The sequence below is a fragment of the Xanthomonas sp. NCPPB 3569 genome, from assembly GCF_041475645.2.
Taxonomy (GTDB): Bacteria; Pseudomonadota; Gammaproteobacteria; order Xanthomonadales; family Xanthomonadaceae; genus Xanthomonas; species Xanthomonas phaseoli.
The window spans coordinates 1,254,324-1,715,696 of the sequence record NZ_CM192969.1; the positions used below are offsets into that span (position 1 = coordinate 1,254,324).

At 64.7% G+C, this 461,373-nt stretch carries 354 protein-coding genes, 10 tRNA genes, 3 other RNA genes, 18 pseudogenes and 1 riboswitch (1 of these 386 cut by a window edge); of the genes and pseudogenes, 183 read left to right on the top strand and 202 right to left on the bottom strand.

The features are described 5' to 3' along the window. Nucleotides 1-354: 354 nt before the first annotated feature. Nucleotides 355-816 (bottom strand): cell wall hydrolase, encoded by a 462-nt coding sequence (locus ACCQ03_RS05400; protein WP_005915848.1) that lies wholly within the window; start codon nucleotides 814-816, stop codon nucleotides 355-357. A gap of 484 nt (nucleotides 817-1,300) precedes the next feature. Here ACCQ03_RS05400 and ACCQ03_RS05405 point away from each other — a divergent pair, with 484 nt between their 5' ends. Next, the gene (locus tag ACCQ03_RS05405) at nucleotides 1,301-1,885 is read left to right on the top strand and encodes a hypothetical protein (protein ID WP_209226039.1); all 585 of its coding nucleotides are present in this window, start codon (nucleotides 1,301-1,303) and stop codon (nucleotides 1,883-1,885) included. Between the two features lie 319 nt (nucleotides 1,886-2,204). Here ACCQ03_RS05405 and ACCQ03_RS05410 read toward each other — a convergent pair whose 3' ends face one another. Continuing rightward, entirely contained in the window at nucleotides 2,205-4,244 is a 2,040-nt protein-coding gene (locus ACCQ03_RS05410; RefSeq protein ID WP_057679596.1) for an NADPH-dependent 2,4-dienoyl-CoA reductase, read from the bottom strand. A gap of 199 nt (nucleotides 4,245-4,443) precedes the next feature. Beyond that, complete coding sequence (locus tag ACCQ03_RS05415; RefSeq protein ID WP_057679597.1) at nucleotides 4,444-5,466, bottom strand: zinc-binding alcohol dehydrogenase family protein; 1,023 nt, start codon at nucleotides 5,464-5,466, stop codon at nucleotides 4,444-4,446. A gap of 415 nt (nucleotides 5,467-5,881) precedes the next feature. Here ACCQ03_RS05415 and ACCQ03_RS05420 point away from each other — a divergent pair, with 415 nt between their 5' ends. The 3 genes from ACCQ03_RS05420 to ACCQ03_RS05430 all read left to right on the top strand — a co-directional run bounded on the left by ACCQ03_RS05420 (nucleotide 5,882) and on the right by ACCQ03_RS05430 (nucleotide 8,565). Then, on the top strand, nucleotides 5,882-6,979 hold the full coding sequence (locus tag ACCQ03_RS05420) for an OmpA family protein (RefSeq protein WP_008571649.1): 1,098 nt from the start codon (nucleotides 5,882-5,884) through the stop codon (nucleotides 6,977-6,979). A 191-nt stretch (nucleotides 6,980-7,170) separates the two neighbouring features. Beyond that, the gene (locus tag ACCQ03_RS05425; protein WP_007968908.1) at nucleotides 7,171-7,686 is read left to right on the top strand and encodes a hypothetical protein; all 516 of its coding nucleotides are present in this window, start codon (nucleotides 7,171-7,173) and stop codon (nucleotides 7,684-7,686) included. A gap of 18 nt (nucleotides 7,687-7,704) precedes the next feature. Beyond that, entirely contained in the window at nucleotides 7,705-8,565 is an 861-nt protein-coding gene (locus ACCQ03_RS05430) for a pseudouridine synthase (protein ID WP_057679598.1), read from the top strand. On the opposite strand, the gene ACCQ03_RS05435 is transcribed toward ACCQ03_RS05430, so the two are convergent. Together ACCQ03_RS05435 and kbl are read right to left on the bottom strand one after the other, a co-directional pair. After that, nucleotides 8,516-8,908, bottom strand: a complete 393-nt coding sequence (locus tag ACCQ03_RS05435) for an HNH endonuclease (RefSeq protein ID WP_057679599.1) — start codon at nucleotides 8,906-8,908, stop codon at nucleotides 8,516-8,518. The two genes, ACCQ03_RS05430 and ACCQ03_RS05435, sit on opposite strands and share 50 nt — an antisense overlap. Nucleotides 8,909-8,910: 2 nt before the next feature. Beyond that, nucleotides 8,911-10,119, bottom strand: coding sequence for a glycine C-acetyltransferase (kbl, locus tag ACCQ03_RS05440; RefSeq protein ID WP_057679600.1), 1,209 nt, complete (start codon nucleotides 10,117-10,119; stop codon nucleotides 8,911-8,913). 90 nt (nucleotides 10,120-10,209) lie between these two features. Here kbl and ACCQ03_RS05445 point away from each other — a divergent pair, with 90 nt between their 5' ends. From ACCQ03_RS05445 to ACCQ03_RS05470, 6 genes and pseudogenes are all read left to right on the top strand, one after another. Further along, nucleotides 10,210-11,307 (top strand): sulfate ABC transporter substrate-binding protein, encoded by a 1,098-nt coding sequence (locus tag ACCQ03_RS05445; RefSeq protein WP_057679601.1) that lies wholly within the window; start codon nucleotides 10,210-10,212, stop codon nucleotides 11,305-11,307. A gap of 3 nt (nucleotides 11,308-11,310) precedes the next feature. Then, the gene (cysT, locus tag ACCQ03_RS05450) at nucleotides 11,311-12,171 is read left to right on the top strand and encodes a sulfate ABC transporter permease subunit CysT (RefSeq protein ID WP_017156236.1); all 861 of its coding nucleotides are present in this window, start codon (nucleotides 11,311-11,313) and stop codon (nucleotides 12,169-12,171) included. Further along, nucleotides 12,168-13,121, top strand: coding sequence for a sulfate ABC transporter permease subunit CysW (gene cysW / locus ACCQ03_RS05455; RefSeq protein WP_150145600.1), 954 nt, complete (start codon nucleotides 12,168-12,170; stop codon nucleotides 13,119-13,121). The genes cysT and cysW overlap by 4 nt, the downstream gene beginning before the upstream one ends. 7 nt (nucleotides 13,122-13,128) lie before the next feature. Beyond that, nucleotides 13,129-14,175 carry a sulfate/molybdate ABC transporter ATP-binding protein gene (locus tag ACCQ03_RS05460; RefSeq protein WP_057679604.1) on the top strand — a complete coding sequence of 349 codons (1,047 nt, stop codon included), beginning with the start codon at nucleotides 13,129-13,131 and terminating at the stop codon, nucleotides 14,173-14,175. A gap of 266 nt (nucleotides 14,176-14,441) precedes the next feature. Then, nucleotides 14,442-15,158: a TorF family putative porin gene (locus ACCQ03_RS05465; RefSeq protein ID WP_057679603.1), complete on the top strand. Its 717-nt coding sequence runs from the start codon at nucleotides 14,442-14,444 to the stop codon at nucleotides 15,156-15,158. A gap of 423 nt (nucleotides 15,159-15,581) precedes the next feature. After that, nucleotides 15,582-15,765, top strand: a pseudogene (locus ACCQ03_RS05470) (hypothetical protein); the annotation flags it as partial. 99 nt (nucleotides 15,766-15,864) lie between these two features. Here the strand turns inward: ACCQ03_RS05470 and tdh are convergent. Both tdh and ACCQ03_RS05480 read right to left on the bottom strand, forming a co-directional pair. Further along, nucleotides 15,865-16,899, bottom strand: coding sequence for an L-threonine 3-dehydrogenase (tdh, locus tag ACCQ03_RS05475; protein ID WP_209226041.1), 1,035 nt, complete (start codon nucleotides 16,897-16,899; stop codon nucleotides 15,865-15,867). Nucleotides 16,900-17,452: 553 nt separating this feature from the next. Next, complete coding sequence (locus tag ACCQ03_RS05480) at nucleotides 17,453-19,876, bottom strand: TonB-dependent receptor (protein ID WP_081022916.1); 2,424 nt, start codon at nucleotides 19,874-19,876, stop codon at nucleotides 17,453-17,455. 107 nt (nucleotides 19,877-19,983) lie between these two features. Between ACCQ03_RS05480 and ACCQ03_RS05485 the strand changes: the two genes are divergently transcribed. The 12 genes and pseudogenes from ACCQ03_RS05485 to ACCQ03_RS05540 all read left to right on the top strand — a co-directional run bounded on the left by ACCQ03_RS05485 (nucleotide 19,984) and on the right by ACCQ03_RS05540 (nucleotide 34,582). Further along, entirely contained in the window at nucleotides 19,984-22,065 is a 2,082-nt protein-coding gene (locus ACCQ03_RS05485) for a phosphocholine-specific phospholipase C (protein WP_057678502.1), read from the top strand. Between the two features lie 235 nt (nucleotides 22,066-22,300). After that, nucleotides 22,301-24,385 (top strand): S46 family peptidase, encoded by a 2,085-nt coding sequence (locus ACCQ03_RS05490; RefSeq protein ID WP_209226068.1) that lies wholly within the window; start codon nucleotides 22,301-22,303, stop codon nucleotides 24,383-24,385. 91 nt (nucleotides 24,386-24,476) lie between these two features. Next, complete coding sequence (locus ACCQ03_RS05495; RefSeq protein ID WP_057678504.1) at nucleotides 24,477-25,121, top strand: histidine phosphatase family protein; 645 nt, start codon at nucleotides 24,477-24,479, stop codon at nucleotides 25,119-25,121. Nucleotides 25,122-25,277: 156 nt separating this feature from the next. Next, complete coding sequence (locus ACCQ03_RS05500; RefSeq protein ID WP_150117245.1) at nucleotides 25,278-25,724, top strand: hypothetical protein; 447 nt, start codon at nucleotides 25,278-25,280, stop codon at nucleotides 25,722-25,724. A gap of 36 nt (nucleotides 25,725-25,760) precedes the next feature. Further along, nucleotides 25,761-26,219, top strand: a complete 459-nt coding sequence (locus ACCQ03_RS05505; RefSeq protein ID WP_139791021.1) for a hypothetical protein — start codon at nucleotides 25,761-25,763, stop codon at nucleotides 26,217-26,219. A 41-nt stretch (nucleotides 26,220-26,260) separates the two neighbouring features. After that, a complete protein-coding gene (gene folC, locus ACCQ03_RS05510; protein ID WP_372359843.1) occupies nucleotides 26,261-27,577 on the top strand; it encodes a bifunctional tetrahydrofolate synthase/dihydrofolate synthase in 1,317 nt (438 codons plus the stop codon). A gap of 67 nt (nucleotides 27,578-27,644) precedes the next feature. Continuing rightward, the gene (locus ACCQ03_RS05515; protein ID WP_057678506.1) at nucleotides 27,645-28,727 is read left to right on the top strand and encodes an SPOR domain-containing protein; all 1,083 of its coding nucleotides are present in this window, start codon (nucleotides 27,645-27,647) and stop codon (nucleotides 28,725-28,727) included. 213 nt (nucleotides 28,728-28,940) lie between these two features. Beyond that, nucleotides 28,941-29,687 carry a CvpA family protein gene (locus ACCQ03_RS05520; RefSeq protein WP_057678507.1) on the top strand — a complete coding sequence of 249 codons (747 nt, stop codon included), beginning with the start codon at nucleotides 28,941-28,943 and terminating at the stop codon, nucleotides 29,685-29,687. A 30-nt stretch (nucleotides 29,688-29,717) separates the two neighbouring features. Continuing rightward, nucleotides 29,718-31,184, top strand: a complete 1,467-nt coding sequence (gene purF / locus ACCQ03_RS05525; protein WP_003483730.1) for an amidophosphoribosyltransferase — start codon at nucleotides 29,718-29,720, stop codon at nucleotides 31,182-31,184. A gap of 174 nt (nucleotides 31,185-31,358) precedes the next feature. Beyond that, nucleotides 31,359-32,204 carry a ferritin-like domain-containing protein gene (locus tag ACCQ03_RS05530; RefSeq protein WP_017156249.1) on the top strand — a complete coding sequence of 282 codons (846 nt, stop codon included), beginning with the start codon at nucleotides 31,359-31,361 and terminating at the stop codon, nucleotides 32,202-32,204. Between the two features lie 571 nt (nucleotides 32,205-32,775). Beyond that, a pseudogene (locus ACCQ03_RS05535) lies at nucleotides 32,776-34,028 on the top strand (zinc-dependent metalloprotease). A 134-nt stretch (nucleotides 34,029-34,162) separates the two neighbouring features. Then, nucleotides 34,163-34,582 (top strand): hypothetical protein, encoded by a 420-nt coding sequence (locus ACCQ03_RS05540; protein WP_017156253.1) that lies wholly within the window; start codon nucleotides 34,163-34,165, stop codon nucleotides 34,580-34,582. A 184-nt stretch (nucleotides 34,583-34,766) separates the two neighbouring features. Here the strand turns inward: ACCQ03_RS05540 and lpxH are convergent, their stop codons facing one another. From lpxH to ACCQ03_RS05580, 8 genes are all read right to left on the bottom strand, one after another. Then, nucleotides 34,767-35,510 (bottom strand): UDP-2,3-diacylglucosamine diphosphatase, encoded by a 744-nt coding sequence (gene lpxH / locus ACCQ03_RS05545; RefSeq protein WP_057661881.1) that lies wholly within the window; start codon nucleotides 35,508-35,510, stop codon nucleotides 34,767-34,769. Between the two features lie 562 nt (nucleotides 35,511-36,072). Further along, nucleotides 36,073-36,615, bottom strand: a complete 543-nt coding sequence (locus tag ACCQ03_RS05550) for a phosphatase PAP2 family protein (protein ID WP_011050667.1) — start codon at nucleotides 36,613-36,615, stop codon at nucleotides 36,073-36,075. Further along, nucleotides 36,596-37,732 carry a glycosyltransferase family 4 protein gene (locus tag ACCQ03_RS05555; RefSeq protein WP_057678601.1) on the bottom strand — a complete coding sequence of 379 codons (1,137 nt, stop codon included), beginning with the start codon at nucleotides 37,730-37,732 and terminating at the stop codon, nucleotides 36,596-36,598. Before ACCQ03_RS05555 ends, ACCQ03_RS05550 begins: the two co-directional genes overlap by 20 nt. 223 nt (nucleotides 37,733-37,955) lie before the next feature. Beyond that, nucleotides 37,956-39,476: an exopolyphosphatase gene (gene ppx / locus ACCQ03_RS05560; RefSeq protein ID WP_180301572.1), complete on the bottom strand. Its 1,521-nt coding sequence runs from the start codon at nucleotides 39,474-39,476 to the stop codon at nucleotides 37,956-37,958. Nucleotides 39,477-39,654: 178 nt separating this feature from the next. Beyond that, entirely contained in the window at nucleotides 39,655-41,757 is a 2,103-nt protein-coding gene (gene ppk1 / locus ACCQ03_RS05565) for a polyphosphate kinase 1 (protein ID WP_209226073.1), read from the bottom strand. 112 nt (nucleotides 41,758-41,869) lie between these two features. Further along, nucleotides 41,870-43,198 carry a phosphate regulon sensor histidine kinase PhoR gene (gene phoR / locus ACCQ03_RS05570; RefSeq protein ID WP_057678603.1) on the bottom strand — a complete coding sequence of 443 codons (1,329 nt, stop codon included), beginning with the start codon at nucleotides 43,196-43,198 and terminating at the stop codon, nucleotides 41,870-41,872. A 72-nt stretch (nucleotides 43,199-43,270) separates the two neighbouring features. Further along, complete coding sequence (gene phoB, locus ACCQ03_RS05575) at nucleotides 43,271-43,960, bottom strand: phosphate regulon transcriptional regulator PhoB (RefSeq protein WP_003483753.1); 690 nt, start codon at nucleotides 43,958-43,960, stop codon at nucleotides 43,271-43,273. A gap of 182 nt (nucleotides 43,961-44,142) precedes the next feature. After that, nucleotides 44,143-45,789, bottom strand: coding sequence for a M48 family metalloprotease (locus ACCQ03_RS05580; RefSeq protein WP_150147557.1), 1,647 nt, complete (start codon nucleotides 45,787-45,789; stop codon nucleotides 44,143-44,145). A gap of 149 nt (nucleotides 45,790-45,938) precedes the next feature. Between ACCQ03_RS05580 and grxC the strand changes: the two genes are divergently transcribed. The 3 genes from grxC to ACCQ03_RS05595 all read left to right on the top strand — a co-directional run bounded on the left by grxC (nucleotide 45,939) and on the right by ACCQ03_RS05595 (nucleotide 48,009). Then, nucleotides 45,939-46,247, top strand: a complete 309-nt coding sequence (gene grxC / locus ACCQ03_RS05585) for a glutaredoxin 3 (protein ID WP_017158114.1) — start codon at nucleotides 45,939-45,941, stop codon at nucleotides 46,245-46,247. Further along, entirely contained in the window at nucleotides 46,244-46,639 is a 396-nt protein-coding gene (locus ACCQ03_RS05590; protein ID WP_057678605.1) for a carboxymuconolactone decarboxylase family protein, read from the top strand. Before grxC ends, ACCQ03_RS05590 begins: the two co-directional genes overlap by 4 nt. A 362-nt stretch (nucleotides 46,640-47,001) precedes the next feature. Beyond that, nucleotides 47,002-48,009 (top strand): isocitrate dehydrogenase, encoded by a 1,008-nt coding sequence (locus ACCQ03_RS05595; RefSeq protein WP_003483762.1) that lies wholly within the window; start codon nucleotides 47,002-47,004, stop codon nucleotides 48,007-48,009. 137 nt (nucleotides 48,010-48,146) lie between these two features. Here ACCQ03_RS05595 and ACCQ03_RS05600 read toward each other — a convergent pair whose 3' ends face one another. Further along, on the bottom strand, nucleotides 48,147-48,908 hold the full coding sequence (locus ACCQ03_RS05600; protein WP_209226045.1) for a Bax inhibitor-1/YccA family protein: 762 nt from the start codon (nucleotides 48,906-48,908) through the stop codon (nucleotides 48,147-48,149). A 150-nt stretch (nucleotides 48,909-49,058) separates the two neighbouring features. On the opposite strand from ACCQ03_RS05600, the gene ACCQ03_RS05605 reads away from it, so the two are divergent. The 4 genes from ACCQ03_RS05605 to ACCQ03_RS05620 all read left to right on the top strand — a co-directional run bounded on the left by ACCQ03_RS05605 (nucleotide 49,059) and on the right by ACCQ03_RS05620 (nucleotide 49,532). After that, nucleotides 49,059-49,135 (top strand) — tRNA-Pro (locus tag ACCQ03_RS05605). 42 nt (nucleotides 49,136-49,177) lie between these two features. Further along, nucleotides 49,178-49,254 (top strand) — tRNA-Arg (locus ACCQ03_RS05610). Between the two features lie 32 nt (nucleotides 49,255-49,286). Next, nucleotides 49,287-49,363 (top strand) — tRNA-His (locus tag ACCQ03_RS05615). 93 nt (nucleotides 49,364-49,456) lie between these two features. Then, nucleotides 49,457-49,532: transfer RNA gene (locus ACCQ03_RS05620), tRNA-Lys, on the top strand. Between the two features lie 424 nt (nucleotides 49,533-49,956). Here the strand turns inward: ACCQ03_RS05620 and ACCQ03_RS05625 are convergent. Then, nucleotides 49,957-50,100: pseudogene (locus ACCQ03_RS05625) on the bottom strand (PAS domain-containing sensor histidine kinase); the annotation flags it as partial. 249 nt (nucleotides 50,101-50,349) lie between these two features. Here ACCQ03_RS05625 and ACCQ03_RS05630 point away from each other — a divergent pair. From ACCQ03_RS05630 to ACCQ03_RS05675, 10 genes are all read left to right on the top strand, one after another. After that, nucleotides 50,350-50,434 (top strand) — tRNA-Leu (locus tag ACCQ03_RS05630). 201 nt (nucleotides 50,435-50,635) lie between these two features. Next, nucleotides 50,636-51,928: a trigger factor gene (gene tig / locus ACCQ03_RS05635; RefSeq protein ID WP_209226049.1), complete on the top strand. Its 1,293-nt coding sequence runs from the start codon at nucleotides 50,636-50,638 to the stop codon at nucleotides 51,926-51,928. Nucleotides 51,929-52,021: 93 nt separating this feature from the next. Further along, entirely contained in the window at nucleotides 52,022-52,648 is a 627-nt protein-coding gene (gene clpP / locus ACCQ03_RS05640; RefSeq protein ID WP_002806026.1) for an ATP-dependent Clp endopeptidase proteolytic subunit ClpP, read from the top strand. A gap of 125 nt (nucleotides 52,649-52,773) precedes the next feature. Beyond that, complete coding sequence (clpX, locus tag ACCQ03_RS05645) at nucleotides 52,774-54,060, top strand: ATP-dependent Clp protease ATP-binding subunit ClpX (RefSeq protein ID WP_003483788.1); 1,287 nt, start codon at nucleotides 52,774-52,776, stop codon at nucleotides 54,058-54,060. Nucleotides 54,061-54,204: 144 nt separating this feature from the next. Then, entirely contained in the window at nucleotides 54,205-56,676 is a 2,472-nt protein-coding gene (lon, locus tag ACCQ03_RS05650; protein ID WP_017158121.1) for an endopeptidase La, read from the top strand. 214 nt (nucleotides 56,677-56,890) lie between these two features. Continuing rightward, complete coding sequence (hbs, locus tag ACCQ03_RS05655) at nucleotides 56,891-57,163, top strand: non-specific DNA-binding protein Hbs (RefSeq protein ID WP_002806049.1); 273 nt, start codon at nucleotides 56,891-56,893, stop codon at nucleotides 57,161-57,163. Nucleotides 57,164-57,174: 11 nt separating this feature from the next. Further along, nucleotides 57,175-57,249 (top strand) — tRNA-Val (locus ACCQ03_RS05660). A 28-nt stretch (nucleotides 57,250-57,277) separates the two neighbouring features. Continuing rightward, a tRNA-Asp gene (locus tag ACCQ03_RS05665) sits at nucleotides 57,278-57,354 on the top strand. 94 nt (nucleotides 57,355-57,448) lie between these two features. Next, nucleotides 57,449-57,525 (top strand) — tRNA-Asp (locus tag ACCQ03_RS05670). A gap of 271 nt (nucleotides 57,526-57,796) precedes the next feature. Beyond that, nucleotides 57,797-59,767, top strand: coding sequence for a peptidyl-prolyl cis-trans isomerase (locus tag ACCQ03_RS05675; RefSeq protein WP_209226053.1), 1,971 nt, complete (start codon nucleotides 57,797-57,799; stop codon nucleotides 59,765-59,767). A gap of 639 nt (nucleotides 59,768-60,406) precedes the next feature. Here ACCQ03_RS05675 and ACCQ03_RS05680 read toward each other — a convergent pair. Both ACCQ03_RS05680 and gloB read right to left on the bottom strand, forming a co-directional pair. Next, on the bottom strand, nucleotides 60,407-61,582 hold the full coding sequence (locus ACCQ03_RS05680; RefSeq protein ID WP_150145606.1) for a lytic transglycosylase domain-containing protein: 1,176 nt from the start codon (nucleotides 61,580-61,582) through the stop codon (nucleotides 60,407-60,409). Further along, nucleotides 61,579-62,346 carry a hydroxyacylglutathione hydrolase gene (gloB, locus tag ACCQ03_RS05685; protein ID WP_057679775.1) on the bottom strand — a complete coding sequence of 256 codons (768 nt, stop codon included), beginning with the start codon at nucleotides 62,344-62,346 and terminating at the stop codon, nucleotides 61,579-61,581. The genes ACCQ03_RS05680 and gloB overlap by 4 nt, the downstream gene beginning before the upstream one ends. Nucleotides 62,347-62,358: 12 nt before the next feature. Between gloB and ACCQ03_RS05690 the strand changes: the two genes are divergently transcribed. From ACCQ03_RS05690 to dnaQ, 3 genes are read left to right on the top strand one after another with little or no spacing between them, the layout of a single operon-like run. Then, nucleotides 62,359-63,015 carry a class I SAM-dependent methyltransferase gene (locus ACCQ03_RS05690; protein WP_003483816.1) on the top strand — a complete coding sequence of 219 codons (657 nt, stop codon included), beginning with the start codon at nucleotides 62,359-62,361 and terminating at the stop codon, nucleotides 63,013-63,015. Between the two features lie 27 nt (nucleotides 63,016-63,042). After that, nucleotides 63,043-63,495 (top strand): ribonuclease HI, encoded by a 453-nt coding sequence (gene rnhA / locus ACCQ03_RS05695; RefSeq protein WP_017158126.1) that lies wholly within the window; start codon nucleotides 63,043-63,045, stop codon nucleotides 63,493-63,495. Nucleotides 63,496-63,503: 8 nt separating this feature from the next. Beyond that, nucleotides 63,504-64,238, top strand: coding sequence for a DNA polymerase III subunit epsilon (gene dnaQ / locus ACCQ03_RS05700; protein WP_039574183.1), 735 nt, complete (start codon nucleotides 63,504-63,506; stop codon nucleotides 64,236-64,238). A 130-nt stretch (nucleotides 64,239-64,368) separates the two neighbouring features. Here dnaQ and ACCQ03_RS05705 read toward each other — a convergent pair whose 3' ends face one another. Continuing rightward, entirely contained in the window at nucleotides 64,369-65,073 is a 705-nt protein-coding gene (locus ACCQ03_RS05705) for a PP2C family protein-serine/threonine phosphatase (RefSeq protein ID WP_003483822.1), read from the bottom strand. A 196-nt stretch (nucleotides 65,074-65,269) separates the two neighbouring features. Between ACCQ03_RS05705 and ACCQ03_RS05710 the strand changes: the two genes are divergently transcribed. Continuing rightward, nucleotides 65,270-65,360: transfer RNA gene (locus ACCQ03_RS05710), tRNA-Ser, on the top strand. A 418-nt stretch (nucleotides 65,361-65,778) separates the two neighbouring features. Further along, on the top strand, nucleotides 65,779-66,183 hold the full coding sequence (locus tag ACCQ03_RS05715; RefSeq protein ID WP_017158129.1) for a DUF6165 family protein: 405 nt from the start codon (nucleotides 65,779-65,781) through the stop codon (nucleotides 66,181-66,183). Nucleotides 66,184-66,393: 210 nt separating this feature from the next. Here the strand turns inward: ACCQ03_RS05715 and ACCQ03_RS05720 are convergent, their stop codons facing one another. After that, nucleotides 66,394-67,443 (bottom strand): glycosyltransferase family 9 protein, encoded by a 1,050-nt coding sequence (locus tag ACCQ03_RS05720; RefSeq protein WP_209226058.1) that lies wholly within the window; start codon nucleotides 67,441-67,443, stop codon nucleotides 66,394-66,396. A 20-nt stretch (nucleotides 67,444-67,463) separates the two neighbouring features. On the opposite strand from ACCQ03_RS05720, the gene ACCQ03_RS05725 reads away from it, so the two are divergent. The 13 genes from ACCQ03_RS05725 (at nucleotide 67,464) to ACCQ03_RS05785 (ending at nucleotide 79,308) form a co-directional block, all read left to right on the top strand. Then, on the top strand, nucleotides 67,464-68,213 hold the full coding sequence (locus ACCQ03_RS05725) for a 3-deoxy-D-manno-octulosonic acid kinase (protein WP_057678963.1): 750 nt from the start codon (nucleotides 67,464-67,466) through the stop codon (nucleotides 68,211-68,213). Then, nucleotides 68,213-68,962 (top strand): MBL fold metallo-hydrolase, encoded by a 750-nt coding sequence (locus tag ACCQ03_RS05730; RefSeq protein ID WP_057678962.1) that lies wholly within the window; start codon nucleotides 68,213-68,215, stop codon nucleotides 68,960-68,962. The genes ACCQ03_RS05725 and ACCQ03_RS05730 overlap by 1 nt, the downstream gene beginning before the upstream one ends. Next, nucleotides 68,962-69,993, top strand: coding sequence for a GTP 3',8-cyclase MoaA (moaA, locus tag ACCQ03_RS05735; protein ID WP_057678961.1), 1,032 nt, complete (start codon nucleotides 68,962-68,964; stop codon nucleotides 69,991-69,993). Before ACCQ03_RS05730 ends, moaA begins: the two co-directional genes overlap by 1 nt. Then, the gene (locus ACCQ03_RS05740; protein WP_081022918.1) at nucleotides 69,990-70,370 is read left to right on the top strand and encodes a nuclear transport factor 2 family protein; all 381 of its coding nucleotides are present in this window, start codon (nucleotides 69,990-69,992) and stop codon (nucleotides 70,368-70,370) included. Before moaA ends, ACCQ03_RS05740 begins: the two co-directional genes overlap by 4 nt. Before the next feature lie 25 nt (nucleotides 70,371-70,395). After that, complete coding sequence (moaC, locus tag ACCQ03_RS05745; RefSeq protein ID WP_057678965.1) at nucleotides 70,396-70,893, top strand: cyclic pyranopterin monophosphate synthase MoaC; 498 nt, start codon at nucleotides 70,396-70,398, stop codon at nucleotides 70,891-70,893. After that, nucleotides 70,890-71,135, top strand: a complete 246-nt coding sequence (locus tag ACCQ03_RS05750) for a MoaD/ThiS family protein (protein WP_042676279.1) — start codon at nucleotides 70,890-70,892, stop codon at nucleotides 71,133-71,135. The genes moaC and ACCQ03_RS05750 overlap by 4 nt, the downstream gene beginning before the upstream one ends. Next, complete coding sequence (locus ACCQ03_RS05755; protein WP_042676280.1) at nucleotides 71,132-71,578, top strand: molybdenum cofactor biosynthesis protein MoaE; 447 nt, start codon at nucleotides 71,132-71,134, stop codon at nucleotides 71,576-71,578. The genes ACCQ03_RS05750 and ACCQ03_RS05755 overlap by 4 nt, the downstream gene beginning before the upstream one ends. Nucleotides 71,579-71,849: 271 nt before the next feature. Beyond that, on the top strand, nucleotides 71,850-72,821 hold the full coding sequence (locus ACCQ03_RS05760) for an IS5 family transposase (RefSeq protein ID WP_150147813.1): 972 nt from the start codon (nucleotides 71,850-71,852) through the stop codon (nucleotides 72,819-72,821). Between the two features lie 148 nt (nucleotides 72,822-72,969). Further along, nucleotides 72,970-73,206: a hypothetical protein gene (locus ACCQ03_RS05765; RefSeq protein ID WP_081023147.1), complete on the top strand. Its 237-nt coding sequence runs from the start codon at nucleotides 72,970-72,972 to the stop codon at nucleotides 73,204-73,206. A 195-nt stretch (nucleotides 73,207-73,401) separates the two neighbouring features. Beyond that, complete coding sequence (locus ACCQ03_RS05770; protein WP_370512601.1) at nucleotides 73,402-73,512, top strand: hypothetical protein; 111 nt, start codon at nucleotides 73,402-73,404, stop codon at nucleotides 73,510-73,512. A gap of 489 nt (nucleotides 73,513-74,001) precedes the next feature. After that, nucleotides 74,002-74,643, top strand: a complete 642-nt coding sequence (locus tag ACCQ03_RS05775) for a DUF1629 domain-containing protein (RefSeq protein ID WP_170922327.1) — start codon at nucleotides 74,002-74,004, stop codon at nucleotides 74,641-74,643. A gap of 33 nt (nucleotides 74,644-74,676) precedes the next feature. Beyond that, entirely contained in the window at nucleotides 74,677-78,618 is a 3,942-nt protein-coding gene (locus tag ACCQ03_RS05780; protein ID WP_209227681.1) for a hypothetical protein, read from the top strand. Between the two features lie 39 nt (nucleotides 78,619-78,657). After that, a complete protein-coding gene (locus ACCQ03_RS05785; RefSeq protein ID WP_057679783.1) occupies nucleotides 78,658-79,308 on the top strand; it encodes a hypothetical protein in 651 nt (216 codons plus the stop codon). 238 nt (nucleotides 79,309-79,546) lie between these two features. Here ACCQ03_RS05785 and ACCQ03_RS05790 read toward each other — a convergent pair whose 3' ends face one another. The 4 genes from ACCQ03_RS05790 to ptsP form a co-directional block, all read right to left on the bottom strand. Beyond that, nucleotides 79,547-80,824 (bottom strand): carbohydrate porin, encoded by a 1,278-nt coding sequence (locus ACCQ03_RS05790; protein WP_209227680.1) that lies wholly within the window; start codon nucleotides 80,822-80,824, stop codon nucleotides 79,547-79,549. Between the two features lie 169 nt (nucleotides 80,825-80,993). Next, nucleotides 80,994-82,739, bottom strand: coding sequence for a PTS fructose transporter subunit IIC (locus ACCQ03_RS05795; protein ID WP_057680124.1), 1,746 nt, complete (start codon nucleotides 82,737-82,739; stop codon nucleotides 80,994-80,996). Between the two features lie 153 nt (nucleotides 82,740-82,892). Further along, a complete protein-coding gene (gene pfkB / locus ACCQ03_RS05800) occupies nucleotides 82,893-83,849 on the bottom strand; it encodes a 1-phosphofructokinase (protein ID WP_209227679.1) in 957 nt (318 codons plus the stop codon). Then, the gene (gene ptsP / locus ACCQ03_RS05805; protein ID WP_209227678.1) at nucleotides 83,846-86,362 is read right to left on the bottom strand and encodes a phosphoenolpyruvate--protein phosphotransferase; all 2,517 of its coding nucleotides are present in this window, start codon (nucleotides 86,360-86,362) and stop codon (nucleotides 83,846-83,848) included. Before ptsP ends, pfkB begins: the two co-directional genes overlap by 4 nt. A gap of 161 nt (nucleotides 86,363-86,523) precedes the next feature. Here ptsP and ACCQ03_RS05810 point away from each other — a divergent pair, with 161 nt between their 5' ends. Next, nucleotides 86,524-87,519: a LacI family DNA-binding transcriptional regulator gene (locus tag ACCQ03_RS05810; RefSeq protein WP_057680127.1), complete on the top strand. Its 996-nt coding sequence runs from the start codon at nucleotides 86,524-86,526 to the stop codon at nucleotides 87,517-87,519. 727 nt (nucleotides 87,520-88,246) lie between these two features. Here ACCQ03_RS05810 and ACCQ03_RS05815 read toward each other — a convergent pair. The 3 genes and pseudogenes from ACCQ03_RS05815 to ACCQ03_RS05825 all read right to left on the bottom strand — a co-directional run bounded on the left by ACCQ03_RS05815 (nucleotide 88,247) and on the right by ACCQ03_RS05825 (nucleotide 93,407). Then, nucleotides 88,247-91,417 carry a multidrug efflux RND transporter permease subunit gene (locus tag ACCQ03_RS05815; RefSeq protein WP_209227676.1) on the bottom strand — a complete coding sequence of 1,057 codons (3,171 nt, stop codon included), beginning with the start codon at nucleotides 91,415-91,417 and terminating at the stop codon, nucleotides 88,247-88,249. Between the two features lie 12 nt (nucleotides 91,418-91,429). Beyond that, on the bottom strand, nucleotides 91,430-92,737 hold the full coding sequence (locus tag ACCQ03_RS05820) for an efflux RND transporter periplasmic adaptor subunit (RefSeq protein ID WP_057679481.1): 1,308 nt from the start codon (nucleotides 92,735-92,737) through the stop codon (nucleotides 91,430-91,432). Between the two features lie 14 nt (nucleotides 92,738-92,751). Beyond that, a pseudogene (locus ACCQ03_RS05825) lies at nucleotides 92,752-93,407 on the bottom strand (TetR/AcrR family transcriptional regulator). Between the two features lie 276 nt (nucleotides 93,408-93,683). Here ACCQ03_RS05825 and ACCQ03_RS05830 point away from each other — a divergent pair. Further along, nucleotides 93,684-98,693 carry an NAD-glutamate dehydrogenase gene (locus ACCQ03_RS05830; protein WP_209227674.1) on the top strand — a complete coding sequence of 1,670 codons (5,010 nt, stop codon included), beginning with the start codon at nucleotides 93,684-93,686 and terminating at the stop codon, nucleotides 98,691-98,693. Nucleotides 98,694-98,915: 222 nt separating this feature from the next. On the opposite strand, the gene ACCQ03_RS05835 is transcribed toward ACCQ03_RS05830, so the two are convergent. Beyond that, nucleotides 98,916-100,343 (bottom strand): DHA2 family efflux MFS transporter permease subunit, encoded by a 1,428-nt coding sequence (locus ACCQ03_RS05835; RefSeq protein WP_057679479.1) that lies wholly within the window; start codon nucleotides 100,341-100,343, stop codon nucleotides 98,916-98,918. Nucleotides 100,344-101,281: 938 nt separating this feature from the next. On the opposite strand from ACCQ03_RS05835, the gene ACCQ03_RS05840 reads away from it, so the two are divergent. Further along, complete coding sequence (locus ACCQ03_RS05840; protein WP_150147813.1) at nucleotides 101,282-102,253, top strand: IS5 family transposase; 972 nt, start codon at nucleotides 101,282-101,284, stop codon at nucleotides 102,251-102,253. 139 nt (nucleotides 102,254-102,392) lie between these two features. Here the strand turns inward: ACCQ03_RS05840 and ACCQ03_RS05845 are convergent, their stop codons facing one another. The 6 genes from ACCQ03_RS05845 to ACCQ03_RS05870 all read right to left on the bottom strand — a co-directional run bounded on the left by ACCQ03_RS05845 (nucleotide 102,393) and on the right by ACCQ03_RS05870 (nucleotide 111,941). Further along, nucleotides 102,393-103,385, bottom strand: coding sequence for an HD-GYP domain-containing protein (locus ACCQ03_RS05845; RefSeq protein WP_209227580.1), 993 nt, complete (start codon nucleotides 103,383-103,385; stop codon nucleotides 102,393-102,395). A gap of 33 nt (nucleotides 103,386-103,418) precedes the next feature. Further along, complete coding sequence (locus tag ACCQ03_RS05850) at nucleotides 103,419-107,513, bottom strand: CHASE domain-containing hybrid sensor histidine kinase/response regulator (protein WP_209227582.1); 4,095 nt, start codon at nucleotides 107,511-107,513, stop codon at nucleotides 103,419-103,421. Between the two features lie 142 nt (nucleotides 107,514-107,655). Beyond that, entirely contained in the window at nucleotides 107,656-108,960 is a 1,305-nt protein-coding gene (locus ACCQ03_RS05855) for a DUF445 domain-containing protein (protein ID WP_017156202.1), read from the bottom strand. Between the two features lie 233 nt (nucleotides 108,961-109,193). After that, a complete protein-coding gene (locus tag ACCQ03_RS05860; RefSeq protein WP_017156201.1) occupies nucleotides 109,194-110,048 on the bottom strand; it encodes a hypothetical protein in 855 nt (284 codons plus the stop codon). A gap of 138 nt (nucleotides 110,049-110,186) precedes the next feature. Beyond that, nucleotides 110,187-111,551 carry an omega-aminotransferase AptA gene (gene aptA / locus ACCQ03_RS05865; RefSeq protein WP_170922317.1) on the bottom strand — a complete coding sequence of 455 codons (1,365 nt, stop codon included), beginning with the start codon at nucleotides 111,549-111,551 and terminating at the stop codon, nucleotides 110,187-110,189. Nucleotides 111,552-111,758: 207 nt separating this feature from the next. Continuing rightward, complete coding sequence (locus ACCQ03_RS05870) at nucleotides 111,759-111,941, bottom strand: hypothetical protein (RefSeq protein WP_081023025.1); 183 nt, start codon at nucleotides 111,939-111,941, stop codon at nucleotides 111,759-111,761. A 126-nt stretch (nucleotides 111,942-112,067) separates the two neighbouring features. Here ACCQ03_RS05870 and ACCQ03_RS05875 point away from each other — a divergent pair, with 126 nt between their 5' ends. From ACCQ03_RS05875 to ACCQ03_RS05895, 5 genes are all read left to right on the top strand, one after another. Further along, entirely contained in the window at nucleotides 112,068-113,747 is a 1,680-nt protein-coding gene (locus ACCQ03_RS05875; RefSeq protein ID WP_057677886.1) for an OFA family MFS transporter, read from the top strand. A gap of 6 nt (nucleotides 113,748-113,753) precedes the next feature. Further along, nucleotides 113,754-114,599: a formate dehydrogenase accessory sulfurtransferase FdhD gene (gene fdhD, locus ACCQ03_RS05880; protein ID WP_057677887.1), complete on the top strand. Its 846-nt coding sequence runs from the start codon at nucleotides 113,754-113,756 to the stop codon at nucleotides 114,597-114,599. Next, nucleotides 114,596-116,944, top strand: a complete 2,349-nt coding sequence (locus ACCQ03_RS05885; protein WP_209227583.1) for an FdhF/YdeP family oxidoreductase — start codon at nucleotides 114,596-114,598, stop codon at nucleotides 116,942-116,944. Before fdhD ends, ACCQ03_RS05885 begins: the two co-directional genes overlap by 4 nt. Then, nucleotides 116,934-117,212: a hypothetical protein gene (locus ACCQ03_RS05890; RefSeq protein ID WP_057677889.1), complete on the top strand. Its 279-nt coding sequence runs from the start codon at nucleotides 116,934-116,936 to the stop codon at nucleotides 117,210-117,212. Before ACCQ03_RS05885 ends, ACCQ03_RS05890 begins: the two co-directional genes overlap by 11 nt. Before the next feature lie 505 nt (nucleotides 117,213-117,717). After that, entirely contained in the window at nucleotides 117,718-118,998 is a 1,281-nt protein-coding gene (locus ACCQ03_RS05895) for an MFS transporter (protein ID WP_209227585.1), read from the top strand. A 119-nt stretch (nucleotides 118,999-119,117) separates the two neighbouring features. Here ACCQ03_RS05895 and ACCQ03_RS05900 read toward each other — a convergent pair whose 3' ends face one another. The 4 genes from ACCQ03_RS05900 to ACCQ03_RS05915 form a co-directional block, all read right to left on the bottom strand. Further along, nucleotides 119,118-119,579, bottom strand: coding sequence for a bacteriohemerythrin (locus ACCQ03_RS05900; protein WP_057677890.1), 462 nt, complete (start codon nucleotides 119,577-119,579; stop codon nucleotides 119,118-119,120). A 129-nt stretch (nucleotides 119,580-119,708) separates the two neighbouring features. Then, entirely contained in the window at nucleotides 119,709-121,007 is a 1,299-nt protein-coding gene (locus ACCQ03_RS05905; RefSeq protein WP_011347797.1) for a diguanylate cyclase, read from the bottom strand. 84 nt (nucleotides 121,008-121,091) lie between these two features. Continuing rightward, the gene (locus ACCQ03_RS05910) at nucleotides 121,092-122,411 is read right to left on the bottom strand and encodes an NAD(P)/FAD-dependent oxidoreductase (protein WP_170922318.1); all 1,320 of its coding nucleotides are present in this window, start codon (nucleotides 122,409-122,411) and stop codon (nucleotides 121,092-121,094) included. Further along, nucleotides 122,408-123,787: a glutamine synthetase family protein gene (locus tag ACCQ03_RS05915; RefSeq protein WP_057687080.1), complete on the bottom strand. Its 1,380-nt coding sequence runs from the start codon at nucleotides 123,785-123,787 to the stop codon at nucleotides 122,408-122,410. The genes ACCQ03_RS05910 and ACCQ03_RS05915 overlap by 4 nt, the downstream gene beginning before the upstream one ends. 143 nt (nucleotides 123,788-123,930) lie before the next feature. Between ACCQ03_RS05915 and ACCQ03_RS05920 the strand changes: the two genes are divergently transcribed. Both ACCQ03_RS05920 and ACCQ03_RS05925 read left to right on the top strand, forming a co-directional pair. After that, nucleotides 123,931-124,686, top strand: a complete 756-nt coding sequence (locus tag ACCQ03_RS05920; protein ID WP_057680103.1) for a gamma-glutamyl-gamma-aminobutyrate hydrolase family protein — start codon at nucleotides 123,931-123,933, stop codon at nucleotides 124,684-124,686. Nucleotides 124,687-124,692: 6 nt separating this feature from the next. Next, the gene (locus ACCQ03_RS05925; RefSeq protein WP_017156188.1) at nucleotides 124,693-126,078 is read left to right on the top strand and encodes a glutamine synthetase family protein; all 1,386 of its coding nucleotides are present in this window, start codon (nucleotides 124,693-124,695) and stop codon (nucleotides 126,076-126,078) included. 271 nt (nucleotides 126,079-126,349) lie between these two features. Here the strand turns inward: ACCQ03_RS05925 and ACCQ03_RS05930 are convergent, their stop codons facing one another. Beyond that, entirely contained in the window at nucleotides 126,350-126,757 is a 408-nt protein-coding gene (locus tag ACCQ03_RS05930) for a hypothetical protein (protein WP_209227612.1), read from the bottom strand. 185 nt (nucleotides 126,758-126,942) lie between these two features. On the opposite strand from ACCQ03_RS05930, the gene ACCQ03_RS05935 reads away from it, so the two are divergent. The 9 genes from ACCQ03_RS05935 (at nucleotide 126,943) to ACCQ03_RS05975 (ending at nucleotide 138,755) form a co-directional block, all read left to right on the top strand. Next, nucleotides 126,943-128,310, top strand: coding sequence for an aspartate aminotransferase family protein (locus tag ACCQ03_RS05935; protein ID WP_150146450.1), 1,368 nt, complete (start codon nucleotides 126,943-126,945; stop codon nucleotides 128,308-128,310). 224 nt (nucleotides 128,311-128,534) lie between these two features. Then, a complete protein-coding gene (locus tag ACCQ03_RS05940) occupies nucleotides 128,535-129,650 on the top strand; it encodes a polyamine ABC transporter substrate-binding protein (protein WP_057677911.1) in 1,116 nt (371 codons plus the stop codon). Between the two features lie 249 nt (nucleotides 129,651-129,899). Continuing rightward, a complete protein-coding gene (locus tag ACCQ03_RS05945; RefSeq protein ID WP_057677910.1) occupies nucleotides 129,900-131,102 on the top strand; it encodes an HlyD family secretion protein in 1,203 nt (400 codons plus the stop codon). Beyond that, nucleotides 131,099-132,685 (top strand): MDR family MFS transporter, encoded by a 1,587-nt coding sequence (locus ACCQ03_RS05950; RefSeq protein WP_017156184.1) that lies wholly within the window; start codon nucleotides 131,099-131,101, stop codon nucleotides 132,683-132,685. The genes ACCQ03_RS05945 and ACCQ03_RS05950 overlap by 4 nt, the downstream gene beginning before the upstream one ends. Nucleotides 132,686-132,689: 4 nt before the next feature. After that, nucleotides 132,690-134,180 (top strand): efflux transporter outer membrane subunit, encoded by a 1,491-nt coding sequence (locus ACCQ03_RS05955; protein WP_209227587.1) that lies wholly within the window; start codon nucleotides 132,690-132,692, stop codon nucleotides 134,178-134,180. Nucleotides 134,181-134,294: 114 nt separating this feature from the next. After that, nucleotides 134,295-135,428 (top strand): ABC transporter ATP-binding protein, encoded by a 1,134-nt coding sequence (locus ACCQ03_RS05960; RefSeq protein ID WP_209227588.1) that lies wholly within the window; start codon nucleotides 134,295-134,297, stop codon nucleotides 135,426-135,428. Beyond that, the gene (locus ACCQ03_RS05965) at nucleotides 135,425-136,336 is read left to right on the top strand and encodes an ABC transporter permease subunit (RefSeq protein WP_150146444.1); all 912 of its coding nucleotides are present in this window, start codon (nucleotides 135,425-135,427) and stop codon (nucleotides 136,334-136,336) included. Before ACCQ03_RS05960 ends, ACCQ03_RS05965 begins: the two co-directional genes overlap by 4 nt. Beyond that, a complete protein-coding gene (locus tag ACCQ03_RS05970; protein WP_057677907.1) occupies nucleotides 136,333-137,181 on the top strand; it encodes an ABC transporter permease subunit in 849 nt (282 codons plus the stop codon). The genes ACCQ03_RS05965 and ACCQ03_RS05970 overlap by 4 nt, the downstream gene beginning before the upstream one ends. Nucleotides 137,182-137,363: 182 nt before the next feature. After that, nucleotides 137,364-138,755, top strand: coding sequence for an NAD-dependent succinate-semialdehyde dehydrogenase (locus tag ACCQ03_RS05975; RefSeq protein WP_170922344.1), 1,392 nt, complete (start codon nucleotides 137,364-137,366; stop codon nucleotides 138,753-138,755). Nucleotides 138,756-138,920: 165 nt separating this feature from the next. Here ACCQ03_RS05975 and ACCQ03_RS05980 read toward each other — a convergent pair whose 3' ends face one another. The 9 genes and pseudogenes from ACCQ03_RS05980 to ACCQ03_RS06020 form a co-directional block, all read right to left on the bottom strand. Next, the gene (locus ACCQ03_RS05980; RefSeq protein ID WP_057677906.1) at nucleotides 138,921-139,922 is read right to left on the bottom strand and encodes a magnesium and cobalt transport protein CorA; all 1,002 of its coding nucleotides are present in this window, start codon (nucleotides 139,920-139,922) and stop codon (nucleotides 138,921-138,923) included. A 15-nt stretch (nucleotides 139,923-139,937) separates the two neighbouring features. Next, entirely contained in the window at nucleotides 139,938-141,221 is a 1,284-nt protein-coding gene (locus tag ACCQ03_RS05985) for a lipoprotein N-acyltransferase Lnb domain-containing protein (RefSeq protein WP_057677905.1), read from the bottom strand. Next, nucleotides 141,218-142,096, bottom strand: a complete 879-nt coding sequence (locus ACCQ03_RS05990) for a CorC family transporter (protein ID WP_057677904.1) — start codon at nucleotides 142,094-142,096, stop codon at nucleotides 141,218-141,220. Before ACCQ03_RS05990 ends, ACCQ03_RS05985 begins: the two co-directional genes overlap by 4 nt. A 95-nt stretch (nucleotides 142,097-142,191) precedes the next feature. After that, nucleotides 142,192-142,710, bottom strand: coding sequence for a hypothetical protein (locus ACCQ03_RS05995; RefSeq protein WP_209227589.1), 519 nt, complete (start codon nucleotides 142,708-142,710; stop codon nucleotides 142,192-142,194). Next, nucleotides 142,710-143,195 (bottom strand): rRNA maturation RNase YbeY, encoded by a 486-nt coding sequence (gene ybeY, locus ACCQ03_RS06000; RefSeq protein ID WP_008571323.1) that lies wholly within the window; start codon nucleotides 143,193-143,195, stop codon nucleotides 142,710-142,712. Before ybeY ends, ACCQ03_RS05995 begins: the two co-directional genes overlap by 1 nt. Nucleotides 143,196-143,292: 97 nt before the next feature. Next, nucleotides 143,293-143,841 (bottom strand): hypothetical protein, encoded by a 549-nt coding sequence (locus tag ACCQ03_RS06005; RefSeq protein WP_057677902.1) that lies wholly within the window; start codon nucleotides 143,839-143,841, stop codon nucleotides 143,293-143,295. Nucleotide 143,842: 1 nt separating this feature from the next. After that, nucleotides 143,843-144,826 (bottom strand): PhoH family protein, encoded by a 984-nt coding sequence (locus tag ACCQ03_RS06010; RefSeq protein WP_057677901.1) that lies wholly within the window; start codon nucleotides 144,824-144,826, stop codon nucleotides 143,843-143,845. Between the two features lie 423 nt (nucleotides 144,827-145,249). Further along, on the bottom strand, nucleotides 145,250-146,704 hold the full coding sequence (miaB, locus tag ACCQ03_RS06015; RefSeq protein WP_209227590.1) for a tRNA (N6-isopentenyl adenosine(37)-C2)-methylthiotransferase MiaB: 1,455 nt from the start codon (nucleotides 146,702-146,704) through the stop codon (nucleotides 145,250-145,252). 39 nt (nucleotides 146,705-146,743) lie between these two features. Next, nucleotides 146,744-147,336: pseudogene (locus tag ACCQ03_RS06020) on the bottom strand (glutathione S-transferase family protein). Between the two features lie 165 nt (nucleotides 147,337-147,501). Here ACCQ03_RS06020 and ACCQ03_RS06025 point away from each other — a divergent pair. From ACCQ03_RS06025 to ACCQ03_RS06060, 8 genes are all read left to right on the top strand, one after another. Then, on the top strand, nucleotides 147,502-148,467 hold the full coding sequence (locus ACCQ03_RS06025; RefSeq protein WP_209227591.1) for a helix-turn-helix transcriptional regulator: 966 nt from the start codon (nucleotides 147,502-147,504) through the stop codon (nucleotides 148,465-148,467). A 192-nt stretch (nucleotides 148,468-148,659) separates the two neighbouring features. Further along, complete coding sequence (locus ACCQ03_RS06030) at nucleotides 148,660-149,643, top strand: lytic transglycosylase domain-containing protein (protein WP_057677898.1); 984 nt, start codon at nucleotides 148,660-148,662, stop codon at nucleotides 149,641-149,643. Between the two features lie 505 nt (nucleotides 149,644-150,148). Continuing rightward, entirely contained in the window at nucleotides 150,149-150,793 is a 645-nt protein-coding gene (gene petA / locus ACCQ03_RS06035; protein ID WP_209227592.1) for a ubiquinol-cytochrome c reductase iron-sulfur subunit, read from the top strand. After that, the gene (locus ACCQ03_RS06040; protein ID WP_017156168.1) at nucleotides 150,793-152,052 is read left to right on the top strand and encodes a cytochrome b; all 1,260 of its coding nucleotides are present in this window, start codon (nucleotides 150,793-150,795) and stop codon (nucleotides 152,050-152,052) included. The genes petA and ACCQ03_RS06040 overlap by 1 nt, the downstream gene beginning before the upstream one ends. Next, on the top strand, nucleotides 152,045-152,803 hold the full coding sequence (locus ACCQ03_RS06045) for a cytochrome c1 (protein ID WP_209227593.1): 759 nt from the start codon (nucleotides 152,045-152,047) through the stop codon (nucleotides 152,801-152,803). The genes ACCQ03_RS06040 and ACCQ03_RS06045 overlap by 8 nt, the downstream gene beginning before the upstream one ends. Before the next feature lie 405 nt (nucleotides 152,804-153,208). Beyond that, nucleotides 153,209-153,844 carry a glutathione S-transferase N-terminal domain-containing protein gene (locus ACCQ03_RS06050; RefSeq protein ID WP_209227594.1) on the top strand — a complete coding sequence of 212 codons (636 nt, stop codon included), beginning with the start codon at nucleotides 153,209-153,211 and terminating at the stop codon, nucleotides 153,842-153,844. A gap of 78 nt (nucleotides 153,845-153,922) precedes the next feature. Next, nucleotides 153,923-154,363, top strand: coding sequence for a ClpXP protease specificity-enhancing factor (locus ACCQ03_RS06055; RefSeq protein ID WP_057677896.1), 441 nt, complete (start codon nucleotides 153,923-153,925; stop codon nucleotides 154,361-154,363). A 189-nt stretch (nucleotides 154,364-154,552) separates the two neighbouring features. Continuing rightward, entirely contained in the window at nucleotides 154,553-154,888 is a 336-nt protein-coding gene (locus ACCQ03_RS06060; RefSeq protein WP_057677895.1) for a hypothetical protein, read from the top strand. Between the two features lie 191 nt (nucleotides 154,889-155,079). Here ACCQ03_RS06060 and ACCQ03_RS06065 read toward each other — a convergent pair whose 3' ends face one another. Then, the gene (locus tag ACCQ03_RS06065; RefSeq protein WP_057677894.1) at nucleotides 155,080-155,460 is read right to left on the bottom strand and encodes a DUF3301 domain-containing protein; all 381 of its coding nucleotides are present in this window, start codon (nucleotides 155,458-155,460) and stop codon (nucleotides 155,080-155,082) included. 76 nt (nucleotides 155,461-155,536) lie between these two features. Next, nucleotides 155,537-155,613: non-coding RNA, sX9 sRNA (locus ACCQ03_RS06070), on the bottom strand. A 190-nt stretch (nucleotides 155,614-155,803) separates the two neighbouring features. On the opposite strand from ACCQ03_RS06070, the pseudogene ACCQ03_RS06075 reads away from it, so the two are divergent. Then, nucleotides 155,804-160,198, top strand: a pseudogene (locus tag ACCQ03_RS06075) (DEAD/DEAH box helicase). Here the strand turns inward: ACCQ03_RS06075 and ACCQ03_RS06080 are convergent. Then, a complete protein-coding gene (locus ACCQ03_RS06080; RefSeq protein WP_170922345.1) occupies nucleotides 160,138-160,743 on the bottom strand; it encodes a DNA-3-methyladenine glycosylase in 606 nt (201 codons plus the stop codon). The pseudogene ACCQ03_RS06075 and the gene ACCQ03_RS06080 sit on opposite strands and share 61 nt — an antisense overlap. A 312-nt stretch (nucleotides 160,744-161,055) precedes the next feature. On the opposite strand from ACCQ03_RS06080, the gene ACCQ03_RS06085 reads away from it, so the two are divergent. Both ACCQ03_RS06085 and ACCQ03_RS06090 read left to right on the top strand, forming a co-directional pair. Next, nucleotides 161,056-162,714, top strand: coding sequence for a methyl-accepting chemotaxis protein (locus tag ACCQ03_RS06085; RefSeq protein WP_150146436.1), 1,659 nt, complete (start codon nucleotides 161,056-161,058; stop codon nucleotides 162,712-162,714). A gap of 11 nt (nucleotides 162,715-162,725) precedes the next feature. Next, the gene (locus ACCQ03_RS06090; RefSeq protein ID WP_017156159.1) at nucleotides 162,726-163,235 is read left to right on the top strand and encodes a chemotaxis protein CheW; all 510 of its coding nucleotides are present in this window, start codon (nucleotides 162,726-162,728) and stop codon (nucleotides 163,233-163,235) included. A 42-nt stretch (nucleotides 163,236-163,277) separates the two neighbouring features. On the opposite strand, the gene ACCQ03_RS06095 is transcribed toward ACCQ03_RS06090, so the two are convergent. The 5 genes from ACCQ03_RS06095 to ACCQ03_RS06115 all read right to left on the bottom strand — a co-directional run bounded on the left by ACCQ03_RS06095 (nucleotide 163,278) and on the right by ACCQ03_RS06115 (nucleotide 166,889). After that, nucleotides 163,278-164,384, bottom strand: a complete 1,107-nt coding sequence (locus ACCQ03_RS06095; RefSeq protein WP_209227595.1) for a sensor domain-containing diguanylate cyclase — start codon at nucleotides 164,382-164,384, stop codon at nucleotides 163,278-163,280. A 297-nt stretch (nucleotides 164,385-164,681) separates the two neighbouring features. Further along, on the bottom strand, nucleotides 164,682-164,858 hold the full coding sequence (locus tag ACCQ03_RS06100) for a hypothetical protein (RefSeq protein ID WP_057678701.1): 177 nt from the start codon (nucleotides 164,856-164,858) through the stop codon (nucleotides 164,682-164,684). Between the two features lie 256 nt (nucleotides 164,859-165,114). Beyond that, nucleotides 165,115-165,348 (bottom strand): helix-turn-helix transcriptional regulator, encoded by a 234-nt coding sequence (locus ACCQ03_RS06105; protein WP_244664086.1) that lies wholly within the window; start codon nucleotides 165,346-165,348, stop codon nucleotides 165,115-165,117. Between the two features lie 206 nt (nucleotides 165,349-165,554). Next, the gene (locus tag ACCQ03_RS06110; RefSeq protein ID WP_209227597.1) at nucleotides 165,555-166,466 is read right to left on the bottom strand and encodes a ParB N-terminal domain-containing protein; all 912 of its coding nucleotides are present in this window, start codon (nucleotides 166,464-166,466) and stop codon (nucleotides 165,555-165,557) included. 174 nt (nucleotides 166,467-166,640) lie between these two features. Then, on the bottom strand, nucleotides 166,641-166,889 hold the full coding sequence (locus ACCQ03_RS06115) for a helix-turn-helix domain-containing protein (RefSeq protein ID WP_309546623.1): 249 nt from the start codon (nucleotides 166,887-166,889) through the stop codon (nucleotides 166,641-166,643). 147 nt (nucleotides 166,890-167,036) lie between these two features. On the opposite strand from ACCQ03_RS06115, the gene yecR reads away from it, so the two are divergent. Then, entirely contained in the window at nucleotides 167,037-167,360 is a 324-nt protein-coding gene (yecR, locus tag ACCQ03_RS06120) for a YecR family lipoprotein (protein WP_065628148.1), read from the top strand. A gap of 286 nt (nucleotides 167,361-167,646) precedes the next feature. On the opposite strand, the gene ACCQ03_RS06125 is transcribed toward yecR, so the two are convergent. The 4 genes from ACCQ03_RS06125 to ACCQ03_RS06140 all read right to left on the bottom strand — a co-directional run bounded on the left by ACCQ03_RS06125 (nucleotide 167,647) and on the right by ACCQ03_RS06140 (nucleotide 170,588). After that, complete coding sequence (locus ACCQ03_RS06125; protein WP_158011217.1) at nucleotides 167,647-168,618, bottom strand: hypothetical protein; 972 nt, start codon at nucleotides 168,616-168,618, stop codon at nucleotides 167,647-167,649. 12 nt (nucleotides 168,619-168,630) lie between these two features. Then, nucleotides 168,631-169,845, bottom strand: a complete 1,215-nt coding sequence (locus ACCQ03_RS06130) for a tyrosine-type recombinase/integrase (RefSeq protein WP_057678703.1) — start codon at nucleotides 169,843-169,845, stop codon at nucleotides 168,631-168,633. Nucleotides 169,846-170,018: 173 nt separating this feature from the next. After that, nucleotides 170,019-170,094 (bottom strand) — tRNA-Ala (locus tag ACCQ03_RS06135). Between the two features lie 92 nt (nucleotides 170,095-170,186). After that, a complete protein-coding gene (locus tag ACCQ03_RS06140; protein WP_003485983.1) occupies nucleotides 170,187-170,588 on the bottom strand; it encodes an H-NS histone family protein in 402 nt (133 codons plus the stop codon). A gap of 218 nt (nucleotides 170,589-170,806) precedes the next feature. Between ACCQ03_RS06140 and ACCQ03_RS06145 the strand changes: the two genes are divergently transcribed. Together ACCQ03_RS06145 and ligD are read left to right on the top strand one after the other, a co-directional pair. Further along, nucleotides 170,807-170,983, top strand: coding sequence for a DUF3606 domain-containing protein (locus tag ACCQ03_RS06145; RefSeq protein WP_017156156.1), 177 nt, complete (start codon nucleotides 170,807-170,809; stop codon nucleotides 170,981-170,983). Between the two features lie 14 nt (nucleotides 170,984-170,997). Next, a complete protein-coding gene (ligD, locus tag ACCQ03_RS06150) occupies nucleotides 170,998-173,616 on the top strand; it encodes a DNA ligase D (RefSeq protein WP_209227599.1) in 2,619 nt (872 codons plus the stop codon). A 203-nt stretch (nucleotides 173,617-173,819) separates the two neighbouring features. Here ligD and rnd read toward each other — a convergent pair whose 3' ends face one another. Next, nucleotides 173,820-174,911 carry a ribonuclease D gene (gene rnd, locus ACCQ03_RS06155; protein ID WP_057678705.1) on the bottom strand — a complete coding sequence of 364 codons (1,092 nt, stop codon included), beginning with the start codon at nucleotides 174,909-174,911 and terminating at the stop codon, nucleotides 173,820-173,822. Nucleotides 174,912-175,125: 214 nt separating this feature from the next. Between rnd and ACCQ03_RS06160 the strand changes: the two genes are divergently transcribed. From ACCQ03_RS06160 to ACCQ03_RS06170, 3 genes are all read left to right on the top strand, one after another. Beyond that, a non-coding RNA gene (locus ACCQ03_RS06160) (sX9 sRNA) lies at nucleotides 175,126-175,194 on the top strand. After that, complete coding sequence (locus tag ACCQ03_RS06165; RefSeq protein ID WP_087944871.1) at nucleotides 175,186-177,015, top strand: formylglycine-generating enzyme family protein; 1,830 nt, start codon at nucleotides 175,186-175,188, stop codon at nucleotides 177,013-177,015. The genes ACCQ03_RS06160 and ACCQ03_RS06165 overlap by 9 nt, the downstream gene beginning before the upstream one ends. A gap of 513 nt (nucleotides 177,016-177,528) precedes the next feature. Further along, nucleotides 177,529-178,791 carry a virulence factor gene (locus ACCQ03_RS06170; RefSeq protein ID WP_057678707.1) on the top strand — a complete coding sequence of 421 codons (1,263 nt, stop codon included), beginning with the start codon at nucleotides 177,529-177,531 and terminating at the stop codon, nucleotides 178,789-178,791. Nucleotides 178,792-179,086: 295 nt separating this feature from the next. On the opposite strand, the gene xseA is transcribed toward ACCQ03_RS06170, so the two are convergent. Together xseA and queG are read right to left on the bottom strand one after the other, a co-directional pair. Further along, nucleotides 179,087-180,424, bottom strand: a complete 1,338-nt coding sequence (gene xseA / locus ACCQ03_RS06175; protein ID WP_057678708.1) for an exodeoxyribonuclease VII large subunit — start codon at nucleotides 180,422-180,424, stop codon at nucleotides 179,087-179,089. 144 nt (nucleotides 180,425-180,568) lie between these two features. Beyond that, on the bottom strand, nucleotides 180,569-181,636 hold the full coding sequence (gene queG / locus ACCQ03_RS06180) for a tRNA epoxyqueuosine(34) reductase QueG (protein WP_057678709.1): 1,068 nt from the start codon (nucleotides 181,634-181,636) through the stop codon (nucleotides 180,569-180,571). A 24-nt stretch (nucleotides 181,637-181,660) separates the two neighbouring features. Between queG and ACCQ03_RS06185 the strand changes: the two genes are divergently transcribed. From ACCQ03_RS06185 to ACCQ03_RS06210, 6 genes are all read left to right on the top strand, one after another. Next, nucleotides 181,661-183,148, top strand: a complete 1,488-nt coding sequence (locus tag ACCQ03_RS06185; protein ID WP_057678710.1) for a bifunctional ADP-dependent NAD(P)H-hydrate dehydratase/NAD(P)H-hydrate epimerase — start codon at nucleotides 181,661-181,663, stop codon at nucleotides 183,146-183,148. Further along, entirely contained in the window at nucleotides 183,145-183,645 is a 501-nt protein-coding gene (tsaE, locus tag ACCQ03_RS06190) for a tRNA (adenosine(37)-N6)-threonylcarbamoyltransferase complex ATPase subunit type 1 TsaE (protein WP_209227601.1), read from the top strand. The genes ACCQ03_RS06185 and tsaE overlap by 4 nt, the downstream gene beginning before the upstream one ends. 70 nt (nucleotides 183,646-183,715) lie before the next feature. Then, a complete protein-coding gene (locus ACCQ03_RS06195) occupies nucleotides 183,716-185,419 on the top strand; it encodes an N-acetylmuramoyl-L-alanine amidase (protein WP_209227603.1) in 1,704 nt (567 codons plus the stop codon). A 136-nt stretch (nucleotides 185,420-185,555) separates the two neighbouring features. Continuing rightward, entirely contained in the window at nucleotides 185,556-187,433 is a 1,878-nt protein-coding gene (gene mutL / locus ACCQ03_RS06200) for a DNA mismatch repair endonuclease MutL (RefSeq protein WP_209227605.1), read from the top strand. Continuing rightward, on the top strand, nucleotides 187,433-188,368 hold the full coding sequence (locus ACCQ03_RS06205) for a DUF1684 domain-containing protein (protein ID WP_057679764.1): 936 nt from the start codon (nucleotides 187,433-187,435) through the stop codon (nucleotides 188,366-188,368). Before mutL ends, ACCQ03_RS06205 begins: the two co-directional genes overlap by 1 nt. A 33-nt stretch (nucleotides 188,369-188,401) precedes the next feature. Continuing rightward, nucleotides 188,402-189,376, top strand: coding sequence for a TraB/GumN family protein (locus tag ACCQ03_RS06210; RefSeq protein ID WP_057679765.1), 975 nt, complete (start codon nucleotides 188,402-188,404; stop codon nucleotides 189,374-189,376). Between the two features lie 53 nt (nucleotides 189,377-189,429). On the opposite strand, the gene ACCQ03_RS06215 is transcribed toward ACCQ03_RS06210, so the two are convergent. From ACCQ03_RS06215 to gluQRS, 4 genes are all read right to left on the bottom strand, one after another. Then, a non-coding RNA gene (locus tag ACCQ03_RS06215) (sX9 sRNA) lies at nucleotides 189,430-189,504 on the bottom strand. A 60-nt stretch (nucleotides 189,505-189,564) separates the two neighbouring features. Then, a complete protein-coding gene (gene phaR / locus ACCQ03_RS06220; RefSeq protein ID WP_209227607.1) occupies nucleotides 189,565-190,140 on the bottom strand; it encodes a polyhydroxyalkanoate synthesis repressor PhaR in 576 nt (191 codons plus the stop codon). A 159-nt stretch (nucleotides 190,141-190,299) separates the two neighbouring features. After that, nucleotides 190,300-191,040, bottom strand: a complete 741-nt coding sequence (locus ACCQ03_RS06225) for a beta-ketoacyl-ACP reductase (protein WP_017159201.1) — start codon at nucleotides 191,038-191,040, stop codon at nucleotides 190,300-190,302. Nucleotides 191,041-191,124: 84 nt separating this feature from the next. After that, complete coding sequence (gluQRS, locus tag ACCQ03_RS06230) at nucleotides 191,125-192,024, bottom strand: tRNA glutamyl-Q(34) synthetase GluQRS (protein WP_057679766.1); 900 nt, start codon at nucleotides 192,022-192,024, stop codon at nucleotides 191,125-191,127. A gap of 96 nt (nucleotides 192,025-192,120) precedes the next feature. Between gluQRS and htpX the strand changes: the two genes are divergently transcribed. Continuing rightward, a complete protein-coding gene (gene htpX / locus ACCQ03_RS06235; RefSeq protein ID WP_209227609.1) occupies nucleotides 192,121-192,999 on the top strand; it encodes a protease HtpX in 879 nt (292 codons plus the stop codon). Between the two features lie 100 nt (nucleotides 193,000-193,099). Here the strand turns inward: htpX and ACCQ03_RS06240 are convergent, their stop codons facing one another. The 3 genes from ACCQ03_RS06240 to ACCQ03_RS06250 form a co-directional block, all read right to left on the bottom strand. Next, complete coding sequence (locus ACCQ03_RS06240) at nucleotides 193,100-195,169, bottom strand: GGDEF/EAL domain-containing response regulator (protein ID WP_209227611.1); 2,070 nt, start codon at nucleotides 195,167-195,169, stop codon at nucleotides 193,100-193,102. A gap of 221 nt (nucleotides 195,170-195,390) precedes the next feature. Continuing rightward, nucleotides 195,391-196,572 (bottom strand): BaiN/RdsA family NAD(P)/FAD-dependent oxidoreductase, encoded by a 1,182-nt coding sequence (locus tag ACCQ03_RS06245; protein WP_057679768.1) that lies wholly within the window; start codon nucleotides 196,570-196,572, stop codon nucleotides 195,391-195,393. Beyond that, entirely contained in the window at nucleotides 196,569-197,117 is a 549-nt protein-coding gene (locus ACCQ03_RS06250) for a YaeQ family protein (RefSeq protein WP_005923173.1), read from the bottom strand. Before ACCQ03_RS06250 ends, ACCQ03_RS06245 begins: the two co-directional genes overlap by 4 nt. A 553-nt stretch (nucleotides 197,118-197,670) precedes the next feature. Here ACCQ03_RS06250 and ACCQ03_RS06255 point away from each other — a divergent pair. After that, a complete protein-coding gene (locus ACCQ03_RS06255) occupies nucleotides 197,671-197,880 on the top strand; it encodes a cold-shock protein (protein WP_008576153.1) in 210 nt (69 codons plus the stop codon). 170 nt (nucleotides 197,881-198,050) lie between these two features. Next, nucleotides 198,051-198,749 carry a glutathione S-transferase gene (locus tag ACCQ03_RS06260; RefSeq protein ID WP_057679769.1) on the top strand — a complete coding sequence of 233 codons (699 nt, stop codon included), beginning with the start codon at nucleotides 198,051-198,053 and terminating at the stop codon, nucleotides 198,747-198,749. A 203-nt stretch (nucleotides 198,750-198,952) separates the two neighbouring features. On the opposite strand, the gene ACCQ03_RS06265 is transcribed toward ACCQ03_RS06260, so the two are convergent. Continuing rightward, complete coding sequence (locus ACCQ03_RS06265) at nucleotides 198,953-199,828, bottom strand: alpha/beta hydrolase (RefSeq protein WP_057684529.1); 876 nt, start codon at nucleotides 199,826-199,828, stop codon at nucleotides 198,953-198,955. Nucleotides 199,829-200,109: 281 nt separating this feature from the next. Between ACCQ03_RS06265 and ACCQ03_RS06270 the strand changes: the two are divergent. Then, nucleotides 200,110-200,502: pseudogene (locus ACCQ03_RS06270) on the top strand (protein adenylyltransferase SelO family protein); the annotation flags it as partial. Nucleotides 200,503-200,561: 59 nt separating this feature from the next. Here ACCQ03_RS06270 and ACCQ03_RS06275 read toward each other — a convergent pair. The 3 genes from ACCQ03_RS06275 to xopE all read right to left on the bottom strand — a co-directional run bounded on the left by ACCQ03_RS06275 (nucleotide 200,562) and on the right by xopE (nucleotide 205,615). After that, nucleotides 200,562-203,591, bottom strand: coding sequence for a Tn3 family transposase (locus tag ACCQ03_RS06275; RefSeq protein ID WP_209228031.1), 3,030 nt, complete (start codon nucleotides 203,589-203,591; stop codon nucleotides 200,562-200,564). Continuing rightward, a complete protein-coding gene (locus tag ACCQ03_RS06280; protein WP_150145896.1) occupies nucleotides 203,575-204,177 on the bottom strand; it encodes a recombinase family protein in 603 nt (200 codons plus the stop codon). Before ACCQ03_RS06280 ends, ACCQ03_RS06275 begins: the two co-directional genes overlap by 17 nt. A gap of 376 nt (nucleotides 204,178-204,553) precedes the next feature. After that, nucleotides 204,554-205,615 carry a XopE/AvrPphe family type III secretion system effector gene (gene xopE, locus ACCQ03_RS06285; protein ID WP_150145898.1) on the bottom strand — a complete coding sequence of 354 codons (1,062 nt, stop codon included), beginning with the start codon at nucleotides 205,613-205,615 and terminating at the stop codon, nucleotides 204,554-204,556. A 258-nt stretch (nucleotides 205,616-205,873) separates the two neighbouring features. On the opposite strand from xopE, the pseudogene ACCQ03_RS06290 reads away from it, so the two are divergent. Then, nucleotides 205,874-205,975 (top strand): annotated as a pseudogene (locus ACCQ03_RS06290) (plasmid pRiA4b ORF-3 family protein); the annotation flags it as partial. 32 nt (nucleotides 205,976-206,007) lie between these two features. Here the strand turns inward: ACCQ03_RS06290 and ACCQ03_RS06295 are convergent. Next, nucleotides 206,008-206,127 (bottom strand): annotated as a pseudogene (locus ACCQ03_RS06295) (IS3 family transposase); the annotation flags it as partial. 282 nt (nucleotides 206,128-206,409) lie between these two features. Here ACCQ03_RS06295 and ACCQ03_RS06300 point away from each other — a divergent pair. The 10 genes from ACCQ03_RS06300 to ACCQ03_RS06345 all read left to right on the top strand — a co-directional run bounded on the left by ACCQ03_RS06300 (nucleotide 206,410) and on the right by ACCQ03_RS06345 (nucleotide 215,629). Then, nucleotides 206,410-206,736, top strand: a complete 327-nt coding sequence (locus ACCQ03_RS06300) for a YerC/YecD family TrpR-related protein (RefSeq protein WP_017155319.1) — start codon at nucleotides 206,410-206,412, stop codon at nucleotides 206,734-206,736. 9 nt (nucleotides 206,737-206,745) lie between these two features. After that, complete coding sequence (hisG, locus tag ACCQ03_RS06305; RefSeq protein ID WP_017155318.1) at nucleotides 206,746-207,660, top strand: ATP phosphoribosyltransferase; 915 nt, start codon at nucleotides 206,746-206,748, stop codon at nucleotides 207,658-207,660. After that, entirely contained in the window at nucleotides 207,657-208,952 is a 1,296-nt protein-coding gene (gene hisD / locus ACCQ03_RS06310) for a histidinol dehydrogenase (RefSeq protein WP_057679695.1), read from the top strand. Before hisG ends, hisD begins: the two co-directional genes overlap by 4 nt. Next, entirely contained in the window at nucleotides 208,949-210,040 is a 1,092-nt protein-coding gene (gene hisC / locus ACCQ03_RS06315; protein WP_057679696.1) for a histidinol-phosphate transaminase, read from the top strand. Before hisD ends, hisC begins: the two co-directional genes overlap by 4 nt. Next, nucleotides 210,037-211,164 carry a bifunctional histidinol-phosphatase/imidazoleglycerol-phosphate dehydratase HisB gene (gene hisB, locus ACCQ03_RS06320; RefSeq protein WP_057679697.1) on the top strand — a complete coding sequence of 376 codons (1,128 nt, stop codon included), beginning with the start codon at nucleotides 210,037-210,039 and terminating at the stop codon, nucleotides 211,162-211,164. The genes hisC and hisB overlap by 4 nt, the downstream gene beginning before the upstream one ends. Next, complete coding sequence (gene hisH, locus ACCQ03_RS06325) at nucleotides 211,161-211,763, top strand: imidazole glycerol phosphate synthase subunit HisH (protein WP_017158501.1); 603 nt, start codon at nucleotides 211,161-211,163, stop codon at nucleotides 211,761-211,763. Before hisB ends, hisH begins: the two co-directional genes overlap by 4 nt. Further along, the gene (gene hisA / locus ACCQ03_RS06330; protein WP_017155313.1) at nucleotides 211,760-212,494 is read left to right on the top strand and encodes a 1-(5-phosphoribosyl)-5-[(5-phosphoribosylamino)methylideneamino]imidazole-4-carboxamide isomerase; all 735 of its coding nucleotides are present in this window, start codon (nucleotides 211,760-211,762) and stop codon (nucleotides 212,492-212,494) included. Before hisH ends, hisA begins: the two co-directional genes overlap by 4 nt. Next, entirely contained in the window at nucleotides 212,488-213,264 is a 777-nt protein-coding gene (gene hisF / locus ACCQ03_RS06335; RefSeq protein WP_017155312.1) for an imidazole glycerol phosphate synthase subunit HisF, read from the top strand. The genes hisA and hisF overlap by 7 nt, the downstream gene beginning before the upstream one ends. After that, the gene (gene hisIE / locus ACCQ03_RS06340; RefSeq protein ID WP_209227365.1) at nucleotides 213,254-213,874 is read left to right on the top strand and encodes a bifunctional phosphoribosyl-AMP cyclohydrolase/phosphoribosyl-ATP diphosphatase HisIE; all 621 of its coding nucleotides are present in this window, start codon (nucleotides 213,254-213,256) and stop codon (nucleotides 213,872-213,874) included. The genes hisF and hisIE overlap by 11 nt, the downstream gene beginning before the upstream one ends. Nucleotides 213,875-214,042: 168 nt before the next feature. Continuing rightward, entirely contained in the window at nucleotides 214,043-215,629 is a 1,587-nt protein-coding gene (locus tag ACCQ03_RS06345) for a calcineurin-like phosphoesterase C-terminal domain-containing protein (RefSeq protein ID WP_209227367.1), read from the top strand. Between the two features lie 446 nt (nucleotides 215,630-216,075). Here the strand turns inward: ACCQ03_RS06345 and ACCQ03_RS06350 are convergent, their stop codons facing one another. The 6 genes from ACCQ03_RS06350 to ACCQ03_RS06375 form a co-directional block, all read right to left on the bottom strand. Next, complete coding sequence (locus ACCQ03_RS06350; protein WP_057679699.1) at nucleotides 216,076-217,152, bottom strand: C13 family peptidase; 1,077 nt, start codon at nucleotides 217,150-217,152, stop codon at nucleotides 216,076-216,078. 183 nt (nucleotides 217,153-217,335) lie between these two features. Then, the gene (gene mtnC / locus ACCQ03_RS06355) at nucleotides 217,336-218,034 is read right to left on the bottom strand and encodes an acireductone synthase (RefSeq protein WP_057679700.1); all 699 of its coding nucleotides are present in this window, start codon (nucleotides 218,032-218,034) and stop codon (nucleotides 217,336-217,338) included. Nucleotides 218,035-218,036: 2 nt separating this feature from the next. Next, the gene (locus ACCQ03_RS06360; protein WP_017155308.1) at nucleotides 218,037-218,603 is read right to left on the bottom strand and encodes a 1,2-dihydroxy-3-keto-5-methylthiopentene dioxygenase; all 567 of its coding nucleotides are present in this window, start codon (nucleotides 218,601-218,603) and stop codon (nucleotides 218,037-218,039) included. Between the two features lie 34 nt (nucleotides 218,604-218,637). Beyond that, nucleotides 218,638-219,291, bottom strand: coding sequence for a methylthioribulose 1-phosphate dehydratase (locus ACCQ03_RS06365; protein ID WP_057679701.1), 654 nt, complete (start codon nucleotides 219,289-219,291; stop codon nucleotides 218,638-218,640). 89 nt (nucleotides 219,292-219,380) lie between these two features. Beyond that, nucleotides 219,381-220,811 carry an amino acid permease gene (locus ACCQ03_RS06370; protein ID WP_057679702.1) on the bottom strand — a complete coding sequence of 477 codons (1,431 nt, stop codon included), beginning with the start codon at nucleotides 220,809-220,811 and terminating at the stop codon, nucleotides 219,381-219,383. 76 nt (nucleotides 220,812-220,887) lie between these two features. Continuing rightward, a complete protein-coding gene (locus ACCQ03_RS06375) occupies nucleotides 220,888-222,360 on the bottom strand; it encodes an amino acid permease (protein WP_057679703.1) in 1,473 nt (490 codons plus the stop codon). A 140-nt stretch (nucleotides 222,361-222,500) separates the two neighbouring features. Between ACCQ03_RS06375 and ACCQ03_RS06380 the strand changes: the two genes are divergently transcribed. After that, entirely contained in the window at nucleotides 222,501-223,088 is a 588-nt protein-coding gene (locus ACCQ03_RS06380; protein WP_057679704.1) for an NUDIX hydrolase, read from the top strand. A gap of 233 nt (nucleotides 223,089-223,321) precedes the next feature. Here the strand turns inward: ACCQ03_RS06380 and serA are convergent, their stop codons facing one another. Beyond that, nucleotides 223,322-224,563 (bottom strand): phosphoglycerate dehydrogenase, encoded by a 1,242-nt coding sequence (gene serA / locus ACCQ03_RS06385; RefSeq protein ID WP_057677648.1) that lies wholly within the window; start codon nucleotides 224,561-224,563, stop codon nucleotides 223,322-223,324. Between the two features lie 209 nt (nucleotides 224,564-224,772). Between serA and ACCQ03_RS06390 the strand changes: the two genes are divergently transcribed. From ACCQ03_RS06390 to ACCQ03_RS06400, 3 genes are read left to right on the top strand one after another with little or no spacing between them, the layout of a single operon-like run. Next, nucleotides 224,773-226,191, top strand: a complete 1,419-nt coding sequence (locus ACCQ03_RS06390; RefSeq protein ID WP_209227369.1) for a D-2-hydroxyglutarate dehydrogenase — start codon at nucleotides 224,773-224,775, stop codon at nucleotides 226,189-226,191. A gap of 34 nt (nucleotides 226,192-226,225) precedes the next feature. Beyond that, nucleotides 226,226-226,525, top strand: coding sequence for a DUF2388 domain-containing protein (locus tag ACCQ03_RS06395; protein ID WP_005915396.1), 300 nt, complete (start codon nucleotides 226,226-226,228; stop codon nucleotides 226,523-226,525). Continuing rightward, entirely contained in the window at nucleotides 226,522-228,381 is a 1,860-nt protein-coding gene (locus tag ACCQ03_RS06400) for a DUF7844 domain-containing protein (protein ID WP_209227371.1), read from the top strand. The genes ACCQ03_RS06395 and ACCQ03_RS06400 overlap by 4 nt, the downstream gene beginning before the upstream one ends. A gap of 456 nt (nucleotides 228,382-228,837) precedes the next feature. Here the strand turns inward: ACCQ03_RS06400 and ACCQ03_RS06405 are convergent, their stop codons facing one another. The 6 genes from ACCQ03_RS06405 to ACCQ03_RS06430 form a co-directional block, all read right to left on the bottom strand. Next, nucleotides 228,838-229,224 (bottom strand): hypothetical protein, encoded by a 387-nt coding sequence (locus tag ACCQ03_RS06405; protein WP_057677650.1) that lies wholly within the window; start codon nucleotides 229,222-229,224, stop codon nucleotides 228,838-228,840. Then, on the bottom strand, nucleotides 229,224-229,790 hold the full coding sequence (gene yeiP, locus ACCQ03_RS06410) for an elongation factor P-like protein YeiP (RefSeq protein WP_008571463.1): 567 nt from the start codon (nucleotides 229,788-229,790) through the stop codon (nucleotides 229,224-229,226). The genes ACCQ03_RS06405 and yeiP overlap by 1 nt, the downstream gene beginning before the upstream one ends. 100 nt (nucleotides 229,791-229,890) lie before the next feature. Further along, nucleotides 229,891-230,661: an SDR family NAD(P)-dependent oxidoreductase gene (locus tag ACCQ03_RS06415; protein WP_039572476.1), complete on the bottom strand. Its 771-nt coding sequence runs from the start codon at nucleotides 230,659-230,661 to the stop codon at nucleotides 229,891-229,893. Nucleotides 230,662-230,797: 136 nt separating this feature from the next. Continuing rightward, entirely contained in the window at nucleotides 230,798-231,694 is an 897-nt protein-coding gene (locus tag ACCQ03_RS06420) for a hydroxymethylglutaryl-CoA lyase (protein WP_057677651.1), read from the bottom strand. Between the two features lie 106 nt (nucleotides 231,695-231,800). Continuing rightward, nucleotides 231,801-232,190, bottom strand: a complete 390-nt coding sequence (locus ACCQ03_RS06425) for a VOC family protein (RefSeq protein ID WP_057677652.1) — start codon at nucleotides 232,188-232,190, stop codon at nucleotides 231,801-231,803. Continuing rightward, nucleotides 232,187-232,984 (bottom strand): enoyl-CoA hydratase-related protein, encoded by a 798-nt coding sequence (locus ACCQ03_RS06430; RefSeq protein ID WP_057677653.1) that lies wholly within the window; start codon nucleotides 232,982-232,984, stop codon nucleotides 232,187-232,189. The genes ACCQ03_RS06425 and ACCQ03_RS06430 overlap by 4 nt, the downstream gene beginning before the upstream one ends. Before the next feature lie 114 nt (nucleotides 232,985-233,098). Between ACCQ03_RS06430 and ACCQ03_RS06435 the strand changes: the two genes are divergently transcribed. From ACCQ03_RS06435 to recJ, 14 genes and pseudogenes are all read left to right on the top strand, one after another. Beyond that, nucleotides 233,099-233,347, top strand: coding sequence for a FeoA family protein (locus ACCQ03_RS06435; RefSeq protein ID WP_003486267.1), 249 nt, complete (start codon nucleotides 233,099-233,101; stop codon nucleotides 233,345-233,347). Continuing rightward, a complete protein-coding gene (gene feoB / locus ACCQ03_RS06440) occupies nucleotides 233,344-235,203 on the top strand; it encodes a ferrous iron transporter B (RefSeq protein ID WP_209227373.1) in 1,860 nt (619 codons plus the stop codon). The genes ACCQ03_RS06435 and feoB overlap by 4 nt, the downstream gene beginning before the upstream one ends. 1 nt (nucleotide 235,204) lies before the next feature. Continuing rightward, nucleotides 235,205-235,459, top strand: coding sequence for a DUF6587 family protein (locus tag ACCQ03_RS06445; protein WP_022559069.1), 255 nt, complete (start codon nucleotides 235,205-235,207; stop codon nucleotides 235,457-235,459). A gap of 60 nt (nucleotides 235,460-235,519) precedes the next feature. Then, nucleotides 235,520-236,020, top strand: a pseudogene (locus ACCQ03_RS06450) (nuclear transport factor 2 family protein). A 227-nt stretch (nucleotides 236,021-236,247) separates the two neighbouring features. Next, nucleotides 236,248-237,450 (top strand): aminotransferase-like domain-containing protein, encoded by a 1,203-nt coding sequence (locus ACCQ03_RS06455; protein ID WP_057677654.1) that lies wholly within the window; start codon nucleotides 236,248-236,250, stop codon nucleotides 237,448-237,450. Then, nucleotides 237,447-238,166: an MOSC domain-containing protein gene (locus ACCQ03_RS06460; protein ID WP_057677655.1), complete on the top strand. Its 720-nt coding sequence runs from the start codon at nucleotides 237,447-237,449 to the stop codon at nucleotides 238,164-238,166. Before ACCQ03_RS06455 ends, ACCQ03_RS06460 begins: the two co-directional genes overlap by 4 nt. A 407-nt stretch (nucleotides 238,167-238,573) precedes the next feature. Then, entirely contained in the window at nucleotides 238,574-239,290 is a 717-nt protein-coding gene (gene dapB / locus ACCQ03_RS06465) for a 4-hydroxy-tetrahydrodipicolinate reductase (protein WP_017155291.1), read from the top strand. A 239-nt stretch (nucleotides 239,291-239,529) separates the two neighbouring features. Further along, nucleotides 239,530-240,708 (top strand): glutamine-hydrolyzing carbamoyl-phosphate synthase small subunit, encoded by a 1,179-nt coding sequence (gene carA, locus ACCQ03_RS06470; RefSeq protein WP_057677656.1) that lies wholly within the window; start codon nucleotides 239,530-239,532, stop codon nucleotides 240,706-240,708. 69 nt (nucleotides 240,709-240,777) lie between these two features. Beyond that, nucleotides 240,778-241,926, top strand: coding sequence for an AAA family ATPase (locus ACCQ03_RS06475; RefSeq protein ID WP_244664098.1), 1,149 nt, complete (start codon nucleotides 240,778-240,780; stop codon nucleotides 241,924-241,926). Beyond that, a complete protein-coding gene (locus tag ACCQ03_RS06480; RefSeq protein WP_209227375.1) occupies nucleotides 241,923-242,330 on the top strand; it encodes a PIN domain-containing protein in 408 nt (135 codons plus the stop codon). The genes ACCQ03_RS06475 and ACCQ03_RS06480 overlap by 4 nt, the downstream gene beginning before the upstream one ends. An 8-nt stretch (nucleotides 242,331-242,338) precedes the next feature. Continuing rightward, nucleotides 242,339-245,581, top strand: coding sequence for a carbamoyl-phosphate synthase large subunit (gene carB, locus ACCQ03_RS06485; protein ID WP_057677658.1), 3,243 nt, complete (start codon nucleotides 242,339-242,341; stop codon nucleotides 245,579-245,581). A gap of 8 nt (nucleotides 245,582-245,589) precedes the next feature. Further along, nucleotides 245,590-246,054, top strand: a complete 465-nt coding sequence (gene greA / locus ACCQ03_RS06490) for a transcription elongation factor GreA (protein WP_170922320.1) — start codon at nucleotides 245,590-245,592, stop codon at nucleotides 246,052-246,054. Between the two features lie 16 nt (nucleotides 246,055-246,070). Then, the gene (locus ACCQ03_RS06495; protein ID WP_209227377.1) at nucleotides 246,071-246,991 is read left to right on the top strand and encodes a phosphoglycerate mutase; all 921 of its coding nucleotides are present in this window, start codon (nucleotides 246,071-246,073) and stop codon (nucleotides 246,989-246,991) included. Then, on the top strand, nucleotides 246,988-248,727 hold the full coding sequence (recJ, locus tag ACCQ03_RS06500) for a single-stranded-DNA-specific exonuclease RecJ (protein ID WP_209227379.1): 1,740 nt from the start codon (nucleotides 246,988-246,990) through the stop codon (nucleotides 248,725-248,727). The genes ACCQ03_RS06495 and recJ overlap by 4 nt, the downstream gene beginning before the upstream one ends. Before the next feature lie 325 nt (nucleotides 248,728-249,052). Here recJ and ACCQ03_RS06505 read toward each other — a convergent pair whose 3' ends face one another. Continuing rightward, complete coding sequence (locus tag ACCQ03_RS06505) at nucleotides 249,053-250,267, bottom strand: acyltransferase family protein (protein ID WP_057677661.1); 1,215 nt, start codon at nucleotides 250,265-250,267, stop codon at nucleotides 249,053-249,055. 159 nt (nucleotides 250,268-250,426) lie between these two features. On the opposite strand from ACCQ03_RS06505, the gene ACCQ03_RS06510 reads away from it, so the two are divergent. The 6 genes and pseudogenes from ACCQ03_RS06510 (at nucleotide 250,427) to rpfC (ending at nucleotide 258,577) form a co-directional block, all read left to right on the top strand. Then, the gene (locus ACCQ03_RS06510; protein WP_057677662.1) at nucleotides 250,427-251,374 is read left to right on the top strand and encodes a LytTR family DNA-binding domain-containing protein; all 948 of its coding nucleotides are present in this window, start codon (nucleotides 250,427-250,429) and stop codon (nucleotides 251,372-251,374) included. 255 nt (nucleotides 251,375-251,629) lie between these two features. Beyond that, nucleotides 251,630-252,755 (top strand): peptide chain release factor 2 gene (gene prfB / locus ACCQ03_RS06515; RefSeq protein WP_099770689.1). Its coding sequence is split into 2 segments (ribosomal slippage): nucleotides 251,630-251,704 and nucleotides 251,706-252,755, totalling 1,125 coding nucleotides; the frame shifts between segments, so codons are not numbered across the junction. A gap of 206 nt (nucleotides 252,756-252,961) precedes the next feature. Next, entirely contained in the window at nucleotides 252,962-254,479 is a 1,518-nt protein-coding gene (gene lysS / locus ACCQ03_RS06520) for a lysine--tRNA ligase (RefSeq protein ID WP_057677663.1), read from the top strand. A gap of 142 nt (nucleotides 254,480-254,621) precedes the next feature. Next, nucleotides 254,622-255,758, top strand: a complete 1,137-nt coding sequence (gene rpfG, locus ACCQ03_RS06525; RefSeq protein WP_007963604.1) for a cyclic di-GMP phosphodiesterase response regulator RpfG — start codon at nucleotides 254,622-254,624, stop codon at nucleotides 255,756-255,758. A 10-nt stretch (nucleotides 255,759-255,768) separates the two neighbouring features. Continuing rightward, nucleotides 255,769-256,389, top strand: a pseudogene (locus ACCQ03_RS06530) (RpfH protein). 7 nt (nucleotides 256,390-256,396) lie between these two features. Continuing rightward, on the top strand, nucleotides 256,397-258,577 hold the full coding sequence (rpfC, locus tag ACCQ03_RS06535; RefSeq protein ID WP_209260560.1) for a sensor histidine kinase RpfC: 2,181 nt from the start codon (nucleotides 256,397-256,399) through the stop codon (nucleotides 258,575-258,577). A gap of 12 nt (nucleotides 258,578-258,589) precedes the next feature. Here rpfC and rpfF read toward each other — a convergent pair whose 3' ends face one another. Next, a complete protein-coding gene (rpfF, locus tag ACCQ03_RS06540) occupies nucleotides 258,590-259,459 on the bottom strand; it encodes a diffusible signal factor synthase RpfF (RefSeq protein ID WP_057677665.1) in 870 nt (289 codons plus the stop codon). A gap of 176 nt (nucleotides 259,460-259,635) precedes the next feature. Then, complete coding sequence (rpfB, locus tag ACCQ03_RS06545) at nucleotides 259,636-261,318, bottom strand: fatty acyl-CoA ligase RpfB (RefSeq protein WP_209227383.1); 1,683 nt, start codon at nucleotides 261,316-261,318, stop codon at nucleotides 259,636-259,638. Between the two features lie 97 nt (nucleotides 261,319-261,415). Between rpfB and ACCQ03_RS06550 the strand changes: the two genes are divergently transcribed. After that, entirely contained in the window at nucleotides 261,416-261,865 is a 450-nt protein-coding gene (locus tag ACCQ03_RS06550; protein ID WP_057677667.1) for a hypothetical protein, read from the top strand. A 38-nt stretch (nucleotides 261,866-261,903) separates the two neighbouring features. Here the strand turns inward: ACCQ03_RS06550 and ACCQ03_RS06555 are convergent. Together ACCQ03_RS06555 and acnA are read right to left on the bottom strand one after the other, a co-directional pair. Further along, nucleotides 261,904-262,097 (bottom strand): annotated as a pseudogene (locus ACCQ03_RS06555) (hypothetical protein); the annotation flags it as partial. Nucleotides 262,098-262,278: 181 nt separating this feature from the next. Beyond that, entirely contained in the window at nucleotides 262,279-265,047 is a 2,769-nt protein-coding gene (gene acnA, locus ACCQ03_RS06560) for an aconitate hydratase AcnA (RefSeq protein WP_057677668.1), read from the bottom strand. A gap of 147 nt (nucleotides 265,048-265,194) precedes the next feature. On the opposite strand from acnA, the gene ACCQ03_RS06565 reads away from it, so the two are divergent. From ACCQ03_RS06565 to ACCQ03_RS06580, 4 genes are all read left to right on the top strand, one after another. After that, complete coding sequence (locus ACCQ03_RS06565) at nucleotides 265,195-265,443, top strand: AbrB/MazE/SpoVT family DNA-binding domain-containing protein (RefSeq protein WP_016903180.1); 249 nt, start codon at nucleotides 265,195-265,197, stop codon at nucleotides 265,441-265,443. Continuing rightward, complete coding sequence (locus tag ACCQ03_RS06570; protein WP_017155271.1) at nucleotides 265,440-265,850, top strand: type II toxin-antitoxin system VapC family toxin; 411 nt, start codon at nucleotides 265,440-265,442, stop codon at nucleotides 265,848-265,850. Before ACCQ03_RS06565 ends, ACCQ03_RS06570 begins: the two co-directional genes overlap by 4 nt. 52 nt (nucleotides 265,851-265,902) lie before the next feature. Beyond that, nucleotides 265,903-268,494, top strand: coding sequence for a bifunctional aconitate hydratase 2/2-methylisocitrate dehydratase (gene acnB, locus ACCQ03_RS06575; protein ID WP_057677669.1), 2,592 nt, complete (start codon nucleotides 265,903-265,905; stop codon nucleotides 268,492-268,494). A gap of 195 nt (nucleotides 268,495-268,689) precedes the next feature. Continuing rightward, nucleotides 268,690-269,535 carry an alpha/beta fold hydrolase gene (locus tag ACCQ03_RS06580; RefSeq protein ID WP_057677670.1) on the top strand — a complete coding sequence of 282 codons (846 nt, stop codon included), beginning with the start codon at nucleotides 268,690-268,692 and terminating at the stop codon, nucleotides 269,533-269,535. Nucleotides 269,536-270,264: 729 nt separating this feature from the next. Here ACCQ03_RS06580 and ACCQ03_RS06585 read toward each other — a convergent pair. The 30 genes and pseudogenes from ACCQ03_RS06585 to ACCQ03_RS06730 form a co-directional block, all read right to left on the bottom strand. Further along, a complete protein-coding gene (locus tag ACCQ03_RS06585) occupies nucleotides 270,265-272,550 on the bottom strand; it encodes an EAL domain-containing protein (protein ID WP_057679013.1) in 2,286 nt (761 codons plus the stop codon). Between the two features lie 72 nt (nucleotides 272,551-272,622). Continuing rightward, complete coding sequence (locus ACCQ03_RS06590) at nucleotides 272,623-273,699, bottom strand: protein-glutamate methylesterase/protein-glutamine glutaminase (protein ID WP_003486327.1); 1,077 nt, start codon at nucleotides 273,697-273,699, stop codon at nucleotides 272,623-272,625. Continuing rightward, complete coding sequence (cheD, locus tag ACCQ03_RS06595; protein WP_003486330.1) at nucleotides 273,696-274,292, bottom strand: chemoreceptor glutamine deamidase CheD; 597 nt, start codon at nucleotides 274,290-274,292, stop codon at nucleotides 273,696-273,698. The genes ACCQ03_RS06590 and cheD overlap by 4 nt, the downstream gene beginning before the upstream one ends. Nucleotides 274,293-274,294: 2 nt before the next feature. Beyond that, a complete protein-coding gene (locus ACCQ03_RS06600) occupies nucleotides 274,295-275,155 on the bottom strand; it encodes a CheR family methyltransferase (protein ID WP_209227385.1) in 861 nt (286 codons plus the stop codon). Between the two features lie 242 nt (nucleotides 275,156-275,397). Next, nucleotides 275,398-277,779, bottom strand: coding sequence for a methyl-accepting chemotaxis protein (locus tag ACCQ03_RS06605; protein ID WP_209227387.1), 2,382 nt, complete (start codon nucleotides 277,777-277,779; stop codon nucleotides 275,398-275,400). A gap of 83 nt (nucleotides 277,780-277,862) precedes the next feature. Beyond that, nucleotides 277,863-278,246: a hypothetical protein gene (locus ACCQ03_RS06610; protein ID WP_003486337.1), complete on the bottom strand. Its 384-nt coding sequence runs from the start codon at nucleotides 278,244-278,246 to the stop codon at nucleotides 277,863-277,865. Between the two features lie 454 nt (nucleotides 278,247-278,700). Then, on the bottom strand, nucleotides 278,701-279,183 hold the full coding sequence (locus ACCQ03_RS06615; RefSeq protein WP_003486339.1) for a chemotaxis protein CheW: 483 nt from the start codon (nucleotides 279,181-279,183) through the stop codon (nucleotides 278,701-278,703). A gap of 134 nt (nucleotides 279,184-279,317) precedes the next feature. Further along, nucleotides 279,318-280,103: a flagellar brake protein gene (locus ACCQ03_RS06620; protein WP_007963584.1), complete on the bottom strand. Its 786-nt coding sequence runs from the start codon at nucleotides 280,101-280,103 to the stop codon at nucleotides 279,318-279,320. A gap of 675 nt (nucleotides 280,104-280,778) precedes the next feature. After that, entirely contained in the window at nucleotides 280,779-283,448 is a 2,670-nt protein-coding gene (locus ACCQ03_RS06625; protein ID WP_150145931.1) for a methyl-accepting chemotaxis protein, read from the bottom strand. Between the two features lie 648 nt (nucleotides 283,449-284,096). Continuing rightward, nucleotides 284,097-286,358 carry a methyl-accepting chemotaxis protein gene (locus ACCQ03_RS06630; RefSeq protein ID WP_209227389.1) on the bottom strand — a complete coding sequence of 754 codons (2,262 nt, stop codon included), beginning with the start codon at nucleotides 286,356-286,358 and terminating at the stop codon, nucleotides 284,097-284,099. A gap of 207 nt (nucleotides 286,359-286,565) precedes the next feature. Continuing rightward, nucleotides 286,566-288,827, bottom strand: a complete 2,262-nt coding sequence (locus ACCQ03_RS06635) for a methyl-accepting chemotaxis protein (protein WP_057660003.1) — start codon at nucleotides 288,825-288,827, stop codon at nucleotides 286,566-286,568. A 583-nt stretch (nucleotides 288,828-289,410) separates the two neighbouring features. Further along, on the bottom strand, nucleotides 289,411-291,885 hold the full coding sequence (locus tag ACCQ03_RS06640; protein ID WP_209227391.1) for a methyl-accepting chemotaxis protein: 2,475 nt from the start codon (nucleotides 291,883-291,885) through the stop codon (nucleotides 289,411-289,413). 107 nt (nucleotides 291,886-291,992) lie between these two features. Continuing rightward, nucleotides 291,993-294,234 (bottom strand): annotated as a pseudogene (locus ACCQ03_RS06645) (methyl-accepting chemotaxis protein). A gap of 193 nt (nucleotides 294,235-294,427) precedes the next feature. Further along, nucleotides 294,428-294,732, bottom strand: a pseudogene (locus ACCQ03_RS06650) (hypothetical protein). Between the two features lie 156 nt (nucleotides 294,733-294,888). Continuing rightward, nucleotides 294,889-297,000 (bottom strand): methyl-accepting chemotaxis protein, encoded by a 2,112-nt coding sequence (locus ACCQ03_RS06655; RefSeq protein ID WP_057687144.1) that lies wholly within the window; start codon nucleotides 296,998-297,000, stop codon nucleotides 294,889-294,891. A gap of 578 nt (nucleotides 297,001-297,578) precedes the next feature. Further along, nucleotides 297,579-299,837, bottom strand: a complete 2,259-nt coding sequence (locus tag ACCQ03_RS06660) for a methyl-accepting chemotaxis protein (RefSeq protein ID WP_209227392.1) — start codon at nucleotides 299,835-299,837, stop codon at nucleotides 297,579-297,581. Between the two features lie 502 nt (nucleotides 299,838-300,339). Continuing rightward, complete coding sequence (locus tag ACCQ03_RS06665) at nucleotides 300,340-302,598, bottom strand: methyl-accepting chemotaxis protein (protein ID WP_209227393.1); 2,259 nt, start codon at nucleotides 302,596-302,598, stop codon at nucleotides 300,340-300,342. Between the two features lie 220 nt (nucleotides 302,599-302,818). Further along, nucleotides 302,819-305,191, bottom strand: coding sequence for a methyl-accepting chemotaxis protein (locus ACCQ03_RS06670; protein WP_057687141.1), 2,373 nt, complete (start codon nucleotides 305,189-305,191; stop codon nucleotides 302,819-302,821). A 13-nt stretch (nucleotides 305,192-305,204) separates the two neighbouring features. Then, a complete protein-coding gene (locus ACCQ03_RS06675) occupies nucleotides 305,205-305,966 on the bottom strand; it encodes a transporter (protein ID WP_057677815.1) in 762 nt (253 codons plus the stop codon). A gap of 300 nt (nucleotides 305,967-306,266) precedes the next feature. Continuing rightward, entirely contained in the window at nucleotides 306,267-309,056 is a 2,790-nt protein-coding gene (locus tag ACCQ03_RS06680) for a methyl-accepting chemotaxis protein (RefSeq protein ID WP_209227394.1), read from the bottom strand. Nucleotides 309,057-309,128: 72 nt separating this feature from the next. Next, complete coding sequence (locus tag ACCQ03_RS06685) at nucleotides 309,129-311,306, bottom strand: methyl-accepting chemotaxis protein (RefSeq protein ID WP_209227395.1); 2,178 nt, start codon at nucleotides 311,304-311,306, stop codon at nucleotides 309,129-309,131. A gap of 540 nt (nucleotides 311,307-311,846) precedes the next feature. Further along, nucleotides 311,847-312,380: a hypothetical protein gene (locus tag ACCQ03_RS06690; protein WP_057677812.1), complete on the bottom strand. Its 534-nt coding sequence runs from the start codon at nucleotides 312,378-312,380 to the stop codon at nucleotides 311,847-311,849. A 316-nt stretch (nucleotides 312,381-312,696) separates the two neighbouring features. Then, nucleotides 312,697-314,988 carry a methyl-accepting chemotaxis protein gene (locus ACCQ03_RS06695; RefSeq protein ID WP_209227396.1) on the bottom strand — a complete coding sequence of 764 codons (2,292 nt, stop codon included), beginning with the start codon at nucleotides 314,986-314,988 and terminating at the stop codon, nucleotides 312,697-312,699. Between the two features lie 244 nt (nucleotides 314,989-315,232). Next, nucleotides 315,233-317,242: a chemotaxis protein CheA gene (locus tag ACCQ03_RS06700; protein ID WP_150145940.1), complete on the bottom strand. Its 2,010-nt coding sequence runs from the start codon at nucleotides 317,240-317,242 to the stop codon at nucleotides 315,233-315,235. A 33-nt stretch (nucleotides 317,243-317,275) separates the two neighbouring features. Next, nucleotides 317,276-317,641 (bottom strand): response regulator, encoded by a 366-nt coding sequence (locus tag ACCQ03_RS06705; RefSeq protein WP_002806565.1) that lies wholly within the window; start codon nucleotides 317,639-317,641, stop codon nucleotides 317,276-317,278. Next, the gene (locus tag ACCQ03_RS06710; protein ID WP_003489692.1) at nucleotides 317,638-317,946 is read right to left on the bottom strand and encodes an STAS domain-containing protein; all 309 of its coding nucleotides are present in this window, start codon (nucleotides 317,944-317,946) and stop codon (nucleotides 317,638-317,640) included. Before ACCQ03_RS06710 ends, ACCQ03_RS06705 begins: the two co-directional genes overlap by 4 nt. A gap of 102 nt (nucleotides 317,947-318,048) precedes the next feature. Then, nucleotides 318,049-319,323 (bottom strand): chemotaxis protein CheW, encoded by a 1,275-nt coding sequence (locus ACCQ03_RS06715; protein WP_209227984.1) that lies wholly within the window; start codon nucleotides 319,321-319,323, stop codon nucleotides 318,049-318,051. Continuing rightward, nucleotides 319,320-320,102, bottom strand: a complete 783-nt coding sequence (locus ACCQ03_RS06720) for a ParA family protein (RefSeq protein WP_017155249.1) — start codon at nucleotides 320,100-320,102, stop codon at nucleotides 319,320-319,322. Before ACCQ03_RS06720 ends, ACCQ03_RS06715 begins: the two co-directional genes overlap by 4 nt. Nucleotide 320,103: 1 nt before the next feature. Continuing rightward, nucleotides 320,104-321,078: a flagellar motor protein MotD gene (gene motD / locus ACCQ03_RS06725; RefSeq protein WP_209227400.1), complete on the bottom strand. Its 975-nt coding sequence runs from the start codon at nucleotides 321,076-321,078 to the stop codon at nucleotides 320,104-320,106. Between the two features lie 6 nt (nucleotides 321,079-321,084). Further along, nucleotides 321,085-321,825: a flagellar motor protein gene (locus ACCQ03_RS06730; protein ID WP_209227402.1), complete on the bottom strand. Its 741-nt coding sequence runs from the start codon at nucleotides 321,823-321,825 to the stop codon at nucleotides 321,085-321,087. Nucleotides 321,826-322,631: 806 nt separating this feature from the next. Here ACCQ03_RS06730 and ACCQ03_RS06735 point away from each other — a divergent pair. From ACCQ03_RS06735 to ACCQ03_RS06750, 4 genes and pseudogenes are all read left to right on the top strand, one after another. Then, nucleotides 322,632-325,787: a TonB-dependent receptor gene (locus tag ACCQ03_RS06735; RefSeq protein WP_209227404.1), complete on the top strand. Its 3,156-nt coding sequence runs from the start codon at nucleotides 322,632-322,634 to the stop codon at nucleotides 325,785-325,787. A gap of 281 nt (nucleotides 325,788-326,068) precedes the next feature. After that, nucleotides 326,069-326,257, top strand: a pseudogene (locus tag ACCQ03_RS06740) (integrase core domain-containing protein); the annotation flags it as partial. A 44-nt stretch (nucleotides 326,258-326,301) separates the two neighbouring features. Beyond that, nucleotides 326,302-326,718: a SymE family type I addiction module toxin gene (locus tag ACCQ03_RS06745; protein ID WP_209227406.1), complete on the top strand. Its 417-nt coding sequence runs from the start codon at nucleotides 326,302-326,304 to the stop codon at nucleotides 326,716-326,718. A gap of 86 nt (nucleotides 326,719-326,804) precedes the next feature. Further along, the gene (locus ACCQ03_RS06750) at nucleotides 326,805-327,434 is read left to right on the top strand and encodes a hypothetical protein (protein WP_150145947.1); all 630 of its coding nucleotides are present in this window, start codon (nucleotides 326,805-326,807) and stop codon (nucleotides 327,432-327,434) included. 257 nt (nucleotides 327,435-327,691) lie between these two features. Here ACCQ03_RS06750 and ACCQ03_RS06755 read toward each other — a convergent pair. Together ACCQ03_RS06755 and ACCQ03_RS06760 are read right to left on the bottom strand one after the other, a co-directional pair. Next, nucleotides 327,692-328,662, bottom strand: a protein-coding gene (locus ACCQ03_RS06755) for an IS5 family transposase (RefSeq protein WP_412566710.1) whose coding sequence is annotated in 2 segments (ribosomal slippage) — nucleotides 327,692-327,801 and nucleotides 327,801-328,662 — 972 coding nt in all. Because the reading frame shifts where the segments join, the coding sequence is not laid out codon by codon here. 344 nt (nucleotides 328,663-329,006) lie between these two features. Then, entirely contained in the window at nucleotides 329,007-329,978 is a 972-nt protein-coding gene (locus tag ACCQ03_RS06760; protein ID WP_372359820.1) for an IS5 family transposase, read from the bottom strand. A 295-nt stretch (nucleotides 329,979-330,273) separates the two neighbouring features. Here ACCQ03_RS06760 and ACCQ03_RS06765 point away from each other — a divergent pair, with 295 nt between their 5' ends. The 7 genes and pseudogenes from ACCQ03_RS06765 to ACCQ03_RS06795 all read left to right on the top strand — a co-directional run bounded on the left by ACCQ03_RS06765 (nucleotide 330,274) and on the right by ACCQ03_RS06795 (nucleotide 336,347). Further along, nucleotides 330,274-330,681: a hypothetical protein gene (locus tag ACCQ03_RS06765; protein ID WP_081023053.1), complete on the top strand. Its 408-nt coding sequence runs from the start codon at nucleotides 330,274-330,276 to the stop codon at nucleotides 330,679-330,681. Nucleotides 330,682-330,888: 207 nt separating this feature from the next. Further along, nucleotides 330,889-331,860 (top strand): IS5 family transposase, encoded by a 972-nt coding sequence (locus tag ACCQ03_RS06770; RefSeq protein ID WP_150147813.1) that lies wholly within the window; start codon nucleotides 330,889-330,891, stop codon nucleotides 331,858-331,860. Nucleotides 331,861-332,607: 747 nt separating this feature from the next. Next, nucleotides 332,608-333,036, top strand: a pseudogene (locus tag ACCQ03_RS06775) (XVIPCD domain-containing protein); the annotation flags it as partial. A 142-nt stretch (nucleotides 333,037-333,178) separates the two neighbouring features. Next, nucleotides 333,179-333,580, top strand: a complete 402-nt coding sequence (locus ACCQ03_RS06780) for a hypothetical protein (RefSeq protein WP_237377015.1) — start codon at nucleotides 333,179-333,181, stop codon at nucleotides 333,578-333,580. Between the two features lie 218 nt (nucleotides 333,581-333,798). Beyond that, nucleotides 333,799-334,137 carry a hypothetical protein gene (locus tag ACCQ03_RS06785; protein ID WP_080995422.1) on the top strand — a complete coding sequence of 113 codons (339 nt, stop codon included), beginning with the start codon at nucleotides 333,799-333,801 and terminating at the stop codon, nucleotides 334,135-334,137. Nucleotides 334,138-334,140: 3 nt separating this feature from the next. Continuing rightward, nucleotides 334,141-335,007, top strand: a complete 867-nt coding sequence (locus ACCQ03_RS06790) for a DUF6973 domain-containing protein (RefSeq protein WP_150145950.1) — start codon at nucleotides 334,141-334,143, stop codon at nucleotides 335,005-335,007. Between the two features lie 252 nt (nucleotides 335,008-335,259). Then, a protein-coding gene (locus tag ACCQ03_RS06795) for an IS3-like element ISXcd1 family transposase (protein ID WP_223842567.1) occupies nucleotides 335,260-336,347 on the top strand; the annotation gives its coding sequence in 2 pieces (ribosomal slippage) (nucleotides 335,260-335,512 and nucleotides 335,512-336,347; 1,089 coding nt in all). A gap of 415 nt (nucleotides 336,348-336,762) precedes the next feature. On the opposite strand, the gene ACCQ03_RS06800 is transcribed toward ACCQ03_RS06795, so the two are convergent. The 13 genes from ACCQ03_RS06800 to ACCQ03_RS06860 all read right to left on the bottom strand — a co-directional run bounded on the left by ACCQ03_RS06800 (nucleotide 336,763) and on the right by ACCQ03_RS06860 (nucleotide 357,261). Continuing rightward, on the bottom strand, nucleotides 336,763-338,421 hold the full coding sequence (locus tag ACCQ03_RS06800; RefSeq protein WP_209226997.1) for a chemotaxis protein CheA: 1,659 nt from the start codon (nucleotides 338,419-338,421) through the stop codon (nucleotides 336,763-336,765). A 2-nt stretch (nucleotides 338,422-338,423) separates the two neighbouring features. Continuing rightward, the gene (locus ACCQ03_RS06805) at nucleotides 338,424-339,050 is read right to left on the bottom strand and encodes a protein phosphatase CheZ (RefSeq protein ID WP_017154802.1); all 627 of its coding nucleotides are present in this window, start codon (nucleotides 339,048-339,050) and stop codon (nucleotides 338,424-338,426) included. Continuing rightward, nucleotides 339,050-339,442 carry a chemotaxis response regulator CheY gene (gene cheY / locus ACCQ03_RS06810; protein ID WP_002813536.1) on the bottom strand — a complete coding sequence of 131 codons (393 nt, stop codon included), beginning with the start codon at nucleotides 339,440-339,442 and terminating at the stop codon, nucleotides 339,050-339,052. The genes ACCQ03_RS06805 and cheY overlap by 1 nt, the downstream gene beginning before the upstream one ends. A 35-nt stretch (nucleotides 339,443-339,477) precedes the next feature. Next, nucleotides 339,478-340,245 (bottom strand): RNA polymerase sigma factor FliA, encoded by a 768-nt coding sequence (locus ACCQ03_RS06815; RefSeq protein ID WP_008576048.1) that lies wholly within the window; start codon nucleotides 340,243-340,245, stop codon nucleotides 339,478-339,480. After that, complete coding sequence (locus ACCQ03_RS06820; protein ID WP_005918202.1) at nucleotides 340,242-341,126, bottom strand: MinD/ParA family protein; 885 nt, start codon at nucleotides 341,124-341,126, stop codon at nucleotides 340,242-340,244. Before ACCQ03_RS06820 ends, ACCQ03_RS06815 begins: the two co-directional genes overlap by 4 nt. Further along, a complete protein-coding gene (flhF, locus tag ACCQ03_RS06825; RefSeq protein WP_209227002.1) occupies nucleotides 341,113-342,804 on the bottom strand; it encodes a flagellar biosynthesis GTPase FlhF in 1,692 nt (563 codons plus the stop codon). Before flhF ends, ACCQ03_RS06820 begins: the two co-directional genes overlap by 14 nt. 932 nt (nucleotides 342,805-343,736) lie before the next feature. Next, complete coding sequence (flhA, locus tag ACCQ03_RS06830; protein WP_017154938.1) at nucleotides 343,737-345,809, bottom strand: flagellar biosynthesis protein FlhA; 2,073 nt, start codon at nucleotides 345,807-345,809, stop codon at nucleotides 343,737-343,739. Between the two features lie 17 nt (nucleotides 345,810-345,826). Next, nucleotides 345,827-346,957, bottom strand: a complete 1,131-nt coding sequence (gene flhB / locus ACCQ03_RS06835; protein ID WP_057680079.1) for a flagellar biosynthesis protein FlhB — start codon at nucleotides 346,955-346,957, stop codon at nucleotides 345,827-345,829. A 417-nt stretch (nucleotides 346,958-347,374) separates the two neighbouring features. Then, nucleotides 347,375-349,462 carry a putative bifunctional diguanylate cyclase/phosphodiesterase gene (locus ACCQ03_RS06840; RefSeq protein WP_209227004.1) on the bottom strand — a complete coding sequence of 696 codons (2,088 nt, stop codon included), beginning with the start codon at nucleotides 349,460-349,462 and terminating at the stop codon, nucleotides 347,375-347,377. A gap of 270 nt (nucleotides 349,463-349,732) precedes the next feature. Then, nucleotides 349,733-352,654, bottom strand: a complete 2,922-nt coding sequence (locus tag ACCQ03_RS06845) for a ligand-binding sensor domain-containing diguanylate cyclase (protein WP_209227012.1) — start codon at nucleotides 352,652-352,654, stop codon at nucleotides 349,733-349,735. A gap of 378 nt (nucleotides 352,655-353,032) precedes the next feature. Further along, the gene (locus tag ACCQ03_RS06850) at nucleotides 353,033-355,984 is read right to left on the bottom strand and encodes a ligand-binding sensor domain-containing diguanylate cyclase (RefSeq protein WP_244664212.1); all 2,952 of its coding nucleotides are present in this window, start codon (nucleotides 355,982-355,984) and stop codon (nucleotides 353,033-353,035) included. Between the two features lie 202 nt (nucleotides 355,985-356,186). After that, the gene (fliR, locus tag ACCQ03_RS06855; RefSeq protein WP_008572484.1) at nucleotides 356,187-356,978 is read right to left on the bottom strand and encodes a flagellar biosynthetic protein FliR; all 792 of its coding nucleotides are present in this window, start codon (nucleotides 356,976-356,978) and stop codon (nucleotides 356,187-356,189) included. 13 nt (nucleotides 356,979-356,991) lie between these two features. Continuing rightward, nucleotides 356,992-357,261 (bottom strand): flagellar biosynthetic protein FliQ, encoded by a 270-nt coding sequence (locus ACCQ03_RS06860; RefSeq protein ID WP_005917968.1) that lies wholly within the window; start codon nucleotides 357,259-357,261, stop codon nucleotides 356,992-356,994. A gap of 151 nt (nucleotides 357,262-357,412) precedes the next feature. Between ACCQ03_RS06860 and ACCQ03_RS06865 the strand changes: the two genes are divergently transcribed. Next, the gene (locus ACCQ03_RS06865) at nucleotides 357,413-357,661 is read left to right on the top strand and encodes a hypothetical protein (RefSeq protein ID WP_372359852.1); all 249 of its coding nucleotides are present in this window, start codon (nucleotides 357,413-357,415) and stop codon (nucleotides 357,659-357,661) included. A 596-nt stretch (nucleotides 357,662-358,257) separates the two neighbouring features. Here the strand turns inward: ACCQ03_RS06865 and fliP are convergent. The 13 genes from fliP to ACCQ03_RS06930 all read right to left on the bottom strand — a co-directional run bounded on the left by fliP (nucleotide 358,258) and on the right by ACCQ03_RS06930 (nucleotide 372,604). Then, on the bottom strand, nucleotides 358,258-359,103 hold the full coding sequence (gene fliP, locus ACCQ03_RS06870) for a flagellar type III secretion system pore protein FliP (protein ID WP_057677817.1): 846 nt from the start codon (nucleotides 359,101-359,103) through the stop codon (nucleotides 358,258-358,260). 1 nt (nucleotide 359,104) lies between these two features. After that, a complete protein-coding gene (fliO, locus tag ACCQ03_RS06875; protein ID WP_039575627.1) occupies nucleotides 359,105-359,512 on the bottom strand; it encodes a flagellar biosynthetic protein FliO in 408 nt (135 codons plus the stop codon). Then, on the bottom strand, nucleotides 359,509-359,847 hold the full coding sequence (gene fliN, locus ACCQ03_RS06880) for a flagellar motor switch protein FliN (RefSeq protein ID WP_007969679.1): 339 nt from the start codon (nucleotides 359,845-359,847) through the stop codon (nucleotides 359,509-359,511). Before fliN ends, fliO begins: the two co-directional genes overlap by 4 nt. Next, the gene (gene fliM, locus ACCQ03_RS06885; protein ID WP_039575621.1) at nucleotides 359,844-360,857 is read right to left on the bottom strand and encodes a flagellar motor switch protein FliM; all 1,014 of its coding nucleotides are present in this window, start codon (nucleotides 360,855-360,857) and stop codon (nucleotides 359,844-359,846) included. Before fliM ends, fliN begins: the two co-directional genes overlap by 4 nt. 10 nt (nucleotides 360,858-360,867) lie before the next feature. After that, on the bottom strand, nucleotides 360,868-361,419 hold the full coding sequence (locus tag ACCQ03_RS06890) for a flagellar basal body-associated FliL family protein (protein WP_022559112.1): 552 nt from the start codon (nucleotides 361,417-361,419) through the stop codon (nucleotides 360,868-360,870). A gap of 165 nt (nucleotides 361,420-361,584) precedes the next feature. Further along, nucleotides 361,585-362,877 carry a flagellar hook-length control protein FliK gene (locus ACCQ03_RS06895; protein ID WP_209227024.1) on the bottom strand — a complete coding sequence of 431 codons (1,293 nt, stop codon included), beginning with the start codon at nucleotides 362,875-362,877 and terminating at the stop codon, nucleotides 361,585-361,587. Next, nucleotides 362,874-363,329 carry a flagellar export protein FliJ gene (gene fliJ / locus ACCQ03_RS06900; RefSeq protein ID WP_005918178.1) on the bottom strand — a complete coding sequence of 152 codons (456 nt, stop codon included), beginning with the start codon at nucleotides 363,327-363,329 and terminating at the stop codon, nucleotides 362,874-362,876. The genes ACCQ03_RS06895 and fliJ overlap by 4 nt, the downstream gene beginning before the upstream one ends. A 3-nt stretch (nucleotides 363,330-363,332) precedes the next feature. After that, the gene (locus tag ACCQ03_RS06905; protein ID WP_005918170.1) at nucleotides 363,333-364,709 is read right to left on the bottom strand and encodes a FliI/YscN family ATPase; all 1,377 of its coding nucleotides are present in this window, start codon (nucleotides 364,707-364,709) and stop codon (nucleotides 363,333-363,335) included. Beyond that, nucleotides 364,706-365,326: a FliH/SctL family protein gene (locus tag ACCQ03_RS06910; RefSeq protein WP_011347268.1), complete on the bottom strand. Its 621-nt coding sequence runs from the start codon at nucleotides 365,324-365,326 to the stop codon at nucleotides 364,706-364,708. Before ACCQ03_RS06910 ends, ACCQ03_RS06905 begins: the two co-directional genes overlap by 4 nt. After that, the gene (gene fliG / locus ACCQ03_RS06915) at nucleotides 365,323-366,312 is read right to left on the bottom strand and encodes a flagellar motor switch protein FliG (protein ID WP_017158030.1); all 990 of its coding nucleotides are present in this window, start codon (nucleotides 366,310-366,312) and stop codon (nucleotides 365,323-365,325) included. The genes ACCQ03_RS06910 and fliG overlap by 4 nt, the downstream gene beginning before the upstream one ends. Before the next feature lie 10 nt (nucleotides 366,313-366,322). Further along, complete coding sequence (gene fliF, locus ACCQ03_RS06920; protein ID WP_057677820.1) at nucleotides 366,323-368,047, bottom strand: flagellar basal-body MS-ring/collar protein FliF; 1,725 nt, start codon at nucleotides 368,045-368,047, stop codon at nucleotides 366,323-366,325. 13 nt (nucleotides 368,048-368,060) lie between these two features. After that, on the bottom strand, nucleotides 368,061-368,432 hold the full coding sequence (fliE, locus tag ACCQ03_RS06925) for a flagellar hook-basal body complex protein FliE (protein WP_209227025.1): 372 nt from the start codon (nucleotides 368,430-368,432) through the stop codon (nucleotides 368,061-368,063). Between the two features lie 635 nt (nucleotides 368,433-369,067). Further along, complete coding sequence (locus tag ACCQ03_RS06930) at nucleotides 369,068-372,604, bottom strand: glycosyltransferase (protein WP_209227038.1); 3,537 nt, start codon at nucleotides 372,602-372,604, stop codon at nucleotides 369,068-369,070. A gap of 446 nt (nucleotides 372,605-373,050) precedes the next feature. On the opposite strand from ACCQ03_RS06930, the gene ACCQ03_RS06935 reads away from it, so the two are divergent. Beyond that, the gene (locus ACCQ03_RS06935; RefSeq protein WP_209227028.1) at nucleotides 373,051-373,968 is read left to right on the top strand and encodes a hypothetical protein; all 918 of its coding nucleotides are present in this window, start codon (nucleotides 373,051-373,053) and stop codon (nucleotides 373,966-373,968) included. A gap of 547 nt (nucleotides 373,969-374,515) precedes the next feature. Here ACCQ03_RS06935 and ACCQ03_RS06940 read toward each other — a convergent pair. From ACCQ03_RS06940 to ACCQ03_RS06965, 6 genes are all read right to left on the bottom strand, one after another. Further along, entirely contained in the window at nucleotides 374,516-374,917 is a 402-nt protein-coding gene (locus ACCQ03_RS06940) for an FkbM family methyltransferase (RefSeq protein ID WP_342343747.1), read from the bottom strand. 54 nt (nucleotides 374,918-374,971) lie between these two features. Further along, nucleotides 374,972-376,059 (bottom strand): IS3-like element ISXcd1 family transposase gene (locus tag ACCQ03_RS06945; protein ID WP_223842567.1). Its coding sequence is split into 2 segments (ribosomal slippage): nucleotides 374,972-375,807 and nucleotides 375,807-376,059, totalling 1,089 coding nucleotides; the frame shifts between segments, so codons are not numbered across the junction. Nucleotides 376,060-376,284: 225 nt separating this feature from the next. Beyond that, nucleotides 376,285-377,256 (bottom strand): IS5 family transposase, encoded by a 972-nt coding sequence (locus tag ACCQ03_RS06950; RefSeq protein WP_150147813.1) that lies wholly within the window; start codon nucleotides 377,254-377,256, stop codon nucleotides 376,285-376,287. A gap of 53 nt (nucleotides 377,257-377,309) precedes the next feature. Beyond that, nucleotides 377,310-378,332: a WavE lipopolysaccharide synthesis family protein gene (locus tag ACCQ03_RS06955; RefSeq protein WP_244664240.1), complete on the bottom strand. Its 1,023-nt coding sequence runs from the start codon at nucleotides 378,330-378,332 to the stop codon at nucleotides 377,310-377,312. Between the two features lie 184 nt (nucleotides 378,333-378,516). Then, nucleotides 378,517-379,827, bottom strand: a complete 1,311-nt coding sequence (locus ACCQ03_RS06960) for an FkbM family methyltransferase (RefSeq protein ID WP_081023153.1) — start codon at nucleotides 379,825-379,827, stop codon at nucleotides 378,517-378,519. 101 nt (nucleotides 379,828-379,928) lie between these two features. After that, complete coding sequence (locus ACCQ03_RS06965; RefSeq protein WP_057679131.1) at nucleotides 379,929-380,546, bottom strand: LbetaH domain-containing protein; 618 nt, start codon at nucleotides 380,544-380,546, stop codon at nucleotides 379,929-379,931. Between the two features lie 172 nt (nucleotides 380,547-380,718). Between ACCQ03_RS06965 and ACCQ03_RS06970 the strand changes: the two genes are divergently transcribed. Then, nucleotides 380,719-381,690, top strand: a complete 972-nt coding sequence (locus tag ACCQ03_RS06970) for an IS5 family transposase (RefSeq protein WP_150147813.1) — start codon at nucleotides 380,719-380,721, stop codon at nucleotides 381,688-381,690. A 90-nt stretch (nucleotides 381,691-381,780) separates the two neighbouring features. Here the strand turns inward: ACCQ03_RS06970 and ACCQ03_RS06975 are convergent, their stop codons facing one another. From ACCQ03_RS06975 to ACCQ03_RS07105, 27 genes are all read right to left on the bottom strand, one after another. After that, the gene (locus ACCQ03_RS06975) at nucleotides 381,781-382,839 is read right to left on the bottom strand and encodes an aromatic ring-hydroxylating oxygenase subunit alpha (RefSeq protein WP_209228340.1); all 1,059 of its coding nucleotides are present in this window, start codon (nucleotides 382,837-382,839) and stop codon (nucleotides 381,781-381,783) included. Nucleotides 382,840-382,876: 37 nt separating this feature from the next. After that, a complete protein-coding gene (locus ACCQ03_RS06980; RefSeq protein WP_057679129.1) occupies nucleotides 382,877-383,524 on the bottom strand; it encodes an acetyltransferase in 648 nt (215 codons plus the stop codon). Between the two features lie 9 nt (nucleotides 383,525-383,533). Then, a complete protein-coding gene (locus ACCQ03_RS06985) occupies nucleotides 383,534-384,301 on the bottom strand; it encodes an SDR family NAD(P)-dependent oxidoreductase (protein WP_057679128.1) in 768 nt (255 codons plus the stop codon). A 34-nt stretch (nucleotides 384,302-384,335) separates the two neighbouring features. Next, nucleotides 384,336-385,376, bottom strand: coding sequence for a ketoacyl-ACP synthase III (locus ACCQ03_RS06990; RefSeq protein ID WP_057679127.1), 1,041 nt, complete (start codon nucleotides 385,374-385,376; stop codon nucleotides 384,336-384,338). A gap of 5 nt (nucleotides 385,377-385,381) precedes the next feature. Then, nucleotides 385,382-385,606: an acyl carrier protein gene (locus tag ACCQ03_RS06995; RefSeq protein WP_039575455.1), complete on the bottom strand. Its 225-nt coding sequence runs from the start codon at nucleotides 385,604-385,606 to the stop codon at nucleotides 385,382-385,384. Nucleotides 385,607-385,670: 64 nt separating this feature from the next. Beyond that, nucleotides 385,671-386,780 carry a DegT/DnrJ/EryC1/StrS family aminotransferase gene (locus ACCQ03_RS07000; protein WP_057679126.1) on the bottom strand — a complete coding sequence of 370 codons (1,110 nt, stop codon included), beginning with the start codon at nucleotides 386,778-386,780 and terminating at the stop codon, nucleotides 385,671-385,673. 117 nt (nucleotides 386,781-386,897) lie between these two features. Then, on the bottom strand, nucleotides 386,898-388,382 hold the full coding sequence (locus ACCQ03_RS07005) for a sigma-54 dependent transcriptional regulator (RefSeq protein WP_057679125.1): 1,485 nt from the start codon (nucleotides 388,380-388,382) through the stop codon (nucleotides 386,898-386,900). Beyond that, nucleotides 388,375-388,758, bottom strand: a complete 384-nt coding sequence (locus tag ACCQ03_RS07010; protein WP_016904817.1) for a response regulator — start codon at nucleotides 388,756-388,758, stop codon at nucleotides 388,375-388,377. The genes ACCQ03_RS07005 and ACCQ03_RS07010 overlap by 8 nt, the downstream gene beginning before the upstream one ends. 8 nt (nucleotides 388,759-388,766) lie before the next feature. Beyond that, entirely contained in the window at nucleotides 388,767-390,170 is a 1,404-nt protein-coding gene (gene rpoN / locus ACCQ03_RS07015; RefSeq protein WP_209226996.1) for an RNA polymerase factor sigma-54, read from the bottom strand. A 216-nt stretch (nucleotides 390,171-390,386) separates the two neighbouring features. Continuing rightward, nucleotides 390,387-391,019: a response regulator transcription factor gene (locus ACCQ03_RS07020; protein ID WP_003482986.1), complete on the bottom strand. Its 633-nt coding sequence runs from the start codon at nucleotides 391,017-391,019 to the stop codon at nucleotides 390,387-390,389. 68 nt (nucleotides 391,020-391,087) lie between these two features. Further along, nucleotides 391,088-391,654: a PilZ domain-containing protein gene (locus ACCQ03_RS07025; RefSeq protein ID WP_057679123.1), complete on the bottom strand. Its 567-nt coding sequence runs from the start codon at nucleotides 391,652-391,654 to the stop codon at nucleotides 391,088-391,090. After that, entirely contained in the window at nucleotides 391,654-391,947 is a 294-nt protein-coding gene (locus ACCQ03_RS07030; RefSeq protein WP_057679122.1) for a hypothetical protein, read from the bottom strand. The genes ACCQ03_RS07025 and ACCQ03_RS07030 overlap by 1 nt, the downstream gene beginning before the upstream one ends. 8 nt (nucleotides 391,948-391,955) lie before the next feature. Then, entirely contained in the window at nucleotides 391,956-392,369 is a 414-nt protein-coding gene (gene fliS, locus ACCQ03_RS07035; RefSeq protein WP_014090121.1) for a flagellar export chaperone FliS, read from the bottom strand. A gap of 150 nt (nucleotides 392,370-392,519) precedes the next feature. Next, a complete protein-coding gene (fliD, locus tag ACCQ03_RS07040) occupies nucleotides 392,520-393,845 on the bottom strand; it encodes a flagellar filament capping protein FliD (RefSeq protein WP_150145984.1) in 1,326 nt (441 codons plus the stop codon). A 272-nt stretch (nucleotides 393,846-394,117) separates the two neighbouring features. Further along, nucleotides 394,118-395,317 carry a flagellin gene (locus tag ACCQ03_RS07045; protein ID WP_007962409.1) on the bottom strand — a complete coding sequence of 400 codons (1,200 nt, stop codon included), beginning with the start codon at nucleotides 395,315-395,317 and terminating at the stop codon, nucleotides 394,118-394,120. A gap of 317 nt (nucleotides 395,318-395,634) precedes the next feature. Continuing rightward, entirely contained in the window at nucleotides 395,635-396,840 is a 1,206-nt protein-coding gene (gene flgL, locus ACCQ03_RS07050) for a flagellar hook-associated protein FlgL (protein WP_150145986.1), read from the bottom strand. After that, a complete protein-coding gene (gene flgK / locus ACCQ03_RS07055) occupies nucleotides 396,840-398,714 on the bottom strand; it encodes a flagellar hook-associated protein FlgK (RefSeq protein WP_057679119.1) in 1,875 nt (624 codons plus the stop codon). Before flgK ends, flgL begins: the two co-directional genes overlap by 1 nt. A gap of 11 nt (nucleotides 398,715-398,725) precedes the next feature. Continuing rightward, nucleotides 398,726-399,904 carry a flagellar assembly peptidoglycan hydrolase FlgJ gene (gene flgJ, locus ACCQ03_RS07060; RefSeq protein ID WP_039575587.1) on the bottom strand — a complete coding sequence of 393 codons (1,179 nt, stop codon included), beginning with the start codon at nucleotides 399,902-399,904 and terminating at the stop codon, nucleotides 398,726-398,728. 1 nt (nucleotide 399,905) lies between these two features. Beyond that, nucleotides 399,906-401,024, bottom strand: coding sequence for a flagellar basal body P-ring protein FlgI (locus ACCQ03_RS07065; protein WP_017154650.1), 1,119 nt, complete (start codon nucleotides 401,022-401,024; stop codon nucleotides 399,906-399,908). 10 nt (nucleotides 401,025-401,034) lie between these two features. Further along, nucleotides 401,035-401,727, bottom strand: a complete 693-nt coding sequence (flgH, locus tag ACCQ03_RS07070) for a flagellar basal body L-ring protein FlgH (protein ID WP_017154649.1) — start codon at nucleotides 401,725-401,727, stop codon at nucleotides 401,035-401,037. A 38-nt stretch (nucleotides 401,728-401,765) separates the two neighbouring features. Beyond that, a complete protein-coding gene (gene flgG / locus ACCQ03_RS07075) occupies nucleotides 401,766-402,551 on the bottom strand; it encodes a flagellar basal-body rod protein FlgG (RefSeq protein WP_003482961.1) in 786 nt (261 codons plus the stop codon). An 885-nt stretch (nucleotides 402,552-403,436) separates the two neighbouring features. Next, nucleotides 403,437-404,192: a flagellar basal-body rod protein FlgF gene (gene flgF, locus ACCQ03_RS07080; protein ID WP_019300290.1), complete on the bottom strand. Its 756-nt coding sequence runs from the start codon at nucleotides 404,190-404,192 to the stop codon at nucleotides 403,437-403,439. 158 nt (nucleotides 404,193-404,350) lie between these two features. Continuing rightward, a complete protein-coding gene (gene flgE, locus ACCQ03_RS07085) occupies nucleotides 404,351-405,574 on the bottom strand; it encodes a flagellar hook protein FlgE (protein ID WP_003482957.1) in 1,224 nt (407 codons plus the stop codon). Between the two features lie 31 nt (nucleotides 405,575-405,605). Further along, nucleotides 405,606-406,271, bottom strand: a complete 666-nt coding sequence (locus ACCQ03_RS07090; protein ID WP_057679117.1) for a flagellar hook assembly protein FlgD — start codon at nucleotides 406,269-406,271, stop codon at nucleotides 405,606-405,608. A gap of 65 nt (nucleotides 406,272-406,336) precedes the next feature. Further along, on the bottom strand, nucleotides 406,337-406,744 hold the full coding sequence (gene flgC, locus ACCQ03_RS07095; protein WP_005914451.1) for a flagellar basal body rod protein FlgC: 408 nt from the start codon (nucleotides 406,742-406,744) through the stop codon (nucleotides 406,337-406,339). 3 nt (nucleotides 406,745-406,747) lie between these two features. Then, on the bottom strand, nucleotides 406,748-407,149 hold the full coding sequence (gene flgB / locus ACCQ03_RS07100) for a flagellar basal body rod protein FlgB (protein ID WP_003482950.1): 402 nt from the start codon (nucleotides 407,147-407,149) through the stop codon (nucleotides 406,748-406,750). A gap of 315 nt (nucleotides 407,150-407,464) precedes the next feature. Continuing rightward, entirely contained in the window at nucleotides 407,465-408,409 is a 945-nt protein-coding gene (locus ACCQ03_RS07105) for a chemotaxis protein (RefSeq protein WP_017154647.1), read from the bottom strand. A gap of 301 nt (nucleotides 408,410-408,710) precedes the next feature. Here ACCQ03_RS07105 and flgA point away from each other — a divergent pair, with 301 nt between their 5' ends. The 4 genes from flgA to ACCQ03_RS07125 all read left to right on the top strand — a co-directional run bounded on the left by flgA (nucleotide 408,711) and on the right by ACCQ03_RS07125 (nucleotide 411,474). Then, entirely contained in the window at nucleotides 408,711-409,355 is a 645-nt protein-coding gene (flgA, locus tag ACCQ03_RS07110; RefSeq protein WP_008575794.1) for a flagellar basal body P-ring formation chaperone FlgA, read from the top strand. A gap of 66 nt (nucleotides 409,356-409,421) precedes the next feature. Continuing rightward, nucleotides 409,422-409,733, top strand: a complete 312-nt coding sequence (gene flgM / locus ACCQ03_RS07115) for a flagellar biosynthesis anti-sigma factor FlgM (RefSeq protein WP_209226994.1) — start codon at nucleotides 409,422-409,424, stop codon at nucleotides 409,731-409,733. 15 nt (nucleotides 409,734-409,748) lie between these two features. Then, nucleotides 409,749-410,081, top strand: a complete 333-nt coding sequence (locus ACCQ03_RS07120; RefSeq protein ID WP_003482942.1) for a flagella protein — start codon at nucleotides 409,749-409,751, stop codon at nucleotides 410,079-410,081. 166 nt (nucleotides 410,082-410,247) lie between these two features. Further along, nucleotides 410,248-411,474, top strand: a complete 1,227-nt coding sequence (locus ACCQ03_RS07125) for an ATP-binding protein (RefSeq protein WP_005914453.1) — start codon at nucleotides 410,248-410,250, stop codon at nucleotides 411,472-411,474. Nucleotides 411,475-411,607: 133 nt separating this feature from the next. Here ACCQ03_RS07125 and ACCQ03_RS07130 read toward each other — a convergent pair whose 3' ends face one another. Beyond that, the gene (locus tag ACCQ03_RS07130; RefSeq protein ID WP_057678141.1) at nucleotides 411,608-413,329 is read right to left on the bottom strand and encodes an EAL domain-containing protein; all 1,722 of its coding nucleotides are present in this window, start codon (nucleotides 413,327-413,329) and stop codon (nucleotides 411,608-411,610) included. Nucleotides 413,330-413,332: 3 nt separating this feature from the next. Beyond that, nucleotides 413,333-415,465, bottom strand: coding sequence for a sensor histidine kinase (locus ACCQ03_RS07135; protein ID WP_039569868.1), 2,133 nt, complete (start codon nucleotides 415,463-415,465; stop codon nucleotides 413,333-413,335). Between the two features lie 120 nt (nucleotides 415,466-415,585). Between ACCQ03_RS07135 and ACCQ03_RS07140 the strand changes: the two genes are divergently transcribed. Beyond that, nucleotides 415,586-418,372: a sensor domain-containing protein gene (locus tag ACCQ03_RS07140; RefSeq protein ID WP_209226986.1), complete on the top strand. Its 2,787-nt coding sequence runs from the start codon at nucleotides 415,586-415,588 to the stop codon at nucleotides 418,370-418,372. Between the two features lie 1,083 nt (nucleotides 418,373-419,455). Continuing rightward, a protein-coding gene (locus ACCQ03_RS07145; RefSeq protein ID WP_170922305.1) for an IS3 family transposase occupies nucleotides 419,456-420,570 on the top strand; the annotation gives its coding sequence in 2 pieces (ribosomal slippage) (nucleotides 419,456-419,708 and nucleotides 419,708-420,570; 1,116 coding nt in all). 14 nt (nucleotides 420,571-420,584) lie between these two features. Here ACCQ03_RS07145 and ACCQ03_RS07150 read toward each other — a convergent pair. The 6 genes and pseudogenes from ACCQ03_RS07150 to ACCQ03_RS07175 all read right to left on the bottom strand — a co-directional run. After that, nucleotides 420,585-420,824, bottom strand: a pseudogene (locus ACCQ03_RS07150) (hypothetical protein); the annotation flags it as partial. Nucleotides 420,825-420,910: 86 nt separating this feature from the next. Beyond that, the gene (locus tag ACCQ03_RS07155) at nucleotides 420,911-422,188 is read right to left on the bottom strand and encodes a methyl-accepting chemotaxis protein (RefSeq protein WP_209226949.1); all 1,278 of its coding nucleotides are present in this window, start codon (nucleotides 422,186-422,188) and stop codon (nucleotides 420,911-420,913) included. A 60-nt stretch (nucleotides 422,189-422,248) separates the two neighbouring features. After that, nucleotides 422,249-422,863: a high frequency lysogenization protein HflD gene (gene hflD, locus ACCQ03_RS07160; RefSeq protein WP_057678139.1), complete on the bottom strand. Its 615-nt coding sequence runs from the start codon at nucleotides 422,861-422,863 to the stop codon at nucleotides 422,249-422,251. Further along, nucleotides 422,863-423,999 (bottom strand): tRNA 2-thiouridine(34) synthase MnmA, encoded by a 1,137-nt coding sequence (gene mnmA, locus ACCQ03_RS07165; protein WP_150146003.1) that lies wholly within the window; start codon nucleotides 423,997-423,999, stop codon nucleotides 422,863-422,865. Before mnmA ends, hflD begins: the two co-directional genes overlap by 1 nt. Then, nucleotides 423,996-424,454 (bottom strand): NUDIX hydrolase, encoded by a 459-nt coding sequence (locus ACCQ03_RS07170; RefSeq protein WP_057678137.1) that lies wholly within the window; start codon nucleotides 424,452-424,454, stop codon nucleotides 423,996-423,998. The genes mnmA and ACCQ03_RS07170 overlap by 4 nt, the downstream gene beginning before the upstream one ends. Next, nucleotides 424,451-424,615: a hypothetical protein gene (locus ACCQ03_RS07175; RefSeq protein ID WP_209226946.1), complete on the bottom strand. Its 165-nt coding sequence runs from the start codon at nucleotides 424,613-424,615 to the stop codon at nucleotides 424,451-424,453. Before ACCQ03_RS07175 ends, ACCQ03_RS07170 begins: the two co-directional genes overlap by 4 nt. A gap of 89 nt (nucleotides 424,616-424,704) precedes the next feature. Between ACCQ03_RS07175 and clpS the strand changes: the two genes are divergently transcribed. Both clpS and clpA read left to right on the top strand, forming a co-directional pair. After that, nucleotides 424,705-425,025, top strand: coding sequence for an ATP-dependent Clp protease adapter ClpS (gene clpS / locus ACCQ03_RS07180; protein ID WP_057678136.1), 321 nt, complete (start codon nucleotides 424,705-424,707; stop codon nucleotides 425,023-425,025). Nucleotides 425,026-425,167: 142 nt separating this feature from the next. Next, a complete protein-coding gene (gene clpA, locus ACCQ03_RS07185; protein WP_039569859.1) occupies nucleotides 425,168-427,450 on the top strand; it encodes an ATP-dependent Clp protease ATP-binding subunit ClpA in 2,283 nt (760 codons plus the stop codon). A 284-nt stretch (nucleotides 427,451-427,734) separates the two neighbouring features. Here clpA and infA read toward each other — a convergent pair whose 3' ends face one another. The 4 genes from infA to trxB form a co-directional block, all read right to left on the bottom strand. Then, nucleotides 427,735-427,953, bottom strand: coding sequence for a translation initiation factor IF-1 (infA, locus tag ACCQ03_RS07190; RefSeq protein WP_002813418.1), 219 nt, complete (start codon nucleotides 427,951-427,953; stop codon nucleotides 427,735-427,737). 80 nt (nucleotides 427,954-428,033) lie between these two features. Then, a complete protein-coding gene (aat, locus tag ACCQ03_RS07195; protein WP_057678135.1) occupies nucleotides 428,034-428,783 on the bottom strand; it encodes a leucyl/phenylalanyl-tRNA--protein transferase in 750 nt (249 codons plus the stop codon). Nucleotides 428,784-429,048: 265 nt separating this feature from the next. Further along, nucleotides 429,049-430,167, bottom strand: coding sequence for a GNAT family N-acetyltransferase (locus ACCQ03_RS07200; RefSeq protein WP_209226945.1), 1,119 nt, complete (start codon nucleotides 430,165-430,167; stop codon nucleotides 429,049-429,051). A 57-nt stretch (nucleotides 430,168-430,224) separates the two neighbouring features. Further along, nucleotides 430,225-431,193 (bottom strand): thioredoxin-disulfide reductase, encoded by a 969-nt coding sequence (trxB, locus tag ACCQ03_RS07205; protein WP_209226941.1) that lies wholly within the window; start codon nucleotides 431,191-431,193, stop codon nucleotides 430,225-430,227. Between the two features lie 283 nt (nucleotides 431,194-431,476). Here trxB and ACCQ03_RS07210 point away from each other — a divergent pair, with 283 nt between their 5' ends. From ACCQ03_RS07210 to lolA, 3 genes are all read left to right on the top strand, one after another. Further along, nucleotides 431,477-433,834 (top strand): DNA translocase FtsK, encoded by a 2,358-nt coding sequence (locus ACCQ03_RS07210; protein WP_209226939.1) that lies wholly within the window; start codon nucleotides 431,477-431,479, stop codon nucleotides 433,832-433,834. Nucleotides 433,835-433,982: 148 nt separating this feature from the next. Then, complete coding sequence (locus tag ACCQ03_RS07215) at nucleotides 433,983-435,911, top strand: DUF3857 domain-containing transglutaminase family protein (protein WP_244664091.1); 1,929 nt, start codon at nucleotides 433,983-433,985, stop codon at nucleotides 435,909-435,911. Nucleotides 435,912-435,975: 64 nt separating this feature from the next. Beyond that, complete coding sequence (gene lolA, locus ACCQ03_RS07220) at nucleotides 435,976-436,647, top strand: outer membrane lipoprotein periplasmic chaperone LolA (RefSeq protein ID WP_057678133.1); 672 nt, start codon at nucleotides 435,976-435,978, stop codon at nucleotides 436,645-436,647. 125 nt (nucleotides 436,648-436,772) lie between these two features. On the opposite strand, the gene xopZ is transcribed toward lolA, so the two are convergent. Next, nucleotides 436,773-441,008 carry a XopZ family type III secretion system effector gene (gene xopZ / locus ACCQ03_RS07225; RefSeq protein WP_209226938.1) on the bottom strand — a complete coding sequence of 1,412 codons (4,236 nt, stop codon included), beginning with the start codon at nucleotides 441,006-441,008 and terminating at the stop codon, nucleotides 436,773-436,775. Between the two features lie 165 nt (nucleotides 441,009-441,173). On the opposite strand from xopZ, the gene ACCQ03_RS07230 reads away from it, so the two are divergent. Then, nucleotides 441,174-442,547, top strand: a complete 1,374-nt coding sequence (locus ACCQ03_RS07230; RefSeq protein ID WP_209226935.1) for a replication-associated recombination protein A — start codon at nucleotides 441,174-441,176, stop codon at nucleotides 442,545-442,547. A 2-nt stretch (nucleotides 442,548-442,549) separates the two neighbouring features. Further along, nucleotides 442,550-442,618: riboswitch (Fluoride riboswitch) on the top strand. A 108-nt stretch (nucleotides 442,619-442,726) separates the two neighbouring features. After that, nucleotides 442,727-443,128, top strand: a complete 402-nt coding sequence (gene crcB / locus ACCQ03_RS07235) for a fluoride efflux transporter CrcB (RefSeq protein ID WP_039569841.1) — start codon at nucleotides 442,727-442,729, stop codon at nucleotides 443,126-443,128. 359 nt (nucleotides 443,129-443,487) lie between these two features. Here the strand turns inward: crcB and ACCQ03_RS07240 are convergent, their stop codons facing one another. The 3 genes from ACCQ03_RS07240 to ACCQ03_RS07250 all read right to left on the bottom strand — a co-directional run bounded on the left by ACCQ03_RS07240 (nucleotide 443,488) and on the right by ACCQ03_RS07250 (nucleotide 447,879). Beyond that, on the bottom strand, nucleotides 443,488-444,693 hold the full coding sequence (locus ACCQ03_RS07240; protein ID WP_003482893.1) for an acetyl-CoA C-acyltransferase: 1,206 nt from the start codon (nucleotides 444,691-444,693) through the stop codon (nucleotides 443,488-443,490). Nucleotides 444,694-444,849: 156 nt separating this feature from the next. Beyond that, nucleotides 444,850-447,222 carry a 3-hydroxyacyl-CoA dehydrogenase/enoyl-CoA hydratase family protein gene (locus ACCQ03_RS07245; RefSeq protein ID WP_209226931.1) on the bottom strand — a complete coding sequence of 791 codons (2,373 nt, stop codon included), beginning with the start codon at nucleotides 447,220-447,222 and terminating at the stop codon, nucleotides 444,850-444,852. A gap of 24 nt (nucleotides 447,223-447,246) precedes the next feature. After that, nucleotides 447,247-447,879, bottom strand: coding sequence for a TetR/AcrR family transcriptional regulator (locus tag ACCQ03_RS07250; protein ID WP_209226929.1), 633 nt, complete (start codon nucleotides 447,877-447,879; stop codon nucleotides 447,247-447,249). Nucleotides 447,880-448,097: 218 nt separating this feature from the next. Here ACCQ03_RS07250 and ndk point away from each other — a divergent pair, with 218 nt between their 5' ends. The 8 genes from ndk (at nucleotide 448,098) to ACCQ03_RS07290 (ending at nucleotide 456,252) form a co-directional block, all read left to right on the top strand. Beyond that, nucleotides 448,098-448,523, top strand: coding sequence for a nucleoside-diphosphate kinase (gene ndk / locus ACCQ03_RS07255; protein WP_002812972.1), 426 nt, complete (start codon nucleotides 448,098-448,100; stop codon nucleotides 448,521-448,523). Nucleotides 448,524-448,541: 18 nt separating this feature from the next. After that, nucleotides 448,542-449,747, top strand: a complete 1,206-nt coding sequence (gene rlmN, locus ACCQ03_RS07260; protein ID WP_057678143.1) for a dual-specificity RNA methyltransferase RlmN — start codon at nucleotides 448,542-448,544, stop codon at nucleotides 449,745-449,747. A gap of 10 nt (nucleotides 449,748-449,757) precedes the next feature. After that, entirely contained in the window at nucleotides 449,758-450,546 is a 789-nt protein-coding gene (gene pilW / locus ACCQ03_RS07265; protein ID WP_057678129.1) for a type IV pilus biogenesis/stability protein PilW, read from the top strand. Then, entirely contained in the window at nucleotides 450,543-451,394 is an 852-nt protein-coding gene (locus ACCQ03_RS07270) for a helix-turn-helix domain-containing protein (RefSeq protein WP_057678128.1), read from the top strand. Before pilW ends, ACCQ03_RS07270 begins: the two co-directional genes overlap by 4 nt. Nucleotides 451,395-451,464: 70 nt before the next feature. Then, nucleotides 451,465-452,103 (top strand): YfgM family protein, encoded by a 639-nt coding sequence (locus tag ACCQ03_RS07275; protein ID WP_057678127.1) that lies wholly within the window; start codon nucleotides 451,465-451,467, stop codon nucleotides 452,101-452,103. After that, entirely contained in the window at nucleotides 452,103-453,320 is a 1,218-nt protein-coding gene (gene bamB, locus ACCQ03_RS07280; RefSeq protein WP_017158303.1) for an outer membrane protein assembly factor BamB, read from the top strand. Before ACCQ03_RS07275 ends, bamB begins: the two co-directional genes overlap by 1 nt. 10 nt (nucleotides 453,321-453,330) lie before the next feature. Continuing rightward, nucleotides 453,331-454,728, top strand: a complete 1,398-nt coding sequence (gene der, locus ACCQ03_RS07285) for a ribosome biogenesis GTPase Der (RefSeq protein ID WP_003482878.1) — start codon at nucleotides 453,331-453,333, stop codon at nucleotides 454,726-454,728. Nucleotides 454,729-455,031: 303 nt separating this feature from the next. Further along, nucleotides 455,032-456,252: a molybdopterin molybdotransferase MoeA gene (locus ACCQ03_RS07290; protein WP_057678126.1), complete on the top strand. Its 1,221-nt coding sequence runs from the start codon at nucleotides 455,032-455,034 to the stop codon at nucleotides 456,250-456,252. A gap of 364 nt (nucleotides 456,253-456,616) precedes the next feature. Here the strand turns inward: ACCQ03_RS07290 and moeB are convergent, their stop codons facing one another. Continuing rightward, complete coding sequence (gene moeB, locus ACCQ03_RS07295; RefSeq protein ID WP_209226928.1) at nucleotides 456,617-457,822, bottom strand: molybdopterin-synthase adenylyltransferase MoeB; 1,206 nt, start codon at nucleotides 457,820-457,822, stop codon at nucleotides 456,617-456,619. 187 nt (nucleotides 457,823-458,009) lie between these two features. Here moeB and ACCQ03_RS07300 point away from each other — a divergent pair. From ACCQ03_RS07300 to ACCQ03_RS07320, 5 genes and pseudogenes are all read left to right on the top strand, one after another. Then, nucleotides 458,010-458,389 (top strand): annotated as a pseudogene (locus tag ACCQ03_RS07300) (TonB-dependent receptor); the annotation flags it as partial. 212 nt (nucleotides 458,390-458,601) lie between these two features. Further along, a complete protein-coding gene (locus tag ACCQ03_RS07305; protein ID WP_057678142.1) occupies nucleotides 458,602-458,817 on the top strand; it encodes a hypothetical protein in 216 nt (71 codons plus the stop codon). A gap of 578 nt (nucleotides 458,818-459,395) precedes the next feature. Continuing rightward, nucleotides 459,396-459,974 carry a DUF4142 domain-containing protein gene (locus ACCQ03_RS07310; RefSeq protein ID WP_057678124.1) on the top strand — a complete coding sequence of 193 codons (579 nt, stop codon included), beginning with the start codon at nucleotides 459,396-459,398 and terminating at the stop codon, nucleotides 459,972-459,974. Between the two features lie 3 nt (nucleotides 459,975-459,977). Beyond that, a complete protein-coding gene (locus ACCQ03_RS07315) occupies nucleotides 459,978-460,508 on the top strand; it encodes an SRPBCC family protein (protein WP_209226924.1) in 531 nt (176 codons plus the stop codon). 12 nt (nucleotides 460,509-460,520) lie between these two features. Continuing rightward, on the top strand, nucleotides 460,521-461,373 hold the 5' portion of the coding sequence (locus ACCQ03_RS07320) for a zinc-dependent alcohol dehydrogenase (RefSeq protein WP_209226922.1). The gene runs 317 nt beyond the window's last position; only the first 853 of its 1,170 coding nucleotides appear in the window; it begins with the start codon at nucleotides 460,521-460,523; the stop codon falls past the right edge of the window.

Here is a 461,373-nt window from a genome sequence, read left to right on the forward strand (position 1 = left end):
GAGCGCGCAGCGGGTATTGCGGCTTCAATAGGGCGCCGCTGAGTTGCCTTGTGGTCGCTGGAGCCGGTGTCGTGCCGAGATGAATGGCATCACCGAGCTGGCCGCGCGCACGTGGCGGCTCCGGCTTGGTCAGGAGCTTGTTTGCAACCCACCGGCTGTGCGAGACGGGGCGGTGCCTGATACGGCGTGCGGCCGCACCGACTGATTGCCATGTGGGCGCCGTGTTCGTCGCGCTGCGACGCATGACTGTCTCGAGATGGGCGCTTGAAACGCATCAAACCCATCGACACTGCATCTTGATGATCGGCGAGCTAAGCAACCTATGACGCTCGCAGGCGCCGCAACGCTGCGCGCTCAGGACGCGTTGCGCGGGCGCAGCGATTGCACGCGATAGAACGTGTGGTCGCCGATGGTGGCCACCTGATAGGCATTGCGCCAGCTGGGGCTTGCGATTGCGCTTGCGGCAAAGTGGCTGGCGCCCGGCACGATCTCTTTGCGTTGGCCAACCGGCAATGCCCAGTTGCGCTGCGCCGCCAGTGCCACGCCCAATGCCTTGTTCCAGGCATCGTCGTTCTTCAACTGCGTGCCTGGCGCGACGATCGTCGGCGCGAACTGCTTGCGTGCAGTGACCACCTGGCACATCGAGTCGCCCCACAAACCGCTATCCAGGCGGCGCAATGCAACTTCTGCAACGGCCTGCTGGCCACGCAAGGTCTGGTCGCGCGCTTCCAGATAGACGGTCGTGCTCAAACACAGCGAATCTGCGGCTGGCTGCGGCAACACATGCGACAGCCAGAGTATCCAAACAAGTTTCATAGAACTCCTTGCTCCGTATGGGCCGGTCCGCAGAGCATCCAATGTGGATGCACCAGTGCAGAGGGCTTGGCGTCATGGGGAGGCGACCTGCCACCGGTCGCCAAATGCTTCGGCGAAAGACCATCTGCCGAAGGCGCCCACCAAATGCGGTGGGTCAAAAAGTTGGCGCAAGGTAGGCGTCGATCACACAATCGCGGCTGAATGAGAGGGGTTGACGATGACGATTGCCCGCAACGCATAGCGCTGCGCAGCAGCGTCGCGTGCATCGCAACATCGAATCTGCGTCGCATCATTGCAGCGACTGTTGTGCTGCGTAAGTTCCTTGCCGCATCGCGCGCGTTTGCGGCACTACGCGCCGGTTGGATGGTCGTACTGGTAGGCAACAGCGCCCGCTGCATAAGCACAACTTTCATGCACGCGCTCGTCACGCGTTGTCGTGCTGGCTGGTGGCGTTGAGTAATTGAGTTTCGTACATCGACCGCGGATGCGCGAGAAAGACAAGCGTTGCGCAGACGCCAGAGATGGCGGAAGTGCTGCGCGTCCGAGCTGCAGCGTCGTGCTGCTCGATGCTGATTTATGCATCATCTTTGATGCGTATAGATGCGCAGTTGACGCATCTGCTGGTAACGCCATCAGAAGCAGCGTAGACGCCAGCCATTGCAGCGAAAGCTATCTGCCATTACGTCGCGATTGCCGGTGTCGCATGATGTTCGGAAGATGCCTGGCGATGTTTCGAAAGCTCGTCGATCATTCGATGCATCAGTGGTGCGCGTTATTGCGTTGCGATTGCTTCCGGGCTCGCATGTTCAAGAGCACAAGAGCACAAGAGCACAAGAGCGCAAAAGAGCAAAAGAGCAAGAGCGCGGAGATGCTCAAGTGCAAAAAAGTGTCAGACACAAAATTTTTAAAGACGAATTGGCGCCAAAGCGAAGGTGGCGCTGATGCGCATAATGCTGCAGCCAGTGCAGCACGCACTGTCATCGACGCGCGCATGCACCTTGCGAAAATCTCTGTCGAAGCGATAAGGCATGTGGTGCGATCGCATCCCGTAAGCGCGCTGATGCTGTAGCGGAAACTGCAGATCGACAACGCAAGCAGCAAGCGCTGACCTGACCACGTTCTGGTTCCGAGAAGTGCCCGCCCATCTACCAGGCAGGCGCTTTTCGAAATACGCAGTCATGCAGGCACGCAAGATGGCAGGCGGTAGGGCGTGAGGCGACCATGCATCGGGCACGTATCGCCGAGCCGCGCGACAAGAAAAAGATGGGCGTTGCAGACCGCCACATCCGCGTGCACGTCGGCGTCGATAATGCCGCATGCACGTCAGCCGTGCAGCCGAGCCCTCAGCACGACGACGGCATCGTAGCGACGCCGTCGTCGAGAACTCTTTACAGGGTCGCGGCCAACCGACTTGCCTGGTTGATCGCACGCTTGGCATCCAGTTCGGCCGCCACGTCCGCGCCGCCGATCAGGTGCGGCTGCTGGCCATTGGCTTGTAGCGTGGCCAGCAGCTCGCGGCGCGGCTCCTGCCCGGCGCACACCACCACCGTGCCGACATCCAGCAGCTGTTCGCTGCCTTCCACGCGAATGCGCAGGCCGGCATCGTCCACGCCCAGATATTCCACGCCGCCTAGCATCTTGACGCCCTTGGCCTTGAGCGTCGCGCGGTGGATCCAGCCGGTGGTCTTGCCCAGGCGTCCACCGGGCTTGCCGGGGCTGCGCTGCAACAGCCAGACCTGGCGGGCGGCGCGCTCGGGTTGCGGTTTGGTCAACGCGCCGCGCGCTTCGAAGCTGGGATCTACGCCCCATTCGGCCATCCAGCGCTGCGGATCCAGCGCCGGCGATTGGCCGGTGTGCACCAGAAATTCGCCGACATCAAAGCCAATTCCGCCGGCACCGATGATCGCCACCTTGTCGGCGGCCACGTGCCGGCCCAGCACCACGTCGAGGTAGCTCACCACCATCGGATGATCGGCACCGGGAAAGTCCACCTTGCGCGGCTCGATGCCGGTTGCCAGCACGACTTCGTCGAAGTCTTTCAGATCGTCCGCCTGCACCAGGGTATTCAGACGCAGCTGCACGCCGGTCGCTTCGATGCGATGGCCGAAATAACGCAAGGTCTCGTTGAACTCCTCCTTGCCCGGAATGCGCCTGGCGACATTGAATTGCCCGCCGATCGCATCGCTTGCATCGAACAAGGTCACCCGGTGCCCGCGTTCGGCTGCCACTGTCGCGCAGGCCAGGCCGGCCGGGCCGGCACCGACCACGGCAATGCGCTTGGGCGTGGCAGTGGGGGTGTAGTTGAGTTCGGTCTCGTGTGCGGCGCGCGGGTTGACCAGGCAGCTGGCCAGCTTGTTGTCGAACACATGATCCAGGCAGGCCTGATTACAGGCGATGCACGTATTGATGGTGTGCGCCTGCCCGGCGCGCGCCTTGTTGGTCCACTGCGGGTCGGCCAGCAGCGGCCGCGCCAGCGACACCATGTCTGCTGCACCGTCGGCCAGGATGCGCTCGGCCACCTCCGGCATGTTGATGCGGTTGGTGGCCACCACCGGAATGCGCAGATGCGGCTTGAGTTTGGCGGTGACCCCGGCAAACGCGGCGCGCGGCACCGAGGTGGCGATGGTGGGAATGCGCGCTTCGTGCCAACCGATCCCGGAATTGATGATGGTCGCGCCGGCCGCTTCGATCGCCTGCGCCTGCGCCAGGATTTCCTGCCACTGGTTGCCGTCTTCGACCAGGTCCACCAGCGACAGCCGGTAGATGATGATGAAGTCCGGCCCGCAGGCCTCGCGGATGCGCCGCACGATCTCCACCGCAAAGCGCATGCGCTTGCTGGCATCGCCGCCCCAGGCGTCGCTGCGCCGATTGGTGCGCGCGGCGGTGAATTCGTTGATCAGATAGCCTTCCGAGCCCATGACCTCGACGCCGTCGTAGCCCGCCTCGCGCGCCAGCCGCGCGGCACGCGCATAGGCGGCGATCTGCCGGTCCACCGCGCCGGCCGACAACGCACGCGGAGTGAACGGGTTGATCGGTGCCTTCAGCCTGGATGGCGCAACCGAGAGCGGGTGGTACGCATAGCGCCCGGCGTGCAGCAGTTGCAGGCAGATCTTGGCGCCGTGCTCGTGGACTGCGCGGGTGACCTGGCGATGCGGGCGGACCTCCCACGGCCACGACAACTTGCCGCCGAACGGCTTGAGCCAGCCCACCACATTGGGCGAAAAGCCACCAGTCACGATCAGGCCCACGCCACCGGCGGCGCGCTCGGCAAAATACGCTGCCAACTTGGGGAAGTCGCGCGCACGGTCTTCCAGGCCCGTATGCATCGAGCCCATCAGGACGCGATTACGCAATTGCGTGAAGCCCAGATCGAGCGGGGTGAACAGGTGTGGGAAAGACAGGGCGGACGGGCCGGTGGCGGGCGACATGATGTGGATACGCTGGCGTACGGATTGCGCACGATGCCGGCAAAGCGGCGCGGCGGCAAGTCCTGGCGTATGCAGCCGCCACGCGGATGCTGGAAACGGCCGGTCGGCAACACACGCCTACGCGGCCGCCCGCACGGGCGCGCCCGGTTGCATAGGCGCAGCATCGATGCATCGCAGCGACCTTGGCCAGATGGCCGCCTTACCAGCCGGCCAGCACCAGCTTGCCGATCGTGCTGCCGCTTTCCAGCCGACGATGCGCCTCGCGCAGCTGCTGCGCATTGATCGGCGACAGCGTCTCGGTATGCGTGGTGCGCAGCTCGCCGGCATCGATCAGGCTGGCCGCCCGGTTGAGGATACGGTGCTGCTCGACCATGTCCTCGGTCGCGTAGCGCGCGCGCGTGAACATCAGCTCCCAATGAATGCCGATGCATTTGGATTTGTAGGGGTCGCCGATCGACAACGCCCCGCGCGGCTCCACGATCAGGCCCACGTGGCCCTGCGGTGCCAGCACTTCGCCCAGTGGCTGCCAGTAGCGGTCGGTATCGGCCAAGTTGAGCGCCGCATCCACCGTGTCCAGCCCCAGCGCCTGCAGTTGCGGCGGCAGCGGCTGGTGATGATCGATCACGTGATGCGCGCCCATCTGGCGAACCCACTCGATGCTCTCCGGGCGCGAGGCGGTGGCAATCACCGTGAATCCGGCATGCCGCGCCAGCTGGATCGCGATGGAGCCCACGCCACCAGCGCCGCCGATGATCAGCAGATGCCTGCCGCGATTGCGTGCACCGTCGAACGAAAAGGGCATGCGCTGGAACAGCAGCTCCCATGCCGTCAGGGTGGTCAGCGGCAGCGCAGCTGCCTGCGCGAAGCTGAGCGAGGTCGGTTTGCATCCGGCAATGCGGGCGTCCACCAGCTGGTACTGCGCATTGCTGCCCGGCCGCCCGATATCGCCAGCGTAGTAGACCTCGTCGCCGACCGCAAAGGCAGTAACCTCCGGGCCGACCGCCTCGATCACGCCGGCTGCGTCGTAACCCAGGATCTTCGGCGCCTGCAGCGGCTGCGGCTTGGGCGCGCGCACCTTCGTATCGACCGGGTTCACCGAGATCGCCTCCACCCGCACCAATAAGTCATACCCCGACGGCGCCGCAGGTGTCGGAAGTTCCATGTCAATCAGCGATTCGGGATCGTCGATCGGAAGATAGCGGGTGAGGGCGACAGCTTTCATTGGAGCGCTCCTGAGCGGGAGGTTCAGGGTGCGTTGTGGAGCAAGTCGCTCGCAACCACCAACCCCACAATTCAGCTCGGACGGGGCTTGGCGTTCACCAATGTAGTTTTCGGTGCGGTCTGGAACACTGAAAACCGGTCAGCCCGAAGGCGTATTCAAGTGACTTAATTGGGCTGCGGTTCATGCAGGTGCGATCCCCGAATTGGGCGCCCGGTCCTTTCCTTCATGAAGCTGTATACGTAGGATTGCTTGGCGTTGCGGGACCTGGTGATTGCTTTCACATGTTATATGACCGTTAACGCGATCTTCACCGAGGCCGGCTTAATCTTCGCCCCGATGGCTCTGGATGTGACGAGCATCTTTACCAAGCACAACGCCTCTATCGGTTTTATCTCCCAAAGAAGGAGCTGTATAAATGAACAAGAAAATTCTCACTGCCGCGTTGCTCGGCGGTCTGGCAGTTGCCCAGGCTGCTTCCGCGCAGGAGTTCGACGACCGTTGGTACCTGACCGGTAGCGCTGGCTTCAACTTCCAGGACAGCGATCGCCTGACCAATGATGCCCCGTTCGTCACCCTGGGTCTGGGCAAGTTCGTGAGCCCGAACTGGTCGATCGACGGTGAGCTGAACTATCAGAACCCGAACTTCGATGCCAACCAGGACCTGAACTGGAGCCAGTACGGCATCTCGTTCGACCTGCGTCGCCACTTCATCCAGGAAGGCCGCGGCTGGAACCCCTACCTGCTGTTCGGTCTGGGCTATCAGCGTTCGGAAGAAGAATTCGACGCGACCCCGAACCCGGTTTCGCCGGGCCAGCAGAAGGACGGCAACTTTGCCGCCAAGGCTGGTGTCGGTCTGCAGACCACCTTCGACAAGCGCGTCGCCGTGCGTGCCGAGTTGGCCTACCGCGCTGACTTCAACGACCAGAGCGTTGCCGCTCCGCGCGAAGACTGGTTCGGTGACGTACTGGCTTCGGTCGGCGTCGTGATCCCGCTGGGACCGGCTCCGTCGACCGCTCCGCCGCCGGCCCCGGCTCCGGTTGCTCCGAGCTGCGCCGATCTGGATGACGATGGTGACGGCGTCAACAACTGCGACGACAAGTGCCCGAACTCGCAGCCTGGCCAGACCATCGGTCCGGACGGTTGCCCGGTTCCTGTCTCGATCGATCTGAAGGGCGTGAACTTCGACTTCAACAAGTCGACCCTGCGTCCGGATGCCGTGTCGATCCTGAGCGAAGCGACCGAAATCCTGAAGCGCTACCCCGACCTGAAGGTCGAGGTTGCCGGTCACACCGACTCGAAGGGTACCGACGCGTACAACCAGAAGCTGTCCGAGCGTCGTGCGACCACCGTGTACGACTACCTGACCAAGAACGGCGTCGATGCGTCGCGTCTGGTCGGCCCGATCGGCTACGGCGAGAGCCGTCCGATTGCTCCGAACACCAACCCGGATGGTTCGGACAATCCGGAAGGTCGTGCGAAGAACCGTCGTACCGAGCTGAACGTCCAGAACTAATCGGACCGCTAGCTTGCTGCACACAAAACCCGGCCTTGCGCCGGGTTTTGTCTATGCAGGCCCCGGAAAAGCGCGCTCAAGCGCTGCCCATCCTGTCTGTGTTGCCATCCAGGCACGGTTCCTGTTGAAACAGCGTTCATCGCTGCCTACACTCGCCGCGTCAATACCACACTCATACCTGGAAGAACCCGATGCTGCGTACCGCTACGGCAGGACTGCTCTGTCTCGCTCTGATCCCCGCTGCCTACGCCGCTCCGAACTGCGCCGGCAGCATGGTGTCCCAGCCGCTGCCGTTGCCCGCCACCGTGGTTGCACCGGCGGCTGCCGAGTTCTACACCCGCAGCGTGCAGCTGGGCATGCCCACCGGCGTGCTGGCACAGCCCTATAGCAGCGACCAGTCGGTGGATCGTGTGCTGCTGCGCCTGCGCGTGGAAGGCTGCCAGGATCTGGCCAAGGTCATTCCGCCTGGCGGCACCGTCAACCCGAACGACCCGGCTGCCTACAAGGCCACCACCGCGTTCGACAACACCCCGTGGCGCTTCGACATGAGCCAGAACGGCAAGCGCATGACGGCAGAAGAATTCGATGCCTGGATGAAGGCCCGCGGTGTGCGCGTGGTCAAGGCTCGCCCGGCCGCTGGCGCGGCACCTGCAGCGGCAGCGCCCGCAGCACCTGCGGCCGACGCCAAGTCGGTCGAAAACAAGTAAGCCTGCGGTCGGGACGGCATGCCCCGGCGACCTGCGCCGGCACCGTCCCGGCAGCGTCAGCGTAGCCCGGGAGCGGCCGGTCCAGTGCGCACGTCCGCTGCCGCATCTGCCAATGCCGTGCCACGCCATGGGCTGGCGCGCGTGCTGTCCAAGCTCGGCGTGTGTTCGCGCACCGAGGCGGCGCGCTGGATCGCCGATGGCCGCGTCAGCGTGTCGGCGCGTGTGGTGCGCGACCCCGAATGCCCGATCCGCGGCGATCAGCAATCGTCCATCACTGTCGACGGGCAGCCGCTTGCGGGACCGGCGCGTTGCTATCTGATGCTCAACAAACCGCGCGGCATGGTCACCACCGTGCGCGACGAGCAGGGCAGGGACACGGTCTACCGTTGCTTTGATGGCGCGGGCTTGCCGTGGATCGCGCCGGTGGGGCGCCTGGACAAGGCCAGCGAGGGCCTGCTGCTTTTCAGCAACGACCCGCAATGGGCGGCGACAGTGACCGACCCGGCAACCGGGCCGGACAAGACGTATCACGTGCAGATCGATTGCCGCCCCAGTGCCGCGCAACTGGCGCAGCTGCAGGCCGGTGTGGTCGATCCGGACACTGAGGGCGGCGGCGTGCTGTTGCGCGCAAAGCAGGTCAGCGTGCTACGCGAAGGCGAGCGCAATGCCTGGCTGGAAATCGTGCTGGACGAAGGCCGTAACCGGCAGATCCGCCGGCTGTTAGCCGCAGTGGACATCGGCGTGCTGCGGCTGGTGCGCGTGGCGATCGGCGCGCTGGCGATGGGAGCGCTCGGCAAAGGCGCGTGGCGGATGCTGAGCGCCGAGGAAGTCAGGGCGTTGGTGCCGGCGGCGCACGCCAGCGTGCCAGACGCGCGCTGAGCAGGGCGCTCACCACCTCAACCGCACGCGTGTTGCCAGCGCCGTTGGCATCGTGGCGGCGCCCCTTGGCGTGATTGCAGCCAGCACAGGCCAGCGCCAGATTGCGCGCATCGTTGGCGTCCTCGCCCACCAGCGCGCACAGCGACGCGGCCGCGCGACGACCGAACCAGGCCTGCGGCACCACGTGTTCCAACGTGGTGTGGCCCAGCGGTTCGCCGTCGGCGCGCACCTGCAGATGCCGACGGCAGTGCAGGCAGCGTGTCTCCCAATGGCCGTCGCGCAGCTGCGCCTGCGCATCGGTCTGCGCCGCCAACAGCAGCCGTTGGCGCAGCACCGTGCGCATGCTCAGGCGTCGACGACCTTGAGTTCGCGCCCGATCTTGATGAACGCTTCGATCGCTTGATCCAGGTGCGCGCGTGTATGCGCTGCGCTGATCTGGGTGCGAATGCGTGCCTGGCCTTTCGGAACCACCGGGAAGAAAAAGCCGATGGCGTAGATGCCTTCTTCCAGCAAGCGCTCGGCGAACTTTTGCGCCAGCGGTGCGTCGTACAGCATCACCGGGCTGATCGGATGTACGCCCGGTTTGACATCGAAACCGGCGGCGGTCATCCGCTCACGGAAATACCGGGTGTTTTCGACCAGCTGGGTGCGCAGCTCGCCGGCGGCGTCCAGCATTTCGAAGGCTTTGATGCCGGCGGCCACCACGTGCGGCGGCAACGAGTTGGAGAACAAGTACGGGCGCGAACGTTGGCGCAGCAGTTCGATCACTTCACGCTTTGCGGTGGTGAAGCCGCCCAATGCGCCGCCCATGGCCTTGCCCAGCGTGCCGGTGAAGATGTCGATCTTGTCCATCACCCCCTTGACCTCGGCCGAGCCGCGACCGGTGGCGCCCAGGAAGCCGGTGGCATGGCATTCGTCGATATGCACCAGCGCGTTGTACTTGCGGGCCAGGGCCGTGATCTCGTCGAGCGGGGCGATGAAGCCGTCCATCGAGAACACGCCGTCGCTGGTGATCAGCTTGGTCTTGCAGCCGGCGGCGTCGGCGGCCTGCAGCTGCGCTTCCAGGTCGGCCATGTCGCAGTTGGCGTAGCGGAAGCGCTTGGCCTTGCACAGGCGCACGCCGTCGATGATGGAGGCATGGTTGAGCGCGTCGGAAATGATGGCGTCGTGCTCGCCGAGCAGCGGTTCGAACAAGCCGCCGTTGGCATCGAAGCACGCCGCGTAGAGGATGGTGTCCTCGGTGCCGAAGAACTCGGCGATGGTGCGCTCGAGCTGCTTGTGCAGGTCCTGGGTGCCGCAGATGAAGCGCACCGAGGCCATGCCGAAGCCGTGGCTGTCCAGCGCGTCCTTGGCAGCCTGGATGATGTCCGGGTGGTCGGCCAGGCCCAGATAGTTGTTGGCGCAGAAGTTCAGCACACCGCGGCCATCGGCCAGGGTGATCTCGGCCGACTGCGGACCGGTGATGATGCGCTCGGACTTGAACAGGCCTTGGGCCTGGATGGCCTCCAGTTCGGCGGCGTAATGGGCGGTCAGCGCGGCGGGAGCGGTGGTCATGGCGGTCGCAGTGGCAGAAAGAAGCGCAATTTTAACGATCACGGTGGCATACCACTACGTCATGCAATATCGGCATAAGCGGCGGCGCGGATGTCATTTCACCGCCTGCGTGCCGCTGCGCAGCATGGCATGCTTGCTGTTCAGCTGTGCTCAACCGGCCAGGAGATCGTCGTGACATACCCCCGTTTCCGTTTTGCCTCCCTTCTTTGCGCCTTGCTGGTCCTGGCCGGGCCGGCTGGTACACGCGAGATCGGGCTGCTCAACGTGAGCTACGACCCCACCCGCGAGTTCTACCGCGACTACAACGCCGCCTTCGCCGCGCAGTGGAAACAGCAGCACCCACAGGACACCGTCACCGTGGAAACCTCGCACGGCGGCTCTGGCAAGCAGGCGCGCGCGGTGATCGACGGCATCGAGGCCGACGTGGTGACCCTGGCGCTGGCCTACGACGTGGATGCCATCGCGCAGAAGGCCAAGCTGATCGATGCCGATTGGGAAAAGCGCCTGCCCGACAACAGTGCGCCGTACACCTCGACCATCGTATTCCTGGTGCGCAAGGGCAACCCGAAGAACATCCACGACTGGCCGGACTTGCTGCGCTCGGGCGTCGCGGTGGTGACGCCGAACCCGAAGACCTCCGGAGGCGCGCGCTGGAACTATCTGGCCGCCTGGGCGTATGCCGACCACATCTTCAAGGGCGACCGCGAGCGCATCCTGCGCTATATGCAGGCGTTGTTCCGCAACGTGCCGGTGCTGGATACCGGCGCGCGCGGTGCCACCACGACGTTCGTGCAGCGCGGCATCGGCGATGTGTTGCTGGCCTGGGAAAACGAAGCGTTGCTGGCGCGCGAGGAACTGGGCAAGGACAAGTTCGAGATCGTGGTGCCGAAGCTGTCGATCCTGGCCGAGCCGTCGGTGGCGCTGGTGGACAAGAACGTCGACAAGCATGGCACCCGCGAGGTGGCCGAAGCCTACCTGCGCGATCTGTATGCGCCCGAAGGGCAGAAGCTGGCAGCCAGGCATTTTTATCGCCCGCGGCATCCCGAATTTGCCGATGCGGCCGACATGGCGCGGTTTCCGGACATCAAGCTGGTGACCATCCAGCAGGCGTTCGGCTCGTGGGAGAAGGCGCAGCAGGAGCACTTCGCCGACGGTGGCGTGTTCGACCAGATCCAGGCCAACAAGTAGGCGATGTCGATGTCGGTTGCACCCCACCCAGCGCCGTCATCGCGCCGACGCGTGATGCCGGGGCTGGGCCTGAGTCTGGGAATCACCCTGACCTGGCTTGGCCTGATCGTGCTGATCCCGCTGCTGGGCATCTTCATCAAGACCAGCGGGTTGGGTTGGGAAGGCGTGTGGAAGGTCTGGAGCGAGCCGCGCGTGCTATCGGCGCTGCGGGTGAGCTTCGGCACCGCGTTTGCGGCCGGCGCCTTCAACGCAGTGATGGGGACCTGGGTGGCGTGGGTCTTCGTGCGCTACAGGTTCCCGGGCAAGCGTTTTTTCGATGCGGTGATCGATCTGCCGTTCGCGTTACCCACAGCGGTGGCCGGCATTGCGCTGACTGCACTGTATGGCGGCAACGGGTGGGTAGGGCGCTGGCTGGAGGCGATCGGGATCAAGGTGGCCTATACGCAGCTGGGTATCGTGCTGGCGTTGGTCTTCGTGGGCCTGCCTTTCGTGGTGCGGGTGGTGCAGCCAGTGCTGGCCGAGAGCGATCGTGAAATGGAGGCTGCCGCCGCCACGTTGGGTGCCTCGCGCTGGCAGACCGTATGGCGGGTGGTGCTGCCGGGGCTGTGGCCGGCAGTCCTGACCGGCTTTGCGCTGGCGTTTGCGCGCGGCGTGGGGGAGTACGGCTCGGTGATCTTCATTGCCGGCAACCTGCCCAATTCCACCGAGATCGCGCCGCTGCTGATCACCATCCGGCTGGAAGAATTCGACTACGCCGGCGCCACAGCCATTGCCGCGGCCATGTTGTTGCTGTCGTTCGTGATCTTGCTGGTAGTCAATACGCTGCAGGCACGGCTGCTGCGCTATCAACGGAGGCCCGTATGAACGATGCCGTTTCATCGCTGCCTTCCATGTTGCCGACCCATGCCATGACCCAGCAGGCGCGTCGCATCAGCGATTCGGCCACCAACGAGCCGCGTTGGGTGCAATGGCTGATGATCCTGGGGGCCGTGCTGTTTCTGCTGGCGTTCTTACTGCTGCCGCTGGTGCTGGTATTCGCCGAGGCATTGCGTGGCGGTTGGGAAACCTTCCTGCGCGCGGTGGTCGACCCTGACGCGTTGTCGGCGATCAAGCTGACCTTGCTGGTGACCGCAATCGTGCTGCCGTTGAATCTGGTATTCGGCGTGGCCGCTGCGTGGGCCATCAGCAAGCATCAGTTCTGGGGCAAACGTCTGCTGGTCAGCCTGATCGACCTGCCGTTTTCGGTGTCGCCGGTAGTGGCGGGCCTGATCTTCGTGCTGATCTTCGGCCGCAGCGGCTGGGCCTGGCCGTTGATCGACGAAGGCTGGCATGTGCAGCTGCCGGCGCTGGGCGATTTTGTAATCCAGCTGCCGCGGATCGTGTTCGCGTTGCCGGGCATCGTGCTGGCGACCACGTTCGTGACATTCCCCTTCATTGCGCGCGAATTGATGCCGCTGATGGAGCAGCAAGGCAGCGACGAGGAACTGGCGGCATTGAGCCTGGGCGCGAACGGCTGGCAGATGTTCTGGCGGGTGACGTTGCCCAATATCCGTTGGGGCCTGTTGTACGGCGTGCTGTTGTGCGCGGCGCGTGCGATGGGCGAGTTCGGTGCGGTGTCGGTGGTGTCCGGGCATATCCGTGGACGCACCAATACGCTGCCGCTGCATGTGGAAATTCTCTACAACGAATATGCCTACAGCGCTGCGTTTGCGTGCGCGTCGCTGCTGGCATTGACCGCGCTGCTGACCTTGGCGCTGAAGACGTATCTGGAATGGCGACACGGCGATTCGCTGGCCGCCAACCACCGCCACTGAGGTGACCATGGGCATCCGCATTCACCGCCTGCGCAAGCAGTTCGAGACCTTTACCGCGCTGGACGACATCAACCTGGAAGTGCGCCAGGGCGAGTTGCTGGCCTTGCTTGGGCCCTCCGGTTCGGGCAAGACCACGCTGCTGCGGATCATGGCCGGGCTGGAGCATGCCGATGGCGGCCAGGTGCTGTTCGGTGACGAAGATGCCACCCGCATGAGCGTGCAATCGCGCCGGGTCGGCTTCGTGTTCCAGCACTACGCACTGTTCAAGCACATGGACGTGTTCGAGAACATCGCATTCGGCTTGCGGGTGCGCCGCGGCAACGAACGTTGGGCCGAAGCGCGCATCCGTGCGCGCGTGGAAGAGCTGTTGGCGCTGGTGCAACTGCAGGGGCTGGAACAGCGGTATCCCACCCAACTCTCCGGCGGCCAGCGGCAGCGCGTGGCGCTGGCGCGCGCGCTGGCGATCGAACCGCGCGTGCTATTGCTGGACGAGCCATTCGGTGCGCTGGATGCGCAGGTGCGCCGCGACCTGCGCCGTTGGCTGCGCGAGTTGCACGAACGTACCGGCCTGACCACGGTCTTCGTCACCCATGACCAGGAAGAAGCACTGGAACTGGCCGACCGCGTGGCCATTCTCAACCGCGGGCGCATCGAGCAACTCGACACGCCGGCGATGATCTACGACAAGCCGGCCTCGCCCTTCGTGTATTCGTTCGTGGGCGCGGTGAACCGTATTCCCGGGGTGCTGGCGCAGGGGCAGATCCAGGTTGCTGGGCACGCACTGCCCCTGGCCAATGCCGCGCTGGCTGCAGGGCCGGTGGAGGTGTATGTGCGGCCGGAAGATCTGGTGCCCGACGAGGCAGGCTGGCCGGCGACGGTGGCGTGGTCGCAGCGCAGCGGCCCACGCCTGCGGCTGCGCGCAACGCTGGAACCGGCGGGCAACGAGGTGGAAGTGGAACTGCCGGCCTCGGCCGGCAGCTTTCAACCGGGGCAGCAAGTGCGCCTGGCAGCACGGCAGTACGGGATATTTCCTGCGAAAGCAGGCGCCGGCTGAGATCGGTGAGCATGTAAGGGGATGTGCGAGGCGCGTTTCGCCTTTGCTGTGACCAATCCCCCCAATGCCCGATTTCAACCCTGGACATCAAGAATCGGCGCACGCGGTCGATGACATCGACACCTGATTCGCGCATGGGCTCTTGAGTGTGTGCGCTGGATCAAGCGAACGCGACTTTCATGTTGCGCTGCAATGACAGTTGGACTAATAAGTCCTTGCAGCCTCGCTTCGCGCCATCCCACCGTTCATCGCTCCAGGAGATGCCCATGAAGTCGTCCCCGCTCGCTTGTTGTCTGTCGTTCCTGCTACTAGGCGTTGCACCGCTTGCGCAGGCGCAGGACGAAGATGCGTCCACATCGCCGTTCAGTGGCACCTTTGCGGTGACCAGCGATTACCTGTTCCGTGGTATTTCGCAGACAAACGAAGAGCCTGCGTTTCAGGCCGGTTTGACCTACAAGACGCCATTCGGGTTGTACCTGGGGACCTGGACATCCAACGTCGATTTCGGCGCTGGCGATCCGGATTGGGAAGTGGATGGTTTCGTCGGCTACAACACCGACCTGGGCACCCGCTGGAACTTCGACGTCATGATCAACCGCTATCAGTACCTGGGAGCGGGCGCATCCAACTATGCCGAGTTGATCACCAAGACCACATTCTTGAAGACCTATAGCGTGACGGTCGCCTACACCGACGATCTCTACGGCAGCAAGACCGATGGCTATTACTACGCCTTCGATGCCAATTGGACGTTGCCGTACGACTTTACGTTCGGCGCGCACGCAGGGCACAGCGTCTACACCTCGTCGCTGAGTCAGGTGGACCACGACTACAACGATTTCGGCGTCAACGTCGGCAAGACCTTCGGCCCGTTGGGTTTGAGCGTGGGGTATTACGACACCAGCAAAGCCGCCGAATTCGGCTTCGGGCGTCAGAATTCGCAGAACCATCTGGTGGCGACGGCGACCGTCACCTGGCCGTGATGGCGATGACTGAAGCAGCTCTGACAACGCGCAGGATCGTCGTCATGCGGGAAGCGTCGACACACTGAGTCTTTCGGCTCTGCATCCAGACTGGGTCAAGACTCGAGGCTTGGCTGGATTGTTTTTTTGAATGACTGCAGCCTGCGGATCGATCACGTGCGCAGCGGCCGATCTGCGGATCTTCGGCAGGGGGCTTGCCCCCTCACCATGGCGGGACACGCTGCAAATACATCCTTGTCAGCGCCTTGGCGGCATCCGTGCCGCCAAGGGTCCGGCGACGGTAGCGGGCAAGCACCAGTTGAGATGACCGGTGCGTAGAGTTCAAACGAAGCAGTCAGCAAATGATCTACTGCAGTGTGTTGCTCTTCGTGAAAGTGGCCAGTATTCGATCTGCCGCGGTGTGCTCGTCTTCGATGGATCCAACAGCAAATTATTTGGTGCGGTGTCCTTGTCGATTGCGGGACCGTTGGCGGCATGGATGCCGCCATCGAGCCCACATGGACGTGCTTGCGGCGTGTCCCGTGAGCGGCGAGGCGCCGCGCCCTCGACCCACGAGGCGTTTATCCAGCCCCTAGCCGACCCCGCGTCTGTTGAGATGCTTCGCTAGCTCCTGAAAAAATCGCTCGCCGCATTCGTCAGCATGTGTAGGTCAGAAAACGCGAAAGGCGCCTCGCGGCGCCTTTCGCATATCTGCAGTGTCAGTCGATCAATTCCAGCTCAGCACGACCTTGCCGGCCTTGCCTTCTTCCATCAGGTCGAAGCCCTTCTGGAAGTCGTCGATCGGCAGCTGATGGGTCAGCACCTTGTGCAGCGGAAAACCCGACAGCACCAGCTGCGTCATCTTGTACCAGGTCTCGTACATCTTGCGGCCGTAGATGCCTTGCACGGTGAGGCCCTTGAAGATGATCTTGTCCCAGTCGCAACCGGCCCCACGCGGCATGATGCCGAGCATGGCGATCTTGCCGCCGTGGTACATGCAGTCGAGCATGTCGTTGAACGCGCGCGGGTTGCCGCTCATTTCCAGGCCCACGTCGAAGCCTTCCATGTGCAGGTCCTTCATCACCTCTTTCAGCGAGGTGTTGGCGACGTTGACCACGCGCGTGGCACCCATGTCGGCCGCCAGCTTGAGGCGAAAATCGTTGACATCGGTGACCACCACATTGCGCGCACCGATGTGCTTGCAGATGCCGGCCGCAATGATGCCGATCGGGCCGGCGCCGGTGATCAGCACGTCCTCGCCGATGACGTCGAATTCAAGCGCGCAATGCGCAGCATTGCCGTAGGGGTCGAAGAACGCGGCAAGCTCGGACGGAATCTGGTCCGGGATCGGCCACAGGTTGCTGGCCGGCATCATCATGTATTCGGCGAAAGCGCCGTTGACGTTGACACCGATCCCGACCGTGTTGGGGCACAGGTGCGGACGGCCGCCACGGCAGTTGCGGCAATGGCCGCACACGATATGGCCTTCGGCCGACACGCGCTGGCCGACCTGATAACCGGTCACTGCCGAACCGAGCTCGGCCACCCGGCCGACGAATTCATGACCGATGGTCAGGCCCGGCTTGATGGTGCGTTGGCTCCACTCGTCCCACAGGTAGATGTGCAGGTCGGTGCCGCAAATGGCGGTCTTTTCCAGCTTGATCAATACCTCGTTGGGGCCGGGCGTCGGCACCGGCACCTGCTCCAGCCAGATGCCCTTGTTCGCTTCGCGCTTGACCAGCGCCTTCATCGTCTGCGCCATCTGGCGGAACCTGCTGAGTGAAAGTAAGTCGGCGATTATAGGCGGGGGCCAGGCGGATGCATGTGGCGGTGCACGAGCAATGGTCCCGGCGCAGTCTGGGCCGGGTGGTGGTGGTGATGGGGCGGTTGGCGGAGAGGATGCGTCTGTTGCCGGGCGTTGCCCCCATCCGCCCTTCGGGCACCTTCCCCCGCAGGCGGGGGAAGCGCAGGGAAGCCGAGCGACAGGGAAGTGGAGCTACAAGGAAGTCGGCAAGCAGGGAAGGTGAGAAGCAGGGACGTCGATAAGGAGGGAGGCCGCTGTGCAAGACCGGCCACCGCTTGGGGGAGGCAAAGGAAAAGCGGAGAAGGCAAAAAGTAGATGAGGCCGAGAACGGCAAGGAAGACAGAAAGCAGGTGAGGCGAGACACGATAAGCCGAGCAAGCGCGAAGCTATGTGAACGGGCGCCGCGGACCGGCTTGAGGCGTCAAGACGCCGCCGGCCTGCCTTCTCCCGCGCGCGGGAGAAGGTGGCGCGTAGCGCCGGATGAGGGCGCTTTCAGATGATGCAGCGCTACTTAGAACTTCACATCCAGGCTCATGAAGTACTGCCGCGGTGCGCCGACCACCATGGTCTGGTTGTAGCCATCCGGATCGGAGGCGACGTAGCCGTTGGTGCCGGTGCTGGCGAAGTAGCGCTTGTCGGTGAGATTGCTGATGTTGAGCGCCAGCGCCACATCCGCCACCCCGCCGACACGCCCGAAGTCGTACCGCGCCCCGGCATTGAACAGCCAGTAGGACGGCACCTGCGAATCGTTGAGGAAGGTGATGTAGCGCTTGTCCACGTACTTGCCGTCCAGATCCAGACGCAGGTTGCCGATCTGGTAGCTGGCGCTGGAAGAGAACATCAACGCCGGGATGCCCACCACGTCCTTGCCGGAGGTGGCGACCACGCCGTTGTTGAGGTAATCGTCCTGGTAACGCGAGCGATTCCACGACAACGAGTTCAACCAGCTCAGCCCTTCGGTCGGGCGCCACATCAGCGCCAGATCCGCACCGGCGCTGTGCACCGCGCCAACGTTGCTCAGGATCGCCGCGCAGGTCTGCACCGCGGTGCACGGCGAGGTGGTCAGCAGGCGGTTGGAGAACTTGGTGAAGTAGGCGTCGGCCGAGAGCTGGAACTGCTCGTCCTGCACGCGGTAGCCCACCTGCACGGTCTGCGATTGTTCCGGCTCCAGCGTGGAGCGGCTACGGTCGAAGGCGGCCTGCGAGGTGGCGAACGGGGTGAAGCCGAACGCCGCGATGTTCTTGCTGTAGGACGCGTACAGGTCCTGGCGTTCGTCGAGCTTGTAGTTGATACCCACCTGCGGCAGGAAATTGTCTTCGGCGCGAATGCGGCCCTGTGCCAGCGCGGTGGTCGGCACCAGCGATTGCGCGCGCGTCGTGGTGTTGAGCGCTTTTGCGCCGTAATTCAGGGTCAGGCGATCATCGAGCAGGCGCACGGTGTCCTGCAGATACAACATGCGGGTTTGCGTGGTGTAGCGCTGCAGGAAGTCGCGACGGAACGGGGTCTGTGCGTCGTACACGTTGTAGAGCGAGGTGTAACCTTCGTTGCCGAGCGCGAAGTAGTTGCGGCCCTGCGTGGTGCGCGCGTTTTCTGCCCATGCGCCCACCTCCAGATCATGATTGCCCCACGACCATTTCAATGCGGTGGTGCCGCCGAAGCGATCCAGGCCGTAGTCGGTGGTGCGCATCGACAACGGAACCTGTGCAGAGGTGGGCACATACGGTGTCACCCATTGGCCTTCGCCACGATTGCCGTGGTAATAGCCGCTGGCATCGAGTGTGGCGCCGCCGAAGACAAACGTGCCCGACAGGCCTGCCAGGTTGTCGCGACGCAGTCCGCCGCCGGCGTAATAACTGGCATCGAGCCAGCTGTAGTCGCTGGGCAGACCGGCCAGCGATTGCGGGTAGCCGTTGGCCACGCCGCTGATGGCGCCGGTGTTCTGGTAGGCGCGCGCCATCTGCACGGCGGTGGCCCAATCCGGTTGCAGGTAATCGTAGTCCCAGCCGAGCACGCGCTGGCTGGTCAACGACAGATCCATGTAGTCGTATTCCTTGCGCCGTGAGGTATCGACGAACAGGCTCAGGCGGTTGCCGTCGCCCCACTGGTACACCGTCTTGAGATTGGCCTGTTCGGATGTCTGATCACCATAGCCCTTCCACTTGTCGGTGCTGGCATTGGCGTACGACAGATACGCCGACAGCCCATCGCGATCGCCGGTGTCGGCGCGCACGAAGGTGCGGCGCGTCGCATCGCTACCCACCGTCTGCACCAATCGTGCGCCGGGTGTGGTCTGTGGGTCGGCCGAGTAGAACTGCATGGTGCCGCCGAGATTGGTGTTGGAGGCGGTGCCGAGCGCGCCTGCCCCTTGCGCAATCTCTACCGAACCGAGGTTTTCCGAAATGATGGCGCGCGTGATGTGCAGGCCATTGGTCACGCCATAGCTCATGTTGCCCAGTGGAATGCCATCGAGCGTGTAACCCAGGCGGCTTTGGTCGAAGCCATGCAGGGTCACCTGCGTGGACCATTCGTAGGTGCCGAATGGATCGGCGGACTGGAACTGCACCCCAGGCAGTTTTTCCACCGCCTTGAACGCGCTGCTACCGGGCGTCAGCTGCTCGATGTCCTGCTGGCTGATGCGTTGCACCTGGCGGGTGCTGCCTTGTGACACCACGTTGATTGCATCCAGTTGCGTTGCATTGGCGGCGTCGGCCACAGGGGTGGCTGCCTCCGCTGCCGGAGCAACGGCAACCGGGTCAGCCGGCGAGGCGGCCTGCGAAACGACGGGAAGCAGCGTTGCCAGGGCAAGCGCCAGCGGAGTGACATGAAAGCGACGAGCGGAAGTCATGGGGGAGTCCTGTTCGGCCACGGCTGAGGGCGGACGCACGGTGCAAAGCCGGCGTTTCGCGACGCAGGGTGTCAACGGCTCATGAAACATTGATGACGGTCGCTGTCGCAAAACTGTCGTGCTCGCCCGCTATACGTGTGGTGTCCAGCCGCGCTGCGCGGTGACAAAAGCACTACTTTTTTGCAGGTTCTGCCGCCATGACGTCTTCCTCTTCGCGTCGCGATTTCCTCAAGCGCGTCGCTGCGCTCACTGCTGCCGGCGCCTTGCCGTCTTCGATCGGCCGTGCGCTCGCTCTGCCGGCCAACGCGCGGACCGGCACGTTGCGCGATCTCGAACATGTGTTGATCCTGATGCAGGAAAACCGCTCGTTCGATCATTATTTCGGCGCGCTACGCGGCGTGCGTGGCTTTGGCGATCCGCGCGCGCTGCAACTGCGCGATGGCCATCCGGTATGGAGTCAACCCACGTCCGATGGACGACGCTTGCTGCCGTTCGCGTTCGATTCGCAACATACCTGCGCGCCGTTGATCAAGAGTCTGGATCATTCCTGGAAGGCCGGTCACGGGCAGGACCCGGCACGCTGGGCCGAATACGATGCATGGGTACCGTGCAAGGGCGAATTGACGATGGGGTACTTCCAGCGTCACGACATCCCGTACTACCACGCGCTTGCCGACGCGTTCACCATCTGCGATGGCTATTACTGCTCGCTGCACGGGCCGACCAACCCCAATCGCATGTATCTGTTCACCGGTACCAGCGGCCCGAGCGTGGGCAACGTCGGCGCGCAGGCGGTGACCAATGACGACGATGGCAACTGGACCGCCGACATGGCGCGCGACAAGCCCGGCTACGCAGCACTGCAATGGACCACGTACGCGCAGCGCTTGCAGGCTGCCGGCGTGGACTGGCGCGTGTATCAGGAATACGACAACTTCGGCTGCAACTCGCTGGCATATTTTTCGCACTATCGCGATCTGCGCACCGACGACGAACGGTACCGGCGTGCACGTGCGTGTGTGCCCGGTTCCACCGCGGCCAACGCCGCCACCACCCAGGCCGAGCATCTGGTTGCCGCGATCGCTGCCGATGTGCAGGCCAATCGCCTGCCGCAGGTGTCGTGGGTCATCCCGCCCACCGCGTATTGCGAACACCCCGAAGCGCCGCCTGCCTATGGCGAGTCGCTGGTGGCGCGTCTGATCGATGCGCTCACTGCCAATCCAGAGGTGTGGGCCAAGACGGCGCTGATCATCAATTACGACGAGAACGACGGCTTCTTCGATCACGTGCCCGCGCCGTTGCCGGCATTGGACGCACGCATGGGGCGCAGCAATGTCGACACGCGTGGCGAGGTCTACGATGGCGTGCCGATCGGCCTGGGCATTCGCGTGCCGATGCTGGTGATCTCGCCGTGGACGCGTGGTGGCTGGGTCAACTCGCAGGTGTTCGATCACACCTCGGTCCTGCGTCTGCTGGAACGCCGCTTCGGCGTGGCCGAACCGAACATCAGCCCGTGGCGGCGTGCGGTCAGCGGCGATCTCACCAGCGTGTTCGACTTCCGCAAGCCGGACGATTCGGCGTTGAGCGCGTTGCCGTCGGTCGACGACTATCGCGCACGTACCGCTGCCTTGCGCGACAAGCCGCTACCGTCTGCGCCTGCCGCCGCGACGATGCCGCGGCAGGAACCGGGGCAACGGCCGGCGCGCGCATTGCCGTATGCCTTGCAGGTGCATGCACGCGTACAAGAGGGCGCCGCCGTGCAGTTGCAGTTCGTCAACAGCGGCGCGGCAGCGGCGGCGTTCAATGTCTACAGCAGCGCGGCCAGTGGCGGCCCCTGGTATTACACCGTGCTGCCCGGCACGCAGTTGGACGATGCGCCGGTTGGGGCCACGCACAAGGGTGCGTACGCGTTGCGCGTGCACGGGCCCAATGGCTTCTTGCGCGAGTTCGCCGGGCAGGTGCCAAGTGCCTCTGCGCCCTCGGCAGCGCCATGGGTGGAGGCGCGACAGGAGGGCGACGCCTTGGTGCTGGAAATCGGCAATGCCGGGCAGCACGCCTGCACCGTGCAACTGCGTGCGCTGGACTATGCAGACCCAGGTACGCGTACCTTGCCGCTGGCTGCAGGCCAGCGCGAGACCATTCGCCTGGCGCTTGCCGCCAGCAATCACTGGTACGACCTGGTGGTGGAGCAACCGGGCAGCGCCTTCCGCCGCCGGCTGGCCGGGCATCTGGAAACCGGCAGACCCAGCCGCAGCGACCCCGCGTTCGGTCGCGTCTAGGCCGGCGCTCGGCCGCGGTACGCTGCAGGCGAATCCGCTGGCGCCTACTGCGCGGCAAACGGGCGCGCGCGGAGAGCACGCGCCGACCCTGCCATCGGTCATGGGTTTGCCAGCGAATGTTGGCGTTACACTGTAACGAAAATAACCCGTGGGGCTGTCGATGCGTCCAAACCTGTTCGCTGTTTCCGTGCTGGCCACGCTGGCTGTCGTTTCGTCTGCACAGGCGGGCGAGGGGATGTGGGTTCCACAACAACTGCCCGAGATCGCCGGGCCCCTCCAGCAAGCAGGCTTGCGGCTTTCGCCGCAGCAGCTGGCCGACCTGACTGGCGATCCGATGGGCGCGGTGGTCGCCCTGGGTGGTTGCACCGCCAGCTTCGTCTCGCCGCAGGGGCTGGTCGTCACCAACCACCACTGTGCCTATGGCGCGATCCAGCTCAACTCCACCGCGCAAAAGAACCTGATCAAGGACGGGTTCAACGCCGCACGCCCAGCCGACGAGCTCAGCGCCGGTCCCAGTGCGCGTATCTACGTGCTCGATGCCATTACCGACGTCACGGCACCGGCAAAGGCAGCGATGGCCACTGCAGGCGAGGACGCGCTCAAGCGCACGCTGGCCCTGGAGGATTTCAGCAAGCAGCAGATCGCCTCCTGCGAAGCGCAGCCGGGTTACCGCTGCCAGTTCTTCAGTTTTACCGGGGGCAACGCCTACCGGTTGTTCAAGAACCTGGAAATCAAGGATGTGCGCCTGGTCTACGCACCGCCCGGCAGCGTGGGCAAGTTCGGCGGCGACATCGACAACTGGATGTGGCCGCGCCATACCGGCGATTTCTCGTTCTATCGCGCCTATGTCGGCAAGGACGGCAAGCCTGCCGCCTACGCAAAGGACAATGTGCCCTACCAGCCCAAGCACTTCCTGAAATTCGCCGACCAGCCGCTGGGCGCCGGCGACTTCGTGATGGTGGCCGGCTATCCGGGCCGCACCAATCGCTACGCGCTGGCCGCCGAATTCGACAACACGGCCAATTGGACCTACCCGGTGGTCGGCCAGCAGTTGAAGGACGTGATCGGCCTGATCGAACAGGCAGGCAAGCACGATCCCGACATCCAGGTGAAATACGCCAGCACCGTCGCCAGCCTCAATAACTCCGCCAAGAACTTCGATGGGCAACTGGAAGGTTTCAAGCGCATCAATGCGCAGGCCACCAAGCAGGCCGACGAAGCGGCGGTGCTGGCCTGGCTCAAGGGGCAGGGTGCGGGCGGGCGCAACGCGCTTGCCGCGCACGACACCTTGGTCAAGCTGCTCAAGCAGACCCAGGCCACGCAACAGCGCGACTTCGTGCTGCGCCAGTTCGACTCCACCGGAACGGTGGGCGCCGCAGTAACGCTGTACCGGCTGGCGCTGGAGCGTGCCAAGCCCAATGCGCAACGCGAATCCGGGTACCAGGACCGCGACCTGCCGTCGATCGAAGCGACGATGAAGCAGATGGAGCGCCGTTACGTGCCGGCCATGGATCGTCAGCTGCAACAGTACTGGCTCAGCCAGTATCTGAAGCTGCCGGCCACCCAGCGCATCGCCGCGCTGGACCAGTGGTTGGGCGGTCGCGATGTGGCGGCCGTGCAGGCGGCCGTGGGCAAGCTCGATGGCACGGTGTTGGGAAGCACGCAAGCGCGGCTGACGTGGCTTGCCGCCGACCGGGCCGCCTTTGAAACCAGCACCGATCCGGCGATCCAGTACGCCGTGGCGGTAACCCCGGCCCTGTTGCAGATCGAGCGCGAAGACAAACTGCGTACCGGCGAGCAGCTCAAGGCGCGGCCGGTGTATCTGCAAGCCCTGGCCGACTACAAGAAGAGCCGGGGCGAGGCGGTCTACCCGGATGCCAACCTGTCGCTGCGCATCACCTTCGGCAACGTCAAGGGTTACGTCCCGAAAGACGGAGTGGCCTACACACCGTTCACCACCTTGGAAGGGGTGGCCGCCAAGGAGACCGGCGCCGATCCGTTCGATTCGCCCAAGGCCCTGCTGGATGCGGTCAAGGCCAGGCGCTACGCCGGGCTGGAGGACAAACGCCTGGGCTCGGTGCCAGTCAATTTCCTGTCGGACCTGGACATCACCGGCGGCAACTCCGGTTCGCCGGTGATGGACGCGCAGGGCAAGCTGGTCGGCCTGGCGTTCGACGGAAATTGGGAATCGGTGAGCAGCAACTGGATCTTCGACCCGGCCATGACCCGCATGATTGCCGTGGACAGCCGCTATCTGCGTTGGATCATGACCGAGGTCGCTCCGGCGCCACAGCTGTTGCAGGAGCTCGGCGTGCGCTGACGCGGGCGGCCGGCGCGGGGGCGGCAGGGGTTATCATGCGGTCCCGTTTCGCTGCGGCGAGCGGGCCCCTCCCCCAAGGAACTCCCAGCGCATGCGCATCCTGCTTGCTCGTCACGGCGAGACGCCGTGGAACGCCGAAGGCCGTTACCAGGGCCAGATCGATATTCCGCTTTCGCGAGTCGGCGAAGGCCAGGCGCGCGCATTGGGCGAACGGTTGCACACGCTGCAGATCGACCGCGCGGTGGCATCGCCGTTGTCGCGCGCGCAGGCCACTGCTAAGGCCGCATTGGGCGCTGCGCGCGCAGTGCTGCTGCAGACCGATGCCGACCTGCAGGAAATTGCACACGGCGAATGGGAAGGCCTGCTGGCCAGCGAGATCAACGACAAGGACCCGGCACGTCTGCGCGCCTGGCGCGAAGAGCCCGATACGGTGTTGATGCCGGGTGGCGAATCGCTGCGTCAGGTGCTCGATCGCAGCTGGCGCGGCCTGGTGCGCGCCGCCGATGGGCTGGGCGCGGACGGCACCTTGCTGGTGGTTGCGCACGATGCGGTCAATCGGGTGATCCTGTGCAAGATCCTGGGCCTGCCGTTGTCCAAGCTGTGGAGCTTCCGACAGGCCCCGACCACGCTGAACCTGCTCGAAGGCGATGACGTGGAGCATCTTGAAGTGGTACGCCTCAACGACTGTGCGCACCACACACCGTTCTTTGGTGAGGCAAAGCATCGGGCGTTATAGCGTCTGGCAACGTCAGCGCAGGTCTACCAGGACGGAGACGAGTCATCATGGACATGTCGCGGTTCAAAGAAAGATTGTGGCCGGTATGCCTCTTTCTGACATTCTTGTTTTTTTCTGCAGGTCCACTATTTCAGGTTTCTTCCGCCAACGAATGCATTGATCGATCTGACCTTTGTGGTCGCATGTGTTGCAGCTGCGATGTTTTTTTCCTTGTTGCTGTGGGCCAATGCAACTGGCCGGCTTCAACGTCAGATCGAAGCACATGGTGCCGGCAGCGTCATGTTCCGGTGGTCGTTGCTGGGCATCGTCATTGCGATGCTGGGATGGTCATTGATCCTCAGACTCGGTCCCTGGGTATGGACAGAAGTCTTTGGCGATGTGTACTCAGAAGATGTCTTGATCCGCTCGGCTTCTGGGAGTTTGCTCTGCCCGCATGCGGTAACGGTGGACCCCATGCCGCGTGGAGCCCCGCAACGGCTTTGTCTGCTGGCTGGTGAAGTTCCTGATTTGGGTGACGGATATGTACAGGCAGTGATCGAGGGGAAACGCTCAGCTGCTGGCTCTACAGTGCGCAATCTTCATCTCAATGCCACCCATCAGTGATTGGGTAGTGATGCGCGTCCTGACGGATGGCGTGATGTGGTTGCTCAAGTGATGGCGTGCGATCTAGTGACGGTATTCGCGATATACGGTGTACCGTTATTATTGGGCTTATTATGCTTGTTGCTGCTATGCAGGCTGCTGCCATGGCTGTTCACCGTGGTGGTGGGCGAGTCATACGAAACGACATACGTGATGCAGGCGCATCACCAATATGATCGCAAGCTTTGCGAATACCGATTAACTGGTGGGCCGATGGAAGGTGCCGTGCCAGGCTATCTCTGCATCAATGAGTCGTCTTATCGGCGCCATCTGGAGCAACCGGTGCAGGTGTTATTGACCGGCCAGCGGTCTGTGCTGGGCGTGCGGATTAAAGGGATTTACGAGAATGAACCACGCAACACCAGGGTTCGAACTCGGATAGCGCTTGGCGTGGTCGGCAGTCACGTGGAAGTGCATGCACGGTTTTTCATCGGGCCTCAGCCATCGCTTTGCTGATAAATTGTGCGCTGCATTGGCGATAATGCTCCCCAATACGCATGAAGTCAGGTAACCCCTTGCCCACTCCCAGCACACTTTTCGACTGGCTCGCCTACATCGAGCAGCAGCATCCCAGCAGCATCGCGATGGGGTTGGAGCGTGTGCGCGAAGTGGCCGCGCGCTTGCAGATCGCCGCGCCGGCCAAGCACGTCATCGTCGTGGGCGGGACCAATGGCAAGGGCTCGACCGTGGCCTTCATCGAGTCGATCGGTCGCGCCGCCGGCTGGAAGGTGGGTGCCTACACCTCGCCGCATTTGCTGCGCTACAACGAGCGCGTGCGTATCGATGGCGAAGAGGCCAGCGACGCGCAGCTGGCCGCGGCGTTTGCGGCGGTCGAAGCAGCGCGCGGCGACACGGCGTTGACCTATTTCGAGTTCGGCACCCTGGCGGCGCTATGGTTGTTCCAGCAGTCCGCGCTGGAGTTGGCGGTGCTGGAAATCGGCCTGGGCGGGCGCCTGGATGCGGTGAACATCGTCGATTCGGATGTGGCGGTGATCACCACCGTGGATATCGACCACACCGACTGGCTGGGCGAAGACCGCGAGGCCATCGGCACCGAGAAGGCCGGGATCATCCGCGCCTGGAAGCCGGTGGTGCTGGGCGAGATCGACCCGCCGTCCAGTGTGCTGCGTCGCGCCTACCAGCTCGGTGCCAATGCAATCCGTGCCGGTAGCGATTATTTCTTCGAGCCGATCGACACACAGCACGCCGAGAGCCCGCGAGCCGATGCGCCGCAGTGGCGCTGGCGCGATGTGGCCGTGACGCTGGAACTGCCGATGCCGGCACTGCACGCGCCGGTGCAGCTGGCCAACGCCGCTGCCGCGATCGCCGCATTGCAGGCACTGCCGGTGGACGTGCCCGGCGCGGCCTGGGCACAGGGCATCGGCAACGCGCACGTGGCCGGACGACTGCAGCGGCTTGAGGTCGATGGCGTGCAGATATTGCTGGACGTCGGCCATAACCCGCAGGCCGCGCGCGCGCTGGCCGCCGCGCTCGGTGCGCAGGCGCATGCCGGCAGCACCTATGCGATCTACGCCGCATTGGCCGACAAGGATGTGCTGGGCGTGGTGGAGGCAGTCGCTGCGCAGATCGACCACTGGGCGCTGGCGGGGCTGGAAGGCGCACGCGGCCAATCGGCGCAGGCGTTGCAGGCCCGGCTGCAAGGCAGTGCCGCCGCGCAGGCGCCGTGTCATCGCGATGTTGCCGGCGCAGTGCACGCGGTCCTGGACGCGGCCAGCCCCGGCGACCGCGTGCTGGTGTTAGGCTCGTTTCACACCGTGGCCGACGCGCTTGACGCACTTCATTCAGCCCGCTGAGGTCGTCGGGGTGGCGCCGGCCTTATAATCGCCGCGGCACCCCGCCACGCCGCCTCTCGTCTCTTCCGTGGATACTGCTCTGAAACAGCGACTGATTGGCGCCATCGTTCTGGTGGCGCTTGCCGTGATCTTCCTGCCGATGCTGGTCAAGGGCCCCGCGCCGTCGAGCGGTGTGGCCGATGTGCCGCTCGAGGCGCCCGCAGCGCCCGCCAATGGCGAGTTCGAAACCCGCGAATTGCCGCTGGTCACTCCGGGCAATGCACCGGCCGGTGGCGCGCTGGGCATGGCCGGCGCGCCGGCGCCGGTGCAGAACAACTCCGACGCCGCAGATCTGGCCGCTCCATCCAGCACGCCCTCGGCTCCGGAAGTGGCTGCCGGCAACTACGCTGTGAATTTCGGTGCATACGCCACCAGCGCCGACGCCGACGCGGTGATTGCACGGCTCAAGCAGGCGCAGTTGCCCGGTTTCAGCGAAAAGACCCAGATCAACGGCCGCCCGGCCTGGCGCGTGCGCGTGGGGCCGTATGCCGACCAGGCCCAGGCCGAATCGGCCCGGCTGCAGGCAGTGAAGGTGCGCAGCGACGTCAACGCCCAGGTGGTGACGTTGGATGCCAACGCCGCTGCGCCGGCGCCCGTCGCCAGCGCGCCGGTGCCTGCACCTGCTGCCAAACCCGGCAGCAGCGTCGCTGCCGCCGGCACCACCGCACCGACCAAGACCGAAAGCCTGCCGCCGGAGCCCGCCAAACCGGTGGTCGCCGCGCCCAAGCCCGCCGAAGTGGCCAAGCCCGCGCCGACCAAGTCTGAGGTCGCCAAGCCTGCAACCCCTACGCCTGCAGCCGCCAAGCCGGAGCTTGCCGCCAAGCCCGAGCCTGCCAAGCCGGTGGTCACCGCGCCGGCTGCGCCTGCGGCCAGTGCGGTCGGGTTTGCCGTGCAGCTGGGTGCGTTCGGTCGTGCCGAAGACGCCGATGCCTTGCGCGACCGCGTGCGCGCCGCAGGCTTCAGCGCCTTCGTCGAACAGGTGCGGACCGACAAGGGCGCGTTGAACCGTGTGCGTGTCGGCCCGGTCGCCAATCGCAGCGATGCCGAACAGTTGCGTGCCCAGGTGGCAGCCAAGGTCGGTATCTCCGGCATGGTGCGTCCGCATCCGTAATCGCAATGCCGGCCGCAAGCAAGCGCGGCCGCCGCGCAGGTGGCAGCCGCTCGTACACTGCACTACCTGTGGACCGTCACGTGTCTGCCAACTGCCTGCACTGCGTGCCTGCAGCTGCTGGATTTTCGAACGCCTCGCACCCATGGAGGGGAGGGCAATGACGACCGAGCCCAATTGCACTCACGGCGCGCGCGCCACGCGGAGAAGTTGCCCATGATCGACATGGTGCTGGGCGTCATCATTCTGGTGTCGGCCCTGTTGGGCTTGCTGCGTGGCTTTGTCGCGATCGTGGTGGGCACGTTGTCGTGGCTGCTGGCCGGGTGGGCCACCTTCATGTTCGGCGGCGCAGCCGCGCGCTGGCTGGCCGATGGCAAGCATCCGTCTGCGACCGAATCGTTCGGCGGTTACGCCATGGTGTTCGTCGGCGTGCTAATCAGCGTGGCGGTGATTGGCATGGTGATCCGCGCGGGCGTGGATGCGATCAAGCTTGGCGGCACCGACCGCATGCTCGGGTTCGGCCTGGGCGTGGTGCGCGGTGCGTTTCTGGCCAGCGTGCTGGTACTGCTGATGGGCTTCACCCCGCTGCCGCGCGAGCCGGCATGGCGCCAGTCGGTGCTGCTGCCCATGCTGCAGCCGGGCGCGGGCTGGATGCGTGCGCAGCTGCCGGCCTGGCGAATGCCATCGATGGAGATGCCATCAATGGAACTCGGCAACTTGCCCACGGAGTTGGGGAAGTTGCCTTCGGCAGGCGATAATACGGATCTGGGCAAGGCACTTGGCGGTTCCGGGCTGAGCGACACCATCACCCGTGCGCTTGGCAAACCCGGCAAGACGGCTGGCGACGGACGCGATCCGACGCAGGCGATGCCGGCCAACATCGATCCGGCGCAGGTTCGCGGCGGAGAAAGCGACCCGGCTCGGGTCGAATCCCAAGGCCAGGCACGGCCACCTTCACAGTAACGGCGCAAGCCGAAGCGGAGAACGCGCACCATGTGTGGCATCGTCGGTATTGTCGGCAACCAGAACGTCGCCGGGCAGCTGTATGACGGCCTGACCGTCCTGCAGCATCGTGGGCAGGACGCCGCAGGCATCGCCACCGCAGACGGCACGCGCCTGCGCGTGCAGAAGGCCAATGGCCTGGTGCGCGACGTCTTCGACGAAAAGAAGATGGCGGTGCTGGAAGGCCGCGTCGGTATCGCGCATTGCCGCTACCCGACCGCAGGCTCGGAAGGCATGGACGAGGCGCAGCCGTTCTACGTCAATTCGCCCTACGGCATCGCGCTGGCGCACAACGGCAACCTGATCAACACCGAGGCGTTGCGCCAGCAGGTGTTCGAAGCCGACCGCCGCAACATCAACACCGATTCGGACAGCGAAGTGCTGTTGAACGTGTTCGCCTACGAGCTGGACGCGCAGCGCATGCTCACCCCCGAAGCGGCGATCCGTGCGGTGGCCGGCGTGCACCGCCGCTGCAAGGGCGGCTACGCGGTGGTCAGCGTGGTGCTGGGCCTGGGCCTGGTCGCGTTCCGCGACCCGCACGGCATCCGCCCGCTGGTGCTGGGCAAGCGCGAGCATGCCGAAGGCACCGAATACATCGTGTCCTCCGAATCGGCAGCGCTGGATATCCTCGGCTACCAGCGCGTGCGCGATGTGCGCCCGGGTGAAGCGCTGGTGATCACCGCGCGCGGCGAGCTGTTCTCGGAAGTCTGCGCCGCGCCGACCAACAACGCGCCATGCATTTTCGAGTACGTGTATTTCGCGCGTCCCGATTCGATGATCGACAACATCTCGGTGCACAAGGCGCGCATGCGCATGGGCCTGAAGCTGGGCGAAAAGATCCTGCGCCTGCGCCCGGACCATGACATCGACACCATCATTCCGATCCCGGACACCTCGCGCGATGTGGCGCTGGAGATGTCCAACGTGCTCGGCGTGAAATACCGCGAGGGCTTCGTCAAGAATCGCTACGTGGGCCGTACCTTCATCATGCCGGGGCAGGGCGAACGCCAGAAATCGGTACGCCGCAAGCTCAACCCGATCCACCTGGAATTCCGCAACCGCGTGGTGCTGCTGGTGGACGATTCGATCGTGCGCGGCACCACCAGCCGGCAGATCGTGCAGATGGCACGCGATGCCGGCGCACGCAAGGTGTACCTGGCCTCGGCCGCGCCGCCGGTGCGTTACCCCAACATCTACGGCATCGACATGCCGGCGGCCGAAGAACTCATTGCGCATGGCCGCAGCGAGCTGGAAATCCAGGAGTTCCTGGGCTGCGACTGGCTGATCTACCAGGATCTGGAAGACCTGGAAGTGGCGGTGCGCGAAGGCAACCCGGACATCAAGCAGTTCGATTCCTCGTGCTTCAACGGCGAATACATCACCGGCATCGAGCCGGGGTATTTCGAACGCATCCAGCAGCTGCGCTCGGACGATGCCAAGAAGCGTCGCCGCGCCTGAGTCACCGAGGCGCGGCGGCCGCCTGGCCGCGCTGGTAGGCGTGCGGATGGCATCGGCAGGGTGTGGCGACCAAAGCGCTGCAGCCATCCACACGCTCGAGGGTGCGCGCCTGCACAACGGGCAGTGGCCTGCGGCCGAACGCGTGCAAGCGCAATCGGTTTCTGCAGCGCGCCATTGCCTCGTCCGGCCAACGGCATGAGCAGCGATCCGTTCGCAAGCGCGGATCTGTTCGACGCCGCGCGCCTGTGCCTGGACCAGGCCGACCCGCGACAGAAAGTCGCGCTGACCCAGCACTACGCAGCCGCCTTTCGCGAAGGCGTCCTGACGCTCGATCCGGCGGCGCCTGCGCCTGCGCCGATCCGCATGCCAGGCCGTCCGCCGGCGCCACTGCTGGTGCATCCGCGCGACTTGCCGCGCCGTGGACTGGGCACGCCGGAAGGGCGCGCTGCGTTCATTCACGCCATTGCGCACATCGAGCTCAACGCCATCGATCTGGCGTGGGATGCGGTGTACCGCTTTCGCGGGCTTCCCGCGGCGTTCTACGCCGATTGGGTGGCGGTGGCCGACGATGAATCGCGCCACTTCATGTTGCTGCGCGCACGATTGCAGGCGCACGACCACGACTACGGCGATTTCGCCGCGCATAACGGGTTGTGGGAAATGTGCGAGAAGACGGCACACGACGGTCTGGCGCGCATGGCGCTGGTGCCGCGCGTGCTCGAAGCGCGCGGCCTGGACGTGACACCGGCAATGATCGTCAAGCTTCGCTCGCTCGGCGACGCTGCCACGGCCGAAGTGCTCGAAACCATCCTGCGCGAAGAAGTGGCGCACGTGGCCGCCGGCTCGCGTTGGTACCGCTGGTATTGCGAGCAGGCCGGTGTCGAGCCGCGCGCACGGTTCAAGGCGCTGCTGCGCGAATACGCCGGCGGGTATCTGCATGGGCCGTTCAATCTGCAGGCGCGCCTGCTTGCCGGCTTCGACGAGGACGAGCTGGCCGACCTGGTGGAGCAGGCTGGCTGAGCGTGGCCTGCATGTGAGTCGCGAACCTGCGTTGCTGGCCTGCGTCGTGGATCTGACGCCTGCGTGCGCGAATTCCAATGACGCCACACACGCCGCGTCACGCGCCACAGATTGGAGCGCCTCTTCGCGTCATGGCCGATGCGGCGAGCATCGATGCACGCCGTGCCATGCGTGACGACGTGGCGCCGCGCGCCATCTGCACCGACGCCGACGCCGACGCGGTGCGGTGTCGGCAACACAGGCGAGGATCGACACAGCCGATCGCGTGGCGATGCAATCAGGTCCATGTGCATCGATCTGTTTGATCTCGTGGGATCGCCCTGTTGTCTGCGAAGGCGGCTGTGCTCGTTCGACACGCTCGCTAAAAACATGCGCTGTGACTGGGACTGTGCGCTGGTTCCTCTTCCAGAACTGCTGGAATCGCATCCAGGTCTTGGCAAACATCACAGAAACATAATTTTCCGTTGCAACAACTTGCATTCGGTACAGGCACGCGCGCCCTAATGGCGTCCCGGGGGCAGGGGCCAGGTGTTTCACATCCGTAACTTTCATGTCTTAGGAGAGAAAGACGATGAAGTCGAAGTCGATGTGCACCACGGTCGGTCTGATTGCCATGTGCCTGGCCGGCTCGGCCGCCGCTGCCGGCAAACCGTTGTATCAAACCGGCCCTGCGCTGAGCCGCAGTGCCACCGCCACCGCTGCAGCCGAACCTTCGCTGCAACGCCTGTTGAGCGCCCCGTCCACTGCCAACGCGCAAGTGGTTCAGCTCGCGCCGGCGCGGTGACCGCCTCGGAAAAATTGCTGGAGCTGCAGCTGGATGGTCAGGCCATCACAGCCACCCAGGCCAAGGTCGATGCCCTGGAGGGCGGCGACAGCGTGTGGTACGGCAATCTCGGGCCGCGTGCCGGCACCCGCGCGCGCACGCTGTCGGGCGTGGACCCGCTGAACTCGGCCATCTTGGTGCGCAGCGGCGACACCGTGACCGGTACGATTCGCTACGCCGGCAAGCTCTATCGCTTGCGTCCGCTGGCCGATGGCCGCCACGTGCTGGTGCAAGTGGATGAGCAACGCATGCCGCAGGAGCACCCGGCCGACTACAGCCTGCTGCCGAAGTTCGATATGCCCGGCGATGGACGCGTGAGCGCTGCGGCCGCCTCATCAGGTAGCCCGGCTACCATTCGCGTGCTCGTGGTCGCCACCAACAAGGCCGTGACCGCTTACGGCGGCAACATGCAATCGCTGGTGCAACTGGCGGTGGCCGAAGCCAACCAGGGTTACATCAACAGCAACGTGGGCATCACCTTGCAGCTGGCGCGCTACGAGACCACCAGCTACACCGAGACCGGCAACTTCACGACCGACCTGCAGCGTTTCCGCGTGACCAACGACGGCTACATGGACAGCATCCACACCAGCCGCAACACCTACACGGCCGATGTGGGAGTCATCGTGCTGGATAACAGCAGCTACTGCGGCCTGGCATCGGGTATCGGCTCTAACGCCGCGAGCGCATTTGCTTCGGTGTACTGGGATTGCGCCACCGGCTACTACAGCTTCGCCCATGAAATCGGGCATCTGCAAAGCGCACGCCACGACGCCACCAACGACCCGAGCACCTCGCCGTACGCGTATGGCCACGGCTACCGCTACGGCAACAGCTGGCGCACCATCATGGCCTACGACTGCACCAGCGGTTGCCCGCGCCTGAACTACTGGTCCAACCCCAACATCAGCTACAACGGCGTGCCCATTGGCAATGCCAGCACCGCCGACAACCAACGCGTACTGGTCAATACCAAGGCCACGATCGCCGCCTTCCGTTAAGCGGTTGTCGACCGATCCAAGCCCGGCCCGGCACCGCAAGTGCCGGGCGTTCTAGCTACACCCGCGCGCATGGATCGCGCAGACTAGGCGCACCGCCGGTGACTGCCGGCCTTGTCCTGTCGAGCGGAGCCCTCATGTCCACGTCCCTGCGTCATGCGCTTGTGTTCCTGGCCGCGCTGACGGTTGCCGGATGCAAGCAGCAACCGGCCGACCCTGTCGCCACGCAACCCAAACCTGCCGTGAGCGCATCGGCGGCGCCTCCCAGCGAAGACGCGCAAGCTCGCGCGCTGCAGGCGCTCCAAACCCGCTTGCAGGGCGACAAGGTGTACCCGGATAACTGCATCAGCATCATGGCCGAGGACGGCGATGCACCTGCGCCGGACACGTTCGATTTTGCGGTGCGCGAACGCCATGGCGACGGCTGCCCCGGCGACCCGCAGACCAGCCCGGTACGCGACCGGTTCCGCGTGCAGGCCGATGGCACGCTGCTGTGGTACGACGTGGTGAATGCCGATTTCGTCGACTACGCCGAGCGTGCGCGAAGCGCGCAGTGATGCGTTGCGGTCATTGATTGGCACACCTGACGATGCTGCGCGCCTCGATCGGCAAGCGCTGCCGATCCATCGTTGCGTCGCCGCGCGTCTGTGGCCTCAGGCGCGCTTTCGCGCATGCTGCATGCCCTGAATGCAGCACTGCGCCGCCGCGCCTGCCATGGCACGGCAATGTGGATCGGCTGTGTTACAGCGCCAACTGCTCCAGCGACACGCCATCGGCATCCACGCGCAGGACCGAGCCTTGCTCGTACCAGTCGCCCAGCACGATGCGCGTGCAGGTGGTGCCGCCGGCCTGCAAGGTGTGGATGGCAGGGCGATGGGTATGGCCGTGGATCAGTCGATCCAGCCCGTAACGCACGAAGGTGGCTTCCACTTCGGCCGGCGCCACGTCGGTGACGGTTTCGAAGCGCGACTGGTCGCCCTGCTTGAGTTCTGCATGCCGCGCCTGACTGGCCGCGCGCGCCTGCTGCGCGAACGCAACGCGTGCGGCCAGCGGCTGGGCCAGGAACTGCGCCTGGAACACCGGGTCGCGCGTCTGCGCGCGGAAGGCCTGGTAGGCCGTGTCGTCGGTGCACAGCAAGTCGCCGTGCATCAGTAGCGTGGTGTGCCCGTACAGATCGATGACGGTGGGGTCGGGCAGGATCCGGAAGCCCGCCCGTTGCGCGTAGGCTTCGCCCACCAGGAAGTCGCGGTTGCCGGCCATGAAGAACACCGGCACGCCCGAATCTGCCACTGCATGCAGGGCCACCGCCACTGCATCGGCGGCGGTGGATGGAGTGTCGTCGCCGATCCAGGCTTCGAACAGATCGCCCAGGATGTAGAGCGCGTCGCTCCCGGGCACCTGCGTACGCAGGAAGTCCAGGAACAACTCGGTGATCGCCGGCCGGGCCGGATCCAGATGCAGGTCGGAAATGAACAGGGTCGTCATTGCGCCATTGTACGGCGGCAGCGCGGGGCGGGAATCGGGAATCGGGAATCGGGAATCGGGAATCGGGAATCGCAGAAGCATTGCAGCTCCGCGGCGATTGGTGGGCCAACTCGCAACGACACCGCAGGCTGGCGATCGCCAGTCAGACATCCTGCGGGTCGCACGTGCCGTGGCACATGCGCGCGGGTGGGCACCCTTCCGTCAGTCCACCGCGTACCGTCAGCGCAAGATCCCCGCGAAGCGTCAGTGCAAGATCCCCTCTCCCTGCGGAACAGGGGTGGGGGTGAGGGTACGGGGCGAAGCCACGCGCTGAAGTCGCAATTGCTGCGCTGGGTTCTTTTCGACTTTTACGAAACGCCCATCGACGGCGAGTGCATGAGGCTTCGACGGTACCCTCATCGGCCCCTGCGCGGCCCCTTCTCCCCCACAAAGATGGCCAATGTCCCGAAGGGAGAAGGATGAAGCGAAGAGGTCTTGCTGCTGACTGGGCAGCGTCTTGGTCGCTGTCCGTTTGCCGTTACGCTTACCTGTCAGCGAGCCGCCATCACGCAACCCCCAGCGCTCATCCCAGCACCACCGGCAAGCCCCATAGCGACAGGCTCGCCAGCAGCACGCCGATCAGCGTGGCGGCCAGCACGTCGCTGGGATAATGCAGCCCCAGCACCACCCGCGAGAGCGCCACGCCGGCCGAAAACGGCACTAGCAAGGGGGCCAGCCAGGGGTAGTAGGCCAGCGCCACGATGCTGAAGGACACCGCGTGCAAGGTATGGCCGGAGGGGAAACTGAACTCGTCCAGCGGCGCCACCCATGCGCGAATCCGCACGTCCGCCGCATACGGGCGCGGACGCCGTGTCCAGCGTTTGAGCGCCTTGTACAACGTCAATGCAAGCACGCCGGTGGCGGCCATGTGCGCCGATGCACGCACACCGTCCATGCCGTCGAGCACTACCAGCAACCCCATCAAGGCGTACCAGAACACGCCGTCGCCCAGCCGGCTGATGGTGGCGAAGACACGCCGTACCGGGTTGCGTCGGCACCACAGATTGGCGCGTCGGCACCAGCGCGCTTCGTGACCGCGCAAGACCTCAAGCCGCGTTGACGACATAACGCCCCCGTGCAGCACTGATTCCCAGCAACAAGGCTTCGAAATCGGAGACCACATTGTCCGGATGCAATTTCTTCATCGCCTGCGCCGCCGCCGTGCCCATGCGCCGGCGCAGTGCGTCGTCTTCGGTCAGCGCGACGGCGGCCTGGATAAAGGCCTCGTCGGTGTCCACCGCCGCGCCGGTATGGCCGTTGCGCAGATATTCGCGGGCCGCGCCGTAGTCGAAAGCGACCGTCGCCACGCCGCTGGCCATTGCTTCCAGCGTCACATTGCCGAAGGTTTCGCTGCGGCTGGGAAATAGGAACAGATCGCCGCTGGCGAAGTGACGCGCCAATGCATCGCTACGCTGGACACCGCAGAAAATGAAGTCCGGATTGTCGTGCGCAAGCTTCTCGCGCGCCGGGCCATCGCCCACCCAGACGAAACGCGCCTTCGGGCGGATCTGCTGCAGTTTGCGAAAGGCGCGTACAGCCAGCGGCAGATTCTTTTCGCTGGCAATACGCCCCACATAGATGGCGGCAAAGCCTTCGCCTTCGATGCCCCAATCGGCGCGCAATGCGACATCGCGACGGCTCGGATCGAATTGCTGGCTATCCACCGCGCGCGCCAGCAATTGCACGCGCTCGAAGCCATCGTCGCGCAGGAACTGCTGCAACTCGCGCGTGGGCACCAGGGTGGCATCGGCCTGGTTGTGGAAGCGCCGCATCCAGCGCAGCGCGGTGCCCTGCAGCCAGGCGGCACCGTAGTCGGGCAGGTATTCGTCGAAGCGGGTGTGGAAGCCGGTGGCGACCGGAATGCCGAGCCGGCGGGCCGCGCGCATTGCCGACCAGCCCAGGGGGCCTTCCGTGGCCACATAGATCGCGTCCGGTTGCGTGCTGCGCCAATGACGGACGAGGCGTTGCGTCGCCGGCAGGCCGAATTTCAATCCCGGGTAGCGCGGCAACGAGGCGCCACGCACCAGCAGCGCATCGGTCGGCGCGGTATCGGCGCTCTGGCGTGGCCGCACCACATCTACCTGGTGTCCACGCGCACGCAGACCGGTTTCCAGACCATGCACGGTCAACGCAACACCGTTGACCTCGGGGGGGTAGGTTTCGGTAACGATCGCGTAGCGCATGCCCGTTCTCCCGTTTTGACTAGCTTCCGGGAGTGCGATGGCATTGATGTTGCGCCGATAAGACGTGGCGGTGACAGCTGTGACGGGAATGGAGAATCGGGAATCGGGAATCGCAAAGGCAGCGTGTTGCTTCGGTTCGGCGCCATCAACACCAGTCAGAAACTTCTAAGAGCCCCGTGGCGGACTATTCCCGATTCCCGATTCCCGCCTGAGGCCGCAGGCCTCAGGTCACAAACGGTTTGAACGCAATTCCCAGCCCGGCCATGCTCTCGACTTCGCCGATCAGATCGGCGCGCAGCAGCGGGCGCGAGTCGATCCAGCTTTGCGACAGGATCAGCGATAGCCGGGTGTCGTCGGCGGTGAGTTCCAGGGTCGGAATCGGATCCGCCTCGTGTGCGCGGTGCAGCAATACCGCCAGTCGCAGCAGCGCGGCCTTGCGCCGGGTCGGCAGCAACAGGCGGTCGGGCAATGCATCGAAAGCGGTCTTGGGCACATTGCGGCGGTGCGTGCGCACCAGCGAGGCCAGCACTTGCTGTTCCTGTCGCGAAAAACCCGCGATATCCGAATGCTCCAGGATGTAGCTACCGTGCACGTGGTATTGGCTGTGCGCGATGATCAGCCCCAGCTCGTGCAGGCGCGCGGCGCGACGCAGCACCTGCGCATCGTCGCCATCCAGTTGCCAGGATTCGCAGACCTGGTCGAACAGGCGGCAGGCGGTCGCTTCCACGCGCTGCGCCTGTACTTCGTCGATGCCGTAACGCTGCATCAGCGAGGTCACCGAACTGTCGCGCGGGTCGTTTTCCCCGCCACGGCCAAGCATGTCGTACAGGATGCCTTCGCGCATCGCCGCCTTGCTGACCATCAGTTTCTCCAAGCCCAGCGCCTGGAACGCCGCTTCCAGCACCAGGATGCCGCCGGCGATGATCGGCCGCCGTTCGGCCGCCAGGCCGGGTAGCTGGATGTCTTCGATACGCTTGGCCTTGAGCAACTCCTCGCGCAGCGCCGGCAGCGCCTGCGCGGTGATCGCGCCCTTGGTCAGCTTCATCGCCGCGCACATCTCGCCGATGGCCTTGTGCGTGCCGGACGAGCCGATCGCCTCATGCCAGCCCAGCGCCTTGTACTGGCCGGCGAACTGCTGGAACTCGGCGCCGATCTCGGTCAGCGCGTCCTTCCATTTCTTCTTGGACAATTTGCCGCCGGGAAAAAACCGCCGCGTGCTGGCAATGCATCCGGCCTGCAGACTCTCGCGTTCCAGCGTCTGAAACCCGCGGCCGATGATGAACTCGGTCGAGCCGCCTCCGATGTCGATCACCAGCCGGCGTTGGTCGGGCTTGGGCGGTTGCGCATGCGCCACGCCCAGATAGATCAGGCGTGCTTCCTCGCGCCCGCTGACCACTTCGATCGCATGGCCCAGCGCGGTTTCGGCCGGCATCAAAAACGCTTGCGGCGAACGCAGCTGACGCACCGTGTTGGTCGCCAGCGCACGCACGCGCAGCGAAGGCACGTCGCGAATGCGCTGGCCGAAACGCGCCAGGCATTCCAGTGCGCGTTGGCGCGCTTCGTTGGAGAGCCCACCTTTGCCATCCAGGCCATCGGCCATGCGCACGGTCTCGCGCAGGCGATCGACGACGCGCAGCTGACCCATCAGGTAGCGCGCAATGACCATGTGGAAACTGTTGGAGCCTAGGTCGATGGCGGCAAGAAAATCGCCATCGCGCAGGGGCGGAATCGTGGGGGAGGGCATTGGCATGGCCGCATGGTAGCCGATGGGCTGTTGGCCACGTGAGAGGCCGTGCGTGCGCCCAGCCGACCGCGCACGCGATCGGTATTGCCAAGCGCTGGAAGCGGACGGTCAGTCGCCGTAATGGGTATGCCGCATGCCTGCGCAAGCGGCTTGCCACCTGGCGTGCGGCAATGAGCGCTCAGATCCGCTCGAGCAAGGTCATCTGCGCCGAATGCGCCGGCTCGCCCGGGGCAGGCGTGCGCTTGTGGTACACGCCCTCGGCGTCCAGCTCCCACGCGCTGACGTTGTCGTCCAGATAGTTCTGCAGCACCTCACGGTAGACGCGTTTGGCCAGGTCCGGTTCCAGGATCGGGAAGCAGGTCTCCACCCGCCGCAGCAGATTGCGTTCCAACCAGTCGGCACTGGCGCAGTACAACTCGGCGGCCCCGTCGTTGCCGAACCAGTACACGCGGCTATGTTCCAGAAAGCGGCCCACGATCGAACGCACGCGGATGTTGTCGGACACCCCTGGCACCCCGGGGCGCAGCGTGCAGGCCCCGCGCACGATCAGATCGATCTGCACCCCGGCCTGCGACGCCGTGTACAACGCACGCACCACCTGCGGTTCGTTGAGGGCGTTCATCTTGGCGATGATGCGGCCCGGGCGACCCTTGCGGGCCAGCCGTGTCTCGCGATCGATCCGCTTCAACACGCCGGCATGCAGCGTAAACGGCGACTGCAGCAACTGGTCCAGCTTCATGCGCGGCGCAAGCCCGGACAACTGCTGGAACAGCATGTGCACGTCGTTGCCGATTTCGGCATCGGCGGTGATCAGGCTGATGTCGGTATACAGGCGCGCGGTGCCGCTGTGGTAATTGCCGGTGCCCAGGTGCACGTAGCGTTTGAGCTTGCGGCCCTCGCGGCGCACGATCAGCAGCATCTTGGCGTGGGTCTTGAAGTCGACCACGCCGTAGACCACCTGCACGCCGGCTTCCTGCAGTTTGTCGGCCAGGCCCAGGTTGGCTTCTTCATCGAAGCGCGCACGCAACTCCACCACCACGGTGACGTCCTTGCCGTTGCGCGCGGCCAGAATCAGCGCATCGACAATCAACGAATCCTTGCCGGTGCGGTACAGCGTCTGCTTGATCGCCAGCACGTTCGGGTCGACCGCGGCCTGGCGGATGACGTCCAGCACCGCGGTAAACGCATCGAAGGGGTGATGCAGCAACACATCGCCTTTCTTGACGATCTCGAAGATGCCCTCGCTGTCGCGCAAGGTGCGCGGATTGAACGAGGGGTACTTGAGTTCGGGGCGCTGTACCAGGTCGTAGACCTGCGTGACGCGGCTCAAGTTGACCGGCCCGGCGATGCGGTAGACCGCGTTCTCGTTCAGGCCGAAATTCTGCAACAAGGTGCGCAGGATCGGTGCCGGGCAATCGTGCGCGATCTCCAGTCGCACCGCCGGCCGGTAGCCGCGCGTGACCAGTTCATCGCGCAGGGCCAGCGCCAGGTTCTCGACTTCTTCCTCGTCCACCACCAGTTCGGAATTGCGGGTGACGCGGAACTGATACGAGCCCATCACCTGCATGCCCGGGAACAGCTCGTCGACGAATTCGGACAACACCGAGGACAGGAACACGAAGCTCTGCGTGCCCTCCGGCGACAGGCTTGCCGGCAGCTGGATGATGCGGGGCAGCGAACGCGGTGCGCGCACGATGGCCAGATGCCCGGCGCGTCCGAACGCGTCCTGGCCTTCCAGCACCACCACGATGTTCAAGGTCTTGTTGAGGATCTTCGGGAACGGGTGCGCAGGGTCCAGGCCCAGTGGCGACAGCACCGGCATGATCTCGTTGCGGAAATACGCACGCAGCCAACGTTTCTGGCGCGCGGTCCATGCCGAACGGCTGAGCACGGCAACGCCTGCGTCTTCCATCGCCGGCCGCAGCACCTCGTTCCACGCGTGGTACTGCTGCTCGACCAATTTGGCGGCGCGATCGTGCACCGCGTTGAGGATGGCGGTCGGGCTCAGCCCGTCCGGCGCCGGCGGCAGCCCGAACTCCTGTGCGTGCCGCACGGTAGCTGCGCGGATTTCGAAGAACTTGTCCAGGTTGGTGCACGAGATGCACAGGAAGCGCAGCCGTTCCAGCAATGGCACCTGCTCGTCGAGCGCCTGCGCCAGCACCCGGAAGTTGAAGTCCAGTTGCGACAGCTCGCGGTTGATGTACAGCGCCGGATCACGCAACGGATCGGTGGCGACGTCGTCGCCGGGTGTGATGTCGTGCAGTTCTTTGGCGTGGCCCATGGAATCGATCGTCAAGACGGGTTGTGTAATTGCCTGGGTCGCGCAACGCAGGCAATGCGGCGCGTGGCAGACGCGTCCATCGCAGCGCGCTGCGGCGCGCACTGACTACATATCACGCCGAGCGTGACAGTGGCACCGATTGCTCGCGCTGCACGACGCGCGCAGGTACGAAATGACACGAGAATTCGCTGCCGCGTCCCACTTCGCTTTCGATATCCAGGCGCGCCTGGTGCAGCCCCAGGATGTGCTTGACGATCGACAGTCCCAGCCCGGTGCCGCCGCTCTCGCGCGAGCGGCTGCTGGACACCCGGTAGAAGCGTTCGGTGATGCGCGGCAGGTGCGAGGCGGGGATGCCATAGCCGGTGTCGCGCACGGCCAGCGCCGCACCGTCGCCTTCGCGCACGAAACGGATCGTTACCGTGCCGCCGCCGGGCGTGTAGCGCACCGCATTGGTGACCAGATTGGAAAACGCACTGTGCAGCTCCTTGTTGGAGCCGAGCAGGTCCACACCGGCCTCGTCGATCACCTCCACGGTGTGGCGGCCCTGGCTGTGCGCCTCGGCCTCGCGGCGCAAGGTCGACAGCATGGGCGCCATCGCCACGTGTTCTTCGCCGAGTTCTTCCTGCGATTCCAGCCGCGACAGCGTCAGCAGGTCTTCGACCAGCTGCGCCATGCGTTGCGATTGCTTGCGCATTTCCGCCAGCATCGGGCCCGAATCGGGAAAGTCTTCCGGATCGAGCATGTCCAGATACCCGTGCACCACCGTCAGCGGGGTACGCAGTTCATGCGAGACGTTGGCCACGAAATCGCGGCGCACCTGTTCCAGCCGCAGCAGCTTGCTGACATCGCGCGCCACCAGCAGCCAGTAGTCGTCGGAGTAGGGGATCAGGCGCAGGTTCAGGCGCAGATTCGGGTCTGCCGGCGAGGCGGCATCCAGCATCGGCTCGGCGTTGCGCCCGGCCGCCAGCCAGTGCGCCAGCGGCAACGGCTGCAGCCGCTCCACGATCGACACGCCCATGTCGCCGGGATGGTGCAGGCCGAGCAAACCGCCGGCTGCCTTGTTGAACCACTGCACGCGCTGGCTGTTGCGATCCACGACCACCACCGCATCCGGCAGCGCCTGCGCCGCGGCGCGGTAGGTGCGCAACATTTCGATCAGGCGGCGCTTGCGTGCGCGCATTTCGGCCTGGCTGCGATACAGCAGCCGGTCCAGTTCGTTCCAGGCGCCGATCCCCGCCGCCGGCTCGGCACGCTGGCGTGCAGTGAGCCGGCGCAGCACCTGGCGCAGCCGCCAGTAATGCCAGGCCAGCACGCCCAGGGCGGTGAGCGTCAGTGCCATCCACACATGCCCGATCAGCACGCCTGCCACGACGGCAGCGCCCAACAACAGCGCGAGGGTGCCCAGCGTCTTGAGCCAGGCGGAACGGATGTGTTGAGGCATGGAAGGCGTTACCACGAAGCGTCAGGTAGGCAGCCGCCCGACCGGTGTGCGGCCGGGCGGCTTTGCGGCACGTCAGGTCGCCGAGGAAAAACGATAGCCCGAGCCACGCACGGTCTGCACCATGTTTTCCAGCCCGAACGGTTCCAGCGTCTTGCGCAGGCGGCGGATATGCACGTCGATGGTGCGCTCTTCCACATACACGCTGCCACCCCAGACATGGTCCAGCAGCTGGGTGCGCGTATACACGCGCTCGGGGTGTGTCATGAAAAAGTGCAGCAGACGATATTCGGTCGGGCCGATCGGCACCGGCGCATCGCCGGCGAACACCCGGTGCGCGGCGCCGTCGATGCGCAGCTTGCCTACCGCCACGCTGCCGTCTTCGTCGTCTTCACGGGTGCGCCGCATCACCGCGCGGATGCGCGCCAGCAGCTCGCGTGCAGAGAACGGCTTGACCACGTAATCGTCGACGCCGGCTTCCAGGCCGCCGACGCGGTCGTTTTCTTCGCCGCGCGCGGTGAGCATGATGATCGGAATCTCGCGAGTGAGCTGCTCCTTGCGCCAGCGCCTTGCCAGGTCCAGCCCGCTGGTGCCCGGCAACATCCAGTCCAGCAGGATCAGGTCCGGCACACGGTCGGCGATGGCGGTCTGCGCCTCGCGGGCGTCGCCGGCATGGATGGGCTCGAACTCGCCTTTGCGCAGCGCGAACGCCACCATGTCGCGGATCGCGGGTTCGTCATCGACGATCAGAATGCGTTTCTGCACGCGGGGCTTACCGTCTGGCTTTGGTTGATCGCCAGTAGACTACGGTTTTGTGACTCTAATGTGACATCGCCGAAGGCGCCTGCGCGGCGGCTGTGGGGCGTGAAGCGGACTGGGCAGTTCCGTTACTGGCGGGCGGCCGCGCGATAACCTTCCGTCGTGAACAGCCGGCGATGCATCGGCGATCAGCGCGTGGACAAATCCGGGTCGCGGATACCCTGGCGACGCAGCTCCAGCACGGTTGGGGTGATCGCGGCAATGCGCGCATCCACGCGCGCCCGTGTCACATAGTCGAGATCCTTCTTTTTCAGTGCTTCCAGCTGGATTAATGCCTGTTCGGCGCGGCCGTTCAAGAACGCAGCCTCCGCATACGCTTCGCTGGCGCGCAATGGGTCGCCGGACAGCTCGCAGGCACGCGCGTAGCTCTGCTGCAGCAGCGGGTCGTCGCTGCTCCGGTGCAACAACGGCTCCAGCACCTGGCGCGCGCGCTGGCCGGACTCCTTGCTGGCCTGCTCGTTGAGCGCAGTGGCATAGGTCAGCGCGACCGCGCGGTTGTTGGGTAATTGCTTGAGCAGCGCATCGAAGCGGGCATTGGCCGTTTCTCGCGGACCCACGCGCGCCTGCGCCTCGCTCAGGCCCAGCGCCAGCCACAAATTGTCCGGATGCGCCTGGAGCAGGCTGGTCAGCTCGGCCACCGGCTCGCCCGGCCGCCCGCCGCTGTTGCGCAGCCGCGCCAGCGCCAGGCCGTAGCGCTGCGGATCGCTCAAGCCGTGTTTGGCGCTGCGGCGCAGGTTTTCGTACTCGCGAATGGCCGCATCCGGCGTGGCGGCGCTGAGTACGCGCAGGCGCTCCTTGGCCCAATCGAAACCCTGTTGGTCGGCGCCGCGGCTGAGCGCATCCACCGGCAACCGCAGCGCGTAAGGGAGCAGCGCGTTGCCATTGCGGCTGAGCGGCTCCGACAGCGATGGGTCGGCCGGGTCGACGCGCTCCTGGCGCGTCCCGCCCGGCACCGAGGTCGTCAGGACCACGGTGTTCTTCTTCATCTGCTCGGCGCGCGACTTGGCTTCGCTGATGCGGGTGACGGTCACCGGGTGGGTCTGCAGGAAATCCGGCGCGCTGTAGCCGCCCTCGTTGGCACGCATCGCCACCGACATGCGCTCGAAGAAGCCTGCCATCGCGTCCACGTCGTAGCCGCTGCGCGCCAACGTGCGGATGCCCAGCCGGTCGGCTTCGGACTCGTTGGAGCGGGTGTAGTCGATCTGCCGCTGCTGCATCAGCCCCATCGCGCTGGTGATGGTGGCCATGGTGGCGTCACCCTTGGAGTTGCCCCCGGCCTGCTGCGCTGCCACCACCGCCGCCAGCATGCCGAGCAGGATCGGAATCTGGTCGCGCTGCGCGCGCTCCACTCCACGTAGCACGTGCTGCTGGGTGACGTGGGCGATCTCGTGCGACAGCACCGCCGCCACTTCGTCCTCGCGCTCGGCGGTCAACACCAGCCCGGCATTGACGGCGATGTAGCCACCCAGCGTGGCGAATGCGTTGATCTGGCGGTCGCGCAGCATGAAAAACGTAAACGGCTGCTGCGGTTGGTCGCTGTTGGCGCCCAGCCGGGTGCCCATGGTCTGCAGCCAGTCGGTGATCAGCGGGTCGTCCAGCACGTAGTCGTAGTTGCGCAACTCGGCCAGCATCATCCGGCCATATTCGGTCTGGCGGGCCGGGGTCAGCAACTCGCCGGCCGACGAACCGATATCGGGCAGGCGGCTTTCCTGCGCAGGTGCCACACCCATGGCAACGGCCAGCGTGAGGGCAGTGGCGAGCGGTAGCAGGCGCAAGTGGAACTCCCAGGTGATGCGCGGAGCATGCGGGCAGCCCGGCGCAGAGGCGTGAATCATCGGTTAACCCACAGTGTTGCGGTGACGACATGGAAATTCCAGTCGCCCGGTACCATGTGTCAGACCTCACACCAACCACGGAGTTTCCCGTGAGCCAAGACCATACCGATCAGGACGCGGCCTCCGGCCCGCAGATCACCCTGTATTCCTCCGCCATCTGCCCGTATTGCGTGGCGGCCAAGAACTTCCTCAAGAGCAAGGGCAAGACCTGGACCGAGGTGCGGATCGACCTGGACCCGGCCGAGCGCGACAGGATGATTGCCCTGGCCAAGCGCACCAGCGTGCCGCAGATCTTCGTCGGCGACGTCCACGTGGGCGGCTACGACGACATGATGGCCATGCATCGTGCCGGCAAGCTCGAGCCGCTGCTGGCCGGCAGTGCGGGCGGCCAGGCATGAGTGGTTCCGACGACGGCAGCGCCGACCGCCTGCGCGAGTTCACCGAATTTCGTCAGCGCATGAACCAGCGCATCCTGGCCGAGCCGAACCAGGTGGTGCGCCGGTTCTTCGCGCTCGACACGCAGACCTACCAGGCCGGCGCGCTGGACGTGAAGACCAAGGAACTGCTCGGCCTGGTCGCCTCGATGGTGCTGCGCTGCGACGACTGCATCAGCTATCACGTGGCCCAGTGCAAGGAAGCCGGCGTGAGCCGGGAAGAGTTCTTCGAAACCTTCTCGGTCGGCCTGGTGGTCGGCGGCTCCATTGTCATCCCGCATCTTCGCCGCGCGGTGGATTTCCTGGACCAGCTCGAAGGCGGTGCACAAGTGCCGGCCCAGCACGCACACGACTGAGTGTGGTGCTGAGGCGGAAGTGGGGGATTCGGGATTAGTAAAAGCGAGCAGGACACGCGCCGCCCGATCAGGCGGCGCGTTGCGTTTGGGCGCCAGCGGCTCTTGATGGCTGCGAAAACATAGCGGGCAGTCGTCAGGCGGTGTGGGCGGCATGGAGCAACCGCAGTGCGCGGAGGATGGATCCATGCCGATTCCGTGCACCGGCTTCCTGGCCACGCAGTCGTTGGATGGTGGCCCTTAGACCAAGGTCGGTTTGGGCGCCTTCACCGGCATCGGGCATAATTGCCCGTGAAACCTCCTTGCGCCGCTCTGCCGGGTATTGCGGCTGGCGCTCCCCCCTTCAAGTTCGGAAACCCAACGTTATGACGCAGACAATCACGGTCATCCGCGGCGACGGCATCGGCCCGGAGATCATGGATGCCACGCTGTTCGTGCTCGACGCGCTGCAGGCTGGCCTGACCTACGAATACGCCGACGCCGGCTTGGTTGCGCTGGAAAAGCACGGCGATCTGCTGCCTGAGTCCACTCTGGCGTCGATCACCAAGAACAAGGTGGCGCTGAAAAGCCCGCTGACCACGCCGGTCGGCGAGGGTTTCAGCTCGATCAACGTCGCCATGCGTCGCAAGTTCGACCTGTACGCCAACGTGCGTCCGGCCAAGTCGTTCCCGAACACCAAGTCGCGCTTCGCCGACGGCGTGGACCTGATCACGGTGCGCGAGAACACCGAAGGCGCGTACCTGAGCGAAGGCCAGACCGTGTCAGAGGATGGCGAGACCGCGTTCTCCGGCACCCGGATCACCCGCAAGGGCTCCGAGCGCATCGTGCGCTACGCCTTCGAGCTGGCCAAGAGCACCGGCCGCAAGAAGGTCACCGCCGTGCACAAGGCCAACATCATCAAGTCGACCTCGGGCCTGTTCCTGAAGGTGGCACGCGATGTGGCCGCGCAGTACCCGGAGATCGAATTCCAGGAAATGATCGTCGACAACACCTGCATGCAGCTGGTGATGCGTCCGGAGCAGTTCGACATCATCGTGACCACCAACCTGTTCGGCGACATCATCTCCGATCTGTGCGCCGGCCTGGTCGGCGGCCTGGGCCTGGCCCCGGGCGCCAACATCGGCCTGGACGCGGCGATCTTCGAAGCCGTGCACGGCTCGGCGCCGGATATCGCAGGGCAGGGCAAGGCAAACCCGTGCGCGCTGCTGCTGGGCGCGGCGCAGATGCTGGACCACATCGGTCAGCCGCAGAATGCCGAGCGCCTGCGCGAAGCCATCGTCGCCACCCTGGAGGCCAAGGATTCGCTGACCCCCGACCTGGGCGGCACCGGCAACACCATGGGCTTCGCCAAGGCCATCGCCAGCCGCCTCTGAGCGCCTGGCAGATTTGCACAAAAAGAAAGGGCGCCTAGGCGCCCTTTCTTTTTGTTGGAAACCGGTCGCTCGACGCCAGTGTCACGCGTTCAAGCGAGGGGAGCCGCCGTTGCGATTCCCGAATCCCGAATCCCAGCTCAATTGCGCGACTGCAGCTTCGATAGCAGGCGCAGGAACTCGATGTACAGCCACACCAGCGTCACCATCAGGCCGAATGCGCCGTACCACTCCATGTGCTTGGGCGCGCCTTGCTCGACGCCGCTATCGATGAAGTCGAAGTCCAGCACCAGGTTCAACGCCGCCACCACCACCACGAACAGGCTGAAACCGATGCCGATCAGGCCCGAGTCGTGGATGAAAGGGATGCGCACACCGAACAGGCCCAGCACGATGGTCGCCAGATAGACCAGCGCGATACCGCCGGTGGCTGCGACCACGCCCAGCTTGAAGTTTTCGGTGGCCTTGATCATTCCGCTGCGATACGCAAACAGCAGCGCGAACAGGGTGCCGAAGGTGAGCAGGATGGCCTGGAACACGATGCCGTTGAAGCGTGCTTCGTACACTGCCGAGATCGAGCCGAGGAAGAAGCCTTCGATCAATGCATATAGCGGCGCCGTAATCGGTGCCCAGGTCGGCTTGAAGCAGGTAGCCAGTGCGAACACCAGGCCGCCGATCGCGCCGGCGATCATGTAGATGCGCGCGACAGGCAGCGGCATGCCATCGGAGCCGATCGATTGCGACCACGCGAAGGCGGCGGTGATCACCGCCATCAGCAACAACGCGCCGGTCTTGTTGACCGTGCCGTTGAGGGTCATCGCCTGACCGTCGCGGGTGACGATCGAGCCGGAGCCGGAGTCGAGAAATGTGGATTCCCGAAGGGCAGGGTTACCGCTACGCATGCGTGTTCTCCATGAAAATAGTGCTCACCCTACTGGCGAACGTGGTTGCGAGGATAGCTGATCGTTCAACTTACACAGGGTGATTGACAGCGAGGCCAATCATTCCCAAAATAGCCGACCTTTCGAGCCTTCGGGATTGAAAGGTCCCGCCGGGGTATAGCGCAGTCTGGTAGCGCGCCTGCTTTGGGAGCAGGATGTCGGGGGTTCGAATCCCTCTACCCCGACCATTCCGAGCTTTCGACGGCGTGGGAATGCGAAGTTCGGTCCGGGCGCCCGTAGCTCAACCGGATAGAGCACCGGCCTTCTAAGCCGGCGGTTACAGGTTCGAGTCCTGTCGGGCGCGCCATCGGCGGTACGGTAGGAAGCAGGTTTTCAGTGGTGGCTGTAGCTCAGCTGGTTAGAGTACTGGATTGTGATTCCAGATGTCGGGGGTTCGAGTCCCCTCAGCCACCCCACTGATGACGGGAAATTGCAGGAATGTTTGACCCCATGTGTCACGGGGTGTTGCAACGAAGCAAAAATGCACATACAATGTGCGACCAGTTTCAGGGCCGTTAGCTCAGTTGGTAGAGCAGTTGACTCTTAATCAATAGGTCCAAGGTTCGAATCCTTGACGGCCCACCAAATAAAAGCACTTAGGCAGCCGCCTAGGTGCTTTTCTTTTTCCAGGACCAAAAACAGGGTGCGCTCGTTGGGGCTGCTTTGAAAGAATCGAGGCCAGCGATAACTCGGCGTCGCGACCACGCTGTTGCAGCTTGGCGATAGCGCCGGCACCGCCCATGTCTGGTCCGGTTGGATAGCGGCTTTTCAACGCCTTTGGGGCAACGCTCAACATCGAACGCCTGGCTGGAGCGCGCTTGCCGCAGTCGCCGTCAGGGATCGAGCCGGGTCAGTTCTTCAGCGATGCCAGAAGTCTCGCGGTGCGCCATTGCGGGGCCACGTCATGGCTGTGCTGAGCGCGTCGCGCGCCGTGCTCTGCGCGATCTACAAGAAGTTGCAGGAAGCAGCCACGTCACTCGCCAGCGCCCCCGTGCAAGGCCCGCAACGCAGGCGTCTGGCTTCGCTGATCCGCAAAACTGGCCCCGAGTCCGACCAGCCCGTTGAGGGGGGGCGACGTGATTCGCTCATCCGGGTCGATCTCTTCGATGCAATCACGTGACAGTGCCACGATCTGGCGATATTGGGCTGTCATCGCAAGTGCTGATTTCACGCGGAAATTAACGAAATTTTCTCAAATCCGGCTGCAACGTGCTGGCAGCGAATGGGCTTTGTCTGCATTCAGTCGGGCGGGTGGGCCGGCCGCCGATGGCCCTCTGCATTGCATGGAGCCTCAAGTCACCGCGCGAAGCAGCTCGTGCCCTGCGGACATCACGCGCCCAGGCCTCGCAGCGCTTTTTCTTTACCGGCATCCCTGCAACAATAGCCGGGCATCTACGGCATTGCGAAAGTGGCGGAATTGGTAGACGCACCAGATTTAGGTTCTGACGCCGTAAGGCGTGGGGGTTCGAGTCCCCCCTTTCGCACCAATGCCGCGCGGCCGTGTGGGTTCCGGCCGCTGCACTTCCTGCAAACCGCTCGCTTGTGTCCGTAACGCCGCTGCGCGCATGCCGCTGGCAGCGGCCGCCGTTATCGGCGAAACTACAAGGCTCGGCGGCATTCTCGCCATCCGTCAACCCGCATCTTCCATCTCGTGCCGACGCTGTGCGCTGTCGGTGGCAGGAGTCAACATGCAAGCATCGATCGAATCCACCGGCAATCTGGAACGCCGCCTGACCTTCACCCTGCCGCAGGAGCGCCTGGAGACGCACGTCGGGGGCCGCCTGCGCGAGCTTGCGCGGACCACGCGCATCAAGGGCTTCCGTCCCGGCAAGGTGCCGACCAAGGTGATCGAGCAGCGCTTCGGTCAGCAGGTGCGTGCCGAGGCGATGGAAGGCCTGCTGCGTGAGACCTTCGATTCGGCCGTCCGCGAGCATTCGCTGCGCCTGGCCGGCAACCCGCGTATCGATCAGGGCGAGACCGATTTCGACTTCGTCGCCACCTTCGAAGTGGTACCGGATTTCGGCGACATCGACGTGACCAAGCTGTCGGTGGTGCGTGCGACCGCTGAAGTGACCGATGCCGACATCGACCAGATGATCGAGAACCTGCGCCTGCAGCGCCGCACCTGGAATCCGGTCGAGCGCGGTGCGCAGGTCGGCGACCTGGTGGCGCTGGAGACCTGGTCGCAGGCTGGCGACGAGCGTCTGCCCGCCGAAGGCGTGGAGACCGGCAGCAGCGTGCTGGGTTCGGGCGTGATGTTCGACCAGATCGAAAAGGGCCTGGAAGGCCTGACCAAGGGTGAAGAAAAGACCCTGACCGTCGATTTTCCTGCCGAATGGCGCGTCCCGCAGCTGGCGGGCAAGACCGTGCAGGTGCACGTCAAGGCGGTCGAAGTCTCCGAGCCGGTGTTGCCGGCAGTGGACAAGGAGTTCATCAAGAGCTTCGGCGTGAAGAGCGGCGATGCCGAGCAGTTCCGCGCCGATATCCGCACCAACCTGGAGCGCGAACTCAAGGGCGCGCTGATGAACCGTCTGCGCCGCGAAGTGGGCGAGCAGCTGATTGCCGCCTACGCGCATGTCGAAATGCCGCCGCGCCTGGTCGAGAACGAAGCCCGTTCGATGCTGGCCCAGCAGGTCGAGCAGGTCCGCCGCAGCGGTCGCGATCCGGGTCAGGTGCCGGCCGATGCGCACCAGGGATTCATGGATGCCGCCGCCAAGCGCGTGCTGGTCGGTCTGCTGGTGGGCGAGGTGGCGCGCCGCAACGAATTGCGCCTGGAATCCAAGCGCGTCAGCGAAACGCTGCGTCTGATCGCTTCGACCTACGAAGAGCCGGAACAGGTCATTGAGATGTATCGCAACGCCCCCCAACTGATGAACGGGCTGCAGAGCCGCGTGATGGAAGAGCAGGTGATCGACTGGATCGCCGAGCGCGCCCAGCACACCGAGCAGTCGCTGTCGTTCCAGGACGCCATCCGCGTCTGATCCGGCAGTAAGAGAAGAACCGCGCCCGCAGCTTGGGGGGGCGGATGGCGAACACCGGCAGCGGCACAGGCCGCTGCCACAACGGGAAGACTGATGAGCATTGTGACCAAAGCCCTGAACCTGGTGCCCATGGTGGTCGAGCAGACCAGCCGTGGCGAGCGTGCGTACGACATCTACTCGCGTCTGCTGAAGGAGCGTCTGATCTTCCTGGTCGGTCCGATCGACGACCATATGGCCAACGTGATCGTGGCCCAGCTGCTGTTCCTGGAAGCGGATAACCCGGAAAAGGACATCAGCATCTACATCAATTCGCCCGGTGGCGTGGTCACTGCCGGCATGGCGATCTACGACACCATGCAGTACATCAAGCCGGACGTCAGCACCATCTGCGTCGGCCAGGCCGCCTCGATGGGCGCGCTGCTGCTGGCCTCGGGTGCGGCCGGCAAGCGCTACGCGTTGCCGAATTCGCGCGTGATGATCCATCAGCCGCTGGGTGGCTTCCAGGGCCAGGCGACCGATATCGATATCCATGCGCGCGAGATCCTGACCCTGCGTTCGCGCCTGAACGAGATCCTGGCCAAGCACACCGGCCAATCGCTGGAGACCATCGCGCGCGACACCGAACGCGACAACTTCAAGAGCGCGGTCGATGCGCAGGCCTACGGCCTGGTGGATCAGGTGCTTGAACGTCGTCCGGAAGAGTCGATCCAGCCGTCTTGATCGTCAAGTTATTGAAATTGCAGGAAAAACCGGCAGGGTCGGGCGGGGCGAATGTCCTCCCGACCCTGTGCTATTCTCGAAATCGAACCCCCGTGCATCGGGTGGGGTAACTGGGTAACAGAAGCATGAGCGAAGACCGCCAAGGTCGTTCCGGCGACAGCAACAAGATTCTCTACTGCTCGTTCTGCGGTAAGAGTCAGCATGAAGTCCGTAAGCTGATTGCCGGTCCCAGCGTATTCATCTGCGATGAGTGCGTTGAGCTGTGCAACGACATCATCCGCGAGGAACTCGAAGAGAAGGCGCAGTCGGCACGTTCCAGCCTGCCCAAGCCGCGCGAGATTCTCGAGGTGCTGGATCAATACGTGATCGGGCAGCTGCGCGCCAAGCGCACGCTCGCGGTGGCGGTGTACAACCACTACAAGCGTATCGAGAGCCGCAGCAAGAACGATGACGTCGAGCTGGCGAAATCCAACATCCTGCTGGTCGGTCCGACCGGTTCGGGCAAGACGCTGCTGGCCGAAACGCTGGCGCGCCTGCTCAATGTGCCGTTCACGATCGCCGATGCCACCACGCTCACCGAAGCCGGCTATGTCGGCGAGGACGTGGAAAACATCATCCAGAAGCTGCTGCAGAAGTGCGATTACGACGTCGAGAAGGCGCAGCAGGGCATCGTCTACATCGACGAAATCGACAAGATCTCGCGCAAGAGCGAGAACCCGTCGATCACCCGCGATGTGTCCGGCGAAGGCGTGCAGCAGGCGCTGCTGAAGCTGATCGAAGGCACGGTGGCTTCGGTGCCGCCGCAGGGCGGCCGCAAGCACCCGCAGCAGGAATTCCTGCAGGTCGATACCAAGAACATCCTGTTCATCTGCGGCGGTGCATTCGCCGGGCTGGACAAGGTTATTCAGCAGCGTTCCAACGACGCTGGCGGCATTGGCTTCGGTGCCAAGGTCAAGAGCAGCGAGCGCAAGCAGGAAGTGGGCAAGATCCTGGCCGAAGTCGAGCCGGAAGATCTGATCAAGTTCGGCCTGATTCCCGAGTTCGTCGGCCGTCTGCCGGTGGTCGCCACGCTGGAAGAGCTCGATGAGCCGGCGCTGATCAAGATCCTGACCGAGCCCAAGAACGCCATCACCAAGCAGTTCAAGAAGTTGTTCGACATGGAAGGCGTGGAGCTGGAGTTCCGCCCCGATGCCCTTTCGGCGATCGCCAAGAAGGCGCTCAAGCGCAAGACCGGCGCCCGCGGGCTGCGCACCATCGTCGAATCGGTGCTGCTGGACACCATGTACGAGCTGCCGTCGCAGGAAAACGTCAGCAAGGTCGTGGTGGACGAGTCGGTGATCGAGCACAAGTCCGAGCCGTATCTGATCTACCAGGCGCAACCGGCTCCCGCCAAGGCTGCGTCCGGGGACTGAGTCTGTTGGCCGCCTCGCCGGGCCTCGGCCTCGCTGGCGGATAACCGCTTTCCGAACGCTACTTGCAACACCTCGCCGATGGCCCCATAACGGGGCCATCGGCTTTTTACTGCCCCAAAAACCCCCATTCCTGCGGAGTGCCCCATGGCCCAGTCCCAACCAGAAATTCTCGATCTGCCAGTGTTGCCGCTGCGCGACGTGGTGGTGTTTCCGCACATGGTGATCCCGCTGTTCGTCGGCCGCGACAAGTCGATGCGCGCGCTGGAAAAAGCCATGGAAGCGGACAAGCGCATCCTGTTGGTGGCGCAGAAGTCGGCCGAGACCGACGACCCGGCTGCCGGCGACCTGTATACCGTCGGCACCCTGGCGCAGGTGCTGCAGTTGCTCAAGCTCCCCGATGGCACCATCAAGGTGCTGGTCGAGGGTCTGTCGCGGGTCACCGTGGACAAGGTTGTCGAGCAGGACGGCGCATTGCAGGGGCAGGGCACCGAAATCGAGGCCAGCGACGCGCGCGAGCCGCGCGAGGTGGAAGCGATTGCGCGGTCGCTGATGTCGCTGTTCGAACAGTACGTCAAGACCAATCGCAAGCTGCCGCCAGAGCTGCTTCAGACCTTGTCGGGCATCGATGAGCCGGGCCGCCTGGCGGACACCATCGCCGCCCACATCGGTGTGCGTCTGGCCGACAAGCAGCGTCTGCTGGAAATCACCGACACCGGAGAACGGCTGGAATTGCTGGTCGGTCTGGTGGATGGCGAAATCGACGTGCAGCAGCTGGAAAAGCGCATCCGCGGCCGGGTCAAGTCGCAGATGGAAAAGAGCCAGCGCGAGTACTACCTCAACGAGCAGATGAAGGCGATCCAGAAGGAACTGGGCGACCTGGACGATGCGCCCGGCGAGCTGGAAGAGCTGGCGCGCAAGATCGCCGAGTCGGGCATGCCCAAGCCGGTCGAGACCAAGGCCAAGGCCGAGCTCAACAAGCTCAAGCAGATGTCGCCGATGTCCGCCGAGGCGGCCGTGGTGCGCAACTACCTGGACTGGCTGCTGGGCGTGCCGTGGAAGAAGCGCACCAAGGTGCGCAAGGACCTCAAGGTTGCCGAAGATACGCTGGACGCCGATCACTACGGCCTGGACAAGGTCAAGGAGCGCATCCTTGAATACTTGGCCGTGCAGTCGCGCGTGAAGCAGATGAAGGGGCCGATCCTGTGCCTGGTCGGGCCGCCGGGCGTGGGCAAGACCTCGCTCGGGCAGTCGATCGCCAAGGCGACCAACCGCAAGTTCGTGCGTATGAGCCTGGGCGGCATTCGCGACGAGGCCGAAATCCGTGGCCACCGCCGGACCTATGTCGGTTCGATGCCGGGCCGCCTGGTGCAGAACCTCAACAAGGTCGGCAGCAAGAATCCGCTGTTCCTGCTGGACGAAATCGACAAGATGTCGATGGACTTCCGTGGCGACCCGTCGTCGGCATTGCTGGAGGTGCTGGACCCGGAGCAGAACAACTCGTTCAACGACCATTATCTGGAGGTCGATCTGGACCTGTCGGAGGTGATGTTCGTCGCCACCTCCAACTCGCTCAATATCCCGGGCCCGTTGCTGGACCGCATGGAAGTGATCCGCATCCCCGGGTACACCGAGGACGAGAAGCTCAACATTGCCACGCGCTATCTGATGCCCAAGCAGATCAAGGCCAACGGCTTGAAGCCGGAAGAGATCGAGATCGCCAGCGATGCGATCCAGGACATCGTGCGGTATTACACGCGAGAGTCGGGCGTGCGTAACCTCGAGCGCGAGGTGGCCAAGATCTGCCGCAAGGTGGTCAAGGAAATTGCGCTCGCAGGTCCGCAGCCGGCGGCCAAGAAGGCGGTTGCCAAGAAGGGCAAGCCAAAGGCGCTGGTCACCGTCAATGCGAAGAATCTCGACAAGTATCTGGGCGTGCGTCGTTTCGACTTCGGCCGTGCCGAAGAAGAAAACGAGATCGGTCTGGTCACGGGTCTGGCATGGACCGAAGTCGGCGGCGAACTGCTGCAGGTCGAGTCCACGTTGGTGCCGGGCAAGGGCAACCTGATCCTCACCGGCCAGCTCGGCAATGTCATGAAGGAATCGGCATCGGCGGCATTGTCGGTGGTGCGTTCGCGCGCCGAGCGGCTCGGCATCGATGTGGATTTCCTGCAGAAGCAGGATGTGCATGTGCATGTGCCCGACGGCGCCACGCCCAAGGATGGCCCAAGCGCAGGTATCGCGATGGTGACCTCGCTGGTGTCGGTGCTGACGCGGGTGCCGATTCGCGCCGATGTGGCGATGACCGGCGAGATCACCCTGCGCGGACGGGTATCGGCGATCGGTGGCTTGAAGGAGAAGTTGCTGGCGGCCCTGCGCGGTGGCATCCGCACCGTGCTGATCCCGGACGAGAACCGCAAGGACTTGGCCGACATCCCTCCGAACGTGACCCGCGATCTGAAGATCGTGCCGGTGAAGTGGATCGACGAGGTGCTGGACCTGGCACTGGAACGTCCGCTCGCGCCGAAGAAGGCCGGCAAGGAAAAGGCCCGCAAGGCGGCTTCGCGGGTGACCGTGCGCGGCAAGTCGCGTAGCACACCGGGTACCCGCGTCAAGCACTAACGAGGGCTGTCTAAGCCTAGCCAAAACAAGCCAAAACCCGCGTCGTTATTGGGTTTTGGCTTGCGTGCTGTTGGGGGCGCTGGTATAAATGCACGACTCGTGGGCGCGGCAAAATGTGATGCGTCATGCGATACCACTTGTGTCGGGTTCTTCGCTTAGGGCAAGAGCGCCGATTGTCGATTCCGCGGCATCTGCCGCAAAGGGAGTTTCAAGAATGAATAAAACCGAATTGATCGATGGCGTTGCCGCTGCCGCTGACATCTCCAAGGCTGAAGCTGGCCGTGCTGTTGACGCGGTTGTGAGCGAAATCACCAAGGCACTGAAGAAGGGCGACGCCGTCACCCTCGTTGGCTTCGGTACCTTCCAGGTCCGTGAGCGCGCCGAGCGCACCGGCCGCAATCCGAAGACCGGCGACAGCATCAAGATCGCTGCTTCGAAGAATCCTGCATTCAAGGCTGGTAAAGCCCTGAAGGATGCAGTAAACTAATCGACTCGCTAGGGTGCTTAGCTCAGCGGTAGAGCGTCTCCCTTACACGGAGAGGGTCGGGGGTTCGAAACCCTCAGCACCCACCATTAAGCACCAGGCAAATGTTTCAAGCGCGGAGCGGTAGTTCAGCTGGTTAGAATGCTGGCCTGTCACGCCGGAGGTCGCGGGTTCGAGTCCCGTCCGCTCCGCCAGTTACACGCAAAGCCCCTGAGCAATTGGGGGCTTCGTTTTCTCCACGACATTCGTGATGCGAATGGAGTGGAGGCAGATGTCCAAGTTTAAAGCGGAGCGGTAGTTCAGCTGGTTAGAATGCTGGCCTGTCACGCCGGAGGTCGCGGGTTCGAGTCCCGTCCGCTCCGCCAGTTATACGAAGCCCTCGGCCTTGTGTCGGGGGTTTTTTTTGACTGTCGGTTGGCGGGTGTGGGTCCATTGGTCGTGGCGTCGTCGCGTGCTGTTGCGCATCGGGCAGCGGCACGTGCCGCTGCGTTTGACGGTGCTTCGGTCTGTGGCCCGAGTGGGCGCTGTTCACCCTGGATCAACTGATGCGCCACGCCGTCGTCACGGGCATTGGGCTGGGTGCTTGGCGCCAAGCGCGTTACACTGCGCGGCTCGCCCACAGGCCGTGATTTGCCAATGCTGCAGAAACTTCGCGACAAGACGTCAGGCTGGATCGCTACCGCCATCCTGGGGTTGCTGATGATTCCATTCCTGTTCGTCATCGACAACAGCTACCTCGGCGGTATTGGCGCCAACAACGTGGCCAAGGTGCAGGCGCCGCCGACCTGGTGGAAATCGGCACCGTCGTGGTGGCCGGTCTCGTTGCTGTGGCAGCACCACGAAATCAGCACGCAGGATTTCCGCGCGCGCTTTGAGCAGGCGCGCATGCAGGAGCGTCAGCGCCAGGGCGAGAAATTCGATCCGCGCACCTTCGAATCCCGCGAAAACAAGCTGCAGGTGCTCGACCAACTGGTCGACGAACAGGTGGTGCGACTGGGTGCGGAAGACGCTGGAATCGTCATCGGTGATGCGACCGTGCGCGATTACATTGCCAACATTCCTGCATTCCAGGTCGATGGCAAGTTCAGTCCCGACCAGTACCGCGCTGCGCTCGCGCAGGGCACGCCGCCGCGCACGCCAGCGCAGTTCGACACGCTGGTGCGCGATAGCCTGCAGCAGTCGGTGATCCCACAGGCGGTGGCGGAGTCCGGCTTTGCGACCAAGTCCGAGTTCGAGCGCCTGCTCAAGCTGATGGGCGAGACGCGCGATGTGGAGCTGGCGATGCTGCCGCCACCGGCCGCAGACACCGCGCCGGTGAGCGATGCGCAGATCAAGCAATGGTACGACGGGCATGCGCAGGATTTCCGTCAGCCGGAAACCGTGACGATCGAATACGTGGAACTCAACGCCGCCACGATGCCGCCAGCCACTGCGGCCGACGAGGCCACGCTGCGCAAGCGTTATGAAGACGAGAAGGCACGCTTCGTCGAGCCGGAGCAACGCCTTGCGTCGCACATCCTGATCAGTGACGGCGCCGATGCCGCCGCGCAGAAGGCTGCCGAAGCGAAGGCTGCCAAGCTCGCTGCCGAGGCCAAGCAGCCGGGTGCCGACTTTGCTGCGCTGGCGAAAGCCAATTCGCAGGACCCTGGCTCCAAGGATGCCGGCGGCGACCTGGGCTGGGTCGAGAAGGGCACGATGGTCAAGCCGTTCGAGGACGCGCTGTTCTCGATGAAGGCTGGCGAGGTGGTCGGCCCGATCAAGAGCGAATTCGGCTATCACGTGATCCAGCTGCGTGAGGTCAAGGGCGGCCAGGGCAAGTCGTTCGAGCAGGTGCGCGACCAACTCGCTGCCGAGCAGCTCAAGGCTGACGCAGACAAGGCCTTTGCCGATGTCAGTGGCAAGTTGGTGGACCAGGTTTACAAAAACCCCACCGCACTGGAGCCGGCGGCCAAGCAGGTCGGCCTGCCGGTGCAGACGCTGGGGCCGTTCTCGCGCAGTGATGCCAGCGGTGTTGCCGCCAACCCGGCTGTGCTGCGCGCGGCGTTTTCCGAAACGCTGGTGCAGGACGGCACCGTGAGCGATCCCATCACCATCGCGCCGAACCACAGCGTGGTGTTGCGTGTGACCAATCACACTGCCGAACAGGCATTGCCGTTGGGCAAGGTGCGCGACAAGGTGACCGCGGCAATCCGTGCAGACCGTGCCGAGAAAGCCGCCGCGGCTGCTGCCGACGCCTTGCTGGCACGCGTGCAAAAGGGTGAGACGCTGCAGGCGCTGGCCGACAGCGAGAAGTTGCAGGTGCAGCCGATCCCGGGGCTGCCGCGGACGGCGCCGATCCCGACCCCGGCTGCGAACCGTGCGATCTTCAGCGCGCCGCGACCGACCGAAGGCAAGCCGTCGGTGGGCAAGGTGGAGCTGGATGGCGGGCGCTTTGCTGTCTTTGTCATCAGCAAGGCGACGCCGGGCGATCTGAAGCAGATGCCGGCCGAACAGCAGACGATGCTGCGCGAGCAGTTGAGCCAGATCGACGGAAACAACGCTGCGCAGGCTTATGTCAAGGAAATGCGCAAGCGCTACAAGATTCAGATCGAAGAGGCCCAGCTCTAAGGTGGGATAATCATCGGTAGAGAAAAGCCCGGGCAACCGGGCTTTTTCTTTGGGCGTTCGCCGTGCAGAACGGGCCGGCTGACGCCTGTCGCAGTCACACTCCCGTGCGGCGCGGATTGATTGGCCGGCAGCGTTTGCGTGCCCGGATGGCTCAAGGGAGTTGCGCTTGCAGTACGCCAATCGCGGGGTTGTCGGCTAGTCGCCTGACGATGTGGCAGTCGCCGCCTTTGCCGCTCGATTGTGCGACGGCGCGCGCGGGCAGGGGTCCTGAAAGACATGCGAGGTGTACCGCTGATGATCTCCGGTGGCCGGGTCAGTTGAATGGCTAGGCACGATTGACTTAACGGGGAGCATCGCTAACGTCATGGCGCGCATTGCGTGGAGGTCTGCAGGCTTCGATTTCGTCGGAGCTCAGCTTGCAGACCTAGCGCCAGGTCGGTTCTCCGGCGCGACACCCGGGAGGTACTAGCTGTGCGTCTGCGCCCCAGGTCACATTCGACATCCATCTTTCGCGACCGAAGCGGCCTGACCAAGGCGGCTGGGTTGGTGAGCGAAGTTCAGGATCGACGCGCTCATGCTGCTGGCCGCCTGCCTGCGCCCACGACGACGTTCAAGGTGCGCCGGCCCTCGGCGCGTCACTCAGGGCGAATCGTCGAACGACAGCACCATGCCAGGCTTCAGGATGGCGCTTTTGTCCAGGCCGTTGGTGGCGAGCAGGGTCGTCACGGTGATGCCATAGCGGCGTGCGATCGCCCAGGCCGATTCGCCACTGCGCACGGTGTGGGTACGTGCCGGCGAGGTCGACGCTTTGCTGGCTGCAGAGGCGACGGCGGTCGGTGCCGCAGTGCTGGCGGCGCCAGTTCCCACCTGGGCAGATGCGACCGCGGCGCTATTCGCGCCGGGCTGCGGCGGCGCAAGCGGCGCAAGCACGTGCACACCGCGCGGCGCAACGCGTGCGCCAGCGAGGGCGGGATTCAGGCGCGCGAGCACTTGCGGCTCGATCGCGCGCTGTCCAGCCCAGGCATTTAGGCTGGTGCCTGCCGGCAACGCATGTTCGGTGAGGACGGGTACCTCGCGATCCAGTGAAGTCAGCAAGTTGCCCTGCTGTTGCGCGTGATCGAGCACGCAGGCAAGTGCGTGCAGTTTTTCCACATAGTCGTAGGTGACCTTGGACATGCCCGGCAATTCGGACGGGCGTGCGTTTTGCGCGTTCATCCCGGCGCTGCGCATTGCCTGCAGCACGCGGTACTCGCCGGCGTTGTAGGCCATCAGGGCCAGGCGCCAGTCTCCGCCGAACATGCCGTAAAGGGTCTTGAGATAGCGCACCGCCGCAGTGGTGGAGTCCACCGCCGACAGGCGTCCGTCGTATTGCGCACCGACCGGCACCTGGTGGTTGCGCGCGGTGGTCGCGATGAATTGCCACAAGCCGGCAGGACCGCTGCCGTTGCGGGCCCCCGGGCGGTAGCCGCTTTCAACGAATGGAATCAGCGCAAATTCGGTCGGCATGTCGGCCTTGCGCAACTCGTCGACGACATAACCGAAGAGCGGCAGGACATCCTGTGCGTCGTCTGCCAGGCGGGCCGGGGCGCGCGAAAAATGCTGTTCCCAGCGGGCATCGCTATGCGCACTGTCGCACCCCGGGTCGGCGCGGCCGTCGAGGAAGGCCGAAAAAATCTCGCGCCCGTTGCGGAGGCTGGGCGCGCTGGCTTGCGCGACCTGGCTACTTGCGCGTGCGGAGCTTGCGTCGTTGGGCGTTGCGGCTGCCGGTGCAATGGCCGAACAGGCGGCCAGCACTGCCAAAACCATGCGCCTCATGCGCGAAATTCGTCTTTCCAGCGCCGAAGTTCGGCGAAAACATCAACTTCAGAGGAAATTGCGCCGGGTGCGCGCGATGCCACTGCAGCGCGGATTTCGGGGCGGCCGGTGCGTAAGAACGGATTGGTGGCCAGTTCACTCTTGAGCGAAATCGGCAGGGTAGGACGGGCTGCATGACGCATGGCCTGGGCTTCCTGTTGACGGCGCTGCAAGGCAGCGTTGGTGGGATCGACGTGCAGCGCGAAGGCCGCGTTGGCCATCGTGTATTCGTGGCCGCAACACACAAGCGTTTCGCCAGGCAGGCAGGCCAGGCGCTGCAACGAGTCGAACATCTGGGGAGCGGTACCTTCGAACATCCGCCCACAGCCTAGGCTGAACAGGGTATCACCGCTGAACAGGTGACCGTCAGCGACGAAGGCGATGTGGCTGCGGGTGTGGCCGGGCACCTCAAGCACCTGGAACTCGACATCCAGCAGGCGCAAGCGCTCGCCGTGACCCACCCGATGCGCGTCCGCCGGGATGCGTTCGTCGGCCGGGCCGAACAGCTCCAGGTCCGGCCAGCGCTGCTGGAGCTCGGCAACGCCGCCGATATGGTCGCCGTGGTGGTGGGTCAGCAGGACAGCGCTCGGCACCAGGCCCTGGTGCTGCGCGGCCGCCAGGACCGGCTCGGACTGACCGGGGTCGACAATAATGGCGCGGCCATCTGCAGCGATCAGCGCCCAGATGTAGTTGTCGTCGAATGCGGGCAGGGCGATCAGTCGCATAGAATTGGGACCATGCCTGCCCCGCCATTCTCCCGTCAAGCTGGCGTCTCATCCTGGTTTGAAACCGGCGCCGGGCGCGGCCTGCTTCAGCTGGAGCGTCGTCTGGCGTTGGAAGCGCTCCAGACACGGCCGTCGCAGCCGTGGTTGTGGCTGACGCCGACCGCCGACATGCCGGCGCGCGAGCTGCTGCAAGGGCGCGGTTTGCGGCTGCATCGCAGTGCCGGCCGCTTTGCTGGCGACGCACGCTGCGCGCTGCCATTTCCGCTGCCCACCGAGAGCCTGCAGGCGATCGTGGCGCAGCATGCGGTAGTTGGTGGGGCAGCGGATTTTCTGGCCGAATGCGAGCGTTTGCTGATGCCCGGCGGCCGTCTATGGCTGTTCACGCTCAATCCGATGAGCCCCTACCGCTTCCGCTGGGCGCGGCGCGGGCCGGTCGCGTTGCGTCCGGATCGCTGGCGCCTGTTGGCGCAGCGTGCCGGTCTGCACAGCGTGCAGGCGGAGCGCTACCTGGGGCCGATCTGGCGCCCCAGCGGCGAGTCCACCGACCCCGGTCGGGCACCCTGGCGCGCGGTGTACCTGCTGGAGGTTGAAAAGCGCGCTGCCGCAGCGATCGGGCCGACACCGATTGCCCTGCCTGCCCGCTGGCCACAACCGGTGGCCACGATCTGACCTGTTTACGTTCAACTCTGGAACCTGATGAAATCCATTGAAGTGCATACCGATGGCTCCTGCCTCGGCAATCCCGGCCCGGGCGGCTGGGCGGCCTTGTTGCGTTACAACGGCCGCGAGAAGGAGCTGGCCGGCGGTGAGGCGGTGTCGACGAACAACCGCATGGAATTGATGGCGGCGATCATGGCGCTGGAAACGCTGACCGAGCCGTGCCAGATCGTGTTGCATACCGATTCGCAGTACGTGCGCCAAGGCATCACCGAATGGATGTCGGGATGGGTGCGGCGCAACTGGAAAACCGCCGGTGGCGATCCGGTCAAAAATCGCGAGTTGTGGGAGCGGCTGCACGCGGCCACGCAGCGCCATCGCATCGATTGGCGTTGGGTGAAAGGCCACAATGGCGACCCGGACAACGAGCGCGTCGACGTGCTCGCCCGCAATCAGGCCATCGCCCAGCGCGATGGTCTTGCGACATCGTAAGAGGACACATGCGTCAGATCATTCTCGATACCGAAACCACCGGCCTGGAGTGGCGCAAGGGCAACCGCGTCGTCGAAATCGGCGCGGTGGAGCTGCTGGAGCGGCGTCCGAGCGGCAACAATTTCCATCGTTACCTGAAGCCCGACTGCGATTTCGAACCGGGCGCACAAGAGGTGACCGGGCTGACCCTGGAATTTCTGGCCGATAAACCGCTGTTCGGCGAGGTGGTGGACGAGTTTCTTGCCTATATCGACGGCGCGGAACTGATCATCCACAACGCCGCGTTCGACCTGGGGTTTCTGGACAACGAGCTGTCACTGCTGGGCGATCACTACGGGCGCATCGTCGAGCGCGCCACGGTGGTGGATACCTTGATGATGGCGCGCGAGCGCTATCCGGGGCAGCGCAATTCCCTGGATGCCTTGTGCAAGCGTCTGGGCGTGGACAACTCGCATCGCCAGCTGCACGGCGCCTTGCTCGATGCCCAGATCCTGGCCGATGTGTATATCGCGCTGACCTCGGGCCAGGAGGAGATCGGGTTTGCCAGTGCCGACGCTGGCCAGCAGAGCGAAAGTGCGAGCGGCATGATCGCGTTCGACCCGGCGCTGCTGTTGCCGCGTCCGCGCGTTGCGGTGACCGCTTCCGAATCGCAGGCGCACGAGGCACGCCTGGCGCAGCTGCGCAAGAAGGCAGGGCGTGCGTTGTGGGATCCGCCGGTCGAGGAGATTGCGGTCGCCGGCTAGGCGACGATAAGCAATAGGCGAGTGGCAGGCGACGTTCTCAGGCGTAGCTCGCCCAGCCGCTCGCGACGCGCACTGCGCGGATCAAGATGCAAAGCGGCTGTTGAAATGCTCCAGCAGCGCGAGGTGTGCCTCAGTAACTGCGCACCAGGATCGCGGTGATGTTGTCCGAACCGCCGCCATCCAGTGCGGCGGCGACCAGGCATTCCACGCACTCCTGCGCGCTGCAGTCGGCCTGCGACAACGTGGCAGCGATGGCGGCATCGTCCACCTCTTCGGTCAGGCCGTCGCTGCACAGCAACAGCTGCATGCCGGATTTGAGTTCGCCTTGCATGATGGCGACATTCAGATGCGCCGGGTCGGTTACGCCGAGTGCCTGGGTCACCACGTTGCGATGCGGGTGCGCGCGTGCCTGCTCGCTGGTCAGCGTGCCCTGGGCGATGAGCTCCTGGACGTAGCTGTGGTCCTGGCTCAGCTGCGCCAGCCGGCCATCGCGCCACAGGTAGGCGCGGCTGTCGCCGACCCAGGCCACTTCGAAACGCTGGCCCAGCACGCGCGCGGCGACCACGGTGGTGCCCATCGGCAAGGTATCGTTGCAGCGGCGCGAAGTCTTGATGATCTCTTCGTCGGCGATGCGTACCGCCTGGGCCAGCGGGGTACCGGCGCGGACTTCTCGCACGATGGTTTCGCGCGCCAGTGCGCTGGCCACTTCCCCGCAGGCATGCCCCCCCATGCCGTCGGCGACCAGCCACAATCCCAGCTCGCTGTCGCCGTAATAGGTGTCCTCGTTGAGGTCACGGCGCAGGCCGACATGGGTGAGGTGTCCGAATTCGAGCATGGGGCCGGGTCGCCAAGGAGAAGATGCGCCACCATCATCGCGGGCCGGCCGGTTAGCGGCAACACGCCACGCGCGGGCGCCGCAGCACCGGTTCACGCCTGGATGCGGGCAGGCACCGTCTGCGCCGGCCCGGGCCGCTTGTGGCTGGGGCCATGTGCCCGTATGATGCACGGCCCCAGGACACTGGGGACCATCTGGAGAGGTGGCAGAGCGGTTGAATGTACCTGACTCGAAATCAGGCAGGCGTTTATAGCGCCTCGGGGGTTCGAATCCCCCCCTCTCCGCCAGATTGAGGCGAGCAGTTGTGCCAGTGCCGCGTGAGTTTCGCCGGCGGCATTGGGGGGATGAGAAGCCCCGGGTTCGACAGGCAGCGCAGCTGCCTGCACGGCGAAGCCGCCCGCAGGGCGAAGGCACGTAGTGCCGAGTGAATCCCCCTCTCCGCCAGATTGAGGTGAGCAGTTGTGCCAGTGCCGCGTGAGTTTCGCCGGCGGCATTGGGGGGGGGATAGAAGCCCCGGGTTCGACAGGCAGCGTAGCTGCCTGCACGGCGAAGCCGCCCGCAGGGCGAAGGCACTTAGTGCTGAGTGAATCCTCCCCTCTGTCGCCAGATTCGCATCAGCCCCGCAAGGGGGCTTTTGTTTATGTATGGCAGTCGCCGGCCGCGGCGATGACTACAATCCGCCCGATCCCCCGTTGGAGGCCTGTCATGTCCGAGATCCTGGTGCCCGTGTCCTTTGGTGAGCTGCTCGACAAGATCGCGATCCTGCAGATCAAGTCCGAGCGCATGCGCGATGCGGCCAAGTTGGCCAATGTGCGCAACGAGCTGTCTGCGCTGGAAACCAGCTGGATGGCGCATCCGGCCGCCGGGCACGACATCGTGCGCCTGCGCGCCGAGCTCAAGGCCGTCAACGAGCGGCTGTGGGTGATCGAGGACGACATCCGCCTCAAGGAGCAAGCGCAGAGCTTCGACGATGCCTTCGTGCAGCTGGCGCGCAGCGTGTATATCGAAAACGACGAGCGCGCGCGCATCAAAAAGGAAATCAACCTGGCGCTGGGTTCTGCGTATGTGGAAGAAAAGTCCTATCAGGACTATCGCGCTACCGGCGTCTGAGCATGTTGACGGTTTGATCGCGGGGGTGGTCTGACAGTGCGAGTTGTTGCAGCAAGCGTATCCGCTCGATCTCACGCCCATTGGTGCGGGCGCCTCTGCCATTTGCCCGGCGCCTGATCGCCGAGCAGATTCAGGGCCAGTGATGAAGGGCTGGCTGCGTCGCCTTTGCGCCAACCGTGTGGCGGTCCGGCGGCGATTGATCGCCGATCTTCAACGCCGATGGTCGGCGCGATAGCGCTCAAAGGCGGCAATCGCGTCATCCACGGTGATCAGCGACATCACCTCGTCGAATTCGATCTTGGTTCCCCAGCTCAGCTGGTCGGCCGGTTTTTGCAGGAATTTGCGCGCGGCGTCGTCGTAGCGGTCCACGCAATAGCGCACGTCCGAATACGGGCCGCTCCGTCGCGGGTTGCTGGCGGCATGCAGGCCGAGCACCTTCGTGCCCATCGCATTGGCGATGTGCATCGGCCCCGAATCCGGCGTGACCACCAGATCCGCGCGGGCGAGCAGGGCGGGCAGCTGCTTGAGCGTGTCCTTGCCAACCAGGTCCAGCACCGGCGCATGCGCGTTGGCGATGATGGCGTCGGCGGTGCTGCGTTCCAGATCGCTGCGGCCGCCGCACAGCACGATCCGCCAGCCCTGCGCGGCGGCATGGTCGGCCAGCGCGGCATGGCGATCGGGATACCAGTTGCGACGCGCGTGGCTGGAGCAGGGTGAGATCATCAGCACCGGGCGACCATCGTCCTGCCACTGAGCCTGCGCCCAGGCGTGTGCGTCCTCGGGCACCGGCAGATCCCAGTGCACGTGGTTTTGGCGCAGGCCCAGCGGCTCGGCAAAGCTGCCGATGGCGTCGAGCACATGGATGCCGGGTCGATCTGCGATGCGCTCGTTGACGAACAGGCCGTGCAGGTCCTTGGAGCGGCTGCGGTCGTAGCCGATGCGTCGCCGCGCCGGCACGAAGGCCGACAGCACATTGGCGCGAAAGGCCACCTGCATCTGCAGCAAGGCATCGAAGCGGCCCAGCGGCGCCAGCGACCGGCGTAGCGCGCGCATGCCGGCCACCCCGCTGCGTTTGTCGTAGGCGTGAAATTGCACGCCGGGCAGGCCATCGAGCAATTTCAGCCCGGCCTTGTCGATGATCCAATGCAGTTGGGTTCCAGGAAACCCCGCCTGCAACGTGCGTACCAGTGGCACCACATGGGTGACATCGCCCAGGGCGGACAAGCGCAGCAAACACAGCGATGCGGGCGTTACAGCCATGGTGTTGTTAGACTCGATAGATGGTTTCTTTCGATGCCACCGAAGCGCTGGCGCCGTACCGCGAAGGTCGCGGTTATGGCGCCATTCTGTTCGACCGCGAACGGCTGCGGCAAGCCGATGCCAGCCTGTTTTCGCCGCAATCGTGGGGCGACAGGGCGCGCCCGGTGGACGCAGGCGGGCGTGGCGGCGCGTGGTTCGTGGATGCGCCATTCGGCCATAGCGTGTTGCGGCAGTACCTGCGTGGCGGCATGGCCGCACGCGTGAGCCGCGATCGCTACCTGTGGAAAGGGGCAGGGCGTACGCGCAGTTTTGCCGAGTTCCGGCTGATGCGCGAACTGCTCAAACGCAAGTTGCCAGTGCCGCGTCCGTTGGCCGCCTGTTATCTGCGCGAAGGCGTGGGCTATCGCGCTGCGCTGTTGATGGAGCGGCTGGAAAACGTGCGCTCATTGGCCGACCACGCCCAGGTCGCCGGCCGCGGTGCGCCGTGGGAGGCGACCGGCCAGCTGATTGCACGCTTCCATCGCGCTGGCCTGGATCACGCCGATCTCAACGCGCACAACATCCTGTTCGACGCCGGCGGGCATGGCTGGTTGATCGATTTCGACCGCGGCGTGCTGCGCATTCCGGCCACGCGCTGGCGCGAGCGCAACCTCAAGCGGCTGCATCGCTCGCTGTTGAAGCTGCGCGGCAACCGCAGCCGCGAAGACGTCGACAAGGACTATGCGCGCCTGCATCGCGCCTACGAACTGGCCTGGGGCCGGGGCTACTGATGGACTGGGGCTTGCGCGTGCAGGGCGTCGGCAATGCGTCGGCGGTGGCGCTTGGCTCGCCGATGGCCACGCTCGAGCGCGCCGGTGCGCCCTGGCTGACCATCGATTGCGGCAGCGAGGGCCTGACCGCCTATCAGGCCCACTATGGCCAGCTGCCACAGGCAATCTTCATCACCCACGTGCATCTGGACCATGTCGGCGGCCTGGAACGGGTGTTCGTCGACAGTTATTTCTCCGAGCGCCGCGGACGCACGCGCCTGTACGTACCGGCGCCGGTCGTGCCGCTGCTGCAGCGGCGCATCGCCGATTACCCCAACGTGCTGGCCGAGGGCGGGGCGAACTTCTGGGATGCGTTCCAGCTGGTGCCGGTCGGCGATGCGTTCTGGCACGACGGCGTGCGGCTGGAAGTGTTCCCGGTACGCCACCACTGGCCCGAGACGGCTTACGGATTGCGTTTGCAAGGCGCGCTGGTCTGGACCGGCGATACCCGGCCGATTCCGGAAATGCTGAAGCGTTATGCGGACGACAGCGAGCTCATCGCACATGACTGCGGCGTTCACGGCAACCCGTCGCATACTGGCGTGGACGATTTGGAGCGGGAATACCCGCAGGACCTGTTGAGCCGCATGCTGCTGTACCACTACGCCAGCGACGCCGAAGGCGATGTGCTGCGTGCACGTGGCCACCGCGTTGCCGTGCCCGGTCAATACCTCGCGTTGGCGAACCCGACCGCCGCGACGGTGCCCTGATGGGCGCCTTGCTGCAGCCGGATCTCGTGATGGCGCCGATGCAGGACCGCTACGGCCGCCCGTTGCGCGATCTGCGCCTGTCGGTGATCGAAGCCTGCAATTTCCGCTGCGGGTACTGCATGCCGGCCGATCGCGTGCCGGACGATTACGGCTTCGATTCACAGCAGCGGTTGAGTTTCGATCAGCTGGAAACCCTGGTGCGTGCCTTCGTCTCGGTCGGTGTGACCAAGGTACGCCTGACTGGCGGAGAGCCGCTGCTGCGCCGCGACCTGCCGAGCCTGATCGCACGGCTGACCGCGATCGAGGGCATCGAAGATCTGGCCCTGACCACCAACGGCACCTTGCTCGCCCGCCAGGCCGTCGCGCTGCGGCAGGCCGGGTTGCGCCGCATCACCGTCAGCATGGATGCGCTGGAACCGGCGTTGTTCAGGCGCATGAGCGGCGATCGCGGCGAGATTGCGCAGGTGCTGGCCGGCATCGCCGCCGCCGAGCACGCCGGTTTTCAGCGGCTGAAGATCAATTGCGTGGTGCAGCGTGGCGTCAACGAAGCTCAGGTGCTGCCGCTGGTGGAGCACTTCCGCGGCACCGGGCACGTGCTGCGCTTCATCGAATTCATGGACGTAGGCAGCTGCAATGGCTGGACCCCGGATGCGGTGGTGACCTCAGCGCAATTGCACGAACGCATCCACGCGCGCTGGCCGCTGGTGGCGCTGGACGCCAATTACACCGGGGAAGTGGCCCAGCGCCACGCGTTCGCGGATGGCGCCGGCGAAGTGGGCTTCGTCAGTTCGGTCAGCGTGCCGTTCTGCGGCGATTGCCAGCGGGCGCGCGTCTCGGCCGACGGGCATCTGTATACCTGCCTGTTCGCCAGCCAGGGCCACGACCTCAAGCCGGCCCTGGCCAATGGCGCGCCTGCGCTGGCGACGCATCTGCGCCAGCGCTGGAGCGTGCGTGGCGACCGCTACAGCGAAGTGCGCGCCTCGGTGCCACGGCGCGGCAAGCCGGTCGAGATGTTCTTGATCGGCGGATGAGCGAGGACGCGCTGCTGGTGCTGCTGCGCACGCTGGAGCTGCGTCTGCTCGATCCGCAGCAGCGTGCCGATGTCCAGGTGTTGGAAGCGCTGCTCGATCCGGCATTTGTCGAGTTCGGTACGTCGGGCCATCGGTACACGCGGAGCGAGGTAATCGCGGCCTTGCGCGTCCCCGGTGTCGCTGCCGAGTACTGCGCAGACGACTTCGAATGCGCGCGGTTGGCACCGGATCTGGCGCAGGTGCGCTATCGGTCGATGGATCGCCGGCAGGGTGTTGAGCGGCAGGCCTTGCGCAGCTCGTTGTGGCGCAGGAATGCTGCTGGATGGCAGCTGCTGTTCCATCAAGGTACCTTGTTCACCGAGAATGCCGCATCCTGATGGCCTGTCGTTCGCGTCGTTTCCCATGCCTGCAAAATCCCGTTCCGCACGCCTCACCCATCTGGACGATGCCGGGCTCCCCACCATGGTGGATGTCTCGGACAAGGCGGTTACCGCCCGTAGCGCCACCGCGGAAAGCCGCGTGCGCTTTCCGGCTGCCGTGGCCGCACAATTGCGCGCCAACGGCTTGCGTAGTGCCAAGGGCGGCATCGTAGAGACGGCGGTGATTGCCGGCACCATGGCGGTCAAGCGCACGCACGAATTGATTCCGTTCTGCCATCCATTGCCGATCGATGCGTGTCGTTTCGAGATCGACTGGGCAGGCGAGCAGCTGCTGGACATCCGTTGCACGGTGCGCTGCGTGCATCGCACCGGTGTGGAGATGGAAGCGCTGACCGGTGCCAGCGTGGCGGCGTTGACGGTGTATGACATGTGCAAGGCGTTGTCGCACAGCATGAGCATCGGCCCGACCAAATTGGTGTCCAAGCGCGGCGGCAAGCGCGACATCGGAGCGGAACAATGACGGTCATGGTGACGGTGCTGTACTTCGCCAGCCTGCGCGAGGCTGCAGGCATTGCCGACGAGCGTGTGCACACCGGCGCGCAGGATCTGCGCGGCCTGTATGCAGAACTCGATGCACGGCATGGCCTGCGCTGGACGCCTGCGCAGCTGCGTGTGGCTGTCGATGGCGCATTCGCGCGCTGGGAGGATGCGCTGCGCGACGGCAGCGAAGTGGTGTTCATTCCGCCGGTGTCGGGAGGTTGACTGTGAACGAGCAGGTCGCCGCGATCTTTGCGCTTTCCGAGGTGCCGTTGCCGATCGATCAGCTGCGTGCCGGGGTGGAACACCCGCAAGCCGGCGCGTTTGCCAGTTTCGAAGGCTGGGTGCGCAATCACAACGAAGGCCGCGGCGTGGCCGGCTTGCGTTACGAAGCCTATGCCGCGCTCGCGCAGGCCGAGGGGCAGCGTGTTGTCGACGAAGCAATGCAGCGATTCGCCATCGTGCACGCGCATTGCGTGCACCGCGTGGGTGAGTTGCGTATCGGCGAGATGGCGGTGTGGGTCGGCGTCAGTGCGGCGCATCGTGGCGCCGCATTCGACGCATGTCGCTACATCATCGATGAGGTCAAGGCGCGGGTGCCGATCTGGAAGCACGAGCATTACCTGGAAGGCGACGCGGGTTGGTTGCATCCCGAATCGCAACCTTAGCGATGCAGATGCGGCGCGCGTCCGCGCGTGAGTAGGCGACCGGCGTTGCATAGGGCGCAGCGCAGCACGAGCTGCCTGCTGCTTGTGGCTGGATCAATCGCGCGCAAGCCAGGGGTTCCAGCCAGCTCGCCTGCAGTCTTTCGAAGTTGGGGGTGGTGTCCCCGCCGGTTGACCTCGGCGCCCGCATCGCGCCGTGGGAGACGCTAGGGAAACTCTGAACAATCCATCGTGATCTGCCACAATCGATCAACGACCCGAGTAGACGATTTCGATGCAGCTGACCTTCGGCGACGCGGAGTACAACGGCAAGCGCAAGCGGACGCGGCGTGAGGTGTTCTTGGCCGAGATGGACCAGGTCGTGCCGTGGAAGGACCTGCTGGCGCTGATCGAGCCGCACTACCCGAAGTCGGGGCAGCCGGGGCGACAGCCGTATCGGCTGGAGACCATGCTGCGCATCCACTTTTTGCAGCAGTGGTATGCACTGAGCGATCCATCGGCGGAAGAAGCGCTGTACGACACGGTGTCGATGCGCCGTTTCGCCAAGATCGGCGGGCTGGATGAGGTGCCGGACGAGACGACGATTCTCAACTTCCGCCATCTGTTGGAGCAGCACGATTTGGCGCGCAAGCTGTTCAATCGGGTCAACGCGCACCTGTCGCGCAAGGGGCAGAGCTTGCGCGGCGGGACGATCGTGGACGCCACGATCATCGCTGCGCCCAGCTCGACCAAGAACAAGGATGGCGAGCGCGATCCGGAGATGCACCAAACCAAGAAGGGCAACCAGTACTACTTCGGGATGAAGGCGCACATCGGGGTGGACGATGACTCCGGGCTGGTGCACCACGTGGAGTGCACGGCGGCCAACGTGGCCGATATCACACAAGCGCACAAGCTGCTGCACGGCAAGGAGGACACGCTGTGCGCGGACAGCGGCTACACCGGGCTTGAGAAACGCGAGGAGATGAAGCGCAAGCGCAAACTGCGCTACCTGATCGCGGAGAAGCCCTCGAAGCTGAAGCAGATTAAGAACAAGCGCGAACTGAAGTTGGCCAAGCGCTGGGAGCACACAAAAGCCAGCCTGCGTGCAAAGGTGGAACACCCGTTTCGGGTGATCAAGCGCCAGTTTGGCTACGTCAAGGTGCGCTATCGCGGTTTGGCGAAGAACACCGCACAGATGCTGATGCTGTTTGCGCTGTCGAATCTGTGGCTGAAGCGCAAAGAGTTCATTACCGCCGCGGGGTAGGTGCGCCCGTAATCGGGACGATACCCCGAAAAAGCGCCAAAAACGGCGAAAAACCGAGGATCTGAGCGCGGTCACCGCGACCGATATGGCTTACCACATCCTCCGATCGCGTTGTTCAGACCTTCCTTAGGCGCTTTGGGAGATAGTCATGGGACGCAAGAAGGAGTGGATTCCTGGTTTGTCGTTCTCCTGGAAGCGTGCCACCGGCATTTCAAGTGCAAAGTCCAAGCTGTCCCGGCAACTTGGCGTTCCGCTCTCCAAATCGGGGCGGCAACGTAAGGTGGGCAAAGCCATGGGCTGTTGCGTCCCTGTTGTTTTCATCTTTGCTGGCGGTTGCTTTGCAATCTTTGGCATTGCAAGGTCCGTATCATTGTCGGCTGCGTAGCCAGTACCTCGGCCGCGCGTCTAACAACTCATTCAAGCCGAAGTCGCTTCGCAACTCGGCTTAATTCAAGCGTTAGGTGGCACAGGGATGGACTCGCAGGACATCAAAAACTGAGCAACCGCATACGTCGCTCTCCAGCAAGACAGCGGTCGCTCCCGTAATGGTCACCCACTTTCCTGGGCCGCAGAGTGCGTCATGCTTCCCGACAGTTTGGCGAGCGCTGAGGATTGCTGGGCCGGAACCCTGGAGATCCTCTGCCGTACCCCATCAGAATCGGTCATTGGCATACTTGCTGCCGGGCCCTGATACGCCCAGGGTTCTGTAGACACTCACGACCCCCGTTGCGCGTAGCGCCGTTCAAACTCTACAGTGGACAGGTCGCCGGTTGAACTATGACGGCATTGGGGGTTGTAGAACATCTCGATGTAATCGAACACCTCGGCCCGGTCGGCAGCCGTATGCGCTGGCTATGCACGTACAACCATGAGCGCCCCAACATGGCGCTCGGCGGCATCAGGCCAGCAATGAAATTGGCGATGGCCGCGTATCTCCAGATTTGGCGAACACTCAGAGCGGTTGGGGGGGGCTTTTCCCACGCAGGTTCTGCGAGAGCAGGCGCGGGCATCTCTCAGTATTTGGGTGTTGGATCATTTGGTAATCGGTGTCAGGCGCCTACGAGCCGGGCGGCAAGTGGAATGTGGCCCTCTCCTTTGCTTCATTGCTTGGGTCGGCAAAGCGGCCGAGTTAAGCTCTTTCTGTCAGCTGAGACCACAGCACACGGAAGGGATGAAACGCATGACATCAACGACACCCAATCAGCCGACGGCCGGGCGCTTTTATATGTTCGAAGCAGACATGGAGAGCAACAGGCCGACCTGTGGGGTCAGGTTCGAGAATGTTCGTAACCTGCTGTCCCCTCCGCGGTTGATCCTGCGGCCGGAGGAAGGAGGATTTCCGACGCTCCGTGAAACACCTCAGCTAACCTATGACCCTAAGACAGGTCCAGCCCCGCGCGATCTAGAGCCAGGATTTAGTGGCTATTGGCTGGTTTCTGAGCGACTCCACGATGTCATGGTGTCGGCAGACTCCGACGCCTTTGCTTTTGCGGAGGTGGATTACCGCTTGGCCGACGGAGCCAGAGGTCCGCGCCACTTTTTGTGCGACGTTGTTCGCGAGCTTGATGCCTTGGACGAAGTTGCCTCGAAGCTACAAATTGAAGTAGACGACGACTACGTCAATGGCAAGTTCTACTCGGTGGGAGGAGGAGCCAGCTTGGCCTTTAGGCCGGAAGTCGTGGGTCAAGCCCACGTATTCCTTACGCCGTTCAGCTCATTCGTGATTTGCGACCGAGCCTTCAGAGACGCGGTCCATGAAGCAGGGATTCCTGATGATGCTGGTGAAAGCGGCATCTCTTTTATTGACGCATCAGACATCTAGCCGCGCCTGGGCAACACGTAAGGAGCATGGAGCATGCCGCGTAGCAGCCCTATTTTTCAGGATCATCATGGGTTCGAGCAGCAAACCGTTCGTTACAGCCGCATTTTGCGGGTGCTGTCGGACTCAGATCGCTTCGACATTAATGCGCCTGAGAATCGAATTTTCATGCCGCACGACAAGGGCCTGGCTCAGGCAATGGGCGTCTCACCGCATAGCGGCGGCCCAATTCGAGACTACCAGGTCGGACTGCTCGACAACCTTCGGCGCTTAGAGCAATCCAAAGATGGCAGGGCCGCGCTGGCGGGTGATCCTGACGCCTTGGATCGCATTGCTGCCAGAGTGAATCACCTGCGCGACACAGTGAAGGTGGGATTGGTCAATGGAGATCTTCACACGAATGCTTCGTTAGGCCAGACGGCAAATGATGCACGTGTAAAGACGCAGGCCTTTTTCGGGAACGCACGTGGTTACGCCGATACTTATGCGAACCAAGTGGACGCTCTTGGGAAGCTAGGCCCCGTTGAACACGGGTGGGTTGGTGTCACCCATAACGAATCCCGCGTCATCGCCACCCTGAATCACTTCAATGGGTCAGGACAGCTGTTGACCCGCGGCGGCAACCTCGATCTTCAGCGTCATGGCTTAAGTCAGGCCATCTCCGACGCTTACCATGGTGGGAAGCTGACGCTGTCACCAAATGGCGTGGCTGTGGTTGAGAACACCTTGGGCGAAGAGGCCGCCAGACCTTTGCGAGTTCCCCGCGGTCAAAGCGGCGCGGCGTCCATGGAAGTGTTGCTGGGCAATGCATCCACCAGCACCCTGGTGCGCTCGGGTGGCTTGCTGGCCACCGGCGCGGATGCGGTGCTGACTGCCCGCCGTTCGGCCGAGTTGCTGGAACAAGGCAATGTCACCGCCGCCCAGTCCGAAGTCGCCCATGCATTGGCCCGCAACGTCGGCGGGTGGGCCGGTGGTGCCTCCACCGCGGCGGCTCTGGGCGGTAGCGGCTTCGTCCCGGCGGCGTTGGTGGTCGGCGACGCGCTGCTGATGAGCAAGGCGTTCGACAAAGGCGCCGATTTGCTGGACAACCGCGCCATCTACCACCAAACCGACAAGGCGGGCGTGGAGTGGCAGTTCAACGGCCGCAACTGGCAGCGCGAAGCCGCCATTGACCTCGCCCAGGAGGGACGGCGCACATCGGGCGAGCAGCCCGTGGTCGCCAGCTATGAGAAATCGCAGGAACTGGGCGCGCTTGCTAACGCCAAGGCAGTGGAGCTGGCGTTGGGCAAAGCACCGCCACCCCAGGACCCGTTCAACCTCCCCGCCCAGGCAAGCGACCACGTGGGATTGGACAACCAGAACTGGCGGCGCAATCCAGAGAGCCAGGCATGGGAACGCCAAGTCAAAACCGCCGTGTCCGGTGCCGACGACCGGGGCAGCTACGAACACCAAACCGCTCCCCCGGAACGCGCGCAACAGCTCAACCAAGAAGCCCTGGGCCGCATCGAAAGCAACATCGCCACCGGGCGCGAAGCCATCGCCACCGCCTACCTGGAAAACCATGCAGCGCAACGCGCCCAGGCTTACGGTGTCGAAGTGCCTGCGGCTGTTCAAGCCGCCCAGGCCAAGCCCGGCGCGGTGCTGGGGTCAGACGCTCAGCTTTACCAGCGCACTGAGTCAGGACAGTGGGCCGGCAAAGATGGCGTCGCCAGTGGCAATCTGGCGGTGGAGCTGGAACTGACCGACCAGATGCGCCAGGCCTCGCTGGAGCGCGCTAAGGAAACCCTGGCGGCTATTGAGGCACTTCCCGCGCCCACGGCTGCGCAGCTGGAGCACAACGAGCTGCTGCACTGTTACCGGGCCGCAGGCGTCGATTTGAACGTCAACCCGCAGACCCAGCAGGCCGTGGCTCTGGCCTCGCAGCGGACCATGGACGCCAATGGCATCAGCGGGCCGACCATGCAGCAGTTGCAGCGCAATGAGTCGGGGCAATATGGGTATGACAGCCCCATCGCGCACCTCCAACGCTGCAGCGATGGGGTCACTCGTGTGGTGGCCATCACCAGCAGCGAAGACATCCGGCAGGCGTTGAGTGAGACGCAAGGCTATCGGCGAGAATCGCCGATCCTTGGGCGCGTGACCGAGGGAACTGCAGACGCGGACACATCGACCTCTGAGTCGTCCAATCCGCAGCAAGTGCTGGATATCCAGGCGCGCATGCAAGCCTCTGTCGCGGCGCAGGCTCGGCAAGAACGTGAACAGCAAGAGCGTGTTGCGCAAGAGCAGCACGTCGCGCAAGTGCGCGAGCACCTCCAGCAGGCACAGCCTGAGCACGAAGACAGGTCGCAAAGCGAACAAGCGGTCCAGGCGCAGGCCGTGTTGGAAGGTCAACGCCAAGCCGAGCAGCAGCGTGAGCTAGAAGAGCGCCAGGTGCAGGAGCGCCAAGCTGACAATCAGCAGCGGGAGCAACAAGACCGGCAGGCTCAAGAAACCAGGCAGGTTGAGGCCCAGGAAGGTCAGGCTCGGCAGGCACAGGATCAGCAGCAACAAACTCAAGCACTCGAACCGACGCAGGACCAACGTCAGCAAGCCTCGCAGCAACCAGACACTCAGCTGCACGCACCAGAGCTCGCGCTGACTCAGCAAACAACGCTCCCTCAGTCGCAGGAGGATGCATGCTCACGGCTGGAAACACAGAATCAACCGGCGAACGAACGCCTTGCTCCTGACGCACATGACTCACTGAAGCAAACGTCCGAGGCAGGTGACGCGCAGGCGCACCTAGCACAAGGGGCAGAGCGCGCTTTGGAATCGCAAGCGGTGCAAAGCCGCGACACCGCGCGCATCCAAGTGCCGCTCTCCGAGGGCCGGGAATCGGGCAACCCACCTTTACAAAGCGCGCAGGCCGATGCGGTGTCCCCGGCGCTGTATCGCCACGTGCAAACGCAGCAGATGGAGATGGAGCAAGCGTCGGCCCCTCAGCAAGACTTGGCGCGTGAGCAGGAGGCAACGCCGGTTCGGGCCATGGCTCCAACAGCAGAACCGTTGACGGCATCGCTTTCGACGGCGTCTACCACGCCTGAGCGAGAAGCCGAGGCCGAACAGCCCCGTCCTTCAAACGCTTTGCTCGCTGATCATGGTGCGCCGGTGCTGCCCCCAGAACACTTCGCGCAAGCGCGTGAGCAGGCATTGGCAAGCAGTGCCGACACTCGCTTGCCCGTCGGGTCTGTTGACGCAGAAAACCAACAAACGCAATCAACCCCGTCGCAGGACCGCAGCGCCGCAGACCCGGGCGGCGCCCTGTTCCTGGAAGAGACCATGCGCTCGCTGCGCCAGTTGCAACAGGAGATTGAGGCGGCGGATCGGGAAGACGAACGCTTCCACCAGGAATGGCGGGAGTATCGTGAGCGCGGAGAACCTTATCCCTTCGCTCAAAAGAGGGCGCTAGACCAGGAGGGTGGCAGCATCGATGCATTCAGTGCGCACCAACCAAGTGGCCGCTCGCCCAGTGAAGCGGCTGAGCAAGCCGATGCCTTCCCACCTCTAGCTCAGCGCTCCATCGGGCCGGTGGTAGGTGATGTGCCAAACGATTCTTCGCAGGTTGCGCGGAAATCCATCACCGGTGACCCCGACGTGGACGAGGTGCTCTACGCACTCGATAGCAAGAACGAGCTGGCGATCGAGCAGGCCTTGAACCGGGTGGCCAGCAGCGCAGCAACGCAGGCGCTGATCAAAAGAGGCAACGAGTTCCTGGAGGCGCAGGCCCAGCAAGAAGCCCAGGAGCACGTCGCCACACGCCAGGCGCTGGGGATGGATGTCTCAGCTGAGGTCAACACCAGCCGGGGGCCGGTAATGGTGATGACCTTGCCGGAGTTCGCCAAGGGACCGATGCAGAGCGGTCCCCAAGGTGACGGCGGTGGAGGTGGAGACGGCGGCGGGGGAGGAGGAGGAGGCGGTGGTGGTGGGGGCGGTGGTTAGTCAGAATCTCTTCCATGACCAGCCGAGCTGAGGAGACCTATGGACAGGCAAGACGCCGCCGCAATGGCGGAAATGATGGCGACGTTGAACGCATCCAATACGTCTTTGCAAGAGACCATTACGGTGCTGACGACCCTGGTGGCATCCATGCAGCAGCGCGAACAACGGCTGCGCGATGTGGTTGCCGAGCAACTCCAAGTGCTTCAACGCGCGGCTAGCAGCGCCGATGCCAAGGTCAACCGGGTGCTTGAGAATGCTTTGCCGAGACTGACGCAGCTGACCGATCAGGCGTTGACGCAGACACTGGAACCGGCCGCCAAGCGGTTCAACAAAGAGATGGCCCATGCGGACGAGACATTGCAGCAAGCCACTCGACGTTATGCGCAGGCCCAGCAATCCTTAGAAACACGGATCACACGGCGCATGTGGATCGCATCGGCCACGATGCTCTTGGCAGGCATTTTGGGGCTGGGTGCGGTGGCTTACTCGTTTGGGAACATCAACGAAAAGAAGGCCGAACTCGCGCAGCTTCGGGCCTCAATCGATTACCTGGATCGCGTGTCGCGTGCCGACTTGGCTCCCTGTGGCGAAGGCCGGCTCTGTGGCACCTTCGAGAAGAACGGGCCGCGTTACGGGAACCAGAGGCAATACAGAGCGATCAATCTGCGTGCAAAATCAGATTCGCAATGATGCGACGTCGTTATTACAGCGACGGGCTTGCGCGCGACCTGGTCGGCCGATACGCCTCATCGCGTGCGATCGCACGCCTAAGCGGCTCATCGAACCCATCGACCACATCCGCCAAATGCCAATGCCAACCGAGTCGACTCAATGCGTTGCATTGCAGTCAAATGCAACGCATCTGCCACTCCCTGCACGCAGTGGTGCCCACCAAGCATGCGCGCAACGCGCACACCCTCTCGATGGGTCACAGATTCCAATCGATCCGCATGCCCGCAATCAACGCATTCTTCAGATCGTTGGTACGCGTGGGTTCGTTGAACTGATCCGGGTTGATCACGTAATGCAGGTTCGGGGCGATGCGCAGGCGCTTGGTGACCTGGATGCCGTAGCTGAGCTCCATCATGATCTGGTTGTCGGCCGGGGTGCCGGTGCCGCCGGCGGAGGCGCGGGCCAGGCGCAGGTTTTCGATGGCTTCGTCGCTGTACTTCTGCTGGGTGATCACAAACGCAATGTTGTCCTGCGGGCGGCTGGCGAAGGTGCCTTTCTGCACCAGGCCCAGTTGCACGAAGTGGTCTTCGATGGCCTGGCCGCCGGTGCTCTTGAGCATGGCGGCGAATACTGTCAGGCCACGCGTGCCGGACGGGCCGGGGTTGGTGACCTGTTGCTCGAAGCGGCCGAACACGCCCGAGCGGCCCTGCTTGTTCTCATAGCCCAGGCCGCTGAGCACGGCCGGGTTGCCGTTGCGGTCGCGTAGCGGGTCGGTGTAGTCGGAGTTGTCCTGCCAGCCGCCCAGTTCGTACATGGCGGCCAGGCTGCCGTCGCCGCCCTTGTTCTTGTAGCCCACCGCATAGGGCACCACCACGCCGGTGGTGTCGTCGGTGCTCCATTTCAGGCCGTGCTGGCCGTCCTGCGCCTGCACCGGGTTCACTTCATAGGCGCCCACATGCACATAGACCTTGGGCGTGACCCAGGCGGTGGCATGCGCGGCCCAGCTGGAGACCGGCCAGTAGGTGAAGTTGCTGGTACGGAAGACGAAGGTGGGGTTGCCGCAGGCCGAGTTGCCCTGGAAGTACTGGCACAGGTCCGAGCCGAGGAAGTGGATATTGGCCACGCTGCGGCCGGCTTCCAGTTCCAGGCGGTCGTTGAAGAGTTTCTGCAGCAGGGTGAAGTTGGCCAGGCGCGTGCCCTGGCCGCCGTAGATTTCCTGCACCGAGGTGCTGTTCCCGATGCTGCTGTTGGCCAGGTTGGTGCCGTGGCGGTTGGTGACATACAACTTCACCGTGGCGCCGTTCCAGCCGAACAGGCGGTCCATGTCGACATCGGTGCCGACCATCAACTGGCCGGCATAGGCGTCGCCGCTTTTGCGGCCGCCATCGATCATCGAGGCGGCTTCGCCGGTATAGCCCAGCTTGAGCTTGAAGGCGTCGGCGGCGTCCTGCGCGTGGGCGAGCGGGGCAAGTGCCAGGGTCAGCGACAGGCACAACAGGCGGGGGCGGGCACGGCGGGGGGCAAAAGTGGTCATGGCAGGACTCCGGACAAAAGGGCGTGGCCGTGGTGGCGAACGCGACAACACGTGGATGGGCAAGCCGCTGGCGGCGCACCCGGGTGCGCGTAGCGGTGAAGCAGGTCAGGGGCGCCGGAACACTCGGGCGCGTCAGGTGCGGCGGCAGGTCCGTGCCGCTGTGGGTGCCTCAGGCGATGACGTCGGTCACCGGCTTCTTGAGCAGGCGCAGCGCGATGGCCGTGACCACCACGCCGACCACCAGAGCCAGCACGTAATTGAGCAAGTGGGTGACGGCGTTGGGGATCAGCAGCACGAAGATGCCGCCGTGCGGCGCCTTCAATTCGGCACCGGCGGTCATCGAGATGGCGCCGGCTACCGCCGAGCCGATCACCAGCGCCGGGATGGTGCGCAACGGGTCGCGCGCGGCGTACGGGATGGCGCCCTCGGTCACGAAGGCCAGCCCGAGCACGCCGGCGGCAGTGGCCGAGCCACGTTCTTCGGCAGTGAAGCGGTTGCGGAATACCCATGTGGCCAGCGCGATGCCTAGCGGTGGGGTCATGCCGGCGACCATGGCAGCGGCCATCGGGGTGTAGACCTGGCTGGCGATCAGGCCGGTGGAGAACGCGTAGGCCGCCTTGTTGACCGGCCCGCCCATGTCGAAGGCCATCATGCCGCCGAGCAGCAGGCCCAGCAGCAACGCGCTGCTGCCCTGCATGCCGCGCAGCCAGGCGGTGAGCCAGGCCAGCAGGTCGGCCACCGGCTGGCCGAACACGTACATCATCGCCAGCCCGACCAGCAGGGTGCCTAGCACCGGCAGGATCAGCACCGGCTTGAGGCCTTCCAGGTTGCGCGGCAGGCGGATGTAGCGGTTGAGCGCGGCCACGCCGTAGCCGGCGATGAAGCCGGCAATGATCCCGCCGAGGAAACCGGCATTGAGATTGGCCGCGACCAGGCCGCCGATCATGCCGGGCGCGATGCCGGGGCGGTCTGCAATGGAATAAGCGATATAGCCGGCCAGCGCGGGCACCATCAGGGTGAAGCCGGCCTTGGCGCCGATCTGGAACAGCGACCAGGCCAGCGTGCCCTGGTGCGCATCGTCGCCGGCATAGATGCCGCCAAGCGCAAATGCCAATGCGATCAATAGGCCGCCGGCAGTGACGAACGGCAGCATGAACGAGACGCCGGTCATCAGATGCTTGTAGGCACCGGTGCGGCCATTGCCCTTGTTCGCGGTGGCGTTGGTGGCGGTGCCGGGGGCAGGCGTTGCGCCGCCATGCACGCTGGCCTCCGCCAGCGCCTTGTTGATCAGCGCCGGGCCATCGTTGATCGCCGGCTTGGTGCCGCTCTTGAACACGCGCTTGCCGCCGAAGCGAGCCAGGTCGACCTCGCGGTCGGCCGCGATGATGACCACGTCTGCCGCACGGATTTCATCATCGGTGAGTGCATCCTGCGCACCCACCGAGCCCTGGGTTTCTACCCGCATCTGGTAGCCGAGTTTCTTGGCGGCTTGCTGCAGGCCCTCGGCGGCCATGAAGGTGTGGGCGATGCCGGTGGGGCAGGAGGTGATGGCGACGATGCGCTTGCTGGCATTGGAAGACACGTCGCCCGCAGCGGACGCGGGGCCAGCGCTGGAGGTGACGGCGAGCTGGCCGATTGCCGCGGCCGGGTCGTCCAATACCGCGCCCAGGCTCAGGCGCACCAGTTGCGCATCGCCAAAGCGGGCGGTGTCGGCATCGGCATCGCCGACCACCAGGACCTGCGCGGCTGCGCTGGCGAGTTCGCCTGGCAAGGCGCCGAGCACGCCCTGGTCGCTACGGATTTCGATCGTCACGCGACGGCCGGCGGCCGTGGCCGCGCGGCGCAGCGCTTCGGCCGCCAGGACGGCTTCGGTACTGCGTTCGCCAGCGGCGATGACCACGATGGAAGAGGACATGGCAAAACTCCTGCTGTGTTGCGGTCGCCGGTGTTGTCGGCGGGGGGAATTTCAAGCGTTAGGCGTGGCGGTGAGGCGGGCGATCTGCCGTTGTCTGCGACCGCCAGCCCGACGAACGCCTGGGTGCATGCATCGGCAGTGGCCAATGGCGGCTCATGACAGTGCTTCGATCAAGACGTCGGTTGCGGCGCGGCGCACGCCCTCGTGGGTAATCCGACGCGCGTCGCCGCTTTCCAGCCGGCACATCGAAAACGCCGTGGCCAGCCGCGCGCATTGCTCCAGCGTGGTTGCCTCGTCCAGCAGCGCAGCGGCCAATCCGGCCACCATCGCATCGCCTGCACCCACGCTGCTACCGTGCGCCAGGCGTGGTGGGCGGGCGATCAACCGCTGGTCGCGCTGCACGAACAAGGCGCCTTCGGTGCCCATCGAAATGACCACCAGTTGGATGCCACGTGCGATCAGTTCGTGTGCGGCGGCGCTGAGTGCGCCGCGATCCTTCAAGGGGCGGCCGGTCCAGGCTGCGAGTTCGTCGCGATTGGGCTTGACCGCATACGGCAGCGCCTCGCGCGCGGCATCCAGCGCTTTCACCAGCGGCATGCCGCTGGTGTCCAGCAGCACGCGCGCACCGGTAGCGCTGGCCTGGGCCTGCAACTGCGCCCAGCTGTCGTCCAGCAGCCCGGACGGCAGGCTGCCCGACAGCACCACCGGCAGGCCGGGGCGCAGCAGCGGGGCCAGATGATCGGCCACGCCTTGCAGATGCGCAGGCCCCAAGCGCAGGCCGGGCAGGTTGATGTCGGTGGTGTCGTTGCTGCGCGCGTCGACCAGCTTGAGATTGGTGCGGGTTTCGCCGGCCACGCGCTGGCAGTGATCGGTGATGCCGCGCTCGCGGAACAGTGCTTCGAACACGCCGGCGTTGCCGACCCCGAGCACGCCCAGCGCGGCCACCTGGCTGCCCCAGTCGGCCAGGCACGCGGCCACATTGATGCCCTTGCCGCCGGCATCGTTGCGCACGCTGCTGGCGCGGTGCACGGCGCCCGGCTGCAGGTGTTCGAGCTGGATGGTCTGGTCGATCGCCGGGTTCAGCGTGACGGTGATGGCCTGCAGGCTCATGCCTTGTCCTCGCGCTTGGCTTCCAATGCGCGTACCTGTTCGGCGGTTTCGCAGGCCAGTGCCTGTTCGGCGAGCTGTTGCAGCTGGCTCAGCGCGGCGCCACGCAGGCGTGCCTTGACCGCCGGGATATCGTTGGGCGTCATCGACAATTCCTGCGCGCCCAGACCGGCCAGCAGGCTGGCGCCGAACGCGTCGCCGGCCAGGCCGCCGCACACACCGACCCAGCGCTCGTGCTTGCGTGCACCGTCAATGGTGCTGCGGATCATGCGCAGCACCGCCGGGTGCAGGCTGTCGGCTTCGGCGGCCAGTTCCGGGTTCTGGCGGTCGATCGCCAGCACGTATTGGGTGAGGTCATTGGTGCCGATCGAGAAGAAGTCTGCGTGGCGCGCCAGCACGTCGGCCTGCGCGGCGGCGGCCGGCACTTCGATCATGATGCCGATCGGCACCTCCGGTGCATCGAGGTCGACGCGGATGCGTGCGCAGATGGCGCGCAGCGCGACCAGTTCCGGCACCGAGGTGATCATCGGGAACATGATCGACAGCCGCGCCCCGTCCTTGGCGGCGCGATACAGCGCACGCAGTTGCGGCTCCAGTAGGTCGGGGCGGCGCAGCAGCAGGCGCGCGCCGCGCACGCCCAGGAACGGGTTTTCTTCGTGCGGCAATTCCAGATGCGCCACCTGCTTGTCGCCGCCGATATCCAGCGCACGCACGATCAGCGGGCGGCCATCCAGCGCCTGCGCCATGGCCAGGTAGGTGGCGTGTTGTTCGTCTTCGCTGGGGGTGCGGCCGCTTTCCAGGAACAGGAATTCGGTGCGCATCAGGCCAACGCCCTCGGCGCCCTGGGTCAGCGCCATCGCCACCTGGTCGGGCAGATTGACGTTGGCGCCGATGTCGATGTGGTGGCCGTCGCTGGTTTCGGCCGGCAACGCGCGCTGCGCGGCTTCGCGCTCGCGGATGGCCTGCTGCTCGGCGATATGCGTGCGGGCCGCGTCCAGATCCTGCGCGGACGGGTCGATGTACAGGCGTCCGCTGCTGCCGTCGATGATGGCGGTGACGCCATCTTCGATGTCCAGCAACTGGCCGCCGGCTGCGACCAGCGCCGGCAGGCCCAGGGTGCGCGACAGGATCGCGGTATGCGAGGTCGGGCCGCCTTGCGCAGTGGCCAGGCCGAGCACGCGCGCGGTGTCCAGGTTGGCGGTGTCAGAAGGCGACAGGTCGCTGGCGAGCAGGATGCACGGCTGTTCGGGCAGGTCGGTGAGACCGGCGCCGGCGGCGGCCGGGTCGAGCTGGGCCAGTACGCGGCGGCCGACGTCGCGCAGATCGGCCGCGCGGCCGGCCAGCACCGGGTTGCCGAGGGCGGCCAGGCCGGAGGCCATCTGTTCCACCGCCTGGTGCCACGACCACGCCACGCCGTGGCCTTCGACCATCAGCTGGCAGGTGCGGGTGATCAGGTCAGTGTCGTTGAGCAGTTCGGCCTGGGCCTTGAAGATGGCCGCGTCCGAGGCACCGAGCCGGCGCTGGGTGTCGTCCTGGATCGCCGCCAGCTGCTGGCGGGTGCGGGTCAGCGCGTCGTGCAGTTGCGCGCCACCATCGCCCAGGCCCACCGGTTGATCGGCCACTTCGGTCTGCGCAGCGCGCAGGCGGTGCACGATGCCGATCGCCACGCCCGGGCTGGCGCCGATGCCGACAATGGCCGGCTGCGCCTGTGGCGGCGTCCAGCCGGCCACTGGGGCGGCGCGACGTTGCGCGGCGCGCTCGGCATCGGCCTTTTCCTGCGCGGTGAGGCTGTCCATGACGGCGCGCAGGCGCTTGAGCAGTTCCGCGGCGTCGCTGCCTTCGGCCGAGACGGTGATGCGGTCGCCGGCACGCAGGCCCAGCTGCAGCAGGCCGACCAGGCTCTTGGCATCGGCGGCCTGGTCGCCGGCGCGCACCTGCGCACGTGCGGAAAATCCGCGTGCGGTCTCGGCCCAGCGGGTGGCCGGGCGCGCGTGCAGGCCGCTGGGGTAGGCGATGGTCCACTCGAATGTTTCGGCCAGGTCGGTGGCCGGCGCGGCAGTGGTCTCGGGCGCGCGGTCGCCGGTGAGTGCGGCCACGATCACGCCGGGGTCGTCGGTACTGAACAGCGCTTCGAGCTGGGCCGGGTCCTGGATCAGCCGGGTCAGCCGGCGCAGCAGGGTGATGTGGGTATCGGACTGCGCGGCGATGCCGACCACCAGCCGGGTGACCTGGCCGGGGTTCCATTCCACGCCGTCGGGCAGTTGCAGCACTGCGATGCCGTCGCGGCGTACCAGGTGGCGGTCTTCGCCGACGCCGTGCGGGATCGCCAGGCCGTGGCCGAGGAAGGTGTTCGCCAGTCCTTCGCGGCGCCGCATGCTGGCATCGTAGCCCGGCGCCACGCAGCCGGCCGCGGCCAGCAACTGGGCGGCCTGGGCGATGGCGTCGTCCTTGTCGCGGGCGGAGGCGCGCAGGCGCACAAGGTCGGGGGTGACGGGGGCTGGCGACGGAGAGGACAAGACGGGCTCCGGATGAGGTCGGGCTGGGAAGTATAGTGGGAACGTTCCCACGATCCAGGTCAATGTGCGGTGCAAAAAAACACTGTAGTGCTTTCGGGTTAGCATCAGGGCCGACACCGTGCCTGGGTCAAGGTGCGCAAAATGGAGCGGGAACGGTCCCAGTGAGTATCAGCATCAATGACGTGGCCCGCGTGGCCGGTGTGTCCAAGTCCACGGTGTCGCGCGCGCTGGGCAATGGCCCGGTCAGCGACGACGTACGCGCCAAGGTGGAAGCGGCGGTGCGCCAGACCGGCTATCGGCCCAACCTGATGGCGCGGCGATTGCGATCCCAGCAATCCGGCATCCTGGGGGTGATCGTGGCCGACATCCGCAACCCGTACTTCACGGCGCTGATCCGCGCGGTGGAAGAGGTCGCGTACCGTGCCGGTATGCGCGTGACCCTGTGCAATACCGATGAAGACCCCGAACGCGAGGCGCTGTACCTGGAGCTGATGCAGGAAGAGCGCATCACCGGATTGATCTTCGCCCCGACCCGGGTCACGGTGGGGCGCATGCACGAGTTGGCGCTGGACTACCCCACCGTGCTGGTAGACCGTGCCGGCCCCGGCAGCCGCTACGACAGCGTGGTGCTGGACAACGGCGCGGCCATGGCCGAGCTGGTGGCGCATCTGCAGGCGCAGGGCTACCGGCGCATCGGGGGGCTGTTCGGCAGCACCAGCACCACCGCGGCCGAGCGTCGCGACGGTTACCTGGCCGCGATGCGCGCGCAGGGGCTGCAGCCGGATTACCGCGAAGTGGCACCCACCGCCGAGGCGGCGATTGCCGAGTTGGGTACATGGCTGGCCAGCGACGACCGGCCCGAGGCCATCGTCACCAGTAACAGTCTGCTGCTCATGGGCGCGCTGAAGGCCGCACGCACCGCCGGCCTGCGCCTGCCGCAGGACCTGGCCCTGGCCGGGTTCGACAACGAGCGCTGGACCGATCTGGTCGAGCCGGGCATCACCGTGGTCGAGCAGCCGGTGGAAGACATGGGCCGGGCGGCGATGTCCTTGCTGCTGGAACGGCTAAGCAATCCGCAATTGCCAATCCGCCGCATGGTCATGACCGGGCGCTGTGTGGTGCGTGGTTCGACTGGTGCGCGCGTGCCGGGCATCTAACGTGTCCGGGGTGTCGCCAGCGCGGCCCCAAAGCTGGTTGGTCGCGGCGCGGTGTCCTCACCGCTCGCGGGACACGCCGTAAACCCGTCCATGGGGGCTCGATGGCGGCATCCATGCCGCCAACGGTCCCGCAAGCGGCGAGGGCACCGCGCAAGAGAGTTTGCTGGCTGTGCTAGTGAGAGCTGTGCGTACCGACCATCGTGACTGGTCATTGCTCACTTAGCCTGATTTGTCGCGCGCGCGGCGTCCTCACCGCTCGCGGGACACGCCGTGAACCCTTCCCTGGGGGCTCGACGGCGGCATCCATGCCGCCAACGGTCCGCAAGCGGCGAGGGCACCGTGCTAGACAGGGTGCTGGTTCCTTGTTGAAGAGCGAGCACACCGCGTCGCGCAATTTGCTGATTGCTTTGTTGGAAACTCTACTCACCGACCATCGTTACTGGTCCTTGCCCGCCCACCGTCGCGGGACCTTACGCGGCATGGATGCCGTGTAAGAGCTTACAAGGACGTACTTGCAGCGTGTCCCGCGATGGTGGGCGGGCAAGGGCCCTGCAGCCATTTCGTAGATCAGCCGCTCTCGGGCGATCACCGCAGTCGACTCGAGACAACCGAGATTCGAACCGAATCCTCAGCGCTTGCGTGACACCGCATCAGGGAATCACTCGTAGCCATGCACAAAAAAACCCCGGCAGTGCCGGGGCTTTTGGTGTTGCAGCGACTGCCTGACTCAGCGATCCGGGCGGTGGGTGCCACCGTCGTTCTGCACGGCCAGATATTCCCTGGACTGCTCGTCCAGCTTGTCGCCCAGCATGCGCCGCACCACCACGAAGAACAGCGGGATGAAGATCACGCCGAGCACGGTGGCGAACACCATGCCGCCGATCACGCCGGTACCGATGGAGTGGCGCGAGTTGGCGCCGGCACCGGTGGAGATGGCCAGCGGCAGCACGCCCAGGATGAACGCGAACGAGGTCATCAGGATCGGGCGGAAGCGCAGGTGCGCCGCTTCCAGGGTGGCCTCGCGCAGGGTCTTGCCCGCCGCACGCTGCTCCACGGCGAATTCCACGATCAGGATCGCGTTCTTCGCCGCCAGGCCAATCACCGTGATCATGCCGATCTTGAAGTACAGATCGTTCGGCAATCCGCGCAACATCGAGAAGGTGATCGCGCCCAACACGCCGATCGGCACCACCAGCAGCACCGCCACCGGAATCGACCAGCTTTCATAAAGCGCGGCCAGGCACAGGAACACCACCACCACCGACAACGCCAGCAACAGCGTGGCCGCATTGCCGGCGATGATTTCCTGGTACGACATGCCGCTCCAGTCGAAACCGAAGCCCGGCGGCAGATCGTTGTTGACGATATCTTCCATCGCGCTCATCGCCTGGCCGGAACTGCCGCCCGGTGCCGGGTTGCCGACGATATTCACGGCGGAATAGCCGTTGTAGCGGTTCAGGGCCGGCGAGGCGTAGTTCCACTCGGCCTTGACCACGTTGCTCAGCGGAATCATCGCCGGCTGACCATCGGCACCGGTGGCGGTGGCACTGGGCGTGAAGAAGTCGCGCAGCGACTCCGGGCCGGCGCGGAACTGATCGTCGGCACGCATGTTGACGCGCTTGATGCGGCCCTCGGCGAAGTAGTCGTTGACGTACACCGGCGCCAGCATCAGCTGGATCGAGCTATAGATATCGCTGACATCCAGGCCCATCGACTGCGCCTGCACGCGGTCCACGTGCAACTGCAGCTGCGGCGAGTTTTCCAGGCCATTCGGACGCACGCCAACCAGGGCGTCCTGCTTCTCCGCGGCCTTGCCGAGCACGATGTTGCGCGCATTGATCAGCGCCTCCTGGCCGGCACCGGAGCGGTCCTGCAGCCACATGTCGAAGCCGCCGAACTGGTCCAGGCCCTGCACGGTGGGCAGGTTGACCACGAAAATCTGCGCGCCCTTGATGCCGTAGAAGGCGCCATTGAGCTGCTGGATCAACTGCTCGGCAGTGACGTCGCGTTCTTCCCACGGCTTGAGCCGGATGAAGCCCATACCGACGTTTTCGCCCGAGCCCAGGAAGCTGAAGCCGGCGATCTGCAGCATGCCTTCCACGGCCGGCTGCTTCTCCAGCACCGCACGCATCTGCGCGAACGCCTCGTTGGTGCGGATCTTGGTCGCGCCCGGCGGCAGCTGCACGATGGCCACCGCAAAGCCCTGGTCTTCTTCCGGCAGGAAGCTGCCCGGCATGCGCGTGAACAGGAAGCCGCACAGCACCACCAGCGCCACGAACGCAATCATCCACGGCGGCGAGCGCTTGAGGGTATGGCCGACCACGCCGACATAGCGATGCGCCAGCTTGTCGTAGTACTTGTCGAAGGTGCGGTAGACCCAGTTCTTCTTGGTCGAGTGGGTCGACTTGAGGAACGCCGCGCACAGTGCCGGGGTGAAGCTCAACGCCAGGAACGCAGAGAACCCCATCGACATGGCGATGGTCAACGCGAACTGCTTGTAGATCGCGCCCGAGGCGCCAGGCTGCAGCGAGGAGGGGATGAACACGGCCGCCAGCACCACGGTGATGGCCACCACCGCGCCGGTGATCTGGGTCATCGCCTTCTGGGTGGCCGCCTTCGGCTCCAGGTGCTCCTCGCTCATGATGCGTTCGACGTTCTCGATCACCACGATCGCATCGTCCACCACGATGCCGATCGCCAGCACCATCGCAAACAGCGTCAGCTGGTTGATGGTGAAGCCGATCATGTACATGCCGAAGAACGTGCCCAGCAGCGCGACCGGAATCACCAGCGTGGGAATCACGGTGGCGCGGAAGTTCTGCAGGAACAGCAGCATCACCAGGAACACCAGCACGATGGCTTCCACCAGCGTGTGGATCACTTCCTCGATGGAGATGCGCACGAAGGTGGTCGATTCGTACGGCGCAAACCAAGTCACGCCCTGCGGGAAGGTGGGCTGCAGTTCGTCGAGCTTGGCGCCGACCGCCTCGGACACGTTCAACGCATTGGCGCCCGGCAACAGCTGGATACCGAAGGCACCGGTGGGCTTGCCGTTGTACTGGGTATCGAAGCCGTAGTTGCTCGGCCCCACGGTCACGCGCGCGACATCCTTCAAGCGCACGGTGGCGCCGTTGTTGTCGGTCCGCAGGATGATGTTTTCGAACTGCTCGGGCGAGCTGAAGCGGCCTTCCGCCGACACCGTGGCGGTGAAGCTGATGCCTTCCGGGGTCGGGTCGGCGCCCACCGAACCGGCAGCGAACTGCACGTTCTGGTTACGCACCGCAGTCAGCACCTGGGTCGCCGACAGGTTGTAGCCCTGCAGTTTCTCCGGGTTCAACCAGATGTTCATTGCGTATTCGGCGCCGAACTGGTTGGTGCTGCCCACGCCGGGCACGCGCGAGATCTGCTCGAGCACGCGCGAGCCGACGATGTCGTTGAGCGCGTCGCGGTTGATCGACGGGTTGTCAGAGCGCAGCGCAGCCACCATCAGGAAGCCAGCGTTGGCCTTGGCCACCACCACACCTTGCTGGGTCACTTCCGACGGCAGGCGCGGCGTGGCCAGCGACACCTTGTTCTGCACCTGCACCTGCGCGATATCCGCATCAGTGCCGGTTTCGAAAGTCAGCGTGATGGTCACGCGGCCGTTGGCGGCCGAGGACGAGTTGAAGTACAGCAGGTGGTCGATGCCGGTGAGCTGCTGTTCGATGACCTGGGTCACCGCCTTTTCTGCGGTGTCGGCGCTGGCGCCGGGGAAGTTGGCGGTAACGGTGACCTGCGGGGGGGCGATCGTCGGGTACGACTCGATACCCAGATTCAGGATCGAGATCACGCCCGCAAGCGAGATCAGGATCGCCACCACCCACGCAAAGACCGGGTGTTCGATAAAAAACTTAGGCATGTCCGGGTTCCGTCACTGCTGCTTGGACTGGGAGTCGGCCGGTTGCGCGGCCGCATCCTGCTTGGGCTGTTGCTGGGCGGCCGGCGCCGCTGCATCGGCCTTGTCGGCGGACGGTGCGGCTTGCGCGTCGCCGCCCTGTGCCGCGGCAGGCGCCGCGCCCGGTGCGCCGGGCTGGCCGCCTTGTGCCGGCTTGTTCGGATCCCACGGCACGCCCTTGGCCGGCTGCCCTTCCTTGGCCTTCTGCACGCCATCGACGATGACCTGGTCGCCCGGGGTCATGCCGCCGGTGACGATCCACTGGCCTTTCTGCTGGCCGTCGACGGTCAGGTTCTTGCGGACCACCTTGCCGTCCTTGCCCAGCACCAGGGCGTAGGGTCCGGTGGCATCGCGCTGCACTGCCTGCTGCGGCAGCAGGTAGGCATTGTTGCGCTGGCCCAGGCTGGCCTTGAAGGTCACGAAGGCGCCCGGCAGCAGCGATTGTTCGGGGTTGGGCAGGGTGGCGCGCAACGACACCGCACCGGTGCTCGGGTCCACCGTTACCGCAGACACGTCCAACGTGCCGGGGTGCTGGTATTGCGTGCCGTTGCCCAACTCCACGTTGATGGACGACTTGCCGTCGCCGCTGAGCTGCACGTTGCCGCTGCTCTGCGCCTGACGCAGGGCAGCCAGCTCTTCGCTGCTCATGGCGAAGTTCACGTACAGCGGGTCGATCTGGTCGACGGTGGTCAGCAGGGTGGCTTCACCGGCACCGACCAGCGCGCCTTCGGTCACGCGCTGGATACCGGCGCGGCCGGTGATCGGCGAGGTCACAGTGGCGAAACCGAGCTGGATGCGCGCCGCTTCGACCGCCCCGCGCGCCTGTTGCACGTTGGCGCCGGATGAGCGCTCGTTGGCTTCGGCGGTGTCGATGTCGGCGCGCGAGACGTACTGCTGCGGCGCCAGGCTGCGTGCACGCGTAGCGGCGATCTTGGCGTTGGTATAGGTCGCTTCGGCGGCGGCCAGCTGGCCCTGCGCCTGCAGCAACGTGGCCTTCAGCTGCGACGGATCGATCTGGAACAGCGGCTGGCCTTCGGTGACGTTGGCGCCTTCGGTGTACAGGCGCTTGAGCACCACGCCGTCCACGCGCGCGCGCACGTCCGCCGAACGGTACGCCGACAGGCGGCCGACCAGGTCGCGTTCCAGCGGCAGCGTCTGCGGCTTCATCTCCAGCACCGACACTTCCGGCGGCGGCGGCGCCTGCTGTTGTTCGGGCTTGCTGCAGGCAGCCAGCGCCACGGTGATGGCACAGGCCAGGCCGAATGTGCGGAGCGGGGCAATCATCAGGAGGAACTCCGTTAGGGTCTTGAAGTGAGAAGAGAAGGTGGCGACGTCGGCGCGGCAGAAGCCGGAGCAAACGCACGCAGGAAGGTGTCCACGGCGAACTGCGCCCATCGCTGCCTGGCGGGAAGGCCGGCGCGATGGGGGACTTGAAACCGTTGGCGGTCGAAATCCAGCCCGACGATCATGCTCAGCAGCAGTTCGGCCATGAAGTGCGGATCGTCATGCCGCAGTTGGCCGGCGTCGATCGCCTGTTCGAAGCGATGCGCCAGGCGCTGCTGCATGCCGACCACGCCGTCGTGGAAGATCTGCTGCGACTGGTCGGGAACCGATGCGACTCGGCTTCGACCAGACGGCAGGTCTGTAGCACATCGGGGTTGTTCAAACGGTCAAGATGGGCCAGCGCGAAGGCCAGCAGATCCGCGTGGAGATCGCCCGAGACCGTGCCCAACGGCCCGGCCGCCAGGTGCACGTGGTCCTGCAGTACATCGCGCAGCAGGTTTTCCTTGCAGCCGTAATAGTTGTAAAGGGTCTGCTTGGAACAGCCAGCCCGCTCGGCCACCGCATCCATGCTCAGCCGCATGCCACGCTCTGCCAGCAGCGCATGCACGGCCGCATGGATGCGGCGGTCGCAGTCCGAACGCCGGGCAGCACGGTGGGAACGAGGGGTCATGGCGGTAGACTATACCGTCCAGTTTAGTTTTCAAACAGCCTTGACGGTCGCGGCGTTGTCTGCGCAACGCCTTGTGTGCCAAGCATTCGACAGGACTTTGCCGGTTGTGGCGGTCCGGCCCCGCCTCCCGGCACTGCGTCCTCGTCCTACATTGATGTAGCGCTTTTGCATGCCGCCAGGAGTCATCGCAGCCGGCACATTTGCGCTATGCAGCAAGGCGTCGTCACCGCGCCCCGGTACAATTCAGGTTTTCCACCGAGCATTCCAGCTCTACTCATGACAGCCAAGAAAGCCGCTTCGAAATCGTCCACGACGTCGGTCAAACCGGTCGCCGAACGTGCCGTCCCCGTGCTTGCCACCGAACCGCAGGCGGTTACCCTCGAGCCGGTGTTTGCCGCGTTGCGCAAGCGCTACCCGGCCGCCCGTCAGGCCGAAGTCCAGGCGTTCGCCGCCGACTTCTACCGGCGCATGGAGGAAGACGAATTCCCGAACCATCCGCCGGAGCAGTGGGCGGCGCTGGCATCGGACATGCTGGAGTTCGCGCGCGCGCGCAAGGCCGGCACGGTCAACGTACGGGTGTTCAACCCGACCTTGAAGAGCCACGGCTACGAGTCGCCGCATACCCTGCTGCAGATCGTCAACGACGATATGCCGTTCCTGGTGGATTCGGTCAGCATGACCCTGGCCGACCTGGGCATCGGCGTGCACGTGCTGGGCCACCCGGTGCTGCGCATCGCGCGCGACAAGTCCGGCAAGCTCACCGCAGTGGGCGAGGGCAAGAGCGAATCGCTGATGGTGCTGGAGATCGACCGCCAGCCGCCGGAAGAAATGCCCAAGCTGGAAGCGGCAGTGCGCAAGGTGCTGGCCGAGGTGCGCGCCATCGTGCAGGACTGGTCGGCGATGCGCGAGCGCATGGTCATGCTGGCCGACGATCTGGCGACGCGTCGTTTGCCGATCGACGACATCAACCGGCACGAGGCGCAGGAGTTCCTGCGCTGGGCCGCGGCCGACCACTTCACCTTCTTCGGCTACCGCGAGTATCGGGTGGAGAAGCAGGATGGCCAGGACGTGCTGGCGCCGCTGGAAGAGACCGGCCTGGGCCTGCTGCGCGGGCGCGACACCTCGCCGGCGCGTCCGGTGACCACGCTGGCCGCGCATGGCTTGAATGCCTCGTCCAAGCTCAAGGATGCGTTGATCCTGACCAAGACAAATGCCCGCTCGCGCGTGCACCGGGTCGGTTACATGGATTACATCGGCATCCTGGAATTCGACGCCAAGGGCCGCATCGTCGGCGAGCAGCGCTTCCTGGGACTGTTCACTTCCAGCGCCTACAACCGCCGGCCGTGGGAAATTCCGCTGGTGCGTCAGCGCCACGAATACGTGATGAGCAAGTCGGGGCTGACCCCGAGCAGCCATAGCGGCAAGGCCTTGCGCCACATCCTGGAAACGCTGCCGCGCGAGGAGCTGTTCCAGTCCAACGAAGAAGAGCTGTACCGCACCGCGATGGGCATCCTCGGCTTGCAGGAGCGCGTGCGTAGCCGCCTGTTCCTGCGTCGCGACAAGTACGGGCGTTTCATCTCGGCGCTGGTGTACATCCCGCGCGAACGCTTCAACACCGATGTGCGCCTGCGCATCGAAGCCTTGTTGAAGGACGCGTTGCACGGCGAATATATCGACTCCAGCGTGGTGCTGGGCGAATCGCCACTGGCGCAGCTGCACCTGATCGTGCGTCCCAAGAGCGGCGAGGCGCTTGAGTTCAACACCACCGAACTCGAATCGCGGCTGGCGCACCTGCTGCGCAACTGGCGCGATGCCCTGCGCGAAGCATTAGTCGCGCGGCATGGCGAGGCCAATGGCCTGCGCATGGCGGCCAACTTCGGTCGTGCACTGCCGGCCGGCTATATCGAAGATTCCTCGATCGAATCGGCGGTCTCCGACGTCGAGCATCTCGCTTCGCTGGATGGCCCGGACGATCTGCATCTGAGCCTGCAGGAAATCCGTCGCGAGGATGGCATGCGTCTGGATGCTGGCGAAGGCCTGCGCCTAAAGCTGTACCGCCAGCTCGACGACATTCCGCTGTCCGATGCGATGCCGATGATGGAAAACATGGGCTTGCGGGTGATTTCCGAGCGGCCGTATCGGCTGCAGGTCGGCGAAACGCCGGTCTACATCCAGGATTTCGAGGTCGAATCGACCTCCGGCAAGATCAATGCCGCACACGCCGATGCCAGCTTCGGCGAAGCGTTCGAGCGCATCTGGAACGGCGATGCCGAAAACGACGGCTTCAATCGCCTGATCCTGGCGGCCGGCCTGCATTGGCGCCAGGTGGCATTGCTGCGCGGCTACTGCAAGTACCTGCTGCAGACGGCAGTGCCGTTCTCGCAAGCCTACGTCGAAGCCACCTTTACCCGCTATCCGCTGCTGGCGCGCTTGCTGGTGGAACTGTTCGAAGCGCGCTTTGATCCGTCCACCGGTTCCGAAACCAGGGCACAGATCTTCGCCGGCCAGGAGCGCCTGCGCGAAGAGCTGTCTGCGATGGCAGGCGGCGACGAGGCCACGCTCAAGGCGCTGGACGCCGTGTTGGAAGCGCGCGGCGGCGATCGCGACGCGCAGCAGGACGCCACCCGCGCCACCTTGCTGAAGTTGATGGATCGCGTTTCCAGCCTGGACGAAGACCGCATCCTGCGCAGCTTCATCGATGTGATCGATGCGACCTTGCGCACCAACTACTACCAGACCGACAAGCACGGCAAGCACCCACACTGCATCAGCTTCAAGCTGGATTCGTCGCGCGTGCCGGACCTGCCCAAGCCGCGTCCGTATCGCGAAATCTTCGTCTACGGCCCGCGCGTGGAAGGCGTGCACCTGCGCTTTGGCGCAGTGGCGCGTGGCGGCCTGCGCTGGTCTGACCGGCGCGAGGATTTCCGCACCGAGGTGCTGGGCCTGGTCAAGGCGCAGATGGTCAAGAACACCGTGATCGTGCCGGTTGGCGCCAAGGGCGGGTTCTACGTCAAGCGTTCGCCGGTCGGTGGTGACCGTGATGCCATCCAGGCAGAAGGCATCGCTTGCTACAAGCTGTTCATCCAGGGCCTGCTCGACATCACCGACAACATCGTCGGCGGCAAGATCGTGCCGCCGCCGCAGGTGGTGCGCCACGACCAGGACGACCCGTACCTGGTGGTTGCGGCCGACAAGGGCACTGCCACGTTCTCCGATATCGCCAATGGCCTGGCGCTGGATCACGGCTTCTGGCTCGGCGATGCGTTCGCCTCCGGCGGTTCGGTCGGTTACGACCACAAGGGCATGGGCATCACTGCGCGTGGCGCGTGGGAATCGGTCAAGCGCCACTTCCGCGCGATGGGTCGCGATTGCCAGAGCCAGGACTTCAGCGTGGTCGGCATCGGCGACATGTCCGGCGACGTGTTCGGTAACGGCATGCTGCTCTCACGGCATATCCGCCTGCTGGCGGCGTTCGATCATCGCCACATCTTCCTGGACCCGAATCCGGATGCAGCGGTGTCCTTTGCCGAACGCGATCGCCTGTTCAAGCTGCCGCGTTCCAGCTGGGCCGACTACGACGCCAAACTGATCAGCGCCGGTGGCGGCATCTATCCGCGCACGCTCAAATCCATCGACATCAGTGCGCCGGTGCGTGACGCGCTGGGCCTGGACGCCAGCGTCAAGCAGCTCTCGCCGAACGAACTGATGAACGCGATTCTCAAGGCGCCGGTGGACCTGTTCTGGAACGGCGGCATCGGCACCTACGTCAAGGCGGCTAGCGAATCGCATGCCGACGTGGGCGATCGCGCCAACAACGGCCTGCGCGTTAATGGCGGCGAGTTGCGCTGCAAGGTGGTAGGCGAGGGCGGCAACCTGGGCTTGACCCAGCTGGGGCGTATCGAAGCGGCGCAGGCCGGCGTGCTGCTCAATACCGACTTCATCGACAACTCGGCCGGCGTGGACACCTCCGATCACGAGGTCAACATCAAGATCCTGCTCAACGACATGGTGCAGGCCAAGAAGCTGACCTATGACGCACGCAACAAGCTGCTGGCGTCGATGACCGACGAAGTGGCCGACCTGGTGCTGTGGGACAACTACCGCCAGAACCAGGCCATCAGCCTGATGGAGCGCATGAGCGTCAAGCGGCTCGGCTCCAAGCAGCACTTCATCCGCACGCTGGAACTGCAGGGCCTGCTGGATCGGCAGATCGAGTTCCTGCCGTCCGATGCGGAGCTGTCCGCACGCAAGGCGCGCGGCCAGGGCCTGACCCGGCCGGAGCTGTCGGTGCTGCTGTCCTATTCCAAGCTGGTGGCGTTCCAGCAGTTGCTGGAATCGGATATTCCGGAAGACCCCTACCTGTCCAAGGAATTGCAGCGCTACTTCCCGCAGCCGCTGCAGAAGAAGTACGCCGATGCGATGGAGCGTCACCGCCTCAAGCGCGAGATCATCGCCACCGCGGTGACCAACACCACCATCAACCGCATGGGCGCCACCTTCCTGATGCGCATGCAGGAAGATACCGGCCGCAGCATCGGTGAGGTCGCCAAGGCCTACACCATCAGCCGCGAAACGCTGGATGCGCGCGCGCTGTGGACGCAGATCGATGCGCTGGATGGCAAGGTGCCCGAATCGGTGCAGATCGACGCGCTGGAAGTGATCTGGCGCCTGCAACGCTCGTTCGTGCGCTGGCTGCTGCTGCGTCCGGGCCAGATGCCGGGCATCACCGCAGCGGTGGAGCGTTACCACGGCCCGTTCAACGACATCCGCGTGGCGTCGGGCGTACTGTCGGATGCGCAGCGCCCGCAGTACGAAGCCAGCGTGCAGGAGTGGCAGGACAAGGGCCTCACCCCGGCACTGGCGCAGCAGTTGTCCGAGCTGCGTTATCTGGAGCCGGCCTTCGACATCATCGAAACCGCGCGCACGCGCAAGCTCAAGCCGGTGGACGTTTCCAAGGTGCATTTCCGCCTGGGCGAAGCGCTGCGGCTGCCGTGGCTGTTCGAACAGATCGACGCGCTGGAGGTCAACGGCCGTTGGCATGCGGTGGCGCGTGGGGTGCTGCGCGACGAACTGGCCGCGCATCAGCGTGCATTGGTAGGCCAGGTGCTGACCATGCCCGGCAGTAGTGCCGAGAACAAGGTGGCCAACTGGATGGCACGCGACGATTCCAGTCTGCGCTTCACCCTGGCCATGCTCGCCGATGTAGCCGAGCAGAAGACCCTGGACTACCCGACCGTGTCGGTGGCAGTGCAGCGGTTGGGCCAACTGGCCGCGCACGGGGTGTAAGCAACCTATTGCCGCGATGGCGAAGCGCATGCATCGCTATCGCGGTGGCCTAAACAGCCTGGTTGAGTCAAATGCAGAGGCCGCCTACGGGCGGCCTCTTGCGTGCGGGGGCGTAGCGCATGGCGTGCGCCGACGTGCGCTGAGCGCGGCTGGTGGATATCCAGGCGCGATGGTTTGCGGCTCAAGAACATGCCAATAGGCCGCAATGCGACCGCACCCGGTTTACGCCCGGTGCCCGCTCATTTCCCGCCCGGCATCCTTGTCGAAACGCACATGCCACCAGGTGGCGCTGAGCGAGATCAGGCTGACCACGCAAAACGCCAGCGAGAAATCGCTCTGACGCGGCGTTGCGTGGCCGCCGGCCAGCATCGCCAGGTTGAGGATCATCGCGCCGGCACACACGCCGACCGAGAGCATCAACTGCTGCAAGGTCGTATACAGGCTGCTGGCGCGGCTCATGCGCGCGGCCGGCACGTTCTCGTAGGCGATGGTGTTGTAGGCGGCGAATTGAAACGACATGAAGGCGCCGCAGCACAGCAGCAAGCCGAACATCACTGACGGTGGCCAGTCGGGGCGGAAAAATGCGCACACCATATAGCCCAGGCTGGCGAGGACGCCGTTGCCGATCAGGCTGTTGCGATAGCCAAAACGGCGCAGCAATTGCGGGGTGATGCTGCGCATCAATAGGGCTCCGAGCGCAGTGGCCAGGATCAACCGGCCGCTATGCGCCGCGCTCATGCCGAAGCCGATCTGAAACAGCAGCGGCAACAGAAACGGCTGCGCACCCTGGGTGATGCGCATCAGCGCGCCGCCGATCACCGACAACCGGAACGAGGCGATCCGCAACAAGCTCAGATCCAGCAGCGGAGCGGGGTGGTGGCGCGCGTGCCACAGATATCCCAACCCAGCGCTGCCGCCGATCGCCAGCAGCCAGCTGGCTTGGCCGACGCCGTTTTGCTGGCTGACCATTTCCAGGCCGAACAGCAGGCAGCCCAGTGCGGTGCCGCACAGCAGAAAGCCGCGCAGATCGAAACGCGCCGGCGCCGATTCGCTGGGAATCTCCGGTATGAAACGCCGCACCAGCAGGAAGCCGGCGATACCGATCGGCACGTTGATGTAGAAGATCCAGCGCCAATCCAGGTACGAGACGAAAAAGCCGCCCAACGGGGGGCCCAGCATCGGGCCGATGAAGGCCGGCACCAGCGTCCAGGCCATGGCCGACACCAGGTGGCGGCGCTCCACCGTGCGCAGCAGGATCAGCCGGCCCAGCGGGGCCATCATGGCGCCGCCGGCGCCCTGCAGCACGCGCGCGGCGACCATGGTGGGCAGGCTATCGGCCAGCGAACACAGGATCGAGCCACCGACGAACACCCAGATGGAGGCGCCGAACACGCGGCGCAGGCCGAAGCGGTCGGCGATGGCGCCGCTGGCCGGGATCAGCACCGCCAGCGCCAGCAGGTAGCTGGTCATCGCGATGCTCATGGCCGGTGCCGCCACGCCGAAATCGCGCGCCAGGGTCGGCAGCGCGGTGGCCAGCACGGTGGCATCCATCTGCTCCATGAAAATGGCGCACGCCAGGATCAGCGAGATGATGCGGTAATCGGGATAAGGCGGCGGCGTAGCGCCAGCCTCGGACACGCTGGAGGACATCGGACTCTCGGTTGCGGGGCCGCGCCGCCTGCGCCGCAGACGGCAGCAGGGTCGGCCCGCGTCGCACGGTGTTGTGCGGCGCAACATGGGCATTGTCTGCTGGTGAGGGGCGGGGTTCAAGCGCACCTGGGCAACAGTGCGTGCTTGTGGATGCAGACGCGGCGATTTGGTGGCGGGTGTTGGCGTGATGCAAAAGAACGCGGCTTACAGGGCTGGCGGTGAAGTGAGCGCGCGATGGCGATGTGGGACGCGCGAAGCGATGCAGCGTGGGCTGTTGGTCCCCGAGCTGCCCGTACCCTCATCCGGCGCGACGCGCCACCTTCTCCCAGAGGGAGAAGGATCACGATGCGGCACGCGGAGGGATCGCCGCTGGGAAAGCCCCTCTCCCTACGCGGACAGGGATCGCCCCTGGAAAAGCCCCTCTCCCTGTGGGAGAGGGGTTGGGGTGAGGGTGCGGCGGAAGACAGCCAACCTGACGTGGTCGCCCCCGAGCTGCCCGTACCCTCATCCGGCGCTACGCGCCACCTTCTACCGAAGGGAGAAGGATCAAGATGCGGCACGCGGAGAGATCGCCGCTGGGAAAGCCCCTCTCCCTACGCGGACAGGGATCGCCCCTGGAAAGCCCCTCTCCCTGTGGGAGAGGGGTTGGGGTGAGGGTGCGGCGGAAGACAGCCAACCTGACGTGGTCGCCCCCGAGCTGCCCGTACCCTCATCCGGCGCTACGCGCCACCTTCTCCCGACGGGAGGAGGATCACGATGCAGCACGCGGACAGGGATCGCCCCTGGAAAAGCCCCTCTCCTGCGGGAGAGGGGTTGGGGTGAGGGTGCGGCGGAAGACAGCCAACCTGACATCGCGAATGGGCGGTTGCCTTAGGGAAACTCTGAACAATCCATCGTGATCTGCCACAATCGATCAACGACCCGAGTAGACGATTTCGATGCAGCTGACCTTCGGCGACGCGGAGTACAACGGCAAGCGCAAGCGGACGCGGCGTGAGGTGTTCTTGGCCGAGATGGACCAGGTCGTGCCGTGGAAGGACCTGCTGGCGCTGATCGAGCCGCACTACCCGAAGTCGGGGCAGCCGGGGCGACAGCCGTATCGGCTGGAGACCATGCTGCGCATCCACTTTTTGCAGCAGTGGTATGCACTGAGCGATCCATCGGCGGAAGAAGCGCTGTACGACACGGTGTCGATGCGCCGTTTCGCCAAGATCGGCGGGCTGGATGAGGTGCCGGACGAGACGACGATTCTCAACTTCCGCCATCTGTTGGAGCAGCACGATTTGGCGCGCAAGCTGTTCAATCGGGTCAACGCGCACCTGTCGCGCAAGGGGCAGAGCTTGCGCGGCGGGACGATCGTGGACGCCACGATCATCGCTGCGCCCAGCTCGACCAAGAACAAGGATGGCGAGCGCGATCCGGAGATGCACCAAACCAAGAAGGGCAACCAGTACTACTTCGGGATGAAGGCGCACATCGGGGTGGACGATGACTCCGGGCTGGTGCACCACGTGGAGTGCACGGCGGCCAACGTGGCCGATATCACACAAGCGCACAAGCTGCTGCACGGCAAGGAGGACACGCTGTGCGCGGACAGCGGCTACACCGGGCTTGAGAAACGCGAGGAGATGAAGCGCAAGCGCAAACTGCGCTACCTGATCGCGGAGAAGCCCTCGAAGCTGAAGCAGATTAAGAACAAGCGCGAACTGAAGTTGGCCAAGCGCTGGGAGCACACAAAAGCCAGCCTGCGTGCAAAGGTGGAACACCCGTTTCGGGTGATCAAGCGCCAGTTTGGCTACGTCAAGGTGCGCTATCGCGGTTTGGCGAAGAACACCGCACAGATGCTGATGCTGTTTGCGCTGTCGAATCTGTGGCTGAAGCGCAAAGAGTTCATTACCGCCGCGGGGTAGGTGCGCCCGTAATCGGGACGATACCCCGAAAAAGCGCCAAAAACGGCGAAAAACCGAGGATCTGAGCGCGGTCACCGCGACCGATATGGCTTACCACATCCTCCGATCGCGTTGTTCAGACCTTCCTTAGCTGCCCGAATCAGCGCTCAGCCGCAGGCCTCTCCCAAGCGTCCTTGATCTGCAGAATCTGCGGCAACGCTTCGTGGAAGTGCTGCACCAGGCGCGGTTCCAGTTGTTTGCCCGCCATGCTGTCGAGCTTGCGCAGGGCGTCTTCCACCGTCCAGGGCGCTTTGTAGGCGCGTCGCCCGCAGAGCGCATCGAAGACGTCGGCCACCGCCACGATGCGTGCCGATTCGGGAATCGCCTCGCCGGACAACCCCTGGGGATAGCCGCTGCCGTCCCAGCATTCGTGGTGATGCAGCGCGATTTCCGCTGCCAGCTGAAACACCGGACCGCGGCCGTGGCGCAACAGATCATGGCCGGCTTGCGGGTGCTGACGCACCACCGAGCGTTCGTGTTCGTCCAGCGAATCGGGCTTTTGCAGGATGCTGCCGGGCACCGCGATCTTGCCGGCATCGTGCAACGGGGCGGCGTCCTGCAGGGTCTGCGCCTGTTGCGGCGACCAGCCCACCGCTTCGGCCAGGACACGCGCATACACCGCCATGCGCCAGATATGCGCGCCGGTGTCGGCGTCCTGGCCCTGGCCGGCGGTGCCGAGCAGATGGATCGCCTCGCGGTATTGCTGGGCAAGACGTGCGTTTTCGGCCAGCTTCAACTGGGTACCGATGCGTGCCTTGAGGAGCGCAGGCGAGTAGGGCTTGCTGACGTAATCGGCCGCGCCCGCTTCCAGCCCGAGGCGTTCGTCGTGTTCGCTGTTGCGCGAGGTCACGAACAGGATGGGGATGGCGTTGCTGGATGGCTGCTGCTTGAGCGCGCGCGCCACCGCATAGCCGCCCATGTCCGGCAATTCGACGTCCAGCAGGATCAACTTGGGCGTGTGGCGTGTCACCGCATCCAGGGCTTCGGCGCCGGATTTGGCGAATACCAGCGCGAAGTCATCGCGCAGCAGCTGGCGCAGGGTGGCCAGGTTGCTGGACTCGTCGTCGACACACAGCAGGGGGCGGGACGGCATGGGGGATCCTTGCCAGATGCTCGGGGAGCGCGATTAGTGCGGGTGGGTGGTCTGCCACTCGCGCAACGTGGTTTCGGCGCGGCGGAAGTCGAAATCTTCGACCGCGCGTTGCAAGGCTTCCTGCAGTGCGCGCGGTAGGCGTGGCGCGCAGATCAACAGCGCATGGTCGATCCGGTCGGCATCGTCGCTGGCAAAGGCCGATGTCAGGATCTGCACGCTGTCTGCATCCAACGCAGCGCCATCCTCGTCGGCGGCAACGTCGCTATCGCCATGCTGCAAAAATGCCCGGATCGCGTCGGCGGTGCGCTGCATGACGTCCTTCAACGCACTCAGCGACGCGGTGATGTCGTGTCCTTCCTCGATACGCGTCTCCAGATCGCCGGCTGCACCGGCCAGGGCCGGCAGCGCAAGCGAGCCGGCCGCGCCACGCAGCTTGTGCGCCATCGCGCCGATGGCCGGCAGTTCGTTGCGTCGCAGATGCTCGGCGGCTACCTCGGCCGGGTCCGGGTTGTCGCGCAGCAGCTTGATCAGATAGCGCGCGTAGGGTTCGCGCTCGCGCCACAGGCTGCGCGCGCCGGCGGCGTCCAGCAGTTGCGGGTCGCTGTATTCCCATTCGGGACCGGCGTGCGCCTGCGCCTCGTGCGGAAGCGATGGAATGCGCCGCGTGCCCGGCTGCAAGAAATGACGAATGGCAGTGACCAGTTCTTCGACGTTGAATGGCTTGGCGATAAAGCCGTTCATGCCTGCTTCCAGCGCTTTTTCCTGCTGCGGGCGGAATGCGCCGGCAGTCAGTGCGATCACCGGCAGGCTGGCCAGCGCCGGGATCTGGCGCAACCGGCGCGTGGCCTCGTAACCGTCCACCACCGGCATCTGCACATCCATCAGTACCAGGTGGAACAGATTGGGCGCGCGTTTGAGCGTGCTCACCGCTTGCTCGCCATCGTGAGCGACGGTGACCATGGCACCTTCGCCCTCCAGAATGCGCTGGGCGACTTCGCAATTGATGTCGCTGTCGTCCACCAGCAGCAGGTGCTCGCCCTCCAGGCGTCGCGCAACGAATGTCGGCGTGGCAGGGCGGGCACCCGGGCGTTGCTCTAGCAGTTGTTCGACCAGCCGGTGCAAGGCCGCGCCGGTCACCGGCTTGGTCATCACCGCATCCAGATCCTGCTGCTCGGGATGCTGCTCCAGCAGGCGGCGCTCGTAGGCGGTGACCATCACGATGACCGGATGCGGGCCAGGCGTGGCGCGTGCACGGATCTGGCGTGCGATGGCCACCCCGTCGATATCGGGCATGCGCCAGTCGAGCAGGAAAATATCGTAGGGCTCTGTCGCGTGTTCGATGGCCTGCAATGCGGCGTGTCCACTGGCCACCGCATCCACGCGCCAGCCAAGTTCGGTCGCGATGCGCACCAGGTTGTTGAGCGCTGCATCGTGGTCGTCGGCGATCAGCACGCGCGGCATCGCTTCCGGCGGCAAGGCCGGCAATTCGCGCTGCGCCTGCGGTGGCGCGGATTTTTCCAGCGTCACCACGAAATAGAATTCGCTGCCGCGGCCGGGCACGCTTTCTACTTCCAGTTCGCCGCCCATCAGTTCGACCAGGCGTCGGCTGATGGTCAAACCCAGGCCGCTGCCGCCGTAACGCCGACTGGTGGACGTGTCGGCCTGCAGGAACGGCGAGAAGATCACGCTCTGCTTTTCCTTGGAAATACCGATGCCGGTATCGCGGACCGAAAACAGCAGCTTGAACTTGTTGGGGTCGCCGCTGGGGAAGCGGCGTACCGACAGCACCACTTCGCCCTGTTCGGTGAACTTGATCGCATTGCCGACCAGGTTGACCAACACCTGGTTGATGCGCAGCGCATCGCCCAGCAGCCAACGACTGTCGCGTGGCAGGGGTTCTACGATCATTTCCACCGGTTTGGCGCTGAGCGAGGACCGCATCAGGTCGGCGATGTTATCGAACAGCTGGTTCAGATCGAACGGCGCGCATTCCAGGTCGATACGCCCGGCCTCGATCTTGGAAAAGTCGAGAATGTCGTTGATGATTTCCAGCAACGTGCGCGCGGAGCGATCGATCTTGGCGACCATGTCCTGCGCGGCGCCGGGCAGTTCGCTGCGCTGAAGCAGGTACAGCATGCCCAGGATGGCGTTCATCGGCGTGCGGATTTCGTGGCTCATGTTGGCCAGGAAATCGGACTTGGACTGGTTGGCGCTCTTGGCCGCATCCATTGCCAGACGCAGCTGTTTTTCGTGCAGCTTTTGCTCGGTGAGATCCACCGCCACGCCGAGATAGCCGATCACCTGGTCGTGGTCGTCGCGCAGGGTGCTCAAGGTCAGCAGCACCGGCAGGCGGCGTCCGTCATGACTGACGTAGGTCCACTCGCTGGTGTCGCTGCGACCCAGGCTGGTGAGCGCGGCGATCGCTTCCAGCGTCTGCGCCACCGGCGTACCGGTCTGTTCGGCCAGCATGTGCGCGCGCTCCTGCAGTTCCTCTTGCTCGACGAACTGGCTGGCCTTGCGTCGCCCGATCACCTCTGCCGCGCTGTAGCCCAACAGCTTTTCCGCGGCCGGATTGAACAGCGTGACGAAGCCGCTGGAATCGGTGGCGATGATGGCGTAGCCGGCGTGCGCCAGGATCGCGCGTTGCAGCACCGAGAACTTCACCAACTCGCTGGTGCGTTCGGCGACCTGGTGTTCGAGCGATGCATTGAGGTCGATGATGCGTTGATGCGAGCGCACGCGGTCGGAGATGTCGCGGAAGAAATGCGAATGGCCGCTGAGCGTGCCTTCGCTTTCGATGATCGGCGCCTTGCTGGCCAGCACATGCACCTGATGCCCGTCGCGATGGCGCATGGTCTGCGCCGCCGATGCGTTGCCCGCCAGTGCCGCATCGGCATGGTCGACCTCCGGCATCGCATACGGCTGCGGCGACAGCAGCATGGTCAGGTCCTGATCGATCGCCTCCTCGGCCGTGTAACCGAACATCGCCTCGGCGGCCGGGTTCCAGTGCGTGATACGTCCATCCGGGGTTTCGGCGACGATGGCTTCGCTGGAATGGCTGACCAGCGCGGCCAGCTCCATCTGCTTGCGCAGCACTTCCTCGCGGCGCAGCCCGTTGCTGAAATACAGCACCAGCAGGGCGGCAAACAGGACCGCGGCACCCATCACCAGCCCGCCGATCAACCAGGGCGAACTCTGGTTGAGCGATGCGACGAAGCCGGCGGTGGGGTGGGCGGTGATGACCCAGGTGCGGCCGTAGATCGGCAACAGCCGCACCACCGGCGGGCGCAGCGCGCTGTCGCTGGCGGGCGTGCCGCTGCGGTAGAAATTGTGGGTGGGCTCGTTGCGGTCGGACAGGTCCAGCGCCACGTCGTCGCGCTCGCCCAATGCGCTTCGCACCATCTGCTCGACGCTGAAAGGCGCATACACCCAGCCGCTGGTGGCGAGCATGCGCTGTTGCGGCGTCTGCAGCGGCATGCCCTCCCGATAGACCGCCAACAGCACCAGAAAGCCGCTTTCGTTGGGAACGCGGTAGCCGGACAGCGAGATCGGCGAGGTCATGACCGGCTCGCCGCTGCGTGCGGCCTGCAGGGCGGCGGCGCGCCGGCGCGGCTCGGAGGCGATATCGATGCCGAGCGGGCGGTTGCCCGAGGATTCCGGCTCGAAATACAGCACCATGTAACGCTCGCCATCCCACGGCGCCAACGGCCGGCGATGGATGTCCGGCGCACCATCGGCACGCGCGGCCTGCAGAAATGCGGCCTCGTCGGCCGGGGCGACCCGATGGATATAGCCGTACCCCAGCACCCCGGGAAACTCGCGTGGATAATCCCGCGAGCGGCTGTACAAGGTGAAGCGTTCTCGACTGATGATGCCGCTGCCTGCGCCGATTACCGCACCGCGCGCGCCGCGCAAGCCATGCTCGAAGGTGGACATGCGCTCGCTGATGTTGCGCGCCAGCGTACGCACGACGTAGTCGAACCGTTGCTGGCGCTCGAGCTCGTTCTGCCGTTGCAGCCACACGCCGGTGACGATCGCGGCAACCAGGCCGGCGCTCAGGATCAGCAGTGCACCGAAGAATGCGCGACGCCCGTATGTCCTGCGCAAATCCCAGCGGCCCTTCGGCATGTTCGTTCCTTCGCCTTGCCTGTTACGTGCCCAGAGTGCTGGCCGACCTGCGTCGACCTCGTGGTACCGCCCGACATCCGACGGCTGTGTGCAGTCCCCTAAGCCTGCACGTCGGCTCGGATGGGCGATCGACGTTTCCGCATCAAAACGACAGCCAGATCGACAACGCGTGAAGAATCAGTCCGATCAGTCCACCGACCAAGGTTCCATTGAACCGAATGTATTGCAGATCGCGTCCCACCCCCAATTCCAATTGTTCGACGAGGTGACGTTCGTCCCAACTTTTCATCGTCGATGCAATATGGTCGGTGACCGATGTGCGCAAGCGCGCGGTAAGTTTGTCGGCAGCTTGCAACATATGTTGATTGAGCGCCTCACGCAGCGAGGGATCCTGCGACAAGGCCCGGCCGAGCGATTGCATGGAACGCTCCACGTGCGCGGCCATCGACGATTGCTCGCGCGCCAGGTCATTGCGCAGTGCGTCGCGAATTTCGCCCCATAACCCTTGCACATAGTCCTGCAGTGCCGGATGTTCGATGGCGCGTTGCTTCAGTTCTTCCACGCGCACGGCCATTTCCGGTTCGTCGCGCAAGCGCGTGATGTAGCCCTGCAGCCACGCTTCGTAGTCGAGCCTGATTGGGTGCTCGGGTGTTTTGAGGATGTCCTGCAGTTCTTCGATCGCCGCACGCGCCATGCGGTCGGCCAGGCTGTCGCCGATCTCTTCGATCGGCTTGACCCAATTCACGGTGCCGACCAGCTTGGGCCATTCGCGGCGCGCGTAACGCACGATCAATGCAGACGCGCGCGTCTTGACCTGCTCCTGGTCCAGCCATTCGCCCAGCCGCAGCAACACTTCATCCAGCAGTTTTTGGTGGCGGCCGTCGGTGGTGAGCAGGGCCATGACATCGCCGATGGTGGCGGCGGCGTTCCATTTGCGCAGGCGGTCGACCACGAAGCCTTGAATCGCGCGGCGGACGGCTGCCTCGTCGAGCAGTTCCAGCGCCTGCAGCATCCAGCCGCGCGTCATCTGCGCCAGCATGCGTGCCTGCTCTGGTTTGGCCAGCCAATCGCCCAACCGGCTGGCGGGATCGAATACCCGCAGTTTTTCCATCAATGCATCCGGGGCGAGGAACTGGTCGCGCACGAACACTGCCAGCCCATCGGCCAGCCGTTCCTTGCCACGCGGCAGGATGGCGGTGTGCGGAATCGGCAGGCCCATCGGGTGGCGGAAGAGCGCCACCACGGCGAACCAGTCGGCCAATGCGCCCACCGTGGCCGCTTCGCAGAAGGCCGACACCCAGGCCCAGATGCCGTGTTCGCCCATCAGGTGGCTGACGACGAAGCCGGCGAACATCGCCAGCAACAAGGCCACCGCCAATAGCTTCATGCGCTGCAACTGGGCACGACGGGGATCGATCGGACGGGGAGTGCTGGGACTTGGTTCCATCGGTGAAGTGTACCCAGTCGTTTGACCAGGGCATGTCCACGGCAGGTGCCGCCAGCGCTCGCGCAGGTTGGTGGCCGCGTCTTGCGTGCCCTGTGCTCCGGCTGCGCTTGGGTTGGGGCGACCCAGCGCTGTTGCCGTCATAGGAGCGCACCCGGGCGCGACGGGCTTTATCGGCAATGCCGGTCGCGCCCGGGTGCGCTCCTGCGTGCTGCTGTCGACTGTCGGGTGCGCGCTCAGCCGCGCAGGCGTTCGAGCTGCGCCTGCAGTGCGGTCACCTTCGATTGCAGGGCGGTGTTTTCGTTTTCCAGTTCGGTGACGCGGCGCTGCAGGGCCTTGATGTCGCGGCGTTCGGCTTCGCCACCTTCGGCCTCGTCGGCCTTGGGTTTGCGCTTGGCATCGCGTACGCGCTTGGCGGCCTGTTTGAGCTCGGCCTTGCCGGCCTGCGCGGCGGCGCGTTGTTCGTCTTCGGACAGCGTGGCCACCGCAGCGGCGGCGCTGATCGAAATCTCGCCCGCCTTGACCGCCTGCACCACTTCCGGCGCGGCCTGCTTGTGGATGCGTTCGATCATCACCACCTGGTTGCTGCTCAGGCGTGCTTCGCGGGCCAGCTCGGCACGGCTGACCGGGGTAGAGGTCTCGTCCCACGGTGGGCTGTCGGTGTCGTCAGCAGCGTGCGCGCTGCTCTGCTCCAGGCCAGTGTCGTGCTGGTCGCCAGCCACGGCCGGCGCTTCGGCAGCGGCGTCGGCGTCGCGCTGGCTGCGTTGGCGTGCGGCCAGGATCTCGCGCTTGCGCAACGCCAGTACGCCACGCTGGAAGTCGGACACGCTGCGCCGGCCCAGGTGCTGCTCGATCATCCACAGGTGTACATCCTGCATGGACTGGAAGCGCGGGTTCTGTACCGTTTGGAACGGCAGACCGTGTTTCTGGCAGATACCGTAGCGGTTGTGGCCATCCACCAGCACATCGCCCCACAACACCAAGGCATCGCGGCAGCCTTCGGCCAGCAGGCTGCGTTCCAGGGCCTCGTGCTCGTCGGGCGTCAGCGGGTCGATATAGGCCTTGAGTTCTTCTTTGACAACGATGTTCATACGGCAACTGCTGGGATGCGGGGCGGGCATTGTAGTGAGCCTGCCCCGGCTTTGCGCGCTTGACGGGTGCCTGCATGCGTGACACGCGGGAGCCCGTTGCCAGCGCAGGTTGCGGTCGTCGCCGATGGCCAGCCGCGCCTAGTCCACCTGGCGAAGAATCTTGCCCAGTGTCTCCACCATCTGCACGATCTGCGCTGGGGTGACGATCAGCGGCGGTGACAGTGCGATGACATCGCCGGTGACGCGCACCAGCAGGCCGCCCTCGTGGAAACAGCGCTCGAAGACGTCGTAACCGCGCGCGCCTGGGGCGCCGTCGCGTGGTGCCAGCTCGATCGCGCCGATCAGGCCGATGTTGCGGATGTCGATCACATGCGGCGAGCCGCGCAGGCTGTGCAGTGCGTCTTCCCACTGCGGGCCAAGCGTGATCGCGCGCGTGAACAGCTCTTCCTCGGCATAGGTGTCCAGCGTGGCAATCGCCGCTGCACAGGCCAGCGGGTGGCCGGAATAGGTATAGCCGTGAAAGAGCTCGATCGCGTTTTGCGGCCCGTGCATGAAGGCATCAAAGATCGCATCGGCCACCAGCACCGCGCCCATCGGCACGGTGCCGCTGGTCAGGCCCTTGGCGGCGGTGATGATGTCCGGGGTGACGCCGAAGCGCTGCGCAGCGAATGCATTGCCCACGCGGCCGAAACCGGTGATCACCTCATCGAACACCAGCACGATGCCGTGGCGGTCGCAGATGGCGCGCAAGCGCTGCAGGTAGCCCTCCGGCGGCAGGATCACGCCGGCCGAACCGGACACCGGTTCGACGAACACCGCGGCGATGGTGGACGCATCGTGCAAGGCGATCAGCCGCTCCAGATCGTCGGCCAGCTCCGCGCCGTGTGCGGGCAAACCACGCGCATAGGCGTTGCGCTGCAGATCCAGCGTGTGCCGCAGATGATCTGTGCCGGCCAGCAGCGGGCCGAACCATTTGCGGTTGTTGGGCAGCCCGCCGATCGACATGCCGCCGAACCCGACACCGTGGTAGGCCTTCTCGCGGCCGATGAAACGGGTGCGCTGGCCTTCGCCGCGCAGCCGGTGATAGGCCAGCGCGATCTTCATCGCGCTATCCACCGCTTCCGAGCCGGAGTTGGTGAAGAACACATGGCCCAAGCCCGGTGGGGCGATCGCGGCCAGCCGCTGCGCCAGCACGAAGGGCAGCGGCGAGCCCATCTGGAAGGTCGGCGCGAAATCCAGCGTGCCGGCCTGTTCGCGGATGGCTGCCACGATGCGCGCCCGGCTATGTCCGGCATTGCAGCACCACAGGCCTGCCGTGCCGTCCAGGATCTGGCGGCCGTGCACATCGCGGTAATACATGTCCTGCGCCGAGGCCAGCAGGCGCGGCCGTGCCTTGAACTGGCGATTGGCGGTGAACGGCATCCAGAAAGCATCCAGCTGCGTCGGTGCCTGCAGCGCATCGGCGGTATCGCTGGGAAGGTGGTGGGGCATGGCAGGCTCCATCGTGCAGGATCGCTCGACTGTACGCAGCCGGCACCTCGTCCGTCACCTGAGATGCCGGCACGCGCATGGGAACGGCCGGCGCGTCGTGCGTACTCCGGTAGACGGGGCAGGGAGCGGACGACGCCAGCACCCACCACAGCGCTGCGCGTGCAGCCGGTGCGGCGGGAACGGTTTCGCGACGCGGTTGGCGAAGTGCAGACAGACTAGTCAATTAGTCGCAGCTGCGGCCGCTAACACCAAGGCACGCTTACGCGGCATGGGTGGTGGCGGCGCTTTGCAACACAGCAGGGCGCTGGCGAGCATTGCAAACAGGCACGGATCGCCGATGATGCGCCAGACGACCGCCAGTTGGGCCTGGTCGGTGTCGCTGCCCGTATCGCAACGCGTTATTTGATTGCAGCTATCAATCGTATTCGGAACGGCCGACAGGACGTCGCCATCGCCCGCGAGGCGTTGGTGGTAGTCCTGTCAGCTGTGCTTTCGCAGTTCATCGTTGGTTTTTTGGGGGAAATGAGAATGACGCAAGGGTCCACCGTGGCGACAGCCAGCGGCGCAGACGCCGGTTTACTGTCCAAGGAGCGCATCATTGCGCGGCCGGGGTTCAATCGTTGGTTGGTACCGCCGGCAGCATTGGCGATCCACCTGTGCATCGGCATGGCCTACGGCTTCAGCGTGTTCTGGCTGCCGTTGTCCAAGGCGCTGGGCATCACCGAGTCGATCGCGTGCCCGGCCGAGATGGGCCTGTTCGCGCGCATGGTGGCCACCACCTGCGACTGGAAGATCAGCGAATTGCAGTGGATGTACACGCTGTTCTTCGTGTTGCTGGGCTGCTCGGCAGCGATCTGGGGCGGCTGGCTGGAACGGGCCGGCCCGCGCAAGGCCGGCGTGGTCTCGGCGCTGTGCTGGTGCGGCGGCCTGGTGATCTCGGCAGCCGGCATCCACTTCCATCAGATCTGGATGCTGTGGCTGGGTTCGGGCGTGATCGGCGGTATCGGTCTGGGCCTGGGCTACATCTCCCCGGTGTCGACCTTGATCAAGTGGTTCCCGGACCGTCGCGGCATGGCGACCGGCATGGCGATCATGGGCTTTGGCGGCGGCGCGATGATCGGCAGCCCGTTGGCCGATGCGCTGATGCGCCATTTCGCGACCCCCACCTCGGTGGGCGTGATGGAAACCTTCCTGGTGATGGCGGCGCTGTACTTCGTCTTCATGATGGCCGGCGCGTTCGGTTACCGCGTGCCGCCGAGTGGCTGGACCCCGGCCGGCTGGACCGCTCCGGTGGCCAGCAGCAATGCCATGATCACCGCCAACCATGTGCACGTGAAAAAGGTCTGGGGCATCCCCCAGTTCTGGCTGCTGTGGGGCGTGCTGTGCCTGAACGTCTCGGCCGGTATCGGCGTGATCGGCATGTCCTCGCCGATGCTGCAGGAAGTGTTCGGCGGCCGTCTGATCGGCGTGGATGTGGGCTTCGCCAGCCTGGATCCGACCCAGCTGGCCAGCATCGCCGCCATCGCGGCCGGTTTCACCGGTCTGCTCAGCCTGTTCAACATCGGTGGCCGGTTCTTCTGGGCCAGCATGTCCGACAAGCTCGGCCGCAAGAACACCTACACGCTGTTCTTCGTGCTGGGCATCTGCCTGTATGCAGCGGCGCCGTCGGCTGGCGGTATCGGCGGCATCGCGCTGTTTGCGGGCATTTTCTGCATCATCCTGTCGATGTACGGCGGCGGCTTCGCCACCATTCCGGCGTACCTGGCCGACCTGTTCGGTACCCAGATGGTCGGTGCCATCCACGGCCGGCTGCTAACGGCCTGGGCGACCGCCGGCATCCTGGGTCCGGTGGTGGTGGGTTACATGCGCGAGTACCAGCTGGCGCACGGCAGCCCGCCGTCACAGGTCTACAACACCACCATGTACATCCTTGCCTGCATGCTCGTGCTTGGCCTGATCTGCAACCTGTTGGTGCGCCCGGTGGCCGCACGTCACTTCATGACGCCCGACGAACTGGCACGCGAAAAGCAGCTGGCGCACGAGAAGGTCGACCGCACCGGGCATGGCGTGATTCCGCCGGAGCAGTTGGCGCGCATCGGTCATGGCGGCAACCCCGCGTTGGTCGCGTTTGCCTGGCTGGCGGTGGGTATCCCGATGCTGTTCGGTATCTGGGTCACGCTGCAAAAAGCCTTCGTGCTGTTCCATTGAGGTGAGATGACCAGTCCGTCTTCCCGCGCCGTGCGTCCCGGCAGTGTGGTACGCACGGTCCGTCGCCATCGCGGCGGCCGCAGTGCCACGGTGCAGGACATGGTGGCGGCCGAAATGCCGGTCGCCTTCATCTACAACGGCGTGCCATTCGCGGTGATGATGGCCACGCCGGAGGATCTGGAGGATTTCGCACTCGGGTTCTCGTTGAGCGAAGGCATCGTCGATCACGCGCAGGACTTGCGCGTGGTCGCGGTGGAGACGTTTCTGGAAGGCGCTTCGTTGCAGATCGAAATCCCGCCCGAGCGGGCAGCCGCGTTGGACCAGCGGCGGCGCAATCTGGACGGGCGCAGCGGTTGCGGGGTGTGCGGCAACGAGTCCATCGAAGCGGTACTGCGTGTGCCGCCGGTGCTGCAATCGTCCCTGCAGATCGACGTGGATGCCTTGGCGCATGCGCTGGATGCGCTGCATGCACGGCAGCCCATCGCCGCGCAGACCGGCGCCGTGCACGCGGCCGGTTGGGCCGATGCGCAGGGCAATGTGCAGCTGGTCCGCGAAGACGTGGGCCGGCATAACGCGCTGGATAAATTGATCGGTGCATTGGCGCACGCGCGCATCGATGCATCGCACGGGTTCGCGGTGGTCACCAGCCGCGCCAGTTACGAAATGGCCATGAAAGCCGCGCAGGCCCGGATTCCGCTGCTCGCAGCGATTTCGGCGCCAACTGCGCTGGCGATCAGCCTGGCCGAGAGTGCGGGACTGACCCTGATCGGGTTTGCCCGCGATCACGATTGTGTCGTTTACAGCCATCCGCAGCGCCTGGATCTGGGCGTTGCCGTGGGAGAGCCCGCATGAGCAAGAAAACCATCAAGCAGTACGACAATCCCGCGGGCGGCTGGGGCGCATTGCGCTCGGTGGCCAAGCACCTGATGGAACAGGACATCGCCGTGCAGGGCGCCAAGACGCTGCTGCACGCCAACCAGCCGGACGGCTTCGACTGCCCCGGTTGTGCCTGGCCGGATCGCGACCACACCTCCACGTTCGAATTCTGCGAAAACGGCGCCAAGGCCGTTGCGGCCGAGTCCACCGCACGCCGTGCCGGGCCGGAGCTGTTCGCCTCGCACACCGTCAGCCTGCTGTCGCAATACAGCGATTACTGGCTGGAAGGGCAGGGTCGCCTGACCCACCCGATGCGCTACGACGCGGCCACCGACCACTACGTGCCGGTGAGCTGGGACGATGCGTTTGCGCAGATCGCGCGGCATCTCAATGGCCTGGCGACGCCGGATGAGGCGATCTTCTACACCTCCGGGCGCACTAGCAACGAGGCCGCGTTCCTGTATCAGTTGTTCGTGCGCGAGTTCGGCACCAACAACTTCCCCGATTGCTCCAACATGTGCCACGAGCCCTCCGGCACCGCGCTGCGGTCGCAGATCGGCGTGGGCAAGGGCACGGTGTCGCTGCACGATTTCGAACTGGCCGACGCCATCTTCATCTTCGGGCAGAACCCGGGCACCAATCATCCGCGCATGCTGGGCGAGTTGCGGCAGGCGTCCAAGCGCGGTGCGGCGATTGCCGCGTTCAACCCGCTGCGCGAGCGCGGGCTGGAAAAATTCGCCGACCCGCAGGACAAGCTGGAGATGTTGCACAACGGCTCCACGCGCATCGCTTCGGATTATTTCCAGCTGAAAATCGGCGGCGACCTGGCGGCGGTGAAGGGCATCATCAAGCATGTGCTCGAGCGCGATGCGCAGGCGCAGCGCGATGGCACGTCGCGCTTGCTGGACCTGGAGTTCATCCAGGCGCATACCGCCAATTTCGACGCGTTCGCTGCCGACGTGCATGCGGAACGCTGGGACACCATCGTCGAAGAATCCGGGCTGGACGAAACCGCGTTGCGCAAGGCCGGCGAGATCTATCTCAATGCCGAGCGCGTGATCGCGTGCTGGGGCATGGGCATCACCCAGCACAAGCATTCGGTGGCGACCATCCACATGATCACCAACCTGCTGCTGCTGCGCGGCAACCTGGGCCGGCCCGGCGCGGGCGTCTGCCCGGTGCGCGGGCACAGCAACGTGCAGGGCGACCGTACGATGATGATCTACGAGAAGCCGCCGGCCGCGTTCCTGGACAAGCTGCAGTCGGTATTCGGCTTCGCCCCGCCACGCGCAGACGGGTTCGACACCGTCGGCGCCATCGAGGCGATGCTGGATGGGCGCGGCAAGGTGTTCTTCGCGATGGGCGGCAATTTCGCTGCCGCCACGCCGGATACCGATGCCACGCACCGCGCGTTGCGCAATTGCGAATTGACCGTGCATGTCACCACCAAGCTCAATCGCAGCCACCTGGTGCATGGGCGCGATGCGTTGATCCTGCCGTGCCTGGGGCGCACCGAGATCGATATCCAGGACGCCGGCTCGCAAGGCGTGACGGTGGAAGATTCGATGAGCATGGTGCACCTGTCGGCCGGCATCAATCCGCCGGCCTCGCCGGACCTGCTATCGGAACCGGCGATCGTGGCGCGCATGGCCGAAGCGACATTGGGCGCGCGCAGTGCGATCCGCTGGCGCTGGCTGGTGGGCGATTACGACCGCGTGCGCGATCTCATCGCACAGGTGTTCCCGGATTTTGCCGGGTTCAACGAGCGCGTGCGTACGCCGGGTGGGTTCCGTCTGTCGAACACCGCGCGCGATCGCCAGTGGGTGACGCCGGAACAACGCGCGGTGTTCAAGCCGCACGCGGTGCCCACCGACAACCCCATCCACCGCGCGCGCCGCAGCCACGCCGAGCAGATGGTGTTTACGCTGGCCACCACGCGTTCGCACGATCAGTACAACACCACCATTTATGGGTTGGACGACCGCTATCGCGGCGTGTTCGGCGAGCGCCGCGTGCTGTTCATCAATGGCGCGGATATCGCGGCGCTGAACATGAAGGCGGGCGATTGGGTGGACCTGGAAAGCCTGTGCGAGGACGGTGTGCGCCGCGAGGCGCGGCGTTTCCTGTTGGTGGACTACAACATCCCGCGTGGCTGCCTGGCCGCGTACTACCCGGAAACCAACGCGCTGGTGCCGTTGTCCAGTTTCGCCGACGAGGCGCGTACGCCGACTTCCAAGTCGATTCCGGTGATCGTGCTGCCGCACCGCGCCGAAACCGCCGATGCGGCATCGCGCGATATCGGAGCGGTGCTTGTCCGCTGATCCACAGCTGACCGTGCAGCTGCTGCATGTGCTTGCCGACGCGCCCGATGGCGTGTCGCTGGCGCGGCTATGCAAGCATCTGGGCGTGCGCATGAGCGTGCTGCTGCGCACGCTTGCCTGGTTGGGGGCCGCAAACCTGGACGGTCAACCGGGTCCGGATTGGGTGCGCGTGGAAGCGCGCGGCGAGCGGCAGTTTGCGGTGCTGACGCCGATCGGTTTGGCGGAGCAGACGCAGCGCTCAGCAGCGCAGGCGCCACAGAGCGGTTGAGCGAGTTCCTGCGGCTTTTGAAAGCCGTGCAGAACGACCAACTCAACTGGTCCTTGCCCGCCCATCGGCGCGGGACCGGTGGCGGCATGGATGACGCCACGGAGCTGACGTGGATGTAGTTGCAGCGTGTCCTGCGATGGTGGGCGGGCAGGGCTCTGCAGCAAACGCAAAGACCTTAAGTGCGCGGCATCCTCACCGCTTGCGGGACGCGCCGTGAATCCATCCATCGAGCCTGCGAGGACGTCCCTGCGGCGAGTCCTGCGATGGTGGGCGGCCCAGGGCGAGTAGCAAATGCGAAGACCTCGCACCTTGCAGGCTGAGCAGGCGACGATCTCCGGCGACGGGTTGCCGGAAACTTCTGCAAACACATCTGGTTCAAGACCAGTAGGACGCGATCCAAAGCACTGTCGGTCACGCCTGTAACCTTCTATCCCGGTTTGCCTGCGCAAAGCAGCGCCGCGATCTGCCAGAATCGGCCGTCTTGCTTCCCGGATGTCGATCAACCATGACTGCCGCTGCGCCGCTTGCCGCACCCACCAATTCACCCGCGCGCGTGCTGTTCGCCAGCCTGATCGGCACCACCATCGAGTTCTTCGATTTCTACATCTACGCTACCGCTGCAGTGCTGGTGTTTCCCACGCTGTTCTTTCCCGCCGGCGATGGCAGTGCGGCGATGCTGCAGTCGTTGGCGACCTTTGCGGTCGCGTTCGTCGCACGGCCGGTGGGCTCGGCGGTGTTCGGTCACTTCGGCGACCGGGTAGGGCGCAAGGCCACGCTGGTGGCAGCGCTGCTGACGATGGGTCTGTCCACCGTGGCCATCGGCCTGCTGCCCAGTTACGCGCAGATCGGCGTGTTTGCGCCTGCGTTGCTGGCGTTATGCCGCTTCGGCCAGGGCTTGGGACTGGGCGGGGAGTGGGGCGGGGCCGTGCTGCTGGCCACCGAGAACGCGCCGCCGGGCAAGCGCGTCTGGTACGGCATGTTTCCGCAACTGGGCGCGCCGCTGGGATTTTTGTTGTCCACCGGCACCTTTCTGGGCATGGGCGCAGTGCTGGACGATGCGCAGTTCATGCAGTGGGGCTGGCGCGTGCCGTTCTTGGCCAGTGCGTTGCTGGTCCTGACCGGGCTGTGGGTGCGCCTGAGCATCACCGAGACGCCGGATTTGCAGAAGACGCTGGACCGCAAGACGCGTGTCAGGCTGCCGCTGGGCACCGTGGTGTCGCAGCATTGGCCGGCACTGATTGTCGGCACGCTGGGCGCATTCGCCACCTTCGTGCTGTTTTATCTGATGACGGTGTTCGCGCTTGGCTACGGCACCAAGACGCTGGGCTACGACAAGGAACAATTCCTGTTGCTGCAGATGGCCGGCATCGTGTTCTTTGCGCTCGGCATTCCGCTGTCGGCCAAGTTTGGCGACCGGCACGGCGCGCCGCTGGCGATGATGCTGGCCAGCATCGCCATCGTGGCATTCGGCCTGGCGTTTGCACCGCTGTTTCAGGCCAGCCACCCGTTGCAGGTGCTGGCGTTCCTGTCGCTGGGATTTTTCTTCATGGGCCTGACCTATGGTCCCTGCGGCACGCTGCTGGCCGAGCTGTACCCCACCGAGGTGCGCTACACCGGCGCATCGCTGTCGTTCAATCTGGCCAGCATCCTGGGCGCGGCACCGGCGCCCTACGTGGCCACGCAACTGGCGGCCAGTTACGGCGTGCAATCGGTGGGGTATTACCTGGGCGGGGCGGCCGTGCTGAGCCTGGTGGCGCTGGTCGTGGCGCGGCGTTGGCGTCGCTGAGCGGAGGTCGCGACGGTGTGTGAAGTGTCCGGATCGTGCAGCGAACTGGCGGTGCCCGATGACGCGATAGCGTGCGCGCATCAAAGTGCTGCTGCAGCGCCGCGGCGTCGATCCGGCTTCTAGCCGAAGATCCGCTTGAGCGTGCGGCCCAGCCAACTACCGTGCTGATGGGTCCGCGAAAACCGGTCCAGGTGTGCGATCACCTGCGGTGCGTAGGCCTGGTCGTCGCCGCGAATATGGTTGAACAGCCAGCGTGAGAGCATGTTGCGCAGCTCGTCGCTGACGTCTTCGCCGGCCTGGAAGCGCAGGCGGTATTCGCCCACGCGCTTGCCGAATACCGCATGCACGCGTTGGTGCGCCTGGCTGAAGGGGTAGCCGGCTTCCTGCATCAGTTCTTCTTCGAAGGCGAAGTGCGAGAGCGTGTAATCGATCAGTTCGTCGATCACCTCCGCCACAGCCAGTTGCTGCAGACTGGTCTGCGCAACATGCAGCTGATTGATCATGTCCACAATGCGCCGGTGTTGATGATCGATGACCTCGATCCCGGTGTTGAGGTCGTCCTGCCAGACCAGCAGTGCCATCGAAGTACCTTGCCCAGTGCGATGGGCATACGGTAAGCCGCGCACACCGGCAGGGCGTTGATCTGGATCAAGGCATGTCGGCACGCACATCGTCCGTACGCGCCGCTTGGGCCGGCAGACGAGGCAGGATCAGCTTGCCAGGCGCACCTGGTTACGGCCGCCGGCCTTGGCCAGGTACAGGTGCTTGTCCGCTTCGTTCAGCAGGTAATGCAGCGACTGGTCGCTTTCGCTGGCGATGCATACGCCGATGCTCACCGTCATGCTCAACGTTTCGTCTCCCACGCGCACGCGCAGGGCGCTGATGCGTTCGCGCAGGGTTTCGAAATAGCTGGTCGCATTGGCCGCATCCAGCCCGGGCACCAACAGACAGAATTCTTCGCCGCCGAAGCGTGCGACCAGATCCTGCGGCCGCGCATGTCCGGACACCGAGGCGGCCACTGCACGCAACGCCTGGTCGCCGGCTTCGTGGCCCCAGGTGTCGTTGATGTGCTTGAAATGGTCGATATCCACCATCGCGGCGGTGACCGTCTGGTCTTGCAGCAGCAGCTTGGGAATGACGCGCTGGCTCTGTTCCAGAAAATAGCGGCGGTTGGGCAGGCCGGTGAGGAAGTCGCGGGTGGCCAGATCCTGCAGCGTACCGATCAATTCCAGCTGGTCCACGTTTTGCGACACGCGGCAGAAGAATTCTTCGCGCGAGAAGGGTTTGCGCAGGAAGTCGTTGGCGCCGTTCTTCAGGAAACGCGGGATCAGCGACGAATCGCTATTGCCGGAAATGCCGATCACCGCCACCTTGTCGCGCGAGCGGATCGCGCGCAGCCGGCGGGTGAATTCCACGCCATCCATCCCAGGCATTTCCTGGTCGACGATGGTCAGGCGAATGCCGGGATCGCGTTCGATCGCGTCCAGCCCGGCAGCGCCGTCGGCCGCCAGTACCACGCGGTAGCCGTACATCGACAGCAGCGCGCCCGCATAGGTGCGTGCCGACAGCGAGTCGTCCACCACCAGGGCGGCGATGCGGCGATTGCGCTCCAGGCGCTGCACCAGCCATGCCAGGTATTCGATGCTGCCCGGTGCATTTTTCAGCACGTAGTCGATGATCTGCTGCTGCAGCACGCGCTGGCGCAGGTCTTCGTCGTACACGCCGCTGACCACCACGGTGGGCAGTTTGCGCGAGAGAAAGAATTCCACGACCTTGTCGCGGTCGCCGTCCACCAGCACCAGGCCGGTGAGGACCAGGAACCAGCCGTCCTCTTCGTCGAGCACGCGCGCGGCTTCGGCCAGTGTCGAGACGACCGTGACCGGAAGTTCCACGCGTTGCTCGATGGCTTCGCGCAGCATGCTGGTGAACGTGCGCGAGTTCTCCACCAACAGCACGCGCTGCGGCAGGACTGCACTTTCACTATTGCGATGTAGGGTACCTGGAGACATCGGCTGGCCATCTGGATCGAACCGTCAGGTCAGCTAACGGCCCTGCTCGCCAAAACTTGAGCACCACGTTCCAAAGCGGGGCGCTCACCACAGCGCATCGCGCAGCCGATACCAGCTCATCGCCGCCACCAGCAGCGGGGTCCGCAGCCGCTGCCCGCCGGGGAACGGGCGGTGCGGAATGCGTTCGAACACGTCCAGGCGCCGGCTCTGGCCGGCGATGGCCTCGGCAATGACCTGGCCGGCCAGCCCGGTGGCCGCGACGCCGTGCCCGGAAAAGCCCTGTGCGAAGTACAGGTTGGGCGCCAGCCGGCCCCAGTGCGGCGCACGGTTGCGCGAGATGTCCACGTAGCCACCCCACAGCGTTTCCAGCGGCACATCGTGCAGCTGTGGGAACACCGTGTGCATGCGCTGGGTCATCAGGCGCTGCAAGCCCGCAGGCGGACGCGAGGAGTAACTGGCGCGCCCGCCGAACAGCAAACGGTGATCGGCACTGAGCCGATAGTAATCCAGTGCCCAGTTGGTATCGGCCACCGCCATGTCGTTGGCGATCAGGGCGCGTGCACGCGCCTGGCCCAGCGGTGGCGTGGCGCCGACATAGGTGCCGACCGGCATGATGCGTTGTTCCAGCGTCGGGGCGATGCCGCGCAGCAGGGCGTTGCCGGCGATCACACCGAACGCGGCGGTCACGTTGCCGTGGACGGTATGCATCACCACGCGCTCCCCGGGCTGCTGCCTGGTCACGGCCGAGTCTTCGTAGATGCGCACGCCGGCGGCCAGCGCGGCTCGCGCCAGGCCCAACGCATAGGCCAGCGGCTGCAGATGGCCGCTGGCGGGGTCGAACATGGCACCCAGGTATAGCGGGCTGTCCAGCACCTGGCGGGTCCGTGCGCGGTCCCACCATTGCAGCGGGTAGTCGTAGCGTTCGGCCATGCGCACGATGCCCTGTTGCAGCGCCCGCACCTGACGCGGCTTCAGCGGTACATGCGCGTGGCCGTCGCGCCAGTCGCAGGCGATGGCATGACGCGCGATGCGCTCGCGCAGCAGGCGCATGCCGTCGCGCGAAAAATCGAACAACAGGCGAGCATCGTCGTTGCCGACCAGCGCTTCCAGCGTTTCCTGCTCGCACCCGTAGCCAACGATGGCCTGGCCGCCATTGCGCCCGGACGCCCCCCAGCCCACGCGCCGGGCTTCCAGCACGATGACGGCGTAACCGGCCTCGGCCAGCGCCAGCGCGGCGGCAAGGCCGGTATAGCCACCGCCGAGAATGCAGACGTCGGCGTGCTCGGCGCCTTGCAGGCGCGGTTGTTGTGGCAGGGCCGGCGTGCTGCGTGCGTACCAGCTGTCCGGATACCCGTTGCCCGGTGAATCGCCGTGCGGCAGTGGCGCGTGCGGGTAGGCCATCACACGGTGCGCAGGTACCGCGCGTAATCCAGGTCGGGGACCTGCGCCTGGTAGTCGAGCAGCTCGCGTTGCTTCTGCTGGCCGAATACGTGCTGGAACTGCGTGCCGAACTGTTCGGCGATGAAGTCGCTGCCGAGGAACGCATCCACCGCGCCTTGCCAGCTGCGCGGGATGAACGCCGACTGCGCGTACGCATTGCCGGTGACCGGCGCGGTGGGTTCGGCCGGCTGCCGCAGGCCGTCCAGCATCGCCGCCAGCACGGCTGCAGCGGCCAGATACGGGTTGGCATCGGCGCCGGCAATGCGGTGTTCGATCCGGGTATTGTGCGCATCGCTGTGCGGGATGCGCAGCGCCACGGTACGGTTGTTGAAGCCCCAGCTCGCATCCAGCGGCACGAACGCATTGCTGACGAAGCGGCGATAGCTGTTGGCATGCGGGGCGAACATCAAGAGCGAGGCGTCGGCATGCCGCTGCAGCCCGGCGATGGCGTGGCGTAGCGGCTGCGCAGGCACGTCGGCGGCACTGGCCAGCACGTTGTGCCCGGCGGCATCGAGCAGGCTCACATGCAGATGCAGGCCGCTGCCGGCCTGGCCGGGGAAAGGCTTGGCCATGAAACTGGCCAGCTTGCCCTGCTGCTGCGCAATGGCTTTGATGGTGCGCTTGAGCAACATCGCCTCGTCGCAGGCGGCCACTGCATCGGCACGGTGTTGCAGATTGATTTCGAACTGGCCGGGCGCGTACTCGGCCACGGCGGTGTCGGCCGGAATGCCTTGCTGCCGGCACGCGGCGGTGACCGCATCGGTGAAGCCGCGCTGGTCGTCCAGGTCCTGCAGTGAATACACCTGCGTGCTGTCGCTGCGTTCACCGGTGATCGGGTCGCGCGGGGTCTGCGGTCGCCCCTGTGCATCGGCGACCGCATCGAACAGATAGAACTCCAGTTCCACTGCGATGACCGGGGTCAGGCCGAGTGCGCCAAACCCCTGCAGCACGCGCTGCAACACTGCACGCGGGGCAACGTCGAACAGCCCGCCTTCGGGGGTATGCATCGCCAACAGCAGGTGCGCCATCGGCCGTGGCGCCCAGGGCACCGGGCGTAGCGAGCCTTCGATCGGCCGGCAGATGCGGTCGGCGTCGCCGATCGCATAGCCAAGCCCGGTTTCTTCCACCGTGTTGCCGGTGATGTCGGTGGCGATCAGCGACATCGGCAGGCACACACCGTCGCGATATACCTTGCCCAGCGCATCGGCGGTCACCCGCTTGCCGCGCAGCACGCCATTGGTGTCGGGCAATAACAGGTCGACAGACTCGCACCCGGCGATGCGAGAGAGGGTATCTGCATCGGCAGCGGGCAGGGAGGCGATGGAGTTCTCGGAAGCCATGGGCAACACCTGCGAAGTCGCCGCGCAGCGTAGCAAAGCGCGCGTGAGTAATCGCAAGCGCAGTGGCGCGCTTGGCAATGCCGGCAGTGGCGCGGTAACGTCGAGCGTATCGACGTTCCACCGAACGTATCGGATTTTCGCGCATGGCTGTCGTTCCGCTGGTCGGCCTGCCGACCGATCGCATCCTGCAAGGGCCTCATCCGTTCCTGGCCGCCGGCGAGAAGTACATCCGCGCGGTGGTCGAGGCAGCCGCCGCGATGCCGGTGCTGTTGCCCAGCCTGCAGCCGGCATTGGATGCGGGCGCGTGGCTGGAGCGGCTGGATGGGCTGTTGTTGACCGGAGCGGTCAGCAATGTGGAGCCGCATCACTACAGCGACGAGCCCAGCTGGGAAGGCAACCCGCACGATCCGGCGCGCGATGCCACCAGCCTTGCGCTGATCCCGCAGGCGCTTGCGCTTGGACTGCCGGTGCTGGCGATCTGCCGCGGGCTGCAGGAGGTCAACGTGGCGCTGGGCGGGCGCCTGCATCAGCGCGTGCACGACGTGCCCGGCCTGGCCGATCACCGGGAAGACCGCAGCACACCCGTAGACGCGCAATATGGCCCCGCGCATGTGGTGCACCTGCATCCCGGCGGCTGGCTGGCGGGCATGAGCGATAGCGCCCAGGTATGGGTCAATTCCCTGCACGGGCAGGGCATTGCCGCACTGGCTCAGGGCCTGCTGGTCGAAGCTACCGCGCCGGACGGCCTGATCGAAGCATTCCGCGGCCCGGGCCCCGGCTTTCTGCTGGCGGTGCAGTGGCATCCGGAATGGCGTGTCACACAGCATCCGTTCTACCGTGCCATCTTTCAGGCCTTCGGCGAGGCCTGTCGCCAATACGCCGCGCGACGCGGCAAGTGAGGTTGCATGTCCATCCGCACACGTTCGCGCAAAACCACGTCCACGCAGCCGGAGAGCGCGCTGCGCCGCTGGCTGAAAGAGCGCAGCATCACCGAGGTGGAATGCCTGGTGCCGGACATCACCGGCAACGCGCGCGGCAAGATCATTCCTGCCGACAAGTTCTCGCATGACTACGGGACGCGCCTGCCGGAAGGCATCTTCGCCACCACCGTGACCGGCGATTTCCCCGACGATTATTACGCGCTGACCTCACCGTCGGATTCGGACATGCATCTGCGCCCGGATGCCAGCACCGTGCGCATGGTGCCATGGGCGGCCGACCCCACCGCGCAGGTCATCCACGACTGCTATACCAAGGATGGTCAGCCGCACGAACTTGCCCCGCGCAACGTGCTGCGCCGCGTGCTGGACGCCTACGCCCAGGCCAAGCTGCAACCGGTGGTGGCGCCGGAGCTGGAATTCTTCCTGGTGCAGAAAAACACCGACCCCGACTTCCCGCTGCTGCCGCCGGCAGGGCGCTCCGGGCGCCCGGAAACCGCACGGCAGTCGTATTCGATCGATGCGGTCAACGAGTTCGACCCCATCCTGGACCTGATGTACGACTATTGCGATGCGATGGAGCTGGACGTGGACACGCTGATCCACGAATCCGGCGCCGCGCAGTTGGAAGTCAACTTCACCCATGCCGACCCGATGTCGCGCGCGGACCAGGTGTTCCTGTTCAAGCGCACCATGCGCGAAGCCGCGCTGCGGCACGGTGTGTATGCCACGTTCCTGGCCAAACCCATGGAAACCGAGCCAGGCAGTGCGATGCATATCCACCAGAGCCTGCTGCATGCCGGCACCGGCAAGAACGTGTTCAGCGGCAAGCGCGAGGGCGGTTTCAGCGATACGTTCGCGCATTATCTGGGCGGCTTGCAGAAATACATTCCGATGGCGATGGGCCTGCTGGCACCCAACGTCAATTCATACCGGCGGTTGATGTTCGGCGAGGTGTCGCCGAGCAATGTGCTGTGGGGCTTCGACAACCGCACCTGCGGGCTGCGCGTGCCCATCGATGCGCCACAGAACATGCGGGTGGAAAGCCGCTTCGCCGGCTCCGACGCCAACCCGTATCTGGCGATGGCCGCGACGCTGGCGTGCGGGTTATTGGGCATTGGCGAAAAGCTCGAACCGACCGCGCCGATCAGCAGCAATGGCAAGGAGCAAGGCTACGATTTGCCGCGCTCGCTGGGCGAGGCGCTGGATGAGCTGGAAGGCTGCGAGGCGTTGCAAGAGATGTTGGGGCGGCGGTTCGTGCGTGCCTACATCTCGGTGAAGCGGAAGGAATACGAAACGTTTTTCCGGGTCATCAGTTCGTGGGAACGGGAGTTCTTGTTGTTGAACGTGTGAGCGGCGTGATTGAGGCCGGTGCCGGGCGCTTCCCTTGTTCCGTCGAGAGCCCAGGTTTTTCCCTTCTCCCGCCGGGACATTGTCCTCCTTTATGGGGGAGAAGGTGCCCGAAGGGCGATGAGGGTACGGCGCTGGGCGATGTTGAGGCGTGGCGTGATCAGTGCTTGCGCGTTTTTTGGGGGGCAAATTTTAAGCATAGCTTTCACGTTTCTTTGGAATTGTTCTGGATAGTTGAGCCAAAAGCAGGGCTTTCACGCCCTTCGGGCGCGAGTTACTTTTTCTTTAGCTTGTGCAAAGAAAAAGTAACCAAAAAGAAAGCACACCCCGTCCTCGCGCCCTGCGCGCCTTCGGCGCTGCGGGTGCGCAAGTCCGGCAGAAATTTTTGTAAGGGACATCCATGTCCCTTACAAAAACGTTGCGCATCCATGCGCGCCGCCCTTCGGGTCGTATCTGCCGGCCTTGCCGCAGCGGTATGGGGCCCCGGAAAAGCGTAAGCAAAGCAAAGCAGGACAAGGCAGAGCAGGGCAATGCAATGCAGGGCAAGCGCTGCCTTGCGCAACGCACGGAGGTGCGGCGATGCCATGTGCAGGCCAGGCAGTGCTGGGCAGGATGCCGAAAGTGCGGTCGAAATGTGCAGGCCGTTTACGTCGCCAGATGTTTCCTTCTTCCATCGGGACATTGGCCTCCTTCATGGAGCGAAGGTGCGCGAGGGGCGGATGAGGGCGACGTCGGTGGCAGGGCAAGTTCTTGCGGCCCACCTGTGCATCGGGCGTGCAAGGAAGTGGCGGGGCGTTTTGCAAGGCCGTCCACGGTCCGGCGACAGGGCCTGGGTATGCTTGTAACCCCTCACGCGCGGAGCAGGTCGTGGATCCTTCGGTGCTCAAGGCGTTGCAGCAGCTCGATGCCGCCCATCATCTGCATCCGTTCAACGACAACGCGGCACTGGCGCAGAAGGGTACGCGCATCCTGACGCGCGGTGAGGGCATGTACGTGTGGGATGCCGATGGCAACCAGTTGCTGGATGCGTTCGGCGGATTGTGGTGCGTCAATGTCGGCTATGGGCGCAAGGAACTGGCGCAGGCCGCGGCGCGGCAGATGGAGCAGCTGGCGTACTACAACAGCTTCTTCCAGTGCACCACCGAACCCACCATCCAGCTGGCGGCCAAGCTGGCGGAGTTGGCGCCGGGCGATTTGAATCATGCGTTCTTCGCCAACTCCGGATCGGAGGCCAACGACACCATCCTGCGCCTGGTGCGGCATTTCTGGACCGTGCAGGGGCAGCCGCAAAAATGCATCTTCATCGGCCGCCATGATGGCTATCACGGCACCACCATGGCCGGCGCCAGCCTGGGCGGCATGAAGGGAATGCACCAGCAGGGCGGGTTGCCGATTGCCGATATCCACCATATCGCACCGCCATATCACTTCGGCGATGGCGGGGGGATGGATCCGGAGGACTACGGGGTGCTGGCGGCGCGTCGTCTGGAAGACAAGATTCTGCAGCTCGGGCCGGATCACGTCGCCGCTTTTATCGGCGAGCCGATCATGGGCGCGATCGGCGCCTACATCCCTCCGCGCAGTTACTGGCCGGAAATCGAGCGGATTTGCCGGCGCTACGACGTCCTGCTGGTTGCCGACGAAGTGATCTGCGGCTTCGGCCGCACCGGCGAGTGGTTCGGTGCGGAGTATTTCGGCTTCCAGCCCGACGTGATGACCCTGGCCAAGGGCATCACCTCCGGCTACATCCCGCTGGCGGCGGCGATGTTCAACGACCGCGTGGCCGGTGTGCTCAAGAGCCAAGGCGGCGAGCTGGCGCACGGTGGCACCTATGCCGGGCACCCGGTGTGCGCGGCGGTGGCGCTGGAAAACCTGCGCCTGCTGCAGGACGAGGGCATTGTGGAGACCGCGCGCACGCAGGTTGCGCCTTACCTGGCGCAGCGCTGGGCCGCGCTGGGCGAGCATCGGTTGGTGGGCGAGGCACGCATCGCCGGGTTGGTCGGGGCGCTGGAACTGGTGCCGGACAAACAGCGTCGCGGTGCGTATTTCCCGGGGCGCGGGCGGGTCGGGGCGCTGTGCCGCGATTTCGCGCTGCGCCGCGGGCTGATCCTGCGCGCGACCTACGATGCCATGCTGCTGTCGCCACCGTTGATCATCACCCGCGCGCAGGTCGACGAACTGTTCGACAAGGCCTGGGCCGCGCTGGACGACACTGCGCAGGCGCTGGGCCGATAGCTCCCGCACAACCGGTTCCACCGCACCGCAGCGGGCCGCGACGAGGACGAGGACGACCAAGCATGCGCACACATCGGTGCCATCGCGGCGGCTGCCGCGCTCGCCAGCCGGCAAGGCCTGTCTGTGCCGGCCTCGCTGCGCTGGGCAAATCCGGGCGTGGTGGGTAGGCTGGGAAGAGCCCGGATTCGACACCGGCCGCCCCATCGCGCTGCCTGGAGACCCACATGACGCTGCGACTGCTCGCCCTGACGCTGCCCATCACCCTGTTGTCCGGCTGCGGCGGCGCTGGCGCGCCCGGCAAGACCGACGCGCAGGCCAAGGTGCTCAACGTCTACAACTATTCCGATTACATCGCCGAAGACACCATTCCCGCGTTCGAAAAGAGCACCGGCATCAAGGTCACCTACGACGTCTTCGACAGCGACGAAATGGTGGAAACCAAGCTGCTGGCCGGCGGCAGCGACTACGACGTGGTGGTGCCCACGCTGAATTTCTTCGGCCGGCAGATCCAGGCCGGCGTCTTCCTGCCGCTGGACAAGAGCAAGATTCCCAATCTGGTCAATCTGGATCCGGACGTGATGCGCCGCATCGCCGCGCAAGACCCGAACAACGCCTATGGCGTGCCGTACATGATCGGCACCACCGGCATCGGCTACAACGTCGACAAGCTCAAGGCCATCTTCGGCAATACCGACGTCGCCAACAGCTGGGACCTGGTGTTCAAGCCGGAGAATCTGTCCAAACTCAAGGACTGTGGCGTGACCATCCTGGACACGCCGTCGGACATGATTCCGATTGCGCTCAATTATCTCGGGCTCGATCCGCACAGCACGGCGCCGGCCGAGATCGAAAAAGCTGCCGCGCTGATCAAGGCCATTCGCCCGTACGTGCAGAACTTCCACTCCAGCCAGTACGTGACCTCGCTGGCCAACGGCAATACCTGCCTGGCGGTGGGCTGGTCGGGCGACATCATCCAGGCGCGCGACCGTGCCGTGGAAGCCGGCAACAACATCAAGGTGGCCTACGCCATTCCGAAGGAAGGTGCGCCGCAGTGGTTCGACATGCTGGCCATTCCCAAGGACGCCAAGCACCCGGACAACGCCTATGCCTTCATCAATTATCTGTTGAAGCCGGACGTGGCCGCGGCCAATACCAATTTCATCCATTACGCCAACCCGGTGCGCACCGCCACGCCGTTGGTGGATGCGGCGATTCGCAACGACCCCACCATCTACCCGCCGCCGGAAGTGACCGCCAAGATGTTCACCTACGCGATCAATCCGCCGGAAGTGGACCGGCTGTACACGCGGCTGTGGACCGAGATCAAGACCGGGCATTGAGCTGCGGCGTTGACGGCGGGTGCTGCGCTCGAGCGCCGTGCTGCCTGGTACGACGGCCCATTCCGCGTGCCCAGCGCACGGCGTCGGGACGGCACCATCGGGACCTGGTAGGCCGATGGCCGGCCGACCGGGTCATCACGCAATCTGTACCGGGCAGTTCAAATAATTGTATGGTTGCGCCGCCGTTGCCGACGCCGCCGAGACGGCCGCTGCGTGGCGCGCCTCGCCCATCACACAGGACGCATCCTTTTGAGTAACCACGACCATCAGTCCAATGACGGCCAGTCCTCGGCCACGGATGCGCAGGGCGCAGGCGCGCGAGACGAGCAGGAGGCGCCCAAGCCCTCGCCGTTGAAGAACCCCAGGGTGAAGTGGACGCTGATCCTGGTCGGGGTGCTGGTGCTGATCCTGCTGGTGGTATGGCTGGCCTATTACCTGATCAAGGGCCGCTACATGCAGGACACCAACAACGCCTATCTGCAGGCCGATTCGGTGGCTGTGGCACCGCGCGTCAGCGGCTACGTGACCAAGGTGCTGGTGAGCGACAACCAGATCGTGGAGGCCGGCCAGCCCTTGCTGCAGATCGACGACCGCACCTACCAGGCCACCCTGCAGCAGGCCGAAGCCGCCATTGCCGCACGTCAGGCCGATATCGTCGCTGCTACTGCCAATGTCTCCGCGCAGGAATCGGCGCTGCTGCAGGCGCGCACCCAGGTGACCGCGGCCGCTGCCAGCCTCAAGTTCGCCCAGGCCGAAGTGAAGCGCTTCGCACCGTTGGCCGCCTCCGGCGCGGACACCCACGAACACCAGGAAAGCCTGCAGCACGACCTGGCGCGCGCGCGCGCCCAGTACGACGCCGCGCAGGCGCAGGCCAAGGCCGGCGAGAGCCAGATCCAGGCCAGCCGCGCGCAACTGGAACAGGCGCAGGCCGGCGTGAAACAGGCCACCGCCGATGCCGACCAGGCGCGGGTGGCGGTGGAAGACACCCGTCTGACCAGCCGTATCCACGGCCGGGTTGGCGACAAGACCGTGCAGGTGGGCCAGTTCCTCGGCGCCGGCACCCGCACCATGACCATCGTGCCGCAGGAATCGCTGTATCTGGTTGCCAATTTCAAGGAAACCCAGGTCGGCCTGATGCGTCCCGGCCAGCCGGCCGAGATCGAGGTCGATGCGCTTTCGGGCGTAAAACTGCACGGCAAGGTCGAGAGCCTGTCGCCGGGCACCGGCTCGCAGTTCGCATTGCTGCCGCCGGAAAACGCCACCGGCAATTTCACCAAGGTGGTACAGCGCGTTCCGGTGCGCATTCGTGTGCTGGCCGGTGAAGAGGCGCGCAAGGTGCTGGTGCCGGGCATGTCGGTGGAGGTCACCGTGGACACGCGTTCGGCCAAGGACGCCAAGCAGCGTGCCGAAGAAGAGTCCGACCGCGTGCAGGAGCAGGAGCGCGCGCGATGAGTGCAGCGGCCGCCACCGGCCCGCGTGCCGGCGGCAGCGCCCAGCGCGAGAAGGCCGAGCCGGGCGCCTGGCTGGCGGTGCTGGCCGGCACCATCGGCTCGTTCATGGCGACGCTGGATATTTCCATCGTCAACGCCGCGCTGCCCACCATCCAGGGCGAGGTCGGCGCCAGCGGCACCGAAGGTACCTGGATTTCCACTGCCTACCTGGTGGCCGAGATCATCATGATCCCGCTGACCGGCTGGTTCGTGCGCACGCTGGGCCTTCGCAATTTCCTGCTGATCTGTGCAGTGATGTTCACCGCGTTCTCGGTGGTGTGCGGGCTGTCGACATCGCTGTCGATGATGATCATCGGCCGCGTCGGGCAGGGCCTGGCCGGTGGCGCGCTGATTCCGACTGCGCTGACCATCGTCGCCACGCGGTTGCCGCCCAGCCAGCAGACCATGGGCACCGCCTTGTTCGGCATGACCGTGATCATGGGCCCGGTGATCGGCCCGCTGCTTGGCGGCTGGTTGACCGAAAATGTCAGCTGGCACTACGCGTTTTTCATCAACGTGCCGATCTGCGTCGGCCTGGTGGCGTTGTTGCTGCTCGGCCTCAGGCATGAAAAGGGCGATTGGGCCGGTCTGCTCAATGCCGATTGGTTGGGCATCTACGGGTTGACGGCCGGCCTGGGCGGGCTGACCGTGGTGCTGGAAGAAGGCCAGCGCGAGCGCTGGTTCGAGTCCAGCGAGATCAATACGCTGAGCCTGATGGCGCTGAGCGGATTCATCGCCCTGGTGATCAGCCAGTTCCGGCGGCGCCCTCCGGTGATCCGGCTGTCGCTGCTGCTGCAGCGCAGCTTCGGCGCGGTCTTCATCATGGTGATGGCGGTGGGCATGATCCTGTTCGGCGTCATGTACATGATTCCGCAGTTCCTGGCGGTCATCTCCGGCTACAACACCGAGCAGGCCGGATACGTGTTGCTGCTGTCTGGCCTGCCGACCGTGTTGCTGATGCCGATGATGCCCAAGCTGCTGGAAACGGTGGACGTGCGCATCCTGGTGATAGCCGGGCTGATCTGCTTTGCCGCTGCCTGCTTCGTCAATCTGTCGCTGACTGCCGACACCGTGGGCACGCACTTCGTCGCCGGGCAGCTGCTGCAGGGCTGCGGCCTGGCATTGGCGATGATGTCGCTCAACCAGGCGGCGATCTCGTCGGTGCCGCCGGAATTGGCGGGCGATGCCTCGGGCCTGTTCAACGCCGGCCGCAACCTGGGCGGTTCGGTCGGGCTGGCGCTGATCTCCACCTTTCAGGAGCGCCGCATGACCTTCCACACCGAAACCATCGGCAGCTCGATCACCGCCAACGCCAGCCGCGCGCAGGAGGCGCTGGCCGGCCTGACCGCACAGATGCAGGGCAGCGCCGGCGGCGAGGCCGCCGCCCGCTCGATCGCCCAGTTCGCCCGCGTCGTGCAACAGCAGGCCCTGGTGATGACCTATAGCGATCTGTTCTGGATCTTCGGCGTGATCGTGGTCTGCACGATTCCGCTGGCCTTTTTGCTCAAGCCGTTACCCAAGGGGGCGCACCTTGCAATGCACTGATTCCATGCGCCTGATTCGCATGCCGCTGGCTGCGGCGTTGAGCACGCTGCTGCTTGGCGGCTGTATGCTCGGCCCCAACTACACCAAGCCGCCAGCGGTTGCCGACGCGGCGATGCAAGCACCCACCCTGCATCGCGCCAGCGGCGCGGACGTGGTCGCCGCCGCACCGTTGAACCATTGGTGGGAGGAACTGCACGACCCGCTCCTGACCCAGTTGGTCACCCAGGCATTGGCCGATAGCCCCAACCTGCGCGCGGCGCAGGCGCGATTGCGCGCCAACCGCGCGCTGGCCCAGCAACGCCGCGCCGAACGCTTGCCCAAACTCAACGCCAGCGCGGTGTATGCCTACGCCGAGCCGCCGCAAACCATCGTCGATACGCTCGGCGGGCTGCAACAGGGCCAACCCGGCCAACCGCCGGCGGCCGGCAGCCAGGCGCTGGATCTGGAAAAGACCGAGATCTACAGCGCCGGTTTCGATGCCAGCTGGGAGCTGGATTTCTTCGGCCGCCGCCGTCGCGCCGCCGAAGGCGCGCTGGCGCAGGCACAGGCCTCCGAAGCCGAGCTGGCCGATGCGCAGGTGCAGCTGGCCGCCGAAGTCGGGCAGGTTTATCTCAATTACCGCGGCTTGCAGGCGCGGCTGGCCATTGCCGATGCCAACCTGGACAAGATCCGACAGTCGCTGCAGCTGGTACAGCAACGCCGCGGGCAGGGCGTTGCCTCGGACCTGCAGGTCGAGCAGATCGCCACCCAGGTGCAGCAGCAGCAAGCCCAGCGCCTGCCGCTGGAAATGCAATCGCAAGAAGCGCTGGACCAGCTAGCGTTGATGGTCGGGCGCGAGCCCGGTGCGCTGGATGCGCAGCTCAGCGCGCCGCAGCCCTTGCCGATGCTGCCGACACAGGTACGCGTGGACGATGCCGGCGCGTTGATCCGGCGGCGCCCGGACGTGCGCAAGGCCGAGCGCGAGCTGGCCGCCTCCAGCGCGCAGATCGGCGAGGCGTTGAACGGCTACTTCCCGCAGGTGAGTCTGCTGGGGGGGCTGACCTGGGTCGCCGGCTCGCCGAGCGATTTCAATTCCGATGCGCGGACCACGTTGGCGGTGCCGATGCTGCGCTGGTCGATCTTCGATTTCGGCAAGACCCGCGCGCAGGTGGAGCAGGCGCGCGCCGGCAATGCCGGTCGTACCGCAGCATACGAAGGGACCGTGCTGGCTGCGTTGCAGGATGCCAATTCGGCATTGGCGCGCTTCGGTTCGGCACGCAGGCAACTGGTGGTCGCACGCCAGGCCGAAGCCTCGGCCACGCGCTCGGCCGGGCTGATGCAGCAGCGTCGCGATGCCGGTGCCACCTCATCGATCGATCTGCTGGATGTGCAGCGCCAGCAGTTGTCGGCGCAGGACGCCGCCGCGCAGGCGCAGGTGCAGTTGCTGGTGAATTACGTGGCCCTGCAGAAGAGCCTGGGGCTGGGCTGGAGCGAACCGGCGCAGGCCGCGCGCTGAGAGTAGGCAAGGCAATCTGTGACGCGCCAGCCCATGCGGCGGCCGCGTCCGGGTTTTGCCATCATGGTCGGCAGTCGCCGTTGTGGCGTACGCATTGCGCAATCGAGAGGTTCAATGGCATCCCCCGAGGCCACTCCGCAACCCCACTTCACCGCTGGCGACAGCGGCTACCTGAGCATCGACGCGGTTCGCAAGGAGTTTGACGGCTTCGTTGCGGTCGACGAGGTCAGCCTGCAGATTCGCAAGGGCGAGATCTTCGCATTGCTCGGTGGTTCCGGCAGCGGCAAATCCACGCTGTTGCGCTGCCTTGCCGGGTTCGAGCGGCCGACCAAGGGGCGCATCGTCCTGGATGGTCAACCCATCGATGCGCTGCCGCCGTACGAACGCCCGATCAACATGATGTTCCAGTCGTACGCGCTGTTTCCGCATATGAGCGTGGAGCAGAACATCGCCTTCGGGCTGAAGCAGGAAGGCTTGCCCAAGGCTGCGATCGCCACCCGCGTTGGTGAGATGCTCGAGCTGGTGCGCCTTGGCGCGCTGGCCAAGCGCAAGCCGCACCAGCTCTCCGGTGGGCAGCAGCAACGCGTGGCGCTGGCGCGCTCGCTGGCCAAGCGCCCCAAGCTGCTGTTGCTGGACGAACCGATGGGGGCGCTGGATAAAAAACTGCGCTCGCAGATGCAGCTGGAACTGGTCAACATCATCGAAACCTCCGGCGTGACCTGCGTCATGGTCACCCACGATCAGGAAGAGGCCATGACCATGGCCACCCGAATCGCGCTGATGGACCAGGGCTGGATCCAGCAGGTCGGCACGCCCGATGAAATCTACGAACAGCCGGCCAACCGGTTTGCGGCCGAGTTCATCGGCTCGGTCAATCTGATCGAGTCAATCATCGTCGAAGACCAGCCGCAATACGTCACCTTGAAGACGCCTGCGTTCGATGCCTGCATCCGCATCGGCCACGGCATCACCGGCTTCGAAGGGCAGGCGGTGGCGTTCGCGTTGCGCCCGGAAAAGCTTGCGATCGGCAAGGACGAGCCGGCGCAGGCCTGCAACAAGGCGCGTGGCGTGATCGAAGACATCGCCTATTTCGGCAGCCATTCGGTGTACCACGTGCGCTTGCCCAGCGGAGTCAAGCTGATGGCCAATTTCGCCAATCGCCAGCGCTGGGCCAGCGAATCGCTGACCTGGGGCGACACCGTGTGGGTAGGGTGGGGCGAAGACGACGGCGTGGTGCTCACCGCATGAAGCGCGTGTTCGTACGCGGGTTGCCGGGCGCACGCTGGGGCGTGATCGCCGCACCGTATCTGTGGCTGCTGGTGTTCTTCGCGATTCCGTTCTTGATCGTGCTGAAGATTTCCTTCGCCGAGCGCGCCACCGCGATGCCGCCGTATACGCCGCTATTGGCGGTTGCGGCAGACGGTGCGGTGAGCCTCAAACTGCATCTGGGCAACTATCTGGCCTTGCTGCGCGATAGCCAGTACGTGGCTGCGTACCTGAGTTCGATCAAGATTGCGGCCATCTCCACTGCACTGGCGCTGTTGATCGGCTACCCGATGGCCTACGTGATCGCGCGACTGCCGCTGGCCACGCGCAACGTGGCGATGATGCTGGTGGTGCTGCCGTCGTGGACGTCGTTCTTGATCCGCGTGTACGCGTGGATCGGCATTCTCGATGGCAATGGGGTGCTCAATCAGGCGCTGTTGGCGTTGGGCGTGATCAAGCAACCATTGCAGTTGCTGTACACGCCGATTGCCGCCTACATCGGCATCGTGTACTGCTACCTGCCGTTCATGGTGTTGCCGCTGTACGCCAACCTGGTCAAGCACGATCAGCGCCTGCTCGAAGCGGCTTACGATCTGGGCGCGCGGCCATGGCAGGCATTCGTGCGCATCACCTTGCCGCTTTCGCGCAACGGCATCGTGGCCGGCTGCATGCTGGTGATGATTCCGGCGGTGGGCGAATTCGTCATCCCGGAAATGCTGGGCGGGCCGAACACCTTGATGATCGGGCGCGTGCTGTGGGGCGAGTTCTTCAATAACCGCGACTGGCCGGTGGCCGCGGCCGTGGCCACGGTGATGCTGGTGTTGTTGTTGCTGCCGATCGTGATCTTCCACCGCTACCAGCAGCGTGAGCTGGAAGGGCGGCTGACATGATGCGCGCTTCGCGCGGTGGGCGCCTGCTCGGCGGCAGCGTGCTCGCACTGGGTTTCGGCTTCTTGTACCTGCCGATCCTGTTGTTGATGGTGTACTCGTTCAATGCCTCGCGCTTGGCAACGGTGTGGGGTGGGTTTTCGACCAAGTGGTACGGCGAATTGGTGCGCGACCGGCAATTGCTCGACGCGGCCTGGGTCAGCCTGGAGGTGGCGTTCTGGACAGCGTGCGCATCGACGGTGCTGGGCACGATGGCGGCCATGGCGATGGTGCTCATGCGGCGTTTTCCCGGCAAAACCCTGTTCGGCGCACTGATCACCGCGCCATTGGTGATGCCCGAAGTCATCATTGGTCTGTCGATCCTGCTGTTGCTGGTGTCGATGGGAGGCGTGCTCGGCATCGCGCCGCGCGGTGCGGTGGCGATCTGGGTAGCGCATGTCACCTTCACCGTATCGTTCGTGACCGTGGTGATTTCTTCGCGGCTGCAGGAACTGGACCGCTCGCTAGAAGAAGCTGCGATGGATCTCGGTGCCACGCCGTTGAAGGTGTTTTTCCAGATCACCTTGCCGATCATCGCGCCGGCCCTGGCATCGGGCTGGCTGCTGGCCTTTACGCTGTCGCTGGACGATGTGGTGATTGCCAGCTTCCTGGCCGGGCCCAGTTCCACCACCTTGCCGATCAAGGTGTTTTCGTCGGTGCGCCTGGGCATCAGCCCGAAGATCAATGCGCTGGCCACGGTGATGGTGCTGGCAGTGTCGGTGGCCGCGCTGATCGGCTGGTGGCTGCTGTCGCGCAGCGAAAAACGCCGCCTGCGCGATGCGCAACTGGCCTTGCAACGCGAAGGCTGAGCGCGCAGCAGGCTGGGCACGAGGTGCAGATGCGTACGCGGGCAGGTGGACTTTCGGCAGAACTGCCTTGGAAACCAATGCGGCTGCACGCACCAAGTGGCTGACGGCCACGGTCCTTGCGAACACAGTGTTGCAGCAGTTTCAGGCGATTGTGACGCGCCCCGAACTTGCCGGCGTCTAGCATGACCGCCTCGCAACAGGAGACCGTCATGTCCTACGACACCGTCAACCCCGCCAATGGCCAGGTCGAGCACACCCAGCAAACCCTGGACGCCGCTGCCATCAAAGCGCGCCTGGCTGCTTCCGCCAAGGCATTTCCGGCCTGGGCCGCGTTGCCGCTGGCCGAGCGTGGCGCCTTGCTGCGCCGCATTGGCGAGGAGCTGACCACGCGCCGCGACGACCTGCAACGCATCATGACCGCCGAGATGGGCAAGCTACGCCGCGAGGCGCTGGCCGAGATCGACAAGTGCGCGCAGGCCTGCGCGTATTACGCCGAACACGCCGCCGACTATCTGGCGCCGCGCGACATTCCCACCGAAGCGCAGTCCAGCTATGTGCGCTACGAACCGCTGGGCTGCGTGTTCGCGGTCATGCCGTGGAATTTCCCGCTGTGGCAGGCATTCCGGTTTCTGGCGCCAAGCCTGATGGCCGGCAACGTGTCGCTGCTCAAGCACGCCAGCAATGTGCCGCGCTGCGCTGACGCCATGAAAGAAGTGCTGGACGCCGCCGGCATTCCGCCAGGCGTGTTCGATGTGCTGCATATCGATAACGACCAGGCTGCCGATGTATTGCGCGATGACCGCATTGCTGCGGTAACGCTGACCGGCAGCGAACGCGCCGGCCGCTCGCTGGCCGCAAACGCGGGCGACCAGCTCAAGAAGTGCGTGATGGAGCTCGGCGGTAGCGACGCGTTCGTGGTGCTGGAAGACGCCGATCTGGAGTACGCCGTGCAGTCGGCCGTGCAGTCGCGCTTCGACAATAGCGGGCAGACCTGCATCGCCGCCAAGCGATTCATCGTGGTGGACGCGATCGCCGAGCAGTTCATCGAGCGCTTTGTCGCCGCCGCAGCCAAGCGTGTTCTCGGTGATCCGCAGGATGACAGCACCACGCTGGCGCCGATGGCACGTGCCGACCTGCGCGACGAATTGCACAAGCAGGTGCAGGCCAGCGTGGCGAAGGGCGCCAAGGTTTTGCTGGGCGGCGAACCGGTCGCCGGCTCGCATGCCGGTTATCTGGCCACCATCCTCGACAACGTCGCCCCCGGCATGCCGGCATACGACGAAGAATTCTTCGGCCCGGTCGCGTCGATCATCCGCGTGGCCGACGAGGCGGACGCGGTGCGCGTGGCCAATGACACCGCCTTCGGGCTGGGTGGCAGCGTGTGGACGGCCGACGCCAAGCGCGGCGAGCGCGTTGCGCAGCAGCTGCAGTGCGGCGCGGCGTTCGTCAACTCGGTGGTCAAGAGCGATGTGCGCTTGCCGTTCGGCGGCATCAAACGCTCCGGCTTCGGCCGCGAACTGGCCGAGCACGGCATCCATGAGTTCATGAACGTCAAGACAATTTATGTGGCTTGAAAGCCGGGAATCGAGAGTAGGGAATCGGGAATCGTAAGAGCCGTTCCGTCGATCTGCCGGGGGAAGGGATGATGAGGAGACCCTTCGCATTCAGGCCAAAGTCCGCTGTGAGCCGCTCTACCAATTCCCGATTCCCAACTCCCCATTCCCGGCCGCAACGCGGCCCTACAGCCACTTAGCGCGCTTGAAGAGGCGATACAGCACCAGGCACGAACCCACGACGCCGGCGACCAGCAGGGGGTAGGCGTAGCGGGCATCGAGTTCGGGCATGTGGGCGAAGTTCATGCCGTACCAACTGGTGATCAAGGTGGGGGCTGCCAACAGGGCGGCCCACGCGCCGAGGCGCTTGACGGTTTCGCCCTGGGCGAGCGTCACCATCGACAGGTTGACGCTCAGCGCCGTGCCCAGCATCTCGCGCAGGGTGTCGATGGCATCGTTGATGCGCACGGCGTGATCGAGCACGTCGCGCAGGTAAATGCCGACTTCTTCGTGGATCAACGAGCCTGGATTGCGCTTGAGGTGCGAGAGCACGTCCTGCAGCGGCGCCACCACTAGCCGCATCTTGTTGAGTTCGCGCTTGAGCTCATACAGGCGCACCACCGTCTCGCGCTTGTAGTCGTCGGCGAAGATGTCTTTTTCCAGGCGTTCGAGCGTGTCGCGGAACTCGTCCATGATCGGCAGGTAATTGTCGACCACGAAATCGAGAACGCCATACAGGCAGAACGACGCGCCCATGTGCAGCATCGCCGGCTCGCGTTCGACCCGATGCCGCACCGGCGCGTACGACAGCGACGCGCCATGCCGCACCGTCAACAGGAAGCGCCTTCCCAGGAACGCGTGCGTCTCGCCATAGCGGATGCGCTCGTTGACCAGCTGCGCGGTGTTGACCACCACAAACAGCGAGTTACCGTAACTTTCGGCCTTGGGGCGCTGATGCGCCTTGAGCGCGTCTTCGATCGCCAGATCGTGCAGGCCGAATTCGTCCTGCAGCTTGCGCAGCACCGATTCCTGCGGCTCGTACAACCCCACCCAGACGAAGCCATCCGGCCGCTGCAACACATCGCTGATGTGCTCCAGGCTGATGTCGTGGCGCTCGCCGTCGCCGTCGTAGTAAGCGCAGGTGATGACGCAGGACGGATTATCCGGATGATGGCCGTGGCTGTTCATGAGCGCATCCTCGGGTCAGCGCATACGGACGGGCAGGTCACGCGGTCGCAGGGCAATGGCAAGTGCGGTATGGATCGGCAACAACAGCATCACCCATTGCAGGTTGTCCTGCGCCTGGAAGGACAGCCAGTGGATCACCAGCGCCGCCAGCGCGCAGGCCGCCACCACCCAGGACAGCACGTTGAACCAGCGGCCCGGCCGATGGCCCAGCTGCAGCCGTATGCCGCCGAACCACAGCAGCACGCACAGCGGGTTGACCAGCAGCAGGTTGCGGTTGCCCCACGCCGATTGATGCGCGGTGAAACCCCACAGATACACCAGCAGGCCGCCGCCGATGGCGCACAGCAGCCAGAACGGTAACGCCAGTCCAGCCAGCAGGCGCTGCCTACGGCCCAGGGCCAGCACGCCTGCGGCCACGAGGAGCCCGGTCAGCAACCACGGCCACCAGTGCCGCGGCTGTTCGGCCGGCTCCGGCGCGATGCGATGCGGCAGCAGGACCTGCGTGGATTGCACCAACGGGCGACCGGCGCTGTTGTGCACCTGGGTCAGGCTGTCGGCCAGCCGCATCGGCACGAAGGCCTCTTCCCAGCGCGACAGCGGACGGTCTGCATACGGCCCCAGGCCCAGATCGAAGCCCAGCCACATCCAAGGCGCAGGGGAGGCCAGTCGCACCGCTTCGCTGCGGAAGGTGTTGCCGCGCGAACGACCAGCCAGCTGCGACCTGAGCGCACCGCCCATCGCACGGTCCAGCGTGTCGCGCACCATGGTGGCGCAGTTGGCCATGAAGTAATCGTAGTGGTAGCGCGCGTTTTCCGGTTGGCTACGCACCGCCAGACCGTCGGCCAACGCGCGCGCCTGGTCTGGCGGCAGATCCAGCCACTGGATGCTGACACCGCGCCCGGCATCGCGATATTGCGAAAGGTCTTCGTCCAGCGGCAGCGCGACCAGGTAGTACATCATTTCGCCGCGCGCAAACCGCGGTACGAAGTCCGGCTCGCTCGGGTCGAAAAAGCCGAAGTTGTACGAGGTGGCCTGCTGCGTGCGCGGGTCGACCACCACGATGGCATCGTGGCCGAAGCGTTCGAAAAACACTTCGCCCGGTTGCATGGTCACCACGCCGACGCGTGGCGCCGGTGCAACGCTCAGGGCAGCTTCCTGCGAGGCATTGCCTTGGACGGCCTGGGCCACTGCGAGCGGGGCTACCAGCAGCGTGACCAGGAGCAGTGCCCAGCGGGCAACACACTGCCAGGCGCCACCACGCTGCGGCGCCGTATAGGCACTGCGGGTCAGCTGGTTCAAGCGTCGTCCTGCGGATCGGGCGGCAGAATGGTGACGTGGAAGGCGTGCACGCGCCGCCCATCGGCCTTGGCCACGCGGAATGCGAAGCGCCCCAGCGTCAACTCTTCGCCGGTTTCGGGCAGGTGCCCGATCGCATCGGTGACCAGCCCACCCACGGTGTCGTACTCGTCGTCGGGGAACTCGGCGCCGAAGCGTTCGTTGAAGTCTTCGATCGGCGTCAGCGCATCGACCACATAGCGCCCATCGGCCTGGATCGCAATGAGCGAATTCTCTTCCTCGGCATCGTCGTGCTCGTCGTCGATCTCGCCGACGATCTGCTCCAGCACGTCCTCGATGGTGACCAGCCCGGCAACACCGCCGTATTCGTCCACCACGATCGCCATGTGGTTGCGCGAGAGGCGGAATTCCTTGAGCAGGACGTTGAGCTTCTTCGACTCGGGGATCAGCACCGCCGGGCGCAGCAGTTCGCGCACGTTGCCCGGGCCATTGTCGGCCACCACGCCGCGCAACAGGTCCTTGGCCAGCAGGATGCCAAGCACTTCGTCCTTGTTCTCGCCGTGGACCGGAAAGCGCGAATGGCCCGATTCGACCACCTGTTTCATCAGGTCGATGAAGCGCGCCTCCACCGGCAGCGAGACCATCTGCGAGCGCGAAATCATCACATCGCCCACGGTGAGCTCGGACACGGAAATCGCGCCTTCCATCATGCGCAAGGTGTCTGCGGCGATGAGACCGTCCTGTTCGGCGGTCCGCAGCAAGGCGACGAGTTCGTCGCGGGTATGGGGTTCGCCAGAGAAGGCAGCGCTGAGGCGCTCGAGCCAGCTACGGCGTTTTTCCGGTGTTTCTAGGGATTGGCTACTGTCGTCTTCGGACATCGTGACGGGGAAGGGCACCCGGCAAACCAGGCGTTAGCCGTCAGTCTAGCAGGAAGCCGGCAAGGCGCTGTGGATGCGCCGTCGCCTGGCCCGGCTCAGGGCAGGTCCAGGCTGTAGCCGCAGCCGACCACGGTCTTGCCCGGGTGCGATTTGACGTTGGTCACGCTCAGCACGACCGATTCGATCATCGCCTCGCCGGTCTTGGGGTTGGTGGCGTCCTCGCTGACCAGCTCGCGCCCGTACATGACCTTCTCGGCGTTATCCACGCCCAGTTCCAGATCCAGTTGCTTGGCCAGCGGGCGCGGATCGGGCAGGTCCAGGATCGCCATGATGCTGGCGCCGGAAAACGCGATGTGATTGGTACTGTGGCCGAACACGCGAATGGGCGTGTTGAGCGTGTATTCGGTCATGAACAGGTTGGACTGATCCAGCGGCGTCCAGCCCAGCGCCACCGCCTTGAGCGGGTCGGCCAGTACCGGCGCCAATGCGCTGAAATCGCCGATACGCTGGCGGCATTCGATCAAGGCGGCAAGGTCCGGGCGCACCGGTGCGGTCTGCGCCCAGGCCCCGGGCACGCTCAACAGCAGCAGGGCACCGGCAATGCAGAAACGCATCAGTGTTCTCCTGCGTAAGGGTCGTCGATGCCGAGGTCGGCAAGGATCTCGCGCTCCAGTTGCTCCATCGCCTCGGCCTCCTTGTCGTCTTCGTGATCCCAGCCAAGCAAGTGCAAGGTGCCATGCACGGTCAGGTGCGCGTAGTGCGCCGCCAGCAATTTGCCTTGCTCGGCGGCCTCGCGCGCCACCACCGGCGCGCAGATCACCAGGTCGCCCAGCAGCGGCATCTTGATGCCCTTGGGCAAGCCTTCCGGCAGTTCGGCGGGGAAGCTCAGCACGTTGGTGGCGTAATCCTTGCCGCGGTAGTGGTGATTGAGCGAGCAGCCTTCCTTCTCGTCGACCACGCGCACCGCCAGATCGGCCTCGCGGATGCGTCCCTTCAACGCTGCGGCCACCCATTTGCGAAAACTCACCGCCGACGGCAGGCCGGCGCGCGGCAGCGCATAGCTGACGGCAACGTCGAGGCGGACAGGGCCCTTGGTCATGGAACACCGGCATTCAGATCAGACAGAGGTGACAGTATCGCGCGAGTGGCGTCCTGCTGCGACGCCTGCGTGTGCGTCCTGGCCGCCCGGTCCGGGATCAGCGAACGCACTCGACCAGCACCAGGACAAGCGCGCCGCCGTTGGCAACACGATAAAACGCACTGCCCATCGGCCCGTTCTGGCAGTGCGGGTCGGCCCGCCTGATCTCCAGGACCGGCGCGAAACCCGGTGGCGATTGGGTCCAGATTGCGGCTTGGCCGTGCTCCAGCAAGCGACCAACCAGATAGCGCGTGTCGGCACTTTCCTTGTCATCGTGAGCTACTGCGCAGCCGAAGCGGTCGTGCGCCTTGCCGGTAGCGGCAAGGAGCGCCTGCGCTCGCGTTGCGGCTAGCAGCGCCTGTCGCCGCGCATCCTCATCGGCCGCCGCCGCACCGGCTGCAGGTGTCTCCGACGCCAGGCGTTCCAGTTCGGCCCGATCCAACAGGATGGTCGCTTGCGCACCGGCCAGCGAGACACAGGACGCGGCCAGCTGCTGCCGCAGCATGACGCGCGTGGTCGTGTCGGCCTGTTGGCGTGCCTGCGCATGCGCAGGTTGGTGGCAAGCCAGTACCAACCACACCCCAAGCAGGAGGGCGCGGCCTTGCACGTCAGTTAGCCGCAGGAGGCAGCACGGCGCTATCGCGCTTGTCGTAGGCGGTGACGATGCGCTGCACCAATGGGTGACGCACCACGTCGCGTGCTTCGAAGAACGTGAAACTGGTGCCTTCCACATCGCGCAGCACTTCGATCGCATCGCGTAGCCCGGACTTGACGTGCTTGGGCAGATCGATCTGGGTGAGGTCGCCGGTGACCACCGCCGTGGAGCCGAAGCCCAGGCGGGTCAGGAACATCTTCATCTGTTCGATGGTGGTGTTCTGCGCTTCGTCCAGAATCACGTACGCATCGTTGAGCGTGCGGCCGCGCATATAGGCCAGCGGCGCGATCTCGATGACGTTGCGCTCCAGCAACTTGACCACTTTTTCCACGCCCAGCATTTCGTACAGCGCATCGTAGAGCGGGCGCAGGTACGGATCGACCTTCTGGCTGAGATCGCCCGGCAGAAAGCCCAGCTTTTCGCCGGCTTCCACTGCCGGGCGCACCAGAATCAGCCGCTGCACACGCGATTCGTTGAGCGCTTCAACCGCGCTTGCGACCGCCAGGAAGGTCTTGCCGGTGCCGGCCGGGCCGATGCCGAAATTGATGTCGTGGGTGGCGATCGCGTGCAGGTACTTGGCCTGGTTGGCACCACGGCCACGCACGGTGCCGCGCTTGACCTTGATCGCCACATCCTGGGCCTGATACGCGCGCTCGGCCACATGCTCGAGGTTGGCATCGTTGAGCCGCAGGTGGATTGCGTGCGTGTCGAACGTCGTGGCTGCGGCCTCGTCGTACAACGCGGTCAACAGCGACTGGGCAGCGGCGATGGCCGGCTCCGGTCCGGTCACCCGGAAGACGTTGCCGCGGTTGGCGATCTCCACGCCAAGCTTGAGTTCGATCTGGCGCAGATGCGCATCGAACGGACCGGCCAGGTTGGCCAGGCGCTCGATGTCCTCCGGTTCCAGGGTGAAATCGCGATGTGCAGGTGCGTTCATGGTTGGATCGGACAGCGCACCTGGGTGCGCGTCGGTAGGGCGGGAGCGAAAGGGTAGCGCGCGGCATGTGATCCCACCAACACAGCGGGCGGCGCGGCACCTCGGCGATGCGACTGTCCGCAGACGCGTGCAGGTTTTCCACAAGCGCTGTGGAGTCACGCATCACTAAGCTGTGGATAAAACGCGGCGCGCTTACTGGCGCAAGGTTTGCCGGGGAGTTGGTGAAAAAATCGCCAGTGCCGACAGGGTTGTCCACACAGGATGTGGATCGAATTCGGCAAAGCCTGTGGGTAAGTAAGACGAGGCCTTGCGTTGCAAGGCGCTACGGAGGTGTGGCGAAATTTTGACCATTGCGCGCAACACGCTTCGCCGCGTGGCTGGCCTGCTTGAAGGGGCGCCGCATCGCGCAGCGCCCACGCGCCATCATCGTGCGCTGTCGTCCAGTTGAATCCGGCCGCGCAGCGAATTGCTCATCGCCTCGGTGATCAACACATCGACGAACTGTCCGATCAAACGCGGGTTGCCCGGAAAATTCACCGGGCGCATGTTCTCGCTCTTGCCGGTCAATTCGTTCGGATCGCGCCGCGAGGGGCCTTCCACCAGCACGCGCTGCACGCTGCCCACCATCGATTGCGAAATGCTCGCCGCGTGCGCGTTGATGTGCGCCTGCAGGCGCGCAAGACGCGCCTGTTTCACCGCCTCCGGCGTGTCGTCCTGCAGGTCCGATGCCGGGGTGCCGGGGCGGCGCGAATACACGAACGAAAAGCTCTGGTCGAAGCCCACGTCCTCGATCAGCTTCATGGTCTTTTCGAAGTCCGCCTCGGTCTCGCCGGGGAAGCCGACGATGAAGTCCGAACTGATCGAGATGTCCGGGCGCACTGCACGCAGCTTGCGAATCTTCGACTTGAATTCCAGCGCGGTATAGCCGCGCTTCATTGCCGACAGAATGCGGTCGCTGCCGGCCTGCACCGGCAGGTGCAGGTAGTTGGCCAGCTGCGGCACGTCGCGGTAGGCATCCACCAGCGAATCGGAAAACTCCAGCGGATGCGACGTGGTGAAGCGGATGCGGCCGATGCCGTCGATCTGCGCGATGGTGCGAATCAACAGACCCAGATCGGCATACTGCGCCGCCTCGCCTGCATCGGCGCCATATGCGCCGCGATAGGCGTTGACGTTCTGGCCCAGCAGGTTGATCTCGCGCACGCCTTGCGCCGCGAGCTGCGCCACTTCCACCAGCACGTCCTCGAACGGACGGCTGACTTCCTCGCCACGGGTGTAGGGCACCACGCAGAACGAGCAATATTTGGAGCAGCCTTCCATGATCGAGACGAAGGCCGACGGACCTTCGGCACGCGGCTCGGGCAGGCGGTCGAACTTCTCGATCTCCGGGAAGCTGATGTCCACCTGCGACTTGCCCGATTCGCGTCGCGCGCGAATCAGTTCCGGCAGCCGGTGCAACGTTTGCGGCCCGAACACCAGGTCCACGTAGGGCGCACGCTTGACGATGGCTTCGCCTTCCTGCGACGCCACGCAGCCGCCGACGCCGATGATCACCGGCTTGCCGCCGGCCTTGAGCGCCTTCCAGCGCCCCAGCTGGCTGAAGACCTTTTCCTGGGCCTTTTCGCGAATGGAGCAGGTATTGACCAGCACCACGTCCGCTTCTTCCGGGTTATCGGTCAGCTCCAGGCCTTCGGAAGCGGCAAGCACGTCGGCCATCTTGGCCGAGTCGTACTCGTTCATCTGGCATCCGTGGGTCTTGATATAGAGCTTGCCGCGGACTACGGCAGGTGCCGATGGGCGCGCGACGGGCAAGGGCAACAGGGCGGGTGCGTCCATGGCAGCGGCCGCGGACAGGTCGGAAACGGGTGTCTCGGGCATGGCGCTTATTCCAGGCGGGTAGGAAGAGAGCCGCGCAGTTTACCCGCTTGCGCTGGCGCCGTCCGCGGGCGCGCGCCCGGCACTGACGGCGTCGGCGCGCGCCACTGCCGGGCGCGCGGCCATCCGGGCGATATAGGCGCGGGTCGGGGCCGGCGGGTCGATCAGGCCCAAGTCCACCATCCACGCCAAGGCGCCGCCCCACAGCACATCGGCTGCACTGCAGCGCTCGCCCAGCAGGTAATCGCCCTTTGCCAGCTGCGCATCGACCACCTGCAGCACCGTGTCGGCGTCGGCATAAGGCGAGAGCGAGCGTGGCGGGGCGGGGCGGGGCGCTTGAGCGCAAGGTCGATGATTGCCGGTTCGAAGGCCGAGCCGTAGAACGCAAGCCAGCGCAGGTAGGCGCCGCGGTCGGCATCGCCCGGCGCCGGGGATAGGCCGGCTTCCGGGTACAGCTCGGCCAGGTACTGATAGATGGCGCCCTGTTCGGTGACCACGCTGGTGCCATGAACGATGGTCGGAATCTTGCCCATCGGGTTGATCGCAAGGAATTCCGGTGTGCGCTGCTGTTCCTTCTCCAGATCGATGGGCTGCAGGCTGTAGCGTGCGCCCAGCTCTTCCAGCAAGACCAGCACCCCCCGCGAGCGGGAGCGGGGGTTGTGGAAGAGGGTGACGTGGCGGTCGTCGGACATTGCGGTCTTCCGGGGTGGCTGCGGTGGCGAAGCAGGTGGTGTGAGGGCGGGGTATCACGATGTTACGGGCCACTTGCGGACAGTTTCTGTCCGCAATACGGTGGCGTGATGGCTTCCACTGCTGCCCGTCTGTTGCGTCTGCTTTCCCTGCTGCAAGGCGGGCGGAGCTGGTCCGGTGTCGCGCTGGCAGAGCGCTTGGACATCCATCCGCGCAGCCTGCGGCGCGATATCGAGCGCCTGCGCGAAGCGGGTTACCCGGTGCATGCAGCGCCCGGCAGCGGCGGAGGCTACCGGCTGGGGCAGGGCGGTGCGGCATTACCGCTGTTATTGGAAGAGGACGAGGCGCTGACCGTGGCGGTCGCCTTGCGCGCCGCCGCGCCAGCGGTGCGCGGGATGGACGCCGCTGCGGAACGCGTGATGGCCAAACTGGATCCCCTGCTGCCGCGCCGCAGCGGCCAGCGCGCCAGTGCCGCACATGCCGCCATCGCCAGCATGCCGGCTGCCGAAACGGAATCGCTGGTCGATGCGGGCCTGCTCGCGCAGCTGGCGGCCGCCTGCCGCGATCGGACCACGCTGCGGCTGGACTATCGGCGCCATTCGGGTACGGCCATCACCCGCAACGTCGAGCCCGCACTGCTGGTGAACTACGGGCGGTGCTGGTACCTGCTGGTCTGGGACTGCGAACGCCAGGACTGGCGCAGCCTGCGCGTGGACCGGATCGATCAGGCGGTCGCCACCGGCGCGCGGTTCGCTCCTCGTGCATTGCCCGAAGAGCCACTCCAGCTCTTGCGCAAGGCGATCGGCGAAGCGCCGTTTCCGTGCCGGGCGCGGGTGCGTCTGGCCGGCACGGTCCAGGCATTGGCCGCGCGCATCCCGCCCTGGCTGGGTGCATTGCAGGCCGATGGTCCCGCGCATTGCTGGCTGGGTCTTGGGGCGCCGAGCATGCCCGCGCTGGCAGCCAACCTGTTGTTGCTGGACCTGCCGTTCGACGCGATTGCGCCGGCCGAAGCCCGGTCCGCCTTGACCCAGGCACTGGACGCGTTGCACACGCAGCTGGACCGGCTGCCGCAGTGAGGTCGGCCACCAGGCCGTCGCGAGCGGTCCTCGGGTGGCCGGCGGCGCGCTCGTCATCGGAGTGCGGGATGGAGACTCGAGGATTTCGAGCACCGGTCCCGCACGCCTGGCGGCTGCGCAGGGCGCTTTGCTGGCTGCTCCAAACGCCGGCCGACACTTGGCAAGCCCTGGGCAAGCTGGGACACTCCGCGCATGAAGGGGATGTCAAGATTGCTGGGGCTGATGCTCGTCACGTTGTCGGCTGCGCCGGTCAGCGCCGGCACGCTGTACAAGTGCGTCGACGCTGACGGCATCACCAGCTACCTGAGCAAGCGCCAGAGCGGCGCCACCTGCAGCGTCATCAGCAGCTATACCCCCGACCGTTCGGCCCGCCGCCTGCCGTCATCTCCTTCGGCCGGGCGTCTAGCCATCAGCCCTGCGCACAGCATGGCCAATATCGACAGCGGCGCGCCCGCCACCATTATCAGTCAGCCGGTCAGCCAGCCGCCACGGCATGTTGCCGAGGTCGCTTCTGCACCCGCTCCGCGTGCCTTGCCGGAGTCGTCCGTCTCGGTCGTCACGCCGCCAGCGCCAGCAGCAACCAACCCGCGCCGGGTCGTCAGCGGGCAGGTTTACTCTTATATGAAGGACGGCGTGCGTCACTACACCAGCGCTCGTCCGCGCCAGGTCGCCAGCATCGAAGGCTTGCGCACCATCCATTACAGCTTCATCGAAACCTGCTACGCCTGCGGTGCCAAGCCCGGGGTGAATTTCGGTGCGATCCGGCTCAACACCAACGCGTACCAGCAGGAAATCGCAGCGGCGGCGCGCGAGTTCGGGGTGGAAGAATCGATCGTGCGCGCGATCATCCACGCCGAATCGGCCTACAACCCGCTTGCGCTCAGTCGTGCCGGTGCGCAAGGCCTGATGCAGTTGATGCCAGGCACCGCGCGCCGCTTCGGCGTCAGCGATGCCTATGATGCAACGCAAAATATTCGCGGGGGCGTGCAGTATCTGTCCTGGCTGCTGAAGCGCTTCAATGGCGACCTGACCCTGGCCGCTGCCGGTTACAACGCCGGCGAGGGCGCGGTGGACCGTTACGGCGGCGTGCCGCCGTACAGCGAGACCCAGCGTTACGTGCAACGCGTGGGCGTCTTGGCCGGCCGCTATCGTGGCCAGGCCACGGCAGCCAACTAAAACGGCTAGCAAAACGACTGTGCAGCTGCCCGGCGGGCGCGGCCGGCGCTCCTAACATCTCACAAGTCCCGAGGCGTCTGCGCGATCCATGCCCGGACCGCTGATTGACGTATTGGTAGCTGCGGTCGGGAATCTCCGCCACGGCGCCGCGCAGCGTGCGGTGGGGCGAGTGCTTGTGTACCAGCGACCTCGGTTGCAGCGTCCGCAGCGAGTCGCGGACGCGTATTTGCTGCGCTTGCACCATGCCCACGCATCCGCCGCACGCGTGCATTGGGGTTGCAGGCGACGCAATGGCACTACGTCACAGCCATGCGCCTTCCATGCTGCTTGAACTCCGTCGAATCGGCTGCCGTCTGCATCGGCCGTTGCATCGCATAGGGCCGACTGCGTACATTGCGTTGTCTGTGCATTAAGCGTTCCGCTACACTGCGGTCGATTCATCGCGGCTGGACCCCCCGCCAGCCGTTGGCAGCCTCACGCTACCTAATCAAGATCGGAGAGCCGGATGGCCAACGATGGGGTTAACGCACCTGCTGATATCGGGCGTCGTCGGTTTTTGACCGCGACAACGGCCGTGGTCGGTGCGGTCGGAGCAGGATTCGTTGCAGTTCCGTTCGTGAAGTCGTGGAATCCCAGTGCGCGTGCCAAGTTGGCTGGCGCACCGGTAACCGCCGACATCAGCGCCTTGCAGGAAGGCCAGCGCATGGTCCTTGAATGGCGCGGTCAGCCTATCTGGATCGTCAAACGCTCCAAGGCCATGCTCGACGCGCTCCCGTCGCTGGACGGCCGGCTCAAGGACCCCAAGTCCGAGAACAAGGACCAGCAGCCGGAATACGTGCTGAAAAACCCGGAATATCGCTCGATCAAGTCCGACATTTCGGTGCTGGTCGGGCTGTGTACGCATCTGGGTTGCTCGCCGGAGATGGTCGCCGAAATCCGCCCCGAGCCTTACGACCCCCAGTGGAAAGGCGGTTACTTCTGCCCTTGCCACAAGTCGCGCTTCGACATGTCTGGCCGCGTCTTCGACGGCGTGCCGGCACCGATCAATCTGCTGGTGCCCCCACACCACTACGTGGACGACAACACCTTGGTGATCGGCGTCGATCCTGACGATGCCGGTGCGTCGGCCAAAACCACGGGGGCTGCCTGATGAGCAATGTTCTGGTCCGTACCGCCAACGGCGTGTTCGATTGGGTCAACGAGCGCGCGCCCGGGCTGATGCCCATGTACCGCAAGCACATCAGCGAGTACTACGCGCCGAAGAACTTCAACCTCTGGTACTACTTTGGCTCGCTGGCCATCGTGGTGCTGGTCAACCAGATCGTCACCGGCATCTTCCTGACGATGCACTACAAGACCAGCGCCGCCGATGCATTCGCCTCGATCGAATACATCATGCGCGACGTGGAGTGGGGCTGGCTGATCCGCTACATGCACAGCACCGGCGCCTCGCTGTTCTTCATCGTGGTGTACCTGCACATGTTCCGCGGCTTGATGTACGGCAGCTACCAGAAGCCACGCGAGCTGGTGTGGATCCTGGGCATGCTGATCTACCTGGTGCTGATGGCCGAAGCCTTCATGGGCTATGTGCTGCCGTGGGGACAGATGTCCTTCTGGGGCGCAAAGGTGATCATCTCGCTGTTCGGCGCCATTCCGGTGATCGGCAACGGGCTGACCGAATGGATCATGGGCGACTACCTGCCCGGCGATGCCACGCTCAATCGCTTCTTTGCCTTGCACGTGATCGCACTGCCGTTGGTGCTGCTGCTGTTGATCGTGCTGCACATCGGTGCGCTGCATGAAGTGGGCTCCAACAACCCCGATGGCGTGGACATCAAGAAAGGTCCCAAGGGCAATCGCTGGGATGCGCACAAGCCGGCCGATGGCATTCCGTTTCATCCGTATTACACGGTCAAGGACCTGGTGGGCGTCGGCTTCCTGTTGTTGATCGCGGCCTTCATCATCTTCTTCGCACCGGCGTTCGGCGGCCTGTTCCTGGAGCACGACAACTTCACCGAAGCCAACCGGCTGGTGACGCCGGAGCACATCAAGCCGGTGTGGTACTACACGCCGTACTACGCCATGTTGCGCGTGGTGCCCAACAAGCTCGGTGGCGTGCTGGTGATGTTCTCGGCCATCGCAATCCTGTTCCTGGTGCCCTGGCTGGATCGCGCCAAGGTGCGCTCGGTGCGCTACCGCGGCTGGATTTCCAAGCTGGCGCTGGGCGTGCTGGTGGTGTGCTTCGTCTGGCTGGGCGTGATCGGCTCCGGCCCCGGCACCGACGCGCATGAAACCTATGTCGGGCGCGTGCTGACCTTCCTGTATTTCGCCTTCTTCATCACCATGCCGGTGTGGACGCGGCTGGACAAGACCAAGCCGGTTCCGGAGCGGGTGACGACCCATGACTAATTCGAACGTGAGGTCATGGACGTCGCGCGTGGTCGCCTTGCTCTGCGGCCTGGTGATCGCTGGCGGTGCGGCGGCAGCCGAAGGCGGGGCGGTGCAGCAAGCCGGCAATGACCTGAGCGATCGCGCATCGCTGCAACGCGGTGCGCAGTTGTTCATGAACTACTGCTCCGGCTGCCATTCATTGAAGTACCTGCGCTATTCGCGCATGGCCAGCGATCTGGGCTTGAGCGAAGAGGAGGTCATGACCAACCTCAACTTCACCGGTGCCAAAGTCGGCGAACACATCGAAGGCACCATGCCGCACGATGCCGCGACCAAGTGGTTCGGCAAGGCGCCGCCGGATCTGACCTTGATTGCGCGCGTGCGCGGTACGGACTGGGTCTACACCTATCTCAAGTCGTTTTATCTGGATCAGACCCGCCCGCTGGGCTGGAACAACAAACTGTTTCCGAACGCGTCGATGCCCAACCCGCTATGGGAGTTGCAGGGCTTGCAGCAGGCGCAATTCGGCCCGGCCGACAAGGCCACCGGCGACAAGCCGGTAGAGGCATTGAAGCTGGGGCAGCCGGGGCGCCAGACGCCGGTGGAATTCGACCAGACCGTGCGCGATATCGCCAACTTCCTGGAGTACGCCGGCGAGCCAGCTGCATTGAAGCGCCAGAGCATGGGCGTGTGGGTGGTCCTGTTCCTGGCGCTGCTCACCTTCATCGCTTACTTGCTGAAGAAGGAATACTGGAAGGACGTGCATTGAGCGCCGCGTAGGCCGTCATCGGCTGCGGGAGCGAACCTTTGCAGTGCAGTGCAGGGCAGGCATGGCTAGGTGTTTGGAGACCTCACTGATCGCCGCGCCTTGCGGGCGCTGCCAACGGGAACCGCTTGCCCTCTCCCGTACGGAGAGGGGCGGGGCGATGGTTGGCAGGCGGACAGCATCTCTATCGGGGCCGCCTGCGTCGCTCGCTGAAACAGGGTGGCAGCGCCCACGCGTGCTGCGGTTTCGGGGAGTGCCGCAACAACCGCCTTATCGGAACATTAATAAGCCCTATCACTCTTGGCTTTTGCGTGACGTGATTGCACACTCGATAGACCGTGGTGACTGTCGGCGTTGGGCCGGCCGCGCCGATGCGGCCGGCGGATTCCGGTCGTCGGAGAGCCTTGAATGGCGACGAGTGTGCGTATGCGGAATACCTTGACTTTGTTTTCGTCCAACGACGACGTGTTGTGCCACCGGGTTCGTCTGGTCCTGACGGCGAAAGGGGTGACCTACGACCTGGTGGCGGTCGACCCGCAAAATCCTCCCGAAGATCTGATCGATCTCAATCCCTATCATTCGGTGCCGACGCTGGTCGAACGCGACCTGGTGCTGTACGCCGCGTCGGTGGTCAGCGAATACCTGGACGAGCGCTATCCGCATCCGCCGCTGATGCCGGTCGACCCGCTCTCGCGCGCGCGTCTGCGCCTGGCCATGTTGCGCATCGAGCACGACTGGGTGCCGCAAGTACAGGCGATCCAGCTCGGCAACAAGACGCAGGCCGAGGCCGGCCGCAAGCGCCTGAAAGAACTGCTTACCGCATCGGTGCCGTTGTTCAAGGCCAGCAAATTCTTCCTCAATCCGGAAATGAGTCTGGCCGATTGCGCGATGGCGCCGATCATCTGGCGACTGGATGCACTGGAAATCAGCCTGCCCAAGGACGGTAAGGCGATCGAGGATTACGGCAACCGGATCTTCCGCAACCCGGGCTTCATCCGCAGCCTCACCGACCAGGAAAAGAAGCTGCGCGACCTGCCGGGCTGATGCGACGGCTGTATGCCAACAGACCGACTTCCGATCGCGTGGCCGCCGCGACGGGCCATGTGCGGGTAAAATGACGTAATGAGCGAAGATTTCCCCCGCATGACCAGCCATCGCCCGTACCTGTTGCGGGCCTTGGTCGAATGGATCAACGACAACGGCATGACGCCGCACGTTTTGGTGGATGCCGGCTTGCCCGGTGTGCAGGTGCCTGCCAGTGCCGTCAAGGACGGTCGCGTCGTCTTGAATATCGCCGAGCGTGCCGTGGTTGGCCTGCAGGTGGACAACGAAAGCGTGAGCTTCACTGCGCGCTTCGGTGGCGTGAGCCACCCGGTGATGGTGCCGATGGCCGCCGTGCTGGCGGTCTATGCGCGCGAAACCGGGCAGGGCATGGCCCTGCCGGACGACATTCCCGGCACCAACAGCGAGCCGCCCGATCCGGGCACGCCACCGCCGAGCGCGCCGACGCCGGACGAACCGCCCAGCGGCGGCAAGCGCCCGCATCTTCGCGTGGTGAAATAAGGACAGCGCACCACAGGTTTGCGCCGCCGCAAGGCGAGTGCAGCCCGTGACCGGAATCGGCAGGGACCATCCGTAAGCTAAGGTTGCCGCGTACCGTCCACGGCGACCGGTGATGGCGCCCCAGGTTCCATGAGCTGCGGTGAAAGCGGCGAGCATATGACCTGCAGGCTCGGCAAGTGGAGGGTTCGATTGCACGTAGAGCGCACCCGTCATGTCGATTGCAGCGCGCCGGATGCGTCCGGCGCGCTCGACGACGCCTACGTGTACGAGTACGACATCTATCGCTTCGTGGATGGCGAGCGTTGTCTGGTTGCGCGCAGTTACATCGATACGCCGAGTGAGGCGCATTTTCTCAGCATCGACGTTGCCGGCAAGTCGCGTCTATTGAAGGATGCCGACCTGCTGGATCCGTTGTCGCTGTTCGCCCAGGCGCAGCTGCGTCGAGAGGGCAAGCTGCAGTTGTGCTGGCTGAGCGGCAGGGGCAATGGCTACGAGCCCGTTCCGGATTCGACGGCCTTGGAATGACGCGGCCGGCTGTGGAGTGCCGCGACTGCTGGAACGGCCAACCGCGTGCACGCACAGCGACAGCGCGTAGCGACAGCTTGACGACCGCCGGAATCCAAGAGGAAAACCGGCCGGCCAGTTGCTGCCGCCCAGGCATGTGAAGTTGCAGGTACGTTAGACGTCGGCGCGCGTGCGACCGGCAACTGCGCGCCTTACTCCAGACGCTCATGCTCCGGGTGCAAGGCCCTGACGGTCGCGACCTGCGGCCCGGTGAAGGCAATCAGTTGATCGCCCCGCAGCACCAGCTTGCCGCTATGGCGATCCACGCCGTCGTAGGAATACTCGAAACGGAAGGTGCGCTCGAAGCCCAGCCAGCCGCTGGGCATCCTGCACACGCGGAGATTGGTGGAATGCACGCTCTGGTCCAGCCATTGCACGTCGGCCGCGCGGCAGGCATTGCGGCCGAGGATGTCGGCGCGTTCGGCAGCCGCACGCGAGGAGTTCCAGAACGCGAACAGCGCGGCGCCGGCGATCATGAAAAGAATCAGGCTGGGCATGCCGTCAATGTGCCACGGCACGTGGCCGGCGGACAATCGCCGGGCCGGCGCCGCAGCGTTGCGAAGGCGTCGCCTTGTCGACGGCAGAGGCCGTCACCATTGCGCTAAGAGCGGCTAACAAAAGGTAGCGAGCAGCTGTCAGGTGGGCGTGGACGGCGCGCTCAGAACCGGAGTGTACGAGTGGGACATGCCGATTCCGAGCACCGGCCGCGCCCGCCTGGCGGCTGCGCAGTCGTTTTGTCAGCCGCTCTAAATCGTTCACTACCGGCCTGGCCCATGGCTTGTCTGCACCGCTGCGCAGCCCCATTGATGGTGGTTCCCGCCGAGTTACATCCGCGCGCCTTGCCGTCATGATGAGCAATGGCGTCGGGCATTGCCAATGCATCCTGTCCTGCAACACTTCCATCCTGTGGTCGCTGCGTGGTTCGCGCAGACCTTCGCTGCGCCGACACCGGCGCAGATCGCCGCGTGGCCGGCGATCCAGGCCGGACGTCACACGCTGGTGGCCGCGCCGACCGGCTCGGGCAAGACGCTGACGGCGTTCTTCGCCGCCATCGATGCGTTGATCCGCGACGGGCTGGCCAACGGCGGTGCGTTGCCCGACGAAACCCGTGTGGTGTATGTCTCGCCGTTGAAGGCCTTGTCCAACGACATCCACCTCAACCTGGACGCGCCGTTGCAGGGCATCCGTGCGGCGCTGGTCGCCGGAGGCTTGCCGGATGTGCCGATTCGTACGGCGGTGCGTACCGGCGACACCCCGCAGCGCGAGCGCGCGCAGGCGCGTCGCACGCCGCCGCATATTCTGGTGACCACGCCGGAGTCGCTGTACGTGCTGTTGGGGTCGGCATCCGGGCGCACGTCGCTGCGGCATGTTCGGACCGTGATCGTCGATGAAATCCACGCGGTGGCGTCGGACAAGCGTGGCAGCCACCTGAGCCTGACACTGGAGCGCCTGCAGCGGCTGGTCGCGCAGCCGATCACGCGGGTGGGGCTGTCGGCGACGCAGAAGCCCATCGAAACGGTGGCGCAATTTTTGGTCGGTGTCGACGCAGACGGCGTGCCGCCGCCGTGCGAGATCGTCGATATCGGCTACACCCGCCGGCGTGACCTGGCCCTGGCGTTGCCGCCCACGCCGCTGAGCGTGGTGATGTCCAACGACCAGTGGCTGCAGGTGTACGCCGATGTGGCCGCACTGGCGCAGCAGCATCGCACCACGCTGGTGTTCGTCAACACACGGCGCATGGCCGAACGCGCGGCGCGGCATCTGGGCGATCTGCTCGGCAAGCAGCGCGTGTCGGCGCATCACGGCAGCCTTTCGCGCGAGACGCGCCTGCTGGCCGAGCAACGGCTCAAGGCCGGCGACCTCACCGTGTTGGTGGCGACCGCATCGCTGGAACTGGGGCTGGATATCGGCGATGTCGATCTGGTCTGCCAGCTCGGTTCGCCGCGCTCGATCGCCACCTTCCTGCAACGCGCCGGGCGTTCCGGACACAAGGTCGGCGGTACGCCCAAGGCGCGCCTGTTTCCGCAAACCCGCGACGAACTGGTCGAATGCGCCGCGCTGCTGGACAGCATCCGCCGCGGCGAACTGGATGCCTTGCGCATCGTGCCAGCGCCGGTGGATGTGCTGGCGCAGCAGATCGTTGCCGAAACCGCCTGCGAAGACTGGGACGAAGATGCGCTGTTCGCGCTGGTGCGGCGCGCGTGGCCGTTCGCCGGGTTGAGCCGTGCCAGCTTCGACAGCGTGGTGCGCATGTTGTGCGATGGCTTCAGCACCCGGCTCGGTCCGCGCGCCGGCTACCTGCATCGCGATGCGGTGCATCGGCGCTTGCACGCCCGGCGCGGTGCGCGCATGACGGCGCTCACCTCCGGCGGCACCATTCCCGAAACCGGCGACTACAGCGTGGTGCTGGAACCGCAAGCCGAAAAGATCGGCACGGTGAACGAGGATTTCGCCGTCGAAAGCCTCACCGGCGATGTGTTCCAGCTCGGCAACGCGAGCTACCGCATCTTGCGCGTGGAAGCCGGGCGCGTGCGCGTGGAAGATGCCAAGGGTGCGCCGCCGAACATTCCGTTCTGGCTGGGCGAAGCGCCGGGTCGCAGCGATGAACTGTCTGCGGCGGTGTCGCGCCTGCGTGGCGAGATTGCCACGCGTCTGGACACCGCGCCGCACCAAGCCGCGCGCGACTGGCTGCAGCGCGAGCTGGAGATGTCTGCCGAAGCGACGCGGCAACTGGTGGATTATCTGGCAAGCGCTTGCACGGCGTTGGGCGCGATGCCCACCCAGCAGTGCCTGGTGATGGAGCGCTTCTTCGATGCCAGCGGCGGTACCCAGCTGGTCATCCATTCGCCATACGGCAGCCGCATCAATCGTGCATGGGGGCTGGCGCTGCGCAAGCGCTTTTGCCGCACCTTCAATTTCGAATTGCAGGCGGCAGCCACCGAAGATGCGATTGTGTTGTCGCTGTCGACCAGTCATAGCTTTGCGCTGGAAGAGGTTGGCCGTTACCTGCATTCGTCCTCGGCCGAGCATGTATTGATCCAGGCATTGCTGGATGCACCGCTGTTCGGCGTGCGCTGGCGCTGGAACGCGACCAACGCGATGGCGCTGCCGCGCTTCAGTGGCGGCAACAAGGTTGCGCCGCAGTTGCAACGCATGAAGTCCGAAGATTTGCTCGCTACGGTATTCCCGGACCAGGTGGCCTGTGCGGAGAACCTGGTCGGCGAGCGCGAGGTGCCGGACCATCCGTTGGTGGCGCAGACGTTGGAAGATTGCCTGCACCACGCCATGGATAGCGAAGGCTGGCTGTAGGTATTGCGCGGTCTGGAATCGGGCGCGGTGACGCTGGTCGCACGCGACCTGGCTGCGCCGTCGCCACTGGCCGCCGAAGCCTTGAATGCGCGTCCGTATGCATTCCTCGACGATGCGCCGCTGGAAGAACGCCGCACCCAGGCCGTGCAAAGTCGGCGCTACACGCCGCAGAGCAGCGACGACCTGGGCCAGCTCGATCCGCAAGCCATCGAGGCCGTTCGCGAAGAGGCCTGGCCACAGCCGCGCGATGCCGAAGAGATGCATGAGGCACTGGTGGGGCTGGGCGTGCTGCCGGTCGCAGAGGCCACCGATGCGCAGTGGCAGGCATGGTTGGGCGCGCTGGCCGCAGCGGGTCGTGCCAGCTGTATTGCCTTGCACGGCAGCCCGGCGCTGTGGATCAGCGCCGAGCGCATCGACTGGTTCATGCCGTTGTATCGGCAAGCAACTGCGCAGCCGCCGCTGCAGGCGCCGGCCGATTGCCGTGTTGCCGACTGGCAGCGCGACTGGGCGGTGCGCGAACTGCTGCGCGGGCGCCTGTCTGCGGTCGGCCCGGCACAGGTGCCGGCCCTGTCCCAGGCGTTGCTGGTGCCCGAATCAGAGATCGCGCTGGCGCTGGCGGCCCTGCAACGCGAGGGCTATGTCATGGCCGGGCAGTTCAGTGCGCACGCGCAGGCCGAAGAGTGGTGCGAGCGCCATCTGTTGGCACGCATCCACCGCTACACATTGGGGCGTCTGCGCCGCGAGATCGAACCGGTATCGCAGCGCGATTACGCGCGTTTTCTGTTCGAGTGGCAGCACGTGGACAGCAGCAGCCGGGTGGCTGGGCCGGATGCGCTGGCCGGGGTGGTGGGGCAGCTCGAGGGCTTCGAGGCGCCTGCGGTGCTGTGGGAGAGCGAGCTATTGCCGGCGCGCATCCGCGACTATCAACCGGCCTGGCTGGACGAGTTGTGCACCGCCGGGCGCACGCTATGGGCACGCTTGCGGCCCGGCGGTGGCCGCAGCGGCGCTGCACTGCGCAGCACGCCGATCGTGCTGCTGCCACGGCGCGAAGCGCAGCGTTGGAGCGCATTGGCGCGCGATGCCGACGACGCGCCATTGGGTTCGCGCGCGCAACGCGTCATGGACGTGTTGCAGCAGCAAGGCGCGCTGTTCTTCGATGAAATCGCCGACGCGGCACATCTGATGAACACCGAGCTGGAAGATGCGTTGAGCGAGCTGGTAATGCGCGGCCGCGCGCATTGCGACAGCTATGCCGGCCTGCGCGCGCTGCTGGTGCCGGCGTCCAAGCGGCCGTCGGCACTGTCGCGGCAGCGTCGCCGTGCCAGCGCGCTGGGCATCCGCGATGCGGGCCGCTGGGCGCCGGTGCGGGCGCTGCCCGAGCTGCCGCTTGCCGAGGCCGCGCAGCGCCATCAGGACACGCTCGAGCACGTGGCGCGCACGTTGTTGCGCCGCTACGGCGTGGTGTGTTGGCGGCTGCTCGAACGCGAGGCCGCGTGGCTGCCGCCATGGCGCGAATTGCTGCGCATGTATCAACGGCTCGAAGCGCGCGGCGAAATCCGCAGCGGGCGGTTTATCGCCGGGTTGTCCGGCGAGCAGTTTGCGTTGCCGGAGGCGATTGCGGCCTTGCGCCGCGTGCGCGCGCAGCCATTGCCGCAGCAGTGGATCTGCATCAGTGCGAGCGACCCAAGCAATCTGCTCGGCAGTCTGCTGCCGGGCGAGCGGGTCACGCGCGTGCCGGGCAATCGGGTCGCTTCGCTGGATGGGCTGCCGATGGCGGTGTGGGCGGCAGACCGCTTCCAGGCCTTGCAGGAGCTCACCCCCACGCAGGCCGAGCAGGCGTTGCGCCTGCTACAGCGCGGGCCGGGCGCGGCCGAGCAATCGCCGATGGAGCGCTGGCTGGCTCAATCGCCGGCAAGCAGCGTGGCTTTTCCGGTCGCGCGCGGAAGCGGGCGCGACACATAGCGACTATCTGCAACCACCCACCGCCAGGGCGCATCGACCGCCTTGCGGATGCCGATGCGCGGCGTTGCCACTGGGTTGGACGGAGGCGGCATGCCGTCGTCTTCGATCCATAGCCGCGCGGCCGCAGTGCTGAGATCCAGCCCGTTGTCAGCGGCGGTCACGCCGAACGCCTGCGCCAGGCGGCCTGGGCCGGTGGTCAAGGCGGTGACGGGCGCGGCGCCGCGCGCGGCCTGCATGTGGTCGACCCCGTCCAGCGGTTCTAGCGCGCGGATCAGCACCGCGTGCCCGGGCGCACCGCCGCAGACCGCATTGATTGCCCAGTGCATGCCATAGATGAAATACACATACAGGTGCCCGGGCGCACCGAACATCACCCGCGTGCGCGGCGTCATGCCGCGGAACGAGTGCGCTGCCGGGTCGTCGCTGCCGCAATAGGCTTCCACTTCGGTGATGCGCCCGCGGCGTCCGTCGGCGCTGACCAGCACCTTGTTGAGCAATTGCGGCGCGACCTGGCGGGCGTCGTGGGCATAGAACGTACGGGGCAAGGGCGTTGCAGGCATGGCCAAAGCATAGCGACGCGGACGTGATGTCCCGGCGGATTGGCCTGGATAGCGCACGGGCGGGGGTAGGGTTTTTCCGAATATGGCCCGTGATGAGCGCGTGATCTGTCACAAAAGCGCAGATTCGATTCGATGAATAGGCGCCGCGGCCCCGGACGCATCTCAAGCGCGTTTTGTCGTCGCCGATAGCCATTAGCGATGGGTTAGACCAGCCGTATCGCCATGCGCGGTACGCGCAGCGCCATCGCCTTCCTGCAGCGCATGTCGCCCACGCATCCCTCTTGAGAGAACTCCCCAATGTTAGGCAACTTCAGAATCGGAACCAGACTGATCGTGGCATTCCTGATCGTCTCGGCGATCGGCGCATGCATCGGGTGGGTGGGCTATTCCAACTCCGGCCGTATCAATGCGCTGTCGAGTTCGTTGTACGAGCGCGAATTGCTCGGCATGTCCAACGTCAAGGAAGCCAATATCAACCTCATCTATGCAGGGCGCGCGCGCGCCAATCTGCTGTTGGCCAGCAGCGCAGAAGAGCGCCAGTCGCATGTGCAGAACATCGACAAATACACCGCCAAGGTGGTCGATTACATGACCCGTGCGCGTGCGAGCTTCCAGAGCGAAGAAGGCAAGAACAAGCTGGCGCAATTCGATCGCGCCTGGCAGAAATATCTGGACGAGCGCGGCCGCTTCATCGAAGCCGCCAACCGCGAAGCGCTGCGCGAGGCTAATCCGGAACTGGCCGCGCTGTCGCGCGCGGTACGTGCCAGCTCGGACGAAGTGGATAACCTGATGACCGACCTGAGCGGCCTGCGCGAGCGCAGCGCCGCGGCGGCCAACGCGGAAGCCGATGCGATCCATACGCGCAGTTCCAGGCTGCTGGTCGCCATCATCTGCAGCGGCGTGTTGCTCGGTGCCATTCTCGGTGTGGTGATCAGCCGCAGCGTCACCGGGCCGATCCGCCGCGCGGTGGCGGTGGCCAATGGCTTGTCCGAAGGCGATCTCACCATGCGCATCGATGTGCACGGCCGCGACGAAACCGCGCAATTGCTCGAAGCGATGCGCACCATGGTGCAGAAGCTGTCGCAGGTGGTCGGCGAGGTCAACACCAGCGCCGAAACGCTCGCCAGTGCGTCCGAAGAAGTCAGCGCCACCGCGCAGTCGTTGTCGCAGGCGGCCAGCGAACAGGCCGCCGGTGTGGAAGAAACCAGCGCCTCGCTGGAGCAGATGACCGCATCGATCAGCCAGAACACCGAAAACGCGCGCGTCACCGACGGCATGGCTACCCAGGCCGCGAAAGAAACCGTGGAAGGTGGCGAAGCGGTCGTTGCCACCACCCAGGCGATGAAGCAGATCGCGCAGAAGATCGGCATCATCGACGACATCGCGTACCAGACCAATCTGCTTGCGCTCAATGCCGCGATCGAAGCCGCGCGCGCCGGCGAGCATGGCAAGGGGTTTGCCGTGGTCGCCGCCGAGGTGCGCAAGCTGGCCGAGCGCAGCCAGGTAGCCGCGCAGGAAATCGGCGAGGTGGCCAGTTCGAGCGTGGAATTGGCCGACCGCGCCGGCCGTTTGCTGGATTCGATCGTGCCCAGCATCAAGCGCACCTCCGATCTGGTGCAGGAAATTTCCGCCGCCTCCGAGGAGCAATCTTCCGGCGTCAGCCAGATCAATTCGGCGGTCGTGCAGTTGAGCCAGACCACCCAGCAGAACGCCAGCGCATCCGAAGAACTGGCCGCCACTGCCGAGGAAATGAGCGCGCAGGCCGAACAGTTGCAGCAAAGCATGGCGTTCTTCCGGCTGGGCGGGCAGGGCGCCCAGACTGCGCCGCCCAAGCGCGGCAAGCAGGTCGCCGCGCGGCCGGCGCGTGCGGCGGGCACGCGTGGCTGGCGCAGCAACGCAGCGCCGGCGTATGCGATGTCCGAGGGTCCCGACGAAGGCCAGTTCGCGCGTTTCTGAGAGAGCGACCAATGACCGCACCGACGCTTGATGTGATGCCCGGCGACGCCGATGTCGCCGCGCAATACCTGACCTTTCAACTGGATGGCGAAACCTTCGCCACCAGCATTCTCGGCATTCGCGAGATCATTCAATACCGCGCTCCCACGCCGGTACCGTCGATGCCCGATTGCGTGCGCGGGGTGATCAATCTGCGCGGCGCGGTGGTGCCGGTGGTGGACCTGCAATCGCGGCTGGGGCGCGCAGACAGCACGATCGGCAAACGCAGCTGCATCGTGATTCTGGCCACCGAGCAGGCACAGGGCACGCAGGTGATTGGCGTGCTGGTGGATGCGGTCAATGCAGTGATCGAACTGGCCGACCAGGACATCGAAGCGGCGCCGTCGTTCGGCACGCATATCCGCCGCGATCTGCTACGCGGCATGGGCAAGGTCGGCGAGCGCTTTGTAGTCCTGCTGGAGATGGAGCAAGTGCTGCAGGTGGACGAGATCGCCGGAAACACCGACGCACTGGCGGCCTGAGCGACAGCCATGCCGCAGGGCGATCGGCGCGGACTGCGTCGATCAGGCCCGCAGCTGCCAACCGTCGAAGCGGTGCACGCGGTTGCGGCCATCGCCACGCGCCTGCTGCAACGCGTGCCGCGCACGGGCCAGCAAGGTATTGCTGTCGAGCGCGGTTGGCGTGGCCACCTCCACCACACCTGCGCTGAGCGTCAACGGACCGGTGGGCCAGCGCGCGCCTTCCACCGCCTTGCGCAAGTCTTCGGCAGTGGCGAAGGCCGCAGATGCAGCGGTCGCCGGCAACGCCACGCAGAATTGATCGCAGGCCAGGCGCGCCACGATTGCGGCAGGCGGAAGCTGCGTTTCCAGCAATGTAGCGACCTGCAGCAAGGTGGCATCGGCCGCTGCCGCGCCGGCCTGCAATTTCTGCCGCTTGAAGCCATCCAGTTCGAGCAGCATGAAACCCAGTGGCGCATCAGCGGCAGCGCTGGGCGCATCGGCAAGCGCGTGCAAGGCGTGCTCCAGCCCGGCGCGATTCCATTGCCCGGTAAGCGCGTCGCGCAGTGCGTCCAGCTCCACCAGCCGCGCGGCCTGTTGCAGTTCGATGGTGCTGACGACTTGCTTGGCCAGGGCTTGCAGCGCATCGCGCTCGGCCACCGAGAGCCGCCGCGGAACGCGATCCAGCACGCACAGGGTTCCCAGTGCGATGCCGTCCGGGGTGAACAACGGCGCGCCTGCATAGAAGCGGATCTGCGACTCGCCTGTCACCAGCGCGTTGCGCACAAACCGCTCGTCCAGGTGAGTGTCGCCGACTTCCATCACCTGATCGGGTTCGAGAATGGCATGCGCGCAAAACGACAACTCGCGCGGGGTCTCGCTCTGCTGCATGCCAAGCCGGGATTTGAACCACTGGCGATGGGTATCGACCAGCGAGATCAGCGCCATCGGCATCCGGCAGACCGCGGCTGCGATCGCGGTGAACGCGTCGTAGCTCGGCTCCGGTGCGGTATCCAGCAGGCGGTAAGCATGCAGTGCCTGGACGCGCTCATCTTCGTTGGCCGGCAGGCGCGCCCCGATCATGGCGTTGACGCCGCCTGGCAGCAACGTTGCGTGGGTCAGGTTCAACGCAGGGGCGTCGGGTATCTGCATGCAAAGCACCACCGGGAACAAGGCGCCATCGAGGCGATGAGGGGTTAACGCGATGAGGCACTGGCCGATGCGATCGCCACCGTGGCAAGGCACTGCTTCCCAGGGCAGCGGCATATCGGCGAGCGCCTGTCCTGATCTTGCCACAGGAGCGGCGTGGCTGGTCGGCGCCCGATTCCGGTCCCGCGGACGCAGCGTTCTCAGCTGCAGGATAGGATGGAACGCCCCGGCGACGATGCAGCATGGAGGTTCGCCGCATGGAGGTTCGCCGCATCGACATTGCCGCAACGCTGCCCGGTGCCAGGCAGCAGGTTGGACGGCTTACTCTCCCTGGCCAGCCTTGCCAGTGGGGCGACGGCTTTGCTCGTCGTGCACCTTCAGATCTTCCTGGCCCGGGAGTTGCTTGGCGGCATCGTCGTGCTTGCGGTCTTGCTGGCTCTCGGTCACGCCGTGCGCATCGTCGGCGACGTCATCGGGTTGTTGGCCTTGCTTGCTCATGGGGTGGGTCCGCTGTGGAGTGAAGCCGGACCTTAGCGCGCGCGACGTGATCCCCACGCCACGGCGACCGACCGGCCTGCACCGAAGGTCACCCGCGGGCCTTAAAAACGCGCAAGCCCCGGAAACATGACGTCTCCAGGGCTCGTGCGTTTGACTCGATGGGCGGAAGGCTCCCGAATAATACCTGCAAGTAGCTGTAATGCAATAAGTATTTCCGATGCGGTGAGTGCTGTTACCGCCATAGTTACCGCCAAGCTCATGCGGCTAGGCCCCGCGTACCATTGCGTGCGTCTACCGCTGCACTCATCCATGCGGCCACTTCTGTGGAGACCCATGCCGCAATGTTGCCACCGGGGAATTGTACTGGCTTCGGGAACTTGCCCGCAGCGGCCCAGGCATAGAGCGTGGACTTGCTCACGCCGACGGTGGCGATGACCTCGGGCAAGCGCATGAAATGATATGGCAGCGTCGTCTGTGGTTGAGTCGTCATGGCTTCCTTGAAATGAGAAAGGCCCGCTGCATGAGGTTGCAGCAAGCCTTTAGGTTGGTGTGGTGCCTGCCGTAGGGCAGCCTCCCTGGAGGGGGCGGCATGGGGGCGGCTGGGCCTTGGATGGTTGAAGTGACTGCCGCGTAATTTCGCAGCGAAAACCTTTTTTCTTCTCCCGCCGGCAGGGCGGTCAAGTCAGGCTTGGGCTGTCAGTTGTCCAGATGTGCCGGTTGCGCTGGGACAGCGGGTGTCCCAATTGGGACAGGGCGGTATGGTGGTGGGCTGAAGTGAGCAAGAAGATCCACCGATGCGAGTTGATCTGTGGCATTCACCTCGTCGTTCGCCAGCATCTCAAGTGCTCTGGCGCGCACGGCTGGGGATGAGCCATCCACCAGCTTGACGATACTGCGCGCGACCTTCTCCGCATCCCGGTCTAACTGCTGCTGCTCGGTACTGGGCAAGCTTGTCTGCCATGGGCTGTTGGCTTCCCGCACGTATCGCCACCTCGGCCAGCCAGTGCCGGGGTCAATCGACAGTGAATTGAACTCCGTTGGGACCACGCGGGGCAGATAAGTCACCATGCTGCCGACGGTGTTCTTGCTGATGCCGAATCGGCCTGCGATAGAGCGTAACGATTCGCCCTTTGGAAGCTCGTTGGCGCCTCGTTGCGTCAGGATTGCAAGGTACTGCCAAGCGGCATCTCGGCATTGTTCTTTGTGGAGGGCGAGTGATCTGCCAGTGCAGTTCACCATCTTCGAGACGGCGACGGCCGCATGCCAGTCCATCGGCAAGATACTCGCGGGAATTGTGTCTCGACCAGCCTGTCTATAGGCAGTTAGGCGATGGTGTCCGTCTACGAGGTACAAGCCGGGGGCCACAGACTCTGCGTGCCCGATATCCGCTATCCACACAGGGTCAAGTTGTGTCTGTTCCGATACTTCTAGCGCTAATCGAAGGGTGGCGATGTGCTGCTCGCGGCCCTGCTCGATCCGGCCCTTGTCGCGAATTGGAACTATGCGGGTCACTCTGGGCTGCAAAGCGTCAGCGAGCCGAACATAGCTGATAAGTAGATGCTGTTGAGGGGTGCACCTGAATCGCTCAAGTGCGGCGTCATAGTTCATTGCTGGCCTCCTATTCGAGTCGCGGGAGACGCGCATAACTTAGTCGGCATCATGCCGGTGAGTCTGTTCCGTGTGCCGAAGTCAAGCGCGTCTAGGACAGCGTTGTGTCCTATAGGGGTACCGAAATGAGCTTCCTTTAAAAATCAGGTGGTTAACGGAGCTAGGTAAGGGCTCTTAGGTTGACTTTTCCTGAGATGGAGGCTCCAGTAGTGAGGCTGGAGGAACGCCCAAAGCATCAGCAAGGCGGTAGATGTTCAGGAGCGCGATGTTGCGTTGCCCGCGCTCGACGCCACCCAGGTAGCTGCGTGCGAGCCCGCTCTCTAGTGCGAGGCGTTCTTGGGAAAGTCCTCGGGCTCGTCTAACTTCGGCTAGTCGCAGTCCGAACATGGCGCGCGGATCGGTGGGCATCGCTTCCTCCAGCATTGGAGAACGATGCCGATGCGCCCTTTATCGGGCCACGCCCTATGAATTCACCCTCTATGAGTGACATTAAAGGCGAGATGGGCCTATCATTCGATTGAGCGCGGAGCGCCCGCTCAGTGCAACAAGTCCAGAACAAGGTGACCAACGATGAAGTTGAAGTTTTGCAGCGTTGCCGGGGCCGCGCTTCTTCTCAGTGCGTGTGCTACTCATGCAGATTGGCTTGTGACCAAAGCCAGTCGCGCGGATGGTGTGGTAGCGCTTTCGTATGAGCGCAATGAGTTTCAGCGCCCCGACATGAGCGAGCAGCAGGCCGTGCAGCTTGCCGAGCAGAAGTGCAAAAACTGGGGCTATAAGGGAGCGGAGCCGTTCGGATCGCAGAGTGCCGAGTGTTTGTCACGCCGAGGCTTCGGAAACTGCGGATCAAGGCGCGTGACGATTGAATTCCAGTGCATCGGCAATCCAGGTAATTAATCTTGTTGCGCCGAAACCTACACGGGTCGCCAGATTTTTCGAGGTCAATCATGGGAACACTGCTTGCACTCCCACTTATCATGTTTGCACTTGGTGCAATTAGCACCCTTTCCAGTAGGCTGACATTGAGGTTGGGCAAAAAGCCCTGGCACTTGGTTGTGGTGCAGTTGGTTATGGGTCTTCTCGTGGCAGCACTTATAGCCTTTGCAATCGTGAGGATTTCCTCGGCGCATTGAAATTTAAAATGATACAGATGACGGCTGTGGGCGGGTGCGCCTATGGAGTGCTAGCTCCTGTGGATAAGTTCGGCAATGTCCTTTAGTGGGCCAAGATTTAAGTGAATTGGAGGAAGGGTCTTTATTGGGCTTGTAGGGATAAATACATAGCGAAACTCCTCCTGATAGAGGTACTTGAAATGCTTGCAGGCAAAAACGCTCTTCGTCTTTTTTGAGGGGTGAAAAGGATCGAAGTAATGAACTGCGCATGGAACGAATCGCCAGCCACCAAGATGAGGACGAAGGGCCTGTATCAGCCTCCGTGAGTATTCGCCTACATCGCGGATTACCACTAACGAATCAGCATTGAAGTCGTCGAATAGACGTAGGCTCATGCCAAAGCTTGCGCACCACGCATAGTAATTCGTCTGCATGACGACTTTTTGCGGCCTCGGTGTTACAGGACCAAAGGAGTCAATGAGCCTAGTCTTGAATGGATCAAGAGAAAGTATCTCCTCATCAAAGGCATCTCCAGCCAGGTCGTAAGAAAGCTCGTCATCTGCGATCGCTGGAGCTAAAGAATCATCGTTGTAAAAGGAGGCGGGGGATACTCGGAGTTTTCCTTCGTCTACCAACTCCTGCATCCATTTCCTTTCGCCAAACTTAAAGAGATAGCGATGCTTTGGCTTTTCTTTAAAAAGAGACAAGATTGCCTCTGATGCGGGACTAACAGGTGCGGTCGGCTTCGGGGCTAAGGTCTCTTTGATTCCGCATTTAATGAATAGGCCTTGATACGACCCTGTTCTGAGGCGTGATTCTTCAAGAAGGTGAGAGAAGAGGCGCCACAGAAAATTGCCTGATTGCACGTTGCCTTGGACGCAACCTATCTTTCCGTTAGATTCCAGGGTCAGTATGTTCGATATGAGGTCGCGGGCACGCTGAGCTACTACCTCATCGCTTTGCTCCTGAAGGTAGCGGCGCTCCCTATATTCCTCATACCAGCGCATATAGAGTGATTGGTTCAAGTTTATCGTTTGCTGCATCTTCGCAACTCCTTAAGCGGTTCCCTTGAATAAGAGCGGCGCACTTCCGAGTCTGATTATCTGTATGTAATCACTCCATGCTTGCATCATCTTTCGACGCTCGTCCAAATATTGCGCTTGATTATAAATGCCGCGAACTCCTGGCATCTTATGGGTTAGCGCCGACTCAATGGCATCCGGCGTCCAGCCCCCCATTTCGTTTAGCAGCGTACTTGCCATGTGCCTGAAGCCATGGATGGTACTTTCATCCTTCTCAATGCCGCAGCGGCGGGCGGCTACGAGGATGGCATTTCCCGACATGTGCTTGCGAGGGTCCCGCCCACCAGGGAAAACGAACTCGCCGCGTCCGGTAAGAGGGTATAGGTCGCGCAGGATTTCCACAGCCTGAGTCGAAAGGGCGGCGATGTGGGTGCGCTTGGTCTTGGTCACGAAGTAGCGCCACTGTCCGGCGTCGAGGTCCAGTTCCGCCCACCTCATGCGGACAAGCTCGCCGGGTCTGGCGAACAGCAACGGTGCCAGTCGCAGGGCACTCCTGACCACTGGCCGACTGGTGCTGATGTCAATCTTCCGCAGCACGCCCGTAGCTTCCTCCGATGTGGTGGCAGCAGCGAACGGCATGGATCGCCAGGGAGTCAGCGCTCCTTTCAATGCACCTGTAGGATCGGCTTCGGCCCGGCCAGTACGCACTGCGTACCGAAAGACTGCGCCGCAGGTCTGCAAGGCTCGATGAGCGGTCTCGATGGCGCCTCGCTGTTCGATCCGCTCCAAGTGCTTCAGCAGTTCCGGGGCGGTAATGGCTGCGATGGGGCTGCTGCCGATCCAGGGAAAGATGTCGCTCTGCAAGCGGCGGATGATCTTGTCCGCGTACTGGGAACTCCAATCCTTCTGCTGCTTGGAGAACCACTCTCGGGCGATGACCTCGAAGCTGTTCGCTGCGGCGGCCTCCCCAGCGGCCTTGACGGCCTTCCGCTGTTCGCCTGGGTCTACCTTGGCCGCGAGCAGCCGACGCGCTTCCGCCAGCTTCTCCCGCGCATCTGCGAGGCTCACTTCGGGGTAGGTGCCGAATGACAGGGTGTTGCGCTTGCCGGTGACCGGGCGGCGGTAGTCGTAGCGCCACCAGCGTGCGCCGTCGGGTCGTAGTAGCAGATACAGGCCGTTGCCGTCGCGCAGCTTCTGAGGCGTTGCGAGACACTTCGTCCTACGAATAGTGGTATCGGTGAGAGGCATGGTAGCTCCTTGGCGGTAACAGGTTAGGGGATGCCCCAGCTACCGCCAAAATTACCGCCAGATACCGCCGGATTTGCGCGGTCTCGGCTAGACTACCTCGGAAACAAAAAAGGCCGGAAAGCCTTATGTCACAGTGCTTTCTGGCCTCGTTTGCACCGTCTAGGACGGCAAGATGGTGGAGCGGAAGGGGATCGAACCCTCGACCTTCGCGATGCGAACGCGACGCTCTACCAGCTGAGCTACCGCCCCACGTGCGACGATTCTACCCACAAGCCGCGCGGTTCGCCAAGCGAAGGACGCGGCCGACGGTGCCAGGCGGCACGATCGTGCGGGTGTTGGCCTTACTCGCGAACCAGCGGGAACTTGAGGTCCGGGTTCTTCGCCTTCCATTCCTTGTACGACACCGAACCTTCCCAGGCAGCGAACGCCTTCGGCGTGCGGCCACGACCGGACCAGGTTTCGCCGGTGTGCGGCAGCTCGTACTTGGGCTTCACTTCGCTGCGGCCGCTCTTGACCACTTCCTTGCGCGCGGCAGTGGTGCCCAGGTAAGCGGCAATGTCGTTGCGCTGCTTGGTGTTGAAGTGACCGGCAAACTGCTCGAGCAGGGAAACGATGGTGGCATGCGCAGAGGATGCCTCGCTCGCGCGCTCGGTTTTCTCCTGTTCTTCCAGCTTCTGCAGTTCGTCCAGCAGCTTGGCCTTGGCTTGCGCGATGGAATCCAGTTTCGAAGAGGTATTGCTCACAGAGGTATGGCCTCGGAATAAGAGTGGACACGCCGCCCGTAGGGCGCGCGGCATTATGGCATGTGGCCCGGAGCGGCCGTTATGCAACAGGGGCTTGCACATGGCGTGAACAGGCCTTTCACGACGCCTGTTCGAACGCTTTCGCATTGTCGCTACGGGTGCTGCTGGGCCGACGGCTCACGTTAGCAGACCCGACCACGACGATACAGGAGCATGTCATGAGTGACGACAAACGCAACGTCGGTTCGCCAGACCGTGACCGCATCAACGTCAATGAAGCCTATGAGCTGCAGTACTGGACCAAGACTCTGGGCGTCAGTGCCGATGAATTGCGCGCGGCGGTGCAGAAGGTGGGGCCAATGGCCGCCAGCGTACGCCAGCATCTGGGCAAGTAAGCGGAAGGTCTGCCATGAGCCTGAGCGAATACCGCCGCAAGCGCAGCTTCGACAAGACCCGCGAGCCGGAGCCGGGCAAGGCCCTGCCGCCGGGGCAGCGTGCGATCTTCGTGGTGCAGCTGCACCACGCCAGCCGTCGCCATTACGATTTTCGCCTGCAGTTGGGCGATGCGCTCAAGAGCTGGGCGGTGCCGAAGGGGCCAAGTTACGACCCCAAGGTCAAGCGCATGGCGGTGGAGGTGGAAGACCACCCGGTCGATTACGCCAGTTTCGAAGGCGAGATTCCCAAGGGCGAATACGGTGGCGGGCACGTGGCGCAGTTCGACCATGGCGTGTGGGCCACGGCGGGCGACCCCGAAGCGCAGTTGGCCAAGGGACATCTGCGCTTCGAGTTGTTCGGCAACAAGCTCAAGGGCGGTTGGCATCTGGTGCGCTCGGGCAAGCCCGCGCGGCAGCCGCAGTGGCTGCTGTTTAAAGAAGACGATGCCTACGCCGGCACGTTGGAGGCCGACGACCTACTGGCCGACGTCGCTGCCGCGCCTGCCGACGATGTACGCCGCGCAGGCGCCGGCAAGACCCAGCGCAAGGCGCTGACGACCGTGCCTGCGCCGGTGGCGAAAAAGCGTGGTACCTGGGCGAAGCAGGCGCTGGCGTTGAGTAATGCACGTCGCGCCGAGATGGAGGATGCGCCGTTCGCGCCGCAGCTGGCCAAGCTGGGGCAGTCCCCGCCCGAAGGCACGCAGTGGCTGCACGAAATCAAATGGGACGGTTACCGCATCCTGGCCACTGTGACCGACGGCAAGGTAAGGCTGTGGTCGCGCAATGCATTGGAGTGGACCGACAAGACACCGGAAATTGCCGATGCCATCCAGTCGCTGGGCCTGCGCAGCGCGCAACTCGATGGCGAATTGATCGCCGGGCGCGGCACCAAGGACGACTTCAACCTGCTGCAGGCCACCTTGTCCGGCGAGCGCCAGGTGCCGCTGGCGTTGGCGGTGTTCGATCTGTTGCACGTGGACGGGGTGGACATCAGCGAGGCGCCGTTGCGCGAACGCAAGCAGCTGTTGCAGCAGGTGCTGGAGGCTGCACCCAACACGCATCTGGCCTATAGCTCGCACGTTGAAGGCGATGGCACCGAGGCGTTCCGGGTGGCCGGCGAACAGCACTTCGAAGGCATCATTTCCAAGCGCGCGGATCGCCCGTATCGCGACGGGCGCAGCGACGATTGGCGCAAGACCAAGCAACTGGCCAGTCAGGACTATGCGGTGGTCGGCTACACCGCGCCCAAGGGCAGCCGCAGCGGCTTCGGCTCGCTGTTGCTGGCCACGCCGGACCCGGTGCATGGCTGGTTGTACGTGGGCCGTGTGGGTTCCGGGTTCTCCGATGACCTGATGCGTGAAGTCATCCGGCAACTGGAAGGTGGCGGGCGCAAGCCTACCGCGCACATTCCCACCGAAGACACCGACCTGCGCGGCGCCACCTGGTTTGCGCCGCGCTTTGTGGTGGAGGTGTTCTATCGCGGCATTGGGGGGCAACAGTTGTTGCGCCAGGCCTCGTTCAAGGCGCTTCGCCCGGACAAACGCATTGCCGATCTGGCCGACAGCGATGCAGGAGCCGGCCCGGCTGCATCGTCGTCTGCCAAGCGTGCGGCAAACAAACGTGCTGCCAAAGACGCCGCAACCCAGGCGCCCAAACGTGCAGCGACGCGAGCAACAGCGCCTGCGCGCAAATCTGCGGTTGCCACACCTTCCTCGGCTGCGCTACCCACGCTGTCCAGCCCGACCAAGTTGATCTACCCGGATATCCGCGCGACCAAGCGCGATGTCTGGGACTACTACCAGGCGGTGATGGATCACCTGTTACCGCAGATCGTAGGACGGCCGCTGTCCATCATCCGCTGCCCCAGCGGTGCCGAAAAACCGTGTTTTTTCCAGAAGCACCATACCGCAGGCCTGGAGCGCGTGAGCTCGGTCAAGCTGACCGAAGAGACCGGCACCAACGCGTATTACCTGGTGGTCGAAGACGCGCCCGGGTTGTTGGAACTGGTGCAGTTCAATGCGCTGGAATTCCATCCCTGGGGCTCGCATGCGGATCGCCCGGATGTGGCCGACCGGGTGGTGTTCGATCTCGATCCTGGCCCGGACGTGCCGTTTGCCGAGGTCAAACGTGCGGCCAACGATATCCGCAAGCTGCTGGCACAGCTGGAGCTGGAATCGTTCCTGCGTGTCTCCGGCGGCAAGGGGTTGCACGTGGTGGTGCCCCTGAATCCCGGCTGCGACTGGGAGGTGACCAAGCGTTTCGCCAAGGGATTTGCAGATGCCCTGGCGCAGGCCGAGCCGCAGCGGTTGATTGCCACAGCCACCAAGCGGCTGCGCAACAAGCGCATCTTCGTCGACTACCTGCGCAACGGCCGTGGCGCCACTGCAGTTGCTTCCTATTCTTTGCGTGGTCGTCCGGGGGCGCCAGTTGCGTTGCCGTTGGCGTGGTCGGACCTGTCCAAGCTGCAGCGCGCCGATGCGTTCACCTTGCGCGATGTCCCGGAGAAGCTGCGCCGTCGGCGCAAGGACCCTTGGGCAGACATGGACCGCATCCGGCAGAACCTGGCGCGCTGGGCGGAGCAGGACGAGGAGTGATGTGATTGGGCACAGAGCATGCCGGCATTGCCGCTGCGCGTACGCGACCGGTAGTGAAGTCGCCGCGACGCAGGCGCTGCGCGACGTCCTCGCGCATTCCATGCTGCTCGTCAGGCGGCCTTCGCCAGTTCGGCACCGCTCGCCCGCATCTAATGAAGAGCCAGCATCGCTGCCGGCTCTGGCGCGCCAAAACCGCTGCGATCCTACGCTGCAGTATTGTCCAGCAGCGGCATCAGCTGTGCTTCAAGCAGGGCACGGCGCCATTGGCCCAGCGCCGCAGGCCAGCTGCGCTGTTCCATCAAGGTTTCCAGGTGGCGGCGCGAGGCCAGCAGGCCGTCCGGCAAGCCGAGTTCGCGGCTACGTTGCGCCACCGTGTCTTGCAGCCGCTTGAGTAAGGCCTTGTTGCCGTCGGTGGCGGCCTGCGCCAGCGGCGCGTGCTCTTCGTCCGGAAGCGGGGTGTTGAGTGCATCCCACACCGCGTTGGCGAGCTTGCGCGGCGCCTTGGGAAATTTATCGAACTGCCGCAGCAAGGCTTCCGGATCGGCGGGTGGAAACCGCGCCAGCTGGCTGGCCAGTTCGTTGTCCAGGATCCAGCTGCGCGGGCGATCGCTCTGCCGTGCCTGCAGGTCGCGCCAACGCAGCAGGCGCAGCAGCCGGCGTTGCGCTGCCGGTTCCAAGAACTGTGCGGCACGCAGGCTCACATGCGGCCAGCGCTCGCCATCGTCGTGCTCCACCGTGGCGAGCAGGCGGTCGGCGTCTTCGGCCAGCCACTCCAGCCGGTTCTGCTCGGCGAGGCGGCGGGTGAGCTCGTCGTGGATCGCAAACAGATAGCGCACGTCGTCGGCGGCATATTCCAGCTGCGCCGGCGACAGCGGGCGACGCATCCAGTCCGAGCGTGTTTCGCCCTTGGTCAGCAAGGTGCCGGTGACTTCCTTCACCAGTTTCTGGTAGCCCATGCCACCGCCGACACCGGCCAGCGCCGCGGCGATCTGGGTGTCGAACAACGGCCGCGGCAAGGCGCCACACGCGCATTTGAACGTGACCAGGTCTTCGCTGGCGCTATGCATCACCTTGACGATGTCGGTGGCGGTCAACCACTCCTTGAGCGCCGCATTCATGCCCGGGATCAGCGGGTCGATCAGCAGGATCTCATCGCCGATGGCCATCTGCACCAGGGCCAACTGCGGCCAGTAGGTGCGTTCGCGAATGAATTCGGTATCCAGGCCGATACGCGATGGTCGCGCTGCCTGCAGGCGGTCAGTCAGCTCGGAGGGGTGGGTGATCCAATGGGGCACGTGATTTCCGTCGGCGGCAAGGGTTTGCGCAGAGCGCGCAGAATAGCCTAACGTCGCGATCGCCTGTCGTGCGGCAGAGCACTGGAAGGAGCAGGTGGTGGGTGAGTGCGGTGACCGGATGGCAGCGTGGGCAATGGTCGCGCCCAGAGCGGCTGGCAAAACGCCTGCGCAGCCAGCAGGCGGGCGCGGCCGCGGTGCGGAAGCGACATCCAGCATGCGTACGCTTGGGTTCATGCGCACCGGCCACGCCCGCCCGAGCGCTGCTCGCTTTGTTTTGTTGGCCGCGCTTGGCCTGTGCGCCTGTTCGCGCACGCCGACGCCCGCACCTGCGGTCGCGCCGCAACCGGCGCCTGCCGCCGTGCCGAGCAAGCCGAACGTTTCCATCGGTGGCGAAGAATCCGCCGAAACCGTGGCGCAATGGCAAGCGCCGGTGGTGGACCTGGGCGACGAGCCCCTGGCGCAGGTGCGCAAGCGCGCCGACCAGGCATTGCGGGAAGACCGCCTGTATCGCGATGCCGGCGATGCGATCCCGTTGTATCTGGCGATCCAGCAGCGCGCCGGTGGCAAGGATGCAGCCAGCCGGCGTGGCCTGGAGCAGGCGCGTGGCCGGTTGCTCGAACGCGGCGCAGCGCTGATCGAACAAACCGAGCGCCAGGACGACGCGTTGGAGCAGGCGCGTGAAGTGGCCTTCGTCGCGCTCGCTCTGGCGCCACAGGACCCGAAGGTGCGCGCACTGCAGCGCGAGGTGGAAACGGCGCAGCGCGTGCTGGCGTTCAACCGCGCCGGCGAAGACGACCTGCGCGGCGGGCGGCTGGGCGAAGACGGCAATGGCGCGCTGGTGAATTTTCGCGACGCTGCGCAACTGGATCCGGACAACCCGCGCACCCGACAGGGCCTGGCCGCCGTGGAAAGCGGCCTGCTGGAGCGCGCCGAACAGGCGGCGCAGGCGAGCGACTTCATCGGTGCCCGTTACTGGCTGCAGATGGCCGGGCAGGTACGCGAGCGTGCGCCCACCATCGCCGATGCACGCGCGCGGGTGGAACGCGTGCGCCGGGCGCAGATCGCCGCGTTGCACGACGCCGGCCTGCACGATCTGACCTCGCCGCGCGGGCTCAAGGCGGCCGGCGAGAAACTTGCCGAAGTGCTGCGCATTGCCGACCCCGGCGATGCGGTGGCCGGCGATCTGCGCCGCCGGCTGGAATTGGCCACCCATTACGGCAGCTTCCGGCCCGGGCAGGTGTTCACCGACGGGCTCAAGGTCGGCGGGCGCGGGCCGCAGATGATCGTGGTGCCGCATGGCGCATTCCAGATGGGCGCCGGCGATGCCGAACCGGGCGCTTCCGACAACGAGCGCCCCGCCCATTACGTGCGCTTCGCACGCGGCTTCGCGTTGTCGATCACCGAGGTCACGGTTGCCGAGTTCCGCCAGTTCGTCGACGCCACCGGCGCGCGCCCGCGTGCCACCCGGCGTGGGCATTCGGTGGTCTACGACGAGCGCAGCGGCAACTTCATCCGCCGCAGCGGGGTGGACTGGCAGTCCGACTACAACGGCGCCCAGGCCGCGCCCAACAGCCCGGTGATGCACGTCAGCATTCGCGACGCCGAAGCGTATGCGTCCTGGCTGTCGGAACAGACCGGCCGCCATTACCACGTGCCCAGCGAGGCCGAATTCGAGTATGCGGTGCGTGCCGGCACTACCGGACGTTACCCGTGGGGCAACGCGGGCTCGCCGCCGGCCGACGCCGGCAACTTCACCGGCGGCAACGACGTTTCGCGCAGCGGCCGGCATTGGAACAACGGCTTCGTCGGCTACGGCGATGGCTTTTGGGGCCCGGCGCCGGTCGGCAGTTTTCGCGCCAACGCCTGGGGGTTGCACGACATGGGCGGCAACCTGAGCGAATGGGTGGCCGACTGTTGGCACGCCAGCTACCGCCGTGCACCGGCCGATGGCGCGGCCTGGTACAACCCGGGCTGCCGGCAACGCATGATCCGTGGCGGCAGCTGGGCCAATTCGCCGCAACAGACACGTGCGGCCTGGCGGCAGTCGCAGGACTCGGACACTACCAGCGCCCGTATCGGCTTTCGCGTGGCACGCGGAATCTAGCGACGACCGGTGGCGCGTGGGCGCATTGCTCGCGTCCGGTGTGACTGCAACATTAGGCTTGCCGTCGCCGTCGCCGTCGCCGTGAACGCGTTCGGCTCGGCCCTGCGTCCTGCGATGTCACGGCGGAAGGCGTTCACTCCGACAAAGTCGGCGGAGGCGCGCGGCTACACAAGCGAGGCATCTCTCTTGTTCGAGGAAGGAACACGGCCGGAAGAGCGCTGCAATCGCGCAAGCGCCTTTGGGAGTCGAGTGTGTGAACCGCACTTGGATTGCGCTACTTCCATCCGACAACGTTCCCAAGGCGACAAACCAGGAGCGGACGTTTGCGCGGCGTCGGCTCCCGGTCCTTCGCGTTGCAGTGGGCGCCGGCAGGCACGCGCTGCGCTGACCAGGCGCTATGCGCAATAGCTGGGATTCAGTTGGCTTAACAGCAACGAACACCGCGTGCATTCGCGGTGAAACCGGTCGTGTCTGCTGTGGTCAAATCGCAACCGCTATCAAGGGACTGCCGTCATGGGCATGGGGATCAAAATGTTTCGTTGGGTGATTGCGATCCTGCTGATCGGCGGCAGCGGCTATGCCGTGGCGCGGCATCTGCAGGACAGTAATACGGCTGGGCATTACGGTTCGGTCGAAGTGATTCGCCCGGAGGGTACGCCGAAGGCGATGGTGATCCTGCTGCCCGACAGCGATCATCCGCAAGACGGCCAGAAGCTGGCCGACCTGCTGAGCAACGATGGCGCGCTGGTGGCGGTGGTCGACACCGCTAAGTACCGCGAACGCGTGCGCTCGCACCAAGCCGCCTGCAGCTCGCTGGCCGACGACGCCGAGCGACTGGGCAAGAAACTGTTGCGCGCCGAACATGTCGATGCGTTCCTGCCGCCGGTGCTGGTGGGGCAGGGCGACGGCGCGGTGATGGCGCGCCAGGCGGTGGCTTCGGCCGCGCCCGACGTGCTGGGCGGCGCGGTGGTTGCCGATGCCGGCAGCCAGGATCCAGGTCTGGCATGTTCGCGCGATCTGCCCAATGCCAGTCAGGGCTTCCTGGACGATCTGGCCGACGCATCCAGCCCGATGCAGATCGCCGCGGCCACGCGCGGGCACTTCCTGGCTGCGCAGTCGCAGGGCCTGGGCGATCTGCCGCTGGTGGAACTGCACGCTCCCGGCAGCGACCGTCTGGTGGTGATGTTGTCCGGCGATGGTGGCTGGCGCGAGCTGGACAAAGGCATTGCCGCGCAATTGCAGCAGCAGGGCGTGTCGGTAGTGGGCTGGAATAGCCTGCGCTACTTCTGGGGCAGCCGCACGCCGCAACAAGTTGGTGCGGATCTGGACCGGGTGATCGCCAGCTATCGCCAGCGCTGGCACATCCAACACGTCGCCCTTGTCGGGTACTCGTTCGGTGCCGATGTGCTGCCCTTCGCCTATCCGGAACTGTCGCCCCAGCAACGCGCCTCGGTGCAGTTCGTCAGCCTGCTCGGCCTGGGGCACGAGGCTGACTTCAAGGTCCGCGTCGGTGGCTGGCTGGGCTGGCACAACGACGCCGAGCGCGATGTGGAACCGGCCATCCAGGCGCTGGACGCGCACCGCCTGCAATGCATCTACGGTAACGAAGAAAAAGACACGCTGTGCCCGGAGCTGCGCGCACGTGGCGTGCAGGTGCTGGCACGTCCGGGTGGGCATCACTTCGATCACGACCCGGTGGTGCTGGCCAATCTGTTGATGGAGGGCTGGCAGCACGCAGCGCAGACGCCGATCGCGCAGACAACGAGTCGTTCCTGATGCCGCTTGCAACCAGCCAAGCGTTGCATAACCTTTTCCGGAGCGGTTGATCGACAAGCAATGCTTGGCACTGAGCACCTTCAACAAACGAAGGTGCCCGACGCTGAAGCGCGGCTGGCGAGCCTATTTCAGCGAAATCGCGGATTCGCCCGACCTTGCGGCGTGTTTCGAGGGCGCACTCTCGCGCCGCGCAGAGCCTAGTGTCACTGCGTGCAATGGGCACCGTCGACGAGTGCATGTCAGCGCCCAGCGCCGGCATTGCCGCCGGAACGACAGTGCTGCGCACGGCGTGCGGTCAGCTTTCGCCAGACTCCACACGCACCTGGATGCTGCCATCGGCCAGCTGCGCGCGCAGGCGTTCGCCGGTGACCACCTCAGCGGCGCTGCGCACCACGCTGCCGTCGGCAGGGCGGGTCACGATGGCGTAGCCGCGCGCGACCGTGGCCAGCGGGCTGACCGCTTCCAGCGAGCGCGCAATGCTGCGTAATTGCAGCTGATCATGCTGCAGGCGGCGTTGCATCGCCGCCTGCGGGTGCAGTGCCCGCAGGCGTTGCTGCAAGCCGGCCAGATGGCGTTGCGGGTTGTGCGATTGCAGCTGCGTCTGCCCGCGCTGCACACGTGCCTGCAAGCGTTCGAGCACGTGCATCATGCGCGCGCGCAGCTGGCGGCCGGCCTCTTCCTGGCGGCGATGGAGCAGTTGCAAGCGCGCCTGCGGGCTCTGCGCACGCAACCGCAGTGCCAGCCGGTCTGCGCGTTGCATCGCGTTGCCCAAGGCGTGTTGCTGCAGTTGGGTCATGCGCGCCTGCGCACGCCGCACGCGCGCGAGCAGCTCGCGTTGATCGGGCACCAGCAGTTCGGCCGCGACCGAGGGCGTGGGCGCACGCACGTCGGCCACGAAATCGCTCAGGCTGAAGTCGGTCTCGTGGCCCACGGCAGACACCACCGGCGTCTGCGCGGCGGCGATCGCGCGTGCCAGGCGTTCGTCGTTGAAGGCCCACAGATCCTCCAGCGAGCCGCCACCGCGGGTGATCAGGATGACGTCGTAACGCCCGGAGGCATCGGCGCGTTGCAGCAGCGAGGTGATTTGTGCGGCAGCGCTGTCGCCTTGCACCAGCGAGGGCAGCAGGTCCACTTCCAGCAGCGGAAACCGCCGCGCCAGCACGCTGAGCACATCGCGTACCGCCGCGCCGCTGGGCGAGGTGATCACCGCCAGCCGCTGCACATGCGCAGGCAGTGCCTGCTTGCGTTCGGCATCGAACAGGCCTTCGGCGGCAAGGCGCGCGCGCAGTTCGTCGAAGTCCCGACGCAGCGCGCCTTCGCCGGCTTCTTCCAGATGGTCGAGCACCAGCTGATAGTCGCCGCGCGCTTCGTACAGGGTCAGGCGCCCGCGCGCGAGCACGCGCAGGCCTTCGCGCGGCTGGAATTTCAGCCAGGTGCTCTTGGGCTTGAACATCGCGCAGCGGATCTGCGCGCGCGCATCCTTGAGCGTGAAATACAGATGTCCCGACGAGGGCCGGGTGACGCTGCTCAGTTCGGCCTCTACCCACACCAACGGGAAGCTGCCTTCCAGCAGGTCGCGCGCCAGCGAATTGAGCTGGCTGGGAGTGAGGATCTGTTCGTTGCGGTCGGCCATCGCTGCATTATCCCGTAGCGACGACGGTCATGGGTGATTGGCTGGCGAATGCCGATGCCAACGGTGCCGCACCGTTGGCCAACGCAAGCGCGTGCAGGCCGCAACTGCCGCATGCGAACCACGCTCACAAGTGGCCTGCGCGGATCAAAGACCGTGTTGCGCCAGCGCCCAGCCAACGTGTTCGCGCACCAGCGCCGAGTCGTCGTGGCGACGCGCTTCCAGTGCGGCCAGGACCTCTGGCGTGCCAGGCGCGTTGCCCAGGCCCACGGCAATATTGCGCAGCCAACGCTCGTGTCCGCTGCGGCGAATCGGGCTGCCCTCGGTGCGGCGCAGGAAGTCGCCTTCGTTCCAGGCGAACAGCTGCGGCAGCGTCGCCACATCCAGCTCGTTGCGGGCGCGGAAATCGGCTTCGTCAGTGCGCTTGGCGAACTTGTTCCAGGGACAGATCAGCTGGCAGTCGTCGCAGCCGAAGATGCGGTTGCCGATCGGCTTGCGCATGTCTTCGGGAATTGCGCCATCGTGTTCGATGGTGAGGTAGGCGATGCAGCGGCGCGCATCCAGCCGGTAGGGCGCGATGATGGCTTGCGTCGGGCAGATATCGATGCAGCGCGTACAGGTGCCGCAATGCGCGGTCGCGGGCGTATCGATCGGCAGTGGCAGGTCGAGGTAGATCTCGCCGAGAAAGAACCACGAACCGCCGTTGCGATCGATCAGGCAGGTGTGTTTGCCGATCCAGCCCAAGCCGGCATTGCGTGCCAATGCGCGCTCCAGCACCGGCGCCGAATCGACGAATACGCGGAAACCGAATTGGCCAATTTCGCCCTGGATGCGCTCGGCCAGCTTCTGCAGACGGTTGCGCATCAGCTTGTGGTAGTCGCGCCCCAGCGCATAGCGCGCCACATAGGCGCGGTTGCCGTCGTGCAAGGTGTTCCAGGCCTCGGTGTCGTCCTTGCGGCCGTAATCCATGCCAACCGACAACACGCGCAGGGTGCCGGGAACCAGTTCCTGCGGGCGCGAGCGTTTGTCGCCGTGCTGGGCCATCCAGTGCATGGTTCCGTACAGGCCTTCTGCCAGCCAGCTGCGCAGATGCACTTCATCCTCGCCCAGTTCGATGCCGGTAATGCCGCAGCGTTGAAAGCCTGCTTCGCGCGCAAGCACGCGAATGCGCGCAGCGGCATCGGCAGGGTCGGGGCGGGCAAGGGCGGCAGACATGCCGACAAGTATAGAATTCCCGGCATGTACGCACCGCTCGCTCTTTACGACACTGCCGCCGCGCGCACGCTCGATGCGCAGGCCACCACGCTGCTCGGCGGCGATGGCTACACCCTGATGCAACGTGCCGGGCAGGCGGCCTGGCAGTGGTTGCTGGAGCGCTGGCCGCAGGCGCGCCGCATCGTGGTGGTCTGCGGCACCGGCAACAATGGCGGCGACGGCTATGTGCTGGCGCGTCTGGCACACCGCGCAGGGCGTCAGGTCCGTGTGGTGCACCTGCCCGAACACGGCCCCGCCTCGGACCTGGCGCAGCGCGCCTGTACCGACTACCTCGCCGTCGGTGGTGCAATCGAATTGTTTCCGTATCCGCTGGCGCAGGCCGATGTGATCGTCGATGCGCTGTTCGGCATCGGCCTGAATCGTGCACCGGACGATGCAACTGCCGGGTTGATCGACGCCATCAACGCGGCGGACGTGCCGGTGTTTGCGCTGGATGTGCCCAGCGGCATCGATGCCGACCATGGGGTGGCCTTCGGTGCGGCGGTACGCGCAGCACTGACCTTGCAGTTCATCGTGCCGCATCTGGGGCTCTACACCGGCGATGCGCTGGAACATGCCGGCGAGCGTGAAGTGGCGTCGCTGGAGGTGCCGGTTTCGGCATTCGACGGGCTCGCACCAGCCGCCCACGGCTGGAATGGCGATGCCCTGGCGGCGCAGTTGCGCCCGCGTCGTCGTAACACGCACAAGGGCGAATCCGGGCGGGTGTTGTGCGTGGGCGGCAATCTCGGCAGCGGTGGCGCGATCATGCTGACCGCCGAAGCGGCGTTGCGCAGCGGCGCCGGGTTGGTGCAGGTCGCGACGCGCGCCGAGCATGTCACGCCACTGTTGGCGCGCTGCCCGGAAGCGATGGCGCGTGCCATGCAGGCCGACGACGACATCGCCACATTGGCCGAGGCCGCAGATGCAGTCGCGCTCGGGCCCGGGCTAGGGCAGGACGCCTGGGCGCAGGCGTTGTGGCGCGCAGCGCTGGGCGCCGCTACGGCGATGGTGATCGATGCCGATGGGCTGAATCTGCTGGCCGCCAACGACGTTGCAGCGCGTGGTCCGCGCATCTTGACGCCGCATCCGGGCGAAGCCGGCCGTCTGCTGGGCCTTTCGACCCGACAGATTCAGCGCGATCGTCCGGCCGCTGCTGCGGCACTCGCAAAACGCTACGACGCAGTGGTCGTGCTCAAGGGCGCCGGCACCGTGGTCGCCTCGCCAGGTCATCTGCCGCGCATCATCGACGCCGGCAATCCCGGCATGGCGGTCGGCGGAATGGGCGATCTGTTGACCGGCGTCATCGCGGCATTGCTGGCGCAGGGCTTCTCGCCGTTCGATGCCGCCAGCCTTGGCGCGTTGTTGCACGCCTGTGCCGGCGATGCGGCAGCGCACGCGGGCGAGCGCGGCCTGCTGCCCACCGACCTGCTTCCCGAGCTGCGCCGCCTCTCCAACGCTGGAGCCATTGCATGATCGACCTCAACGGACAACTGCACGGCGTGCAGGCCACCGAAACCCTGGGCCAAGCGCTGGCCGCAGTGCGACCGGCCAGCGCGGTGGCGCAGTTGCATGGCGACCTCGGCGCGGGCAAGTCCACGCTCGCGCGCGCGCTGCTGCGTGCGCTCGGTGTCACCGGGCCGATTCGCAGCCCCACCTACACCTTGGTCGAACGCTATCCGCTGGCAACCGGCGATGAAGCCTGGCATCTGGACCTCTACCGCATTGGCCATGCCGGCGAGCTGGATTTCCTCGGGCTCGACGAGGGCAGTGCGAGCTTGTGGCTGGTCGAATGGCCCGAACGCGGTGCTGGGGTGCTGCCGCCGGTGGATCTGGATGTCGAGCTGGCCGTGGCTGGCGAAGGCCGCAGCGTTCGGTTGCTGGGCCGCAGTGCGATCGGGCATGCCTGGATGGAAAGCTTGTCGCAGCAGCCCCAGTTGCAGGCCCTTTTTGCTTCCTCACGAGAAGAATGAACGCCAGGTTATGGATTATTAAGGGAAATTGCCTTGCAATTCACACAGTTGGATGCTTGAATCCAGCGCCATGACACCGGGGATTCGCCAGTTCTGCCTTTCCGCCCTGACCGCCAGCTTGAGCCTGGCGGTTTTTGCTGCTTGGGCCGGTGAAATCACGGGTGTTGGCGTCAGTACCGGAGCCACCGGAACCCGCGCGGAAATTCAGCTGGCCGGCAGCGGCGGCTTCAATACGCTGTCGCTGGCGAACCCGACGCGCCTGGTTGTCGATTTTCCCGAGTCCTCGGGCGTGCGTGGTCTCAAGCTGCCGCCCGCTGCCGGATTGGTGACCTCGGTGCGCACCGGTCAGCCGGTGCCTGGCACGTTCCGTGTGGTGTTCGAATTGGCAACGCCGGTTACGCCGCTCAAGCCGCAGATGCAGACGCTGGGTAGCGTGTCGACCTTGGTGATCGAATGGCCAGGCGATCCGACGCCGGCGGCGGCCTCCGCAGTTGCCGCGGCTGCACCAACGGCAGTGCCGGCGCCGCGTCCGCTCAATGCGCAGGCCGAAGCTGCACGCGCAACTGCCGCCTTGGCTGCGTCTGCGCAACGGGCCTCGTCGGTGCCGTCGACTCCGCCGCCTGCACCGCCTGTGCCGGCATCGGCGATGCCCACCGTTACCCAGGCTCCGGTGCCGACCACTGTCGCCACCGGTGTGCCGACGCCTCGGCCTGCTACCTCCGCGAGTGCACCAGCGCCGACCGGCGTCGCCGGCAACGCGCCGAACCGTGCTTCAGTGACCAACGCCAACGTCAACGCCAACGTAGCGTCCGGAGCGGGAGTGGCGGGCAGCAGTGCATCTGCAGCTGCCATCTTGAATGGCGGCAGGGCACCGATGGGCGCACCTTCCGGTAATGCCGCAGCAACCGTCCCCAACAATGCGGTCAGCAGCGTGGCTGCCGAAGGCGACGACGACCTGCCGCCGCGCCCGGTGCTGCCAAGCGAAGCGTCGCGGATCAAGATGGCACCGGGCATGCGGCCGTTGATCGTGGCGATCGACCCAGGCCACGGCGGCCAGGACCCGGGTGCCATGGGCCCCACCGGTAAGCGCGAAAAAGACGTCACCCTGGCGGTGGGGCGTGAACTGGCACGCCAGGTCAACGCCACGCCGGGCATGAAGGCCTACCTGACCCGCGATACCGACGTGTTCATTCCGTTGCCGATGCGTGCGCAAAAAGCCCGCGCCGCCAAGGCCGACATCTTCATCTCCATCCACGCCGACGCCGCCGAAAACCGCAGCGCCACCGGCTCCTCGGTGTATGTGCTGTCGACCAAGGGAGCCTCGTCGCAACGTGCGCGCTGGCTGGCCGACAAGGAAAATGCCGCCGATCTGGTCGGCGGCGTGCGCCTGCAGCAAACCGAGAGCACCCTGGCCAACGTGTTGCTGGACCTGGCCCAGAGCGGACACATGAAGGCTTCCGAAGATGCCGCCGGCCACGTGCTTGGGGGGTTGAAGCGCATCGGCAACAACCACAAGCCGCAACTGGAGCGCGCCAACTTCGCGGTGCTGCGCACCTCCGACATGCCGGCAATGCTGGTGGAAACCGCCTTCATCTCCAATCCGGATGAAGAACGCCGGCTGATCGATCCCGCTTACCAACGCAAGATTGCCGGCGCCGTGCTCGACGGCATCGATACCTTCTTTACCCGCCAACCGCCGCCAGGTACCTTGTTCGCCGCGCGTGCGCAGGCCGAAGCCGATGCAGTGGGCACCGTGGCCGGCGGCAGCCGCTGACCCGCTCGGCTATCATTCCGCACTGATTCCTTGATGACGGCGCCTGGCGCCGCCGGATTGCCGTGCCGACGTCTGTCTTGCCTGTCACACCGCCGATCTACCGCGTTTCGCGCGTGCCGCACGGGAGCGTGCGCTGATGGCGATCCGCCAGTTGCCCGAGATTCTGATCAACCAGATCGCTGCCGGCGAAGTCGTCGAGCGGCCCGCATCGGTGGTCAAGGAACTGGTCGAAAACGCGCTCGATGCCGGTGCCACGCGCGTGGATATCGAGCTCGAAGAAGGCGGCGTCCGGCTGATCCGTATCCGCGACAACGGTGGCGGCATCTCCCCGGACGAACTGCCGCTGGCGGTGTCGCGGCATGCCACCAGCAAGATCGCTTCGCTGGACGACCTGGAAACCGTCGCCACGCTTGGTTTTCGTGGCGAAGCCTTGCCGTCGATCGCCTCGGTCAGCCGCTTTACCCTGATCTCGCGTCGCCCCGACGCCGAACACGGCTTTGCATTGGAAATCGACGGCGGCCGCCTGGGCGAGGTGATTCCGCGTGCGCACGCGCCAGGCACCACCGTCGAAGTGCGCGAACTGTTCTTCAATGTGCCGGCGCGGCGCAAATTCCTGCGTGCCGAACGCACCGAACTCGGCCACATCGAAGAGTGGCTGCGTTCGTTGGCGCTGGCGCGGCCGGATGTGGAATTGCGCGTCTCGCACAACGGCAAGCCGTCGCGGCGTTACAAGCCGGGCGATCTGTATTCGGACGCGCGGCTGGGCGAAACGCTGGGCGACGATTTTGCGCGTCAGGCCTTGCGCGTGGACCACAGTGGCGCCGGCCTGCGCCTGCATGGCTGGGTGGCGCAACCGCATTACTCGCGTGCCAGCACCGACCAGCAATATCTCTACGTCAACGGCCGGTCGGTCAGGGACCGCAGCGTGGCGCATGCGGTGAAGATGGCCTACGGCGATGTGCTGTTCCATGGCCGGCAGCCGGCCTATGTGCTGTTTCTGGAGCTGGACCCGGCGCGCGTGGACGTCAACGTGCACCCGGCCAAGCACGAGGTGCGTTTCCGCGAAGCGCGGCTGATCCATGATTTCGTCTATCGCACCTTGCAGGATGCCTTGGCGCACACCCGTGCCGGCGTTACCCCGAACAGCATCGGTAGCGAAGGCGCCACCGACATGGGCGGCACGTTCGGAGGAATGGGCAGTCTCGCTGGCAGCGGCGCCCCGCGTGATGGCAGCACATCTGGCAGCGGCAATGGCACGTATGGCTACGCCAGCTGGACGCCTTCGCAAACGCCTTTGGGACTGCGTGTGGACGAGGCCCGCGCCGCCTACAGCGCGCTGTATGCGGCGCCGCCGAGCAGCGCGCAGCAATCGGCAGGCATGCCGAGCATGGCCGGCACCGGATTGCCGGCAACTGCAGAAGACAGCGGTGTGCCGCCGCTCGGGTATGCCATCGCGCAACTGCACGGCATCTACATCTTGGCCGAAAACGCCGAAGGTTTGATCGTGGTCGACATGCACGCGGCGCATGAGCGCATCGGCTATGAGCGGCTAAAAAACGCGCACGACAGCATCGGCCTGCACGCACAGCCGTTGCTGGTGCCGATCACGCTGGCGGTGGGCGAGCGCGAAGCCGACACCGCCGAGCGCGAAGCGGAGACCTTGGCCATGCTCGGTTTCGAGATTACCCGCGCCGGCCCGCAGTCGCTGCACGTGCGCAGCATTCCCGCGCTGCTGGCCAATGCCGAGCCGGAGGCGCTGCTGCGCGATGTGCTGGGCGATCTGCGCGAGCATGGTCAAAGCCGCCGCATCGCCAGCGCACGCGACGAACTGCTCTCCACCATGGCCTGCCACGGCGCAGTGCGCGCCAACCGCCGCCTCACCGTGCCGGAAATGAACGCGCTGCTGCGCGATATGGAAGCCACCGAACGCTCGGGCCAGTGCAACCATGGCCGACCGACCTGGGCGCGGTTTACGCTGAGCGATATCGATCGTTGGTTCCTGAGGGGGCGTTGATGGCAGTGCATGGGGGGAAGGGCTGGCTGCTCGGCATGCTGGTCGCAGCAGCGGTGGTCGGTTGCGGGCGCGATGCGCCGCCGCCGGCTGCGCCGGTCGCACTCGACAAGACATTTCTGGCCGACACCGCCGCCTGGCGCGAAGCACGGATGAAGGAACTGCGCGCGCCCGATGGCTGGACCAGCCTGGTTGGCCTGCATTGGCTGTCGCTGAAGGCGCATTACATCGGCAGCAGCGCCGACAGCGGTATCAAACTCGCGGTAGGCCCGCCGAAGATGGGCATGGTGTCCACCGAAAACAACGCGGTCTGGTTCGTGCCCGAGCGTGGCGCAGCGCTGACCCTCGATGGCAAGCCGCTGACCAGCCGGATCCGCTTCCAGTCCGACCGCGATCCGCAGCCCACCCTGATCCATTTCGACGACGGCAAGGGCGTGTTGAGCCTGATCCATCGCGGCGACCGCTATGCGCTACGGGTCAAGCATGCCGACGCGAGCTCGCGCACGCACTTCGCTGGCCTGGACTATTGGCCCTTGGATCCGTCCTGGCGCATCAACGCGCGCTATGTGCCCAACGCCGTCGGCAAGACCATCCCGATCGTCGACATCGTCGGCATCAGTAGCGAGCAGCCGAACGCGGGCGCGATCGAGTTCGAGCGCGACGGCAAGAGCTACCGACTGGAAACCATCGGCGAGCCGGGGCGGCCGATGTTCGTGGTATTCGCCGACCGTACCAGCGGCCACGGCAGCTATCCGGCCGGACGTTTTCTGGATCTGGACGTGCCCGATGCCTCGGGGCATGTGATGGTCGATTTCAACCGCGCCTACAACCCGCCATGCGCGTTCACCCCGTTCGCCACCTGTCCACTGCCGCCGCCGGAAAACCGCATCGATCTGGCGGTGTCGGCAGGCGAGAAGGCCTACAAGGTGCCGCACTGACATGCGCGGCATCTACACGTGCGGAGAAGCCTCGTGACCAGGCGACGGACACTGTCGACGCGCAAACGGATTGCCGCCTGGTGCAGCGGCGCGCTGCTCGGCCTGACCTTGTGGAGCGGGGCGCTCGTACCGGTATGGGCGCGCGATGCCGGCGACGTGCCGGCAGGCCCGCCGGTGCCGCTGCTGTGGAAGATCGATGGCAAGGGCGGCACGCTGTATCTGCTGGGCTCGTTTCATGTGCTCAAGCCCAGCGACTACCCGCTATCGCCGGATGTCATGCAGGCCTTTGCCAAGGCCGACCGCCTGCTGTTCGAATTGCCGCCTGACGATGCGCAATCGCCAGAGCTGGCCGGTCGCATGTTGCACGCGGCACGGCGCACCGACGGGCGTACGCTGCAGGACTCGCTGGATGCGAAGACCTGGCAGGCGCTGAGCGCCTACGCCCGCAAGTACGGCATGTCGCTGGCGAGCCTGCAGCCGCTCAAGCCCTGGTTCGTGGCACTGACGATCAGCCTGGCGGAGATGACCCGGCAAGGCATGGACCCGAACGCAGGGCTGGACCATTACCTGATGGAACAGGCGCAGGCGCGCGGCAAACCGGCCGACGGCCTGGAGCGCGCCGCTGAGCAAATCGCCTTGCTCGATGGCATGTCGCCGACCGAGCAGCATCAGCTGCTGGAGGAATCGCTGGACGAGGCCGATGCCACCGACCAGCTACGCCAGCTGCACGCCGCCTGGCGCAATGGCGATGTGCGGACGCTCTCCACGCAGATGGCCGAAGACATGCGCCGCCAGTATCCGGCGCTGTATCAGGACATCAATGTCGAGCGCAATGCACGCTGGGTGCCGCGGCTGGAACAGCGGCTCGGCAAAGGCAGCGGAACCACGCTGGTAGTGGTCGGTGCGCTGCATTTGCTGGGCAATGACGGGGTGGTGGAGCGTATGCGTGCACGCGGCTACCACGTGGAGCGGATCTGCTCGGCCTGCACGAAGCAGGCCAGCCACTGAGTGGTTGCGCCTGGGAGCGTGACGCTGCTGGCGCAGCGTCCGACGATTGAAACAGTCGACACCACGCCGCGACCAACCCGCAGGTGGCATGGTCGGCGCAGCGAAACCGGAATGTCCGAGGAGTACATGAGGATTCCGGTCGCCGGCCGCATCTGCCGGGTGGCTGCCAAATCGTGGTGTTGGCGCCCTTAGCCGCGGTTGCGGGCCTTGCCGGTCGTGCCGTGGTTGCCACCGGCCGAGCCGTGCGTGCCGGTTCCCATCGGGCCACTGCCCAGGCCGCTCGCCCCGGGTGGGTTCGGCGGCGTGCCAGGGCCACCCGGGCGACCGAAGCCGGCGCCGAAGTTGCGCTGGAACTCCTGCCACAACTCCAGGTTGCGCTCGGTCAGCTGATTCATCATCGCCCACGGGGTCTGCCCGAGCAGGTTGCCCATCTGTTGACGGAACTGCTGCTGCTGGTCAAGGAACACCTGCATGCTGCGCTCCAGGTAGTTGCCCATGAAGCCCTGCAGCGAGTCGCCATAAAACCGGATGATCTGGCTCAGCAACTGGGTGGAGAGCATCGGCTCGCCGTCCTGCTCGCGGTCGGCGATGATCTGCAGCAGCACTGCACGGCTGAGGTCTTCGCCACTTTTGGCGTCGTGTACTTCGAATTCTTCGCCATCGATGATCAATTGGCGCACATCTTCGATGGTGATGTAGCTGGAGATTTCCGTGTCGTAGAGACGGCGATTGGGATACTTCTTGATGATGCGAAGTCCGGCCATGGAACGTTCACCCACACTGATAGTGCGCGCAGGATGGCGCACCGCAGCAGCGCTTGCAACAGCCAAAACGCCTTATTTGCTTAAGCGGACACATTAAAAATGTTGCGCAGCATGGTTTTTGAGCAAAATCCATGCTGCACCGCAAAGTTGCAGCAAACGTTACCAGCCCATGTGGTGGCCGCCGTTGATGTCCAGGTTCGACCCGGTGATCCAGGCAGCCTCTTCCGCAACCAGAAAGGCCACTGCGTAGGCGATCTCTTCCGGCCGGCCCAGGCGACCGGTAGGGATGTCGGCCACGATCTTGGCGCGCACTTCTTCCGGCACCGCCATCACCATGTCGGTGGCCACGTAACCGGGCGAGACCGTGTTGACGGTAACCCCGAAGGCGGCGTTCTCGCGCGCCAGCGAAATGGTGAAGCCGTGCATGCCGGCCTTGGCGGCGGCGTAGTTGGCCTGGCCATACTGGCCCTTGAGCCCGTTGATCGAGCTGATCTGGATCACCCGGCCCCAGCCGCGTTTGCGCATGCCCTCGATGACCGGGCGGGTCACGTTGAAGACCGAATTGAGGTTGGTGTTGATGACCTCGTGCCACTGCTCGGCACTCATGCGATGGAAGGTGGTGTCGCGGGTGATGCCGGCGTTGTTGACCAGCACCTCGATCGGCCCCAGCGAGGCTTCGACCTCTTCCACCAGCGCGCGCGCATGCTCGGAAGAGGCCACATCGCCGCGAAACAGGGCGACCTCATAGCCCTGCGCCTGCATGCGCTGCTGCCAGTCGCGGGCCTTTTCTTCGTTGCGGAAGTTGCTGGCGACCCGGTGGCCCTGGTCGGCCAGGCGCTTGCAGATGGCAGTACCGATACCGCCGGTGCCGCCGGTGACCAATGCGACGCGAGATGTCATGACGACTCCAATCAACAAGTGAGGCTGAGGGCGATTCGGGGGCGCGGCAATGCTGCGCCCCGGCGCCGGTGCTGGGCCGCAATTCTAGTCACGCTGGAGGTCGGATGCGTACACATCGAGGTCCAGCTCGCATTGGCGCGGAAGCAGCCGTGGCGAAAAGTGCTGCACGGCGTGCTGCAGCAGGGTTTCCACGGCTGCATGCCGCGGCAGCGCGTCGGCCTGTTGTCCCAAGGCGACCCAGGCGGCGTGCAGGACCGGCAGTGGATCGGCGTCGTCCAGTGCGGGCGCGTCGTGCGACTTGGACAGCTTGCGGCCGTTGCGATCCAGCATCAGTGGCAGGTGCACGTAGCGCGGCTGCGGCAGGCCCAGTGCGCGCTGCAGCAGCATCTGGCGCGGGGTGGAGTCGAGCAGGTCGGCGCCGCGCACCACATCGGTGATGCCCTGCGCCGCATCGTCCACCACGACCGCCAGTTGGTACGCCCAATATCCATCGGCGCGGCGCAGCACCACATCGCCCACCTCGGCGTAGACGTCCTGCAATACCGTGCCTTGCAAGGCGTCGTCGAAGCCGACTGGCGATTGCGGCGGCACCCGCAGGCGCACGGCACGGCGCTCGCCCAGTGGCGCGACGCAGGCGTGGTGGATGCCGCCCATGTCGGCCAGATCGGCACGGCTGCAGCTGCATTCGAATGCCTGGCCGGTTTCCAGCAGTTGCGTGATAGCGGCGGTGTAGGCCGCATCGCGCCCGGACTGCCGGATCACCGGCAGGTCCGAGTGCAGCCCGAACGCGGCCAGCGTGCGCAGCTGACGTTCGCTGGCGCCGGGTTCGGCACGCGGCGGGTCGATGTCTTCGATGCGTATGCACCACTGCCCCCCGGCATGCCGGGCCAGCAGCCAGCTGCCGAACGCTGTCAGCAGGGAGCCGAAGTGCAGGGGGCCGGTGGGCGAGGGCGCGAAGCGGCCGAGATAGGAGGGCGATGGCATGGGCAGCTGAATCGTCGGTCAGGTGCTTGCTTGATTTCAAGCCGCAACACCCGCAGATCCGCATCAGTTCACCCGCATCCGTGGAGCCATCGCGCCATGTTCAACCGCATTTTCCTGTTCCTGCTGACCAATCTTGCGGTGCTGATGCTCGCCGGCATCGTCATGTCGTTGCTGGGCGTCAATCCCGCGCAGATGAGTGGCCTGTTGGTGATGGCCGCCATCTTCGGTTTCGGCGGCTCGTTCATTTCCTTGCTGCTGTCCAAGTTCATGGCCAAGCGCAGCACCGGCGCGCAGGTCATTACCGAGCCGCGCACGCCGACCGAACGCTGCTTGCTGGAGACCGTGCGCCGCCAGGCCCAGGCTGCCGGCATCGGCATGCCGGAAGTGGCAGTCTACGACGGCCCGGAAATCAATGCGTTCGCCACCGGTGCCAACCGCAACAACGCCCTGGTGGCGGTGTCCACCGGCCTGCTGCAGAACATGGACCAGGATGAAGCCGAGGCGGTGCTTGGCCACGAGATCGCCCACGTTGCCAATGGCGACATGGTCACCATGGCGCTGCTGCAGGGCGTGCTCAATACCTTCGTGATCGTGCTGGCCCGCGTGGTCGGCGGCATCATCGACAGCGCCTTGTCGGGCAACCGCGAAGGCGGTCGTGGCTTTGCGTACTACATCATCGTGTTTGCGCTGGAGATGGTGTTCGGCCTGTTCGCGACCATGATTGCGATGTGGTTCTCGCGGCGCCGCGAATTCCGCGCCGATGCCGGTGGCGCGCAGTTGGCCGGCCGTAGCAAGATGATCGCTGCACTGGAGCGGCTGTCGCTCAACCATGGCCAGAACACCTTGCCCTCGCAAGTGCAGGCGTTCGGCATCTCTGGCGGAGTGGGCGAGGGCTTGCGCCGCCTGTTCCTGAGCCATCCACCGCTCACCGAACGCATCGCTGCGCTGCGCGCCGCCAGCGGTAGCGCCATGTAAGTGGCCGGATCCGTGGCTGCCTGGCAGGCAACAAAAAACCCGCGCAATGCGGGTTTTTTGTTGCCTTGCGATGGTGCAAACGCGCGGGCGCTGCCGGCATTCAGCCGAACTCGTAATTCATCAGTGGCCCGGTCGGCGCCACGAAATCGCCCTGGACATAGTCCACCCCGGCACTGAAGAAGCTGCTCATCGACTGGGCATCGGCAACGAATTCGGCCATTGTCAGAATGCCGGCCGGTTGCGCGCGCGAGGTGATTTCACGAATCTTTTCCTGGCTCTCCCGCGCCGAGGCGATGTCGTCGGTGATGCCACGATCCAGTTTGAGGAAGGCCGGATGGAAATGCGCCAGCAACTGGAACGAATCCAGGCCCGAGCCGAATTGTTCCAGCCCGACCTTGCAATCCATCGCCGACACCGCAGCCAGGAATTGCTGCGCATTGCGCAGGTGCGTAAACACCTTCGACTCCGGCGTCTGCAGCCACAGCCGTTCGCCGGGGACGCCGTAGACCGCCAATTGCTCGCGGATGGTGTCGATCATTTGCGGGTCCGAGAACGAGTTCGGCCCGATGCGCACCAGCAGGTGGGTCTTGTGCCCGGCACGCTGGCGTTCGCCCAGTTGCCGAATCGCCCGCGCCACCACCCAGCGGTCGATTTCGGTGACCAGGTCGTGCTCTTCGGCAATGGCCATGAATGCGTTCGGCGACATCATTTCGCCGTTGCGTTCCAGGCGCAGGAAGGCCTGATACAGCTCCAGCGGCTCGCCTTGCAGGTTGAGCGCCGGCTGGTAATGCAACAGGAAACCGTCGCCGACCAACGCTTCGCGCAGCTGCTCGACCCAACGTTCGATGCGTTCTTCCTCGGCCCGATCCGCCGCAGCCGGGTCGTAGATGCTGACCGCGTTGCCACCGAGCTCGGCCGTGGTGCGCACCGCTTCGGTACCGCGATTGAGCACCTGGCCGATGCTGGCGATCTTTTCGCCGATCTGCACGCCGCCGATACTCACCGTCACCGTGGCCGAGCGCGTCCCTACGCTGACGACATGCTGCGCGAACGCATTGCGCACGGTTTCGGCCAGCGCATGCGTGCGCGCGTAATTTCCGTTCAACAGTAGGGCGAAACTGTGTTCGCCGAAACGCGCGGCCAACACGCTGTCGTCCAGCACGCTCGCCACGTGCGCGGCGAGCGCCGCAATCAGCGCATCGGCCGAATCCAGCCCGAACTCCGGCAGGATGCGTGCGTAGTGATCCGGCTCGATCAACAGGAAGCCGGATTGGCCCTCGCTGCGGCCGGCCTGCGCGACGGCCTGTTCCAGCGCCACCATGAAGGTGGGGCGATTGAGCAGGCCGGTGACCTGGTCGCGCTGGCGCAAGTCTTCGACCTCGCGTGCCAGTTCCGGGTCGAACTCCTCGCGGCGCCGGAACACCACCTGGATGCACGGCTCGCCTTCATAGGTGGCGGTGGCGAACTCCATCGTGGCCGGGAAGGTGTCGCCTTCCACGCGGCGTGCATCGAGCTTGTACTGCGCCGGCGGCGGCTCGCCCTTGGACATCGCCTTGAGCAGTTGCTTGAAATCGTCGACGTACTGCGCGGCGATCATGTCCAGCAGCGAGATGCCTTCGACATCGTCGAATGACTCGAAGCCGAACATTTCCAGATAGGCATCGTTGGCGCGGATATGCATGCCTTCATGCACGTAGGCGATCGGGTCGCGCGAAGAGGCGATGAGTGCGTCGCAGCGGCGCTCGGTCTCGCGCATCTGCGCTTCGATGCGGTGCAGTCCACGGCGGGCCTGCAGGTCGTCCCATTCCGAGCGCACCAGTGCAAGCAGATGCGCAGGGCGGTGGCGCAATGCAATGGCGCGTACCCCGTGCGAAGCGGCCTCGACCAGGGTGTTCTCTTCGATCCGCTCGGCCAGCAAGATGATCGGGATGTCCTTGCCGCTGCCCGCAATCTGGGTCTGCAAGGCGCTCATGGGGATTTGCTGCGCCTGACCCAGGATGGCCAGATCGATCTGGCCCGACAGCATGCTGGCCAGTTCCTCCTGACTTTGCGGTCGCGATGGACGTACCGCAATGCCGCCGTTGCGCAGCGCGGTGACGATGGTCTCCGCACTCTCCACGCTGTCGTCGACGATCATCAGGCGGAGGGTGAGATCTTTGCCTTTTTGCATGCGCGGCTCCCTAGAGACGGGCTTTAATACACGAAGGGGTCTGGCACGTCCATGTGTGTGGAGCATGCCGCATCAAGTGTGAGACGTAGAGCAATATTTGCGTTTGGAAGATACCTTCTGGCGAGCATCGGCCGTTTCTCCAGCGCGCTGTCCATGCCGCGAGCGCGTGTTCGAGGCGCCTGGGTGATTGCTGGGCGACCCGCAATGCCTCGTCAGCGGCATTACGCCACGCTTCCCGCTGCATGGCCGGACGCCCACGCCCATTGGAAGTTGTAACCGCCCAGCCAGCCGGTGACATCCAGCACCTCGCCGACAAAGTACAGGCCTGCCACCAGACGCGACTCCATGGTCGCACTGGAAACCTGATGGGTATCGACCCCGCCCAGGGTGACTTCAGCCGTTCGATAGCCTTCGGTGCCGCTGGCGATCAGCGGAAAGCTGCCGAGCAACTCGGCGGCGGCTTTCAGCTGCGGCGGATCCAGCTGACGCACCGGCTTGTCTGGCAGCCACAGCTCGCACAAGCGTTGTGCAAACCGTTTCGGCAGCACGTCGGCCAGCACATTGCGCAGCTCGGTGGCGCCGCGTTGCTGCTTTTGTTCGCGCAGCCACGTCGCCGCATCGCGACCGGGCAGCAGATCCAGCCGCAAATCGTCGCCCGGCTGCCAATACGAGGAAATCTGCAGGATCGCCGGGCCGCTGACCCCGCGATGGGTGAGTAGCATGAAATTGCGGAAGCTGGCTCCGTTGCACTGCGCCTGCACCGGCAGCGCCAGCCCGGACAACTCTTGAAAACGTTCCTGATGCGTGCCGCTCAGCGTGAGTGGTACCAGCCCGGCGCGGGTGGGCAGCAGCGCATGGCCGAACTGCTTGGCCAAGGTATAGCCGAAGCCGCTGGCCCCCATGCTGGGAATCGACAGCCCTCCGGTTGCCACGATCAACGACTGCGTCTGCACGCACCCCTGGCTGGTCTGGACCTCGAAGCCGTCGCTGCCGCGCTGGACCGACTGCACATCGCACTGGGTGCGGATCTGTACGCCGGCCGCGTCGCATTCGTCCAGCAGCATGCGCACGATCTGCTTGGAGGAGATGTCGCAGAACAGCTGGCCCAGCTCTTTCTCGTGATAGGCGATGGCATGGCGTTCGACCATCTCGACAAAATCCGCCGGGCTGTAGCGCGCGAGCGCGGATTTGCAGAAATGCCGATTGGCCGAAATGAAGTTGCCAGGCGTGGTGCCGGTGTTGGTGAAATTGCAGCGCCCGCCACCGGACATCAGGATCTTCTTGCCGACCTTGTTGGCATGATCGATCACCAACACCTTGCGGCCGCGCTGGCCGGCAGTGAAGGCGCTCATCAGCCCGGCAGCGCCGGCGCCGATGACCAGCACGTCGCAACGCATGCTCATTCGGCCGGGGCTTGCCGCACCATCGGGGTCAGGGTGACGCTGCCGTGGTCGGCCAGCATCTGCACTTCGCCGTCCTGGATGATCACGTCGAACCGCATGCCGCGCTGGATCAATGCGCCCAGCGCTTCGGTGGCCTGCGAGTCGAGCTCGATCACGCGCAGATTGCGGTACCGGCCCATGGCGTTGGCGTGCTTCTTCCACCAGGTTTCGGTGGCCTGGCCGCCGTAGCCGATGACCACCGCCTCGCGCGAGCGGTTGCAGGCCTTGCGCACGCGGCTTTCGTCCGGCTGGCCGAGGTCGATCCACAGGTCCGGGTCGCCGGTGTAGTCGCGCCGCCATAGGTCCGGCTCGTCGTCGTTGCTGAGGCCACGGCCGAATTCCAGACGGTCGTCGGCGAAGAGCGCGAACGCCAGCAGCCGCACCATCAGGCGCTCGTCGGTCTCGGAAGGGTGCTGGGCCAGGGTCAGCGAATGGTTGGCGTAATAGCCGCGGTCCATGTCGCTGATCTGGAGTTCCGCCCTGCGGACGGTGGCGGTGAGGGCCATCAGGATGCCGGTTGCAAAGGGCGCTTATGATACGCGGCCGGTCATGCGCCGGGTGTCGCCGGCATCTGGCAGAGGTGCGTCGTCGGCCGGGTCTGGGCTGGCTGACAGCTGGATGGTAGGACCAAGGGCAGGGTGGGCCTGGCGCAGAGAGCAATCGGGCGCTGGGGCGCGAGGCGTGGCGGTACGTGCGGCGGCGCGGGCCGGCAGGTTCCGGAATTAAGGTCGCTTGGGAGTCGCTGCCGCCTTTCCTGATCTGCGCAGTTGCGGGTGCGTCAGGCGGTGTCGCCAGGCCAATCGGGATGGGGGCGGTCCTGACAGACCGTCGGATTGGACCTGACTGCAAAAGATTTGACGCAGGGTGTCGCTTTTTGCAGAAAACACGAGTACTGTGCACGCACTGTGTTTGCAAGGGTCACCGTGAATCGTGGCCTGGTGCAGCCGGATCGTTACAGATCTCGCTTCATCGTTCCGCTTTACCAACGCCTGCAACTCAGTCTCAGCTCCGGCTTTTCGGATGCTGCGATTTATCCATCAATAGTTCAGGAGTTTGTAAATGTCAGAGCGTCAGAGCGGTACCGTGAAGTGGTTCAACGATGCCAAGGGCTTCGGCTTCATCACCCCGGAAAGCGGCCCGGACCTGTTCGTGCACTTCCGTGCCATCCAGGGCACCGGCTTCAAGTCGCTGCAGGAAGGCCAGAAGGTCACCTTCGTCGCCGTGCAGGGCCAGAAGGGCATGCAGGCTGACCAGGTGCAGGCGGTCTAATCCGCCTGCAACCGTAAGGTTGCCAAAAACGCCGGTCGCGCAAGCGGCTGGCGTTTTTTATTGCCTGTAGACAAGCGGTTGGCCTCGCTGGCGCGTCCACCAGGCGCTGCTTGCGCACAGCGACGGCGCCTGGATCGGTAGGATGTGCGCTTTCCGCGCGCAGCCATCCCATGATCACTGTCCACCATCTCAATAATTCCCGTTCCCAGCGCGTGCTATGGCTGCTGGAAGAACTGGCGCTGCCTTATCAGATCGTGCGCCATGAGCGCGACCCCAAGACCATGCTGGCGCCGCCTGCGCTGCGCGCGATCCATCCGCTGGGCAAATCGCCGGTGCTCGTCGATGGCGATCTGGTGGTGGCCGAGTCGGGGGCCATTCTGGAGTACCTGACCGAGCGCTACGACACCGAGTGCGCACTGTCGCCCTCGCCGCGGCCGCTGGATTCGCCCGAGCGCCTGCAGTTTCGCTATTGGATGCATTACGCCGAAGGCTCGGCGATGCCGCCGTTGCTGATGACGCTGATCTTCGGTCGCATCCGCAGCGCGCCGATGCCGTTCTTCGCCAAGCCCATCGCACGTGCGATCGTGGACAAGGCGATGTCGGGCTTTGTCGGGCCGCAGCTCACCTTGCATCTGGACTGGATGGAGCAGTCGTTGCAGGCCGGCAACTGGTTCGCTGGCGAACGCTTCACCGCCGCCGATATCCAGATGAGCTTCCCGGTACAGGCAGCGGCTGCACGCGGCGGCGGTCTGGAGAAATACCCGCGCCTGCACGCGTTTCTAGAGCGGATCCAGGCGCGTCCGGCGTATCAGGCTGCGTTGAAGAAAGGCGGCCCGTTCGAGCTGATGGGAAGCAAGCCAACGAAGTGATGGCTGCGGGGAGCAAGGTGCGAGCGAACGTGGGCGGGACCGTGTTCGCCCGCCACCTGCTGCTACGGCAGACCGTCTCTCATCGCGATGCATTCGCGCATCCCGACTCCGAATGGCGACCCAGCGACACCGGCGTCGGCATCGCCGCCACCAGTCGTTCGCGCAGTCACTCACTACCCAACCACGTCAGGATGCATTGCGGTTCAAGGCGCCCGGCACTGGCGCACAAACTGCAGCGTATCGTTCAGCACCTGCGAGCGCTCGGGGGATTTACGCAGCGCGAGCAGGATGCCCAGATGGCCCATGCCGGGGTAAACCTTCAGTTCGGCACTGCCGCCTTCGCGCTTGAGCGCCTGCTGCAGCGAGATGCTGTTCTGCAGTTCGACCACGCGGTCGGCATCGCCATGCAGCAGCAACATGGGCGGTTCGTCACCGCCGACGTAACGCACCGGTTGCGATTGCCGTTGCGCTGCCGGCGCATCGCCGAAGATTTCGACCAATTCGGGATCGGTCATCGGCATGAAGTCGTACGGCCCGGCCAGGCCCACCACGCCGCACAACTGGTGGGGTTTGAGGCCTTGCGCCTGCAGCCAGCGGGCATCGGTGCCGAGCAACGCGGCCATATGCGCGCCTGCCGAATGGCCCATCACCGCAAGGCGATCCGGGTTGCCGCCGTACTGGTGCGCGTGGCGGTAGCTCCATGCGGTGGCGCCCGCCGCGTCGGACATGAACCCGTGCAGCCCGACCTGCGGATACTTGCGGTAGTCGGCCACCATCGCCACCACGCCCTGGCGCGCAAGTGCGCGGCCTACCCAGCGATAGTTGGCGCGTGAACCGCGCTTCCAGGTGCCGCCGTAGAAGAACACCACCACTGGCGCGTCGACTGCGCCGCGCGGCTGGTAGACGTCCAGCGCCAGACCGTGCGCGGGATCGAACACCTGGTCGCGATGCTCGACGATGCCCGATCGGCTGGATGCAGCATTGATGCCCCCAAAAAAGACGCTGCTGCAGGCCGTCATGGTCAACGAACCGAGCAACAGGATGGCAGGACGGAACCAGCGGGAAGCGCGCGAATGCATGGGCAATGTCGGTGTAGGGGAAGGAAGGGTGGTGGGGAGCAGATACGAACGCAGCAGGCCGGCAAGTGCAGACATGAAGGTGGCGAACCGGCAATGTTCGCCTCTCTCTGGTTCGCACCTGATCTGCGGCCGGCGGCTATTAGCGGCTATCGCACGTCGCAAACATGTGCAGGACGAGCCCGCTCGGCACACGCCAAGCGAGTGAAGATACGGTGCGCGCGCAGCGGCGGATGCGGCAGCGCCCATGCCAGGTTCACCGCCGGTGGCCTAGGCTTGCCGGCATGACACACCTGCATTTCGATAATCGTCTGCGTCGACAGCTGCCTGGTGACCCAGAAGAGGGCGCGCGCCGGCGCGAGGTAGGCGCTGCCTGGTCGTCAGTCTTGCCCACGCCGGTCGCTGCCCCGTACCTCATCGCGCATTCGGCGGAGATGGCGCAGGTGCTGGGCCTGGACGCGGCCGAGATCGCCAGTGCGCAGTTCGCCCAGGTATTCGGCGGCAATGCGCTGTACCCGGGAATGCAGCCCTGGGCCGTCAACTATGGTGGGCATCAATTCGGGCATTGGGCCGGACAACTTGGCGACGGCCGGGCGATTTCGCTGGGTGAGGCGATCGGAACCGACGGCGGGCGCTACGAATTGCAGCTCAAGGGTGCCGGCCCGACGCCGTATTCGGGGATGTAAGCCGGAACCCCAGAAAATTCCGTCACCCGTCACCCGTCACCCGTCACCCCTCACCCCAATTCCAACCCCGCCACGAGCGCATCCAGATCGATCAAGTTGCCGTTACTTTGGAAGGTGTAGTGCCCGTTCAGCAGGATGTGTCGCCACGCCGCCGGTGACATCTTCGTGATCAGCAGCACGGCTTTGGCGTTGCCGCTGGCCTGGTACTTCGTCAACAGGCGCGACAGGATCGCCGAGTTGTAGTAGATGATGGCGTTGGCCATCAGCCGTGCGCATTGGTTGCTGATTTCGATTTCGATGTCTGTGTGCCCGGTCAGCTCCTTCTTGCCGCCGACCTGGGCGATGGTCGAGCGTAGCTGGTGGTAGGACTCAATGCGATTCTGCGAGCGGTGCGCGCTGCGTTCCCGTTGCGGGTCGCGCAGGTAGCGCAATGTGTAGATGCTGCGCACCAGCTTATCGAACTCGAAGATGGCGCGCCGCGTCGGGTTCGGCGCGGTGTACGTGCATAGCTTGCGGATCAGGGTGCCCTGAGTCATTTCCTTCAGGCCCAGCGTGGCGACGATCCGGTCGATGTTGCTCTTTTCGCTGACGATGAGTTGCCGATCGATTTGGCCGACCGGTCGGATCAGGCACGTCTCGTACAACGCCGGTTCGTCGGCGCAATACAGATCCTGCAATTGGGCGTCCAAATCGGTGAAGCGCGGCTCGAAGCGCAGTCCGAACCAGTGCAGGATGGCGAAGTTGGCCTTGTTGACGCTGTGCATATCGCCGGTAATCGCCGTTGGCACGATATCCGACGTGTTGCGATACCAGATGTCAAACACGTGGTGCCCTTCGTATTCGTGAGCACCGATTAGGTATCCGTTGAGCGGAACATGGTTGCACAGCAGCGTATAGGCGACGACACCCTTGCCGCGGCCGAAGTATTTGCGCGAGTAGCGCGCTTTCACGGTCGGACGCTCGACGCCGAATTTCTGGCCATCGACCGCACCGTACAGCGCGCCTAGGTCGAACGAGTAATGCGGGAAGATCGGCAGCACGGCGATGGCGTTGCTGATGCAGTCGTTGGCCGCGTGCAGCGATGCTTGCCGTAGGTATTGCTGGTAGGTGCTCTCCAGCACGTGGTACGGGATGTCGCTGGTACGCGCCATGACCAGATTGCCGTGGTTCATTGCCTGGGCAATGATGACTGCCATCAGGCTGTCAGCGTCGGCCACCTTCTTGGCATAGCGTGGTTGCAACGGAGTGAGCGCCGACAAGAATTGACACTGACCGTTGACATAGCGGAACACGTCGGCCACGTCGCAAAATGGCAGTTGCTCGTAGAGTGCCTGCTCATGCGCCTTGTGGTTCTCGCTCTTGGGCTTGCGCCACGTCAGCGTCTGCGTGGCCTTGCCGTAGTCGAGGTGCTTCAGCTTGCCCTGCTTCAGCTCACGGTTGAACGCCAACCACTGCGTTCGCAGTTCTGCCGTCAGTGCAATGAGTTGGGCCTCGATCGGTTCGCGCAGGAACGGGATGTCCATCGGAGCCAGTACATCGGCGTTATCATCGAGCGACACCAACTCGTCAGAGAGGTGCCGATGTTGCAAGCTGTCGTCGAGATAGAGTTCGCCCGACTGGAAGCGCTTCCTGACCTGGCGGTACAGCCAGAACTCGTAGCGGTCTGCGTGCAGGCCGGTCGGCTTGCTGTCGGCGTCGAAGGTCAGCAAGTACGGTCGCAACCGTTTCGGCAACGTCGCTGTTGGACATTCGACGAGCGGACGTTGCGACAGGCGCTGCTGTTTGGCGAACACACTCTTGGCCCAGATCAGTGCTGCCAGCCACGGGTTGCTGGGGTCGGTGCCGGCAAGGTCGAGCGCGACATACAGCGGTCGCAGATGACGGCGCATGCGTTCGGCCAGCCCGTCCACCGCCTGCCAATGCAGGGCCAGCTTGCTCGCTGGTTTGATGCTCATACGATGGCCGACGAGCTGAAGCGCGTCTTTCGGTATGATCTTGTACGCCCGCTGCCGCACGTTGCCGAACGGTGTGGTGTCGGCCACCGTATCGTCGACATAGAGCAACAGCAGGCGTCCGACTCGTGGCGTTTCCTGCTGACGCCGTACCTGCTCGGCGACGAAGGATTGCTTGGCGCCGGCACGACTTTCATCCTCTAGTCGCTTCATGTGATAGGCCATGGCATCGACCAGGTTGTCGGTGAGTTGCCGATAGCGCAGCCAGGCGTAGCACAGCAGGTAGAGATGGGTCTGGTCCGGCTTGAGGTTTCGCAGGTCGTGGACGGTATAGAAGTTCGCCAGGCTCGCGTAGTAACGCACGTTCTGTTGCGAGATGCCCAGCTTGGGCAACAGCGTCTTGGCGATCCCGTGCAGCGGCTCCAAAATGGTGCGCTTCTCGCGTTCACGGGCCATCTGACGCCAGCCGAAATCTTTGGCGTCTTGCCGGAGCACCGCCAATTCGGACAGCGTGTTGTCTCGTACCAAAAGCTGGGATAGCGCGGCTTTGGCCGAATCATCCAGCACTTCGGCCAGCAGGCCACCTAAGCGCCGACGTTCGGCCGACAGCGTGGCGCTCACCAGTTCTTGCACAGTCGTGTAGCCGGGCCGGATGATCTTGCGTTCGTTGAGCCAGACGATCAGCTCGGCGGCGACGAAGCTAGGCGTCACGTCGCGGCGTGCGATCTGGGCGGCCTGCTGCGCGAGTTGTGGCAGAAAATCGGCTGCCCAGAGCCGATAGCCGAACCATTCGGCGATGCGCTCGCGCTGGGTGTAGTGCTCATGTTTGGTGATCGTCTTGCGTTCGAAGTCCTCGCCGTGGAAGTAGCGACTCAGCACAAAGGCGCAATCATCCTCGACTTCGCTCCAGTTGAAGCGGAAAAAGGCGTGCTTGGCCTTGAAGTAGCCGATCTGCAAGACGCAATAGGCCCGCGCATGGAGGCCGGGGCGACTGGCCGCGAACGTCAACTCCGCCTCGGACAACGCCAAGTATTCCAGCCGCTGCGCATCGTCGAAGTCCGGCAGGCCATAAAGCGCTTCCTGCTCGGCGTCCGAGAGGACGGTGAGCAGCTTATTCTTGTTGCTCATCGGCCGTTCTGCCCGTTCCACGCCAACCCTCTCGCTCCAGCGTTTCGATCAAGGTGGTGCGTTTGACGCCGAAGTTGCGGCACACGGCCGCTTTCGACATCCCGCCGTTCAGCGCGGCAATGATGGCCTCCAGCTTTTCGCCGACGATGGCCAGAGGTCGCCCGCCGGTGCGGCCACGCCGCCGGGCAGCGGCTAGGCCCGCGACGACGCGCTCTTGGATCAGGGCCCGCTCGTACTGCGCAAGTGCGCCGAACACATGGAACAGCAACTCGCCGGACGCCGTGCTGGTATCCATTCCCTCGGTCAGCGAGCGGAACGCCACTTGCTTGTCCTTGAGTGAGGTCACGATGGCGAGCAAGTGCGACAGCGAGCGGCCAAGCCGGTCGAGCTTCCAGACCACCAGTACGTCACCGGGCCGGACGAATTCGAGCGCCTTCGTCAAGCCTGCGCGGTCATCCTTCGCGCCTGAGATGCGATCCTCGAACAGGTGTCGGGCATCAACGCCAGCAGCGAGCAGTGTGTCGCGTTGCAAGTTAGTGCTCTGCCGGTCGGAGTCCGACGACACACGCATGTAGCCGACCAACATAGGCGAATAACCATCGGGAACCGGTTTCCGCATGGTAGCGTGTGGCGACGGGGTTTTCCGCACACTTTTTACGGGGTTCTGCGATCACTTGTGCTGGGAGGTTGCCTACATGTCGCAAAACACTTGTTTTGCGACATGCCGGCACCTTGACGCCACTAGGCCATCAGGCCGATAACGGTGTGTAGTTGAAACCGATCAAGCAGCTGTTCGCCTGAGTGGGGCGGTCATTTCTCCCCCCGTTTGCCCACTGTTGCGTTGAACAGGGCAGGAGGCATCACCTGCTCTACAGCGGTCGTTTGCGCCCAGCCGGGAACTGGCTATTTGACATCGACGCCAGACAGGCTACATCCAAGCCCAGTTGGTACCAGATGAAAGTTCACCAACTCAATGGCGGGCGACCCAAGGCATCCAGGCGTTCTGCATCTTCAAGGATCGCAGCAGTTGTGCGCGGCGAAATTGGCTGTGCGTCATCCAGTGCATAGGCTTGCCGCGCAGCATCGGCGGCTAGAGCCTCACGCGTCCGCGGTGAGTGCTCTTGCAACCTTTGACGCGTGTTTCGGGCCAGATCGGGGGCGATGACCGGCATCGAGGAACAGATATCGCCAGGTGCGGGGTTGGCTAGAAAGGCTGTCTCTAGGTCGCGCGCATTTGCATGGAGTTCAGTTTGCGGGTCCTCGATCTCGGCTCTGAATGCGTTTGTCCTGGCCAGCGCGTCGATTGCATCAGGCTTGTCGAAGCGTTCAACTACATTGGTGGATGTTCCGTACGTTTCGGCCCAGTGCGAATCCCTTGGTAGAACGGCCGGACCGTCGGCCCACGAGTCGAGGACTACAGTGGATTCTTCCGCCTCTGCCGAGCCTGGGGGCCGGTAGAGCGCGTAGAGGTGGGTCTGGTCGTAGTCGCGTACGGTCATCATCTGCCCGCCATTCTCCATGCGGACTGCATGCCGACGTGCGTTAATCGCTGCATTGTGATCACAGTTGCCTGCCCCCGCAGCCAGCGCACTGCCTGCCAGTAAACTTTCGTCATTTTCACCGAGACAGTAAGACAGGGAGCTATAAGTGGCGCTCCGTCCGTTGCTGAGCCGCAGATCGCTATCGACATTGCCTCGCCCACGGTGCAAGGCGAGTCGTGTCTCGTGCACCGTCTCTGTAGCATCGGCAAGGCGTTGACGGTCGCTCGCGTCTTCGATGGGTCTGCCGTTGAGTCGCATACCAAGCTGGTAGGCCGCCTGCTGAACTTCGTGCGGTTGTAGTGTTGGCTGCCGGAAGCGCCCCCGCCTCGTTCCCGAAGAGCCGAGTGCCACCAAGCCATGCAGGCTGGGTGAGATGGGCGCCTCGGAGGATGAAGGCGTAGAGGGCGTGGTCTGCTCTGTGGCGTGACTTGCATAGTGGTCGGGTGAACCTGCCACGCTCGGCTTTGAAACGCATAGACCCATTTTTGATCTCCGACAGTGACCTCAGAATCAAGTCTTGCAAAGAGCTCTCTGAATGTCGTTGGTTCACCGAAGTCATGTTTGGGAGCGCGAAAGGTTGGCGCTGGCACCCTGCTCACAATGCCATTGCGAGCGTGCAGCCCAGTCCATGGGGACGTCGGGAGCACGTCAACCGTATGGCCGATTCGGCCTTGACATGAACACACCAGGCTCGATCTGCCGTGATCCGAAATGGCGGCTGGTGACACGAATGGCAAGTACGGGCAAGTACGCCTGCCACCTGAAGCTTTCGACGAACCCTGGGGCTATGCTGACATGCTCAGAGTGCTCGCGGGCCGACGCGACATTCGTAGGTGTGAACTTGACCTGTGATACGCCCAGGGTTCCGGAGACACTCAAGACCCTCGTTGCGCGTAGCGCCGTTCAAACTCTACATGGGACAGGTCGCCAGTTGAACCGTGGCGGCAGTTGAGGTTGTAGAACATCTCGATGTAGTCGAATACCTCGGCGCGAGCGGCGGCGTGGCGACACATCCTGCTGAACGGGCACTACACCTTCCAAAGTAACGGCAACTTGATCGATCTGGATGCGCTCGTGGCGGGGTTGGAATTGGGGTGAGGGGTGACGGAATTTTCTGGGGTTCCGGCTTACATCCCCTTTTCCGTGCAGCTAAGCAGAGCAGGCCAGCGCAAGCCGCATGACTAGACCCCAACCGAACTGTCCTTTTGTCACCGCCCGAGCAGGTGACAAGCACCACCGTTTGCGCTAATGTACTAACACGCTATTACATTAACGCAATGAAACAACGACCCGCCCCCCGCGAAAACACTGACGTTGCTGCATCTCTGACGATGCTGGCCGACGCGCTGGCATGCCTTCGCAAGCCCGAGGCGGTCGAAGCGTTTCTGCGCGACCTATGCACGCCTGCCGAGCTGGAAGCCATGGCCGACCGCTGGCGGGTGGTGCCCTTGTTGATCAAGGGCGTGCCGTATCGCGAGATCCACGAGCTGACCCAGGTCAGCGTGACCACCATCGGGCGCGTTGCGCGCACCCTGGACCATGGTGCCGGCGGCTATGCCACGGCCCTGCGCGAGCAATCGTCGCGCCCTGACGACTCCCACTGAGAGAACAAGATGAGTGCTTCCACGGCAGCGCCGGCACGTGACCGGTTGCGTATCGCCATCCAGAAGAGCGGCCGCCTGGCCGAGCCGGCGCGCAGCCTGCTGGCCGCCTGCGGGCTGAGCTGGCGGCAGAGCCGCGACAAGCTGTTCTGCTACGGCGAGTCGTTGCCGGTGGACCTGCTGTTGGTGCGCGACGACGATATCCCGGGCCTGATCGCCGATGGCGTCTGCGACTTGGGCATCGTGGGCCAGAACGAGCTGGAAGAGCAGGCGGCCGAGCGCCGCCGCAACGGCTTGCCGGCCGCCTATCACGCGGTGCGCGGGGTCGGCTTCGGCCAGTGCCGCCTGATGCTGGCCGTGCCGGAAGAATGGGACTGGCACGGCGTGGCGCAGCTGGCGGGCAAGCGCATCGCCACCAGCTATCCGGCAATCCTGGCCGACTGGCTGGAGCGGCAGGGCATCGACGCGACGGTGGTGGAGTTGTCCGGTTCGGTGGAAATCGCCCCGCGCCTGGGCACCGCCGATCTGATCTGCGACCTGGTTTCCAGCGGCGCCACCCTGGCTGCCAACCAGCTCAAGCCGGTCGAACTGGTGATGGAAAGCGAGGCCGTGCTGGCCGGCGCAGTGCGCGAACCTGCCGATGCGCGTGCCGGCCTGCTGGCAATGCTGCTGCGGCGCATGGACGGCGTGCTCAAATTGCGCGACAGCAAGCTGCTGATGTTCCGCGCTGAACACGGCAACGTGGATGCGCTGCGTCGCCTGCTGCCCGATGCCGACCCGCTGGTGCAGTTGCCCGACGATGGCAACGGTGCGCTGCGCTTGCAGACCATGTGCCATGGCGCAGTGACCTGGCAGCGGCTGGAAGAACTCGAACGCGCAGGTGCGCAAGGCTTGATGGTGTTGACGGTGGAGCGCTCGCTGGCATGAATATTCTCGATTGGTCCCAACTCGACGGCGCCGCGCGGACCGACGCACTGACCCGCCCGGTGCAGACCGTGGCCACGCAAACACGCGACGCGGTGGCTGCATTGATTGCCGATGTGCGTGCACGCGGCGATGCCGCCTTGCGCGAGATCACCATGCGTTTGGATGGCGTGGCGCTGGACAACTTTGCCGTGAGCGAGGCGGAATTCGCCGCCGCGCAAGCGGCCGTTGCGCCGGAACTGCGCCAGGCCATGCAGGATGCGGTCGCGCGCATCGACACCTTCCACCGCGCCGGCATGAGCGAAGGCTATGCGGTGGAAACCGCGCCCGGCGTGGTGTGCGAAAAGATCGTGCGGCCGATTGGCCGGGTGGGTCTGTACGTGCCGGCAGGTAGTGCGCCGTTGCCATCGACTGCCTTGATGCTGGGCGTGCCGGCACGTCTGGCCGGCTGCCGCGAGGTGGTGTTGTGCACGCCGCCGCGCAAGGACGGCAGCGTGGACCCGGCGGTGCTGGTGGCCGCGCAGCTCACCGGCGTGCGCCACGTATTCAAGCTCGGTGGCGCGCAGGCGATCGCGGCGATGGCATATGGCACCGAGTCGGTTCCGAGTTGCGACAAGCTATTCGGCCCGGGCAATAGCTATGTCACCGAAGCCAAGCAGCAGGTGGCGCAGTCCGGTGCGGCGGCGATCGACATGCCTGCCGGCCCTTCGGAAGTCCTGGTCATCGCCGATGCGGGTGCGCAGCCGGCGTTCGTGGCTGCCGATCTGTTGTCGCAGGCCGAACACGGCCCGGATTCGCAGGTGTTGTTGCTCTCCGACAGCGACGCGTTGATCGATGCGGTGCAAGCGCAGCTGGAAGTTCAGCTGGCGCAACTCTCGCGTGCCGACATCGCGCGGCAAGCGCTAGCGCAATCGCGGTTGATCAAGGTGCAGACGCTGGATCAGGCGTTTGCGATCAGCAACCGCTATGCACCGGAACATCTGATTCTCGCGCTGCGCGAGCCGCGTGCATGGTTGAGCCAGGTCGAGGCGGCCGGTTCGGTGTTTCTCGGCGACTACACGCCCGAGGCGCTTGGCGACTACTGCAGCGGCACCAATCACGTGCTGCCGACCAGCGGGGCGGCGCGCGCCTATAGCGGCGTGAGTGTGGCCAGCTTCCAGAACATGGTCAGCGTGCAGGCAGCCAGCAAGGCCGGCATCGACCGCATCGGCGAATGTGCATTGATCCTCGCGCGCGCCGAGGGGCTGGATGCGCATGCCAACGCGGTGGCGCTACGCATGGGAGCGGCAGCATGAGTGCATCGTCGATCCTGGATCTGGTGCGCGAAGATCTGCGTGCATTCGCGGGCTATTCGTCGGCGCGCACCAGCGCGTTGCAGGGCGATGTGTGGCTCAACGCCAACGAGTCTGCCTGGGCAAATCCCGCCGATCCCGACGCCAGCACGCGGCGCTATCCCGATCCGCAACCCAAGGGCCTGCGCAGCGCGCTTGCGGCGCTGTATGGGTGCGCGCCGGAGCAGCTGTTGATCGGCCGCGGCAGCGACGAGGCGATCGATCTGCTGGTACGCGGCCTGTGCGTGCCAGAGCGCGATGCGGTTGTGGTGACGCCGCCGGTGTTCGGCATGTACGCGGTATGCGCGCGGCTGCAGAACGCACCGTTGGTGGACGTGCCGCTGGTCGATGGGCCAGATGGGTTCCATGCAGATATCCCGGCAATTGTGGCGACGGCATTGGCCTCGAACGCCAAGCTGGTGTTTCTGTGTTCGCCTTCCAATCCTGCTGGTTCGGCCATTGCGCTGGACGACATCGAACACGCGCTGCAGGCCTTGCAAGGCAAGGCGCTGGTGGTGGTGGACGAGGCCTATGGCGAATTTTCCGATGTGCCTTCGGCAGTCGGTCTGCTCGGGCGTTACGACAATCTCGCGGTGTTGCGTACGCTTTCCAAGGCGCATGCGCTGGCGGCGGCGCGTATCGGCACGCTGATCGCCAATGCCGAGCTGATTGCCCTGCTGCGCCGCTGCCAGGCACCGTACCCGGTGCCAACGCCATGCGCGGCCATGGCCGAGCAGGCCTTGTCTGCGCCGGTGCTGGAGGTGACGCGCCGACGTATCGCCGAAGTGCGGAGTGAGCGCGAGCGCGTGCACAAAGCACTCGCACAGCTGGCCGGTGTGCGGCAGGTCTATCCCTCGCAAGGCAACTTTCTGCTGGTGCGATTCGATGATGCCGAGGTGGCGTTCCAGGCGCTGCTCGAAGCTGGCGTGGTGGTGCGCGATCAACGCGCAGTGCCGCGCCTGGCCGACGCCTTGCGCATCACTCTGGGCACGCACGAACAGAACCAGTGCGTGCTGGGCGCGCTGCAGCGCACACAGGAGGCCGCCGCATGACCCCGATTCTTTTTGTCGACCGCGACGGCACCCTGATCACAGAGCCGGCCGATTTCCAGATCGACGCCTACGAAAAACTGCGCTTTGTCGATCACGTGATTCCGGCGATGCTCAAGCTGCGCGATGCCGGCTATCAGTTCGTCATCGTCAGCAACCAGGATGGGCTGGGCAGCGAGAGTTACCCACGCGCCTCCTTCGACGGCCCGAACAACCTGATGCTGCAGATCTTCGCCAGCCAGGGCATCGAGTTTCGCGACGTGCTGATCGATTGCAGCTGGCCGGCCGACAACGCGCCCACGCGCAAGCCCGGCATCGGCCTGATGCTGCCCTATCTGCAGGACCGCAGCATCGACTGGGCGCGCTCGTCGATGGTGGGCGACCGCATCACCGACATCCAGTTCGCGCGCAACCTCAACATTCGCGGGTTCCAACTGCGCACCGACGAATTCGGCGGCGAGTGGGACTGGCCCGGCATCGCCCATGAGCTGGCCGACGCGCCGCGCCGCGCGGTGGTTCAGCGCAACACCAAGGAAACCAAGATCCGCGTCGAACTGGATCTGGATCGCGTGGCCGAGCCGAAGACCGCCACCGGTCTGCCGTTCTTCGACCACATGCTGGAACAGATCGGCAAGCACGGCGGTTTTGCGCTGGAGATCCGGGCCGAGGGCGATCTGCATATCGATGAGCACCACACCATCGAAGACACCGGACTTGCGCTGGGCCAGGCGCTACGTGAAGCGCTGGGCGACAAGCGCGGTATCGGCCGTTACGGCTTCGATCCGGATAGCAGCCCCTGGCAGGTCGCCGGCGAAAAGGCGCAGCATGGCTTCACGCTGCCGATGGACGAAACCATCGCCAGTGCTGCGCTGGATTTCAGCGGGCGGCCATATTTCGTCTTCGACGGCGAGTTCAAGCGCGAACGCGTCGGCGACATGCCGACCGAGCTGGTGCCGCATTTTTTCCGCTCGATCTGCGATGCGTCCGGCTTGAATCTGCATCTGACTGTGCGTGGTGAGAACGATCACCACAAGGTGGAGGCCTGCTTCAAGGCCCTGGCACGTGCGTTGCGCCAGGCGATCCGCCGCGAAGGCACTGCATTGCCCACCACCAAGGGCGCACTATGACCGATGTTGCGCTGATCGATGCCGGTGGCGCCAACCTGGGCTCGGTGCGCTATGCATTGGAGCGCTTGGGCGTGAACGCCCGCGTGGTGCGCGATGCGGCAGGCCTGCAGGGCGCGCAGCGCGTGATACTGCCCGGTGTGGGTGCTGCGCCAGAAGCGATGTCGCGTCTGCGCACGCAGGGCTTGGTCGAGCCGTTGCGCGCGCTGCAGGTACCGTTGATCGGTATCTGCTTAGGCATGCAGTTGCTGTTCGAACATTCCGAAGAAGGCGATGTCGAGTGCCTGGGACTGCTGCCCGGCATCGTGCGGCATATGACGCCGGCACTCGGCATCCGTGTGCCGCACATGGGCTGGAATCAGCTGGTGCCGATGCGCGACTCCGCGCTGCTGGCCGGTCTGCCCGAGCGCGCCAGTGCCTATTTCGTGCATGGCTATGCGGCGCCGGTGACGGCCGATACCGTGGCCGCCTGCGATCACGGCGGGTTGTTCACCGCCGTCGTGCAGAACGGGCTGCGCTGCGGCGCGCAATTCCACCCTGAGCGTTCGGCCGATACCGGTGCACGCATCCTGCGCAATTTTCTTGAGATGAGCTTCCCATGAGTTTCACCGTTTACCCGGCGCTGGATATCCGCAACGGCCGCGTGGTGCGCCTGCTACAAGGCGATTACGCGCGCGAAACGCAGTACGGCGACGATGTACTACCGCGTGCGCAGGCATTCGCCGATGCCGGTGCGCAGTGGATGCATCTGGTCGATCTGGATGCGGCCAAGGCGGGCGGCTACACCTTGGCCGGCACGCTCGGCGAGATCGCGCGTGCTACCGGCTTGCGGGTGCAGACCGGCGGTGGCGTTCGATCGCGCGAGGATGTGGCGCGCATCCTCGATGCCGGCGCCGCACGCGTGGTGATCGGCTCGTTGGCAGTGCGCGATAGCGAGATGGTGATTGGCTGGCTGCAGGAATTCGGTGCCGATCGCCTGACGATCGCGCTGGACACGCGCCAGGACGCCGAGGGCATCTGGCAGTTGCCGGTGCACGGCTGGACCGAAACGGCAGACGCCACGCTGGACCAATTGGCCGTGCGCTACGCGCAAGCCGGGCTGCAGCATCTGCTGTGCACCGACATCGCCCGCGACGGCATGCTGTCCGGCCCCAACATGGCGTTGTACGCGCATCTGCGCGCGCTGACGCCGCAGCTGCAGGTGCAGGTCTCCGGTGGCGCGCGCAATCTTGCCGATGTCGCCGCGGCCAAGGCGGCAGGCTGCGCCGGCATCGTGCTCGGCAAGGCCTTGCTGGAAGGCCACCTGGATCTGGACGAGGCACTGGCATGCTGAGCCGTCGCATCATTCCGTGCCTGGACGTGCGCGATGGTCGCGTGGTCAAGGGCGTCAAGTTCCGCGACCACATCGACATGGGCGACATCGTCGAACTGGCCTTGCGCTACCGCGCGCAGGGCGCCGATGAGCTGGTGTTCTACGACATCGGTGCCAGCCCGGAAGGGCGTTCGGTCGACTACACCTGGGTCGAGCGGGTGGCACGATTGATCGATATTCCGTTCTGCGTTGCTGGAGGTATTGGCGATGTGGAAACGGCCCGTGCGGTGCTACACGCCGGTGCCGACAAGATATCGATCAACTCGCCTGCGTTAGGTCGCCCGCAACTGATCTCCGAACTGGCCGATGCCTTCGGCGTGCAATGTGTCGTGGTCGGCATCGATTCGATTCGTGAGGAAGATGGGCAGTGGCGTGTGCGCCGCTACACCGGCGACCCGAGCAAGACCCAGGCGCTGCCAATGCGCACGCTGGATTGGGTGGCCGAAGCGCAGCGCTTGGGCGCAGGCGAGATCGTGCTCAATTGCATGGACAACGATGGGGTGCGCCGCGGCTACGATATCGCCCAACTGCGCCAGGTGCGCGCATTGTGCCGGGTGCCCCTGATCGCTTCCGGCGGTGCGGGCCAGATGCAGCACTTTGCCGACGTCTTCGACCAGGCCGATGTGGATGGCGCACTGGCCGCCAGCGTGTTTCACAGCGGCGCAATTCCGATCCCGGAACTCAAGCAATTCTTGCGCGCGCAACAGATCGAGGTACGCGATGGGCAGTAACGAAGTGGCGACGGGCGAGACGCTCGCAACGCTGGATTGGAGCAAGGGCGATGGTCTGTTGCCGGTGATCGTGCAGGACGCCGACACCCTGCGCGTGCTGATGCTGGGCTACATGAATGCCGAAGCGTTGGTCGTGACCCAGCAGCGCGGCGAAGTCACGTTCTTCAGCCGCAGCAAGCAACGCTTGTGGACCAAGGGCGAAAGTTCGGGAAACGTGTTGCGCGTGGTCTCGATCGAAACTGATTGCGATGCCGACACCCTGTTGGTGCAGGCACGTCCGCATGGCCCGACCTGTCATCTGGGCCGCACCAGCTGTTTTCCGAGTGCGCCTGGGCAGTTCTTGGGCAGCCTGGATGCACTGGTGGCCGAGCGCGAGCGTGAGCGTCCGCAAGGGAGCTACACCACCAAGCTGTTCGAACAAGGCATCCGCCGCATTGCGCAAAAGGTGGGCGAGGAGGGCGTCGAAACCGCGCTGGCCGGCGTGGTGCAGGACGATGACGCGTTGCTCGGCGAATCTGCCGATCTGCTGTACCACCTGATCGTGCTGCTACGCGCACGTGGGCTGGGCCTTGGCGATGCGGCGGCGTTGCTGGAGTCGCGACATCGATAACGTAGCCGCGTAGGCGCGCACCCGGGCGCGACAGGCGTTATTGGGATGCCCCGTCGCACCCAGGTGCGTGCCCACGGATGTGTCGCCGTGTTTTCCTACCTTCGTACACGCGCCGTGCGTCTTGCGATGGCATGTACAATTTCCGCTGATCTTCGCGCGGGAAAACGCATGTATCGTCGCTTCGCTTTGTTGGCACTGGGCTTGCTCACGGCAAGCGCATACGCGCGCGCGACCACGGTCGACGGCATCGTGTACGAAGAACGCGATGGGCGTGCCGGCCGCAGCGCGGATGAGCCGGGCGTGGCCGGCGTGTCGGTTTCCAATGGCGAGCAGATCGTGCGTACCGATGCGCAGGGCCGCTACCGACTGCCGGTACGCGATGGGCAGACGGTCTTCGTGATCAAGCCGGGCGACCGCCGCTTTTTGCCCGCCGCCGACGGCCTGCCCGCATTCTGGCGCCACTACGCACCGCGTGGTTCTGCCAAGCATCGCTACAGCGGCGTCGCCGCGACCGGCCGCAACACGCGCAACTGGGATTTCGCGCTGACGCCGCGCGCAAACACCGCGGCCGATGGCTTCCAGATGCTGGTATTTGCCGACAGCCAGACCGCCAGCCTGGCCGACGTTGGTTATTACCAGCGCGACATCGTGGAGCCGATCATCGGCAAGACCACCGCCAGGCTGGGCACCACGCTGGGAGATATCGTCAGCGACGATCTAAGCCTGTATCCGGCCTTGAATAAGGTCACCACGCAGCTGGGCGTGCCGTGGTTCCATGTGCCGGGCAACCACGATCTCAATCTGGACGCGCACGACGATGCGCAGTCGCTGGACACTTGGCACGCGGTCTACGGTCCGGACACCTATGCGGTTGAAGAGGCCAATGCCAGCTTCGTGTTCCTGGACGATGTGATTTACACGCCCGGCGGCAAGCAGGCCTATATCGGTGGACTGCGCGACGATCAATTTGCCTTCCTGCAGAATTACCTGGCGCAGCTGCCGCGCGACCGGCTGTTGGTGCTGGGCATGCATATCCACCTGTTCGACGCAGCGCCGGGGCAGGAAACCTTCCGGCATGCCGATCGCCGCCGCCTGTTCGGATTGCTGAAAGAGTTTCCGCATGTGTTGGTGCTCAGCGGCCATAGCCACACCCAGCGCCAGGTGGAGCATGGTGCCGACGAGGGCTGGCAAGGCGCACGCCCGCTGCACGAATACAATGTGGGTGCGGCCTGTGGTGCGTTCTGGTCGGGCGCCAAGGATGCCGACGGCATTCCCGATGCGACCATGAGCGACGGCACTCCCAATGGCTATGCGGTGCTGCAGGTTGCCCCCAGCGGCAACTACACGCTGGCTTATCACGCTGTGCGCTCGGCTGACGATGCGCAATTGTTGCTGCATGCGCCCAAGGTGCTGCGCAAGGGCGCGTATGCGGCGTGGGGCGTCTACGCCAATGTCTTCATGGGCCAGAACGACACCGTGGTCGAGATGCGCATCGATAACGGCGCATGGCAGCCGATGAAGCGGGTAGAGCGTGGCGATCCGCGTGTGCTGGCAGAGAATGTGCGCGACGATGCGGCTGACGCACTACGCGGTTACGACCGCTCGCCGGAGGCTACGCCTTCCACGCATCTGTGGCGCGGCGCATTGCCGACCACGCTGGCGGTGGGCGAACACACCGTCCAGGTGCGCGCGAACCTGCCTACCGGGCAGTACAGCGCCAGCACCGTGTACCGCCTGCAAACTGCTGAGCCGTAAGGCAGTAACAAGGACGTCTCGCTTAATGCCCTTCTCCCAGCGGGGAGAAGGGGCCGCCATGGGGCGAGGGTGCGCACAATGCCTGACATCACCCAGTCCCTGAAGCACCTCGCGCCAGGGGAATCCGGCTCGCACCAAACGATTGCTTGTGACCTTGTGTAGCGGCGCTTGATGCAGCGATAGGGCGCCGGGTCGTCGTGATAGCCGGCAGACAAAAGCGCGGGTGCGAGATCGCGACGCTGAAGCATGCGTCAACTGCGACGCAGCCTTCGGATCGCCACAAACACAAACGCCTCCACACGGGAGGCGTTTCGGGATCCGGGCTGGCAGGCGTTGGCGCGCTGGCGAGGAGCGGTGCTGGCTGGCGGTTGCTGGCTGGCTGGGCGAGTGTAGCGAGGCCCGGTTGAGGCTGACGAAATGAGAATTAGTCTCACCACTAACCGTGGTTATCGACTGGATGCTGCAGGTGCGGGCGGGGGTGTGCTTGGCGGGATTGCGGTTGCCGGGGCATTTGAACGCGGCACGTCGCTCACCGGCGCATCGCCCGTCGAGTCGTTCGAATCCACGCCCTGGTCCGGCTCCGCATCCATGTCCACCGGCGGATACGGATACGCAACCGCCGGCCCCAGATGCACGCCGGCACGCCAACGCGCCAGCACCGGCGCGATGCGCTTGCCCAGCGATTGCTGCGGCAACGAGGGCAGCTCGCCTTCCTGCTTTTCGCGTGCGGTGATGGCGGCTTTGGCAATGTCGAATGCCGCCAACGGGTCATTGCTCTGGTTCATCGCATCGATCAACCATGCCTGCCCGAAATAGGTGGCATTGGAGGTATTGCCGCAGCCGAACGAGGGCCGATCGGCACGCGCAGCGGTGAGGATCAGCGTTTGCGGCGAGCGCAGTGCCGGAATGAAACCTCCCGAATAGCAGGCCGACAGCACGATGATGCGATTGCCGATGCCGGCATCGTCCAGCGCCTTGCGCAGATCCTGCGGGCTGATGAAATCCTCTTCCTTGTCGTCGACCTGCACGTACAGGCTATGGTCTTCGGTACCGTGGGTGGTGACGAACAACAGCAGCGCGTCTTCCGTGCGATCCATGCGCTTGCCGATTGCGGCAAGCGTGTCGTAGAGATTGTCGTAGGTTGCCAGCGGCGCGTACGGATGCTCGCCCAGGTTGTCCGGGTTGTTGACCAGCGTGACCACGCGCCCACGCGCATCGAAGCGTTGCTCGAACAGCTGTTTGAGGTAAAGCGTCTCGTTGCGGAAGACATCGTCGCTGGCATCGCCGGCAAAACCCACCACGTACAGATCAGTGACGCCGGGGCGCTGCGGTTGCAAGGTCTTCAGCGCCTGCGCCAGGGCGGCCTGATCGACCGGATCGACTGCATCGTGGTTCTCGGCAGGCTGAGCCTGCAACGCCGCACCAGCGTCCGGGTGGCAGCCGGCCATCAACGCCACCACGACGATCAGCGTGGAAAGGCGTCGCCATACTGCATGTGGCGCAAAAGGGGAGTGCAGCGACATGGCGCGCGCAGAGGTCCAGGAAAGACGGGGGAAGTGGCGGAGCGCGGTGCCCGCCGCGCAGACCACTATCCCATCGGATAGATGCAGGCGGCGCGTCGCAGCTGGAACAGAGCAGCGGCATGGGTAGCGCAAACCACCGATTGCGCTCAACGGCAAGGAGCGCAATCGGCTTGCGGATCGTGTTTACAGCACCAACTGGCTGAAACTCTCCACACGCTGGTGACTGCCGACATCCTCGGCCGAACGCGGCGTGGGATAGTCCTCCCGGCGGTCCAGAAGCGCGGTGCGCATGCCAGCGCGCTTGGCGGCATCGAGCTCTTCGATCACATCCGACAGGAACAGGATCTCCGGCCCCGGCACGCCAATGCGTTCGGCGATGCGGCGGTAGCTGGCGCTTTCGCGCTTGGGACCGACTTCGGTGTCGAACCAGTCGGCAATCAGTCCGCTCAGGTCGCCCGCGTCGCTGTGCGCGAAGAACAGTTTCTGCGCCGGCACCGAGCCGGACGAATACACATAGAGCGGAATGCCCGCTGCGTGCCAGGCTTTGAGCTGGATCGCCGCATCGGCGTAGATATGCGCAGTGAAGTCGGCCGTCTTGTAGCCGTCGCCCCAGATCAGGCCCTGCAAGGCCTTGAGCGCGGTGTGCTTGCGATCCTCGTCGATCCAGGTCTGCAGCGTGGTGATCAGCACCTCGTCCGGCACGTCCTCGCCGATTTCATCGGCCACCTGGTTGAGCCAGTGGCGCACCTGCGGATGATTGCCGTGCTCGCGCACGTAAGCCGGCATGGCGCGGCGCGCATACGGGAACAAGACGTCCTTGACGAACGAAATGCTGCTGGTCGTACCTTCGATATCGGTGAGGATCGCTTGCGGTCGTGTCATCGTCAGCTGGCCTTGTGAGGTTTCTCGGGGGCGTAGCGGGGGAATTGTTTGGCGATTTCGGTGCCGGTGAAATGTCCGACCCAGCCGTCCGGCTCGGTGAAGAAGCGGATCGCCACGAAGTGCGGCTCCGGCCCCATGTCGAACCAGTGCAAGGTGCCGTCAGGCACGGCAATCAGGTCGTCCTTGACGCATTCGATCTCATAGACCTTGGCATCGACGTGCAGCGTGAACAGGCCCGAGCCGGCGACGAAAAACCGCACTTCGTCCTCCTTGTGGAAGTGCTCGTCCAGAAACTTGGCGCGCATTTCCTCGCGCTTGGGGTTGTCCGGCGCGATGCTGACCACGTCCACGGTCTTGAAGCCGCGCTCGGCGCTGATGCGGTCGATATCGGCGCGATAGGCCGCCATCACCTGCTCGGGCGTGGCGCCCGGTTCGACCGGCGCGCTGGCATGCCAGCGTTCGAAGGTCACGCCAATCTTCTGCAACTGGGCGGCGATCGCATCGCCGTCGCGGCTGTCGAACTCGGGGGTGGCGGGATTGGTGTCGGCGAAGATACGCAGTCGGCTCATGGCGGTCTGGCTCACGAATGGGGACGGACAGTACTCAGCGCGTGCCGCGCAGTTTCAGCAGTTCGAGTTCGCAATGCAGCAGGAATTCGAACGCTTCCAGATGACGACGTGCCTCGGCCATGTTGCGGCCCCAGGCATACAGGCCGTGTCCTTCGATGAGATACCCCCACATGCTCTGTTTGTCCAGCAAGGCCTCGACCTGCGCGGCCAGCACCTGCATGTCCTGGGTATTGGCGAACACCGGCACGTCCACCGCGGTTTCGTGGGTGGTGTTGCCATCGAAGGCCTTGAGCAGTTCGTAGCCTTCCAGCCGGATCACACCGCTGCCTGCATACAGGCGGGAAGCAATCGTCTGCACCGGCGAGTGCGTATGCAGCACGCAACCGATCTCCGGAAACCGGCGATACAGCTGGGTGTGCAGCAGGGTTTCGGCAGACGGGCGCAACGGGCGGCCGACGGCCAGGCCATCGAAGTCCACCACCATGATGTCTTCTTCGACCAGACGACCCTTGTCGCGGCCGGAGACGGTGATGGCCGCGTGCTGTTCGTCCAGCCGATGGGAAAAATTGCTGCTGGTCGCAGGCGTCCAGCCGGCATGGGCCAGCTCGCGGATATTGGCGATCAGCAGGTGCGCCAGCTCGTGTAGACGCGTGGTGCTGTAGGGCAGGGGGGCAGTGGTCGCATTCATGGACCTATTCTACTGCGCCCCCGGTGCATGGGCAGGTGCAGCGCAGCAGGCGTCGTCCTGCCGCGCCCGACACCGGATCATGCGTGGGCTCAGCGGCCGTCGCGCAGACGGCTGTGGCGATACCCGTAGCCGAAGTAGATCACCAGCCCGACCAGCGTCCACAAGCCCATCAGCATCCAGTTGTGCAGCGTCATCGCCGACAGCAGCGCAAGGCAGCTCAACACGCCGGCGCTGCAGATCAGCCAGGCGGCCGGCATGCGGAAGGGACGCGGCAGTTCCGGGTGGGTGCGACGCAGGATCAGCACGCCGGCGCAGACCGCCGCGAAGGCGATCAGCGTGCCCATCGAGGTCAATTCGCCCAGCACATCCAGCGGGAACACCGCTGCCAGCAGCGCGATGCCGACACCGGTGATGACGGTATTGACATGCGGGGTGCGGTACCTGGGGTGGATGCGGGTGAAGATCGACGGCAGCAGGCCATCGCGCGCAATGATCATGAAGATGCGCGGCTGCCCGATGATCATCACCAGCACCACCGACGACAGCCCGATCAACGCGCCCACTTCCACGACCACGCGCAGCCAGGCCAGCTGCGGATGCGCCGCCACGGCGGTCACCACCGGCTCGTCGGTGCCGAGCAGGGTGTACGGCACCAGGCCGGTCATGACTGCCGCCATGGCGATGTAGAGCACGGTGCAGATCACCAGCGACAGGATCATGCCGATCGGCAGGTCGCGTTGCGGGCGATGCGATTCCTGCGCTGCCACCGACACCGCCTCGAAGCCGATATAGGCGAAGAACACCATCGCCGCGCCGCGCAGCACGCCCTCCATGCCGTACTTACCCGGGCCTTCGTTGGACGGAATGAACGGGTGCCAGTTGGCCGTGTCCACGTATTTCCAGCCCACCGCGATCACCAGCAGGATCAGGCCGGTCTTGAGGATCACCATGGCCATGTTCATTGCCGACGACTTGCGGATGCCGACATAGCACAGCCAGGTCAGCAGCAGCACGATGCCGGCCGCCGGCAGGTTGGCGATCGCCCCGGTGGGTTGCAGCTTGCCGTCCAGCGGCGCGCTGACGAGTGCGGCCGGCAGGTGGATGTCGAAATGCTCGAGCAGGCTCAGGAAGTAGCCGGTCCAGCTGACCGCCACGGCCGAGGCGGACACGCCATATTCCAGCACCAGCATCCAGCCGATGAACCACGCGGCCAGCTCGCCGAAGGTGGCGTAGGTGTAGGTATAGGCGCTGCCGGAGACCGGCACCATCGCAGCGAATTCTGCGTAGGCCATCGCACAGAACGCACAGCACACCGCTGCGAGCACGAACGAGAGCATGATCGCCGGTCCGGCATGGTCGGCCGCCGCCTGGCCGGTGATGACGAAGATGCCGCCGCCGATCACCGCGCCGATTCCCAGGGCGGTCAGCCCCCATGGGCCAAGCGCGCGTTGCAGGCCCAGCCCGTCGGCCGCCTCATGGCTGGCGTGCGGGTGTTTGGTGGCCCAAAGTTGTTTGAACATGAAGCGGTTCCGGCTTGGCGCTACGCGCGATCATTGAACAAGAAGACCGGCGTCGCGCGCCGGTCTTGAGAGAAGCTTAGGCCCGTTTCGCGAGGCGACTGTGGTGGACGCCGTAGCCGAAGTAGATCGCCAGGCCGATCACGGTCCAGCCTACGAACACCTTCCAGTGTTCCTGGAAGGCCTGGAAGAACAGGAACAGACAGGCCAACGCGCCCAGGGGACAGATCACCATCGCCAGCGGCACCCGGAACGGGCGCGGCAGGTCGGGCTTGGTGAAGCGCAGCACCAGCACGCCGGCGCAGACCGTGGCGAAGGCGAGCAGGGTGCCCATCGAGACGAGTTCGCCCAGTACGTTCAACGGGATCGCCCCGGCCAGCAGCGCGGCGACCACGCCCACGAAGAGCGTGCCGACGTAGGGCGTGCGGAATTTCGGGTGCACCTTGCCGAACAGCTTGGGCATCAGCCCATCCTTGGCCATGGTGTAGAAGATGCGCGGCTGCGCCATCAGCATCACCAGCACCACCGACGACAAACCGGCGATGGCACCGATTTCCACCGCGGTCTTGAGCCAGGTCAGTTGCGGGTGGGCCTCCAGCGCGGTGGCCACCGGCTTGGCGGTGCCGAGCTGGGTGTAGGGCAGCAGGCCGGTCAGCACCGCGCAGACGATGATGTAGATGACGGTGCAGATGGCCAGCGACACCAGGATGCCGATCGGCATGTTCTTCTGCGGATCCTTGGTCTCGCCGGCGGAGGTGGAAACCGCGTCGAAGCCGATGTAGGAGAAGAACACGATGGACGCGGCGCGAAACACCCCGTCCCAGCCGAACTGGCCGGGGCCGGTGTTTTCCGGGATGAAGGGGTGCCAGTTCGCCGGGTCGATATAGGAAATGCCAAAGCCCACGAACAGGCAGATCACCACGACCTTGATCGCCACCACGATCGCGTTGGCGAACGCCGACTGGGTGACGCCGACGTAGCACAGGATGCTCACCGCCGCGACGATCAGCACGGCCGGCAGGTTGACCAGATTCCCGGAGCTGACAAAGCCGTGGCCGTCCCAGGCCAGCGGCGCACCCGCCAACTCTGCGGGGAACGGCAACCCGAGGGTGCCGGTGATGAAGCTGATCAGGTAGGCAGACCAGCCGACTGCAACGCTGGAGCCGGCGAACAGGTATTCCAGCACCAGACACCAGCCGATGAACCAGGCGATGCCTTCGCCGAGCGTGGCGTAGGAATACGAATAGGCGCTACCGGAAACCGGCATCATCGCGGCGAATTCGGCATAGCACAGGCCGGCGAAGGCGCAGGCGATACCGGCGAACACGAACGACAGCATCACCGCTGGCCCAGCATGGTTGGCAGCCGCCTGGCCAGTCAGCACGAAGATGCCGGCGCCGATCACCGCGCCGATACCGAGCATGATCAGGTGCTTGGCCGTGAGGGTCCGTTGCAGCGTGGCTTCGCCTTGCAGGCTGCCTTCGACCGGTTCGCCCGCATCGACGTGGCCGGCGGGCTCGATCGGTTTGACCCTCAACAGGGACTTCAGCATTCGGTACATCCCGTAAGTGGCAAAGCGCAGGCGCAGGCGCCCGGACGGTGGTGCGCCGCATCCCGGTGGGACAGGCAAGCGGCCTACCTTGCCAAAGCTACACGCTCACGACAAGCGCGTACGCAGCATGAATGGCGATAATGGCCGCCTGGCCCGCACCGGGCGACCGAGAACGCGCGATGGTAGATGCAACCCTGCAGCAGCAATTGGCGGCGTACCGCCTGCGTTGGCCGGAGGAGGCCGCGCTGGCCGAGCAGTTTGCACAATTGCTGGACGATGCCACCGATCCGTTCGTGCGCGAGCGTGTCGAAGGTCATTTCACCGGCTCGGCGTGGGTGGTCAGCGCCGACGGCACACGCACCTTGCTGACCCATCATCGCAAGCTGCAGCGCTGGCTGCAGCTAGGCGGGCACGCCGATGGCGACCGCAATCTGGCGCAGGTCGCGCTCCGCGAAGCTGAAGAAGAATCCGGTTTGCCTGGCCTGAGGCTGGCGGATGCAGACCTATTCGATCTGGACCGCCACTGGATCCCGGCACGCGGCGAGGTGGCAGGCCACTGGCACTACGACGCGCGCTACGTGGTGGTGGCAGGCGCGGACGAAGACTTCCAGGTCAGCGAGGAATCGCTGGCCCTGGCCTGGCGCCCGATTGTCGAGCTGCTTGCAGAACCGGAGCTGGACCCGTCGCTGCGGCGCATGGCGGAGAAGTGGATGGCCCGAGGCGTGTGATAGGTGATGAGGGTGTGCGCCCTCATCCGCCCTGCGGGCACCTTCTCCCGCAAGCGGAAGAAGGCAGCAAGCCGGAGACCGAGCACCTCCACCTCCTCCTTTTGCAAGCGGGACATAGAGGACCCGTACTTTGTCCTCTCTCAAGCGAGATACCGATGACCTGCACTTTCTTCTCCCGCTTGCGGGAGAAGGTGGCGCAAAGCGCCGGATGAGGGCACTCGTGCAACAACAGATCAATAAAGCACCCGAGTCCGCAAGGTGCCGGTGATCTGTCCCAGCTCGTCCTTCAGTACGCCGGCAAGCTCCTCGCTGGCGCTGACATCGATCACCACATAGCCCACCTTGGGGTCGGTGCGCAGGAACTGGCCGTCGATGTTGACGTTATGGCGCGAGAACAATTCGTTGATCTGCGACAGCACGCCCGGCACGTTGCGATGGATATGCAGCAACCGTAGGCTTTCGGCGTGCTCGGGCAGGGTGACCTCCGGGAAGTTCACCGCCGACAAGGTGCTGCCGTTGTCGCTATAGCGCACCAGCTTGGCGGCGACCTCGATCCCGATGTTGTCCTGCGCCTCCAGCGTGCTGCCGCCCACGTGCGGGGTCAGGATCACATTGTCGTGCGCAGTGAGCGGCGATTCGAACGCATCGCCATTGCCCTTGGGCTCGATCGGGAACACGTCCACCGCCGCGCCGCCGATCTGGCCGGAGGTGAGCGCCGCATCCAGCGCGTCGATGTCGATGACGGTGCCGCGCGAGGCGTTGATCAGGTGCGCGCCAGGCTTCATGCGGGCGATTTCGGCTGCGCCGATCATGTCCTTGGTCGACGGCGTTTCCGGCACGTGCAAGGTGACCACGTCCGAGCGCTCCAGCAGGTCGTCCAGGTCGATGGCCGCGCGTGCGTTGCCCAACGACAGCTTGGTTTCGATGTCGTGGAAGATCACCTGCATCCCTAACGATTCGGCCAGCACGCCGACCTGGGTGCCGATATGCCCGTAGCCGACGATGCCCAGCACCTTGCCGCGCGTTTCGTGGCTGCCGGCGGCCGATTTCGACCAGCCGCCGCGATGGCATTGCGCGTTCTTCTGCGGAATGCCACGCAGCAACAGGATCGCCTCGGCGATGACCAGTTCGGCCACGCTGCGGGTGTTGGAGTAGGGCGCGTTGAAGACCGGGATACCGGCCAGCTCGGCCGCGTCCAGGTCCACTTGGTTGGTGCCGATGCAGAAACAGCCGATGGCGATCAGGCGCTTGGCGTGCGCCAGCACCTCGGCGCTCAGCTGCGTGCGCGAGCGGATACCGACGATATGCGCGTCGGCGATGCGGGCGATCAACTCGTCTTCCGGCAGCGACTTGGCGTGCAGTTCGATCTGCGAATAGCCAGCGGCGCGGAACACGTCGACGGCGGTCGGGCTGATGCCTTCCAGCAACAGCACGCGGATGTCCTGCTTGGGAAACGAGGTTTTCTTCGGCGACATGGGGGGAACGCAATGCAGCAATCGGGTCGGCAACTATGCCAGATGGGGTGCGCGATTGGGTGGCCGCCACGCGATGTTCCCGCCGGCAAAGCCCTTGCGGCGCAACGGTTTCAGCTGAATCCAACGCGGCGTCGGCCACGCGTGCGGCGGCTGGACGAGCCGGGCCGGCACTGGCACGCTGTGCGGTTCCTACCGCAGCGCCGCGTGCCATGACCGATCCCCGCATCCTTTCGTTGCAACAGGCCGTGCCTGCGTTGCGTTTGAAGACCGAGCCGGCCGACCTGGAGCATTACGGTCGCGACTGGACCCGCCGCTGGACGCCGAACCCACTCGCGATCGCCTTGCCGGGCTCGGTGGAGGAAGTGCAGGCGGTCGTGCGTTGGGCAAATGCGCAAGGCGTGGCGGTGGTGCCGTCGGGCGGGCGCACGGGCTTGTCCGGCGGCGCAGTGGCGGCCAACGGCGAGTTGGTGCTGAGCGTGGAGCGCTTGAACAAACCGCTGGATTTCAACGCAGTGGATCGCACGCTCACCGTGCAGGCCGGCATGCCGCTGGAAGCGGTGCACAACGCCGCGCGCGAGCATGGGCTGGTGTATCCGGTGGATTTTGCCGCACGCGGCTCGTGTTCGATCGGCGGCAATATCGCCACCAATGCCGGCGGCATCCGGGTGATCCGCTACGGCAATACGCGCGAATGGGTGGCCGGGTTGAAGGTGGTCACCGGTGGCGGCGAGTTGCTGGAACTCAACAATGCGCTGGTGAAGAATTCCAGCGGCTACGACTTCCGCCACCTGATGATCGGCTCCGAAGGCACGCTCGGCATCATCGTCGAGGCCACGCTGCGGCTGACCGACCCGCCGCCGCCCAGCAACGTGATGTTGCTGGCATTGCCATCCTTCGACGTGCTGATGCAGGTATTCGCCGCGTTCCGTGCGCAGCTGCGCCTGGAGGCCTTCGAATTTTTTACCGATCGCGCGCTGGAGCATGTGCTTGCGCACGGCGCGCAGGCGCCGTTCGCGCAGGTGCACCCGTATTACGTGGTCACTGAATTCGCCGCAGGCGATCAGGCGCAGGAAGCGGCCGCGATGGCGGCCTTCGAGACCTGCATGGAGCAGGGCTGGGTCAGCGATGGCGTGATCAGCCAGAGCGATGCGCAGGCCGCGCAGCTGTGGCGTCTGCGCGAAGGCATCACCGAGGCGTTGGCGCGCTACACGCCGTACAAGAACGATGTGTCGGTGCGCATTTCGGCGATGCCCGCCTTCCTGGCCGAAACCCAGGCCTTGCTGCACGATGCGTATCCGCATTTCGATGTGGTGTGGTTCGGGCATATCGGCGATGGCAACCTGCACATCAACGTGCTCAAGCCCGATGGCACCAGCCAGGCCGATTTCGTTGCAGCCTGCGATCAGGTCACCAAGTTGCTGGCGCAGGCCTTGCAGCGTTTCGACGGCAGCATTTCCGCCGAACACGGCATCGGCCTGGTCAAGAAGGCGTATCTGTGGAGCACGCGCTCTGCCGAGGAAATCGCCTTGATGCGCGGCATCAAACATGTGCTCGATCCTCATCTTTTGCTGAATCCCGGCAAGCTGTTCGAGATGCATGACGCACCTGCCGACACGCGCGCCGGTTAGTCTTCCAGCACCTTCACACGGAATCGATCAGCCCATGATGCGCTCCCTCGTGTTCTGCGCTTTGACGCTGCTGCCGCTGGCAGCGTTCGCATCCAGCCTGGCCGGGACGTCGGCAGGTGCCTCGTCGGCTGGCTCGTCCAATTCGTCCGGCAGCAGCTCCGGCGACGACAAGGTGGTGGCCGACGCCCGCGAAGATGCGGCCGGTTTTGTCGCCAGCGACGGCGTGATTCGCGGTGCGCGTCTGGAAGCGGCGTTGGTGCAGTTGCGTAGCCGTAGCGACGCAGCGCGGCTGGCCAGCGACCTGGAGCTGGCGCAGTCCATCCTGGCCCAGTGAGTCTGCGCCGGCGGTGCGGCTGGCTGCTGCTGGCGGCCTTGATCGCCCCGCAGGCGCAGGCCGAACTGTTGGTCGAGGTTGTTCCGTCGGACTTGCCTGCTGCGGAGATCGAAGCGAGCAATGCGCTGGTGCAGCTGGTCGCACCGCGATTGCCGCAGGGCTGGACGCAGCGGTTGACCGCCCCGATCCAGCTGCAATGGCGCACCGATCTGCCGGCGCAGGTACATGGCCGTGCAATCGGCAATCGCATCGTGCTCGATCGCGCGCTGTTGCAGGCGTGGAGCGCGCAATCGGACGAAGCACGTTCCGATCGCAACGCAGCTGCCACGCGCGCGGCGATGGCAGCGCTCATACACGAACTGGCGCATGTGCTCGATCGCGGCGCAGGCAGCGCGTTGTCGCGCGATCGGCGCCTGCGCGATCTCGCCGGCTGGCAGGTGCGGCCGTGGCGGCTGGGGCGCGGCGCAAACCGGTTCAGCGACCGCAGCCCGGATGGGTACGAGCGCCGCAGCCCGGCCGAGTTCGTTGCGGTCAATCTCGAGCATTACGTGCTGGACGCCGACTATGCGTGCCGGCGCCCTGCGCTGGCGGCGTGGTTTGCGCAGCGCCTCGGGACGCCGCAGGGCGCTGTGCGCTGCGAAAGCGCGTTGCCGTACCTGCAGGCCGACAACGATGCCGGTGCGATGTCGTTGCTGTCGCTGGATCCGGCACGCGTGTACGCGGTGGATTATCTGCTTGCCGAGGGTAACGAGCAGCCGATGAGCCGTTGGGGCCATAGCATGTTGCGCCTGGTGATCTGCGCCCCCGACCGTGCGCCGGGCCCGGCATGCCGGCTGGATCTGCAATATCACCGCGTGCTGTCGTTCCGCGCCTTCGTGGGCGATGTGCAGATTTCCAGCTGGCGTGGGCTCACTGGTTCTTACCCGTCGCGGCTGTTCGTGCTGCCGTTGAACCAGGTCGTCGACGAATACACCAAGGTGGAATTGCGCGCCCTGTCGTCGGTGCCACTGACGCTGGCGCCCGATGAGATCGCGGCCCTGCTCAAGCGCGCCGCGCAGGTGCATTGGAGTTACGACGGGCGCTATTACTTCATCAGCAACAACTGCGCGGTGGAAACCTACAAGTTGCTGCATGACGGGGTGCCGCGTCTGGCTGCAGCGAACTTGTCTTCGATCACGCCGCGCGGTCTGCGGCGACGATTGCAGCGTGCCGGCATCGCCGATCTGCATGTGCTGGACGACCCTGCACACGCCATCCGCCAGGGCTATTACTTCGAATCGGCGGCAGCGCATTACCAGGCCATGTTCGATGTGCTGCGGCGTGGCATCGCAGTGCCGCAAACAACTTTCGCGCAGTGGCTGGATGCCACGCCGGAGGTGCGCGCGCAATGGTTCGATCGCGGTGGTCTGCGCGAAACTGCAGCGGCGTTGTTGCTGGAACAGGCGGCACTGCGTCGAAAGGAATTGCTGGCGCGCGATGCGCTCAAGCGCCTGTTGCAACCGGGCATGACCGCGCGCGACGCGGTGCAGGGCCAGCTGCAGGCGCTGTTCGCGCGGCAGGCGCAACTCAGTCATCCGGCGGTGCTGTCGGGCAGTGCGGGGTATGGCTTGCCGCAAGCGGAGGAGCAGCAACGGCTGAGCGCGCGCGTGGCGCAGGAAAGCGCGGTGTTGGTCGATGGCTGGAAGCAGCTGCAGCTGGCTGGACGCCAGCAATTGCCGGCCAACGTGCGCAATGGCTTGGAGCAGGGCGAAGCGAATGTGGAACGTTTGCGTGCGCACCTGCGTGTGCTTGCGCGCGGCGATGCGTCGGCCGACAACGTGCAGCCGGACATGCGCATGCCTCTGCAGGTGCAATAGCGATCGGGCGACGCGAAGGGGCGCAGTGGGAGCCTCTCTCCCGCCGGGGCGAAAAGGCAGGGCTTGCGCGGCACTTGCGCGCAAGCCTTCGTGCGCGCGCATTGCAGGCGCGGGCAGGGGAGCGGGGTAGTGCGTGAAGCCGCCGGTGATTCACCTCTGACGACGCGTGGCGACGCGTTCGTCATCGCGGCTACTGACAGTTCTCTGCGGCGCCCCTCATCCGGCGCTACGCTCCACCTTCTCCCTTATCAAGGTGATGGGAGAAGGGATAGACCGCGCGCACCTCAGTAAGTGCTGCGAGCGCTTCTCCCGTCGGGAGAGGGGGTGGGGTGAGCGTACGGCTCGACGCTATCGTGCAGGTCCAACTGCACGAGGCTTCGCCCTTACTTTCATCCGGCGCTACGCGCCACCGTCTCCCCATGAAGTGACCAATGTCCCGAGTGGAGAAGGGATACCTCAGCCGGCGGGTTGCAGCTCCGCTTGCACCGCATACTGGCGCAGCCACTGGCTGATGTGCGCATCGTTGCGGTATTGCTGCATCAGCTTGGCCAGACGTGCCGGTGCCGGCGTGCAGAACTGCGCAACTGCCACTTCGATCTCGTGGCGTCGATCGGCGTCGTAGGGTTCTTCGCCAGCGAAATGCACGCAGGTGTCGTAGTCGTCCACCAGCGCGCGTACGTCGTCGGGCATGCCGCACAGGCCGGCCGGGTGCTGCAGCCATTCTTCCTCCACCTTGGGGTCGGTGCAGGTTGCCGCAGCCGGCGCCGACGCGGGGGTCGGTACCGGTTTGGCGGTGCAGGCAGCCAGCAGCCCCAGCGACAGGGCTGCGAGCAGGCGACGCATCAGTCGGCGCGACCGGCAAATTCGCCCGTGGTGGTGTTGACCAGCACGCGTTCGCCGTTGGTGATGTACTCGGGCACCATGATTTCCATGCCGGTGTTGAGCTTGGCCGGCTTGGGCCGCTTGGTGGCGGTACCGCCCTTCAATTCCGGCGGAGTCTCCACCACTTCCAGCGTCACCGTCTGCGGCAGTTGCACGGCCACCGGCTGGTCGTCGATCACTTGCACATAGATGCCGGTCAGGCCATCGGTGATGTAGCCGGCGTCGGTGCCGATCACGTCCGCATCCAGCGTGTACGGGGTGAAGTCTTCGTCGTCCATGAACACGAACGCTTCGCCGTCCTTGTACGAGAACGTGGACTGTCGGCGCAGCAGCTCGACTTCCGGCAGGTTGTCGTCTGCATCGAAGCTGGCGTCGGTTTTGACCCCGCCCGGCACGCTGTACATGATGAAACGAAAGCGCACATTGCCGCCGCGGCCCTGCGGCGAGCTGCGTTCGATGTCGCGGATCTGGTAAATGCCGCCGTTGTATTCGACGACGTTGCCTTTCTTGATGTCGTTGGCTTTCATGGGAATCGGGAGTTGGGAATGGGGAATTGGAAATGCCGTGACCGGGGTAGTGGGAGCAGGGTGCCGTTGCGATTCCCTATTCCCGTCTCTCGATTCCCGGCTACTTGGGTGCCAACCGCACGCCGCCGTCCAGGCGGATCACTTCGCCATTGAGGTAGCGGTTGCGCAGGATGAAGGCGACAGTGTCGGCGTATTCGTCGGGCTGGCCGAGGCGCGAGGGGAACGGGATGGAGGCGGCCAGCGATTGCTGCACGGCCTCGGGCATGCCGTCGACCATCGGGGTCCAGAACACGCCCGGCGCGATCGTCATCACGCGGATGCCGAAGCGCGCCAGTTCGCGTGCCATCGGCAAGGTCATGCCGACCACGCCGCCTTTGCTGGCCGCATACGCGGCCTGGCCGATCTGGCCCTCGAATGCGGCGACCGAAGCGGTATTGACGATCACGCCGCGTTCGCCGTCATCGCCGGTGGTGTTGTGTTGCATGACATCGGCCGCAGCCTTGGCCACATTGAAGCTGCCGACCAGATTCACCAGCACGGTGTTGCGAAAGGTGGCCAACGGCATCGGCGCTTCCTTGCCCAACACGCGGCCGGCGCCGAGGATGCCGGCGCAATTGACCACCAGATTCAATCCGCCCAGCGCCTGCGCAGCTTGCGTCACATTGGCCGCGACCTGGGCCTCATCGGTGACATCGGTGGCGAGGTAATGCGCGTTGCCGGCACCGAGCAGCGCCAGCGCCGCCTCGGCCCTGTCGGCGTTGACGTCGAACAGCGCGACCTTGCCGCCGTCGGCCACCAGGCGCTGTGCGACGGCCAGGCCGAGGCCGGAAACGCCGCCGGTCACGATGGCAAGAACAGAAGATGGCTGCATGCGGTGGTTCCCTGAGTAACGTTGATGGCCGGTGTTGGCGGCAAACGAACGAGCGGCGGAGCGGGCGGCAATTCTAGCCGAAGCCCCCGCGTGATCGCGGTGGTAGGTGATGCACGAATGCGCGGGCAGCAATCCCTCAGCCGGCGGCAGCCAGCGCCTTGCCGACCTTGCTGCCGGTGTCGCGACCGAGCAGCTGCGCCAGCCAGCGGCCGGTGCGGGCCAGGGCGGGCAGGTCGATGCCGGTGGGCATGCCCAGCCCGTGCAACAGGTACACCACGTCTTCGCTGGCAACGTTGCCGCTGGCGCCCTTGGCATACGGGCAGCCGCCCGCACCGGACACGGCCGCATCGATCACGCGGACGCCTTGCTCCAGGCATGCAGCGATATTGGCCAGCGCCTGCCCATAGGTATCGTGGAAATGCACCGCCAACGCCTGCATCGGCACCGCCTGCGCCACTGCGGCCAGCATCTGACGCGCCTTGAGCGGCGTGCCCACCCCGATGGTGTCGCCCAGCGAGATTTCATAGCAGCCGAGCGCGTGCAGACGTTGCGCCACATCGACCACATCGGCCACCGGCACCTCGCCCTGGTACGGGCAGCCCAGCACGGTGGAGACGTAGCCGCGCACGCGCACACCGTCGAGCGCGGCCTGCTGCAGGATCGGCCGAAACCGTTCGATCGATTCGTCGATGCCGGCGTTGGTATTGGTGCGATTGAACGCCTCCGACGCGGCGGTGAAGACCGCCACTTCCTGCACCCCGGCCGCGCGTGCGCGTTCGTAGCCCTGCAGGTTGGGCACCAGCACCGGATATGCGATGCCCGGCGCCTGCGCGATGCCGGCAAACACCTCGGCGGCGTCGGCCAGCTGCGGTACCCAGCGTGGGCTGACGAAGCTGGTCGCTTCGATCGTGCGCAGCCCGGTAGCCGAGAGTTGATCGATCAACGCGATCTTGTCGGCAGTGGCGATCGGTTGCGCTTCGTTTTGCAGGCCATCGCGTGGGCCAACTTCGACAATGCGGACGAAGTCGCTCATGCGCTTACATCGCTGTGCGCATGACGGCGTGCAGACATCGCCGCAACCTCGTGCATGGTGGCGGTCGAATGCGCGAACAAGGAAACCAGGGACATCGGAAAGAGACTCATGCGGGGAGGTGGCAGACCGCTTCGCAATTGTTGCCGTCAGGGTCGAGCACGAAGGCGCTGTAATAGTGTGCGTGGTAATGCGGGCGCAGGCCCGGTGCACCGTGATCGCGGCCACCGGCGGCCAGCGCAGCGCGATGAAACGCATCGACGCTGTCGCGGTCGGTCGCCGTCAGCGCGACATGGGTGGTGCCCGGCGTCTGCGCGTGGGAGCCCAGCCAGAGAAACGGGCGCCCGGTGCCGAAACCGGCATGCGCGTGGCCGCCGGTTTGCGCGGCCGTCAACTCCACCAGCAGCGTGATGCCCAGTGGCGCAAGCGCGGCCCGGTAGAAGGCGGTGCTGGTTTGCAGATCGCTGCAGGCCAGGCCGATATGGTCGATCGCGCTCACGCCAGGCTCTCCGGCATCCACGCGGCGCTGCGCTTGTCGAGAAACGCACCCAGGCCTTCCTGGCCTTCGGGGGACACGCGCAGACGGGCGATCAACGCCGCATTGGCGGCATCGATGGCATCGCGGTCGGCAGCTGGCAGCACCGAGCGCACCAGCGCCTTGGCGCTGCCGGCGGCCAGCGGCGCCGCAGCCAGCAGCAGGCGAACCTGGCGCTCCACGGCGATATCCAGCTGATCGGCAGCCACCAGCTGGTGCAGCAGACCCAGCAACTGCGCGGTGCCGGCATCGAAGATCTCGGCGGTGGCGAACCAGCGCCGCGCCTGGCGCGCGCCGATCGCTGCAACCACATAGGGCGAGATGACCGCCGGCAGCAGGCCGAGCTTGCTTTCGGTCAGTCCGAAGCGCGCCTCGGTACAACCGATGGCGATATCGCAGCACGCCACCAGGCCGACACCGCCGCCGAAGGCGGCGCCGTTGACGCGCGCGATGGTGGGCTTGGGCAATTCATCCAGGGTGCGCATCAGCTGCGCCAGCGCCAGTGCGTCGGCGGCGTTCTCGGCTTCGCTGGCGCTGGCCATGCCGCGCATCCAGTTCAGGTCTGCGCCGGCCGAAAAGGCCGCGCCATCACCGGTCAGCACGACGACGCGGATCTGTGACGCCCGGCCCGCCTCGCGTAATGCATCGGTCAGCGCGGCGATCAGCGTCGCATCGAAGGCGTTGTGGATTGCGGAGCGATGCAATCGCAGGGTACGGACCGCTCCGTGGTCTTCGACGATCAAGCCGGTGTCCTGCATTGCGTACGTCCATGAATGGGATGCGAACCATGATAGCGGGCCGGGTCGCCGGAGCCATGACGCGGTGCGTCGATGCTAGAATTGAGAACCATTCCTAACAATCAGGCCGTCTTTGTGACGCTGTCCGACATGCCTTTGCATCGTGCCGCCATCGTGGACTCCGTGGAGGATCGTCTCCCCAACGACACGATCGCCCGGCGCTTGCGGGAGTTGGGGTTTGTCGCAGGCGAGGAAGTCACGGTGCTGGCGACCGGACCGGTCGGCCGCGAGCCGTTGTTGGTACAGGTGGGCTATACGCGCTTTGCCCTGCGGCGCAGCGAGGCTGCGCGCGTACAGGTGCGCCATGCGGGAGGATCGGCATGAGCGCGGCCACCGTCCCGCTGCGCCTGGCGTTGGTCGGCAACCCCAACAGCGGCAAGACCGCATTGTTCAACCAGCTGACCGGCAGCCGGCAGAAAGTGGCCAATTACACCGGCGTCACCGTCGAGCGTAAGGAAGGGCACTTCCGCGCACCCTCCGGGCGCGAGTTTGCGGTACTGGATCTGCCCGGCGCCTACAGCCTGCAACCGGCGAGCCTGGATGAGGCGATCACCCGCGACCTGTGCCGTGGCTTCTATCCGGGCGAGCCGGCGCCGGACGTGCTGGTCTATGTGATGGATGCGACCAATCTGCGCCTGCATCTGCGCTTTGCGTTGGAGTTGCGCGAGCTCGGCCGGCCGATGATCGTGGCGCTGAACATGATGGATGCCGCGCAGCGACGCGGGATCGTCATCGACCTGCCGGCACTGGAGCAGGCGCTCGGCGTGCCGGTGGTCGAAACGGTGGCGGTGCGGCGCGGTGGTGCCAAGGTGCTGGTCGAGCGGCTCGATGCACAGGCGGCACGCCTGGCGGCGCCCGCCGCCAATCCGCCGGCCGACGGTAATTATCACGCGCTGGTGCGGCAGATCCTCGGCGCAGCGGTGACCATGCCCACCCGCACCTCGCGGGTGGACGACGCGCTGGACCGCTGGCTGCTGCATCCGGTCTGGGGCCTGGTCACCCTGGCGGTGGTGATGTTCCTGATCTTCCAGGCGGTCTATGCCTGGGCCGCGCCGGTCATGGACCTGATCGACGGCGGCACCGCTGCCCTGGGCGATTGGGTCGGCGCGACGTTGCCGGAAGGTCCGCTCAACAGCTTGCTCAAGGATGGCGTCATCGCCGGGCTTGGCGGGGTGATCGTGTTCCTGCCGCAGATCCTGATCCTGTTCGCCTTCATCCTGGCATTGGAAGAATCCGGCTATCTGCCGCGTGCGGCGTTTCTGCTCGATCGCATGATGTCGGTGGCCGGTTTGTCGGGGCGCTCGTTCATTCCGCTGTTGTCGAGTTTTGCGTGTGCGGTGCCGGGCATCATGTCCACGCGCAGCATCCAGGACCCGCGCGACCGGCTCGCCACCATCATGGTCGCGCCGCTGATGACGTGTTCGGCGCGGCTGCCGGTGTATGCGTTGTTGATCGGCGCCTTCATTCCGCAGAAGACGGTGTGGGGCATTTTCAACCAGCAGGGGCTGGTGCTGTTCGGTCTGTACGCTGCGGCCATCGTCAGTGCGCTGCTGGTCTCGTGGACGATGAAGAAATGGCGGCGCGACAAGAGCGAGCACCCGTTGATGCTGGAGCTGCCGTCCTACCGCGTGCCGCAGGTACGCGACTTGGCGCTGGGGCTGTGGGAGCGCGCCTGGATCTTCCTCAAGCGCGTGGGCGGCATCATCCTGGCGCTGACCATCCTGCTGTGGTTCCTGCTGTCGTTTCCCGAGGCGCCGGCCAACGCCACCTTGCCGCCAATCGACTACAGCTTCGCCGGTCGTATCGGCCACGCAATGGCGGTGTTCTTCGCACCGCTGGGCTTCAACTGGCAGATCTGCATCGCGTTGATTCCCGGTCTGGCCGCGCGCGAAGTGGCGGTGGCCTCGCTGGCCACGGTGTACGCGTTGTCTGCAGCCGACGATGACGCGGCAGCGCAGGCGTTGTCGCCGCTGATCAGCGACGGGTGGTCGCTGGCCACCGCGTTGTCGCTGCTGGTCTGGTACATCTACGCACCGATGTGCATTTCCACGCTGGCCACGATCAAGCGCGAAACCAACTCGTGGAAACAGATGACCATCAGCGCGGTGTACCTGTTCGCGCTGGCCTACCTGGCCTCGCTGGCGACCTACCAGCTGGCCGTGCTGCTGGGAGCCGGCTGAGATGACGCTTTCGCTCACGCTGCAATACCTGGTGATCGCCATCGCCGTGCTGGTCAGCCTGTGGGTGGTGATGAAGAAACAGTTTCCCGGTGTGCTGCGTCGCCTGCGTGGCGCGCTTGCGCTTGGGCTGCTGCGCAACGGGCGGCCGGCATGGATGCAGGCACTGGGGCGTCGCGTGGCACCGCCTGCCGCCCAAACCGTCTCGGCCTGCGGCGGTTGCGACAGCTGTGGCCCGACCCCGCCCCGCAGCCACTGACCCGCGTCGTCTGGTCTACACTTGCGCGGCCGCAGGACGCGGCAAGACAAGGGGGCGGTGATGCGATTGCTGGTGTTGTTGGCGGTGCTGGCCGCCGTTGCGGGCCTTTATAACTATGGCGGCAACGCGCTCGACGAGAAGCAGGTGCGCGATTTCTATGCCGCGCACGACAAGGCGATGTTGAGCCAGGACGGCGAGGCGCTCTGCGCGATGACCGCGCCGGAATTCGAAATGGTGGTGTTGTACCGCATGGATTCGCATCAGCAGCGGCAAACCGCCACCCGCGAGAAATATTGCAAATCCAACGGCGAATGAGCACAGGTGCTGCGGCAGATGAGCCACGTGGCCGATCCGGAAGAGCTGATCGACTACAAGCAGTCGATCACCAAGATCGACATCGCCGCAGACGAACACTCGGCGATGGTCGAAACCCGCGCCACGCTCGGTCTGCCGGGCGTGCGCATGACCTTTCGCACCCGCGACAAGGTGATCCGCAAGCGCTGGAAGACGCTCATCGCCCACAGCGAAGGCACCGCCTGGGTCGGCCCGGCGTACCAATAAGCGCCGTGGGCCAGGCGTCTGCGCTTGCTGCCCGGCGGCGCGGTCGGCGCTGGGTGCGGCCTGTGCGATGCGGACAGGGCAGGTGCAGTGCGCCCTCCACGGTTGGCTGATGATTGCCGGCGACGTGCCGCTGGCCTCTGGACTCCGTACCGGGCAAGACGGGCGGCCAGCGATCCGTCGCTGCATTGCACAGCGCCGCAACCACTGGCGTTCGCTATGCTTGTGCCATGACGACCTCCTTCCAGATCTCCCGACGTGCGCAGGCGCTGACCAGTTCGGCGATTCGCGAAATCCTCAAGGTGACCGAACGGCCGGAGGTCATTTCCTTCGCCGGCGGCCTGCCGTCGCCAGCCACCTTTCCGGTGGAGCGCATGCGCGCTGCCAGCGACCAGGTGCTGCGCGACGCCCCGCAGGCGGCCTTGCAATACGGCCCCACCGAGGGTTATGCGCCGCTGCGCGAATGGGTGGCCGCACGGCTGAGTCGCGATGGCGCCAGCATCCGCCCCAGCCAGGTGCTGATCACCACCGGCTCGCAACAAGGCCTGGACCTGCTCGGCAAGGTCTTCATCGACGAAGGCAGCAAGGTGTTGGTGGAAACGCCGAGCTACCTGGGCGCGTTGCAGGCATTTTCGTTGTTCCAGCCGGCATTCGTCGGCATGCCCTCGGACGCGGATGGCGTGGTGGTGGATGCGCTGGATCCGTCGTTGCTGGCCGATGCGCGCTTTCTGTACTGCCTGCCGAATTTTCAAAATCCCACCGGCCGGCGCTTGCCGTTGGCGCGTCGCCAGGCCTTGGTGGCGCGTGCGGCCGAGGCAGGTGTGCCGATTGTCGAAGACGACCCGTATGGCGAGCTGTATTACAGCGGTGAGCCGTTGCCGAGCCTGTTGTCGATGAACCCGGAAGGCGTCATCTACATGGGCTCGTTTTCCAAGGTGCTCGCGCCCGGCCTGCGGCTGGGTTACGTGGTGGCGCCCGAGGCAGTGCTGGGCAAGCTGATCCAGGCCAAGCAGGCAGCCGATCTGCATACGCCATCGTTCACCCAGCGCGTGGTGTACCAGACCTTGCAGGACGATTTTCTCCAGACCCATATTCCGCAGATCCGGGCGCTGTACGCGCGCCAGTGCAGCCTGATGCTGGAGGCACTGGACCGGCACTTCCCGGCGCAGGTGCAGTGGAATCGCCCGGAGGGCGGCATGTTCTTGTGGGTGACCTTGCCACCGGGGCTGGATGGGACTGCGTTGCTGGCGCGAGCCATCGCACGCAATGTCGCGTTCGTACCCGGCGCGCCGTTCTACGCCACCTTGCCGCAGACCAATACGCTGCGCCTGTCGTTCGTCACCGTCCCCGGCGAGAAGATCGATGCCGGCATCCAGGTGCTGGGCGAGTTGCTGCGCGAGGCGCTGGCCGAATTGCCAGGCCAGGGCGCGTGACAGGGGCGACGGCAGAGCAGGGTGCGCCGATGGCGATCAGGATCGACCACGTCGCCATCGGCAGCGCGCGCGACTTCACGCGCCCTGGCAGCCGCAGTGCGATCGACAAACGTCCGCTGCAGGGGGCGGTGCAGGTGGGCATCGAAGGCCTGGAGGGCGACGAGCAGGGCGACCGGCGCGTGCATGGCGGGCCGGACAAGGCCATCCATCATTACCCACGCGATCACTACGTCGCCTGGCGCGAGGAACTTGGTCCGCACGTGTTGCTGGAGGCGGCAGGTGCCTTCGGCGAAAACCTCAGCAGCGTGGGCGTGACCGAAGCCGATGTCTGTCTCGGCGATCGCTTCACCTTGGGCACTGCAGTGGTGGAGGTGTCGCAGTTGCGACAACCGTGCTGGAAGCTCTCGGACCGCTTTGGCGTGCGCGAGCTGGCGCGGCGCGTGCAGGAAACCGGCCGTACCGGCTGGTATTACCGCGTGTTGCAGCCGGGCAGCGTTGCGGCCGGCGACCTGCTGACCCTGCAGACGCGGCCGCATCCGGATTGGCCGCTGTCCCGTCTGCAGCAGGTGCTATACGCGCGTCAGGTCGACGTTGCAGCCGTCACCGCGGTATTGCAGCTGCCGCTGGTGCCGTCCTGGCGCACGCTTTTCGAACGCCGCCTGCAGCGCAGCGAAGTGGAAAGCTGGAGCAAGCGGCTGGAGGGTATCGGCGATTAAGCGCGGCAAACAAAGCTGCTGCGCAGTGCCAGGCGGATGTGGTCGCTGCTTGCGTCGGCTTGTGCGGCACGTATAGGCGCTTGCGCCGGGCGTCTCCCACGCCGGGATGAAAGATGCACGCTCCTTGCGATAGCCATGCTTAGAGCGGCCGACATCACTGCTTTATATAGGTGGCCGTGCAGCTCACGAAGTCGGCAGAGTCCAGTTGCATTCCTGCGGCTCTCCACTCGTCGCTACCCCTCCAAGAACCCTTCGCCACGCCTCGTCGCCCGCCACGAAAGCGACCAGTCGCGCGACCCCGCAACGCCGCATCGTGCGCAGTGCGGCACTGCGGCGACGAATCGCTAATCCCAACTCCCCAATCCCGGCTATCGTGTACCCCCCACATCGCCAAGCCAGCCGCCGCCATGACAACCTCTGCTGTGAAAGTTCTGATCCACGGCGCCTCCGGGCGGATGGGCAAGGCGTTGCTGCGATTGGCCGCCGAAGACCAGGCCTTGCAGGTGGTCGGGGCCGTGGTGGGTCGCTCGCCCTCCCAGCGCGTGGTCGATGGGGTGCCGTTCTTCGCTGCCAGCGAACTCGGCGGCGCGCCTGCGTTCGATGTGGCCATCGATTTCAGTTTGCCGCAGGGCTTCGCACCGATCCTGGCGTTGTGCGCGCAGCGGGGCAAGCCGCTGGTGTCCGGCACCACCGGGCTCGACGAGGCGCAGCGTGCGGCCTTGCGCGATGCCGCCCAGCAGATTGCGCTGGTGTGGGCGTCCAACTTCAGTCTCGGCGTTGCGGTGCTGACCGAGCTGGTGGAGCGCGCGGCCGGCACCTTGCCGGGTTGGGACTGCGACATCCTCGAAGCGCATCACGTGCACAAGCAGGACGCGCCCTCCGGCACTGCGTTGACGCTGGGCGAAGCGGCGACCGGCAGCGGCGCACAGCCGCGCTATGTCAGCCTGCGTGCCGGCGACATCGTCGGCGAACACACCGTGCAGTTCACCGGGCTGGGCGAGAGGGTCGAGCTGGTGCATCGCGCGACCAACCGCGACATCTTCGCGCGTGGTGCCTTGCATGCGGCCAAGCGGCTGATCGGCAAGCCGGCAGGCAGCTACCGCGTGCGCGATCTGGTGCTGTAAGCACGCCCTCAGCCATGCATGAACGGTAGCCGCACGTCGCGGCCCATTCATGCCTCGGCGTTGACGCGCGCCTGCATCCGATGCTCTTCAGACTGGCATGGCAGGGCAGTTGCCTTTACAATTCTCGCTTGCCCGAACCAGCGTCGGACCGGTCCCCAGCACCGCGTCCGCGCTTTGCTGCAACCGGAATTTGGCCGGGAGCGCATCGGAGTCCCAGGCAGCCAGAGCGAGACCCCCACGTGACCCAACCCGCAATCCTTGTCCTCGAAGACGGCACCGTGTTCGAGGGCGAATCCGTAGGCGCCAACGGGCTTTCCGTCGGTGAAGTGGTGTTCAACACCGCCATGACCGGCTATCAGGAAGTCCTGACCGATCCCTCCTACGCCCGCCAGATGGTCACGCTGACCTATCCGCATATCGGCAACACGGGCTTTACCGATCAGGACGACGAAGCCCGCAAGATCTGGGCGGCCGGCCTGATCGTGCGCGATGTGCCGCGCCGCCCCAGCAGCTGGCGCAGCCAGGTGGCCTTGCCGGAATGGCTGCAGGCCCGCGGTGTGGTTGCCATCTCCGGCATCGACACCCGCAAGCTGACCCGCCTGCTGCGGCAGAAGGGCGCCCAGAATGGCGCGCTGATGGCCGGCGAGATCGACGTCGAAAAAGCGCTGGAAGCCGCACGCAAGTTCCCCGGCCTGAAAGGCATGGATCTGGCCAAGGTGGTCTCGACCGAGAGCAGCTACAACTGGAAGGAAGGTTCGCTGGATCTGAACTCGGACAGCTTTCTGGGTCTGGGCGCGTTGAATAGTGGAAAGTCCGCGCAGGGAAGTACCGGCTCTGGCGAGGGACACGCATTCAAGGTCGTGGCCTACGACTACGGCGTCAAGCTCAACATCCTGCGCATGCTGGCCGAGCGCGGCTGCGATGTCACCGTGGTGCCGGCGCAGACCCCGGTGGCAGAGGTGCTGGCGATGAACCCGGATGGCGTGTTCCTGTCCAACGGCCCGGGCGACCCGGAGCCGTGCGACTACGCAATCGCTGCGATCAAGGAGTTGGTGGCGCACAAGGTGCCGACCTTCGGCATCTGCCTGGGCCATCAGTTGCTGGCGCTGGCTGCCGGCGCCAAGACGCTCAAGATGACCACCGGCCACCACGGCGCCAACCACCCGGTGCAGGATCTGGACGGCGGCCGGGTGATGATCACCTCGCAGAACCACGGTTTTGCAGTGGATGAAAGCACCTTGCCGGCCAACGTGCGGGTCACTCACCGCTCGTTGTTCGACGGCACCAACCAGGGCATCGCGCTCACCGACGCACCGGCGTTCTCGTTCCAGGGCCATCCGGAGGCCTCGCCGGGACCGCGCGATGTGGGGCCGCTGTTCGACCGGTTCACGGCGCTGATGGCTGAAGCGAAAGCTTGAACACCGTCGCCGCGCCATGTGCTCGCTTTGGTGACTGCGCGGCACACCCTGGATTCAGTGGAGATTCCAATGCTTGATCGCATCGACATTGAAGGTTTGAAGGGAGTCGGCAAGGTGGAGCTGCGGTTCGATGCAGCCAGCCGGGCGCGCGTGCTTTTCGGTGTCAACGGCGTTGGCAAGACAAGGTCGTTAGAGGCCATCTATGGTGCGTTGCTATTCACCAATGAGGAGTTTTTGCGGGTCGAGAGTAATTCGGTGGTCCATGCCGGACAAAGCGTTCCCGCATCCGCTGTCCTTATCGACGATGCGCAGTACCTAGTGGATCTGCCCCCGCAGCAACTGATACATGTACGAGCTGTTGCTCCGCATGCAGTGCGTCACTCTCGTCCCTTGGTTTACATCGGAGCGGGTGGGCGCTCGTCGATAGGACGTCTGCCCACATCTATTGCGGCACTAGGAAACTTCGAGGAACGTAGGTCTCAGCACTTTGGCATGTTGTTGCAGGAGTGCGAAAGAGGTTCTTTGCGCTCTGCTGGAATGGATGCAGACATCCGGGTCTGGTTCATACAACGTGCGCAGTCGGTGAACCCCTTTCAAGTGGAAACGGACAATTTGCGTAACGAGATCGAGTCGGTGTTGAAGCTGCTGCATCGTATCGATCAGCGCGTGGATCCGGAGTTTCTACAGATAGACGGCTCGCAGCGAGTTTATCTGAGTATCGAACGTCAGATGCGTGAACTGGGCGAACTCAGTTCGGGCTTTGCCTCGGTGGTCAAGCTTTTTCAAGCGATCATTTCCGGCTATGCGGGTTTCAGCAACTCCAAGGATCTGCAGAACCTTCCGGGGGTGGTGCTGATCGACGAGATCGAAAGTCATCTCCACGTTGGTTGGCAGGTCAACATCGTCAGACATCTGAAGGCGCTGTTTCCGAACACGCAGTTCTTCATCAGCACCCACTCGCCGCTGGTGTTGACCCAACTTGAGCAAGGCGAGGCCTATCTGCTTGAGCGCGATGCGAAAGATGGAGTGGTCAAATCGTCTGTGATCGACTCGCCCAATATGAAGGCATTTGCGGACGTGCTTGAGGAGACCTTTGGGGTCGATCTCAATGCACTCAAGCGCGATGCACTGGTCAGCGAAGACCAGTCCGCCACCAAGCGTGCGTTGCTGGACCTGGTCAAGCAGCGCCGCGAGCGCCAGGGTGGAAAGCAGGCATGACTCGTCTGGTACTGCTGGATGCCAACCTGCTGATCGGCGCATTGGACGGGCAGGAGGGCAACGCGGCTCACGCAGCTTCGCTGTCGACGTTCGAGGCGCTGGTCGCCGATCCGGACGTCAAGATCGCGATCTCCCCGCTGATTCGATACGAAGTGTTGCGTGGCCTGGACGAGGCGGATGTCGAGGATGTGAACGCCATCCTCAACGACATGAAGGAGTTCGAAGTACGGGGCCTAGAGGCAATTCGTGCTGCGGAAGTATTCCGGAAAGCTCGCCAGACCAACATCAAGCTGGATAAGCGCAAATTCGACGTCTTCCATTGCGTCTGCGCAGAAATCAACGAACTCGAGATGCTCAGCAAGGATGAGGATATCGAGACGATTCAAAAACTTATGAAGGCCTGAAGAAGACAATGCCAAAGCGCACCGACCTTAAGACCATCCTCATCATCGGCGCCGGCCCGATCGTCATCGGCCAGGCCTGCGAGTTCGACTACTCCGGTGCGCAGGCGTGCAAGGCGCTGCGCGACGAGGGTTACCGCGTGGTGCTGGTCAACAGCAATCCGGCCACCATCATGACCGACCCGAACATGGCAGATGCCGTGTACATCGAGCCGATCAACTGGCAGACGGTCGAAAAGATCATTGCCAAGGAACAGCCCGATGCCCTGCTGCCGACCATGGGCGGGCAGACCGCGCTGAACTGCGCGCTGGACCTGGCCGACCACGGGGTGCTGGAGAAGTACAACGTCGAGCTGATCGGCGCCAAGCGCGAAGCCATCCGCATGGCCGAAGACCGCGAGCTGTTCCGCGTGGCGATGGGCGAGATTGGCCTGGAATGCCCGAAGGCCGCGGTCGCGCACACGCTGGAAGAAGCGCTGGAGATCCAGACCCGCGTCGGTTACCCGACCATCATCCGTCCCAGCTTCACCCTGGGCGGTAGCGGTGGCGGCATTGCCTACAACCGCGAAGAGCTGATCGAGATCGTCGGTCGCGGCCTGGAACTGTCGCCGACCACCGAAGTGCTGGTGGAAGAGTCGGTGCTGGGCTGGAAGGAATTCGAGATGGAAGTGGTCCGCGACACAGCGGACAACTGCATCATCGTCTGCTCGATCGAGAACCTGGATCCGATGGGCGTGCACACCGGCGACTCGATCACCGTGGCCCCGGCGCAGACCTTGACCGACAAGGAATACCAGCGCCTGCGCGATGCCTCGATCGCGGTGCTGCGCAAGATCGGCGTGGACACCGGCGGCTCGAACGTGCAGTTCGGCATCAGCCCGACCACCGGCCGCGTGGTCGTCATCGAAATGAACCCGCGCGTGTCGCGCTCCTCGGCGCTGGCATCCAAGGCCACCGGCTTCCCGATCGCCAAGGTCGCCGCCAAGCTGGCCGTGGGCTACACGCTGGACGAATTGAAGAACGAGATCACCGGTGGCCTGACCCCGGCCTCGTTCGAACCGTCGATCGACTACGTGGTCACCAAGATTCCGCGTTTTGCCTTCGAAAAATTCCCGCAAGCCGATGCGCGCCTGACCACGCAGATGAAGTCGGTCGGCGAAGTGATGGCGATGGGCCGCACCTTCTCCGAATCGCTGCAAAAGGCGCTGCGTGGCCTGGAAACCGGCAAGATCGGCCTGGACCCGACCGGCCTGGACCTGGGCAACGAAGACGACATGGCCACGCTCAAGCGCGAGCTCAAGGCACCGGGTCCGGAGCGGCTGTTCTACGTGGCCGATGCCTTCCGCGCCGGCATGACGGTGGCCGATGTGTATGCACTGTCGTTCATCGACCCCTGGTTCCTGGACCAGATCGAAGAAATCATCAGCCACGAACAGCAGCTGGCCGACGACGGCATGGCGGCGCTGGATGCGCCGCGCCTGCGCATGCTCAAGCGTGCCGGCTTCTCCGATGCGCGCATGGCGCAGCTGATCGGCAGCAACGAAGAATCGGTGCGCACCTTGCGCCGCGCGCTGAAGGTGCGCCCGGTCTACAAGCGCGTGGATTCGTGCGCGGCCGAATTTGCCACCAGCACGGCCTATCTGTATTCGACCTACGAGGACGAATGCGAGGCGCTGCCGACCGATCGCGACAAGATCATGATCCTGGGCGGTGGCCCCAACCGCATCGGCCAGGGCATCGAGTTCGATTACTGCTGCGTGCACGCGGCACTGGCGCTGCGCGATGACGGGTACGAGACCATCATGGTCAACTGCAATCCGGAAACCGTCTCCACCGACTACGACACGTCCGACCGTCTGTATTTCGAGCCGCTGACGCTGGAAGACGTGCTGGAAATCGTCGAGTTGGAAAAACCCAAGGGCGTGATCGTGCAGTACGGCGGGCAGACTCCGCTGAAGCTGGCACGTGCGTTGGAGGCCAATGGCGTGCCGGTGATCGGCACCTCGCCAGACTCGATCGACCTGGCCGAAGACCGCGAGCGTTTCCAGCAGCTGGTCGACAAGCTCGGCCTGAAGCAGCCGCCGAACCGCATCGCGCGCAATGCCGAAGAAGCCTTGGTGCTGGCGCGCGAAATCGGCTACCCGCTGGTGGTGCGCCCGAGCTACGTGCTGGGCGGTCGTGCTATGGAAATCGTCTACGGCGAATCCGACCTGGCGCGCTACGTGCGCGATGCGGTCAAGGTCTCCAACGATTCGCCGGTGCTGCTGGACCGCTTCCTCGACAACGCGGTGGAAGTGGACGTGGACATCATTGCCGACAAGGACGGCAACGTGCTGATCGGCGGGGTGATGGAACACATCGAAGAGGCCGGCGTGCACTCGGGCGATTCGTCGTGCTCGCTGCCGCCATATTCGCTCTCGCCGCAGACCCAGGCCGAGCTGCGTCGCCAGGTGGTGATGCTGGCCGAAGGCTTGAACGTGGTCGGCCTGATGAACACCCAGTTCGCGGTGCAGGTCAACGAAGCGGGCGACGACATCGTGTACCTGTTGGAAGTGAACCCGCGTGCCTCGCGCACGGTGCCGTTCGTGTCCAAGGCGATCGGCATGCCGCTGGCCAAGATCGCCGCACGTTGCATGGCCGGCAAGACGCTGGCCGAGCAGGGTGCCACCAAGGAAATCGTGCCGGACTATTACTCGGTGAAGGAAGCGATCTTCCCGTTCGCCAAGTTCCAGGGCGTGGACCCGATCCTCGGGCCGGAGATGCGCTCCACCGGTGAGGTGATGGGCGTGGGCCGCAGCTTCAGCGCCGCGTTCGCACGCGCGCAGGAAGCCGGTGGCATCAAGGCGCCGCCGGTCGGCAAGGCCTTCGTCTCGGTGCGCGACCCGGACAAGCAGCGCGTCTTGCCGGTGGCGCAGGCGCTGGTGGAGCGTGGCTTCACGCTGGTGGCCACGCGCGGTACCGGTGCCTGGCTGCAGCAGAACGGGCTGAGCTGCGAAATCGTCAACAAGGTGGCCGAAGGCCGCCCGCACATCGTCGATTCGATCAAGAACGGTGAGATCGTCTACATCGTCAACACCACTGAAGGTCGCGCTGCCATTTCGGATTCGTTCTCGATCCGCCGCGAAGCGCTGCAGCATCGCGTGACCTATTCGACCACTGTCGCCGGCGCCAAGGCGCTGGTGCAATCGCTGGAATTCCGCGGCACCGGCCCCGTGTGGTCGCTGCAGGAACTGCACAAGGAGCTGGAAGCATGAGAGCACCCATGACATCGAAGGGCGCGCAGCGCCTGCGCGAAGAGCTGGAGCATTTGAAGTCGGTCAAGCGCCCGGAGGTGATCAATGCGATCGCCGAAGCGCGTGCGCACGGCGACCTGAAGGAAAATGCCGAATACCACGCTGCGCGCGAGCAGCAGAGCTTTATCGAAGGCCGCATCAAGCAGCTGGAAAGCGAGCTTTCGCATGCCGAAATCATCGACATCACCAAGTTGTCGGCCGGTAACAAGATCGTGTTCGGCGCCACGGTGACGCTGGCCGATACCGAAACCGACGAAGAGAAGCGCTACCAGATCGTCGGCGACCTGGAAGCGGACATCAAGATGGGCCTGATCGCGATCTCCTCGCCGCTGGCACGTGCGTTGATCGGCAAGCTGGAAGGCGATTCGGTCACCATCGACGCGCCGGCCGGCCAGCGCGAGTACGAAGTCGTCAGCGTCGCCTACCTGGACTGACCGGCATCACTGCGCGATGACCACCGCCACGCTGCTGCTGCCGGAAAAACGCCGCCTGCCCGGAATCCTGGGCGACACGGCAGTGGCGCGTGCGCTTGCGCGCGCCGACGGGCACACCGCCGATGCCGGCGAAGTGGCGCAATTGCAGCGCCATTTCAGCCTGACCCCGGCGCACTGGCCGGTGGCCGCGTTGACGCGCCAGCTGGATGCCGGCGATGCCGCCGGCGCCACCTGGGTGCGCGCGGATCCGGCCTACGTGGTGCCGGACATGCAGGGTGCGCGGTTGATGGGCTACGGCGAGGCGCTCGGTGCCACCGCCGACGATCTGGCGGTGCTCTTGCCCATCCTCAAGCCGATGTTCGGCGATGCCGGCTTTTTGCTGGATGCGCCCACGCCGTCGCGTTGGTATCTGCGCCTGTCGCCAGATGCGAAATTGCCGGACTTCGCACCGCCCTATGTCGCCATTGGCGACGACTTGTTCGAGCACCTGCCGGCCGGCGACAGCGGGCGCCGCTGGCGGGCCTTGCTGACCGAAGCGCAGGTGCTGCTGCATCAACATCCGTGGAACGAGGGCCGCGTCGCCAGCGGCAAGCCGGCCATCAATTCGCTGTGGTTCTGGGGCGGCGGCGTGCTGCCGCACGCGGTGAGTTCGCCGCATCGGCAGGTGCGCAGCCGCGAATCGCTGCTGCGGGCGCTGGCGCTGGCGGCAGGCGCCGATGCGCAGGGCGAACAACGCGTCGATGCGCTGGTGGATCTGCGTCATCTGCGTTCGCTGCAGCAGTTCAGCGACGATGCGGTGGCGCCGCTGTTGGCGGCAATGGCGCGCGGCGAACTGGATCGGCTGGTGCTGGACTTCCAGGACGGCGAGAGCGTAGCGCTCACCCATGCGCAGCGCTGGCGTTTCTGGCGCACGCCGCGGGTGCAGCTGGCGCAATGACGTCGCCTCCACGGATCGTCCGGCGCCCCGCCGGGCAGGCCAGCAGTTGGCCCGAGACCATGTTGCCGCTGCTGCGCCGCATCTATGCAGCGCGTGGTGTCACCGATGCGCAAGGCGCGCAGCCGCGACTGGCCCAGTTGTTGTCGCCGGAATTGCTGCACAACAGCGGCGTGGCCGCCGAGCTATTGGCCGATGCGATCGCGCAGCAACGGCGCATCCTGGTGGTGGGCGATTTCGACTGCGATGGCGCCACCGCCTGCGCCGTCGGCGTGCGTGGCTTGCGCATGCTCGGCGCGCTGGATGTGCACCACGCCGTGCCCAATCGCATGGTGCATGGCTATGGCTTGTCGCCTGCGTTGGTCGACGGACTGGCAGCGTTGCAGCCGGATGTGCTGGTCACCGTCGATCACGGCATCGCCTGTCACGCCGGCGTGGCCGCAGCCAAGGCGCGCGGCTGGACGGTGCTGGTCACCGACCATCATCTGCCGGGCGAGACGCTGCCGCCGGCCGATGCGATCGTCGACCCGAACCTGGCCGAAGACACCTTCCCCAGCAAGACCCTGGCCGGGGTCGGGGTGATCTTCTATGTGTTGCTGGCGCTGCGGAAAGTGTTGCGCGCACGCGGCGCCTTTGCCGAGCGCGCCGAGCCTGACCTGTCGGTGCTGCTGGATCTGGTCGCAGTCGGTACCGTTGCCGATCTGGTGCCGCTGGATACCAACAACCGTGCGCTGGTGTCGGCCGGATTGCGTCGCCTGCGCGAGGGCAAGGGCTGCATCGGGTTGCGTGCCTTGATCGATGCCAGCGGGCGCGATGTGGCGCGGCTGAGCGCCAGCGATATCGGCTTTGCGCTCGGGCCACGCCTCAATGCGGCCGGTCGGCTCGAGGACATGGCGCTGGGTATCGAACTGTTGCTCAGTGAAGACTGGAGCCAGGCCCGCGAGATCGCCGGCACGTTGGAAGAGATCAACGCCGAACGCCGCGCGGTGCAGCAGTTGATGACCGACGATGCCGAGCACGCTGTCGCCAAGGTGGTGCTGGATGGCGATGGCGCATTGCCGATCGCCGCATGCCTGTTCGATGCCGAATGGCACCCGGGCGTGATCGGCCTGGTGGCCTCCAAACTCAAGGACCGCCTGCACCGTCCGGTGATCGCGCTGGCGCCGGCCGAGCCGGGCAGCAGCCAGTTGCGTGGCTCGGCGCGCTCGATTCCCGGCCTGCATATCCGCGATGTGCTGGCGGCGGTGGATGCGCGGCATCCCGGATTGATCCAGAAGTTCGGCGGCCATGCGATGGCAGCCGGCTTGAGTATCGAGCATGCGGCATTGGCCACGTTCGAGCAGGCCTTCCAGGCGCAGGTGACGGCGATGGTGGATGCCTCGCTGCTGCATGCCCAATTGCACAGCGACGGCGAACTGGCCGCGCACGAACTCGATCACCTGCATGCCGAAGCGCTGCGCGTGGCCGGTCCGTGGGGGCAGGGCTTTCCCGAGCCGCTGTTCGATGGTCAGTTCGAGGTGCTGCAGCACCGCGTGCTCAAGGAACGCCACCTCAAGCTGACCCTGCGGTGCCCCGGACGCGCGGAACCGCTCAATGCCATCCACTTCAATGGCTGGCGCGGCAGCGACCCCGCGCGCCTGGTGCGGCTGGCGTATCGGTTGGTGGCCGACGATTACCGCGGCGGCACGGCGGTGCAGTTGATCGTCGAGCATTGCGAGCCGGCGACAGTCACCGGCTGATCTGCGGTCCTGGCGCCGCCCAGGTTGGTGACATTCGTACTTGGTGTTATCCCCATGCAAATACGCTGGTGGCTGCCGAACGCGATCGCTGGGCAACTCGAGAGCGGATCAAGCATCGGCCCACGCGTTTCGAGCGAGCCTGCTGCTAGCCACTTGATAAGCGAAGCAGTACTCGGGGCAAGCATTACGGCGTCGCGAGCAGGGCGGGGCAAGTGGTGGTTCCAAGCGCACCGCGACGCGCAACCTGGATTGCGCCAGATGGCGCGTCCTGAGATGGCCCGCCGAATGAAGCGCACGTTGCAAGCGACGTGCGTCCCGCAGATTGTTACGACGCAACGGCCATAGCACCGAGCCGGCGGTTGACCGCTTGCGTGCGTCCACGCAAGCCGAACAACGGCCGCAGCCAGCGCACGCGCCGAATCACGTACTCATGCAGCGCCAGGCAGCCGACCACCGTGGCGGCAATCACCAGCGCCGGTTCCAGCCAGGCGTTCAACTGCAACGGCATCACCCAGTACAGCGCCACGATGATCAGGCTCTGATGCAGGATGTACCAGGGAAACACCGCGTCCGTGCAATAAGGCAGCCAGCGGAACGGCCGGTTCAAACGCTGCTTGGCCCAGCCCAGCAGGGTCAGCAGCGCCAGCCAGGTATAGGCCGCGCGTGCGACGTGTTCCAGGTTTTGCCATGGCAGCGCGGCCAGTGCCGGCGGCAGCTGCGCCGGCTGCACCTGCATGCCCAGAAAACGAATGCCCAACTCGGTGGTGATGGCCAGCACCGCAGTGACCAGGGTGAGCCAGCGCAGTTGCACGGCCAACTGCCAGAAGCGCTTGCTGCGTGCCAGCAGGTAGCCCAAGAGGAAGAGCGGGAACGATTCGGCATGCACGAACCAGTCGCCGACCAACGCATGGGTCGGCGGATGGCGCGGCATCACCCACATCACGCAGAACGCTTCCCACAAGATCGGCACCACCAGCAGGGCCGGCACCACCACTGCGGCGGGAAGCGGCGGGAAGGCCGGCAGCCGCACCAGCTTGGCCAGCGACACCAGCGCCATCAAGGCCACGGTGTAGGGCAGCAGGTAGGCCAGGTACCACAGGTGATTCCAGGTGATGCCGTGTTCCCAGCCATCGAAACTGCCGGCCGGCCACGGGCGCACCTGCCAGTAGCGCAGCATGAAGCTGCCAAAGCCGGTGGCGACCTTGCCGTTGCTCACGCCCTGGCAGTAGGCCTGCACCGCCACCACCACGAACATGCCGAACAGCAGGGGCGGCAGCAACCGCCCGCAGCGACGCAGTGCGAAGCGCCAGGGCGCGGCTTGCGGCTGCGACAACCCGATCGCAATGCCGGAGATCATGAACAGCAACGGCATTCGCCACCGGTTGAGCACGATCATCGGCCACTGCAACCACTCGGCCGTGTGCACGCTCTTGAGGTGGAACCCCCAGTCGGCCACATAGGCCATGCCCACGTGGTAGAGGATCAGCAGGGCGAAGGCGAAAACGCGCAAGGCATCGATATCGTGGCGGCGCTCGGTCATGGTCGGTGGCTGGTGAAGGAGTGGCTGCATCCTGCCCGCGGCCCCGCTCCAGCAGTGGTGTCAGGTGCGGAAAGCCCGGCCCGCGGTGACCAGTTGTGCCCACCCAGGGACGAATGGGGCCGGCAGGGATGGCGGTTTCGCCTTGTAGCGCAGGCCTCTATGATCGGCAGCTGCCAACTGCGGACGTGTGCCATGCAATCGACCGGGACGCGCCCGCCAATCCTCCACGACAGCGCCGGCCGCGCTGCCACACGCTGGGCGGTGGTGATCTGGTCGCTGGTGTTCTATTTGAGTGCGCTGGGCAACGTCTGGACCGCCTCGCTTGCCGCACGCCGCGATGGCCAGCCCATCGTGGTGTGGCAGGTGCTGAGCTGGGAGCTGAGCAGCGCCACTGCAGCGCTGCTGCTGTTGCCGGCGGTGGTGTGGCTCTGCGCACGCTGGCCATTGCATGCCGACGTCTGGGTGCGACGCCTGCCGGCGTATGTGATGGCTGCACTGGGCTGGTGGCTGCTGCATGTCGCCGGCATGGTGGTGCTGCGCATGCTGGTCTATGCCCTGGCCGGCGCACACTATGATTTCGGCGGCTGGCTGCAGTGGGTCTATGAGCTGTCCAAGGACCTGCGCACCTTTGCGTTGCTGGTGGCGGTGCAGCACACACTGGCCTGGTACGCACGGCGCCGTCAGGGCGAGGCACATCTGCTCGCCGCACCTGACGAAGGCCCGCCAGTGGAGCCGCTGGACCGCCCGGAGCGTTTTCTGGTGCGCAAGCTGGGACGCGATTTCCTGGTCGCGACCGCCGATATCGAGTGGATCCAGGCCTCGGGCAACTACGTCAACCTGCATGTGCGCGGCCACGATTACCCGTTGCGCAGCACCATGGCGGCAATCGAGGCCAAGCTGGATCCGGCCGTATTCGTGCGCATCCACCGCAGCTATCTGGTCAATCTGGGGCAGGTGCAGGCGATCGAGCCGTCCGATTCCGGCGACGCGCGCGTGCATCTGCGCGATGCCAGCGTGTTGCCATGCAGTCGCAGCCATCTGGCCGGTTTGCGTACCCATGCCGGGCAGGGCGCCGCTGCGCCCAGACCTGACGCACTGGTGGCGTAACCCCCTGCTGCGTGCCCGTTGGTCACCGGCGTCTGGTCCCAAATTCGTCCCTGGCCCAGGCGCCGCCGGGTCGCAGCTGCTGCGATATCGACGCGCAACGGTGGCCATCGGCGGAACCTGCGGTCGCGCGTGGCAGCCAGGCGCCTGGCGCCTGGCGTGCCGCAGGTGTTGCAGCACGCGCGGCCACGGCTCCACCGCGTTCCGCCGCCGCCGCCCGCTTGCTAAACTAGCCCGCTTGTTTGCCGGAAGTCCGTCATGATCGAAACCAATCCGATCCGCCAGCGCATCACCGATCTGAACGATCGCGTGCTCTCGCTCAGGGGGTATCTTTGACTACGACGCCAAGAAAGAGCGTCTAGAGGAAGTTAGCCGGGAGCTCGAAAGCCCGGATGTGTGGAACGACGCCGAACGCGCGCAGGCCCTGGGCCGCGAGCGTTCGATGCTGGAAAAGACCGTGATCGGCATTGCCGATGTGCTATCGGGCCTGGCTGATGCGGGCGACCTGCTGGAGCTGGCCGAGAGCGAACAGGACGAAGACACTGCGGTGGCGGTGATCGCCGATCTGGACAGCTACCAGGCGCATGTCGAGAAGCTGGAATTCCAGCGCATGTTCTCCGGCCAGATGGACAGCGCCAACGCGTTCGTCGACATCCAGGCAGGCGCCGGCGGCACCGAGGCGCAGGACTGGGCCGAAATCCTGCTGCGCATGTACCTGCGCTGGGCCGAGTCGCGCGGCTGGAAGACCGAGCTGATGGAAGTTTCCGGTGGCGAAGTGGCGGGCATCAAGTCGGCCACCGTGCGCATCGAGGGCGAATACGCCTACGGCTGGCTGAAGACCGAGATCGGCGTGCACCGGCTGGTGCGTAAATCGCCGTTCGACTCGGACAACCGCCGGCATACCAGCTTCACCTCGGTGTTCGTGTCGCCGGAGGTGGACGACAACATCGAAATCGACATCAACCCGGCTGACCTGCGTACCGACGTGTATCGCTCCTCGGGTGCCGGTGGTCAGCACGTCAACAAGACCGAATCGGCGGTGCGTATCACGCACATCCCGACCAACACCGTGGTCGCCTGCCAGACCGGTCGCAGCCAGCACCAGAACCGCGACAACGCGATGAAGATGCTGGCCGCCAAGTTGTACGAGCTGGAAGTGCAGAAGCGCAACGCCGAGAAGGACGCCCTGGAAGCGACCAAGTCCGACATCGGCTGGGGCAGCCAGATCCGCAATTACGTGCTCGACCAGAGCCGCATCAAGGACCTGCGCACCGGCATCGAACGCAGCGATACGCAGAAGGTGCTGGACGGCGATCTGGACGAATTCGTCGAGGCCAGCCTGAAAGCCGGCCTGGCAGCAGGTTCCAAACGCCTGGATGCCTGACCGCCGCGCCAGGACGCCGTCGCGACGGCATCCTGGCGCATCGCTGCAGTGCCTGTGACGCAGCCGCGGTGATGGACTGCGGCCTTCGGGTAACCCGGTGACCGCGTGCCTTCGTCACATCGTCGTTGTAAATAAGCGTGCCGGCACCGCCGGTTCCTCATTCCCCACCGGGCATCCGCCCGACCCACAGCAGACCGACCCCCGCCATGACCGAGCAGACCCCCGCGCCGCAGATCCCCGCCGACGAGAACAGCCTCATCGCCGAGCGTCGCGCGAAACTGGGCGCGTTGCGCGGGCAAGGCATCGCCTACCCGAACGACTTCGTGCGCGAACACTTCGCCGGCGACCTGCAGGCCGAATTCGCCGACGCCGACACCTGGACCCCTGAAGCACTGGAAGCCAGCGGGCGCACGGTCCGGATGGCCGGCCGGCTGATGGCCAAGCGGGTCATGGGAAAGGCCAGCTTTGCGCAGATCCAGGACGAATCCGGGCGCGTGCAGCTGTTCCTGCAGGGCAATGTGCTGGGCGATGCCTATGTCGCTTTCAAGGGCTGGGATGTGGGCGACATCGTGGCGGTGGAGGGCGGGCTCACCCGCACCAAGACCGGCGAGCTGTCGGTCAAGGCCAGCGCGCTACGGCTGCTGACCAAGTCGCTGCGTCCGTTGCCGGACAAGTGGCATGGCCTGTCGGACGTTGAGCAGCGTTACCGCCAGCGTTATGTCGACCTGATCGTGACCCCGGAAGCGCGCGAGGTCTTCATCAAGCGCTCCAAGATCATCCGCGCCATGCGCGCCTGGCTGGACGCGCGCCGCTTCCTGGAAGTGGAAACGCCGATGATGCATTACATCCCCGGCGGGGCCACGGCCAAGCCATTCACCACCCACCACAATGCGCTGGACCTGGACCTGTACCTGCGCGTGGCACCGGAGCTGTATCTCAAGCGCCTGGTGGTGGGCGGGTTGGAGCGCGTCTACGAGATCAACCGCAATTTCCGCAACGAAGGCGTGTCGACCCGGCACAACCCCGAGTTCACCATGCTCGAGCTCTACGAGGCCTATGCCACGTACCACCAGATCATGGACCTGACCGAGCAGGTGATCCGCGACACCGCGCAGTCGGTGCTGGGCACCACGCAGGTGAGCTGGGATGGTGCCGACATCGATTTGGCGCCGGCTTTCCGGCGCTGGCGCATGGATGAGGCCGTTCGCCACCACAACCCGGAGATCAGCGCCGCCGATTGCACCGACCGCGCCGCGCTGCTGCGCCATTGCGAGCGCCTCAAGATCCGGGTCAAGCCATCCTATGGCTGGGGCAAGCTGCTGCTGGAGATTTTCGAGGCCACCGTGGAACACACCCTGGTGCAGCCGACCTTCATCACCGACCACCCGGTCGAAGTGTCTCCGCTGGCGCGTTCCAGCGATACCGAGCCGGGGTACACCGACCGCTTCGAGCTGTTCATCAATGGCAAGGAGCTGGCCAACGGCTTTTCCGAGCTCAACGATCCCGAGGACCAGGCCGCGCGTTTCCAGGCGCAGGTGCAGGCCAAGGACGGCGGCGACGACGAAGCCATGCATTTCGATGCCGACTACATCCGTGCGTTGGAGTACGGCATGGCGCCGACCGGCGGCCTGGGCATCGGGATCGATCGTCTGGTGATGCTGCTGACCGGCAGCACCTCGATCCGCGATGTCCTGCTGTTCCCGTATATGCGCCCGGAAGCCTGATTTTTTTTTGCGTCGGCGGCGTGCCGGCGGCACAGATACTGCATATGCTAGGGCGGAGCCCCGGACGGCGTATCGTTCGGGGGAGTCGGCACAGGGGCCGGCGTCATCGCTTTTCCGTTCTCGAGATAGAGGAGCAACGGCTATGCAGGATGTTTTAGGGGGTCCGGGCGGCGCATTGTCGACGGATACATGGGGAAGCTGGGCGGAAAAGGCGGATCTGGGATTGAACATCGTCATTGTCGATGACCAGATGTCCGCGCGGACGATGCTGCGCCATGTCATCGAGGACATTGCGCCGGAGCTCAAGGTCTACGACTTCGGCGATCCGCTCGACGCCCTGGCCTGGTGCGAAGCCGGGCGCGTGGACCTATTGCTGCTGGACTACCGCATGCCGGGCATGGACGGCCTGGAATTCGCACGTCGGCTGCGCCGGCTGCCCAGCCACCGCGATATTCCGATCATCCTGATCACCATCGTCGGCGACGAACCGATCCGTCAGGCGGCGCTGGAAGCCGGCGTGATCGACTTCCTGGTCAAGCCGATCCGTCCGCGCGAGTTGCGGGCGCGCTGCTCCAACCTGCTGCAGCTGCGCCAGCAGAGCGAAAGCGTCAAGCAACGCGCGTTGTCGCTGGAGCAGCGCCTGCTGGCCAGCATGAACGAGGTCGAAGAGCGCGAGCGCGAAACCTTGTCGCGGCTTGCGCGCGCGATCGAATATCGCGATTCGGGCACCAGCGCGTTCCTGGAGCGCATGTCGCACGTGGCCGGCCTGATCGCCGAGCAACTGGGGCTGTCGGAAGAGGAGGTGCGCATCATCGAGATGGCCGCACCGCTGCACGACATGGGCAAGATCGCCATTCCCGATTCGGTGCTGCTCAAGCCCGGCAAGCTCACCGATGACGAAATGAGCGTGATGCGGCGCCATCCGCGCATCGGCTATGAGCTGCTCAGCGGCAGCCAGAACCGTTTCATCCAAGTCGGCGCGTTGATTGCGCTGCGTCACCACGAACGTTATGACGGCACCGGCTATCCGGATGGCCTGGTCGGCGAAGCGATTCCGCTGGAAGCGCGCATCGTCGCAGTGGCGGACGTGTTTGACGCCTTGCTGTCGCCGCGCCCGTACAAGGAGGCCTGGACCATGGACGCCGCGCTGGCCTATCTGTATGCCCAACGTGGCCGCCTGTTCGACCCGCGCTGCGTGGACGCGCTGTTGCGCGGCCGTGCGCAGTTGGAGCAGATCTGCGGCGAGTTCTCCACCGCATCGGCGCGGCCCGGGGTGTGAGATGAGGGCCGTGCTTGCCCAGCTGCGTCGGCGACTCGCACGGCGCCCCGACAGCGAGCACGGTCAGGCGTTGGTGCGCATCGTGATGCTCTGGCTGATCCTGGGTTACACGCTGGTCTGCGCCCCGCAGTGGCAACTGGGCGATGGCCATCTGCAGCGATTGCTGCGCCTGATCGCGATCGGGCACGCTGGGGCATTGCTGCTGTTTGCGTGGATCGTTGCAAGGCCGCGGCCCTCGCACCAGCGCCGGACGCTCGGCATGCTGTCGGACTACGGCCTGCTCAGTCTGGCGATGACCTGGTTCGCCGCGCCGATGGCCTGCCTCTACGTCGTGGTGATGTGGGTCACAATCGGCAATGGTCTGCGCTTTGGCAGGCATGCACTGCACACGGCGGTGGCCATGGCCGTGCTCAGTTTCGGGGCGACGCTTGCCAACAGTCCGTACTGGCAACAGCGGATCGAGCTCGGGATCGCCCTGCTGGCGGCGCTGGTGGTCATTCCCCTGTCGTTGCTGCGGCTGATGCGAGACAGTGCCGATGCCGCTGCGCGTATCGCCGCATAAGCCCCTGGCGCCGATGCTGCAGTACCGCGCGGCCCACTTTCATCCCCATCGAAGCGACCGCAGGTCTGAGGCGTTTATGAAGTCTCCATTGCCATGGTTGAAGCGGCGTCTTTCGGGGCGGGCGGATTCGGAACACGCGCAGAACCTGATCCGCATCATCACCACCACGCTGTTCATTTCCTACCTGGGGTGGCGCTACCACCACACCCATGGCGACACGTTGATGGCCACCTGGTTGATCCTGGTGGGCGAGCTGGTGGTGTCGCTGGGACTGATGGTGGCGATCCTGCTGCGGCCGCACGTGTCGCACACGCGGCGCCTGATCGGCATGGTGCTCGACTACACCTGCACCGGCGCAATCATGGCAATCCAGGGCGAACCGGCTTCGCCGCTGTATGCGGTCTGCATGTGGGTGACCATCGGCAATGGCTTGCGCTACGGCAGTGCCTATCTGCGTGCCGCCACCGCGATGGCCAGCCTGAGTTTTCTCAGTGCCATTCTGATTTCGCCTTACTGGAAGGCCAACCCCTATCTCAGCTGGGGCTTGTTGCTGGGTTTGATCGCCGTGCCGCTGTACTTCGACTCGTTGTTGCGTGCGATGACGCGCGCGGTACGCGAGGCCCGGCATGCCAACCAGGCCAAGAGCCGCTTCCTGGCCAATATGAGTCACGAATTCCGCACCCCGTTGAATGGGTTGTCGGGCATGACCGAAGTGCTGGCCACCACGCGCCTGGATGCAGAGCAGAAGGAATGCCTGAATACCATCCAGGCCTCGGCGCGCAGCCTGCTGTCGCTGGTGGAAGAGGTGCTCGATATTTCGGCGATCGAGGCGGGCAAGATCCGCATCGATCGCCGCGATTTCTCGCTGCGCGAGATGATCGGCTCGGTCAACATGATTCTGCAGCCGCAGGCCAAGACGCGCGGTCTGGATTACGGCACCGAGGTCGCCACCGACGTACCGGACCTGCTCAAGGGCGACACCGGCCATCTGCGCCAGGTGTTGCTCAACCTGTTGGGCAATGCGGTCAAGTTCACCGAGCACGGGCATGTACTGCTGCGGGTCGCGCGGGTCTCCGGCAATGGTGCCGACACGATGCGCCTGCGTTTCGAGGTCGAGGACAGCGGCATCGGCGTGCCGATGGACATGCGTCCGCGCCTGTTCGAGGCGTTCGAGCAGGCGGATGTGGGCTTGTCGCGCCGTTATGAGGGCACCGGCCTGGGTACCACGATCGCCAAGGGCCTGGTCGAGGCCATGGGTGGCGCGATTGGCTTTGCGCCCAATCCAGCCGGCGGCAGCGTGTTCTGGTTCGAGCTACCGCTGGAGATCGGCGTATTGGAGGCCGCGGCGCCGGCTCGCTCGCCGGTCGGGGCGCTGCTGGAGGCTCCCGACGAGCTGGAAGCCTCCAACGTCATCGCCTTTTCCAACCCGTTCCTGCGTCACCGCGCGCGCGTGCGCAGCATGCGCATGCTGGTGGCCGACGACCATGAAGCCAATCGCATGGTGTTGCAGCGATTGCTGGAAAAGGCGGGGCATAAGGTGATGTGCGTCAACGGCGCCGAGCAGGTGCTGGACGCGATGGCCGACGAGGATTTCGATGCGGTGATCGTGGATTTGCATATGCCGGGCATGAGCGGTCTGGACATGCTCAAGCAGTTGCGCGTGATGCAGGCCAGCGGCATGCGCTACACCCCGGTGGTGGTGCTCAGTGCCGACGTCACGCCAGACGCGATCCGCGCCTGCGAACAAGCTGGCGCACGCGCGTTCCTGGCCAAGCCCGTCGTGGCTGCCAAGCTGCTCGATACGCTGGCCGAACTCGCGGTCAGCACCCGTGCGTTGGCAACGCCGGCGACGGTGGTGCAGGCATCGACCAGTTTCGAGGGCGTGCTCGATGCCAGCGTGCTGGACGAACTCGCTGCGTTGGGCATGGGCGAAGAATTCGAACGTCAGTTCGTCCGGCAGTGTCTGGATGATGCGCACAACTGCGTGAGCGCGATCGAGCGCGATGGCACGCGCTCGGATTGGGAACAACTGCGCGAAAGCGCCCACGCATTGCGCGGGGTTGCCAGCAATCTGGGGCTGGCGCAGCTGGCTGGCAGCGGCGGTGAGCTGATGCGCATGGCCGATTGGCAGTTGCAGGCCGAATGGCGACAGCGGCTGTCGGCGTTGCGCGATCAATTGCAAACCGGAAAGGACGCACTCGCCGCGCGCGTACAAGGCGCCAACGACGACGAGCGCTCCCCCCGGAGTAGCGAATAGCCCGCCGACCCATCAGCCGGCGTCAAGCCCTGAGCGGCGCGATTGCGCGCGAACCAGGCGGTCCATGGTGCGCAACGACTTTTCGCCCAACTGCATCGCCGTATCGACCCAGATCTCGGTGATGCGCATCATTTCCTCCAGCGGTACCGCCGTGGTCATTTCGCGCACTTGCTGCATTGCCGCCCAGGCGTGCGGCGTGCGCTTGCTTTCGCGGATCACTTGTTCGACGGCCGCCACGCCCTGGCCGCGCGGCACCACGCGATCGACCAGGCCCATGCCGAGCAATTCCTCGGCGGAGTACAGATTGCCTTCGAGCATGATTTTTTGCGCCAGTTGCGCACTGACGCGCTGGCACATGAAAGAGTAGGCGCCCATCCCCGGGAACAGGTCGAACAGCACTTCGGGCAATCCCATCATCACCCCTTCCTCGGCGACGATGGTGTGGCAGCTCAACGCCGCTTCGAATCCGCCGCCGAGCGCATTGCCCTGCACCAGGGCGATGCTGTGCGCGCGTGCGCCGAGGCCGACATGGAACGCGTGCACGCCGCGTACACAGCGTTGGGCGTATTCAAGCAGTCGAGCACGGTCGCCTTCGCGAATGAGTTGGCAGAACAACGCCAGGTCGCCGCCCAGGTTGAACACGTCGCTGTCGGATGCCAGCACCACGTGCGGGGCCAGCACGCCGGCGTTGTTCAGGCGTTGACCCAGGTTGGTCTGGTAGCCGGTGATGTCGTCGACCAGGCGCGTCGAAAAGCAGGCACGCCCCGGGTTGGTGGCCAGGTCGGCATGCATATGGATCCAGTACACGTCACGCTGCGGTTCTTCGATGATGCGTAGGGTCGAGCCGATGTTGGTGCGAATGAAGGGTTGAACTGCAGACATGGTGGTTCTCCGTGATGACCGTCCGGCCGGCCGCCTTTCGGACGGAGATGAGGTTGAACGCGTGAGCGTGCGCCGACACCGGATTCTATGCGTGCAAAAGCGAACGCCCGCAAGGCCTTGCGGCAATGCGGGCGTCGAAGAAGGCTGAACGCCTTCGGGCTGCGGCATAAGCGGTATTACGTCTTCGGCGCGTCCCGTAGCTCACGGCGCAGGATCTTGCCGACGTTGGTCTTGGGCAACTCCTTGCGGAATTCGATCACGCGCGGCTGCTTGTAGCCGGTGAGGTTGGCGCGGCAATGCGCCTTCACATCCTCGGCCGTCAGGGCCGGGTCCTTCTTCACGATGACCGCCTTGACGATCTCGCCGGACTTGTCGTCCGGCACGCCGACGGCCGCCACTTCCAGCACGCCGGGCATCTCGGCAATCACGTCCTCGATCTCGTTGGGGTACACGTTGAAGCCGGACACCAGGATCATGTCCTTCTTGCGATCGACGATGTAGACGAAGCCCTGTGCGTCCATGCGCGCGATGTCGCCGGTATGCAGCCAGCCTTCGGCGTCCATGACCTTGGCGGTTTCATCGGATTTCTTCCAGTAGCCCTTCATGACCTGCGGGCCCCTGATGCACAGCTCGCCGATCTCGCCCAGGGGCAGTTCCGCGCCGGCGTCGTCCTTGATGCAGGCATCGGTGGACGGAATCGGCAGGCCGATCGAACCGTTGTAGTCCTTCAGGTCCATCGGGTTGATGCATGCGGCCGGCGAGGTTTCGGTCAGGCCGTAGGCCTCGACCAAGGTCAGGCCGGTGACTTTCTTCCAGCGCTCGGCGACCGAGCGCTGGACGGCCATGCCGCCGCCAAGGGTCATCTTGAGCGAGGAGAAATCCACCTGATCGAATCCGGGCGTGTTGAGCAGCCCGTTGAACAGCGTGTTGACGCCGGTGAACGCGGTGAAGCGGGTCTTTTTCAGCTCCTTGACGAAGCCCGGCATGTCGCGCGGGTTGCTGATCAGGTGATTGCAGCCGCCGATCTTCATGAAGACCAGGCCGTTCGCGGTCAATGCGAAGATGTGGTACAGCGGCAGCGCGGTGATCACCACTTCATGGCCTTCCTCCAGCTTGCCGGTGCCCGCCAGCCACTGGTGCGCCTGCTGCATGTTGGCGACCAGATTGCGGTGGGTCAGCATGGCGCCCTTGGCCACGCCGGTGGTGCCGCCGGTGTACTGCAGGAAGGCGATGTCGTCGGGTTCGATCTGCAGCGTCGGAACGCGGTGCTTGCGGCCCAGCGCCAGCGCCTCGCGGAAGCGAATCGCACCGTTGATGCGGTAATCGGGCACCAGCTTCTTGACGTACTTGACCACGAAGTTGAGCAGCGCCGCCTTCGGGAACCCCAGCATGTCGCCCAGGCCAGTGGCGATGACTTGCTTGACCGGCGTGTCGGCGATGACCTGCTGCACGGTGGTGCCGAAGTTGTCGATGACCACCAGCACGCTGGCGCCGGAGTCGATCAACTGATGCTTGAGTTCGCGCGGGGTGTACAGCGGATTGACGTTGACCACGGTCAGGCCGGCACGCAGCACGCCGAAGGTCGCGATGGGGTATTGCAGGCAGTTGGGCATCATCAAGGCGACGCGGTCGCCTTTCTTCAACTGCAACTCGCCAAGCAGGTAGGCTGCGAATTGCTCGACCAGCTGATCCGCCTCGCGATAGGTGATGGTCTTGCCGAAGCTGTGGTACGCAGGCCGGTCGGCGAAGCGTTTCACGGAGGTGGCAAACACCTCGGCCACCGTGCGGAACTGCTCAAGATCGATTTCGGCGGCAACGCCGGCCGGATAACTTTGCAACCAAGGACGTGCCTGATTCATCTGCCCCCCTCCAGGGTGTTCTCGACGCGCCGCAGTGTGTTCCACGGCGTTACAACAGCTGGCAGCATACCGTCATGCATGGAAAAGGCGAAGCGTGATGCAGAGCATCATTCAAGTGCCGTGGCGCGTGGTGTGGGTGGGGTTTTGCATGCTGGTCTTGCTCGGGTGCACACGTGCTGCGCCCGAGCAACGTCTGCGCGCCACGCTGGAGCAGATGCATCAGGCAATCGAAGCGCGCCAGATCGGCGATGCAATGGCGCCGGTGGCCGAGGATTTTGTAGGTGAAAACGGGCTGGACGCCGCCGGATTACGGCGCTTGATGCAAGTGCAGATGTTGGGCAACCAACAGGTCGGCGTGACCATGGGGCCGGTCGATGTGGCACTGCGCGGCGATACGGCCACTGTGCGCTTTACCGCGTTGTTGACCGGCGGCAACGGGCATTGGGTGCCCGATCAGGCGCAGACCTATCAGGTCACCACCGGTTGGCGATTGCAGGGCAGCGACTGGCAGCTGTATCACGCGCAATGGGTGCCGGCAGCGCGTTGACCGCGCCGATGCGGTTGGATGCGGCTGGGCGCTTGATACGGCCGGACGCATGGCGCCAGTGCATGGATGGGGGGCGTCAGGCGTTTGGCCGAAGCGGGGGCCGCCCGGTGATGGCGGTGCGTGGCGCTGAGGTAGCGGGTGGCGCATCCGGCTGGCCGCCGTTGGCTGGGTAATACGGCGTGTTGCCGCCTTCGTTTCCGCCACCCATCTTGGTGGTGGGATCGATGTCCATGGTGCCGGAGATGGCATGCTCGCCACCAACGGCGGGAAGGCCAGGTAATGCCGTTCGACGTCGGGATGCACGCGCCCTTTGTTCGCTACAGCGTAATCGCCGTTGTGCAAGAGGCCGGAAACGCCACTCCCGCCGAGCGTCGGGAGTGGGTTGCATCATTGCAGCGCGATGCGCGCTGCGGTCAGGCCGCCTTGCGGGCCGCCAACTGCCGCAGCACATACTGCAGCAGGCCGCCGTGCTTGAAGTACTCCACTTCCTTGGGTGTGAGCAGCAGCACCTTGACCTGGAACTGCTTGACGCTGCCATCGGACTTTTTCGCATTGACGGTGGCACGCCGGCTGGCACCGTCCTGCAGGCCGGTGATGTCCAGCACTTCCGAGCCATCCAGGCCGAGGCTCTGCGCGTTCTCGTTTTCCAGGAACTGCAGCGGCAGCACGCCCATGCCCACCAGGTTGGAGCGGTGGATGCGCTCGAAGCTCTCGGCGATCACGGCCTTGACCCCAAGCAGGTTGGTGCCCTTGGCCGCCCAGTCGCGCGAGGAGCCGGTGCCGTACTCCTTGCCGGCCAGCACCACCAGCGGCACGCCGTCGGCCTTGTACTTCATTGCGGCATCGTAGATGGCCAGCTTTTCGGGCTGGCCGCCGCCGGCTGGGTAGTACAGCGTGTTGCCGCCTTCTTCGCCGCCGAACATCAGGTTCTTGATGCGGATGTTGGCGAAGGTGCCGCGCACCATCACATCGTCGTTGCCGCGGCGGCTGCCATAGCTGTTGAAGTCGGCCGGCTGCACGCCGCGTTCCTGGAGGAAGCGGCCTGCCGGCGAATCCTTCTTGATGTTGCCGGCCGGCGAGATGTGGTCGGTGGTGATCGAGTCGCCGAACAGGCCCATGATGCGTGCACCGTGCACATCGTCCACGTTGCCGACCTGCATGGTCATGCCGTCGAAGTAGGGCGGGTTCTTGATGTAGGTCGACGCTTCGTCCCACGCGTAAAGCGCGCCATCGGGCGAGGCGATGGTGTTCCAGCGCGTGTCGCCCTTGAACACGTCGGCATAGTTCTGCTTGAACATTTCCGGGCCGACGGTGGCGGCGATGGTGTCGCCGATTTCCTTGTTGCTCGGCCAGATGTCGCGCAGGTAGACCGGTTGCCCGTCGCTGCCGGTGCCCAGCGGCTCGGTGGTCAGGTCGATGTCGGTGGTGCCGGCGATGGCATAGGCCACCACCAGCGGCGGCGAGGCCAGATAGTTCATCTTGACCTCGGGGTGCACGCGGCCTTCGAAGTTACGGTTGCCCGACAACACCGAGGTCACCACCAGATCATCCTTGGCGATGGCCGCAGACACGTCGTCCGGCAGCGGGCCGGAGTTGCCGATGCAGGTGGTGCAGCCGTAGCCGACCACGTAGAACCCGAGCTTTTCCAGGTCGGTGAGCACGCCCGCCTTTTCGAGATAGTCGGTGACCACGCGCGAGCCCGGCCCGAGCGAGGTCTTGACCCACGGCTGCGCCTTCAGCCCCTTGGCCGCCGCGTTGCGCGCAAGCAGGCCGGCGCCCAGCATCACTGCCGGATTGGAGGTGTTGGTGCATGAGGTGATCGCGGCGATGACCACCGAGCCATCGCGCAGCTGCCAACCGGCACCGCTGGCGTTGGCGCTTTCTGCCTGCGACGCCTTCGCACCGACGGCCGTGCCGCCGCCGCCTTCGTTCTTGAGGCGGTCTTCCTGCTTGAGATCGGCCAGCTTCTTGCTGCGCGCGTCGGCAAACGGCTTGAGGCTTTCGCGGTAGTTGGACTGCATGTCTTCCAGCAGCACCCGGTCCTGCGGGCGCTTGGGGCCGGCCAGCGACGGCTTGACCTGGCCCATGTCCAGTTCCAGCGTCGCGCTGTACCGGGCGGGTGGGGTGGCGGCGTCGTGCCACAGGCCCTGCGCCTTGGCATAGGCCTCGACCAACGCAATCTGCTCCTCGCTGCGGCCGGACAGGCGCAGGTAGGTCAGCGATTCTTCGTCGACCGGGAAGATGCCGCAGGTGGCGCCGTATTCCGGTGCCATGTTGCCGATGGTGGCGCGGTCGGCCAGCGGCAGGTGTTGCAGGCCGTCGCCATAGAACTCGACGAACTTGCCCACCACGCCGGCCTTGCGCAGCATCTGGGTGACCGTCAGCACCAGGTCGGTGGCAGTGGCGCCCTCGGGCAGCTTGCCGGTGAGCTTGAAGCCGACCACCTGCGGAATCAGCATCGAGGAAGGCTGGCCCAGCATCGCGGCCTCGGCCTCGATGCCGCCCACGCCCCAGCCCAGCACGCCGATGCCATTGATCATGGTGGTGTGGCTGTCGGTGCCGAACACGGTGTCGGGGTAGGCGACCAGCGTGCCGTCCTTGTCCGCGCTCATCACCACGCTGGCAAGATTTTCCAGATTGACCTGATGGACGATGCCGGTGTTGGGCGGCACCACCTTGAAGTTCTCGAACGCCTTCTGACCCCAGCGCAGGAAGCCGTAGCGTTCCTGGTTGCGCTGGAATTCGATCTTGCCGTTGAGGTCGAGCGCGTCCGGCTTGCCGAAGACATCGACCTGCACGGAGTGGTCGATGACCAGTTCGGAGGGAATCTGCGGGTTGATCTGGTCGGCGTTGCCGCCGAGCTTGACTACCGCATCGCGCATTGCGGCCAGGTCCACCACGCAGGGCACGCCGGTGAAATCCTGCAGCACCACGCGTGCGGGCATGAAGGCGATTTCGGTATCGGGCTCGGCAGTGGGGTCCCACTTGGCGACTGCTTCGATGTGGTCCTTGCCGACGGTCACGCCACCGTCTTCATGACGGAGCAGGTTCTCCAGCAGGATCTTCATCGAATAGGGCAGGTGGCCGATATCGAAGCGCTCGCCCAGCTTCGGCAGGCTGTAGTACGCGTAGTGCTTGCCGTGGACCTCAAGTGAGGTGCGAGTGGAAAAGGAATCGCGCATGCATCACTCCTATGGCATCGAAGGCTTTAGGTAGGCGCACATTCTGAGCGATTCAGTGTGTACGTACGGTGTGTCCAGGCCGATCTGCCAACTTGAGTAGGACAGCGCAAGTACGTATCATGTGTGCATACTTTCTGGAGCATGCTCATGGAAGCCACCGTTGCCGAACGTGGACAGATCACGCTGCCAAAGGCCGTGCGCGATGCCCTGGGCCTGACCAAGGGCACGACGTTGAAGATCGAACTCGACGGCGGGCGCATCATCTTGCGCAAGGATGTCAGCGAGGCGCTGCGCAAGGTGCGCGGCAAGTTCAAGCTGGTCGACGGCCTGACCAGCACCGACGAGGCCATGCGCGCCATCCGTGGCCGCGCCCCCGGAGACCCGTTCGACCCATGATCGCCCTGGATTCCTCGGTCCTGCTGGACATCCTGATCGGCGATCCGGTCTATGGCGAAGTGTCGGAGGTCTGCATCGGCGACGCCCTGGCGCGCGACGAAGTGGTGGTCTGCGATGCGGTGGTGGCCGAGGTGCTGGCCATGCTCGACACCCAGGTCGACCTGATGGAAACCCTGGCCTCGATCGGCGTGCGCTACGAAGCCACCCAGGAAGCGGCCGCAGTCCGCGCCGGCCATATGAACAAGCGCTTTCGCGCGCGCGGCGGCAAGCGTGAGCGGGTGGTGGCCGACTTCCTGATCGGCGCCCACGCCATGCTCCAGTGCGACGGGTTGATCACCCGCGACGAGGGCTTCTTCCGCGATTACTTCAAGGGTTTGAAGATCGTCGTTCCCAAACCCGCACCCTGATCCACGTTTCGCGCTTTATCACCTTCACCGCTGTTTTTTTTGGAGAACCCGCATGTTGGAAGCCTATCGCCACCACGTTGCAGAGCGCGCCGCGCTCGGTATCCCGCCGCTGCCGCTGACCGCGCAGCAGACCGCCGAGGTCATCGAGCTGCTCAAGGCGCCGCCTGCCGGCGAAGAGGAGTTCCTGGTCGAACTGCTCAGCCAGCGCGTACCGGCCGGCGTCGACGATGCCGCCAAGGTTAAGGCCTCGTACCTGGCCGCGGTGGCCTTCGGCACCGAGACCACCGCGCTGATCAGCCCGACCCGCGCCACCGAACTGCTCGGCACCATGCTGGGCGGCTACAACATCCAGCCGCTGATCGACCTGCTGGACAACGCCGCGCTGGGCGCTACCGCCGCCGAAGCGCTCAAGCACACCTTGCTGGTGTTCGATGCGTTCCACGACGTGCAGGAAAAGGCGCAAGCCGGCAACGCGCACGCCAAGGCGGTGCTGCAGAGCTGGGCCGATGCCGAGTGGTTCACCAGCAAGCCGGAAGTGCCGCAGAGCCTGACCGTCACCGTATTCAAGGTGCCGGGCGAAACCAATACCGACGACCTGTCGCCGGCGCCGGACGCGACCACCCGTCCGGACATCCCGCTGCATGCTCTGGCGATGTTGAAGAACAAGCGCGATGGCGCGGCGTTCGAGCCGGAAGAAGACGGCAAGCGCGGTCCGATCCAGGCCATTGCCGACCTCAAGGACAAGGGCCACCTGGTCGCCTACGTGGGCGACGTGGTCGGTACCGGTTCTTCGCGCAAGTCGGCGACCAACTCGGTGCTGTGGTGGACCGGCGAAGATATTCCGTACATCCCCAACAAGCGCTTCGGCGGCGTGTGCCTGGGTAGCAAGATCGCCCCGATCTTCTACAACACCATGGAAGACGCCGGCGCATTGCCGATCGAGCTGGACGTGTCGCAGATGGAGCATGGCGATGTGGTCGAGCTGCGTCCGTATGACGGTAAGGCGCTGAAGAACGGGCAGGTGATCGCCGAGTTCGCGATGAAGTCGGACGTGCTGTTCGACGAAGTGCGTGCCGGTGGCCGCATTCCGCTGATCGTCGGCCGTGGCCTGACTGCCAAGGCGCGCGAGTTCCTGGGCCTGCCGGCCTCGGACCTGTTCCGCCTGCCGATGGACCCGCCGGACACCGGCAAGGGTTTCTCGCTGGCGCAGAAGATGGTCGGCCGCGCCTGTGGCTTGCCGGAAGGCCAGGGCATGCGCCCGGGCACCTATTGCGAGCCGAAGATGACCTCGGTGGGCTCGCAGGACACCACTGGCCCGATGACCCGCGACGAGCTGAAGGACCTGGCCTGCCTGGGCTTCTCGGCCGACCTGGTGATGCAGTCGTTCTGCCACACCGCTGCCTACCCGAAGCCGGTGGACGTCAAGACCCACCACACGCTGCCGGAGTTCATCTCCACCCGTGGCGGCGTGTCGCTGCGTCCGGGCGACGGCGTGATCCACAGCTGGCTCAATCGCATGCTGCTGCCCGACACCGTGGGCACCGGCGGCGACTCGCACACGCGTTTCCCGATCGGCATCTCGTTCCCGGCCGGCTCCGGCCTGGTGGCGTTCGCAGCGGCCACCGGTGTGATGCCGCTGGACATGCCCGAGAGCGTGCTGGTGCGCTTCAAGGGTGAAATGCAGCCGGGCGTGACCTTGCGTGACCTGGTCAACGCGATCCCGCTGTACGCGATCAAGGACGGTCTGCTGACCGTGGCCAAGCAGGGCAAGAAGAACATCTTCTCCGGCCGCATCCTCGAAATCGAAGGTTTGCCGAACCTGAAGGTGGAGCAGGCGTTCGAATTGTCCGATGCCTCGGCCGAGCGTTCGGCGGCCGGCTGCACCGTGCACCTGGACAAGGCGCCGATCATCGAATACCTGACCAGCAACATCACCCTGCTGCGCTGGATGATTGCCGAGGGTTACGCCGATGCGCGCACGCTGGGCCGGCGCATCAAGAAGATGGAAGACTGGCTGGCCGACCCGCAGCTGCTGCAGCCCGATGCCGACGCCGAATACGCCGCGGTCATCGAGATCGACCTGGCCGATATCCATGAGCCGATCGTGGCGTGCCCGAACGACCCGGACGACGTGAAGACGCTGTCGGACGTGGCCGGTGCGGCGATCGACGAAGTGTTCATCGGTTCGTGCATGACCAACATCGGTCACTTCCGTGCCGCTGCCAAGTTGCTGGAAGGCAAGCGCGACATCCCGACCCGCCTGTGGGTGGCACCGCCGACCAAGATGGACGCTTCGGAGCTGACCAAGGAAGGCCATTACGGCACCTTCGGCGCGGCCGGCGCGCGCATGGAAATGCCCGGCTGCTCGCTGTGCATGGGCAACCAGGCGCAGGCACGCGAGGGCGCCACGGTGTTCTCCACCTCCACGCGTAACTTCCCCAACCGGTTGGGCCGCAATACCAATGTGTACCTGGGCTCGGCGGAACTGGCGGCAATCTGCTCGCGCCTGGGCCGCATTCCGACCAAGGAGGAGTACATGGCCGATGTGGGCGTGATCAAGACCAGTGGCGAGCAGATCTATCGCTACATGAACTTCGATCAGATCCAGGAGTATCAGAACGTGGCAGAGACCGTCGCCGCCTGATTCCTCCAGCAGGTTTGTTACCCCCGAAATGCCCGGCACTGCCGGGCATTTCGCTTTTCGGGCAATGGCTTCGCGTTGTGGTCACGATGCCCGGCGTTAAAGCAAATACCAGCTGACTGGATTGTGGCATTGCAACAAAAATCTGAAGTGGGCAGGTCTAGAGTCCCGCCGCTCCACCACTGCCCGTTGATGCCCATGCCCACTTGCACAATCTCCGGTCAAACCCTGCATTACACGCAACATGGCCGCGGTTTCCCGGTCTTGCTTGGCCACAGTTATCTTTGGGACGCTGCGATGTGGGAGCCGCAGATCCAGGCACTATCGCAGCACTACCAGGTCATCGTTCCCGAGCTGTGGGGACACGGGCAGTCAGGCCCGTTGCCGCACGGCACGCAGCAGATCGGCGATCTTGCCCGGCACATGCTGGCCCTGCTGGACGCACTGAAGTTGCCGCAGTGCGCGGTGGTCGGCCTGTCGGTGGGCGGCATGTGGGCCGCCGAGCTTGCCCTGATGGCGCCGGAGCGCGTGCGCAGCCTGGTGTTGATGGACACCTTCCTGGGTGCCGAGCCAGCCGCCACGCGTGCGCGCTATTTCGGCTTGCTTGATGCGATCGACACGGCCGGGCAGGTGACGCCTGCGCTGATCGAGGCGATCGTTCCGATCTTCTTCCGCCCCGGCATCGATCTGGGATCGGCATTGCCGGCCGCCTTTGCGCAGCGTCTGGCGGCGATGTCGGCCGAGCAGTTGCGCGCGTCGGTCGTGCCACTGGGCCGGCTGATCTTCGGTCGAGCCGATCGACTGGATGCCCTGTCTGGACTGGATCCGGCCAACACGTTCCTGCTCGGTGGCGCCGAGGACATTCCGCGCCCGCCCGAAGAGGTGTGGATGATGGCCGAGGCCATCTGCTGCGATTACGAGCTGATCCCGGACGCAGGCCATATCGCCTCGCTGGAAAACCCGGCCTTCGTCAATGCGCAGTTGCTGGGCTGGTTGAAGCGGACGGTAGCCGAGGCCGAGGTGGAATTAATGCGTGTGGGATGAGGCAGGGGCCTCGCCTGACTTAGATGAGGGACGTGGTTACTTCGCAATTGCTCAATTTTGCGGACAGGAGAGGAGCTTGAGGCACTCTCTTTCGCAGGGAGGACTCTCGCAGCGGAGGAGCTCAAAGCGCTCTCTCGTAGGAGAGGGCTGAAGCGCTGCAGATGTCAGGCTGATGTTTCCCTTCTCCCGTCGGGACATTGTCCTCCCTTCTGGAGGAGACGGTGCCCGCAGGGCGCATGAGGGTAGGGCGTCGGCGCCATGCGTGGTCGGCCGTACCCTCACCCCAACCCCTCTCCCGCTGGGAGAGGGGCTTGAAGCATTCTCTCGTAGGCTAGGGGCGCGAAGCGCTCTCTCTTAGGAGAGGGCTGAAGCGCTGCAGTTGTCAGGATGATGTTTCGCTTTTCCACCGGGATCTTTGTTCTCCTTTGTGGAGGAGAGGGTGCCCGCAGGGGGGGATGATAATTCGGGCGCGGCCACGTGCTGTTTGACGTGTGATTGGCTTCGCCACCGTACCCTCACCCCAACCCCTCTCCCGCTGGGAGAGGGGCTTGAAGCACTGTCTCGCAGACGAGGGGCTTGAAGCACTTTCTCGCAGGCGGGGAGCTTGAGGCGCTTTCGGGGGAGCGCTTGCGTTGCTCTCCGCATGAGGGGGCGCATGACTTGCCACGTCGTGGCCCGCCTTTCCTGGATGGAACGGAGTTCGAAGCTGTGATCGTGCGGCGGTTGCGTTTACGGTTGCGTGCCCAGCCAGGCTTCCAGTGCCGGGGCCGGTAGGGGCCGCGAGAACAGGTAGCCCTGCAGCACCTCGCAGCCCAGGTCGGCCAGGAACAGGCGCTGCGCTTCGTTTTCCACACCTTCGGCGACCACGTGCTTGCGCAGGTGCTCGCCGATGCGCAGCACGGAGGTGGTGAGCGCGCGCGCGTCCTCGCTGTGTTCGATGTCGCGCACGAAGCTCATGTCCAATTTGAGTTCGTCGATCGGCAGGCGATGCAGGTGGCTCAGGCTGGAATAGCCGGTGCCGAAATCGTCCAGCGACAGCGAGATGCCGGCTTCGCGAATGGCGTGCAGGTTTTCCAGCACGCCTGGTTGCCCGGACAGCATCACGCTTTCGGTCAGTTCCAGGGTCAGGTCGGAGGGTTGTACGCCCATCTCGGCGATGAGCCGGAGCAGGTCCGACAGCATCCGCGGACTTTCGAAACCGCTCGCCGACAGGTTCACCGACACGCGTGCGACCGGCACGCCACGCTGGCGCCAGTCGGCAACCTGCTGGCACGCGCTGCGCAGGACCCATGCGTTGATCTGCGGCATCATGCCTTGCTCTTCGGCCACGGGCAGGAACCGCGCCGGCGAGACTGCGCCCAACTGCGGATGATTCCAGCGCAGCAGCGCTTCCACGCCATAGAGCGTGTGCGGGGCGGCGCTGTGCATCTGCGGTTGGTAGTGCAGTTGCAGCTGATTGCGGTCGATGGCCTGGCGCAGTTCTGCTTCCAGCGCAACGCGTTCTTGCGCCATGCGGTTCATGTCTGAACTGAAGAAACGAAAGCGCCCGCCGCCTTCCTTCTTGGCGCGATTCATCGCCAAGTCGGCATGGCGCAGCAGGATATTGATGTCCTGCCCATCTTCGGGAAACATCGCCACGCCGATACTGGCCGAGGGATGCACGGTCATATGGCCGACCGGCAGCGGGCTGGCGATGCTGACCAGCAACCGCTCGGCGGCGGCGCTGGCCTGCTCTGCGCTGCATTGCGGCAGCGCGAGCGCGAACTCGTCGCCGGACAGTCGCGCCAGCATTGCCGTGGCGGTGACCTGCTCATTGACGCGCAAGGCGATATCGCGCAACAGGCCATCGCCTGCGGCGTGACCCTGGCTATCGTTGATGAGCTTGAAGCGGTCGATGTTGATGAACATCAACGCGGCCGGTTCGCCCGCGTATTCGGCCTGCGTCAGCGCCTGCTCGGCGCGGGCGCTGAACATGATGCGGTTGGGAAGGCCCGTGAGCGTGTCGTAGAACGCCAGTTGATGCACGCGCTGGCGGATCTGCTCGCGTTCCAGCGCCAAGGTGCACAGCTGCTGGCACAAATCGGTGAGCCGCATATGCCAGGCATCGGCACGTTGCGGCTTGCGGTAGTACAGCGCAAAGGTGCCGAGCACGCGCGCGCTGTTGGAGCGGATCGGTGTGCTCCAGCAGGCACGCAGCCCCCATGGCAAGAGCGTGTCTCGATACGGCTCGAACAAGGGGTCGGTGGCGATGTCTTCCACCATCACCGCGCGACCGCGCCAGGCCGCGGTGCCGCAGGCGCCTGTGCCCGGGCCGATCTTCAAGCCGTTGACCGCATCGGCGTATTCGGGCGGCAGGCTGGGCGCAGCCAGCGAATGCAGGCGACCTTGATTGTCCGCACTCATCACCGTGGCCAGCACGTCCGGTGCGATGCGTTCGACCTCGGTGCAAATCAGGGTCATCACCTCGATCAACGGGCGTTCCTGCACCAAGGCCTCCAGCACGCGGTGCTGCAATACCTCGTGCATCTTGGTGTCGGTGATGTCGGTCAATACCGCCACGTAATGCGAGGGAGCATTGTTGGTGTCGTAGATCGGGTTGAAGTTGAGCGAGATCCACAGCGGAGTGCCGTCCTTGCGATAGACCAGCAAGTCGGCACGCGTGTGCTGCAAGGCGTCTGCGCGATCGCGAACGCGGGCAACCTCGTTTTGGTCGCTTTGCGCGCGGGTCAAGACATCGGAGGGACGCAGACCGACCAGCTCGGCTTCGGTGTAGCCGAACATGCGCTGGAAGCCGTCGTTGGCGTACAGCAGCCGCGATTGCAGGTCGCAGATAAGGATGGCGCTGCTACTGCCATCGAGTGCTTCTGCGAGCAGGCGCGCACGGCGCTGCTCGGGTTGCTCGCCGTCCTTGGCCATGCCGGCGGTGACCGGGCCGGGCCTGATCTGCACCGCGCTTGGTACGTTGGCATGGATCGGCTCGGACGTCAGCGGCGTGCGGTCCATCGCTGCATCCACGCCAGCGCCCGCCGCGCTTCCTGGAGGAAGCGTTGGGTTGGTCGGGTGCGAGGGATGCGCGGCCATGCCGGGTCAGCGCGCCTGCGCCGACAATGCGAGCAAGCGCTCGGCCACGCGGTCCAACGGCACCACTTCCTGTGCGGCGCCAAGTTTGTACGCTGCACCTGGCATGCCCCAGACCACGCTGCTGGCTTCGTCCTGCACCAGTGTCGGCGCGCCGGCCTGCAGCATTTCCAGCAGGCCGCGCGCGCCGTCGTCGCCCATGCCGGTGAGGATGGCGCCCACCGCATTCGGCCCGGCATTGGCGGCAACGGAACGAAACAGCACGTCCACTGCCGGCTTGTGGCGATTGACCGGCGGACCATCGTCGATGCGGCAGCGCCAACGCGCACCGTCGCGAATGATGCGCAGATGCTGGCCACCCGGCGGTAGATACGCATGACCCGGCAGGATCGCCTCGCCATCGGTGGCTTCGCGCACCGACATGGCCGAATGGCGGTTGAGGCGCTCGGCGAATGCGGTGCTGAAGCTGGCGGGCAGATGCTGGGTCATCACCACCGCGGGCGCATCGGCAGGCATGTGTTCGAGCACCACGCGCAGCGCTTCGGTCCCGCCGGCCGAGGCGCCGATGGCGATCAGGCGGTCGGTGGTGCGAAAGCGCAGCGCGCTGCCGGCCACCGGTGCCGATTGCATATCCAGCGTGACTTTGGGCGCGCTCGGGCGATTGAGTGCGCTGACCTTGGCTTTGGCGGCCATCTTGACCTTGCTGACGATCTCTTCGGCATAGCCTTCCAGCCCGCGTGCGACGTCGATCTTGGGCTTGGACACGAAGTCCACGGCGCCCAGCGACAGGGCCTGCAAGGTGGTGTCGGCGCCGCGCTCGGTCAGCGACGAAATCATCACCACCGGGGTGGGGCGCAGGCGCATCAGGTTTTCCAGAAACACCAGGCCGTCCATGCGCGGCATTTCCACATCCAGCGTAATGACGTCCGGATTGAGGCGCTTGATCTTTTCGCGCGCCAGCAACGGGTCGGCGGCCGAGCCGACCACTTCGATGCCGGCGTCGCGCGACAAGATTTCGGTGAGCATCTGACGCACGACCGCCGAATCGTCGACGATCAATACACGCACAGGAGTTTCCAACGTCATTCGAACAACTCCACTCCACCGGTAACCGGTGCTTTGGACAGACGGGCGCGCACGGCCGATTCGGTGGCGGCGACTTCGGCTTCGTGCGCGTGCGGCAAACGCTGCACGACGACGCGGCCAGTCGTCGCGAAGAACCATACCTTGCGCGGATGGATGCCACACAGATCTTCAGCGATGATGGGAATATGTTCGGCCTGCAGGTACTGGCGCACGAACTCGGCGTTGCGGGTGCCGACCGGGTTGCTAGTGAAGCCCTTCAGCACGTTGGCGCCGCCAAAGACCTTGGCTTCGATGCGTTTGCGGTGCGCGCCGCGCTTGAGCATGTCGTTGATCAGCAGCTCCATGGCATAACTGCCGTAGCGCGTGGGTGCGCCATCGCCGACCTGGCCTTCGGGCAACAGAAAGTGGTTCATGCCACCGATCTTGAGCACCGGGTCGCGCAGGCAGGCTGCAACGCACGATCCCAAGGTGGTCGTCAACGCGGTGTCGTCGTCCACCACCAGGTATTGGGTGGGCAGCAGTTTGGCGGCAATGGTCTGGAACCGCGAATCGCGGTAGCGCATGACGTCGTCGACTTGCACGGCAGTACTCATGCTCAGGCTCCTGCGCGCGGTGCGCGCCGATACAGCGTGCGCCCGCACGGCTGGATCAGGTCGGCCGCGTGCAGGTAATTCTCCGAGTGCCCGGTGTAGAGCAAACCGTCCTCGCCCATGTGGCTGACCAGGCGCGACAGGATGCCGCGCTGGGTGGGCTTGTCGAAGTAGATCATCACGTTGCGGCAGAACAGTGCCGCATACGGACCGCCGACGTCGTAACGCGGCGCCAGCAGATTCAACTGGCGGTATTCGATGAGCTGGCGCAGCGCCGGAATGACCCGGCATTTGCCTTCGTTGGGGCCGCTGCCGCGCTGGAAGTACTTGCGCTTGATCGCCGTATCCAGCGAGGCGACGCGGTCGATGGCATAGACGCCGCGCGATGCGGTTTCCAGGACCTGGGTGTCGACGTCGGTGGCCACGATGCTCACCGGCGGGGTCAGCGTGCCGAAGGCTTCGCAGGCGGTGATGGCGATGGAGTAGGGCTCCTCGCCGGTGGAGGCGGCGCACGACCAGATCTTCAACGGCGCCTGCGAGGCGCGCTTTTGCAGTTCTTCGCGCAGCTTGTCGAAATGGTGCGGCTCGCGGAAGAACGAGGTCAGGTTGGTGGTCAGCGCATTGGTGAACGCCTGCCATTCTTCTTCATCGTTGCCGGCTTCGAGCTGGTCGAGGTAATCGCGGAACGAGCGCAGGCCGAGCACGCGCAGACGACGCGACAGGCGGCCATACACCATGTCGCGCTTGGCTGGCGCCAATGCGATGCCGACACGCTGGTAGATCAGGTCGCAGACGCGCTTGAAGTCGCGGTCGCCGAAATCAAATTCGCGTGTGTCTGAAGCGGGAATCGTAGTCGTCATATCCATACGCGTCGTGAGCTATAACTGGATATCGGCCACGGAGCCGCGCAACTGAAGCGCCAATGCGTGGATTGGAAGCGGTTGGGTTCGCTGGCGCGTGCGATGGGGGCGGCGGCTGGTGGTGGGCCGCTCAGAGGGCAAGGACGACCGCCAGGTGTTCCGGCATCTACCTACGGGGATCACCCCAGGTGCCTGGCCCAAATGCACAACGCCCCGGCAATGCCGGGGCGTTGGGTGACAGCGGTGAATCAGAACTCTTGCCAGTTACCGTCGGCCAGCGCGGCCTGGGATTTGGCTGGCCGCGACGCGCTTGCGGCTGCGCGTGCCACCGGCTTGGCGGCGCTTTTCACCGCAACCGGGCGTGAGGCGATCGGCCGGACGCGCGCACTCTGCGGCGCCTGCGTCGCCGAGTCGTCCAGCTTGAACACCGACACCGCTTCGGCCAGATGACCTGCCTGCTCTTCCATCGAGCGGGCGGCGGCAGTGGCTTCTTCCACCAGCGCGGCGTTCTGCTGGGTGGTTTCGTCCATCTGGGTGATGGTCTGGTTGACCTGCTCGATCCCGGACGACTGCTCCTGCGAAGCGGCAGAGATCTCGCCCATGATGTCGGTCACGCGCTGCACGCTGGCCACGATGTCGGCCATGGTGGCGCCCGCCTTGCGCACCAGTGCCGAGCCTTCGGCCACCTTGTGCACGGAGTCGTCGATCAGGCCCTTGATCTCCTTCGCCGCACCGGCCGAACGCTGGGCCAGCGTGCGCACCTCGGAGGCCACCACGGCAAAACCGCGACCCTGTTCGCCGGCACGTGCCGCTTCCACTGCTGCATTCAACGCCAGGATGTTGGTCTGGAACGCGATGCCATCGATGACGCTGATGATGTCGGCGATCTTCTTGGACGAGGCTTCGATGCCGGACATGGTGGTGACCACCTGCGACACCACTTCACCGCCTTGCGAGGCAACGCCGGTGGCGCCGATGGCAAGCTGGTTGGCCTGACGGGCGCTTTCGGCATTCTGCTTGACGGTGGAGGTGAGCTCCTCCATCGAGGCGGCGGTTTCTTCCAGGTTGGCGGCCTGCTGCTCGGTGCGGTGCGACAGGTCGCTGTTGCCCGACGCGATTTCGCCAGCGGCCGAATTGATCGCAGTGGACGACAGCTTGATGCGTCCGACGATGTCGGCCAGCTGCTCGGCGGTGGCATTGGCATCGTCACGCATCTGCGCGAACACGCCGCTGAACTCGCCATGCATGCGCACGGTCAGGTCGCCGCGCGACAGTGCGGACAGCAGGGTCGAAATCTGCTCCAGGCTGCCTGCATTGGCATCCAGCAAGCCGTTGAGCTGCTGCGCCAGCTGCAGGAAGAAGCCCTGCTTGCCGTCGGTTTCCACACGCCCGCTCATGTCGCCGCTGGCGGCGGCGCGCACGATGCGGGCCACTTCTTCTTCCACCTGCACTTCGATGGTGCGGTCGCGCCATTCGCAGACTTCGCCGCTGGTCTCGCCCTGTTCGTTCTTGATGGAGGTGACGGTCTGCGCCAGCACCACTTCGCCAAAACGCTCTTCGAAGCTGGTGACGCCATCGCGTTCCAGTGCGGCAATGGCCTTGCGCACGGTCGCATCCGACAAACCCAGGTAGCTGATGTGCTGGCCGATGACCTTGCTCGCGTCGAATTCGGGCGATGCCAGGCGGATGCTGCTTTCGTACTGCGCCACGATCTTCTTGAAGGCGTCGTTGGCGTAGATCATCACGCGCTCGGGATCGGTGATGAAGGTGCCGGTCGAGGACTTGTCCAGCGCGGTGCGGATGCGCAGGTTTTCGTCGGCAATCTCCTGGTCGCGTTCGATGCGTTCCTTCAGGTCGCGCTGCATGCGCTGCATGGAGCGCATCAATTCGCCTACTTCGTCCTGGCCCTGCACGTTGATCTGGCCGTCCAGCTTGCCGCAGGCAATTTCGGTGGCCGTGGTGACCGCACCGCGCATGCTCTTGACGATGGAACGGGCGAACAGGAAGGCCAGGCCCAGGCCGCCGGCGATGCCGATCAACAGCACCACCAGGGTCAGCGTGACGGAGGTGGCGTGGACCTTTTCGGCCTTGGTCTTGGCAGCCTGCGCGAGCAGGTTGTCTTCGGCAATCAAGGCAGCCAGCGAATCCTTGGCCTTGTTATGCAGGGTACGGGTCTCGCCGACGAAGGTGTCGATGGCGTCGTCGGGCAGGTTCAGCTCCATCATTTCGTCGACGCTGGCATAGGAGGCCGACGCCTTCTTCCAGTCCGCCACGAACACGTCGAACAGCTTCTTCTGTTGCGGGCTTTCGATCAGGCGCAGGTAGCCCTTGATGGTGGCTTCGATCTCGCCATTGAGCCTCTTGGCGCGGACCTTGGCTTCCTGCTTGACCGAGTCGCTGGCGCGCACCAGGTTCTGGTAGGCCGCATTCCGGTATTCGCCGAGCATGCCGCGCAGATCGCCTGCCTCGCGCACGCTGGACATGGTGTTGCCGGCCAGGTCGCGGGTGACGTTATTGAGCGAGGCCAGACCCGAATAGGCGATGACGCCCTGGACGAGCATGATCAGCAGCACGATGCCGAACGCCAGCATCAGCTTGGGCATCAGTTTCAGATTGTTGATCCATTGCATTGACACGATTCCCCGTAGAAGTCAGTTCGCATAGCCGCAACAGCACATCGCCACGCGCGAGGGCGTGGCGATGTGCGAAGCGATTACTTGATGGTGGCGAGCTTCAGGCTGGCCGGGGAGCTGACTTCGATTTCGGCGCGCGAACTGTCGCGCTGGATCTTGCCCAGGACGCAGACGTCCTTACCTTCGAGCGTTTCCGGGGCGAAGCTGAACTTGCCGCGGTTGGCGCCGTCGATGCGTGCGGAGAAGGTGTGGCGCGGGAACATGCCGCCCATGTACAGGAAGGTGGGTTCGCCTTCAGAGCTCTGCGCGTACTTGGCCTTTTCGACCTTGCCGCACACCATGCCGTCCTTGCCGACGAAGCGCGTCGCCATTTCCGGCGGAATCATTTCCTGCGACTGGGCCGACAGCGTGGGAGCAACGATCACGAGAGCAGCGACGGGGAGGAGCGAGAGCAGGAACTTCATAGGATTCTCCAGAAATCAAAAGTCGAACGGTGACCCGTTGTGTGGACGCGGGCTTCATTCAGCTATCGGCTAGCCGCCGTTCAACTTGAATCCGGAAAACGTGATTTTTATCTCAGTTCTATCGAGTGGTGCGTCGCGTGTCGGGAGCATCCCGACACGCGATGGTCGTAGATGCGGTTGCACAGACGCGTTGCGGCCGCCGGAGCGGTGCAGTGGGTGCAGGAACATGCCACATACGCCCAAAAGCGGCTACCGAAACGGAGCAAATCAGCCATCAGGTGGGCGGGGGGCGCAGAAGCCGGAGTGCACGCATGCGACATCGGGATTCAGGGCGCCGACCGCGCGCCTTCTGGCGGCTTGGCAGTCGTTTGGTAGCCGCCTGTCGTAGACGGCGGCTCCTGCATTCCTCTACACCTCTCCGGCGACCGCAGGCGAGGCAACGCAGCCGTTTGAATCAGGCGGCTTCTTCTACCAGCTGCTGACCCAGCTCGGTGCTGTCGAGCAAGGTTTCGATATCCAGCAGGATCAACATGCGATCGTCCTGGGTGCCGATACCGGAGATGAAGCGGGTGTCGACCGATGCACCGAACTCGGGGGTGGGGCGGATCTGGTCGTCGTTGAGCGGAATCACGTCGGACACGCTGTCCACGACGATGCCCACCACGCGGTCTTCGACGTTGAGCACGATCATCACGGTGAAGGCGTCGTAGCGCGCCTCTTTCAGGCGCAGCTTCAGGCGCAGGTCGATCACCGGCACGATGGTGCCGCGCAGGTTGATCACGCCCTTGATGTAATCCGGCGCGTCGGGCAGGCGGGTGACCGAATCGTAGCCGCGGATTTCCTGCACTTTCAGGATATCCACGCCGTAGTGTTCTTCGCCCAGGGCGAAGCTGAGGAATTCACCACCGGTGCCGGTGGCAGTGCTTTTGTCGTTCATGGAAACTCCGGGCGTTGCGGCTAAGTGTCAGGTTAGGCAGGACTGCGGCAGCAGAGACGGATGCGGGATGCCCTAGCAACATCGGCGGGGTAGGCGGCAACTTTAGGTGCCGGCCCCGCGTGGTAGATGAGGGTTCAGAACACGCCGCTCTTGCGCGCATTGCGCTGGCGGTCGACACGGAAAATGTAGCGCTGGATGGTTTCGTCGGCGCCGCGCGGCAGGTCGCTGAACTGCATGCCGATCCGGAAGCCTTCGCTGCCGTTGGGCAGGGTCTGCTTGTGCTGGCTGCATACCGTCAGCGGCAGCGTGATCGGGGCGGTGTCGGGCAATTGCAGGATGCAGTTGCGGTAGGTGCGTTGCGGTTCGAGCAAGGGCATGCCGTCGGTGAGCGACACCGCCAGGCCGCCGCTGCTGATGTCGATCACGCGCAGCTGCAGGTTGAACTCGTTTCCCTGCGCGGCTTCCTGGCGGATGGTGCAGACGGGCGAATCGGTGATCGGCGTTTCCAGCCGGTACGATTCGCGCCGCTGCATGTGGTACATCGCAGCAGGCAGGTCGACGCGGAAGGCGACGTGGATGTCGCGCTCGATCCGTTCGGCCTTTTCCAGGCGGAAGCGGATGTTCACCCGTTCCAGTTGGGCGTAGCACAGCAGGTATTTGGCGCCTTCGATGGCGCGGTTGGAGGCGTCGTTATGGCTGCCGTCCAGGATCACGCAGTCGTCGTCTTCGTCCACTTCCAGCACGGCGGTGGGCACGGCCATGTCGCGGCCGGCCACATGCATGGTCACGATGGCGCGTTGGTCGAGCAGCTGGCGCAGCAATCCACGGATCTGCCGCTTGTTGCGCAGCAGGTAGCGCTCGTCACCTTCGGCGAGGTGATCGGCGTCGTGGTCCAGCTCTGAGGTATCGCCTTGGGACATGGGCACAAGCACAGTGGAAGCGGGAAGGCGCCTGGCGGGTTGTCCTGGCGTCGCCTTGATATCGGCGGCAACGCCAAATCTTTAAGGCGGCTGACGAAACTCGTCTGCGTGCTCCCGTGAGGTTGTGCGGGCAAGTGCCAGTCGCGTTGGTCGGTGTGCGGCGTTTCGACAAGCGACCAGCAGGCCACGGACGCGGTCCGCGTTGTTCAGCCGCGCCACCAGACAGCTGTGTGGGGCGGTGTCCTCGCTGCCTGCGGGACCGATGGACGGGTCTACGGCGCCTGCGGCGAGCGGTGCGCCCACGACGTCTTCGCGCTTGCTGCAAGGCCCTTGCCCGCCCACCATCGCAGGACACGCTGCAAGTACGTCCATGTCAGCTCCCTGGCGGCATGCATGCCGCCAAGGGTCCCGCGACGGTGGGCAGGCAAGGACCATTCGCCTTGGTCGGTGTGCAGGGGTTTCAAGGCAGCCAACATCCGCCGACGCGGTGTTCCTCGCTCGTCAACACACCGCCAGCCAGCGCTTTGGTGCGGTGTCCTGGCCGCTTGCGCGATCGTTGGCGGCATGGATGCCGCCATCGAGCCCCATGGATGGCTTCACGGCGTATCCCGCGGGCGGCGAGGGCACCGCGCCCTCACCGCTGTGAATAGGCTGCAATGCGTCGCCGTTGCCGTCTCAGCTGTAGGCGTGGCGTGCGTTGGCCAGCAAGGTGCTCAGGCGGTCCTGCGGCTCCAGGCGGAACACTGCGACCGCATCGACCAGCTGCGCGGCCTGGTCTTCCATCGAGCGTGCGGCGGCGGTGGCTTCTTCCACCAGCGCAGCGTTCTGCTGGGTGGTTTCGTCCATCTGGGTCACGGTCTGGTTGACCTGGGTGATGCCTGCGGCCTGTTCGCGCGAAGCGCTGGTGATTTCGCCCATGATGTCGGTGACGCGCTGCACCGAGGTCACCACCTGCTGCATGGTGCTGCCGGCTTCGGAAGCCAGTGCCGCACCGTTGCCGATGCGGGTCACCGAGTCTTCGATCAGGTGCTTGATCTCCTTGGCTGCGCCGGCCGAGCGCTGTGCCAGCGTGCGGACCTCCGAGGCCACCACGGCAAAGCCACGGCCCTGCTCGCCGGCGCGCGCCGCTTCCACCGCCGCGTTCAATGCGAGGATATTGGTCTGGAAGGCGATGCCGTCGATGACGCTGATGATCTCGGCAATCTTTTTCGACGAGGCGTCGATGTCGGCCATGGTGGTGACCACGCGGTTCACCACGTCGCCGCCCTTTGCCGCGACACCGGCAGCATCCAGCACCAGACGATTGGCCTGGTCGGCATTGTCGGCATTCTGCTTGACGGTGGCAGTGAGTTCTTCCATGGAGGCTGCGGTTTCCTCCAGCGCGGCCGCCTGCTGTTCGGTGCGACGCGACAGGTCGCCGTTGCCGGTGGCGATTTCGGTGGCGGCCGAATTGATCGTCAGCGAGGAGTCCTTGATACGACGCACGATGCCGGCCAGCTGGTCGGCGGTGGCGTTGGCGTCGTCGCGGATGGTGGCGAAGACGCCCTGCAGCGCGCCGTCCATGCGTGCGGTCAAGTCGCCTTGCGACAGCGAGGAGAGCAGGGCGGAGACGCGCGACAGGCCGTCGGCGTTGTTGTCCAGCAGCGTGTTGAGCTGTTGGGCCAGCAGCAACAGGAAGCCCTGCTTGCCGCGCACGTCGATCCGCTCGCTGAGGTCGCCGGCCGCGGCGGCTTCCACCACGTGCGCGACTTCCTGTTCCACCTGCACTTCCTGGGTACGGTCGCTCCATTCGACCACGTAGCCCATGCGCTCGCCGTTGGCAGCCACGACCGGGCTGACCACTTCCTGCACGATGCGGCCGCCGATTTCGATCTGTGCGGTGTGCGCGTTCTTGAGTTGATCCAGCAGGCGTGCGTGCTCGGGATTGCGATGGAACTGGTCGATGCGGGTATTGCCCAGTGCGGTGGCATCGAAATCGGGCAGGTCGTGCCGCAGGACGTCCTGCATTTCCGACAGCATGCGTTGCAGCGGGCGATTGACGTAGATGATGCGGCGCTCGGCGTCGGCGATCATCACATTGGTGCTGACGTCGTCCAAGGCGGTGCGCACGCGCAGTGCTTCGCTGGCGATCAGGTGGTCGCGTTCCAGGCGCGCGCGCAGGTCATCGCGCATGGTGCGCGCGTTGAGCAGCAGGCGGCCGAGTTCGTCATGCCGGTCGATTTCAATCGGGTTGTCCAGGCGGCCGGCCGCCACGTCGCCAAGCACGCGTTCCACTGCCAGCAACGGGCGGGTGACCATCTTGCGCGCGGCAATGAACACCACCGCGATGCACAGTGCAAGCACCACCAACGAGAACAGCAGCATGCTGCCCATCAGTGCATCCAGCGGGCCGTCGATGGCGCTGCGCGGCTGCGCGCCGATCACCGCCCACTGCCACGGCGCGTAACGCTGTGCGGTGACTTCGAACGCCTGGCTGGCGCCCTTGGCATCGCGCAGCTGCAGGTTGGCGCTGGGCTGCTTGCCGTCCAGCACCGCCTGCAACAGGGCCTGCTGTTCGGCCGGCACCAGTGCCGCCAACGTGGCCGGGGTGCCGGCCGGGGCCGCAATGATCTGGCCCTGGTGATCGCCCGGCGCCATGTCGACGATGACGAAATAGCCGTCCTGGCCCAGTTTGGTGGTGCTGACCTGGGCCTTGAGCGCGGCCAGGCCTTGGGTGTAGTTGCGCCCGACGAACAGCGCACCGATGACCTCGCCGGCGGCATCGCGCAGCGGCTGGTAATGGGTCATGTATTGCTCGCCGAACAGCTGCGCCTGGCCGGTGAAGCTCTTGCCCTGCGAGAGGGCGGCGTAGGCCTTGCCCTTGCGATCGAGCAGGGTGCCGATGACACGTTCGTTCTGCTTGTTACGCAGCGAGGTGGTGATGCGCACGAAGTCGTCGCCGGTACGGGCGAAGATCGTGGCAACGCCGCCGGTCGCCTTGGCAAAGCGGTCCACGGCGTCGAAATTGAGGTTCAAGGCCTGCTTGCCGGCACGCAGCGACGGGGTGTTCTGTTCGCCGATGGTGACCGTGCTGGCGCTATCGAGTTCGCGCGCCCCGGCCGGGAGCATGTCGTCGAACACGCTGCCCAAACGTTGGGTGCCTTCGCTGAGGGTGACGTCGTACATCGCCACCGACTGCTGCATCAGCCGGGTGCTGGAGCGCAGCTCGGCCTTGACCTGCGATTCGATATCGCCAGCGGACTGGCGGTAGATGGTCAGGGCCAACAGACCCAGCGAGATGGCAATGACCAGCGTGAGCAGTGCGGAGAGCCGCGTACCGACCGAGAGGCGGTTGAAGGAATGCATGAGGAATCGACCTTGCACGGGGGAGGGCGTTACGAATGCGTGAGCTTGGTAGCGGCCGTTTATGCTCGAAATTGATTGTTGCCGTTGAAATCAGCACAAAATTGGGCGTTTCATTCAGTAATCAGTGGCTGAAAGCGGTTTCACAACGCTCGCTTGATCGCTAGCGATTGTAAATATCGGGTGAAATTTGGAGTGCCCACGAGGGGAGCAACCGGTTGCGTCAGGCGGGCGAAAAGCACGCCTTGCTGCCGCCCGATCGCAGCGAAATCTTGGCCAGCCAATACGATGGCTACGCAGCCGCCGAGCGCTTGCAGCCGGAGTCGGAGTTCGCACCTATCCTCGGTGTCGACGCAACGTTCTGCCTGAAGATCGTGCGTGCGGTTTGTGTGTCGTGCCCGGGACGACACCAAAAAAAGGGCCGCTTCCCCTCGCAAGGGAAACGGCCCACAAGATCTGCGGAGCGCGGATCAAAGGCTCTCGAAACGTGTGCGTTGCTGGACAACGGTGTTGCGTGAAACGCGCATCGGCAGCTGCGATCGGGCGACGATGCGCAAGGCGGCCGGTTGCACTACAGGGACCAAACACGATCCCGGTGTCTGTGCCGGTCGCCCGCCACTGCCGGCGACCGGTGGGCTCCGGCGCCGCCGCTTAAAACTCCTGCCAATTGCCATCGCCAACGGTCGACGTGGTTGCACTGACTGCCACGCGCTGCGGTGTCGCCGCGGCCACGGCGGCACGTGCGACCGGGCGCGCTGCCGGCCGCTGGTGGCGCGCGGCGCCGGCGATGGCCGATAACCTGCGTGCCACCGGCGCGTTCGCATCGACCTTGAAGACCGCCACCGCTTCGGTGAGTTGCTGTGCCTGTTCTTCCATCGCGCGCGCGGCGGCAGTGGCTTCTTCCACCAGGGCCGCGTTCTGTTGGGTGGCTTCATCCATCTGCGTCACGGTGAGGTTGACCTGTTCGATGCCGGCCGATTGCTCCTGCGAGGCGGCGGAAATTTCGCCCATGATGTCGGTGACGCGCTGCACCGACGAGACGATTTCGGCCATGGTGCGGCCCGCCTGGTCCACCAGCTGCGAGCCGTCGGTGACGCGCTGCACCGAGTCGCCGATCAGATCCTTGATCTCCTTGGCGGCGGCCGAGGAACGCTGCGCCAGCGTGCGCACTTCACTGGCCACCACGGCAAAGCCGCGGCCTTGCTCGCCGGCACGTGCCGCTTCCACTGCCGCATTCAAGGCCAGGATCTTGGTCTGGAAGGCGATGCCGTCGATGACGCTGATGATGTCGGCGATCTTCTTCGACGAAGCCTGGATGCCAGCCATGGTGTCGACGACCTTGCCGACGACCTCGCCGCCTTGCGAGGCCACGCTGGCCGCACCGATCGCCAGTTGATTGGCCTGGCGTGCACCTTCGGCATTCTGCTTCACGGTCGAGGTGAGCTCTTCCATCGAGGCCGCGGTTTCTTCCAGGTTGGCGGCCTGCTGTTCGGTACGCTGCGACAGGTCGTTGTTGCCGGCGGCAATTTCGCTGGCAGCCGCATTGATCGAGACGGCCGAGGTCTGGATGTGCCCGACGATACCGGCCAGTTGCGTGACCGTGGCATTGGCATCGTCGCGCATCTGCGCGAACACGCCCTGGAATTGTCCATCCATACGCGCAGTGAGATCGCCCGCAGCAATGGCCTGCAACATGCCCGACAACGCCTGCAGGCTGCCATCGGCAGTGGCCATCAGCTGGTTGAGGCTCTCGACCATAATGCGGAAGTCGTACTGGAACTGCGCTGCGTCGCCGCGTGCACTGAAGTCGCCGGCCGCAGCGGCCTGCGCCAGCTGCTTGATCTGCCGATTCATCGCGGCCAGGTTGTGTTTGACCTGCGCCATGGTCTGAGTGAGTTTGGCCTGTTCGCCGGGCAGGGCGTCCATGTCGTCGCTGAGGTCGCCGATCGCATAGCGGCCCATGATCTGCGCCAGGCGCGCGGTGACCTGGATGTGGCTGTCGACCAGTGCATTGGTGTCGCCGGCCATGCGGCCGTAGTCGCCCGGAAACGTGCCGGCATCCATGCGAAAGCTCACCTGGCCGGCATCGTGGCGCTTGGCCATGTCCAGCTGGGCGGTGATCAGGTTGCGCACCCGCGACTGCATCGTGTCCATGGCCTGCAACAGACGGCCGGTTTCGTCGCCGGCATCGCTATGCACGGCGTTATCGAGCTTGCCCTCGGCAATCGCTTCGGCGGCGCGGGTGGCGCGGCTGAGTGGCCGGGTGAGGCTGCGGGTGATCAGCAAGCCCAGCGTGCCGCTCAGCATTACCACCAGCAGCGAACCGCCGACCAGCAACTTGCGCGAATCGTCCATCGACTGCAGCGCCACTTCGGCTGCTTCGGAGGCGAGCTTGTCCTGAAGGGCAATGTTCTCGCCGATCTTGTCCTGCCATTTCTGCATCGCAGGTGCGGCCTGGGTGAGCATCAGCGGCAATGCTTCATCGCTGTGGCCAGACATCACCAGGTCGACGACCTTGTTGTTCAAGTCGCGCACGGGCTGCCCGAGGCGGTCGATCTCGGTACGGATGCCGATGCCCTGCGGCGAAGACGGAATGGCATACAGCGCATCGTGCGCCTTCGCGTAGTCGGCGCGTGCCTGCTTGATGGATGCGATGAATTTCAGATTGTCTTCGTTGCTGGTCGGCAACACGACGTTGCGTAGCTCCGCGGCGATGACGTAGTTGGCATTCATCATGTCGTTGGAGAGGCGGATCTTGGTCATGTTCTGGTGCACCAGGGCATCCACCAGCGCACGTGCAGAGGTCAGCCCGCGATAGCCGATGAAGGCGATGAACCCGGACAGTAGGATCAGCACGGTAAAGGCGGCAGCCAGGCGTGGCCCGACATTGAAGCGCAGCAAAAGAGAGGTCATGAAAATCGCTCGGCTTTAAAAGGTGGAATGCGGTTGCGCTGGCAGGCTGGGAAGATCCATTGCGCCCACTTTGCGTGTCGGCAAAGCAGCGTTATCGGCGCTGCCTGCAATCGATCGCGTGAGCCCTGACGCTTGATACAGCTGGTCTCGGCAATCGGCACGGCAGTCGTTCGCAACCGACTGCCGTGCGTGAGGCTGCCCTTGCGATCAGAACTCCTGCCAATCGCCCAGCTCTGCGGCCGATGTGGCGTTGCCCGCAGGACTGCGACGTGGCGACGCGGCCGCCGGGGTGACGCGTGCTGCCGGGCGTGGTGCGAAGCGGGCATTGGCCGGGGCGCTGGCAATGGCCGACAACCGACGCGCCAACGGTGCATGCGCAGCCACCTTGAAGACCGCCACCGCTTCGGTCAGCTGCTGCGCCTGTTCTTCCATCGCGCGTGCGGCGGCGGTGGCTTCTTCCACCAATGCGGCGTTCTGCTGGGTGGTTTCGTCCATCTGGGTCACGGTCTGGTTGACCTGCTCGATGCCCGCATACTGCTCCTGCGAGGCCGAGGAGATCTCGCCCATGATGTTGGTGACGCGCTGCACGCTGGCGACGATCTCGGCCATGGTGGTGCCGGCCTGATCGACCAGGGTGGCCCCTTGCGTGACCTTTTCCACCGAGTCGTCGATCAGGTGCTTGATCTCCTTGGCAGCACCGGCCGAACGCTGCGCCAGCGTGCGCACCTCGGAGGCGACCACCGCAAAACCGCGGCCCTGTTCGCCGGCACGCGCTGCTTCCACTGCCGCGTTCAAGGCCAGGATATTGGTCTGGAACGCGATGCCGTCGATGACGCTGATGATCTCGGCGATCTTCCTGGACGAGCCCTGGATGTCGGACATGGTGGTGACCACCTTCGCCACCACATCGCCGCCTTGCGAGGCGACCGCAGCGGCGCCGATGGCGAGCTGGTTGGCCTGGCTGGCATGTTCGGCATTCTGCTTGACGGTGGAGGTCAGCTCTTCCATCGAGGCCGCGGTTTCTTCCAGGTTGGCGGCCTGCTGTTCGGTGCGCTGCGACAGATCCTGGTTACCGGAGGCGATTTCGCCCGAGGCCAGACCGATCGCATCGGCTGCGATCTGGATGCGGCCGACGATGCTGGCCAGTTGTTCGGCAGTGGCATTGGCGTCGTCACGCATCTGCGCGAACACGCCCTGGTATTGCCCGCTCATGCGCGCAGTGAGGTCGCCGGCAGCGATCGACTGCAACAAGCCCGAGAGCGATTGCAGGTTGCCGTCTGCGGTGGCCATCAAGGTGTTGAGGCTTTCCACCATGATGCGGAAATCGAACTGGAACTGCTCGGCATTGCCGCGCGCGGTGAAGTCGCCATTGGCCGCAGCCTGCGCCAGCTGCTTGATCTCGGTGTTCATGGTCGACAGGTTGTGCTTGACCTGGTTCATCGCCGCGGTAATGGCCGCCTTCTCGCCGGGCAACTGCTGCATATCTTCGGAAAGGTCGCCGATGGCATAACGCTCGATCAGGTGGATGGTCTGCATCTTCACCTTGATGTGCGCGGCCACCAGCTCGTTGGTGTCATTGGCCATGCGCCCGAAATCGCCGGGGAATGCGCCGGCATCCATGCGGAAGCTGATCTGGCCTTCTTCATGGCGCTTGGCCATGCCCAGCTGTGCGGAAATCAGGTTGCGCAGCTGGCCCTGCATGCCGTCCATGGCGTGCAACAGGCGGCCGGTTTCGTCGTTGGAGTGCGTGCTGACGTCGTTGTCCAACTTGCCTTGGGCAATGGCTTCGGCGGCGCGGGTGGCGCGCGTCAGCGGAACCACCAGGCTGCGGGTGATCAGCCATGCGAGCACGCTGCTGATGAGCACCACCGCCAGGCCGCCACCGATCAACATGGCACGGCCGCGGGCCATCGCCGTGGTAGCCAGCGCATTGGCTTCCTGGGCGCGCTGGCGCTGCAGCGCCGAATATTCCAGCAGTTTGTCCTGCCATGCCTGCGTGGCCGGTGCGGCACGCTGCAACAGCAAGGGCAGGGCTTGGTCCGACTTGCCGGCAAGACCCAGGTCGATCACCCGTTGGTTGAGCGCGCGGGCCGCCTTGTTGTTCGCGTCGATGCTTTCACGCAGCGCCTGGGCCGCAGGCGTTGCCGAGAAGGTGTAGAGCTTGTCGCGTGCTTCCTTGTAGATGCTGCGCTGCTCTTCGATGATCGCGGCGAAGCGGCGATTTTCCGCATCGCTGGTCGGCAGCACGATATTGCGCAACTGCACGGCAATTACCGACACCGCGTTGTTCATTTCCTGCAGCCGCTGGACGATCACCATGTTGCGGTTGGTGAGCGTATCCAGGGTCTGGCGGGCCTGCGCCAGTGTGTACAGGCCAGCGACGACCAGCGCGCAGGACAGCAGGATCAGCGTGCCGAAGGCAAAGCCCAGGCGCTTGCCGACGTTGTAGCGTTGAAGAAGAGCAGTCATGTTGGGATCTCGAGAGCGATGGGCAGGAAAGGGGCAGTGCGCTAGGCGGCGAGGCGTACGGAGTGCGCGGATGGCGCCGAAGCGGGCGCGCGTCGAGCCGATCCATCGAGCGTTGCGACATCCAAGGTCGCAACGCCAGCGATTGCAGGGCAGGTACGCGTGCTTGAGGTTGGTAACGGCGCGCTGGCAGTGCTGCTGAACTCGCTAGGCCCCACGCGTATGGTTCGGCGTCACCGAGGTGAGCCTGGTGTGCACAACCGCCTGGAAATGCCTGTCAGCAGGGGCATCCCGATGGCTCGGGAAGATCGCGTCTTCACTTCCTGCTCACGGTCCTGACAGCCGCTCAGGCACTTGGATACAGGACGGATGGCTTGGCGTGTAGTTGCATGTGCGCCATCGCGCAGGGCCGATCGATGCCGGCGCATTCGCAGGAGAGCTGCTGGTGGCACTGGGCCAAACGCGTGCGCGTTGGTGATGTGCAAACGCTACGCCGTTGCCTGACAGATGCAGGCAGCGGGGACTGATCAGGTGGGACGCGGGCGTGCGCGCAGCGTCCCAGGCAGACCTGCCGCCAGGCGTTGCCTCAGGCGGCGTGGCCCAGGCGGCTGCGCGCAGGCTCGGCCTGCAACTGGAACACCGAAACGGCATCGCGCAATTGCTGCGCCTGCTCTTCCATCGAACGGGCGGCGGCGGTGGCTTCTTCCACCAGCGCGGCGTTCTGCTGGGTGGCCTGATCCATCTGCGCGACGGTCTGGCCAACCTGTTCGATGCCTTGCGACTGCTGCTGCGAGGCCTCGCTGATCTCATGCATGATGGTGGTGACGTTCTGCACCGAATCGACGATGTCCTGCATGGTGCGACCGGCCTGGCCCACCAACTGGCTGCCGTGTTCGACCCGGCTGACCGAATCCTCGATCAGTTGCTTGATCTCCTTTGCCGCACCGGCCGAGCGTTGCGCCAGCGTGCGCACTTCACTGGCCACCATGGCAAAACCACGGCCTTGTTCGCCGGCACGTGCCGCTTCCACCGCTGCGTTCAGGGCCAGGATATTGGTCTGGAAGGCGATGCCGTCGATGACGCTGATGATGTCGGCAATCTTCTTGGATGCGGCCTGGATGCCGGCCATGGTGCCCACGACCTCACCCACCACCGCACCGCCTTGCGAGGCGACCGTGGCCGCACCGACCACCAGCTGGTTTGCGCGGCGCGCATGCTCGGCGTTGTTGCGCACGGTGGAGGTGAGTTCTTCCATCGAGGCAGCGGTTTCTTCCAGATTGGCCGCTTGCTGTTCGGTGCGCTGCGACAGATCCTGATTGCCGGTGGCAATTTCGCTGGCGGCGTCGTTGATGGCATTGGTGGACTGCTGGATGCGCCCGACGATATTGGCCAGCTGGGTCACGGTGGTATTGGCATCGTCGCGCATGCGCGCGAACACGCCATGGAAGTCGCCGTGCATGCGGGCGGTCAGGTCGCCCGCCGCGATGGCCTGCAGGACCGTCGAGAGCGCATGCAGGTTCGCATCGGCGGTGGCCATCAACTGATTGAGGCTGTCCACCATTGCGCGGAAATCGTACTGGAAGCGCTGTGCGTCGCCGCGTACGCTGAAATCGCCATTGGCGGCGGCCTGCGCAAGCAGCTTGATCTCGCTGTTCATCGCCGACAGGTTGGCCTTGACGGTATCCATGGTGTCGGTGAGCACGGCCTTTTCGCCAGGCAGGCGCTCCATGTCCTGGCTCAGGTCGCCGATGGCGTAGCGCGACATGATCTGCGCAAGTTTCATCTTGACCGCAATGTGCGAGCCCACCAGCGCGTTGGTGTCGTGCACCATGGTGGCGTAGGCACCGGGGAAACTGTCTGCCTGCATGCGGTAGCTGATCTGGCCGGCATCGTGGCGCTGCGCCATTTCGCTTTGCGCGCTGAGCACGCGCTGCAGTTGCCCCTGCATCTGGCGCATGGTGTCGAGCAATTGACCGGTTTCGTCGCGGCCGGCGGCACTGACCTGATCGTCCAGCCGACCCTGCGCGATATTGGCGGCCACCGTCGCGGCGCGGCGCACATTGCGCGTCAGGCGCGACAAGGTGTACCAGCACAGCGCGGCGATCAGCAGCGCCAGCACCGACAGGCCGGCGATCGCTTGCCACATCGCGTTGCGTGCGTCGACCAGGTGACGTTCGGATTGCCGCTGCAGCGCCTGCAGCGAGACATTGCTGAGGTCCCGCATGGTCTGGCCCAGCGCATCGAGCGCGGCATTCCACTGGGCGTCCGCCTTGGCATCGCTGCCGTCCAAGGCGGACCCCAGTGCGGCCAGTGCGGCGCTTGCCTGGGTGGCTTCGGCCTTGGCGGCATCGGCCAGCGCGGGGTCGGGCTGTTCCAACAAGCCCATCGCCTTGTCCAGCTCATGGCGGAAACGCACATGGTTTCGGGCAAGCTGATCGAGCTGCTCGCGCAGCATGGCGCGGCTGTCGCCCGCCTGCGAGGGATCGCTGGCGGCGTCCAGACGGGTCAGCGATTCGGTGGTCTCGGGGCTGTAGATCAGCGTGGACACCACCAGGTGATAGCTTTCGATGTACGGGGTGTAGACCAGCTGGCTGTCGTCGCGCAATGCATCGAGCGCGGCAAAGGCCTGTTCGCTCACGGCGGCGTAGCCCTGCGCCGCGGCACCTGCAACGTGGCGCTGCTGCAGGGCCAGCAATTGCTTCTGGCTGCGTTCGAAGCCGGGAAGATTGGCCGTGGTGGCGAGCAGTTGGGTGAGATCGCGCTCGGCGCGCTGCGCGGCGTCTTTGGCGGCGCTGCCGCTATCGACGTGGGCTGCGTGCAGGTCGGTGATCAGGCCCAGCATTTGGCCAAGCGGCGCATAGCTGCGCAATTCATTGCTGCTGATGGCGACGCTTTCGTTGAGCTTGCCGCGATAGAGCAGCACCGGAATGACCAGCCCCACCAACGCAAGCACGCCGATGATGCCGAGTTTCCTGGCGATGGCCAGGTCGTCCCAACGGCTGGTCCAGCGGCGTGGCGAAGCTGGAACGGTCTGCGACGACAGCGTGGGTGAGGTGGTCATTGATGCGTCTCATGGATGTAAGCAGGCTATCGGCTAACGACGTGTACGCCTTTAGCGGGTCGGCAGCGCTGCCGACCAGTCCGGTTCAGTCAGGGCTGGCGACCTGTTCAGAGCTCTTGCCAGCTACTGTCGTTGCCGGGCGCAGCGACCACGGCGCGCAGCTTGGCGGCAGGAGCGCGGCCGGCTGCCGTCGCCTTGGCCGCAAGCGCCGGCGTTGCTGCCGGGCGTGGTGATGCTGCACGCGATGCGTCGTTGCTGTCGGTCTTGAAGACCGCCACTGCCTCGGTCAATCCGAGCGCCTGTTCTTCCAGTGCACGGGCGGCGGCGGTGGCTTCTTCCACCAGCGCGGCGTTCTGCTGGGTGGTTTCGTCCATCTGGGTGACGGTCTGGTTGACCTGCTCGATGCCGGCCGACTGCTCCTGCGAGGCCGCGGAGATCTCGCCCATGATGTCGGTGACGCGCTGCACGCTGGACACGATTTCGGCCATGGTGGTGCCGGCGCTGTGCACCAGCAGCGAGCCTTCGGCCACCCGTTGCACCGAATCGTCGATCAGGCTCTTGATCTCCTTGGCCGCTGCGGTGGAGCGCTGCGCAAGCGTACGCACTTCGCTGGCCACCACGGCAAAGCCGCGGCCTTGTTCGCCGGCGCGCGCCGCTTCCACCGCGGCGTTGAGTGCCAGGATGTTGGTCTGGAACGAGATGCCATCGATGACGCTGATGATGTCGGCGATCTTCTTGGACGAAGACTCGATCCCGCTCATGGTCTCGACCACCTTGCTGGCAATCTCGCCGCCTTGCGAAGCGACGCGGGCGGCGCCGATGGCGAGCTGGTTGGCCTGGCGTGCGCTTTCGGCGTTCTGCTTGACGGTGGAGGTGAGCTCTTCCATCGAGGCCGCGGTCTCTTCCAGGTTGGCGGCCTGTTGTTCGGTGCGCTGCGACAGATCCTGGTTGCCGGCGGCGATTTCGCCGGTGGCCGCGCCGATGTTGCCGGCCGCGCCCTGGATCCGCAGCACGATGTGCGTGAGCTGTTCGGTGGTGGCGTTGGCGTCGTCGCGCATCTTGGCGAACACACCGTGGAAGTTGCCGTGCATGCGGGCGGTGAGATCGCCGGCGGCGATGGACTGCAACAGCGCCGACAAGGTGCCCAGGCTGGCGTCGCTGACCTCCATCATCGCGTTCAGGTCCTGCACCATGCGCAGGAAATCGTGCTCGAACCGCTGCGCATCGCCGCGTGCGCTGAAGTCGCCGGCAGCCGCCGCGCTGGCCAGGCGCTTGATCTCGGTATTGATCGCCAGCAGGCTGGCTTTGGCCGCATCCATCGATTCGTGCAGCACCGCGCGGCTGCCCGGCAGGCGCCGTGCATCGCGGCGCAGATCGCCGCGGGCGTATTCGTTGAGCACTTCGATGGCATCGACGATGGCGTCCAGGTGCTCGAACATCATGGTGTTGATGCCCTTGCTCAAGTCGCCGTACACGCCGGGGAAGTCCTGCGGCATGCGGTGGCCGATGTCCTTGTCGGCGTGCAGCTCGATCATCCGCGTGGTTTCGCTGGAGAAACGTTGCAACTGCGTCTGCATCTTGGCCATGGCGCTGAGCAGCCGGCCGGGGCTCGTCGGTGGCGGTGGTGTGCACATCGCTGTCCAGGCGGCCCTCGGCGATGGCCTCGGCGGCACGGGTGGCGCGGTTCAAGGGCTGGGTCAGGCTGCGGGTGATCAGCCAGGCCAGCAGGCCGCTGATCACGATGACCGCAATGCCGCCGGCGATCAGCAATGACCGGCCACGCTCCATTGCGGCGTTGGCATCGGCATAGGCCGCCGCGCCGCGGCTGCGCTGGCGCGCGGCATACGCATTGAGCGCGTCCTGCCACTGCTGGTTTGCCGGCGCGGCCCGCTGCATCAGTGCCTTGAGCGCCTCGTCGGGCTTGTAGTTCATGCCCAGGTCCAACACCTGCTGATTGGCGACACGCGCTTCTTCGCGGGCAAGATCGATCTGCCGACGCATTGCTGCGCCATTGGCGTCGGACGGCGGAATGGCGTACAGCTTGTCGTGGATGTCGCTGTAGTACTGCCGCTGCTGCTCGACGATCTTTGCGAAGCCGATGTTCTCTTCCTGCGTGGTCGGCAGCACGATGTTGCGTAGGTTGATTGCAATGTCCGCACTGGCGCTGCGCATCTCGCCGACATATTCCAGGATCGTCATGTTGCGTTTGACGATCGACTCCATGCGCCCGCGCGCTTGCGCCAGGGTCATCAGGCCAGCGGCCACCAGGCCGCAGGAGAGCAGGATCAGAAAGCCGAATGCGGCCGAAAGGCGGGTGCCGACGTTATAGCGTTGGAGAAAGCCGATCATGAAACATACCTGCCGGGAAGGAGGAGAAGGAGGCGGTTCGAGGCAACGGCGGCGGCCTCACGATCACGGTCGGCATCCGCTGCAAGCTAGGACGGCTGCATGACGCCCGGCGCTGGCACTGGTAGCCCGCGTCGGCTCCGTCCCGATTGCAGGGCAGGTAGCGGCGACCCGGTCGTATACTTGAGCTCGCTATTTAGCGTTTGTTATAGCTGGCATCATTCACGGAAGCGGGCAGCGACGTTTGCCGATGCAAGGCCATGCCGGGTGAGGTGCCGCGGCGATGAACGCGCGTGCGCAGGGAAGGGCGCCCGACGTGCATGCCGGTCGTGGCGCCAGTGCCGGCACGCGGCTGGCGTTCCAGTTGGTCTTTGCGAAGCGACCGATCAGACAGGGGGCAGGTGAGCCGATGCGTGCCGGCGGGATCGGCTGCGGCCGAGTGTCGCCTTGGCGGTTCGAGTTGGAAGTCGACGCCAGCCAGGGCGCAGCGGTCTGGCCCATCGCCAGCGGGGCCGCCAATGCAATGAGGGCCCGAGCTCGCGCATGCGGGTTGCATGTGCTGGCTCGGGCCCTGCGTGTTGCAACGACTGATGTATGGAGCGGTTGCCTGGCGCACTGGCGTCGGTGTGCATTCCCACCGACGCCAGTGCGTGCCGGTCAGAACTCCTGCCAGCTGGTCTCGACGGTCGTCGATGCCGCAACCGCGCGCGGCTTGGCGGCAGCGGTACCGCCGATCGAGGTCAGCTTGGCGCGCACAGCCGGCGCCGCCTTGGCGAGTGATGCCGTGCGGGCAGTGCTGGTGGTGCCTTGCTCGGTCTTGAACACCGCCACGGCTTCGGTCAACCCAACCGCCTGTTCTTCCAGCGAGCGCGCGGCGGCAGTGGCTTCTTCCACCAGCGCGGCGTTCTGTTGGGTGGTTTCGTCCATCTGGGTGACGGTCTGGTTGACCTGTTCGATCCCGGCCGACTGTTCCTGCGAGGCCGCGGAAATCTCGCCCATGATGTCGGTGACCCGCTGCACGCTGGTCACCAGCTCGCCCATGGTCTTGCCAGCGGTGTTGACCAGCACCGAACCGGCGGCCACTCGTTCGACCGAGTCGGCAATCAGGTCCTTGATCTCCTTGGCGGCGCCGGAAGAGCGCTGGGCCAACGTACGCACTTCAGACGCCACCACGGCGAAGCCGCGGCCCTGCTCGCCGGCACGTGCCGCTTCCACCGCCGCGTTCAAGGCCAGGATATTGGTCTGGAAGGCGATGCCGTCGATGACGGAGATGATGTCGGCGATCTTCTTGGACGAAGCTTCGATCCCGGCCATGGTCTCGACCACCTGGCCGACAATCTCGCCGCCCTGGGTGGCCACGCCGGCCGCGCCGATGGCGAGCTGGTTGGCCTGGCGTGCGCTTTCGGCGTTCTGCTTGACGGTGGAGGTGAGCTCTTCCATCGAAGCGGCAGTTTCCTCCAGGCTGGCGGCCTGCTGTTCGGTGCGCTGCGACAGGTCGCTGTTGCCGGCAGCGATCTCGCTGGCGGCACCCTTGATCGAGATGGCCGATGCCTTGATGCCGGTGACGATCTCGGCCAGCTGCACGGCGGTGGCATTGGCATCGTCGCGCATCTGCGCGAACACGCCGTGGAACTCGCCGCTCATGCGGGCGGTGAGATCGCCGGCCGCGATCGCCTGCAACAGGCCCGAAAGCGACTGCAGGTTGCCGTCGGCGGTGGCCATGAGGGTATTGAGGCTTTCCACCATCACCCGGAAGTCGTGCTGGAAGTTGTCGGCATCGCCGCGGGCGCTGAAGTCGCCATTGGCCGCGCATTGGGAAAGATGCTTGATGGCGTGATTGACCGAAGACAGGTTGCCCTTGACCTTGGCCATGGTGTCGCTGAGCACGGCCTTGTCGCCGGGCAGCGCTTCCATGTCTTCGCGCAGGTCGCCGATCGCGTATTGGCCCATGATCTGCGCCAAGCGCATCATCACGGCCACATGCGAGGCGGCCAGGTCGTTGTTGCCGCGCACGATGGTGGCGTAGTCGCCAGGAAACGCTGCCTCGTCCAGGCGGAAGTTCAGCTCGCCCTGATCGTGCCGGCGCTTCATTTCCTGCTGGCCATGCAAGACCTTCTGCAACTGCTGCTGCATCTTGCTCATGCTGGCGAGCAGACGGCCGGTCTCGTCGGTGCCGCTGCCGTCCACGCTGATCGACAGATTGCCAGCCGCGATGGAATCGGCCACCTGCGAAGCGGTGCCGAGGCGGTTGATCAGGCGACGACGGATCAACCCGCCGCTGACCAGCGCCACCAGCACGGCGATGCCGCTGCCGACAATCATCGACCAACGGCTGCGGGCCTTTGCGGCGGCCAATGTCGCGCTGCGCTTGACCAGCAACTGGTTTTCCTGCGCTTCGAAGTCGGCCAGGTGCTGGCGGATCTGCCCCATCGCCACGCGTTCATGGCCGGCCTTGAACTGCGTGAGCAAGGCGGACAGATCGGTGTCGCTGGTTTTGCCGCGCAGCGCGATCAGATTGTCCTCAAAGCCCATGAACTGCTCGTATGACGCATGCAGGCGCTGCAGGCGTTCCTGCTGCACCGGATTGTCGGCGGTCAACGTCTTGGCGTTGGTGAATTCCTGTTCGAACTGCGCCTTGCCCTTGTTGTAGGGGGTGAGATGCGTTTCCTGCCCGGACAGCAGAAAGCCGCGCGCGCCCGTCTCGATATTGACCGTGGCAATGGACATGGCGCGGCCGGTGCCGATCACTTGGTAGGTGTGGTCGTTCATGGCCACCGCGTCCGACAGCTGGGACTGCCCATGAAGCCCTACTGCTGCGACGATCAAGAGCACAAGAACGACTGTGCCAAAGCCCAGTGCCAGTTGTGTCGAAAGACTTAGCTGTTTCATCGAATGTGCCTTGAGCTGTTAACAATCTGAGTAGTGGGAGCCACCCGTTCGGCCCCCCGTGATCGGCCGTGCGTTGGCGCGGTGCAGTGAGGCGTTTTGGCGCTCGCATGGGTGCCTCGTTGCTGACATAGCTAGCGGCGCAACCACGCTCGACCGAAGGGTTTCGTCACACACTCATCACGCAATTTCGATGGCGTTTATGTTCAAAAAAACCGGGCTCTACCGATGTGGGCTGCTGGTGAGGGCAGCACCGTCCGATAAGGCGCATGCAACGCCGGGGCAGGGTGTCAGTGCAGGCTCCGCCAGAGGCGGTTGAGCGCGTGCGCAAGACCGATGCCGTCATGCTGCAGCGACCCGCGCGGTGCCCTGGCGATGCGCCTGGTGCCGGCAGCACTGCACATAAAAAAAACACCGCGCTCGTTGCGAGCGCGGTGTCTAGTGCGGTTCCTGGGCCGGTCCTAGAATTCGGCCCAATTGGACGCGTCGGCTGCGACCGACACGGCAGCGGGGCGCGCCGTCGGGCGTGCGACAGGCGGCTTGATCGCAGGCTTGCTGGCCGCAACCGGACGCTTGGCGGCAATCTGGCGCACCGCCGGTGCGGTGCGGGTGACCGTTTCCATGTCGGCCGACAGCCGGAACAGCGCCACCGCTTCGGTCAGTTGCTGGGCTTGTTCTTCCATCGCGCGTGCGGCGGCGGTGGCTTCTTCCACCAGCGCAGCGTTCTGCTGGGTGGTTTCGTCCATGCTGGTCACGGTCTGGTTGACCTGCTCGATCCCGGCAGACTGCTCCTGCGAGGCCGCAGAGATCTCGCCCATGATGTCGGTGACGCGCTGCACGCTGGCCACGATCTCGCCCATGGTGGTGCCGGCGCTGTGCACCAGCACCGAGCCTTCGGCCACCCGCTGCACGGAGTCGTCGATCAGGTCCTTGATCTCCTTTGCTGCGCCGGAGGAACGTTGCGCCAACGTGCGCACTTCCGAAGCCACGACCGCAAAGCCGCGGCCCTGTTCGCCGGCGCGTGCGGCTTCCACTGCCGCGTTCAAGGCCAGGATATTGGTCTGGAACGCGATGCCGTCGATGACGGAGATGATGTCGGCGATCTTCTTGGACGAGGCTTCGATCCCGCTCATGGTGCCGACCACCTTGCTGACGATCTCGCCGCCCTGTGAGGCGACGCTGGCCGCGCCGATGGCGAGCTGGTTGGCCTGGCGTGCGCTTTCGGCGTTCTGCTTGACGGTGGAGGTGAGCTCTTCCATCGAGGCCGCGGTTTCTTCCAGGTTGGCGGCCTGCTGTTCGGTGCGCTGCGACAGGTCTTGATTGCCGGCGGCGATTTCGCTTGCCGCGCCCCTGATCGACGTGGCCGAGGCCTTGATGCCGCTGACGATTTCGGCCAGCTGGGTGGCGGTGGCATTGGCGTCGTCGCGCATCTGCGCAAACACGCCGTGGAACTCGCCGCTCATGCGGGCGGTAAGGTCGCCGGCAGCAATCGACTGCAACAAGCCAGAGAGCGATTGCAGGTTGCCGTCTGCGGTGGCCATCAAGGTGTTGAGGCTTTCCACCATCACGCGGAAGTCGTACTGGAAACGCTCGGCATCGCCGCGGGCGCTGAAGTCGCCATTGGCCGCCGATGTCGCCAGGTGCTTGATCTCGGTGTTCATCGCCGACAGATTGGATTTGACCTGTGCCATGGTGTCGGTGAGCACGGCCTTTTCGCCGGGCAGCTTGTCCATGTCTTCGCTGAGATCGCCGATGGCGTAGCGGCCCATGATCTGCGCAAGCTTCATCTTCACCGCGATATGCGATGCGACCAGATTGTTGGTATCGCTGACCATGCGGCCGTAGTCGCCCGGGAACGCCTCGGCATCGATGCGGTAGCTGATCTGGCCTTCATCGTGGCGACGGGCCATGTCGGTCTGCGCGCTGAGCAGGTTGCGCAACTGCTGTTGCATCTTGCTCATCGCCTTGAGCAGGCGCCCGGCTTCGTCGTTGAAATGGGTGTCGACGTCGTTATCCAGCTGGCCGCCGGCGATGGATTCTGCAGCGCAGGTGGCGCGGCGCAACGGCTGGGTCAGGCTACGGGTGATCAGCACGCCCAGGGCGCCGCTCAACAGCACGACCAGCAGCGAGCCGCCGATCAGCAGCTTGCGCGAGTCGTCCATCGACTTGAATGCCATAGCCGATGCATCGGCTGCCTGCTTTTCCTGCAGGGCAATGTTTTCGGCAATGCGGTCCTGCCAGACCTGCATGGCGGGCGCCGCCTTGTTCAGCAAAAAGGGAAGTGCTTCGTCGCTGTGACCGGTCATCACCAGATCCATGACCTTGTCATTGAAACCCTTGACTTCGGTGCGGCGCGCATCGATTTCTGCACGCAAGATCTTGCCTTGCTCCGAGGCCGGCATGGCATACAACGCCTCGCGCGCTTTGGTGTAGTCGGCACGCGCAGACTGGATCTTGGCGACGAACTGGCGATTCTCTTCATCGCTGGTCGGCAACACAAGATTGCGCAGTTGCGTCCCGATAATGAAATTGGCGTTCATCATGTCGTTGGACAGGCGGACCTTGGCCATGTTCTGGTTCACGATGCCGTCGACCAACGCGCGTGCCGAGGTCAATCCGCGATAACCGATCAAGGCGATCAGGCCCGACAGCACGATCAGAACAGCGAAGGCGGCCGCTAGCCGTGGGCCGACGTTGTAACGTTGAAGAAGTGAGGTCATGACAGGGTTCCTGGCAAGGGTTACGCGATGAAAGCAAGCGGTGCGGTAACGCCAGTCAGTCGCGGTCTGACGTCTCGCTATGCCCAGTAACGGCGCTTGAACGCAGCTGCTGAATACCTCGATATCAAAAAAAATATAACTCAATTTAGGCTCGTGAAATAAGCCATTGAATCATTAAATCGAGGTCATCTGGATATTTAATGGATAATGCGGGCGCTACCGTCAGTTTGTTTATACATTTATAAAATGTATACCGATAATCTGTTTGGTGCGTTGATGGGTTTATCTGGCCCTGCGACGCAATAAAAAAGCCGCGCTCCAGAGAGCGCGGCTTGCATTGGGGGGCACTATTCGGCGCAGGTGGCGCTCGAAGCGATGGCGAGTCCACCACCAGCAGGTGCCAGCCGCGGAAGGGCGATGCACCCGCAGTGCACATGGAGCACTTGCCATCCTGTGTAAAGGCCGCGCTCACCTGGCGGCGAGCGCGGCCGTCTTGCCGCTGTTAGAACTCGGACCAATCGGATTCATTGGACGGCGCCACTGCCACTGCGGCCCGGCCCGCCGGACGCGCAGCCTGCGGCTTGATGGCCGGCGTGCTGGCCGCAACCGGGCGCTTGGCGGCGATCTGGCGTACCACCGGCGTTGCGCGGGTGACCGCTTCCAGTTCGGCCGAGAGGCGGAACTGCGCCACCGCTTCGGTGAGCTGCTGCGCCTGCTCTTCCATCGAGCGTGCAGCGGCGGTGGCTTCTTCCACCAATGCGGCGTTCTGCTGGGTGGCCTCGTCCATGTGGGTGACGGTCTGGTTGACCTGCTCGATGCCGGCCGACTGTTCCTGCGATGCTGCGGAGATTTCGCTCATGATGTCGGTGACGCGCTGCACCGAAGAGACGATCTCGGCCATGGTGCTGCCGGCTTGATTCACCAGCGCCGAGCCTTCGGCCACCTTGCTCACCGAGTCGTCGATCAGCCCCTTGATCTCCTTCGCTGCACTGGCCGAGCGCTGCGCCAGCGTGCGTACTTCCGAGGCCACCACGGCAAAGCCACGGCCCTGCTCGCCGGCGCGCGCCGCTTCCACCGCGGCATTCAACGCCAGGATGTTGGTCTGGAAGGCGATGCCGTCGATGACGCTGATGATTTCGGCGATCTTCTTGGACGAGGTTTCGATGCCGGACATGGTGGTGACCACCTGGCCGACCACGTTGCCGCCGTGCGATGCCACGCCTGCTGCGCCGATGGCGAGCTGGTTGGCCTGACGCGCATGCTCGGCGTTCTGCTTGACGGTGGAGGTGAGCTCTTCCATCGAGGCCGCGGTTTCTTCCAGGTTGGCGGCCTGTTGTTCGGTGCGCTGCGACAGATCCTGGTTGCCGGCGGCAATCTCGCCGGCGGCCGTGTTGATGGCCAGGGTGGAGTGCTTGATGCGGCCCACGATGTCGGTCAGGCGCTGGGTGGTCGCGTTGGCGTCGTCGCGCAGCCGTGCGAATACACCGTGGAATTGCCCGTCCATGCGCGCGGTCAGGTCGCCATCGGCCACGGCGCCGAGCAGCTGCGACAGCTTGCCCAGGTTGCGGTCGCTGACTTCCATCATCGAGTTCAGATCCGACACCATCACGGCGAAGTCGTACTTGAAGCGCTGCGCATCGCCGCGCGCACTGAAGTCGCCGGAGGCCGCCGCCTGCGCCAGGTGCTTGATCTCGGTGTTGATCGACAACAAGCTGGCCTTGGCTGCGTCCATCGCCTCATGCAGCACCGCGCGGCTGGCCGGCAGGCGCCGCGCATCTTCGCTCAGGTCGCCCTGTGCATATTGATTGAGGATGCGCACCGCATCGACGATGGCGTCGAGATGCTCGAAGATCATCGTATTGATGCCGGTGGCAAGGTTGCCGTACACGCCGGGGAAATCTTCCGGCATGCGGTGGGTGATGTCTTCGGCGGCATGCAGGTGCGACATGCGCGCGGTTTCGTCGGAGAAACGGCGCAGCATCTGGGTCATGCCACCGGTGGCCTCCAGCATCTGGCCGATTTCGTCCTTGCTGGTCCTGCCGACCTGTACGCCCAGATCGCCGCGCGAAACCGCCTGGATGGCGCCTAGCGCCTTGGCAAGCGGGCTGGTGATGCTGCGTGCGATCAACCAACCGAAGGTCACCGACAAGGCCGCCATCAACAAGGTGCCGATCAGCAGCACCGCGCTGGTCAGCTTGAACGAGCTGGCGCTGGCAGTCACCATGTCGCCCAGCGCCTTGGACTGCTGTGCATACAGCTTGTCCACCGAGGCGAACAGTTCCTTGCGGATCTCGCCCGACTGCTTGCGCGAAAACTCCATCGCAGCGGCGCGGTCGGGCTCTGCATAGAGCTTGCGCAGCTGCTGGTTGGCCGCGAAATAGCGTGCGCTGGCATCGGTGAGCTTGGCGTACTCGGCCTTCAACGGCGATGCCGCATCGATCTTGGCGTCCAGCTGCTTCTGCGTGTCGGCGTACTTGGCCTGGATTTCATCCATGCGCTTGAAGAAATACGCGTAGCGCTCCGGGTCTTCCAGATTGAGGAACTGGCCCACTTCGTAGACACGGAACTCGCCGGCAAAACCGCGCAACTCGGACAGGCGGCTCAATACCGGCACCACGTCCTGGTTGATCAAGGTGGTTTCGCTCTGCATCTGCTTCATGCGCGAAAAACCCAAGCCGCCCAGTAATGCGGTGAGCACGGCACTCAGGCAGAAGGCAAACATCAGTTTGCGGCGGATTGGCCAGTCGTTGAACTTATTCATCACTTGCTCCGGAGCATTGCTTAGCGTCGTTATCCAGCAAGCTAACGGCCGAAACGCCAAGTTCTTTAGTTGTGAAGTATTAACAGGCAGGCAAACGCCGGCCCGTTAGGCCCTAACGCCGCAACGCTGGTCTTGCGGCGATGTTGCCCAGTTGCAGGACCGCCAAACAGCGCGATGCGTCACAGCGCCAGATCCGGCCGCCGTTGCGCACCGCCCTTGCTCAAAAATCCTGCCACTGGCTGTCGTTGCCGGCGGTGGCCGCGGGTGCGTTCACTGCCGGCTTGCGCGCGTTCAGCGAACGCGTACTGGGTTTGTGTGCCCGCGCAACTGCGACCACAGCGGGCTTTGTCGGCGCAGGCGTTGCAGTCTGCGACGGCGGCGCATCGGCCAGAGTAAAGCGCGACACTGCGTGCGCCAGCTGGCTGGCCTGGTCTTCCATGGTGCGCGCCGCGGCAGTGGCTTCTTCCACCAATGCGGCGTTCTGCTGGGTCGCCTCATCCATCTGGGTGATGGTGAGGTTGACCTGCTCGATGCCCGACGACTGTTCCTGCGAGGCGGCGGCGATCTCGCCCATGATGTCGGTGACGCGCTGCACGCTGGCGACGATATCGGCCATGGTGGTGCCGGCCTGATGCACCAGTTGCGAGCCCTCGGCGACCTTGCTCACCGAATCGTCGATCAAGTGTTTGATCTCTTTTGCGGCACCGGCCGAGCGCTGCGCCAGCGTGCGCACCTCGGAGGCCACCACGGCAAAACCGCGGCCCTGTTCGCCGGCACGCGCCGCTTCCACGGCGGCGTTGAGCGCCAGGATGTTGGTCTGGAACGCGATGCCGTCGATCACGCTGATGATCTCGGCGATCTTCTTCGATGAGACTTCGATGCCGGACATGGTGGTGACCACCTGCGCCACCACCGCGCCGCCCTGCGACGCCACGCCAGCGGCACCGATCGCCAGCTGGTTGGCCTGGCGTGCGCTCTCGGCATTCTGTTTGACGGTGGAGGTGAGCTCCTCCATCGAGGCGGCAGTCTCTTCCAGATTGGCCGCCTGTTGTTCGGTGCGCTGCGACAGGTCGTTGTTGCCGGCGGCGATTTCGCTGGAGGCAGTATGAATGCTGCCGGCGGCCTGCTGGATGCGCCCGATCACCAGCGCCAGCTGCTCGGCGGTGGTATTGGCGTCGTCGCGCATCGTGGCGAAAACGCCATGGAACTGGCCCTGCATGCGCGCACTCAGGTCGCCGTCGGCCAGTGCGCTGAGCAGGCGCGACACTTCGGCGATGCTGACCGCATTGGCATCGAGCAAGGCATTGAGCTGTTGCGCCAGTTGCAGGAAAAAGCCTTGTTTTCCGCTACTGTCGATGCGCTTGGAAAGATCGCCGGCAGCGGCGCTACGCAGCACGTCGGCAACGTCGATTTCCACGCGCGCCTCCGCCGTGCGGTCGCGCCACTCGCAGACAAAGCCCAGGTGCGCGCCGGCCTCGTCGCGAATTGCCGAAACGTTCTGTGCGATGCAGGTGGTGCGGTACTGCACCTCGCGTTGGGCAGCGCCCTGGCGGTCCAGACGCTGATAGATCTCCGCGTCCTGTGCGTTGCCCACCTCCAGCAGCGAGACCGGTTGGCCGACCAGGTTGGCGGTGCGCTTGAACGCGGGCGCGCAGGCCTGGATATCGTCTGCGTAGGTGTGCAGCAGGTTTTGCAGCGCACTATTGGTATAGATGATGGTGAGATCCGGGTCGGCGATGTACATGCCGGTGGATGCGTTATCCAGCGCGGTACGGATGCGCAGGTTTTCGGCCGCGATGCTGCGCTCGCGCTCAAGGCGCTCGCGCAGGTCGCGCTGCATGCGCGCCAGGGCGGCCATCAGGCTGCGCGAGTGCTTTGCGGCGACCGGAATCGGTTGATCCAGGCGGCCTTCGGCGATGTGCTGCGCAGCTGCCATGGCCAGCTGCGGCTCGCCGCCAAGCAGGCCGAACACCGAGCGCAGAATCCAGCCGGCCCCCAGCGCCAGGCACACGAACGCCAGCACCACGGCGCTACCTTGCTGCCACATCACCCGGTGGCTGTATTGCTCGGCCTGGCGGCGGCTGGCCTCGTTCAAGGCCAGGATGCGCTCGCTGATGGTGCCCATGCGGGTTTCGAGCTGGCTGAACTTGTCGTTGAAATCCGCGTAAGCCGCTGCGCTGTCCGCATGCGTTTCGGCAGCTTTCACCACCTGGTCGGCAGAGGCGATATAGGCCTGCAGCGCCGGCGTCACCGCATCCAGATCGCTGCGCAACGCAGCGGCCAGCGGCAGTTTGCGGTTGGCAGCCAGCGATTGGCGGAATTCGCCGGCATGTTCGCCCAGTGCGGTGCGTGCGGCTGCAACTGCCTTATCGTCTTTCGTGGAGGCAGCAAGCAACGCTGCGGTGACATCGCCGCGCAGGGCGTCGTGCATCATGTCCGCCTGCATGTGGTTGCGCAGCGCATCGGAGGAAATGACCTGTGCGGCGATCGCATCGAGCAGGCCGCGTTGGCCGTTATAGCCCACGCCACCCAGGGCGAGCAGCGCCAAAGCGGCCACCAGCACCAGGACGCCCAGCATATGCATGATCTTCATGGTGCAACCCGTGTCAGAAGCGGAAAGACAGGCCCACGCCGAGCGCGTGATCCGGTGAGCGGTCGTTGAGTCCGCGGCTGTAGACCGCGTCCAGTTGGACGTCGTTGCTCAGCAGCCAGGCCGAGCCGACATCGAGCAGGGCGACAGTGCCGCCATCGTCGCTCTTGGCGATCTGCGGCAACGCCACTTCGACGAACGAGCGCACGCGGTCATTCCAGGCCTTGCCAAGAACCGCGCCGAAGATGCCGGCGGTATATCGGTTGCCCTGGCCATCGTCGTCCCAGATCACGCCGGGCATCATGCCCGCGGAAATACTGTCGCTGAGCTCCCATTCGGCCACCAGGCGGAACGAGGGGCGTGCACCATGGCCGCGCAACGCCTGCGCGCCGCTGGGCAGGTCCACATGCAGCAACCAGGCCAGCGAGGTCTTGCCAGCGTCGGAGCTGGCCAGGTGATGCTTGATGCCAAGCGAGACGTCGGACATGCCGCTCACCTGCGCATCGCCGGGCAGGTCGATGCGCTGCCAGCCATCGGTTTCCAGCCGCAATTCCCAGGTCTGGCCCAGGCCGTAGCGCAGGAGCGTGGGTGTGGAATACGCATCCACCGCGTCATCGCGTTCCCACGCGACGCTGGTTTCCACCTGCACGCGGCGGTCGCCGACGGTGAGGCTGGATTCCACGAAATCCGGGCGGTCGGTCGCGATCGGGTCTTCGGCGCGGGCATGACCCATCGCACCCAACAGCACAAAACAGCTGGCGATAACAGACGGCTTCATGGCATCCCTTGCGTGGCAACGTGCGGAAACACATATCCGGATGCATGCGCTGGCTGCGTTGGCTGCCACAGCACGCATGGATTGCTGGACCGGCTGCTGCGGTGGGGCGCAGGCAGTCGATGTCATCCACACTAACGGCAACGCCGCATGATTCTTGATGCGCGTCGGACGAGCGGAAGGGGCAGGGCACGTACAGCGCGCCGATGACGCGCCGCGGTGGATGCAGCTGTGGAATGCAAGTGATGCTGCGTGCTTACGACGACGCTAGTGTTCGCTTGCAATCCACGTGGTACGGGGCGGTCAGAAATCCTGCCACTGGCTGTCGTGACCGGGAGTCCCGGAGGACTTGCCCACGGCATGACGCAGCGGTGTCGCCGCGCGCTTGCCGCGCTCAGGTGCCGGCTTGGTGGTGACTGCCGCGCGCACCGCTGGTCTGCCAGTGGACGCAGTCGGCACGGGTTTGACCGCATGGTGGAGCTTGAAGACCGCCACCGCCTCGGTCAGCTGGCCCGCCTGTTCTTCCATCGCACGCGCTGCGGCAGTGGCTTCTTCCACCAACGCGGCATTCTGCTGCGTGGCTTCATCCATCTGCGTCACGGTGAGATTGACCTGCTCGATGCCGGACGATTGCTCCTGCGAAGCGGCGGAGATTTCGCCCATGATGTCGGTGACGCGCTGCACGCTGGCGACGATCTCGCTCATCGTGGTGCCGGCCTGCTGCACCAGCGACGCGCCTTGTTCCACCTTGCTCACCGAATCGTCGATCAGGTGCTTGATCTCTTTGGCAGCACCAGCCGAACGCTGCGCCAGCGTGCGTACCTCGGAGGCGACCACGGCAAATCCGCGGCCTTGCTCGCCGGCACGCGCCGCTTCGACGGCGGCATTCAAGGCCAGGATGTTGGTCTGGAACGCGATCCCGTCGATGACGCTGATGATCTCTGCGATCTTCTTGGACGAGGTCTCGATGCCGGACATCGTGGTGACGACCTGCGCCACCACCGAGCCGCCGTGCGAGGCCACGTCGGCTGCGCCGATGGCCAGCTGGTTGGCCTGACGCGCATGCTCGGCATTCTGTTTGACGGTGGAGGTGAGTTCCTCCATCGAGGCCGCGGTTTCTTCCAGATTGGCGGCCTGTTGTTCGGTGCGTTGGGAAAGATCGTTGTTGCCGGCGGCAATTTCGCTTGCGGCTGCGCTGATGTGCGTGGCCGAAGTCTGAATGCCGGAGACAATGCCGGTGAGCTGCGCCACCGTGGCATTGGCATCGTCGCGCATGCGGGCGAACACGCCCTGGAAGTCGCCGTCCATGCGGGCGGTGAGGTCGCCTTCGGCCAGCGCACTGAGCAGACTGGAAATCCGCTCCAGGCTCAGCGAGGTGGTTTCCAGCAGGCCATTGAGCTGGCGGCCGAATTCCAGATAGAACCCATGCTTGTCTTCCAGCGCCAGGCGCTGGCCGAAATCGCCCATCAAGGCGGACTGCACCAGTTCGGCCACTTCCTGTTGGGTGCTCACTTCGGCGCTGATATTGCGCCACAGCAGCATGCTGCCGCTACGACGGCCATCAGGGGCATACAGCGGGGTCATGGTCAGATCCAGTGTCACCGGCCCGAAGCGGTAGCGCTCGGTGGTGGTGGACTGCAGCTGCCGCAGACGCTGTGTACGCGCAGTGCCTTCGCTGTCGTTGCCGAACACGTAGTCGATCGGCTTGCCGACCACCGCATCGGCACTGAAGCCGGTCTGGCCCTTGGCATGGAACGCGGGCTCGCCCTGCTTGAAGGAAGCGTGCAGCGCCTGGGTGATGAACACCGCGTTGTGCTGTTCGTCGGCCAGCAGCACTTCCATTTCCGAATGTTCCAGCGCGGTGCGGATGTGCAGGTTTTCGTTGGCCACCTGCGCATCGCGCTCGATGCGCTCGCGCAGGTCGCCCTGCATGCGTTGCATGGCGCCCATCAGGCGGCCCACTTCGTCCTGGCGCTGCACGGTGATCTGGTTGTCGAGCTTGCCCGAGGCGATCGCATCGGCCACGTGCGCGGCGGCCTCCAGCGGCCGCACCACTTGGCGACGCAGCAGCGCGAACAATGCCACGCTGAGCACCAGCGCCGAGCCAAGGCCGACCGCAAGGATGGTCCACAGCAGGTGATGCGCCTGCTGCATGATCGTGGCATACGGCACCACCACGCCCAGCGCGAAGCGCTCCTGCGCCTTGCCGATCTGTAGCGGAACGTAGGCGCTGACCGCACCGTTTGCATCGGGGCTGAAATCCAGCGCGTCCTTGCCGGCCTTGATCGCCTCCAGCATGCTGCGGTGGCGTGCGTCGGTGACCTGCTTGCCGATGCGCGCGGTGTCGTGCGATGCCAGCACCACGCCGGCGGGCGAGAGCAGTTCGACGTAACCGTCCTGCATCGGGCGCAAGGCGCCAAGGCGCTGCTGCAGGGCCGCCAATGCCACGTCCACGGTCACCGCGCCCAGATACTTGCCGTCCTGCAGAATCGGCGTGGACAAGGTGGTCATCAGCACGGTCTTGCCGCCGATCTTGTAATCGTAGGGTTCGGCCACGGTCTGCCGCAGCAGCGCACGCGGTTTCAGATTCCAGTCGCCCAGGCCGGGGGTTTCGTAATCGGTGAGCGGTTCGCGGACCAGGGTCTGGTCGCTGCGCCCCCAGTAGGTCATGAAGCGGCCGGTGGCGTCGTGGCCCTTGGCATTGGCGAATGCGCTGTCCTTGCCATCGAAGGCCTGCGGCTCCCACAAGGTGCCCATGCCGACCCATTCGGGGTGATCCAGCAATTGGTCGTGCACCACTGCCGCGGCACTGTCGCGGCTGATGCCGCCATTGGCGCGTTGCACCAGCAAGGTGGTGGCCAGCGATTGGCCGGTCGTCAACGCCTGGCCCAGGTCGCTACCGATCTGCTCGGCCTGGTAGCGCGCGGCGTTTTGCATCGTGGCCTGCGCAGAGGCGCTCAATGCGCGACTGCTTTGCCAATAGGTGATGGCCGCGGTCAGACCGAAGCACAGCGACGCAATGACCGCCGTACCGAACATCAGGCGGTACGCCAGGCGTCCGCTGAAACGTGAGTGGGTGGAAGGCGAGGTCATGGGCGTCGTTGCGAAAGGGAGAAGTGAAGGGAACGCGGAAAAGGCAACCCCGCCAGGGCGGGGCATGTGCGATCAGTAGGCGGCCAGCGCAACCCGCGCCGGCGCGCGTGCGCCTGCATGGCCAAACGGGTTGGAGGCGGCAGCAACGATCCGGAAGCTGGACACCGCTTCATCCAGCTGCTGCGCCTGCTGCTGCATGGCATTGGCCGCGGCGGTGGCTTCTTCCACCAGGGCCGCGTTCTGCTGGGTGCTCTCGTCCATCTGGGTGACGGTGAGGTTGACCTGTTCGATGCCGGCCGACTGTTCCTGCGAGGCGGCAGAAATTTCGCTCATGATGTCGGTGACGCGCTGCACCGAAGAGACGATCTCGGCCATGGTCTTGCCGGCCTGATCCACCAGCAGCGAGCCCTCGGACACCTTGCCCACCGAATCGTCGATGAGGTGCTTGATCTCCTTGGCCGCGCTGGCCGACCGCTGGGCCAGCGTGCGTACTTCCGAAGCGACCACCGCGAATCCGCGGCCTTGTTCGCCGGCACGTGCGGCTTCCACCGCGGCATTCAACGCCAGGATATTGGTCTGGAAGGCGATGCCATCGATGACGCTGATGATCTCGGCGATCTTCCTGGACGAGGTCTGGATACCGGACATGGTGTCCACCACCTGGCTCACCACCTGGCCGCCCTGCGAGGCCACGTTGGCGGCGCCGATCGCCAACTGGTTGGCCTGGCGCGCGCTCTCGGCATTCTGCTTGACGGTGGAGGTGAGCTCCTCCATCGAGGCGGCGGTTTCTTCCAGGTTGGCGGCCTGCTGTTCGGTGCGCTGCGACAGATCGTTGTTGCCAGCGGCGATTTCGCTGGCCGAGCCGGTGATGGAACTGGCCGCCTGCTGGATGCGCCCCACGATGCCGGCCAGCTGGGTGGCCGTGGCATTGGCGTCGTCGCGCATGCGCGCGAACACGCCATGGTACTGGCCATCCAGGCGCGCGGTGAGGTCGCCTTCGGCCAGGGATGCCAGCAGCTCGGACAGCTTGCCCAGGTTGCGGTCGCTGACCTCCATCATCGTGTTGAGGTCGTGGATCATGCGCGCCGAGTCGTGCTTGAAGCGCGTGGCATCGCCGCGTTGACTGAAGTCGCCGTTGGCCGCGGCCTGGGCCAGGCGTTTGATCTCGGTGTTGATCGCCAGCAGGCTGGCCTTGGCCGCATCCATCGCTTCGTGCAGCACCGCACGGGTGCCGGGCAGGCGCGCGGCATTGCGCGACAGGTCGCCTTGCGCATACTCGTTGAGGATGCCGATCGCATCGACGATGGCATCCAGGTGCTCGAAGATCATCGTGTTGATGCCGCTGGCCAGCTCGCCGTAGACGCCCGGGAAATCGGTCGGCATGCGGTGGGTGACATCGTCGCCGGCATGCATGTGCACCATCACCTTGGTCTGTGCGGAGAAGCGTTCCAGGGTGTGAACCATCTCGTCGGTGGCCTTGAGCATCTGGCCGATTTCATCGGTGCCGTGCTCGGCGGTGCGCACGCTCAGGTCGCCGCGCGCCACCCCCTTGATGGCCGCCAGGGCACGCGATACCGGCTCCAGGATGGAGTTGCCGATCATCCAGCCTACCAGCAGGTTGATCAGCACCAGGGCGCCACCGGCGAGCGCAACGATGCCGGTGAAAACCAGCGCCTGCGATTGGGTGTCGTCCAGGTACACGCCGGTGCCGATCACCCAGCCCCACGGCTTGTACAGCGCCGCGTACGAGGTTTTCTGCACCGGATCCTTCTGCCCTGGCTTGGCCCAGGTGTAGTCGACATAGCCGCCGCCGGCCTGCGCTGCGGTGACGAACGCTGGAAACACGCGCTTGCCGTCCGGGCTGAGCACATCGCTCAACGGCTTGCCGACCAGGTCCGGGCGGGTGGGGTGCATCAGCATCGTCGGCGCCTGGTCGGTGACGTAGATGTAATCCACACCGCCACGTGCGCGCATGGTCGACAGGGTGTGCAGCGCACTCTTCTTGGCGGTCTCCACGTCGATCTCGCCCTTTTCGGCGCGTTCGGCATAGCCATTGACCACCGCAATCGCCATCTCGATCTGGCTCTTGAGACCATCGCGGCGCGTATCGGTCAGGTCGACGTACTGCATGCGTGCGGCGATCACCGCCAACGCAATGATGCCCAGCGCAACCAGGGCGGTCTGGGCGAAAAACTTGCGCTTGAGCGGCACATTGGCCAGCGTTCTTGCAACCGTGGTCTTCAGCGTCATGGCAGATATCCAGCAAAGGAATGTGACCGGTGTAAGTCGAATAGCGACCTGACCGCGAAAATGTTGAGTTGACACGACACGGCGGACGCACGATTGGTGGCGACGTCGACGTGCGAATGGTCTGCCTTTGCTAGTGCGTTAACGCGCTGACACGGCGCGTTGCGTCCTCGGCGCAGTGGCAGCGTGCTGGGCATGACAGCGGACCAGGCAGTGCCTGGAAGACATGCGGTGACGTCATTGCCGACCGCGCGCGCAGTGGCGGCTGGCACTTTCGGCGCGCATTGAGCGGCTCATATCTGCCTGGCGAATCCGTCAGGCAGTGTGGCGGGAGCGCTTAGCGTCCTGGTGGAGTGGCTGCGCATGCAGCACCGAGCATCGGGCATGGTGTGAACGGCACCGGCGGGTGGGCCCGGCGTTTGTGCAGTCGCCTCGCTGATGACCTCAGCCGCAGAAGGCGTAATGGTTCAGCGCGACGTGGAGCGCGCTGATCGCGATGCTGCCCGGTCGCTGCGTGGCCACGTTCGGGCTGACTGCAGCGGCTCAGTTGCGCTGCGCAACGTTCACGCTGGCGACCGATTGTTGCAGGCTCTGCAGTTCGGTCCACAAGACCTGGCGGGTATCGCCGCTATGGCCCAGCGACAAGGCTTGTGCGTATTGCAGGTCGCCCTCGTGCAGGGCGCGATTGGCCTGGCGGTGCTGTGCCAGATACTTGCCTAGCTGCTGCTGCACCAGCGCGAATTTGCGTGCCTGCTCGCCCTGCGGCGCGGAGGCCTGGAAGTAGCCGGCATGCCGTGCGATCCGCTGGTGCAGATTGCCCAGACGCTCGTCGTAGGCTTCGATACGCGCCGCATCGTGTCTGGCAGCAAGCTGTGCACGCTGATCGTCGCGCAGCTGCGCCAGATCCACCGCCAGCGACTGCAATGCGGTAACAGGCACATTGTCCAGAAGCACCGACACCGGCGCTGCCGGGGCGGCGAAAGAGGGCGGTAACGAGACGCCGGCAGCCACCAGCGCGGCGGTGAACACACAGCCCAGCACGGTGCGGGCAGAGCGGTTGGAGTTGGCGGTGTGCATGCGGACGTCCTTCGATCTAGCGCGGGCGATGCGGCCCTCAGTGCTTGCTGTATCGGCCGCAAACGCCTGCGCTTGACCGATTTTCGACCAGCGGCACACTTGCATGGACGTCGCAGCGACTTCCTTCTCCTGCGGGAGAAGCTGGCGCGCAGCGCCGGATGAGGTGACCCAAGCCGCCGCACGCGCCCAACCGCAAGCTGTCGACAACGACACGCGAAAACGCCTGAGCAGAGTTTTCTCGCCGAAAAAGCCCCGACATCGCTGCCGGGGCTTGCTCATGTTGGTCGCCTTCGCCTGCTCCACGCAGAGGTTGCGGTCAGAACTCCTGCCAGCTCGAATCGCCATTGGCGGCTGCGGCAGTCACCGGGCGTGGCGTTGCTGTGGTTTTGGCTTTGGCCGCGACACCGGCCGGTGCGGGTGCGCGCTTGGTCGTGTTCGGTTTGGCAACGCCTGGCTTCGCGGTGGCCAGACGCGGTGGAGCGGGGCGTTTGGCTGCAGGCGCCACGGCAGCGACCTGCTGCACCTTGAAGATCGACACCGCATCGGACAGCTGACCGGCTTGCTCTTCCATCGCACGTGCCGCGGCCGTGGCTTCTTCCACCAATGCGGCGTTCTGCTGGGTGGCTTCGTCCATCTGGGTGACGGTGAGGTTGACCTGCTCGATCCCGGCCGACTGTTCCTGCGAGGCGGCAGAAATCTCACCCATGATGTCGGTGACGCGCTGCACGCTGGCGACGATGTCGGCCATGGTCTTGCCGGCCTGGTCCACCAGGACCGAGCCTTCGGCGACCTTGCTCACCGAGTCGTCGATCAGGTGCTTGATTTCCTTGGCCGCACCGGCCGAACGCTGTGCCAGCGTGCGCACTTCCGATGCAACGACGGCAAAACCACGGCCCTGTTCGCCGGCGCGTGCCGCTTCCACCGCGGCATTCAATGCCAGGATATTGGTCTGGAACGCAATGCCATCGATGACGCTGATGATGTCGGCGATCTTCTTCGACGACACCTCGATGCCGGACATGGTGGTCACCACCTGCGCCACCACGCTGCCGCCTTGCGAGGCCACCGTGGCCGCGCCGATGGCGAGTTGGTTGGCCTGGCGTGCATGCTCGGCATTCTGGCGGACGGTGGAGGTGAGCTCCTCCATCGACGCAGCGGTTTCTTCCAGATTCGCAGCCTGTTGTTCGGTGCGCTGCGACAGGTCGTTGTTACCGGCGGCAATCTCGCTGGCCGCGGTATTGATCGACAAGCTGGCGTGCTGGATGCGCCCGACGATATCGGCAAGTTGCGCGGTGGTGGTATTGGCATCGTCGCGCATCCGGGCGAACACGCCATTGAACTGGCCTTGCATGCGCTCGGTGAGATCGCCTGCGGCAATGGCCTGCAACAGCTTGGACAGCGCGCCGAGGTTGGCATCGGCGGTGGCCATCAGCTGGTTGAGGCTCTCCACCATCGCCTGGAAATCGTACTGGAAGCGCTGTGTGTCGCCGCGCACGCTGAAGTCGCCGTTGGCAGCAGCCTGCGCCAACAGCTTGATCTCGCTGTTCATCGCCGACAGGTTGGTCTTGACGGTATCCATGGTGGAACTGAGCACGGCCTTTTCGCCGGGCAGGCGGTCCATGTCCTGACTGAAGTCGCCGATCGCATAGTGCGACATGATCTGTGCGAGCTTCATCTTGACCGCGATATGCGAGCCGACCAGGCTATTGGTGTCGCGCACCATGGTGCCGTAGTCGCCTGGAAACGCATCGTGATCCATCCGGTAGCTGATCTGGCCGGCGTCGTGGCGCTGGGCCATTTCCGATTGCGCTGCGAGCACGGCCTGCAGTTGCCGCTGCATGCCTTCCATGCTGTGCAGCAGTTGCCCGGCTTCGTCGCGGCTGTCGACGTGGATGGCGTTGTCCAGTTTGCCCTGTGCGATGGCACTGGCCACCCGCGTGGCGCGAGCGAGCGGGCCTGCGATGCTGCGGGCGATGAACCAGCCGGCAAATGCAGCCAGCAGCACGAACAGCGCCATCGCCACGAGCATCACTTGCACCGAACGCTGGTAGGTTGCCTCGGCCTGCGCGATCTCGCTGTCCATGTGGGCGACGTTGAACTTGGTCAGTTCCACCAACTTTGCGAACAGGTCGCGCCGCGCCGGACGCGATTGCTCATCGGAAACGCGATTGGCAGTGACCAGATCGCCGGCACGCATCGCGGCGCTGAGTGCGGCGTTGGCCTTGTAGTAAGCGGCCAGTTTCAGTTTGACCTCGTCGTACAACTCGGTCTCCCTGCCTGCGGTGGTGGTCTTGGCGTAGGCGTCCTGCGCCGTCGCGACGTCGGCGCGCGCCTTGTCCATGCGTTCGAAATAATTCTGCACCGCCTTCGGATCGTCGGCATGCGCCAGCTGGGCAAGTTCATAGGTGCGGAATTCGCCGAGCAGTGCGCGCATTTCGCTCAGTTGCTGCACGGCCGGTGCCCACACGGTGCCGATCTCGCGCAACAGATGTGCGCTCGATTGCATCCGCACAAGCGCAAACCCACCCAGGCCCAAGGTGATCAATGCGGTAAAGGAAAACGCCACGGCCAACTTGCGGGCGACGGCAAGATTACGGAACCAGTTCATAGCGGTCTTCTCGTATTGCAGAGAACGACTGGCCTCGTGGGCGCCCGTCAGTGGTTGGGCGAGTGACGATGGCAGAGTCGAAAGATCCGGACAAAGGGCCAGAATCTCCCGCCGGTCGTGTCGGGCCGGACGGGTGTTGCTGATGCCGGCAGTCCCCATACGGCCGGCGATCGCCCCAGCACCCATCGTGCATCGATGGCGTGGTGGGGCATTGCGCCGCGGCATCCTGGCCGCGGCGAGTGCATTACGCGGCTTGCGGCACCTTGAGCGAGCGCACCAGGCCACCGATGTCCACGATCAGCGACACCCGCCCATCGCCGAGGATGGTGGCGCCGGAAACGCCCGGAATGCGCCGGTAATTGTTCTCGATGTTCTTGACCACCACCTGCTGCTGGCCGAGCAACTCATCCACTTCCAGCGCGATCTTCTGGCCGTCGCCTTCGACCACCACCACCAGCGATTCCTTGGAGGACTGCTGCCCGCCGAAGCCGTAGTAGTTGGTGAGCGAGAGGATGGGCAGATATTCGCCACGCACCCGCAGCACCCGACCGTCGCCGGCCATCGCGCGGACGTCTTCCGGTGCCGGCTGCAGGGCTTCGAGCACGTAGGACAGCGGCAGGATCAGGGTTTCGCCGGCGACAGAGACGGTCATGCCGTCCAGAATGGCCAGGGTCAGCGGCAGACGGATCAACACGCGGGTACCGCTGCCGGCGTTGCTTTCCAGCTGCACTTCGCCACCCAGGCCCTGGATGTTGCGGCGGACCACGTCCATGCCCACGCCACGACCGGACAGGTCGGTCACCGCATCGGCGGTGGAGAAGCCCGGTGCGAAGATCAAGTCCCACACTTGCGCATCGGTCGGGTTGTCCGGCACGGCGATGCCGCGCTCGGCCGCTTTTTCCAGGATCTTGGCGCGATTGAGGCCACGGCCGTCGTCGCTGACTTCGATGACGATGTGGCCGCCCTGGTGCGAGGCCGCCAGGGTAATCGTGCCGGTTTCGTCCTTGCCGGAGGCGCGGCGCGCATCGGGCATTTCCAGGCCGTGGTCGATCGAGTTGCGCACCAGGTGCACCAACGGATCGGCGATCTTTTCGATCAGCCCCTTGTCCAGCTCGGTGCTTTCGCCAATGGTGCGCAGGCGCACCTGCTTGCCGAGGCGGCTGGAGAGGTCGCGCACCAGGCGCGGGAAGCGCCGGAACACGGCATCGACGGGCAGCATGCGCACGCCGATGACCGCTTCCTGCAGATCGCGGGTATTGCGCTCGAGCAGATCCAGTCCGGCGAACAGCTGTTCGGCATGCGCCGGGTCCAGGCCGGTGGAGACCTGCTTGAGCATGGCCTGGGTAATCACCAGCTCGCCGACCAGGTTGATCAAGGCATCGACCTTGTCGACGCTGACGCGGATCGAGCTTTCAGCTTCGGCAGCGGCGGCCTTGGCCGGTGTCGCCGCGGCGGCGGCAGGTTCGGCAACGGCACTCGGTGCGGCAGCGACCGCTGCAACCGGTGCGGCAGCCGGAGCGTCCACGGCCAGGCTCGGCGGCGGGCCGGGCACGGCCATCGGGCGGATGTCCAGCTCGCAGTCGTCCACCACCCAGGCAAAGGTGTCTTCGATCTTGCTGCGCGGAATCTTGCCGATCAGGCCCAGGTCCCACGCCAGATAGGCTTCCAGCGGGTCGATGTTTTCAAAGCCCGGCATGCGCTCCAGACGCGCGGCGATCTGCAGCGGGCCCAGGTGTTCGAGCTCGCGGATGATGCGCAACGGGTCGTTGCCGCTCATGAACAGCGACGGCGCTGGGGTGAAACCGATGTGCCAGGCTTCGGGTTCTTCTTCCTTCGGCTTGGCGACCGCCGCGGCCGCCGGTGCTTCGCCAGCGAGCACGGCATTCAAGCGGGTGTGCACGGCCTTGACCGCAGCCGGGTCGGCCGGGGTGCCGTGTTCGGCTTCGCGCAACAGGGCGCGCAGCACGTCGACCGAGCCCAGCATGGCATCGACCGCATTGGGCTCGAGCTGGCGCTTGTTGGAGCGCAGCTCGTCCAGCAGCGTCTCCAGCACGTGGGTCAGCCCGGCGACGGCGTCGAAACCGAAGGTGGCGGCGCCGCCCTTGATCGAGTGCGCGGCGCGGAACACCGAGTTGATGATTTCCGGGTCGCGGTTGCCTTCTTCAAGCGACAGCAGCCCGGCCTCCATCGCGTCGAGCCCTTCACGGCTTTCCTCGAAAAAGGTGGCGTGGAAACGTTGCAGGTCCATGCTCATGGGCGTGAAATCCGAAGCTGAAGCGAGGAGGGTTTAACCGAGAACTTTCTGCACGGTGGCGATCAGCTGTTCGGGGTTGAACGGCTTGACCAGCCAGCCGGTCGCGCCGGCCGCCTTGCCTTCGGACTTCTTGTCGGCCGCCGACTCGGTGGTGAGCATGAGCATCGGGGTGAACTTGTAGTCCGGCAGCTGGCGCAGCTCGCGGATCAGCGAGATGCCGTCCATGTTGGGCATGTTCACGTCGGTGACCACCGCATTGAAGCGCTGGCCCTTCGCGCGGCCCAGCGCAACGGCGCCGTCTTCGGCTTCTTCGACGGCAAAGCCGGCAGAGGTGAGGGCGAAAGAGACCATCTGGCGCATCGACGCCGAATCGTCCACCACCAAGATACGTGCGCTCATGCGGCGTTCTCCACAGATTTCAGGTTGTCATTGGATGCGGGGAGTCCGAGCGCGTCGGTGACGCCGAGCAGACGCGCTGCATCCCTAAAAGTGTCGTTGCAGCCATCGAATTCGGTGTGCAGGCCGGCCTGGCGGCGGCTTTGCACAAAGGCGCAGAGCAACTGCACGCTGGCGGTGTGGATGCGCCGGACTTCACCGGCATCAAGCACCAGGTCGCCGTCCTGGGTGAGGAATCCGGCAAGCTTTTGCTTGAGGTCGGCGCTGGTCTCGATGCCGAGATCCTCACCCAATGTCACTGTGCTCATTGTTGCTCCGAACGGATGGTTCTATGCGTACTAACGGCGGGGGGCGGAAAAGCTTTAACGGTGAATCGTCGTGCGTGCAGGTGCGAGCAAGCTAGGCGCGCATCAATGCAGCAGATGGGTGGCATCGAGCAGGATCATCGGCTGATGGCCCAGACGTGCCACACCGCGGAACAAGTTGTTGTAGATGCGGCACAGGCGCGCGTTGTCCGGCGGCTCGATCTGCTGATCGGTGAGGCTGGTGACGTCTTCCACGGCCGACACGCGCAGGCCCATGGTTTCGCCGTTTTCTTCCAGCACCACCACGCGGGTCTGCAGGTCCATGTCCACCGGCGATGAGCCCAGGTGGATGCCCAGATCGATCACCGGGACCACCTGGCCGCGCAGGTTCATGATGCCCAGCATGGCGCTGGGCGTGCCGCGCAGCGGCAGCAGCGGCACCGGCAACACCACTTCCTGCACCTTGAGCAATTCCAGCGCATAGGTCTGTTCGCCGCAGCGCAGACGCAGCCAGCGGGTGCTGCGTTCGCTGGCGCGGCGTTCGGCGTGAATCTTGTCGGCCTGGCCGGGCGCCAGCAGTGCCTGCAGCCCGGTCGGTGCCGGCGCGCGTGCCGGCGCCGGTGCTGCACGGGGGGCCGGGGCGGGCGCCGGGGCCGGGGCGGGTGCAGGCACCGCGACCGGTGCGGCCTCCAGCCCGAAGGCGGGGTCGGCATCCATTTCTGCCAGCAGATCGGCGGTGATCAGGTCCACTGCAGTGGGCGCGGTTCCGAACGCCGGATCGGCATCCATTTCGGCCAGGAAGTCGGCAGCGATGTCGGCGGCGCTGGGCGCGGCCTTGACCGGCGGGGCGAACGCCGGGTCGGCATCCATTTCGGCCAGGAAGTCGGCAGCGATGTCGGCGGCGCTGGGCGCGGCCTCGACCGGCGGAGCGAAGGCCGGGTCGGCATCCATTTCGGCCAGGAAGTCGGCGGCGATGTCGGCGGCGCTGGGCGCGGCCTTGACCGGCGGAGCGAAGGCCGGGTCGGCATCCATTTCGGCCAGGAAGTCGGCGGCGATGTCGGCGGCGCTGGGCGCGGCCTTGACCGGCGGTGCGAACGCCGGATCGGCATCCATTTCGGCCAGGAAATCGGCGGCGATCGCATCGGCGCTGCGCACCGCGGCAATCGCATTGGAAGTGGCGGCCTCGGAGACGGTGGCGGCTTCGGGAGCTGCAGCAGTCTCGACCGGCGGCTCGGCCAGCGCGAGATCGGCATGCGCAAGTGCCGGCGTTTCGACCGTGGCTGCGGCGGCCGCAGGCGGGGCGACGATCTCCACGCCCGCATCGTGCAGCAGGCCTTCCAGATAATCGTCCAATTCACCGTTGGCGGTGGGGTTGCTCATGCGGCTTGCTCCATACGCATCGCGTCATCGGCCAGCACCCAATCCAGCGCGCGGCGATAGGCGGACAGGCCGCGGCCCTGATAGTCGCCGCCGGTGGCGGGAACGGTGAGTGCGGCGGCATTGCAAATACGGGTGTCCATCGGAACGGCGTCTTCCCACACCACCGGGCCGTAGGTGGTCTGCATTTCCTTGAGCGTTTCGTTGCCGGCGCGGGTGCGGCGGTCGAACAGCGTGGGCAGGATCGACACCGGCAGCTCGCGGCGGCGCGAACGCTGCACCATGTCGGCCGTGCGTACCATGCTGGCCAGACCATGCAGGGCAAGCGGCTCGGCCTGGGTCGGCACCACCACGCGGTCGCAGGCGGCCAGGGCGTTGATCATCAGCAGGCCCAGGGTGGGTGGGCAGTCCAGCAGGATGTAGTCGTGCTGGCCGGCATGCCGGGTCATGGCGTTCTGCAACGCCAGGCCCAGGCCGGGCTGGTTGGCGCTGCGGCGTTCCAGCGTGGCCAATGCGGCCTGCGCGCACACGTACGACAGGCCTGGAATGCTGCTCTCATGCGCCAGGCTGGCCAGATCGCTCGGCGGGGTGCCGAACAGGTCCAGCACCCCGCGCGGCGGCGGGTCGACCGCCACGCCGAACGCGCGGGTGAGCGAGGAGTGCGGATCGAGGTCGATCAACAAGACGCGGTGGCCGAGCGCGGCCAGGCCGCGACCCAATGCCAGCGTCGTGGTGGTCTTGCCGACGCCGCCCTTTTGGTTGGCGATTGCCCAGATACGCATGTCACTGCACTCCTTGAATTACGGCGGGGACGGAACTTGTGCCGCTTTCGGTGGTGACGGCCGTTTGGCCGCCGTCAGACTTGGGAAGCTTGGGCGCCCCGGCGGCGGTCGCATTTAATTGCGATGGCGGATCGGGTGCGAGTGAGCCAGCCGAGTCAGCGAGGATGATCAACACCACACGCCGGTTCGCATTCCGTCCCGCCTCAGTGCTGTTATCGGCACGTGCGCGGAATTCTCCATAGCCCACCATCGCCAATCGTTGCGGGGCGATGCCGTCGTCGGCGAACAGGTGCACCACGCTGGCCGCACGCGCCGCCGACAGTTCCCAGTTGGAGGGAAATTGGGCGGTCGCGATCGGCTGGTTGTCGGTATAGCCCTCCACGCGCACGCCATTGGGCGCATCGCGCAGCACCGAGGCCAGCGTGGACAGCGTCCCGCGCGCGCCGCCGGCCAGGGTGGCCGAGCCGGTGCCGAACAGGATGTCGCTGTTGATCTCCACCTCGATCCACAGATCGTTGCGGCGGATGGTGATGAGTTGCTTGTCGATCAGCGGGGCCAACGTTTTGCTCAGCTGTTGCTCCACTGCATCCATTTGCCGCTGTGCGCGCGCCAGTTGCGCCTGGTTGCGCAGCGACACCGGCATGCGCATCTGCGCGGCCATCGACGGCAGCAGGGTAGGGTCGGTCGGGCGGTTGGAGGCAGCCATCGGCGCCCCGGCCTTGATCACGGATGGGCGGTCGTAATCGGCGCCCAGGGTCTGGGTCTTGCCCAGCTGCACCGGGCTGGCCTTGTTCGACGAGCCGCCGAAGGCGCTGGTCAGCGCCTGCGCCATGACCTTGTATTTGCCCTCGTTGAGCGAGGAGATGGCGTACATCACCACGAAGAACGCCAGCAGCAGCGTCATCAGATCGGCATACGGAATCGCCCACGCTTCGTGGTTGCCATGTTCTTCGTGGTGTTTGCGACGACGGGCCATAACGCGCTAATGCAAGTAGCCTGCCAATTTCGATTCGATGTTGCGCGGGTTCTCGCCCTGGGCGATGGCGATCAGGCCTTCGATCGCCATTTCGCGCTCGTTGGTGCTGCAATGGATCACGCTCTTGAGCTTGGCGGCGACCGGCAGGAACAGCAGGTTGGCCGAGGCGATGCCGTAGATCGTCGCGGTGAAGGCCGCCGCGATGCCGTGCCCGAGCATGGCCGGGTCGGCCAGGTTCTTCATCACCGCCATCAGGCCCAGCACCGCGCCGATGATGCCCAGCGTGGGGGCATAGATGCCCATGCCCTCGAACACCTTGGCCGCGGCAAGATCCTGACGCTCCTGGTTGTCCACCTCGATCTCGAGCATGTTGCGCATGGCTTCCGGCTCCACGCCATCGACCAGCATCTGCAGGCCCTTGCGCAGGAAGGCATCGTCCTGACGCGGCAATTGGTCTTCCAGGCCCAGCAGGCCCTGGCGACGGGCGATATTGCTCCACTCGACGATACGCGACACCAGTTGCGGGCGGTCGCTGGCCGGCGGCTGGATCACCCAGCGCAGGATCTTGAACGCGCGCCGGAAAACCGCCGGCGAGGTGTGCAGCAGGATTGCGGCCACCGTGCCGACAATGACGATCACGAAGGCAGCCGGCGACCATAGCGACGAAATGCCGGCACCTTTCAACACGCTGCCGCCCACGATCGCCACGATCGCCAGCACCAGTCCGATTACGCTGAGTCTGTCCATGCATGCGGTATCGGCCCAGGCCCGGCGGACTTGATAGATGCGCCCGGTTGGCGCGCCAGAAAGTTGTCGTTTTGGAGGAGGGGTCTTCAATTGCCGGCTCGGTTGCGGGCGGTACGCGCGGCCGCGGATCGGTTCTGGGTCGGAAAAGTCTCGATGAACTCAGCGATACCTAGCGTTGGCCCTGCTTTTTAGGAGGGCAGAGCAAACGCACGGCCTGCGCGGTGTTGAGCCCCTCTCCTGCGGGAGAGGGGTTGGGGTGAGGGTACGTCCAGGCGCAGCGCTCGGTCCCCGGCTTCGCTGACGAGCGCGAGCGCGGCCGGGAACCGTCTCTTCGACTCTGCGACATTCTTGATAACTCGCCATCACCGCACATCCCTGTAATGGCGATAGCCGGCAAGCGACGTGCAGTGGCCATGTACAAGAGGTACCGACACGCAGGTTGACCCTGCTTCTCGCTGAGCTCGGTTGTGAATGATCAAGCGCGCGCAGGCGCCGCGATAAGCCGCTTGCGCCTGGCTGCGGGCGAGGACGTTTTGCGCGTCGCGACCAAGCTGCTGCTGCCGCAGACAGGCTGTACCGTGCCGCGCGCAAGCGTGGCGAGCCCGACCGCAATCGAGCGCTTGCAACGCCGCGGGCCTGCTGCGCGGCAGAATGCGCTGGCGCAGGCGCTGTGCTACTTAGGTTCCCCCTGCATTAGAACGATCTAATTGCATCCGCGCGCAAGGGGAGAGAAGACCGAGGGAAACCGGGCGCCGCAACGGTGCCGGACATTTTGCGTTACTTCGCGCGGCGTTCTTGTCCGATCGTTGGATCGATACAAAGCCGCCGAGGCCGATCACTATTGGGAGAGCACGATCGAAATGAACTGCACGCCATTCGCACGCAACCGCAGCACGCTGTCGGCCGGCATCGCCATCGCCTTGTTGGCAAGCGCCGCCTCCACCCACGTCTCCGCCCAGCAGGCCGACGGCACGCCGGCGCCCACGGGCCAGGCCGCGTTGCAGGCCACGGACCTGGACGCGGTGACGGTGACCGGCTACCGCTACGCGATTGAGAAGAGCCTGGAGCAGAAGCGCAACGCCAACGCCGTGGTCGATGTGATCACCGCCGAGGACGTGGGCAAGTTCCCCGACAAGAACGTGGCCGACGCGCTGCAGCGCGTGCCCGGCGTGGTCATCAGCCGCGACGGTGGCGAAGGCAAGAACGTCAGCGTGCGCGGCCTGTCCTCGGAGCTGGTGCTGACCGAATTGAACGGCAACTACATCGCCACCGCCGAGTCCAACGGCGACCCGACGCGCTCGTTCAACTACACGCTGCTGCCGTCGAACCTGCTCGGCAGCGCGGAGTTGTACAAGACCCCGGAAGCGCGCATCGACGAAGGCGGCATCGGCGGCACGGTGATCCTGCAGACGCGGCGCCCGCTGGAACTGGAGCCAAACTCCGGCTTCGTCTCCGCCGAGGGCACCTGGTCCGATACCAGCAAGAAGACCGACGGCCAGTTCTCCGGTTCGTACTCGTGGCACGACAAGGACAACCGCTTTGGTGTCTTCGTTGGCTACACGCAGCAGAAGCGCACTGCACGGACACTCGATGCCAGTACCGAGAGCTGGCAGTGGTACGGACGCGACGAAGGCGGCCCGGCGGTCGACGTGAACGGTAATCCGTCGGACTTCAATGCCAACTGGTGGGGCGGTACCGGTTTCTGGAACCAGGACGGCGACTACGCCACCGGTTTCATGATGCCGACGGCAGTGAGCCTGGGCGCCAAACGCGAGGAGCGCGAGCGCAAGGGCGGGCAACTGACCTTGCAGTTCAAGCCCACCGACGACCTGACCCTGACCGCGAACTACTTCCGCTTCGACCTGTCGCAGGACTCGCAGACCAATACCATCAAGATTCCCGAGTGGAACATCGCGCGCTACTTCGGCGACGGCAACTGGCGCGGCGGGCGCCTGCTCGACCGGCTGCAGTTCGATCCCAGCGGCACGATTGTCACTGGCGCCGCCTACAGCCTGCGTCCGGGCAAGACCTACTACTGCAGCGAGGCCGAAGCCGCCGCGGCCGGCCTGCCGCCTGGCGGCTGGGGCTCGGACGACTGCACCGTGCCGACGCCGCAGATCACCGGCAGCTACAACATCGAAAAATCGCAGTCGCAGACGGTGGACCTGGGCGGCGAATGGCGTGGCGAGCAGGTGGACGTGGCGTTCAAGGCTGGCCGCACCTGGGCCAAGGGCGGGCCGGAGCTGCAGTTTTCCCTGCCGATCAAGCCGCGCTTGCAGAACGCCGATGGCAGCTGGACCAACGGCAACTTCGCCAGCGCCTGGGACCTGACCGGCACACCGTCCATGACCTTCTCGCCGGAGCTGATGCAGAACCTGCGCGACGGCATCCTGCAGGTCGACCTGGGCTCGACCGGCTCGTCCTGGACCCGCAACACCAATCAGCAGCAGTACGCGCAGATCGATACCACCTGGCATATGGATGGCAATTTCTTCGACTCACTGCAGTTCGGCATCAAACGTCGCGACGGCGGCATCCACCGCAGTACCGGCAACAACTACTGGGTGTGCCCGGGCACCGACCCGGGCGACTACGACAACCGTTATTGGAATGGGCGCTGCAATGCCATTGCCACGCAGTTCTCGCCGGGCCTGCTGTTCGCGCAGGACAACCTGGCCGGTGGAATCAACGCCAGCGCGTTCCCGGCGATCAACTTCCCGGGCTACATCGACTACTTGAACCAAACCTACGGCGCGATGCAGACCCGTAGCGAAGACAACTTCGTCTACAACGTCGACGAAGAGATCTATTCCAGCTACCTGCAGCTCAACTTCCACACCGAACGGCTGCGCGGCAACGTCGGCGTGCGGGTGGCGCGCACCGGCCAGCGTGCCGAGTCCACCGACAAGGTGACCGCCTACAACGACTACTTCTTCGACGGCGCCGACGGCAATCCGCTGGCCTGCCAGCAGGGCGCTGCCAGCCCCGGCGGCGCCCCGGCCGACACCTATTGCGGCACCGAAGGCTACTGGCGGTTGGCCGACAGCGTGCAACGCACCGAGTCGTTCGTGGTGAGCGGGCTGGACCGCAACTACACCGACGTGCTGCCGAGTTTCAACCTGGCCTACGACCTGACCGAAAACCTGTTGCTGCGCGCGGCAGCTTCCAAAGTGATCGCACGCCCCAGCTACAACGACATCGCCGCGCCCGGCAGCCTGGAGTTTTACAGTCCCGAGTACGTGGCCGACCGGCGCCTGACCGGCGGTGCCAGCGAGCAGGGCTGGTACGGCTCGGGCAGCAACAAGAACCTGGAGCCGTACAAGGCCACCCAGTTCGACCTGGGGCTGGAATGGTATTTCCACCCGGGTTCGGTGGCGGGTGTGGGGCTGTTCCGCAAGAACGTGGAGAACTTCGCGGTCGACGTGATCAGCGACGTCAACATGATGGTCGACGGGCAACCGGTCACCGTGCAGAACTACAGCACCCAGGCCGGCGGCCAGGACGCGGTCTCGCAGGGTGTAGAGCTCTACGCACAGCACACGCTGCCGTTCGGCCTTGGTGTGCAGTTCAACTACACCTACAACGATGCCAGCAAGGCCGCGGTGCGACTGGAAGACGGGACCGAGGCCGGCAAGACCTCCATGCCGGGCAGCGCCAAAAACCAGACCAACCTCACCGTGTTCTACGAGACCGACAGCCTGCTGCTGCGCGCCTCGTACAACCGCCGCGGTGAGCTGGTGCAAGGCCTGGTCAACGGGTTGAACATCTTTGAGGAGCCGTACTACCAGATCGATGTCAACGCGGCCTACAACATCACCCCGGCGCTCAGCCTCACTGCCTCGGTGCTGAACCTGACCAAGCAGGAATCCCGCTCGCACCTGGGCGACGACACCCGCGCCCGCTTCTACACCGGCGGCTACGCAGGCCGGCTGGCATACCTGGGGCTGACCTATAAGTTCTAGGCGCTAGCGTGTCGCGCCCATGCCTGCCGCGTGGTGGTATGGGCGTGATGGTCCGGTGACGGCCGGGCTATAGCGTTCGCCACGACGACACTGTCGTGTGTGCGCGGTTGTTTACCGCGGGGTCTCGTCGCATGACGTCTTTCCTGTTGCGAACGCTCGCACTGTCGCTGTGGCTGGCCATGGCGTTGTCTCGCAACCTTCTTCGATCGAACTGAACTGGTCGGCGATGCTTCGCTTGACTCAGGACTTGCTGAAAGAAGTGAATCCGGAACCTTTATTTGAACCGAACATTCCGGGAAGAAGTGCCCGACCAGCACCTTTTCACCCGCCTCGACGATATCCGCGAAGCCACCCATTGGTGGATGATCGATTACAACGAACAGCGGCCCCATGACTCGCTCGGCGGCCAAACGCCCCCTGAGTACCGCGATCAACACACCAGAAGGTCTACTTTTAAGGTGTCTGCTTGACAGGGGAGCTTACGATCCATCACCCGCCATCGCCCGGAGGCGCCATGACACGCCGTCGCCCACCCATGGCATCTGCCAGCACACGGCCCACCCGCACGCGTACGCGCCCCGCGCCACCCAAGCGGGTGCAGTGGGTTGTGGTGGAACCCGACCGCACCAAGCTGCCACCGATGCTGCCGCCCGACCCGGACGCCTTCCCGCAAGGCCCCGGCACGCTACGCGCACCCCGCCGCGCCCGCCGCCCGCGCCAATGCACCGTCAGCTACACCCATTACCCCGGCGCCCACGACCACGCCGGCGACCAGCACGTGCCCCACGTCCGCCTCAGCGGCCTATGGCTGGAACAACTGGGCTTTGCCATCGGCACCAAGCTGCGCATCACCGCGAGCGAAGGGCAGCTGCTGATGGAGGTGTTGCCGCCGGGGGAGGTGCCGGCCAAGGCGCGCAGCGTGCGGCGATGATGCTGCGGCTGCCAGACCCCTTGCGATTGACCTCGGTGCCGGATGCCACTAGCGTCGCAGCCACACCAGCGCACAACGGACGCTTCATGATCGCGCGCGCCCTCTACGCCTTGCTCGCCACCCTCGCCCTGGGCGCATGCGCCCACACGGCGGCCACCCCAGCCCCGGCAACCGTCACGGAGACATCTGCCATGCGTTCCTCAGCCGATCACGTACCTGCAGATCCTTCCAAAGGTGGACCACGTACCGCGCAGGAAGCATTGGAGCGGGTACTGGAGTTGATTCGCACAAGTGCCAGCATTGAATCGTTCACTGCCGACCATGTGTCTCGAGCAATGGGCCAGTCGGTAAAGCATCGCGATGATGGTTCCGAGCGGTTCGGTGCCAGCGGAGTGCTGACCCGAGACTGGAACTACGGGTTTGGTGTCAACAAAACCGAAGTAAAGGGTGCGTGGTTCGAGTTCCTGTTCCTGCCTAACCCGCCAGAAGCCTCTCCCTCTATGTCGGATATCTGCCAGATCGACTTCGAGGCATTTGCGGCGCACCTTGAGAAAATGGGTTTCTCGCGGCAGCGCAATCTTGTCGAGGATGGACGATGGATGAGCGATATTTTTCAACGCCCAGGCATGCGCGTAGAGCTCTTCCCGCGTGGCGAGGCTGACGAACCTTTGGCGCGCACCACTCATCAGTGCGTCGAATGGGTTCAAATTCGCTAGTCCAAGGAGCGGACATGTTGAGTCAACGCGCACCCCGCCGCGCGCGCCGCCCGCGCCAATGCACTGTCAGCTACACCCATTACCCGGCGCCCACGACCACGCAGGCGACCAGCGCGTGCCCCATATCCGCCTCAGCGACTGAACAACGCGATCGGAGGATGTGGTAAGCCATATCGGTCGCGGTGACCGCGCTCAGATCCTCGGTTTTTCGCCGTTTTTGGCGCTTTTTCGGGGTATCGTCCCGATTACGGGCGCACCTACCCCGCGGCGGTAATGAACTCTTTGCGCTTCAGCCACAGATTCGACAGCGCAAACAGCATCAGCATCTGTGCGGTGTTCTTCGCCAAACCGCGATAGCGCACCTGACGTAGCCAAACTGGCGCTTGATCACCCGAAACGGGTGTTCCACCTTTGCACGCAGGCTGGCTTTTGTGTGCTCCCAGCGCTTGGCCAACTTCAGTTCGCGCTTGTTCTTAATCTGCTTCAGCTTCGAGGGCTTCTCCGCGATCAGGTAGCGCAGTTTGCGCTTGCGCTTCATCTCCTCGCGTTTCTCAAGCCCGGTGTAGCCGCTGTCCGCGCACAGCGTGTCCTCCTTGCCGTGCAGCAGCTTGTGCGCTTGTGTGATATCGGCCACGTTGGCCGCCGTGCACTCCACGTGGTGCACCAGCCCGGAGTCATCGTCCACCCCGATGTGCGCCTTCATCCCGAAGTAGTACTGGTTGCCCTTCTTGGTTTGGTGCATCTCCGGATCGCGCTCGCCATCCTTGTTCTTGGTCGAGCTGGGCGCAGCGATGATCGTGGCGTCCACGATCGTCCCGCCGCGCAAGCTCTGCCCCTTGCGCGACAGGTGCGCGTTGACCCGATTGAACAGCTTGCGCGCCAAATCGTGCTGCTCCAACAGATGGCGGAAGTTGAGAATCGTCGTCTCGTCCGGCACCTCATCCAGCCCGCCGATCTTGGCGAAACGGCGCATCGACACCGTGTCGTACAGCGCTTCTTCCGCCGATGGATCGCTCAGTGCATACCACTGCTGCAAAAAGTGGATGCGCAGCATGGTCTCCAGCCGATACGGCTGTCGCCCCGGCTGCCCCGACTTCGGGTAGTGCGGCTCGATCAGCGCCAGCAGGTCCTTCCACGGCACGACCTGGTCCATCTCGGCCAAGAACACCTCACGCCGCGTCCGCTTGCGCTTGCCGTTGTACTCCGCGTCGCCGAAGGTCAGCTGCATCGAAATCGTCTACTCGGGTCGTTGATCGATTGTGGCAGATCACGATGGATTGTTCAGAGTTTCCCTAGTGGAGGTCCCTGCAAAGCAACTTAGGGCGCGTCGCTGAGCGCCATCCGCCGCAGTCAGGTGAAGCCTGTACGCCCTTGCCGATCTTGCAAACGCAGAACCGCGTGAGGTAAGCGCTGCCGCCGCCCGATGCGAGGTCATTGACGTGTTAGGGAAGGTCTGAACAACGCGATCGGAGGATGTGGTAAGCCATATCGGTCGCGGTGACCGCGCTCAGATCCTCGGTTTTTCGCCGTTTTTGGCGCTTTTTCGGGGTATCGTCCCGATTACGGGCGCACCTACCCCGCGGCGGTAATGAACTCTTTGCGCTTCAGCCACAGATTCGACAGCGCACACAGCATCAGCATCTGTGCGGTGTTCTTCGCCAAACCGCGATAGCGCACCTTGACGTAGCCAAACTGGCGCTTGATCACCCGAAACGGGTGTTCCACCTTTGCACGCAGGCTGGCTTTTGTGTGCTCCCAGCGCTTGGCCAACTTCAGTTCGCGCTTGTTCTTAATCTGCTTCAGCTTCGAGGGCTTCTCCGCGATCAGGTAGCGCAGTTTGCGCTTGCGCTTCATCTCCTCGCGTTTCTCAAGCCCGGTGTAGCCGCTGTCCGCGCACAGCGTGTCCTCCTTGCCGTGCAGCAGCTTGTGCGCTTGTGTGATATCGGCCACGTTGGCCGCCGTGCACTCCACGTGGTGCACCAGCCCGGAGTCATCGTCCACCCCGATGTGCGCCTTCATCCCGAAGTAGTACTGGTTGCCCTTCTTGGTTTGGTGCATCTCCGGATCGCGCTCGCCATCCTTGTTCTTGGTCGAGCTGGGCGCAGCGATGATCGTGGCGTCCACGATCGTCCCGCCGCGCAAGCTCTGCCCCTTGCGCGACAGGTGCGCGTTGACCCGATTGAACAGCTTGCGCGCCAAATCGTGCTGCTCCAACAGATGGCGGAAGTTGAGAATCGTCGTCTCGTCCGGCACCTCATCCAGCCCGCCGATCTTGGCGAAACGGCGCATCGACACCGTGTCGTACAGCGCTTCTTCCGCCGATGGATCGCTCAGTGCATACCACTGCTGCAAAAAGTGGATGCGCAGCATGGTCTCCAGCCGATACGGCTGTCGCCCCGGCTGCCCCGACTTCGGGTAGTGCGGCTCGATCAGCGCCAGCAGGTCCTTCCACGGCACGACCTGGTCCATCTCGGCCAAGAACACCTCACGCCGCGTCCGCTTGCGCTTGCCGTTGTACTCCGCGTCGCCGAAGGTCAGCTGCATCGAAATCGTCTACTCGGGTCGTTGATCGATTGTGGCAGATCACGATGGATTGTTCAGAGTTTCCTTAGATTTCAGCGACACTCTTAGCGCAGGATCTAGAGAGATGCCCTTTCACCTTGGGAAATCCCATGGCCGGCAAGTTAACCAAGGACGTAATATCCTTCCTCGGGCAACGATGCTGCCGAGTGCGTTGCTGGCACTATGCACCTTTCATGCGGGATGTGCCCCGAGTACTCCACGCGATCAGTTAGCCGTAGCCGCCGCAAAGCCCTCCACTGAAACCAGGAGCAAAGACGTGACGGAACGTCTCAAGCAAGATGTGGATCGTTTGATCGCAACAGACTTCCAGGATGTCGCCGCCGTTAGTACTCAGCTCCAAGCTCAATTTGGACCACGGGACCTAGACGGAGAAAGGGAGCTTCGGGTAAGCGAGCAGGGCATGCTGGCAGGTGAAAAAGTGCAGCGTGTTGAGTTCATTAATGCGACAGATGATCCATCGCGAGGGAAGTTGGTTATCGATTTCTCGCCACCTGGCCCGAGTTTTGTGGAAGCTCCCTGGGCCGATGCTGTTCCTTATCCGCCTCGACCAGATGCGCGAGATTCCAGAGCCTATTGGGAGATGACAGTTAACAGAACCAAGGTCATCTTTGGTTTGACGGAAGACCAGTCACACCTGAGCTATGTTTCGATCAGCAAACTTTGAGATAAGTTTGTGAGTCAAGCAAGGGAAATGCATGATGGAAATTAATGAAGAACAAAAACTCCCACAGCAAAAACAGGTGGGTTCACCAACCAATGGTGTGCTACCCGCTTCTCCGCTGAAGGATCCAGCATTAGCGCCTTTAAGGAAACTCTGAACAATCCATCGTGATCTGCCACAATCGATCAACGACCCGAGTAGACGATTTCGATGCAGCTGACCTTCGGCGACGCGGAGTACAACGGCAAGCGCAAGCGGACGCGGCGTGAGGTGTTCTTGGCCGAGATGGACCAGGTCGTGCCGTGGAAGGACCTGCTGGCGCTGATCGAGCCGCACTACCCGAAGTCGGGGCAGCCGGGGCGACAGCCGTATCGGCTGGAGACCATGCTGCGCATCCACTTTTTGCAGCAGTGGTATGCACTGAGCGATCCATCGGCGGAAGAAGCGCTGTACGACACGGTGTCGATGCGCCGTTTCGCCAAGATCGGCGGGCTGGATGAGGTGCCGGACGAGACGACGATTCTCAACTTCCGCCATCTGTTGGAGCAGCACGATTTGGCGCGCAAGCTGTTCAATCGGGTCAACGCGCACCTGTCGCGCAAGGGGCAGAGCTTGCGCGGCGGGACGATCGTGGACGCCACGATCATCGCTGCGCCCAGCTCGACCAAGAACAAGGATGGCGAGCGCGATCCGGAGATGCACCAAACCAAGAAGGGCAACCAGTACTACTTCGGGATGAAGGCGCACATCGGGGTGGACGATGACTCCGGGCTGGTGCACCACGTGGAGTGCACGGCGGCCAACGTGGCCGATATCACACAAGCGCACAAGCTGCTGCACGGCAAGGAGGACACGCTGTGCGCGGACAGCGGCTACACCGGGCTTGAGAAACGCGAGGAGATGAAGCGCAAGCGCAAACTGCGCTACCTGATCGCGGAGAAGCCCTCGAAGCTGAAGCAGATTAAGAACAAGCGCGAACTGAAGTTGGCCAAGCGCTGGGAGCACACAAAAGCCAGCCTGCGTGCAAAGGTGGAACACCCGTTTCGGGTGATCAAGCGCCAGTTTGGCTACGTCAAGGTGCGCTATCGCGGTTTGGCGAAGAACACCGCACAGATGCTGATGCTGTTTGCGCTGTCGAATCTGTGGCTGAAGCGCAAAGAGTTCATTACCGCCGCGGGGTAGGTGCGCCCGTAATCGGGACGATACCCCGAAAAAGCGCCAAAAACGGCGAAAAACCGAGGATCTGAGCGCGGTCACCGCGACCGATATGGCTTACCACATCCTCCGATCGCGTTGTTCAGACCTTCCTTAATTAACTCTTCGCCCACACTTCAAGCGGGTCTTTCTCAGTTCAAGCAAGATGGCATAGGCGTTGATTGGGGTAGCGCGGGTGGAGGTACTTACCTGGATCCAGGTAAGAAAGTCGTGATTGACCAGAACGCAACTGGCAGAGGCGAACGGATCGCAAGATCACTATCGCATGAGATTGGACATCATGGGTTCGCCGAACCTAAAGATTATTCTTCCAAGCAAGCTTACGTGAACAATATGCTGCGAGGCGAGGCCGCTGCAACGCTCAGCAACGCACTCGTTCGACGTGAGATTCTGAACCACCAGGGGCCAGATATCGGTATCTCTGGGAGTGGCACGAGACCGCAGCAGTACGAGGCAATTGCAGATCAGCAAATGGCGGGCCGCATCACTCGCGATGCTGCATTGAACCAGATTGCCCAGGTCTTCAAGACGGAACAACCTTCGGTCGCTCCAAGTAAGACGTACGAGCAATATTATGGCGATTACTACGACAAACACATCGTTCCCTGGAAGCTTAAACAGGGGCGGCCAGAGCCCGGGGCCATTGGCGACATCACTACTTCTGATGTGAAGCATGGTGGACTTGCCCCTGAATCACATCCGGCCTCACCGAGGGCCGCGTTGTTGCCCTCACAGCCAGGCCATGCAGACCACGCGCTGTACCAGCAGATCAAAGATGGTGTGATGCAGCTGGACGCCCAGCACGGCAAGGAGTGGGATGGGGCAAGCCAACGCATGACGGCCAGCCTGCTTGCGCTGGCAAAAGAGGAAGGATTGTCGCGGGTGGACCATGTGGTGCTCAACAACCCAACGGCTCAGCTGGCGGGCGGCGAGAAGGTCTTTGTCGTGCAGGGCGCCCTCAACGACCCGGCGCACCAGCGTGCCCATATGCCAACCGTGGACGCTGTACAGACACCAGAGACCCAGTCGTTCGATCGCCTGCAGGCAATCAACCAGACTCAGGCCCAGGCGCGCGAACAGCAGCAGGCGCTGGAGCAATCGCAGCAAGCCGCTACCCAGGCAGGCCCGTCGATGACGCGATGAGATGTTATAGATCACTGGTACGCTGGCACTCAGAGCGGCGAAGGCTGGAGTGTGTCCGTGAGCGTAAGGGTACTTAATTGCGTGCTGGTTCTGCTCCTGGCTACAACAGGTTGCACCTTGATAGTTGCCGAGACTAGTGCTCATGAGCTGCACGATCTCTCACTCTGCAGAGTCCCGGGACTGGGAGAGCGCAGGTGTAAACCGGGCATTGAAAATCGCACCGCAGATCATCGAAGATGAAAACGGGCGCTCGTATCACTTTGATCTTGGTGGGAGAAACGGGTTGCGCTACCTGGATGCCAGTTGTGGATTCGGAGCCTATGCTGAGTGCAACTTTGAGGTTGCGTCTTCGAACGGCAGAAGTTTTGGATTTTCCGAAGTTTCGACATTCAGTCTTTGGGAGCGCGACCGAGAGTTTTATCTCGTCTACCGTGTCGTTGCCCCAAAGGAGGAGCCTGAAAGAGGCCTGCGAAGAGTCGTCAAGGTGGATGACCCACCTGTGGAGATATGCAATCAGATTGGCGACTACTTAAATCTGATGTAAACGGCCGTCGCAACGTCAATGGTCTTCTCAGCAGCTTGGAGCTTGGACATCTGGCAAAGAAGGAATCGCCACTTTTGCAAAGATGCGTACACTGCGCCCTTCTGGTAAAGACACTCCTCTACCGCAGGAAGGAGCCGCGCCATATGCCATTCGCTATCTTCCGCCCCCACGTTTCGGCAGTGGCCACAGTGGTCGTTGCCGCCTTTGCAGGATGCGCCATGACCGAGCCGCCGATTTCAAAGAAACAGTTCTCCGAGCATGTTGTGACGCTGTTGGCCGGCAAGGACTCGGCTGTGGTTGAGGCCGGGACGCTGACGGATTTCGCCTGGAAGACGTTGTGCTTCGAGCGCGACGACAGTTTGTTGCTCAAGTTCGATCAGGGCGGGGAGACATCCGTGCTGCCGCTGCCTTATGAAGAGTTCTTCGTGGATGAGGCACATGTGGCCAATTCCCTCGAGGATAGCTGCGTGACGCCATCCGATCGCATCCTGATCAAGAAGAAGTATCCGGGCTATCAAGGGCCTATCGAGTTTCAGAAGGCAGCGCAGGGAGGCTGAGCCATGGTCGATATCACCGATCCGAAGGGCGCCAAGCGTGAGATCGAGCAGGAAGCGTATCGGCACTACGAACAGTTGAGCGGCATCACCTTGGCAAAGCGTCCCGATGGCACGTTCCAGTCGCAGGGACACAATGATCAGCTCGATGCCTTCCGGCATGCGTATACCAGCGGCCGTGTCACCCAGCTCGCGTTAGGGCAGCAGTGGATTGCACGTAAGTTCGGGGATGAGGCCGAGATTGGGCCGGCCCATCCAAATGATCCTTACGAACACCGGATGGACTTGTGGAACAACGAAGCCGGCCGCCGGCTCGGCGATCAGACCGCCCGGCAGGATGCGCTTGCGCGTCAGGCATACGAGGCGCTGCGTCACGGTGATCTGGCGGCCGGTTTGAATGATCCACGCCTCAGGCAGTTGTTTCCTGACGATCCACGCCTGGCGCGCCCCCAGGGAGATCCAGAACGGGACCTTGTGACCAGCAGCGATGTTGACCGGATCAACAAGGATGTGTCGCGCTTGCAGGACCAGGCGCATGACAGGTTCCCGGACACGCATCCGGATCGTGCGTATTTCAACACCCTGCGTGGGCAGCTGCCGGCATCAGTTTCCGATACCAAAGTCGCCGAGGTGATGATCGCCGCAAAGCAGGCCGGTGTGGAACGGGTTGACCAGCTCGCCGGTGTCGTCCTGCGTGATGACCATATCTTTGTGGCTGGGAAGACGCCAGGATTTCGTGTGCAGGTAGACGCAACGACGCCGGCACCCGATATGCGCCAGAGCCTCTACATGGCCGACCAGCAGAATGCCGTCCACGCCTACGACCAAGCGCAGTCACAGGCTGCACAACATGCGCCTGCGCCTGGACGGTAGCCGGCCGGATTAACGGGGGGGGCAGGTGAACTTATCAGTCAATGAGGCTCGGCTTGCGTGGCCGATATACGGGCCTGACGCCCGCAAAGCGGGGGGTCTTGGTTCGACCCTCGCGCGGAACGCCTTGTGGCCCAGGGCGTATTGCTGCTGTAGATGAAAGCGGATGCTGGCGAGCAGTCGGTGGGTAATCCCCCCACAGGTTAGCTGACGCCAGAAGTGGAATTTTCTCGTACCCTTTTCCGAGGAGGTTCCATGAAGACATCCCGCTTCACCGACAGCCAGATCATTGCCGTCCTCAAGCAGGCCGAGGCCGGCACGCCCGTGCCGGAGTTGTGCCGGGAACACGGCATCAGCTCGGCGACGTTCTACAAGTGGCGCAGCAAGTTCGGCGGCATGGACGCATCGCTGATGTCCCAGCTCAGGGAGCTGCAGGACGAGAACCGGCGCCTGAAGAAGATGTACGCCGATGCCCAGCTCAGCGCCGACCTGCTGAAGGAGGCGATGGCAAAAAAATGGTGAGGCCATCTCAACGCCGGGAGATGGCCCGATGGGCCGTAGATGGTGGCCACACGAACATCCGGCATGCCTGCCGGACCTTTGCGGTGAGCGAGACCTGCTTTCGCTATCAAGCCAAGGCCAGCGAGGAGAACGCCCGGATTGCCGATTGGCTGGTGCGGTTGACCACAACCTATCGTGATTGGGGGTTCGGCCTGTGCTTTCTGCACCTGCGCAACGTGAAGGGCTTTGGCTGGAATCACAAGCGGGTGTACCGCATCTATCGGGAGCTGGAGTTGAACCTGCGGATCAAGCCGAAGAAGCGGCTGGTGCGCGAGCGGCCAGAGCCGTTGGCGGTGCCGGAGACGATCAACCAGGTCTGGTCGATGGATTTCATGCACGACCAGCTGGCCGACGGCCGCAGCTTCCGGTTGTTCAATGTGCTCGATGACTTCAACCGTGAGGGTCTGGGCATCGAGGTCGACTTATCGCTGCCATCGGCCCGGGTGATCCGCTCGTTGGAACAGATCATTGACTGGCGCGGCAAGCCAAACGCCATTCGCTGCGACAACGGCCCGGAGTACATCAGCGGCGCGCTGCTAGCTTGGGCACAGCAGCGCGGGATTCGGATCGAGCACATCCAGCCAGGCAAGCCGCAGCAGAATGCCTATGTCGAACGTTACAACCGCACCGTCCGCTACGCCTGGCTGGCCACAACGTTGTTCGACACCATCGAGCAGGTTCAGGACAAGGCCACGCGCTGGCTATGGACGTACAACCATGAGCGCCCCAACATGGCGCTCGGCGGTATCACGCCAGCAATGAAATTGGCGATGGCCGCCTAGCTCCACTTTTGGCGAACGCTCAAAGCGGGGGGATTACCGGTGCATGTCGAGGTCGTTGGCGCCTGTCTCACGCGGCCATCTGAGGCTTTGTTGTAGCTGCCACGGCGCTTTCTTTTTCCGGATTCAAGGCGACCGCTTCGGTGCGCCTCCAGTTTCGGATTGCAAATAACGGTTCCAGGTTCACTTCCACGGCAGCCTGGTCGTCGCCAAACCATCGCGCCGATGCCTACGCGCATGGCGGCGTAAATCGGCGGCGATGCTGCTAGTGAAACGACAACGGCCGCAGTACGCGGCCGTTGTCGTTAAATCAGCAGCCAGGATCGTCTTGACGATTCCCGATTCCCGATTCCCGATTCCCGATTCCCGATTCCCGATTCCCGAATCCGAATCCGAATCCGAATCCGAATCCCAAAAATCAATGATCGCTGGAGCGCAATCCATCCACATCCAGGATCAGCGCCATGCGTCCGTCGCCGATCAGGGTGGCGCCGGCGTAGCCGGGTAGGCCGCGCAGGGCGCGGGGTAGGGGCTTGATCACCACTTCCTCGCGGCCGCGCACCTGGTCCACCACCAGGCCGAAGCGGGTTTCGCCGGCCTGCAACAGCACCACGGTCAGCAGCGGCGGCTGTTCGGCCGGCACGCCCAGCCAGCGGCGCAGGTCGATCAGGGGCAGGGTGTGCGAGCGGCGGTCGAGCACGGCGCGGCCGTCGAACCAGCCCAGCGAGGTCTGCGGTGCGTGCAGCACTTCGACCACGCGTGCCAGCGGCAACGCATAGACCGCTTCGCCGGCCTGCACCAGCAGGGTCGGCAAGATCGCCAGGGTCAGCGGCACGCGGATCATGAAGCGGCTGCCGCGGCCCAGTTCGGACTGGATCTGGATCTGCCCGCTCAGTTCGCGGATACGGGACTGCACCACGTCCATGCCCACGCCACGGCCGGAGATGTCGGTGACTTCCGCCTTGGTCGAGAAGCCCGGCATGAAGATCAGGTGTAAGCACTCGTCGGTGCTCAGGCGGGCGGCGGCTTCGGCGTCGATCAGGCCCTTGTTGCGGGCGATCTCGCGCAGGCGCTCCGGGTCGATGCCGGCGCCGTCGTCCTGGATTTCGATACTGACGTAGTCGCCTTCCTGCTGCGCCGACAGGCGCACATGGCCGCTACGCGGTTTGCCGGTGGCTTCGCGCAGGGCCGGCGATTCGATGCCGTGGTCGATGGCGTTGCGCACCAGGTGCACCAAGGGGTCGGCCAGGGCTTCGACCAGATTACGATCGAGCTCCGTTTCGGCGCCGATCAGTTCCAGTTCCACTTCCTTGGACAGGGTGCGCGCGACGTCGCGGGCCACCTTGGGGAAGCGGGCGAACACCTTGCTGACCGGTTGCATGCGGGTGCGCATGACCGCGGTCTGCAAGCGTGCGGTAGCGATGTCCAGCGTGCTGACCGCGCGGTCGAGTTCTTCATCGCGCAGGCGGGTGCGCAAGGTCTTCAAGCGGTTGCGCGAGAGCACCAGTTCGCCGATCAGGTTGACGATGGCGTCCAGGCGCTTGGTGTCCACGCGCACGGTCTGTTCGGCTTCGGCGCCGGTCTTGGCCGCGGCCTTGCCGGCCACCTTGGGGGCGGGCGCATGCGCATCGTCGCCATGTGCGGCAGCAGCCGGCTTGGCAGCGGCCGCCTGCGGTGCGGCCTTGAGCGCCGGCGGGGCGCTCTTGGCGTCGAACTGCGCGATCAACGTGGCCGGCGCATGCGGCACGGCTTCGCCCGAGCCCATGGCATCCAGCATGGCCTGCAGATAATCCAGCGATTGTTGTGCGGCATCGAAGTGATGCGCCTGCAGCACCGCCTGGCCCGAGCGCGCCATGCCCAGGGTTTCTTCCGCGGCGTGGCACAGCTCCACCATGGGCTTGATCGCCAGAAAGCCGGCGCCGCCCTTGAGCGTGTGGAAGCCGCGGAACACCGCGTTGAGCTGGTCGGCTTCTTCTGGCGCCTGTTCCAGCGAGACCAGCTGTTCGCCGAGGCGATCCAGGATTTCCTGGGCCTCGACGATGAAATCGGCAGCAATATCGTCTGGAACAGCACTCATGGTTACAGCCCCAATCCGGACAGCAGGTCGTCGGCGTCGTCTTGCGACACCGCATGACGGTCCAGGCCCTTGATTGCAGGACCGGCAAGACCGCCGTCGTCTTTCTTCGGCTCGGGATTCTTCGGCGGCAAGCCGAGCGCACCGAAGCCTTCATGCACACGCCGCACGATGCCGGCCACGCGCCGGATGATCTGGCCGCTCAAATCCTGATAGCTCTGCGCCAGCGACAGTTCGGTCAGGTTATGGCGCATCTTTTCCAGCAGCGCGCCCTGGTCCTGATTGAGCCCGCCGCTGCGCAGCTGGTTGGCCAGCTCGCGGCATTCTTCGACCAGATCCAATGTGCGGTGGCTGGCCTTCTCGGTCATCTCCACCACATGGTCCAGGCGCGAGCAGGCATCGTCCAGCTCGCCGGCTTCTTCGGGCACGGTGGGCAGTTCGCCCAGTGCCTGGCCGAGTTCGCGGGCGAGCCGGCTCAGGCTCTGCATCATCGGGCGCGTGCGCAGGGCGGCGAGGTGATCCACCTCGCGACGCCAGGCGACCTGGTCACCGCTTTCCAGTGCATCGAGTGCGTTCTGCAGGCGCTCGATCAAGGCGGCACGTTCGGCATCGGTTTCCACGGTCGCGTTCATCAGGCGGTCGCCGCCAGACGTTCGAACACCTTGCCCAGCTTTTCTTCCAGCGTCTGGGCGGTGAACGGCTTGATGATGTAGCCGTTCACGCCGCACTGGGCCGCTTCGATGATCTGCTCGCGCTTGGCTTCGGCGGTCACCATCATCACCGGCAGGTGCTTGAGCTTGGCGTCGGCGCGGATGTTGCGCAGCAGGTCGATGCCGGTCATGCCGGGCATGTTCCAGTCGGTGACCACGAAATCGAACGGGCCGGCACGCAACGCGGCCAGGGCGCTGTTGCCGTCTTCGGCCTCTGCGGTATTGGTGAAGCCGAGATCGCCCAACAGGTTCTTGACGATACGTCGCATCGTCGAGAAGTCGTCCACGATCAGGATCCGCATGTTCTTGTTCACATCAAGCTCCTAACACGAAAAATTACGCGAAAAATTCAGTCGTCGACTTCGACGCCGGCATCGGCCAGTTCGAAGACTTTGAGGCGGCCACGCAAACGCACCACCGCCTGGCCGTGGATCTGGCACACGCGCGATTCGCTGACGCCGAGCACGGCGCCGATTTCCTTCAGGTTCAATTCCTGCTCGTAATACAACGACAGCACCAGCTGCTCGCGCTCGGGCAACTGGCCGATGGCCTTGCCCAGCTCGCGGCCGAATTCGCCACGCTCCATCATTTGCTGCGGATTGGGGCCACCCTTGGCGGTGGTGTCCAGCTCGCCGTGATCTTCGATGCGCGATTCCAGGCTCAGCACCTGGCCACGTGCGGCATCTTCCATCAGGCGCAGGTAATCGGGCAGCGGCATTTCCATGGCGGCGGCCACTTCGGTGGCGGCGGCGGCGCGGCCGGTGTTCTGTTCGATCTTGCGCACGGCGGCGGCGGCATCGCGGGCGCGGCGGTGCACCGAACGCGGCACCCAGTCGCCCCTGCGAATCTCGTCGATCATCGAGCCGCGGATACGGATCGAGGCATAGGTTTCGAAGGACGCGCCCTGTTCGGAATCGTAGCTGCGCGAGGCTTCGATCAGGCCGATCATGCCGGCCTGGATCAGGTCGTCCACTTCCACGCTGGCCGGCAGGCGCGCCGCCAGATGGTGGGCGATGCGGCGGACCAGGTCGGCGTGCTGGGTCACCACGTCGTTGGCGTTGTTGCGCTGCACGGCGCGGTACTGCGCGCTGGCCGTGGTTGCGGTAGCGGTGCTCATGCGGCCACTCCCCGTTGGATGATGCGTTCGACAAAGAACTCGACGTTGCCGCGCGGCACGGTCGGGGCCTGCCAGCGCGAGGTACGGCGTGCGATTTCTGCGATGGCCTGCGCCGACGGACTGGCGGGGTAGGCCTTGATGACCGGTTGCTGGCGCTGCACCGACAGGCGCAGCCAGTCGTCCTGCGGCACATGGCCGAGATAGTTCAGCGAGACATCGCCGAGGAACTTCTCGCAGACGCGGGAGAGCTTGTCGTACAGCAGGCGGCCTTCGTTGGGGTCGCGCACCATGTTGGCGATGATCTGCAGGCGGTCCACGCCGCGTTCGCGCGAGAGCACCTTGATCAGCGCGTAGGCGTCGGTGATCGAGGCCGGCTCGTCGCAGACCACCACCACGGTGTCCTGGGCGGCCTGGCAGAAGGTCAGCACGCTGTCGGTGATGCCGGCGGCGGTGTCGATGACCATCACGTCCAGGTCGCGTTCCAGTTCGGAGAACACGTTGACCAGGCCGATGTGCTGGGCCGGGGCCAGTTCGGCCATGTGGCGGCGACCGGAAGCGGCCGGCACCACCAGCACGCCGCCGGGCCCTTCGATGATGACTTCATCGAGCGTGCAACGGCCGGCGATCAGGTCGGCCAGGGTGTACTTGGGCGCCAGGCCCAAGACCACGTCCAGGTTGGCCAGGCCGAGGTCGGCGTCCAGCAGCAGGGTGCGTTTGCCCATGTCGGCAAGCGCCACGGCCAGGTTGGCGGAGATGTTGGTCTTGCCCACGCCACCCTTGCCGCCGGTCACGGCAATGGTGCGCACCGGGCCCAAGGGCTCGGGACGGGTCGCCGACAGGGGGAAGGCGTTGGTCAGCTTGGCGTATTCACGCGACTGCATGGTTGTGCTCCGGAGTACAGGGCTTATCGGCAGCGCGCCGCAAATCTTCAAGGCGAAGAACGAGACTGGCGGCATTGGCGCGGTGCAGGTCGTCGGGGACCCGCTGTCCGTCAGTCACCCAGGTGATGGGCATTTGGTGGTCGACCACCACCGACAAGGCGCTGCCGGAGCGGCCGGTCTCGTCGAGTTTGGTCAGCACCACGCCTTGGGGCTTGGCGTGGGCGAAGCGGCGTACGACCTCGTCGAGGTCGGAAAAATGGGCGTTGGCAGGCAATACCAGCAGCGAGGTGACCTGCTGGGCGGCGCGCAGCCAGTTCAGCTGGGCGGCCAGGGCACGGTCGCGCTGGCCCATGCCGGCGGTGTCGATGAGCACCAGCTTGTAGTCGCGCAGGCGCTCCAGCAGCTCCAGCAGGCTTTCGGCGCTGTCGGCCTCGTGCACCGCGATGCCGAGCTGGCGGCCGTAGCTGTGCAGCTGCTCGCGGCCGCCCACGCGCTGGGTGTCGGTGGTGACCAGGGCCACGTCGCGCGGGGCGTGCTGGGCGGCAAAGCGCTGGGCGAGCTTGGCGATGGTGGTGGTCTTGCCGGCGCCGGTCGGGCCGACCAGGGCGATCACGCCGCCGCGTTCCAGCGGGTCCACCGGGGCCACCGGCAGACGCTTGGACAGCAAGCCCAGCATCAGGCCGCGGCCACGGTGCAATTCGGTATCGGCGGGGATCTGCAGGGCGATATCGCGGGTCAGGCCGGCGTCGAAACCGTAGTCGTCCATCAGTTCCAGCGCCTGGGCGCGCACCGGCGAGCCACGCAGGCGCTCGTCGGTGAGGCGGTTCATCTCGCGCTCGATCATCTGCCGCATCAGCGCCAGTTCGCCGCGCAGCTGCTTGAGTTCTTCGTCGTTCTGCGGCGCCGGCGTGGCGGCAACCGGCACGGCGGCCAGGGCCGGCGGGGCGACCGCGATCGGCGGCAGCGCGGCCGGCGGCAGGATCTGCGGCAGGGCGTCGCCCAGATCGAAGTCGGCTTCGTCGGCGAAGGCGTCGTCGTCCTGGTCCTGGGCGGCGTAGGCGGGAGCGGCAACCGTGGCCGCCATGACCGGAGCCGGCGCCTGGACCGGGGCGGCCTGCACGGCCGGGCGCTGCACCGGGGCAGTGGTCAAAAAGTCGGCGAACAGCTGTTCCGGCACGGCCGACAGCGCGTGTTCCTGGCGCGGCGCGGCGGTGACGGCAACCGCGTGGGCGAGTGCCTGGGCAGCGGGCGAAGGAATGCTGGCGGTACGCACCGGGGCGGCGACCGGCGCCTGGCGCGGCACGCTGACCGGCTGGCGCAGCGCCATGGCGGCAATCATGTCGTCGGCGGCGCTGGCGACGCGCTGGCGCTGGCTTGCCTCGGCGTCGGCAGACGGCTTGAGCAACGCGTGCACCGGAGCAGCGGGCTTGGCCGGGGCTTGCGGGGCGGCTGCCGGCTGGGCGGGAGCCTGCTGGTGCTGGGTGGAGGCCGGAGTGTCGGAGCGCGCGGTTTCCAGGGCGCGCTGCACGAGCTCTTCGTCGTAGTTGCTGGCAGCGACGATCTCGATGCCTTCGGCGGTGCGACGGTTGGACAGGATCACCGCGTCCGGGCCATGTTCTTCACGCACCATGCGGAATGCGGTGCGCATGTCCGGGGCGACAAAGCGTTTGATTTTCATGCGAAGTGCCTCCAGGAACGGGACCCGCCGGACGCCGGACGGGTGTGCGATGAATGTGGGTGTGTTGCCAGCGTCATGAGTTGCCTGTCCCGTTTGTGTTCCAAGTCCTGCCATCCGCCCCGCAGCGGTGGTGCTGGCTGCGGTCTCGCCAGAGCTAATGCATGCGGTGTGCCAAAACCGCAGTGCTGGATTTCTGGCGCTCGATCAGGAGGGTTGCGCGTGCGGCGGCTGCCCTTGTTGCCCCCATCCGCCCTTTGGGCACCTTCCCCCGCAGGCGGGGAAGGGAGGGGGTGGTGCAACGCCGCTGCAGCGCTGGCAACCCGTTGCCTTCTCCCGCAGGCGGGAGAAGGTGGCGCGCAGCGCCGGATGAGGGCGGTTGGTGCGGTGAGAGTCACACCTGCGGGAGCATCGCGAGACGGCAGCCCCCCATCTGCCCTTCGGGCACCTTCCCCCGCAGGCGGGGGAAGGGAGGGGTCGGTGCAACGCCGCTGCAGCGCTGGCAACCCGTTGCCTTCTCCCGCAGGCGGGAGAAGGTGGCGCGCAGCGCCGGATGAGGCGGTTGGTGCCGTGAGAGTCACACTTGCGGGAACATCGCGAGACGGCTGCCCCCCATCCGCCCTTCGGGCACCTTCCCACGCAGGCGGGGGATGGGAGGGTTGGTGCAACGCCGCTGCAGCGCTGGCAACCCGTTGCCTTCTCGCGCGGGCGGGAGAAGGTGGCGCGCAGCGCCGGATGAGGCGGTTGGTGCCGTGAGAGTCACACCTGCGGGAACATCGCGAGACGGCAGCCCCCCATCCGCCCTTCGGGCACCGTCCCCCGCAGGCGGGGGAAGGGAGGGGTTGGTGCAACGCCGCTGCAGCGCTGGCAACCCGTTGCCTTCTCCCGCAGGCGGGAGAAGGTGGCGCGCAGCGCCGGATGAGGGGCGCTAGTCTTTAGCTGATCGTGCCGACCAGCTTCAGGCGCTTGTCTTCCGGCACTTCGCTATAGGCCAGCACCGACAGGCTGGGCACGCTGTGGCGCACCAGGCGGGCCAGTGCGGCGCGCACCTGGCCGGGCACCAGCACCACCGCCGGTTCGTTGCGGGCTTCCTGCTTGCCCACGCAATCGGCCAGGCTTTGGTGCAGGCGTTCGGCCAGCCCGGGTTCCAGCGCCACGCCGTTGCCGTGGGTGGATTCCTGCAGCACGCGCTCCAGCTGCGGGGCCAGGGTGAACACCGGCAGCTCGGCCGACATGCCGGCGATTTCCTGCACGATGAAGCGGCCCAGCGAGGTACGCACCGCGGCGGTGAGGGTGGCCGGGTCCTGGCTATGCGGAGCGTGTTCGACCAGCGCCTCGACGATCTTGCGCAGCTGCCGCACCGGGATCTTCTCGATCAGCAGGTTCTGCAGCACGCGCACCACCACCGACAGCGGCAGCGCCTTCGGAGTGAGGTCTTCGACCATCTTCGGCGCGGTCTTGGCCAGGGTCGCCAGCAACTGCTGGACCTCCTCGTGACCGAGCAGTTCGGGGGCATGTTCGCGGATCAGGTGCGACAGGTGGGTGGCGACCACGGTCGCCGGGTCGACCACGGTGTAGCCCATCGATTCGGCATAGGCGCGCTGGTGCGGCTGGATCCAGGTGGCATCCAGGCCGAATGCCGGGTCCTTGCCGGGGATGCCGTCGAGCTGGCCGAGCGCACCGCCCGGGTCCAGCGCCAGTTCGCGGTCGGAATAGATTTCTGCGGTGGCCACCGGCACGCCATGCACCAGCAGCCGGTAGGCATTGGCCGATAGCTCCAGGTTGTCGCGGATATGCACCGGCGGCACCAGGAACCCGATGTCCTGGGTGAGCTTGCGGCGCACGCCCTTGATGCGCGCCATCAGTTCGCCGCCCTGGTTCTTGTCCACCAGCGGGATCAGCCGGTAGCCCACCTCCAGGCCCAGCGGGTCGATCGGGCGCAGCTCGTCCCAGCTCAGTTCAGCGCTGGCCTGTGCGGCGGTCGCAGCGGCCGCCGCCTGCGGATCGGCCGCCGGATCGCCGGAGGCCGGTTTTGCCAGGCTGCGCTTGTATAGCTTCCAGGCGATCACGCCCAGGATCAGGCCCAGCGTCAAAAACGCGACGTTCGGCATGCCCGGCACCAGGCCGACCAGGCCGAGGATGGCCGCAGCCACCGCCAAGGCGCGGTGCTGGCCGAACACCTGGCTGACCATGGCCCCGCGCATGTCCTGTGCACGCGAGGCGCGGGTCACCAGCAAGGCGACCGAAGAAGAGACCAGCAGGGCCGGCAGCTGCGCCACCAGGCCGTCGCCGATGGACAGCAGGGTGTACGTGGAGGCGGCATCCATGAAGCTCATGCCGTGCTGGAGCATGCCCACCGCCATGCCGCCGATGAGGTTGATGAACAGGATCAGGATGGCGGCGATGGCGTCGCCGCGGATGAACTTGTTGGCACCGTCCATCGCGCCGTAGAAGTCGGCTTCCTCGCGCACTTCCTCGCGGCGGGCCTTGGCCTCCTCGCGCGTCAGCAAACCGGCGTTGAGGTCGGCGTCGATGGCCATCTGCTTGCCGGGCATGGCGTCCAGGATGAAGCGCGCGGTCACTTCCGACACGCGCCCGGCACCCTTGGTGATGACCACGAAGTTGATGATGGTCAGGATCGCGAACACCACGATACCCACGGCGTAGTTGCCGCCGATCACGAACTGGCCGAAGGCCTCGATGACCTTGCCGGCTGCGGCATGGCCGTCCTGGCCGTTGATCAGGATCACGCGGCTGGAGGCGACGTTCAGCGCCAGCCGCAGCATCGTGGTCATCAACAGCACGATCGGGAAAATGGTGAATTCCAGCGGGCGCTGCACGTACACCACCGCCAGCAGCACCATCAGCGAGATGGCGATGTTGAAGGTGAACAGCGCATCCAGCACCGGTGCGGCCAGCGGCACCATCAGCATGGCCAGCATGGCCATCAACGCCAGCGGGGCGCCCAGGCCGTTGCGCAGCAACTCCATGACGCGGCGGGCGTTCATCGGGGCGGGGCGGGCGCTCATGCGCTGGCTCCCTTGCCGAACTCATCCACCTCAAGCGACGGCAGTTCCGGCATCGGGCCGCCGTTCCAGCCTCGCAGCTGGTAGACGTAGGAGAGCACCTGGGCCACGACCGAATAAAGTCTCACGGGAATTTCCTTGCCGATTTGGGCTTCCCTATGCAAGGCGCGTGCCAAAGGCGGCGCAGTGACGATCGCCACCCGGTGCTGCTCGCCGGCTTCGCGGATGCGGAAGGCCATTTCGTCCACCCCCTTCGCCACCACGATCGGGGCGCGCATCTTGCCGCCTTCGTACTTGAGCGCCACCGCGTAGTGGGTCGGATTCATCAGCACCACGTCGGCCTTGGGCACCGCTTCCATCATCTGGCGCTGCGACATCTGCATCTGCATCTGGCGGATGCGGCCCTTCACTTCCGGGCTGCCCTCGCTTTCCTTCATCTCGCGCTTGATCTCTTCGCGCGTCATCTTCAGCTTCCGCAGCCAGTTCCACTTCTGGTACGGCGCGTCGATGGCGGCCAGCAGCACCAGGGCGCCGGCGGTGTAGAACAGCAGGCTCTTGGTGAAGTCCAGCCCGTTGCCGATGGCCTGTTCCAGCGGCTGGTTCACCAGCGAGCGCAGGCCGTGCAGGCCCTTGGAGATGCAGAAGCTGGCGGCCAGCCCGACAAACAGCAGGCGCAGCACCGACTTGATCAGCTCGGCCAGGCTGTTGCTGCCCCACATGCGCTTGATCCCGTTGGCCGGGTTGAGCTTGCTGAGGTCGGGCATGATCGCTTTGCCGGAAAAGCGCAGGCCGCTCATCATCAGCGGGCCAGCCAGCCCGGCAGCCAGGCAGATGCCGATCAGCGGCAGCATCACCCACAGCAACTGCAGCAGCAGATCGCCGAAATGGCCGAACAGCGCCATCGGGTTCTCGCGCATCTTCGGGTCCGGGCTGAGCGCGGTCTTCATCCACACCGCAGCGCCATCGCCGATGCCACGGGCCAGCACCATCAGCGCAAACACGCCGGCACCGAACACCGCCGCGGTCGACAACTCGCGCGACTGCGGGATGTTGCCCTGCTCACGGGCCTCGCGCAGGCGTTTTTCGGTGGGAAGCTCTGTACGCTCGCCGCCGTCTTCGGACTCGGACATGGAGGTGCCGGTGGGGGATTAGCCTGACTTCTGCAAGCGGCGTGCCAGGTTCGGGAATCGGGAATCGGGAATCGGGAATCGGGAATCGGGAATCGGGAATCGGGAATCGGGAATCGGGAATCGGGAATCGGGAATCGGGAATCGGGAATCGGGAATCGGGAATCGGGAATCGGGAATCGGGAATCGGGAATTGGGAATTGGGATTCGGGATTCGGGATTCGGGATTCGGGATTCGGGAATCGGGAATCGGGAATCGGGAATCGGGAATCGGGAATCGGGATTCGGGATTCGGAAGAGCGTGGCCGCGGGCTGGACCGCCCGCGCCGGAGCTGGGGCGATTCCGCGGCAGTTCGGCCTGGTGCTCGGCTTGGCCGCGGGCGTTGAGCGGTTGGGTGGGCGTTCTGAGCCGTGTGTTGCTCAGCTGGCCAGGCGGCGTGGGCCGTCGCGCTCGGCGACCACGGTGGCGATGAAGCGTTCGGCGTCCATTGGGCGGCCCAGCAGATAGCCTTGCAGCTGGTCGCAGCCCAGCCGTTCCAGGGTGTTGCGCTGGGCGAGGGTTTCCACGCCTTCGGCCACCACTTGCAGGCGCATGGTGTGCGCCAGCGCCACCACGGCCGCCACGATGGCGATGTCTTCGGCGCTGCCGTCCATGGCCTGGACGAAGCTGCGGTCGATCTTGAGCTCGTGCGCCGGCAGCTTGCGCAGGTACAGCAGGTTGGAATAACCGGTGCCGAAGTCGTCGATGGCGATGCGCACGCCCAGCGCGTTGAGCTGGCCCAGGGTGCGCAGGCAGGCCTCGGCGTCGCGCATGGCCATGGTTTCGGTGATTTCCAGGGTGAGCTGGCCAGGGGCCAGCGCGTATTCGCTCAGCGTGGTGGCCACTTCGTCCAGCAGGCTCGGCGAGGCCAGCTGGAGGGCCGACAGGTTGACCGCCACCCGCCAGTCGCCGTGCCCGGCCTGCCGCCAGTCGCGCATCTGGCGGCAGGCCTGCCGCAGCACCCAGCTGCCGAGCAGGCCGATCATGCCGCTGCGTTCGGCCAGCGGAATGAAGCTGTCCGGCGGCACCAGGCCGCGTTCCGGGTGCTGCCAGCGGATCAGCGCTTCGGCGCCGATCGGGCGGCCGTCCTCGGCGCAGTACTTGGGCTGGTAATGCAGCACGAACTGCCCCAGTTCCAGCGCGCGCGGCAGTTCCTGCAGCAGCTGCAGGCGGTCGCGGGTGGTGGCCGTCATCGAGCGTTCGAAAAAGCTGTAGCGGTTGCGGCCGGCATGTTTGGCATGGGTCATTGCCGCATCGGCATGCGTCAGCAGCTGGTGCTCGCTACCGGCGTCTTCCGGGTACAGCGCAATGCCGATGCTGCTGCTCAGGCGCAGTTCGTGGTTGGCCACCAGGAACGGCACCGCCAGCGCCTGCACCAGATGCGCGGCCAGCGCAGCGGCGTCTTCCGGGTCGGCAATGTCGGCCACCAGCACGAATTCGTCTGCGCCCAGCCGCGCCAGGCTGCCATGCGCGCGTTGGTGCGCGTTCAAACGCTCGGCCACCACCACCAGCAGGCGGTCGCCCAACACATGACCATAGCCGTCGTTGATCACCTTGAAGCCGTCCAGGTTGATCAGCAAGACCGCAAAGCGCTGCCCCTGGCGCTGGGCGCGCTCGATGTTCTGCACGAGATGCTCGTGCAGCAGGATGCGGTTGGGCAGCCGGGTGAGTGGGTCGTGCAGCGTCGCCAGTGCCAGTTCGGCATTGGCCTTGGCCAGCGATTGCGCCAGCACATCGGTGCGCTGCTGAAAGCGGCGCGACAGCAACGAAATGACCAGCGCCAGCATCAGCAGGACCAAGGTCACCAGCACCACCACCGCCGTCAGCCACGACAACGGCAGATGCATCTCGGCAACCGCGCCGCACACGCTGCCGGGCGCGAACTGGGCGGCGGCCATGCCGGTGTAGTGCATGCCCACGATCGCCACGCCCATGATCGAGGCGGCGATCAGGCGCAGGCTGGAGCGCTGCCCATCGTGGCGCAGCCGGAACGCGATCCACAACGCGGCGGCAGAGGCGCCGACGGCGATGGCGATCGACAGCCCGAACAGCAGCGGGTCATAGCGAATGGCCGGCACCATGCGCAGTGCATCCATGCCCATGTAATGCATCAGCGCGATGCCAAGCCCCATCAACAGCGCACCCAGGCCCAACCGGAGCAACGGCAGGTCCGTGCGCGAGGCCAGCCAGAGCGCCAGCGCCGAGGTTAGGATCGCCGCCAGCATCGAATAACACGTCAGCGCCAGGTCGTAGCCCAGCGGAATCGGCAGGCGGAACGCCAGCATGCCGACGAAGTGCATGGACCAGATGCCGATGCCCATGGCAATGGCGCCGCCCACCAGCCACGCGGCCGCGATGCCGCCGCGACTGGCAGTGGTACGTGCAGCCAGATACAGCGCGGTGTAGGAAGCCAGCACGGCCACTACCAGCGACAGCATCACCATGCCAGGGTTGTAGGTTCCGACCACCTATCCAGTTCCCACGTCGAAAGACGCGTTGCCCAAGACCTGGCGACCCCTTGCGCGACTTCTTGAGCGCGGGAAGCGGCCAATGCCATCAACCCCGCGTTGCCGCCACAGACGGCACGCTTCAAGGTCCTGCGGCCGCCCGCGTACGCAGTCGGCGTACGCAATCACGGCATGTTCGCCCACATCGACTGCCGGCGCGCCGAGGCCTGCCAACGAGACGCGTGCGCTTCCTTCCTGCGCGCGCCGGCATGGCCTGGCCGCCGGCGCGGCTCATGCCACCGAACTTTCCGGTTCCTCCGGCTCGATGCGGTTACGGCCGGAGCGCTTGGCCCGATACAGCGCTTCGTCCGCACGCGCCAGCAGCGAGGCGGCGGTGTCGCCGACGCGGAACCAGGACACGCCCACCGAACAGGTCACCTGCAGCGGGCGTGCGGCACCCACCTCGTACGGAGCAAGACTGAGCGCTTCGTGGATGGCGCGCAGCCGGTGCTGGCTCTGTTGGCTCATGCCTGGCAGCAACAGCAGCAATTCTTCGCCGCCGTAGCGGCCCACCTTGTCCGAATCGCGCAGGCAGGCCGTCAGCCGCGCGCCCACCTTGGCCAGCACCGCATCGCCGACCAGATGCCCATGTTCGTCGTTGACCTGTTTGAAGTGGTCCAGATCGATCAACACCACCGCCAGCGGATGCTCGCCGTGCGCGCAGCCCTGCAGTTCTTCGGCCATCGCTTCCAGGATGCCGGAGCGATTGAGCAGGCCGGTCAGTGCGTCGTGGCTGGCCTTCAAGGCCAGCGCCGCACGCGCGTTTTCCAGTTCGCGTTTTTCGCGCTCCAGTTGGTAAGTGCGCTCGGATACCAATTCGGCCAGCATGCGTTCGCGCGCCACCAGATGGCGGTGCCGCCAGCGCCACAGGCCGATCAGCAGGCCGCCGCCGATCAACACATACAGCGCAATCGCCGGCGGGCTGCGCCACCACAGTGGCGCGACCGCGAAGGGCAGGTCGGCGATCGGCGAAGCGGTGCGACGGTAGCGGTCCAGCACCTGTACCTGCAGACGGAAATGCCCGGAGGGCAGCGGCGGCTGGTCGATGGACAGGTTGTCGCTCTGGATCCACTGGTCGTGCAGGCCGAGCAGGCGATAACGCACCGTCAGGCGGCTGGGGTCGTCGTAGACCTCCATCGTCGACAGCTCGATGTGCAAGGGCTTGTCGCTCCAGCCCAGCAGCTGCCCCCGCTGCACCGGCATGCCGCCGCGGCTGACGCTGTCGATGCGCACGCTGGGCTGGCGTTCGTCGAACAGGCGCGCCGGGTCGCTCACGTGGCTCACGCCGCGTGCGGTGCCGATCCACACCGAACCATCCGGATCTTCGGCAAACGCAGCCTCGGAAACGTCATCCCAGATCAGCCCCTGCGACTGCGACAGATGCGCCCAGCGCTCGCCGTCGTAAACCTCGACGCCGCGTGCATGGCCGACCCAGACCCGGCCGACGCTATCACCGCGCAGCAGGTACACGCCGACATCGCGCAGCGCCTCGTCGCTGATTTCCTGCAGGTCCAGGCCGTCGTGCAACAACATGCCGTGCCACAGGCCGGGGCGATAGAACGCCAGCCATACCTCACCGCTGTCGCTGATGTGGAACTTGGCGATCCATGGCTCCGGCGTGCCGCCGTTGACCTTGACCTTGACCTTGGACCACCGCCCATCGCGCAGCCGGAACAAGCCGTTGGAGCTGGAAACCCACAGCGTGCCGTCGGCGGTTTGCTGGATGTCGGTGTAGGCGATGGCGGGCACGTCGGCCACCTCCTGCAGGCTGCCGCCGTCGAGCGGGTGTTCGATCACGAACAAGCCGCCGGCGCTGAGCATCCACAGCCGGCCCTGGCGGTCGATCAGCAGGCGACGCGCAGTGCGCGGCAGCTTGGCGATCTGCGCGCTGTGCCCGTCCGGCCAGGTGCGGCGCAGGAAACCGGCCGAATTCAGCGTCCACAGGGTGCCGTCTGCGCTGCGCTGCATGCCCACGACCTGGATCCCGGCGCTGTGCAGGGCCGGGACGAAGCGCTCGCCCGGGTCGGCCTGGCGGCCGATGCCGTGCTCGTTGCCGACCAGCAGCGCGCCTTGCGCGTCGCGGGCGATCGACCAGGTCGGCGCGGCCGGCATGCCTTGCGAAGCGTCCCAGTTTTCGATCCATTCGTAGCCGGCCCAGCGCACCAGCCCTTCGCCGTCGACGGTCATCCATACATCGCCGTCGCGATCCACCAAGATCGCATCGCTGCTGCCGGGCGGTAGCCCATTGTCCGCGCCGAAAGTGCGCCAGTGGCCGTTTTCCCAACGCGCCAGTCCGTCGTTACGACGCACCAGCACGCGTCCTTCGCGGTCCATCACCAGCGATGCCGGCCGCCCGACCGTGCTGCCATCCAGCAGCGGCAGCGAGCGAACACTGAAGGCGGTCGTCCCGCGCGCGCGATAGAGCAGGGTGCCCGCACCGCGCACCCACAGCCCGCCATCGTGGTCACGCAACACGCTGTACCACCGGTCGTCCGGCACCCCGTGTTCGGGCCCGAACACCTGCACCTTGCGCTGCGCATCGATGGCGCACAGCTTGCGCGCGCAGCCCACCCACAGCGTGTCGCCGTCCACCGACAGGCTCAGCGACTTGGACAACTCCGGAACGCGGACCCGGGTTGCGGTGTCCAGCAATGGTTCGCTGTGCCAGCGATCGTTGGCGCGGACCTGCAGGATTTCCAGCGTGCCGCCATTGGCCAGCACCGTGCCCCAGGGCAGGCTGGCCAGTTGCATCTGGTCCCCCAGGTGCTCGGCTTCATCCGGCTGCAGTTTGCGGAAGCCGCGCTCGTCGCCGACGAACAAGGCCTGGAAGCCGGCCACCCATAACCGCCCATCGGCGGTTTCGGTGATCGAGGTGGTGGGCTCGTTGCGCAGGCCATCCAGCGGAACCTGTTGGAAGATGCGCCCGTTGTAGCGATACAGCCCGCTCTCGGTGCACACCCACAGCAAGGTGGCGCGGGTCTGCAGCAGGCAGGTACCGGCAAGCCCGAGCAGGCCCTGGTCGTGGGCATAGCGGCGGATGCTGGCGCTTTGCGCACCGGCCAGGTCGGCCAATGACAGCAACGCCAACAGCACCACCACGGCAAACGGTGCACGCCGGTGCGACGACCTCCATTGGCGGTGCTCAAACCCCATGGACGTTGCAGTCTCCCACGCATCGGCAATGCGGTCCGCGCCCCTCGCGCGGTGTCTCAGGCTTGCCTTGGCAGCCCCCCGTCGCAGGCCGCGTTGGAACAACTAGCGGCTGCCAACGCGTAATCCTTTAATGCTTGAGCGAGCACGACGGCGTGAGGAACTGGCGAACGCGGGCGTTTGCGGGCGCGTTGTAGGGCACCGGTCACACGCTTGCGCAAGCGCGATGCACCTGTCATCGCTGCCGAACTTTCCACAGCGCGGTAGTTGGCCGGCGCAGGCGAGCGCTTGACCAGGCGCCGCAATCGATTGTCGGCGCATGTGCGCCTTCAGTGTGCGGGTCGAACGGTGCAACGCGCAGCAAGCTCGCCGGCGCTGCGGTCACACCTGATCGAACGTATCCAGCGGCACGTGGTCGTAATCGACACGATTGCGGCCACTGCGCTTGGCCCTGTACAGCGCTGCGTCGGCGCGTGCCAGCAATTGCTCGAGCGTCTCGCCACGCTGGAACCAGGCCACGCCGACCGAACAGGTGACATGCAGCCAGCCGCCATCGATGGGGTAGTCGCCGCAGATGCCGCGGTGCAGGGCGTCCAGCCGATGGGTGGCATCCAGGTTCAGGCCTGGCAGCAGCGCCAGCAATTCTTCGCCGCCGTAACGGCCGATGCGGTCGTCGCCGCGCATCAGCGTGTCCATGCGGCGGCCGACCCCGGCCAGGACGGCGTCGCCGGCCAGATGGCCGTGCTGGTCGTTTACCAGTTTGAAGTGGTCCAGATCGATCAGCACCACCGCCAGCGGACGCCCGGTCTGTTCGGCATGCAGCAGCATCTCGCGCAACGCGGCCAGGATGCCGGCGCGATTGAGCAAGCCGGTGAGTTCGTCGTGGGTGGCCTTGAGCGAGAGTTCGGCGCGCGCCGCTTCCAGGTCGCGCTTGTCCTGTTCCAGCTCGGCGGTGCGCTTGGCCACCAGCTGCTCCAGTTCACGCTTGCGTCGCAGCAGTTTGGCGGTGCGCCAACGCAGCAGCGCGATCACTGCCGCGATGCTCAGCAGCACGTACCCGACCATGGCCGGAACGCCCCGCCACCACGGTGGCACCAGCTCGAATCCGAAGCGGGTGATCGGGCTGCTGCTGCGCTGGTAGGCATCCAGTGCCTGCACTTCCAGCGTGTAACTGCCTGGCGGCAGCAGCGGGTAGGTCAGGTGGCTGAGCGAGGTGCTGGTCCAGCTGGCCTGATGGCCTTCGACCCGGTAACGGAAGCTGACGCGGTCCGGGCCACCCTCCGCTCCCGGGGTGCTGATGTCCACATCCAGCGGCACCTGCGACCACGCCACCCGGGCTTGCGGCAACAGCGGCTGGTCGCCGCGGCGCACATGCAAGATAGCCACCCGCAGCGGCGGTGCGGCGAACAGGCGCATCGGATCCAGCAGGTGGGTCAGGCCACGGCTGCTGCCGAGCCAGACGCTGCCATCGGTATCTTCGAAAAACGCATTGGCCGACATGTCGTCCCACAACAGCCCTTCGGTGCGCGTGGCCCGCGACCAACGACCGTTCTGGTACACATCCAGGCCCTGGCTGCTGCCCAGCCACAGCCGGCCCTTGCTGTCGTGGCGCAGGATGAAGGGCATCACCCGTGCCACCAGCGGGTCGTCCACCGCGGCAAGCGTCAGCACGCCGTCGGCCTGCAGCCGGCCATGCCACAGCCCGGTGTCGCGCAGCGACAGCCAGACCTCGCCATCGGCGCTGAAATCGAGCAGGAAGAAATCCTGGCTAGGCAGGTCGCCGCGCACCTGCACCCGCTGCCAGTGGCCGTCTTTTGACTGCAGGAACAGGCCTTCGCGCGTGCTGGCCCACAGCCGTCCCTGCGGATCCAGGTCGACATCGCCCACGAAGGCAGCCGGCAGCGCCATTTCGCGCTCGGCTCGCAGCGGGGTGCCGCGCCTTACGCGGTACAGCCCACGCGGGGTGGTGATCCACAAGGTGCCGGCCGTGTCGAACATCAGCCGGTTGATCGGCAGGTCGAGCTGCAGCACATCGGTGGTCTTGCCGCTGCGCGGGTCGCGCCGCGCCACGGCCCCGGACGAACGCGCCACCCAGGCCGCACCATCGTCCGGCGACAGTGCAATGGAAATGGACTGCAGCAGGGGTTGGCCGTTCTCCAGCGTCCACGGCTGCATGCGCCCGCTCCGCGGATCGAGCACATTGGATCCCGCATCGCCACCGACCAACAGCTCACCGCTGGGCAGTCGCTGGCTGACCCAGGTCGGCGCTTCGGCCAGCCCCTGGCTTTCGTCCCAGTGTTCGATGGTGCCGTAGCCCAGCCAGCGCTGCACACCCAGGCCGCGCGTGCCGATCCACAGGTGGCCGATGCTCTGCATCATCAACGGGCCGACCATGGGGCTGATCTGCAGCCCCTGGCTTTGGCCGAAGTAGCGCCAGTGGTCACCTTCCCAGCGCACCAGGCCGCGGTCCGAGCGCGTCAGCAGGCGGCCTTGCGCATCTTCCGACAGCGTGGTGGCACCGGAGAGGGTGTTGAATCGGGTGCCCGCCGGCGCCGGACGATTGCGGAACACGCGCTCGCCGGCGGCGCGTGAGAGCACCAGCCCGCCCCCACGCAACCACAAGGTGCCCAGGTGATCGCGAAAGATCGCGCGCCATTGCCGTTCGGGCACGCCATCGTCCTCGGACAGCAGGGTGATCTTGCCGCCGGCATCGATCCGGCAGACGTGCTGGCCGCAACTGGCCCATAACGCGGTTCCATCGGCCAGCAAGGCCCTGCCGGCCGGCAAGAGGCGTCCATCGTCCAGCTGCAAGGGCAGGGGGTGGACCGACCAGCCGCCGGCGGCACCGGGCGACACCCTTAGCAGGCTGTTTTCGCTGACTACCACCACGCCATCGGCGTAGGCGGCAACGACATTGCCGCTGTCGGCGCGGATCGGTTTGCCATCGCGCAGCACCTGCACGAAGTCGTTGCCCTCGCGCACGAACAGGCCATTGGCGCTGGATACCCACAGACGGCCGGCCGCATCCAGCCCGAGCGCGCGGATATAGCGCGCATCCAGCCCGCTCTCCTTGCCGACCGGGGTGAAGCGTTCGCGTTCGAAACGGTGCAGCGCCAGCTCGGTGCCGACCCAGACCACGCCCTGGCGGTCTTCGAGCAGGCTGTTGACGGTCATGCCCTGCAGGCCATCGGCCTGGGCGTAATCGCGGAAGCTGTAGGTTTGCGCCCAACTTGGGCCGCAGGCCAGCACCGCTGCCAGCAACAGCCACGCCGTTGCACGCAGGCGAGCGCGTTGCAATCGCATCGGGGCCAACAGCGCAGGCACAGTAAGCATCGATTCCCGTGGGTGGGTCAGTGTTGGACGACGGTACGCAGCGTCAATCGTGTAGGGGCGTTGACGGCTGCGCGGCCAGAAACTTGAGGCGTGTCACGGTTTGGCAGGGTGCGGGGATGGGGCCGCCACGTCGAAGCGGCGTCGGCGCGGGTGAGCCGGCCACCTGCCTTGCTTGCTGTGGTCGGCGGTTGTCTAGTGTGGATCAGGCCGTCAGCTCCCTGGCGGCATCGAAGGCGGTATCGAACATGCGTTGCACCGGCGGGGCGAATTCGCTGGCGAAACTCGACAGCAGGAACAGCCCCAGCAGCACCGTCAGCGGCAGGCCCAGTTGCATGGGATTCAATGCCGGGGCCGCCTTGGCCAGCGCGCCGAAAGCCAGGTTGACCGCCAGCATCGCCACCATCATCGGCAAGGCCAGGGTCAGCCCGCCGCGCAGGATCTGCAGGAACAGGGTGGGCGCCACTTCGGCGAATGCGCCGGCATCGGGCAACGCGGTCCCGATCGGCAACGCCTTGTAGCTGTCCACCAGCAATGCGATCACCGCCAGATGCCCGTTGGCCGCAAAGAACAGCAGCCCGAAGCCGAGATAGAACCACTGGGCGATCACCCCCGAGGTCACGCCGCGCATCGGGTCGGACATCTGCGCGAACGACAGGCCGGTGGACTGCGAGACCAGTTCGCCGGCCAATGCGCCGGCTTCGAAAATGAGCTTCAGCATGAAGCCCATGCTGGCCCCGACTGCCAGTTCGCGCGCAATGCTCAGCACTGCCTGGGCGGTAAAGCCGTCCCACTCCGGCACCGGCGGCAGGATCGGTGCCAACACCATCGCCAGCGTCCCGGCCAGCATCACCCGCACCCGTCCGGGCACCGCCCGCGTGCCGATCAACGGCATGGCGGTCAGCAACGCACCGGTGCGCAACATGGTCCACATGATCGCCCCGACCATCGCGAACGCGCGCTGGCCATCGATCACCATCTGGGTGGCGGAATCCATCCGGTCCGGCCCGCTAGCCGATCAGATGCGGAATGCGCTGGAACAGCGCAATGGTGAACTCCACCAGATGCCCCAGCAGCATGCTGCCGGTGGCAAACAGCGTGGCCGTCAGCGCGACCGCCTTGGCCACGAAGGCGATGGTCGGTTCGTTCAACTGGGTGGCGGCTTGCACCACGCCAATCACCACGCCGACCACCAGCACGGCCAGCAACATCGGCCCGGCGATCCACAGGACGGTGACCAGGCCACCACGCAATTCAGTCAGGGCGATTTCAGGGCTCATGGGAGGTGCTGATGCAAGTGGGGTGCCAAAGGGGCGGGGATTGGGAATTGGGGAGTCGGGATTTGCGGCCTGGCTGGCGGTTTGGTGGGGAGGAGGTCGGTTTCATTCTTGCGATTGGCCGTGCCGTGCCTTGCCTTGCCTTGCTGTTAGCGTGTCGCTGTCGCTGTCGCTGTCGCTGTCGCTGTCGCTGTCGCTGTCGCTGTCGCTGTCGCTGTCGCTGTCGCTGTCGCTGTCGCTGTCGCTGTCGCTGTCGCTGTCGCTGTCGCTGTCGCTGTCGCTGTGCTCTAGCTTTGGTTTGCTGTTGGTTTGCTGTCGGCTTTTCGAGCCCCCATACCGCAGCGGCAATCCAGGTAGATACAACCCGCAGGGCGGCGCGCATGGATGCGCGACGTTTTTGTAAGGGACATGGATGTCCCTTACAAAAATTTCTACCTGGATTGCGGACCTGGAGCGCGCAGCGCGGAAGGCGCGAGGACGGGGTGTGTTTCTTTGGTTACTTTCTTTGCACAAGCAAAGAAAGTGACTCGCCCCCCGAAGGGAGACGAAAGCTCTGCACTTGCTTGTGTTGAAGCTTATGTCTTCGTTTTTTATGGAGCGCAACGTCAAGTAAGGGGCTTTCACGCCCTGCGGGCGCGAGTCACTTTTCTTTGCTTGTGCAAAGAAAAGTAACCAAAAGAAAGCACACCCCGTCCTCGCGCCTTCCGCGCTACGCGCTCCAGGTCCGCATGCCATCCGGGAATTTTTCAAAGGGACGTCCATGTCCCTTTGAAAAACGTCGCGCATCCATGCGCGCCGCCCCTGCGGGGTTTGACCCGGATGGCCTGCCGCTGCGGTATGGGGCCCCGGAGAAGCAAGAACCTAGAAGCAAGAACCTAGAAGCAAGAACCAAGCACGGGGCTGCAAGCGCTTGAGCACTAAAGCTGTGCTGTGTGGCGGCTTCAACAAAACACACTCCACTTGCCGGCAAGCGCTACCGCGCGCAACGCGCGCCCACACCTACGACGCATTGAAGCTGGCAGCCAGCGTCCCCACCACCAGCACCCACCCATCCACCAGGATGAACAGCAAAATCTTGAACGGTGCCGAGATCAGCATCGGCGACAGCATCATCATGCCCATCGACATCAGCACGCTGGCCACCACCAGGTCGATGATCACGAACGGGATGAAGATCAGAAAGCCGATTTCGAACGCGGTCTTCAGCTCGCTGGTCACGAACGAGGCCACCAGCACCGGGAACGGTACCGCGTCCGGGCCGGCGTACTTGCTGTCGCCGGCCATGCCGGCGAAGGTCATCAGGTCGGTCTCGCGGATCTGCGCCAGCATGAAGGCGCGCAGCGGCTGCGTGGTCAGCGTCCAGGCGGTGGAAAAATCGATCTGGTTATTGAGGTAGGGCTGCAAGCCGGCGCCCCACATCTTTTGCCACACCGGCATCATCACCAGCGCGGTCAGGAACATCGCCAGGCCCAGCAGCACCTGGTTGGACGGGGTCTGGCCTGTCCCCAGCGCCTGGCGCAGCAGGCCCAGCACGATGGTGATGCGGGTGAAGGCGGTCAGCACCAGCAGCATCGACGGCAGCAAGGTGATCGCCGTCATCAGCAGCAAGGTCTGCAACGGCAGGCTCACCGGCTGGTCGCCGATGCGGCCCACGCTCACGTTTGGCAGCGACGGCAACTGGTTGGAACCGGCCGGTACCGCGGCAGGGGCCGCCGCCGGTGCCGCGGCCTGCGCCATCGACGGCAGCGCGGCCGGGGTGGCCGCGGCCAGTAGCGGGCAACTCATCACCAGCAGGATCAGCACCAGGCGCACACTGCGCCCCCAACGATTCCAACGGCTCAACATGTCACGGGTCCTTGCGCAGCTTCTGGGCGAGCAGCTGGGCGAAATTGGGAAGTTGCTTGAACGTAGGCAGGGTTGGTGCGGGCGCGGGCGGCAGCGGTTCGGGCAGGGTGTGCAGGGTGCTGATGCCGCCGGCGGTGACGCCCAGCAACAACTGCTGGCCGTTCACCTCCACCACCACCACACGTTCCTTGGCACCGACTGCCAGGCTGGTCACCACACGCAGGCCCTCGGTGCTGCGGAATCCGCTGCCGGGCATGCGCTTGAGCAACCAGCCCAGGCCGACGATCAGCGCGAGCACCAACAGCAATGCAAAGACTGCGCCAAACAGGCTGGGCGAGGAAGGCGCTTGCGCGCCGACCTGGGTCGCCTTGGCCGCGACCGGCGCCGCAGCGGCCAGCAGGCCGATCACCGCAGCCTCCGGATCCGTTCGCTGGGGCTGACCACGTCGGTCAGGCGAATGCCGAAGCGGTCGTTGATGACCACCACTTCGCCGTGCGCGATCAGGGTGCCGTTGACGTAGACGTCCAGCGGTTCGCCGGCGCCGCGTTCCAGTTCCACCACCGAGCCCTGGTTGAGCTGCAGCAGGTTACGGATCGGAATGCGGGCGCGGCCCACTTCCAGCGACAGGGTCACCGGTACGTCCAGGATCACGTCCAGGTTGAGGTCGGCAGCGTTCTGGTCCTGCTCGGCCTGCAGGCTGTCGAAGGTGGCAGGCGAGGCGTCGAGGATGTCGGAGTTGATCATGTGCTGGAGTCCTGGGAGGGAACGGCGCGTGGGGCTTGCACGCCGGGCGGGCGTACGGCGGTGATCTTGACGGCGTTGTTGCCATTGGAAACGCCGAATTCGCCGGTGAATAACGGGATGTCTTCCACGCACAGCGGCACCTGGGCGGGCAGGTCGATCGGCAGGATGTCGCCGACCTTCAAGCCGGTGAGCTGGCGCAGGCTCATGCGCTTGCTGGCCAGCACGCTGGACAGGGTCACCTCGGCGGTATCCAGCTGCTCGCGCAGCATCACGTTCCAGGAGTCGTCGCGGTCGTTGCGGTCGCTCTGGATGCCGGCATCGAGCAGTTCGCGGATCGGCTCCAGCATCGAATACGGCAGGGTGATGTGGATCTCGCCGCCGCCGCCTTCCAGCTCCACATGGAACCGGCACACCACCACGTACTCGCGCGGGGTGACGATGTTGGCGAAGTGCGGGTTGATCTCCGAGTTGATGTACTCGAAGTCCACGTCCATCACCGGCGCCCAGGCTTCCTTCAGGTCGGCGAAGGTCTGCTTGAGCATCAGCTGGATCACGCGCATCTCGGTGGCGGTGAATTCGCGGCCTTCGATGCGGGTGTGGAAGCGGCCGTCGCCACCGAAGAAGTTGTCCACCACGGTGAACACCAGGGTCGGTTCGAACACGATCAGGCCGGTGCCGCGCAGCGGCTTGAAACGGATCAGGTTGAGGTTGGTCGGCACATACAGCGAGTGCATGTACTCGTTGAACTTGACCAGGTCGATGCCGCGCACCGACAGGTCGGCCGAGCGCCGGATCAGGTTGAACAGGCCGATCCGCCACAGCCGCGCGAAGCGTTCGTTGACCATCTCCAGGGTCGGCATGCGCCCACGGATGATGCGGTCCTGGCTGGACAGATCGTATTGGCGCGCCTCGCCGGGCAGCGGCTCCGGCTCGGTGTTGACCGCGCCCGAATCCACGCCATGCAGCAGGGCATCGATCTCGTCTTGGGAAAGCAGATCACTGACGCTCATCGGGCAGGCCTTACTGGGTCACGAAACTGGTGAACAGCAATTCTTCGACGCACTTCTTGCCGGTCTCGCTGGTCATGACCTTCTGCGCTTCGGCCAGGGCGGACTTCTGCAGCTTCTGCTTGCCGGCCAGGTCGGCCACGTCGGTGGCCTTGACCTGCGACAGCAGCATCAGCAGGTGCGCGCGGATGGCCGGCGCGTTCTCGGTGATGAGCTTGAGCTCTTCGGGGTCGCGGGTGACCAGCTGCACTTCGACCTGCAGGTACTGCGGGCCATCGCCGGGGTCGGCCAGGTTGACCACGATGGCCGGGTCCATCGGGAAGTACTGCGCCGGCTTGGGCACCTCGGCCACCTTGGGGGCGTCGTGCTTGCCGCCTTTTTCCTCGCCCTTGTGGCCCAGGAAGAACCAGGCGCCGCCGCCAGCGGCTGCCAATACCACCACACCGATGGCGATGAGCAGGATGGGCTTCTTGCCGCCCTTCTTCTTCTCGCCCTTGTCGTCTTTATCGTCGGTCTTCTTGGGTTTTTCAGCCGCTGCCACAGTCTGCTCCAGGGGAATGCTCACCCTGTCGATGCAACTGGCATGCCAAAACCGCGTCGGTTTCCTGGCGCATGCCATGTGGAAACCAAAAAGCCCCCACAGCCCTTGCGCTGCGGGGGTGGAGGGGCGTCATCGGCTACCGGCCGGGCGCGCGGATCAGCGGCGCCGGGGCGTGCCCGTCACGTCGCATCAGGCGTAGGCGTCCAGCAATCCACGCTGGCGTAACACCACCGACGGAATTCCGACGGGCGGGGCGTCGTCCAGGGTCAGGCCGTTGCCGCTGTCGTTGCCGCCATTGCGATTGCCCGCCGAATGCTGCTGTTGCTGACCGACATCGGCCTGGCCAAGCTGGAAGCCGTTCTGGCCGAGCATTTCGCGCAGCCGCGGCAGGCTCTGTTCCAGCGCCTGGCGGGTGTCGGCATTGGCGGCGGTGAAGCTGGCATTGACCTTGTCGCCCTCCAGATGCAGGCGCACCTCGACCGGACCCATCTCGTTCGGGGTCACCTTGATGTGGGCATGGCCGATCTTCTGGTCCGCCAGCCAGCTCATGCGCGCGCCGATGGCGTCGTCGAAATTGTCGCTGCCCAGGTCCGGGGTGGGCGTTGGCGAGGCGCTGAAGATCGGCGCCGCATCCTGCAGACGGGTCGGCGCCGGTGCGGTGGCGGTCGGCAGTACGAATGCCGGGGCGTCCGGCGCTGCCGGGGCGGCGCTGTCGTCGGCGGCCGGTTCCAGCGCCTTGGCGGCCATGCTCATCAATGCGGCGGTCTGCGCGTCGCCGCTCACGGCGGTGGTCGAAGTCGGCTTGGCGCCCGCAACGGCGGCCGGCATCAGCGCTCCCAGCGCGGGCAGGGTGGTGCCAGCGTTTGCAATGGCGGCGGCTGCGGTTGCATCGGTGGGCACTGCGGTGGCGGTCGCGGTAGCGCCGTTGGCACCGGCCATGCTGGCCGTCAGTGCCGCCGCTGCAGCCGCCAGCACATCGCCACCCGGCAGCGCCTGCGCCAGCAGGCCCATGCCGAAGCCACCCAGCCCGGCCGGCGGCCAGCCGGCATCGGTCGCGGCGGCTGTCTCTGCGGGCGCGTCTTCGCTGGTAGCGGCAGCCTTGGCGGGCTTGCCCGTCTTGGTGGCAGTGCCCGCCGTGCTCTTATCGGTAGTTGCCGCGTCCTTGGCGGTACTTGGCTTGGCCTGCTTGGCATCGCCGTCCTGCGCCCGCGGCCGTGCAGTGGCATCGCCGGCCGCATCGTCGCGGGTGTCCTCGTCGCTGCGGTTCCTGTCGGACTGATTGGGCTTGGGTGCGGACTGCTTGGCAGGCACGCGCTCGGGTGCCTGCGGCGGGGCCTGGTTCGGCGTGTTGGCCGGATTGAGCATGCGCGCAAACTGGTCCTGGCCTGCGTCCGGTTCGGACGACGGGTCGCTGTAGCTGGATTTCTTGCCGGTGCCGGCAAGCGCACCAAGGCCGGCGGCGAAGGCGGACAAGGGATTCATGCGGATTCTCCGTGGGTGTCTTGGCTGCGGGCCAGGCGCGAACGACGGGCGCCGAGGTCGTCCATCTCCCGCTGGTCGCGGCGTTCGATCACTTTGTTTTCCTGGGCACGGTAGCTGGCGGCCAATTGCTCCAGCACCTGCTTCTCGCGGCTGGCCAGCAGCAGGCGGGTGCGCTCGGCTTCGACCTTGGCGATATTGCTTTGCACGGTCTGCGCCTGCTGCAGCACGGCGCTGTCCAGGCGGTCCAGGAAGGCGCGGCGGTTGCTCAGCGCCACGGCGCTAGTGCCGGCCATCTGGCTGTTGGCGTATTCCTCGGCGTAGCGGCGCAATTCTTCCAGGCGCGACTGGTGGGTCTCCAGGACGCGCTGGCGCTCGGCCAGGTCGCGGGCGACCTTGTCTTCCTGTTCCTGCGCGCGGCGCAGCAGTGGGTCGATCCGTTTGGACTGCATCATGGATTAGTTCTCGGGTTCGACCAGTTGTTGCAGGGCGGACAGGCTGTCGCTCAGCAGCGAGGCCTTGTGCACGTCCTGGCCGAGGAATTCGACGATTTCCGGCCAGCGTGCCAGCGCCTCGTCGGTGGCCGGGTCGCTGCCGCGCTGGTAGGCGCCGATGGCGATCAGGTCGCGGTTGGCGGTGTAGGCCGACAGCAGCCGCTTGAGCTTGCGGATGCGCAGGCGCCAGGTGTCGTCGGCGATGTCCTGTACCACGCGGCTGACCGAGGATTCCAGGTCGATGGCCGGATACAGGCCGCTGTCGGCGACCCGGCGCGAGAGCAGGATGTGGCCGTCCAGGATGGCGCGGGCGGCGTCGGCAATCGGGTCCTGCGGGTCGTCGCCTTCGGTCAGCACGGTGTAGAAGGCGGTGATCGAGCCGCGGCCCTTGGCGCCGTTGCCGGCACGCTCCACCAGCGCCGGCAATTTGGCGAACACCGACGGCGGGTAGCCGCGGGTGGTCGGCGGCTCGCCGACCGACAGGCCGATCTCGCGCTGCGCCTGCGCAAAGCGGGTCAGCGAGTCCATCAGCAGCAATACGTTCAAGCCCTGGTCGCGGAACCATTCGGCAATGGCGGTGGCGCGGTAGGCGCCATGCAGGCGTGCCAGCGGCGGGCGGTCGGCCGGTGCGGCCACCACCACGGCGCGGCGCAGGCCTTCTTCGCCCAGGGTGGTTTCGACGAAATCGCGCACTTCGCGGCCACGTTCGCCGATCAGCCCGACCACGATGACGTCGGCCGAGGTGAAGCGGGTCATCATGCCCAGCAGGGTCGACTTGCCGACGCCGGAGCCTGCGAACAGGCCCACGCGCTGGCCGCGGCCGATCGGCAGCATGGCGTTGATGGCGCGCACGCCGACGTCCAGCGAGGTGGTGATGGGTTCGCGCGCCAGCGGGTTGATCGACACGCCGGCCATGCCGATGCTGCCTTCGGCGCGGATCGGGCCCTTGCCGTCCAGCGGGGTGCCGTCGCTGTCGATGACGCGGCCGAGCAGGCCTTCGCCCACTTCCACGCCGCCGCGGCGCCGCGAAGGCACCACCCGCGCATTCGGCAACAGGCCATGCAGTTCGGCGCTGGGCATCAGGTAGGTGCGTTCGCCGGCGAAGCCGACCACTTCGGCGTCGACCCAGCCGCCATCGACCTCGACCTTGCAGGTCGCGCCCATTGGCGCTTCGCAGCCGGTGGCTTCCAGGGTCAGGCCGACCGCGCGGCGCAGGATGCCTTCGCGGATCAGGGTGCGGCCGGCGGTGGGTTCCAGACCCAGCGTGCCCAGGCGGGTAGCCAGGCGCAGATTGCGTGCATCCAGCCAATCGGCCGGGGTGGCACCGAACAGGGCGCTCACAGGCCCGCTCCGGATTTGCGCATGACCGTCTCCAGCGCAGCCCGCAGGCGCGCGTCCAGGGTGCCGTCGATGCGCACGCTTTCGGCGTGCACACGCAGGTCGCCGCGGCTCAGGCTCATGTCCGGGGCCACGCGGGTGGTACTGCTGGGCGCCAGATGCGGCAGCAGCGCGGTGATGTCGTCCGGATGCAGGCGCACTTCGACTTCGCGGCCGGCGCCGCCCACCGCATCGACCGCCTCGCCGACCAGGTCGGCCAGCAGCTGCGGGTCGGCCTGGTAGGCACGGCCGACCAGCTGGCCGGCGATGCGCACGGCCAATTCGCCGAGCGCACCGACCACTTCGTTTTCCAGCCGCGCCAGCGGGCGGGTGAAGTTGTCCAGGATGCCGTCGATCTGCGCGGTGAGCCGACGCACTTCCGACTGGCCCTGGGCGAAGCCTTCGGCATGCCCGCGCGCGAAACCTTCGTGCTGGGCAGCGTCTTCGATGGCCTGGATCTCTTCCAGGGTCGGCGGGCGCAGCACCGGCTCGAGCATGGCCGGTTCTTCGTAGTCCGGTTCGGGCAGGGCCGGGACAAGCTGCAGGTCCGGGGCCAGCCAGCGGGTGACCACCTCGTTCATACCATGGCCTCCGCACCGGCGCCGCCCAGGCTGATGGCGCCTTCGTCAGCCAGGCGGCGGACGATGGTGAGGATTTCCTTCTGCGCCGCTTCCACGTCGGCAAGGCGCACCGGGCCGCGCGCTTCCATGTCCTCGAGCAGGATTTCGGCCGCGCGCTGGGACATGTTGCGGGTGATCTTTTCGCGCACCTTGACGTCGGCGCCGCGCAGGGCCAGGCCCAGTCGCTCGCCGGAGACTTCGCGCAGCAGCGTCTGCAGGCCGCGGTCGTCCAGGTCCACCAGGTTGTCGAACACGAACATCAGGTCCTGGATCTTGCCGGCCAGGTCGGCATCGATCTTGCCGATCTCGCCCAGCACGCCCTGGTCGGAGCCGGTGTCCAGGAAGTTGAGGATGTTGGCCGCCACCTTGATGCCGCCCACGTTGGACGACTTCAGGTTCTGGTTGCCGGCAAATTGACGCTCCATGATGTCGTTGAGCTCGCTCAGCGCGTTCGGCGGAATGCCGTCCAGGGTGGCGATGCGCAGCAGCACGTCGGCGCGGGTGCGCTCGGGCAGCAGCTTCAGCGCCTCGGCGGCCTGGTCGCTGTCCAGATGCGCCATGACGATGGCGATGATCTGCGGGTGTTCGTTGCGCACCAGGTCGGCGACCGCGCGCGGGTCCATCCACTTCAACGTATCCAGGCCGGTGGTGTTGCGGCCCAGCAGGATGCGGTCGATCAGCCCACCGGCCTTGTCGGCGCCCAGCGCCTGGATCAGCACGTTGCGGATGTAGTCGTCGGCGCCCACGCCCAGCGAAGTCTTGCCCGCCAGTTCGCCGTTGAACTCGTCCATCACCTTTTCGACCTGGTCGCGCGAGATGCCGGTCATGGTGGCCATGGCGATGCCGATCTTCTGCACCTCCTTGGGGTCCATGTGCTTGAGCACTTCGGCGGCGTCGCTTTCGCCCAGCGACAGCAACAGCACCGCGGCGCGCTGTACTCCGGTCATCGGTTGTGTATCAGGCTTCACTGGCGACCCATCCCTTCACGACTTGTGCGACACGTTTTGAATCGGCTTTGACTGCCTCGCGCGCCAGGCGCATGCGCTCTTCGTAGGCGTCTGGCAGAGCGATCGGGGTCTTCTTGTCCTGACCGATCTGCGCGGTGTCTTCTTCCAGGCGGGGCATCAGGTCGTCATCGTCCTCGACCATCCGCACGTCGGCGCTCTGTGGAGTGCCATCCTTGCCAGCCTTGCCTTGCTTGTCCTTGACCGCGGTCACGCCGGTGAGTTGACGCAGGGTGGGGCGCACCACGCCGAACAGCAGCGCCAGCACCACCACCGCACCGACCAGCAGGCGCAGACCGTTCTGCACGCGCGGGTCTTCCCACCACTTCGGGCCTTCCTCGCCCGCCACCGCTTCGCGCACGAACGGGGCATTCATCACCGACACCGTGTCGCCGCGTGCCGCGTCGAAACCCACTGCCTGCTTGACCAGGCCTTCGATACGGGTGAGCTCGGCAGCGGTGAGCGGCTGTTCGACCATCTTGCCCTTGGCGCCCGGGCGCGGGACGTTGTCCAGCAGCACCGCCACCGAGACGCGCTTGATGCGACCGGCCGGCTGGCGGGTGTGTTGCAAGGTTCGGTCCAATTCGTAGTTCCGAGTGGCGCTCTTGGAACTTTCGGTCGGCGTGGCCGGTGCGGCGGCCTGACCATTGGCGGCGGCCGGGGTGCCCGGCGCGCCGGCCACGGCCGGTGCCGGCGGCTGGCCGGGGCTATTGCTGGTGGCGCCCGGAGGGCCCTGCGGGCCGGTGGCGCTGGTGCTGGTGTCGCTGACCTGCTCGCTGCGCAGCTTGGCCGGCTCGCCGTTGTAGAGCTCGCGGGCTTCTTCGACCACCGAGAAATCCATGTCCACGCTGGTTTCCGGATTGACCCGGCCCGGGCCGGTCATCGGCTCGAGCAGTTCGCGGATGCGCTGGTTGTAGGAGCTCTCCTGGCGGCGCACCTGTTCGAACTGGGCGGCGTGCTGCGCCGCGTCGCTGTTCGGGTCGGCGATGGAGAGCATGCGCCCGCTCTGGTCGACCACGGTGACGCGTTCGGGGGTCATGTCCGGAATGCTGGACGCCACCAGATTGACGATGGCATCGACCTGGTTGCGCTCCAGGCCCTGGCCGCCGCGCAGTTCCAGCACCACCGAGGCGCTGGCCACATCGCGCTGGCGGGTGAAGGCGCTGGGCTTGGGAATGGCCAGGTGCACACGCGCCTCGCGCACCGGGCGCAGGGTGCCGATGGTGCGCGAGAGTTCGGTTTCCAGCGCGTGCTGGTAGCGGGCGCTTTCCACGAACTGGCTGACGCCAAAGCCCGGGTCCTTTTCCATCAGCTCGAAGCCGCCGCCGGTTTCCTTGCCGGTCAGGCCGGAGCCGGCCAGCTTGAGGCGGGCGTCGTACAGACGGTCCTGCGGCACCGAAATGGCGCCGGTGCCCTGGTCGATCTTGTAGGGGATCTGCGCGGTGCGCAGCAGGTCGGCCGCTTCGGCATTGCCCTTTTCATCCAGGCCGGTGTACAGCGATTGATAGCCGGGCTTCTGCGACCAGAAGAACACTGCCAGACCGGCTGCGACCGCCAGGGCGATCATCGCCATCATGGTCAGCTTGCGGGTGATCTGCAGGCTGCGGACACGGTCGAACCATTGCCCCGCCTTTTCGGCGTTCTGGTTCATGTTTTCTTTGCTGATCGCGAGTGCCATGTGTCGTCAACCTTTACAGCGGCATGTTCATGACGTCCTGGTAAGCCTGGACGAGACGGTTGCGGACTTCCACGGTGGCGCGGAAGGCCACCTGGGACTGCTGGGAGGCGACCATGACCCGTGCCAGATCGGCATTGGCGTCGCCCATTTCGAATGCCTTGGACAGCGCGCCGGCTTTCTGCTGGGCCTCGTTGACGCCGCCGATGGCGCCGCGCAAGGTCTCGCTGAAGCTCGGTGCCTGGGTCGCCGGTGTCCCCTGCGTGCCGGCCAGCCCCTGGATCTGGTTGCCACGCGCCGCATCGCCCACCGCGCCCATCGAGCCTTGGCCCATCTGCGTCTGGTAGCTGCGGATCTGCGAGAGGATGGAGGTAACGGAGTCGCTCATGGGTGCGGTCAGCCAGGGAGGCAGTGACACCAAAGCAAGCGGCGTGCCGAAATGGCGCCGGGATTCCGGCGCGCTGTATCAAAGCACCCAGACTGTCCTTCTCCCGCCTACGGGAGAAGGTGGCGCGCAGCGCCGGATGAGGGCACGACCGTCGGTGCCATGCGCTGCAGGCATGGCAACCCGCGGGCGAAGGACTGGCGCGCGCGCCCATCCGCCCTTCGGGCACCTTCCCCCGCAAGCGGGAGAAGGGAACAGAAGGCCGCCAATTGCAGTGCGACCGCCAGTTTGCAGTGCAATCGCCAGATCAAACGCACCCAGGCTGTCCTTCTCCCGCCTGCGGGAGAAGGTGGCGCGCAGCGCCGGATAAGGGCACGACCGTCGGTGCCACGCGCTGCAGGCATGGCAACCCGCGGGCGAAGGACTGGCGCGCGCCCCCATCCGCCCTTCGGGCACCTTCCCCCGCAAGCGGGAGAAGGGAGCCAGAAGGCCGCCAATTGCAGTGCGACCGCCAGTTTGCAGTGCCACCGTCAGATCAAAGCACCCAGACTGTCCTTCTCCCGCCTGCGGGAGAAGGTGGCGCGCAGCGCCGGATGAGGGCAACCCGGTGGGTGGTCAGCTGAAGCAGCGCATCCGCATCAGTCCGGCAACCACGCGGCTCGCCAGGTGTCCAGGTTGCTACCGCTCAACATCCAGTCGCGGCGCACTGCCTCGCGCAACGCTGCGCCTTGCGCGCGCGCTGCGCCTTGCGCGCGCGCTGCGCCCAGGTCGGCCAGGTGCTCGCGGATGGCGCCGATCCAGTCGCGGTAGCGGTTCTTCACCAGCGTCACCGGCAGGCTGCCCTGGTAACAACGTACATCGCTGGCGATCACTGGATAACCACAGGCGCCGTACTCCAACAGCCGCAGATTGCTCTTGCATTCGTTGAACAGGTTTTGCTCCACCGGCGCCAGCGCCAGCGCCAGATCCAGGTCCAGCGCCGCCAGCGCGGCCGGGTACTGGTCGATCGGCACGCCCGGCTGGAACTGGTGGATATGCTGGCGCAGCGCGAACGGGTACATCCCCAAGAACACCCATTCCACTTCGTCAGCCAGCTCCTTCACCACATCGGCAATCAGCTCCAGGTCGCCGGTATGGCTGGCGCCGCCAGCCCAGCCGATCCGCGGCTTGCCACCCTGGCGTTCGGCCTGCACGGGCAGCTGTTCCCACCAATGCGGCGGCAGGCGATTTTCGGCCACGCGAATATCGCTGTGCAGCCCTGCGAACGCCTCGGCCAGGGCAGGGGTGGAGACCACGAAGCGGTCCACCATGCCCAGCCCGCGCCGCAAGGTCTTGAGGATGTCCTTGGGCATATGCTCGCGGTGGGCGTTCTTCAGTGGCAGATTGGGCAGGTAGTCGTCCAGCTCGTAGACCTTGAAGGCGCGCGACAACGCCTTCATCCGCCGCATCGCCTCCAGCCGCGCTTCGCCGACCTGGCGTTGCAGGATCACCACGTCGGGATCCTGGCGCGCCAGCTCGCTGATCTCCAGATAGCCGTTGAACAACACCCCTTCGGCCATTCCGGCCTCGCGCAAGGCGCGCAGTGGCTGGATCACCCGGTAGTGGCCGCAGCCTTCGATGTCGGCCGGCAGCGCGATCACGCTCGGCAGCGGACGCCACGACTGCAACGGCCGCCACGACTGCAACGGCCGCCAACTGGCGCGCGGGTCGGCCAGCTGGAAGCCGGCGCCGGGGTCCAGCGAGAAGCCCGGGTTGTAGGCCGGGTCGTTGGCCATCACCGGCAGCCACCGCGCATACATCGCTTCTTCGTCCAGCGCGGCGGCGGGCGCGTCCAGCGGGTCGATCAGTAGCTGCGCACGTGCCGCGTAGACATTGAGGTAGCCGGCCTGCTGCAGGCGCAGGCAAAGGTCGACATCGCCCCATTGCGCCAGCGCCGGCTCCTGCGCAAAGCCGCCGGCGTCCACAAACAGCTGGCGCGGCAGCATCAGGCATTCGCCACTCAACGCGCTGTAGTTTTGGTCCAGTTGCAGGCGCTGCAGATAGCCCGATTCGTCGAATGCCGCACCTTCGAACGCGCGCGCTGCAGGTGCCCCCAGGCCGAGCAGCATGCCGGCGTGATGCACGGTGCCATCGCCGCGCAGCAGCTTGCCCGAAACCGCGCCGACCTCCGGGCGCAGCGCGTGGTTGAGCAATTGCTCCAGCCAATCGGCCTTCATCACCGCCGCGCCTGCAGCCAGCCACAACACCATCTCCCCGCGTGCGTGCTCCACCGCGGCATTGCACACCGCCTCACGCGGTGGTTCGGCGGCAAAGCGCAGCACGCGAATCTGCTGCATACCCAGGGTCTCGATGCCACCCAGCCAGCCATGCAGATCCGGCTCGGTGGTGCCGCGATCCAGCAGCAACACCTCGTAATGCGGGTAGCTCGTATTGGCAAGAATGCTTTCCAGGCAGCGCTGTACCTGCGGCAGCCGGCCATCGACCAGCACCAGAATGCTCACCAGCGGTTGCTGCGCATGGCGGTAGTCCACCGCATGCCGGCCGGGACCGGCACTGTGCACCACGGCGTCCACGTAACCGCGTTCGGCAAGATGACGCGCAATCGCCTGGCGTTCGTCTTCGTCGTCGTGCTGCGGCCTGGCCGATGCCATCAACAGCGGTTCGGCGAGATGACGGATGCAGGCCAACCCGTAACGCTCGATCAGGCCGAGCTGGTAATCCAGTTCGAATGCCGCGCTGGGCCCGGTGGGGAAGCCGCCATCGGCCAACAGCGTGCGGTGACGGAACGCCCAGTGCCGCGAAAGGGTCGCCGGTGCGCTCAACAGCATGTCCAGATACAGCGCCGGCCGCAGCGCCAGCCCCAACTGGTCGTTGTCCAGCGCCATCACTTCATCGGCATAGACGGCCTGGCAGTGGTCGGGTAACGCCAGCATTTCCAGCGCCAGCATCATCAGGCCGCTGGTAGTGAACAGGCTGCCGGCCTCGACCAGCAGCACCCAATCGACGGCGTCCTGTGCGGCGATCACCCGGTTGAGCGTTGTTGCCAGGCCGTGCGCGTCGATCAGCACGCCACGTTCGCCGTGCGCGGCAACCTGCTGCGGCGTGCTGCTGATGACCCAGGTCTGATGCTGTTGATAGCACGCGACCGCGTCCAGGCTGTCGCGTGTTGCAGCGACAGCTGCGGCATCGCCATGGCGGTCGATCAGCAGCACCGCGATGCGTGGCCCGCCCGCATGCGCCTGCAGGCGCGCCTGGATCAATGCGCGTTGCACCGTGCTCGGATGGCGCACGCCCAGCCAGGTCGCCGGCGACACGCGCTCGGCCATGCCGGCGCTTTGCATCAACGCATTGACCAGATCCACCGACTTGAACACCCGCGCCTTGTGCGGGCTGAGCGGCGCCACGCGCACCTGCCGGTTGTCGCCGTGCTCGCGCCGCCAACCGAGCTGGCGGATGCCTTGGCGCAAGTCCTCATGGCCCTGATCGCCGACCCCGACCTGATCGCGGCCGGCCTGGCTGAACTGCGCGCTGGAGACACGGAAGTGCGTGAGTGGGCTGGCCAGAAACGCCAGGTTGCCGTGGCGTAGCAGCTTGACGTAGATCGCCAGATCGCCGACCCAGTGGATCGGCTTGCCGTTCAACATCATCAGCGTGTCGCCCAATGCCACCAGGTCGGCGCGCCGGCACAGCACGCAGCTGGGCTCGCCGATGAAGTTGATGGCGTGGTCGGACAGGAACGACACCAGCTCCGGCCCATCGATCAGCACATCCTCGGCAAACGGGAAGCTGGTGGCCAGGATGTCCGGCAATGGCACGCCATCGTCGTCGATGCGCCGACGCCGCGAGCTAGCCATCGCCGTGCCCGGATTACGTTCGATCGCTTCCACCAACTGCGCAATGCAATCGGGCTCCAGTACATCGTCGTCGTGCAGAAACTTGACGTACTCGCCCTGCGCCAGCCCGATGCCCTTCAGCGTGCTGCCCAGCTCGCCCAGCCGCGTCGGGTTGCGGTGGTAGCGGATCGGGGAGGGGGCGTCGGCCAGCCTGGACGCCAACAGCGCTTCGATGGCGCCATCGCCGTTGTCGTCGCAGATCACCAGCTCCAGCGCCGGGTAGGTCTGCGCCAGCACGCTGTCCAGCGCCTGCCCAAAGAAGCGCGGCTTGTAGGTCGGCATGACGATGCTGACCAAGGTGGCGGAAGTCATGCAGGGCGGACCGTGTTCGAGGGTTGGGGAACTGGGATTCATAGCATTGTCGGGGCTGCGGCAACCAAACGTATACAGGCATCGTCGCGAGCGCGAGCTTCCACTTGGAACATGCCTATTTCGGTTGTCTGGCGTGAGGGGCCGACTTCAGCCAAGCCTGAAATGCGCGGGTGCGCGAGTGGCCGCTCCGATGCCGACCTTCAAATGAGGGCTGGCTCTCAAAAATCGATCGATCCCAATGCTAATTTGACGAGGCCGCTAGCCGCTGCTGGAGTGTTCAAGGTCAAGACAATATCCGCCACTGGAAGGATTGTTGATTCAAAAGTTCCAGATTCACACCAATAATTTTCACGCAATCTTAAATTAATGTAGAAATTAATGTAGCTATGAACTAACTATTTAAGGAGTTTCATGTTATGTTGGATGCAATCTCGGGCGCCAGTATTTATGTGAAGCGCGGGACGCGCGCACAGTTTGATGCTGCTGCGACAGCCGGTGAACTCGCTGCAAGCGAGCCGTATTTCATCAGCGATGAAGGTCGGTTCGCGATGGGTACTAGCGCGAATAGCTACGTCACCTACGCAATTGCCTTGACTCAGGATTTGTCTTTGTACGTTTCCAGCACGGGTAGCGATTCCAATGATGGATTAAGCGCTGCGACGGCATTTCAGACCATCCAGCGTGCTGTCAATGTGGTGAGAGCACGCTATTCGCTATGTGGCTATACAGTATCTATTAATGTCGCAGACGGGACTTATGTAGAAAATGTTTCGATGGGCAACGTGACAGGTGGCGTCGTGCGGCTTGTAGGTAGCTCATCTGCTATTTGGCGCAACACCACGGGGTGGGTGCTCGTGGTGGATGCTGGCAGTACAGTTCAGATCTCTGGCTTCGCTTTTGGGGGAGGTTCCACAGCAAACGACATAGTGATTAGTTATAGGGCGTCGTGTACTTTCCAGGGTGGGCATGTGTTCGCGGCGATGACGGGTTCCCAAATAGTTGTCACAGGGAATGGCGTCTGCTACGTCGCAGGCAACTACAGTATCACGGGAGGTGGTGTTTGCCATTATGGGGTATTCGACGGCGGTCAACTCGTTCTCCGTAGCATCACCGTTACCTTGATAAGTACGCCGGCCTTCACTAATGCCTTCGCTAACGCTGGCCGCGTGGGTAGTATAAATGGTGGTGACGCAACATTTACGTTTTCCGGAGCAGCCACAGGTGCGCGGTATGGAATCAATGCAAATGGTGTGATCTGGGTGAATGGGAAGGGTCCGAGTGCTTTTCCAGGAAATGTGGCTGGATACGTGAATACTGGCGGGAGTTATTCTTGATAATGGATCTTATGAAAGCTACTAACTCCTGAGGGCCGGCATTGCTCCTTCAGCCCGGTGATTTGCGAAGCTGATCCGCTGCCAGCCTATTTTTCATACTTCCTTCTGGAAATCGATATAACCCTAATAGCCAGTGCTCGGCTGGTTGCTGGTAGCGAACGGAGAAGGGCGTTACCAGCAACTTGGACTCCAGCACCGCCTCAGTGGCGCCATTGGCATTGGCATCAAGATCACCAGCTGCAGTGCTGCATAGGCACGCTGTCCAGCGCCTGCGCGAAATGGCGCAGCTTGAAGGTCGGCATGACGAAGCTAACCAGGGCGTTCGAAGTCAGCGGTTATTGAGCGTCTTGAACAGTCAAAGGTGCATCCACGGCGCGCGGCGACAGGAGAGTGAAAAGAGGGGGGGAGGCTCCACATTGCGCCGATGGGTGGCGAACCTGGGCGTGCTCAGCCTAGCCGAAGATGCAACAAGCGCGCCGTTGGTGCAGAAGGCAGCTGACCCGGCGGCGGCACTCCGTTGCGCGCATTGCCATGGAGAATCTTGCAGCTATATGGAGTCCTTGCGATACACCACCTCGATCCAGTCAGTGCGCAAGCTCTTCGGGTTCTTAGACAGCTTGGCGATGTCCCATAGCGAAAATCCGGCCGCGTGCATTAAGTTGACGACTTCGACGAAGCTGGTCGTCCTGCCATAGAAGTCGTACAGTCCGATTTCGATCACTGCGCAGTCGGTGTGCCGCAGGAGCGCCGTCGCGCCCTCGAGCACTTGACGCTCGAACCCCTGCACATCGATCTTTAGGATATGCACATGGGAAATCCCCAGTTCGGCGCATGCGTTGTCGAGGGTGGTCTTGCTGACTGCAATCTGCTCATTCGACGCTTGGCGCGCATACCCAAGCGAGTCGGTGGAATCCGCGTTGATCGGCAGTAGTCCACCCAGGTGCGAGATGCCTTGCCGGTAGTATGGTAATCCCCCCGCTTTGAGCGTTCGCCAAAAGTGGAGCTAGGCGGCCATCGCCAATTTCATTGCTGGCGTGATACCGCCGAGCGCCATGTTGGGGCGCTCATGGTTGTACGTCCATAGCCAGCGCGTGGCCTTGTCCTGAACCTGCTCGATGGTGTCGAACAACGTTGTGGCCAGCCAGGCGTAGCGGACGGTGCGGTTGTAACGTTCGACATAGGCATTCTGCTGCGGCTTGCCTGGCTGGATGTGCTCGATCCGAATCCCGCGCTGCTGTGCCCAAGCTAGCAGCGCGCCGCTGATGTACTCCGGGCCGTTGTCGCAGCGAATGGCGTTTGGCTTGCCGCGCCAGTCAATGATCTGTTCCAACGAGCGGATCACCCGGGCCGATGGCAGCGATAAGTCGACCTCGATGCCCAGACCCTCACGGTTGAAGTCATCGAGCACATTGAACAACCGGAAGCTGCGGCCGTCGGCCAGCTGGTCGTGCATGAAATCCATCGACCAGACCTGGTTGATCGTCTCCGGCACCGCCAACGGCTCTGGCCGCTCGCGCACCAGCCGCTTCTTCGGCTTGATCCGCAGGTTCAACTCCAGCTCCCGATAGATGCGGTACACCCGCTTGTGATTCCAGCCAAAGCCCTTCACGTTGCGCAGGTGCAGAAAGCACAGGCCGAACCCCCAATCACGATAGGTTGTGGTCAACCGCACCAGCCAATCGGCAATCCGGGCGTTCTCCTCGCTGGCCTTGGCTTGATAGCGAAAGCAGGTCTCGCTCACCGCAAAGGTCCGGCAGGCATGCCGGATGTTCGTGTGGCCACCATCTACGGCCCATCGGGCCATCTCCCGGCGTTGAGATGGCCTCACCATTTTTTTGCCATCGCCTCCTTCAGCAGGTCGGCGCTGAGCTGGGCATCGGCGTACATCTTCTTCAGGCGCCGGTTCTCGTCCTGCAGCTCCCTGAGCTGGGACATCAGCGATGCGTCCATGCCGCCGAACTTGCTGCGCCACTTGTAGAACGTCGCCGAGCTGATGCCGTGTTCCCGGCACAACTCCGGCACGGGCGTGCCGGCCTCGGCCTGCTTGAGGACGGCAATGATCTGGCTGTCGGTGAAGCGGGATGTCTTCATGGAACCTCCTCGGAAAAGGGTACGAGAAAATTCCACTTCTGGCGTCAGCTAACCTGTGGGGGGATTACCGTATGGACTGATCTCTTCGTTCTCGCCTAGGGAAGGTCTGAACAACGCGATCGGAGGATGTGGTAAGCCATATCGGTCGCGGTGACCGCGCTCAGATCCTCGGTTTTTCGCCGTTTTTGGCGCTTTTTCGGGGTATCGTCCCGATTACGGGCGCACCTACCCCGCGGCGGTAATGAACTCTTTGCGCTTCAGCCACAGATTCGACAGCGCAAACAGCATCAGCATCTGTGCGGTGTTCTTCGCCAAACCGCGATAGCGCACCTTGACGTAGCCAAACTGGCGCTTGATCACCCGAAACGGGTGTTCCACCTTTGCACGCAGGCTGGCTTTTGTGTGCTCCCAGCGCTTGGCCAACTTCAGTTCGCGCTTGTTCTTAATCTGCTTCAGCTTCGAGGGCTTCTCCGCGATCAGGTAGCGCAGTTTGCGCTTGCGCTTCATCTCCTCGCGTTTCTCAAGCCCGGTGTAGCCGCTGTCCGCGCACAGCGTGTCCTCCTTGCCGTGCAGCAGCTTGTGCGCTTGTGTGATATCGGCCACGTTGGCCGCCGTGCACTCCACGTGGTGCACCAGCCCGGAGTCATCGTCCACCCCGATGTGCGCCTTCATCCCGAAGTAGTACTGGTTGCCCTTCTTGGTTTGGTGCATCTCCGGATCGCGCTCGCCATCCTTGTTCTTGGTCGAGCTGGGCGCAGCGATGATCGTGGCGTCCACGATCGTCCCGCCGCGCAAGCTCTGCCCCTTGCGCGACAGGTGCGCGTTGACCCGATTGAACAGCTTGCGCGCCAAATCGTGCTGCTCCAACAGATGGCGGAAGTTGAGAATCGTCGTCTCGTCCGGCACCTCATCCAGCCCGCCGATCTTGGCGAAACGGCGCATCGACACCGTGTCGTACAGCGCTTCTTCCGCCGATGGATCGCTCAGTGCATACCACTGCTGCAAAAAGTGGATGCGCAGCATGGTCTCCAGCCGATACGGCTGTCGCCCCGGCTGCCCCGACTTCGGGTAGTGCGGCTCGATCAGCGCCAGCAGGTCCTTCCACGGCACGACCTGGTCCATCTCGGCCAAGAACACCTCACGCCGCGTCCGCTTGCGCTTGCCGTTGTACTCCGCGTCGCCGAAGGTCAGCTGCATCGAAATCGTCTACTCGGGTCGTTGATCGATTGTGGCAGATCACGATGGATTGTTCAGAGTTTCCCTAGCGCGAGCAGTCTCGACTGCGCAAAACGATAGCTATCCACCAGGGTTTCTGACGGGAAGCCAAGCCGGCGCGCGTAGTTCTCCCACAAAAAGGATTCGAATGTGTATTGGCTTATTTCTTGAAAATGACGATTGGGTGTAAGTTCGTTCATTGGAGAGAATTCGGCGTCCGCATAATTTGCAGGTCGCGGATCCTCTGGGATCGACCACAATGCCAGCATGTCTTGCGTCCTACCAAGCATAGTTTTCTCGGTGAAATGGAACGGGATGTTTCGACACCCCCCTACCAAAGAAATTGCGATCTTTCCTTGATTACGTTTGCCTCTAAAATGGGCATTGATTGCGTCGTGGGTTGAGCCGGTCAGCACGTTGTCGCTACGGCAACGCACCGCAAAGTCGATACCTTGCTCAGCCAGATGCTCCACGCCCAGGCGTGCGGAGCGCAGCACCGCATTGCGGTATTGCAGACCCAGGTTGTCCGGCTGAGGCACCAAGATCAGCTCATCCAGCCAGGGCCTGCAGCGGTCCAGAAGCGCACTTGGTTGGTGATCCCAGGTCACCATGCACTGATACGTCCAAGGAAAACGCAGGCGATTCCAGGCCAGCACCAAGGGCGTAAAGTCGAACGCGAGTCCTTGCACGAAGATTCCGGTATCCGCCTTAGTTAGTTGGCGCGACAGGTGCAGTTGGGGCAACAAGCGCGAGAAATCCTGCAATTCTTGCAGCAGTGCAATGCTGCTCTCGTCGCAATCGACGGCACGCACCGTGCGGAAGCGGCCATGTGCCTTTGCAATCTGGTTCATTACCTCCGCCGCGTGATTGGAGAAGATGACGATCAGCACATCATCGACCAATTCGTCCTCCAGCGCCGAAGGTGATCTGACCGAAAGGCCATGGACAGTCGTGCCCTGATTTTCAGGCCGTGGGCAGATGGTGTAATGCAAATTCAACTGCTGAGCAATCGCTGGATAGAAATCGCGAAAAAACTGTCCCGCACCCCAACCGATCAACTTAGTGTTGCGCGGATTCAGTCATGGATATTTGATGGTGGCTCGCTCGATCGAGCCGATTGCTAACGCCATAAAAGGGCTTCCTTGTGTGCTTGCTAAGAAGGCGTGACCATGCCATCGCTACCTACGCAATAAAATTGCGTGATTTTATTGCTGTGATCCATAAAGGATATTAATTATGTGTCTAGAAGTAATATAGAACCATCGCATCGGGGCATAACCGGTTGTGTTGCCGGAAGCCAATTTGATAATCCTTTTCTATTTCTTTAACGAATTTCGTTAGTGTTAACAGATCCTCCGGCTTATGATAGGCTGAGATCGCCATTTTGGGGCGGTTTTTCTCGATTGTTTCCCTTGCGCCGTGTAACGCCTTGAGCTCGGATCCTTCGATCTCTAATTTGATGAATGTCGCCGTCCTTTCCGTAGCCTCGTCAATAGTTGTGACCGGAACGGTTATCGCCACGTCTTCTTCGCGCGATTTTTCATATATATGGCCGATGATGTTGGATTCTACTAGGTGCGCAGACTGGGTTTGAACAAGGCCGGGAATTTCGAAATCTGGAACAATTTGCCCTGGGTTGAATTTCAATGTTGTGTTGCTGTCCCACAACCCTTTCTCGTGCAAAGTGATAGCTGGCGCCAACGGTTTCAGGTATTGATCCTGTATTAAATTGAGGCGCGAGCGGATTAAATTATTGTTGTGAATGGATGGTTCGAAAGAATGAATTCTTTTGAAATCCCCCTTGCATGCGCGCAAAAAGCCCTCGATGGTGTCGCCATTGAAGGCGCCACCATCAACATAAACTTCTTCGTCATTAAACTTGAAAAATTGGCGGTTGGTGGAGTATGAGTTGAGGTCGAAATTATCCGCTCCATGCCCGACAGCACATGCTTCAAGATAAAATGGATTTAGTGTCAGTCTATAAAGCAGAATGCACAGCCATGAAATTTGCGAATATTCATCATTAAGATCGTTGGCAAATTCAATTAGGTAATCAACATTGTTAAGGGTGGCATTGAAGAATTCGTAACCGTACCAGAAAAAGCGGCCGGTCTCCCCGCTATGGTCGACACCGCATTTCTCCAATAAATGCAAAAACTGCAACGGAAGTAGTGTTGGCAAGTTCCATTGATTGGCTGTTTTGGTGAAGTGCTGAAAAGCAGTTCCGCCTGGAGTCAGAATGCAAGATGTCACATCGGCCTGGCCTACGGCCAGCTCGACCCAAGTATCCGAGCTGATGACAGGGATTCCGAATATGTGCCTTTGACGCTCGCGCAGGAAGTCGTCAACAATGGCAATAACATTGGCTGATTTTGCCAGTACTCGAATCTCGGATCTGCACACCGATCCGCAAATAATAAAATTTTGTTTTTTAAGGAAATCCGATGGCGCCCGATCGAGCAAGGCGGGGAAGACTCCGTGTGGTTGCGCAAGCGCATCACGTAGTTCAAAGACATCCCTAATAAGCTGTTGTTTGGAAAGAAATGGGTACATAAATATTAGCTCAGTCTGGATGACGGGAAATCTAAGAGTCGATTAAATGGAGGCTGCGATATGCTTTTAGGGATAAGCGCAGGGAGTGAGCTTTTCATTTTTTAGTAAAGGATGCGCGCGCCGTCCGGCATCAGGGAGTCGTAGAAACATCGGTCAGGCAGTACATCGGGCAACACGGAGTGCAGCAGCCATTCACAGCGCCGACCGATGCGTGCTTGGCGAGGTGCCACACTGCCACTGCCTAGGGTGCTGCCCTGTCCGATTTGCGCCCCTTGCCCTAGTTGTACGCCGGCATGCAATGTCACACTGGAGCCTACGCGGACATCCGCCTCGACGATGATCTGGCGATCCAGCCAGCTACCTGCACCGATGCGGCTACGCGGTGCCAGATTGCAGCCTGGGCCGATGTATACATTGCCCATCAGTTCCACTCCATCAGCAATGATGGTCTGCGGCGAAATCAGATTAATCGTGCGATAGCCAGCCAATCTAACCTCGGCGAGCAGCTTATGCCGGGCATAGTTCACCGCGCGCTCGTCCAGCGCTACGAACACTTCGGTCTGTGCCGCAGGAAAACGGGCGAACAATTCCCCCAGATCGAAGGTGTAGCGATCCGCGGTCGGCAGTTCGAGCGTGGTGTGTGCCAGGCTACAGGCCTGCGCAGTAGCTTGGGCTTTTGCGAGCGCCGCGCCATGGCCTAACAACACCAGCGCTTTCAAGCAGTCTCTCCCAGCACGTTTTCCCGATACCAAAGATGCTGCTGCACAAGATGCGCTTCGTAGTCACCATGCATGAACGAACCGGAATAGGGCCCAATTCCCTGCTGTGGAAACTCTGAACAATCCATCGTGATCTGCCACAATCGATCAACGACCCGAGTAGACGATTTCGATGCAGCTGACCTTCGGCGACGCGGAGTACAACGGCAAGCGCAAGCGGACGCGGCGTGAGGTGTTCTTGGCCGAGATGGACCAGGTCGTGCCGTGGAAGGACCTGCTGGCGCTGATCGAGCCGCACTACCCGAAGTCGGGGCAGCCGGGGCGACAGCCGTATCGGCTGGAGACCATGCTGCGCATCCACTTTTTGCAGCAGTGGTATGCACTGAGCGATCCATCGGCGGAAGAAGCGCTGTACGACACGGTGTCGATGCGCCGTTTCGCCAAGATCGGCGGGCTGGATGAGGTGCCGGACGAGACGACGATTCTCAACTTCCGCCATCTGTTGGAGCAGCACGATTTGGCGCGCAAGCTGTTCAATCGGGTCAACGCGCACCTGTCGCGCAAGGGGCAGAGCTTGCGCGGCGGGACGATCGTGGACGCCACGATCATCGCTGCGCCCAGCTCGACCAAGAACAAGGATGGCGAGCGCGATCCGGAGATGCACCAAACCAAGAAGGGCAACCAGTACTACTTCGGGATGAAGGCGCACATCGGGGTGGACGATGACTCCGGGCTGGTGCACCACGTGGAGTGCACGGCGGCCAACGTGGCCGATATCACACAAGCGCACAAGCTGCTGCACGGCAAGGAGGACACGCTGTGCGCGGACAGCGGCTACACCGGGCTTGAGAAACGCGAGGAGATGAAGCGCAAGCGCAAACTGCGCTACCTGATCGCGGAGAAGCCCTCGAAGCTGAAGCAGATTAAGAACAAGCGCGAACTGAAGTTGGCCAAGCGCTGGGAGCACACAAAAGCCAGCCTGCGTGCAAAGGTGGAACACCCGTTTCGGGTGATCAAGCGCCAGTTTGGCTACGTCAAGGTGCGCTATCGCGGTTTGGCGAAGAACACCGCACAGATGCTGATGCTGTTTGCGCTGTCGAATCTGTGGCTGAAGCGCAAAGAGTTCATTACCGCCGCGGGGTAGGTGCGCCCGTAATCGGGACGATACCCCGAAAAAGCGCCAAAAACGGCGAAAAACCGAGGATCTGAGCGCGGTCACCGCGACCGATATGGCTTACCACATCCTCCGATCGCGTTGTTCAGACCTTCCCTGTAGGCGTTCCAGTACCAGCGTGTCTTCGGCGATAACGGTTCGTTCGCCGCGAATCAGCGTACTCAGCAGCGCGGTAAAGTCGGTGCTCGCGCTCTTGCGACGGGCGGTCATCATCCACAGGTGGTAGTTGGTCACGCCTGGAGACACCGGTTCGTATTGCTGCAGCAAGAAGTACTCACCGCGGACGCTACAGAAGTTGACGTTCGGATAGATGAACCAGTTGTAATAGATATGATCAGCGCCATAGGTGTCGCACAGCGCGTTGAACCACGATACATAAGGTTGCAGGGGCGCTTTCGTCGGGTAGCTGAGCGTGCTCAGTGCTGGCGCCTGGCCATGTTGAATCAATTGCTTCACGATCGATGGCGCATCTGTGGCAGTGCCTGTCGATTTGACCTGTGTCGTCAGGGCAGGCAGGAAGGTCTTCGGATGCACGAATGGGACATGGTTGTAGTCCTTCACGTTCTCCATATTGAGCTTCCAGTTGTAGTGAACCCGGTGCCGGCTATGGATCACCTGCGTGTCCAGGTGCGAGGACGCTTCGCGCAACTGCTGCAGGAAAGGACCGGTGAACTGCGTCTCCAGCGGCAACGGTTGCTCAGCAAGGTTGACGAACAACAACCCGCCAACTTCCTCCAGCGCCAATTTGCGCAGGCAGATGCCCGCACGTTCGTGCTCATCGAAGCGATAGAGCTCGGCGTTGGGCATGGCACGCAGCTCGCCTTCCGGGCCAAACGACCAGGCGTGGTAGGGGCACACGAGCGGGCGCTGGCCGACATCGCTGATCTGGATCGCCGACAACCGGTGCGGACATTGGTTAACGAAGGCACGCACACCTGCGCTGGTTCGCTGCACCAGCACCGGGACACCGGCGATCGTGCGGGTGAAGAATTGGTTGCGCTCGCGCACCATCGTGCTGAAACCAACAAAGTTCCATAGCTGTCCGAACAGGCGCTCGCGTTCCAGCGCGAAGGTCTTTTCGCTGGTGTAGTGCCGCGCGTCCAGCGCGTGGCGCGTCATCGGCCGCACCGGCGCGGGCAGTCTGGCGTCCTCATGCTCATGAGCTGGAGACCGGTTTGTTGAAGATCGCGCGTGCCGGGTTGCCGACCACAGTCTGGCCCGGCGCGACATCGTGAAACACTACAGCTCCCATGCCCACTACCGATCGTTCGCCGATGGTGATGCCTCGTGCTATCAGGGCTCCGGAATTGATCACCGCTCCATGGCCGACGGTGACGTGGCCGGCGAGCACGCAGCGCGGCGCGATGTGTGCGTAATCGCTGACCACCACGTCGTGGCCCAGCAGCACTTCCTGGTCGATGAAGGCGTAGCTGCCGATGCGACAATCGACGCCACAGTTCACGTCATAGCCGAAATAAGTCGGCCCGTACACGGTGCGTGTGCCGAGGCTGCAGCGGGTGCGGATCGAGACGAACTCGGCTCCCGCTGCCACCAGTGGTGTGACCTGACGTTCGCGTGAAAGCGGGTCGCCGATCGCGGCAACGAACAATTGATCCGAACGCGGAGCGAACTCGGCCGGGTGACCCAGCCAGGGGTAGTACAGCGCGGCTGGCACAGTGTCTGGGCCACGCTCGTCCAAGAAGCCGGCAATGACCCAGTCGATGCCGTGGCTATGGTCCACCTGCAGTTGTGCCAACACTTGGCGTCCCAATCCGCCGGCTCCGAGGATGACGATCTGCTTCATGCGTGCTCCTCAGCTAATTGTCAGGCCGCCGTCCATCACCAGGCTCGTGCCGGTGATCCAGCGGCTGGCACCGGATAGCAGGAAGATGGCGGCATTGGCCACGTCGTCGGGTCGCCCGAAACCAAGCGGATAATTGCTGCGTTCGGTCTCAAGCGAGCCCACCACCTGGGCAGTGGCGTCTAGCAACGGGGTATCGACCAGCGCCGGCGACAGGCAGTTGACGCGGATGTGTCGCTTGACTACTTCCATCGCCAGGCAGCGGGCGTAAGCAATCAGCGCAGCCTTGGAAGCGGAATAGGCACCTACCCCTGCCACACCGATATGCGCGGCGATCGATGCGATGAACACGATGGCGCCATCGGCGGCGATCAGATTGCGTTTGAGCAGACCCTGGGTCAGCAGAATGGGCGCATCGACGTTGGTCGCCTGGACCTCGCGCAGGTGCGCCTCACCGACCATCCGTGCTGGACATAGCCGCGAGATGCCGGCGCTATGGACCACGCCATGCAGCGGCGCCGAAAGCGCGGCGACGAGCGAAGCGCGCTCGGTGGCCACCGTCAGGTCAGCACGCAGCGCCTGGTGGGGCCGCTCGCTGATGGCCCGCAGATCAGCCAGGGTGGCGTCCAGGCGTTGCGGATCGCGTCCACTGACGATCAACTCGCCGCCCATGCGTGCGCAGCCCAGGGCGATCGCCCGGCCCAGCCCTGAGCTGGCGCCGCTGACCAGGATGCGCTTATCGGCAAGGCTGAAAGGATTGAAGGATAGGGAGTCGTTCACGGGATCTCGTTTTCTGCAGCGGCGACCGGAGAGCTCAAGATTCGATCAAATCGGGGAAGACTGCACCTTCGATCTCCACCAGGCAGCTGCCCCACGAAAGGCCGATGCCGAAGCCGCACAGCAACACGCGCTTGGGTCCTGACTCGAGTTCCTTGTTGATCCGCGCAGTCATCGTGACCGGCAACGAGGCACCGCTGGTGTTGCCGAAGTCGCGCAGAGTGCTGGGCACCTTTTCCACCGGCAGGCCAAGCTTCTTGCGGATGGTCTCGTTGATCATGCGGTTGGCCTGGTGGAAGACGAAGTAATCCACCTCGTCCTTAGACGCGCCGGTGTAGTCAAGCAGCTTCTGTACCGCAGGCGGAATGCGTTGGGTAGAAAAGCTCAGCACTGCCACGCCATCCAGTTGCAGGTCCACGCCACGCTTCCACGCACCTTCCGGCTCCTCTCGATAGGGCACCAAGTGCTGGATGCCGACCGGCTCGCGATGCCCACCCACCGGCAGGATGATGGCTTTGTAGCCGCTGCCATCGCTGTTGAGGTCGAAATACATCGGCGGCGCGTCAGCACTGAATTCCAGCGCGGTGGCGGTGCCGGAGTCGGAGAAGATCGGGTCTTCCAGGTTGGCGCTGCGGTCGCCGACCAGCAGCAGGCCCTTCTTGACGCCGCCGGCGGCGATCATCGAACCGAGCAGGTTGATGCCGAACGGGTAGGCCGAGCAGCCCAGATTGACGTCGAATGCGACGGTGGCATGCGACAGCCCCAGCCGGTCCTGCAGGATGATGGCAGTGGCTGGGATCGGGTAATCCGGTGACTGGGTCACCACGATCAATGCATCGATCTCCTCGCGCTTCCATTGCAGCCGCTCCAGCAGCACTTCGGTCGCATCGAAGGCCAGGTCGGAAAAGCACTGCCACTCCGACGCCATGCGGCGTGTCTCGATGCCGATGTTGCGCACCAGACGCTCTCGTTCGGAGCGGATCTGCGGCCGGCAATCGGTGAGATTGGACACGACCCGCTTCGGCACGCAGGTCGCCATGCCGGCAAAGCGAACATTGTGCAGCGTGGAGGTCGGCATGGTGCTTAGGCCTCGGTCAGTTTGTAGAGATCGCCCACGGTGACGGCGGCAGACAGATCTTCGCCGGTGATGGTCTTGCTGTACTCCATGTCGAACATGACGATCACGCCCAGCGCGGCCAGCGAATCCCACTCCGGCAATTCCAACAGCACCGTGTCCATGGTGACCTCCACCGGTTCCTGAAAGTCGGTGGCGGAGAGGAAGTTCTCGATAAATGTTGCCTGGGTCATGCGAGCTCGCCTGGTTGCCTGTTGTAGAGATGTGAGGTTGAAATGCAGGTGCAGCGTGATACGGTCATGTCGCCCGTTGGCCAGCAATCAGATCGGCGATGGTATCCACCTGGTCGCTGCTCAAGCCAGGAAAGATCGGCAGGCACAGCACCTGCGCGGCGACTGAGCGCGCCACCGGCAACCATGCCGGCGCCGACGAGGGTAGGGCACGATACATCGGGAAGTCGCTGATCAACGGATAGAAGTAGCGCCGCACCAGGATGCCGTGCTCGCGCATCAATTGGTATAGCGCATCGCGCGACAGCGGGTAGTCGTCCTGCACCAGGATCGGAAAGTACGCGTAGTTGGGCGTGGAGTGATCGAGCCGTGCAACGCAGTGGATGCCGCGAATGTCGCTCAATCGTTGCCGGTACTGCGCATCGATGGTGCTGCGTTGCGCAATGGCCTCATCAATGTGCTTGAGCTGCAGCAGGCCGAATGCCGCGCTGATTTCGTTCATCTTGCCGTTGATGCCCGGTGCCACCACCGTGGTTTCGTCGACGAAGCCGAAGTTCTTCAGGTGCCCGATGCGCTGGTAGGTCCTTTCGTCGGGACAGACAATCGCGCCGCCTTCGAAGGTATTGAAGACCTTGGTCGCATGGAAGCTCAACACGCTCAGGTCGCCATGGCGCAGGATCGATCCGCCATCGTCGCGCACGCCGAACGCGTGCGCCGCGTCGTAGATCACCTTGAGGTTGTAGATGTCGGCGATGCGCGTGATCGCGCTGGTGTCGCAGGCAGTGCCATAGCAGTGCACCGGCATGATCGCGGTGGTTTGCGGGGTGATGGCCGCTTCGATCTTCGAAGGGTCCATGTTGAGCGTCACCGGGTCGATGTCCACGAACACCGGGGTGATGCTTTTCCATAACAGCGAATGCGCAGTGGCAACGAACGAATAGGGTGTGGTGATCACTTCACCGGTGATGCGCAGCGCCTGCAGCGCGGTGATCAGCGCGGTGGTGCCGTTGGTCAGCAATGCCAGGTGCGGTACGCCCAGGTAATCGCAGAGCGCGCGTTCGAGGGCATGGTGCATCTCGCCGCCGTTGCTGACGATGCGACTGGTCCAGATCCGCTCTAGATAAGGCAGGAACTCTTCCAGCGGCGGCAGCAGCGGACTGGTGACGGGGATGGGCATCAATGCCTCGCTGGTGCGGGTGGATGTCGGGATTCCGTCGCAGCCGGCAGCTGCGAACGGAGTGATCCTGCTGAAGCAAGCGCTATGCCAGCGAGCGGAACCTGGGCGTGTGTTGGCTCAGTTGGCCAGCTCGGTCTGCTCGCGATCGATGCCGTACTTGCGCAGCTTCTCCACCAACGTGGTGCGGCGCAGGCCCAGCAGCTGAGCGGCATGCGCCACCACGCCCTGCGTACGTTCCAATGCTTCGTTGATCAACGCCAACTCGATGTTGGCCATATGCCCACGCAGATCGATGCCGTCGTCCGGCAGGCTGGACGTGGCGGACGGTTCGGCATCGGCAGTCTTTGGTTGCAGCGTCACCACATTGCTCGGCAGTGCGCTGACCTCGACCGGTGCGGTCACCAACTCCGGCTCCGGCGGCAGCTCGACCGGAATGGCTGAAGCGAAATCGCCGCGATAACGCGCCGGCAGATCCTGCACCCGCACCAGCCCGCCGGGATGCAGCACCGCCAGGCGCTCGACCAGGTTGGTCAGCTCGCGCACATTGCCCGGCCAATCGTAGCCGCGCAGCGCCTGCAGGGCCTCGTCGGCAAAGCGCACTTCGCCGCGACCGGTGCGTGCCAGCTGGCCTGCAATGGTCTGCACCAGCATGGCCAGATCGTCCACACGCTCGCGCAGTGCCGGCATTTCGATCGGAAACACATTGAGGCGATAGAACAGGTCCTCGCGGAACTGGCCATCGCTGATGCGCGATTCCAGATTGCGGTGGGTCGCGGCGATCACGCGCACGTTGCAGCGGATGGTCTGCCCGCCGCCAACGCGCTCGAAGCTGCGCTCCTGCAGCACGCGCAGCAGCTTGACCTGCATCGGCAGACTCATGTCGCCGATTTCGTCCAGCAGCAGCGTGCCGCCCTCGGCCATCTCGAAGCGACCCTTGCGGGTGGTCAGCGCACCGGTGAAGGCGCCTTTTTCGTGGCCGAACAGTTCGCTTTCCAGCAGATCCGGCGGGATCGCGCCGCAGTTGATCGCCACGAACGGCCCGTCGCGCCGCGGCGAGTGCTGGTGGATGGCGCGCGCCACCACTTCCTTGCCGGTCCCGGATTCGCCCAGGACCAGCACTGTGGTATCGAATGCAGCCACTTGGTCGATCAGCCGGCGCAGGCGGGTCACCGCCTCGCTGTTGCCGGTCGGGCCGGAGTCTTGCTGCACGCCGGCCTGATGCTCTGCGTCGAGCCGTTTGAGGCTTGCGCGGCGCAACAAGGCTTCCAGCTGCGCATGACGCAGGGGAGTGTCCAAGGCCCACACATTGGCTTCGTGCAGGCCGTGGGTCTGCGCAAACGCGCTCGGGCTGCCCTCCATCAGCAGCACCGGTGGCGGCAGCTTGGCATCGGCCAGCCAGTCGAAGAATTTGTCGGCCTGTGCCGCGTCCTGCGCCGAGCCCACCATCACCGCCATCCACTCATCGTGGCGGTGACGGCCAGGATTGATGTCGGCGCCGTCGGTGACCCAGCGGGGATTGAAGTCCATGAACTCGAGCAGCGACACCGTGCGCTCGGCGCGTACGGCGTCACTGTCGATCAACAGAATGCGGGACTCACTCATTCCTGGCTCCTTCCGTCAGGCCCTCCAGGATTGGCATGACTTCCTGGATATAGGACAGCTTGCTGACAAAATTGTCAGCACCCGCGCGAAGAGCGTGTTCACGATGCTCGGCATCATCGAAGTGGCTCGCGATGACAATATACGGCGGATCGTCCTGCGTCTTGATCAGACGCGTGGCCTGCAGCCCGCCCATCTCCGGCATGGCCAGGTCCATCAGCACGACATTGGGGCGCAGCGACTCAGAGCGCTCGATCGCTTCCAGCCCATTGGCGGCGCTGCCCACGATATCGAGCCACTCGACCTTGCGAAAATGACGCATCGCAGCATTGATGAAGCCCTCGTGGTCGTCGACCAGCAGCACGGTGAGTTTGCTCATAGTAGTCCTTATCCTGCCCGGGCAAGCAGCGGTTTAGTGGTGCGGCGGCGCTCGCGTGCCGGTGCGATATCAAGTTGTTCGCGGTACTTGGCCACGGTGCGGCGCGCAATGTTAACGCCTTGCCGCGACAGCAATCCGGCAATCGCCTCGTCGGCCAGCGGCCGGCCGGCCGGCTCGCTTTCGATCAAGCGGCGCACCATCGCCTTGACGGCCTGGCCGGAGACGCTGGCGCCTTCCAGCCGCACGGCGAAGAAGTGCTTGAGCTCGAAGGTGCCGCGCGGGGTCTGGATGTATTTGCCGGTGGTGATGCGCGAAATGGTCGATTCGTGCATGCCGATCTCGTCGGCGATTTCCTTCAGCGTCAGCGGTGCCATCGCTTCTTCGCCACGCGCCAGGAAGGCGGCCTGGCGTTCGACGATGGCGCGCGTGGCGCGCAGCAGAGTCTCATAGCGCATCGACAGGCCGCGGGTCAGCCAGCGCGCTTCCTGCAGCATGTCGCGCAGCGGCTGCGCGGCCTCGCCGGCGTCGGCCAGTGCGCGTTCGTGCACCGGGTTGATGCTGACGCGATGGGTGGTGGCCGGGTTGAGTGCGACGCGCCAGCTGTCGTCGGCATGCCAGGCGAGCACATCCGGGATCACGCTGGCATTGCTTTCCTGCAGCAGGTCGTCGCCCGGGCGCGGTTGCAGCGACAGGATCAGCCGCACCGCTTCACGGACATCGTCCACTTCGGCATCGTGCGCGCGCGCCAGCAGCGTGTAGTCGTGCGCGGCCAGCAGCTCCAGATCGCCGTCGAGGATGCGCGCAGCCAGGTGGCGTGCCGGCACGCGGCCGGGCAGGGCGCTCAACTGGGCCTGCAGGCACTCGCGCAGATCGCAGGCGGCCAGACCGGCCGGGTCGCCGTGCAGCAACCGCTGCCGGATCGCTTCGACCGCCTGCACGGTCATGCCCAGACGGATGGCGCCCAGCTGTTGCAGCGTCGACAGCGCTTCGGTCAGATAACCGGCGTCGTCGGTCTGTTCCAGCCAGAACGCAGCGGCCCCCAATGCCGCCTCGTCCAGGTCCAGCGCCAGCTCGCGCAGGATGCGCACATGCGGGTCGGTCGACTCGCCGGCGGCCACGCGCTGCATGCGATCGTCGTCGCCGTCGTTCCAACTGCCGCCCTGCACGTCCCACATCGTGCTTTCCGGTAGCTCGTCGAACGCGGCGATATCGCTGGCGCCATCGTTGTTGGTGGCGGCCTCGTCCCCGTTATCGGCCAGCTCTTCCAACTCCAGCAACGGATTGGTTTCCAGGGCACGACGGACTTCCAGTTCCAATTGCATGCCGTCCAGTTGCAACAGACGGATCGACTGCAGCAACTGCGGGGTGAGGTGCAGTTGCTGGCCAAGCTGGGCGGAAATGGTCGTCTTCATGGAAGCGCTTCCGATGGGCGCTGCACGCAGCAGCGATGGAATGCATCTTGCAGGACAACGCGACGGGTTTCTAATCAGGGAGTCAGGTGAGGCGACTCATGATTTTCCCGACAGTTTGTCGGGAGCCTCCTGACGTTGCAGGCAGGCTCAAGCGTGCCCGCCGGAATTCCGTCACTGTTTTAACCCTCGCTGGCCCACGCGTGCCCGGCTGGCGGGTCAGACCAACTCGTTGTGATGCTTGGCGGCCAGCAGCACCAGATCGTTGGCGCGACGGCAGCCGAGCGATTCCATCATGCGGGCGCGATGGGTTTCCACGGTCTTGACGCTGATGCCCAAATCGGCGGCGATTTCCTTGTTGCTCTGGCCGCGGCCGATTTCGCGCAGGATCTCGCGCTGACGCGGCGACAGCGCAGCAATGCCGACCGGCTTTTCGCGGCCCAGCATCGGCGCAATCATTTTGGACGAGATCTGCGGGCTCAGGAACACCTGGCCGGCGGCGGCAGCACGCAACGCCAATTCCAGCTCCAACGGCGCGGCATCCTTGACCACGAAGCCAACCGCGCCGCGATCGAGCGCATCGCGCACATGCACCGGGTCGTCGTGCATCGACATCATCACAACGTGCGTGCGCGGCGCGGCGCGCAGCACGTCGGTCATGGCATCCAGGCCGCTGCGACCGGGCAAGGACAGGTCCATCAGCACCAGGTCGGGTCGGTGCAGGGACGTCATGTCCAGGGCTTGTTGCGCATTGCTGGCTTCGCCCACGACATCGATGCCAGCGAAGGTTTGCAGCAGCCTGGACAGGCCGGCACGGACAAGGGTGTGATCGTCGACGATGATGACTCGCACGGCGCAGAAGAGACCTTTTTCAGTAAAGGGCACCTTAGCTGACCCGGCGCCCGGCGCCAACTATTGGATCAACGCTGGCGGCGGGCGTCGGCGATCTGACGGCGATGCAAGCGAAACAGGTGGCGTTCCAGGGCGTCCTGCAGGCCCGGGGCGAGCGGGGCAAAGCGCAGCCATAGCCAGACATCATGGCCATCGCTCGCGTTCGCCAGCACGGTGGCGGGAAGCTGTACAAGTTCAGGAAGCCAGTCGGACGGCTGTAGGCAAACGCTGCCGGCCGTGCCTGGCGGGTGGCTGGTTGCGCAACTCAGCCGGATCCCACGCACCGACCAGTGCACCAATCCCTGGCTCAGGCCGCTGTCGCCGTGGCGCACCAGGCGGCCGATCAGCGCCAGCATCAAATCCAGTTTGGCGTCCATGCGCTGCACCAGCAGCGGCAGTTCGCCGCGATCTTCGCTGGTTTCTTCGCTACGCAGGTCTTCGACCTGGCCGAGACTGCGCAACAGGGTTTCTGCGGCGCTGTGTGCGCCGGCATCGCTTCCGGCCCGGAAGCCGGCCGGCAACTGCAATTGGCAACTGAGCGTATCGGCAAACAGCTCGGCATCGGCCGATGGCGCGAGTGTGCCGATCGCGCTCATCAGATGCGTCCGACCCGCGCGTAGGCGCGGCTGGCCGACGATGAGGTGCGTTGTGCGCGGATCAGCTCCAGCAGCTTGCGCTGCCGCTCGCGCATCATCCGCATCAGGTCCTGGTGCATGCCCAGCAAGGCCTGCAGCGCGTCGCGGTCCTGCTGGATGTCCACCTGCTGCGCGTATTCGCGCAGGTGCAGGTCGTGGGTGTCCAGCATTTGCGGCATCGCCTCGAATTCCTCTTGCGCCATGGCCAGGCGAAGGTCGGCGATTTCTGCTTGAAGGCTTTGCACGCTATGCATGGCAGGACTCACGAAACGGCGGAAAGGCCGCGTTGTTCGAGGGGGATGGAGTTCCACGCCGAGTCGATTTCGCTGAGCAACCCCAGCGCTTCGGTCAACGCGGTCTCGTCGTTGTGCAGGTTGGCTGCGGTCAGCCGCTGCATCACGTAGTCGTACAGGGCCGAGAGATTACCAGCGATCTCGCCACCGGCTTCGTGATCGAGCGAGCCGTTCAAGTGACCGACGATCGCGCACGCCTCGCCAATGGCCTTGCCCTTGCGCGCCTGGTCGCCCTGCGCCAAGCAGGCCTGGGCCAGACGAATGCGCTGGCAAGCGCCGGCAAACAGCAACGAGACCAGCTTGTGCGGATCGGCTTCGGTCACGCTGGTGGACACGCCGACCTTGCGATATTGCTCGGCATACTGACGATTGGAACCGTACATGGATGACTCCTCAATGGGCTGACCTTCGCTGGTCCCGGAGCGCTGCGCTCCTGCGACGACGCTCCTGCCGGAAGGCAAGGCCGAAATCACGATAGGCCTTACTTGTATCGGCAATACCCTGACAGGACTTGAGGATCGTCATCACGGAAATCAGCTTGTCAGCAGGCTGCTGAGCGAGCTGGTGCTGCTCTGCAACCGGGTGATCATGGTTTCCATTGCGGTGAATTGCGCGGTGTAGCGGTCGCTGAGTTTTTCCATGCGCGCATCGAGATCGTCCAGCTCCGACTCATAGCCCTTGATGGTCTTGTTCAAGCTGTCCGAGCGCAGGGTCAGCGTGCCGTTGGTGACATTGACGTTGCTGTCGAGAATTTTGCTCAGCGTGCCGCTGAACTTGCTGTCCTTGCCGAACACCTCGGCCGCGGCGCCACCGTCCGAGGCGATCGCGGTGTCGAACTTGGCGCCGTCGAAACTCATCACGCCATCCTTGTCGATGGTCAGGCCCAGGGCCTTGAGTTCGTTGACGTTGCCGCTGACCTGGCCGCGCAGCTGCTGCTGCAGATTGCGCACCAGCGAATCGCCGGTCAGCGCCGAAGCGGTCTTGGTGGTGGCGTCGTAGCTGCTGCTCTTGGCCAGCAGCGTGTTGGCGGTGTTGTAGGCCGCGGCGAACGCGGTGAGGTTGCCCTTGAGGCCGCTGGTGTCGGCTGTCACGCCCAGATTGAACTTGGTGCCTTCAGCGGCCTTGGTCAGCGTAAGCACCACGCCGGGCACGATGTCGCTGACGGTGTTGGAGCTGGACGTGCGCTCGAAACCGTCCACGCGGACCAACGCGTCGGCGGCGGCGACGGTCTGGTTCAGCCCGCCGGTGACGCCGGGGCCGTAGGTCAGGCTGCTCAGGCTGGGGTCGCTGGCGCTGATGGTCAGTGCGCCCTTGGTGCCGGAATCGACCGCATTGAAGACCAGGTGCTGGCCATCGTTGGCGGTGACCACGCTGGCAGTCACGCCCTTGCCGCCGGCAGCCTTGTTGATGGCCGCGGCGATGTCGGTGAGCTTGTCGGTGCCGCTGATGTCCACGGTGACGCTCTGATCGCCATAGCCGATCGTCAGCGTGCCGCTGCCCACCGTGGCGTCGGCAGCGAACGCACCGGAGGCCAGTTTCTGCGAGGTCGCCAGCGAGACCACTTCCACCGAATAGTTGCCCGGCGCCGCCGAGCTGGTGGTGGTGGCGGTGAAGCCGGCATCGGTTGGCACCGTGGCCTTGTAGGCGTTTGTGTCGGCACTGCTGATCACCTTGTCCAGCGCAGACTTGAGCGTGGTCATGCTGCTCTTGATCTGGCTGATCGCCGACAACTGCGTGGTCGCGGCGGTGCCGGCCTTGTTGATGCGCGCCTGCTCGGGGTCTTTCTGCCGGGACACCAGGGTGGACACCACGGTGGGGATGTCCAATCCGGAGCCAGAAGTGCTGATCACCGATGCCATGTTGCATTCCTCGTCTGGGCGTCCGAAACACACGGACGCATGGGATTACGTGACGGGTATCGGCCGCATCCGCGAGGACTTTAGCGGCAGCGATGGGGTACGTGCACGATGGCTATCGATGCAAATTCCGTGCCTGCCGAATCGGCGGCGCGCGCCAACAATCCGTCCAAGGCTGGCGTAGCCGGGGCTGCGGCCACAAAAAAGCCCCTCCGAAGAGGGGCTTTGGGTTTGCTGCGGAGCGCTGCCGCGTTACGGCGGCAGCTAGCTGCCAGTTACTGCAGCAGGCTCAGCACGTTCTGCGGAACCGACTTGGCCTGGGCCAGCATCGCGGTACCGGCCTGCTGCAGGATCTGCGTGCGGGTCAGTTCGGCGGTTTCCTTGGCATAGTCGGTGTCGCGGATACGGCTACGCGAGGCCGACAGGTTTTCCGAGGTTGCGCTCAGGTTGGCGATGGTGGAGGTGAAGCGGTTCTGCACCGCACCCATGTCGGCGCGCGAGGAGTTGACCGCGGTCAGCGCCTTGTCGACGATTTCCAGGGCCTTCTGCGAGCCGGAGAACGTGGAGATATCCAGGCTGCTCAGGGTCGAAGCGGTGGAGCCGGAAGCGGCCGATGCGGTGGTGATGCCGGCGCCGACGGTGATGCCAGCGGCGCTGGAGGTGCCAGCCGACAGCGAGGTGAAGTCCTGGCCAGCCTTCAGCGATTCGATCTGCAGCGAACCGTCGCTCTTGATCGAGGCATACATGCCGGTCTGGTCGAGCTTGTCGTTGATTGCCGAGGCAACCTTCTTGTTGACATCGGCAGCGGTGTCGCCGGCAGCGATCTTGACGTCGGCGATGGTGACGCTCTTGGCCGAGCCGCTGGCGTCATTGAACGACAGGCTGATGCCACTGACCGAACCAGAAGCGGTGGCGGTGCCGGTGACGCCAGCGCCGGAGACGGCGGCAGCGAAGTTGGCCTTGCCCAGCGAATCGACGTTGGCGTCGACGATGCTGTTGATGCCGATGGTCTGGCCGGCGTCGGCGCCGACCTGGAACAGCGCGCCGGAGAACGAGCCGTCCAGCAGCTTGGTGCCGTTGAAGTTGGTCTGGTTGGCAACGCGGTCGATTTCCGCGGTCAGCTGCTTGACTTCCGAGTTCAGCGCGTCACGGTCGGTCGAGGAGTTGGTGGCGTTGGACGACTGCACCGACAGCTCGCGGATACGCTGCAGGTTGCTGCCGATTTCCACCATCGCGCCTTCGGCGGTCTGGGCCAGCGAGATGCCGTCGTTGGCGTTGCGCGAGGCAACGTCCAGGCCGCGGATCTGCGTGGTGAAACGCTCGGAGATCGCCAGACCTGCGGCGTCGTCCTTGGCGCTGTTGATGCGCAGACCAGACGACAGACGCTGGATGCTCGTCGACATGCTGGCGCTGCTGGTGTTGAGGTTCCGCTGAGCGTTCAGCGACATTACGTTGGTGTTGATTACCTGTGCCATTTTGATTTCTCCTAAGCGATTTTTCCGGCAAGGGGGACTTGCCTGGAGCCTCCGCAGGGGGGCCATCAAGTTGGCCGTTGCCGCTGCTGAGATGAATAACGGCGTTGCGTCGGGAACCTTTAGCGAAATTCAGTATTTTTTACTGTCTTTCTGCGTCGGGACGAAATACGTAAGCGTTGTGTATCAAGGGGTTTGGTTTATTCGGCAGCACCCCGTCAATCTTTAGCGTTGGTATAACTCTTCGAAAAATAAACTCCGTCCGCCTGCGCAAGTGCTCACGTGCAGGAGCGAAGAAACCCCGGTTTTCTGCGGCAAAATCAGCGGATGATGTTGAACAACGACGACGACTGCATCTGCTGAAAAATCGTTTGAGCGGCCTGCAATGAGGCCTTCTCGAGTTGGTACTGCCCAATCGCCGAGGCGTAGTCCAGGTCGCGGATCGACGACAGGCTGGTCTTGAGCGTGACTTCGTTGGATTCGAGCAACGCGTTGGCATTGTCGATGGCCGACAACTGCGCGCCACCGGAGGCGCGCGCATCGATCATCTTCGAGGACGCCTGGGTGATGTCGCGCATCGACGTCTGCAGCGTGTTGATCATCGCTGCCTTCTGCGGCGCGGTCAGCGTGTCGGAATTGAGCGCGCCGACCAGGTCGTCGATGGTGGAGAACACGTCCTTGGTGCCGGAGGCGCCAATCTGGAAACTGTCGCCCACCGCCGGGGCGCCGCTGATGCGCATGCGCACGCCGGCGGCGTTGATGTCTTCGCCCTCCTTGTAGGTGCCGGTGCCGACCACCGTATTGGTGCTGTCGCGCACTTCATAGGTGTCGGCGGCGGTGAACTGCACGCTGTAACTTCCACCGTTCCAGCTGCCGGTGCTGGCATCGCGGCTGAAATCCAGCAGCAAGCCGGTCCCGGTGTTGCCGGCATTGGCGTGCGCATCCACGGTGCCGTCGCCGGTGCGGATGCGCATGAAGATTTCGCTGCCGGGCAGGGTGTCGCTGACGAAGGTGTCCGGCGCCACTTCGACCTGCTTCTGGGTCTGGTCGCCGTTGTAGGTGACGCTGCCATTACTCTTGATGAAGGGCGCACTGCCATCGGCGGTGCCGCCGAACAGGTAGCGCCCGGTGCCGTCGGTACTGTTGGCCAGGCTCACCATGCTCTCGCGCAGCGCTGTCAGTTCCGAGGCGATCGCCTTACGGTCATCGGGGCTGAGCGAAGAATTGCTGGCCTGCACCGCCAATTCGGTGACGCGCGCCATTTTGTCGCCGGCTTGCGAGAGCGCGTTTTCCTGCAGCCCGAGCCGGTTCTGCACGTTGTTGGCGTTTTCGCCGAAGCGCGTGATCGCCGCCAGGGCGCGGTCCAGACCGACCGCCGTGCCTGCAGCCACCGGGTCGTCCTTGGCGGTGACCAGGCGCTGCCCACTGGAGAGCTGCGATTCGAACTGGTTCAGCCGCGATTGCTTGGCGCCCATCGAGGCGACCGACTGGCTGTACATCATGCTGGTGGAGATACGGTCGGTCATCAGCGTACGGCACCCAGGATGGCTTGGAAGATGGTGTCGGCGGTCGAGATCATCTGTGCAGCGGCCTGGTAGGCCTGCTGCAGTTTCAACATGTTGGCGGCTTCCTCATCGAGGTTGACGCCGGAAATCGAATCGCGGCTGGCCTGCGCCTGGTCGTTGATGACCTTCTGCGCATCGGCCGAATAGCTGGCCGCACGCGCGGCCGAACCCACCGAGGTGGTCAGGCCGGAGAGCGCGCCGTTGAGGGTGACCGTGCCACCGCTGAGCGCCTTGGCATCGTCGATGTTGGCCAGCAATTTGGCATTGCCGTTGTCGCTGGAGCCGGCGCCCATCGGGCCGACGCCGAAGGTGTCGCCGGCCTTGGGTGCGCCGTCCAGCGCGAAGCTCCAGCCGTTGGCGCTGATGGTCTGGCCGGCGGTGTAGGCGAACGGGCCGGCGCCATCGATGGTGTACTGGTTGGCGTCGATGAACTCGATCGAGGAGGGGGTCAGCAGCGCAGGGTTCTGCGCATTGGTGACCTTGACGTCGCTGATCTTGCCGGTGCCCAGGTTGGCGACCGTGGCAGTGGCCTTGACCGGGGTGGCGGCGGCAATCCGCGAAGGATCGGTAATGGCCACCGACAAGCTGCCAGCCAGCCCGGCGGTGGGCTGCAGCAGGAACTTGTCGCCGCTGGCTGGCGTGCCGCCCACCACCATGCTGACGCCATTGAGCACCAGCGGGTCGGCGGCGGTGCCGGTACCGGTCATCGGCACGGCAGAGCCGGTACTGGCGTTGATGGCCTTCCAGTTGGTGCCGTCGAAGCTGAGCGTGACGTTCTGGCCGTCGACGGCACTGACGTTGCTGAAACTGGCGCTCAGCGATGCGCTGCCGGTATTGCTCGGATTGGCGGCAACGGCGGGCGAACCGATATTGAAGAAGTTCCCGCCCATCGCGCCATACAAGTCCATCCCCTGGCTATGGCCGGCATTGAAGGTGCTGGCCATGCCCACGGCCAGGCGGCCGAGTTCGGCCTGGGTCGGCTCGAGCACGCTGCTGCGGAATTCCAGCAGACCGCCGATCTGCCCGCCCAGCGAACTTGCGCTGAGGCTGACGTTCTGGCCTTGGGTCTGCATCGCCACCTGCAGCTTGGTCGGCTCATACGGGTCGGCAGCGGTGACGAGTTTGGAAGAGGTGGTACCGACCACAAGCGGCTGGCCGCCGGCGGTGAAAACGTTCATGAAGCCGCCGTCCTGGATCACCGCAGTACCGCCGGTAAAACCGACCAGCTTGCTCACCAGCGCGTCGCGCTGGTCCAGCATGTCCGGCGCTGCCGCCTGGGCACTGCTGCCGATGGTGCCGTTGAGCTTGGCGATCTGTTGCGTCAAGCGGTTGACTTCGTCCACCGAGGAGGTCAGCCCGCTGTTGACTTCGTTGCTCAGGCTGTCCATCTGCCCGTTGAGCTGCTTGAAGCGCGTCGCCAGCGAATTGCCGCTGTCGAGCATGCTCTGGCGCTCGGCGGTGGAAGAGGCGTTGGACGACACTGCACTGGTGGAATCGAAGAAATTCGACCACAGCCCGGCCACGTTGGTGGCGGTATTGGAGTACAGCGCGTCGACGCGGTTGGACAGCGAGGACAGCTGCTGCAGGCGCGACAGTTCGCCGCCGCTGTCTAGCAGGCGCGAGATGGCCAGCTGATCGGCGACCCGGCCCACATCGGTGATCTTGGCGCCATTGCCCACGAACGCGTAGCCCATGTCGGTGGGCGTGCGCGTTGCAAATTCCACACGTTGGCGGCTATAGCCTTCGGTATTGATGTTGGCGACGTTATGGCTAACGGTCGACAACGCCCGTTGGAAGGCGATGAGCGCGCTGGTCCCGGTGGACATGATGGACATGAGCGTTTACCTCAGCGACGAATGGTGCCGAGCCCGGCCGGCTCGGCGGTACTGGCATAGCGGTTGGACAGATCGGCCGCCGCGTTGCCGATGGCGGCCACCGCACGGTCGATGGTCGGGCCGTTGGCGATCGCCGCGATCTTGGCCGCATAGCCCGGATCGGTGGCGTAGCCTGCTTGTTGCAAGCCGCGTGCAAAACCCTTGATATCGGTGCCGGCCTGCAGCGCGGTCTGGTAACGGCTGTTGTTCTTCAGCAGCCGCACGTAGTCGGCAAAGCTCTCCTCGGCCGAGCCATAGGCGCGGAAATCGGCGGTTTCGGTGGTTTTGACGCCGTTGACGTATTCGTGGGTGCCGGTGGTGACCTTGTCGCCGCTCCAGCCGGTGGCCTTGATGCCGAACAGGTTGTTGGAGTCGCCACCGTTGCCGATGCCGCGACGGCCCCAACCGGTTTCCAAGGCGGCCTGGGCCACCAGCGCGCGCGGGTCCACGCCCAGTTCGCGCGCGGCTTTTTGCGCATGCGTCCAGATCTTGGCGACAAAGCCTTCCGGGGTGCGCTCGCCCAGGCTGGCAGCGGCGCTGCTGGCGGCACTTGCATTGACCGCAGCATTGGCATCGGCGGCATCGCTGGCGGCCACATCGGCCCAGCGATCGTTGGCCGACGGCCAGCTCAGCGCTGAAGCATCGTCGCTGCCGGATTCGCCAGCGCCGGTACGTCCGGCGATCAGATCCAGCACCTGGCTCATGCCGATGCCGCTCAAGTTGCCTGCACCCAGGGCCGCCTTGGCCACGCTGCTGGTCGTGACGCCGGTGGCCGCGCCGTCGCGGGCGGGCAGCGGCAACGAGGCGTCGCGCTTGCCGGCAACCAGGGCGTACGCCTTGGCCGCTTCGGCGGTGTTCAACGAGGTATTCAGCGCCGGGCCGCCGGTGTCGCCGCTCAGCTGCTTGGAGATCATCGCCGACAGGCCCAGGCCCTTGCCGTCGGTCAACGCCTTGGCCATCTGCTGGTCGTACATCTCGCGGAACATCTGGTTTTGGCCCGGAAACATCGGGTCGCCGCCGCTCGCATCGCGCATGCTCTTGACCAGCATCTGCGCGAACTGACCTTCGAGCTGACGGGAGACCTTGTCGATCTTTGCCGGATCGGCCTTGGTGCTCGGGTTGAGATCAATGGGCGAGGCTGCGATACGCATGTCAGATCACCTCTAGCTCCGCCGTGAGCGCACCGGCTTGCTTGAGCGCTTCCAGGATGGCCACCAGGTCGCCGGGGGCGGCGCCCACTTCGTTGACCGCACGTACGATCTGGTCGAGCGTGGTGCCGCCTTCGAACTTGAACATGCGGCTGCCTTCGGAGGTGGCCGTGATCGTCGACTGCTGGGTCACCGCGGTGCGGCCGCCACTGAAGGCGCCCGGCTGGCTGACGTTGGTGTTTTCGCTGATGGTCACGGTGAGCGAGCCATGCGCGATGGCGGCCGGCATTACCCGCACCAGCTGGCCGATGACCACGGTGCCGGTACGTGCATTGACCACCACCTTGGCCGGCGCATCGCCAGGGGAAAGTTCGACGTTTTCCAGTCGCGACAACAGGCCGATCCGCGCACCCGGGTCGGTCGGCGAGCGTACTGCCACGGTCACGCCGTCGACCGCACGTGCGGTGCCGGCGCCGAAGCTGCTGTCGATGGCCGCGACCATGCGCGAGACGGTGGTGAAATCGTTCTGGTGCAGGTTCAGGGTGATCTCGCCGGTGCCGGCGAACACGTCCGGCAACGCACGTTCGACGGTGGCGCCATTGGGAATGCGCCCGACGCTGGGTACATTGACCGAAACGCGCGAGCCGTCCTTGCCTTGCGCACCGAAGCCGCCGACCACCAGGTTGCCCTGGGCCATCGCATAGACCTGGCCATCGGCGCCTTTCAGCGGTGCCATCAGCAGCGAGCCGCCGCGCAACGACACGGCGTTGGCGATCGAGGAGACGGTGATGTCGATCGGCTGGCCGGGCTTGGCGAACGGCGGCAATTCGGCGTGGATGGCCACCGCCGCGACGTTTTTCAGCTGCGGGTTGACGTTCGCCGGAACATTGACGCCCAGTTCGCCAAGTAGGTTTTTCAGGCTCTGCACAGTGAAGGGCGCCTGGCTGGTGCGGTCGCCGCTGCCGTCCAGGCCAACCACCAGGCCGTAGCCGACCAGCGCGTTGCCGCGCACGCCGCCGACCTGGGCAAGATCCTTGATGCGCTCGGCGCTGGCCGGTGCGGCCAGCGCGCACAGCGCGACGGCGGCAGCCAGCAGACGGAAGGGCAGGGAAGACAGGTTCATGGTCGCAGGCTCAGTAGGGCGACAGACGGGAATTGAAGAAGCGGCTCAGCCAGCCCATCGCATTGGACTGTGCAATCGCACCGCGGCCGCCGTAGGCGATGCGGGCATCGGCCACCTTGCTGGAGGGCACGGTGTTGTCCGGGGCGATGTCGGCCGCGCGCACGATGCCTTGCACCTGCACCAATTCGTCGCCCTGGGTCAGGCGGAGCTGCTTCTGCCCCTGGATCACCAGGTTGCCGTTGGGCAGGCGTTGCATCACGGTGACGGTGACGCTGCCCTGCATGCGGTTGCTCTGCGCGGTATTGCCCTTGCCGGCAAAGCTGCGGTCGCCGCTGGTGCTGTTCTCAAGCACGTTCAAGCCACCGACGGTGAGCGGCGCGCCCAGCAGGGTTGGCGCGGCCATGGTGGTGGCGTCCTTCTTGCTGATGCTGGTGTTGGCGGTGGACGAAGCGGTGGTGCTTTCGACCAGGTTGACCGTCAGCAGATCGCCGACATCGCGGGCACGGCGATCGCCGTACAGATTCAGGCTGGGGCCGGCGGCGTAGATCGCACCGGCCGTCGGCTGCGCCACCGGTGCCACCACCGGCACGATCGGTGCCATTTCGGCGAACGGACGGACATCGCCGGCGGCCACGCAGCCACCCAGCAGCGCGCTGCAGGCGATGGCGAGGCACAGGCGGGAGAGAGAAGGCAGGCGTGACATGGCGTTGATTCCTGAGAGGGCGAGGAGCGGCGAGCCGATCAGACGTTGTTGTTCAAGTAACCGAGCATCGAGTCGGTGGTGGAGATCGCCTTGGCATTCATTTCGTAGGCGCGCTGCGTCTCGATCATGCTCACCAGCTCTTCCACCGTATTGACGTTGCTGCCTTCCAGCGCGCCCTGCACGGTGGTGCCAAGGCCATTGAGGCCAGGCGTGCCGTTTTGCGCGGGGCCCGAAGCGGTGGTTTCCACGAACAGGTTTTCACCCTTGGCCTGCAGGCCCGAGGGGTTGATGAAGTCGGTCAGCGTCAGTGCGCCGATTTCCTGCGCGGCGGCCTGGCCGGCCAGCGTCACGCTGATGGTGCCGTCGTTGCCGATGGTCAGCGACTGCGCGCCTTCCGGCACCTGGATGCCCGGCTGCAGCGGGTAGCCGCTGTTGGTGACCAGTTCGCCCTGCGCGTTGATCTGGAAGGTGCCGTCGCGGGTGTAGGCGGAGGTACCGTCGGGCATCTGCACTTCGAAGAAACCGCGGCCGTTGACCATCACGTCCAGCGCGCGGCCGGTCTGCTGCTGGCTGCCCTGGTCGAAACCCTTGAAGGTGGACACCACGCGCACGCCGGTCCCCAGTTGCAGGCCGGTCGGCAGCTGCGTCTGCGCGGAGGTCGAGCCGCCGGGCGCACGCACCTGTTGGTACAACAGGTCTTCGAACGCGGCACGATCGCGCTTGAAGCCGGTGGTATTGGTATTGGCCAGGTTGTTGGAAATGACCGACATGCGCGTCTGCTGCGCATCCAGTCCGGTTTTGGCGACCCACAAAGCCTGATTCATGACCCGATTCCTCGTTAGACCCGGGGATGTGTTCCGGGTACGGGTGGGTATATGCACGTGGCGTGCCAAAGCGGTGTCGGATTTCTGCCGGGTGTGCGCCGTATCACGCCGCCTGGGTGCGCGACGACCTACTCAGGGCAGGAGGGGCGGCGGCAGGCAAGTCGCCAAGCCGCCGGCGGTTGCGTTTGCGTGGCTGATCACCTCGTGGTCGGTTGCCGGTTAGTGCAGCTGATCACTTGGCGCGAACTCGTTTGATTGCAGGCGTTGCAGGCTCGTTGGCCACGTGTCGGCGTCAGAATCCAGGGCAGAAGCTGAGTCGGTCGAGGGCGCGGTGCCCTCACCGCTCGCGGGACACGCCGTGAACCCGTCCATGGGGGCTCCTTGGCGGCATCCATGCCGCCAAGGGTCCCGCAATCGGTGAGGGCACCGCGCCAGACAGTTGGCTGGTGGTCAACCGGAAGCAAGTCATCGCATGCATCGGGCAGTTTGCTGCTCAGGATTGCTTGCTTGGGCATTGGACATGCGATAGGCGCGATGAAGGGATAAGCGAGTGGCGGTCAACCAGCACGTCGAGCACTGCTTTCGCAAAGACACCGACCATCTTCACTGGTCCTTGCCCGCTCACCCTCCCGGGACCTTACGCGGCATGGATGCCGCGTAAGAGCCTCCATGGACGGATTCACGGCGTGTCCCGGGAGGGTGAGCGGGCAAGGGCCCTCCAGCCAGGTCACGGACTAGCCGCTCTGCAGCCATGCCGCAGACCAGTCACTCTCGTAATGAAGCCCCGGATTTTTCGGTATGCCCAATGCGGGCGCCAACCACGCCTTACGGTTGGCGGCGGCGTTAGCAAAAAATTGGCGAGTTGGCCGGCGGCCTGCGCCGCGTTTAGCCACTCACCCGCAGCAGCGAATTGGCCGATTGCGCGTTGTCGTCGCCATTCTTGATGATCTTGACCTGCATTTCGAACTGCCGTTGCAGCTGGATCATTTCCACCAGCGCGCCGGCTGCGTCCACGTTGCTGCCTTCCAGCATGCCGCTGTTGATGGTCTTGCCGGTGGCCACCGCAAATGCCTGTGCCGGGTCGGTGCTGGTGTTGCGCATCAGTCCGTCGGGGCGCCGCGTCAAACGGTCGGCGGGCGCATCCACCACCTTCATCTTGCCGACGATGGCCATGGTCTGCGGGCCTTCGCCCTGCGGAATGATCGAAATACTGCCGTCGCTGCCGATCTCCATCGCCTGGTGCGGCGGGATCGTCATCGGGTTGCCGCCTTCGTCCAGCACCGCATGTCCGTTGGCGGTGACCAGCTGGCCATTGGCGGTGAGCGCCAATTCGCCGTTGCGGGTGTAGGCCTCGCTGCCGTCGGGCGACTGCACCGCCAGCCAGCGGTCCTGCTGCAGCGACACGTCCAGCGGGTTGCCGGTCACCTTCTGATGGCCCTGGCTACGATCGAAGCCCTGGTCCACATGCAGCGCATCGATCCGCGACGGATAGCCCTTGCCCTGGATCTTGAACGCCTCGGTATTGGCCAACGCAGCCTTGAATCCCACCGTATCGACGTTGGCAAGATTGTGCGACACGGTGCTCTGCGCCTGCAGGGAGGCACGGGCACCGGTCATCGCGACGTAGAGGGCTTTATCCATGGGACACCGGGAATCGGGAATGGAGAATCGGGAATCGGGAATCGGGAATCGCAAAAGCGGGTCGCGGGAAGCTGGGAGAGTAGGGTGCAAGGCTGGCATCTAATACACGCGATGCCAGCTCTTACGATTCCCTACTCCCGATTCCCCATTCCCGGCTTTTAACGGATATTGATGATCGTCTGCGTGACCTGATCCTGGGTCGAGATCATCTGCGAGTTGGCCTGGAAGTTGCGCTGGGCCACGATCATGTTCACCAGCTGCTCGGTCAGGTCCACCGTGGAGGCTTCCAGCGAGCCGGATTCGATCTGGCCCAGGTCCGAGGTGTCCGGCGCGCCGGTGCGGGCGGCACCGGAGGTGTAGCTCTCGGCCCACATGTTGTTGCCCTGCGACTGCAGGCCCTGCGGATTGACGAAGCTGCTCAGCGCGACCTGGCCCAGCGGCTTGTCCGCGCCATTGGAATAGCGTGCGAACACCACGCCGCTGGTGTCGATGCTGATCTCGTTGAGCTTGCCGCTGGCGTAGCCGTCCTGGCGCGTGTCGCGCAGGGCGAAGGCTTCGCCGTACTGGGTGGAGCCAGTGACGTTGAGCTGCATGTTCAGCACGCCCGCGCCGGTGCTCGGGGTGAACGGGTCCATCGCGATGATGCCGTTGGCCGGGGTGGTCAGCGCGCCGGTATCGGAGAACTGCAGGGTGGTCGGGGCACCGACCGCAGCGCCGTCCACGTAGTTGTAGACCTGCCACTCGTTGGGGTTGGCGGTCTTGACGAAGTAGGAGGTCTGCACATGGCTGACGCCCAGCGAGTCGTAGACATTGATGCCGCCGGTGGAGTGGCTGTAGGTCTTGTCGTCGGCCGGGTTGAACGGGGTCACCGTCGGCGCGGTGGCATTGCCGGGCAGGGTGAAGGCCAGGTTGACCGTCGAGGTGGATTTGGGCGGGCTGTCGGTGGTCAGCAACTGCAGGTCCGACAGGCGCCCCACGTCGAACCCGTTGCCGCTGGGGTTGGGCGCAAATACCTGCAGGCGTGCGCCCTGCGGGTTGACCACATAGCCGTTGGCGTCGGTCTGGAAATTGCCGGCGCGGGTATACATCTTGGCGCCGTTGGAAGAGACGGTGAAGAAGCCTTCGCCGGAGACCGCCAGGTCCAGGCTGCGTCCGGTCGGGTCGATATTGCCCTGCGAGAACTGCTGCGCCACGTTGCTGACGCGCACGCCCGAACCGACCGCATTGCGCGACAGGCCATAGCTGGTGCTCTGGAACATGTCGGCAAACTCGGCGCGCGATTCTTTGAACCCGGTCGTGTTGACGTTGGCGATGTTGTTGGAGGTGACGTTCAGATCGGCATTGGCTGCGTTGATGCCGGACAACGAGGTATTGAAGCCCATGGATGAGTTCCTTTAGATATTGGTTGCCGGCTCAGCTGACGCGGAGCACGTTGGCGAGCGGGGAAGTGCCCAGCCCGGTCAGGTTGAGATACAAACCGTCCGAGCCGATCGTGACGCTGTCCACCGGTGCCTGGACATAGGTAGACAACTTGCTTTTGGAGCCGGCGGTGTCGGTCTGGGTGGCCGTCACCCCGTATTTGCCGGCCGCCATGCGATTGCCGTTGGCGTCGGTGCCATCCCAGTCAAACGACACCTCACCGGCGGCGCTGGCCGGCACGCTGATCTGCTTGACGAAGGTGCCGTTGGCATCGGTGATTTCGAAATTGACGAAACCGGCCGAGGTCGCGGCGACCACGCCCTTGGCCGAGCCGGTGGCATCGATCGCCACCTGCGCCGAGGGCACCAGCACATTGTGGCCAACCAGTGCCGCGCCCTTGAGTACCTGGTCGCTGTTCATCGAATCGGAAAAGTTGCTGACCTTGGTATTGAGGTCGCCAATGCCCTGCACGGTGGAAAACTGCGCCAATTGCCCAAGAAACGCGCTGTTTTCCATCGGCTTGAGCGGGTCTTGATGCTGCAGCTGTTCGGTCATCAATTTGAGGAAGTCGGCCTGGCCGAGCGCTTCTTCCTTCTTGGCGACGGTGCTGCTGCTGGTCAGGCCTAGACTTTTGTAGAGATCGCTGCCGATCGTGCTCATGTGGAGTATTCCGTTGGTAAGGGTCAGCTAGGAAGGGTCAGCTAGGAAGGGTCAGCTAGGAAGGGTCAGCGACCCATGGTCAGGGTTGCGAGCGCCAGTTCCTTGGCGGTATTGAGCATTTCCACGCCTGCCTGGTAATTGCGCGAGGCGGAAATCATGTTGACCATCTGCGAAACCGGATCCACGTCGGGCGAGAACACATAGCCGTCGGCGTCAGCCAGCGGGTGGCCGGGTTCGTAGCGGCGGATCGGCGGCGCATTGGTGGTGGTGATCTCCTTGACGTTCACCGAGGTTAGGCTGGGGTCCTGGCGGCTTTGCTGGGCCTGGAAGATCGGCTCGATCGGCTTGTAGGTCGCCTCGGCCGAACCGGCGACCGAATCGGCATTGGCCAGGTTGGACGCGATGGTGCTCAGCCGCACCGACTGCGCGTGCAGGGCCGAGCCGGCCACATCGAAGATGGGAAGATTGCTCATGACTTATTGGCCCGTGATCGCGGTGAGCATCGAGCGCACCTTGGATTCGAGGAAGCTCAGCGACGCGCGGTATTCCAGCGCGGCGCGGCCGTAGGCGGCGCGTTCGGCGTCGGGATCGACGGTATTGCCGTCAAGGCTGGGCTGATCGGCTTCGCGGGTGAACTGGAAGGGGTTGAGCCCGGCACCGCCGCCGACTTCGTAATGCTTGGCGTCGGTGGTCTGCAGCAGACCGCCGTCCTGCTCGCCCTGCGCCGACTTCAGCGCCGCCTCGAAGTTCAGGTCCTTGGCCTTGTACCCAGGCGTGTCCACATTGCTCAGGTTGCTGGCAATGAGCTTCATGCGCTGCTCGCGCAGCGTCAACGCGTCGCCATGGACGCCGAGGAACGAAGAGAAGGGGCTGGACACGGTGCTCTCCCGCGAAGTGTTGCCAGGGAGGAAGCAATGTTTGTGCCAAATCGAAGTGGGGAGGAACCGCGCCGGGAGAGCACCCGGAGCAACGGAAAACGGGCTTGCCGGGCAGAGATCGCGACATAGTCGCCCGCTGGCAGCTGCAGGTATTAGCTATGCAATGTGCAGGCCGGCCAGCCTGCCTGGCAGGAATCAGGACCTAGCGAGGGGAAGCTCACGCCGCTGCAATTCCACCACCGGGCGCCTTTGTGCGGGAACAGGCGCGGGAGAGCGCCGCCTGCGTCTCAGCGACTGCACGGCCCAAAGGTGTGATCAGGCCGCTTCAGCGACCACTTTCAGGCGGGCCAGCACATAGTCGGCCAGTTCGTGGGCGCTGTACTTGGCCACGAAGGCGTTCGCGCCCACCTGCTCGACCATCGCGTTGTTGAACACGCCCGACAAAGAGGTGTGCAACAGCACGTACAGGCCTTGCAGGCCCGGGGTGCGCCGGATTTCCGTCGTCAGCGTATAGCCGTCCATTGCCGGCATTTCGATGTCGGAGATCACCATGGCGTAGCGGTCGGCCGGGTTTTCGCCCGAGGCGGCCACCTGCAGCAGATGGTCCAGCGCCTGGCGTCCGTCGGACAGCAGGGTGGCCGAAACGCCCAACTGGTCGAGCACGCTGCGGATCTGCTGGCGCGCCACCCGTGAATCGTCCACCACCAGTACCTGGAACTGGCGGTCGTAGGCCACCAGCTGCAGCGAGGGATCCAATTGCACGTCCTTGCTGACCTTGGCGATATCGGCCAGCACGCTCTCCACGTCGATGACCTGGATCAGCTCGCCCTGGAAGCGCGTCACCGCCGTCAAATAAGTGGCTTCGGCACCGAGTTCCGGCGGCGGGTGGATATCTTCCACCGCAATATTGACGATGCGCTCCACGCCACTGACCAAAAAGCCCTGGACCGAGCGGTTGAACTCGGCAACGACCAAGTAGCCGGGACCGTTGTCCGAATGCGAGTCGCGTTCCGGGTGGCCGATGGCCAGGCCCAGATCCAGCACCGGCACCGAACGCCCACGCACGTCGGCCACGCCGGCGAACTCGGTCGGCAAGCCAGGCACCTGGAACAATTCCGGCCGGCGCAGCACTTCCTGCACCTTGAAGACGTTGACGCCAAAAAGCTGGCGTCCGCCCAGCCGGAACAGCAGCAGGGCCAGTCGATTGTGGCCAGCCAGTCGCGTGCGCTGGTCGATGCGATTGAGCAGATCGTGGGTCATGGGGCAGATATCGACAGCGCCCTCGGGAAACTTGAGGGCTTTGTGGGTGGTTGGGGGCGCTGTCGGGAATGGGGAGTCGGGAATGGGGAATCGTAAAAGCGAGGGGTGGGCTTTCCGCAGCAAGCCCGAGGCGAAGGGCAGTGACTTTGCTTGCTGATAACTTTCACCTAGTAAATCGCACGGCGGCAACGAAGGCCGACCACCTCTCACGCCACCAACCGATTCCCCATTCCCGATTCCCGATTCGAAAACAGGCACGCCGCTTGCACTGCCTGTCCCGTCTTCCTCCGGATCTGGTCCCATGCGCCTGCTCCTGCTTGTCATCTTGTTGGCTGCCGCTCCGGCCTGGGCCCAGAGCTATCAGTCTGTCGATTCCATCCGTGCGGCGGCGCTGGCCACCGTCGGCCCGGACGCCGAGGCCGAGGCCACGCTCGATCCGGGCCTGCGCATGCCGGCTTGCCCGATCGCGCTGCAGGCGCAGCCCACCGGCACCAATACGGTGGAAGTGGCGTGCCCGCAGCCGGCCGGCTGGCGCCTGTTCGTGCCGTTGAAGGTGCGTCGCAACCAGGACGTGCTGGTCTTGCGCCGCGGCATCAGCGCTGGAGAAACCATCTCGCTGGCCGATATCAGTATCGAGAAGCGTGACGCCGCCCGCATCGTCGGCGCGGTGCTGGCCGATCCGGTGGCTGCGGTGGGCAAGACCGCCCGGCGCGTCCTGCCGGCCGGCTCACTGCTCTCTGCCAACGATCTGGTGACGCAGCGGTTGGTCCGGCGCGGCGACACCGTCCCGCTGGTCTCGCGCAATGGCGGGCTGGAGGTGCGCATGAGTGGTCGCGCCCTGTCGGACGCCGGCGAAAACGAGCGCGTGTCGGTGGAAAATTCGTCCTCGCGCCGGGTGGTGCAGGGCATCGTTGAAGCGAGCGGAACCGTTGTGGTCTCCAGGTAAAAAATTTCTATAAAGTTTTTTTTCTGGGTGCCGTTATCCCCTACGACCTGTAGAGGAGTTCCTGACATGACCCAGAAAATCGAAGGCAATCTACCGACCGCTGCCACCCTTCGCACCACGGCCACCAGCAGCAAGATCGCTTCGGCCGGCGAAGATCGCGCGTCCCCGGTTGCCGCAACCCCGCCGACCGACAGCGTCAAGTTGACCGGCGAAGCCACCAACCTGCAGAACCTGCAGCGCGAGCTTTCGCAGTCCTCGGCGATCGACATCGGTCGCGTCCAGGCGGTGAAGGATGCATTGCAGAACGGCAGCTATTCCATCAACCCGGACGCCATCGCCAGCCGCATGATGGATCTGAATCAGCAACTGGCGGGTTGATCCCCGACTGAAAGGATGAACGTGAACGAGTTCCTGCAACGTCTCAGCGATGCGCTGGCCGGCGAACGCCAGGCATTACTCGAGAACGACATCGATGGGCTGATGCGACATACGCAGGACAAGCTGTCGGCGCTGCAAGCGCTGGAAGCGGCGATGCCTGCAGGCGAAGAAGAGCGGCTGCGTGAGCTGGCCGAAGCCAATCGCGCCAATGGCGCGCTGCTGGCACGCCGGCGCCGTGAAGTGAACTGGGCGCTGCGTCACCTGGGCCGCACCGAAAGTGCGCCGTCCTACGATGCCAAGGGGCAATCGAGCGTGTTGCGCGGCGGGCGTTCGTTGGCAGTGGCCTGAGTTGCAAGCTGTCTTGCAGCGCACCGGGCTGCAGATGGCGCCGCAGGCCTGGGCGAGCAGGCAGGTGCCGTTCGTTCTGCGTCGCATCGCCGGGTAATGCACGACGACGATACGGAGCGTCAATGGTTCGGCGTATATTGAGGCATCCTCTACGCCGCCTGCTCCCGTGACCGCCAAGTTTTTTCTCAATCAAGCCTTATTGCCGTCCCCGGATATCCTGCGCGCCTTCGGCGACCAGATGATGGAGGGGCTGCTGCTGTTCCGCGCAGACGGAAAGCTGATTCTGGCCAATGCCATTGCACGCCAGAGCCTGTGCAAGGAAGACCCCACCGACGATCGCAACCTGGGCGAGCGCATCTCGCAGGTATTGCCATCGGACGCACTCAATCAAGCGCGCAGCAAGGGCAGCTGGACCGGCAGCCTGCCGGTCGCCGACCGGGTGGTCATCGCGCACCTGTATTACAACGAAGAGTGCGGGCCCGGGCATTTTCTGGCGCTGTTCCACAACATCGAAGGCCAGCAGGATTACGAGCGCGAGCTGCAACAGCGCCATGCCGAATTGCGCCAGGCCTATCTGCGCTTGAACGGGGCGCAGGACAAATTGCTGCAATCGGAAAAGATGGCCTCCATCGGCCAGCTGGCTGCAGGTGTGGCGCATGAAATCAACAATCCGATCGGTTATGTGCACTCCAATCTGGGCAGCCTGCAGGAATATCTGCGCAGCTTGTTCACCCTGATTGAAGCCTACGAGCGCGCGCTGCAGGCACCGGATCCCAAGGCGCTGATTCCGGAAATCGACGAGATCCGCAATCGCGCCGACATCGACTTCATCAGCCGCGATCTGCCGCAATTGATGGCCGAATCGCGCGAAGGCATCGAGCGGGTGACGCGCATCGTGCGCGACCTCAAGGACTTCTCGTACTCGGACCGATCCGAGTCGTGGAAGATGGTCGACCTGCATGCGGGCCTGGAATCCACCATCAACATCATCTGGAACGAGCTCAAGTACAAGGTCACACTGGAGCGCAACTACGCCGAGCTGCCGCTGGTGGAGTGCCTGCCATCCGAGCTCAACCAGGTCTACATGAACATGCTGCTCAACGCCGGCCAGGCCATCGTCGAGCGCGGCACGATCACCGTGACCACCGGTCGCGACGAAGCAGAAAACGTCTGGATCCAGTTCCAGGACAGCGGCGCCGGCATCGCCCCGGATCTGTTGCAGCGCATCTTCGACCCATTCTTCACCACCAAGCCGGTCGGCAGCGGCACCGGCTTGGGCCTGTCGATTTCCTACGGCATCATCAACAAGCACCACGGCCGCATCGACGTGGAAAGCACGCCGGGGCAGGGCGCCAGTTTCAGGATCACGCTACCGATCCGGCAGCCGCGGTAGCGCTGACGCGCTGGGAATGGGGAGTTGGGAATCGGGAATCGGTAAGGTAGCTTTTCGCTCGCTTGATCTGGCTGCGTGTCTGAGAAGCAACAACACGCGGAGGTCTGCTCTACCGATTCCCACTCCCGATTCCCTATTCCCGGCCGTTCCGCAACTCATCATGCGTGCGGAACGCCTGGCGAATATGTTCGCGCAGCTCGTCGTCGTTCCAGGGCTTGGTCAGGAATCGGTAGATCGCGCCGCGGTTGATCGCCTCGGTGACGGTGGCCAGGTCGGTGTAGCCGGACAGCACCAGGCGCACCGTGTCCGGGTAGAGCATCTTGACCCGGCCCAGGAATTCGGTGCCGCTCATGTCGCTCATGCGCTGGTCCGAAAGGATCACCTGCACATCGTTGGTGGCGAGCAGGTCGAAGGCGTCGCGCACGTTGCCGGCGGCCAGGATGCGGTAACCGTCGCGACGGAACAGGCGCACCAGCGAGCGCAGCACGTTTTCTTCGTCGTCCAGCAGCAAGAGCGTGCGGTCGGGGCGGCTTTCGGCGAACGATTCCGGGCGCAGATAGCGCCGGCGCAGTGCCATGCCGGCCGACTCGGCCGACATCGGCTCGCCGAACAGGTAGCCCTGGAAGATGTCGCAATCGTTGCGGCGCAAAAAGCCCAGCTGCGCCTGCGATTCCACGCCATTGGCAATCACCGTCATGCCGAGCTGGTGGCCCATGGCGATGATGGCGCGCGCAATCGCCGCCTCGCGGCTGCCGGCCGGTGCGCTCTTGATGAAGCTGCGGTCGATCTTGAGCCGGTCCACCGGGTAGCGCACCAGTGCGCTCAGGCTGGAGTCGCCGGTGCCGAAGTTGTCCAGGCTCAGACTGATGCCTTCATTGCGCAGGTTGGCCATCGTCTCGTGGACGAAGTTGACGTTGTTGGTCAACGCGCTTTCGTTGATCTCCAGCGTGACGAACTGCGCCGGCACGCCGGCGGTCTGCAGCATCGCCATCACTTCGTTGAAGAAGCCCGGGCGCAGCAGCTGCAGCGTGGAAACATTCACTGCAATGCTGAAATCGTCGAAACCTTGGTCGCGCCACAGCCGCGCCTGGCGTACTGCGTTCTGCAATACCCATTCGCCGATCTGCACGATCACGCCCAGGCGCTCGGCGGTACGCATGAAGCGTTCCGGCACCAGCATGCCCAGGGTGGGCGATTGCCAGCGCAGCAGCGCTTCCATGCCGACGATGCGGCCATCGCGCGCGCTCACCAGCGGTTGATAGCGCAGGCGCAGCTCGCCATGCGGAATGGCATCGACGATCTGTCGCGCAATGATGCTTTCGCTATGCGCGTTGGTGGCCGAGTTGCGCGTGTACAGCCGCACCGTGTTGCCGCCTTCGCGCGCGGCCTGGTAGCTGGCTTCTTCGGCGTAATCCAGCAGCGTGGACAATGAGGTGGAATGTTCGGGACACAGGCTGATGCCGACCTTGCCGGTCATGAACAAGGTGTACGGCAGCACCGACAGCGGCAGTTCCAGTTGCTGACGGATCTCCTCGGCAAAATCTTCCGGCAGCGGAGTGTCGTCGCGACGCACTGCCACGATCACCATTTCGTCGCTGCCGTGGCGCCACAGCTTGCCGCGCGTGCCGAGAAATTCCTGCAGCCTGCGCGCCGCCAGCGTCAACGCCTGGTCGCCGACCTCGCCACTCATGTTCTCGTTGATCGAGGCGAAGTGATCGATATCGACATGGAAGATCATCAGCGGCGGGCCGCCGGAGGCGGCCGCGTCCACCAGGTGCAGCAACTCGGGATTGCCCGCGCCAAGCCGGGTGGGCTTGACGATTTCCAGTCCGGGCGGGATTACGGGGCTCCACATGACTCAACGTCCACCATCGTCGTGGACGGACTCGCCGACCGGGTGATAGGGCAGGCGCAACGTCACGCGCGTGCCTGCTCCGGGAGCCGATTCTATCGCGAGCGTGCCGCCGACGGTTTGCGCACGCTCACGCATCACGATCAGTCCCAGCCCACGCGGACCCTCCGGCTCGAAGCCATCGCCGTCATCGCTGACTTCCAGACGGAAACTATCGGCATCGATCGAATGCAGACGCAGGTGCACTTCGCCGGCGCAGGCGTGTCGCAATGCATTGGTCAGGCTTTCCTGCGCGATCCGGAAGCAGGCCTGTTCGATCTCGTTGCCCGGCCTTTCTTCAAGCGCCTGAATATCGAGCTCCAGGCGCACTTGCGAGGCACGAAACAGCATCGAGGCCTGCCAGCGCAGCGCTGCCTCCAGGCCCAGGGCATCGAGTTGTGGCGGACGCAACAGCATCGACAGGTTGCGCAGCTTGGTCACCGTGGTGTCGGCCAGCGACACGACTTCCAGCAAGTCCTCACGGCGCGCGTCCGCGTCCGGTTCATCCAGGGCCGCGTGCGCGGACAGCTTCATCGCAGTGATCGCTTGCCCGATGTCGTCATGCAGGTCGCGCGAGATGGCACGCCGCTCATCTTCCTGCAACGAAAACAGACGCTTGGCCATCGCCTGCAGTTCGGCATTGCTCTCGGCCAGGGCGTCGCGCATGCGCTCGGGTTCGCTCAGATCGCGCACCACCAGCAACTTGCAGCTGCGTCCGCCATAGCGGATGTCGCCGGCCGACAGACCTGCATAGAAGGTGCTGCCGTCGCGACGACGCATCGCGCGTGCGCTGGACACCGGCTCATTGCGGTCGCTGCCTGCGCGCAGGTATTCGCGCACCACCGGCAGGTCGGTGTCGCCCACCAGGGTCTGCAGCGGTTCTCCCAGGATGGTTTCGCCCTGAAAGCCGAACTGGGCCGAGCCGGCCGCGTTGGCGTACATCACATGCTCGTCGGCGAGAATCAGCACACCGTCGGGCAGCACGCGCACCAACTCGCGAAATTGCTCCTCGCGTTCGCGCAGCAGCCGGCGCGATTGCTCGCGTTCGCTCACATCCTGCAAGGTGCCGTGCACATGGCGCACGCCGCTGGGGCTGGTCACGCTTTCGGCGCGCAGATGCACCGTGCGCGGTTGCGAATCGCCGCCGGTCAGCGGCAGCAGCACATCGATCTGCACCTCGCCACCGGTACACATGTCTTCGATCATGCGTTCGATGCGCACCTGGGTCGCGCTGTCGGAGGCGGTCAGCAATTCTTCCAGCCGATGCTCACGACGGTGCATCGGCACGCTGCGCCCCAGCAGGCGGTAGACCGCCGGCGAATAGCGTCCCAGGCCGGTCGTGCGATCCAGTTGCCAGGAGCCCAGCCGCGCGATGCTCTGCGCCTCCTCCAGACGCTCGAGCGCCTCGTCGCGCAGATCTTGCGCCCGGCGCTCCTCGCTGCGGTCTACGGTGACGACCAGGCGGGCAGGGCCGCTGGCCAGGTGCAGCTGGTTGCTGCGCACCTCGACATGTCGCGGGCCGCTGCGCGTCATCAGGTCTTCGTTCAACACGCACGTTGCATCTCCCTTGCCACGGATCTGCGCAATGATTTCTTCCAGCCGCTCGCCATCGGCATTGGGCCAGATCGCCTGCAGCGTCTGTTGCAGGAACTCGTCGCGCTCCCAGCCGAAGAATTCCAGCGCCGCCGGATTGGCGTCGAGGATGCGCATGGTGGCCAGGTCGTAAATGAAGGCCGGGCTGGGCAGAGCCAGGAACTTGGCCTGCAGCAACGCCTCGGACTGCGCCAGCTTGGCGTACTCGTCCACGATCAAGCCGGTGAAGCGGCGCAGCACCAGGTGGATGACGATGCTGGAGAGCACCAGAAAGCTCGCGTCCGACCAGCGCTCCGGCATGGCGGCGCCGGCCAGGTTGAGCAGCCGGTTGCCCAGCAGCAGCCAGATCACGCCAACCAGCAGGTACAGGCCGGTCAGTGTCCACAGGCCTTGCTGCAGGCGCTCGGCGAGACGGAGGCAGGAGACGGGGGCAGACGAAAATGCGGGCGCGGCGACGGGCTGTTGCATGGATCCGCGGACGACCTTGAGTGCTGGCGATGCGGCCATCTTATCCGTAACTCGGGCCGGTACGGTCCAGCTCGCATCAGGCCGCTCAACTATTCGCCGGCACGGCCGTTATCCATTGCGACTCCGAAGGCCGGGGTCGATTCTTCGGAGTGTTCCAGAGTGGACTCAGGCGTCATTGCAAGCATGCTGCAGCACCCGCTGACCTCGGCGGTGGTGTTGTTGGATGCGCATGGCCAGCCTCTGGCGGCCAACCGCGTTGCGCAATCCCTCGGATTGCCGGCAACCCTTGGCGCATACGCCGATGTGTTGGAAAGCAGCCGTGCCCAACTGGCCGAGAGCGGGGGCATGGCGCCCTGCGTCTTGCCGGGCACCGGCGGCGGCCGGCTGGAAGGCTGGCTGCGTGCGGTCTGCGACGAGCACGGCCAGATCATGGCATTCACCCTGAGCATTCCCGAACCCAAGGGTGCCGATGGCACCAGTCGCTGGGAGATAGGCCTGGACAGCGCCGATCACGGTTTGTGGGATTGGGATATTCCGGCCGATGTGGTGTATCGCTCCGAGCGCTGGACACGCATGCTCGGGTATTCCGAGCAGCCGCTGCCGAACAATCTCACTGCCTTGTCCGGACTGATTCATCCGGAAGACCACGCGCATGTCAGCGCGGCGGTGCAGGCGCATCTGGAAGGCCGCACCGATACCTATGTGGCCGAATTTCGGCTACGCCAGCACGACGGCCAGTGGCGCTGGATCTTGGATCGCGGCCGCGTGGTCTCGCGCACTGCCGACGGACGTCCGTTGCGCATGGTCGGCACGCATACCGACGTGCACCATCACAAATTGCTCGAGCAGCAGCTGCGCGATCAGCAGGCACAGCTCGAAGAAGCCCAGCGCATCGCCAGCATGGGAAGCTGGAGCTGGGATTCGCATCACGATGCGCTGTGGGTGTCGCAGGATTTCCTGCAACAACTCGGCATGACCCAGGTTCGTCTGCAAGGCATCCGCGACATCCTGCGCCTGCTGACCGGGCCTTCGGTTGCGCAGCTACGCAGCGCCTGGCGCAAGATCAAGCACGAAGGCATGCCGGTGCATTTCGAACTGGAAATCAACGGCCTGCTCGGCGCCAACCCGCATCATCTGCGCGTGTGGGCACAGCCGGTGTTCGATGGCGACGGCAGCATGGTGCGCGTGCTCGGCCAGCTGCAGAACGTCACCGAACAACGCCAGACCGACGCGCTGATCCGTTGGCGCACCGAGCTGCTCAACCGCGTGTCCGCGTTGGGCAAGATCGGCGGCTGCGAGATCGAGGTCGACACCCGGCGCATGCAATGGACCGAGGAGTGCTATCGCATTCACGGCCTGCGCAAGGAAACCATCACCCTGGAGCAGGCGCTGTCGCTGTACACGCAGGATTCGCGCGACGCTTTCGAGGCGGCGCTGCTGCGTATCTCCGATGGCGGCCTGCCCGAGCAGCTGGAGCTGTGTTTCTATCGCAACTCCGGCCAGCGTGTCTGGGTGCAGGTGCTGATCGAGCTGGATCGTCGCGAGGGCTTGCCGCCGCGGTTTGTTGCCTTGTTCCGCGATATCACCCGCGAGCGCGAAGCCAACGAGCGCATCGAGCTGCTTGCCCACTACGACCGTCTGACCGGTTTGCCGAACCGCTTTTTGTTGCGCGAGCAGGCAGAAAACGCCATTCGCGAAGCGAACGAGCGCGGCCAGACATTGGCAATGCTGTTGATCGATCTGGATGGCTTCAAGAGCATCAACGATTCGTTTGGCCACGCCACCGGCGACAACCTGCTCAAGCTGGCCTCCTCGCGCCTGCATCAACATCTGCGTAATAGCGACCTGTTCGGCCGCTTCAGCGACGACGAATTCATCGTGCTGCTGCGCGATATGTCCGAGCCCGAAGATGCCGGCCACGTGGCGCGTAAATTGATTGCCGCGCTCGGCGAGCCGCTGCGCAAGGAGCATGTCACCCTCAAGCTCGGCGCCAGCATCGGCATCGCGCTGCAGGGCGAAGGGCTATCGGATTTCGACAGCCTGCTGCGCGCCGCCGATGCGGCGATGTATGCAGCCAAGGAATCTGGGCGCAATACGTACCATTACTACAGCCAGGACGTGCTGCTGCGGGCGCAGCGCCGCCTGGAGCTGGAGCATGCGCTGCAAGGCGCGCTCGAGCGCGAAGAATTCACGCTGGTCTACCAGCCGCTGGTCAACACCGTGGACGATGCATCGCCGGCCATCGAAGCGCTGATGCGCTGGAATCGCCCTGGCCACGGACCCTGCAGCCCGGTCGAATTCATCCCGATCGCCGAAGAATGCGGCGAGATCGTGCGTCTGGGCGAGTGGGTCATCGGCGAGGCGTGTCGTCAGGCCGTGGTTTGGGATCGAGCCGGGCTGCATTTCAGCCGCGTTGCGGTGAATGTGTCTGCGGTGCAATTGCGTGAACGCGGCTTTGCCGAGCGCGTGCTGGAAATCTGCCGCGACAACGGCTGGCCGCCTTCGCGCCTGGAGCTGGAGCTGACCGAATCTGCCTTGATTCGCGACTCCGATTCGCTGCGCCGCTGCTTCGAATTGTTCGAACAGAACGGCGTGCTGCTGGCGGTGGACGACTTCGGCACCGGGTTCTCGAACCTGCATTACCTCAATCGCTTCCCGGTGCAGCGCCTGAAGATCGACCGCAGCTTCGTGCAAGGCATGCTCGACGACGCCAATACGGCCGAAGTCACCCAGGCCATCGTCCATCTGGGCCACGCCCTCGGCATGCAGGTAGTCGCAGAAGGCGTGGAAACCGTGCAGGAAGACGCACTGCTGCGCCAGCAGGGCTGCGACGAAATCCAGGGCTATTTTTACTCACGCCCGCTCTCGCCGCGCGACATGGCGCAGTGGTTGCGCGAAGCCGGCGCCGGCATGCGGTTGGGCGCGCGTCTGGTCATTGCCAACTGACCCAGTGTGCGGCATTGCGTGGGTTTGAGCCGCAGCAGCCGTCTTACGAGTAGCCGGTGTGTATTGCCCACTGGCTTGAAGACATCAGAGATGGCAGGCCGTCGCGGCGTTCGAACGCCGCTGATCACTTGTTAGGTCGGGCATGCCGCGCCTCGCCAGCCACAGGGCAACCTATGAGGGCGTCCACACAGACGTTGTGGCGGCATCAACGACGCTCAAGCTGACGTAAGCTGCAAGACCACCACAACGTCCCAGCGTCGAAGTTGGCGCGATGCCTCACTGCTCGCAGGACAAGCTGCGGGTCCATCGATTGAAGTTCGATGGCGACCTCCATGCCGGTCCAACGCTTCCGCACTCGGCGAGGACATCGCACCCGGGACTTGCCTGGTTGGCAAGTGAAGAGCAAAGATTGATGCACTCGCAGATCGCGCAGCGACCATCTCGATGGTCATTGCCCGCCCGCCATTGCAGGAACTCGAACGGAATGGATGCCCTGCAAGCTCTTCAGGCTGTAGTTGCATCTGTCCTGCGATGAGGCGCGCGCAAGGATCCCGCAGCCAGGCGACACATCAGCATCGCCGCAACTGACGGGTCGATTTCCACTGCTGAAATGACTTGGGTTGCTTAGGCGACAAGGACGTAGTTGGGTTTGCCCGGCAATAGAGCGTGAGGGAGTTGCGCCGCCACGTAGCGGACGCGCGATTGCCTCGCACAGGCTTCCGATAGGTGTAGCGACCCAAGGCGCACGTTCGGTCACAAGAATGGCTGAGCAGACGGGCAGGGGAGAGCTCACCCTGATGCTGCGCGCGATCAGTACCGCGTACGCAGAGTATTGCGAGTCGGCACGGGGTGATGCGGAAGCACCCTGGCGGCAATGCATGTGCAAAAAGCGTCGATCTCGGGCAGTAGAAACAACCAGCGGAGCGCCTGCCGAGGCACGCCCCGCTGTACGGCGCTGGGCTTACCGCGCCGATCCGCTGACCGCGGCACCATCCAGACCCAGATCCCAGCGTAAGCTCCCCAGCCTGACAGACACCGCATAAGTGGATATTTCTGGCATCGTTACCTCAGCCAGGAGGTTCTATGCGCACCTCAAAGTTCACCGAGACGCAGATCGTCGCGACGCTCAAGCAGGCCGACGCCGGCGTGCCGGTCAAGGACGTCTGTCGCCAGGTTGGTATCAGCACAGCGACGTACTACCAGTGGAAGAGTAAGTACGGAGGCCTGGAGGCTTCGGAGCTGCGGCGGGTCAAGGAGCTTGAGTCGGAGAACGCCAAGCTCAAGCGGATGTACGCCGAGTTGGCGCTCGACAATGCGGCCATGAAGGATCTCATCGCAAAAAAACTCTGGGGCCGGCGCGCAAGCGCGAGGCCGTGCGGTACCTGATCGAGGTACACGCGCGGCCGCTGCGTCGGTCCTGTGCATGCGTCGGGCTTGCACGTGCGGCGTGGTATGCGCCACCGCTCGACTGGACAGTACGCGATGCCGAGTTGATCGCGGCGATCGCACGTGTCGTCGAAGACCGCCCCAGTCGCGGCTTTTGGAAATGCAGCGACGTACTGCGCAGGACGCGACCTGACTGGAACCCGAAGCGAATCTATCGCGTGTACAAGGCCATGCGGCTCAACCTGCGCCGCGCTGCGAAGCGGCGGCTTCCCAAGCGCGAGCGTGTCGCGCTGTATGTCCCAAGGTTGCCTGATACCGTCTGGTCGGTCGACTTCATGAGCGACGCTCTGGCGTGCGGCCGACGCTTCCGCACCTTCAACGTGGTCGACGACTTCAACCGCGAGGTGCTCCACATCGAGGTGGATACGTCGATCAACTCGCATCGTCTGGTGCGCGTGTTCGAGCAGATCAAGCACGATCATGGCCTGCCGCAGGTCGTGCGTTCCGACAACGGACCAGAGTTTCTGGGCGACGCATTTACCAGCTGGCTGAAGGTCAATGGCGTGGCGATCCAGTACATCCAGCCCGGCAAGCCGAACCAGAACGCCTTCATCGAACGTTTCAACCGCACCTTCCGGGAAGAAGTGCTCGACCAGCACCTCTTCACCCGCCTCGACGATATCCGCGAAGCTACCCATTGGTGGATGATCGATTACAACGAACAGCGGCCCCATGACGCGCTCGGCGGCCTAACGCCGACCGAGTACCGCAACCAACACGCCAGAAGGTCTACTTTTGGACTGTCTGCTTGACGGGGGAGCTTACGCCAGGCCACCGTGGCGAACAACAGCTCTTCTTCGCTGCATACGCGGCGCGGGTTGATCAGGGCCAGCAGCTCCGCGCGTGCGCTGTTTTCCAGCCGTTCCAGCGCGGCCGGCATGCGGACACGCCGCAGTGCAGGCCTGGCGGCATCGCTTTGCGCGATGCGCTCGGCATGTGCGGCTGCCAGCGCAGCGGCCTGCAGTGCGGCGGTAGGGGCATCGATGCTCGGGGCAACAAGTGTCATGGGCGAAACACCAGGTCGTGACGGAACGACAAATCCCCGGAAGGCCGGGGAATGTCGGAATCAGCAGCTGCGTGGCGACATCAGTCTTAGAACAACTCGACCGTGCCGGCACCCATGCCTTGCTGTGCCACCGGCTTGTGCGGCGGGCGTTCCCACTCCACGCGCATGTCGCGCAGGCGGTTGGACACCTTGGCCAGCGCGGCGACCAGGTCGCTGTCGTACACGCCGCCATTGCGATGCAGCAGTTCCTGCAGCGCCACCGCTTCGCGGTTGATCGCGGTCAGGCGGTCCAGGTGGGTGTGGATGCCGCTCAGCGTCTGCGTGGCGATGTCCTCGAACTGCAGGGCACGCACCGCTTCGGCCACGCTGCCATCGATCGAGCGTGCGCACTCGGAGATCTCGCGCATGCCATCGCCCAACGAAGCATTGATCTGGGCGACGTTCTCCAGCATAGCGGCCGATTCGTGGCGCGCCTCGCGGGAGCGGTCCATGTGGCGCGAGGCCAGCTGCGAGACCGTTTCACGCACCTTGGCGATCGATTCCTTGGAGCTGTGCGCCAGCTTGCGGATCTGCTCGTTGAAGGTGGTGGAGCGCTCGGACAGGTTGCGCACCTCGTCGGCGACCACCGCGAAGCCGCGACCGGCTTCACCGGCACGTGCTGCTTCGATGGCGGCGTTCAAGGCCAGCAGGTTGGTCTGGTCGGCGATCGACTTGACGTCTTCCAGCAGCGCGAAGATGCCGTCCAGGTGCTGCGCCATCTCATCGATGTGATGGACGGTGTTGGTGCTTTGGCCGCTCACCTGTTCCAGCGCTTCCACCAACTGCTCCATGCGGGAGCTGGCATGCTGGGCGAAGCGGACGACGTCGACGCCGGCACTGCCGTCGTCACCGGCACGGTCGACGATGCGGGCCAGTGCCTGGCTTTGCTGACGCGATTTACGATTCATCGCTTCGAAGCTGCCACCCAGGCCGGACACGGCCTGGCGGATCAGTTCGCGGGCACGCTCGACTTCCGAGCGCGATCCGTCGACTTCGTTGCTGACGAACGTGCGCAGTTCGTTGAGCAGTTGATCCTGCTCGCGCAGGATACGGGCCTGGTCCGGATTAGGCCGGAACTGGAAATACGTCACCCAGGCAGCGAAACCCAACCAACTGAGGGTCATGGTCGCCAGGATCGCCCAGCGCACCGAAGCGGGCCAGTCGAATCCGACAGCGAAAGGAAACAGCAAGGTCAGAGCCAAAGGGGCGGCTAGACGGATGAGTGGACGTGAATACATGGGCGTTCTCGGCAGAGTCACGGTTGCTGTATCGGCACTGCCCCCGTTGTCTTTAGCGACGATCGCCACATCGCCTGGCCCGTTCAACCGCCGTTGACGCTGCTCAGCGGCCGCTAGCGCGCAGATGTAGGCGGTTTTTCGCGCCCGTTAGCGCAACGCGCGGTCTACCGCTTCGATCATTGCGCGTTTGGCGAACAGGAAATCCCACAGGCTGCCGCCCATCTGCCGCCACAGCACCGCCGAGCGCACTGCCGCCAGCAACAGCGCGCGGATCTCCGCGACCACACCCGCCTGGCCCAGGTAGTGCGGGTTGCCTTGCACCATGACCTTGGGCCGCAGGTGGCTGATGGTCTGCGCGTACAGCCCGCCGAGCGCGCTCAACACATCGGGGTGGCTGCTGTCGCCCAGTTGCTGGGCCTGGCGCGCTGCCGCGTCGATTCCGCTGGCGACAGTCGCGACGGTGCTGGCATCGCGTACGAACCGACGCTCCAGCTGCAGCACGGCCAGTGCCAGGCGCGGCAGCACTTCGTCCTGGCCCTGGTTGCGGAAGTAGTTGTGCAACAGGCGCAGGCCAGGTGCCAGCGCCGCTGCCGAGCCGTACACGGCCTCCGGCGAGGCAGCGTCCACACGGAACACGCTGTCCATGGCGGTGCGTACCGTCGCCGCTTCCGAATGCCCGGTCTCGGCGATCCGCCGCACTTGTTGCAGGGCCTGAGCAACCCCGGCAAGCGCCAGCACACGGTGATCCATGGAAGCACTCATCAAGCCACTACCTCAGAGGAAAAAGAAGATCCCGCCAACTGGCGTTCCAGCGGTGCGTCGGTCGCCGCGATGACCGCGCCGCCCAGGCATTCCTGCCCGTCGTACAGCACCAGCGACTGCCCCGGCGTCACCGCCCGTTGCGGCCGTTCGAAGCGCACCTGCACGCTGCCATCGTCCTGCACATCCACCGTGCAGGGCTCGTCGGGCTGACGGTAGCGCGTCTGCGCAGTGCAGTTGAACCGGCGTGCCGGCGGCGCCCCGGTCACCCAGTGGGCTTGTTCGGACCGGAGCCAGTGCGATTGCAGCAGCGGGCTGTCGCGGTGCTGGTCCACATACAGCACATTGCTGGCCACATCCTTGCCAACCACGTACCACGGCGCGGCCGCCCGCCCGCGCACGCCGCCGATGTTCAGCCCCTCGCGCTGGCCCAGGGTGAAGTAGAACACCCCCGGATGTTCGGCGATGCGCTGCCCCTGCGGATCGCGGATCTCGCCGGCGCGCGCGGGCAGATAGCGGCCCAGGAACTCGCGGAAATCGCGCTCGCCGATGAAACAGATGCCAGTGGAATCCTTCTTGGCATGGGTCGGCAAGCCGGCATCCTGGGCAATACGGCGCAACCTGCTTTTTTCCAGATCGCCGATCGGGAACAGGGTGGCGGCCAACTGCGTCTGCCCCAGCTGATGCAGGAAATAGCTCTGGTCCTTGCCGCGGTCGGCGCCACGCAGCAGCCGCCACCGCCCACCGCGATGCGCCACCTGCGCGTAGTGGCCGGTGGCGATGCGCTCGGCACCCAGCGCCTGTGCCGCATCCAGAAAATGCTTGAACTTCACTTCGCGATTGCACAACACGTCGGGGTTGGGCGTGCGTCCGGCCGCGTACTCGGCCAGGAAATGCTCGAACACGCCGCTCCAGTATTCGCCGGAGAAGTCGCGAAAATGAAACGGGATGCCCAGCACGCCACACACCGCCACCGCATCGCGACGGTCGTCTTCGGCGCGGCAATCGCCGCTGCCGTCGTCGGCCCAGTTCTGCATGAACAGCCCGGCGATTGGTTCGCCTTGCTGCGCCAGCTTCCACGCCGCCACGGACGAATCCACGCCGCCTGACACCCCCACCACAATGCGCGGCGTACTCATGCGATGTGCCGCACCAGGGAGAGTGGATGGCGCTGCCCGGCCAGGTAATCGGCGACCACCTCCCACACCAGCGGGCTGCGCAGGCGCTCGGTGGAGGCGCGCAGTTCGTCCGGGGTCATCCACAACGCGCGCACCACGCCGGTGTCCAGACTGCGTTCGGGGTGATGGGTCAGCGCATCGGCAACGAACGCAAAGCGCAAGAAGCACTGCCCGTTGGCCGCAACCCACTGGTAGGTCCCGATGAACTGGGTCAGGCGCACGTCCCAGCCAGTCTCCTCCAGGGTCTCGCGTACGGCGGCATCCTGCAGGCTTTCGTCCGGCTCCAGATGCCCGGCAGGCTGGTTCAGCAGCAAGCGGCCGCCGATGGCTTCTTCTACCTGCAACAAGCGTCCATCGCGCACCACGACTGTGGCCACTGTCACATCGGGATGCCAACGTTGCTCTGGTGTACTCATCGAATCTGCTCCAGCGCGGTGGGCCACCAGGGCGCCGCTCGTGCGACGTAACCGGCACTGCGGTGCCACCCCGGCACGGCTGCGCCGTCGTGAACGGTGCGCATCAGGGCATCTGCGGTCGACGACGGCGCCAGCAACTGCGCGGTCATGGGATCGGTCATCAAGGGCCAGCCAAGGAATTGGAGACAAATTGTGCGGGCCACAGCGTAAATCGTCCAATGCGCGCAAGGTTGAACCGTATAATGGCCGGATGCCTCGGAATACCTCACACGAACACGACCACGGCCTGATGGTCGAAGCCGGCAAGCCGGAAGTGGCGCCACCGCCGCGCTACCAGGTGCTGTTGCTGAACGACGACTACACCCCGATGGACTTCGTGGTGACCGTCCTGGAGCAGTTTTTCAACCTGAATCTGGAGCAAGCCACCCAGATCATGTTGCACGTCCACACCCGCGGGCGTGGCGTGTGCGGGGTCTACAGCCGTGAGGTCGCCGAGTCGAAAGTGGCCCAGGTCAACGAGTTTTCGCGCATGAACCAGCACCCGCTGCTGTGCATGATGGAACAGGCCTGAGGCGCCCGCTAGATCATTCCAGCAGCGCAACAGTGTGGCTGCGATCACGTGCTAACGCTGTCTGAACATGCCTATCCGATAGGGTTGTGGAAAATCCCAACAAAAGCCGCATATTGTTGGCAACAGCCGTTCGGAGTTACCAATGTTCAGCAAAGACCTAGAGCAAACCATCGGCCAGTGCTACAAGCGAGCACGCGAGGCGCGTCATGAGTTCATGACCGTCGAGCACCTGCTGCTCTCGCTGCTGGACAATCCTTCCGCCCAGGCCGTGCTCAAGGCCTGCGGGGCAGACCAGGTGCGCCTGCACAACGACCTGGAGCAGGCAATCGAAGCCTCGGTCTCGCGCCTGGCCGAAGACGACGGGCGCGACACGCAGCCCACCCTGGGATTCCAGCGCGTGTTGCAGCGCGCGGTCTACCACGTCCAGTCTTCGGGCAAGAAGGAAGTCACCGGTGCCAACGTGCTGGTCGCGATCTTCGGTGAGAAGGACTCGCACGCGGTGTACTTCCTGAACCAACAGGACATCACCCGCCTCGATATCGTCAATTATCTCTCGCACGGCATCGCCAAGCTGGGCGAGGACGGCGAGCAGCCGTCCGCGCCGGATGGCGAGTCCAAGAGTGAGGGCGGGGAGGGCGAGGCCAAGGGCGACGCGCTGGCCGAGTTCGCCACCAATCTCAACGATCAGGCACGCAACGGGAAGATCGACCCGCTGGTCGGCCGTAGCGACGAGATCGAGCGCACCATCCAGGTCCTGTGCCGCCGGCGCAAGAACAACCCGCTGTACGTAGGCGAGGCTGGCGTGGGCAAGACCGCGATTGCCGAGGGCCTGGCCAAGCGCATCGTCGACAACGACGTGCCGGAAGTGCTGGCCGATGCGGTGATCTACTCGCTGGATCTGGGCGCACTGGTGGCGGGCACCAAGTACCGCGGCGATTTCGAAAAGCGTCTCAAGGGCGTGCTGGCCGCGTTGAAGAAGGTGCCCAATGCGGTGCTGTTCATCGACGAGATCCACACCATCATCGGTGCCGGCTCGGCGTCTGGCGGCACCATGGACGCTTCCAACCTGATCAAGCCCGCGCTGTCGTCGGGCGAGCTGCGCTGCATCGGCTCGACCACGTTCCAGGAATATCGCGGCATTTTCGAGAAGGATCGTGCGCTGGCGCGTCGGTTCCAGAAGATCGATATCGTCGAGCCGACCGTGGGCGAGACGTTCGAGATCCTGCAGGGCCTCAAGCCCAAGTACGAGGCGCATCACGGCGTGACCTACGCCGACGACGCGCTGCAAGCGGCCGTCGACCTGTCGGTGAAGCATATCGGCGACCGTTTGCTGCCGGACAAGGCGATCGATGTGATCGACGAGGCCGGTGCGCGTCAGCGTCTGCTGCCGGAAGGCAAGCGCAAGGAACTGATCGATATTGAAGAAATCGAAACCATCGTCGCCAAGATGGCGCGGATTCCGGCTAAGCAAGTCAGCGCAACCGACAAGGATGTACTGCAGCACCTGGAGCGCAACCTGAAGATGGTGATCTTCGGGCAGAATCCGGCGATCGAAACGCTAGCTGGCTCGATCAAGCTGGCGCGCTCGGGTCTGGCTAATCCGGAAAAGCCGATCGGCAACTTCCTGTTCGCCGGCCCCACCGGTGTCGGCAAGACCGAGGTCACCAAGCAACTTGCGCTGCAGCTGGGCATCGAGCTTGTGCGTTTCGATATGTCCGAGTACATGGAAGCGCATTCGATCAGCCGTCTCATCGGTGCGCCCCCGGGCTATGTCGGTTTCGATCAGGGTGGCTTGTTGACCGAGAAGATCGTCAAGACACCGCACTGCGTGCTGCTGCTGGACGAGGTGGAGAAGGCGCATCCGGACATCTTCAACATCCTGTTGCAGGTCATGGACCGCGGCATTCTGACCGACACCAACGGGCGCGAGGCCAACTTTAAGAACGTGATCCTGGTGATGACGACCAATGCCGGCGCCACCCAGGCATCGCGCCGGTCGATCGGTTTCACTAAGCAGGATCATTCTACCGATGCGATGGAGTCGATCCGTCGCGGTTTCACGCCCGAGTTCCGCAACCGCCTGGATGCGATCGTGCAGTTCCAGCCCCTGGCGTTCGACCACATCCTGCGGGTGGTGGACAAGTTCATCATCGAGCTGGAAATGCTGTTGCAGGAAAAGCACGTCTCCCTGTCGGCCACCCCGACCGCGCGCGACTGGCTGGCTCAGCACGGCTTCGATCCGCTGATGGGTGCGCGGCCGATGTCGCGGGTGATCCAGGAGAAGATCAAGCGCCCGCTCGCCGACGAACTGCTGTTCGGCAAGTTGGTGGACGGTGGCCGGGTCAACATCGACGTCAAGGACGGCGAACTGGTGGTCGAGGCGCATCCGGAACCGGAGCGTCTGCTGCCCGCGACCGTGGATTGATCGCCTTTAAGGTGTTTGGCAGGTAACGAAAAGCCGCTCGAAAGAGCGGCTTTTCTGCGTCTTCAGCGCGTATTGCAATCACGCGCCCTGACAATGGCCCGCCTGGCGGGAATGCGTGATGGTCGACGCGTCAGTGATGCGCTCCTACGCTGCCGGCACGTTGCCGAGCAGCCGGTGCGGAGCAGGGCAGTGCCTCTCGGTTGGCGCCTTTTACCGTGCGCTCAAATTGCAGACACGACAAAAAGCGGCCAATGGCCGCCTCGCGTCTGACGTACCAGGACCGCTTACTTCATGCGGTAGGTAATACGACCCTTGGTCAGGTCGTAGGGAGTCATCTCAACTTTGACCCGGTCGCCGGTCAGGATGCGGATGTAGTTCTTGCGCATACGTCCGGAGATGTGGGCGATGATTTCATGCCCGTTCTCCAGCTTGACCCGGAACGTGGTGTTGGGAAGCGTCTCGCTGACGCTGCCTTCGAATTCAATGGAGTCGTCTTTCGACATGTAATCCTGTGCAATCACGGCTGGCCCGGCAGGGCCGTAAGGGACGACATTTTACGCGCCATCTCCCCGCGGTGCAAATTTTATGTTAAGCGGGTCTCACACAGGTCGCTGGCGGCATGCTCGCCGTAACGTTGAGACCAACTACCCGGCGGTTCCGCCTGGGCAACCTGGCGTTGCACCTCGTGCAAAAAGTCAGCGCGCTGCCAGCGTTCGGCGCCCAGGCTCAGCAGGTGCGGATTTTCCACCTGCGCATCGATCAGTGGCCACCCTCGGCCATGCAGATTGGCGGACAAGGCGGCCAGCGCCACCTTGGAGCCGCCGCTTTCCCCGCTGAACATGCTTTCGCCGAAAAACATCCGGCCAATCGCGACGCCGTAGATCCCTCCAACCAGGCGCGCGCCGTCGAACACCTCGATCGAATGCGCGTGGCCTAGACGGTGCAGGGCGATATAGGCCTGCTGCATTTCCGCGCTGATCCAGGTGCCGTCCTGGCCTGGGCGCGGACTGGCGGCACAGGCGGCGATCACCTGCTCGAACGCAGTATCGGCCCGAACCGTCCAGGTGCTTGCGCGAAGCTGGCGCTTGAAGCGGGAGGACAGGCGCACGCCGTCAGTACGAAAGACCATGCGCGGATCCGGGCTCCACCACAGGATCGGTTGACCGTCCGAGTACCACGGGAAAATGCCATGCGCGTACGCGTTGAGCAGGCGCTGGGGCGACAGGTCGCCGCCGATGGCGAGCAGGCCGTCTGGGTCGCGCAGGGCCTTGCCTGCCGCCGGAAACGGCGCCGCCGGGTCGGCATCGAGCAAAAAGGGGAAGTGGCGCGCCATCCATGCAGTGTAGGGCAGCTGGCAAACCGATAGCGTGGACCACGATGCGTGCTGTGCCCCATGGTGCGTCTGCGAGCGCTGCCCGGAATTAGCGCGACCAGATGCAGGCTCCGGTTCCTGGGCACAGTTCGCGTCCACCTGACGACTGCTCATGACATTTGTCGGCCGATCCAGCCTGCGTGCTGCTGGCGGGATGCGCCGCGCAGCAGGAACTACCCCGCAACGCCGCGCATTCAATCCGCCTCGCTCGTGCGCCCTGACTGGATCAACCGCGAAACGGGCTGTGCTCGGACAGTTCCCGTGCGTGCCCGGCGACTGCCTCGCGCTCGTCCGCACACCACTGTGCCAGCGGCTCGCGAAAGCCCGGGTCGGCGATCCAGTGCCTGCTGCGCACCAGGGTGGGCAGAAAGCCGCGCGCGATCTTGTGCTGGCCTTGGGCGCCAGGCTCGAAGCGGGTCAGGCCTTCGCGCAGGCAATATTCGATGCCCTGGTAGTAGCAGGTCTCGAAATGCAGTCCGGGCAGGGCTTCACCGCCCCAGTAGCGGCCGTACAACGTGTCGTGGCCGCGCAGGCAGAGTGCCCCGGCAATGGGATGGCCATCGAGGTCGGCCAGGAACATCACCAGCTGGCGCGGCATGGCCGTGGCCAGGTGCTGCAGGAACTGCGGCGTCAGCGCAGGCGAATTTCCGTATTCGTTGAAGGTCTTGAGATAGAAGCCGTACATCGCGGCCAGATCCGCATCGCTGGCCTCATCGCCGTGCACCACGCGCAGTTGCACACCGGCACGCTGCACCTTGGCGCGTTCCTGGCGAATGTTCTTGCGGTGCTTGTGATCCATCGCCGCCAGGAACGTCTCGAAATCGCTCCAGCCGCTGGCGTTGTGCCAGTGGTACTGCAGGTCGTTGCGCTCCAGCCAATCGGCATCGAAGGCGGCGTCTTCATTGGCGGGATAAAAGTTCACATGCGCTGACGACAGTCCGTTGCGCTCCACCAGCTCGCGCATCGCCTTCAGCAGGTGGCCGCGCCACGTGGGCGCACCAAGCAGGCGCGGGCCGGTGACGGGCGAGTAGGGCACCCCGCACAGCCACTTGGGGAAGTATTCCTGGCCATAGCGCGCGTATGCATGCGCCCAGGCGTGGTCGAACACGAACTCGCCGTGCGAGTTGTTCTTGAGGTAGCCGGGAGCCGCGGCCACCAGGGAGTCGCCTTCCCACAAGGTCAGGTGCAGCGGGTTCCAGCCCCAGTCCGGGCGCAGGCAGCCCTCGCGTTCAAGGCCTTGCAGAAATGCGTCGCTGATAAAGGGATGGGTGCCATCGTGCAGCGCATCCCAGGCGCCGGCTGGCAGCTCGTCCAGCTGACGACACCAGCGTGCGGTCATACCCACGCGGGGAGCCCTTTGGCGATGCTGGCCGCGTGGCGCGGCCGGCAATCAGGCGCCATCTCAGGCGCTCTTGTCGAGATAACGCTCGGCATCCAGCGCGGCCATGCAGCCGAAGCCGGCCGAGGTGATGGCCTGGCGGTAATGCTGGTCGGCCACGTCGCCGGCGGCGAACACGCCGGCCACCGAGGTTTCGGTCGCTCCACCGTTCAGGCCGGAACGGATCTCCAGGTAGCCGTTGTTCATTGCCAGCTGGCCATCGAACAACTGCGTGTTGGGGTGATGGCCGATCGCCACGAAGAAGCCGTGTGCCTGGATCTCGCGGGTACTGCCGTCCTGCGTGGACTTCACCCGCACGCCGGTCACGCCGGCATCGTTGCCCAGCACTTCGTCCACCGCATGGTGCCAGACAGTCTCGATCTTGCCGGCGGCCACCTTGGCGAACAGCTTGTCCTGCATGATCTTTTCTGCGCGCAGCGTATCGCGGCGATGCACCAGGTAGACCTTGCGGGCGATGTTAGACAGGTACAGCGCCTCTTCGACCGCGGTGTTGCCGCCGCCGACGACGACCACGTCCTGGTTCTTGTAGAAGAAGCCGTCGCAAGTGGCGCAGGCGGAGACGCCACGGCCCTTGAAGGCTTCTTCGGTGGGGATGCCCAGGTACTTGGCGGTCGCGCCGGTGGCGATGATGAGTGCGTCGCAGGTGTACTCGGCGCCATCACCGATCAGCCGGAACGGGCGCTGCGACAGGTCTGCCGTGTGGATGTGGTCGAAGATGACCTCGGTCTCGAAGCGCTCGGCATGCGCCTGCATGCGGCTCATCAGGTCCGGACCCATCAGGCCATGGGGGTCGCCCGGCCAGTTGTCCACTTCGGTCGTGGTCATCAGCTGGCCGCCTTGTTGCAGCCCGGTGATCACCACCGGCTTGAGATTGGCGCGGGCGGCGTAGACCGCGGCGGTCCAGCCGGCCGGGCCGGAGCCCAGGATCAACAGGCGGGAGTGCTTGGCGGGGCTGGCAGAAGAGGCGCTCATGTATACTCGCGATCTAAGAATTGGGAGGGCAGGCGAAGTCATTCGCGCCCCCGTGGCGGCATAGAGTGGCGATCCCCACCCGGTGAATCAAGGCGGCGCGATGGAACTGCTTGAACCGCAGATGGCATGCTCCGCTCAAACCACGTGCTCGACGCCGCCTTGTGCGGCGTTTTTCGTTGCGCGGCGCCTGGCTGGACGGGCAGGGCGCATGCAACTGCTGAAACCGTGGCTTCAGTCGTTTATTATCAAACACTAACAGCATTTTTCTAAGGTCTGGCTACAGGTGGCAAAGCAGGTTCCCGAACGCAGCAGCAAGCCCGCAGAGGGCAAATCGTCGTCGCGCAAGACGGCGGCGGCGGACAATCCGCGGCGGCAGAAGCTCTGGCGCGATCTGGCCTTGATCGCGGTGGCGCCGTTGCTGCTGTATCTGCTGGCCAGCCTGTTCACTTACTCGGCGACCGATCCGGGGTGGTCGCGCACCGGCAATCTGGTTGCGCCGATCCATAACATGGGCGGCCGATTCGGCGCCCTGGCGGCCGACGTGTTGCTGCAGCTGTTCGGGTATGTGGCCTTCCTGCTGCCGGTGCTGTTGGGGGCGGTGGCCTGGATCGCCTTGATCGGCGAGCGCGAAGAGCAAACCCAAAGCGATCTGGGGCCGGCGCTGCGCCTGGTCGGCATGGTGGGGTTCCTGATTTCCTCGACCGGCTTCCTGCATCTGCGCCTGTTCCAGGGCGAGGTGGCCGAGGCCGGCGGCATCCTGGGCAAATTGGTTGCCGGCTCGCTCAGCTCCGGCTTCGGTGCCTTGGGCGCAAACCTGTTCGTGCTGGTGCTGCTGTTGGTGTCGATCACCCTGGCGACCGGTTTGTCGTGGTTTGCGGTGATGGAGCGCATCGGCAAGTGGGTGCTGGCGCTGGGGCCGCTGATGCAGCGCAAGACCCACCAGGCCACCGAGTGGCAGCAGACCCGGGTGATGCGCGAAGAGCGCGAGGAAGTGCGCAAGGTCGATGCGGTCAAGCAGGCCAAGCGCGAGCCAGTGAAGATCGAGCCGCCGCCAGCGCCGGTGGTGGAAAAAAGCGAGCGCGCCAAACGCGACACCCAGATTCCGATGTTCCAGGGCGTCAGCACCGATGGCTCGGACCTGCCGCCGCTGGCGCTGCTGGACGACCCCAAGCCGCAGACCAAGGGCTATTCGGAAGAGACGCTGGAAACGCTGTCGCGGCAGATCGAGTTCAAGCTCAAGGATTTCCGCATCGAGGCGCAGGTGGTCGGGGCCTATCCGGGCCCGGTGATCACCCGCTTCGAGATCGAGCCGGCGCCAGGCATCAAGGTCAGCCAGATCAGCTCGCTGGACAAGGACATCGCGCGTGGGTTGTCGGTCAAGTCGGTGCGCGTGGTGGACGTGATCCCGGGCAAGTCGGTGATCGGCCTGGAAATTCCCAACGTCAGCCGGGAGATGATCTTCCTCTCCGAATTGCTGCGCTCCAAGGAATACGACAAGTCGGCCAGTCCGCTGACGCTTGCGCTGGGCAAGGACATTGCCGGCCGGCCGACCGTGGCCGACCTGGCGCGCATGCCGCACTTGCTGGTGGCCGGTACCACCGGCTCGGGCAAGTCGGTGGCGGTCAATGCGATGGTGCTGAGCCTGCTGCTCAAGGCCTCGCACAAGGAACTGCGGATGCTGATGATCGACCCGAAGATGCTCGAACTGAGCGTCTACCAGGGCATCCCGCACCTGCTGGCGCCAGTGGTCACCGACATGAAGGAGGCCGCCAACGGCCTGCGTTGGTGCGTGGCCGAGATGGAGCGCCGCTACAAGCTGATGAGCGCGGTGGGCGTGCGCAACCTGGCCGGCTTCAACAAGAAGGTCAAGGACGCCATCGACGCCGGTCAGCCGATGATGGACCCGCTGTTCAAGCCGAACCCGGAACTGGGCGAAGCGCCGCGGCCGCTGGAGACGCTGCCGTTCATCGTCATCTTCATCGACGAATTCGCCGACATGATGATGATCGTCGGCAAGAAGGTCGAAGAGCTCATCGCGCGCCTGGCGCAGAAGGCGCGTGCGGCCGGCATCCACTTGATCCTGGCCACGCAGCGGCCGTCGGTGGACGTGATCACCGGCCTGATCAAGGCCAATATCCCGACCCGCGTGGCGTTCCAGGTCAGCTCCAAGATCGACTCGCGCACCATCCTGGACCAGTCCGGTGCCGAAGCGTTGTTGGGCAATGGCGACATGCTGTACCTGCCGCCGGGCACCGCATTGCCGGACCGCGTACACGGGGCTTTCGTCAGCGACGAGGAAGTGCATCGCGTGGTCGAGCATCTCAAGGCCAGCGGGCCGGTGTCCTACGTCGAAGGCGTGCTGGACGAAGTGCAGACCATGGGCGATGGCACCGTGGTCGGTGCCACCGGCCTGCCGGAAAGCAGTGGCGGTGGCGGCGACGAATCGGACCCGTTGTACGACGAGGCTTTGCGCATCGTCACCGAGACCCGGCGTGCCTCGATTTCCGGCGTACAGCGGCGTCTGAAGATCGGCTACAACCGCGCCGCGCGCCTGATCGAGGCGATGGAAGCGGCCGGCGTGGTCAGCCCGCCCGAGCACAATGGCGACCGCACCGTGCTGGCACCGCCGCCGCCGAAGTAGGTCGGCGATGTCGTGGCGCGTTTCAGGTGCAGCTCCCGATCGGGCGCCTGCAGCAATGCCGCATTGTTGGAAGCCCGTGCCTGCCATTGCCGGGCACAGCGGCTACCCTGTGGGTAAGGGCCGCTCCGGCCCGCCGTGATCGAGACCCATGTTGCATCGTCCCTCGTTAGTGCTCCTGCTGCTGCTCTGTCTTCCGCTGCTTGCCCAGGCACAGCAACGTCCTGCACCCGCTGCCAGCGCTGCAACACGCACGCAGGCCGACACCAATTACAGTTTCGTGCGCTACCGCGCCGACTACGAGGTGCGTGCCGACGCCAGCAGCGTGGAAACCGACGAGTACGAGATCCTGCTCAAGACCAAGTCGGCCGTGGAGCAGTTCAGCCAGGTGAGGCTGAGCTATAGCGAGAAGATGGAAACGCTCGATGTGCTGCAGGCGTATACCGTCACGGCCGAAGGGGTGCGCCAGGACGTGGCGGCCGACAAGATCTATACCCAGGAAAGCTATTCCAGCGCCTCGGCAGCGATGTATGCCGACCGCAAGGTGAAAGTGGTGGTGTTCCCGAATCTGGCGCCGGGCGCGCGCATCGTGTACCGCGTGCGGCGGGCACAGAACACGCCATATTTCCCCGGTTACTTCAGCCTGTGGGAAACCTTCAGCGTCTTCGCGCAGTACGACGATGCCGTGATCACGTTGGTCGCGCCGAAGGGGCTGCCGATACATCTTTCCGCACGCGGGCTGCAGGGCAGCACCAAGCCGGTGGTGCGCGGCGACCAGGCACGCTGGGAGTGGCGCTACCAGCGCACCGCGCCGATGAAGAACCAGAACTGGAGCGCGGCGACCTGGGAGTTCAGTCCCACTTTGATGGCCAGCACCTTCGATAGCTGGTCGCAGATGGGCCTGGCGTATCACGTCAAGGGCGGGCGCGCTGCGGCGGTGACGCCGGCGATCCAGGCGCTGGCCGATGAAGTCACGCGCGGTATCGATGCCCCGCGCGCGCAGGCTGCCGCGCTGTATGCGTGGGTGGCGCGCAATATCCGCTATGTGGCGGTGTATCTGGGCAATGGCGGGCTGGAACCCAACAGCGCCGAGAGCATCCTGGCCAACCATTACGGCGATTGCAAAGACCACACCGTGATCCTGGAGGCCCTGCTTGCAGCCAAGGGGATCGCCAGCACCCCGGTGCTGATCGGGGCGGAGGGCGGACCGACCTTGCCGCAGATCCCGGTACTGGGCCGCTTCAACCACGCCATCACCTACATTCCTGCATTCGATCTGTACGTGGACTCGACCAACCCCTACGCGCGCTTCGGCCAGCTGCCAGCAGGCGATCTCGGCGCGCCGGTGGTGCATACGCGCGATGGCAAGGTGACGCAGACGCCGCCGAACGACCGCAAGGTCAATCGCTATGTCGCCCGCACCGAATACCGCTTCACGCCGCAGGGCGACCTGCAGGGCACCACCACGCTCGACAGCGGGCAGACCGGCGAAGTGGGCTTGCGCGCGATGTTCGTGCAGCTCAATGCGCAAAATCGCAACCGGATCGAAGAGTCGATCCTTGCCCAGTCCGGTTTCGACGGCACCGGCGATCTGCTGATCCAGGGCGACCCGCTGGATCTGGATGCACCGTTCAACTACCGCTACACCTTCCAGGCCAAGGACGCGGTGGATTTCTCGGTGGTCGGCGGCATGACCTTGCCGGATATGCCGGGTGCCGAATCGACACGCGCCATCTACACCACCACATCGGCCGAAAACAATCTGACCCCGTTCTACTGCAACGACAGCGTGCGCGAGGAAACCTACGTGGTGAGCTTTCCCGAGACGGTACCGATCATCGCCATTCCGCGCAGCAGCACCTTTCGCAATGCCGCCGGCCAATACGCGGTTGAGTGGACACGGCAGGGGCAGACGGTGACCGCCGTGCATCGCCTGCAGCGTGCCGCCGTGCGCGGGCCACAGGCGTTGTGCCAGCCGCAGGATTACCGCGCCTTTCGCGAGCTCTACCAACAGGTGCGGCGCGGGTTTCGCGGACAGATCGTCTATGGCGATCTGTCCAGGGTGCAGACGGCGCAGTGAGGCGAAGTGCCGCGCACATGCCGCCATCTGAACACGTCGTGCGATAGCGCTCGCCCATTCATCTATGAAGTATCAGAATCCACGCATGTCCTTCTGGAAGACCGCGATGCATCGCCAGCTCCGTTACGCCGTCCTTGCCACTGCTCTGTTCGCCGGCACCGCGTTTGCCGGTGCGCGCCAGGAGCTGGATACCTTCACGCGCGGATTGAAGGGTCTGGATGGGCAGTTCAACCAACGGGTGACCGACGCCAATGGCCGGGTCAAGGAAACCTCGAGCGGGCGGGTCGCACTGGCAACGCCGCGCCAGTTCCGTTGGGAATATGCCAAGCCCTACAAGCAGTTGATCGTGGCCGATGGCAAGAAGGTCTGGGTGTTCGACCCCGATCTGGAGCAGGTCACCGTGCGCGCACAGGGCAGCGAAGAGCAGAACAGCCCGCTGGTCGCATTGATCGACCCGGCGCTTCTGGACAAGAAGTACGACGTCAGCGAAGAAGCCACGCCACGCGACGGCCTGCAATGGTTGTCGCTGACGCCCAAGGTGGACACCGACGCCAGCTTCCAGATCGCCTCGCTGGGGTTCGGCAAGGATGGCCTGGCCCGGATGGAAGTGGTGGACGCGGTCGGCCAGCGCACTGCGATCAGCTTTAACGGCTGGAAGCGCAATCCGGCCTTTGCCGCAGACACCTTCCGCTATACGCCGGCCAAGGGCGTGGATGTGGTGGGCGACGCGCAATAGAAGCGTCTGCGGGCGCGCGCGATGAGGCAGGGGTGAAGCATGGTGCAGCGAGCGGCTGTGCCTGCGAGGGCGCGGCAGTGGTCGTGACCTGAGCGATGCACCCGCACAAGCGCGATGCCGGCGCGCTACGGGACTGGCTCGTACGGGATCCATTGACCAACCGTCCGCATCGCCTCCGCTGCCTGGTTGGTCTGGCGTTTGATGAAGAAATCGATGCCTCGCTCGCGCTGGCGTTTGCCTTTTTCGCGCAGGATCAGGATGGTCGGTTCCCAGATGCTTGGGTGGCTGATCAGCGCATCGAAGGCGCGATCGGCTTCCGCCGCTTGCGCGTCGCATCCGGCGACGCGCAATAGCTGGGCCTGCGCGCGCAATGCGTCCAGGTGCGGTGCAGCCTCTGCCTGCAATACCCAGTCCACGATCAGCGAGGCGAACTTGTTGTCTTGCATGTGGAGGCGGACCCGGTCGATGAAGTCCTGCAACTGGCGCTCGGCCACCATGTAGAGCCGCTGGTCGTCGACCTTGCCCTGCAGTTTGGAGATTCCGTAGTGGGTCCATAACTGCCAGTTGCGCTTCACTTCGCGTTCGAAAGAGGCGAAGTTGAAGAATTCGAAGCCACGATCCGTGCGCACAGGATCGATTTCGTTGTTGAACATCCACAAGGTGGAGAAGGTATTGCTGCCGGCCGAGTGCAGTTCCCTGCTGTAGCCGAGCTCCAGGGTGGCCAGGGACAGCCGCGCCACTGGCGTGGGCGGCATATTGCCGGTGCTTGGGTGCGTCCACTGCTGGGCGACGACACTGGCCGATGCGCGCCCTGCGATCTCTACCCTGGATTGCGCGCTTGAGTCCTTCAGCACCATCGTCATGTAGCCTTCGATCGGCGTTTGCGAACGGGAGGTTTCCCGCCGCGCTTTCACGCCGAGCGACGCCCCCAGGGTGGCGCGACGCGGTCGGTCGTCCATGTTTCCCACGCGCACGCCGGCTGCGACGCTGAGGCTGGATTCGGTGGCCGAAGCCTGGCGCTCGGCACGGCCGATCAAGCCAACGGTGATGCTGGGGTGGTGCGCCAGCAGCTCCCCCAGAAAGTCGCGCTCGCTCAACTGGCCCGCATCGCCGCCGGATTGCTCGGCCAGTTGCAGCAAGTGTTCGAACATGGCGAGGAATTGCGCGCGCTGTTCCAGCTCCTGGCCCTTGCCCCGCCGTGGTACGCGGATTTGCACGCCATGCTCGATACCCGATTCCTTTTTCATGCGCCACTCGGCTGCGCCTGTGATGCCCACCGGTGCATGTTCGGTGCCCGGCAGCAGCACGCCCGCGCTCATGCCGGTAGTAGCGTTGAACTGCCGCGCCTTTTGCCGCCCGATCTGCAGCGACAGCCCGGTTCGCCCCATGTAGATCTCCACCGAGCGATCGGAACTGGTCTGGCCGCCGGCGGCGAGTTTCAGTCCCAGGCCGCTGGGAATGATCGCAAGCGCGGCCGACAGCGGCGCCGTATTGAGCCCGATCACCCGTTGTTCGGTGAGACGCAGCTTGTCGCGCCATTCCAGCCGTTCCATCAGGTTGCGCAGGCATTCGAACAGCGCACGCGGCGATCTGACGCGGGAGGTGTCGCCCTCGTGCAGAAGACGACTGGCATGACCAATGGCCCGATGAAAGTGGTTGCGCGCGTCCGACGCAAGATCTTCAGCCAAGGGCGCTGCACCCACCGGCAGCTCGCTCGGCTGTCCGGCGTGGTCGAGCAGCCCGCGCTGGATCAGACGCAGCGTTTCCGGCAGACGCAGGCGGCCCGCGCACACAGCAACCCAGGCGGACGCGATCGCCGGATGGCACGCCGCCGGCTGCAGATCGTCGGTCGCGCTCACCGAGGCCGCCACCGAGCGCTGAAGTTCCTGGGCACGCCGTTCGATCGTGCCCAGCACCTTGGCAGTGAAGGTCAGGTTGGCCGCGTTCTGCTCGTGTGGGAGCCATTGCGCGTATTCCAACAGCGCCTGCATCGCCAACTCGTCCTGCGACGGCATTCGCCCGCCCGCCAGCTGGATCTGGCGGCGCGCGACGAGCCAGCTGGTCAGGTGGCCGGCCGCCTCGCGAAAAGCGTCGTTGGCACGTCGCATGGCGGTGGGAAGCGCTTCTGAGGCGCCGACCTTCATTCCCAGCTCAAGTGCATTGAAGGGATTGAGGGCGCGCTTTCCGCGCCTTCCGCTGCCTGCTGCCGCCCACTGCGCAAACATCTGCAGGCATGCGTTGACGCGGGCATAGGGTGAGCCTGCCGCGGTGGTTTCGTAGCCATTGCGGAATGCGTGGAACGCGCTGCGCTGGGCATCGGTTGCAGACTGCAGGCCCTGCAGCGGCGAATCTCCGTGCACGGCGTGGCGCGCTCCCATTTGCGCATCGCCCAGCCAGGTGCGTTGCGCCTGTTCTGCGTCCGGCGTCAGTGCAAGCCGGTGGCTGGCACGCAGGTGGACCTGCGCCGCCTCCAGCCATTCCCTGGAAGGGGGCGTGGGCTCTTCGCGCAGCATGTGCGAAAGAACCTGCATGCCGCGCGGAACGCTGGCCAATAGGCCGACGCAGGCCGTGACCATCTCCATCGGCGGGACCGCCTCGGCAGCGGTGGAGACCTGTGGCGGCGGAATCAGCGCACGCAAGTGCACCACGCTCAGGCGTTGCAGCACGTCGGCCGCTGCCGTGGCATCGCCCCCGCTGGCGATCGCCAAGACGTGCAGGGCAATGCGCAACGTGTCGACCGGCTGCAAGGCGTCGCTCCCGAACGCAGCGCTGCGGCCATGCAGGCCGTCAGCCCAGGCGCGCAGAACCTGTCGACTCACGGGGTCGATGGTGTCCTCGCGAAAGCCGGGTAGGGCGTCGAGTAGGGCCTCCATGGTGTCGGCGGCGATATCGGCAGCGACGGGCCGGGCCTCATCGGCCGGCGGCTGTGCGGCTGCCTGTTGCACCACGCGTTGCATGTCGTCGTTCGCAGCTTCCAGCGTGCTGACCGTCTGTTCGTGCAGCCACAGCTCCCTGGTGTTGATCCGCGACGAATGCCGCGCCTGCTGCAGTTTTGCGTCGACCTGGGCGAGGCGCTGCTGTAGGCGCTGCGCATGCCGCTGGCAACGCTTGGCATGCTGGCGCTGCAGGTTCAGCATGTTCGCGTTGCGCCCCAGTCGTGTGCGCAGTGCCTCGATTTCTCGCTTCCGCTCCGCAGCAAGGTGCGAGCCGAGCGTGCGAGATGCCGGCTTGTTGGCAGAGCTACTTGCTTGATCTGACTGCAACGCATTGCGTGCTTGCGCATACGCGCTTTGCAATCGATCGATCTGCGCGTTGGCTTTCGCAAGTGCTGGCTCTGCGTGTGCTGCCTGTGCCGAGCCACGGACGAAAAAGACCGTTTTGGCCAGCGCATCGCCGCGCGCGCGCGCCTGTTGCACTGCATGTTCGAGCTGGGTGCAGACGCGCTGCAGCTGTGCGCGATCGATGTCCTGCGGCGCGTTGGCCGAGGATGAGACCGCGTGCGCTGCGACAGCGCGCGACGGCTGATCGCCCGGTGGCGCGTTCAATGCCGCGCGTGCGCCGAGGATGTCCGACTCGAGATCGTGGATCGCGGCAGCCACTGCTTCAGTCTGCACATTGCATCCGTGCAGCTGTTGCAACAGGTCCGCACGTTCGCGCGTCAGCGCGTTGATGCTGTCGCTGAGGTTGGCGGCGCGACGGGCCCTCAGGGCCAACTGCTCGCGTGCAGCCTGTAGCGTTTGTGCATGCGCGTAGGTCAGTTCGTCCTGGCGACGCCGGCAGATGCGTGCGGCCAGGTCGTCGTTGGATTGCTGCAGGCGGGTGATCAGCGCGTCATTGAGATGCTCGGTGGCATTGGGCAGCAGCGCGGATGCGCGCAGGTCACGGGCGACGTTGGCGTTGCGATCCGCTGGGCCGGCTGGTGTGTCCCGCTCGTACTGCACCGAGCAATAGCGCAGCAGGGCCGTGTGTGGTTCTGGCGAGCCGCTACTGAGCCCCAATCGCTCTGCAGCCTTCCTGCAGGCGCGCGGGAGAGCGTGTTTGCGTTTGGGAGCGGCTTTCAATCCGGGTTCGAGGTTGCTTGGCTGTCTTGCTTGCTCAAGCAGCGTCGCGGACCAACCCAGCGGGTCTTGCTGTGCCTGGATCAGTTCCGCCTCGAACGCGCGTGGGTCCGGAGTCGCCAGTTTGTTGTGCGTCTGCCGCCGCGCAGAAGGCTTGGAGGGATGCGAGATGGTCTCGGCCATCCCTGGAAGGCAAGCGGTGATGACGGAGGGGCGAAGCGGAATGCGGGGCATGGTGGAATCCGTGCACTGGACGTGCCGCTTGCGCTGGCGCAGCGCGTGGTTGATGCGGGATGCCGGCACGCGATTGCGGTCACTCGTTACTGAGTAACAGTATGTCGCTGCGCAGTTTATGCATTGCACGCGCGCGAAGTGGTCGCTTGGAAAGAGAACGTCGTTGCCTCTGCCAGCGCTGGCCGGACACTGCGTTGTGGAACGTCCATCAGGCGCAGGCGGTAGAATGAAGGGGTGAGCAAAGCCAAACGTCCCGACTCGATCACACCCGATCTGCTGCATGTCGATCGCAGCGCCATGGGCCCCTTGGCAGAGCGGATGCGGCCGCGCACGCTTGACGAGATGGTGGGCCAGAAGCGATTGCTGGCGCCAGACAGCGCCTTGCGGCGCGCGGTCGAATCCGGGCGTGTGCACTCCATGATCCTGTGGGGACCACCGGGATGCGGCAAGACCACGTTGGCCTTGTTGCTTGCGCACTACGCCGACGCCGAATTCAAGGCGATCTCGGCCGTGCTCTCCGGCTTGCCGGACGTGCGGCAGGTGCTGGCAGAGGCGGCGCAGCGTTTTGCCGGCGGGCGCCGCACCGTGTTGTTCGTCGACGAGGTGCATCGCTTCAACAAGGCGCAGCAGGATGCGTTCTTGCCGCATATCGAACGCGGCACGATTCTGTTCGTCGGTGCGACCACTGAAAACCCGTCCTTCGAGTTGAACTCGGCGTTGCTGTCGCGCTGCCGCGTGCATGTGCTGGAAGGCGTGTCGCCGCAGGATATCGTCGAAGCCCTGCAGCGTGCCTTGCGCGATGCGGTGCGCGGCTTGGGGGCGGAGACGATCCAGGTCAGCGAAGCGTCGCTGCTGGAAATCGCCAGCGCCGCCGACGGCGATGTGCGTCGGGCACTGACGCTGTTGGAAATCGCGGCGGAACTGGCGGCGGGCGAAGGTGGCGAGATCACGCCGCAGACGTTGCTGCAGGTGCTGGCCGACCGCACGCGCCGCTTCGACAAGAACGGCGAGCAGTTCTACGACCAGATTTCGGCGTTGCACAAGTCCGTACGCAGCTCCAACCCGGATGCAGCGCTTTACTGGCTGACGCGCATGCTCGATGGCGGGTGCGACCCGGCGTATCTGGCGCGTCGGTTGACCCGCATGGCGATCGAGGACATCGGCCTGGCCGATCCGCGCGCGCAGAGCATGGCGCTGGAAGCCTGGGACATCTACGAGCGCCTTGGCAGCCCGGAAGGCGAATTGGCATTCGCACAGCTGGTGCTGTACCTGGCCAGCACTGCCAAATCCAACGCCGGCTATGCTGCCTTCAATCAGGCCAAGGCCGAAGTGCGCGCCACCGGCACGCAGGAGGTGCCGCTGCATTTGCGCAACGCACCGACCAAGCTGATGAAGACGCTGGGCTACGGCCAGGATTACCAGTACGACCATGATGCCGAGGGCGGCATTGCGCTGGATCAGACCGGCTTCCCGGATGTGATGGGCGAGCGCGTGTACTACAACCCGGTGCCGCGCGGGATGGAGATCAAGCTGAAGGAAAAGCTCGATCGGCTGCGCGAGGCGCGCGCGCAGGCAAGGGCTGACAAGGCCGGCAAGCCCACGGCATAATCGGCCGCACAGGAGATGGCATTCCTCCTCGAACCGCACGCACCCTGCGCGCTGATGATGCCTGCCCACCCCGCCGGGGCGGCAGGCCTGTGCCCCGGCATCGCTCTTGACTCTGGAAGGATGACGCCGATGTCGCACACTTTTTTTTCGAAGCCACGTTCTGGTCGCGGGGCGCGCGCATGAACGCACCGGTGTGGTGGCAGCAGCTGTTGCTGGCGATGACCGGTGGCGCACTGGGGTCGGGCTTGCGTTTTGCGATCGGTGCCTCGTTGATCCAGCGCTTCGGTACCGGCTTCCCGTGGGGAACGCTGACGGTGAACCTGCTCGGGTCGTTCGTGGCCGGCGTGTTGCTGGTCTGGCTGGATGCACGCGGGCCGTCGAGCTGGCCGCTGCGGGCCTTGTTGATCGTTGGCGTGATCGGTGGGCTGACCACGTTTTCGTCGCTGATGATGGAGTGCCTGGTGTTTGCGCGCAGCGACCGCTCGACGATGATCGGCATCTATCTGGCGGTGACGCTGGTGGCTGGGCTGGCATTGGTGTTTGCCGGTGCGCGCGCCGGACAGTGGCTGGTTGCTCGATAGGCTGCGGCCCGTGTCCTGGCGGCGGTAGCGCGAGGTCGGCAAATGTGCAGCGGTGCCTTGCTGCGTCGGGTCGCCTGGCACCCGTGTGCTGAGTTTGCTGCGTGCCAACAACGCAACCGTCGCTGCAAGGCAGTCTGATTGGCAGTCTGTGGCGGCGGCACGTCGATGCCCCCGCTGCCGATGTGCGCCTGGCGCCTTTGGCCGATACGCAGCACGAATCTTTCGCTGCAGCGCGAATTGGCTGTTCGTCAGCACCGAGCAGAACGGACGAAGGCGTGCTTGCGCACGCCTTCGTTGACCGCTTGATCTGCAGCACGCCAGCGGCAGCGCCGCCGATCCCGCATTGCCAGGCTCAGGCCTTACAGCGCTTCGATGATGCCCGCAGCGCCCATGCCGGTGCCGATGCACATGGTGACCATGCCGTACTTCTGCTGGCGACGGCGCAGGCCATGCACCAGCGTGGCAGCACGGATTGCGCCGGTGGCGCCCAGTGGGTGGCCGAGGGCGATTGCGCCGCCCAACGGATTGACCTTGGAGGGGTCCAGCTCGCTGTCGCGGATCACGGCCAAGGCCTGTGCGGCGAAGGCTTCGTTGAGTTCGATCCAGTCCAGCTGGTCCTTGGTCAGCCCGGCTTGCTTGAGCGCCTTGGGGATGGCGGCGATCGGGCCGATGCCCATGACTTCCGGGCGCACGCCGGCCACCGAGAAGCTGACAAAACGCGCAAGCGGGGTGAGGCCGTAATCCTTGATTGCCTGCTCGGAGGCCAGCAGCACCGCACCGGCGCCATCGCTCATCTGCGAGGAATTGCCGGCGGTGACGCTGCCGCCGAACTGGCCGTTGCGGAACACCGGGCGCAACTTGGCCAGGCCCTCGAGCGAGCTGTCCGGACGCGGGCCTTCGTCGGTGTCGACCAGGCGCTTGCGCAGGGCGATCACATTGCCGGCTAGGTCGGGCTGGTGCGAGTGGATTTCGTACGGGCTGATTTCGTCGCGGAACTCGCCGGCGGCAATCGCCGCGATCGCTTTCTGGTGCGAGGCCAGCGCGAACGCATCCTGGTCTTCGCGCGACACTTTCCACTCTTCTGCGACCTTCTCGGCAGTGATGCCCATGCCGTAGGCAATGGCCACATGGTCGTCGGCGAACACGCTTGGCGACATCGCCACCTTGTTGCCCATCATCGGCACCATCGACATCGACTCGGTGCCGCCGGCCAGCATCAGGTCGGCATTGCCCAGCCGGATCTGGTCGGCGGCCATGGCAATGGCCTGGATGCCGGACGAACAGAAGCGGTTGATGGTCTGGCCGGCCACCGAATTGGGCAGGCCCGCCAGCAACACGCCGATGCGCGCCACGTTCATGCCTTGCTCGCCTTCGGGCATGGCGCAGCCGATGATGGCGTCGTCGATGCGCGAGGTATCGATGCCCGGCGCCTGCGCGACCACGGCGCGCAGCACGTGCGCCAGCATGTCGTCTGGACGGGTATTGCGGAACACGCCCTTCGGCGCCTTGCCGACCGGCGTACGCGTGGCGGCAACGATGTAGGCTTCTTGGATCTGCTTGCTCATTTGGCTATCTCCGATAGCCGGGAATGGGGAGTGGGGAATCGGGAATCGCAAGTGCGGATTCGCCTGAGTTCGCCATCTTCATCACCCGGCAGATAATTGGGAGAAGCGGGGAGTCGGTTGGGCTTTTACCCATTCCCGATTCCCCACTCCCGATTCTCAGTTCCTGAGTGGCTTGCCGGTCTTGAGCATGTGCCCAATCCGCGCCTGGGTCTTTTCCTGCTGGGCCAGTTCGACGAAGTGCTTGCGCTCCAGCTTCAGCAGCCACTCTTCGTCGACCAGTGCGCCGCGATCGACTTCGCCACCGCAGACCACCGTGGCGATGCGGCTGGCGATTTCGTAGTCGTATTCGCTGATGAAGCGGCCTTCCAGCATGTTGACCAGCAGCATCTTGAAGGTGGCGATGCCGACGTCGCCGGCGACCTGGATGCGGCGTGCCGGCAGCGGCGCGCGGTAGCCACCCTCTGCCAGTGCGCGCGCTTCGGCCTTGGCGATGTGCAGGCTTTCGTAGCTGTTGAACACCACCTTGTCGGTGGCGCGCAGCAGGCCCAGTTCCTTGGCATTGACGGCCGAGTTGGAGACCTTGGCCATTGCCACGGTCTCGAAGGTCTTCTTCAGCTCGGCAAACACATCGCCGCCCGGACCTGCGGCGATCGAGGCACGCACCGCGATTTCCTTCAAACCACCACCAGCCGGCAGCAGGCCGACGCCGGCTTCGACCAGGCCGATGTAGCTCTCCAGCGAGGCCACGGTCTTGGCACTGTGCATCTGGAATTCGCAGCCGCCGCCCAGCGCCAGGCCACGCACGGCCGAGATCACCGGCACCTGCGCGTACTTGATGCGCTGGCTGGTGGCCTGGAAATTGGCGACCAGGGCTTCGAACGCATCGACCTTGCCGGCCTGCAGCAAGCCCAGCGCGCCGGCCAGATCGGCACCGGCCGAGAAGGGCTCCTTCTGCTGCCAGATCACCAGACCGGCGAAATCCTTCTCCGCGCGGCCCACCACTTCCTGCAGGCCATTGAGCACATGGTCGGAGACGGTGTTCATCTTGGTCTTGAAGCTGACCACCGCGATGTCGTCGCCGTCGTGCCACATGCGCACGCCGTCGTTCTCGAACACCGTCTCGCCCGGCGAGAACTGCTCGCCCAGCAGCGGATCGGGAAAGCGCTGGCGCTTGTACACCGGCAACGCGGAGCGCGGCAGCTTGGCGTCACGCGCCGGGCTGTACGAGCCTTCGGCGCCATGCACGCCATCGCGACCGTCGAACACCCAGTTCGGCAGCGGCGCGCTGCTCATGCTCTTGCCGTTGGAGATGTCTTCGGCAATCCACTGCGCCACCTGCTTCCAGCCCGCGGCCTGCCAGGTTTCGAACGGGCCCAGCGACCAGCCGTAGCCCCAGCGGATTGCCAGGTCGACGTCGCGTGCGGTCTCGGCGATATCGGCCAGGTGGTAGGCGCTGTAGTGGAACAGGTCGCGGAAGGTGGCCCACAGGAACTGCGCCTGCGGGTGCTGGCTTTCGCGCAGCTTGGCGAACTTCTCGGCCGGGTTCTTGATCTTGAGGATCTCGACCACTTCCGGCGCGGCGTTACGATCGGCCGGGCGATAGTCCTGCTTCTCCAGATCGACAACCACGATGTCCTTGCCGACCTTGCGGAAGATGCCGGCACCGACCTTCTGGCCCAGCGCGCCCTTGGCGATCAGCGCATCCAGCCACTTGGGTGATTTGAAGTACTGGTGCCACGGATCGTCGGGCAGGGTGTCGCCCATGGTCTTGATGACGTGCGCCATGGTGTCCAGGCCGACCACATCTGAGGTGCGATAGGTGGCCGACTTGGGCCGGCCAACCAGCGGGCCGGTCAGCGCATCGACTTCGTCGAAGCCCAGGCCGAATTCCTGCGTGTGATGGATGGTGGACAGGATCGAGAACACGCCGATGCGGTTGCCGATGAAGTTCGGCGTGTCTTTGGCATACACCACGCCTTTGCCGAGCGTGGTGACCAGGAACGCTTCCAGGCCTTCCAGTACGGCCTTGTCGGTGCCCTTGGCCGGAATCAGCTCGGCCAGGTGCATGTAGCGCGGCGGGTTGAAGAAGTGCACGCCGCAGAAGCGGTGGCGCAGCTGCTCAGGCAGCACGTCGGAGAGCTTGTTGATGCCCAGGCCGGAGGTGTTGGACGCCAGCACGGCATGATCGGCCACGAACGGGGCGATCTTCTTGTACAGGTCCTGCTTCCAGTCCATGCGTTCGGCGATCGCTTCGATGATCAGGTCGCAGTCGCGCAACTGTTCCAGGCCACTCTCATAGTTGGCCGGCGTAATCGCTTCTGCCAGCGCCTTGCTGGCGAGCGGGGCGGGGCTCAGCTTGCCGAGATTGGCGATCGCCTTGAGTACGATGCCGTCTTGCGGGCCTTCCTTGGCGGGCAGGTCGAACAACACGGTGTCGACACCGGCATTGGTGAGGTGCGCGGCAATCTGCGCACCCATGACGCCGGCACCGAGCACGGCGGCGCGACGGACTAGCAACGGGTTGGACATAGCGGTAGGCCTCTTGTGGAACGTTTACGGTGTGGAATGAGCGCGGAACCCAGGTTCCGCGAAACGAATGAGTTCGCGCGCCGCGCACGCACGATGGTCGGCCTCGCTGACGCCCGCCGGCCGCTTGATGAGTCCGAAATCGGCCATGGCATAGGTCAATGCGCCGGCCAGGAAGTCCAGCCGCCAGTACAGCTCTTCCTTGCTCAAGCCCGGCACGCAGCCGGCGATGGCCTTGCCGAATTCGCGCAGCACATGCCCGTAGTGATCGGACAGGAACTTGCGCAGGTTGTCGTTCTTTTCTGCGTAGGCGCGCGCAATCACACGTACGAACGCGCCGCCGTTCTGGCGGTCCTGCGCCATGGCCAACGCCGGCTCGACGAAGGCAGCGAGCACGGCCGTGAGCTCGCCGGGCTGCGATTTCTTCGCCAGTTCCAGCTGCTGCAGGCGCGCGGCGGTCATTTCGTCCATGCGCCGACGGAACACCTCGTTGACCAGGTTTTCCTTGGAGCCGAAGTGATAGTTGACCGCTGCGATATTGACGTCGGCCTGCGTGGTGAGCTGGCGCAGCGACGTGCCGGCGAACCCGTGCTGGGCGAACAGCTCCTCGGCCGCACCGAGAATGCGGTCCTTGGTGGAGAAGTGGGCGGGCTTGGGCATGCGCGAAGACAGGACTCAATCAAACGATTGTTTGAGTCTACGGGCTCGCCTGCAAGCTGGTCATGTCGCAACGCAGCACGATTCAGGGGGCGGTGTGCAAACGAATCGTTGACGAGATAGAATTGACCATCGCAAAGAAGCCTAAGCCCGCGTTTTGTCGCGGGTTTTTTTCATGATAGCCTCGGGCCTTCAGTGGCCCGCCCAACGGAGAACTTCCCATGGCGCTGGAGCGCACCCTGTCCATCATCAAGCCCGACGCCGTTGCCAAGAACGTCATCGGCGAAATCTACAGCCGCTTTGAGAAGGCTGGCCTGAAGGTCGTGGCCGCCAAGTACAAGCAGCTGTCGCGTCGTGAGGCCGAAGGCTTCTACGCCGTGCATCGCGAGCGTCCGTTCTTCAACGCCCTGGTCGAGTTCATGATTTCCGGCCCGGTGATGATCCAGGCGCTGGAAGGCGAGAACGCCGTTGCCGCACACCGTGACCTGCTGGGCGCGACCAATCCCAAGGACGCTGCGCCGGGCACCATCCGCGCCGATTTCGCCGATTCGATCGATGCCAATGCCGCCCATGGCTCGGACTCGGTCGAGAACGCTGCCAACGAAGTCGCATATTTCTTTGCTGCCACCGAAGTGGTCTCGCGCTGAGGCCGAGTGAGTCGAATCGTGAATGAGGTCGTGATCCCCTCCGTGCTGCAGGACGTTCCCGTCCCCGCATCGCCGGTGCGCAAGCAGAACCTGCTCGACCTCGATCGCGAGGGTTTGGAGCGCTTCTTCGCCGACACGCTCGGCGAGGCGCGCTACCGTGCCCATCAGGTGATGAAGTGGATCCACCATCGCTACGTCACCGATTTCGACCAGATGACCGACCTCGGCAAGGCGCTGCGTGCGAAGTTGCACCAGCATGCCGAGGTCCTGGTCCCGAACGTGGTGTTCGATAAACCCTCGGCCGACGGTACCCACAAATGGCTGTTGGCCATGGGGGCCGACGGCAAGAACGCCATCGAGACCGTGTATATCCCCGACAAGGGCCGCGGCACGCTGTGCGTGTCCTCCCAGGTCGGCTGCGGCTTGAACTGCACCTTTTGTTCGACCGCCACCCAGGGCTTCAACCGCAACCTCACCACGGCCGAAATCATCGGTCAGGTGTGGGTCGCGGCGCGCCACCTGGGTAATGTGCCGCACCAGCAGCGCCGGCTCACCAATGTGGTGATGATGGGCATGGGCGAGCCGCTGATGAATTTCGATAACGTCGTGCGCGCGATGAGCGTGATGCGCGACGATCTTGGCTACGGGCTGGCCAGCAAGCGGGTCACGCTGTCGACCTCCGGTCTGGTGCCGATGATCGACCGACTTTCCACCGAAAGCGACGTCTCGCTGGCGGTCTCGCTGCACGCGGCGAACGACGCGCTGCGCGAGAGCCTGGTGCCATTGAACAAGAAATACCCGATCGCCGAGCTGATGGAGTCGTGCGCGCGCTATCTGCGCGGCAACAAGAAGCGCGACTCGGTGACCTTCGAATATACGTTGATGAAAGGCATCAACGACCAGCCGGAGCATGCGCGCCAGTTGGCCAGGCTGATGCGGCAGTTCGACAACGCGGTGCAGTCCAAGGACGCCGGCAAGGTCAATCTGATTCCGTTCAACCCGTTTCCTGGCACGCGCTATGAGCGCTCGGGCGAGACCGAGATTCGCGCGTTCCAGAAGATACTGCTCGATGCGCAGGTGTTGACGATGGTTCGCCGCACCCGCGGCGACGACATCGACGCCGCATGCGGGCAGCTCAAGGGGCAGGTCATGGACCGTACCCGTCGCCAGGCGGAGTTCCGCCGCACATTGGAAGGGCAGGCCGATCGAGATGCGGCAGCGTGAACTTGCGTTAATGGCGGCCGTGGCGATCGCGCTGAGCGCGGTCGGTTGCGGTGGTCGCAATGCCAAGGCCGGCTCGGCCAAGAGCGTGGAAGAAGTCGCCCCGGTGTACTCGTTCCGCGACGACAAGGCCACCAAGAATCGCCTGGCTGTCCAGGAGAAATTGGGTCTGGCGCGCAATCGGCTGCAGACCGGCGATTACGCCAGCGCCGAAGATCAGGTGCGCGCCGCCTTGAAAAAAGACCCGCAGTCGGTGGATGCCATCGGTCTGCTGGCCTTGATTCAGGGCGCCAGGGGCGATACGGCGGCGGCTGGTGCGTCGTATCGGCAGGCTGCAGACCTCGCGCCGCAACGCGGCGACGTGCTGAATAACTATGGTGCCTGGTTGTGCGCCAATGGCTCGCCTGCCGAAGCGTTGACCTGGTTCGATCGTGCACTGGCCGACCGCACATATGCCTCGCCTGCGTCTGCCTTGGGCAATGCCGGCGGTTGCGCGCTCAAGGCAGGACAGCCTGAGCGCGCAGCGGGCGATCTGCGCAAAGCGCTCGATCTCGATCCAAATAATCCGTATGCGCTCGAGTCGATGGCACGGCTGGAAGCCGGGCGCCGCAATTGTTTCGAAGCCCGCGCTTTTATCGAACGCCGCCTTGCGGCTGCACCGGCAACTGCTTCCGTGTTACAACTCGCCATTCAGATTGAGCAAGGGCTAGGCGACAAGGTAGCTGCCGGCCGTTATCAACAGCGGTTGGTCAAGGAATTCCCTGACGCAGCGACCGCTACTCCCGGGGCCAATGCATTGTGATCAGTGATTCCAATCCGAACCTTTTCGAGCAGGAAAAGGGCTGCGGACAGCACTTGCGCGAAGCGCGCGAGGCAGCAGGTCTGAGTGTGGACGAAGTGGCCGGCAAGCTACGCATGCCGGCACGTGTTGTGCACGCGTTGGAGCAGGAGGACTGGCAGCGGCTGGGCGCGCCGGTGTTCGTGCGCGGGCAGCTGCGCAGCTATGCGCGCCTGTTGCAGGTCGATCTGGAGCCGCTGTTGCGGCAGGCCACCATTGCGCCGATCGAGCCGGTCAAGTTGGTCAGTCATACGCATACGCCGCGTGCGCGGCGCATTCTCGAAAGCACCGCGCGCAAGGCCATGTATGTGGTCATTACCGGCGTGTTTGCGGTACCGGTCTGGTATGCGACGCGCTCGCATCTGGATGGCAAGGCGCCAAGCACGGTGTCCTTGGACAGCATGCCGGAGTCTGCAAAGTCCGCTGCGCCAGGCAATCCAGCAACGCAGCCAGCTGCCGCGCCGCGCGAGCAGCCGGCGCCGTATATCGCGTCGATGACCCCGGTGCCGCGTGCGGCCCAGGCGCCGGCGGCGGCAGTTGCTCCCGGCGGCAGTTTGTCGCTGAGTTTCAGCGGCGACAGTTGGGTGCAGATCCTGGCACCGGATGGCAGTGCGGTCGAAAAAGCCCTGATACGTGCCGGTGAACAACGCACGTATTCGCCCGGTCAGGTGGGGCGTATCGTGCTGGGTAATGCCTCGGCGGTACAGGTTCAGCAAGGCGGCAGTATCGTCGACGTGAAACCGTTCCAGCGCGCTAACGTGGCCCGTTTTGCGGTATCCTCCGACGGCTCCGTGGTACCTGCTTCCGAGTGAAGCGGACTGCGGTTTTTCATTTATCCCTTTTGATGTTCCGCGCCTCCGGGATGACGGAGCGAGAGTACGCATGGCGATCGACGATCTGCTGGACGAACACGAACAAGGCGAACGCGTTCGTTCCTGGTTGAGAAAGAATGGCGCGGGTCTGGTGGGCGGCGTCCTGCTTGGTCTGGCACTGATCCTGGGCTGGCAGTGGTGGCAGACGCGCACCAACACCGCGTTGGTCGAGGCCAATGGCCGCTACGAGGCGGTGGTGAAGTCGATTCAGGCCAAGGACCTAGACAAGGCCGCCAAGGACATCGTGGCCCTGGACGACGGCAAGGGCGGTATTTACGCCGAGCTGGCGGCATTGCGGCTGGCCAAGGCCCAGGTCGATGCCGGCAAGAACGCCGAGGCGATCAAGACCTTGCGTGACGTGCCGGCCGAAGGCGAGCTCAAGCAGATCGTGCAGCAGCGCCTGGCGCGCGTGCTGACTGAAAGCGGCAAGCCCGACGAAGCGATCAAGCTGCTGGCCGATGCGCAGGACCACGCCAGCCTGGAGATTCGTGCAGACGCATTGGTCGCGCAGGGCAAGCCGGATGAGGCGCGAGCGCTGTACACCCGCGCCCTGACCACGGTGGAGGTGGCCTCGCCGCAACGCCGTTTGCTGGAAACCAAGCTGATGGATGTGGGCGGCAAGGTGCCCGATCCGGCGGAGCAGATTTGATGAAGCAGGTTGATATGTACAAGCGCGTTGCGTTGATTGCCGTGATGGGTGTGTCGCTGGCTGGCTGCAGCACCGTCAAGGGCTGGTTCGCCGGGAAGGATGCTGCTGCCAAGAAGGCGCAGGAACCTGCCGAGCTGGTGAAGTTCGAGCCGTCGGTCAAGGTCGAGAAGATTTGGTCTGCCGGCGTCGGCAAGGGTGAAGGGCATATCGGCGTCCGTCAGCGCCCGGCCGTGGCCGATGGCAAGGTGTATGCAGCGGCGATCACCGGTGGCGTGGAGGCGCTCGACCTGCAGACCGGCAAGCGCGTCTGGGAATACAAGCCCAAGAAGGAAGAGCGTAACGACCGCAAGTTCAAGCAGCGCCTGTCCGGTGGTCCCGGTGTAGGCGAAGGCCTGGTGGTGATCGGTAGCCTGTCCGGTGATGTGATCGCCTTGAACCAAGCCGACGGCACTGAGAAGTGGCGCGCCAAGGTACCGAACGAAGTGATTGCTGCGCCGGCCATCGCACAGAACCTGGTGCTGGTGCGTAGCAACGACGGTCGCGTGACCGCGTTCGATGCCGCAACCGGCGAGCGTCGCTGGTTCCATGCCGAAGAAGGCCCGACCTTGTCCGTTCGCGGCAACGCGCCGATCGTGACCGGGCCGGGCGTGGTGTTCGTTGGTAATGACAGCGGGACCTTGAGTGCGCTGGCGCTGCAGGACGGTCGCCCGTTGTGGGAGCAGGCCATCGGCGTGCCGGAAGGCCGTACCGAGCTGGAGCGTATGTCCGATGTGGATGGTGCGCCGGTATTGGATGGCACCACGCTGTACGCGACCAGCTTCAAGAATGAAACCCTCGCGCTGGAAGGTCCGAGCGGCCGTCCGCTGTGGACGCGCGATCACGGCGGCGCCGGTGGCGTTGGAGTGTCGTCGGCCGTGGTGGTGGTGTCCGACAATGCCGGCTCGGTGTGGGGCCTGGACAAGAGCAGCGGTGCGGCGATGTGGTCGCAGGCTGCGTTGGCGCGCCGTTCGCTCACCGGTGTGGCCATCCAGGGCGATTACGCCGTGGTCGGCGACTACAAGGGTTATCTGCACTGGCTGAAACTCAGCGACGGAGCCCTGGCCGCGCGCGCACGTGCTGGACGCGATACGCTGCTGGCGCAGCCGCAGGTGGTCGACGGCATTTTGCTGGTACAAAACACCGACGGCGATCTCACCGCCTTCCGGTTGGCACAATAAGGACCTTGCGATGCTGCCCCTGGTCGCCCTGGTTGGACGGCCCAATGTCGGCAAGTCCACCATCTTCAATGCGCTGACGCGCACCCGTGACGCGCTGGTCCACGACCAGCCCGGCGTCACCCGCGACCGTAACTACGGGGTCTGCCGTCTCGACGAGCAGCAGCCCTTCATCGTCGTCGATACCGGTGGTATCGCCGGTGATGAGGAAGGTCTTGCTGGAGCCACGGCGCGCCAGGCACGCGCCGCCGCCGGCGAAGCCGATCTGGTGCTGTTCGTGGTCGATGGCCGCGAGGGCGCGTCCTCGCTCGATGACGAGATCCTGGCCTGGTTACGCAAATTGGCGCGGCCGACCGTGCTGGTGATCAACAAGATCGACGGCACCGACGAAGAAACCGTGCGCTCGGAATTCGCGCGCTACGGCTTCTCCGACGTGGTGGCGTTGTCTGCCGCGCATCGCCAGGGCATCGACGAGTTGCTCGACGAGGTGGGTGCGCGGCTGCCCGAGGAAGGGGCCGGCGAGCTGCTGGACAACGACCCGGCACGCGTGCGGATCGCCTTCGTGGGCCGCCCGAATGTCGGCAAGTCGACCCTGGTCAATCGCCTGCTGGGCGAAGAACGCATGATCGCCTCGGAAGTGCCGGGCACCACGCGCGATTCGATTGCGGTGGACCTGGAGCGCGATGGCCGTCAGTACCGTCTGATCGATACCGCGGGCCTGCGCCGGCGCGGCAAGGTGGAAGAGGCGGTCGAGAAATTCAGCGCGTTCAAGACGCTGCAGGCGATCGAGCAATGCCAGGTCGCGGTGCTGATGCTGGACGCTACCGAAGGCGTAACCGACCAGGATGCGACGATTCTCGGCGCGATCCTGGATGCCGGCCGTGCGCTGGTGGTGGCGATCAACAAGTGGGACGGGCAAAGCGATTACCAGCGTGCGCAGGCCGAAGATCTGCTGTCGCGCAAGCTGGGTTTCGTCAATTGGGCAGAGGCGGTGCGGATTTCTGCATTGCACGGCTCGGGCATGCGCGAGCTGTTCCAGGCGATTCATCGCGCACATGCATCGGCCACGCATGAGTTCAGCACCAGCGAAGTGAACCAGGCGCTGGAAATCGCTTATGAGACCAACCCGCCGCCGAGCATTCGCGGGCATGTCTCCAAGCTGCGCTATGTGCACCCGGGCGGCGCGAATCCGCCGACCTTCATCGTGCATGGCACGCGCCTGAAGGTGTTGCCGGAGTCGTACAAGCGCTATCTGGAAAACTTCTTCCGCAAGCGTTTCAAGCTGGTTGGTACGCCGGTGCGTTTCATCTTCCGCGAGGGCGCCAACCCGTACGAGGGCAAGAAGAATCCGCTCTCAGATCGCCAGGTGGCCCGCAAGCGGCGCCTGATGCGGCATGTCAAAGGGAAGTAACGGCGCCCAGGCCGCCTGAGGCGTGATGTTCAGGCGGTTGGGAGGCGCGCAGATCTTTGGGCTGTGCGGCTAGCTCGCCGCTTGCAGGCAGGGTTCTAAACGTTCTGTGCATGCTCCCGATCGTTCGATCGACACGTGAGGCAGTTCCTGCGCGTGCAGGTGTTCGTTCTTGGCACGGTGGCGCGCGTGCAGGCGCATTCGAAGTTCGCTCGCGTCGCAGCGCGTTCTCAAGGCCCATCTCCTGTTGCCGACGCGTGGCGCCGCTACCCTTCGCGTTGGCGATGCACTGGTATCCTGCGCGGCATGACCGATTATCCTTCCCGTATTCCGTATGCGCAGGCGCTGCAGATTCTGCGCAGCGTCGCGGCCAGCAATCGTTCGCCCGATGAAAACATCGCCACCTCGCGTGCCGATGGGCGGATCTCTGCCGGCGACCTGATCGCACCGCTGGCGCTGCAGCCGTTTGCCAACAGCGCGATGGATGGCTTTGCACTGCGGCACGCCGATGTTGCTGGCGGCGATGCGTCGTTGCAGCTGGTTGGCGAACAGTTTGCCGGCGAGCGCTGGGCCGGCACATTGGGCGCTGGGCAATGCCTGCGTATCACCACCGGCGCGCCATTGCCCGATGGCGCCGATACCGTGATTGCCAAGGAAGATGCCGACGAACGCGACGGCATGGTGCGGTTTCAGACCACGCCTGCACCGGGCTCCGCGGTGCGCCTGGCCGGCAGCGACGTGCGTGCCGGCGACCTGGTGATCCAGGCCGGGCAGGTGCTGACGCCAGCGCGGATTGGCTTGGCGGCGGCACTTGGCGTGTCGCGCCTGGCGGTGGCGCCGCGCCCGACCATTGCGGTGCTGGCCACCGGCGATGAGCTGATCGAGCCAGGCATGCCGCTCGGCCCCGGACAGATATACAACAGCAACCGCGACATGCTGATGGCGCAGCTGCGTGCGCTTGGCTATGCGCCGACCGCCTGGCCGACCTTGCCGGACGACCCGCAGCGCATCCGCACCATGCTGGAAGATGCGGCCGCCGCGTTCGATGTGGTGATCACCTGCGGCGGCGTGTCTGCTGGTGAAAAGGATTATCTGCCGCGCCTGATCGGCGAACTGGGCCAGATCCACTTCTGGCGCGTGCGGATGCGCCCGGGAATGCCGGCGGTGTTGGGGCAGATTGGGCGCTGCCTGGTCCTGGGCCTGCCGGGCAACCCAGTCTCGGTGCTGGCAACGCTGATTGCCTATGGCGTGCCGTTGCTGGATGGATTGCAGGGGCGCAGCGAGCCGCGCCCGGTCTGGCATGCCGCGTTGGCAAGCCCATGGGACAAGCGCCATGAACGGCTGGAATTCCTGCGTGGGCGCCTGGAATGCGGCGAAGATGGGCGGTTGACCGCGCTGCCGCACCGTGGCGATGCCTCGCATCTGCTGCGTGGCGCGGCCGACAGCAATGCATTGATCGTGCTGCCCGAGCAGGCGCGGCGCTTCGAGGCTGGCGAGATCGTGCGGGTGATTCCGTACGCGTTGTGAGCGTGTGCTCGATCGCTGGCGCCCGGCAGGATGATGCGCGCATTGTTGGAGGGTCTTCGTAATGCGCAGCGTGTGCGACATGCTGGGTGCGGGTGCGACGCTTCAATATGCAGGATGATCGTCGGCTGCTTTTAAGCGTCTGAGCATGGCGTGAAAGCGAATGCCTTAGAAAAGCCAACGCCTCGACATCGAGCGCCAATCGCGCGATAACCGCTCTCTCATGGGAGCGGGATAAGGGTAGGGCGGAAGACCGCGATCCACGCCTGCCTCGCCGAACTGCTGAATGCAGCGATGCCCCTCGTATTGCATCGGTGGCGAAACAACCAGTCAGCCGACCGACACCACACGCCGCTGTGAGCTTCGCTCAACCAACCGCACTGCCGCAGAACGCTGCGTAATCCGCGTAACCGCGAAATACCGCGCCAGGCGCACACACCGGGCAGTGCGGGTCCGGCGGCAGGCGAATGTCGCGGAAGCGCATCGCCAATGCATCGAAACTGAGCAGGCGGCCAGTCAGGCCGTCGCCGATGCCGAGCAGCAACTTGAGCGCTTCGGTGGCTTGCAAGAGTCCGATTACCCCGGGCAGTACGCCGAGCACCCCGGCCTCGGCACAACTGGGCGCAAATTCCGGCGGCGGTGGTTCGGGAAACAGACAGCGGTAGCAGGGCGCGTGACCACGGTGGCGGCCGGCATCAAATACGCTGACCTGTCCTTCGAACTGCTGCACGGCGCCGTAGACCAGTGGTCTAGCGAGTTTGACGCAGGCATCGTTGAGCAAATACCGCGCGGGAAAATTGTCTGCGCCATCCACCACCACATCCACATCCTGCAGCAGCGCTTCGACATTGTCGGCTGTCACGCGCGTTTGTACCGCCTCGATGTGCACCCGCGGGTTGAGCGCGGTGATGCGCTGTGCGGCGGACTCGACCTTTGCAGTGCCGACGCTGTCTTCGGTGTGCAGGATCTGACGTTGCAGGTTGCTGCGGTCCACCACGTCGTCGTCGGCAATGCGCAGATGCCCCACACCGGCTGCGGCGAGATAGAACGCTGCCGGCGAGCCTAGTCCGCCTGCGCCAATCAGCAACACCCGTGCGCGCGCCAGGCGCCGCTGTCCTTCCAGGCCAACCTGGGACAGACGCAGATGACGTGAATAACGCTCAAGAAAGTCCTGCTCGTCCGCCGGCAATGTCGGGCGTACCAACGGCAGGCCGGCGCTGGCCCATGCGCTGGTACCACCGGCCACCGACGCCACGTGCGCATAGCCGTGCGCGCGCAAGATCGAGGCCGTGTGCGCCGAGCGTTTGCCGCTCTGGCAGATCAACACGATTGCGCGGGCTTGCTCCGGCAAATGGACTGCAGGCTCGGTTTCCAGGGAGCTCTGTTCGATCGCCAACGCGCCTTCGGCCTGGCCGCTGGCACGCTCATGCAGTTGCCGGATGTCGACCAGCAGGGCGCCCTGCAGGGCGCGGGCACGGGCGTCGGCGGGAGAGATGTCGTGGCTGCTCATGTGGCTATTGTCGCGCAAACGCAGCAGCTGCGATGTGCAGTTGTGTCCATGACACGCACACACCTCGCTGTTGATGAAAAGCGCGTCATGATCGTGGCGCGATGACGGACGCGATCACGCTGCCCTGCGAGCGGCACGGCTGTAATTTCGGCCTCGTTCAACACCGTCGCGCGGCTCGTGCGGCCCGGTTTGCCTGTCTTGCGCAGCGCGCCCAGCCGCGTCGTCGCAGTGCCTGCCTCAGGAGGCCATCATGCTTGTTCCATCGCAGCGGCGTCTGGCGCGCGGCTTGCCGTTACGTATCGGTCGCTGGGTTTATGCATCGGACTTGCCCTGAATTGCGATGCGGCGGCGCAACAGGCGCGGCCAACGCCGATGGCGCGGCGCCGGCCGCGTCCACTTTGAAGGCGGTGCAGGTCAAAGGCGTGCGCAGCAGCGTGAAAAGCGTTATCGCGATCAAGCAATCGAACGCGGAAATCAGCGATTCCATCGTCGCCGAAGACATCGGCAAGCTGCCCCGACAACAGCGTGGCTGCGGCCTTGCAACGCGTGACCGGCGTGCAGGTGGCGTGCGCTGGTGGCGAAGTGGGGCAGGTGCTGGCGCGCGGCTCGCCAATCGTCATCACTACCCTGGTTTGCCGAGGCCACCAATCTGCTCGGCATCACGGCCAGCGGTTATTTCGGTCAGCGGCCTGGTGATTTCCCGCGCGAGATCGCATCGCCCGAACGGACTTACACACTGGGTTTTCGTTTCCGTTTGTGATGCGGATAACGCGGTCTGCGCGCGGCGTTGGCATCGGGCTCACCGGCGGAGCGTTAGCGTGAGCACAGCAGAGGAGACCGTGATGACAACTGACATCGATGCACAATTGAAGCAGCTTGCCGAGGCCCTGCCGGACATGCGCAGTCGGCACCCGGACGACTTCTGGGATGTGTTCCGGGCCCGCTCCGAGAAAATCACCGGTGCGGCGCAATCGCAGGAGCAGGCGGCGCAGATCGTCAAGCGTATCGACGAGATACTGGCCGCCAATCAGCTGGGGCCGGCTGATCCTGGAGCGTGACGCGGGGCTGCTGGCCGGATGCACTAAGCCTGAGCATATGCCGTTATTTTTCGGCTTCTAAGCGCTGCAGCGCGAGCTTCCCGCGGGGCGGCTGTGCCTTGATGCGGAACAGACCGGCTCGCGGTGCGCGCGCACAGCCGCTGCACTGCCATTTCGGCGATTGCAGCACGGCATGCGCGTGTAGCGGCTGGACAACAACCGCCGCGCCTTTGTCCGCGGCGCGCTGCCGTGCCCCCCGTAAGGCGTGCGACGTGAGGCCAACGTGTGGATCACAAACGCGAAGCTGCATCGATTCAAGCTTGAATACCCTCACACACTGCAGCGTTCCTTGGCATCGGCACCAAGGGCAGCAAATCAGTCGTCACTCTACCTCACAGGCGAGCGTCGAGTTGATGCGGCGCTGTGCTTTGACCAGCGATTTCAAGGTTGCAGAAAAACGCCAGCTAAGTGACCTTCATACAATGTGACGATGCGTTGCGCTGCAGCAGGCGCCCTTCGCCAGCTCTCGACGCTGGCGCGACGATCGAGTCACGCCGTCAGGCCCAGCATCGAGCGACATCATCCAGCTGGAGACTTCCATGAAACCACGTCGCCCGATCATTCTTGTCCTGGCCCTGTGCATTGGCGCCGGCGTATCTGCGCAGGCTCAGGACCAGGCACAGCCTGCAACGCCTGCCGGGCCGCAAACCGCAGGTGCAGCGACCCCGAGCGAGGACGAGCGCGAGGCGCTCGGTATGCTGAGTGCCATCAACACCAGCGAAATCAACGCGGCAAATCTGGCGTTGCAGAAGCAGGTGCAAGCCGGCGCGCGCGACTACGCCACGCGCATGATCAAGGAACACACGGACAACAATCAGAAGATCGCCAAGTGGCAACCGGATACCTCCGCCGCGGGTGCAAAGCTGCAGATGACGAAGGGCAAGGCGGAGTTGGCGAAGCTGCAGAAGCTGGACGGTCCTGCGTTCGAAACGGCCTATATCACCGCGATGGTGAAAGACCACACCGATGCATTGACGGCGCTCGACAACAAGCTGATCCCGCAGGCGAAGACACCGCCGGTGCTCGCACACCTGCAGACAACGCGCCACCATGTCGCAGATCATCTGAGCAGTGCCAAGGCATTGCAGGCCTCCGGCAAGAATGCCGGAGCCCGCTAAGCCATGGCTGCATCACCGATCGATCCGGTACGCACCGACGATGACGGCACGCACATCGTGCGCAGCATGACCATCCGTGCCGAACCTCATCAGATACTGGATGCCTGGTGCGATGCCAATGTGCAGCAACGCGTGTTGGAGGGCGCCGCCGAGCTGGTCTCCGGCGACGGCCACGCGTCCCGCTGGAAGCTGTATGCGCCATTGCATCAGGTGCTGACAGTGAACGTGCGCCGCGCAGAGGCGCGGCCGGGTGAAGCGGTGCGCTACGACGCCGACGGCGAACATGGTCTGCAGCTCACCATCGTCCTGCAGGTGCACCCTGCGCACGGGCGCGAAGCCAGCGAAGCGACGCTCAGCCTGCACTATGCGGTCGACGGCGTGCTGGCGCAGGTGTTGACCAAGCTGGTGAATCCCGCGCCGTATGTGCTGGCTGGCAAAGGGCTGCGGCGACTGCGCGCATGGCTGGAAGCTGGCGAGGTGCCGACTTTGTTGCATACCCCATCGGCGCGGACATCGGCGCACGCGCATTCGTGAGGAGGGCTTTTTGTGCGAGCACTTTGCTGGAATGGCGTCAACGATTTGCGCGTGGAAACCGTGCCCGACCCGGTGCTGGTCAACCCCCGCGATGCGATCCTGAAAATCGGGCTTACCACCACCTGCGGCTCTGATCTGCACTTTATCGACGGCTATCTGCCGACCATGCGCGAGGGGGATGTCATCGGCCACGAGTTCATGGGCACGGTGGTGGAAGTCGGCACAGGGGTGAAGAACGTGCGTGTGGGCCAGCGCGTGGTGGTGCCGTCGTTTATTTCCTGTGGCGGTTGCTGGCATTGCCAGCGCAAGGAATTTTCGTTGTGCGACAACACCAACCCCAACTGGGAGATGCAGGAGCCGTTGCTTGGGCATGCAACTGCGGGAATTTACGGCTATACGCACGCCTTTGGCGGCTACGCAGGTTCGCACGCAACCTACATCCGCGTGCCGCACGCGGATGTGGGGTGTTTCGAGGTGCCCGATGGTGTGTCCGATGAGGATGCGCTGTTTCTCTCGGATGCCGGGCCGACTGGCTTCATGGGTGCAGATTTTTGCGATATCCAGCCCGGCGACACGGTGGCGGTATGGGGATGCGGTGGCGTGGGGCTGATGGCCCAGCAAAGCGCACGCATCCTGGGCGCAGCGCGCGTGATCGGCATCGACCGCTTGCCAGAGCGGTTGGCAATGGCGCGCGATGTGTTGGGTGTGGAAGTGATCGATTATTCGGCGGTCGACAGCGTGGTGGATGTCCTGCGCGAAATGACCGGTGGGCGTGGCCCCGATGCCTGTATCGATGCGGTCGGCATGGAGGCGCATGGCACCGGCATCGGCCACACTTACGATCGGGTCAAGCAGGCCTTGCACT

What these genes read in the sequence shown, in the direction of transcription:
- fliE (WP_209227025.1), bottom strand. Translation starts at nt 368,432, where the DNA reads ATGAGCGACTCCGTTACCTCCATCCTCTCGCAGATCCGCAGCTACCAG.
- tig (WP_209226049.1), top strand. Translation starts at nt 50,636, where the DNA reads ATGCAAGCATCGATCGAATCCACCGGCAATCTGGAACGCCGCCTGACC.
- rpfC (WP_209260560.1), top strand. Translation starts at nt 256,397, where the DNA reads ATGAAGTCTCCATTGCCATGGTTGAAGCGGCGTCTTTCGGGGCGGGCG.
- ACCQ03_RS05970 (WP_057677907.1), top strand. Translation starts at nt 136,333, where the DNA reads ATGATGCGCGCTTCGCGCGGTGGGCGCCTGCTCGGCGGCAGCGTGCTC.
- ACCQ03_RS05975 (WP_170922344.1), top strand. Translation starts at nt 137,364, where the DNA reads ATGACCGCCTCGCAACAGGAGACCGTCATGTCCTACGACACCGTCAAC.
- rpfF (WP_057677665.1), bottom strand. Translation starts at nt 259,459, where the DNA reads ATGTCTGCAGTTCAACCCTTCATTCGCACCAACATCGGCTCGACCCTA.
- ACCQ03_RS07130 (WP_057678141.1), bottom strand. Translation starts at nt 413,329, where the DNA reads ATGTGGAGCCCCGTAATCCCGCCCGGACTGGAAATCGTCAAGCCCACC.
- hisB (WP_057679697.1), top strand. Translation starts at nt 210,037, where the DNA reads ATGACCCCGATTCTTTTTGTCGACCGCGACGGCACCCTGATCACAGAG.
- ACCQ03_RS06670 (WP_057687141.1), bottom strand. Translation starts at nt 305,191, where the DNA reads ATGAAGATCATGCATATGCTGGGCGTCCTGGTGCTGGTGGCCGCTTTG.
- ACCQ03_RS06105 (WP_244664086.1), bottom strand. Translation starts at nt 165,348, where the DNA reads ATGACGACTCAACCACAGACGACGCTGCCATATCATTTCATGCGCTTG.
- ACCQ03_RS06110 (WP_209227597.1), bottom strand. Translation starts at nt 166,466, where the DNA reads ATGAACTATGACGCCGCACTTGAGCGATTCAGGTGCACCCCTCAACAG.
- ACCQ03_RS06685 (WP_209227395.1), bottom strand. Translation starts at nt 311,306, where the DNA reads ATGACGCTGAAGACCACGGTTGCAAGAACGCTGGCCAATGTGCCGCTC.
- hisIE (WP_209227365.1), top strand. Translation starts at nt 213,254, where the DNA reads ATGGGCAGTAACGAAGTGGCGACGGGCGAGACGCTCGCAACGCTGGAT.
- ACCQ03_RS05900 (WP_057677890.1), bottom strand. Translation starts at nt 119,579, where the DNA reads ATGGCACTGCTGGTCTGGCAGGACGACCTCAACACCGGGATCGAGGTC.
- ACCQ03_RS05835 (WP_057679479.1), bottom strand. Translation starts at nt 100,343, where the DNA reads ATGTCCTCCAGCGTGTCCGAGGCTGGCGCTACGCCGCCGCCTTATCCC.
- ACCQ03_RS06510 (WP_057677662.1), top strand. Translation starts at nt 250,427, where the DNA reads ATGATCGGCAGCTGCCAACTGCGGACGTGTGCCATGCAATCGACCGGG.
- phoR (WP_057678603.1), bottom strand. Translation starts at nt 43,198, where the DNA reads ATGCCTCAACACATCCGTTCCGCCTGGCTCAAGACGCTGGGCACCCTC.
- ACCQ03_RS05820 (WP_057679481.1), bottom strand. Translation starts at nt 92,737, where the DNA reads ATGATTGCCCCGCTCCGCACATTCGGCCTGGCCTGTGCCATCACCGTG.
- ACCQ03_RS07170 (WP_057678137.1), bottom strand. Translation starts at nt 424,454, where the DNA reads ATGAGTACACCAGAGCAACGTTGGCATCCCGATGTGACAGTGGCCACA.
- ACCQ03_RS06995 (WP_039575455.1), bottom strand. Translation starts at nt 385,606, where the DNA reads ATGACCCAGGCAACATTTATCGAGAACTTCCTCTCCGCCACCGACTTT.
- ACCQ03_RS05885 (WP_209227583.1), top strand. Translation starts at nt 114,596, where the DNA reads ATGAGCAAGAAAACCATCAAGCAGTACGACAATCCCGCGGGCGGCTGG.
- ACCQ03_RS07135 (WP_039569868.1), bottom strand. Translation starts at nt 415,465, where the DNA reads ATGGCCGCATCGCCAGCACTCAAGGTCGTCCGCGGATCCATGCAACAG.
- ACCQ03_RS06505 (WP_057677661.1), bottom strand. Translation starts at nt 250,267, where the DNA reads ATGACCGAGCGCCGCCACGATATCGATGCCTTGCGCGTTTTCGCCTTC.
- ACCQ03_RS06975 (WP_209228340.1), bottom strand. Translation starts at nt 382,839, where the DNA reads ATGACGCGCCACGCGCTGGACGCGCGGCACTACACCAGCGAAAAGACC.
- ACCQ03_RS06050 (WP_209227594.1), top strand. Translation starts at nt 153,209, where the DNA reads ATGGCGACGAGTGTGCGTATGCGGAATACCTTGACTTTGTTTTCGTCC.
- flhB (WP_057680079.1), bottom strand. Translation starts at nt 346,957, where the DNA reads ATGTCCGAGTCCGAAGACGGCGGCGAGCGTACAGAGCTTCCCACCGAA.
- serA (WP_057677648.1), bottom strand. Translation starts at nt 224,563, where the DNA reads ATGTCGCCGAAGAAAACCTCGTTTCCCAAGCAGGACATCCGCGTGCTG.
- ACCQ03_RS06300 (WP_017155319.1), top strand. Translation starts at nt 206,410, where the DNA reads ATGAAACAACGACCCGCCCCCCGCGAAAACACTGACGTTGCTGCATCT.
- ACCQ03_RS07175 (WP_209226946.1), bottom strand. Translation starts at nt 424,615, where the DNA reads ATGACCGATCCCATGACCGCGCAGTTGCTGGCGCCGTCGTCGACCGCA.
- flgA (WP_008575794.1), top strand. Translation starts at nt 408,711, where the DNA reads ATGCGCCTGCTCCTGCTTGTCATCTTGTTGGCTGCCGCTCCGGCCTGG.
- ACCQ03_RS07005 (WP_057679125.1), bottom strand. Translation starts at nt 388,382, where the DNA reads ATGAGTGAGTCCCGCATTCTGTTGATCGACAGTGACGCCGTACGCGCC.
- trxB (WP_209226941.1), bottom strand. Translation starts at nt 431,193, where the DNA reads ATGAGCGCCTCTTCTGCCAGCCCCGCCAAGCACTCCCGCCTGTTGATC.
- ACCQ03_RS07240 (WP_003482893.1), bottom strand. Translation starts at nt 444,693, where the DNA reads ATGAGCAAGCAGATCCAAGAAGCCTACATCGTTGCCGCCACGCGTACG.
- flgJ (WP_039575587.1), bottom strand. Translation starts at nt 399,904, where the DNA reads ATGCGTATCGCAGCCTCGCCCATTGATCTCAACCCGAGCACCAAGGCC.
- folC (WP_372359843.1), top strand. Translation starts at nt 26,261, where the DNA reads ATGAAGTCAGGTAACCCCTTGCCCACTCCCAGCACACTTTTCGACTGG.
- ACCQ03_RS06395 (WP_005915396.1), top strand. Translation starts at nt 226,226, where the DNA reads ATGATGCGCTCCCTCGTGTTCTGCGCTTTGACGCTGCTGCCGCTGGCA.
- ACCQ03_RS06390 (WP_209227369.1), top strand. Translation starts at nt 224,773, where the DNA reads ATGACCGATCCCCGCATCCTTTCGTTGCAACAGGCCGTGCCTGCGTTG.
- ACCQ03_RS06445 (WP_022559069.1), top strand. Translation starts at nt 235,205, where the DNA reads ATGACGCTTTCGCTCACGCTGCAATACCTGGTGATCGCCATCGCCGTG.
- flgC (WP_005914451.1), bottom strand. Translation starts at nt 406,744, where the DNA reads ATGAGCAATCTTCCCATCTTCGATGTGGCCGGCTCGGCCCTGCACGCG.
- ACCQ03_RS06495 (WP_209227377.1), top strand. Translation starts at nt 246,071, where the DNA reads ATGACCACCGCCACGCTGCTGCTGCCGGAAAAACGCCGCCTGCCCGGA.
- ACCQ03_RS06195 (WP_209227603.1), top strand. Translation starts at nt 183,716, where the DNA reads ATGACACCGGGGATTCGCCAGTTCTGCCTTTCCGCCCTGACCGCCAGC.
- lpxH (WP_057661881.1), bottom strand. Translation starts at nt 35,510, where the DNA reads ATGACGACCCTGTTCATTTCCGACCTGCATCTGGATCCGGCCCGGCCG.
- ACCQ03_RS07120 (WP_003482942.1), top strand. Translation starts at nt 409,749, where the DNA reads ATGAACGTGAACGAGTTCCTGCAACGTCTCAGCGATGCGCTGGCCGGC.
- ACCQ03_RS05790 (WP_209227680.1), bottom strand. Translation starts at nt 80,824, where the DNA reads ATGACCACTTTTGCCCCCCGCCGTGCCCGCCCCCGCCTGTTGTGCCTG.
- ACCQ03_RS05540 (WP_017156253.1), top strand. Translation starts at nt 34,163, where the DNA reads ATGTCCACGTCCCTGCGTCATGCGCTTGTGTTCCTGGCCGCGCTGACG.
- ACCQ03_RS05785 (WP_057679783.1), top strand. Translation starts at nt 78,658, where the DNA reads ATGGACAGGCAAGACGCCGCCGCAATGGCGGAAATGATGGCGACGTTG.
- ACCQ03_RS06225 (WP_017159201.1), bottom strand. Translation starts at nt 191,040, where the DNA reads ATGACATCTCGCGTCGCATTGGTCACCGGCGGCACCGGCGGTATCGGT.
- hisD (WP_057679695.1), top strand. Translation starts at nt 207,657, where the DNA reads ATGAATATTCTCGATTGGTCCCAACTCGACGGCGCCGCGCGGACCGAC.
- ACCQ03_RS06850 (WP_244664212.1), bottom strand. Translation starts at nt 355,984, where the DNA reads ATGCTTACTGTGCCTGCGCTGTTGGCCCCGATGCGATTGCAACGCGCT.
- ACCQ03_RS05590 (WP_057678605.1), top strand. Translation starts at nt 46,244, where the DNA reads ATGAGTGGTTCCGACGACGGCAGCGCCGACCGCCTGCGCGAGTTCACC.
- ACCQ03_RS06590 (WP_003486327.1), bottom strand. Translation starts at nt 273,699, where the DNA reads ATGACGTTGGAAACTCCTGTGCGTGTATTGATCGTCGACGATTCGGCG.
- ACCQ03_RS06635 (WP_057660003.1), bottom strand. Translation starts at nt 288,827, where the DNA reads ATGACTGCTCTTCTTCAACGCTACAACGTCGGCAAGCGCCTGGGCTTT.
- htpX (WP_209227609.1), top strand. Translation starts at nt 192,121, where the DNA reads ATGTTCAACCGCATTTTCCTGTTCCTGCTGACCAATCTTGCGGTGCTG.
- lolA (WP_057678133.1), top strand. Translation starts at nt 435,976, where the DNA reads ATGAAGTATCAGAATCCACGCATGTCCTTCTGGAAGACCGCGATGCAT.
- xopE (WP_150145898.1), bottom strand. Translation starts at nt 205,615, where the DNA reads ATGGGTCTATGCGTTTCAAAGCCGAGCGTGGCAGGTTCACCCGACCAC.
- ACCQ03_RS06455 (WP_057677654.1), top strand. Translation starts at nt 236,248, where the DNA reads ATGACGACCTCCTTCCAGATCTCCCGACGTGCGCAGGCGCTGACCAGT.
- ACCQ03_RS06630 (WP_209227389.1), bottom strand. Translation starts at nt 286,358, where the DNA reads ATGACCTCTCTTTTGCTGCGCTTCAATGTCGGGCCACGCCTGGCTGCC.
- ACCQ03_RS05675 (WP_209226053.1), top strand. Translation starts at nt 57,797, where the DNA reads ATGCTGCAGAAACTTCGCGACAAGACGTCAGGCTGGATCGCTACCGCC.
- acnB (WP_057677669.1), top strand. Translation starts at nt 265,903, where the DNA reads ATGTTGGAAGCCTATCGCCACCACGTTGCAGAGCGCGCCGCGCTCGGT.
- ACCQ03_RS06615 (WP_003486339.1), bottom strand. Translation starts at nt 279,183, where the DNA reads ATGAACGACAAAAGCACTGCCACCGGCACCGGTGGTGAATTCCTCAGC.
- ACCQ03_RS06250 (WP_005923173.1), bottom strand. Translation starts at nt 197,117, where the DNA reads ATGGCCCTCACCGCCACCGTCCGCAGGGCGGAACTCCAGATCAGCGAC.
- ACCQ03_RS06245 (WP_057679768.1), bottom strand. Translation starts at nt 196,572, where the DNA reads ATGAGCATGCGTTGCGACGTGCTGGTCATCGGCGCCGGCGCTGCCGGG.
- ACCQ03_RS05915 (WP_057687080.1), bottom strand. Translation starts at nt 123,787, where the DNA reads ATGGCTTCCGAGAACTCCATCGCCTCCCTGCCCGCTGCCGATGCAGAT.
- ACCQ03_RS05680 (WP_150145606.1), bottom strand. Translation starts at nt 61,582, where the DNA reads ATGAGGCGCATGGTTTTGGCAGTGCTGGCCGCCTGTTCGGCCATTGCA.
- crcB (WP_039569841.1), top strand. Translation starts at nt 442,727, where the DNA reads ATGAACGCACCGGTGTGGTGGCAGCAGCTGTTGCTGGCGATGACCGGT.
- ACCQ03_RS05435 (WP_057679599.1), bottom strand. Translation starts at nt 8,908, where the DNA reads ATGCGCACGGTGCTGCGCCAACGGCTGCTGTTGGCGGCGCAGACCGAT.
- aptA (WP_170922317.1), bottom strand. Translation starts at nt 111,551, where the DNA reads ATGGAGCCTGCCATGCCCCACCACCTTCCCAGCGATACCGCCGATGCG.
- ACCQ03_RS05855 (WP_017156202.1), bottom strand. Translation starts at nt 108,960, where the DNA reads ATGGAACCAAGTCCCAGCACTCCCCGTCCGATCGATCCCCGTCGTGCC.
- ACCQ03_RS06090 (WP_017156159.1), top strand. Translation starts at nt 162,726, where the DNA reads ATGACCGCACCGACGCTTGATGTGATGCCCGGCGACGCCGATGTCGCC.
- ACCQ03_RS05860 (WP_017156201.1), bottom strand. Translation starts at nt 110,048, where the DNA reads ATGAACATCGTTGTCAAAGAAGAACTCAAGGCCTATATCGACCCGCTG.
- ACCQ03_RS05460 (WP_057679604.1), top strand. Translation starts at nt 13,129, where the DNA reads ATGGGCATCCGCATTCACCGCCTGCGCAAGCAGTTCGAGACCTTTACC.
- fliF (WP_057677820.1), bottom strand. Translation starts at nt 368,047, where the DNA reads ATGGCACTCGCGATCAGCAAAGAAAACATGAACCAGAACGCCGAAAAG.
- flgF (WP_019300290.1), bottom strand. Translation starts at nt 404,192, where the DNA reads ATGGATAAAGCCCTCTACGTCGCGATGACCGGTGCCCGTGCCTCCCTG.
- ybeY (WP_008571323.1), bottom strand. Translation starts at nt 143,195, where the DNA reads ATGACCAAGGGCCCTGTCCGCCTCGACGTTGCCGTCAGCTATGCGCTG.
- ACCQ03_RS06550 (WP_057677667.1), top strand. Translation starts at nt 261,416, where the DNA reads ATGCAGAGCATCATTCAAGTGCCGTGGCGCGTGGTGTGGGTGGGGTTT.
- ACCQ03_RS06700 (WP_150145940.1), bottom strand. Translation starts at nt 317,242, where the DNA reads ATGAGCATGGACCTGCAACGTTTCCACGCCACCTTTTTCGAGGAAAGC.
- ACCQ03_RS05795 (WP_057680124.1), bottom strand. Translation starts at nt 82,739, where the DNA reads ATGTCCTCTTCCATCGTGGTCATCGCCGCTGGCGAACGCAGTACCGAA.
- pilW (WP_057678129.1), top strand. Translation starts at nt 449,758, where the DNA reads ATGGCGGCCGTGGCGATCGCGCTGAGCGCGGTCGGTTGCGGTGGTCGC.
- miaB (WP_209227590.1), bottom strand. Translation starts at nt 146,704, where the DNA reads ATGCCCGAGACACCCGTTTCCGACCTGTCCGCGGCCGCTGCCATGGAC.
- ACCQ03_RS05845 (WP_209227580.1), bottom strand. Translation starts at nt 103,385, where the DNA reads ATGCCGTCCCGCCCCCTGCTGTGTGTCGACGACGAGTCCAGCAACCTG.
- ACCQ03_RS05980 (WP_057677906.1), bottom strand. Translation starts at nt 139,922, where the DNA reads ATGAACAGCCACGGCCATCATCCGGATAATCCGTCCTGCGTCATCACC.
- ACCQ03_RS06720 (WP_017155249.1), bottom strand. Translation starts at nt 320,102, where the DNA reads ATGCGTATCTGGGCAATCGCCAACCAAAAGGGCGGCGTCGGCAAGACC.
- ACCQ03_RS07090 (WP_057679117.1), bottom strand. Translation starts at nt 406,271, where the DNA reads ATGAGCACGATCGGCAGCGATCTCTACAAAAGTCTAGGCCTGACCAGC.
- recJ (WP_209227379.1), top strand. Translation starts at nt 246,988, where the DNA reads ATGACGTCGCCTCCACGGATCGTCCGGCGCCCCGCCGGGCAGGCCAGC.
- flgG (WP_003482961.1), bottom strand. Translation starts at nt 402,551, where the DNA reads ATGAATCAGGCTTTGTGGGTCGCCAAAACCGGACTGGATGCGCAGCAG.
- tsaE (WP_209227601.1), top strand. Translation starts at nt 183,145, where the DNA reads ATGATCGACCTCAACGGACAACTGCACGGCGTGCAGGCCACCGAAACC.
- ACCQ03_RS05780 (WP_209227681.1), top strand. Translation starts at nt 74,677, where the DNA reads ATGCCGCGTAGCAGCCCTATTTTTCAGGATCATCATGGGTTCGAGCAG.
- ACCQ03_RS05430 (WP_057679598.1), top strand. Translation starts at nt 7,705, where the DNA reads ATGCCCCGGCGACCTGCGCCGGCACCGTCCCGGCAGCGTCAGCGTAGC.
- ACCQ03_RS05720 (WP_209226058.1), bottom strand. Translation starts at nt 67,443, where the DNA reads ATGGCTGTAACGCCCGCATCGCTGTGTTTGCTGCGCTTGTCCGCCCTG.
- ACCQ03_RS05960 (WP_209227588.1), top strand. Translation starts at nt 134,295, where the DNA reads ATGGCATCCCCCGAGGCCACTCCGCAACCCCACTTCACCGCTGGCGAC.
- ACCQ03_RS06935 (WP_209227028.1), top strand. Translation starts at nt 373,051, where the DNA reads ATGTTGGATGCAATCTCGGGCGCCAGTATTTATGTGAAGCGCGGGACG.
- fliN (WP_007969679.1), bottom strand. Translation starts at nt 359,847, where the DNA reads ATGATCAACTCCGACATCCTCGACGCCTCGCCTGCCACCTTCGACAGC.
- ACCQ03_RS06815 (WP_008576048.1), bottom strand. Translation starts at nt 340,245, where the DNA reads ATGAGCACCGCTACCGCAACCACGGCCAGCGCGCAGTACCGCGCCGTG.
- ACCQ03_RS05990 (WP_057677904.1), bottom strand. Translation starts at nt 142,096, where the DNA reads ATGTCCGAAGACGACAGTAGCCAATCCCTAGAAACACCGGAAAAACGC.
- ACCQ03_RS05905 (WP_011347797.1), bottom strand. Translation starts at nt 121,007, where the DNA reads ATGTCTCCAGGTACCCTACATCGCAATAGTGAAAGTGCAGTCCTGCCG.
- ACCQ03_RS07215 (WP_244664091.1), top strand. Translation starts at nt 433,983, where the DNA reads ATGTTGCATCGTCCCTCGTTAGTGCTCCTGCTGCTGCTCTGTCTTCCG.
- ACCQ03_RS05765 (WP_081023147.1), top strand. Translation starts at nt 72,970, where the DNA reads ATGGGACGCAAGAAGGAGTGGATTCCTGGTTTGTCGTTCTCCTGGAAG.
- ACCQ03_RS05750 (WP_042676279.1), top strand. Translation starts at nt 70,890, where the DNA reads ATGACGGTCATGGTGACGGTGCTGTACTTCGCCAGCCTGCGCGAGGCT.
- ACCQ03_RS05740 (WP_081022918.1), top strand. Translation starts at nt 69,990, where the DNA reads ATGAGCGAGGACGCGCTGCTGGTGCTGCTGCGCACGCTGGAGCTGCGT.
- bamB (WP_017158303.1), top strand. Translation starts at nt 452,103, where the DNA reads ATGAAGCAGGTTGATATGTACAAGCGCGTTGCGTTGATTGCCGTGATG.
- flhA (WP_017154938.1), bottom strand. Translation starts at nt 345,809, where the DNA reads ATGAACGCCCGCCGCGTCATGGAGTTGCTGCGCAACGGCCTGGGCGCC.
- ACCQ03_RS07290 (WP_057678126.1), top strand. Translation starts at nt 455,032, where the DNA reads ATGACCGATTATCCTTCCCGTATTCCGTATGCGCAGGCGCTGCAGATT.
- ACCQ03_RS06360 (WP_017155308.1), bottom strand. Translation starts at nt 218,603, where the DNA reads ATGAGCCGACTGCGTATCTTCGCCGACACCAATCCCGCCACCCCCGAG.
- ACCQ03_RS07045 (WP_007962409.1), bottom strand. Translation starts at nt 395,317, where the DNA reads ATGGCACAGGTAATCAACACCAACGTAATGTCGCTGAACGCTCAGCGG.
- ACCQ03_RS06620 (WP_007963584.1), bottom strand. Translation starts at nt 280,103, where the DNA reads ATGTCCCAAGGCGATACCTCAGAGCTGGACCACGACGCCGATCACCTC.
- cysW (WP_150145600.1), top strand. Translation starts at nt 12,168, where the DNA reads ATGAACGATGCCGTTTCATCGCTGCCTTCCATGTTGCCGACCCATGCC.
- hisA (WP_017155313.1), top strand. Translation starts at nt 211,760, where the DNA reads ATGAGTTTCACCGTTTACCCGGCGCTGGATATCCGCAACGGCCGCGTG.
- ACCQ03_RS05775 (WP_170922327.1), top strand. Translation starts at nt 74,002, where the DNA reads ATGACATCAACGACACCCAATCAGCCGACGGCCGGGCGCTTTTATATG.
- ACCQ03_RS06370 (WP_057679702.1), bottom strand. Translation starts at nt 220,811, where the DNA reads ATGTTCAAACAACTTTGGGCCACCAAACACCCGCACGCCAGCCATGAG.
- ACCQ03_RS06770 (WP_150147813.1), top strand. Translation starts at nt 330,889, where the DNA reads ATGCAGCTGACCTTCGGCGACGCGGAGTACAACGGCAAGCGCAAGCGG.
- ACCQ03_RS06715 (WP_209227984.1), bottom strand. Translation starts at nt 319,323, where the DNA reads ATGAGCAACCCCACCGCCAACGGTGAATTGGACGATTATCTGGAAGGC.
- ACCQ03_RS06115 (WP_309546623.1), bottom strand. Translation starts at nt 166,889, where the DNA reads ATGCTGGAGGAAGCGATGCCCACCGATCCGCGCGCCATGTTCGGACTG.
- cysT (WP_017156236.1), top strand. Translation starts at nt 11,311, where the DNA reads ATGTCGATGTCGGTTGCACCCCACCCAGCGCCGTCATCGCGCCGACGC.
- carB (WP_057677658.1), top strand. Translation starts at nt 242,339, where the DNA reads ATGCCAAAGCGCACCGACCTTAAGACCATCCTCATCATCGGCGCCGGC.
- hisH (WP_017158501.1), top strand. Translation starts at nt 211,161, where the DNA reads ATGACCGATGTTGCGCTGATCGATGCCGGTGGCGCCAACCTGGGCTCG.
- ndk (WP_002812972.1), top strand. Translation starts at nt 448,098, where the DNA reads ATGGCGCTGGAGCGCACCCTGTCCATCATCAAGCCCGACGCCGTTGCC.
- ACCQ03_RS06800 (WP_209226997.1), bottom strand. Translation starts at nt 338,421, where the DNA reads ATGAGTGCTGTTCCAGACGATATTGCTGCCGATTTCATCGTCGAGGCC.
- ACCQ03_RS06275 (WP_209228031.1), bottom strand. Translation starts at nt 203,591, where the DNA reads ATGAGCAACAAGAATAAGCTGCTCACCGTCCTCTCGGACGCCGAGCAG.
- ACCQ03_RS06780 (WP_237377015.1), top strand. Translation starts at nt 333,179, where the DNA reads ATGAGCTGCACGATCTCTCACTCTGCAGAGTCCCGGGACTGGGAGAGC.
- dapB (WP_017155291.1), top strand. Translation starts at nt 238,574, where the DNA reads ATGACAACCTCTGCTGTGAAAGTTCTGATCCACGGCGCCTCCGGGCGG.
- ACCQ03_RS06380 (WP_057679704.1), top strand. Translation starts at nt 222,501, where the DNA reads ATGGCCGCCTGGCCCGCACCGGGCGACCGAGAACGCGCGATGGTAGAT.
- ACCQ03_RS06430 (WP_057677653.1), bottom strand. Translation starts at nt 232,984, where the DNA reads ATGCAGGACACCGGCTTGATCGTCGAAGACCACGGAGCGGTCCGTACC.
- ACCQ03_RS07275 (WP_057678127.1), top strand. Translation starts at nt 451,465, where the DNA reads ATGGCGATCGACGATCTGCTGGACGAACACGAACAAGGCGAACGCGTT.
- ACCQ03_RS06785 (WP_080995422.1), top strand. Translation starts at nt 333,799, where the DNA reads ATGACCGAGCCGCCGATTTCAAAGAAACAGTTCTCCGAGCATGTTGTG.
- ACCQ03_RS06130 (WP_057678703.1), bottom strand. Translation starts at nt 169,845, where the DNA reads ATGCCTCTCACCGATACCACTATTCGTAGGACGAAGTGTCTCGCAACG.
- motD (WP_209227400.1), bottom strand. Translation starts at nt 321,078, where the DNA reads ATGGCCCGTCGTCGCAAACACCACGAAGAACATGGCAACCACGAAGCG.
- yecR (WP_065628148.1), top strand. Translation starts at nt 167,037, where the DNA reads ATGAAGTTGAAGTTTTGCAGCGTTGCCGGGGCCGCGCTTCTTCTCAGT.
- ACCQ03_RS07310 (WP_057678124.1), top strand. Translation starts at nt 459,396, where the DNA reads ATGAAACCACGTCGCCCGATCATTCTTGTCCTGGCCCTGTGCATTGGC.
- ACCQ03_RS07305 (WP_057678142.1), top strand. Translation starts at nt 458,602, where the DNA reads ATGACAACTGACATCGATGCACAATTGAAGCAGCTTGCCGAGGCCCTG.
- ACCQ03_RS06570 (WP_017155271.1), top strand. Translation starts at nt 265,440, where the DNA reads ATGATCGCCCTGGATTCCTCGGTCCTGCTGGACATCCTGATCGGCGAT.
- ACCQ03_RS06675 (WP_057677815.1), bottom strand. Translation starts at nt 305,966, where the DNA reads ATGAAGCCGTCTGTTATCGCCAGCTGTTTTGTGCTGTTGGGTGCGATG.
- xseA (WP_057678708.1), bottom strand. Translation starts at nt 180,424, where the DNA reads ATGGCCGACCGCAACGAACAGATCCTCACTCCCAGCCAGCTCAATTCG.
- fdhD (WP_057677887.1), top strand. Translation starts at nt 113,754, where the DNA reads ATGACCAGTCCGTCTTCCCGCGCCGTGCGTCCCGGCAGTGTGGTACGC.
- petA (WP_209227592.1), top strand. Translation starts at nt 150,149, where the DNA reads ATGGCCAACGATGGGGTTAACGCACCTGCTGATATCGGGCGTCGTCGG.
- ACCQ03_RS06680 (WP_209227394.1), bottom strand. Translation starts at nt 309,056, where the DNA reads ATGACCTCGCCTTCCACCCACTCACGTTTCAGCGGACGCCTGGCGTAC.
- clpA (WP_039569859.1), top strand. Translation starts at nt 425,168, where the DNA reads ATGTTCAGCAAAGACCTAGAGCAAACCATCGGCCAGTGCTACAAGCGA.
- rnhA (WP_017158126.1), top strand. Translation starts at nt 63,043, where the DNA reads ATGAAATCCATTGAAGTGCATACCGATGGCTCCTGCCTCGGCAATCCC.
- ACCQ03_RS05400 (WP_005915848.1), bottom strand. Translation starts at nt 816, where the DNA reads ATGAAACTTGTTTGGATACTCTGGCTGTCGCATGTGTTGCCGCAGCCA.
- fliP (WP_057677817.1), bottom strand. Translation starts at nt 359,103, where the DNA reads ATGTTGAGCCGTTGGAATCGTTGGGGGCGCAGTGTGCGCCTGGTGCTG.
- ACCQ03_RS06980 (WP_057679129.1), bottom strand. Translation starts at nt 383,524, where the DNA reads ATGAAGCAGATCGTCATCCTCGGAGCCGGCGGATTGGGACGCCAAGTG.
- flgH (WP_017154649.1), bottom strand. Translation starts at nt 401,727, where the DNA reads ATGTCACGCCTGCCTTCTCTCTCCCGCCTGTGCCTCGCCATCGCCTGC.
- ACCQ03_RS06970 (WP_150147813.1), top strand. Translation starts at nt 380,719, where the DNA reads ATGCAGCTGACCTTCGGCGACGCGGAGTACAACGGCAAGCGCAAGCGG.
- lon (WP_017158121.1), top strand. Translation starts at nt 54,205, where the DNA reads ATGGCCCAGTCCCAACCAGAAATTCTCGATCTGCCAGTGTTGCCGCTG.
- gloB (WP_057679775.1), bottom strand. Translation starts at nt 62,346, where the DNA reads ATGCGACTGATCGCCCTGCCCGCATTCGACGACAACTACATCTGGGCG.
- ACCQ03_RS07245 (WP_209226931.1), bottom strand. Translation starts at nt 447,222, where the DNA reads ATGTCCAACCCGTTGCTAGTCCGTCGCGCCGCCGTGCTCGGTGCCGGC.
- fliD (WP_150145984.1), bottom strand. Translation starts at nt 393,845, where the DNA reads ATGGCATCGGTGATCAGCACTTCTGGCTCCGGATTGGACATCCCCACC.
- clpS (WP_057678136.1), top strand. Translation starts at nt 424,705, where the DNA reads ATGCCTCGGAATACCTCACACGAACACGACCACGGCCTGATGGTCGAA.
- ACCQ03_RS06185 (WP_057678710.1), top strand. Translation starts at nt 181,661, where the DNA reads ATGTACGCACCGCTCGCTCTTTACGACACTGCCGCCGCGCGCACGCTC.
- hbs (WP_002806049.1), top strand. Translation starts at nt 56,891, where the DNA reads ATGAATAAAACCGAATTGATCGATGGCGTTGCCGCTGCCGCTGACATC.
- ACCQ03_RS05725 (WP_057678963.1), top strand. Translation starts at nt 67,464, where the DNA reads ATGGTTTCTTTCGATGCCACCGAAGCGCTGGCGCCGTACCGCGAAGGT.
- flgL (WP_150145986.1), bottom strand. Translation starts at nt 396,840, where the DNA reads ATGACCGACCGTATCTCCACCAGCATGATGTACAGCCAGTCGGTCGCC.
- greA (WP_170922320.1), top strand. Translation starts at nt 245,590, where the DNA reads ATGACATCGAAGGGCGCGCAGCGCCTGCGCGAAGAGCTGGAGCATTTG.
- yeiP (WP_008571463.1), bottom strand. Translation starts at nt 229,790, where the DNA reads ATGAAAGCCAACGACATCAAGAAAGGCAACGTCGTCGAATACAACGGC.
- mutL (WP_209227605.1), top strand. Translation starts at nt 185,556, where the DNA reads ATGGCGATCCGCCAGTTGCCCGAGATTCTGATCAACCAGATCGCTGCC.
- mtnC (WP_057679700.1), bottom strand. Translation starts at nt 218,034, where the DNA reads ATGACACGACCGCAAGCGATCCTCACCGATATCGAAGGTACGACCAGC.
- ACCQ03_RS06345 (WP_209227367.1), top strand. Translation starts at nt 214,043, where the DNA reads ATGTATCGTCGCTTCGCTTTGTTGGCACTGGGCTTGCTCACGGCAAGC.
- ACCQ03_RS05950 (WP_017156184.1), top strand. Translation starts at nt 131,099, where the DNA reads ATGAGTGCAGCGGCCGCCACCGGCCCGCGTGCCGGCGGCAGCGCCCAG.
- fliM (WP_039575621.1), bottom strand. Translation starts at nt 360,857, where the DNA reads ATGAGCGTCAGTGATCTGCTTTCCCAAGACGAGATCGATGCCCTGCTG.
- ACCQ03_RS05830 (WP_209227674.1), top strand. Translation starts at nt 93,684, where the DNA reads ATGACAGCCAAGAAAGCCGCTTCGAAATCGTCCACGACGTCGGTCAAA.
- rpfB (WP_209227383.1), bottom strand. Translation starts at nt 261,318, where the DNA reads ATGAATCAGGCACGTCCTTGGTTGCAAAGTTATCCGGCCGGCGTTGCC.
- ACCQ03_RS06690 (WP_057677812.1), bottom strand. Translation starts at nt 312,380, where the DNA reads ATGCACACCGCCAACTCCAACCGCTCTGCCCGCACCGTGCTGGGCTGT.
- ACCQ03_RS05940 (WP_057677911.1), top strand. Translation starts at nt 128,535, where the DNA reads ATGACGCTGCGACTGCTCGCCCTGACGCTGCCCATCACCCTGTTGTCC.
- ACCQ03_RS06260 (WP_057679769.1), top strand. Translation starts at nt 198,051, where the DNA reads ATGATCACTGTCCACCATCTCAATAATTCCCGTTCCCAGCGCGTGCTA.
- ACCQ03_RS05930 (WP_209227612.1), bottom strand. Translation starts at nt 126,757, where the DNA reads ATGTCCCGATGGAAGAAGGAAACATCTGGCGACGTAAACGGCCTGCAC.
- moaA (WP_057678961.1), top strand. Translation starts at nt 68,962, where the DNA reads ATGGGCGCCTTGCTGCAGCCGGATCTCGTGATGGCGCCGATGCAGGAC.
- clpP (WP_002806026.1), top strand. Translation starts at nt 52,022, where the DNA reads ATGAGCATTGTGACCAAAGCCCTGAACCTGGTGCCCATGGTGGTCGAG.
- ACCQ03_RS06990 (WP_057679127.1), bottom strand. Translation starts at nt 385,376, where the DNA reads ATGCCGACCTCCACGCTGCACAATGTTCGCTTTGCCGGCATGGCGACC.
- ACCQ03_RS06475 (WP_244664098.1), top strand. Translation starts at nt 240,778, where the DNA reads ATGCTTGATCGCATCGACATTGAAGGTTTGAAGGGAGTCGGCAAGGTG.
- ACCQ03_RS05425 (WP_007968908.1), top strand. Translation starts at nt 7,171, where the DNA reads ATGCTGCGTACCGCTACGGCAGGACTGCTCTGTCTCGCTCTGATCCCC.
- ACCQ03_RS05920 (WP_057680103.1), top strand. Translation starts at nt 123,931, where the DNA reads ATGGCTGTCGTTCCGCTGGTCGGCCTGCCGACCGATCGCATCCTGCAA.
- cheD (WP_003486330.1), bottom strand. Translation starts at nt 274,292, where the DNA reads ATGAGTACTGCCGTGCAAGTCGACGACGTCATGCGCTACCGCGATTCG.
- ACCQ03_RS05815 (WP_209227676.1), bottom strand. Translation starts at nt 91,417, where the DNA reads ATGCCTAAGTTTTTTATCGAACACCCGGTCTTTGCGTGGGTGGTGGCG.
- flgM (WP_209226994.1), top strand. Translation starts at nt 409,422, where the DNA reads ATGACCCAGAAAATCGAAGGCAATCTACCGACCGCTGCCACCCTTCGC.
- ACCQ03_RS06625 (WP_150145931.1), bottom strand. Translation starts at nt 283,448, where the DNA reads ATGCATTCCTTCAACCGCCTCTCGGTCGGTACGCGGCTCTCCGCACTG.
- ACCQ03_RS06265 (WP_057684529.1), bottom strand. Translation starts at nt 199,828, where the DNA reads ATGCATTCGCGCGCTTCCCGCTGGTTCCGTCCTGCCATCCTGTTGCTC.
- dnaQ (WP_039574183.1), top strand. Translation starts at nt 63,504, where the DNA reads ATGCGTCAGATCATTCTCGATACCGAAACCACCGGCCTGGAGTGGCGC.
- ACCQ03_RS06280 (WP_150145896.1), bottom strand. Translation starts at nt 204,177, where the DNA reads ATGTTGGTCGGCTACATGCGTGTGTCGTCGGACTCCGACCGGCAGAGC.
- ACCQ03_RS06710 (WP_003489692.1), bottom strand. Translation starts at nt 317,946, where the DNA reads ATGAGCACAGTGACATTGGGTGAGGATCTCGGCATCGAGACCAGCGCC.
- ACCQ03_RS06750 (WP_150145947.1), top strand. Translation starts at nt 326,805, where the DNA reads ATGATCGCGCGCGCCCTCTACGCCTTGCTCGCCACCCTCGCCCTGGGC.
- tdh (WP_209226041.1), bottom strand. Translation starts at nt 16,899, where the DNA reads ATGGCGCAGACGATGAAGGCGCTGGTCAAGCGCGAAGCGAACAAGGGC.
- ACCQ03_RS06960 (WP_081023153.1), bottom strand. Translation starts at nt 379,827, where the DNA reads ATGTACCCATTTCTTTCCAAACAACAGCTTATTAGGGATGTCTTTGAA.
- queG (WP_057678709.1), bottom strand. Translation starts at nt 181,636, where the DNA reads ATGTCTGCCGCCCTTGCCCGCCCCGACCCTGCCGATGCCGCTGCGCGC.
- flgE (WP_003482957.1), bottom strand. Translation starts at nt 405,574, where the DNA reads ATGGGCTTCAATACCTCGTTGTCCGGCATCAACGCAGCCAATGCCGAT.
- infA (WP_002813418.1), bottom strand. Translation starts at nt 427,953, where the DNA reads ATGTCGAAAGACGACTCCATTGAATTCGAAGGCAGCGTCAGCGAGACG.
- hisC (WP_057679696.1), top strand. Translation starts at nt 208,949, where the DNA reads ATGAGTGCATCGTCGATCCTGGATCTGGTGCGCGAAGATCTGCGTGCA.
- rpoN (WP_209226996.1), bottom strand. Translation starts at nt 390,170, where the DNA reads ATGAAGACGACCATTTCCGCCCAGCTTGGCCAGCAACTGCACCTCACC.
- ACCQ03_RS06695 (WP_209227396.1), bottom strand. Translation starts at nt 314,988, where the DNA reads ATGAACTGGTTCCGTAATCTTGCCGTCGCCCGCAAGTTGGCCGTGGCG.
- ACCQ03_RS05995 (WP_209227589.1), bottom strand. Translation starts at nt 142,710, where the DNA reads ATGCGTTTCTGCATTGCCGGTGCCCTGCTGCTGTTGAGCGTGCCCGGG.
- ACCQ03_RS05415 (WP_057679597.1), bottom strand. Translation starts at nt 5,466, where the DNA reads ATGAAAGCTGTCGCCCTCACCCGCTATCTTCCGATCGACGATCCCGAA.
- ACCQ03_RS06420 (WP_057677651.1), bottom strand. Translation starts at nt 231,694, where the DNA reads ATGAGCGACTTCGTCCGCATTGTCGAAGTTGGCCCACGCGATGGCCTG.
- ACCQ03_RS05955 (WP_209227587.1), top strand. Translation starts at nt 132,690, where the DNA reads ATGCGCCTGATTCGCATGCCGCTGGCTGCGGCGTTGAGCACGCTGCTG.
- fliJ (WP_005918178.1), bottom strand. Translation starts at nt 363,329, where the DNA reads ATGATGCAGTCCAAACGGATCGACCCACTGCTGCGCCGCGCGCAGGAA.
- ACCQ03_RS06240 (WP_209227611.1), bottom strand. Translation starts at nt 195,169, where the DNA reads ATGCAAAAAGGCAAAGATCTCACCCTCCGCCTGATGATCGTCGACGAC.
- ACCQ03_RS05465 (WP_057679603.1), top strand. Translation starts at nt 14,442, where the DNA reads ATGAAGTCGTCCCCGCTCGCTTGTTGTCTGTCGTTCCTGCTACTAGGC.
- ACCQ03_RS05520 (WP_057678507.1), top strand. Translation starts at nt 28,941, where the DNA reads ATGATCGACATGGTGCTGGGCGTCATCATTCTGGTGTCGGCCCTGTTG.
- ACCQ03_RS06930 (WP_209227038.1), bottom strand. Translation starts at nt 372,604, where the DNA reads ATGCCGACCTACAAGCCGCGCTTCTTTGGGCAGGCGCTGGACAGCGTG.
- ACCQ03_RS05445 (WP_057679601.1), top strand. Translation starts at nt 10,210, where the DNA reads ATGTCATTTCACCGCCTGCGTGCCGCTGCGCAGCATGGCATGCTTGCT.
- ACCQ03_RS05850 (WP_209227582.1), bottom strand. Translation starts at nt 107,513, where the DNA reads ATGCCGAAGGGCCGCTGGGATTTGCGCAGGACATACGGGCGTCGCGCA.
- ACCQ03_RS06845 (WP_209227012.1), bottom strand. Translation starts at nt 352,654, where the DNA reads ATGGGGTTTGAGCACCGCCAATGGAGGTCGTCGCACCGGCGTGCACCG.
- ACCQ03_RS06600 (WP_209227385.1), bottom strand. Translation starts at nt 275,155, where the DNA reads ATGGATATGACGACTACGATTCCCGCTTCAGACACACGCGAATTTGAT.
- ACCQ03_RS06415 (WP_039572476.1), bottom strand. Translation starts at nt 230,661, where the DNA reads ATGCAGCCATCTTCTGTTCTTGCCATCGTGACCGGCGGCGTTTCCGGC.
- feoB (WP_209227373.1), top strand. Translation starts at nt 233,344, where the DNA reads ATGAGCGCGGCCACCGTCCCGCTGCGCCTGGCGTTGGTCGGCAACCCC.
- ACCQ03_RS06655 (WP_057687144.1), bottom strand. Translation starts at nt 297,000, where the DNA reads ATGAACGACCACACCTACCAAGTGATCGGCACCGGCCGCGCCATGTCC.
- ACCQ03_RS07000 (WP_057679126.1), bottom strand. Translation starts at nt 386,780, where the DNA reads ATGCCCATCCCCGTCACCAGTCCGCTGCTGCCGCCGCTGGAAGAGTTC.
- hisG (WP_017155318.1), top strand. Translation starts at nt 206,746, where the DNA reads ATGAGTGCTTCCACGGCAGCGCCGGCACGTGACCGGTTGCGTATCGCC.
- ACCQ03_RS05420 (WP_008571649.1), top strand. Translation starts at nt 5,882, where the DNA reads ATGAACAAGAAAATTCTCACTGCCGCGTTGCTCGGCGGTCTGGCAGTT.
- ACCQ03_RS06375 (WP_057679703.1), bottom strand. Translation starts at nt 222,360, where the DNA reads ATGCTGAAGTCCCTGTTGAGGGTCAAACCGATCGAGCCCGCCGGCCAC.
- ACCQ03_RS05485 (WP_057678502.1), top strand. Translation starts at nt 19,984, where the DNA reads ATGACGTCTTCCTCTTCGCGTCGCGATTTCCTCAAGCGCGTCGCTGCG.
- ACCQ03_RS05840 (WP_150147813.1), top strand. Translation starts at nt 101,282, where the DNA reads ATGCAGCTGACCTTCGGCGACGCGGAGTACAACGGCAAGCGCAAGCGG.
- pfkB (WP_209227679.1), bottom strand. Translation starts at nt 83,849, where the DNA reads ATGAGCCTGCAGGCCATCACCGTCACGCTGAACCCGGCGATCGACCAG.
- ACCQ03_RS05760 (WP_150147813.1), top strand. Translation starts at nt 71,850, where the DNA reads ATGCAGCTGACCTTCGGCGACGCGGAGTACAACGGCAAGCGCAAGCGG.
- ACCQ03_RS06255 (WP_008576153.1), top strand. Translation starts at nt 197,671, where the DNA reads ATGTCAGAGCGTCAGAGCGGTACCGTGAAGTGGTTCAACGATGCCAAG.
- hflD (WP_057678139.1), bottom strand. Translation starts at nt 422,863, where the DNA reads ATGAGTGCTTCCATGGATCACCGTGTGCTGGCGCTTGCCGGGGTTGCT.
- ACCQ03_RS06025 (WP_209227591.1), top strand. Translation starts at nt 147,502, where the DNA reads ATGGCTTCCACTGCTGCCCGTCTGTTGCGTCTGCTTTCCCTGCTGCAA.
- ppk1 (WP_209226073.1), bottom strand. Translation starts at nt 41,757, where the DNA reads ATGGGCCACGCCAAAGAACTGCACGACATCACACCCGGCGACGACGTC.
- acnA (WP_057677668.1), bottom strand. Translation starts at nt 265,047, where the DNA reads ATGCGCGATTCCTTTTCCACTCGCACCTCACTTGAGGTCCACGGCAAG.
- ACCQ03_RS06045 (WP_209227593.1), top strand. Translation starts at nt 152,045, where the DNA reads ATGACTAATTCGAACGTGAGGTCATGGACGTCGCGCGTGGTCGCCTTG.
- ACCQ03_RS06125 (WP_158011217.1), bottom strand. Translation starts at nt 168,618, where the DNA reads ATGCAGCAAACGATAAACTTGAACCAATCACTCTATATGCGCTGGTAT.
- ACCQ03_RS05410 (WP_057679596.1), bottom strand. Translation starts at nt 4,244, where the DNA reads ATGTCGCCCGCCACCGGCCCGTCCGCCCTGTCTTTCCCACACCTGTTC.
- ACCQ03_RS06730 (WP_209227402.1), bottom strand. Translation starts at nt 321,825, where the DNA reads ATGGACAGACTCAGCGTAATCGGACTGGTGCTGGCGATCGTGGCGATC.
- ACCQ03_RS05770 (WP_370512601.1), top strand. Translation starts at nt 73,402, where the DNA reads ATGCTTCCCGACAGTTTGGCGAGCGCTGAGGATTGCTGGGCCGGAACC.
- ACCQ03_RS06790 (WP_150145950.1), top strand. Translation starts at nt 334,141, where the DNA reads ATGGTCGATATCACCGATCCGAAGGGCGCCAAGCGTGAGATCGAGCAG.
- fliG (WP_017158030.1), bottom strand. Translation starts at nt 366,312, where the DNA reads ATGACCGGAGTACAGCGCGCCGCGGTGCTGTTGCTGTCGCTGGGCGAA.
- ACCQ03_RS05875 (WP_057677886.1), top strand. Translation starts at nt 112,068, where the DNA reads ATGACGCAAGGGTCCACCGTGGCGACAGCCAGCGGCGCAGACGCCGGT.
- ACCQ03_RS06660 (WP_209227392.1), bottom strand. Translation starts at nt 299,837, where the DNA reads ATGACCTCACTTCTTCAACGTTACAACGTCGGCCCACGGCTAGCGGCC.
- ACCQ03_RS06805 (WP_017154802.1), bottom strand. Translation starts at nt 339,050, where the DNA reads ATGAACGCGACCGTGGAAACCGATGCCGAACGTGCCGCCTTGATCGAG.
- ACCQ03_RS06480 (WP_209227375.1), top strand. Translation starts at nt 241,923, where the DNA reads ATGACTCGTCTGGTACTGCTGGATGCCAACCTGCTGATCGGCGCATTG.
- ACCQ03_RS06405 (WP_057677650.1), bottom strand. Translation starts at nt 229,224, where the DNA reads ATGCGTCGCCTGCTCGCAGCCCTGTCGCTGGGGCTGCTGGCTGCCTGC.
- ACCQ03_RS06365 (WP_057679701.1), bottom strand. Translation starts at nt 219,291, where the DNA reads ATGAATGCGACCACTGCCCCCCTGCCCTACAGCACCACGCGTCTACAC.
- aat (WP_057678135.1), bottom strand. Translation starts at nt 428,783, where the DNA reads ATGGCGCGCCACTTCCCCTTTTTGCTCGATGCCGACCCGGCGGCGCCG.
- ACCQ03_RS06860 (WP_005917968.1), bottom strand. Translation starts at nt 357,261, where the DNA reads ATGAGCCCTGAAATCGCCCTGACTGAATTGCGTGGTGGCCTGGTCACC.
- ACCQ03_RS06745 (WP_209227406.1), top strand. Translation starts at nt 326,302, where the DNA reads ATGACACGCCGTCGCCCACCCATGGCATCTGCCAGCACACGGCCCACC.
- ACCQ03_RS06605 (WP_209227387.1), bottom strand. Translation starts at nt 277,779, where the DNA reads ATGCAATGGATCAACAATCTGAAACTGATGCCCAAGCTGATGCTGGCG.
- ACCQ03_RS05925 (WP_017156188.1), top strand. Translation starts at nt 124,693, where the DNA reads ATGTCCATCCGCACACGTTCGCGCAAAACCACGTCCACGCAGCCGGAG.
- ACCQ03_RS07105 (WP_017154647.1), bottom strand. Translation starts at nt 408,409, where the DNA reads ATGACCCACGATCTGCTCAATCGCATCGACCAGCGCACGCGACTGGCT.
- purF (WP_003483730.1), top strand. Translation starts at nt 29,718, where the DNA reads ATGTGTGGCATCGTCGGTATTGTCGGCAACCAGAACGTCGCCGGGCAG.
- ACCQ03_RS05480 (WP_081022916.1), bottom strand. Translation starts at nt 19,876, where the DNA reads ATGTTTCATGAGCCGTTGACACCCTGCGTCGCGAAACGCCGGCTTTGC.
- ACCQ03_RS07065 (WP_017154650.1), bottom strand. Translation starts at nt 401,024, where the DNA reads ATGAACCTGTCTTCCCTGCCCTTCCGTCTGCTGGCTGCCGCCGTCGCG.
- ACCQ03_RS05555 (WP_057678601.1), bottom strand. Translation starts at nt 37,732, where the DNA reads ATGCGCTACGCGATCGTTACCGAAACCTACCCCCCCGAGGTCAACGGT.
- ACCQ03_RS06100 (WP_057678701.1), bottom strand. Translation starts at nt 164,858, where the DNA reads ATGAGCAAGCAAGGCCAACAACCCGATGACGTCGCCGACGATGCGCAC.
- kbl (WP_057679600.1), bottom strand. Translation starts at nt 10,119, where the DNA reads ATGACCACCGCTCCCGCCGCGCTGACCGCCCATTACGCCGCCGAACTG.
- ACCQ03_RS06760 (WP_372359820.1), bottom strand. Translation starts at nt 329,978, where the DNA reads ATGCAGCTGACCTTCGGCGACGCGGAGTACAACGGCAAGCGCAAGCGG.
- ACCQ03_RS06895 (WP_209227024.1), bottom strand. Translation starts at nt 362,877, where the DNA reads ATGAATCCCTTGTCCGCCTTCGCCGCCGGCCTTGGTGCGCTTGCCGGC.
- ACCQ03_RS07025 (WP_057679123.1), bottom strand. Translation starts at nt 391,654, where the DNA reads ATGAGCGCGATCGGCACACTCGCGCCATCGGCCGATGCCGAGCTGTTT.
- ACCQ03_RS06085 (WP_150146436.1), top strand. Translation starts at nt 161,056, where the DNA reads ATGTTAGGCAACTTCAGAATCGGAACCAGACTGATCGTGGCATTCCTG.
- hisF (WP_017155312.1), top strand. Translation starts at nt 212,488, where the DNA reads ATGCTGAGCCGTCGCATCATTCCGTGCCTGGACGTGCGCGATGGTCGC.
- ACCQ03_RS05730 (WP_057678962.1), top strand. Translation starts at nt 68,213, where the DNA reads ATGGACTGGGGCTTGCGCGTGCAGGGCGTCGGCAATGCGTCGGCGGTG.
- ACCQ03_RS05495 (WP_057678504.1), top strand. Translation starts at nt 24,477, where the DNA reads ATGCGCATCCTGCTTGCTCGTCACGGCGAGACGCCGTGGAACGCCGAA.
- ACCQ03_RS06820 (WP_005918202.1), bottom strand. Translation starts at nt 341,126, where the DNA reads ATGCAGTCGCGTGAATACGCCAAGCTGACCAACGCCTTCCCCCTGTCG.
- ACCQ03_RS06640 (WP_209227391.1), bottom strand. Translation starts at nt 291,885, where the DNA reads ATGACCACCTCACCCACGCTGTCGTCGCAGACCGTTCCAGCTTCGCCA.
- ACCQ03_RS06055 (WP_057677896.1), top strand. Translation starts at nt 153,923, where the DNA reads ATGAGCGAAGATTTCCCCCGCATGACCAGCCATCGCCCGTACCTGTTG.
- ACCQ03_RS05715 (WP_017158129.1), top strand. Translation starts at nt 65,779, where the DNA reads ATGTCCGAGATCCTGGTGCCCGTGTCCTTTGGTGAGCTGCTCGACAAG.
- ACCQ03_RS06010 (WP_057677901.1), bottom strand. Translation starts at nt 144,826, where the DNA reads ATGAACGCACCTGCACATCGCGATTTCACCCTGGAACCGGAGGACATC.
- ACCQ03_RS05895 (WP_209227585.1), top strand. Translation starts at nt 117,718, where the DNA reads ATGACTGCCGCTGCGCCGCTTGCCGCACCCACCAATTCACCCGCGCGC.
- flhF (WP_209227002.1), bottom strand. Translation starts at nt 342,804, where the DNA reads ATGAAAATCAAACGCTTTGTCGCCCCGGACATGCGCACCGCATTCCGC.
- ACCQ03_RS05965 (WP_150146444.1), top strand. Translation starts at nt 135,425, where the DNA reads ATGAAGCGCGTGTTCGTACGCGGGTTGCCGGGCGCACGCTGGGGCGTG.
- ligD (WP_209227599.1), top strand. Translation starts at nt 170,998, where the DNA reads ATGAGCCTGAGCGAATACCGCCGCAAGCGCAGCTTCGACAAGACCCGC.
- ACCQ03_RS06580 (WP_057677670.1), top strand. Translation starts at nt 268,690, where the DNA reads ATGCCCACTTGCACAATCTCCGGTCAAACCCTGCATTACACGCAACAT.
- ACCQ03_RS06910 (WP_011347268.1), bottom strand. Translation starts at nt 365,326, where the DNA reads ATGAACGAGGTGGTCACCCGCTGGCTGGCCCCGGACCTGCAGCTTGTC.
- ACCQ03_RS05550 (WP_011050667.1), bottom strand. Translation starts at nt 36,615, where the DNA reads ATGTCGTCAACGCGGCTTGAGGTCTTGCGCGGTCACGAAGCGCGCTGG.
- ACCQ03_RS07315 (WP_209226924.1), top strand. Translation starts at nt 459,978, where the DNA reads ATGGCTGCATCACCGATCGATCCGGTACGCACCGACGATGACGGCACG.
- phaR (WP_209227607.1), bottom strand. Translation starts at nt 190,140, where the DNA reads ATGGCCGGACTTCGCATCATCAAGAAGTATCCCAATCGCCGTCTCTAC.
- ACCQ03_RS05405 (WP_209226039.1), top strand. Translation starts at nt 1,301, where the DNA reads ATGCGCGAGAAAGACAAGCGTTGCGCAGACGCCAGAGATGGCGGAAGT.
- ACCQ03_RS06205 (WP_057679764.1), top strand. Translation starts at nt 187,433, where the DNA reads ATGGCAGTGCATGGGGGGAAGGGCTGGCTGCTCGGCATGCTGGTCGCA.
- gluQRS (WP_057679766.1), bottom strand. Translation starts at nt 192,024, where the DNA reads ATGCCATCGCCCTCCTATCTCGGCCGCTTCGCGCCCTCGCCCACCGGC.
- ACCQ03_RS07250 (WP_209226929.1), bottom strand. Translation starts at nt 447,879, where the DNA reads ATGCCCAAGCCCGCCCACTTCTCCACCAAGGACCGCATTCTCGGTGCG.
- fliS (WP_014090121.1), bottom strand. Translation starts at nt 392,369, where the DNA reads ATGTACGGTTCCAATCGTCAGTATGCCGAGCAATATCGCAAGGTCGGC.
- ACCQ03_RS06145 (WP_017156156.1), top strand. Translation starts at nt 170,807, where the DNA reads ATGAGTGACGACAAACGCAACGTCGGTTCGCCAGACCGTGACCGCATC.
- ACCQ03_RS07010 (WP_016904817.1), bottom strand. Translation starts at nt 388,758, where the DNA reads ATGAGCAAACTCACCGTGCTGCTGGTCGACGACCACGAGGGCTTCATC.
- ppx (WP_180301572.1), bottom strand. Translation starts at nt 39,476, where the DNA reads ATGCCCTCCCCCACGATTCCGCCCCTGCGCGATGGCGATTTTCTTGCC.
- ACCQ03_RS06040 (WP_017156168.1), top strand. Translation starts at nt 150,793, where the DNA reads ATGAGCAATGTTCTGGTCCGTACCGCCAACGGCGTGTTCGATTGGGTC.
- moaC (WP_057678965.1), top strand. Translation starts at nt 70,396, where the DNA reads ATGCCTGCAAAATCCCGTTCCGCACGCCTCACCCATCTGGACGATGCC.
- ACCQ03_RS06665 (WP_209227393.1), bottom strand. Translation starts at nt 302,598, where the DNA reads ATGAATAAGTTCAACGACTGGCCAATCCGCCGCAAACTGATGTTTGCC.
- ACCQ03_RS06705 (WP_002806565.1), bottom strand. Translation starts at nt 317,641, where the DNA reads ATGAGCGCACGTATCTTGGTGGTGGACGATTCGGCGTCGATGCGCCAG.
- ACCQ03_RS05705 (WP_003483822.1), bottom strand. Translation starts at nt 65,073, where the DNA reads ATGCTCGAATTCGGACACCTCACCCATGTCGGCCTGCGCCGTGACCTC.
- ACCQ03_RS06610 (WP_003486337.1), bottom strand. Translation starts at nt 278,246, where the DNA reads ATGAAGTTCCTGCTCTCGCTCCTCCCCGTCGCTGCTCTCGTGATCGTT.
- ACCQ03_RS05595 (WP_003483762.1), top strand. Translation starts at nt 47,002, where the DNA reads ATGACGCAGACAATCACGGTCATCCGCGGCGACGGCATCGGCCCGGAG.
- clpX (WP_003483788.1), top strand. Translation starts at nt 52,774, where the DNA reads ATGAGCGAAGACCGCCAAGGTCGTTCCGGCGACAGCAACAAGATTCTC.
- flgK (WP_057679119.1), bottom strand. Translation starts at nt 398,714, where the DNA reads ATGTCCATCATGTCCACCGGGACCAGCGCGCTCATCGCCTTCCAACGG.
- lysS (WP_057677663.1), top strand. Translation starts at nt 252,962, where the DNA reads ATGACCGAGCAGACCCCCGCGCCGCAGATCCCCGCCGACGAGAACAGC.
- ACCQ03_RS05490 (WP_209226068.1), top strand. Translation starts at nt 22,301, where the DNA reads ATGTGGGTTCCACAACAACTGCCCGAGATCGCCGGGCCCCTCCAGCAA.
- ACCQ03_RS06170 (WP_057678707.1), top strand. Translation starts at nt 177,529, where the DNA reads ATGGGCATGGGGATCAAAATGTTTCGTTGGGTGATTGCGATCCTGCTG.
- rpfG (WP_007963604.1), top strand. Translation starts at nt 254,622, where the DNA reads ATGCAGGATGTTTTAGGGGGTCCGGGCGGCGCATTGTCGACGGATACA.
- der (WP_003482878.1), top strand. Translation starts at nt 453,331, where the DNA reads ATGCTGCCCCTGGTCGCCCTGGTTGGACGGCCCAATGTCGGCAAGTCC.
- ACCQ03_RS05690 (WP_003483816.1), top strand. Translation starts at nt 62,359, where the DNA reads ATGCCTGCCCCGCCATTCTCCCGTCAAGCTGGCGTCTCATCCTGGTTT.
- ACCQ03_RS06950 (WP_150147813.1), bottom strand. Translation starts at nt 377,256, where the DNA reads ATGCAGCTGACCTTCGGCGACGCGGAGTACAACGGCAAGCGCAAGCGG.
- ACCQ03_RS07030 (WP_057679122.1), bottom strand. Translation starts at nt 391,947, where the DNA reads ATGCATAGCGTGCAAAGCCTTCAAGCAGAAATCGCCGACCTTCGCCTG.
- ACCQ03_RS06565 (WP_016903180.1), top strand. Translation starts at nt 265,195, where the DNA reads ATGGAAGCCACCGTTGCCGAACGTGGACAGATCACGCTGCCAAAGGCC.
- fliR (WP_008572484.1), bottom strand. Translation starts at nt 356,978, where the DNA reads ATGGATTCCGCCACCCAGATGGTGATCGATGGCCAGCGCGCGTTCGCG.
- ACCQ03_RS06350 (WP_057679699.1), bottom strand. Translation starts at nt 217,152, where the DNA reads ATGTCGCTGCACTCCCCTTTTGCGCCACATGCAGTATGGCGACGCCTT.
- ACCQ03_RS06030 (WP_057677898.1), top strand. Translation starts at nt 148,660, where the DNA reads ATGAAGGGGATGTCAAGATTGCTGGGGCTGATGCTCGTCACGTTGTCG.
- ACCQ03_RS05600 (WP_209226045.1), bottom strand. Translation starts at nt 48,908, where the DNA reads ATGCGTAGCGGTAACCCTGCCCTTCGGGAATCCACATTTCTCGACTCC.
- mnmA (WP_150146003.1), bottom strand. Translation starts at nt 423,999, where the DNA reads ATGAGTACGCCGCGCATTGTGGTGGGGGTGTCAGGCGGCGTGGATTCG.